This is a genomic window from Pseudomonas sp. 21LCFQ02, from assembly GCF_024129895.2.
Classification (GTDB): domain Bacteria; phylum Pseudomonadota; class Gammaproteobacteria; order Pseudomonadales; family Pseudomonadaceae; genus Aquipseudomonas.
The window spans coordinates 2,238,128-2,699,500 of record NZ_CM178749.1; the positions used below are offsets into that span (position 1 = coordinate 2,238,128).

A 461,373-nucleotide genomic window follows, 5' to 3' on the forward strand; every position below is an offset into this window, starting at 1 on the left:
GGGCGTCGAGCTGCGCGGTTGTGAGCGGACCCGGGCGTTGATTGATGTAGTGCCGGCCACCGAAGAAGACTGGCACACCGAGTATCTGGCAGCGATTCTGTCGATCCGTGTGGTGGCCAGCCTCGACGAGGCCATCGAGCATATCAATCACTATGGCTCGCACCACAGTGACGGCATCGTCTCCGAGCATCAGGCGCAGATTCGGCGCTTCATGGCTGAAGTCGATTCCAGTTCGGTGATGGTCAACGCACCGACCTGCTTTGCCGACGGCTTCGAGTACGGCCTGGGCGCCGAGATCGGCATCTCCACCGACAAGCTGCATGCTCGCGGCCCTGTGGGGCTCGAAGGCCTGACCTGTGAGAAGTACATCGTGATCGGGGATGGCCAGCTGCGTGGACAGGAGCCCGTCTGAGTTGAGCCTGCCTGACATGAGTGAGCCTGCGCTCGCCCTGCCCAGGCGTATCGGCATGTTGGGCGGCACGTTTGACCCGGTGCATATCGGCCATCTGCGTGGCGCCCTGGAAGTGGCCGAGCTGCTCGAACTCGATGAACTGCGTCTGACGCCCAGTGCCCGGCCCCCGCATCGTGAGTTGCCGAGTGTGACCGCTGAAAACCGCCTGGCCATGGTGCGTAGCGCCGTGGCCGGGGTAGCGCCGTTGACGGTCGATGACCGTGAGTTGCGCCGCAACAAGCCGTCCTACACCGTCGATACCCTGGAGTCGATGCGTGCCGGGATGGCTGCACACGATCAACTGTTTTTGCTGTTGGGCTGGGATGCCTTTTGCAGCTTGCCGTCCTGGCATCGTTGGGAAGAACTGCTGGAGCATTGCCACATCGTGGTGCTGCAGCGGCCCGATGCCGACAGCGAACCGCCTGAAGCCCTGCGCGACCTGGTCGCCGCTCGGGCGGTCGGCGACCCCAAGGCTCTGGACGGGCCGGGCGGGCAGATTACCTTTGTCTGGCAGACGCCGCTGTCGGTGTCTGCCACCCAGATCCGCCAGTCACTGGCGGCAGGCCGATCAGTGCGTTTTCTGGTGCCTGACGCCGTTCTGGCCTATATCGAAGCACACGGTCTGTACCGTGCGCCCAATACCGAGGGAGCACCCGACAATGGCTTGCACGGCAAGCCTGCGGATGTATCCACATTGAAGAGTGAATGAGTGTTCATGAGCAAACAGAAACTGAGCAGTGAAGAAATCGTCGACCTCGCCATCGCGGCCCTGGAAGACGTAAAAGGTACCGATATCCTCAAGATGGACGTGCGCGACAAGACCAGCATCGCCGATTACATGCTGATCTGCACCGGTAGCTCCAACCGTCAGCTCAATGCGCTGGTCGAAAATGTCCGCGAGAAGGTCAAGGCCGCCGGAGTCCAGCCGCTGAGTGAAGAAGGCAAGGGCGACAGCGACTGGGTACTGCTGGACCTGGGTGACGTCGTCGTGCACGTGATGACCGCTGCATCGCGTCAGTTCTATGACCTGGAGCGTCTGTGGCAGGGTGCCGAGCAAAGCCGTGCAGCCAGCGCAGCGCACCATACCCCTGGTCACGAATAAGACCTTGCCGTGCGCATACGCCTGATTGCTGTAGGTTCACGCATGCCCAAGTGGGTGGAAGAAGGCTGGCATGAATATGCCAAGCGCCTGCCACCTGAGCTGGCGCTGGAACTGATAGAGATCCCGCTCAACACCCGTGGCAAGAATGCCGATGTGGCGCGCCTCATCCGGCAGGAAGGCGAGGCCATGCTGGCCAAGGTCCAGCCCGGTGAACGGATCGTGACGCTGGAAGTGCATGGCAAGCCATGGAGCACCGAGCAACTGGCGTGCGAGCTGGATCGCTGGCGGCTGGACGCGCGTACCGTCAACCTTATGGTCGGCGGCCCGGAAGGGCTGGCACCGGAGGTTTGTGCGCGCAGTGAGCAACGCTGGTCGTTGTCGCCGCTGACCTTGCCGCATCCGCTGGTTCGTATCTTGATCGGCGAGCAGATCTACCGCGCCTGGACAGTTCTGTCCGGTCATCCTTACCACAAGTAGTACGTTTCGAATGTCCCAGCCGATCCGCCTCAAAGATCACGAGAAAGACGCCCGCCTGGTGCGCAGCCGTGTTGTGGTCGGGGCTGTGGCCATCGTGCTGCTGGTCTGTGTGCTGATTGCGCGGCTGTATTACCTGCAAGTCATTCAGTACGACTACCACTCGACACTGTCTGAGAACAACCGCGTCCACGTCCAGCCGATTCCGCCGAGCCGTGGCCTGATCTATGACCGTAACGGCGTGGTGATTGCTGACAACCGGCCAAGCTTCAGCCTGAGCGTGACCCGCGAGCGGGCCGGCGACTGGGCCAAGGTGCTCGACACCATCGTCGATGTGCTGCAATTGAGCGCCGATGACCGGGTTATCTTCGAGAAGCGCATGAAGCAGGGCCGGCGGCCGTTCGAGCCGGTGCCGATCCTGTTCGAGCTGACCGAAGAGCAGATTGCTCTGGTCGCGGTGAACCAGTTCCGTCTGCCAGGGGTGGAAGTGGTCGCCCAGTTGGTCCGGCACTATCCGCAAGGCCCGCACTTCGCCCACTCGGTAGGCTATGTCGGGCGGATCAACGAGAAAGAGCTCAAGACCCTCGACCCGATCAACTACAGCGGCACGCACCATATCGGCAAGACCGGCATCGAGCGTTTCTACGAAAACGAACTGCATGGCCAGGTCGGCTACGAAGAAGTCGAGACCAACGCCCGTGGTCGGGTGCTGCGGGTGCTCAAGCGTACCGACCCGGTGCCGGGCAAGGACATCGTGCTGGGCCTGGACATCCACCTGCAGGAAGCCGCCGAGGCGGCGCTGGGCGGGCGTCGCGGCGCTGTCGTGGCGCTGGACCCGAACACCGGTGAAGTGCTGGCGATGGTCAGTGCACCGAGCTTCGACCCGAACCTGTTCGTCACCGGGATCAGCTTCAAGGCCTACGCCGAGTTGCGTGATTCGATTGACCGGCCGTTGTTCAACCGCATCCTGCGCGGCCTCTACCCGCCGGGCTCGACCATCAAGCCGGCGGTGGCCATCGCCGGTCTGGATGGCGGGGCGGTGACGCCGACTTCCAGGGTGTTCGACCCCGGTTATTACCAGTTGCCCAACTATGACCACAAATACCGTAACTGGAACCGCTCCGGTGACGGCTGGGTGGATATGGACACCGCGATCATGCGCTCCAACGACACCTACTTCTACGATCTGGCCCACAAGCTGGGCATCGACAAGCTGTCGACCTACATGAACAAGTTCGGGATTGGCCAGAAGGTCTCGCTGGACATGTTCGAAGAGTCTCCCGGCCTGATGCCTTCGCGTGAGTGGAAGCGCACCACCCGCCGCCAGCCGTGGTTCCCCGGCGAGACCCTGATTCTCGGTATCGGTCAGGGCTACATGCAGGCCACGCCGCTGCAACTGGCCCAGGCCACGGCACTGGTGGCCAGTAAAGGCAAGTGGATCCGTCCGCACCTGGCCAAGACCATCGAAGGTCAGACACCGGTGGACGAGAACCCGATACCGGACATCATCCTGCGCGACCCGAACAACTGGGCCAGGGTCAACCACGGCATGCAGGAAGTGATGCACGGTGCCCGCGGTACTGCGCGCAAGGCGTCGATTGGCGCTCAGTACCGGATTGCCGGCAAGAGCGGTACCGCTCAGGTGGTGGCGATCAAGCAGGGCGAGAAGTACGACCGCAGCAAGGTTCAGGAGCGCCATCGCGACCACGCCTTGTTCGTCGGTTTCGCGCCGGCCGACAACCCCCGGATCGTCGTGGCGGTGATGGTCGAAAACGGTGAGTCCGGTTCCGGGGTCGCGGCGCCAGTGGTGCGGCAGGTGATGGATGCCTGGCTGCTCGACGGCAACGGTCATCTGAAAGCCGAATATGCCGGCTCGTTCAATCCTGAGCGCGGCTCTGCGCCTGTTGTGGAGGCCACCGGCCGTGAAGAGTAATTTCGACCGGGTGCTGTCCAGCGAAGACGTGATGCGTCGCCGGGCGACGCTGCTGCAGCGCATTCATATCGACGGGCCATTGCTGGTGCTGCTGCTGATTCTGGCGGCCGGCAGCCTGTTCGTGCTGTATTCGGCCAGCGGCAAGAACTGGGATCTGCTGCTCAAACAGGCCAGTTCGTTCGGCATCGGCATGGTGGCGATGGTCATCATCGCCCAGTTCGAACCCCGGTTCATGGCCCGCTGGGTGCCGGTCGGCTATGTGGTCGGCGTGCTGTTACTGGTGGTGGTCGACATCATGGGCCATAACGCCATGGGGGCGACCCGCTGGATCAACATCCCCGGGGTGATCCGCTTCCAGCCCTCGGAGTTTCTCAAGATTCTCATGCCGGCCACGATTGCCTGGTATCTGTCCAAGCGCAGCCTGCCGCCGCAGCTCAAGCATGTGGTGGTCAGTCTTGGCCTGATCGGCGTTCCCTTTGTGCTGATCGTGCGCCAGCCTGACCTGGGCACCTCATTGTTGATCCTGGCCTCCGGTGCTTTCGTGCTGTTCATGGCCGGGTTGCGCTGGCGCTGGATTCTGAGTGTGGTGGCGGCCATCGTGCCAGCTTCTGTGGTCATGTGGATGTTCTTCATGCATGACTACCAGAAACAGCGGGTACTGACCTTCCTTGATCCGGAAAGCGACCCGCTGGGCACCGGCTGGAACATCATCCAGTCCAAGGCGGCGATTGGTTCGGGCGGCGTATTCGGCAAAGGCTGGCTGCTGGGCACCCAGTCGCACCTGGACTTTCTGCCAGAGAGCCACACCGACTTCATCATTGCGGTGCTCGGTGAAGAGTTCGGCCTGGTCGGCATCTGTGCGCTGCTGATCGTCTACCTGCTGTTGATTGGTCGTGGGCTGGTGATCACCGCCCAGGCCCAGACGCTGTTCGGCAAGTTGCTGGCCGGAGCACTGACCATGACCTTCTTTGTATACGTCTTCGTCAACATCGGCATGGTCAGCGGTCTGCTGCCGGTGGTGGGGGTTCCATTGCCCTTCATTAGTTATGGCGGAACTTCACTCGTGACCTTGCTGTCAGCGTTTGGCGTTTTGATGTCGATTCATACCCACCGCAAATGGATTGCACAGGCTTGATTAAGGTGAACTATTCAATGCAAGCAGCGCGCAACCTGGCTCGCTACGTACCGCTGGTCAGCCTGATGAGCCTCCTGGGCTCGCTTCAGGAGGCTGTGGCCGGTTCCTACGATGGCTCGCCGCAGGTCGCCGAGTTTGTCGCCGAGATGACCCGCGACTACGGCTTTGCCGGCGAACAACTGGTGGGTGTGTTCCGTGATGTGGAGCGCAAGCAGGCAATTCTCGATGCGATCTCCCGGCCAGCGGAGCGGGTCAAGCCGTGGAAAGAATACCGGCCGATGTTCATCACCGAAGCGCGGATCGCCCGTGGCGTGGATTTCTGGCGTCAGCACGAGGCCACCTTGGCACGCGCCGAGCGCGAGTACGGAGTGCCTGCCCAGGTCATTGTCGCGATCATCGGCGTAGAAACATTTTTCGGTCGTAATACCGGTAATTACCGGGTGATCGATGCACTTTCGACCCTGGGTTTCGACTATCCGCCACGCGCCACGTTCTTTCGCAAAGAGCTGCGCGAGTACCTGCTGCTGGCCCGTGAACAGCAGATCGACCCGCTGACCATCAAGGGCTCCTATGCCGGGGCGATGGGGCTGCCGCAGTTCATGCCCAGCAGCTTTCGCGCCTATGCGGTAGATTTCGACGGTGATGGCCATATCAACATCTGGACTGATCCGGACGATGCCATCGGCAGTGTTGCCAGTTATTTCAAGCGTCACGGCTGGGCAGCGGGCCAGCCAGTGGTCAGCCGCGCCAATGTCTCGGGCGCGCAAGCCGAGCAGGGCCTGAGCCCTGGGCTTGATCCGGTCATGAGCCTGGGAGAGTTGCGAGGCCTGGGCTGGGCAAGTCATGATGCGCTGCGCGATGACCTGCCAGTGACCGCGTTTCGCCTGGAGGGTGACAACGGGCCCGAATACTGGATAGGGTTGAACAATTTTTACGCGATCACTCGCTATAACCGGAGTGTGATGTACGCCATGGCCGTGCATCAGCTCTCCGAATCTCTGGTTCAAGCTCGAGGCGTCAAGTAATGCGGGCAAGTACCTCATTCAAATTGCTGGTGTATGTCGGGATCGGTCTGGTGCTTGCCAGCTGCTCGTCGTCCAGCCGCTCACCGCAACACAGCGGCAGTCAGACCGTGCGCTCTGCGCCGGGGCTGGACATCAACCGCGCCCACAAGGATGGCGCGCCATGGTGGGATGTGGATATCTCGAAGATTCCCGACGCCACCCCGACCCTGCACACCGGTGCCTTCAAGGCCAACCCCTACACCGTGTTGGGCAAGAGTTATTTTCCGATGAACGATGGTCGGCGTTATGTGGCCACCGGTACGGCATCCTGGTATGGCACCAAGTTCCACGGCCAGAACACCGCCAACGGCGAAGTCTATGACCTGTATGGCATGAGTGCCGCGCACAAGACCTTGCCGCTGCCGACCTACGTGAAGGTCACCAACCTCGACAACAACCGCACTGTGGTACTGCGGGTCAACGATCGCGGGCCGTTCTATTCGGACCGGATCATCGACCTGTCCTATGCTGCGGCCAAGAAGCTTGGCTATGCCGAAAGCGGCACGGCGCGGGTCAAGGTCGAAGGCATCGATCCTCAGGAGTGGTGGGCCCAGCGTGGCCGCTCGGCGCCGTTGATGATGGCCCAGGCACAGCCGGCTCCCAAGCCCGCCGCGCCGGTGATCACTGCCTCGGCCGGGACCATCGAGCAATGGACACCGCCGCCTCAGCAACACGCCGCGCCGCCTGTACCCTTGCAGGACGAGGCAAAAAAAAACGCTTCAGGATCAGCCGATGGGCTGTTTCTCCAGGTCGGAGCCTTCGCCAATCCGGATGCTGCGGAGCTGCTGCGCTCGAAGCTGAGCACGATGGTCCGCGCACCGGTGTTCGTCAGTTCCATCGCCCGCAACCAGCAGACGCTCTATCGCGTGCGGATGGGGCCGGTGGCGACGCAGGGTGAGGCCCAGCAACTGCAGGACAGCGTAAGGTCGGCCAACCTGGGGCAACCCAGTGTGGTAACCGCCGATTGATCCACCGCTGCCGGCGACATGTGCGCCGGTGGTGCGCAGCGTGCCTCAATCTGCCGTGCAGAGCAGGAGGCGGCGTTGTAGACGGCAATGCCCTGTGGGGCTTGCCTGCCAGGTTTGGCCTGGCATTACGGGACCTCGTGGGCGGCGCTGCCTGCGACGGATCCTTGAGTTTTGCCCGCGAGGGCATATCTGCCCATTCAGCAATTTCGAGAGACGGATGAACATCACAACCTTCGCAAAACGTCTGTGCCTGCTAGTGCCACTGATGATCGCCCCCACTGCATGGGCCGTAGAGCAGATGACACCGGCTGCACCGCAGTTGGCCGCCAAGTCCTACGTGCTGATGGATGCCGCCAGCGGTAACGTTCTGGTGGAGAGCAACGGCGACCAGCGTCTGCCGCCAGCCAGCCTGACCAAACTGATGACCGCCTATATCGCGACCCTGGAAATCCGTCGTGGCCAGATCGGTGAAAATGACCCGGTAACCGTCAGTGAAAATGCCTGGCGCACCGGTGGCTCGCGGATGTTCATCAAGGTTGGCAGCCAGGTCAGCGTCAGTGATCTGCTGCACGGCGTGATCATTCAGTCGGGTAACGATGCCAGTGTGGCGATTGCCGAGCACATCGCCGGCAGTGAAGACGCGTTTGCCGACCTGATGAACAAGACCTCGGCCGACCTCAAGCTGACCAACACCCACTTCATGAACCCCACCGGCCTGCCGCACCCCGAGCACTACTCCTCGGCGCACGACATGGCCAAGCTGGCCCGCGCGATCATCAACGAAGATCCGGCGCACTATGCGATCTACTCGCAGAAAGAGTTCTTCTGGAACGGCATCAAGCAGCCTAACCGTAACCTGCTGCTGTGGCGCGACAAGACAGTTGATGGCCTGAAGACCGGTCACACCGAAGAGGCTGGCTACTGCCTGGTGTCGTCGGCGGTACGTGATGGCACTCGTCTGATCGCCGTGGTCTTCGGCACCAACAGCGAGCAGGCCCGTGCGGCTGAAACCCAGAAGCTGCTGACCTACGGTTTCCGTTTCTTCGAAACCCAGAACTTCTACCAGAAAGGCCAGGAGCTGGCCCAGGCTCCGGTCTGGAAAGGTGCAACACGTCAGGTCAAGGCTGGCCTGGCGTCGGATCTGAGCCTGACCATGCCTAAAGGGCAAATGAAGAAGCTGTCGGCCAGCATGACCATGAATCCGCAGCTCATCGCGCCTATCGCCAAAGGCGATGTTATCGGCAAGGTTGAAGTGCGCATGGACGACAAAGTGATACACACCGCTGACCTGATCGCACTCGATGCTGTTGAGGAAGGTGGCTTTTTCCGCCGCGTGTGGGATAGCATTCGCCTGTTCTTCTTCGGCCTGTTCAATTAATTCGGGTTCGCACGCAGATCGCGAGCCTGGGTCAGGCAAGCCGCTCCGTTACGGCGCCTGACCCCGCGTAACCGATTATTGTGTGTGCCCTGATCAATGCCGATCTTTTCGCCGCTTGTCCTTGCCTGGGACCAGCGGCGTGTCCGTCTTTACGGCTTGTGAGACCTTTACTGCCATGACCGATACCGACGTCCAGTCGCCAAAAATCGAGTTTCCCTGCAACGACTACCCGATCAAGGTGATCGGTGATACCGGTGTGGGCTTTACTGATACTGTGATCGAGATCCTCAGCAAGTACGCCACGGTGGATATCGACACCCTGGCCGAGCGCCAAAGCAGCAACGGCAAGTACACCACGGTACAACTGCACATCGTCGCCACCGGCGAAGAGCAACTGCGCGATATCAACAGCGCCTTGCGCGCGACAGGTATCGTGCACATGGTGCTCTGATGAGCGATGTACTGGGCATTCGTGAACTGGGTCTGGTCGATTACCGCCAGGCCTGGCAGGCGATGCAGCGTTTTACCGACACCCGTAGCCGCGAGGCTGCCGATGAGGTCTGGCTGGTCGAGCACCCGCCGGTATTTACCCAGGGGCAGTCCGGCAAGGCCGAGCATCTGCTGTTGCCCGGAGATATTCCGGTCGTGCAGGTCGATCGTGGTGGCCAGGTGACTTATCATGGCCCTGGTCAACTGGTTGCCTATCTGCTGCTGGATGTCCGGCGCAAGGGCTGTGGTGTTCGCGATCTTGTTACCCGGATCGAGAACAGCCTGATCCAGTTGCTGGGCAGCTACGGTGTTACTGCAGCGGCCAAGGCCGATGCACCAGGTGTCTATGTCGACGGCGCGAAAATCGCGTCGCTCGGCCTGCGCATTCGCAACGGTTGTTCGTTTCATGGCCTGGCGTTGAACGTCGACATGGACCTGGAACCGTTCCGGCGCATCAATCCCTGCGGTTATGCGGGGCTGAAGATGACCCAGCTGAGCGAACATGCCGGGTCAATAGAATTTGCCGAGGTAAGTGCCCGGCTGCGTGCGCAGCTCGTCAGACACCTCGACTATGCTGAGCAGGCGACCCTTACGGGCGGAATAGACTGATATGACTGAAACCGTGCAAACCCTGATCCCCGCGCTCGACATTTCCGAACGCGCGCCCCGTCCCAAAGTCGAAGCCGGCGTGAAGCTGCGCGGCGCGGAAAAAGTCGCACGTATCCCGGTCAAGATCATTCCGACCGTAGAACTGCCGAAAAAACCCGACTGGATTCGCGTCCGTATCCCGGTTTCGCCGGAAGTCGACCGCATCAAGCAATTGCTGCGCAAGCACAAGCTGCACAGTGTCTGTGAAGAGGCGTCCTGCCCGAACCTTGGCGAGTGCTTCTCCGGTGGCACCGCGACGTTCATGATCATGGGCGACATCTGCACCCGTCGTTGCCCGTTCTGCGACGTGGGCCATGGTCGTCCGAAGCCACTGGACGTCGATGAGCCGCACAACCTGGCGGTGGCCATCGCCGACCTGCGCCTGAAGTACGTGGTGATCACCTCCGTCGACCGCGACGACCTGCGCGACGGCGGTGCCCAGCACTTCGCTGACTGTATCCGCGAAATCCGCGCCCTGTCGCCCAACGTGCAACTGGAAACCCTGGTGCCTGACTACCGTGGGCGGATGGACGTGGCCCTGGAAATCACCGCAGCCGAGCCGCCGGATGTGTTCAACCACAACCTGGAAACCGTACCGCGCCTGTACAAGGCTGCGCGGCCGGGTTCGGACTATCAGTGGTCGCTGACCCTCCTGCAACGCTTCAAGCAGATGGTGCCGCATGTACCGACCAAATCCGGTCTGATGCTGGGCCTGGGCGAGACCGACGACGAAGTGATCGAAGTCATGCAGCGCATGCGCGAACATGACATCGACATGCTGACCCTGGGTCAGTACCTGCAACCTTCGCGCAACCACCTGCCGGTGCAACGCTTCGTACACCCCGACACCTTTGCCTGGTTCGCCGAGGAAGGCTACCGCATGGGCTTCAAGAACGTCGCCTCCGGCCCGTTGGTCCGCTCTTCGTACCACGCTGACGAGCAAGCCAAGATCGCCAAGAAAGCCCTGTGATCCCAGGCTGAAAAGCAAAAGGGCCGGATAGTGATATCCGGCCCTTTTTATTTGTGATGTCTGTTGCTGTTGATTGCGCTTGCTCCTGGAGCCGATATTAGCCAGGCGCCGCCCAATGCCAGATCGGCGCCGTGGTGGGTAGCGGCAGCAGACGGCGTTTCGCAAGCCGCCCCGGCCGATCTGAATCAGGATGCGGGTTTGCGCAGGGCGTTGAGCAACTCATGGGTCGGATAGCCGTCCGCCGGCCAGCCAAAGGCCTGCTGGGCGCTGCGGATCGCCTTGCGGGTATTGGCACCGATTATCCCGTCCGGCGCGCCAGCGTCGTACTGACGGGCACTGAGCAGGCTCTGCAACTCGATACGCTCGGAGCGGCTCAACGGCAGATCGCTCTTTGGCCAGTTGCCTACGATAAACCCTGCGCCCTTGAGCCGATCGGCCAGCAGGTTGATCGCCATCGCGTAAGAGGTTGAGTTGTTGTACTTGAGCACGGCGCGGAAGTTGTCCAGCACCAGGAAGGCCGGGCCACGATAGCCCGCTGGCAAAAGCAACGAGGCCTGCTGCTGGCTGGCCGCCAATGGTAGCGCCGAGCCGTCGGGCAGTTTGACCCCCAGCGCCTGCCACTGCGCCAGGTTCTTGCGCACTGTCGGGTCGGCCAGGGCATAGTCGAAATCGCCGCCCAGCACCACTTCATAACCCCAAGGCTGGCCACGTTGCCAGCCTGAGCTTTGCAGGTAATGGGCAGCGGATGCCAGGGCATCTACCGGGCTGTTCCAGATATCACGGCGGCCGTCACCGTCGAAGTCCACCGCATGGGTGTGGTAAGTGGTGGGCATGAATTGGGTCTGGCCCATGGCGCCGGCCCAGGAACCCAGCATGCGTTCCGGGGTGATATCACCTTGCTGAAGAATCTGCAGCGCCGCGAGCAGCTGGTTTTGCGCGAAGGCCGGGCGCCGGCCTTCATAAGCCAGGGTCGCCAGCGAGCGGATCACCGACTGTGAGCCCTGGAACTGGCCGAAGTTGCTCTCCATGCCCCAGACCGCTACCAGCGCCTGGCGGTCGACGCCATAGCGCTGCTCAATGCTCTGCAGCTCGCTGGCGTACTGGGTCAGCAGCGCCTGGCCCTTGCGCACCCGGGAATTGGAAATGGCGTTATCGAGGTACTCCCACACCGGCCGGCTGAACTCGGGCTGGCTGCGGTCGGCCTTGACCACGCTCATGTCCGGAGTCACGCCGGCGAAGGCCTTGTCGAACACCTCACCACGGATGCCGGCCTGCAAGGCCTGGTTGCGAAAGCCCGACTGCCATTCGGCAAAGCTGATGGTCGGCGCGATCGCCAGATTCTGGTCGACCTGCAGCGGAGCGACTGGCGTCAGAACCGCTGGAGCATTGGTTTTGCTGGTTTGCAGAGGCGTGGCATCGGCGGCGGTGGGCTTTTCAGCGCAGGCGACCAGTGCAACGAGGCTGGAGGCGGCGATCAGCTGGCGTAACGGCCAGGGCTGGGTCAAACAGAAATGCATGCTGGGGTCCAGAAAGGAATACCGTTTAGATGCAGACCTTAACATGCCCGCAACGTTGCAGGGGCTTGGAAAGTAACGGCATTTATCAAGCCGCCATAAAGCAGGAAGCCTCCCAGTTTTTTGACAGGAAGGCTTCGCGCTGGTAACTGCCTTTGCCCTTGGCCGGGCGTTCCTGACGACAACGGAACAGTGGCTGGGCGACGATGGACTTGGCTTTGTTGGGCCGTTTTTTCTGGCTCATGGCAGGATTCCCCGGTGGGTTGAACGGGGCGCATCATCAGGCTTGTGGGCGGCGTTGTCCAATAGCTCTGCACTATCATGCAGACCGCCACTGCAAGAGCGGCTTTGGCCGCAATAGTGTTCAGTTAAGTGCTTTATGCCCCGGTGGGCGCGAGCTTGGTCTGGGCGGCATACCGACGAAGAAGCCAGTGAAAACACGACATCTGGTGTGACTTTGCCGGCCCCTTCACGAGCGAGCTCGTTCCCGCAAAGGCATGCAGCGCTTATCTGAACAGTTCGTGATGCGAGGCTTTCGCGGCTCAAGCCGCTGCTACTCGGCAGGCAGCGCCAGGCGCTGGCCTGCCATCAGCAGTGCCAGGCGGCCCAGGCTGCTCCAGGCCGAGCCTGGTGCCTGGCCCTTGATCTGCTCATCAATGCGCTGGGCTTCGAGCAACAGCTGGTTCCAGCGCTTGCTGGACAGCCGTTGCAGGGCTTTGCTCATCAACGGCTTGCGTTTGTCCCAGACCGGCGGGCGCGCCGAGCTGAACACTTTGTCCAGCGGCATGCCCTGGTTGTATTGCATGGCCATGGTCGCCAGCGAGCGCAGCTCGCGGGTCAGGGCCCAAAGCACGACCGGCGTCTCTACGCCCTCGCCGCGCAACCCTTCAAGAATGCGCAGTGCATGCGCGGCTTCGCCATTGAGCACCGCGTCGGTCAGGCCGAATACATCGAACCGCGCGCTGTCAGCCACCGCAGCCTGCACGGTGTCCACCGTGATCTGGCCGGCTTCGGCCATCAGCTTGAGCTTTTCGATTTCCTGGGCGGCAGCCAACAGGTTGCCTTCGACCCGTGCGGCAATCAGTTCCACCGCGTCCTGGGTGGCCGCCAGCCCGGCCTGGGACAGACGTTGGCGGATCCACTGCGGCAACTGGCCGGCGTCCACCGGCCAGATCTGGACGAACTGGCAGTGTTGGCCGTCGATCAGTGCCTTGCCCCACTTGGTTTTCTGCGCGCTCCCGTCAAGCTTGGGCAGGCTGATCAGCAGCAGCGTATCTTCAGCCGGGCGCGAGCAATACTCGATCAGCGCCGCAGCGCCCTTGTCACCGGGCTTGCCCGAGGGCAGGCGCAGTTCCAGCAGACGCCGTTCAGCGAACAGCGACAGGCTGGCGCCGGCCTGGAGCAGGGTGCCCCAGTCAAAGTTGCTGTCGGCGCTGAACACCTGACGTTCGTCGAAGCCTTGCAGGCGCGCTGCGGCGCGAATGGCGTCAGCAGCTTCCTGGCAAAGCAGGGGGTCATCGCCACTGATCACATAGACCGGTGCGAGAGTCCCTTGCAGGTGTTTGCCGAGTTGGGCGGGGGCGAGCTTCATGGTCAGGCAGCTTCGGGGCCAGCGTACTGGCCCCTGAGGCTTAGCGGCCGGGGATTTCGATAGGTGACTGCTGAGGTGTTTCGTCACGCAGGCGCTGGGCCTCCTGACGCGCTTGTTCCTCGGCACGGGCCACTTCATCAGCCTGGGCTTGCAATTGGTCCAGACGCTGCGGAGTCAACTGTTGCAGACGGGCCAGCATGCGCTGTACCAGATCGTGACGCATTTCCTGACGGATCTGCGCGGCTTCCTGGTCGGAGCCGGTCAGGTTGTTGCCGTCGTGAACATAAATGCGATCGACAGAGATCTTGTCAGCCAGCAGGAAGCGATCCTGGATACCGCGGATTTCGTAGTTGAGGGTCGAGGTCAGCTGGTTCTCGGCAGAACGGCCAGAGCCGGAGTAACTGGCGGTACGCTGGGTCTCGGCTTCGTTGACCAGGACCAGTTTGTACGGTGCGCCGGTGTAGACCTTGACGCCGCCGGCGGTGAGCAGGCGATTGAGCTGGGTGACGGTCTCGCCGTAAGCATTGCGGGCGCTTACGTCCAGCTCGGTGATGCTCAACTGGTTGGTGCCGGTACCACGCAACTGGAAGCCACAGGCACTCAATACCACGGCCATGCCGATCACCAGCAGATTGCGTTTGATCATCTTGATACTCCCCTTGAACCCGTATGGGCACGCTGTGCGTACCCTGGAAATTGGCGGGCGCCCGGACCGGCCGGGCGCCTGGCTCATCAGCTTGCGACGATATTGACCAGTTTTCCTGGCACGACGATGACCTTGCGGATGGTCAGGCCGTCGAGGAAGCGCAGCACGTTTTCGTTGACGCGGGCGGCGGCTTCGACTTCTTCGCGGCTGGCACTGGCCGGCACTTCGATATGGCCGCGCAGCTTGCCGTTGACCTGAACCACCACTTGCAGGCTGTCCTGCACCAGAGCACTTTCATCCAGTACCGGCCAGGCTGCATCGATGACGGCGCCGGCATGACCGAGCTGTTGCCACACCACGTGGCTGATGTGCGGGGTGATCGGCGCGAGCAGCAGGGCTACGGTTTCCAGCCCCTCTTGCAGCAAGGCGCGGTCCTGTTGGCTGGCTTGCGAGGCTTTCTCCAGCACGTTCATCAAGGTCATTACCTGGGCAATGGCGGTGTTGAACTTGTGGAACTGACCGACATCAGTGCTGGCCTGCTTGATGGCCGCATGGATGGAGCGGCGTACCGCTTTCTGTGCGTCGTCCAGTGCGGTGCTGTCCAGCTTGCCTGGCAGGCCCTGGCTGACGTGGGCATGGGCCAGGCGCCAGACGCGACGCAGGAAGCGGCTTGCGCCCTCGACACCGGAGTCGGACCATTCCAGGCTCTGGTCAGGTGGCGAGGCGAACATCATGAACAGGCGGCAGGTGTCGGCACCGTAGGCGTCGATCATCGCCTGAGGATCCACGCCGTTGTTCTTGGACTTGGACATCTTCTCGGTGCCGCCAATTTCCACCGGCAAGCCATCGGTCTTCAGGCGTGCGCCAATGATCTTGGCTTTGGCGTCGCGCTCGACTTCGACGTCGGCCGGGTTGAACCAGTCCTTGCCGCCGTTGCTGGCGGTGCGGTAGTAGGTCTCGGCGACCACCATGCCCTGGGTCAGCAGGTTCTTGAACGGCTCGTTGGAAGTGACCAGGCCTTCGTCGCGCATCAGCTTGTGGAAGAAGCGCGCATACAGCAAGTGCAGGATCGCGTGTTCGATACCGCCAATGTACTGATCGACCGGCAGCCAGTGGTTGGCCGCTTTCGGATCGACCATGCCGCCTTCGTAGTTGGGCGAGGCATAGCGGGCGAAATACCACGACGACTCGACGAAGGTGTCCATGGTGTCGGTTTCGCGCTTGGCTGCAGTGCCGCATTTCGGGCAGCTGCACTCATAAAACTCAGGCATGCGCGCCAGTGGCGAACCGGCGCCGTCGGGCACCACGTCTTCGGGCAGTTTTACCGGCAGTTGATCTTCGGGCACCGGTACGTCGCCGCAGGACGGGCAGTGGATGATCGGGATCGGGCAGCCCCAGTAGCGCTGGCGGCTGATGCCCCAGTCGCGCAGGCGGAACTGGGTCCGGGATTTGCCCAGTTGCTTGCTGATCAGTGCCACTTCGATGGCGTCGAAGGCGCCCTGGAAGTCCAGGCCGTCGAACTCACCGGAATTGATCAACTGGCCATGCTCGCCATAAGCGGCCTGCCAATCGCTACCGACCTCGTCGCCAGCGCTGGTGCGCACCACGGCCTTGATCGGCAGGTTGTACTTGCGGGCAAATTCGAAGTCGCGCTCGTCGTGGGCCGGTACGGCCATGACTGCGCCGTCGCCGTAGTGCATCAGCACGTAGTTGGCGACCCACACCGGCAGTTTCTCGCCGGTCAGCGGATGCTCGACGAACAGGGCAGTGGGCATGCCCTTCTTCTCTTGGGTGGCAACGTCGGCTTCGGCGACGCTGCCGCTCTTGCATTCTTCGATGAACGCCTGCAGCGCCGGGTCGTTGACGGCGGCCTGGGTGGCCAGCGGGTGCTCGGCCGCCACCGCCACGTAGGTGGCGCCCATCAGCGTGTCGGCACGGGTGGTGAAGACTTTCAGCGCGCCGGCGTGGCCGATGCTCGCTTGGTCATAGGGGAATTGCACTTCCATGCCGCGGGATTTGCCGATCCAGTTGCGCTGCATGGTTTTGACCTGCTCAGGCCAGCCCGGCAGTTCGTCGAGGCTTTCGAGCAGTTCGTCTGCGTAGTCGGTGATGCGGAAGTAGTACATCGGGATTTCGCGCTTTTCGATCAGCGCGCCCGAACGCCAGCCACGGCCGTCGATGACCTGCTCGTTGGCCAGTACGGTCTGGTCCACCGGGTCCCAGTTGACGGTGCCGTTCTTGCGATAAATCACGCCTTTTTCGAACAGGCGGGTGAACAGCCACTGCTCCCAGCGATAGTAGTCGGGCTTGCAGGTGGTCACTTCGCGGGACCAGTCGATTGCCAGGCCCAGGCTGTTGAGCTGGGACTTCATGTAGGCAATGTTTTCGTAGGTCCATTTGGCCGGCGCGACGTTGTTCTTCATCGCGGCGTTTTCTGCCGGCATGCCAAAAGCGTCCCAACCCATCGGTTGCAGGACGTTCTTGCCCTGCATGCGATGGTAACGGGCAATCACGTCACCGATGGTGTAGTTGCGCACATGACCCATGTGCAGCTTGCCGCTGGGGTAAGGAAACATCGACAGGCAGTAGAAAGTCTCCTTGCCTGGCTGTTCACTGACTGCAAAAGACTTTTGCTCATCCCAGAAGGATTGGGCGGCGGCTTCGATTTCGCGGGGCTGATAGAGTTCGTGCATGGCTGCTTTTAACTAAGGAGTGGTGACCCTTGGCCTCTTCATCGCTTCGCCGAGTCGTTCGGCACCCGGCACGAGGGCTGGGCGCTGCGTTCCGGCTCAGGAGAGCGCAAGTGGAGTGACAGGAAACGCCGTAGCATACATGAGCGCTGTCTATCGAGGGAAACCCTGATTGCGCTGGCGAGCGGCAAAAAAACCGCCCAGCGTCGCATTCGCTGGCCAGTTCCTGCCGTTTGTCGCAGTTTCCCGCCTGTTTCAATAGCAGCGCTAAGCTCAACAACGAGGGTATGTCCTATCTTCAAAGAGGTGAGCGGATGACAGAGTTGCAGCACACAGTAGTCACTTCTGAGCTGTATGAACGTTTGATCAATCGACTCGGACTTGCGCTGGAAACGGCCAGCACAGCAGTCCGGCTTCGCAATGAGTTACCCGATGAGCTTGAACTTGATGGGTTGAGCGATGCTGAATTCGAGTGGATCGAGGCCTACCTTGAAAAAGGCGTGAAGGCGGCAAACGGGGCTGTTAAGGGTAAGTCTGAGGGCAGCTTCAATGATGCACCGGAGCGATCCGTGCCAGTCAGGGTGTCGCAGGATTTGGCCAGAGTCATCTGGCTCGAAGACAAGAGGCGGACCAACACCGTGGCCAGATCGGGCCGTTATTCACAGAATTTCTTCAAGTTCTGATCATCGCGGGCTGCGGGCCCGTTCAGCAGGCATTGTTGCCTGGCACCAATCAATCTAGGCTTCGGGCATCGATGGAGATGCCCGATGCCTTTGCGTTATCTGTTCAAAACCCTGCTGTTACCTCCGGGTGTTCTGTTGCTTCTGCTTGTGCTGGGCTGGTGGTTGCGTGGTTCGCGACCGCGCCTGGCCTTGCTGTGCTGGGTGACGGGGCTGGGCGGCTTATGGTTGATGAGCCTGCCGGTGGCGGTCGAGCAGGCTGCCCGGCAACTGGAGCGGGTGCCGCCACTGGCGCTTGAGCAGTGGTCGACACTCGCCGACCAGGCCGATGCGATCGTGGTGCTGGGCAATGGCCGTGAGCGTAACGCGCCGGCCTGGGGTGAAGATGTGCCCACCGACATGGGCCTGCAACGCTTGCAAATGGCCGCACGCCTGGCCAAAGCCAGCGGGCTGCCACTGCTGGTCAGCGGAGGTCTGCACTACGGCCAGCCGCCCAGTGAGGCGCGGATCATGAGTGATGTATTGAGCCGGGATTTCGGTGTCAGTGTGCGCTGGCTTGAAGAGCGCAGCCGCACCACTTGGGAAAACGCGACCATGACCGCGCAGCAACTGGCGCCGTCGGGATTGACCCGCGTGGTGCTGGTCACCCAGGCCTGGCACATGCCCCGCGCACGCTGGAGTTTCGAGCAGGCTGGCTTTACGGTGATCGGCGCGCCGGTGGGTTTTCTGGGCGTGGACAATGCCCGACCTTTCGGCGGCTGGTTACCGGAAAGCCGTGCCTTTGGCCAGAGCGCCCTGCTGCTTAACGAAGCAGCAGGAGCACTGGTGTATCCGTGGGTGTATCCTTGACATCCTCCCCGCCCTAAAAGGCGGGGATTCCCACAACTGGACGCTCATGCCCGAGCGCGAGAATGTTCTTGGCGGCGTTGACGTCGCGGTCGTGGGTGGCACCGCACCCACAACAAGTCCATTCCCTTATTCCAAGCCCTGCGATACCTCTGGGCCTCGAGTCCGGCAATTGCTTGCAGCTCGAACAGGTTTGGGTGGTGTTTCTCTCGCTAACAACCTTGAAAACCGTGCCTGCGTGATCGCATTTGTATTCCAGCATCGTTTTCAATTGGCCCCAGCCGGCGTCCAGCACCGACTTGGCCATCCTGGTTTTCGCGAGTTTCAGTGAGTTCACATCACCCACCACAATGACGCCACAACGCGCGACCAGCGCGTTGCTGAACTTATGCAGGGCATCCTTGCGGCGGTTCGCAATCCTGGCGTGAATCGCCCGTACACGGGCCTTCTTGCCGGCCCGCTGGGCCGTGCCCAGGGCTCTTTCCAGATCCCGGTAGAACCTGCCGCTTTCAAGGCGATCACCGTCGCTGCAGGTGGCCGTGGTTTTCAGTCCGAGGTCGATACCCACTGCGTCCTGGCCTGGCGATAACTGGCGATCGACCTCGACCACGACGTTGAAATACCAGCGTCCACGGCTGTCCTCGTTGAAGCTACCGGATCTGAATTTAAAGCCCACCAGGCCGTAGCTGTCCCAGACCTTGAAGTGCTGTCTGTTGAAGACGACCTGGCCGTTTTTCCAGACAGCAGCGCCGACCTTGAAGGGCACCCAGCCCAGGCTGCGCCGGGCGCCGCCCGAGCAGCGCCAGCGTAGCTGGCGCTTTTTGAACTGCTTGCGCCGTGTGACATATTCGTCGGCAACAGCCTGCACCGATTGGCTGTGCAGCCCCAGGTCTTTGCCGGCCCCGTTGGTGTACTTGTGAATGTCGAACGCCGACAGAAAACGACCACGCTCACGAATCGAGCGACTGCTCAACTCGTTTACGTAGTTCCACACAAAATTCACAGCACGAGAAGCTTCACGCAGCTGCGCTGCGTGCTTGTCTCGCACTCGAACCTTGAGGGTTTTGGTCGCTTTCATTTCAGTCATGAAACACAGAATAGGGGCGGTTTTTATGGGTTTTAACCCTTATTACCGCTTCGCGGTGGCGCTTTCATCCCCACCTGAAGGAAGGGGCTTTTCGCGCCAGCTTGGTAACCCGCGGCGGTTATGCGGTTTTGCGGCGGGCGATGAACGCCCAGCCCAGCAGCACGGCGCAGACAATCCCCAGTGGCCAGGAGCGCCAGCGCAGGTACGGGGTCAGGTGATGCATCGGCACCACCTCGCCATACAGCACGCCACGTTCGAACTGCGGAATTTGCCGGGCGATGCGGCCATACGGGTCGATCAGGGCGGTGACTCCGTTGTTGGTGGCGCGGATCATCCAGCGGCCTGCTTCAAGGGCGCGCATCTGCGCCATCTGCAGGTGCTGCAGAGGGCCTATCGAGGTGCCGAACCAGGTGTCGTTACTCACGGTCAGCAGCAGGTCGCTGCGGGCGGCCAGGCTGGCCGCGAACTCCGGGTAGACCACTTCGTAACAGATATACGGCGCGATCTGGTAACCCTTGGCCTGCAACAGCGCCTGGTCATTTGGTCCGCGGGCAAAGTCCGACATCGGCAGGTTGAAAAACTCGATCAGGCCGCGCAGCAGATCCTGCAGCGGTACGTACTCGCCGAACGGCACCAGTTTCTGCTTGAGGTAAGTGCCGTCACCCTCGCCGGTGACGGTGATCGCGTTGTAATAGCGGTACTCGCCGCGGCCGCTGAGTTCGCGCACCGGCACGCCGGTAATCAGCGCCGAACGTCGCTCGCCGGCGAAGTTGCCCATCATGGTCAGGTAACCTTCGGCCATTTCCTTGAGCACCGGTACGGCAGTTTCCGGCCAGACGATCAAGTCGACCGGTTGCGAGCGAAAGGTCATGTCGCGGTACAGCGCCAGTTGCGCGTTAAGGTGCGCCGGGTCCCACTTGAGCATCTGTTCGACGTTGCCTTGCAGCGCCGCGACGCTCAGGGGGTTGCCGGAGGGCGAAGTCCAGGCGTGATCCTTCAGGGCCAGGCCTGCCGCCCAGGGACCGAGCAGCAGCACAGCTGCCGCCGCCAGCAATGAGGGCTGGTTGCGCAGGCGCGGCAGGTTGCACAGCAGCGCAACGCTCAAGGCAAGGGCGAAGGACACCAGCCAGACGCCGCCGACCGGTGCCAGCCCGGCCAATGGACCCTCGAGCTGGCTATAGCCCGAGTACAGCCACGGGAAGCCGGTCAGGAACCAGCCGCGGAAAGTTTCTTGCAAAACCCACAGTGCCGCGAACGCCAGCGCATCGGCCAGCGGCCGCTCGCTGCGTCGCAGCCAGCGTGCCCAAAGCCAGGCTGGCAGGGCGAAGAACAGGGCGATCAGTGCGATGAACAGCAGCATCAACAGGCCTGCCAGCAGCGCTGAGGCGCCACCGTAGGTGTTGATGCTGACGTAGATCCAGCTGGTCCCCGCGCCAAACAGGCCGAAGCCGAAACACCAGCCCCGCACCAGTGCCTGACGCGGACTCACATCGCGCAGGCCAAGGTAGAACAGTGCAATGGCAACCATGGCCAGCGGCCAGATGTCGAACGGCGCCAATGCCAGGGTGGTGAGGCCACCGGCCGCCACGGCCAGCAGGTTACCGGGCCAGCCGGGGCGGGTGATCCAGCGCATCAGGTTTCCTTAATAGAGACGGCTCATACTCTTGAAACAGGGCTCAGGCGCAGCAGGTGAATGCGGCGGCTGTCGGCATTGAGAATGCGGAAACGGTAGGCGCCGATCTCGGTGGTCTCGTTGCGCTTGGGCAGATGGCCGAAAGCATTCATGACCAGGCCGCCGACGGTATCGAACTCGTCGTCGGAAAACTCGCTGTCGAAGAACTCGTTGAAGCTCTCGATAGGGGTCAGGGCCTTGACCAGGAAGTCACCACTGGGCAATGGCTTGATGTAGCTGTCTTCCTCGACGTCGTGCTCGTCTTCGATGTCGCCGACGATCTGTTCCAGCACGTCTTCGATGGTCACCAGGCCCGCCACGCCGCCGTATTCGTCAATGACGATGGCCATGTGGTTGTGATTGGCGCGAAACTCACGCAGCAGCACGTTGAGGCGCTTGGACTCGGGCACGAACGTGGCCGGGCGCAGCAGGTTCTTGATGTCGTCGGGGTTGCTGTCCTGCTTGAGGATCAAGGGCAGCAGGTCCTTGGCCAGCAGCACGCCAAGCACGTCATCGTGGCTCTCGCCAATGACCGGGTAACGCGAGTGCGCGGCGTCGATGACGGCCGGCAGAAATTCATGCGGACTTTGCGTCGCCTTGATACTGATCATCTGCGAACGCGGAACCATGATGTCGCGCACCTGCAGGTCTGCGACCTGGATGGCGCCTTCGACAATGGCCAGTGCCTCGCTGTCGAGCAGTTTGTTCTGGTGTGCTTCGCGCAGTAGCTCAAGCAGCTCCTGGCGGTTTTTGGGCTCGTGGGCAAAAGCCTGGGTCAATTTGCCCAGCCATGACTTTTGCCCGTTGCTCGATCGATCTTCGCTCATGGCCCTTACTCGTGGTCCTTGCGTGGTGTGTCTGAATGTTGGGGTTCGTCGCTCTCGTCGTCCGCGTAGGGATCCGGGTAGCCCAGCTCCTCAAGCAACGTTCGTTCCAGCGCTTCCATTTCTTCGGCTTCCTCATCGTCGATGTGGTCGTAGCCGAGCAAGTGCAGGCAACCATGGATAACCATGTGCGCCCAGTGCGCATCAACGCTCTTGCCTTGCTCCTGCGCTTCGCGATTGACCACTGCCACGCAGATGACCAGATCGCCAAGCAGCGGAATATCCAGCAACTCGTCAGGAACGTCGGCCGGGAACGACAGAACGTTGGTGGCGTAATCCTTTTGCCGCCAGATGTGATTGAGCTCGCGGCCTTCGGTTTCATCCACCAGCCGGATGGTCATTTCCGAGTCGGCCTTGCGCTGGCGCAAGCCCATTTCACACCACAGGCGAAACTGGGCTTGAGTCGGTGCCGCATCCTTGCTGGCGATTTGCAGGTCCAGCTCAAGCATCGCGGTCGCCGCCCCGCTGGTTCGTGGCCGGGTCGGCGTGCTGCGTTTCGAAGCGCTCGTAGGCCTCGACGATGCGTTGCACCAGCGGATGACGCACGACATCTTTGGGCTTGAAGTGGGTGAAACTGATACCCGGCACATCCTTGAGCACCTCGATGACGTGCGCCAGGCCCGATTTTGTGCCGCGTGGCAGGTCGACCTGGGTGATGTCACCGGTGATCACGGCGGTGGAGCCGAAGCCAATACGGGTCAGGAACATTTTCATCTGCTCGACGGTGGTGTTCTGACTCTCGTCGAGAATGATGAAGCTGTTATTAAGGGTGCGACCACGCATGTAGGCCAGCGGAGCAATTTCGATGACCTGCTTTTCGATCAGCTTGGCTACGTATTCGAAGCCGAGCATCTCGTAAAGCGCATCGTAGAGCGGACGCAGGTAGGGGTCGATCTTCTGCGCCAGATCACCGGGCAGAAAACCCAGCTTCTCGCCCGCTTCGACCGCCGGACGCACCAGCAGGATGCGGCGGATCTGCTCGCGCTCCAGCGCATCGACGGCGCAAGCCACCGCCAGGTAGGTCTTGCCGGTACCAGCTGGACCGATGCCGAAGTTGATGTCGTTGCCGAGAATCGATTTGACGTAGCGCTGCTGGTTGAAACCCCGCGGCCGGATCATGCCTTTCTTGGTGCGCAGCGCGACACTGGGGTCAGCGGCGGGACCGGCATTCATGGCCTCGATGCCCGACTCCTGGAGGAACAGATGCACCATGTCCGGGGTCAGGTCAGAGCCTTTGGTCTCCCGGTACAGCAAGCGCAGCAGGTTTTCCGCAGAAGACGTGCGTTGGGCGTCGCCGATCAGCTCGAACTGATTGCCCCGGTTACGGATCTCGATATCCAGGCGCTGTTCGATCAGGCGCAGATGCTCGTCGAATTGTCCGCACAGGTTGGCGAAACGATGGGCCTCGAAAGGTTCGAGGATGAAACGATGAGGTTCTATGGGTGCGTTCAAGGTCTTTTTTAGCCGCCCGACGGCTGTTGAATTGAACTGAAGAATAACCCCAGTGTTCGCTGTGGGAAAGCTCTGACTTGTAATTGGTTGGCAGCGAGCGGGGTGATCCGCCCAAGCCGAGGTCGCCCCTACAGGGTAATGCCGATCAGTCAAGGACAACACGGTCCTGTGGGAGGCAGCTTTGCTGGCGACTGCTCTGGTGAGGCCCGCGCAAATGCACCGGCTTTACTGGCCCTGTCGCGAGCAAAGCTCCCTCCCACGGGGGCTAGCCAAGCCCGATAGTTGCCTTACTGCAACAACGACCCACGCAACGAGTGCGGCTGCGCATCATCAATATGCACATCGACAAAATGCCCGATCAACCGCGGGTTATCACACGTAAAGTTGACGATGCGATTGTTCTCGGTACGCCCCTGCAACTGCCCCGGATCCTTCCTGGAGTAATCGGTCACCAGAATCCGCTGGGTGCTGCCGACCATTTGTCGGCTGATCTCAAAGCCCTGCTGATTCAGACGGTGCTGCAAGGCATTAAGCCGCTGCTTCTTCACCTCTTCCGGGGTTTCGTCCTTCAGGTCTGCGGCCGGCGTACCAGGGCGCGGGCTGTAGATGAACGAGAACGAGAAATCGAAGCCTACATCCTGAACCAGCTTCATGGTGTTCTCGAAGTCTTTCTCGGTTTCGCCAGGAAAACCAATGATGAAGTCCGAACTGATGCAAATGTCTGGCACCGCCGCCTTGAGCTTGCGCAACCGCGACTTGTACTCCAGCACAGTATGGTTGCGCTTCATCGCCGCCAGAACCCGGTCAGAGCCTGACTGCACCGGCAGGTGCAGGTGTTTGACCAGCTCCGGCACCTCGGCGTGGGCCTGGATCAGGCTGTCGGAGAACTCCAGCGGGTGCGAAGTGGTGTAGCGAATCCGGTCGATGCCGTCGATCGCTGCGACCACACGAATCAGGTCGGCCAGATCGGCCACGCTGCCGTCCGGGTTGGTGCTGCGATAACCGTTGACGTTCTGGCCCAGCAAGGTGACTTCGCGCACACCGTTCTCGGCCAGGTGAATGACTTCACCAATCACGTCATCGAACGGTCGGCTGACTTCCTCGCCACGGGTATAGGGCACTACACAGAACGTACAGTACTTGCTGCAGCCTTCCATGACCGACACATAAGCGGTCGGGCCATCGACCCGCGGCTCGGGCAAATGGTCGAACTTTTCGATTTCCGGGAACGAAACGTCAACCTGCGGTTCGCGGCTGACCCGTGCGGCGTCGATCATTTCCGGCAGGCGGTGCAGGGTCTGTGGACCAAACACCACGTCGACATAAGGGGCCCGGTCGCGGATGGCCGCGCCTTCCTGGCTGGCGACACAGCCGCCGACAGCAATGACCATTTCCGGGTTGGCCAGCTTCAGTTCGCGCCAGCGGCCCAACTGGGAATACACCCGATCCTGGGCGCGTTCGCGGATCGAGCAGGTATTGAGCAGAATCACGTCGGCATCTTCGGCGCGTGCGGTGACTTCCAGGGCTTGATGCTCGCCCAGCAGGTCGACCATGCGCGAGCTGTCGTACTCGTTCATCTGGCAACCGTGGGTTTCGATATAAAGCTTCTTGGCCATGCTCAAATAATCTGCTGATTCAAAGAACCGCGCATTATAGGGATGAACTGTGCGGTCTTCTAGCGTTGCCGGTCTGAGCGACGTGCTATAGTTTCGGCCTTTTTTCTGCCAAGCGATCCTTGCCGCAACCATGACCAAACGTGAATCTCCCATCTACAAAGTGATCTTCCTCAACCAGGGCCAGGTGTTCGAAATGTACGCCAAGCAGATCTATCAGAGTGATCTGTGGGGATTTCTTGAGGTGGAAGAGTTTGTCTTTGGCGAGCGAACCACCGTGGTCGTCGACCCCAGTGAAGAAAAGCTCAAGGCGCAATTCGAGGGCGTGGTGCGCAGTTTTGTGCCGATGCATTCGATCGTGCGCATCGACGAGGTCGAGCGGATGGGCACGCCGAAGATCAGTGAGGCGAAAGGCACCGGCAATGTAATGCCGTTTCCGGTACCGATGCCGGAGAAATAATGCTTAAGGCAGCGGCGAGAACGGCGTCCGCCCTTCGGCTGTCTGCAACTCCAGAAGGTACTTGCGGAAGATCTGCCCGAGTACCTGGGTGGCGGCCTCCAGCTCGCTGCGCTGCATCTTTGCCGAGACTTCGTCAGCTGCGTCAAGGGCATCTTCTGCGCCGTTGACCGCCGCCATCTTCAGAATCACGTAAGCCTGGATGTTGTTCATCGGCACGCCTTCGCCGGCCGCGAACATCGAACCCAGCCGGTATTGCGCCTGGGCATGACCCTGCAGCGACGCTTTCTCGAAGTAATCAAGTGCCTGCGCCAGATCGCGAGATGTCTGTTTGCCCTCGTAGTAGAACTCGCCCAACTCGTATTGCGCCTGTGCATCCCCGGACTGTGCGGCCTGTTTGCACGCCGCCAGGGCGTCGGGCAGGTTTTCCGGCAGTGTATTGAGGGTGCAACGACCCATCGCTGGAATCAGCAGCGAGTTGCCACCTGCGGCGTGGGCCAGCAGGGGAAAGATAAGCAACAGGCAGCCCAATGCAAGGGTGCGGCCGGTGCGGTTCATGGGAGTCGACTTACCTCTGGATAAGGTGCGGGCGAAAAAGGTGCGGGCTGGGCCCGTACAGCGAAAGGTGCTGGCGCGCATTATGAAATAAGCTGAGGCAACCTTACAAAGTGTTTACGGTTTTTCTGCTGCACGGCTTTTAAAACGCTTGTTTTTAGAGGGTAAAGCACTAAGCCGGTGCCAGCCCTGATGAGTGATCAGGGCTGGCCGATGGATTATTTCAGCGCTGCAAACGCCTTTTCAGCCGCATCCAGGGTCAGTTGCAGCTCGGCTTCGCCGTGGGCGATGGAGGTGAAACCGGCCTCGAAGGCACTTGGCGCCAGGTACACGCCGCCGTCGAGCATCAGGTGGAAGAAGCGCTTGAAGCGTTCGGCATCGCTGCTCATCACGTCCTGAAAGGTCACGATGTCTTTCAGTTCAGTGAAGTACAGGCCGAACATGCCACCGGCCTGAGTGGTGGTGAAGGCAATACCGGCGGCATCGGCACGCGCCTGCAGACCGGCGAGCAGACGGCCGGTGAAGGCTTCAAGTTCGTCATGAAAGCCCGGGCGGCTGATCAGGCGCAGGGTGGTCAGGCCGGCGGCCATCGCCAGCGGGTTGCCCGACAGGGTACCGGCCTGATAGACCGGGCCCAGCGGTGCGATGTGCGACATGATTTCGCGCTTGCCGCCGAAGCAGCCCACCGGCATGCCGCCGCCAATGATCTTGCCGAATGTCGACAGGTCCGGAGTCACCTCGTAGTAAGCCTGCGCGCCGCCCAGGGCGACCCGGAAGCCGGTCATCACTTCGTCGAAGATCAGCACCACGCCGTGCTCATCGCACAGGTCACGCAGGCCTTGCAGGTAGCCTGGCGCTGGCGGTACGCAGTTCATGTTGCCGGCCACCGGCTCGACGATGATGCATGCCACTTCCTGACCCACTTCGGCCAGCATCTGGCGGGCAGCCGACAGGTCGTTGAATGGCAGGGTCAGGGTGTGTTTGGCGAACGCCGCCGGTACGCCGGGTGAGCTTGGCACGCCGAGGGTCAGCGCGCCGGAACCGGCCTTGACCAGCAGGCTGTCGGAGTGACCGTGATAGCAGCCCTCGAACTTGATGATGCTGTCGCGGCCGGTGTAGCCGCGGGCCAGGCGAATGGCGCTCATGGTCGCCTCGGTGCCCGAGCTGACCATGCGCACCATTTCCATGGACGGTACCAGGCTGCACACCAGGTCGGCCATTTCGGTTTCCATGGCGGTCGGCGCGCCATAGGACAGGCCGTGCTCCAACTGGCTGCGCACTGCATCGAGCACCTCCGGATGGCTGTGACCAAGAATCATCGGCCCCCAGGAACCCACGTAATCGACATAGCGTTTGTCGTCTTCGTCCGTTACATAGGCGCCCGCAGCATGTTTGAAGAACAGCGGCGTGCCGCCCACGCTCTTGAACGCTCGCACCGGAGAGTTGACGCCTCCGGGGATGTGTTTTTGGGCATTGGCGAACAATGTTTCGGAACGGGACATGATCGGGTCTCTGCTTTTGAAACGGAAATCGGGTTTGCGCCAGTGCTGGTGGCGCAAGAGGTGGCACTATAACAAATGCCTCGGCAGCCCGGTTGTCGATGTCCGATTTCAGCCAGACTTTCGCCCGGCACAGGGTTACAGTCGGCCCATGAACAGACTCGATCCGCAAACCTGCTATGCCGCCTTCGTGGCCCGTGACCGTCGCTTCGATGGCTGGTTTTTCATGGGCGTCTCGTCGACCGGTATCTACTGCCGGCCGGTCTGCCCGGTGCGCGCACCGCTGGCCAGCAATTGCACCTTCTATAGCAGTGCAGCGGCGGCTGAGCAGGCCGGTTATCGGCCATGCCTGCGCTGTCGTCCCGAACTGGCCCCAGGGCACGCGGCATTGGATGTTTCCGGACATCTGGCGCAGGCCGCGGCGCGCCTGATCGAGCAAGGCTACCTCAATGGTCGCAGCCTGGAGGATCTGGCGCAGCGGGTCGGGGTGACGGCCCGGCATCTGCGGCGGATCTTCGAGGCCGAATTCGGTGTGGGGCTGGTCGGCTATGCCCAGACCCAGAAGCTGCTGACCGCCAAGCGGCTGCTGACTGACACTGGCCTGCCCATGGCCGAGGTGGCCCTGGCTTCGGGGTTTGGCAGTGTGCGGCGCTTCAATGATGTGTTTCTGGCGCGCTACGGCCTTAACCCATCGCGGCTGCGCAAGACGCGCCAGGCATCACTGACCCAGGGCCTGCGTTTCGAACTGGCCTACCGGCCGCCTTTCGCCTGGCGAGGGGTGCTGGCTTTTCTGGCGCAGCGCTGCATTGCCGGGGTCGAGAGTGTCGAGCCAGAGCGTTATAGCCGACTGATCGAGGTCGAGCAGGGCGGCACACGCCTGGCAGGCTGGATCAATGTCAGTCATGTCGGCAAGCGCCATGCCCTGCAAGTCGAGGTCTCCAGCTCATTACAACCGGCCATCGTTCAGGTGTTGGGGCTGGTTCGTCGGGTGTTCGATACCGGCTGCCGACCCGATCTGGTCGATGAACACCTCGGCACGCTGGTCGATGGTTTGCCGGGCATGCGCGTGCCGGGGACGTTCGACGGTTTCGAGATTGCCGTACGTGCGGTGGTGGGCCAGCAGATTTCGGTGCTGCGAGCGCGGCAGATTCTCGGCCGAATCGCCGAACGCTATGGCACCCCGGTGGCGAATGCACCTGAAGGGTTGCGGCATGCTTTTCCGGCTGCGCATGTACTGGTCGGGCTCGAGCCTCAGGCGCTGATCGATTGTGGGCTGATCGGTATCCGTGCCGAAGCGATCATCGAGGTCGCCAGGCAAGTGGCGGCAGGCAACATTGTGCTGGAGCCACTGGTGCCGTTGCAGCCGACCCTGGCCGCGTTGCGGCAGATCCGCGGGATTGGCGAGTGGACCGTGCAATACATTGCCATGCGGGCGCTGGGTTGGCCCAATGCGTTCCCGCAGGGTGATGCGGTGCTGAAAAAATACCTGGGTTGCGCCACTGCCGGGCAACTCGATGACTACGCCAGCCGTTGGGCTCCCTGGCGCGCGTATGCGGTGGTGCATCTGTGGCGGTTGAGTGAGGAGGCAAAACGATGAAACCGGGTTATCTGTTTGTCAGCCCGTTGGGCGATATCGTGCTGCGCGCCGAAGACGACGCATTGACCGGCGTGTTCTTTGTTGGTCAGAAGCACTACCCCGAACTGCTGGTGATGCAGGACGACGGCGCATTGCCGCGGATCATTGCCATGGCCCGCGAGCAATTGCAGGAGTTCTTTAGCGGTGAACGGCAGGTGTTCGAGCTGCCCCTGCGCGCTCGCGGTACGCCGTTTCAGGAACAGGTCTGGAAGGAACTGGCGCGTATCCCCTATGGCGAACTGCTGTCCTACGGGGCGATGGCAAAAAAAATGGGGCTCAGCGCCGGGCACTCGCGTGCGGTTGGCACTGCCAATGGGCGTAATCCGATTTCAATCATCGTGCCGTGTCATCGGGTGGTCGGTGCGGCCGGTGACCTGACCGGCTATGCCGGTGGTGTGGAACGCAAGCGGGCGCTGCTGAGCCTGGAAGCCGGCAGCGGCTTCAGGCTCATTTGATCAGCAGGCTGTTGAAAAACTACCTGCTGGCTGGGCGCCTACGGCGCTACGCGCGCCATTGCTGCGTTAAAAACCGGCTCAAAATGCTCATTTACTGCTCGTAAACTGCGCTTTCTCGCCTGTTTTTGCCTTGCACTGGCTGCCTCGCCTACGTTTTTTAACGGCCTGTCAGCTGCGGGCCAGCAAATCGTTGAAGGCCCTTGCGCGACGGGTGACTTGCGCTGGGCTGTCGGCGCCGAACAGACCGTTGACCACCGCCAACAGGTCGGCACCGTGCTCGATCAGTGGCGCGGCGTTGTCCAGGGTAATGCCGCCGATCACCGCAATGGGCAGGTTGATTTTGGCACGGACCTGCTCCAGCAACTGCAAGGGCACTGCCGGAGCATCAGGCTTGGTCAGCGAGTTGAAAAAGCGTCCAAAGGCCACGTAGCTGGCCCCGTCAGCCTTGGCCTGTTCGGCCAGTTCAAGGCGCCCATGACAGGTTGCACCGACGATGGCCTGGTGACCCAGCAGGGCGCGGGCGCCCGACAGCGAACCGTCGGTCTGGCCCAGGTGCACACCCACACCCAGGCGCGCCGCCAGTTCAGCGTCATCGTTGATGATCAATTGGGTCTTGTAGCGTTCGCAGAGCTTCAGCAGCTCACTGGCTTCGCGCAGGCGGCGTGACTCGTCCTGGCTCTTGTCGCGGTACTGCAAGAGCGTGACGCCACCGTCCAGTGCGGCTTCGACATATGCCAGGAACCTGCCGGCCAGCAACTGGCCGTCGGTGATCGCGTACAGGCCGCGCAGTTTTGAAGGCCGGCTCATGAGCAGAAATCCAGCGGCAGGCGGCGCGGGACAAACTGTCCGCGACCCAGCTGATCGGCGTCGCGCAGGGTGCGCCAGGTGTAGTCCAGGGCTGATTGGACAGCGCTGACCAGTTCCTGACCCTGGGCCAGCCGACCGGCCAGGGCACTTGCCAGGGTGCAGCCTGAACCGTGATAGCTGCCTGGCAGACGCTGGCAGGTGAAGGTATGCGATGCGCCGCTACGGCTGTACAGGCGGTTATGCACTTGTTGCTCGTCGCCATGCCCGCCGGTAATCAGCAAATGTTCACAGAACGGCAGCAGGCGTTCGGCGCACTCATCGGCCGTGCCCTCGGGCAACTCCGCAAGAATCCGCGCTTCGGGCAGGTTGGGCGTGGCGATGGTGGCGATCGGCAGCAGTCGCTCGCGCATGGCAAAGCCGACTTCATCCTTGCCCAGCCGGCCACCGCCGCCAGCGCGCAGCACCGGGTCGCAGACCAAGGGCAGGTGAGGGTGGGCGCTGAGCAGCGTAACGACGGTATCGACCATCTCGGTAGAACCGAGCATGCCCAGTTTGACGGCGGCCACCGGCGAGTCATTGAGCACGGCGTTGGCCTGGGCGAGCACCCAGTCACGGTCCAGAACGCGGAAGTCGCTGACGTCTACCGTGTCTTGCACAGTCAGGGCCGTCACGGCCGGGGCAGCATGGCAGCCCTGGGCAAGCAGGGCTTCGATATCGGCCTGCAGGCCGGCGCCACCACTGGGGTCATGGCCGGACAGGCAGAGAACTACGGGGCGGGTGCTATAGATAGTGTTCATGGTGCGCGAGCTTATCATCAAACCTTCCTGGCGCTGTTGCTGGTGGGATGGAATTTTCGTGGCTGCAGGTCACCCCGGGAATGCGATTTGTGCTGAAACGGGAACACACTCGGTGACAATTAACAGCTATGCTTGGCTGTCTAGACAATTGGCATACCAACGACGCCAGGGTTTGCATCTGGTAGATGCGCGTCGGTTGCCTCACCGCTTTTATGGAATCATTCAGCCTGCTTCACGGATGAAACTACTGCAGGGCGTCGCTTCATGGACCGATGAACCGCGACGGACTACCTTGGGGCTTTCATGCGCTATTTGCTGATAATGCTGGTTGCCTGCCTGCCGTTACTGGCCGGCGCCGTCGAGTTTGACGAGAGCACCCGCAGCCTTTCTCTGGGCCGCTGGACTCAGGTGTTGGAAGATGCCAGTGGTCAGGCTGACATCAAACAGATCAGCAGTGCCGAGATGGCCTCAGCGTTTCGCCCCCTGGGTGAGCCGACGCTCAATGCCGGTTATTCCCGCTCGGCGTTCTGGATGAAAATTGACCTGTCGTACGTCCCGCGTGATGCGCAGCAGCACTCCGACTGGCTTCTGGAACTGGCCTATCCGCCGATGGACCATGTCGATGTCTATCTGATCGATGCTCAGGGCGAACAGCAGATGGCCTGGAAAACCGGCGACATGCTGCCCTTTGCCAGCCGCCAGATTCGCCAGAACAACTACCTGTTCGAACTGCCGCTCAAGCCCGGTCAGACCATGACTGCCTATGTTCGCGTGGCAAGCAATGGCTCGGTCCAGGCGCCGCTGAACCTGTGGTCCAGCCATGCCTATCTCGAAGAACAGCCCGCGCGCATCTATGTGCTCGGGCTGATCTACGGCGTGTTGCTGGGCATGCTGGTCTATAACTTGTTCATCTATGTCAGTGTGCGTGACACCAGCTATCTGTATTACATCCTGTATATCGCGTCGTTCGGGCTGTACCAGGTATCGATCAATGGCGCCGCCATCGAATACCTGTGGCCCGACAGCCCATGGTGGGCCAACGCCGCCACGCCTTTTCTGATCGGCGCCTCGGTGCTGTTCGCCAGCCAGTTCACCCGCAGCTTTCTGCAAAGCCCGTTGCTTGGCCGCTGGGTCGATAATCTGTTGTTGTGGGTGATGGGCAGTGCGGTGCTGGTGATCGCCCTTGCACTGTTTGCCGATTATGGCCTGGCGCTGCGGATGGTCACCCTGCTGGTGCTGGTCTTCACCGTGGTGGTGTTCACCACCGGGATTACCGCCTGGCTGCGAGGCGTGCGGGTGGCGCGTTACTTTTTGCTGGCCTGGTCGGCATTTTTGCTCGGTGGTCTGGTTAACGCGGTGATGTTGCTCGGTTATTTGCCCAATACCTTCCTGACCATGTACGCCAGCCAGATCGGCTCGGTGATCGAGGTCGCGCTGCTGTCACTGGCGCTGGCCGACCGGATCAACTACGCCCGCGAATTGCAGGCCCGAACTCTGCTCGAGGCGGGGCGGGACCTGGAGCGTCTGAACCAGCAACTGGCGACCAGCAACCGGCTCAAGGATGAGTTTCTGGCCACCCTGACCCATGAGTTGCGCACGCCGATGAATGGCATTATCGGTTCGCTGGACCTGATGCAGACCGTGCCGCTGGATGGCGAAGTGTCGATGTATCAGCAGACCGCCTCGGCCTCGGCTCAGGACATGATGCGCATGATCAATGGCATCCTGACCCTCACCGAGCTGCAAGCCGGGGTGCTGCATGCCGAGTGCGGGCCGTTCGAGTTACCGGTGTTGACGCATCGGTTGCATCAGCGCTTCATCGGCCCTGCGCAGGCCAAGGGGCTGCGTCTGTCGTTTGAAGTGGACCCCTTCGTACCGCGGTTGCTGCGCGGCGATGCCGAAAAGCTGTATCAGTGCATTGAGTGCCTGATGGACAACGCGATCAAGTTCACCCGCCACGGCACCGTGACCTTGCGGATGGATGGCATGCGCCGCGAAGCAGACCATTTCACCCTGCGCATTGAGGTCATCGATACCGGGATCGGCTTTAGCCGCCTGAATGATGCGGTGCTGTATCAACGATTTTTCCAGGCTGACAGCTCGATGACCCGGGAATATGGCGGCCTGGGGATTGGCCTGGCGATCTGCCGGCAGCTGATCGAGCTGCTCGGTGGCAGCCTCAGTCATCACTCCGAGCCCGGACGCGGCAGCCGGTTCTGCCTGAGCCTGCCTTTGCAGGCGCAGTCGCTGACGACCGCTGGCGCGCGTCAGGGCAAAAACGCCGACAATTCGTCCAATATGGCGCTGTTTAAGATGCGGGGTGCGTGATTCACTGGCTGTTCCTGATTCTGTTCACTGACAGAGAGGAGGCGTTTGATGAATCTTTACTCACAGGCCAGCACCCACGAAGTCACCAACCAGCCACCGCCGCTTGATGGCCTCAATCTGTACCGCTGCGACCTGGCTCTGCAAGCCTGGGTCGGGCATTTCGGCGGCGGCTGGGCGGACCGGCGGCTTGATGCTTACGGCGCACTGGCCGGCGGACCGTTGATGGAAGCCGGTTTTCTGGCCAATCAGCACCCGCCGCAGTTTCACAGCCACGACCGCTACGGCCACCGTATCGACCTGATCGAGTTCCATCCCGCCTGGCATCTGTTGATGAGAACCGCCATCGAGCATGGTATCCCGTCCTTGCCTTGGCGCGATCCGCAGCCAGGCGCCCATGTGGCGCGTGCGGCCTTGAGTTATTTGCACACCCAGGCCGAGCCGGGCAGCGGCTGCCCATTGACCATGACCTTTGCCAGCGTACCGGCCATCAGTGTGCAGCCGGAGCTGGCGCAAGCCTGGTTGCCGAAGATCCTTGCTACACAATACGACCCGCGCAATGTCGGCATGGCCCACAAGGCCGGTGTGACCATCGGCATGGCGATGACCGAGAAGCAGGGCGGGACCGATGTGCGCGCCAACACCACCCGTGCCTTTGCGCTTGGTGCAGGCGGGGCGGGCCAGGCCTATGAACTGGTCGGCCACAAGTGGTTCTGCTCGGCACCGATGTGCGATGCCTTCCTGACGCTGGCGCAGACCGATAAAGGGCTCAGTTGCTTTCTGTTGCCGCGTCATCGGCCGGACGACACCCTCAATGCCTTCCAGATCCAGCGTCTGAAAAACAAGCTGGGCAACCGCTCCAACGCGTCCTGCGAAGTGGAGTTTCGTGGCGCGCTGGCCTGGATGCTGGGTGAAGAGGGTCGGGGTGTGGCAACCATCATCGAGATGGTCGCCATGACCCGCTATGACTGCATGATCGGCTCCAGCGCGCTGATGCGTCAGGCGCTGACCCAGGCCACTCATCACTGTGCGCATCGCAAGGTCGGTGGTCAACTGCTCGGCGAGCAGCCGCTGATGCAGAATGTGCTGGCTGACCTGGCCCTGGAAAGCGAGGCTGCGCTGGCCCTCACGCTGCGCATGGGGCACGCGCTGGATCACGCCGACGACAGCCATCAGGCCCGCTTCATTCGGCTGGTTACCGCAGTTGGCAAATACTGGATCTGCAAACGGGCGCCGGCGATGATCAACGAGGCTGCCGAATGCCTGGGTGGGGCCGGCTATATCGAAGACAGCATCCTGCCGCGGTTGTACCGCGAGGCACCGGTCAATTCGATCTGGGAGGGTTCCGGTAACGTGCAGTGCCTGGATGTGCTGCGCGCTCTGTCCCGTGAGCCGGGCATCATCGACGCCTTGCTTGATGAGCTCGACGACGGCCGGGGCGATGCTGACCTGGCGCGGCATGTCCGCCAGCTCAAGGATGACCTGGCCGATGGCGAAGAGCTGGCGTACCGCGCGCGGCAACTGACCGAAGACATTGCCGTGGCCCTGCAGGCCCGGCTGTTGCTCGATGCCGGAGTCAGTGCCGTCAGCGATGCCTTTATTGCCGCTCGCCTGCGCGCACCGGCCAGGGTCTATGGCGGGCTGCCCAGAGGGGTGGACTGTGAAACTTTGCTGGCTCGTGCATCGCCGCAGGTGACATAAGCAGCCGAACCTATCAGGATGCAGTTCTGCACGTCATACAGGACCCGCACCGTGACCCAAGCTTTTGTTGTCGTTGAAACCGCCGAACAAGCCGTCGAACAGTTGGCCGCCCTGCATGAGCGTGCCACCGGCGCACTGAATCAGGCCCTCAAGCGCTATCTGAAAGACCGCATCGAGCCTGATGAGCAGCAGCGCGCGCTGTTTCGCTACCCCGAACTGCGCCTGACCTATGTCGTCCATGGTGAGGTGCCGAGCACCACCCGTGCCTACGCCAAGGTCCAGTTGCCGGGCACCTACAGTGTGACCGTGACCCAGCCGGCGGCGTTTCGCAAATACCTGCTCGAACAGCTCAAGCCGCTGATCCGCGACTTCAATGTGACGCTGGAAGTCGGCCTGAGTGACAAGACCATCCCGTACCCCTACGTGGTCGAGCAGGGTGATGAGCTGGCCGGCACCGGCGTGACCGCTGCGGCGCTGGCGCGAGTGTTCCCCAGCACCGACCTGTCGGCCACCACCGACGGTATCGCTGACGGCCTGCACGATTGGGCCAACGCCGACCCGCTACCGTTGGCGCTGTTCGATGCCGCCCGTACCGACTTTTCCCTGCGCCGGCTGGTGCATTACACCGGCAGTGACTGGCGCCATGTGCAGCCCTGGATTCTGCTGACCAACTACCACCGCTATGTCGACCAGTTCATCTTGCATGGCCTGGAAGTCCTGCGTGACGACCCACGTTTCGTGCGTCTGGTACTGCCGGGTAATGTCATCGTCGACAAGAGCATGGACGCCGAGGAGGCGCAGAGTGTGGTGGCCAGTGTGGTCTGGCATCGCTATCAGATGCCGGCTTACCATCTGGTGGCCGAAGACGGCAATGGCGTAACCCTGGTCAATATCGGCGTCGGCCCGTCCAACGCCAAGAACATCACCGACCACCTGGCAGTATTGCGTCCGCATTGCTGGCTGATGATCGGCCACTGCGGCGGCCTGCGTCAGTCGCAGACCATTGGCGATTACGTGCTGGCCCACGCTTATATGCGCCGTGACGGGATTCTCGACCGGGTGCTGCCGCCGCACATTCCGATTCCGGCGCTGGCCGAGGTGCAACTGGCCTTGCAGGAAGCTGCCGCGCAGGTGACCGGTGAGCGGGGTGAAGAACTCAAGAAGCGCCTGCGCACCGGCACGGTACTGACCTACGACGACCGTAACTGGGAGCTGGCCTGGGCGCAGGAGCGGCCCTTGATCAACCTGTCCCGCGCGGTGGCTGTCGACATGGAAAGCGGCACCATCGCCGCTCAGGGTTATCGCCTGCGGGTGCCCTACGGCACGCTGCTGTGCGTCTCGGACAAACCGCTGCACAGCGAGATCAAGCTGCCGGGCTCGGCCAACGCCTTCTACAACCGGGCGGTCAGCCAGCATCTGAAAATCGGCATCGCCGCGCTGGACCTGTTGCGTGCCGAGCTCAACTCGCTGCACTCGCGCAAACTGCGCAGCTTCGACGAGCCACCGTTCCGTTGAGCCGGATGCCGCCCGGCGGTTCCTGCCGGGCGGTTTTTTCAGGCGGCTCGGGTCAATCTGCTAAAGTGGCGCTTTGTTTTTCTGGCCAGATTCATGTCCCGCACTCCACGCCCTCCAGCCAAACCTTCCGCCTCCCGGCGCCCTGCACAGGGCAAAAGCGGCGCGCCCCGGCGTGTCGCCAAGGCGCGCCCGGCCGAGCCGAAGCTGGTTCTGTTCAACAAACCGTTCGATGTACTGACCCAGTTCAATGACGATCAAGGCCGCGCCACGCTCAAGGACTTCATCGATATTCCAGGTGTGTACCCGGCCGGGCGTCTGGACCGTGACAGCGAAGGTCTGTTGTTGCTGACCAATGACGGCCAGCTTCAGGCGCGCATTGCTGACCCTAAGCACAAGCTGGCTAAAACCTATTGGGTACAGGTCGAAGGTGAACCCAGCGAAGCCCAGTTGCAGCAGCTGCGTGACGGGGTAACCCTCAATGACGGCCCGACCCTGCCGGCTGAGGCGCGGGCCATCGAAGAGCCTCAGCTATGGCCGCGCAATCCGCCGGTGCGGTTTCGTCAGAGTATTCCCACGCGCTGGCTGGAACTGATAATCAAAGAGGGCCGCAACCGCCAGGTGCGGCGCATGACCGCCGCAGTCGGTTTGCCGACCCTGCGGCTGGTGCGGGTCAGGATTGGACCGTGGAGCCTGGACGGGTTGGAACAGGGGCAGTTTCGCGAGCTGGAGAGCTTTGAGCTGTAGGCTTCAGGAAAACGCCAGGCCTGATCATTCGTACCGCATCAGTTGCGCAAATGGGCAAGCGGCATTTCGGTGCTGGCCAGCACCTGATTGAGGACAAAGCTGGATTTGACGCTGGTGACCCCTTCGATACGGGTCAGGTGGCCGAGCAGCAGCTTCTGGTAGTGATCCATGTCTGGCACCACCACTTTGAGTTGGTAATCGGCGTCCATCCCGGTCACCAGGCTGCATTCCAGAACCTGAGGCAGGTTGCGGATATGCTGTTCGAAGTTCTCGAATCGCTCCGGGGTATGCCGGTCCATGCCGATCAGCACATAGGCGGTCAGGCTCAGACCAAGCTTCTTGCGGTCCAGCAACGCGACCTGGCGCACGATATAGCCGTCGTCTTCGAGCTGTTTGACCCGGCGCGAACAAGGCGAGGGCGACAGGCCGATGCGTTCGGCCAACTCCTGGTTGGAGATGCGCGCATCGCGCTGCAGTTCAGCCAAAATGCTCAGGTCATATCTATCGAGCTTGCTCACGATGTTTACCTTTACGAGTTCAATTGCGCATAATTATTTTCTATAAGTGAAAAATTGCGCAAGTAATGATTTATTGAGCAATATTAGCAATCATCTGCCGCTTGGTCGGGTTTATTATTTTTCACAGCTGGGCACTTCTAAAAACCTGAGTGATTTTTAGAGCTGCTCCCAATCACTGCCCGGACCCTGCGTCCACAGCCGCTCGTCGAATCAGATGAGCGGCGGCCCGCCACCCAACAGGGTGGACCCGGCCCCCGGGCTGCATACTGTCCAGAAGACGGTATGAAGTGAGCCGGCGCCACAAGCGTCGAGCCAGGACGACGTATCCCAAGGGGGCCATCTGGCCCCCTTTTTTATTTTCTGGCTCTGCTAAAGTGCGACGAACAGCGCCATGGCTGCGCAGTCTTACTTTTATAAACGTGACATTCCTGGTGAACAAAGCATGACATCCAGTCTCTGGCAGTTAGCGATTTCCGGTCTGCTGTGCCTTGGCTTCAGTGCCCAGAGCCTGGCCGACGAGCGCCGTGCAGGCTCGCCGCTGGACGAGTTGCGCGATGGTGGGGCGCAACACAATCAGCAGAACCAGCGTCGCCAGGCTGAGTTGCAGCAGGATCGGCAGATCCAGCAGCAACAGAACCAGATGCGCAATGCCGAGCGTCAGCAACAGCAGCAGATCTACCAGCAACAACAGCAGCAACAGCGCCAGCTTCAGGAGCAGTACAACCAGCAGCGCCAGGCTGAGCGCCAGCAAGATCAGCAGATCCAGCAGCAACAGAACCAGATGCGTAATGTCGAGCGCCAGCAACAGCAGCAGCTCTACCAGCAGCAACGCGAGCAGCAGCGCCAGATTCAGGAACAGCAGAACCAGCAGCGCCAGCAACTGCGTCAGCAACAGAACAATCTGCCGATCCAGGGCCGCCCGGACCAGGTATGGCAGACTCAGCCACCGCGCCAGGGTTACTACCGCGACCTGCCGCGTGACCAGCGCCCTCGTGACAATTGGGCCGGTCGCCCCGACGGACGCGGCGATGGCTGGGGGGCGGGGCCGCGCTATCGTCCGGGCCAGCACTTCGACCGCGCACCGCAAGGCTATGCGCGCATTCCGTGGCGTGGTCAGGATTACTTCTATTCCGGTGGTTACTGGTATCGCCCGCAGGATTCACGCTACGTGGTGGTGACCCCGCCTTACGGTGTCCGGGTCCGCAGCCTGCCGGACTACACCCGCGAGGTCTGGATCGGTGGTTCGCTGCTGTTTATGGCGGCTGGTACTTACTATGCCTGGCAGGCCGACAGCCAGGATTATGAAGTGGTCAGCCCGCCGCAGGGCTATGCCCAGCCGGTGCCAGGCAACAACAGCTATGATCCGCAGTTCTCGCCGATTGCCGGGCAGACCGCCGAGCAGGTCGAATTCGATCGTTACCAATGCTACCGCCAGGCCGTTGACCAGAGTGGCTTCGACCCGGCGAACGTGACCTATCAGCCTTCGGAGCAGGTAGTGGACACCTACCGTCGCGCGATGGGCGCGTGTCTGTATGAGCGTGGTTACAGCGTCCAGTAGCCTAGACCATCAGGCTGGAGCTTGCTTCACCACTTCCTGCGGGTCGGCGTGCACCAGTACCTCGGCCTGCGGATACTGGGCGGTAATGGTTGCCGCCGCAAGGTCGCATAGCTCATGCGCTACCGACAAGGTGAGCGAGCCGGGTAACTCCAGATGCACCTGCACGAACCACACTTGCCCGGAAATGCGCGTGCGCAGGTCATGGGCGCCCAACACGCCGGGCACCGTGCAGGCCAGCTCCAGCATGTGCGCGCTGACATCCGGCGGCAGTTCCTGATCCATCAGCACCGAGAAGGTCTCGCGAGCGATCTGTAGCGCGCTCCAGACGATATAACCGGCAATCCCCAGACCGAACCAGGCATCGGCTTGCGGCCAACCCAGCGCACTGAGTGCCAGCGCCAGCAAGATGCTCAGATTGAGGAGCAGATCGGAGCGATAATGCAGCGAATCAGCCTTGATCGCGCTGGAGCCGGTGACTTTGATTACCCGGCTCTGAAAGCTGAGCAGCGCGACTGTCAGGGCCAGCGCCAACAGGGTCACGATGATTCCCGGCCACTGCGACATCAGCGGTTCAGGATTCTGGATACGCTCGATGGCCTGCATGCCGATCAACACACCACTGACACTGATGAACAACGCCTGGGCCATGCCCGACAACGCCTGGGCCTTGCCGTGACCATAGCGGTGATCTTCATCGGCCGGGCGCAGCGCGTAATGGACCGCCAGCAGGTTGAGCAGCGAAGCTGCGCCATCGAGCAACGAGTCGGTGAGGCCGGCCAGCAGGGCCAGCGAGCCGCTCAGCCACCAGGCCACACCCTTGGCAACGATCAGCACCAGCGCCACGGCCAGCGAAGCCCGGGTCGCCAGGCGCAGCAGGCGTGCGTGTTCGGTGTTACGGCTCACTCAACCTCCTTGGGGTCATGCCGTGGGGCTTCAGGCAGCAGGTTTCAGGCCCAGGCTTGCCAGTTGCTCGAAGCTGCCCTTGCTCTGGATCAGGCGCGGATCATCCAGCGGCACTTTGCGGCCCAGTTCGCTTTCCAGAATGACTTGCAGCTTTTGGGTATCGACACTGCCGTCAGCCTGCACCGCAGGTTGCAGCTTCTGCGGATCGACCTGCGCCTGTTCATTCGGGCCGTAGTAAATGGCGCCGGTGGCGAAGTCCACGCCCAGTGCGATCACCCCTGGAATCACGTAGAACAGCAGACCCAGGGCATCGAGCACGGCAATCGCCGGGTCGATCTTGCCTTCGATCTGCCCACGGCGATCAGGATAGAAAATACTGCCGCAGGCCGACAACTGGGTCACCAAAGCGGCAGCCAGAACGCCACCGATCAATCGGGAAGGAATGCGCATGGGAAACTCCTGTAGAAAAGTGGCAACTATACAAGGCAAAGACCGCGAGGCTAAGACTGTCTGGCCAGGCACTGGTTCGGCAGCCATACCGGCATAATGCCCGTATCTTATTGAACACGAGATGAAAATGAGCGAACAAATGCCATTGTCGGCGCGGGAGGTTTATCAAGTTCTCAAAGATGTGGCCCAGGGTGTGCGTCAGCTTGTTGTTTTATCAGTCTGCAAAACTGACCTGCTTACCATCCGTGCCGAGATTGACGGCTGGCAACTGACCCTGCGCAATGAGGAGGGTAGCCCCTTGTGTTGTGAATACTGCATGGCGCCGGATGGTCGTGAGGGTTCTTTGCAGCATTGGCATCGCTGCGGCACTGACCCGGCCGCGTTCCTTAGTGGCTGGGAACATTCGCAACTGGAGCGCGCGCTGAAAAACCTCTGAGCGGGTATCCATACGTGGCCGCTATACTGCCCGCCCAGCTTTGGAGTGCCCATGATTTCCCTGCCCATCGACGCCGTATTGCCTGCTCTGCGCCAGGCATTGTCTACCCGCCACGAAGCGGTTCTTGAAGCCCCACCCGGCGCCGGCAAGACCACACGTGTGCCGTTGGCGTTGCTCAACGAGCCCTGGCTGGCCGGGCAGACCATTCTGATGCTCGAGCCCCGGCGGCTGGCGGCTCGGGCGGCGGCCGAGCGGCTGGCCAGTGAACTGGGCGAGAAGGTCGGCGAGACGGTCGGCTACCGGATTCGGTTGGACAGCAAGGTCGGGCCCAACACCCGTATCGAGGTGGTCACCGAAGGTATCCTGACACGTCGTTTGCAGGATGATCCGGCGCTGGAAGGCGTGGGTTTGCTGATTTTCGACGAATTTCACGAGCGCAGTCTGGATGCCGACCTGGCCTTGGCGCTGAGTCTCAATGGCCGTGAGCTGTTGCGTGATGACCCGCCGCTGAAAATCCTGCTGATGTCCGCGACCCTGGAAGGCGAGCGGCTGTCGGCGTTGCTCGACGACGCGCCGGTGGTCAGCAGTGAAGGGCGTATGTTCCCGGTGGACATTCAATGGGGGCGGCCGTTTCAGCCCGGTGAGTTTGTCGAGCCACGAGTGGTGCAGACCGTGCTGGATGCGCTGGGCAACGAGACCGGCAGCCTGCTGGTGTTCCTGCCCGGCCAGGCGGAGATTCGCCGGGTGCATCAACAACTGGCCGATGCCTTGGGTGAGCGTCGCGACATTGTGCTGTGTCCCTTGCATGGTGAGCTGGATCTCAATGCCCAGCGCGCGGCCATAGATCCTGCACCTGCGGGTAGTCGCAAGGTGGTGCTGGCGACCAATATTGCCGAGACCAGCCTGACCATCGACGGCGTGCGGGTGGTGATCGATGCAGGGCTGGCCCGGGTACCGCGCTTCGACCCCGGCAGCGGCATGACCCGGCTGGACACCCAGCGCATCTCCCGGGCCAGCGCGACCCAGCGTGCCGGTCGGGCCGGACGTCTGGAGCCGGGCGTTTGCTATCGGTTGTGGTCCGAAGCGCAGCATGAACAACTGGCTGGCTACGGCAGTGCGGAGATTCTGCAGGCCGACCTGGCCGGGCTGGCCCTGCAACTGGCGCGCTGGGGCGTGACCCCGGAGCAGTTGCAGTGGCTCGACCTGCCGCCCGCGGCCGCGATTGCCCAGGCTCGCGATCTGTTGCAGCGTCTCGGCGCGCTGCAAGCCGATGGTCGTTTGTCGACGCATGGCCAGACCATGGCCGAAATGCCGGCGCATCCGCGCATTGCCCATCTGCTATTGCGCGGCCAGGAGCTTGGACTGGCAAACATGGCTTGTGATGTAGCCGCGCTGTTGGGCGAACGCGACATTCTGCGCGGCGCCGGGGCCGATGTGCACAGTCGTCTGGTGCTGCTGTCGGGTGAACAAAAAGCCCAGCGCAATGCCCAGGGTGGCGTGCAGCGTGCCCGGCAACTTTCCCGCCAGTATCGTGGTTACCTGCGCGGCAAAGCGGGCCAGGCGGTTGTTGACCCTGACCACCCGCGCTGGCTGGGAGCTTTGCTGGCTTTGGCCTATCCGGACCGGGTCGCCCGCCAGCGCCGCGATGGCGGCGCGGAGTATCGTCTGGCCAATGGTCGGGCGGCGTTGTTCAGTGAAACCGATGCGCTGATGAAGCATGAATGGCTGGTCGTCGCGGACCTCGGCAGCCGCCAGGGCCAGCGCGAGGAGCGCATTTATCTGGCCGCCGATCTTGACCCGGCACTGTTCGACAATGTGCTGGCCGAACAGGTGCTGGCCATCGATTATCTGGATTGGGACGAGCGCGAAGGCGTACTGCGTGCTGAGCGCCAACGCAAGGTCGGTGAACTGGTGCTCAGCAGTGAACCGCTGCCGAAGCTGGACGATGCTGCACGAGGCCAGGCGTTGCTGGGGCTGGTACGGCGCAAGGGCCTGGAGTTGCTGGGCTGGACCCCGGAACTGCGCCAGTGGCAGGCGCGGGTGATGCTGTTGCGTGAGCTGGATGCGCAGCAACAGGCCAGCAGCGAATGGCCGGATGTCAGCGACAGCGCCCTGCGTGACAGTCTGGAGCAGTGGCTGTTGCCGTATCTGGGCAAGGTCAGCCGCCTGAGCCACTTCGCCCAACTGGACCTGTCGTCGATGTTGCGCAACCTGTTGCCCTGGCCGCTGCCGCAACGCCTCGACGAACTGGCTCCGCAGCATATTCAGGTGCCGTCCGGCTCGTCGATCCGGCTGGATTACAGCGAGCAGCCGCCGATTCTCGCGGTGCGTCTGCAAGAACTGTTCGGCTTGTCTGACACCCCGCGCATCGCCAACGGTCGGCAGATCGTCAAGTTGCACTTGTTGTCACCGGCGCGACGTCCGGTGCAGGTGACCCAGGACCTGGCCAACTTCTGGCGCAGCACCTATGCCGAGGTGAAGAAGGATCTCAAGGGCCGCTATCCCAAGCATTACTGGCCGGATGACCCGTTGGTGGCCGAAGCCACTGCCCGGGCCAAACCGCGCAAGGGTTGAATGGGCGGGTGGTGTGTACGTCACTTGGTCACGAAGTTAAGGTCTTGGGTAGGAGCCGAGTTTTCGTCTGATTTCGTTAGCTAAGATCACGTAGAAGGGTGCCGTAGGGTTAGAAACTCAGCCTATTTTGTCGATCTAGTACTCTGGGATGAGGTTTGAATGTTCGATGCAGAGCCATCGCCAATCCACATAGCCATCACTCAGTGACGGGGTTGTTAATCGAAGCCTTTACTCAAATCAGGGTTAACAATGCTGAAGCGCGAAGCTGACCAAGTGCGATTAAAATGATTTTGGTGTATGCATGTACAGTATTGGTGTTACTCTTCATGATCACTGTCTTCCGCATCCTCGACTCTGTACTACTGACCTGCTTCTGTACTGGTTTTAGGTCCTAGTTATGCTTTCCCTCATCAGCTCTGAGCATGTCTTGAGGGCGCTATTCTTCAGCCACGAGGCGCTGAGAGTGACACTTGGCAAAGGCTTTTGAAGAGACACGGAACCATCCCCCGGATACAATGCGCCCTTATCACCTTGGACGACTGGATGAGTCCACCAGTCTGGACCTCCGGTACTGAGAAGGGTTAGTAGTTTTGGGATGGGGCCAATGACTTCGATGCACGATGGCAAGATAGATGCCCACTTTTCTGGGCATGAGACGTTCCCGCTTCGTCAGATGTGGCTAAAGAAAGCGGTTGAAACCGCAGATGCAGAAGGGCTCGTGCCCAAGACCACGTTCACTGACGAAAAGGCTATCGCCGAGTTTGGTGTCGGCCGAAATATGGTTGCGGCCATCAAGCATTGGGCTCTTGCGTGCGATGTCTTGGTGGAGGATAAATCACGACGAAATTTTGAGCTCACCCCTGCTGGTCGAGAGATTTTCTCTGATCAGGGCTTGGATCCATTCTCTGAGAGCCCCACCACGGCATGGTATGCACATTGGTGTTTGGCTGGTCGAGGAAGCCGCTCGACTACGTGGTACTGGCTTTTCAATGTGTTCACCTCTCAGTCATTTAGCCGAGACGAAGCGCTCCCAACGCTCACCAAATTTGCCCAGGCCATTTCCAGCGGAAGGAAGCTCTCAAGCGCTACGCTCAGTCGCGATTTAGATACCTGCTTGCGCGGCTACGCCCCTAGATCTGCCACATCCTCGGTTGAGGAGGCCGCTGAGTCCATGCTTGCGGAGCTCGGGTTGCTACAAGAGGAGAGGAAAGGCGTCTTCTCCTTCCGACGCGGGCCCAAGTCAACGCTTACTGACGCTTTTTTCGCATGGGCGCTCCTAGATTTTTGGCAACGACATAGGGCGGGTGAGTCTTCTCTCACATTTGAAACTGCAGCCTACGCGCCGGGTTCTCCTGGCCGAGTGTTCAAACTCGATGAGGAGTCTGTGGCAGAACGCCTTTTTAGCCTAAGTGAACTCACCGAGGGGAGGCTGCGTTGGTCTGATACCTCAGGCCTGCGTCAGGTGTATCGCGGTGAATTCGATTGTAAATTGATGATGGCAAAATTGTTGAGAGAGTCCTATGCCCGCTGAGTCTGATACGTCGCTCGATGCAGCGCCAGTGAGAATAGAACGGCACTATCGACGTTCAGTCCGCATTGATGCAGACCTAGGACGGCATGATGCTTTAGATGGTTATGTGCTGACCGAGACTGCTCGTGAAGCTCTCTCTACCATGACGCGCCAGATTGTGGGAAGCAGTCAGCGCGCGTTTACCTGGACAGGACCTTATGGTGGCGGTAAGTCATCTCTGGCTTTAGTCCTTGCTGCTGCGATCGCCGATGATGCGTCGTTGCGTGAAAGGTCGGAATGCTTCATTGGTGAGGTTCCGTCTTTTAAAGAGGCTTTCAATACTGATGATGGTAGTTGGCTTGTCATACCGGTTGTGGGGCGTCGCAGCAGCATCCTCGTAGAGCTTTCAAAATCGCTCAGCAAGGCCTCCGGTAGAGATGAGTCAGTTGATAGCTCCGATGCTTTGATAGATGCGTTGGTTCGTGAAGCGGAAGCAGATGGCCGCGCCGGCGTGCTTCTGATCGTCGATGAGATGGGGAAGCTACTCGAAGCGTCCGCCGCTGGCGGTGACGATGTTCATTTCTTCCAGGATCTCGCGGAAGTCGCAGCTCGCAGCCGAGGAAAGCTGGTTGTTGTAGGCATTCTCCATCAAGCATTCCGACAATACGCGTCCCGGCTTGGCATTGAAGCCCGGGACGAGTGGGCTAAGGTGCAAGGGAGATTCACAGATGTCTCTTTCGTTGCAACCGGTGATGAGGTGGTCGAGCTCATCGGCAGGGCCATTCAATGTGACATAGCTCATCCAGGCACAGTCGCCATGAGCGAGACAATTGGAGCTGCCATATCTGGCCGCCGTCCCGCAGTTGGCCGTGGAATGGGAGCTCTCCTTGATAAGTGCTGGCCGCTTCACCCTGCAACAGCAGCTTTGCTTGGTCCTGCCTCACGACGCCAGTTTGGTCAGAACGAGCGAAGCGTGTTTGGTTTTTTAACATCGCTTGAGCCTCATGGCTTCCAAGACTTTCTTTCGAGTTGGGATCGGGAATCCCTATATGGGCCTGACCTTTTCTGGGATTACCTGAGAGCAAATCTCGAGCAAGCAATCTTGGCGTCCCCCGACGGGCATCGTTGGGCACAAGCTGTTGAGGCTGTTGAGCGCGCAGCATCCAAAGGAGCTACCGAAACAGAAATCTCGCTGGCTAAAACGCTTGCGTTAATTGATATGTTCCGTGGTGCTTCAGGGCTTGTAGCTGATGAGGCTGTGCTGCACACGGTTTTGCCTGGCCACTCGAAAGCGGACGTAACACTTGCTATGGAGCGCTTGGCAAGTTGGCGTGTAGCGCTTTATCGAGCGCATCTTGGTGCTTGGACCATATTCGAAGGAAGCGACTTCGATATTGATCGGGAGGTGTCGAAGGCTCGTGCCACTTTCGTAGACGCGGACACCAAAGCATTGACGGCGATGGCGAGTTTAAATCCAATCATCGCCAAGCGTCACTACCATTCCACGGGGACGTTCCGGTGGCTCGGTGTGACTATGCACTCTGTGCAAGAGGCCGAGCGATTGTCGAAAAACTATGCGCCCGAGAGTGGGGAGTTTGGTCGGCTGGCGCTGGTGTTGCCCGAGCGCTCCTCGACATTCGAGGATGTAGTCAAAACGTTGAGCATGCTGAAGGACAACGCCAAGAGAACGCTATTTTTCGGCATCCCGCCTAATTATGAGCTCATAGCCGATCTTGGTGCTGAGTTGATGTCGCTGCGTCTGGTGTATGAGAGCAGCCCTGAACTGGAAGGAGACTCTGTAGCAAGGCGCGAAGTAGCTGCGCGCCTCTCCTCTGTTAAGGGAGCTCTTGAGGAAGCGTTGCGAGAGGCGGTGACGCGAGCGCAATGGCTGTATGAAGGGGTGTTCGTCAAGCCTGAAAGGCTGTCATCACTTGCCTCGGATGTAGCTGATCGAGCGTTCAGCTCTGCCCCAAAAGTTTGGAGTGAACTTGTCAATAGGGATGCATTGTCGAGTAATAGTGTAAAAGCACGCCGTGATCTGCTCCACCGCATGGTTCAAAACTCTAATGAGGAATGTCTGGGCATCGAGGGCTACCCTGCCGAACGGGGCCTATACGAAACCCTGCTCGCTTCATCAGGGCTCCATCGATTGGATAAACAAGGTGTTTGGGGCTTCCAGGCGCCTAAACCCAGCAATAAAAGAGATTTCCATCCACTGTGGGCCGCAGCTCTTAAGAAATTTTCGAGCCAGATCGTCGGCACTGTTGGAGTTAGAGAGCTTTACACCCTTTGGGGAGGAGCCCCATATGGGGTGAAAAGTGGGATGCTTCCAGTGCTTGCAACTGCTTTCATGCTCGCTCATTCCGATAAGGTTGCTATCTATCGGGACGGAGTTTTTGAGCCGCAGTTTACAGACGTGGATGTTGACGAAATGCTGCAGGACCCAAGCCGCTTCGCGCTTCGCTGGGTTGATGAGGATCTCGAAAAAGCAGAACAGCTTCAAACTATCGCTGCTGTACTCCGCAGACGTGGTTTTGAGGCCGCATCTGAAACACCTCTTGAAATTGCCAGAGCCTTGGTGAAGGTATTGTTCACCCAGCCGTTGTGGACTAGACGTACTCAACGCCTCTCAAGTATGGCACGTACTATTCGTGATCTATTGGTTAAAGCATCTGACCCACATAAGTTGCTCTTCGTAGATCTGCCAAGCGTTTTTGATGATGGTTCGGTGGGGAGTGGTGAGCTCCTAGACAGCGCACTATCGGAGTTGATAGATGCCTTTCCCGCATTGTTGAAAAAGATGGATAGTCGACTGGCTGATGCCATTGACGCATTAGAAGGTGATGACCCCGAACTCAGGGATCGTGCCCACTCCGTATCGAAGGCGACGGGCGATCTTCGTCTTGAGGGATTTGCTTTGCGCTTGCAGGAGCGGGATGGGACGCTTGGGGGGATGGAAAAGATTATGAGTTTGGTGGCAAAAAAACCACCACGTGATTGGACTGACTTGGATATCGACGCTGCTTTGATTGCGGTAGCAGACCTGTCGCTCGCTTTCAGGAAAGCCGAGGCACTGATTGCAGTTACTGGTAGGGCGCCGGGGCGTGAGGCCTTCTCGGTTGTCATCGGTTCCGGCGGTTCGTCAGATGTCATCAGTAAAACCTTTGAGGTTGCAGGCCGAGACAGAGAGGTTGTTTCAGGTGCTGCCGTTAAGGTTGTTGAAATGTTGCGTAGCTCTGGACTGGAGGGTGACTTGCTGCTCGCTGCTCTTGCTCAGGCAGGATCAACGATTGTGAGTGAAGGATCTGACCATGTGTGAACGGCACCTCTTGGGCCTCTCGGGGGGGCGTGATAGTGCCGCTCTAGCGATTTATATTCGCCAGACAAGGCCTGAGTTGGATATCGAGTATTTCTTCACCGACACTGGAGAGGAATTGCCTGAGGTCCAGGATTTTCTTGGAAAGCTTGAAGGTTTCTTGGGTAAGCCAATCCTGAGGCTAAATCCGAGAAGAGATTTTGAGTTTTGGCTGAAGGAGTACAACAATTTTCTGCCTTCCGCCCAGACGCGTTGGTGCACCCGGCAATTGAAACTCGCCCCCTTTGAGGAGTGGACTCGTCCCATGTTGGCTGCAGGCGACAAAGTCTTCTCCTACGTCGCCATTCGCTCCGACGAAGACTATCGCGAGGGGTATGCGTCCAGACATGAGAACCTTAAGGTGGTTCTTCCCTTCCGTGAGGAGGGTGTGGACAAGCCTGGGGTGATCGAGATCCTGGAGTCCTCTGGTGTCGGATTGCCCGAGTATTATGCGTGGCGTAGTCGTAGCGGCTGCACTTTTTGCTTCTTCCAGCAGAAGATTGAATGGGTTCGATTGCGTGAGCGCCATCCTCATGCCTTTGAGGAGGCCAAGGCGCTGGAAAAGACAGCCCTGGATCATGGATCGCCTTTCACCTGGACTAAAGGTGAGCCGCTTACTGACTTGGAGCAGCCAAAACGTGTCGCAGCGATCCGTAAGGAATACGAGGCGCGGAAGTTACGCACCAAGGCGCGGCGCCCTCGAAACCCATTGCGTCCATGGGAGGACAACATGGACATTGATGATATTTACGGGGTCGATGAAGCTGACGGGGGCTGTAACGTCTGTCATAAATAACGACCTGTGTAACGCTATTCCCAGCTCATCCTCAGCACGCAATGTGCAGCTGGTCTGGAGAGTTGAAATCGGGCTGACCCAGAAATCGCTCAGCTCTAACCCCTCTGCTATCTCGCGAAGGCCTGGAGGTAGCAGAACGGCCTGAGGCTTTGAGTATTCCGTCGATCAGACCTATCTGCAGTGGCGGTTTACCATTATGCTTGCTATCAAAATCAAGGACGAATGTTATGCCGCTCCCTAACCGACGTAATGAACGATCGGTAAATTCGATTTGTTCCACTGTAGGTGATCTTCACCATCGTGCTGGCTTTGCGGCTCTAGAGCAGCGCCTGACTATTTGCTTCAATCCTGATATGTGGGATTGATTGGAAGATACCAAGAAAGCTTATAAGGGGTACATATGGCTGTCGGATTCAGAATTGCAGCACGGACTCTGAAACATCTCGGGGGTGAACTTATTACCTCCGATGACGTTGCACTCAATGAGTTGATAAAAAACGCTTTTGATGCCCGATCTCCTCGCGTTCAGGTGCGAATCAATGCAGCTGTGGACTTGTCCGCGTTAGAGCTTATCGATGAACAAGTTCAGTCTAAAGAAATCGACAAAATCGACGCCACTGAGCGCGTTCGCAAAGCGATTTCAGAAGAACTGCCACCTGAAGAGCGGATGCTAATCATAGCTGAAGCTAAGAAGTGTATTAGTCGCCAAGAGTTTGCAGGTTTTTTAAAATCCCTCCGTAACCAACAGTATATTACAGTTGAGGACCAGGGGAACGGAATGACTAAGGATGACTTGTCTGACAGATTTTTGGTCATAGGTACTCCTGGAAAATTAAAGCAGAAGAAAAATCCCCCACCGGGAGAGCCAGCTCTATTAGGTGAGAAGGGAATTGGCCGTTTGTCCATGATGCGTTTAGGTGGAACTGCGAGTGTTGAGTCCGTTACGGAGAGTGACCTTGCTTGGCATAAAATCGATTTTAGATGGGCTGACTTCGACGACCCGGACCTCTACTTGGATCAGGTAACGGTCGAGGTTAAGAGATCAAAGCAGTCTACACTTGGTGAGAAAGGCACCAGGGTTATTATCACGGAACTGACGTCGAATTGGACGCAGGAAAAAGTTGACGCTTTTATCCATCGATACATGCGGCGGTTACAGGATCCGTTTGCTCCCATGCGGAAACCGTACCCGATTGATATTTATTTCAATGGAAAGCGGCAGCCGATAAGCTCGCTGCCCAAGTGGTTGAAAGACTGTGCGCAATTCACCGCTACCGTCGATTTTGATCCTGCTGGTTTGGACGGCACGGATGTAGTTCTTCGAAGGGCCTTGACGTGGCGAGCTACGAGTTCAAACGAGATAAGGACATGGTCGCGGAAGGAACTTTCCAATCAGCTTAACGTTTCAATTGAAGTCTTTAACCAACTAGGAAGCTGGACCGCTAGGTGTTTATGGTTTAACAGAAAATCACTGACGACCAACGAGGTTGACTTCAGTCGGAATCAAATCGCAGATGAGCTCAATCACTGGTGTGGCGGTTTTGCAATTTATCGTGATAATTTCCGCGTTGGTAAAACGGGTGGTATGGATGACGATTGGTTAGAGTGGGATAGCGGAGCGTTACGGTCCAAGGGATTTGCACTTAATCGATACCAAACTGTCGGGAGTGTAAGTATTTCGTCTGGGATGAACCCTTACTTAATCGACTCTGCGAACCGGGAGCGTTTGATCTCCTGCCCCCAGCAAGAGCTTCTAAAGCAGATTCTGGGCGGTGTCGTCGTTCAAGACCTTCGGATGCATATAAATACGATTAAAGAAGCCGAAGCAAAAATGCTAATCGCGGAGGAGTCGACAAACGAATCTCTGAAAAAGTCAGAGGATAAGCTCAAAAAGACTATAAAAATTGTCAACGATATCGCTCAATACCTTCCCAAAGAGCATAAAGGTAAGCTCTTAGAAATCCGCGAGACGCTGCATAGTCAAGTTGAATACGTGAACACCATCAAAAACTCGTTAAGCCTGTCGCGCGAAACGCGTGTTGAGCTGCTGGAGTTAGCAAACATTGGACTGGTGGTAGAGATCGTCATTCATGAGCTATCTCGATTAACCGAGCGGACAGGGGAGCTACTTGCAGACTTGAAAGACGGAGGTGACCAAGATGTGGTTACTGTCGTAGACAACCTTAGAGCTCAAATCATTTCTACGAACAAGCGAATCCGCACCGTCGATGCTATGAGCCCATCTGGTCGGAATCGTAAGGAGCAATACGATCTGGTGGCGCAAGTAGCGGGAATTGCCTCCGGTTTTAAAAATAGGTTCAAACGCCATCAAATAAATTATTCAGTCTACTTGGATGGTATGGAGTCCATTGAGGCTCTCAATGTCTTCATGGTCAAGGGGCTAATTGCCCAGACGCTTGAAAATCTAATTACTAACTCGGTTTACTGGGTTCAGCAAGGTCTCAAGCCGGGAGAAAAAGAGCGTGAAATTAGATTCGATATTGACTCGCGCGCATTAACCGTTAGCGTCACTGATAATGGCCCAGGGGTTGATCCTAGATACGCAAAAGAAATATTCAAGCCCTATTTCTCGACGCGGCGAAAAGGAAAAGGTTTAGGGCTCTATATTGCCTCGGAACTGGTCCAATACCATGGCGGAAAAATTTTTATGGACGAAAGTGTGGATGATGATGGTCGTCATCGTACTTTCACAATTGAACTACCAAAGGATGAGGTTTGATAAATGACTGATGCGGTAAATGACGCTGCCGTGGAGCCAGTTGTGAATGAGGCTAATGCGGATGCACTGCCAGCCAAGACTTTAAAGGTTATAGTTATTGACGATGAGCTTTCCGGGCTAACATCGTTTCATCTCAATGAGGTGGTAGGCGACTTCAGAGCAACGCTGGGTGATGTGACATCTCCACAGTTTGAAGAATTCTGGCGGTTGACTGAGGAGCTGGGTGGGCTGCCCGACATTGAAAAGTATGACGAAGACGAGAAGCAGGCTTACTTGCAGTCCGATAATTTTGTTCAAAGTGTCGTGTTGAACGCACAGTTTGAAGCCAAGGTTGAACTGGAGTATAAGAAGTGGCTCAACCCGTTTCTGGAGAGATCTAAAGAGGTATCTCAACTAAAAAGTGCGCTTGAGGGCGCATTTTCCGCTCCTGAGTTTGAATTGGTTTTTGAGAAATCTCGTCCGACGAAACATACGGATTTGCTAGCCTATGATTTGGTTATCTTCGACCTGGTGTTGCAAAAAAGCGCAGGTGCAGTTGATCAGTTAGTGGATTATTTGAAAGCTTTAAGCGATTCGCAGCCTGAGCAGTTGCCCAGCATTATTGTCATGTCCAGTCGTAAAGAGTTGATTTCTGAAAGGATGAGGTTCAGTACTCAGTCCAAAATCAGTGCGGCTGGCCTAGTTCTTTTACCTAAAAATGAAGTTTTCAGGGAGAACTTCGGGGCGGCAGGGATTCGTCTGAACTACCAACAGCTCCAGCGGCAGAAGGAAGCTGCGCAGCACATGCGAAAGTTCATGTCGGTATGGACAGCTGCATTAGGTCACGCGCAGGAAAGTGCTGAGACTACGCTCTGGAATTTGGACGCTGCGGCTATGCAGGAGATCCATCTCAGCGCGAGTCTAGATAGTGACCCCTACGATGGGCATCTTAGCGAATACTTGGCTAAAGAGTATTTGTGGCACGTGGAGCGCTCGGCGTCAGTTTCAGAAGCCATCGGGCAACTGGACTCCTGCTTTAAGCAACAGTTAGTTCGGGATGCGAAAAAGACTCCTTCTATCGCAACACGGCTTTTGGCTTCGGTTGTCAATCCTGGGGTTGCTAGAGAGCTCGTTTCGCATTTCAACTGGCTTGGTTTTCCGCTAGAGCAAAATTTCCTCGCAAAAGGAGACGAAGAAATTTTGGATAATTTTAGTCGGTTGTTGCCCTTTGGGGCTGTCCTAGCGTCTGCGGAAGATGGTAGAAAGAATGAGTATCTAGTGCACATCACGCAGCAGTGCGATATTCTAAGCGTGGTTCGTTCTGCGTCAGACGGATTTACCGCAAAATTTGCAGTGGCACGTGCGATTGAGGTTACTGAAGGTGATATTCCCGATCACGACAATCAGGACATTGTTGCAAAAGGGCTTAAGGCCGACGGTAAAGAATTTGACCTTAAACTCGCGAAGGGAAGCATTCTAGCTCTTCCAGCAGGTATGTTGATCACCTATCTCCGCACGCACGCTTATGACATTGTAGGCCGGCTTCGTCATGAAATTGCCAATCAATTCTTAGTCGGCACAGCTAATCATATGACCCGTCCAGCAGCCATCAAAGCGACTCGGTCTCAAGTTCTTAGGGTTAAACTTTATCTGTTCGGTAAGAGCCTTGATGGGGGGCCGCTGGTTCCTTTTGTCCAGAATGGTGCGAATCAAGTAGCGATTGGGCTGAGCAAGAAGGGTAATAGTTTTTATTTTTCTGATGATTCCAGTATGAGTGTTGCGCTCTGGATTAAAGGCTTGGTAGACCCGTCTTACCAAAAGTCTTTAGACGCGCTTAATCTTGTTAATGCGCTGAGTGTGGGAGTCGGGAATAATACCTGTATCGAAGGAATTGTTAACATGAGGGTTGAGGAGAAGACCCTCACTGCTGAGGAGCGTGATGGCATATACAACGCCAATCACAGTAAGATTAGAAACAATGTTTGGCTTTTAGCTATCTGTGAAGAGGCTGCTTGAATTAATGGCCTGCGTAAGTAGGCCATGCTGTATCGTGGTTAGCAGTCATGACTTTGTTTAAGAGTCCATCGACGATAAGGTATGGATCTCAGTGACGGATGCTCGGCAGCAGGTGTCAATGCTTGCCTGGACCCCGTCCAGAGTGCGAGTTGACGGTGTCAATCTTGTGAAAATGAAGCTTCACATTAGTCAATGAACTGACTATAGATTGACTGTCAATTCATCGCGCCGTGGTTAGGGCCTCGTGTCGGTTTTGCGGGGGTAGGGGGGTGTCAATGTGTCGCAGAGATAGGTGATAACAACCATTACTGGCCGGATGACCCGTTGGTGGCCGAAGCCACTGCCCGGGCCAAACCGCGCAAGGGTTAATGGTTGGGCATCATTTACCAGCGATGCCGGTCGTAGCGATCATGACGGTAGTAGTGCGGTGGTGGTGGCGCGTAGTGACGCTGTTCATAGTATGGCCGCACCGGCACGTACTGCACGGGCGGGTGATGCCGGCGATAGTGGCGGTATTCGCGGTATTCGCGTGGCGGCTTACGATAATAACTATGACGATCATCATCGCGGTCGTTGCGGGCAATGAGCGTGGCCGCTACTGCACCGACCGCCGCACCGGCCAGCACGGGCACGATCACATTGCGATCTGCGGCGCTGGCAGTACCGGCCACCAGCAGGCTGGCGGACAGCATCAGGATTTTGGTGATCTTCGAAAACATGATGTCTCCTCAGGCGGCAAATGTATTCGCCATGTATCCATGAGACACCGGGTTGGCGTAAATCCTGGTACAGAGTCGGTAAAGGGAAGGTAAAGAACCGCTGACAGTGTATTGAAGCCTGGAAACAGCGGAGGCTGCAGGCAGGGGTAGCCTCCGGTGAAGCAGATGCGCGAACTTACAAGCTGGTGGCTTCTTCGGCACCCAGGTGAATGTTCATGCACTGCACGGCAGCGCCGGCGGCGCCTTTGCCGAGGTTGTCCAGGCGGCAGATCAGGTTGATGCGCTCATCGTTGCCGAACACGAACAGGTCGGCGCGATTGGTGTCGTTGCAAGCCTGTACGTCGAAGAAGCCGCCGTCCAGGTTGCCGGCATCGTCGCCGAACGGCAGCACACGAATGAACTGCTCGCCTTCATAGTGCTTGGCCAGCGCCGCTTGCAGGGATTGTGGGGTGGCGCCTGGGGCCAGTTGCGAGGTGTGCAGCGGGATGGTCACGGCCAGGCCCTTGAGGAAGCTGCCCACGATCGGATTGAACACCGGCACGTTGTCCAGGCCGGTCTGAAAGCGCATTTCCGGCAGGTGCTTGTGCCCCTGACCCAGCCCGTAAGGACGTGGGCTTTGCAGTTGTGGGGTCAGCGACTGATAGTCGGCGATCATCTGCTTGCCGCCACCGCTGTAACCGGTGATCGACGTGGCGCTGAGCAGGGTCGAGGCTGGCAACAGGCCGGCGTCGACCAGCGGGCGCACCAGCAGGATGAAGGCGGTGGCATGGCAGCCGGGGTTGGCGATGCGTTTGCTGGCGCGCAGTTTCTCGCGCTGCCCGGCAGCCAGTTCCGGCAGGCCATAGACCCAGGACGGATCGGTACGGAACGCGGTGCTGGCGTCGATCACGCAGGTATTGGGGTTTTCCAGCAGCGATACCGCTTCGCGGGACGCGGCGTCCGGCAGGCACAGGAACGCCAGGTCAGCGGCGTTCAGCAGGCGACCGCGCTCGACCGGGTCTTTGCGTTTGGCTTCATCGATGCGCAGCAGCTCGATATCGTCGCGTTTGCCCAGGTAGTCCAGCAAGCGCAGGCCGGTGGTGCCTTCCTGGCCGTCGACATAGATCTTGTGAGTCATCTTGAAGCCTCTGTAATGGGGTGTATGAGCACGAACGACAAGAGTTTAATCGGTTTGCATCCGGTAATGGCCACCTCAGTGGCGAGCGGCATGTCGGTCAGGTTGTCGTGCGAGAGAGTGCTAGCCGCAGAACGGTGATTATCAACGCATCACCGGCAGGATCGCAAAGCGCAATTACAGGTTAATGCCGGTCAGTTAAGAGATTGTGAGGCTTGGCTCGGTCTCGGTGGGAGATTCTATGATTTTCGGAAAACTCCTGATTCCAGTTGTGAATGTTCCGCAGTATTCGTCGGCTGAGCCGACTCCCACCGGTTTTGTGTCGTGCCGATACTGGAGCAAGGCACAAACCTCGGTGGGAGCTGGCTTGCCGGGGTGCCGGACCACAGCGAAAGGGCCGGTGGAACCGGCACATCTGCTGTGGACTCTTCGCGAGCAAAGCTTCCTCTCACCGGATTGATGTCGAACGCAAGATCCCGGCTCGACTCGGATCTGTGGGAGGCAGCTCTGCTGGCGAACGCAGGGCATCGCGCTGTCAATGTTCTGAACAATCAAAGACAGTTGCTCCCTCCCACCAGGAACGAGCCAGGCCTGAAATCGCTTAACTGATTTGCGTTACCCCTACAGCTTTAGAACATTACCTTCACCCCCGCCTGCACACTGCGCCCGGCCGCCGGAACTTCATCGCGCAGGATCGAGCTGGCGTAGCGCACGGTCTGGTTGTTCAGGTTGTCGCCCTTGAGAAACGCCAGCCACTGGCTTTGCCCGACATCGAAGTGGTAACCGAGGCTGGCGTTGAGGGTGGTGTAGCCGTCGGTATCGGTTTCGGCCTGGGCGACGCGGCGCTGGGCGCTGGCGTGTTCGGCGCCGAGGCTGGCTTGCCAGTGGTTGTAGTCCCACAGCAGCGCGGTGTTCAGGCGCAGCGGCGAGATGCGCGGCAGCGGCTCGCCGGTTTCGCGGTTTTTGGCGCGCGTGTAGTCGGCTGAGCTTTGCAGGGCAAAGTTGCCGTACCGGGTTTGCGCCAGGCGCCAGTGGTCCTGGGCTTCCAGACCCCAGAAATCGGCTTTGACGCCGCTGTACAGGTATTCCGGCAAGGCGTCGTCGTCGCTGGCATCAACCTGTTCGCCGTCATCATTCAGGTAGCGGCCGCTGCCCAGCAGGCCGATATAGTTGGAGAAGCGGCTGTAGAACACCCCAACGCTGCCTTTGTGGGTGCCGTCGTCAAAGCGCAGGGCCAGGTCGGTGGACCAGGATTTCTCCTTCTCGGCATTGGCGTCGCCTACTTCGTAGGTGCCAGTGGCTTCGTGCGGGCCGTTGGCGTACAGCTCATAGAAGGTCGGCGCGCGTTCGGTGTAGCTCAGGGTGCTGGCCAGCGACCAGACTTTGGTCAGGTCATAAATGGCACCGAATGACAGGCTGCCGGCGCTGAAGCTGTGGCTGGCGTCGGCGCCTGCAAAGCGGTCGTTGCCTGCGGCGTCCGGGCGCAAGCGGGTGTGTTCCAGGCGTCCACCGAGGGTCAGGTCGAGCCGGTCAGTGGCTTTCCAGTCTTCGAGGATGAACAGCGCGGCGCTGTCGGTATCGGTCTTGGGCACGAAGGCTTCTGCGCCCAACGCCTGGAACTGGCTGCTGGCGACCTGCGCGCCGACTACGCCTTCGACCGGGCCGATGGCCTGGTGACGGGCTTCGATGCGTGCCTCATAGCCGTCGTTCTTGAATACCGTGCCGGTTTCGCCGTCTTCGATTTCCCTGTGCTCATAGCGGGTGTGGCCGACGTTGAGCTTCACCGAGCTGAACGGGCCTTCCAGGTCGCGGATTTCCGAGGCCAGCGCGTAGTGGCGCTGCTCCATGTCAATGCGCACGTCTTGTTCTGCCGGTGAGCCGTAGTTGCTGTCGTATTCGTCGTAAGACAGGCCGACATAGCCGTGGTCCCAGTGATAGGCGCCGCCAACGCCGCCGCCGTCCTGGCGACCGTCGCTGTTGTTGACCCGATGCTTGCTATCGTCGCCGTCAATCGCACGCTGATCGCGCGAGTGGGCGTAGCCAGGAATGCGCAGGTCGTTGAACTGCCGCGAGTTGGCATCCACATGCAGGGCAAAGTTGCCGTCGCCGGCTTCGAGCTTGCCCGCTGCACTGCGCGTGGTGTCGGCACCGCCGTAACGCAACTCGCCGCCACCGTGCACGCCGTCCACCGGTTCTGTCGGGATGCGGTTATCGAAACTGTTGACCACCCCGCCCACCGCACTGCCGCCATACAACAACGCCGCCGGCCCACGGACCACCTCAATGCGCTCGGCGCTGGCCGGGTCGTACGGCACGGCGTGGTCATAGGACAGTGACGAGGCATCCAGCGCGCCGACGCCGTTGCGCAGCACTCGAATGCGATCACCATCGAAGCCGCGGATTACCGGACGACTGGCGGCCGGGCCAAAGTAGGTCGAAGACACGCCCGGCAGCTTGTTCAACGTCTCACCCAATTGTGCCGACTGACGCAGAGTCAAGTCGTCGCCTTCTACAACACTGGTCGGGGAGGCCAGCGCATCGCTGCCCAGCGGGTTGGCGGTGATGACTTGCGGATCAAGCGTCACGGCGGGTTGGGCGGCGAATACCGGCTGCGCCGCGAGCAGGGCTGCGGCCAGAGCCGTCAGGACGGGAAGGTGGTGGGCGGACATTGAAATCTTTCCTTACAAGTTGAATTGTTATGTTACAACATAACTTAAATTTGTAAGGATGAAATTTCATCTTGGGCGGTGCGCAAGATCTGGCATTGTGTTTTCCCGGCGTGCCCGGCATTACGCACACCCCTCATGCACTGAAAGGAATCCACTCGTGCTCAAGCTGTTCGGTAAATCCACCTCGATCAACGTCAGAAAAGTCCTGTGGGCCTGTGCGGAGTTGAACATTCCGCTTGGCCACGAGCAGGCAAACGGCGACGACGTTCAGCACCTGAACCCCAATGCGCTGGTGCCGGTCATCGACGATGCAGGTTTTGTGCTCTGGGAGTCGAACTCGATCATTCGTTATCTGGCCAACCGCGAGCAGGCCGGGTGGCTGTACCCCGCAGTGGCTGCGCAACGTGCCCGCGTCGATCAGTGGATTGACTGGCAAGCCGCGGACCTCAATCGCGCCTGGTCCTACGCATTCATGGCGCTGGTGCGGCGCTCACCGGCCCATGACGATCCGGCGCAAATTCGCGCCTCGGTGCAAAACTGGAATCGCTCCATGGAAATCCTTGACCGGCAACTGGCCATTACCGGCGGCCATGCAGCCGGCGCGCAGTTCAGCCTGGCTGATATTCCCGTGGGGCTGTCGGTGAATCGCTGGTATGAAACCCCCATCGACCACCCGGACCTGCCGAATGTGCGGGCCTATTACGAGCGGCTGGCCGAGCGCCCCGGCTATCAGGCATTCGGGCGTAACGGCACGCCTTGAGCCTGCTGGTATCGAGTGATTTCGTACACCAGCGTGTCATGCCAGCCCAGTTGCGGGTCGTGACGATCATTGGGCACGACAGCGATCTGGCGAAAACCGCTGCGCAGGGCCAAACGCTGGCTTGCCAGGTTGGCCGATGAGGTCGTAAGCCTGACCGGGTAATGGCTTAGCAGTGGCAGCAACTGCCGTAGCGCTTCGCTCATATAGCCCTGCCTGGTATGGTTGGCGCTGGCCCAATAACCGAGCAGGTAATGTAGCGGGTCAGCGCCCAACTCTACGCCCACACAACCCAGCACCTGCTCGCGTCTGGGGCTAACCAGGTAGTATCTTTTTTCACCCTCTTGGCTGTGAAAAGCGTCTGTCGCCGCACGCAGACCCTGTTCGACATCCACCAGGCTCCGCTCTGGCCTCGGCCAGTCCATGAACCGGGCATGCAGCGCGTAACTTTGGTTCAAGGCCTGCTGCAAGGCCTGACTCAGGTCAATGGCTGGGGCGACCAACAGGCAGCGTGGGCAGGCGATTTGCTCGGGAAAACGGGTCATGTTTACATCCGCCATTAAGGCCAATACTGTTCTGTTAAGCACCAAAGATCTCTGTGGGAGCGACCTTGGTCGCGAAAGGGCCAGGAAAGTCACAGCATCTGCTGCGAATGTGCCGCCGCCTTCGCTAGCAACCGGAGCGCCGGCCGACTGCTCCCACAGGTGTGACTGATCAGTATTGCCATTAAGGCCTGGCCGGCAACAGAAACCGCCCGATCAGCGGCAGATGATCGGAGATCTGCAAACTGTCCTCCTGCCGCACCCGGGCCTCCAGACGTTTGAGTGCGGGGCTGTAGAACAGGTAGTCGACGGTCCGGTCCGGGCCTTTGAGCTGTGGGTCGTTGGGCCAGTGGGTGAGCCACTGGCTGCGTTCGATGCCGCCGGCTTCGGCGTTGGTGGGGATCATCGGGTATTTGTCCCACAGCAGGTGCAGTTCGCTGTCGCGCTGGTAGCCTGCCCGTTGGGCCGGGTCCAGGCGCTGGTACTGGCCCAGCGCAAGCAAGCCGAAGTCGCCACCGGCCAGCCAGGGCGTACCGCTGCCTTGCAGACGATCGAGTAACCCGACGGTGAATTCGGTCTGTTGGCGCAAGGTCGTCTGGTCAGGATGCCGGGCGTACTGTTGGGTGTTGATCACCGCCAGGCGGCCGCCGTCGCGCAGTGGCAGGTAGCTGACCAGCAGCGCGGGTCTGGGCTGGAACTGGCGGCTCAGCAGGTTGGCCGGTTGCACCGGCAGTTGCAGGCGCTCGCCGCTGTCGATGCGATAACGGCTCAGGGTCGACAGCTTGAGCCCGGCGCTGCCCCAGATCTGCGGCGCAGGGATGAACTCGGCCTGCCAGTTGAAGGCCTCGGTGCTGCACGGATACAGATCCACCAGACGCTCCTGGAGCAGCGCCAGTTGATCCTGGTAGTCGGTGTTTCTGGCGCCGTCGCTGACTTCCTGAAGCAGCACCAGGTCCGGTGCCTCATCGCGGATCACCCGCACCACTTCATCAAGGTTGTACGCCAGGTCGTCAGGGGTAGGGCGCTCGTCCGGGCCTTTGTCGTCGGGCTGTTCATACCAGAACACATAGCGCTTGCCGGCCAGGTACTGGATGTTCCAGGTCATGACTTTCAGCGCCTGCCCCGGCATCAGCAGATCGGGCTGAACTGAGCTGCTGCAACGGGCGGTGACCGTCTCGCGTTCGGCCGGCCGCCAGGTGAGATTCTGCACCGCGATCCACAACACGCCGGTCAGCAGCAGTAGCAACAGGATCAGGCGCAGCAGGATTCGGCTCATGGGTCTGTTCGGGGTCCTGATGGGCGTGCTGGCAGCATAGCCGAGTTATGTGTGTGGGCGGTCCTGCTCAATGAGCATGAACAGGCGGAACATCGCCACGCCCATGAACAGTTGCAGAAAACTGGCCAGGCTGCTGAGCAGCAGCGACACGCCCGGGCTTTGCGGTTGCGGCAGCAGATACAGGCCGCCTGCTTCGATCAGCGACAGCGGGATGTAGATGATCAGCAGGCACACCATGATCCGGGTGAAGTGCCCGGTACTCATCAGCATGCTTTCGCGCATGGCCATGAATGGGGTGCGCTGGCGCAGCACCAGCAGGTATTCGCTGAATGCCAGTTTGATCATCACCCACAGGCCCGGCAGCACGAACAGCGACAGGCCGAACATGATCAGCAGCGTGCTCATGGCCGACAGCACGGCAAAGCTCGGCCACAGGCGCAAGGTCCTGCTCCACAGCTCGGCAAAGCCCGGTTGATCGCCACGGCTGCGGGCATCGAGAAACAGGATCAGGACCCCACTGTAGAGCGGGTAGAAAAACAGGCTCACCAGCAAGCCGTAGGCCGGTGAGGCATTGGCTGGCAGGCTGCCATCCACGGCCTGCTTGATCAGCGCTTCGAGCACCACCGGTGGCAGGCACAGCAGCACGATGCTGAGCAGGTTGCTGCGAAAGAAATACAGGGAGTCCCGGAGGATGTTCAGCGGATTCATGTAAGCGTGTCGTTTGAAAAAGTCGGCGAACACTGTAGCCCAAGGCCGGTGACGAACCAAGCACGCCCGGGGCGGCGGCCTTTTTAACTTTTTCGTCATGTCCTTGAAGTGGTTTTGCCCAGCCCCATTACCTCTGTAGGGCCGTCTGCTGGCCTTTTAACGATCCTTGTGAGGTCACTATGAACAATCAAGAGCAAGTCCTGATCGATGAACTGTTCGGCAAACTCAAAAGTGCCGAAAGCGCCTCGGGTGTGCGGGATGCTGCAGTCGAGGCGCATATCAACGAGCATTTGCGCCGTCAGCCAGCTGCGCCGTATTACATGGCTCAGGCGATTGTGGTCCAGGAAGCGGCGGTCAATCAGCTCAACCAGCAACTGCGCGAGCGTGACGAGCAGATCCGCCAGCTCCAGGCTCAATTGCAGCAGAGCCGTCCCGGCCCGGCTGCGGCCGGCGGTGGCGGGTTTCTTTCAAGCCTGTTCGGCTCCGGCAGCGCCCGCGAGCCGCAGCCATCCTCGCCAGCGCAGTCGGCAGCGTCTGGCGGCTGGCGTGACAGCGGCTATAGCGCACCGCCTGCGCCCGCCGCCGCAGCGCCGTCCAGGGCCAGCGGTTTTCTGGGCAGTGCGTTGCAGACCGCGGCCGGAGTTGCCGGTGGTGTGATGCTGGCGCAAGGCATCAGCAGCCTTTTCGGTCACCACAACGCGCCGCAGGAAATTGTCGAAGTTGTTCATGATGCGCCATCGCAAAGCTATCAGGCCGATGACTGGTCGAACCCGAATCAAACGGGTTGGAGTGACGACAGCGGCTCGTTCGATGACGACGACAGTTTTGTCTGAGCGGTGATCCGACCCCTCTGGCGTACCCCGCGCCCTGCGCATAACTGGCATACTGCGTGCTTGTTTATGTCGCGGGGTGGTTGGGGTGAAAAAGATCGCGGTGTTTGCCGATGTGCAGAACCTCTACTACACCGTGCGCCAGGCTCATGGGTGTCACTTCAATTACGCGGCGTTCTGGGCCGATGTCAGCCAGCGCGGGCAGATTGTCCAGGCCTATGCCTACGCCATTGACCGGGGCGACAGCAAACAGCAACAGTTCCAGCAGATCCTGCGCAACCTGGGTTTTACCGTCAGGCTCAAACCCTACATCCAGCGCAGTGATGGCTCGGCCAAGGGCGACTGGGATGTCGGCATCACCCTGGATGTCATGGAGTTTGCCCCGCAGGTCGATGAAGTGGTGCTGGCTTCCGGCGACGGCGACTTCGACATGCTGCTTGAGCGGATCTCCAGCCGTTACGCTGTTGCCACCGCCGCCTACGGTGTGCCAGGGCTGACCGCCAACTCACTGATACGCGCCGCCGACCGCTATGTGCCGATCGAAGGCGCGCTGTTGCTCAAGAATTGACCCCCAGGAAGGACAGGATTGTGGAACGTATTGCCGTCATCGACTTTGAAACCACGGGTATCTCGCCAGGCCCCGGTTGCCGTGCCACGGAGGTGGCTGTGGTCATCACCGAACAAGGTCGGGTGGTCGATCGGTTCCAGAGCCTGATGAACGCCGGCGTGCCCATTCCATCGTTCATTGAAAACCTGACCGGTATCAGCAATGCGATGATCCGCAGCGCGCCGCGTGCCGAGCAGGTCATGGGCGATGTGGCAGATTTTGTCGGCAGTACACCGCTGGTCGCGCACAACGCATCATTCGACCAGAAGTTCTGGGACTACGAACTGGCGCGTATCCAGCGCAGTCGTGTGCAAAGCTTTGCCTGTTCGATGCTGCTGGCCCGGCGCCTGATGCCGAGTGCGCCCAACCACAAGCTGGGCACCCTGACCCGTTATGCGCGCCTGCCTGACACCGGCAAGGCGCACCGGGCCATGGCTGATGCCGAGATGGCGGCCAACCTGGTCAACCATATGGTCGGCCAGTTGCGCGATTCACACGGGATTGCCAGCGTTTCCCACCAGTTGTTTTGCACCCTGCAGAAAGTCCCGGCCTCACGCATCCTCGAAGCCCTCAAGCGTCAGCGCGGGCTTTGACGGTGGCCTTTTCCAAGCGTACCCCGACGTCCAGATGACCCACTGGCAGGCTGCGTTCGATGGGCGTGGACAACACCATTGAGGTCTTGCTGACGCCATAGCTCGCCACGCGGTCGAGCAACTGTTCCAGATGCTCCATCGAGTCGACCGCTGCACGCATGATAAAGCAGGGGTCGCCGGTCACCCGGTGGCACTGGATCAGTTCGGCAAACGTGTACAGCTCTTCATAGGCGCGCTGTTTACTGTGGCTGTCCAGGCGCAGTTCGATCACACACTGAATCGGCAGGCCGACCCTGGCCAGGTTGACCTTGGCTTCATAGCCGGTAATCACCCCGTTGGCCTCCAGCTTGGCCACCCGTTCGGCGACCGCCGGTGCCGACAGGTTGACCTGCCGGGCCAGTTGCGCAAAAGACGCCCGCCCGTTTTCCAGCAAAGCGTTGAGCAGCATGCGGTCATATTTGTCCAGTTCCACGAGGATCTCCCGGCAGGCAAAGGGCTGGATTTCGAATCGAAAGTAAAAAACGGATATTACCGTTGATTTACAGGTAAACGCTGCGTTTAAACAAGCTTAATGGCTTATGAATCCCGGTTGAGCTTCCTAAAATAGCCCAACCATACGAATGGACTTCGAGCCTGCCATGCCTGATTCCCGCCGCTTTCCCCTGTTACTGATTGGCGCCTTCCTGGCCCTGTACCTGATCTGGGGGTCGACTTACCTGATGATCCGTATTGGCGTGGCCTCTTGGCCGCCGCTGATGATGGCTGCCATCCGCTTTCTGCTTGCCGGTGTCTTGATGTATGGCTACCTGCGCTGGCGCGGTGTGCCGGCACCGACCTGGCAGCAATGGAAGGCCGCGACCCTGATTGGCTTTTTATTGCTGGCCTGCGGTAACGGCGGCGTGACCCTGGCTGAGCACGCTGACGTGTCGTCTGGCGTGGCCGCCCTGGCGGTAGCGACCGTGCCGCTGTTCACCCTGTTGTCCGGGCTGTTGTGGGGCAACCGCACCAGTGGCCTGGAATGGGCCGGTATCGCTCTGGGCATGCTCGGCATCGCCTTGCTCAACCTGGGCTCCAATCTGCAGGCCAGCCCTTACGGGGCGGCGCTGCTGATTTTTGCAGCGGCGGCCTGGGCGTTTGGCTCGGTGTGGAGCAAACACCTGCCACTGCCGGCCGGTCCCATGGCCAGCGCGACTGAAATGATCAGCGCCGGGGTTATCCTGATGATCGGCAGCCAGCTCAGCGGCGAACACCTGGAGCAGATGCCCACGGTAGCAGGGTGGGGCGCGCTGCTGTACCTGGTGGTGTTTGGCTCGATCATCGCTTTCAGCTCTTACCTGTACCTGCTCAAGAATGTACGCCCGGCGGCGGCAACCAGTTATGCCTATGTCAATCCGGTGGTGGCGGTGGTGTTGGGCATGTTGTTTGCCGATGAATACATCGGTATGGAAGAAGGTCTGGCGATGCTGGTGATCGTCAGCGCCGTGGTGCTCATCGGGCTGCCGCAGTGGCGGCGGCCGGTGGTCAAGCAGGCCAGCGCCTGACGCATCGGCGCACCCATAGGGTAAACTGCGCGCCTTGCGCTGAATTTTCCCTACGGTATTACCATGACATTCGCTTCCCTCGGCCTGATCGAACCCTTGTTGCGCGCCCTCCAGGGGCTGGATTACCAGACCCCGACGCCGGTGCAGGCCAAGGCGATTCCCGCCGTACTGGACGGCCGTGACCTGATGGCCGCCGCCCAGACCGGCACCGGCAAGACCGCCGGGTTTGCCTTGCCCTTGCTGCAACGCCTGACCATGGAAGGCCCCAAGGTCGCTGCCAACTCGGTGCGTGCTCTGGTGCTGGCGCCGACCCGTGAACTGGCCGAGCAGGTCCACGAGAGTTTTCGGCAGTACGCCGAACACCTGCCGTTGAGCACCTATGCGGTGTATGGCGGCGTGAGCATCAACCCGCAGATGATGCGCCTGCGCCGTGGTGTTGACGTGCTGGTGGCGACGCCAGGCCGGTTGTTGGACCTGCACCGGCAGAACGCCGTCAAGTTCAACCAGGTGCAGATTCTGGTGCTCGATGAAGCCGACCGTATGCTCGACCTGGGCTTCAGCGAAGAACTGCGTAACGTCTACGCTGCGTTGCCCAAACGCCGGCAGACCCTGCTGTTCTCCGCGACCTTCTCCGAGCAGATCCGGCTGCTGGCCGGGCAGATGCTCGACAACCCGCTGAGCATCGAAGTCAGCCCGCGCAACGCCGCAGCCAATACGGTCAAGCAATGGGTGGTGACGGTCGACAAAAAGCGCAAGACTGAACTGTTCATCCATCTGCTCAAAAAACAGCGCTGGGGCCAGGTGTTGGTGTTTGCCAAGACCAAGGCCGGCGTCGACCAGCTCGCCGAGCGCCTGCAAGGCCTGGGCATCAAGGCCGATGGTATCCACGGCGACCGCCCGCAAGCCACCCGCCAACGCGCACTGGACAGCTTCAAGGCCCGTGAAATCCAGGTACTGGTCGCCACCGACGTCGCCGCCCGTGGCCTGGACATCGACGACCTGCCGACCGTGGTCAACCTCGACCTGCCGATCGTTGCCGAAGACTATGTGCACCGTATCGGTCGTACCGGCCGTGCCGGCCAGACCGGTGAAGCGATCTCGCTGGTATGTGCCGACGAAGTCGAACAACTGTCGGCTATCGAAACCCTGATCCGTCAGGTCCTGACCCGCAACGACGAGCCTGACTTCATCCCCGACCACCGCGTCCCGGTTACTGACGCCAGCGGCCAGATCCTCAAAAAGCCGAAAAAACCCAAAAAGCCCAAAGCCAGCGGCGGCAAAGGCAACCTGGGCAAATGGATCGACAGCGGCGAAGCCGAACCCAGCGCCCCACCGGTCAAACCGGTCCGCAAAGTGCCTGCTTTCAATACCGGGCCGCGCAAGCGCAAGCCTTGAAGGCGGACGAGCCTGCATAGGCTCGGATCTGCCGCTGCCGCTGAGTTTGCGTTTGCTTTTGATCTTCGAGCCGAGATGGCACAGACGCCGCGAATCGCGACTTGGGTGCAGGCCGAAGGTAGGCGTCGATTTGGGGGAGAAATCAGCATGGATGCTGCTGATTTTGAAACCGAGGGCAGGCGCGCTGGGCAGGACGCCCATCGCGCCGGCCCCCGAATCGGCGCCGGACTGAGGGAAGTCTGCCCGCAGGGCGGACCCAAACCAGGAGCAAGCGGTTTTCCCCTATTTTGCCCGGGGCACGTTGCCAAGCACAAAATAGGGTCGCCCGTCGGGGCGAAACCCGCAGCCCAGACAACTGCGGCAAAGACCTTTGCACCGATCGGAAGAGCTTCGCGGCTGAAGCCGCTCCTACGGAGCCCACAAGCGGCCCGTCGCCAAGTCACGCCGCCACAAACTGCTCCGCATAGTGACAAGCCACCTGCCGTCGATCCACCTCACGCAACGCCGGCACCTCCTCGGCACAACGCTGCGTCGCATACGGGCAGCGCTTGTGAAACGCGCAGCCACTCGGCGGGCTCAGCGGATTGGGCAGTTCCCCCACAATCTTGATCTTCGGCTTCAACGGATCAGGATGAATCGTCGGCGTTGCCGACAACAGCGCCTGGGTATAAGGGTGCAGCGGCCGCTCGTAGATCGCTTCTTTCGGCCCCATTTCCGCCGGCCGACCCAGATACATCACCAGCACCGAATCAGCCACATGGCGGACCACCGACAGGTTGTGCGAGATAAACACATAGGCGGTCTGAAACTGCTGCTGCAGATCCATGAACAGGTTCAACACTTGTGCCTGGATCGACACGTCCAGCGCCGAAGTCGGCTCATCGGCCACCAGCACCTTCGGTTGCAGCATCATCGCTCTGGCCAGGGCAATGCGCTGGCGCTGGCCACCGGAGAACATATGCGGGTAGCGCTGATAATGCTCCGGGCGCAGCCCCACCTGGCTCATCATCGCCTGCACCCGCTCGCGGCGTTCGGCGCGGCTCAGGTTAGTGTTGATCAGCAGCGGCTCGCCAAGCTGGTCACCGATCTTCTGGCGTGGGTTGAGCGACGCGTAAGGGCTCTGGAACACCATCTGCACATCGCGGCGCAACTGCTTGCGGTCCGCCTTGCTGGCCCCGGTCACTTCCCGACCGGCAATCTGCAATGAGCCCGCTGACGGTTCCTCGATCAGGGTCAGGGCCCGGGCCAGGGTGGACTTGCCACAGCCCGATTCGCCGACCACCGCCAAGGTCTTGCCGGCCTCCAGCTCGAACGACACACCGTTAAGGGCGCGCACGGTGGCGCTGCCCTTGAACAGCCCCTGGGAGACTTCATAATGGCGGTGCAGGTCGCGGGCAGTCAGTACGACGCTCATTACGCCACCTCCTGATTCAAGGGATAGAAACAGCGTGCCAGGCTATGCGCCTTGGGGGCCAGGGCCGGGCGCTGGGTATGGCAGTTATCGCGCACATAGGGGCAGCGCGGTGACAGCAGGCAGCCCAGTGGTCGGTCGTAGCGGCCCGGCACCAGACCCGGCAGGGTCGCCAGGCGCTCGGCGCCCAGACTGTGCTCCGGGATGGCGGCCAGCAGCGCTTCGCTATAAGGGTGGGCCGGTACGTCGAACAGGCCAGGCACCTGGCCGACTTCCACGGCTTGCCCGGCATACATCACGCAGACCCGCTGGGCGGTTTCGGCCACCACTGCCAGGTCGTGGGTGATCAGCACCAGGGCCATGTCCTGCTCTTTTTGCAGGTTCAGCAGCAGGTCCATGATCTGCGCCTGGATGGTAACGTCCAGCGCGGTGGTGGGCTCGTCGGCGATCAACAGCTTGGGCTCACCGGCAATCGCCATGGCAATCGCCACCCGCTGGCTCATCCCGCCCGACAATTGGTGCGGATAAGCATCCAGCCGCTGAGCCGCGCCAGGAATCTCGACCTTTTCCAGCAGCTCCAGGGCGCGCTGGCGCGCCGCCTTGCCGGACAGACCCAGGTGCTGGCGCAGCACTTCGATGATCTGGTAACCCACGGTGTAGCTGGGGTTGAGTGCAGTCATCGGGTCCTGGAACACCATGGCCAGGTCTTTGCCGATGATCTTGCGTCGTTGCCGGGCATTGAGTTTGAGCAGTTCGTTACCGTCGAAACGCAGCGCATCGGCCTGGATGATGCCGGGATGATCGATCAGGCCCATCAAGGCCATCATGGTCACCGATTTGCCCGAGCCGGACTCACCGACGATGGCCAGCACTTCACCTTTTTCGACTTTCAGCGACAGGCCATCGACCACGGGGACGGCTTTGGCATCGCCGAAGCGCACGCTGAGATTATTGATTTCAAGCAGTGACATGGCAGGTTCCTCAGGCGGCGTTCTTGAGTTTCGGGTCCAGCGCGTCGCGCAGGCCGTCGCCCATCAGGTTGATTGCCAGCACGCTGAGCAAAATGGTCAGGCCGGGCAGGCTGACCACCCACCAGGCACGTTCGATATAGTCCCGTGCCGAGGCAAGCATGGTGCCCCACTCAGGGGTGGGCGGCTGGACACCCAGGCCCAGGAAGCCCAGTGCGGCGGCGTCGAGAATCGCCGAGGAGAAGCTCAGGGTCGCCTGCACGATCAGCGGCGCCATGCAGTTGGGCAGCACGGTGACGAACATCAGCCGTGGCAGGGTGGCGCCAGCCAGCCTTGCTGCGGTGACGTAGTCGCGGTTCAGCTCGCCCATCACGGCGGCGCGGGTCAGGCGCACGTAGGACGGCAGCGAGACGATGGCAATCGCGATCACGGTGTTGATCAGGCCAGGGCCGAGGATGGCGACGATGGCCACCGCCAGCAGCAGCGAGGGCAGGGCCAGCATCACGTCCATCAGACGCATCACCGACGGGCCGATCAGGCGCGGGAAGAACCCGGCCAGCAGGCCGAGCAGGATGCCGGGAATCAACGACATGACCACTGACGACAGGCCGATCAGCAGCGACAGTCGCGCACCGTGGATCAGTCGCGAGAGCAGATCGCGGCCGACCTCATCGGTGCCGAGGATGAACTGCCACTGGCCACCCTCCAGCCAGGCTGGCGGGGTCAGCAGGAAGTCGCGGTATTGCTCGCTCGGGTCATGGGGGGCGACCCACGGGGCGAACAGGGCGCAAAAGATGATCAGCAGCATGAACGCCAGGCCGGCCACGGCGCCTTTGTTTTTAGCGAACGCCTGCCAGAACTCCCTGAATGGCGACGGGTAGAACAGGCTCTGATCGACGGCTTGGGCGCTGCTTTGTTCGCCCTTGGCTTGCTCTTCACTCATGGCTGGTATCTCAGCGTTGGTGACGGATGCGCGGGTTGGCGATGCCATAAAGAATATCCACAACGAAATTGACCAGGATCACCAGGCAGGCGATCAACAGGATGCCGTTCTGCACGACAGGGTAGTCACGGGCGCCAATCGCCTCGATCAACCACTTGCCGATGCCCGGCCAGGAAAAGATGGTTTCGGTCAGCACGGCGCCGGCCAGCAACGCGCCGACCTGCAGGCCGAACACGGTGAGCACCGGAATCAGCGCGTTGCGCAGACCGTGGACGAACACTACTCGTGCCGGCGACAGGCCTTTGGCCCGTGCCGTGCGTACGTAGTCTTCACGCAGCACTTCGAGCATCGAGGAGCGGGTCATCCGGGCGATCACCGCCAGCGGGATGGTGCCCAATACGATGGCCGGCAGAATCAGGTGGTGCAGGGCATCGAGGAACGAGCCCGGTTCGTCGCTGAGCAGGGTGTCGATCAGCATGAAGCCGGTGACGGGCGGGATGTCGTAAAGCAGATCGATGCGTCCGGAGACCGGGGTCCAGCCCAGGGTCACCGAGAAGAACATGATCAGGATCAGGCCCCACCAGAAGATCGGCATCGAATAGCCGGCCAGCGAGACGCCCATAACCCCGTGGTCGAACAGCGAGCCGCGCTTGAGCGCCGCGATCACTCCGGCCAGCAGCCCCAGCACCCCGGCAAACAGCAGAGCGGCCAAGGCCAGCTCTACGGTGGCGGGGAATAGCGAGAGGAATTCTTTCCAGACGCTTTCGCGGGTGCGCAGCGATTCACCGAGGTCGCCCTGGGCGAGTTTTGCGATGTAATCGACGTACTGCTCATGCAGCGGTTTGTTCAGACCCAGGCGCTCCATGGCCTGGGCGTGCATTTCGGGGTCGACCCGGCGTTCGCCCATCATCACCTCCACCGGGTCGCCGGGGATCAGGCGAATCAGGGCAAAGGTGAGCAGGGTAATCCCGAAAAAGGTGGGGATCAGCAACCCCACCCGGCGGGCAATGAAACTCAACATTCTGCGATGTTCCTCATTAGGCCGTTCAGGCAAATCCGCCGCTTGCCCCGTGCGGGGTGTGGCGGAGTGGTTGTCTACTTCACGCTCGTGGTCGCGAAGTTGTTATTGGTTAGCGGACTGATAACGAAGCCTTCGACGTTGTGTCGCCGGGCCACGAACAGTTTCGGGTAAGCGAGGCTGATCCAGGGTTGTTCCCGGATGAAAACCTGCTGGGCTTTCTGATAGAGGGCCGCCCGAGTAGAGGGTTCGGTGGTGCCTCGTGCCTGGCTGATGGCCGCCTCGAATTCGGGATTGCACCAGCGGGCGTAGTTTTCGCCGTTGCCTGCCGCCTCGCAACCGAGGTTGGGGGTCAGGAAGTTGTCCGGGTCGCCGTTGTCGCCTGCCCAGCCGGCGAACACCATATCGTGCTCGCCGCGTTTGGCCCGGCGCAGCATTTCGGCCCACTCCATGACGCGAATATCCACGCTCAGGCCGACCTTGGCCAGATCGGCCTGCAACATCTGCGCGCCGAGCAACGGATTGGGGTTGGTCACCCCGCCACCGTTGCGGGTGAACAGGGTCAGTACCTGGCCTTTCGGCACCCCGGCTTGTTTGAGCAAAGCCAGGGCTTTTTGCGGATCATGGGCCTGATTGTGCTGCGTATGATCGAAGCCTGACAGGGTCGGCGGATAAGGGCCGCTGCCTGCTGTCGCCTTGCCATCCCCGAACAATGCCTTGAGATAGGCCTGTTTGTCGAATGCAAGATTGATTGCCTGGCGCACCCTGACATCACTGAGCCAGGGTTTGCGGGTGTTGAGCGCCACATAGCTGGTCATCATGGCTTCCATTTCATCGATGGCCAACTGCGGATCGGCCTTGATCACTTCGATGTCGTCAGGCTTGGGGTAGACCGCCACCTGGCACTCGTTGGCCTTGAGTTTTTGCAGCCGGGTATTGCTGTCCAGGGTGATGGCGAACACCAGAACTTCGCTGGGTACCGGGCCTTTCCAGTAATCCGGGTTGGCCTTGAAGCGTACCTGGGCGTCCTTGATGTAGCGGGTCAGGATAAAGGGGCCGGTGCCCACCGGTTGGCTGTTGAGGCGTTCCGGCTCGCCCTGTTGCAGCAATTGCCCGGCGTATTCGGCGGAATAGACCGAGGTGAAGGGCATCGCCAGGTCACGTAGAAAAGGCGCTTCAGCGCGGCTCAGGGTGAAGCGCACCGTGTGTTCGTCCAGCTTTTCGACGGCCTTGAGCAGGGCGCGAAACCCCATGCTCTCGAAATACGCAAAGCCCACCGACGACAGTTTGTGCCAGGGGTGGGCCGGGTCGAGCTGGCGCTTAAAGCTCCATATCACGTCATCGGCGTTCATTTCACGGCTTGGCTTGAAGTCATCGGTGCTGTGAAATTTCACCCCGCGACGCAGATGAAAGGTGTACTGCAGGCCGTCCTCGCTGATCTCCCAGCGTTCGGCCAGGCCAGGCTGCGGGTCGGTGCTGCCCGGTTTAAAAGCCACCAGCCGTTCGAGGATGGTTTCGGCCGAAGCATCCGCGGTCACTGCGGTGGTGTATTGCACGATGTCGAAACCTTCCGGGCTGGCTTCCGTACACACCACCAACGGCTTGGCCTGCACCGCCAGGCTGGCGGCTGACAGCGCCAGAACCAGCGGCCAGTGGCTGAAAGTCAGTTTCAATGGCTGCACTCCTGTGCTCTGCAGCAGTTAATCGACAATGCTCACCCCGGAAAAGTCGTTACGGCCGAACGGGCTGACCTTGAAACCCTGAACGTCGGCGCGCAGCGGCTGGCTGACGGTCGAGTGGGCAATCGGGGTGATCGGCACCTGTTGCTTGAGGTAACGCTGCGCCTGTTGATACAGCCCGCTGCGCAGTTCCCGGTCGGTGCTGGCGATGGCTGACTTGATCAGCCGGTCGTACTGTTCGTCACACCACATCGAGTAGTTGTTGCCACCGATTGCCGCGCAGCTGTAAAGGGTGCCCAGCCAGTTGTCCGGATCGCCGTTGTCGCCGGTCCAGCCGATCAGCGAGATGTCGTGCTCGCCGTTCTTGCTGCGTTTCAGGTACTCGCCCCATTCATAGCTGACGATACGCGCCTTGATCCCGATCTTGGCCCAGTCGGCCTGCAGCATCTCGGCCATCAACCGGGCGTTGGGGTTATACGGGCGCTGCACCGGCATGGCCCACAGGGTCAACTCCGTTCCTTCCTTGACCCCGGCGGCGCGCAGCAGTTCGCGGGCCTTGTCGGGGTTATAGGGCGCGTCCTGAATACTGCTGTCGTAGGACCACTGCGAAGGCGGCATGCCGTTGACGGCTTTTTGCCCGGCACCCTGATACACCGCATCGATGATCGCCTGCTTGTTGACCGCCATGTCCAGTGCCTGGCGCACTGCCAGCTTGTCCAGCGGCGCATGGCGCACGTTGTAGCTGATGTAGCCCAGGTTGTAGCCGGGGCTTTCGATCACCTGCAGCTGTGGATCGGCCTTGAGCCCCGGTACATCGGCAGGCCGTGGATGCAGGGTGACCTGGCATTCGTTCTTGCGCAGCTTTTGCAGGCGTACCGAGGCGTCGGTGTTGATGGCGAAGATCAACTGATCCAGCTTGACCTGTTCCGGCGCCCAATAGTCGGGGTTGCCCTTGTAACGAATCTGCGCGTCTTTCTGGTAGCGCTGGAAGATATACGGGCCGGTGCCGATCGGCTGCTGGTTGATATCCCGCGCCTTGCCTGCGGCCATCAGCTGCTCGGCGTATTCGGCTGACAGGATCGAGGCGAAGCTCATCGCCAGGTTCTGAATAAAGGCCGCGTCGACACTGTTGAGAGTGAAGACAACCGTCATCGGCCCGCTCTTGGTCACCGAATGGATCTTCTTGTCCATGCCCATGCCGGTGAAGTACGGAAACTCGGTGGGGTAGGCGAGGCGAAACGGATGCTCGGTGTTGAGCATACGGTTGAAGGTGAACAGCACGTCGTCGGCATTGAAGTTGCGGCTGGGGGTAAAGGCCTTGTTGCTGTGGAATTTCACCCCTTCACGCAGGTGGAAGGTATAAACCAGGCCATCTGCCGATACATCCCATGAAGTGGCCAGCGCCGGGATGGCCACTGTGCCGCCTTTTTCGAACTCGGCCAGCCGGTTATACAGCGGCTGGGCGGCATCGTTATCGGTGGCCGAGGTGTATTGCGCCGTGTCGAAGCCCGACGGGCTGGCCTCGGAGCAGAACACCAGGCTGTTGGCGGCCAGGGCATAAGGCGCGGCGGTGAACAGCGCCAGGCTCAATAGAGATGCCGTTGCGATGGTAGAGCGCATGATCTTCCCTTTTTCAGGTCTCAAGACGGAACGGGCATAGGCCGGGGAGTGCCCGGATTCGCCAGGTTCTGCACTGTATGTCAGTCGATTCGTCTGGTATGTCGGTCAGAAGGCTTCATGTTTCGTAGGAAAAGTCCGAGAGTTCGCCGCTGAAGCGGCTCCTACAGCAGCTCCTACAGGCTCATGCCTGTAGGAGCTGCTTTAGCAGCGAAGTATTGAGGCAGCGAAGCATCAAAGCAGGCTACTTGATGCCCACCCCATAGAATGAGTTCAGGCCGAACGGACTGATCTTGAAGTCCAGTACATTGGCACGCATGGGCTGGTAGACCGTTGAGTGGGCGATGGGGGTCAGCGGGACTGCGTCTTTGAGCAGGTGCTGCGCCTGTTTGTACAGCACGGTGCGCTGGTCCTGGCCAGGAGTGGCCTTGGCCTGCTTGATCAATTTGTCGAACGCTTGATCGCACCACTTGGAATAGTTGTTGCCGTTGACCGCATCACAGCCAAACAGCGTCCCGAGCCAGTTGTCCGGGTCGCCGTTGTCGCCGCTCCAGCCAATCAGCATGGCACCGATTTCGCCGGCCTTGGCGCGTTTGAGGTATTCACCCCACTCGTAGCTGACGATTTTGGCGTTGATGCCGATCTTCTTCCAGTCGGCCTGGATCAGTTCGGCCATCAACCGTGCGTTGGGGTTGTAGGGGCGTTGCACCGGCATGGCCCACAGGCTGATCTCGGTGCCTTCCTTGATACCGGCTTGCTTGAGCAGTGCCCTGGCTTTGTCCAGGTCGTAAGGCGCGTCCTTGACGGTGTCGTCATAGGACCACTGGGTGGGCGGCATGGCGTTGACTGCCAGTTGCCCGGCACCCTGATACACCGCATTGATGATCGCCGGCTTGTTGACCGCCATGTCCAGCGCCTGGCGGACCTGCAACTGGGCCAGCGGGTTGGCAGCATCGCTGCCCTTGATCTTGTCGGAAACGTTGTAGGCGATATAGCCCAGGTTGAAACCGGCCTGCTCAGGCATTTGCAGGTTCTTGTCGGCCTTGAGCGATTCCAGATCGGCAGGGCGCGGATATGCAGTGACCTGGCATTCGTTGCGCTTGAGCTTTTGCATGCGCACCGACGGGTCGGTGGTGATGGCAAAGATCAGGTTGTCGACCCGCACGTCTTCGGGGTGCCAGTACTCCTTGTTACCGGTATAGCGAATGTTCGAGTCCTTCTGGTAGCTCTTGAACACGAACGGCCCGGTGCCCACCGGCTTCTGGTTGATGTCTTCGGGCTTGCCCTGTTTGAGCAGTTGTTCGGCGTATTCTGCAGACTGGATCGAGGCGAAGCTCATGGCCAGGTTCTGGATGAACGCGGCGTCGACGCTGTTGAGGGTGAACTTCACCGTGTATTCATCGAGCTTTTCGATCTGCTTGATGTTGCTGTCCATACCCATGTCGGTGAAATACGGAAACTCGGTTGGGTAGGCCTTACGGAACGGCTGGTCCTTGTCGATCATGCGGTTGAAGGTGAACAGCACGTCATCGGCGTTGAAGTTACGGCTGGGCTTGAACCACGGGGTGGTATGGAACTTCACGCCTTCACGCAGGTGGAAAGTGTAGCTCAGCAGGTCCGGGGCGATGTCCCAGCGGGTGGCCAGACCCGGCACCACGGCGGTGCTGCCACGCTCGAACTGGGTCAGGCGGTTGAAGATGGTTTCGGCGCTGGCGTCGAAGTCGGTGCCGGCCACGTATTGCGCGGGGTCAAACCCTGCCGGGCTGCCTTCAGAGCAGAACACCAGATTGCCTGCCGCGTGGGCGTAAGGGGTAGCCGCCAGCAGGCTGGCACTGACGAAAAACGGAATGACCGCAGTTTTGAGCATGGTGGCCTCAAGTTATTGTCATTGGAATGTGGTCAGCCTCATGAGCCAACCTTGTCAGGTGATATGCAGGGTATATACCCGAATCCAGAAACAGCTCGGTGAGGAGGGAATAAATGTGGAACGATCGTACAGGAATGTCGCAAAAATGAATCAAACGGCAGCGTTTGATCGTTTGAGTTGGCACTTTGCCATCGTTTTCTGCGTCAAAATGCGTCAGGCGGGTGGGTAAGATGCACCCGCCTGAAGCGGTTTGTTACTAGCAGGTTACTTGCTCAGGCTGACGCCATAAAAAGGCGTCAGGCCGAAGGGGCTGATCTTGAAGTCCTGAACCTCTTTGCGCATTGGCTGAAACACCTTTGAGTTGGCAATCGGGGTGATCGGCACCTGGGTCTTGAGAATCTGCTGGGCCTGCTGATACAGCTTGATCCGCTCATCGCGGTTGCTGGTGACCTTGGCCTGTTGCACCAGCTTGTCATAGGCCGGGTCACACCATTTGGCGTAGTTGCTGCCCTTGACCGCTGCGCAGCTGTACAGCACGCCAAGCCAGTTATCCGGATCACCGTTGTCACCGGTCCAGCCGTAGATCATCACATCATGTTCACCGGCTTTGGCGCGCTTGATGTACTCGCCCCACTCATAGCTGACGATATTGGCCTTGATGCCGATCTTGTCCCAGTCGGCCTGGATCATTTGCGCTGACAACCGTGCGTTGGGGTTGGAGGCGCGCTGTACGGTCATCGCCCACAGGTTGATCTGCGTGCCTGGCGCGACCCCGGCCTCCTTGAGCAACTGGCGGGCTTTCTCCGGGTCGTGCGGGGCGTCCTTGATATTCGGATCAAAGCCCCACTGGCCCGGCGGCAAGGCGTTCTGTGCCAGTTGCCCGGCGCTGCGGTACACCGCGTTGATGATCGCCGGCTTGTCGATGGCCATGTCCAGTGCCTGGCGGACCTTGAGTTGATCCAGCGGCGGGTGGGTCACGTTATAGGCGATAAAGCCCAGGTTGAAGCCTGGCTGGCTGAGCACCTTCAGGCGCGGGTCCTTTTCGACTTCTTCGATATCCTGCGGGCGCGGGTAACCGCTGACATGGCATTCGCCGGCCTTGAGCTTTTGCAGGCGCACCGCAGCATCGGTGTTGATCGAGAAAATCAGATTGTCGATCTTCACATCCTCAGGCTTCCAGTAATCCTTGTTGGCGACGTAACGGATCTGTGAATCTTTCTGGTAGCGCTTGAGTACGAATGGTCCGGTACCCACCGGCTTCTGGTTCAGGTCGGCCGCCTTGCCCTGCTTGAGCAACTGCTCGGCGTATTCGGCAGACTGGATCGAGGCAAAGCTCATGGCCAGGTTCTGCACGAACGCCGCATCGACGTTGTTCAGGTTGAAACGCACGGTCTGCTCGTCGAGCTTTTCAATGCTTTTGATGGTGGTGTTCAGGCCCATGTCGGTGAAATACGGCGACTCGGACGGGTAAGCTTTGCGAAACGGCTGGTTGGGGTCGAGCAGGCGGTTGAAGGTGAACAGCACGTCGTCGGCGTTGAAGTCACGGCTTGGAGTGAAGAACTCGGTGGTATGAAACTTCACCCCCTTGCGCAACGTGAAGGTGTAGCTCAGGCCGTCGGCGGCTATCTGCCACTCAGTGGCCAGGCCCGGTTCGACTTCAGTGCCGCCACGCTTGAACTGGGTCAGGCGGTTGAAGACGGTTTCGGCAGAGGCATCGAAGTCGGTACCGCTGGTGTACTGGCTCGGGTCGAAGCCGGCCGGGCTGGCTTCGGAGCAATACACCAGGGTGGTCGCGGCCTGCGCCAGCGGCGCGCAGGCCAGCAGTGCAGCAGTCAACAGCAAGGGTTTGAAGACGGTCTTTTCCATCAGGTCGCTTTTCATTAAATCCCCACGCTAAGGCGGCAGTCAGAGTTGCCGCAGCATGCCCCACTGGCGACTTTTCCTACAAGTCTGCGGATTCCGCAGTGTCCAGGCTGATCAGATCGCCCAGCAGGTGTTCGAACAGCCCCTTCAGGTAATCCCAGGTCGAGCGGCTTTGCTGTTCGAAATTGTGCAAGGTCTGGGCGAGTTGGCTGTGCAATTGCTCTTGCAGGGTTTGCAGTTCCGTAAGCGAACTGGCGCGCTCGATCTGATGCGGGTTACTGATCGCCCATTCGGCGAGCAGTTCGTCCTGCCAGTCGCTGTCACGGGCGTGGCAGAAGAAGCTGGCTGCCAGGTGCAGCGGGTCCTCACCAGGCTGACCGCTCCAGTGGTCGATCATGGCTTGCGCCACCTGGCCGACGGCTTGCGAGGCCAGCAGCCCGGCGGGCTCATGCAGGGGGTGTTCGGCATGGTCCTTGGCCAGTTGCGAGTGGGTCGGGTCGCTGGAACCGTTACTGTTGGGGTCGCCGTCAAACAAGGTCTGGGCATCGTCGACATGGCTGCCAAGCAGGCTCAGGACGCCGCGCTGCACCTCATTCCAGGCGTTACTGACCAACCGCAGCGGGGCGGTCTGGGCCCAGGCCTTGAGCTTGAGTAGCTGCACCAGTCTGTTTTCGCGCAATACGTCGCGGGCCTCGATCCAGTTCTCGTAGGCGCTTAGCAGGCTGGTGTCACGGTGTTCATTGAGCAACACCAGCAGCATGCGGTCGGTGTCGCTCAACTCGCCTGGTTTGTCCGGATTGAACTGCCAGTTCTCGTCCGGGGCGATTAGCCTGGCCACCGGTTGGGCCAGGCTGGCGATCACATCGGCGCCGGCAAAGCGGCCGGTGACCAGCGGTAGCTGCCACTTGCAGTCGACCGGTGAGGTCCAGGCCAGCACCGGATAGCCGAGCTTGGTCAGCCCCAGTTCGATGAAGTTGGAGTGAGCGAAAAAGTCTTCCAGCACATGCAGCGCTGCACCGAAGCGCCTTAGCCCCTCGGGTGTACGGCCGTGCTGCATGGCTGCGCGCAGCTCGTCCTGCATATAGTCGATCGAGCGCTGGATATAGCCTTTCATTGACGTGGCGAAATCAACCTGCAGGGCCGGGTCGCCGGCCAGTACCCACGGCTCGAAGTCCGCGTCGCGTTCAGTCAGATCGAACGCCGCCGTCTCGACCCTGGGGTTGTCGATGTGTTCGCTGGGCCGATAAACCCCGAGCCGTTGCGCGGTGACTTTGAAGCTGTCCGGGTCGCGCAGGCGTGCTTCGGCAAACCGGCGGGTGGCGAGGATATCGACAATCTCGGTCAGCGCTTGGCGCGACAGTAGTTTAGGAAAGGCCTTGGCCATGCCGGGGCCGCTTACCAGCTTGGGGTCCAGCAACTGCGAGTAGTCACGCAGCCAGTTACCGAAGTAAATGGTCTGCCGCTCGTGTTCAGACAAACCCAGTTTCAGCAAGCGCCTTTCGATACGCTCGTGGCTGAACTTGCCGTCTTGCTCACCGGTGGCTTCGAACTGCTCGTGATGCTCGTTGCTCGCTTTACCGGTATTGCGCCCGATGAGCGACTCGCTGGACAGGATCTGCTTGAGGGCCTGTTGCGCGTCGATGTGCAGGCTGACGGGCTGGCCGTTGTTGTCCTGGTAGCTGGCCAGCAGTACCGGCTGCGCGCCAGACCACCCCGCCCTGGCCATGCGCAGTGCGTAGCGGCCGCCTTCTTCGCTCGGTGCATCGCGATGCACCGGGCCATTGATGCTCAGGTCTTCGCGCAACAGCGTGTCGAGATGATGGCCGAACTCATGCAGGAGAATTTCCAGCAGTTCCCAGGCCGCCTGCGGATTGGCCTGTACATAGTCAAGCGCTGCGCTGTGCAAGCGCACCGTGCGCTGCTGGCTGTCGTATTCGGCCGGGTAGAAGCCGTCAGCGACGATCTGGCAGCGCGGCGCACTGATCTCTTTATCTTGCAAGGCGGTCTGTAGTCTCAAATAGACCTGGGGCGGCAGATCCAGGCCGAACACCGGCGCCAGCAGCATGACGAACTCTGGCGTCTGGCAACGCATGGCCAGCTCGGTTAATTGCTCCAGAGCGAAGCGGCTGTGCAGCACGCCCGACGGCACGCGCTGGCGATGCTGGGGCTGCGGCCTGCCCTTGGCCAGCAGGCTCTGGTGGCGCGAGTGATGGGGCCGGGTAGCCGAGATAAGAGGATTCATTCCTTGATTCCTTGAACAACTGTCAATGAGTGTTTGCAAGGACCGAGTGTACGGTTTGATCAGGAATGCAAAATCGGACGCGCTATACGCAGGCTGTGGGATTTTTAGGCGCCGGCGCGGGGTGTTGGCTGGTGTGGCAGGCAGAAAGCGTCAGGCAGGGCCGTTCAGCACAAACAGCCTCGCCCGCGATCAGGCATCGCGGGCAAGGCAGCAGGTTTCAGGGGATCTGCACCTCGATCACTCCGTCTGCGGCGACGGTGACCTTCGAGGTGCCGGCTTCGATATCCGGGGTGACCGACGCTTCGGCACGGTCGGCTTTCATCATCATGGGTGCCGGCGAGCGCAGGTAGGGTTGTGGATAACCTGAGGTATTGAGGTTCAGGCTGACCACTTTGTAGCCTTGGCCGCCCATGGCTTCAGTGACCAGTTGGGCGCGGGCCTTGAACGCGGCCACGGCATCTTTGAGCAGGGCGTCTTCGCTGGTTTTGCGGGTTGGCGAAGAAATCGAGAACTCCATGCCGCCCATTTTCAGATCGGTGAGCAGCTCGCCGGTGAGTTTTGACAATGCGGTGAAGTCGGCGCTTTCCAGGCGAATCTCGGCACGCTCGCGCCAGCCGGTGATTTTCTGGCCTTTGTCGTCGTAGATCGGCGAGCTGTTGCGGCTGCCCTGGCGGACCTCGATTTCCTTGACCTGACGAGCCTGGCCGATAGCCTTGTTGAGGGCTTCGCTGACCTGCGCGGCGAGTTTGCCAGGATCACGGTCCTGGGCTTCGGTGTACAGGGTGACCTCCATCAGGTCGCGGGCCACTTCCTTGTCGACTTCGGCGCGCAGCGAAACCTGGTTGTAGCGCGGCTCATCGGCAAGCGCCGGGACGCTGGCCAGCACGGCGGTGCTCAGGGCCAGCAGGGCGGCGGCAGGGCGAAGTTTAAGCATGGGAACTCCTTGTTGAATGGCCTGCGACGGTTGTCGTTCGGCATGGGCAATCAGACTATGGGCTGCGGGGCCGGTTCCGGCAGTGTGGCTGAACAATTCATTGCAGCGATTGTATCTGTGGCGCATTGCCGCATGATTGCCGGTTTTGACCTGTGCTTGGTTATACTCATTGTGATTCATCCGCGCCCGGTGCGCTCAGCAGGAGAGCTCATGCTCGTCCCCGTTCAAATGCTTTCAGCCACCCGGCAAAACCTGTGGCGTCTGACCTTTATTCGTGTGCTGGTCCTGGCTGCCCAGGCAGGCTCGGTGGGCATTGCCTGGTTGTTTGAGGTGTTGCCGCTGCCGTGGCTGCCGCTGTCGATCACCCTCGGCTGTTCGGCGATCCTCTGCGCCCTGACGGCGCTGCGCCTGCGCACGCCGTGGCTGGTCAGCGAACAGGAATATGCCGTGCAACTGGCCCTGGACCTGATCATCCACAGCGCCCTGTTGTATTACTCCGGTGGCTCGACCAACCCGTTCGTGTCTTATTACCTGGTGCCCTTGACCATCGCCGCAGTCACCCTGCCATGGCGCTACTCGCTGATTCTCTCCGGGATTGCGCTGGCGCTGTATACCTGGTTGCTGGCCCAGGTCTACCCGCTGGAGACTTACCCGATCGCCAAGGAAAACATGCAGATCTACGGCATGTGGCTGAGCTTTGTGCTTGCCGCCGGGGTGATTACCTTTTTTGCCGCGCGGATGGCCGAAGAACTGCGGCGTCAGGAACAGCTGCGCGCCGAGCGCCGCGAAGAGGGCCTGCGCGACGAGCAACTGCTGGCGGTGGCAACCCAGGCAGCCGGCGCGGCCCATGAGTTGGGCACGCCGCTGGCAACCATGAGCGTGTTGCTCAATGAAATGCGCCAGGACCACAAGGACCCGGGGCTGCAAGAAGACCTTGCGGTGCTTCAGGAACAGGTCGGGCAGTGCAAGCACACCTTGCAACAGCTGGTTCGTGCCGCAGAAGCCAACCGGCGCATGGCCGTGCAGTACCAGACCGCATCACGCTGGCTGGACGAGTCACTGAACCGCTGGCACCTGATGCGCCCTGAGGTCAGCTACCGTTTCCAGCAACTGGGGCAGGGCAGTGTGCCGATGCTGGCACCGCCGCCGGACCTGACCCAGGCGTTGCTTAACCTGCTCAATAACGCCGCCGATGCCTGCGCCGAGAATCTGCAGGTGAGTCTCGACTGGGACAGTGCCGAGGTCTTTATCAGGATTCGCGACCAGGGGCCGGGTGTGCCTGCCGCGATTGCCGAGCAAATTGGCAAACCGTTTTTCACCACCAAAGGCAAAGGCTTCGGCCTGGGTCTTTTTCTGAGCAAGGCCAGCGTCACCCGGGCGGGTGGCTCGGTCAGGCTCTATCGTCATGAAGAAGGCGGCACGCTCACCGAGTTGCGCCTGCCCCGTGACAAGAAAGGAGAACAAGCATGAGTGAAGAGAACCTGACCGAACAGGCCGATGGCGAAGAACTGCCGCACCTGTTGCTGGTCGATGACGATGCGACGTTTACCCGGGTCATGGCCCGGGCAATGACCCGCCGTGGCTTTCGGGTCAGCACCGCAGGCTCAGCCGAAGAAGGCCTGATCCTTGCGCAGCAGGATATTCCTGAATACGCCGCGCTGGACCTGAAAATGGACGGTGACTCGGGCCTGGTACTGCTGCCCAAGCTACTGGAAATGGACCCGGACATGCGGGTGGTGATCCTGACCGGCTATTCGAGCATCGCCACCGCTGTCGAAGCCATCAAACGCGGCGCCTGCAACTACCTGTGCAAGCCGGCCGATGCTGATGATGTGCTGGCAGCATTGCTGTCGGAACATGCCAACCTCGACAACCTGGTGCCGGAAAACCCGATGTCGGTCGACCGTCTGCAGTGGGAGCACATCCAGCGGGTGCTGACCGAGCATGAGGGCAATATTTCGGCAACCGCCCGTGCGCTGGGCATGCACCGGCGTACCTTGCAGCGCAAATTGCAGAAGCGTCCGGTGCGTCGCTGAGCATTGCCGGCGACATCGGCTAACGGCTCAAAGGCCCGGCCTTGAGCGCCAGCGCAACAATCTGCGACGCATTGTGTGGCGTGCGGCCCATGACCAATGGGCAGATGGGGCTCACACCCTCGGTATCATGGGGTGTGATCGTACAAGCGCTGCGCTATGATTGTGCGTCATAACATACCTGGAAACCCACGTTGGATATGGATACTCAAAGCGAGCAACCCCGCGCACGGCGCAGGCATCGCAGTCTTGCTCAGGAATTGGTTGCCGAGCTGTCCGAGCGTATTCGCAGCGGCCAGCTCAAGCGCGGGGACAAGCTGCCCACCGAATCGGCCATCATGGAAGAGCAGGGCGTCAGCCGCACCGTGGTGCGCGAAGCGATTTCCCGCCTGCAGGCTTCCGGTCTGGTGGAAACCCGTCACGGTATCGGTACCTTCGTGCTCGACGTGCCGAGTACCAGCGGTTTTCGCATCGATCCGGCGACTATCGTCACCTTGCGTGACGTGCTGGCGATTCTGGAATTGCGCATCAGCCTGGAAGTCGAAACCGCAGGCCTGGCGGCGCAGCGGCGCACCGATGAGCAACTGCAACTGATGCGCCAGGCCCTCGATGCCTTGAACGAGAGCGCCGCGCACGCCAGCGATGCGGTGGCCATGGACTTCCAGTTCCATCTGCAGATTGCCCTGGCGACCGGCAACCGCTATTTCACCGACATCATGACTCACCTGGGCGCCAGTATCATTCCGCGCACCCGGCTGAACTCGGCGCGTCTGGCCCATGATGACCAGCAGCACTATATGGTGCGCCTGAGCCGTGAGCACGAAGAAATCTACGACGCCATCGCGCGCCAGGATGCCGACGCGGCCCGCGCCGCGATGCGCCTGCATCTGACCAACAGTCGTGAGCGCCTGCGCCAGGCCCACGAAGAAGCCGCCTCGCAGAGCGCCTGAGCGTTTGCACTGCCTGGCGGGTTTCTCCCGCCGGGCACGCTACACCTTCTGCAGTTTGTCCTGCACCCCCCCGCCTGAAGCCTCTCCAGACCTCCTGTCGCCTGATCGGGCAAGCTATTCGCGCCTGTGATATAGGGTGATCGTATGACTATGGTCGCTCTTGATTTTCTGATCAATCCCTTATAGCCAAAGGGTTTGAAGGCAAAAAAAGGGGCTCGTAAGAAAAATCTGCAAATCCCTGTTGTGACATTTCAAGTTCAGTTGTACGATGACCTACGACATCAGCACGGAGCTGATGATTTTTTTCATTCATGTCCCCCAGGGTGTTCGAATAATGAATCCACAAGAACTCAAGTCCATCCTCTCCCACGGTCTTCTGTCGTTCCCTGTCACTGACTTCAACGCTCAAGGCGATTTCCATCGCGAAGGCTACATCAAGCGTCTGGAGTGGCTGGCCCCGTACGGCGCCAGCGCCCTGTTCGCCGCTGGCGGTACCGGTGAGTTCTTCTCGCTGTCGTCCGGCGAATACTCGCAGATCATCAAGACTGCCGTTGATACCTGCGAGAAAAGCGTGCCAATCCTGGCCGGCGTGGGTGGCCCGACCCGTCAGGCCATTGAAATGGCTCAAGAAGCCGAGCGCCTGGGTGCCAAAGGTCTGCTGCTGCTGCCGCACTACCTGACCGAAGCCAGCCAGGACGGCGTTGCCGCTCACGTTGAAGCGGTATGTAAGTCGGTCAAGATCGGCGTGGTTGTCTACAACCGCAACGTTTGCCGCCTGACCGCACCACTGCTGGAAAAACTGGCTGAGCGCTGCCCTAACCTGATCGGCTACAAGGACGGCCTGGGTGACATCGAGCTGATGGTTTCGATCCGCCGCCGTCTGGGCGACCGCTTCTCGTACCTGGGTGGCCTGCCGACCGCTGAAGTCTACGCCGCTGCCTACAAGGCACTGGGCGTACCGGTCTACTCCTCGGCGGTTTTCAACTTCGTACCGAAGCTGGCCATGGACTTCTACCACGCCATCGCTCGTGACGACCACGAAGCAGTCGGCAAGTACATCGACGACTTCTTCCTGCCTTACCTGGACATCCGTAACCGTAAAGCCGGCTACGCGGTGAGCATCGTCAAGGCCGGTGCCAAGATCGCTGGCTACGATGCAGGTCCGGTTCGCGCGCCATTGACCGACCTGACCAACGAAGAAGTGGACATGCTCGCTGCGCTGATGGACAAGCAAGGCAAGCAATAAGTAACACCGCACAAAGGCCGCTGAGTTCGCTCCGCGGTCTTTGTCGTTGCACGACCTGCAGGTGGAAAACGCCGTCGCCACCGGTGTTTCCAAGGGGCCTGTAGCGCTACACCAAAATCAGCATTAACCCGCGTAAAAAAAATAATGAGTGGGAGTTCTACCAAATGCAAAAGTCCAAGCCGACGCACGTCCGCTATTTGATCCTGTTGATGCTGTTTCTGGTTACCACGATCAACTACGCTGACCGCGCCACCATCGCTATCGCAGGTTCAAGCCTGCAAAAAGACCTCGGCATCGATGCCGTAACCCTCGGTTATATCTTCTCCGCATTCGGCTGGGCCTACGTGGCTGGCCAGATTCCCGGTGGCTGGCTGCTCGACCGTTTCGGCTCGAAGAAAGTCTATGCCTTGAGTATTTTCACCTGGTCGCTGTTCACCCTGCTGCAGGGCTATGTCGGCGAATTCGGCATGTCCACTGCCGTGGTTGCGCTGTTCATGCTGCGCTTCCTGGTCGGCCTGGCCGAAGCACCGTCGTTCCCCGGTAACGCGCGTATCGTTGCGGCCTGGTTCCCGACCTCCGAGCGCGGCACCGCCTCGGCGATCTTCAACTCGGCGCAATACTTCGCCACTGTACTGTTCGCTCCGCTGATGGGCTGGATCGTCTACCGCTTCGGCTGGCAGCACGTGTTTGTCGTGATGGGCGCGGCCGGTATCATCTTCTCCGGTATCTGGCTGAAAGTGATCTACAGCCCACGCCAGCATCCGATGATCAACGAAGCCGAACTCGAGCACATCGCCAGCAACGGCGGCATGGTCGACCTGGACGAGAAGGCCAAGGACAAAACCGGGGGCAAGGCTGCCAGCGGTCCCAAGTGGGACTACATCCGTCAGTTGCTGACCAACCGCATGATGCTGGGCATCTATCTGAGCCAGTACTGCATCAACGCCATCACCTACTTCTTCCTGACCTGGTTCCCGGTGTACCTGGTTCAGGAGCGCGGCATGACCATCCTCAAGGCCGGCATCATCGCCTCCTTGCCGGCCATCTGCGGCTTCATCGGTGGGGTACTGGGCGGGGTGATCTCCGACTGGCTGCTGCGTCGCGGTCACACCCTGACCTTCGCCCGCAAGGCACCGATCATCTGTGGCCTGATGCTGTCGACCAGTATCGTCACCTGCAACTATGTCGACCTGGAGTGGATGGTCGTGGGCTTCATGGCCCTGGCATTCTTTGGTAAAGGCATTGGCGCACTGGGTTGGGCAGTCATGTCCGACGTATCGCCAAAACAGATCGCCGGTCTCAGTGGTGGCCTGTTCAACACCTTCGGTAACATTGCTTCGATCACTACGCCAATCGTGATTGGCTACATCATCAGCAGCACCGGCTCGTTCAAATGGGCGCTGGTGTATGTCGGTGCCAACGCACTGATAGCGGTATTCAGCTATCTGTTTGTGGTGGGTGAGATCAAGCGTGTGGAATTGAAAGAACCCCCAACCAAGGGGGCATCGCTGAGCGAACCTGGCAGCGACCTTTCCCAAGCCAAATCCTGAGGAAAACCGTGATGAACCTGATTCAACATGCCGATTCTCCGCGTTCTATCCGGCTGCATCCGCTGGATAACGTGGTCGTGGTGGTCAATGACCAGGGTGTGCCTGCGGGCACCCGATTCGATGATGGCCTGGAAACTGTGGACAACGTTCCACAGAGCCACAAGATCAATACCGTTGATCTGGCCGAAGGTGACGCCGTAGTCCGTTACGGCCAGACCATCGGTTACGCCTTGCAGCCGATTCCACGCGGCAGTTGGGTCAGGGAAGATCTGTTGCGCATGCCGGCAGCGCCTGAACTGGACAGCCTGCCGATGTCCGACGCAGTCCCCGAGAAGGAGGCGCCGCTGGAAGGCTACACCTTCGAGGGCTATCGCAATGCCGACGGCACCGTCGGCACTCGCAACATCCTTGGCATTACCACCACGGTGCAGTGCGTGGCGGGCGTGCTTGGCCATGCGGTCAAGCGCATTCGCGACGAGTTGCTGCCCAAGTATCCCAACGTCGATGACGTGATCGCCCTGACCCACACCTATGGGTGTGGCGTGGCGATCTCCGCCACCGATGCGTACATCCCGATTCGCACCGTGCGCAATCTGGCCCGCAACCCGAACCTGGGCGGTGAAGCCCTGGTGATCAGCCTGGGCTGCGAAAAGCTCCAGGCCGGTCAGGTGATGCATGAAGACGATCCGTCGGTGGACCTGAGCGACGAATGGCTGTATCGCCTGCAGGATGCTGGCAACGGCTTCAATGAAATGGTCGAACAGATCATGGACCTGGCCGAAGTGCGACTGAAGAAGCTTGACCTGCGCCGTCGCGAGACCGTGCCGGCTTCCGAGCTGATTCTGGGCATGCAGTGCGGTGGCAGTGACGCCTTCTCGGGCATTACCGCCAATCCGGCCCTGGGCTACGCTTCCGACCTGCTGCTGCGGGCCGGCGCCACGGTGATGTTCTCGGAAGTTACCGAAGTTCGTGACGCGATCTACCTGCTCACCTCCCGTGCTCAGGACCAGCAGGTCGCGAGTGAGCTGGTGCGCGAGATGGACTGGTACGACCGTTATCTGGCCAAGGGCGAGGCTGACCGCAGCGCCAACACCACGCCGGGCAACAAGAAGGGCGGGCTGTCGAACATTGTCGAGAAATCGCTGGGCTCGATCGTCAAATCCGGCAACAGCGCCATCAACGGCGTACTGGGCCCTGGCGAGCGGGTCAAAGGCAAGGGGCTGATCTTCTGCGCCACCCCGGCCAGCGACTTCATCTGCGGCACCTTGCAACTGGCAGCCGGGATGAACCTGCACGTGTTCACCACTGGCCGCGGCACGCCCTACGGGCTGGCCATGGCACCGGTGGTCAAGGTTTCGACCCGCACCGAGCTGGCACACCGCTGGCCGGACCTGATCGACGTCGATGCTGGGCGTATCGCCACCGGTCGGGCGAGCATCGAAGACCTGGGCTGGGAGCTGTTCCACTACTACCTGGACGTGGCCAGCGGCAAGAAAAAAACCTGGACCGAACACTACCGGTTGCACAACGACCTGGCGCTGTTCAACCCCGCTCCAGTGACCTGATCCTGCCTTACCGAGCGTGCCGGCCCGTGCTGTATCACGGGCTGGCACACCTCGTCAGCTTCTCCCCTCGCTGTGTTCGCCACGACCTGGCGCCCTCTGCAAGCCCGCATGCAGGCCAACTCAACGGAATCAATGCTATATAGCCGTTGCCGTTGATCGTGATTTTGCTTTGCTTTTGCTCTTCGAACCGAGATGGCACAGGTGCCGCCGAACGCGACGCCCGTCGGGGCGGACCCTGCAGTCCGGTCAACCGCGGCAACAGTTCTTGCATAAACCGAAAGATCTTCGCGGTTAAAGCGGATCGCCGGCCGCACCTACAGCGATCCCAGGTGGCCCGCCGGTCAGGACGGCGCCCGAACTACAGCCGCACAATAAAAGCCCTCTTGGCGGCGCTGATCTTTCCAGAACCGCGAGGGGCATCAATCAAACTGCATCCAGTTCAGAGAACTGATTAATACGCACAGAGTGATCAGGAAACCTGGCAGTTACTTCAAGCTCGCCGCCCATGGCTTGAATGAACCGGCGCAGTGAACTGATATACATGTCGGTGCGTTTTTCCATCTTGGCGACACTGGCCTGGTTGACATGAAGGCTCTGGGCTAGCGACTCCTGAGACAGCCTGCGCGCTCTGCGCAGCTCTGAAAGGTCCATCTGCATACGCAATACCTCGGTCTTCTCTGCGACGCGAGCCTGCGAGGCTTCAGACATATTCTTCTGCAAGGACGAAAAAGATTTTTTACCCGACATCGTTAGTCCCTCCGCTCTTTGTTCAATTCTTCAAGGTGGGTTTCGTAGAGTGCATCAGCGATCGGCACCATCTTTTCATAAAATCGGCCATCCCCGGTTTTATCGCCACCAATGAGTAAAATGGCTGATCGCCTGGGATCGAACGCATAGAAAACCCGGACAGGTTTTCCGCTGCTTTGCACTCTCAATTCACGCATGTGCTCGTGACGGGAGCCGTGGATGCCACTGCAGAATGGAAATGGCAATTGGGGCCCCTTTTCCATGAGCAGGTTGACGTAAGCACTGACGTCTTCCTGGCACGACTCGACCAGATCATTCCACCAGGCTTCAAATTCATCGGTGTATTCAACGTTCCATTCCATGGAAGGCATATTATTCCTTTGAAGGAATGCTCGCAACCTCGCGGATGAGCTTGAGCGATCTTAATTCCAGCACGACTCTTACTCTGCACCAAGTCATTCGCGGCTAAAGCCGCTCCTACGGGATCGGCGACCACTGGAAAGCCCGATTCTTCTACTAATCTGAACTTTACGACGCTCGATACCCTCTTCTATTGCAAGGGGGCCACAAGGGCGCCGCAGACAACAAACGTCGGGAGGTTTCAGATGCCATTATCAGAAATGGGCTTGTGGACAAGCGCCCTGCTGGTCGCAGTCATTATTCTGGCCGACCTGTGGGCCGTACTGCGGGTCCGCAAAAGCCAGACCAACTCATCCAACAAAGCCATGTGGATCATCGGTATCGTCGCTGTGCCGATTATCGGGGTACTGGCCTGGATCGTCGCCGGCCCACGCCACGCCTCGGACGCCGCGCGCTACTGAGGCTTTCCCCCCGCCGGGTGGCTCCGTGCTGCAGCCCCCGGCCCTGCGTTGCAGTGCTCGCTGCAATGCCTCTGCAACACAGCAATGGTTAGATCCCCCCATCGAAAACAGCCTGGAGGATTAACCATGTCGACTGTCGCCAAATGGACGTTGCAGCTTGTGCTTCTGTTCCTGTTCGCCTGGCTTGCCAGCGTGGCGGGGCAATGGAGCAGCAAGGTGGTCAATGGCACCAGCAGCGAGCGGCTGGCCCAGTTGCAGCCAGGCCCCGTGCTTGGCGGGCCAGTCACCGCTGCGGTGAGCACTGCGCCTGCGAGTGTCACGGCTCATTGAGCCGCCGAATGAAAAGCGGGCAGGCAAAAAAATGGCCCGCCAAACGGCGAGCCAAGGGGATTCATCAAAGGAGTGATGTAACTGTAAGACCCCGGACGTGAAGAGGATGTGAAATGGATGTAGGGGAAATGCAAGTTACCAGCGGGCCTTTTGGCCGCGATGTTCACGCTTCGATGTTGAGCCTGTAACGGCCGCTCAATGGGCGGTTGGGCTGAGCGACTCGTCTGCCGCAGGCCGGGGCGGGCCTGGCAGGGGATGGGGGGCCGCCAGCCGGGTCTGCATCCGTTCAGCGAATTCATCGGCCTCTTGGCGACTTCGGCAAATCACCGGGTAGTCGTCGAGTTTCACGATCCACTCTGAAGCACTGATCCCTTCTTCTATCTGGATAAGCATGACGCAATCTCCAATAGCAGGCCTGTCAGCCAGGATGAACGGAGCCGGATGACCGGCACGGGTAATCGCGCAGGCCATCGTGCACCTGATTGGCCGCTGCGACCAGTGCAATTTGCGTGATGTGAGCAATGCCATGTCGTCGATCAACAACTAACTGACCGATGGTGAGGCGCGAGGACGCAGGGCCATGGCCCTGCGCCGTTTGGCTATCAGAACGCCAGCTTGAAGCCGATCAGGCCCAGCATGATTGCCAGACATGGCCGCAGCAGGTTGTCGGAAACCCGGCCGGCCATATGACTGCCCAGATAGATGCCTGGCAGCGAACCCAGCAACAGGAAGCCCAGCAGGCTCCAGTCCATATTGCCCATGCTGGCATGACCGATACCGGCCACCAGGGTCAGCGGTACGGCGTGGGCGATCTCGGTGCCCACCAGACGGCGGGTGGGCAGCAGCGGGTAGAGGATGAACAGCGCCACGGTGCCCAGCGCGCCGGCGCCAATCGAGGTCAGCGCCACCATCGTGCCAAGGATCATCCCGGTGATGACCGTGAAGGCATTGAGGCTGGAGCCTTTGAACAGCGAATGGCCTTCGACCCGGTCATGGGCAAAGGCCAGCAACTTGTTCTTGAACAGAATCGCCAGTGCCGTCAGCAGCAGGACAAAGCCCAGCGCCTGTTTGATGATTGCATTCAGGGCGTCCGGGGCATGGTCCAGAGAACTGAGGAACCACAGGGTCAGCAGCACTGCCGGTACGCTACCGAGGGTCAGCCAGCCGGTAATTTTCCAGTCGATGTTGTCGTTCTTCTTGTGAACGTACACACCGCCGGCTTTGGTTACCGCTGCGTAAAGCAGGTCGGTGCCCACCGCTGTGGCGGGGTTGATGCCGAACCACAGCAGGATCGGGGTCATCAACGAACCGCCACCCACGCCGGTCATGCCGACGATAAAGCCGACTACCAGGCCAGCCACTGTAAAGCCAAGACCGCCAACATCCATTATCACGCCCTGTATCACTGTTATCTGTTGTCAGGTAAAAAGTGGCGGGCAGCATAGCGGCTTATGTTCTGAATGGTTAGAGAGATATGTTCTAAGGTTATAACCGATGCTCTTCTTTGCTCGGCGTTCTGTTGCTGATTGCTGATCCGACCATCGGCAGCGGTTTGCCGCTCCTGAGTGTCTCCATTGGTCGCGTGCATGGATCACCCGTACTACTGGCCACACTCATAACCAATGCGACTGCGCTAAAGCGGTCCGCGTTTATGGAGAATATGCAAATGTCCAGCACTGATAACAGCAACCCCGGCAACTTTGCCAACGACCCCAAGCGTGCCTCGGAAGAGGGCGCCAAAGGTGGCAGCGTTTCGGGGGGCAATTTCAAGAATGATCCTGAGAAAGCGGCCGAGGCCGGCCGTAAAGGCGGTCAGGCCTCTGGGGGCAACAGCGCCGAAGGTGGTAGCAAGGACAGCGAGTCTTCTGACAGCAGTAATCAGTCCGGATCCCAGGGCGGCAGTCAAGGCGGTCAGTCTTCTGATGACAAAGGCCAGCAGGGTTCGGAAGGTGGCAGTCAAGGCGGTTCGACTTCTCAGGATGAAGACGATCAACCCGAGCAGTCCCAGGATGACGACGCGCCATCGGGCAGTCAGGGCAGCAGCAGTAGGCAGCAGCAGAAGTAAGTCCTGCTGACGCATGGGGGGCAATGCTCCCCATGCTGATGGGGTTATTTACGATAAGTCAGCAGCACAATCGCACACACCACCACTGCCGCGCCCAGCACTTGCAGAGTGCCCAGCGCCTGATCCAGCAGTGTCCAGCCCAGCAGCAAGGTGGCAATGGGCTCGACATTCATCACCGGCGCGTTCTGCGCCATGTTCAACCGCGGCACGCAGACAAACAGCAAGGTAAAGGCCATGCCGTACAACACCACCAGGCTTGCCAGGGCGATCCAGCCGGTACTGTTGCCCGGCAGGGACAAGCCTGACGGCATGACCCCGCTGGCGCCGGCAACGAGCATGCTGATAAATACCACCGACAGGGTCAGCAGGCTGCGCACCGGCCCCCGCACGCTGGCCAGCTTGTGATCGGTTATCCACAGCGCGCCGGCAAATACACAGGCGGCGCAGAACGCCAGGCTGATGCCAAGCGTCCAGTGCGCATTGGCCTCGCCGCGGCTGGCCAGCCGCGCAGGGACGTCCAGCGCCAGGATCAGCCCGATCAGGATCACCCCCATCAGCAGCACTGTCCGCAGGGTCGGACGTGGCCCGCCCAAGCTCCAGCCGAGCAGCACCAGCAGAATCGGAAAGGTGTTGCCGACCAGTAACGCCAGGGCAACTGGGATCCGCGCCACGGCCGAGTACAGGCACAGGCTCTGGGTGGCGATCAGCAGGCCCAGCAACAACTGCCAGCCCCGCGTGCCAACCGGCAGCCCCAGTGGCTGGCGTTGCCAGGCCACCACCGCCGCCAGCACCAGCAGGGTGATGCCGGAGCGACACAGAATCGCCAGCAGCACCCCGGTGTCGTTGTCGAAGGCAAAGCGTGCGGCAATGTGATTGCCGGCAAACGAGCATGCCAGCAGCGCGAGAATCGCGACGGCCAGCTTGCGCGGTAAAAGATTTGGAGTAACAGAAGCAACCGCCATGTGCACATCCATTTGCAGAACAGGGGCGGGCCTTTTACAGCCCGCCGATAACGTTTAAAGCACCACGCTTGGCAGCCACAGGGAAATGGCCGGAATGTAGGTCACAGCCATCAGCACCAGAAACAGCGCCAGGTAGAACGGCAGCAGCGCCTTGACTGTCGCCTCGATGCTGACCTTGCCGATCGCCGAGCCGACAAACAGCACCGCACCCACCGGCGGCGTTATCAGCCCGATGCCAAGGTTGACCAGCATGATCATGCCGAAGTGCACCGGGTCCACGCCGATGCCGCTGATCACTGGCAGCAGGATCGGGGTCAGGATCAGGATCAGCGGCGCCATGTCCATCACCGCACCCAGCAGCAGGAGCATGACGTTGATGCACATCAGGATCACGTAGCGGTTGTCCGACAAGGTCAGAAAGGTCGTGGTGATCTTCGCCGGGATCTGCATCAGGGTCATGACGTAACCGAAGCTGGCCGCAAACCCGATCAGGATCATCACGATCGAGATGGTTCGTACCGTGCGGTGCATCAGTTTCGGCAGATCGCGCCATTTATAGTCACGGTAGATGAACATGGTCACGAAGAATGACCAGACCACCGCGATGGCCGCCGATTCGGTGGCAGTGAACACTCCCGACAGAATGCCGCCGAGGATGATGACCATGGCCATCAGCCCCCAGAGTGCATCGGCGGCGATCTTCAAGGCCTGGCGCAGCGGAATTACTTCACCCTTGGGGTAGTTGCGCTTGCGGGCGAAGATCAGGCACAGGCCCATCAGCACCGCGCTCATCAGCAGGCCCGGCATGACCCCGGCCATGAACAACGAGGCAATCGACACCGTGCCGCCAGCGGCCAGTGAGTAGAGCACCGAGTTATGGCTGGGCGGGGTGAGCAGGGCCTGGACCGAACCGCTGACCGTGACCGCCGTGGAGAAGTCGCGCGGGTAACCCTTGCGCTCCATTTCCGGAATCAGCACCGAGCCGACCGAGGCGGTGTCGGCCACCGACGAGCCGGAGATGGCGCCAAAGAACGTCGAGGCCGTGATGTTGACCAGTGACAGCCCGCCACGGACAAAGCCCACCAGCACCCCGGCAAACGCCACCAGCCGGCGTGACATGCCGCCCTCGGCCATGATCGCACCGGCCAGCACGAAGAACGGGATGGCCAGCAAGGAAAACTTGTTAACCCCGCTGGCGACCTGAATCAGCATGGCCTGCAAGGGAATGTCGATCCACCAGGCGCCGATCAGCGCCGAAAGCCCCAGCGCATAGGCTACCGGCATGCCCAACAGGATGAGCAGGATAAAACTGCCCAGGAGAATGAAGGCATCCATTTATGCTGCTCCCTCGTTTTCTTCCACCAGGTCGAAACGCACCACCTTGCGGTGGCTCTGGTCGCCCCAGATGAGTTTTTCCAGTACGAAGCTCAGGGTCAGCAGACCGCCGACCGGAATCGGGGCATAGGTCATGCCGACCCGCACGCCCGGCAGTGACGCCAGGTACTGGTTCCAGGTGGTCATGCACAGCCGGGTGCCGTAATAGGTCATGTACACGCACACGGCGACCATCAACACTTGCACGAGCAGGGCGGCGGCTCGTTTGGGGACCGGTGGCAGGCGGTCGGTGACCATGGCCACGGCCATGTGCGCTCCGGCCCGGTAACTGGCGGCTGCACCGATGAAACAGAACACCACCATCAGCAGGATTGCCACCGGCTCCGGCCAACTGGAGCCGCTGCCGAGCACATAGCGGGCGAAGATGCCCCAGGGAATGATCAGCGACATGGCCAGGATCGATAGGCCTGCGATCCAGATACAACTGCTGTACAACACATCGTTGAGGCGCAGGAAGAGGTTTTTCATAAGGCACATCCAGGGCAGCAGGGCGGTAAGGCCGCCCTGCTGCAGGTCTCGGGGCAGGGGCCAGGGTTACTGTGCGGCGGCGATGCGTTTCATCAGGTCGGCAAACGGCGCGCCGTATTTTTCCCGTACCGGCGCGGTGGCGTCATAGAACGGCTTCTTGTCGACGGTGATGAACTCAACGCCGGCGGCCTTGAGTTTTTCTTCACTGGCTGCCGACTTGGCGTCCCACAGGGTGCGTTCTTCCATCTGCGCTTCGCGGGCCAGTTTCTTGACCAGGGTCTGTTCGTCGGCGCTGAGCTTGTTCCAGGTGGTTTTGGAGATCACCACCGGCTCTGGCAGGATCAAGTGGCCGGTCAGGGTGTAGAACTTGGCGCTCTGGAAGTGGTTGTGCTCCAGCAGGGTCGGCGGGTTGTTCTCGGCACCGTCGATGACCCCGGTCTGCAGGGCACTGAAAATCTCACCGGTGTCCATGGCAATGCCGTTGCCGCCCATAGCATTCATCATGTCGATGAACAGCGGGTTGCCCTGTACGCGGATCTTCATGCCCTTGAGGTCTTCGATCTTGCGCACCGGCTTTTTGGTGTAGATGCTGCGCGTGCCGCCATCCATCCAGGCCAGCGCTACCAGGTTGAAGTCGGAATTGGTGATCTTGTCGAGGATCTCCTGGCCGATCTCGCCGTCGATGATCTTGCGCATGTGTTCGTGGTCACGGAATACAAACGGCATGTTGAACACGTTCACATCCGGCACCACCGGCCCAACAATGCCCAGGCTGACACGGGCCATCTGCACCGCGCCGATCTGGACCTGTTCGACAACCTCCTTCTCGGAGCCCAGCACGCCGCCGGCAAACATCTTGAAGGTGATTTTGCCGTTGGTGGCCTGTTCGAGTTTTTTGCCCATGTTCTGTTCAGCGACCACGGTCGGGTAGCCCGCCGGGTGGATTTCAGCGAACTTGATATCCAGCGCCGAGGCGCTGGTCGACAGGCTGAGGGCGAACGGCAGAACGGCCAGGAGCAGCTTGCGTTTGAAGGTCATGATGAAACTCCGGTGTTGTTATTGTCTGATTTGGCGTGCATGGACCGGGCAGAGGATGCCGAGAAGGGGAGCCGAGCGATGGCCAGCGCCATGCTGGCTCGTCTGCCAAAGGTGCTTGCTGTGAGCGGGGTAACAGGCAATTCACTTTGCATGTCGGGCATCCTTGCGGGTTGTCGATCAGTCGAAGGGGCCAGCCGCCACGAAGGCACCGCCCTGATAGACCCGGTTCGGATCATCGGCGGCCGGTGCCGGCTGCTTCTCGACCTGCGCGCGGAACTGCTCTGAACAATCCTTGGGCTGAAAACCCAGGTGGGCAGCGTGGCGGTTGTCCCACCAGACCTCGCGGTTGGCTGAGGCGCCATAAACCACGGTGTGACCGACGTCAGGGGTGAACAGGCTGCGCTCAATCAAATGGGTCAGGTCGTCATAGCTCAGCCAGGTGCTGAGCATCCGCCGGTTGGCCGGCTCCGGGAATGACGAGCCGATGCGCAGGCTGACGGTCTCGATGCCATAGCGGTCAAAGTAGAAACTGGCGACGTCTTCGCCGTAGCACTTCGACAGCCCGTAGTAACTGTCGGGACGCCGTTGCGAGTGGGCGTCGATGCGCTCGTCCTGGCGGTAGAAGCCAATCACATGGTTGGAACTGGCAAAGATGATGCGTTTGACCCCGTGCTTGCGCGCCGCTTCGTAGATATGAAACACGCCGCAGATGTTCGGGCCGAGGATGTCTTCGAAGGCGTGCTCGGTCGATACGCCGCCAAAGTGGATGATCGCGTCGACGCCGGCGACCAGGTCGTGCACCGCGGCCTTGTCGGCCAGGTCGCATTGCACGATTTCTTCCTGCGCGGTGCTGGCCGGCTCGATCGGGCTGATATCAGAAAGGCGCAGCACTTCGGTAAAGCCCTTGAGGCGTTCACGCAGCACTTTGCCGAGTCCGCCTGCCGCTCCGGTGAGCAGCAGGCGCTTGAAGGGTGTGTGAGTCATGCTTGGCTCTGCCTGTAATCGTCAATGGTTAATAGGGGATCGTTAGCTGATCGGTCGGCGTCAGAGAATCGACAGCGGGTAGTTGAAAATCAGCCGGTTCTCGTCGAACTCGTTGTTGCTGAAGTCGCGACGAATGCTGGAGTTGCGCCATCTGACGCTCAGATTTTTGAGGCTGCCGCTCTGGATGACGTAGGCCAGTTCAGATTCACGGATCCATTCCTTGCCATTGGTAATCACGCCGCTGTGCACGTCCTGGCCGCTGATGTAGCGATTCATCAGGGTCAGGCCAGGAACGCCCAGAGAGGCGAAGTTAAGGTCGTGGCGCACTTGCCAGGAGCGTTCGTTGGCGTTGTCGAAGCTTGAGTTGTAACTGTCGTTGGCCAGGGTGCCGCCGCTGGTGCCGTTGACGCGCATCCAGGTATTGCCATCGACTTTCTGCAGGCCAAGGTAGAACGTGTTGGCGCCGATCCTGGCCGAGAACAGGCCCGACCAGGTCTTGTTATCGAGCCGTCCAGCGCGTCGGGCGCCGTCGTCATCACCCCGGAAATAGCCCAGGTTGGCGCCCAGGGTCCAGTCGCCAAGCGGCTGGCTATGAGTCAGTTGCAGGTACTGCTGTTGGTAGACGTCCTTGAGCTGCGCGTTCCACAAACCGATCAGGGTGCGGTTTTGGTTAAACGTGTACTCACCACCGGCAAAGTTGAAACGGTCCGACAGACCGCCGCCGTAACTCATGTCCTCCATGCTGGCATCGTTGCGCGGGCTATTGGCGCGAAACTGCCCGGCATACAAGGTCAGGCCATCGATCTCTTTGGAGGTGATCTGCCCGCCGCGCAAGGTCTGTGGCTGTGAGCGTCCGTCGTCGGCCCGCAGGATCGGCAACACCGGCATCCACTCACCGACTTTCAGTTCGGTCTTGGAAATCCTCGCCTTGGCCGCTACCCCCAGGCGCCCGAAATCATCCGCCGGGCGGCCGTCGTCATGGCGTGGCAGCAGCGCGGTTCCGTAAGTGCCGCCGCCGCCATCGAGCTTGAGCGACCAGCGACCAAGCACATCGACACCGAAGCCGACCGGCCCTTCAGTAAAGCCGGAACGGGCATCGAGGATGAAACTCTGGGTCCATTCCTCAGCCTTGCTCTGAGCGTTGGCCGGGTTGGTGAAATTACGGTTGATGTAGAAGTTGCGCAGGCCGAGGGTGGCCTTGGCGTCGTCGGTGAAACCGGCGGCGCTGGCAGCGCCTGGCAAACTACCGATCACACTGGCGCCAATCAGCGCGAGGCGTAGCGTCTTGCGGGTATTCATCCTTGTGCACTCCCAAGTTGCAAAGAGCTTCCAGCCGTCAGGCTGCGAACGCCTGTGGCAGGAGTCATTAGGCCCGGCCTGGCTGAGCCGTGGGGCCTTGAGTCCGAGTAGCTGACGCAGTGCGGTTCAACGCCTGGCGTGGCCGGCGCGGTTACCGACTGCTATCGAGGGCGTACAGAAGGGGGGATCGTGGGCGAACGGATAAAGTGGCGACATGGGCATACTCATCATTTTTTGTTTTTGTTGTGCGTTGTCGTACGACATTAAGATTGATAGCAATCTTAAAAAAATGTGTCAATGCTGATTGAGATATTAGGTCGTGTTGCGCACCTTGCAAGGTGCGCCTGGATCAGTTCGAACGCTCTGGAATGGGGGCTAGCCCGGATACTCGACGATGGTCTAGCGACGCGGGGCTTGACGCGGCAGGCTGTGCTGCTAAGGCAGTCGAACGTGGTGGCTCAATGGTACGACGCCCGACATCATTCCAGTGCTTCGCGCAGCCTCGGTGTCAGTTCATCGAACAGCGTCTGCACCGAGCGCATTGCCCGGCAATCGGGACGGGTCAGCAGCCAGACGCCAGTGTTGCAGCCCACCAGTGGTTCGCTCAAGGCCTCGACGCCCTGCAGGTCACGGGCGGTGAAGTCGGTGAGCGCTGCCACGCCAAGGCCGGCGCCGACCAGTTGCGAGACCGCCGCCATGCTGCTGCAGCGATAGCGCGGCACGACATTGGGCCAGGTACGCTCGCGCCAGATCACCGAAACGTGCTCGGGCATCGAGTCGTCCGGGGCGATCCATGGCACCGAGGTGGGGTCTTTTTCCAGCGCTTCACGATAATCCGGCCGCCCGCAGATCACATAGTCGGCACTGCCCAGCTCGCGGCCCACCAGATGCTCGGGCGGGGTGTCGGTCAGGCGCAGGGCGATGTCGGCATCGCGGCGGCTGAGGTTGGCGAAATTATTGGAGGTCGACAGCTCCAGGTTCAGCGCCGGATAAGCCGGCATGAAGCGCGCCAGTGCTGGCAGCAACAGGCTGTGCAACACCGCTTCGGTGCAGGTCAGGCGCACCGTGCCGCTGACCACCTGTTCACCCTGTTGCAGCGCCATGCGTGCAGCGCTCAGTGCCTGTTCGGCGCGCTCGGCCTGCTCGGCCATGGCTTGGGCGATGTCAGTGGGCACATAACCGCGTCGGCTCTTTTCAAACAGCGCGCTGCCCAATGAACTTTCCAGCCGGCGGATCGAACGAAACACCGTGGAAATGTCGACCTGCAGCAGTTCTGCGGCCCTGGCCAACGAGCGGCCGCGCACCAGCGCGAGCACCAGAGTCAGGTCGTTATGGTTGATTTCATATTGCATCGATGCAAACCCGGATTGCCAAAACGCCAATATTTATTGCACTGATTGTAATTTACAGTGACTTCGGGCTGCCAAGGGTTATTTGGCAGGCCACGGCAAAAACGCCGTAGAACGTAATTCTTCGGGGCACAAGGCACAGAAAAACAACAATGCCGCCAATCTTCACTGCGTCGCTTGCTGCTTTCTCTCTGCCACCTCTGTTGCCCCACAAAAAACCAGAAGGTGTCCATCATGTCGTCGGTATCCCCGCGCGCCATTGTCTGTGCTGATGAAGTGAGTGAGTTCCTCCAGGCTCACCCTGAAGTCCAGTTCGTCGATCTGCTGATCTCTGATATGAACGGTGTGGTGCGCGGCAAGCGCATCGAGCGCCCCAGCCTGCATAAGGTCTACGAGCGCGGCATCAATCTGCCAGCGTCGCTGTTCGCCCTGGACATCAACGGCTCGACGGTGGAAAGCACCGGGCTTGGCCTGGACATCGGCGACTCGGACCGGGTTTGCTACCCGATCCCCGGCACCCTGGCCTATGAGCCCTGGCAAAAGCGCCCGACTGCGCAGTTGCTGATGACCATGCACGAGCTGGACGGCCAGCCGTTCTTTGCCGACCCGCGCGAAGTGCTGCGCCAGGTGGTGGCGCGTTTCGATGCCATGGGCCTGCGCATCTGTGCAGCCTTCGAGCTGGAGTTTTACCTGATCGATCAGGAGAACGTGAACGGCCGGCCACAACCGCCGCGCTCGCCCATCTCCGGCAAACGTCCACACTCCACTCAGGTCTACCTGATCGACGATCTGGACGAATACGCCGACTGTCTGCAGGACATTCTTGAAGCGGCCAAGGAGCAGGGCATTCCTGCCGACGCCATCGTCAAGGAAAGCGCCCCGGCGCAGTTCGAGGTCAACCTGCATCACGTCGAAGATGCCATGCTGGCGTGCGACTACGCGGTGCTGCTCAAGCGCCTGATCAAGAACATCGCCTACGACCATGAAATGGACACCACCTTCATGGCCAAGCCCTATCCGGGCCAGGCGGGCAACGGCCTGCACGTGCATATCTCGCTGATCGACAAAGCCACCGGCAAGAACATCTTTGCCAGCGATGTGCCGCAAGAGCATGCCGAGTTGCGGCACGCCATTGCCGGGGTGCTGGAAACCATGCCGGCGTCGATGGCCTTTCTGTGCCCCAACGTCAACTCCTACCGCCGCTTCGGCGCGCAATTCTACGTACCCAATGCGCCGAGTTGGGGGCTGGACAACCGCACCGTGGCCGTGCGCGTGCCGACCGGCGCGGCCAACGCCATTCGTATCGAGCAGCGGGTCGCCGGCGCCGATGCCAACCCGTACCTGATGATGGCGGCGATCCTGGCCGGTATTCACCACGGCCTGACCCATAAACTCGAACCCGGTGAGCCGATCGAAGGCAACTCTTACGAGCAGCTTGAGCAGAGCCTGCCCAACAACCTGCGCGATGCGTTGCGCGAGCTGGACGACAGCGAGGTCATGAACAAGTACATCAGCCCCGAATACATCGACATCTTCGTGGCTTGCAAGGAAAGCGAAATGGCCGAGTTCGAAGCCTCGATCTCTGACCTGGAATACAACTGGTATCTGCACACCGTTTAAACCACACAGGCCACACAGATAACACAGAAAATCCAGCGCCTTGCATCGGTAGGAGCGAGCTGGCTCGCGAAGGGCGCGCCGCTGAAACGGTTCCTACGGGTCAATCGGGTTGCCGAAAAGAGAATAAATATGAACATCCCGCAACGTGATTACTGGGAACAGCTGCTGCGCAATCTGAGTATCGAAGGCCGGGCCTTTATTGATGGCCGCTACGTACCGGCGGTGTGCGACGCCACCTTCGATTGCCTGAGCCCGGTGGACGGTCGCCTGTTGGCGCATGTCGCCAGTTGTGACCTGGAAGACGTCAACCGCGCCGTCAGCGTGGCCCGTGAGCGGTTCGACAGCGGCGTGTGGTCGCGCCGTGCACCGGCTGAGCGCAAGCAGGTGTTGCTGCGCTTTGCCGATCTGCTGCTGGCCAATGCCGAAGAGCTGGCGCTGCTGGAAACCCTCGACATGGGCAAGCCGATCAGCGACGCGCTACAGGTCGACATTCCAGGCGCGGCCAACGCGATCCGCTGGAGCGCCGAGGCCGTCGACAAACTGTATGACGAAGTGGCCGCAACACCGCATGACCAGTTGGGGCTGGTGACCCGTGAAGCCGTCGGGGTAGTGGCGGCCATCGTGCCGTGGAATTTTCCACTGCTGATGGCCAGCTGGAAGCTGGGGCCGGCGCTGGCAGCCGGTAACTCGGTGATTCTCAAGCCTTCGGAAAAATCGCCGCTGACCGCCATCCGCATTGCCGCGCTGGCCGTTGAGGCCGGTCTGCCGGCAGGCGTGCTCAACGTGCTGCCCGGCTTCGGCCACACTGCCGGCAAGGCGCTGGGTTTGCACATGGACGTCGACACGCTGGTGTTCACCGGCTCGACACGCATTGCCAGGCAACTGATGGTGTATGCCGGCGAATCGAACATGAAGCGCGTCTGGCTCGAAGCCGGCGGCAAGAGCCCGAATATCGTGTTTGCCGATGCAGCGGATTTACAGGCCGCTGCCGAGGCGGCGGCCAGTGCCATTGCCTTCAACCAGGGCGAAGTGTGCACCGCAGGTTCGCGCTTGCTGGTCGAGCGCTCGATCAAGGATCGCTTCGTGCCCATGGTGGTCGAAGCCTTGAAGGCCTGGCAGCCGGGCCATGCACTGGACCCGGCGACCCGGGTCGGTGCACTGGTGGACGGCACGCAACTGGACACCGTGCTCGGTTACATCGAAGCCGGCCACGCAGACGGCGCGCAATTGCTCAGTGGCGGTGTGCGCACCTTGCACGACAGTGGCGGCTTCTATGTCGAGCCGACCCTGTTCGACGGCGTGGACAACAGCATGCGCATCGCCCGTGAAGAAATCTTCGGCCCGGTGCTGTCGGTGATCGCCTTCGACAGCGTTGAAGAAGCCATTCGGATTGCCAACGACACCGAGTATGGCCTGGCCGCCGGGGTCTGGACTGCTGACTTGTCCAAGGCCCACTTGACTGCCAAAGCGCTGCGCGCCGGCAGTGTGTGGGTCAACCAGTACGACGGCGGCGACATGACTGCACCGTTCGGCGGCTTCAAGCAGTCGGGCAACGGCCGGGACAAGTCCCTGCATGCCTTTGCCAAGTACACCGAACTCAAAGCGACCTGGATCAAACTTTAAGAGGGTGCCTACAAAATGGCTGCGCTCGGCAATACGGCGTTGAAATCGACCTCAAAATGCTCATGTACTGAATGTACATTGCGCGTTTTCGGCCAATTTCGCCTTGTCTTGCCTTCGCTCGCCGACTTTGTAAACACCCTCTGACAGGCGGAGGAATCTGTTATGCAACAACACGTTCAAAGCGTCTACGCCGCCTCGCGCAACCGGTTCGATGAGTACCCGGTGCTTAGCGAGTCGATCGAGACCGATGTCTGCATCATCGGCGCCGGTTACACCGGCCTGTCCACCGCGCTGTTTCTGCTCGAACACGGTTTTTCCGTCACCGTGCTGGAAGCGGCGAAAGTCGGTTTTGGTGCCTCGGGGCGCAACGGCGGGCAAATCGTCAACAGCTACAGCCGTGATATCGACGTCATCGAAAAAACCGTCAATCCGCACCATGCGCGGCTGATGGGCGAGATGGCTTTCGAAGGCGGGCGGATCATCCGTGAACGGGTGGCCAAATACGACATCCAGTGCGACCTGAAAGACGGCGGCGTGTTCGCGGCCATCACCAGCAAGCAGATGGGCCACCTCGAAGCCCAGCAGAAACTCTGGGAGCGCTTCGGTCACCAGCAGCTGGAACTGCTCGATGCCGGGCGTATGCGCCAAGTGGTCGACACTGATCGCTACATCGGCGGCATGCTGGACATGAGCGGCGGACACATCCACCCGTTGAATCTGGCGCTGGGCGAGGCCGCAGCGGTGGCCAAACTCGGCGGGCGGATTCACGAGCAAAGCCCGGCGACCCGCATCGACCGCGGCCCCAACCCGGTGGTGCACACCCCGCTTGGCCAGGTGCGGGCACGGTTCGTGGTGGTGGCCGGCAATGCCTACCTGGGTAACCTGGTGCCGGAACTGGCCGCCAAGTCGATGCCGTGCGGCACCCAGGTGCTGGCCACCGAGCCGCTCAGCGATGAGCTGGCGCGTAGCCTGCTGCCTCAGGGCTACTGTGTCGAAGACTGCAACTACCTGCTCGACTACTACCGCCTGACGGCCGACAAACGCCTGATCTTCGGTGGCGGGGTGGTCTATGGCGCCCGTGATCCGGCGGATATCGAGGCGATCATCCGGCCAAAAATGCTCAAGGTCTTCCCGCAATTGAAAGATGTGAAGATCGACTACACCTGGACCGGCAACTTCCTGCTGACCCTGTCGCGTTTACCGCAGGTCGGCCGGCTGGGCGACAACATCTACTACTCCCAGGGCTGCAGCGGCCACGGCGTGACCTACACCCACCTGGCCGGCAAGCTGCTCGCCGAAGCCCTGCGTGGCCAAGCCGAGCGCTTCGATGCCTTCGCCGGCCTGCCGCATTACCCGTTCCCCGGTGGCCGGTTGTTGCGCGTGCCATTCACTGCATTGGGGGCCTCGTATTACCAGTTGCGGGACCGGTTGGGCGTTTGAGCCGTCGCCAGCAGCCCGGAGCGCCGGCCGACTCCTCCCACCGCTCCGGTGGGAGGGCGCTTTGCTCGCAACGCTGTTGTTCCCCCTTGCCGGTTTTCATTTATCAAGACTCTGATGAGAGGTTCCACCATGTCTCGTCTTCCCCTGATCGGCGTCACCGCTTGCCGGCAGATGCTGGGCAAGTATTCGTCGCACACCGCCGGCGCCAAGTACGTCGAGGCTGCCGGCCATGCCGGTATCCCGGTGGTGTTGCCGGCACTGGATACGCCGGTTGATCCGCAGCAACTGCTGCAATCGCTGGACGGTATTCTGTTCACCGGCTCGCCTTCCAATGTCGAGCCGCATCACTACCAGGGCACGCCCAGTATCGAAGGCACGCGCCACGACCCGGACCGTGATCGCCTGACCTTGCCCTTGCTACGCGCCGCCATCGACCAGGGCGTGCCGGTATTTTGCATTTGCCGGGGTTTCCAGGAACTGAATGTGACGCTGGGCGGCACGCTGCATCAAAGGGTGCAAGAGCTGGAAGGGTTCCTGGATCACCGTGAGCCGCAAAGCGAAGACCTCGCCGCGCAATACGCTCCACAACATGCCGTGACGGTACAGCCAGGCGGGGTGCTGGCCGCACTGGGGCTGCCGGGCGAGTTCCAGGTCAACTCGCTGCACAGCCAGGGCATCGACCGGCTGGCCGCCGGCCTGCGTGCCGAAGCGCTGGCACCGGACGGATTGATCGAAGCGGTCTCGATGCGCGACTCCCGCGGTTTTGTAGTGGGCGTGCAATGGCATCCGGAGTGGCGCTTTAGCGAGAACCCGCAATCGCTGCGTCTGTTCGATGCCTTCCGCGATGCTTGTCAGGCCTATGCGCAGCGCCGGGGGCGCTGACCCCATCCAGCCATAACTCAAATAAGACGGCGGACACTCATGAGTCAAAACAGCGAAACGCGTGCAAGCACCAGCAGCAAGGGGTTGGCCAGTGGCAGTCTGGGCCTGCTGGCCTGTGTGGTGCTGGGCATTTCCACCATCGCCCCGGTGTACACCCTGACCGGTGCGCTGGGGCCGACGGTGCGGGAGGTGGGGGCGCATTTGCCGGCGATCTTCCTGGTGGGCTTCATTCCCATGCTGCTGGTCGCCCTGGGCTATCGCGAACTCAATGCCGCCGAGCCGGACAGCGGTACTTCGTTTACCTGGTCGGCGCGGGCGTTCGGGCCGATGATGGGCTGGATCGGTGGTTGGGGGCTGGTGGCGGCGACCACCATCGTGCTGTCCAACCTGGCCGGGGTGGCGGTGGATTTCTTCTACCTGTTTCTCGGCCAGTTGACCGGCCGTGAAGAACTCATCGCCCTGAGTGACCATGTTGGGGTCAACATTGTCACCTGCTGCGTATTCATCGGGATTGCGGTGTGGATCTGCTGCCGGGGTATCGGCACCACGATGGGCGTGCAGTACGTGCTGGTGGCGTTGCAACTGATGGTGTTACTGGGCTTTTGCATCGCCGCCTTCGGTGAGGCGCCGCAAGGTCCGGCGCTGGAGTTCGATGCCAACTGGTTCAACCCGTGGAGCATTGGTTCGTTTTCATCCTTTGCTGCCGGGCTGTCGCTGTCGATTTTCATTTTCTGGGGCTGGGACGTGTGCCTGACGGTCAGCGAAGAGTCGGTCAGCAGCCATGCGGTGCCGGGTCGCGCAGCCGCGCTGACGGTGCTGGTGATCCTTGCGCTGTACCTGGTGACCGCCATTGCCACCCTGCGCTTTGCCGGGGTCGCCGATCAGGGCCTTGGCCTGGGCAACCCGACCATCCAGGAAAACGTCTTTGCTCATCTGGCCGGCCCGGTCATGGGGCCGCTGGCAATCCTGATGTCCATCGCAGTGCTGGCCAGTACCGCAGCGTCGTTGCAGTCAACGTTCATTTCACCGGCGCGCACGCTGTTTGCCATGGGTTACTACCGGGCCCTGCCCAAGCGCTTTGCCAGTATCTGCCCGCGCTCACTGGCGCCGCGCTTTGCAACCTTGTGTGCCGGGGCGGCGGCTGCGCTGTTCTACGTCAGCATGCGCCTGCTCAGTGAGAACGTACTGGCCGACACCATCACGGCGCTGGGCATGATGATCTGCTTCTACTACTCGCTGACCGCGTTCGCCTGTGTCTGGTACTTCCGCCGCAGCCTGTTCGACAGCCTGCGGCATTTGCTGCTGCGCGGTGTCTGCCCGTTGCTCGGTGGCGCGGCACTGGCGGTGATTTTTGCCCAGACCGCCGTGGACAGCGCCTCGCCGGCGTTCGGCAGCGGCTCGCATATCGGCGGGTTGGGCCTGGTGTTCGTCATTGCGATGGTCATCCTGCTGCTCGGCGTGGCCTTGATGGTGGTGTTCCGCTGGCTGACCCCGGAGTACTTTGCCGGCGACACCCTGCAACGCCAGACGCCGCTGCAACTGCGGGCCGAGGTTTGAAACCATGCTGAGCGAGCAGGGCCTGTTGCGGCTATCGATTGCGGTCACTGTGCTGGTAGCCGGTTTCGGCATCGTCTTCGGTTTGTTGTCGGGGTCGTTCTCGATTGTTTTCGATGGCGTCTACTCCCTGGCCGATGCCAGCATGAGCGTGCTGGCGCTGATCGTGGTGTCGCTGATCCGCCGCCACACCACCGACGGCGATGCCCATCGGCGGCTGGCCGAGCGTTTCAATATGGGCTTCTGGCACCTGGAGCCGATGGTCCTGAGCATCAACGGCATCCTGCTCTGCGGGGTGTCGCTGTATGCCCTGATCAACGCCGTCGGCAGCCTGCTCAGTGGCGGTCGGCATCTGGAATTCGGTTTCGCCATCGTTTATGCCGCGCTGACCAGCCTGGTGTGCTTCAGCCTCGCGGCCCTGGAGTTTCGCGCCAACCGCCGCATCGGTTCGGACTTCGTCGCGCTTGATGCCAGGGCCTGGGTCATGTCTGGCAGCATCTCCCTGGCTTTGCTGATCGCGTTCATCATCGGCGCACTGCTGGAGGATACCGAGCATGCCTGGCTGGGTCCGTATATCGACCCGGCGGTGCTGGCGGTGATCTGCCTGATCATCATCCCGCTGCCGATCCGCAGCATTGTTCAGGCGTTGGCGGACGTGCTGATGGTCACCCCGCCAGCGCTCAAGCAGCAGGTCGATGAAGTGGCTGAACAGGTGGTCGCTCAATACGGTTTTCTTGACTGGCAGGCCTATGTGGCCAAGGTTGGCCGCGCCCGGCAGATCGAGCTGTATTTCATCGTGCCCAGCGACTGGCCGGCCTGGACCTTGGGCGAGTGGGATGCGGTGCGCGAGGTGGTGGGTGAGGCGATCGGCGGGGAAGGGCCCAACCGCTGGCTGACGATTGCTTTTACGACCGATCCGCAATGGACTCGTTGATTGTCGGAACGTTTTTAGACGCGATATAAAACTTCATATAACTGATTGCACTCATCACTCAGCGATGAACAAACGTCTGTTTAAATGATTGTTCGACTCCGTCAGGATTTGCCAGGAGTCTATGCATAATGAATAAGTTTGCAGAGGCGCTGCAAAAGCACTGTCGCAGAAAATAACAGCAAGCTAAATGTTCTCGACACACTGTCGGGTGATGATCAGAGTGCGCAGCTATTTGTCCGTTAATCAGGCCGTTGTACGACAAGGCGCAACAGCGCACCTTGCGATCAACAAAACAATGACAGGCGCCATCAACAGACCGTCGAAAACGCTAGGGGTTTTTCGTCAGCCGGTTAAACGCGGTCGTGCAGCACCTTGCGGCAATGCACCATGGCATCACGGATCATGAAGTTGACCAGGGTCGGCGAGACCCCAAGCTCCTTGGCGATGTCCTTCTGCGCAATGCCGTGCAGCCGGTAGCATTCAAAGGCATAGCGGGTGCGCTGGGGCAGTTCGCTGAGGGCCTTGTCGACGATCATCAGGGTTTCATGATCGAGGTTCTGGCTCTCTGGAGTTGCTCCTTGAACGGCAACGTTCAAACCTTCCTCCTCACTACCGGAGTATTTTTGCTCCATGGCCTGCTTACGGTAGTGGTCAATGGCCAGATTCCGGACAATACGGAATACGTAACTGATCTGTGCTCTGAGCGGCAATGCCATTTTTGGGGTATTGGCCAGTCTCAAGAATGCGTCCTGCACCACATCTTCAGCTCGACTGTGGCAGCCCGTAATTCGGGCAGCAGTCTTGATCAGGGTATTACGGTTATCCAGTAAGGCTTCCAAAAGTGTCGGTGTCGAACTCTCGATATTGCGCTCTACGGATCCATATTCCTGCATGATTTTGCCTTTGCGACGAAGGTTATAAAGAGGTCGATTTCCCTGCGGCGCAAGTAAAATAGTGCTGGTAACCTGATGTGTCAAATGATAATGATTATTTTTTGAGTCTTTTCTTCAGCGCTCAAACGACACGCCTAAAGTGCTATCACGCCATTGCGTCAGGCTAATTTTTCCCCGCTGTCACCCGTCTTCGATTCTATGTAAGCGCGGCTGCCTGTTCCCCCGGTAGCGCGCCCCACCGCATGGATTGAGGACAGGTACAGCGATGGCAAATTTCTTCGAGCGCCCGATTTCTCTGGCTCACGCCCTGATGCGTCATGCCGCGTCGCGTGGCGATGAACCGGCCCTGCGTTTTCTCGACGGCCACAGCGAAGAAGGCCTGGTGCTCAGCTACCGCCAACTTGATGCCCGGGCGCAGACCATTGCTGCCGTGCTGGCGCAGCGCTTCAAGCCCGGTGACCGTGCCCTGCTGCTGCTGACCAGCGGCCCGGACTATGTGGCGTCGTTCTTTGCCTGCCTGTACGCCGGAGTTATCGCCGTACCGGCCTACCCGCCGGAATCGACCCGCTCGCAGCATCTGGAGCGTCTGTTGTCGATCATCAGCGACGCCGAGCCGAGCCTGATCCTCACCACCTCGCAACTGTTGCCGGCACTCACTGCCACCCAGGACGAGCATGGCGCACGCCTGCCCGAACTGCTCGCCGTCGATGAGCTGAGCGCCGAGATCAACGCGCCGTGGACCAGCCACCAACCCAAGGCTGAGGACATCGCGTTCCTGCAATACACCTCAGGCTCGACCTCGACCCCCAAGGGCGTTGAAGTCAGCAATGCCAATCTGGAAGCCAACTCCTGGCTGATCCGCCAGGGCTACGCGATCGACCGCGATGTGATCGTCAGCTGGTTGCCGCTGTACCACGACATGGGCCTGATTGGCGGCCTGCTGCAGGGTATCTACAGCGGTGTGCAGGTGGTGCTGATGTCGCCGCAATACTTCCTTGAACGCCCGGTGCGCTGGCTGGAGGCGATCAGCCGCTTTGGCGGTACCATCAGCGGCGGCCCCGATTTCGCCTATCGCCTGTGCTGCGAGCGGATCAACGACAGCAAGCTGGCCGGCCTTGACCTGCGCAGTTGGCGGGTGGCGTTTTCCGGCGCCGAGCCGATCCGTCAGGACAGCCTGCAGGACTTCGCCGCGCGCTTTACCGTGTGCGGCTTCGACGCCAATAACTACCTGGCCAGCTACGGGCTGGCCGAAGCCACGCTGTTCGTTACCGGCAGCCGTCCGGGCCAGGGCATCGACACCCTGCAGCTGGATGCCGAAGCGCTGGCCCGGCATCAGGCGCGTGTCGGGCAGGGCAGTGTGCTGGCCAGTTGTGGCTGGCCGCAGCCGCAGCACCCGGTGCTGATTCTTGATACCGCGACCGGCGAGGCACTGGCGGAAGGTCTGGTGGGGGAGATCTGCAGTGGCGGGCCGAGTGTGGCCCGCGGCTACTGGCGCAACCCTGAAGCCACCGCCAAGGCGTTTTTCGAGCGCGACGGCCATCACTGGCTGCGCACCGGCGACCTGGGCTTCATCCAGGACGGCCAGTTGTACGTCAGCGGGCGGATCAAGGACCTGCTGATCATCCGTGGCCAGAATCTTTATCCACAGGACATCGAACGCACCGTCGAGAGCCATGTCGAGGCGGTACGCAAGGGCCGGGTCTCGGTGTTCCCGGTGCAGCACGAAGGTGTCGAGTCGTTTGGCGTGGCGGCGGAAGTCGGGCGGCGGGCGCAGAACCAGCAAGCGCCCGAGCAACTGGTCGAGCAGATCCGCCAGGCAGTGGCCGAAGTGCATCGTGAAGTGCCCACGCTGGTCGCCCTGCTGGACCCCGGCAGCCTGCCCAAGACCTCCAGCGGCAAATTGCAACGCTCGGCCTGCGCCGCGCAGCTCAAGGACGGCAGCCTGCAAGCCGTCACGTTGTGGCGCCAGGGCGGCTCTGGTGCGCTAGCGCAAGCCTCGGCGGCTCAGAGCTTGGCACAGCGCATCGAGCGAAGCTGGTGTGCATACCTCAAGGTCGAGACATTGGCCCCTGATGCGAGCTTTTTCGGTCAGGGCGGCAACTCGATCCTGGCCATCCAGATGATCGCCGAGCTGCGCGACGAGCTGGGCCTGGATGTGCAACTGCGCACCCTCTATGAAGCGCCAACCCTGGCTGAGTTCATCGCCGCAGTTGAGGGCCGTGAAGGGCACTACAGCGGTATCGCGCGGCTGCCACGCGACGGCCTGCTGGCGCAGTCGGCGGCGCAGAACCGGCTGTGGTTTCTCTGGCAACTGCAACCCCAGAGCATTGCCTACAACATCCCCGGTGGCCTGCGCCTGCGCGGCGAACTGGACGTGGCGGCGGTGCAACGCGCCTTCGACACTCTGATACAGCGTCATGAAGCGCTGCGCACGCGCTTCCTGCAACAAGACGACGCCGCTGTGCAACGCATTCTGACCAAGGCTGACTGGACACTGCTGCGCGAAGACCTCAGCCAGCACCCGGCTGGCGAGCGCGAAAGCCGCGCCAAGGATATTCAGGAAGCCGAAGCACGCAGCCATTTCGACCTGGAACAGGGGCCGCTGCTGCGCATCAAGCTGGTCAGCCTCGACGAAGAAGACCACCTGCTGCTGGTGACCCTGCAGCACATCGTCGCCGACGGCTGGTCGCTGGGCATTCTGCTCGACGAGTTTGCCCGCCTGTACGCCGCCTACAGCCAGGGCCAGGACCTGAAACTTGCGCCGCTGGCCGTAGAGTACGCCGACTATGCGGCCTGGCAGCGCGACAGCTTCGACGCCGCCGAACAGCAGCGTCAGCTCGACTACTGGCGCAATGCGCTGGACGGTGAGCGCGAACCGCTGGCGCTGCCGCTGGATCGCCCGCGTAGCGCAGCGGTGTCCGCCGCCGAGCGGCTCAGCCTGCGCCTGGACAAGGCGCTTTGTGAGCGCTTGCACAGTCTTGCCCGCAGCCGCCAGGTGAGCAGCTTTACCCTGCTGCTGGCAGCGTTCCAGGCCCTGTTGCAGCGCTACACCGGGCAAAGCGACATTCGCGTCGGGGTGCCCAGCGCCAACCGTCCACTGCTGGAAACCCAAGGGCTGATCGGCTTCTTCATCAACACCCAAGTGCTGCGCGCCCAAATCGATTCGCGCCAGGACTTCCATAGCCTGTTGGCGGCGGTCAGCGCCAGCGTACAGGCGGCGCAGGTCAACCAGAGCATCGACTACGAGCAGGTCAGTGCCGCGCTGGGCGATGCGGCCGGTTTCGAGGTGATGTTCAACCACCAACTGCGCAATACCGATGCCCTCAAGCGTCTGCCCGGCCTGCTGGCCGAAGAGCTGCCGTGGCACAGTCGCGAGGCCAAGTGCGACCTGCAACTGCACAGCGAGCAAGACCCGCAGGGCCGTATCCGTCTGTCGTTCGACTACGCCGTCGAACTGTTCGACGCCGCCACCGTGCAGCAACTGGCTGGCCACTTCGTGACCTTGCTGGAGCAGGTGTGTGCACAGCCGCAGCAAGCGCTGGGCGACCTGCCACTGCTGGGCACACAAGAGCGTGAGCAACTGCACCACTGGGGCAGCAACCCGCAGCCATCCGCTGGCTGGCAACTGGCGCAGCGCCTGAGTCAACAGGCCGGCGCCAGCGCTGAGCAGACCGCCCTGGTGTCTGGCGACCAGTCACTGAGCTATGCCGAGCTTGAGCGCAAGGCCAACCAACTGGCGCTACGCCTGCAAGCCCAGGGCATCGGCCCGGAAGTGCGGGTCGGGGTACTGGCCGAGCGCTCGCTGGAGCTGATGATCGGCCTGCTGGCCATCGTCAAGGCCGGTGCCGTCTATGTGCCGCTGGACCCGGATTACCCGGCCGAGCGCCTGCAGCACATGCTCCGCGACAGCGGCGTGGCGCTGTTGCTGGGCCAGCGCCGGGTGCTCGACGGCTTCGCGCTGCCTGAGTCGCTTGCCAGCCTGGCGCTGGATGATGTGGCTCAAGGGCCGGGCGCCGATGCCGGTCCGCAAGTCGACGTGCATCCGCACAACCTGGCCTATGTGATTTACACCTCCGGTTCCACCGGCTTGCCCAAGGCGGTGGGCAACAGCTACGGCGCGCTGATCGAACGCCTGGCCTGGATGCAGCATGAATACGCGGTCGGCCCGCAAGACGTGCTGCTGCAAAAAGCCCCGCTGAGCTTTGACGTATCGCTATGGGAATGCCTGCTGCCGCTGATCTGCGGCAGCCGTCTGGTGCTGGCCGCCAATGGCGAGCATCGTGATCCGCGGCGCTTGGTGGAGCGGGTGCGCGAGCATGGCGTGACCCTGCTGCACTTTGTGCCGCCGCTGCTGCAACTGTTCGCCGATGAGGAACACTTCAGCCAGTGCAGCAGCCTGCGCCACCTGTTCTGCGGCGGTGAAGCACTGCCGGCCGAGTTGTGCCGGCGCATTCACCAGCGCCTGCCGTCGGTGGCGCTGCATAACCGCTATGGGCCGACCGAAACCGCGATCAACGTTACCCACTGGCAGTGCGACGGCGAAGCCGCCGTCCGGGTACCAATCGGCCGGCCACTGAGCAATGTCCTGACCGCGATTCACGACGCCGACGGGCAACTGGCGCCACGGGGGGCGCGGGGCGAATTGCTGCTGGGCGGCAATGCCCTGGCCCGGGGTTACCTCGGCCAGCCAGCGCTGACCGCTAGCCGCTTTCTGCCTGCCGAGGACGGTGGCCGCTTGTACCGCAGCGGTGACCTGGCGCGCTGGCGGGCCGACGGTGCTCTGGAGTACCTGGGGCGTCTGGATGAGCAGGTCAAGCTGCGCGGTGTACGCATTGAACTGGATGAAATCCGCAACGCGATCCTCGCCCAGCCGGGAATCAGCCAGGCGCTGGTGATCCTTGGCGAAGGCGCGGTGGGTGCCCAGTTACTCGCCTATGTAGTCGCTGAAGGTGATGAGCCGGATGCGGCACTGGCTGAGCGTATCCGCGATGCCCTGCGCAGCGCCTTGCCGGAGCCGATGATCCCGGCGCATGTCCTGCGTATCGAACAATTCCCGCTGACCCCGAGCGGCAAGCTCGACCGTCGCGCCCTGCCGCAACCGGATGTTGCCCAGCGTGAGTACCGCGCACCGCGTAACGAGCTGGAGCAGAAGCTGGCCGCGATCTGGGCTGAAATTCTCGGCCTGCAGCAGGTCGGCCTGGATGACGATTTCTTCGAACTGGGCGGCCATTCGCTGCTCGCCACCCGGATTGTGTCCCGCGCCCGCCAGGCGTTCTCGGTCGAGTTGCCGCTGCGCAGCCTGTTCGAGTCGCGGCGCCTGGAAGACTTCGCCGCCTGGGTCGCCCAGGCCCAGGCCGAGGGCCTGAGCGACACCCAGGGCGCCATCGCCCTGGTCGACCGCAGCCAGCGCGTGCCGCTGTCGTATTCGCAGCAGCGCATGTGGTTCCTCTGGCAAATGGACCCGGACAGCCCGGCCTACAACGTTGGCGGCATGGCGCGGTTGCGCGGGGCGCTGAATGTCGAGGCGTTCGAACGTGCCTTGCAGGCGCTGATTCGGCGCCACGAAAGCCTGCGCACAACCTTCCCGAGTGATGACGGCAAGCCGTGGCAGCGGGTGACCGACCAGTCCGATGTGCAGATGCAGCGCCTGGACATTTCGGCCCAGCCTGCAACTGAGCGTCAGGCGACCATCGAGCGGCTGGCCGATGAGCAGGCCCATGCGCCGTTCAATCTGGAGACCGGTCCGTTGCTGCGCGTCTGCCTGGTCAACAGCGGTCTGGTGCCGAGCGGCGAGCAGGAGCACCACCTGCTGATCACCCTGCACCATATCGTCACCGAAGGCTGGGCGATGGACATCTTTGCCCGCGAATTGTCGCTGCTGTATGCCGACTTCGTCGCCGGTCACGATTGCTCCCTGGCGCCGCTGCCGGTGCAGTACCTGGACTACAGCGCCTGGCATCGCCAGTGGCTGGAAGGCGGCGAGATGCAGCGCCAGCTCGCTTACTGGCAAGGCCAACTGGGCGGCGAACAGCCGCTGCTGACCCTGCCCAGCGATCGGCCGCGCCCGGCAGTGCAAAGCCATCGCGGCGAATTGCACCGCTTTGATCTGGACGAGAACCTGGCCCGTCAGGTCAGCCGCTTCAACAGTGAGCGCGGCCTGACCCTGTTCATGACCATGACCGCCGCACTGGCCACCTTGCTGTACCGCTACGGCGGCCAAGACGATCTGCGCATTGGCGTGCCGTTGGCCAACCGGATCCGCCCGGAAAGCGAAGGGCTGATCGGCGCCTTCCTCAACACCCAGGTGCTGCGCATCCAGCCGCATGGCCAGATGCGGGTCAGCGAACTGCTGGAGCAGGTGCGCCAGGTGGCCATCGACGGTCAGTCGCATCAGGACATCCCGTTCGATCATCTGGTCGAAGCCCTGCAGCCGCAGCGCAGCGCCGCGTTCAACCCGCTGTTTCAGGTGATGTGCAACGTGCAGCGCTGGGAGTTCCAGCAGCAGCGCGAACTGGCCGGCGGGGTGCAGGTGGATTACCTGGTCAACGACGCCCGCGCCACCAAGTTCGATCTCAACCTGGAAGTCACCGACTTTGACGCGCAACTGCGCTGCTGCCTGACTTACAGCACCGACCTGTTCGACGCCGCGCGCATCGAAGCCATGGCCGAGCACTGGCAGCAACTGCTGCGCGCCATGCTCGCTGACCCGGACACCCGCCTGAGCGAACTGCCGCTGTTGAGCGCGGCTGATCGTCAGGCATTGCTGGACAACGGACGTGGCACTGAGCTGAACCCGATTCCGGCCAGCGTGCAGGCACTGTTCCAGGCCCAGGCTGGCGCCACACCGGATGGCCGTGCGGTGACCTGCGCGGGCCAGTCGCTGAGCTACGCCGAACTCAACAGCCGCGCCAATCGCCTGGCCCATCGGCTGGTCGAGCTGGGCGTCGGCCCGGAGGTCCGGGTGGGCCTGGCCCTGCGCCGCTCGCTGGACATGGTGGTTGGCCTGCTGGCGGTGCTCAAGGCCGGTGGCGCTTACGTGCCGCTGGACCCGGAGTACCCGCAACAGCGGCTGAGCTACATGATCGAAGACAGCGGCATCAGCGTATTGCTCGGGCATGACGCGCTGTTCGCCCAACTGGCGCCGCTGCCGGCGGGTGTGCAGGCCTGGAGCCTGGAGCAGGACAGCGCTGCGTTGGCCGACTACCCCGGCACTAACCTGCCAGAACGCAGCCAGCCGGAACATCTGGCCTACCTGATCTACACCTCCGGTTCCACCGGCCTGCCCAAGGGCGTGGCGGTGACCCAGGGGCCGCTGGCCATGCACCTGCAAGCGGTGGGTGAACTGTTCGCCACCAACCCGGCAGACTGCGAACTGCACTTCTATTCGATAAACTTCGACGCCGCCAGCGAACGCCTGTTGGTGCCGCTGCTGTTCGGCGCCGAAGTGGTGCTGCGTGAGCAAGGCCAGTGGGATGCCGAGTCGGTGTGCGGCCTGATCCGCACCCATAACATCAACGTGCTGGGCTTTACCCCAAGCTATGGCGGGCAATTGGCCCAATGGCTGCGCAGCCACGACGAAACCCTGCCGGTACGGCTGATCATCACCGGCGGCGAAGCGCTGACCCCGGAGCATCTGCATAACCTGCGCGACAGCTTTACCCCGCAAACAGTGATCAACGCCTACGGCCCGACCGAAACCGTGGTCATGCCCACCGCCAGCACTGCGCCTGCGCAATTGCCGCAAGGGCTGGGCAGCGTACCGATTGGCCGCGTCGTCGGCAGCCGCAGCCTGTACGTACTGGATGCTGACCTGGCCTTGGTGCCAGCCGGTGCCATTGGCGAGCTATATGTCGGTGGGTACGGTCTGGCCCGTGGCTACTGGGCTAGTGGCTACTCGGGGGGCCGCGCCGCCATGAGCGCCGAGCGCTTTGTCGCTGATCCATTTGCCGCAACGGGCGGGCGGATGTACCGCACCGGCGACCTGGTATGCCAGGGCAGCGACGGTCAGCTGGAATACCTCGGGCGTATCGACCAGCAGGTCAAGGTGCGCGGCTTCCGCATTGAGCTGGGTGAAATCGAAGCCTGCCTGCTGGCCCATGAACAGGTGCGTGAAGCCGTGGTGCTGGCCCTCGACGGCCCGTCGGGCAAGCAACTGGTCGGTTACCTGTTGAGTGAGGACGGGGTGGCGGCCAGTGAACTGGTCGAGCAACTCAAGGCGCAACTGCACAGCGCCTTGCCCGAGCACATGGTGCCCGCGCACCTGATGCTGCTGGAGCAATTCCCGCTGACCGCCAACGGCAAACTCGACCGCCGTGCCCTGCCGCAACCGGACCTCAGCGCCGCGCAGAGCGACTATCAGGCGCCGCGCAATGTTGTGGAGCAGAGCCTGGCGCAGGTCTGGCAGTCGGTGCTGGGCGTGGCGCGGGTAGGGATCGACGACAACTTCTTTGCCTTGGGCGGCGACTCGATCCTGTCCATTCAGGTGGTCAGCCGCGCCCGCCAGGCCGGCGTGCACTTCAGTGCCAAAGACCTGTTCCTGCACCAGACCGTGCGCACCCTGGCCACCGCGGCGCGGCAGACCGAGCGGTTGAGCATCGATCAAGGCCCGGTGCTGGGCGCAACCGGCCTGACGCCGATCCAGCACTGGTTCGTCGAGCAACAGCAGGCCAACCCGCAGCACTGGAACCAGTCGCTGCTGCTCCAGGCTGCGCGACCGTTGCAAGCCACGCTGTTGGAACAGGCGCTGCAAACCCTGGTCAGCCACCACGATGCGCTGCGGCTACGCTTGACCGATGGCGCGAGTGCGCAATTCGTCGCCCATGACCCGAGCCAGGAACTGCTCTGGGTGCGCCTGGCCGACAACGCTGAACAACGTCTGGCGATCTTCGAACAGGCCCAGCAGAGCCTCGATCTGCAAAGCGGTCCGTTGCTGCGTGCGGTGCTGATTCCCGGTGAGCAGGATCGCCTGCTAATCGCGGTGCATCACCTGGCGGTGGACGGTGTGTCGTGGCGGGTGCTGCTGGAAGACCTGCACAACCTCTATCAGCAACTGGAAAGCGCCGAGCAAGCGCAACTGCCGGCCAAGACCAGCTCGCTGCGCGACTGGGCCGGGCGCTTGCAGGCCTATGCCGGCAGCGAGTCGCTGCGAGAAGAACTGGATTGGTGGCAGACCCGGTTGCATGGCGCGCAGGGTGACCTGCCGCTGGACCGCGTCGGCCAGCCGAACCTGGAGCGCGATGCACGGCGGGTCAGCCTGAGCCTGGATGCCGACACCACCCGGCAATTGCTGCACCAGGCCCCGCAGGCCTACCGGGCGCGGGTCGATGACCTGCTGCTCAGCGCCCTGGCCCGCACCCTGTGTGCCTGGACCGGCCGCGACTCGGCGCTGGTGCAACTGGAAGGCCACGGTCGTGAAGAGCTGTTCGACGACATCGACCTGAGCCGCACGGTCGGCTGGTTCACCAGTGCCTACACCTTGCGTCTGCAACCTGCCGCTGAGCCGGGTGAGAGCCTCAAGGCGATCAAGGAACAGCTGCGCAGCGTGCCGCACAAAGGTCTGGGTTACGGCGTGTTGCGCTACCTGGCCGATGCCGGTAGCCGCCAGGCCATGGCAGCGTTGCCGCAAGCACGAATCACCTTCAACTACCTGGGGCAGTTCGATCAGGGCTTTGCCGACGACGCCCTGTTGCGCCCGCTGGACGAAGCCGGTGGCGCCCAGCATGTCGCCGATGCCGCATTGCCCAACTGGCTCAGCGTCGACGGCCAGGTGTACGGCGGTGAACTGACCCTGCGCTGGACCTTCAGTGAGCAACTGTTCGACACCGCGACCATCGAACGTCTGGCTGCCGATTATCAAACCGAACTGCGCGCCTTGATCGCCCACTGCCTGGCTCCCGAAGCCGGTGGCGTCACGCCGTCGGACTTCCCGCTGGCGCGATTGAATCAAGCCCAGCTCGATGCACTGCCGCTGCCGTTCAAGGCCATCGACGATGTGTTCCCGCTGACCCCGATGCAAGAGGGCATGCTGCTGCACACCCTGCTCGAATCCGGAACCGGCATCTACTTCATGCAGGACCGCTACAGCATCGACAGCGAGCTGGACGTCGAGCGCTTCGACCGTGCCTGGCGCGCGGTGGTGGCCCGTCACGAAGCGTTGCGCGCCTCGTTTGTGTGGAGCACCGGCGAGCAGATGCTGCAGATCATCCACCGTGGTGATGGTGACGGTGTGGAATTGCTCGACTGGAGCGCCTTGCCGCCAGACGGCCATGAGGCCCGTCTGCAACAATTGCTGGAAGAGGAGCGGCTGGCCGGTTTCGAACTGCTGCAAACCCCGCCACTGCGCCTGCGCCTGATTCGTCTGGCCAATGACCGGCACTGGTTCATCATGAGCAACCACCACATCCTGATCGATGCCTGGTGCCGTTCGATCATGATGGGCGACTTCTTCGCCTTCTATCAGGCGCTCGGTGAAGGCCGCGAGGCCAACTTGCCGACACCGCCGCGTTATCGCGAGTTTATCTCCTGGCTGCATCATCAGGGCCTGGCGCAGTCCCGTGAATACTGGCAACAGGCGCTGGCCGGCTTCGAACGCCCGACCCTGATCCCCAGCGACCGGCCGATCCTCCACGACAACGGCGGCATGCGCGTCGGCGATGTGTACAGCCGTCTGCAAGCAGAGCAGGGCGCACGCCTGCGGGAACTGGCGCAGCAGCACCAGTTGACCGTCAACACGTTCGCCCAGGCTGCCTGGTCGCTGGTATTGCGTCGCTACAGCGGCGAGCGTGATGTGCTGTTCGGCGTCACCGTGGCCGGTCGCCCGGCCAGCCTGCCGCAGATGCAGAACTGCGTCGGCCTGTTCATCAACAGCATTCCATTGCGCGTGCCGATGCCGGCCGCCGGCGAGTCCTTAAGCGTGCGTCAGTGGCTGCAACAGGTGTTCGAGCGCAATCTTGAACTGCGCGAGCATGAGCACCTGCCGCTGGTCAGCATTCAGGAATGCAGTGAACTGCCCAAGGGCCAGCCACTGTTCGACAGTCTGTTCGTGTTCGAGAACGCGCCGGTAGACGCCACCGTGTTGCAGGGCGCCGAAGGCCTCAATGCGCGCTCTGGCTCCGGCCGTACCCACACCAACTACCCGCTGACTGTGGTCTGCTACCCCGGTGACGACCTCGGCCTGCACCTGTCCTATGACCAGCGCTTCTTCGACGAGCCGACCGTGCAGCGCCTGCTCGGCGACTTCCAGCGCTTGCTGCTGGCCCTGGCCGACGGCTTCGACCAGGACTTCGCCGCGCTACCGCTGTTGGGCGACGACGAGCGCCGCTTGCTGACCGAAGACTGCAACCGTAGCGAACGCAGCTACCCCTTCGAACAGGGCTACGTGCCGCTGTTCGAGGCACAAGTGGCCGCCCATCCGCAGCGCATCGCCGCCGCCTGCCAGGGCGAAGCGTGGAGTTACGCTGAGCTGGAGCGCCGTGCCAATCGCCTGGGGCATGCGTTGCTGGCGGCCGGGGTGCAGCCCGACCAGCCAGTGGCGCTTCTCGCCGAACGCAGCCTGGCGCTGCTGGGCATGATCAACGGCACGCTCAAAGCCGGTGCCGGTTACCTGCCGCTGGACCCGGCGCACCCGCAGCAGCGGCTGGCGCAGATCATCGACACCAGCGCCGCCGACGTGCTGGTGTGCAGCGCGGCCTGTCGTGAGCTGGCCGAGCAACTGCTCGAAGAACTGGGCTGCGCCACGGGCCGGCCAAAACTGCTGGTCTGGGACGAGGTTCAGCAAGGTTCGGGTAACGAGACCGCGCCGAACGTCCCGGTCAGCGGCCAGCACCTGGCCTACGTGATCTACACCTCCGGTTCCACTGGCGTGCCCAAGGGCGTGGCCGTGCACCAGGCCGGCATGCTCAACAACCAGTTGAGCAAGGTGCCGTATTTTGGCCTCGACGAACACTCGGTGATCGCCCAGACCGCCTCGCAGAGCTTTGATATCTCGGTGTGGCAGTTCCTCGCCGCCGGGCTGTGCGGCGCCAGGGTCGAGATCGTCCCGGACCTGATCGCCCACGACCCGGCCGCGCTGCTCAGCCACGTTCGCGCAACCGGCATCACCGTGCTGGAAAGCGTACCGTCATTGATCCAGAGCCTGCTGGCCGAGCCCCAGGCCGACCTGAGCGCACTGCGCTGGTTGCTGCCGACCGGTGAAGCCATGCCGCCGGCGCTGGCTCGCCAGTGGCTGGAGCGTTATCCACAGGTCACGCTGGTCAACGCCTACGGCCCGGCCGAATGTTCCGACGACGTGGCGCTGTTCCCGGTCGATCAAGCCTCCACCGCCGGCAGCTACCTGCCGATCGGTACCCCGACCGACAACAACCGCCTGTATGTCCTCGACGAAGAACTGCAGGCGGTGGCCGCCCTGGCCCATGGCGAGCTGTTCATTGCCGGCACCGGCGTCGGCCGTGGCTACCTGAACGACCCGCTGCGCACCGCCAGCAGCTACCTGCCCAACCCGTTCGGTGCCCCCGGCGAGCGCCTGTACCGCAGCGGCGACCTGGCCCGGCGGCGCAACGACGGCGTGCTCGAATACGTTGGCCGCGCCGACCATCAGGTCAAGATCCGTGGCTACCGCATCGAACTGGGCGAGATCGAAGCCCGGCTGCGCCAGTGGCCACAGATCCGCGACGGCGCCGTGGCCGCGCAGCACACCGCCACCGGCCATTACCTGGTCGGCTACCTGGTCGGTCGTGACGACGCGGTTGATGTTGACGCACTCAAGGCCCACCTGGCGCAGACCCTGCCCGAGTACATGGTGCCGCGTCACTGGCAGTTGCTCGACAAGCTGCCGCTCAACCCCAACGGCAAACTCGACCGCAAGGCCCTGCCAGCCCTGGAGTTCAACGCCAGCCAGCACTACCAGGCACCGACCAGCGAACTGGAAACCACCCTGGCGCAGATCTGGAGCGACGTGCTGGGCGTCGAGAACGTCGGCATCACCGACAACTTCTTCGACCTCGGCGGCCACTCGCTGCTCGCCACCCAGATCGCCTCGCGTGTGCAACAGACCCTGCAACGCAGCGTCCCGCTGCGGGCCATGTTCGAGTGCAGCACCGTGCAGGAACTGGCGCAGCACATCGAAAAACTCGACGGCGCCGCCCTGACCGAAGAAAAAGTCAGCGCCATTGACGACCTGATGGCGAGGCTGGAGGCGTTGTAACCGTACCGATTAATCAGGTGAACACCTGTGGGAGCGAGCTTGCTCGCGAAAGGGCCTGGCCAGGCGATACATCTCTATCGCCTGGCAGTCCGTCTTCGCGACCAAGGTCGCTCCTACAGATTTAATCAGCTACATCACGGCTTTTAACCGTATCCAGGAGCGCAACCATGAGCACAGCGTTTGCCGAAAGCCCGACCAAGGCCCAGGACGAAGACAAGGATTACCACTTCGAAGACAACCCCATCCTGGCCCGGCAAAAGCAGCAGGAATCCAATGCCCGCAGCTACCCGCGACGCATTCCGCTGGCGCTCAAGCGCGCCCGTGGCATTCATGTCGAAGACGTCGAAGGGCGGATCTTCATCGACTGCCTGGCCGGCGCCGGGACCCTGGCCTTGGGGCATAACCACCCGGTGATCACCGACGCCATTCGTCAGGTGCTCGACGACGAACTGCCGCTGCACACCCTGGACCTCAGCACGCCGATCAAGGACCGCTTCGTCCAGGACCTGTTTGCCGTACTGCCGCCTGCGCTGTCGGCCAAGGCCAAGATCCAGTTCACCGGCCCCACCGGCACCGACGCAGTGGAAGCTGCATTGAAGCTGGTGCGCATCGCCACCGGTCGCAGCACCGTATTGGCCTTCCACGGCGGCTACCACGGCATGAGCCAGGGCGCGCTGAGCCTGATGGGCAACCTCAAGGCCAAAACCCCGCTGGGTTCGCTGCTCAGCACCGGCGTGCAGTTCATGCCATTCCCCTACGACTACCGCTGCCCGTTCGGCCAGGGTAGCGAAGCCGGGGTGCAGACCAACCTGCATTACCTGGAAAACCTGCTCAGCGACCCGGAAAGCGGCGTCCAGCCACCGGCGGGGATCATCGTTGAAGTGGTGCAGGGCGAAGGCGGAGTGATTCCGGCGGCCAACAGCTGGCTATGCGGCCTGCGCGAGATCACCGCCCGGCACAAGATTCCGCTGATCATCGACGAAATCCAGAGCGGCTTCGCCCGCACCGGTAAACTGTTCGCCTTCGAACACGCCGGCATCATCCCCGACGTGGTAGTGATGTCCAAAGCCATCGGCGGCAGCCTGCCGCTGGCGGTGATGGTCTACCAGGACTGGCTCGATGCCTGGCAGCCCGGCGCCCACGCCGGCACTTTCCGCGGCAACCAGATGGCCATGGCCGCAGGCTCGGCGGTGATCCGCTACATCGAACAACACAACCTGGTGCAGCACGCCGCCGACATGGGCCAGCGCCTGCGCAGCCACCTGCTCGAGCTGCAACAGCGCGTACCGCAACTGGGCGATGTACGCGGCCTGGGGTTGATGCTTGGCGTTGAACTGGTCGACCCCGACGGCAAACCGGATGCCCAGGGCCATGCACCGCACAACGGCGCGCTGGCCAGTCGGGTTCAGCGCGAATGCCTCAAACGTGGGTTGATCCTCGAACTGGGCGGCCGCCACGGCAGCGTGGTGCGTTTTCTGCCACCGCTGATCATCAGCGCCGAACAGGTCGACCAGGTCGGGCGGATCTTTGCCAAGGCCGTGCAGGCGGCGATTCTCTCAGCCTGATGGTGTGTGTACCCGGTGGGAGCGAACTCTGCTCGCGAAAGGGCCGGGCAAACCACCGCATGTTCTGTACAGACATCGCAGCAACCGGCGGCAACTGCCGGTTCGCTCTGTGATCTGCGGCTTCCATGCAGACTTAATTTTTTTTCGCATCACTCGTTTAACACTTAGAGCTGGCCTGGCGCCGCTCGCGACCTTCAGCCTTACTACGGAGCTACACCCATGACCTCAGTATTCGATCGTGAAGACATCCTGTTCCAGGTGGTGGTCAACCACGAAGAGCAGTACTCCATCTGGCCTGACTACAAGGAAATTCCGAACGGCTGGCGCACCGTGGGCAAGAGCGGCTTCAAGAAAGAGTGCCTGGCCTACATCGAAGAAGTCTGGACCGACATGCGCCCGCTGAGCCTGCGCAAACACATGGAAGAGCAGGCGCGCCTCAAGCAAGAAGCCCAGGCCGCTCACTGAGGCTCGCAGCATGACAACCGTGCAACTCTTCTGCCTGCCGTATTCTGGCGCCAGCGCCATGGTCTATAGCCGCTGGCGGCGCAAGCTGCCCGAGTGGCTGAGCGTGCAGCCAGTCGAGCTGCCCGGTCGTGGCGCGCGCCTCGGCGAGCCGCTGCAGACCGACATGCAGGCCCTGGCCCGGCAACTGGTCAAGGAACTGATTCCGCGCATCAACGGCCCTTACGCCTTGTTCGGGCACAGCCTCGGCGCGCTGCTGGCCTTTGAGATGGCCCATGCCCTGCGCGAGTTTGGCGCGCCCGAGCCGGTCTCACTGTTCGCCTCCGGCACCGCCGCGCCGAGCCAGCGCGACGACTATGCCAAAGGCTTTGCCGACCCGAAGACCGACGACGAACTCAAGACCGAACTGCGCGAGCTCAACGGCACCCCGCAAGAGGTGCTGGACAACGACGAGCTGATGGCCCTGACGCTGCCCATTCTGCGGGCGGATTTTCGTCTGTGCGGAATTTATGAGTATCGGCAACGACCGCGTCTGAGCTGCCCGGTCCATGTACTGGGCGGCAAGGAAGACAAGGCCACCCAGGAGCAGTTGATCGCCTGGCAACTGGAGAGCAGCGCCAACTTCTCTCTGGAAATGCTGCCGGGCAAGCACTTCTTCATCCATGAGCAAGAAGCCAAGGTGCTGCGGATTCTGCGCTCCAGTCTGGAAGTGGATTTACGCAAATATCAGAGGCTCACAGATGTGGGAGCGACCTTGGTCGCGAAGGCTGTGTGCCAGGCGCTATAAATGTGGCGCCTGGTACATAGCCTTCACGAGCGAGACGGATCGCCGCCCGCTCGTTCCCACAGTATTCCAAATCACGACCTCCGACCGGATGGCATTTGTTTTAGCCACCAGACGCCTCAGTCCAGAACTCGCCCCAGCCGCCAGTAACCCATGAAGGTCAGCGCGCGTTTATCCAGCCCCAGCTCACCGACCAGGTGCCGACGGATCGTCATGACCGCCGCTGACTCACCAGCCACCCAGGCATAAAATTCCTGATCGGCCGGCCTGGCCAGATCCCAAAGAATCTGTGTATCCACATCCACCTCTGCAAGCTTCTGCGGTTTAGCGGCTCGTGCCGCCGATTCCGGCAGCGTGGCCAGCTCCAGCGCGGCGCGGCGCATACCCTCGCCATGACCCAGCCCCAGCTCATCACGGACCAGCCAGTTCACCTGAGCATTGGCCGGTTGGCGGATCTGCTGACGGTCCGTGGCATGCGGCACCTCGATAAACGCCTGCACTTGCGGTGGCTGCGGCCAGTCGCTCAACTGCTCAAGGATTCCGGCGATCGCTGGCAGCGCCGTTTCATCGCCAATCAGCAACACATGCCGGATGCCTGCCGGTGGCTGCCATTCATAACCGCCCGGATCGCCGCCTTGCGCGCCATCCGGCGCAACCATCTGCAAGCGGTCACCGGGCCTGGCATGGGTTGCCCAGCTCGACGCCGGACCCGTCTCGCCATGCAGCACGAACTCCACATCCACTTCGGCCTGCTCACGGCGCAGGGCGCGGATGGTGTAGGTGCGCATCGGCGGCTTTTTCTCTGCTGGCAGGCCGCGCAGGGTCTGGTGCCAGTTGCCTTCGTGGGGGAGTTGGGGCGACAAACCGTCCGGGCCCGGGAACAGCATCTTGACCCGCTGGTCGGGCGCCAGGGTGTTCATCAGATGCACTTCAGGACCGCTGAAGACAAAGCGGGTCAGCGATGGGCTGATCTCGATGCGTTGCTTGAGCTCGAGATCGAAGATCCGGTAGCTGGGCTTTTTGCTCGGGATGATCTTCTGCACAGCGTTGCGCAGGGTTTGTGTCAGGGAAGACATGGGGCGCCGCCTTTGTCGAGGGGATTAGGGTGCTGACGAATACGCCTTGCCCGGATTTAGTGCGTCCTGCGGCCGCTGATGAGGCTTTTGGCGTCTGAATCACGAGGTAAATCAAGCCGCTGGCAATTCGTTCTTCTGTGATCGACCGGGCCCTTTGGCCCAGCTTCCTATCGACAAGGACGCATTGCATGAATGCCCAAGACGCACTGAAACTCGCTCGCCGCTTTATCGAACTGCCTCAGGAAAAACGCCGCCTGTTTCTGGAGGGGTTGCAACAGCAAGGGGTGGACTTTGCCCTGTTCCCGATTCCGGCCGAGGTGTTGGTAGATGAGCGTGACGGGTTGTCTTATGCCCAGCAGCGGATGTGGTTCTTGTGGCAGCTCGACCCGCAGAGCGCCGCCTACAACCTGCCGATGGCTGTGCGCCTGAACGGCGAGCTGGATAACGCAGCGCTGCAAAGCGCCTTCGATGGTCTGGTCGCCCGGCATGAAACCCTGCGCAGCCAGTTCAGTGAACAGGATGGCGTGGTCCGCCAGCGGATTGTCGAGCCGTTTGCGGTCAGCATTGCCTGCCATGATTTGAGTGCCCTTGCTACCGACGCTCGCGAAGAACAGGTCCGCACCCTCGCCGATGCCGAGGCCCTGGCACCTTTCGATCTGGCCCACGGCCCACTGCTGCGCGTGCAGTTGCTCAAACTTGCCGATCAAGAGCATGTGCTGCTGCTGACCCTGCACCACATCGTCGCCGACGGCTGGTCGTATAACGTGCTGATCGACGAATTCATTCGCCTCTACGACGCGGCCAGCAGCGGCAGTGACGCAGCCCTGCAACCGCTGCCGATCCAGTACCGCGACTACGCCCTGTGGCAGCGCAGCTGGCTGGAGGCCGGTGAGCAGGATCGTCAACTGGACTACTGGCGCGCCAAGCTCGGCGATGACCACGCACCACTGGAACTGCCCATCGACCATTCGCGCCCGGTAACGCCGAGCTATCGCGGTGCGCGTCACGAGTTCCAGGTTGAACCGGCCCTGGCCGAGCGTCTGCGTGGCCTGGCCCGTGAACAGGGCGTGACCCTGTTCATGGTGCTGCTGGCGGCCTTCAAGGTACTGCTGCATCGCTACAGCGGCCAGCAGGCGATCCGCGTTGGCGTGCCGGTGGCCAACCGTAATCGGGCGGAAGTGGAAGGGCTGATTGGTTGCTTTATCAATACCCAGGTGCTGCATACCGAGATTGATCCGCTGATTGATGTGCGGGAGTTATTGCAGCGGGTCAAGGAGACTGCGCTGGGTGCGCAGGGGCATCAGGAGTTGCCGTTTGAGCGGTTGGTGGAGGCTTTCGGTCTGGACCGCAGCCTGAGCATCAGCCCGCTGTTCCAGGTGATGTTCAACCACCAGTCGCAGGTGGCGGATGCCGGAGCGATCAAGGGACAGTCCGGCCTGAGTATTGCGGCGCTGGAGCGGGAAACGCGGATTGCCCAGTTTGATTTGTCGCTGGATACCTATGAGAAGGGCGGCAAACTGTTTGCGGCCTTCGGCTATGCCACGGATCTGTTTGACAGTCGCACCGTGGCGCAAATGGCCGGTCACTACAGCAACTTGTTGTTGGCTTTGGCCACCCAGCCGCAAGCTCGCGTCTGCGAGCTGGTAGTACTGGACGATGAGCAGCGTCGGCAGATTGTTCAAGGTTGGAACGTCACCCAGGTGGATTACCCCTTGCATCGTGGCGTGCATCAACTGATCGAAGCCCAAGCCGAGCAAACACCCCAGGCCCCGGCCCTGACGTTTGGCGCGCAAACCCTGACCTACGCCGAACTCAATGCCCGGGCCAACCGCCTGGCCCACCATCTTATTGCCCAGGGTGTGCAGCCCGACGGGCTGGTCGGCATCGCGGCGGAGCGCTCGGTGGAGATGGTGGTTGGCCTTTTGGCGATTCTCAAGGCCGGTGGCGCTTATGTGCCGCTGGACCCGGAGTACCCGACCGAGCGCCTCGCCTACATGCTGGAAGACAGCGGCATCCGCCTGCTGTTGAGCCAGTCGCATCTGGACTTGCCGCTGAGCGAAGGCGTGCAGCGTATTGATCTGGACCAACAAGGTGATTGGCTGGCCGGTTTTGCCGACAGCAATCCACAGGTGTTGCTCACCGGTGAGCACCTGGCCTATGTGATCTACACCTCCGGCTCGACCGGCAAGCCCAAAGGCGCCGGCAACCGCCATTCGGCACTCACCAACCGTTTGTGCTGGATGCAGCAGGCCTATGGGCTGGAGGCCAGCGACAGCGTGATGCAGAAGACCCCGTTCAGCTTTGACGTATCGGTGTGGGAATTCTTCTGGCCGCTGATGACCGGCGCCCGTCTGGTGGTTGCGCAACCCGGCGCGCATCGTGATCCGGCGCAATTGGTCGAGCTGATCAATCGTGAAAACATCAGCACGCTGCACTTCGTACCTTCGATGCTGCAGGCTTTCCTGCAGGACGCCAATGTCGGTTCCTGCAGCAGCCTGAAACGCATCTTATGCAGCGGCGAGGCGCTGCCGGTGGATGCCCAACTGCAGGTATTCAGCAAGCTGCCACAAGCAGGCCTGTACAACCTCTACGGCCCGACTGAAGCGGCCATCGACGTGACTCACTGGACCTGTGTGGACGAAGGCTGCGATGCAGTACCTATCGGTCTGCCGATTTCCAACCTTGGCTGTCACGTGCTGGACGCCAACCTGGAGCCGGTACCGGTCGGTGTGCTGGGCGAGCTGTATCTGTTTGGCGAAGGCCTGGCGCGGGGTTACCACCAGCGACCCGCACTGACCGGCGAGCGCTTCGTGGCCAGTCCTTTCGCTGATGGGGCGCGGATGTATCGCACCGGCGACCTGGCCCGCTACCGTAACGACGGTGTGATCGAATACGCCGGCCGAATCGACCACCAGGTCAAATTGCGCGGCCTGCGTATTGAACTAGGCGAAATCGAAGCGCGCCTGCTGGAGCATGAATCGGTGCGTGAAACCGCTGTGCTGGCGGTGGATGGCAAGCATCTGGTGGGCTACGTGGTGTTGGCGCAGCAGAGCGATGACTGGCGTGAGTCGCTGGCTGCCTATCTGGCCCAAAGCCTGCCGGACTACATGGTGCCGGCACAGTGGATCGACCTTGCGCAGATGCCGCTGAGTCCCAACGGCAAACTAGACCGCAAAGCCCTGCCACGACCCGACGCAGGCACAGCGCAAACCGAATATGCCGCCCCGCAAAACGGACTGGAACAGCGCATTGCCGAGATCTGGCAAGACGTGCTCAAGCGCGAGCAGATCGGCCGCAACGACAACTTCTTCGAACTGGGCGGCGACTCCATCGTCTCCATTCAGGTCGTCAGCCGCGCACGCCAGGCCGGCATCCAGTTCAGCCCCAAGGACCTGTTCCTGCACCAGACCGTGCGCAGCCTGGCTGCTGTGGCTGAAACCGGCACCGAAGTCCTGCTGATCGATCAGGGGCCGGCTATTGGTGACGTACAGCTCACACCGGTACAACACTGGTTCTTCGAGCTGCCGATGTCCGAGCGGCAACACTGGAACCAGTCGCTGCTGCTGGACGCCCAGCAACCCATCGTTGCAGAACGGCTGGAACAGGCTCTGCAAGCGGTGGTGCAGCGGCATGATGCACTGCGCCTGCGTTACGCATCCGAAGGAGGTAGCTGGCGCCAGTGGTATGCCGATGTTGGCACCGAGCAGAACCTGCTTTGGCAGGGGCCTGATAGTGAGGCTTTCCAGGATGAGGTGCAGCGCAGCCTGAACCTGGCCGAAGGCCCCTTGCTTCGCGCCGCGCTAATGGACCGCCCTGAGGGTGGTCAGCGCCTGTTGTTGGCCATCCATCACCTGGTGGTGGACGGCGTGTCCTGGCGGATCCTGCTTGAAGACCTGCAGATCGCCTATCAGGGTTTGGCGCTGCCAGCCAAGACCAGCTCATACCAAAGCTGGGCGGCACGTCTTGAAGCGTTGGTAAACACCGAGCAGCGTCAGCAAGAACTCGATGGCTGGCTGACCCGCCTGCAAGGCCCGGTGCAAGAGTTGCCGCGTGACAACCCGGACGGCGGCCTGCTCAACAAGCATGGTGCGACACTCGATATCTGTCTGGATGCCGAACATACCGAGCGCCTGCTCAAGCAAGCACCCGCCGCATACCGCACCCAAGTTAACGATCTGTTACTCACAGCTCTGGCGCGCGTGCTGTGCCGCTGGAGCGGCAACGAGTCGGTGCTGGTGCAGATGGAAGGGCACGGTCGTGAAGACCTGTTCGACGACATCGACCTGACCCGCACCGTGGGTTGGTTCACCAGCCTGTATCCGGTGAAGCTGACCCCCGTTGCTGAGCTTTCAGCCTCTTTAAAGGCAGTGAAAGAACAACTGCGCGATGTACCTGAAAAGGGCCTGGGTTATGGCCTGCTGCGTTATCTGGGTAGCCCGCAAACCCGCCAGGCCCTGGCAGCGCTGCCGCAACCCCGTGTCACCTTCAACTACCTGGGGCAGTTCGATAGCCAGTTCGACGAAAAAGCCTTGTTCACCCCAGCCGGCAAAGGCGGCGGCCAGGCCCAGGCGGACGATGCGCCATTGGCCAACTGGCTCAGCGTTGAAGGCCAGGTGTACGGTGGTGAACTGTCACTGCGCTGGGGCTATAGCGCAGAAATGTACCGGGCAGAAACCATCCAGCGACTGGCCGATGAACTGGTTGCTGAGCTGCATGCAGTGATTGAGCATTGCACGGATACACAGACCTTTGCGGTCACGCCGTCTGACTTCCCGCTGGCGAAATTGACCCAGGCGCAACTGGATGACCTGCCGGTTGCTGCTCGGGATATCGAGGATATCTACCCGCTGTCACCGATGCAGCAGGGCATGCTGTTCCATACCCTTTATGAACAGGAGGGGGGGGACTATATCAACCAGATGCGGGTGGATGTGGATGGCTTGAATGTAGAGCAATTCAGGAAGGCCTGGCAGGACACCCTGAATGCCCACGACATTCTGCGTACGGCCTTTTTCTGGAAGGGGGACGTGGCACCGATTCAGGTCGTCAAGCAGCACGTAGAGATACCGTTGATCATGCATGACTGGCGTGGCCAGAGTTCACAGGTTCAGCGACTCGACGCTCTTGCCCAAGCCGAGCGCAGCCAAGGGTTCGAGTTATCCAGCGCGCCATTGCTGCGCCTAGTGCTGGTTCGTACGCACGAGCGGCGGTATCACATGATCCAGACACATCATCACATTCTGATTGACGGCTGGAGTAATGCCCAACTGCTCGCTGAGGTCTTGCAGCGCTATGCCGGGCAGCCGGTCACCTCAGCAGGTGGGCGCTATCATAACTACATCGAGTGGTTGCAAACGCGCGATACTCTGATTACCCAAGCCTTTTGGGAGGATCAACTGGCACCGCTGAGTGTGCCGACCCGCCTGTCTGCGGGCACGTACCGGGACGTCACTGGTCAAGGCCAATACCTGCGCCAAATCGATCCGCAGACGACCCGCCAACTGGCGGAGTTCGCCCAACGTCACAAGATCACGGTCAATACCCTGCTGCAGGGCGCGTGGGCATTGCTTGTGCAGCGCCATTGTGGTCAACAAACAGTCGCTTTCGGCACGACAGTGTCGGGGCGACCAGCGCAACTGCAGGGCATTGAGGCTCAGATAGGCCTGTTTATCAACACGCTGCCGGTGATTGCCACACCGCAGCCACAACAAAGTGTTGTGGACTACCTGCAGTGGATGCAGGAGCTGAACCTGGCGTTGCGCGAGCATGAGCACACACCGCTTTACGATATCCAGCGCTGGGCGGGTCAAGGGGGTGATGCCTTGTTCGACAGCATCCTGGTCTTCGAGAACTTCCCGGTGGCCGATGCCTTGCGCCAAAGCCCCGGCGAGCTGGTCTTTTCCACTCTGGACAGCCACGAGCAAACCAACTATCCACTGACGCTTGGCATCACCCTGGGTCAGAGCCTGACCCTGGAATACGTTTTTGCCAAGCGCAGCTTCGATGAGCAGACCATTGCGGGCTTGAACCAGCACTTGCTGCAACTGTTGCAGCAGATCGTTGCAAACGCGCACAAGCCCCTGGGCGAGCTCACCTTGCTTGACAGTGAACAGCACCGGCAAGCGCTGCGCGATTGGCATCAGTCAAATCAAGCGCTGCCCAAGGGCGGTGTTGCCGCAGCGTTCTCCCGTCAGGTTGCAGTCGCACCCGATAAGATTGCGCTGATACATGATGATGAACATCTGAGTTACGCCGAGCTTGATTACCGTGCTCAATGCCTGGCTCGGGGTCTGCGAGCGCGTGGTGTTGGTCCTCAGGCTTTGGTGGCGATCGCGGCTGAGCGTTCCTTTGATCTGGTCGTGGGGTTGCTGGCTATTCTCAAGAGCGGTGCCGGTTACCTGCCGCTAGACCCAAGTTATCCGGCGCAGCGTCTGGACTACATGATGCGCGACAGTGGCGCACGCTGGCTGCTTTGCCAGGACTCACTGATAGATCAGGTGCCATGCCCGCAAACGGTCGAGCGATTACCGCTGCAGGTCGCTGCCTGGCCGACACAGACCGATAAGCAAGTACTACCTGAGCCAGATGGCGGGACACTGGCCTATGTGATCTACACCTCCGGTTCTACCGGGCAACCCAAAGGCGTGGCCGTCAGCCAGGCTGCACTGGTCGGGCACTGTCAGGCTGCTGCGCAGTTTTACGGCGTAGGCCCCAGCGATTGCCAGTTGTGGTTTGCCTCGGTCAGTTTTGATGCCGCAGCGGAACAGTTGTTCATGCCGTTGCTGGTGGGGGCTCGGGTCCTGCTGGGTGATCCTGGGCAATGGAGCGCCATGCGTCTGGCCGATGAGGTAGAACGCCATGGTGTGACCATTGTCGATGTGCCGCCGGCCTACCTGAAGCAGCAGGCCGAGGCATTGCACCATAGCGGTCGGCAGATCGGTGTGCGCACCTGCATTATTGGTGGTGAGGCCTGGGATGCCGGATTGCTGGTCCAGCAGGCAGTGCAGGCGCAAAACTGGTTCAATGCTTACGGCCCTACCGAGGCGGTGATCACCCCACTGGCCTGGCGCTGCCAGATACAGGACGATGCAGCCTTGGCGATCGGTCGTGCACTGGGCTCGCGTCGGGCGTGCATTCTGGATTCGACCCTGCAGCCGTGTGCACCAGGAATGGCCGGTGAGCTTTGTATCGGCGGCCAAGGTCTTGCCGATGGTTACCTGGGGCGTCCAGGACAGACCGCCGAACGTTTTGTTGCCGATCCCTTCTCTGCTGCCGGCGAGCGTTTGTATCGCACTGGCGATCTGGCCCGTTATCGGGCTGATGGTCAGATCGAATTCCTTGGCCGGGTCGACCAGCAAGTCAAGATTCGTGGCTTTCGTATCGAGACCGGCGAGATTGAAGCCCATCTGCTGGCCCACCCGCAGGTTGCCCAAGCGGCTGTAGTGGCAGTGGACGCCGTGGGTGGTCCGCAGTTGGCTGCGTATCTGGTGCTCGGTGACCCACTGCAGAGCGAGGCGTTGCTGGCTGAGGTGCGCGATTGGCTGGCCGAACGGCTGCCGGCGTACATGCAACCGACGTCATGGCAATGGCTGGCGGGCTTGCCGCGCAACGCCAACGGTAAGCTCGATCGCAAGGCGTTGCCCAAACCTGTGACCGAGACTCGCCGTCAGGGCGGTGAAGCGCCACGCCAAGGTCTGGAACAGCAAGTAGCGGCCATCTGGGAGCAGTTGCTGGGCGTCGAACGTGTCGCGCGTGATGAACAATTCTTCGAGCTCGGTGGCCACTCTCTCAGCGCCATCCGAATGATTTCGCGTTTGCGTCACGATCTGCAAATTGAAGTGCCCGTACGCGCTCTGTTCGAGCAGCCAGTGCTGGCCGACTTCGTCGCAGGTCTCAAGCAACTGGCGGCCGGGTCGGCGCCAGCCTTGCAAGCGCTACCGCGCGATCGCGCGCTGCCCCTCTCGTATGCCCAGCAACGCATGTGGTTCCTCTGGAAGCTTGAGTCGCATAGCGCGGCCTACCATTTGCCCAGCGTGCTGCGTGTGCGTGGCTGCCTGAACATGGTGGCGCTGCAGCAGGCCTTCAACGAACTGGTATCACGCCACGAAACCTTGCGCACGCGTTTTGAAGAGATCGATGGACAGGCCTACCAGATGATCATGGCGGACGCGCCGCTGCCTGTGGTATTGGAAGAGTGTCCGGGTGCGAGTGAGCAAAGCCTTCGTGAGCGGGTAGAGGCACAAATTCGCGAGCCATTCGATCTGGAGCAGGGGGTGTTGGTGCGTGTGCGCCTGCTGCGTCTGGCCCAAGATGATCATGTACTGATCGTTACTCAGCATCACATTGTTTCCGATGCCTGGTCGACGCAGGTGCTTGTCGAGGAACTGGTGCAGTGCTACGCGGCATTCGATAAGGGGGAGCCTGCATCATTGACGGCGCTGGCGGTGCAATACGCCGACTATGCGGTCTGGCAGCGCGCCTGGATGGATGCAGGTGAACGCGAGCGCCAGTTGGGGTACTGGACTGATCGGCTGGCCGGTGAGCAGTTCTTGCAGTTGCCCACCGATTTTCCGCGCCCGGCCGAACAGTCGTTTCGCGGCGCGCAACGATCACTGATCTTGCCTGAGGTGATGGCTCAAGGCCTGCGGCAGTTAGCCCAGCGACTGCAAGTAACGCCATTCATGTTGCTGCTGGCTTCATTCCAGGTGCTGCTGCACCGCTACAGCGGGCAGGGCGATATTCGCGTAGGGGTGCCGGTAGCCAACCGCAACCGTTTGGAAACCGAGCGTCTGATTGGCTTCTTCGTCAATACCCAAGTATTGCGTGTCGATGTTGAGCCTGGGATGAGTTTCTCCAGCCTGCTGGAGCAAGTGCGCCAAGCTGCCCTCCAGGCTCAGGCTCATCAAGACCTGCCGTTCGAGCAATTGGTCGAGGCCCTGCATCCTGAGCGCAGCCTGAGCCATAGCCCGTTGTTTCAAGTGATGTTCAACCATCAGCGAGAGGGGGCTGGTGACGCTTCGAAGGCGCAAATACCTGGCTTGCATGTCGAGCCACTGGAGTGGGAAAACCATAGCGCGCAGTTTGATCTGACTCTCAATACCGTTGAGTCCGGTGCCGGGCTGTCGGCGACCTGGATTTACGCTACCGATCTTTTCCGTGCTCAAACCATTGAAAGTTTGTCCCAGCACTGGTTGAACCTGCTGCAAGCGATCATCGATGAGCCGCAGCAGCGGGTGGGTGAACTGCCCATGCTTGGTACCGGCGAGCGCGAGCACATCGAGCGCGACTGGAACGCCAACCGACTCGATTTTGACCGTGAGCAATGCATCCATCGTCTGATCGAGGCTCAGGTCCTGCGCACGCCCCAGGCGCTGGCAGTCATTTGGGGCGAGGAGCAACTCGATTACGCGACGCTTAATGCCCGCGCCAACCGCCTGGCCCGTCATTTGGTGAGCCTGGGCGCAGGGCCGGAGGTCCGCGTGGGGGTTGCGATGCCGCGTGGCCTGCCGATGTTGATCGCGCTGCTGGCGGTGTTGAAGTCGGGCAGCACTTATGTGCCGCTGGACCCGGACTACCCGTCGCAGCGGGTCGCCTACATGCTTGAGGACAGCTGTGCGCGCATCTTGCTTACCGAACGTGCGGTGCTCGATGTCTTGCAACTGCAGGGCCAGTTCAAGACCGTGCTGCTGGATCAATGGTCAATGGCGCAAGGTGACAGCGCCAATCTGGATGATCGGGCTGTGGCCGGCAACCTGGCTTATGTCATCTATACCTCTGGCTCCACCGGTCAGCCCAAGGGCGTGGCTATCACTCACCGCAATGTGGCGGCGCTGGCGGCCTGGTCGCAGCAGGTGTACAGCCAGGAAGATATTCAGGGGGTTCTGGCTTCGACGTCGATCTGTTTCGATCTGTCGGTATGGGAGCTGTTTGTGACCCTCAGCGCAGGGGGCTTGATCGTGGGGGCGCGCAATGCGCTGGAGCTGCCTGAGCTTGCCGCCCGCGAGCGGGTAAAACTGATCAACACCGTGCCGTCGGCAGCCAACGCGCTGCTGCGTGCGGGGCAGATTCCGCAAAGTGTGCGCATCATCAACCTGGCTGGCGAGCCGCTCAAGCAGTCGCTGGTTGAATCGCTCTATACACTGGAAAACGTACAACATGTCTATGACCTGTACGGTCCTTCAGAAGATACGACCTACTCGACCTGGACCCGTCGAGAGATCGGTGGCCATGCCAATATCGGTCGCCCGCTACCCAATACGGCGAGCTACCTGCTTGATGATGAACTGCTTTCGGTGCCTGTCGGGATCCCGGCTGAGCTGTACCTGGCCGGTGACGGCATTACCCGTGGCTACCTGCTGCGTCCAGGTCTGACGGCTGAAAAGTACTTGCCCAACCCGTTTGCCGCCGATGGTTCGCGGCTGTATCGCACCGGTGATCTGGCACGCTACGGTACGCACGGGGTACTTGAGTACGCTGGGCGTATCGATCACCAGATCAAGGTTCGTGGATTGCGCATTGAGCTGGGTGAGATCGAAGCCTGTCTCCAGGCTCTTGGCGGTTTGCGTGAGTCGGCAGTGCTGGCGGTGGAGCTCAATGGTTCTGCGCAACTGGTGGCCTATGTGGTCGCTCAGGATAAAGAGGCTGATGAGGCCTTGCTGGGCAAGACGTTGAAAGCCGGTTTACAGCAACGACTGCCGGACTACATGGTGCCGTCGCACCTGTTGTTCCTGGACGCGTTGCCGCTGAGCCCCAACGGCAAACTGGACCGCAAAGCGCTGCCTCTGCCAGATGCTCGCCAGCACCAGCAGCAGTACGTGGCGCCGCAAACGGCGCCGGAGCAGCAAGTGGCGGTGATCTGGGCCGAAGTGCTGAAGGTTGATCGGGTCGGGTTGACCGACAACTTCTTCGAGTCGGGCGGGCACTCATTGCTGGCGACCCAGGTGATGTCGCGGGTGCGCCAGACGCTCAATGTCGAGCTGGGGCTACGGGTGCTGTTCGAGGCCCCGGTGCTGTCGGAGTTCGTTGCTCGTGTGGTTGCTGCAAGCGCCGGCCAGGCGTCGGTCATCGAGCGGGTGGCGCGAGATCAACCGTTGCCGCTGTCGTTTGCCCAGCAGCGGCTATGGTTTTTGTGGCAACTGGAGCCGGACAGCGCGGCCTACAACATCCCGGTGGCACTGCGTTTGAGTGGCGTGCTGGACCGTGAAGCGCTGCGCCGCAGCTTCGATGCACTGGTTGCACGTCACGAGACCCTGCGCACCACCTTGCGCCAGGACGGCGAGCAGGCGGTGCAAATCATTCACTCGATACAGACGGTACCGATTGCCGTTGAAGTGCTGGAGCCCCAAGCGGATATTCGCGCTCACGTGGAGGCTGAGATTCACCAGCCCTTCGACCTGGTCAATGGACCGCTGCTACGGGTCAGGTTGCTGCGCGTGACCGAAGACGATCACGTGCTGGTGTTGACGATGCACCACATCGTTTCCGATGGTTGGTCGATGCCGGTGATGGTGGAGGAACTGGTCAGCCTGTATGAAGGCTACCGTGACGGCCAGACAATCAGCTTGCCAGAACTGCCGGTGCAATACGCCGACTACGCGGTTTGGCAGCGTCAGTGGATGGAAGCCGGGGAGCAGCAGCGTCAACTGGCGTACTGGCAAGAACAGCTGGGTGGCGAACAGCCGGTGCTGGCGTTGCCGCTGGACCGACCGCGCCCTTCGATGCAAAGCCATGCGGGTGCCAGCCTTGAGCTTGCGCTGGACACCGGGCTGCTCACGGCGCTCAAACAGGTGGCCCAGCAACAGGGTGTGACGCTGTTCATGGTGATGCTGGCTTCGTTCCAGGCGCTGCTGCATCGCTACTCGGGGCAGGCAGACATCCGTGTCGGGGTGGCCAACGCTAACCGTAACCGGATGGAAACGGAGCGTTTGATCGGCTTTTTCGTCAACACCCAGGTGCTGAAGGCCGATTTTGCACCGCACACCACGTTCAATGCATTGCTGCAACAGGTCAAGGGTGCGGCACTGGGCGCCCAGGCGCATCAGGACCTGCCGTTCGAGCAATTGGTGGAAGCCTTGCAGGTCGAACGCAGCCTGAGCCACAGCCCATTGTTTCAGGTGATGCTCAATTATCAGAGCGAAACTCAAGGGACGGCTCGCAGCCTGCCAGGGCTGGAGGTCCAAAGGCTGGAATGGCAAGAACGCACGGCCAAGTTCGATCTGACCCTGGACCTGTTTGAAGGTCAGGATCAGGTAAGCGCCTCGTTGATCTATGCGACGGCGTTGTTTGATGTTGCGACCATCGAGCGGCTGGGCTGCCATTGGCAGCAATTGCTGGTGCAGATGGTGCACCAGCCGCAGCGGCCGATTGCCGAACTGCCCTTGCTCAATGCCCAGGAACATGACCAGATCGTTAATGACTGGAACCGTACTGAAGTCAGTTACCCGACCGAATCGTGCATTCATGAGCTGATCGAGCAACAAGTGGTCAAGACCCCGGATGCCACGGCGTTGGTGTTTGCTGAACAGTCGCTGAGCTATGCCGAACTCAACCGTCGTGCCAACCGTTTGGCGCACCGGTTGCGCGGGTTGGGTGTAGGCCCGGACGTGCTGGTGGGCATCGCGGTGGAGCGCTCGATCGAGATGGTGGTGGGGCTGCTGGCGATCCTCAAGGCCGGGGGTGCCTACGTGCCGCTGGACCCTGAATACCCGCAGGAGCGCCTGACCTACATGATCGAGGACAGCGGCGTGCAGTTGCTGCTGACCCAGGGGCATCTGCGCTTGCCGGTGGCTGTCGGTGTACAGACTCTGGATCTTGATCTTGATCTTGATCTGGAACCGGGCACGGAGGCCGAGCACAACCCGCAGGTGGCCGTGGCCCCGGAAAACCTGGCCTATGTGATTTATACCTCAGGTTCCACCGGGCGTCCGAAGGGGGCGGGCAACCGCCACTCGGCACTGGTCAACCGACTGTGCTGGATGCAGCAGGCCTATGGTCTGGAGGCGACCGACAGCGTGCTGCAAAAGACCCCGTTCAGCTTCGACGTGTCGGTCTGGGAGTTTTTCTGGCCGTTGCTGACCGGGGCACGCCTGGTCATGGCGGCGCCGGGTGATCACCGCGACCCTGGGCGGCTGGTCGAGCTGATCACCGGTGAGCAGATCACCACGTTGCATTTTGTGCCGTCGATGCTGCAAGCCTTCTTGCAGGACGCCGGTGTTGCGCAATGTCGCAGCCTCAAGCGCATCGTGTGCAGTGGCGAGGCGCTGCCGGCCGATGCCCAGCAGCAGGTGTTCGCCAAGCTGCCGGCTGCTGCGCTGTACAACCTGTATGGCCCGACCGAGGCGGCCATCGACGTGACGCACTGGACCTGCCGTGAGGAAGGCCGCGACAGCGTGCCGATCGGTGAGCCGATCAGCAACCTGAGCTGCTACATCCTGGACGCCGAGTTGCAGGCGGTGCCGGTAGGTGTGCTGGGCGAGCTGTACCTGGGTGGAGCCGGCCTTGCGCGCGGCTACCACCGCCGTCCGGGGCTGACGGCCGAGCGCTTTGCGGTAAGTCCGTACGGTGACGGCGAGCGCCTGTACCGCACCGGCGACCTGGCGCGTTACCGGGCGGACGGTGTAATTGAATACGCCGGTCGCATCGACCATCAGGTCAAGCTGCGCGGGCTGCGTATCGAGCTGGGCGAGATCGAGGCGCGGTTGCTGGAGCTTGAGTGGGTGCGCGAGGCGGTGGTGAGTGTGCTCGATGGCAAGCAACTGGTGGGCTATGTGGTGCTGGCCCGGGATGTTGAACAGTGGCAGGCAGCGCTGGCGCAGCACCTGGGCCGTGGCCTGCCGGAGTACATGGTGCCGAGCCAGTGGCTGGCGCTGGAGCAGTTGCCGTTGTCACCCAATGGCAAGCTGGACCGCAAGGCGTTGCCGCGCCCTGATCTGGACAGTCACGTGCGCGAATATCAGGCACCGGGTAACTCCAAGGAGCAACGCTTGGCGCAGGTCTGGGCACAAGTGCTACGGCTGGAACGCGTGGGGGTCAATGACAACTTCTTCGAGCTTGGTGGCGACTCCATCATCTCGATTCAGGTGGTTGGGCGCGCTCGCCAACAAGGTCTGCACTTTACACCCAAAGAGCTGTTCCAGCATCAAACCGTGCGCGGGTTGGCGGCCATTTTGCGTGAGGACGCCGAGGTGACACTGGCTGAGCAGGGGCCGGTCACCGGTGATATGCCGCTGTTGCCGTTCCAGAACTGGTTCTTTGCTCAGTCAATGAGTGAGCCGCATCACTGGAACCAATCGCTGCTGCTGCGCAGCAATGAAGCGGTGGATGCCGGCGCATTGGAGCAGGCGCTGTTGGCACTGTTCGTTCACCATGACGCGTTGCGCCTGCGCTTTACCGAGGGCCGTGCCGAACACGGTCCGCTGCAACCGTCCCAGCCATTGCTGTGGCGCACGGCGGTGCAGGGCAGCGAAGAGATCGAGGCGACCTGCGAAGAGGCCCAGCGCAGTCTGGACCTGGCACACGGCCCGCTGCTGCGCGCGGTGCTGATTGACCTGGCCGACGCTTCGCAGCGCCTGTTGCTGGTGATCCATCACCTGGTAGTCGATGGCGTGTCCTGGCGGGTGCTGCTGCAAGATTTGCAAGACGCTTATCGCCAGGCATTGGCCGGAAAGACACCGCAGTTGCCTGTCAAAACCAGCGCCTTCAAGGCCTGGGGCGAACGCCTGCAGCAATACGCTGTGGGCCTTGATGGCGAGCTGCCCTACTGGCAGTGTCAGCTTGAGGGTGCCCCGGTGGGCCTGCCGGATGCTCAGGTGGGCGCCAGCTTGCAGAACCGTCACCGTGAAAGCGTTCAGGTGCGGCTCAATGCCGATCTGACTCAGCGCTTGTTGCAACAGGCGCCGGCGGCTTACCGCACCCAGGTCAACGACTTGCTGCTGACGGCCCTGGCCGGTGTGGTGTGCCGCTGGAGTGGTGCCGACTCGGCATTGGTTGAGCTTGAAGGGCATGGCCGCGAGGATTTGTTCGACGATATTGACCTGAGCCGTACTCTGGGCTGGTTCACCAGTGCCTACCCAGTGCGCCTGACCCCGGCTGCCGAGCTGGGTGCCTCGATCAAACAGGTCAAGGAACAATTGCGCAGCGTGCCGCACAAGGGGCTTGGATTTGGTGTGCTGCGTTATCTGGCAAGCGAAGCCAGCGGCCAGGCGTTGGCGCAGTTGCCGGTACCGCGCATCACCTTCAACTATCTGGGTCAATTGGACGCAGAGTTCGAGCAAGGGGCGTTATTCGAACCTGCGCAGGAAAGTGCAGGTGAGGAGCAGAGCCGCCTGGCGCCCCTGGGTAACTGGCTGGTGTTCAATGGCCAGGTGTACGGCGGTGAGCTGAGCATGGACATCAGCTACAGCGGGCAGATGTTTGCGCGCTCGGTCATGGAGGATCTGGCCTGCGATTATGCCGCGCAACTGACGGCGCTGATCGAGCATTGCCAGGCGCCGCAAGGTTTCACCCCGTCGGACTTTGCGCTGGCGGGCCTGAGCCAGGCGCAGCTGGACGCCTTGCCCGTGCCGGTGGAGCAGGTGCAAGACATTTACCCGTTGTCGCCCATGCAGCAGGGCATGTTGTTTCACTCAAGTTTCGGTGACGTCGAAGGCGATTACATCAATCAGATGCAGGTCGAAGTCACAGGGCTTGATGTGGCGCGCTTCCAGGCGGCTTGGGATGCGGTGGTTCGGGCCCATGACAGCTTGCGTTGTGCGTTCGTTTGGTCGTCCGGACACGCTCAACCTGTACAGATCGTGCTACGCGACACCAAGGTGCCGCTCAGCGAGCTTGACTGGCGCGCTCGTGACGATCTGGCCGTTGCGATACCCGCCTTGGCTGGCCAAGAGCGCAGCCGAGGATTCGATATGCTGCAAGCACCGCTGCTGCGTCTGGTGCTGGTACGTATCGATGATGATCGTCATGCGCTGATCTATACCAGCCACCATATCCTCATGGATGGTTGGAGTAACACCCAACTGCTTGGTGAAGTGTTGCAGTGGTATAGCGATCAACGACCTTTGCCCTCCACCGGACGCTATGGCGATTACATCGCCTGGCTGCAGCGCCAGGACCGTCAGGTCAGTGAGACCTTCTGGCGCGAGCAACTGCTGGCCCTGGATGAGCCCACCCTGCTGGCCAGCACGTGCCAACAAAGCGGCGGTGTCGGCTACGACGTACATGACATGCTGATCGATGCTCAGATGACGACGCGTCTGGGACAGTTTGCTCGTTCACGCAAACTGACGGTCAATACCTTGGTGCAAGGTGCCTGGGCCCTGCTGCTGCAACGTCGTGGCGGCCAGAACACTGTGTCCTTCGGTGCAACTGTTGCTGGACGTCCGGCCGAACTGGCCGGGGTAGAGCAACAGATAGGTCTGTTCATCAATACCCTACCGGTCATTGTGCCTGTGCCCGCCGCGTGCACCTTGGGTGATTGGCTGGATGACTTGCAGCGGCTTAACCTGCGCATCCGCGAACATGAGCACACCCCCCTGTTCGATATCCAGAGCTGGTCCGGGCAGGGCGCAAGCGCGTTGTTCGACAGCTTGCTGGTATTTGAAAACTACCCTGTGGCCGAAGCCTTGCAACGGGGTGCCCCGTCGGGCCTGCGCTTTGGTCCGGTCTGTACCGAGGAGCAAAGCAACTACCCGCTCACTCTGGTCGTAGGGTTGGAAGAGCGCTTGTCGCTGCGTTACAGCTATGACCGCCAAGCGTTCAGTCCGGCAGCCATCCAGCAGATCAGCGATCAGTTGCGTTACCTGTTGCTACAGTTCCTGGAGCTGGGCGCCGAGGCTCGCCTCCAGACCCTGCAGTTGCTTGACGCTGAGCAGCGTCAAGCTGCGATAAAGGTCTGCAACCCTGCGCCGGCTGAGTTCTCCCTTGGCCAGCCGTTGCATCGTTTGATTGAGGCCCAAGCGAGGCAGGCACCGCAAGCGGTCGCGCTGATCTGTGACGCTCAGCAACTGGACTATGCCGGGCTGAACAGCCGTGCCAACCGTATGGCCCATGCGTTGATTGCCCAAGGTGTCGGTCCGGATGTGCTGGTGGGTCTGGCGGCCCGGCGCTCTCTGGAAATGGTGATCGGGTTGCTGGCCATTCTCAAGGCCGGTGGTGCTTACTTACCGCTGGATCCGGCCTATCCGCAGGAGCGTCTGAATTACATGATCGAGGACAGTGGCCTGAAACTGCTGCTCGGTCAGCGCGACATTGGCCTGGACCTCGCGCCTGATGTGCAGGTATTGGAGCTCACGGCAGACTACAGTGCGTTTCCTGATCACAACCCGGCCATTGAGATTTCACTGGATAATCTGGCCTACGTTATCTATACCTCCGGCTCGACTGGCAAGCCTAAAGGCACACTGCTAGCGCACCGTAACGTACTGCGGCTGTTCCAGGCCACTGACGCCTGGTTCGATTTCGGGCCTCAGGATTGCTGGACGTTGTTCCACTCCTATGCTTTTGACTTCTCGGTCTGGGAGCTGTTCGGCGCGCTGTTGCACGGTGGGCGCCTGGTGATCGTGTCTCAGGATGTCAGTCGCTCGCCGCAAGCGTTCTACCAGTTGCTCTGCGAACAGCGGGTCACGGTGCTCAACCAGACGCCATCGGCATTCCGTCAGTTGATGCAGGTGGCTTGTACCGAAGACCAGCGTTCTGATCATCATCTGCGCTACGTCGTGTTCGGCGGTGAAGCTCTGGAAGTCTCCACTCTGGGGGCCTGGTTCGACCGTTTCGGTGATCGTGCGCCGCAGTTGGTGAACATGTACGGTATTACCGAGACGACCGTACACGTGACTTATCGTCCGTTGTCGTTGGCCGACCTGCACCAAGGGGTGTCGAGCCCGATCGGTGTGCCGATCCCGGACCAGAGTCTGTACGTATTGGATGCGGATCTGAATCCGGTAGCGGCCGGTTGCATCGGCCAATTGTACGTCGGTCGCGAAGGTCTGGCCCGTGGCTACCTCAAGCGCACTGATCTCAGTGCCACGCGCTTCATTCCTGATCCCTTCGGTGGTGCCGGTGCACGGCTGTACCGCAGTGGCGACCTTGCACGTCACCGCAGCGATGGCGTCATCGAGTACATAGGGCGGGCGGACCATCAAGTGAAAATTCGTGGTTTCCGTATCGAATTGGGCGAGATCCAGGCTCGCCTGCAAGCCATGGCACAAGTGCGTGAAGCCGTGGTGCAGGCTCAGGACGGACCGAGCGGTTTGCAACTGGTCGGTTATGTTGTGGCCGCACATAAAGTTGTTGACCCAGAGGCCTTGCGTGAAGCACTGCGCACTGGCTTGCGCGAGGACTTGCCGGAGTACATGGTGCCTGCGCATCTGATGCTGCTCGAACGCATGCCGCTGACGGGCAACGGTAAGCTTGACCGCCGAGCGCTGCCGGTACCGGACGCCAATCTGTTGCAACAGGCTTATGTGGCGCCGCAAAGCGATCTGCAACAGCGCGTTGCGGCTGTGTGGGCCGGTGTACTGGAGTTGGAGCGGGTCGGGCTGAGCGACAATTTCTTCGAGCTTGGCGGCCATTCGTTGCTGGCCACCCAAGTGGTGTTGCGCCTGCGTGAGGCTCTCGGTCATGAGGTCCCGGTCAAGACGCTGTTCGCGGCCCGCGACTTGGCGGCTTTTTGTGAGGCCTTGCAGGCTGAGCAACCGACGCTCGATCCCCTGCACGATGTTTTGGCTAAATCCTTGGAGGACCTCAATCGTCTAACTGCCGATGATCTTGAAAAACTGATTTTCTAATGAGGACACGGCATGCAGCAATTAATCGAATCGGTAAGCGCGCTTTCTTCCGAGAAGCGCAAAGCCTTGGCGATTCTGCTGAGTCAGAAGGGGGTCAATCTCTATGGCATCGCGCCGATTTTTTGCCGCGATGCCGATGAGCCCCTTCGGCTGTCCTATGCCCAGGAGCGTCAGTGGTTTCTCTGGAACCTAGACCCGCACAGCGCGGCCTATCACATTACCTCGGCATTGCGTCTGCGCGGCACCTTGGATATCGGCGCACTGCAGCGCAGTTTCGATACACTGATTGAGCGTCACGAAGTACTACGCACGGTGTTTGTCGAGGCGCAAGGGCAGGTGCTGCAACGCATCCTGGCGCCATACACCTTGCCTATCAAGGTACAGCCACTTTCTGATGCCGGGCAGTTGCAGACGGAGATTCAGAGCGAGATTGCCAGGGTTTTTGATTTGGGCGAAGGTCCTCTGTTACGCGCTTGCTTGTTGCAAATGGACGAACAGGATCATGTTTTGGTGCTCACTATGCACCATATCGTTTCCGATGGCTGGTCGATGCCGGTGATGGTGCAGGAACTGGTGCGCCTATACGAAGGCCATAGCCAGGGCCATACAGTGGAACTGCCGCAACTGTCGATCCAGTATGCCGACTATGCGATCTGGCAGCGCAACTGGATGGAGGCCGGTGAACTGGAGCGTCAACTGGGCTACTGGAGCGAACAACTGGGCGGCGAGCAACCGGTGTTGGCGCTACCACTCGACCGGCCGCGACCTTTGGTGCAGGACCAGGCTGGAGCCAGCGTGGAACTTGCGCTCAACGCCGAACTGGTCGCTTCCCTCAGGCAATTGGCCCAGCAACAGGGTGTGACGCTGTTCATGGTGCTGTTGGCTTCGTTTCAGGCGCTGCTGTATCGCTACTCGGGGCAGGCCGATATTCGTGTAGGGGTCCCGAATGCCAACCGTAACCGGATGGAAACGGAGCAGTTGATCGGGTTCTTCGTCAACACCCAAGTACTCAAGGCCGGGTTCGATCTGGATACGACATTCAGCGAGCTGTTGCAGCAGGTCAAGCGTACTGCAGTGGGTGCCCAGGCGCACCAGGACCTGCCTTACGAAAAACTGGTCGAAGTACTGCAGCCCGAACGTAGCCTGAGCTACAGCCCTCTTTTTCAGGTGATGTACAACCACCAGGCTGAAGCGAAAGGCAAGCGGCATGTCCTGCCAGGCCTGACTGTGGAAAGTGTTTCTGGCGATACCCGCACTGCACAGTTCGACTTGACGTTGGAGACCTTTGAATATGAAGGCAGGCTCGATGCTTCGCTGGTTTATGCGACGAGCCTGTTCGACGGCACGACCATTGAGCGTTTGGGCCGTCATTGGCAGCAGTTGCTGGCGCAGATGGTGCACCAGCCGCAGCGGCCGATTGCCGAACTGCCCTTGCTCAATGCCCAGGAACATAACCAGATCGTTAATGACTGGAACCGTACTGAAGTCAGTTACCCGACCGAATCGTGCATTCATGAGCTGATCGAGCAACAAGTGGTCAAGACCCCGGATGCCCCGGCGTTGGTGTTTGGTGAACAGTCGCTGAGCTATGCCGAACTCAACCGTCGCGCCAACCGTTTGGCGCACCGGTTGCACGGGTTGGGTGTAGGCCCGGACGTGCTGGTGGGCATTGCGGTGGAGCGCTCGATCGAGATGGTGGTGGGGCTGCTGGCGATCCTCAAGGCCGGGGGCGCCTACGTGCCGCTGGACCCTGAATACCCGCAGGAGCGCTTGGCCTACATGATCGAAGACAGCGGCGTGCAGTTGCTGCTGACGCAGGTACACCTGCATCAGCAGTTGCCTGTGCCTGAGGGCGTTGAAGTCCTGAACCTGGATCTGATCGAGGATGAGCTGAGCGCCCGCAGTGAGGCCAACCCGACCAACCAAACCCGGGTGTCGAACCTGGCTTACGTTATTTACACGTCCGGCTCGACCGGCAAGCCCAAGGGCGCAGGTAACTCGCACGCTGCACTGTTCAATCGTCTGACCTGGATGCAGAAAGCCTATGGGTTGCAGGGACACGACACCGTGTTGCAGAAGACGCCAATGAGCTTCGACGTGTCGGTGTGGGAATTCTTTTGGCCGCTGCAAACCGGGGCCCGGCTGGTCTTGGCTCAACCGGGCGAACACCGTGATCCTGAGCGTCTGATCGAAACCATCAAGCGCTACGCGGTCAGCACGTTGCACTTCGTGCCCTCGATGCTGCAGGCATTCATGGCCAGCGAACATGTGGAAGGTTGCCACACCCTGCGCCGCATCGTCTGCAGTGGTGAGGCGCTGCCGGGAGAATTGGCCCGCAAGTCGTTACGGCGCCTGCCGCAGGCCGGGGTGTTCAATTTGTATGGACCTACGGAAGCGGCAATTGACGTTACCCATTGGACCTGTAGTACGCATGAGTCTGCAGGCGTACCGATTGGCCATCCTATCGACAATCTCAAGACCCATATCCTGGCGCCCAGCCTGCTGCCGACGCCTTCGGGCTGCATGGGCGAGCTGTATCTGGGGGGCATAGGGTTGGCGCGAGGTTACCATCAGCGTCCGTCTTTGACCGCCGAGCGCTTCGTGCCCGATCCGTTCGACCAGGGGGGAGCGGGCGGTGGCCGGTTGTATCGCACCGGCGATTTGGCGTGTTATCACAACGAAGGTGTCATTCATTACTTGGGGCGTAGTGATCATCAGGTCAAAATTCGCGGCTTGCGCATTGAGCTGGGTGAGATCGAAGCCAGGCTCAAGGAACATGAGGCTATTCGCGAAGCCGTTGTGATTGATGTCGATGGGCCGGGTGGCAAGCAACTGGCGGGCTATCTGGTGACTGTTGGAACGCTCACGGAGGTCGAGCAGCAAAGCCTGCTGCGTGCCAGTTTGCGGGAGCACCTGAAGTCGACCCTGCCGGACTACATGGTGCCGTCGCACCTGTTGTTCCTGGACGCGTTGCCGCTGAGCCCCAACGGCAAACTGGACCGTAAAGCGCTGCCTCTGCCAGATGCTCGCCAGCACCAGCAGCAGTACGTGGCGCCGCAAACGGCGCCGGAGCAGCAAGTGGCGGTGATCTGGGCCGAAGTGCTGAAGGTTGATCGGGTCGGGTTGACCGACAACTTCTTCGAGTCGGGCGGGCACTCATTGCTGGCGACCCAGGTGATGTCGCGGGTGCGCCAGACGCTCAATGTCGAGCTGGGGCTACGGGTGCTGTTCGAGGCCCCGGTGCTGTCGGAGTTCGTTGCTCGTGTGGTTGCTGCAAGCGCCGGCCAGGCGTCGGTCATCGAGCGGGTGGCGCGAGATCAACCGTTGCCGCTGTCGTTTGCCCAGCAGCGGCTATGGTTTTTGTGGCAACTGGAGCCGGACAGCGCGGCCTACAACATCCCGGTGGCACTGCGTTTGAGTGGCGTGCTGGACCGTGAAGCGCTGCGCCGCAGCTTCGATGCACTGGTTGCACGTCACGAGACCCTGCGCACCACCTTGCGCCAGGACGGCGAGCAGGCGGTGCAAATCATTCACTCGATACAGACGGTACCGATTGCCGTTGAAGTGCTGGAGCCCCAAGCGGATATTCGCGCTCACGTGGAGGCTGAGATTCACCAGCCCTTCGACCTGGTCAATGGACCGCTGCTACGGGTCAGGTTGCTGCGCGTGACCGAAGACGATCACGTGCTGGTGTTGACGATGCACCACATCGTTTCCGATGGTTGGTCGATGCCGGTGATGGTGGAGGAACTGGTCAGCCTGTATGAAGGCTACCGTGACGGCCAGACAATCAGCTTGCCAGAACTGCCTGTGCAATACGCCGACTACGCGGTTTGGCAGCGTCAGTGGATGGAAGCCGGGGAGCAGCAGCGTCAACTGGCGTACTGGCAAGAACAGCTGGGTGGCGAACAGCCGGTACTGGCGTTGCCGCTGGACCGACCGCGCCCTTCGATGCAAAGCCATGCGGGTGCCAGCCTTGAGCTTGCGCTGGACACCGGGCTGCTCACGGCGCTCAAACAGGTGGCCCAGCAACAGGGTGTGACGCTGTTCATGGTGATGCTGGCTTCGTTCCAGGCGCTGCTGCATCGCTACTCGGGGCAGGCAGACATCCGTGTCGGGGTGGCCAACGCTAACCGTAACCGGATGGAAACGGAGCGTTTGATCGGCTTTTTCGTCAACACCCAGGTGCTGAAGGCCGATTTTGCACCGCACACCACGTTCAACGCATTGCTGCAACAGGTCAAGGGTGCGGCACTGGGCGCCCAGGCGCATCAGGACCTGCCGTTCGAGCAATTGGTGGAAGCCTTGCAGGTCGAACGCAGCCTGAGCCACAGCCCGTTGTTTCAGGTGATGCTCAATTATCAGAGCGAAACTCAAGGGACGGCTCGCAGCCTGCCAGGGCTGGAGGTCCAAAGGCTGGAATGGCAAGAACGCACGGCCAAGTTCGATCTGACCCTGGACCTGTTTGAAGGTCAGGATCAGGTAAGCGCCTCGTTGATCTATGCGACGGCGTTGTTTGATGTTGCGACCATCGAGCGGCTGGGTCGCCATTGGCAGCAATTGCTGGCGCAGATGGTGCACCAGCCGCAGCGGCCGATTGCCGAGCTGCCCTTGCTGGACACCGCCGAGCAGCAGCGCATGTTGGTCCAGTGGAACGACACCGCCGAGCACTACCCGTTGCACGCCAGTGTGCAGCAACTGATCGAAGCCCAGGTGGCGCGTACTCCAGAGGCGCCTGCCCTGACGTTCGGTGACACGCATTTGAGCTATGCCGAACTCAACCGTCGTGCCAACCGTTTGGCGCACCGGTTGCGCGGGTTGGGTGTAGGCCCGGACGTGCTGGTGGGCATCGCGGTGGAGCGCTCGATCGAGATGGTGGTGGGGCTGCTTGCGATCCTCAAGGCCGGGGGTGCCTACGTGCCGCTGGACCCTGAATACCCGCAGGAGCGCCTGACCTACATGATCGAAGACAGCGGCGTGCAGTTGCTGCTGACCCAGGGGCATCTGCGCTTGCCGGTGGCTGCCGGCGTGCAGACTCTGGATCTGGATCTGGAACCGGGCACGGAGGCCGAGCACAACCCGCAGGTGGCCGTGGCCCCGGAAAACCTGGCCTATGTGATTTATACCTCAGGTTCCACCGGGCGCCCGAAGGGGGCGGGCAACCGCCACTCGGCGCTGGTCAACCGGCTGTGCTGGATGCAGCAGGCCTATGGTCTGGAGGCGACCGACAGCGTGCTGCAAAAGACCCCGTTCAGCTTCGACGTGTCGGTGTGGGAGTTTTTCTGGCCGTTGCTGACCGGGGCACGCCTGGTCATGGCGGCGCCGGGCGATCACCGAGACCCTGCGCGGCTGGTCGAGCTGATCACCGGCGAGCAGATCACCACGTTGCATTTTGTGCCGTCGATGCTGCAAGCCTTCTTGCAGGACGCCGGTGTTGCGCAATGTCGCAGCCTCAAGCGCATCGTGTGCAGTGGCGAGGCGCTGCCGGCCGATGCCCAGCAGCAGGTGTTCGCCAAGCTGCCAGGTGCTGCGCTGTACAACCTGTATGGCCCGACCGAGGCGGCCATCGACGTGACGCACTGGACCTGCCGTGAGGAAGGCCGCGACAGCGTGCCGATTGGTGAGCCGATCGGCAACCTGAGCTGCTACATCCTGGACGCCGAGTTGCAGGCGGTGCCGGTGGGTGTGCTGGGCGAGCTGTACCTGGGTGGAGCCGGCCTTGCGCGCGGCTACCACCGCCGTCCGGGGCTGACGGCCGAGCGCTTTGCGGTAAGTCCGTACGGTGACGGCGAGCGCCTGTACCGCACCGGCGACCTGGCGCGTTACCGGGCGGACGGTGTAATTGAATACGCCGGTCGCATCGACCATCAGGTCAAGCTGCGCGGGCTGCGTATCGAGCTGGGCGAGATCGAGGCGCGGTTGCTGGAGCTTGAGTGGGTGCGCGAGGCGGTGGTGAGTGTGCTCGATGGCAAGCAACTGGTGGGCTATGTGGTGCTGGCCCGGGATGTTGAACAGTGGCAGGCAGCGCTGGCGCAACACCTGGGCCGTGGCCTGCCGGAGTACATGGTGCCGAGCCAGTGGCTGGCGCTGGAGCAGTTGCCGTTGTCACCCAATGGCAAGCTGGACCGCAAGGCATTGCCGCGTCCTGACCTGGACAGTCAGGTGCGTGAGTATCAGGCGCCCGCGAGCGCCACGGAAGTTGCCCTGGCCGAGATCTGGCAGGCGGTCTTGGGCAGCGGCCCGGTGGGTGTCACCGACAACTTCTTTGCCTTGGGCGGCGACTCGATCATGTCGATCCAGGTGGTCAGCCGGGCGCGGCAGGCGGGTATTCACATTACCCCGAAAGCCTTGTTCCAGCATCAGACGGTTCAGCGTCTGGCAGCCGTGGCTCAGGTCAGTGACGAGCAGGTGGTGCGTATCGACCAAGGGCCGGTGCAGGGACTTCTGCCGTTGCTGCCGGTTCAGCAGTGGTTCTTCAGTGAAGTGACGCACGATGCCCAGCACTGGAATCAGTCGGTGCTGCTGCGTCCAGCCAAGGCACTGGATTTTGCGACACTTGATGCGGCCCTGCAGGCTTTGGTGGTTCAGCATGACGCCTTGCGTCTGCGCTTCACGCACGAGCACGGACAATGGCAGGCCGAGCATGGTGAGCCAGGTGAGGTGCATGATGTGCTGTGGCAGCGCGAGGCCGCCGATGAGACTGTCTTGCTTGCGCTGTGTGAAGTGGCGCAACGCAGTCTGAGCCTGCAAGGCCCGTTGTTGCGCGCCATGCTGGTCAACATGGCTGATGGTAGCCAGCGGCTGCTGTTGGTCGTGCATCACTTGGTGATCGACGGTGTGTCGTGGCGTGTGTTGTTTGAGGACCTGCAGCGGGCTTGCGAGCAATTGAGTGCGCAGCAGCCACTGCGTTTGCCGGCCAAGACCAGTGCCTACCTTACCTGGGCCCAGCGCTTGAGCGAGTACGCTGACAGTCAGTCCATGCGCGATGAACTGGCCTGGTGGCGGATGCAACTGGCCGATGCGCCGCAGGACTTGCCGCATGCCAACCCGGGTGCAGGTCAGCAGAATCGCCATGCTCGTAGCTTGCACACACGTCTGGACAGTGAGCTGACCCGACAGTTGCTGCAACAGGCACCAGCGGCCTACCGCACTCAGGTCAATGACTTGCTGTTGACGGCCCTGGCTCGCGTGGTATGTCGCTGGAGTAACCAGGCCACCACGTTGATCCAGCTTGAAGGTCATGGCCGTGAGGAACTGTTCGACGACATTGATCTGACCCGTACTGTCGGATGGTTTACCACATTGTTCCCCCTGGCGCTGACACCCACTGTCGATCTGGCAGGCTCGATCAAGGCGGTCAAGGAGCGATTGCGCTCCATTCCTGACAAAGGCATCGGCTACGGCATTATTCGTCACTTGGGCGATGCGGGTGTACAGGCCGAGCTGGCCGCGTTGCCGACACCACGGATCACGTTTAACTACCTGGGCCAGCTCGATAGCAGTTTCGATGCCGGGCAGGGAGCATTGTTCGTGCCTGCCGTTGAGCCGCGTGGTCAAGAGCAGAGCCCAGCGGCACCGCTGGGCAACTGGCTGACGCTCAACGGTCAGGTTTATGGCGGTGAGTTGACCATTAGCTGGACCTATAGCCATGAAATGTTCGACGAGGCAATTGTCCAGGCCTTGGTCGACGACTACACCGCCGAACTCAAGACGCTGATCGGCCACTGTTGCGACCAGCAACATGCCGGTGTCACGCCTTCGGACTTCCCTCTGGCAAAACTGGACCAGGCTGCACTGGACCGGTTGCTGGATGACCCTCAAACGGTCGAAGACCTTTACCCGTTGTCACCCATGCAGCAAGGCATGCTGTTTCATAGCGTGTACGAGCAGAACAGCAGTGACTACATAAACCAGATGCGCGTGAGCGTCGAAGGCTTGCAGGTCGAGCGTTTCCGTCTGGCATGGCAGAGCGCAGCCGATGCTCAGCCGATCTTGCGCAGCCGTTTCGCCTGGGGTGGGGATCTCGAACAACCTTTGCAGATTGTGCAACGTCAGGTCGAAATACCCTTTGAGTACCTCGATTGGGGCGCCCAGAGCGATATTCCTGCGCGCCTGGACGCTCTGGCCAAAAGCGAGCGTGATCGTGTTTTTGATCTGCGCAAGGCACCGTTGCTGCGCTTGCTTGTGGTGCGCACTGGCGAGCAGCGCGTTGAACTGATCTACAGCCATCACCATATCCTCATGGATGGCTGGAGCAACTCGCAATTGCTGGGCGAGGTGCTGCAGCGTTACGCCGGGCAGGTTCCGGCTCAGACGAGCCTGTATCGTGACTATATTGACTGGTTGCAACGCCAGGATTCTGTTGTGCGTGAAACCTTCTGGCGCGAGCGTCTGGCCATATTGGAGGAGCCGACACGTCTGGCTCAAGGAGTGCAAAGCACACCTGGCAGCGGCTACGCCAGCCATGTTAGCCGACTCGACGCCGAGCGTAGCCAGCGCCTGGAGGTCTTTGCCCGTCAGCAGAAGGTTACCGTCAATACGCTGCTGCAAGCGGCCTGGCTGCTGGTTTTACAGCGTCACACCGGGCAGGCGGCAGTTGCGTTTGGTGCCACTGTGTCGGGGCGACCGACTGAGTTGGTCGGTATCGAGCATCAGGTCGGGCTGTTCATCAATACCCTGCCGGTGATTGCCGCGCCCCAACCGGCACAATCGGTGGCCGACTGGTTGCAGGAGGTCCAGGCCCTGAACGTCAGCCTGCGTGAGCATGAGCACACGCCGCTGTTCGAGATCCAGCGCTGGGCGGGGCAGGGCGGTGAAGCCCTGTTCGACAGCTTGCTGGTGTTCGAGAACTACCCCGTCGCAGAGGCTTTGGAGCGTGGTGCGCCGCAGTCGCTGCGTTTCGGCCCGGTCGATAGCCAGGAGCAGACCAACTACCCGCTGACGCTGGGCGTTAATTTGGGTGGTACTTTGCAAGTGCACTACAGCTTCATGTGCGCGCATTTCTCTGCGGCAGCCATCGCTCGTCTGGATCGCCAACTCATTGGTCTGATGGAGCAGTTCAGTCAGGACTCGGCCGTGGCCTTGGGTAATCTCGACCTGCTCGATACGGCAGAGCGGGCCGCCTTGGCAGCCGCCAACACACCCTTGCCATGGCAGGACGGCCTGCTGGTGCATCAGCGCATCACCCACCAGGCTGCCAGTCGTCCACAGGCGTCGGCGTTACTGTTTGCTGACAAGGTGGTGGATTTTGCCAGTCTGGAGTGCCAGGCCAACCGCCTGGCCCATTACCTGATTGACCAAGGGGTCGGTGCCGAGATCCGTGTCGGTGTTGCTTTGCCACGTGGGCCGCAGGTAATCGTTGCTCTGCTTGCTGTACTCAAGGCTGGCGGCGCCTATGTGCCGTTGGATGCGAGTTACCCGGCCGAACGCCTGGCTTATCTGATGGAGGACTCAGGTATTGCTCTGCTGCTCACCGACTCGACACTGCGTGGGCAGTTGCCGTTACCGGCGACGTTGAGTGCCCTTGATCTTGACCGGCTCGATCTGAGCGCGCAGCCGCAACAGGCGCCGTCGGTGAATGTCGATCCACAGAGCCTGGCTTACGTGATCTATACCTCAGGCTCTACTGGCAAACCTAAGGGGGTTTGCGTCGAACATGGCCCACTTGCCATGCACTGCGAAGCCATTGGTCAGCGCTACGCGATGAGTGTGGACGATTGCGAGCTGCATTTCATGTCCTTTGCCTTCGACGGCGCCCATGAGCGCTGGCTCACCGCGCTGACCCATGGCAGCCGCTTGCTGTTACGTGACGATAGCCTGTGGGACCCGGCCCAGACCTGCCTGCGCATGCGCCAGCACGGCGTGACGGTGGCGGCTTTCCCGCCTGCTTACCTGCTGCAGATGGCCGAGCATGTGGAGCGTCATGGTCAGGCGCCACAGGTGAGGATCTATTGCTTTGGTGGCGATGCGGTGCCCAACGACAGTTATGAGCGGGTCCGCCGCGCGCTGTCGCCTGAGTACATCATCAATGGCTATGGGCCGACCGAGACAGTGGTCACGCCATTGATCTGGAAGGCCGATCGTAATACCGGCTGTGGCGCTGCCTACGCTCCAATTGGTACGCGTATTGGTGATCGACGTACCTGCGTTCTGGCGGCAGACCTTAGCTTGTTGCCGCCAGACTTGACGGGCGAGTTGTACTTGGGGGGCTATGGCTTGGGGCGTGGATATCTTGACCGCCCCGGCATGACAGCCGAGCGTTTTGTACCTGATCCGCATGGCGAACCGGGCGCGCGCCTTTACCGCAGTGGCGACCTTGTGCGCGAGCGCAGCGATGGCGTGTTCGATTATCAGGGCCGGGTAGACAACCAGGTCAAGATCCGCGGCTTTCGTGTCGAGTTGGGTGAAATCGAGGCTCGGCTGCTGGCGCTGGACAGTGTTCGTGATGCTGCTGTGGTCGCTCGACCGGGGCCGAGCGGCCAGCAATTGGTTGGCTACGTGGTGGCCATGCAACCTGCGCTGGCCGATGACACCTGGCGCGATTCGCTCAAAGCTGGGCTGCGCCAGGTACTGCCTGACTACATGATTCCAGCCCATGTGTTATTGCTTGAGCGTATGCCATTGACCCCCAATGGCAAGCTCGACCGCAAGGCCCTGCCTTGCGTGGATGCAAGTCTGTTGCAACGTGAATATCTAGCGCCGCGCAGTGAACTCGAACAGCAGGTGGCCGCGATCTGGGCACAGGTTCTGGGGCTGGAGCGGGTGGGCCTGAATGACAACTTTTTCGAACTGGGCGGGCATTCGCTGCTGGTGATCAATATCGTGTCACGCATTCAACTTGAGCTGGGACTTCAACTGGTTCCGCAACTGCTGTTCCAGTATCCGGAACTCGGAACTCTGGTAGCACAACTGCAGCAAAGTGCAGGCGAACAGATCAAGGATTCTACCTTGAGCCGCCTTGAAAGCCTGCTTGATGACATGGAGGCGCTGTGATGGACAGCACTGTTGCCGCAAGAATTGCCCGTCGCTTCATTACCCTGCCGCTGGACAAGCGTGCCTTGTACCTGGAAAAGATGCTTGCCGAAGGCGTGTCACCGGCCAACCTGCCGATTCCGCAAGTGCAATCGGAGTTCGAGCAACTACCGCTGTCGTTTGCTCAGGAGCGCCAGTGGTTTCTCTGGCAACTGGAACCGCATAGCAGCGCCTACCACATCCCCATGGCTTTGCACCTGCGCGGTCGTCTGGATCATGAGGCGTTGCAAAAAACCTTCGATGCACTGATCCAAAGGCACCAGACCTTGCGTACGCGCTTTGTCTTCGAGCAAGACCGGCCGCTGCAAGTTATCGAGCCGGCCATGTCCCTGAAGGTTACTCAGCAGTGGGTCGGGGCACTGGAACCTGCGCAATTGCAGGAGCGAGTCCGGGAGCAGACCCGCAAGACCTTCGATCTGGCCAGCGGCCCTTTACTGCGTGTGCATCTGCTGGAACTGGCGGCCGATGATCATGTGCTGGTGCTGACGATGCACCATATCGTTTCCGATGGCGTGTCGATGCAGGTGATGGTCGGCGAACTGATGACTTTCTACGCAGGCTTCAGTGGTGGCGAGATCCCCGTGCTGCAAGACCTGCCGATCCAGTATGCCGACTATGCCTTGTGGCAGCGTCACTGGATGGAAGCCGGGGAGCGCGACCGCCAACTCGCTTACTGGACGCAGCGCCTCGGAACACAGCAGCCGGTGCTTGAGCTGCCTCAGGACCGTTCGCGTCCTGCCGAGCCAAGTTATCGTGGTGCACGCCATGTCGTGGATTTGCCTGCCTCGCTTGGCCAGGCGTTGGTCAGCCTGGCGCGGGCTGAGGGGGCAACCCTGTTCATGGTCCTGCTGGCTGCACTTCATGCATTGTTGTACCGCTATAGCGGGCAAGGCGATGTCCGTATCGGCGTACCCAGTGCCAACCGTAACCGGGTCGAAACCGAAGGGTTGATCGGCTACTTCGTCAACACTCAAGTGATTCGCGCCCACGTGAGTGGTGAGCAGATGTTCATCGACCTGCTGCGTCAGGTTCGTCAGCATGCGCTCGACGCCCAGGACTATCAGGAGCTGCCCTTCGAACAATTGGTTGAATCGCTGGCGCCGGAGCGTACCTTGGGGCTGAACCCGTTGTTCCAGGTAATGTTCAATCATCACGCTGGCGGTCCAACAACAACCCGTGACGCTACTCAGGGTGAGTTGCTGATCACCGGGGTAGAGGGTGTCACTGATGTGGCGCAACTTGACCTGACTCTGGAAACTCGCGAGTTGCCTCAGGGGCTTGAAGCATCTTTTATTTATGCGACTGACCTGTTCGATGCTTCGAGCATCGAGCGAATGGCCGCACACTTCGTCAATTTGTTGCAGGGTATTGTTAGTCGGCCGCAGCAGAGTATTGCCGAGCTGCCCTTGCTGGACACCACCGAGCAGCAGCGCATGTTGGTCCAGTGGAACGACACCGCCGAGCACTACCCGTTGCACGCCAGTGTGCAGCAACTGATCGAAGCCCAGGTGGCGCGTACTCCAGAGGCGCCTGCCCTGACGTTCGGTGACACGCATTTGAGCTATGCCGAACTCAACCGTCGTGCCAACCGTTTGGCGCACCGGTTGCGCGGGTTGGGTGTAGGCCCGGACGTGCTGGTGGGCATCGCGGTGGAGCGCTCGATCGAGATGGTGGTGGGGCTGCTTGCGATCCTCAAGGCCGGGGGTGCCTACGTGCCGCTGGACCCTGAATACCCGCAGGAGCGCCTGACCTACATGATCGAAGACAGCGGCGTGCAGTTGCTGCTGACCCAGGGGCATCTGCGCTTGCCGGTGGCTGCCGGCGTGCAGACTCTGGATCTGGATCTGGAACCGGGCACGGAGGCCGAGCACAACCCGCAGGTGGCCGTGGCCCCGGAAAACCTGGCCTATGTGATTTATACCTCAGGTTCCACCGGGCGCCCGAAGGGGGCGGGCAACCGCCACTCGGCGCTGGTCAACCGGCTGTGCTGGATGCAGCAGGCCTATGGTCTGGAGGCGACCGACAGCGTGCTGCAAAAGACCCCGTTCAGCTTCGACGTGTCGGTGTGGGAGTTTTTCTGGCCGTTGCTGACCGGGGCACGCCTGGTCATGGCGGCGCCGGGCGATCACCGAGACCCTGCGCGGCTGGTCGAGCTGATCACCGGCGAGCAGATCACCACGTTGCATTTTGTGCCGTCGATGCTGCAAGCCTTCTTGCAGGACGCCGGTGTTGCGCAATGTCGCAGCCTCAAGCGCATCGTGTGCAGTGGCGAGGCGCTGCCGGCCGATGCCCAGCAGCAGGTGTTCGCCAAGCTGCCAGGTGCTGCGCTGTACAACCTGTATGGCCCGACCGAGGCGGCCATCGACGTGACGCACTGGACCTGCCGTGAGGAAGGCCGCGACAGCGTGCCGATTGGTGAGCCGATCGGCAACCTGAGCTGCTACATCCTGGACGCCGAGTTGCAGGCGGTGCCGGTGGGTGTGCTGGGCGAGCTGTACCTGGGTGGAGCCGGCCTTGCGCGCGGCTACCACCGCCGTCCGGGGCTGACGGCCGAGCGCTTTGCGGTAAGTCCGTACGGTGACGGCGAGCGCCTGTACCGCACCGGCGACCTGGCGCGTTACCGGGCGGACGGTGTAATTGAATACGCCGGTCGCATCGACCATCAGGTCAAGCTGCGCGGGCTGCGTATCGAGCTGGGCGAGATCGAGGCGCGGTTGCTGGAGCTTGAGTGGGTGCGCGAGGCGGTGGTGAGTGTGCTCGATGGCAAGCAACTGGTGGGCTATGTGGTGCTGGCCCGGGATGTTGAACAGTGGCAGGCAGCGCTGGCGCAACACCTGGGCCGTGGCCTGCCGGAGTACATGGTGCCGAGCCAGTGGCTGGCGCTGGAGCAGTTGCCGTTGTCACCCAATGGCAAGCTGGCCCGCAAGGCATTACCGCGCCCTGATCTGGACAGTCAGGTGCGTGAGTATCAGGCGCCCGCGAGCGCCACGGAAGTTGCCCTGGCCGAGATCTGGCAGGCGGTCTTGGGCAGCGGCCCGGTGGGTGTCACCGACAACTTCTTTGCCTTGGGCGGCGACTCGATCATGTCGATCCAGGTGGTCAGCCGGGCGCGGCAGGCGGGTATTCACATTACCCCGAAAGCCTTGTTCCAGCATCAGACGGTTCAGCGTCTGGCAGCCGTGGCTCAGGTCGGCGACGAGCAGGTGGTGCGTATCGACCAGGGGCCGGTGCAGGGTCTTCTGCCGTTGCTGCCGGTTCAGCAGTGGTTCTTCAGCGAAGTGACGCACGATGCCCAGCACTGGAGCCATTCACGGTTGCTGCGCAGCAATGAAGCGGTGGATGCCAGTGCACTGGAGCAGGCGCTGTTGGCGCTGTTCGTTCACCATGACGCGTTGCGCCTGCGTTTTACCGAGGGCCGTGCCGAACACGGTCCGCTGCAACCGTCCCAGCCATTGCTGTGGCGCACGGAGGTGCAGGGCAGCGAAGAGATCGAGGCGACCTGCGAAGAGGCCCAGCGCAGTCTGGACCTGGCACACGGCCCGCTGCTGCGCGCGGTGCTGATTGACCTGGCCGACGCTTCGCAGCGCCTGTTGCTGGTGATCCATCACCTGGTAGTCGATGGCGTGTCCTGGCGGGTGCTGCTGCAAGATTTGCAAGACGCTTATCGCCAGGCATTGGCCGGAAAGACACCGCAGTTGCCTGTCAAAACCAGCGCCTTCAAGGCCTGGGGCGAACGCCTGCAGCAATACGCTGTGGGCCTTGATGGCGAGCTGCCCTACTGGCAGTGTCAGCTTGAGGGTGCCCCGGTGGGCCTGCCGGATGCTCAGGTGGGCGCCAGCTTGCAGAACCGTCACCGTGAAAGCGTTCAGGTGCGGCTCAATGCCGATCTGACTCAGCGCTTGTTGCAACAGGCGCCGGCGGCTTACCGCACCCAGGTCAACGACTTGCTGCTGACGGCCCTGGCCGGTGTGGTGTGCCGCTGGAGTGGTGCCGACTCGGCACTGGTCGAGCTGCAAGGAGATGGCCGTGAACACATGTTCGACGACATTGATCTGAGCCGGACTGTTGGCCAGTTTTCCCTTCGTTATCCGTTACGCCTGACCCCGGCTGCTGAACTGGGCGCCTCGATCAAACAGGTCAAGGAACAACTGCGCAGCGTGCCGCACAAAGGGCTTGGGTTTGGTGTGCTGCGTTATCTGGCAAGCGAAGCCAGCGGCCAGGCGTTGGCGCAGTTGCCGGTACCGCGCATCACCTTCAACTATCTGGGTCAATTGGACGCAGAGTTCGAGCAAGGGGCGTTGTTCGAGCCTGCGCAGGAAAGTGCAGGTGAGGAGCAGAGCCGCCTGGCGCCACTGGGTAACTGGCTGGTGTTCAACGGCCAGGTGTACGGCGGTGAGCTGAGCATGGACATCAGCTACAGCGGGCAGATGTTTGCGCGCTCGGTCATGGAGGATCTGGCCTGCGATTATGCCGCGCAACTGACGGCGCTGATCGAGCATTGCCAGGCGCCGCAAGGTTTCACCCCGTCGGACTTTGCGCTGGCGGGCCTGAGCCAGGCGCAGCTGGACGCCTTGCCCGTGCCGGTGGAGCAGGTGCAAGACATTTACCCGTTGTCGCCCATGCAGCAGGGCATGCTGTTCCATACCCTGTCCGACGACGGTGACGATCTTTATGTCAACCAGCTCAACTTGTCGGTCGAGGGGCTCGACGAAGCACGATTCCGTGCGGCTTGGCAGCACGCGGTCGCTCGTCACCAGATCCTGCGCACCTCGTTTCATTTTGACGGAGGGCAAAGTGCTCCGTTTCAAGTAGTACACCGTGATGTCGAGGTCGATATCAACGTGCTCGACTGGCGCGCACGTGCTTTTACGGCCGATGATCTTGAGGCCATCGCCCGCCAGAGCCTTGATCTTGGTTTTGATCTGCAGCAGATGCCGTTGCAGCGCCTGTTGCTGGTGCGTACCGGCGATGATGCGCATCAGATGATCTGGACCAGTCACCATATTCTCATGGATGGCTGGAGCACTTCACAGCTGTTCGGTGAAGTGCTTGAGCACTATGCCAATGGTGAAGTAACAGGCCAGGCAGGTCGCTACAGAGACTTTATTGCCTGGTTGCAGGCTCAGGATCAGAACCGTTTGCAGGATTACTGGCAGGGCCGGCTGCGTCTGCTTGATGCGCCGACGCACTTGAACCAGGCCGTCCATCCACGACACAGTACGGACATGCATGGTCACCAGGCGCTTTACACCCGCTGGGATGCCGAGCGCACTAGTGCCTTGCAACAGCATTGCCGGGCTCAAGGCATCACTGCCAACACGCTTATACAGGGCGCCTGGCTGCTGGTGCTGCAACGTTACACCGGCCAGAACAGTGTCGCTTTCGGCGCCACCGTGGCGGGGCGCCCCGAGAACTTGCCCAATGCGCAGAACATGCTTGGGCTGTTCATCAACACCTTGCCTGTTATCCAAGTGCTGGACCCGAGCCAACGCCTGGACCAGTGGCTGCAGCAACTGCAGGCGGATAACCTCGACCTGCGAGAGTACGCTCATGCACCGTTGGCCGATATCCAGCGCTGGTCAGGGCACGGGGGGCAAGGCCTGTTCGACAGCATCATCGTCTTTGAGAACTACCCGATCGACCAGCGCCTGGAACAGGCCCAAGGGGGGTTACGTTTCGGTGCCTCGGACAGCCATGGTGTTACCAACTTCCCAATGGACCTGGCGGTCAACCTGAGCGAAACGCTATCGATCGAGTACATGTTTTTGCGCAGCCACTTCTCCTGTGAGGCCGTGGAAGGCATTCGCATGCTGATGGAGAACCTCCTGCAATCGATGATCGACAGCAGTGCCGAGTACATCGGTAATTTGCAGCGGCTCAGCACCGCGCAACACCAGGCACTGAATCTTTGGAGCGCAGCGCCGCAAGAGGCGTATCAGCCGGTGATGCTGCCCGAGTTGATCGCCCACCAGGCCGCTGAGCGGCCTGACGCCATCGCCGCAGAGTGTGCCGGGCAGACCCTCTCTTATGGTGTGCTGCAAACTCGCGCCAACCAACTGGCGCAGCAACTTGTTGCCCGCGGGGTTGGCCCGGAAGTGGTCGTGGGCGTTGCGTTGGAGCGCTCGGTGGATATCCTGGTGGCGTTACTGGCGGTGTTGAAAAGCGGCGCGGCCTATGTACCCCTGGACCTGGACTATCCGGCTGAGCGCCTGGCCTTCATGATTCAAGACTCCGGCATGCGTCAATTGATAGGCCGTGCTGATCTTGGCCGGTATCTGGACTTGCCCACCGGTCTTGAACTACTCGATCCGGCGGCGGGGGAATCAACGGTGCAGGTTCAGGTTCCAATGCCTGAAATCGGCGAACACAGCCTGGCCTACCTGATCTATACCTCCGGTTCGACCGGTGTCCCCAAGGGCGTGGCGGTCAGCCACGGGCCATTGAGCATGCACTGCCAGGCCATCGCCAGGCTGTACGAGATGGACGTCGGTACTCGGGAACTGCACTTCATGTCGTTCGCGTTCGACGGTGCCCATGAACGCTGGCTGACGACCCTGTCGGTAGGGGGAACGTTGATCTTGCGCGATAACGAGTTGTGGACTGCGCAGCAGACCTGCGACGCGTTGAGCCGTAGTCGCATCGATATTGCCTGTTTTCCTCCGGCCTATCTCAAACAGGTGGCCGAGTATGTGCGCAGCAGTGGGGTTCAGGCTCCAGCGGTACGCATCTATTGTCTGGGCGGCGATGCGGTCCCGGAGCAGACCTTGGCCGATGTGCGTCAGGTGTTACGCCCGCAGTACATCACCAATGGATATGGGCCTACCGAAACTGTGGTCACACCGATGCTGTGGAAAGCGTCGGCCCAAGAGCTCTGTGGTGCTCCCTATGCGCCTATTGGACGAGTCGTAGGGCAGCGTTCGCTGCGGGTGCTCGATGATGATCTCAATGCGTTGCCTGCCGGTTTCGCCGGACAGTTGTTCATTGGTGGGCAGGGCGTCGCGCGTGGCTACCACCAGCGGCCGTCGATCACCGCAGAGCGCTTCGTACCTGATTCATTTGGCGAGCCCGGGGCGCGCTGCTATCGCTCTGGTGACTTGGTGCGTCTGCGAGACAGCGGTGTACTCGATTATGTGGGGCGCGAGGACCATCAGATCAAGGTCCGGGGCTTCCGTATCGAACTGGGAGAGATTGAAGCATGCCTGCGCCAGCAAGCGCAGGTGTTCGATGCCGTGGTCATCGCCCGCGATGGGGTGTCTGGCAAACAGTTGGTGGGTTATGTGGCCGCCGGCGAGGGTGTGCGCGGCGAGTCGCTCAAGTCGGCACTCGCCGAGAGCCTGCCGGCCTATATGGTGCCGGTACAGGTCATTTGTCTGACGCGTCTGCCGGTCACGCCCAATGGCAAGATTGATCGCAATGCCTTGCCGGAGCCGAGCTTCGATACGGCGGCTTACATAGCACCACGCAATCAGGACGAGCAATGGATGGCGCAGATCTGGGCCGAGGTGCTGCAGGTCGAACAGGTGGGAATCACCGACAATTTCTTCGAACTCGGTGGTGATTCGATCCTCAGCCTGCAAGTGATTTCGCGGGTGCGCAACCATGCGCAGTTGGCGCTGGAACTCAAGCTGCGCGATCTGATGCGTTGGCAGACCATCGGTAATCTGTTTGACCACCAGGGTGTGTCGCCGGTCAGCACTGTGATTGAGGCGGTGAAGCTGGCCGAAGGCGCCTTCGCGCTGATTCCGATTCAGGAATGGTTCTTCGACTGGCAAACCGAATCGCGGACGCATTTCAATCAGGCTTTGTTGTTGCGTGCCAGTCAAGCGCTGGATGCAGACGCTTTGCGGCGAACGCTTGACTGCATCCTGGCACGACATGATGCCCTGCGTCTGCGCTTTTCCCAGGAAAACGGGCGCTGGATTCAGCGTTATCAGCCACTGGAAGAATGCCAGCAGCAGCTTGAGGCAGATCCACATCTGTGGGTGCGAGAGGTGGTCGATGAAGACGCGCTGGAGGCGTTAGCCAATCAATTGCAGCGCAGTCTTGATCTGCAACACGGACCCTTGATGCGGGGCCTGCTGGCGACATTGGGCAATGGTGAGGTCCGCCTGCTGCTGGTGATTCACCACTTGGTGGTCGATGGGGTGTCTTGGCGGGTCTTGCTGCAGGATTTGCAGCAGGCCTATGAAGCTTTTGCCGGACAGCGCGAACCGGATTTGCCACAGCGTACCAGCAGCTTCGGCGAGTGGGCCGCGAGCCTTGCAGGAATTGCCCCTGCCATCCGGGCACGTGAACTTGACTACTGGGTAGGCCAACTCCAAGGTCAGGACAAGGCGCTGCGCTGTGACAACCCTCGTGGTGGCAACCTGATGTGCCATGCCGCAGAGGTCAAGATCAGCCTCGATCAGACATTGACGGCGCAACTGCTCAAAGAGGCCCCCGCCGCCTACCAGACGCAGATCAATGACCTGCTTCTGACCGCATTGGGCCGGGCTTTGTGCCAGTGGGGATCGATGTCTTCGGCGTTGGTGCTACTTGAAGGGCACGGTCGCGAAGACCTGTTCGAAACGCTGGACCTGAGTCGTACTCTGGGCTGGTTCACCAGTATGTTTCCGGTGTGTTTGACCCCGGCAGCAGGTCTTGGTGAGTCGATTGTGGCGATTCGTGAACAACTGGCGCAGGTGCCGAACAAAGGCATTGGCTACGGGGTGCTGCGCTACATGGACGAACCGGCAGTACAAGCACGCCTGGCTGCGTTGGCGCAGGCTCAGGTGACGTTCAACTATCTGGGGCAATTCGATCAAAGTTTCGACAAGCATCAGGGGCTGTTCATGCCTGCGCCGGAAAGTGTCGGTGAAACTTACTCCTCACAGGCCAGGCTGGGTAACGGGCTGGAGGTGGTTGGCCAAGTCTTTGATGGCAGGCTGTCGCTGCGATGCCTGTACAGCAACCGCCGGTTTCGCGAGCAGACGGTGGTCGAGCTGATGAGTCAGTTCCAGAGCCAGTTGCAACTGTTGATCGAGCACTGCCTTCAAGTGCAAGCCGACTGATCCTTTCATTCATGTTTTCGGCCGGTCGGCCAAACGACCGGCCATGGAATACTGCCATGTCCTTGAATCCCGAAATTGCCGAATTCCTTGATTTGGTCGACGCCAACCCCGGCGACGGCCAGTCCATGGCTTTTCACCAGAGCACACCCGAGCAGGCCAGGCTGGCCTTTGAGCAGGCCTCTACACGTATGCGCTGGCCTGCGCCTGAGGTCCAAACCCAGGATCTGAGCTGCATTGCCCGCGATGGCGCCAGCCTGGCGCTGCGTCTGTATCGGCCGAGCAATGCCGGCGAGCAACCGTTGCCGGTCTTGTTGTACTTGCATGGCGGCGGCTTTGTCGTCGGCAGCATCGCCTCGCACGATGGTGTCTGCCGCGAGTTCTGCGCCCGTACACCTTGTGCAGTGCTGACAGTGGACTATCGCCGTGCGCCGGAGCATCGCTTCCCGGTTGCTCTTGACGACTGTGCCGACACGCTGGCCTGGCTTGCGCTCAATGCCCATGCGTTGGAGCTTGATGTCCAGCGCGTGGCTCTGGGCGGCGACAGTGTTGGTGCAACGTTGGCAACGGTGCTGGCAATCAGTGCTGCGAATGAAGCGGGACCCATTACGCCCTGCTTGCAGTTGCTGTGTTATCCGGTGACGGACGCATCAACGGCCTGGGAGTCACGGACGCTGTTCGCGCAAGGCTACTTGTTGGAAGATGAAACGCTGCAATGGTTTTACGATCACTATGCCAGCAAACCGCAAGACCGCAGTGATTGGCGTTTCTCGCCATTGCTGGCCACCGGGTTACGGGGCGTAGCGCCGGCTTACGTGGCGCTGGCCGGGTACGATCCACTGCTCGATGAGGGCCGGGCTTATGCGCGACACTTGCAGGGGCAAGGGGTTACTGTGCAGTACGAAACCTTTGGCGGCCTGGTGCACGACTTTCTGCGCATGCGCATGGTGACCGCAGAAATCGATGAGGTGTACCAGCGTTTAGTGGCCGTGTTGCGAAACGCGTTTGAATGAGTTTGAGGTCAGGCCGCAAGGACGCTCTCATGATCTGCAACCTGGGCCTATTCATTCAGGCACTGGGTTGCTTCAAATGATCAAGAGCAGACATTTGTAGTCGCGTGAGGTGTGGAACAGCGGATGCGATCCCTTGTAGAGGTGCCCTTTACGGGGACCGAGGGATCGCCAATGCAGGATGGGAAACCCGTTGCGGGTTTCCATCTGTCTACTCACCAGAAGTTGTAATCCAGCGTCAGCAGCGCATTGCGCCCAGGACCAATGAAGTTGCCGCTGTGGTAGGTGGTGGTGATCGTTTGGTAGTACTCGCGATCAAACAGGTTATTGACGTTCAACTGCAGCGATACCCGATCATTGAAGGTGTAGCGTGCCATTGCATCGACCACGGCGAAGGTAGGTTGCTCAATGTAGTAATCGCTACCCTTATAGAACGTCTTGCTTTGTGCACGTACCGAGGATCCAACGGTCAGTGCCTGCCAAATGCCAGGCAAGCGATAGGTCGTGCCCACTTTTGCCAAGTGTTTCGGGCTGCTCTCGGTACCGTACGCCTGGCCTTTGTTATCTCCTTCGATGTACTCGGACTGGGACCAAGTATAACCTGCCTGGACGTTCCAGCCCGGCTGGATTTCACCATTGACCTCGAACTCGACACCCCGTGTACGCACTTCCTGTGCCGCCTCGTAGCAACTCTGAATGCCGGCGTTGCAAGAAATGCTTGGCAGCGAAACAGCCAGGTTGGTGCGTTTGGTTTCGAAAACGGCGGTAGAGAGGTTCAGGCGCTCTTCGGCAAAACTTGCCTTGATACCCAGCTCTGCGTTGGTACCCTCAACCGGATCAAGGAGCCGTCCTTGACGGTCGACGGCGCTTTGCGGGTTGAAAATCTCGGTGTAGCTGGCGTAGGCGCTGTAGGTATCGTTGAAGTCGTATACCAGACCGACGTAAGGTACTACTTCACCTTTGACGCTGTAGTTTGCGGGTGTGTAGCCGAAGTCGTTCAGAGTGAAAGACTTGTTTTCATACCACGAGACACGGCTGCCGAGGATCAGTTTGAGCGAGTCTGCCAGGTTCAGCCGTGTGGCTGCGAACAACCCGTGCTGTTGCACGGTGAAGCCCCGAGTGTAGAGGTTCTGGTTCAGGTCTGGCTTGGGAATGGATCGATAATTGTAAGTCTCAACGTTGCCCACGAAGGTATCTGGAACGAATCCACCACCTGTCCAGATATGATCGCGCCCGCTACTGACACCCAGCATCAGCTCGTGGGTGCGGCCCAAGGCATTGAAGGGGCCCGAGAGGTCCAGGTTGAACGAATGGCTCTCGTCTTCGTAGTCGACGTCATAGTCTTCCCGGAAGTAGTTCGAGCCTATCAGGTAGCCCGAGCCCGACACATAGTCCGACTCTGCCTTGATACCGCGGGCGGCGGCCTTGAGCTTCCAGTCATTATCGAAGCGGTGTTCGATGTCGGCATACAGGGTGGTTTGCCGACGATCAAGATAGAACCAGTCGCTGCCCACGAACGACCCTTGATCGAAATCATAGAACGAGCCGTCGCGCCGGGTCGGCAGTCCTGTCCATGAGTAGCCGTCGTTATTCTGCACCTGATAGGTGAAGCCGACGCTGGCCGTGGTAGAGCTGCTCAGATCCATGTCCAGCACGCCGTACAGCAAGCCGTTGTCGCTTTCTGAGCTGTTGCGCTGATTCTTGCCGGTGAAACCGGAGATCACTGTACGACCACGCACTGTGCCGGCATCGTTGAGCGGCGTTGAACCATCAAAGGTACTGCGAATGTTGCCCCATGAGGACACTGAGGTGCTCAGCGAGGCTTGCGGCTGCGCGGTGCTGTGCTTGCGGATCAGGTTGACCGACGCAGATGGGTTACCTGCCCCGGTCATAAGGCCGGTGGCGCCGCGTACCACTTCGACGCGGTCGTAGATCACCAGGTCATCGTCCGCTGTCACGTCGCGGGTGAAGGTCTGGATGGGTGAGGTCAGACCGTCGTACTGAATGGTGTTGATGACCGAGCCACGTGCCCAGTATTCCCAGCGCGTATCGCCGGTATCCTGTTTCACCAGAATGCCCGGGGTATGATTGAGCGCCTGGTCGAGGGACTCGTAGTGGCGATCCTTGATCATCTGCTGGGTGACCACTGAAACGCTTTGCGGAGTTTCCTTGAGCGACAGATTCAACCCGGTGGCCGTATTGCTCGAGCCGGTGGTATAGCTGCCGGTACCCTCGGTAGTAGCAGCCAGCTGAGTGCCTTTTACGTTAGTCGCTCCCAGCTCCAGCGCCTTTCCCGAAGAGGCTGGCTGCAATGTCAGGGTATTGCCCGAAAGCTGATACTGGATACCGGTTCCCTGAAGCAGCGTGCTGATCGAGCGATCCAGGTCATAGCGGCCGTTCAACGCAGTGGAGCGCAGTTGCTGTACATCGCTCGGGCTATAAAGAACCTGGATGTTCACTTGTTCGGCAAAGCGTTGCAGTGCCTGGTCGAGTGGTTGTGCCGGAATTTTCAGGGTCCATTCCTGCGCCTGAACGTGAGCGGCCATCCCCATGGCCATCATCATACCGAGGCCACTCAAGGACAGTTTCGAACGCAGTGCGTGACGCATCATCAGCGCTTTTGCGAGAGGCGTCAGGTGGGTTGAAGTGTGTGCGGGCATGGTGCTTCTCTTTTTATGCAAGTGAGAATTTTTTCTTTTCGCTAAAGTAAAACGTTCCCGTTATGAAAACCGGAAACGTTTCGAGAGGGTTTATTCAGGCGTGTACCGCTTCGCTGATGACCCGACCTGATTCCATTCTGACCAGTTGGTCGGCGATGTCGAAATAGCGGTCATCATGGCTGATGACGATGATGGTTTTGCCCAGTCGTTTCAGATCGGGCAGTAGCTCAGTATAAAAAATCCGCCTGAAGGTCGGATCCTGATCGGCAGCCCATTCGTCAAACACCAGCACCGGGCGTCCTTCCAGCCAGGCGCTCAGTAGCGCCAAGCGCTTGCGCTGGCCAGTGGACAGATCCGTGGTGCTGAAGGCGCCCTCTTTGATACTGACCTTGTGGGAAATCTCCATGCGTTGCAGGTAGTGTTCGGCTTCATTAGGCAGGTCTGAACTTCCCTGGACCAGCTCGTCGAACAGGTAGTAGTCGGCGAATACCGTGGTAAACAGTTGCCGGTAATCGTCCCGTGTTTGAGCAACGACAGGTTTGGCGTCCAGAAGGATTTCGCCTTTGTGGGGCGTGTAGAGGCCTAGCAGCAGTTTGATCAGCGTCGTCTTGCCACAGCCATTTTCGCCCACGATGAACACAATTTCGCCTTGCTCGATCAGCAGGTTGACTGGACCCAGGCGGAACGGTTCGCTTCCTTCGGTTGCCGGGAAACCATATTGCACATCGCGCAGTTCAAGACTGTGCAAGGTACGAGGCTGGCTGTCTTTGTCTTCGAGCAGCAGGTGCGGCTCTGGTGAGGAGAATTTTTCGGACAGTTCGGCAATGCGCCTGAAGGCGATCTGGGCACGACTGACGATAGGCAGCGTGCCGACCAGATGCTCCAGAGGGCCTTTCATGTAGAGCAGCACCAGAACGAAGCCGCTCATCACGCTTTTGTCTGCGTCGGGCCAGTAGGCCTGAAACGCCAATGCCAACCCGATGACCACAAAAAACAGCATTGAGCCAAAGGTCTTGGCGACCACGAAGATGTTGATCGCGCGGATCTGAAGGTCGCGAATATGATTGGCTGTGCCTTGTATGCGCTGAGTGAACATCCTTTGTCGGCGCGGTCGATTGATGCGCAATTCCTTGGCACCTTCGGCGACGGCGTTGTAGTGCTTCTGAAGCTGGTCTTCAAAGTCCCGAGCAGCGATGAACCCTTCGATACCGTGGCCACGGGCAATGTACTGCACAATGGTGCCCACCACGGTGGCAATGACCATGAGCAGGAACATCGGCCAAGACAACATGGCCAGATACCCCAGGCAGCCAAGGGTGACGGTCAGCGAGATCGCCAAGGGCGCGAAAGCGAAAGCGAAATCACTGATCGTATCGACATCGTGGGTCAGCACTGGAATAAGCCGATGGGTGCGATAACGCTCAATCTGTTCGATGGGGGCGGACAGCACCTTCTCGCCAAGATCCTTGCGCAGTTTGGCAATGATGTTCTGGCCTACGAAGTTGGTTCCAATATCGGAAAGAATCGAGCTGCACAGGGCCAGCAGGCAAAGTCCTGCAAAACCCAGCACGACGCCTTGACTCATGCCGCTGTCGGAGTGCAACACGTCATTGATGGTGGCGAGCAGAATGGTAATGCTCAGACCTCCAGCCATGCCCAAGACAATGGAAATCGTCACGATTGGCCAGAAGGGTTTGAGCAGCGTCAGAAGTTCGCGAATGGCGCCACGGGTCGGCTGGGACATACATAATTCCTGCTGGGTCAGGCGCTGATCAGCGTCGCGGCCTGAGTGTCGTTGATCGGGTTGCTGATCTTCAGTGATCGGTATAGGGCCTTGCCGATTTCTTCGCTGCGCATCGGCAGTACGGAAAGCAGCGTGTCACTCAGGCCATGTGAGGCTTCGCAGAAGCCTTGCAAAAACACTGGCGCGTGCAGCGCAGGAGAGGCCAGCGCCCGGTAGTCGCGGTCCACTTCGAAACCTTTCAGGTGATCTTCCAGTGGCGCCAGCAGTGAGCGGTGGGTTCGGCGCTCATAGCCGGTGGCCAGAATGACAGCGTCGTAGCGATGGGTGCGCTGCTGGTGGGTGGCGAGATCACGCAGGGTCAGTTCGATGCCTTGTTCGCTGGAATGCACCGCTTCAACCTGCTGGCGGCACAGCACGGCGTGGCGGTACTGGTGGGCGACTTTCTGACGATAGAGGATGCCGTAAATGCGCTCGATCAGTTCCTGGTCGACCACCGAGTAGTTGGTGTTGTGGTACTCGTTGATCAGCTTCTGACGATCTTGCGGCGGCTGCTGGAATACCAGATCGGTGTATTGCGGTGCGAAAATTTCGTTGACGAACGGGGTGTCGTCGGCAGGCTTGAGAGCGGTGCCGCGCAGGATCATTTCCACCTTCACTGACGGGAAGCTGTCGTTCAAGTCGATGAAGGCTTCGGCAGCGCTTTGCCCCGAACCGATGATCGCGATACGCATCGGCTTGCCTTCGCTGCACGGCAGGTTTTTTACGCTGCTCAGGTAGGTGGAGTGGTGGAATACGCGTGGGTCGTTCTTGAATGCCTCGAACGCGGTCGGGATTTTTGGCGAGCCACCGGTGCTGATCACCACCGAGCGAGTGCGACGGACCTGCTCCTGGCCGTTGGCATTACGCGAGATCAGCTTGAGATGATGAATTGCACCATTATCGAGTTCGGGCTCGATGCGCGTGACTTCTTCACCATAGACGGCCTGCTCGGCAAACTGCTCGGCGACCCAGCCCAGGTAGTCGTTAAACTCCAGACGGCAAGGGTAGAAGGTGCCCAGGTTGACGAAGTCGATCAGTCGATCCTGCTTCTTGAGGTAATTGACGAAGCTGTAAGGGCTGGTGGGGTTGCGCAGTGACACCAGGTCTTTGAGGAACGAGATTTGCAGCTCGCTTTGCGAGGACAACGTATCGCCGTGCCAGCGGTAGTTGGCCTGCTTGTCGAGGAACAGGGCATTGAGCGCCTTGCCGTTGTGTTGCGCGAGTTCTTCCAGGGCAATGGCCAGGGCCAGGTTGGAGGGGCCGAAGCCGACGCCAATGACGTCATGAATGGTGGCGGTGTTCATACCGTAATTCCTTCCTTCGATGGTTTGACGCTGTCCAGGGGTTGGTACAGCCGCTCGGAAAAGAAGCGCTCACGAGTCAACATCACCAGCAGTGCGCGCTTGTGGGGAAAATCGAAATGCTTGACCTTGGCAAAGCCGCTGCGGTCGAAGTTGGCGATCTGTCGCAGGTTGTCGTGGCGAGGCTCGCAGACCAGGCGCTGGGTGCGTGGGTCGTCGAGGAACAGGTAATGGCAGATCGAGGAAAACCAGGCGGTGTAGAACGCCTTGCCGCGAAACGCCTCTTCACCGACCAGCAGGTGCAGGCCGCGATCGTAATCAGCGGCGTCATAGAACGGCGCAATACGGTCTTCCTTGGCCCAGTAGGCTTCGAAGTAGCCGAATGGCTGACCGTCGAAGCGGCCGATCAAGGGCAGGGTGTGTGGGTCGTTCAGTTGTTTTTGCAGATAGGCGTGGTGCTGTTCCAGGCTGCCTTCTTCTTCCCAGAAGTGCGCAACACGCGGGCTGTTCATCCAGCGGTTGAAAGCGTGCAGGTCGCGGTCCGGGTCTGCTTGCTGAAAGGTCAGCGTCTGACCCAGCCAAGGGATATAGCGGCTATACAGCACCTCTGTAGAAGACCTGGGGCGTAGCGGATGGCGTTTGCCGTCGCTGATGACCAACTGTTGTGGTGCCGCGCCGAATGAGGCTTTGTTGAGCCATATCTGTGGGTGCTGCCAGAACGCTTCGGCGTAACACGTGATGCGCTCGGGTCCGGTGATTCTCAATACGCCATCGGCAATCAGAGAGTCGGTCGCGGTGGAGGTCGTGCCTGTCAGCGTGATGCTTTTTAGCGACGGGTGAGTCGTGAAAACTGCTTCCAGCGCCGCCAGCAATGTCTGCTGTTCAAGACCGTGCTCCAGATAGCGCAGCTTGCCCTCCAATTGATCGGAACAAGCGAGATACAGGGCGATCTCCAGATGCGCGATGTTATCGAGCAGCACCACGAGTGTGTCTTCGCGGTAATGAACCCGGAGTTGCCGGTCGGGATAAAGATGGCTGAGGACCGGTAGGTCGGCATGAGTATTCATTCGGGCGTTCCGCGCTTCAAAGGCTATAGCTGTGAAACGAAGAAGTGGGGGCGGGATTTAGCAGCAGCTCAGCGGGAAAGTGAGTAGCGAGTGAGCAGTGCCTGCGGATCTGCAGGCACGTCTGGTACTTCGAAATTTCAGAGATCTCTGGCGACCCTGAAACCCAGGAAATCACCTCGTGCATTTTTATAGATGGCATTGCGGTTGCCGGAGCGCGAAAAGATCGGAGGTTCGCCCCAATCATTGCCGCGCATCTGAGCGATCTCGCATTTTTCGTCGTCGATCCAGGCGCTTCCGTCTGTAGGTGCACCGTTGTAGTCCTCGTGCAGGCAGTCAGCGACCCATTCGTAAACGTTGCCATGCATGTCGTAGACACCAAAGGCATTGGCCGGATAGCTGCCTACAGGTGAGCTGTAGGCATACCCATCCGCAGGACCATAAGTGTTGGCGTGCTTGCTGATCTGGTACTCGCCTTCTTTGTCGAACGGGAAAGGAAAAGGCCCTGTGGAACCTGCACGCGCGGCGTATTCGCGCTCGGCCTCGCTGATCATCCTGTAACGCTTGCCGGTCTGTTTGGCCAACCAATCGGCGTAAGCCTGAATCTCGTAATAATCGACGCACACGGCCGGTTGCTTCGGCCCTTGCTTGTAAGTCGGTTTGCTCGCCTCGCACCAGCGCCCTGGGCGCTTGTCTCCGCTTTTGATCACCACGCCGCTTGCCTTGATATAGGCATCCAGCTCGCCGGCGGTCACCTGGAAGCGGCTTATCGCAAAGGGTTTGGCAAAGGTCACAGTGTGCTGCGGACCTTCATCGGGTTGGCGTCCCAGCTCATCTTCTGGCGTGCCCATGACATAGCTGCCGGCTGGTAGCACGACCATTTCCGGGCAGTCTTTGCAATCCTTGAACACGGTGCCGGGCTTTTTCGGCTCCGCAGCGACACTGCCCAGAGAAAAAGCCATGCAGGCAATTGAGCCCAAAAGTACGAGCGGTTTCATCGTTTACCTCGTTATCAGGGATGAGTCTTCATCCACCTAGAGTCATGCAAATGACAATCAGAAATACCGCAGCCAGGTCAGATCTCGTCTGCGCTGCTTGAGACGCGCAAACCAACTGGTCGGAAAGTACAAGGCGATGCTCAGCACAATCGCGCAAAGCCAGATGCCGGATAGCGTGTCAAACCCGTAGTAGCCATCCATGTTCGGGCCAAGGGTGTGCAGCACAACGAGGTACAACACCTTGAGCGAGTACAGGTGCAGCAGGTAGAAGAACATCGGCGCACCGCCGTAAGTGGCGAGCAGTTGAATGGCTCTGCTGTTTTGATGTTTCTCCAGCAGTGCCAGTGCCAACATGCCAAAGGCCAGTGACGGCAGCAGGAACATCAGTGAGGGTGGGTATTTGGTTGCGCTCTTGAAACTCAGCAGGGTTTGCAGCCAGTCGCCGGTATGCACCCAGGGTTTGTCGCCGTAGATGTTCAGATAACGCAGGATGACGAAGCCGATAAACAGTCCGGCGCTGATTTTGAGCAGGGTCGAGATACGTTTTTGTGAGTCTGTGCCGGATGCATACAAGGGGCCGGCGGCGTAGCCAAGAAGGATCACTCCGAACCAGGGCAGCAGGGGGTAACTGGTGAATATGTCCGGAAAGTGCTCGAACTCGAAAGATGCGCGCTCATGCAGCATCGCCCAAGGCAGATACCAGATGGATTGATGCTCGACGGTTACGCCATCAAGCAGGTTGTGCCCGCCGACAATCATAGTGCCCAGTATCAGCATACTGATACGAGAAAGGCTCAATAGACCGGCCAGTACGATCATGCTGACGCCAATGCACCAGATCACCTGTAAGTCCAGCGAGCGGGCTGGAAACTCTCCGCTCCAGGCGAAATCCACCAGCGTCACTTCGAGCAGCAGCAGAAACAGGCCGCGTTTGAACAGAAACGTGCGTGTGCTGTTCAGGTCATGGCTCTGGGCATAGAGCCAGGCGGAAAGGCCGGTCAGAAACACGAACAATGTAGCGCAGGGTTCGGTGATCATCCGGGTCAGGTACAGCCCTACTGGCGTGGTGTAGGCGACCGGGTCATCGACTTCGTGATGCAGGAAAAACGTCTCGCGAACATGGTCGACCAGCATGGCCAGAAGGATAATGCCGCGCAGTGCATCGATACTTGCCAGCCGGGCACGTGCAGTGGCTTTGGCCATGAGGCTGGTCACGGATGAAGTGCTGGTGGCGAGGCTGTCATATGAAGTGCTCAATGCTCTTTTCTCCGTCGAGGCGCTTGCCGGGTTGTCGTTCAGCGCTGGGCTGCGACTGGCGTTGCAGGTTTGCCTGATTGCTGCACCTGCTCCCATACCCGCAGGAAGTTGCCACCCCAGATCTTGGCAATGTCCTCTTCGGAGTAGCCGCGTTGAATGAGTTCTGCAGTGACATTGCGGACATCCCCAACGTTTTCAAAACCTGTGATTCCGCCACCATCGTTGAAGTCTGAGCTGATACCTACGTGGTCGATGCCGATCTTTTTCACGGTGTAGTCAATGGCGTCGCCGAACTCCTTGAGCGTGGCTTTTGGGTCGACTTCCAGGATGGCGTACAGCGCCCCGGCATATTCGCCGAACTTCTGCTCCGGCCAGATCGAGAACACCGGGTCGGCGGGCATGCTGGCCTGGGACAGGTTCTGTACTTTGGGCAGACCGAAGCCGGCGCGCATTTCGTTGACTTTGTTCAGGGTGTCTTCCGTGAAAGGCTTCAGATAAGAGGAGAAGCCCGGAATCTGCACCACACCACCGGTATCACGGATCAGGCGCAGTTCCTTGTCGCTGAGGTTACGTTGCAGATCTACCAGACCCTTGACGCTGGAGTGCGAGGCAATCACCGGGGCGCGGGTCAGTTGCGTGACCTGCTCAACGGCCAGGCTGGACATTTGTGACACGTCGATCACCACGCCCAGGTCGTTGAGGCGACGTACGGCCTGACGGCCCAGTTCCGAAAGCCCGCCGTGTTCATCCGGTGAGTCACCAAAGAACGGCATTGGCCGCGATGAGTCTGCCCAAGCGTTATTGCCGACGTAGCTGAAGCCGAAGATGCGCATGCCCCGTGCGGCCCAGTCATCCAAGCGGGATACATCATCACCCAGCGGATAGGCATTGAGCATGCTGATCACGATCGCGAACTTGCCTTCATGGGCCAGACGCTTGAAGTCGGCGGGTGTGTAGGCGATGCCGGCCTGGTTCGGGAAGTCCTTGGCAATACCGGTGATGATCCGGTAGCGGGTTTCCTGTTCATGGCGTGCGGCTTCGATGAAGCCTGGTGTTGGGCGATGCGGTGCGTTGGGGCCTGTCCAGAACTCCGGCCATGCCCAGATCGTCAGAGCCGCGCCACTGAGGCGGCCGCGACTGGCTTTGACCAGATCGAACTGGGTATTGCCATCTTTGTTGGCTTCGTTACCGGCGCTGCCGAAGTCAGGCTGAATATCGATATGACTGTCGAACGACAGAATGCGCTCTTGCATTTCTGTGGCGCGGCGCATGACGTCCGAGGGGTAGGGTTGCAGGCGGCCTATAAAAAACCACCAGGCCAGGGCGGCGACGGCTGCCAGTGCGGCCAATGTCACGATGCTCAAGATTAGCCATTTCCTGGCTGCGCGACTCATGCTCATTAAACTCCCGGGCTCTGTCCACGTGTACCGGCTGGCTGCCGGTGGTTGCGAGGAATAACGAGTCAGGCATTGGGGAATTTAATGCTCGGGTGTTTCGGATAATTTCACCGGCAGGCTACTCGTTTAAAGGGCATGTCGTGTGCCGCTCTGTAAAACGGTGATGTGGGCGGGCACTTTATCTACCTCTCAGGAGAGATGATGTATGGATGTGCTCGCGGTATTGACCCGGCTGTTTTCTGGTGCGCAGGCGGTGGGCGTGCAGGGGGTGTTCCAGTTCGATTTTGGCCAGGGCAATGCGGTGTGGGCGGCGGTAAAGGACGGGCTTGATGTCCAGCCGGGGCGGCATGCGGCGGCTGATGTCACCATCGCCGTGGGGGCGCAGGAGTTTGCCGGCATTCTGCAAGGCACGCAGGATGTCGAAGAACTGTTCGCCAGCGGCCGCTTGAAGATCGACGGGCAGATGGGCCTGGCGACCCTGTTGCCGCAGATCATTGATGCGGCGCGCCGTGGCGTCGCGGTGGAAAAGCCGGCTGCGGCCATGAACCATCGCTACCCTGCGCGTGAGCGTTACAGTGATCGGCTCTCGGCCAGCCAGGCTACGTTGCTGGAGATCGAGCGGCGGCCTTTCGCTGGTCTGTCGGTGGCAGACTTCCGCCGTGACTACCTGCCGTTCGGCACGCCAGTGATTCTCACCGATGCCCTGCGCGACTGGCCGTTCTTCAATATGAGCCGCGAAGAATCCATCGTGCATTTCGCCGAGTTGAAGGGCATTACCCGGCACGGTGATTACGCGGAGAAAACCTTCTCCACGGACCGCGATTTCCGTTCCACGTCCATTGCCGAATTCATCGCCTCGCTGGAGCGGCCGCTGGCACCGGGAGAAAAGCCGCCGTACATGGGCAATAACGTGGTGCCGCCGCAGTTGCTGGAGCTGATTCGCTTTCCGGAGTATTTCGACCGCTCGCTGTATATCAAGCCGCGTATCTGGATTGGTCCCAAGGGCACCTTGACGCCGCTGCACCGGGATGACTCGGACAATATGTTTGCTCAGGTCTGGGGTCAGAAGTCGTTCATTCTGGCGGCGCCGCATTATCGGGAGGCGCTGGGCACCTGGTCGACCTCCGAGGGCGGTGGCCTGGAGGGCTGTGAGGTGAATCCCAATCAACCGGACTTTGACAAATATCCGGCTGCGCGGGAGCTGATTTTTCACCGCATCGTGCTGGAGGCCGGCGATCTGTTGTTCCTGCCGGAGGGCTGGTTCCATCAGGTCGAATCGGTGTCGACCTCGCTGTCGGTCAACTTCTGGGTCAATTCGGGCCGGGGCTGGTAATGCCTTGAAGAGGCCGCCATCGCTGGCGGCCCCCGTTTCACACGCCGATCTTGAAGCGGCCTTTCATCAGCACCGAGTGGGCCGGGAATGAGCAGAAGAACTGGTAGTCGCCATCAGCCTTCAGTTTGCTGGTGTCGATGGTCACGCTGTCTTCTTCGCCGCCGCTGAGCATTTTTGTGTGGGCAATAATCCGGGCGTCATCGGGTTTCAGGTAGTCATGCTCGACGCCAGCTGCGGCGCCGTCGTTGACGATGGCTTGCATGTTGCTGGTTTCGCTCAGTACCCAGTTATGCCCCATCACTTGCTTGGGCAGGTTGCCAGGGTGTTTCAGCACGACCTTGAAGCTCTTGCAACTGGCAGGCACCACGATTTCGTTTTTGTCGAACGTCATCTGGTCGGTGCCATGGATCTCGGTCGAGCAGTCATCGGCGGCCCAGGCAAAGCCGGGCAGGGCGAGGGTAAGGGTCAGCAGTAAAGCGCGATGCATGGGGAACTCCGGTGGGACTGAATTGAAAAGGTCCAGCCGAATGAACGAGCAGCGCCCTGTGCTTTTTAGTGCGTGGGCACCTGACGGATAAATTCCGCTGTGATCCATTCGTTCTTGGGGCAGGCGCTTTGAGCGCAAGGCGGACAAGCGGATGGGGTTAGATGAAGTTTTCTCGGCGAGGATTACTGGCGGGCGCAGCGGCAGTGGCGGCGACGGCAGGCGGGATTGGCTTACCGATCATGGGCTATCAGCGCTATCAGGCCGCCGAAGAGGCGGCGCTGGTCGAAGAACCCACCATCGTCCCGCCGACACTGGGGCAGAGCCTGCTGGCCGGGCGTCTGGTCGGTATCTGGGATTTCCGCTTGCTGGAATGGCAGCAGGATTTTGCCGAACTGGCCAGTGAGGGTCTGGAGTTACTGCTGGACGTCGGGCCGTCCGGCAAGGCGCTGCGCGGCCATCTGGGGCGTCGGCCGTTTACCTCGGGAGGCTTCGAGCTGTTCGGCGAGCTGAAGGTCGATAAAGAGCCAAACCTGCGCTGGAAGCTGGTTGGTCCGCAAGGCCGTGCTTATGAGTGTACGGCGATCTTTGATGAGGTCTGGGGCGTCTGGAGCACCGGCGGTGGCGAGGCGACGCTCAGCGGCCAGTTGCAGTTGCGTGGTGCCCAGGCCGGGCTCTCTGCCGTTCAGGCCCGTTTCGTCGCGACCCGGCGGCCGTTTATCCAGGCCCGTGAGCGCCTGCCTTATACCGCTGAGCTGCATGCCTGGTTGATCTCACCGGGGCATCGTCTCTATCACCAGCTCTGGCACGCTACCCGTGACCGCTGGCATCGGCTGGACAGTGATCGTCATCAGTCGCTGCGGGCGCTGGGCTGGCAGCCGGGGCCGCTGGGCCAGGAGCGTGATGCGCGCGGCAAGCAGCGGCACAACAATGGCTCTGGCGAAGATTTCCTGTACATGCACCGTGGCATGTTGCGCCATGCCCGCAGCATGCAGGATCTGAAATCCTGGCAACGCTTTCCGCCGCCCCGGCCGTTCATCGGTCATGGTATCGAGCCGTTTGTGAAGTACCTGGAAAACCACGATGGCTACTCGGTGCCGCCGGCCTGGGAGTCGCAGGGTGATGATGCGTTCAATCAGTGGCTGCGTGACGTAAAGAGCAGTGAGGGTTATTACGGCAACTTCCAGGTCTGGGAAGCGCAGTTTCAGGACCCGCAATACCTCAGCACCTTATGCCTGGGTGAGCTGGGCAGCCGCATCGAGCTGGGGCTGCATGACTGGTTGCACATGTGCTGGGCGGCGGTGGGGCGTGATCCGAACAGCGGCTATCCAATGATCTATGACCGGCCGGCGGACGACTTTTCCGAGCGCTGGTTTCGCGCCGAGAACGACTATCTGGCTGACGCTTTTTCCTCGCACGTCAACCCGGTGTTCTGGGCATTTCATGGCTGGATCGACGACCGGATCGAAGACTGGTTTTACGCCCATGAGCAGTTCCATCCGGGCGAAGTGCGGCGTGCCGATATTGGTGGCGTGCCATGGTTTGCCAAGGGGCGCTGGGTGGAGATCGATGCGCCGTGGCTGGGGCCGGCCGAGGCCGGTTGTGGCGCCTGGGGGCGCAGCAATGGTGGTGGCGCGAGCGAAAGCGAGCTGGACATCGAGACCATGAAGCTGGCGTTGCATGTGATTCGTGCCAGCGAGAAGGAGATGGAGCGGTTGTCCGGGCGCATTCCACGGCGCCCCTGGTACGGGCAGTACCTGCCGCCGGGTCCCAAGGCGTAGCACGCGGCTGGCGATCTGCTTCAGTTGCAATACTGTTCATTCAGGCGCCGCAAGTCCCCACCGCGATTCTGACTTGAAACTCGGTGGGAACGACCTTGGTCTGGGCGGCACTCCGATGAAGGGGCCAGTAAGAGCACTGCATCTGCTGTGCATGTCCCACCGTCTTCACGAGCGAGCTCGTTCCCACCGTATTCCAGACCATTGCAGCAGTGGCCCCTGACAGAACAGTATTGGCTTCAGCCGCGAAAGCAGCCGCCTGAATCAGCGGCCTACCTGCGCTTGATTACCGTCTCGCCCTCGGCATTGCGGCTCAACGTCACCGGCAACACCCTTGGCAGGGCCTGTACCAGGCCGTTGATGTCCCCGGTGTTGTAGATGCCGCCAATGCGCAACTGGGCGGTGGCCGGATCGGCGATGCGCACCGGGGTCTCCAGGTAGCGGTTGATCTGCGGCAGTGCGTCGGCCAGCGACAGGTTGTCCAGCACCAGTTTGCCGTTGCGCCAGGCCAGCGCGTTGTCCAGCGACGCGGCGGACACTTGCGGATCGACGCTTTGCGGGTTGTAGCGGGCCTGCATGCCGGGTGACAGGTAGGCGATGCGATCGGGCGTGCTCTTGTCGCTCAGCACCCTGACCGAGCCTTCGCTCAGGGTTACCACCACTGAATCCTGATAAGTCCAGACGTTGAACTGAGTGCCGGTGACTTGCACCTGGCCGCTGCCGGCATTGACCACGAAAGGATGCGCCGAGTCATGGCGAACCTTGAAGAAGGCTTCGCCCCGCCTCAGGGTCACGCTGCGCTGGTCTTTGTAATTGCTGTACGACAGCTTCGTGCCGGTGTTCATTTGCACCTGCGAGCCATCGGCCAGGGTGATGTCCTGGATCGCGTTGTCGCTGGCGTAACGATGGTAGCTGTTCGGAACCCAGCCCTGGTTCCAGCCGAGCAGAGCGGCCATCGGCAGCGCAAAGGCCAATGCGGCCGCGGTCGCCCAATGACGCGTGGTAGAGCCTTGAGGCTTGGTCTTTACCGGCAGGGGAATGACCTGTGCCTGCGGCGGCGCTACCTCTGTGGCAGCAGGCAGAAACTCGCTGATGTCCCAGATCTCCTGCATCGCCTCGAACTCGTGCTGATGCGCCGGGCTGCTGCTCAGCCACTGCTCAAACTGTGCGCGCTCATGGACCGAGAAATCTGGCTCGTTAAACCGCATGCACCAGTGCGCCGCCTCATCGCTGATGCGTTCGTCTGGCACAGAAGAGGGGGACTGACTGGACATGACGGCTACCGGTTGGGCTGAAGTTTTCTTGTAACAGGCTGCATGAAGTTCTTTGTATGCAGATGAGAATTATATACAGTTAGGCGTTGTTTAACACGGCGAACAGGTGTCAATAATCCGATGGCGGATATTTTGGCGGAGTGAACATGGAACAGTACTATCAAGGTCTGGTTGGATATCTGACTGCACGCTTGCGCGATCGCAATATGGCGGCCGATGTAGCGCATGACGCCTACTTGAAAGTATTGGAAAGCCCACGCCTCAATGGACTTGAATACCCTAAGGCATTTCTTTACCGCACTGCAATAAACCTGTGCGTCGATGCCTTCCGTCGCAACGTGGTACGCCACAGCGAGCCCTTGAGCGACCTGATCGCCGAAGAGTGTCCGCGCCGGCAAAGCCCGCAGGCTTCGTTATATGAGCTGCAGCGTGCGGAAATGGTCATGGTGGCGCTCGATGAATTGTCTGATAAATGCAGAGAAGCATTTTTGCTGCGCAAGCTTGAAGGGTTGTGCCACGAGCAGATTGCCGCCGCGATGGGTATATCCAAAGCCAGTGTCGAAAAACACATTGTTAATGCCATGAAGCACTGCCGGGTGCGGGTGTTTGAAATGGAACAGCACTCAGCGCGCGCCAAACGTTAAATTTATTTGCAGTTCATCCGTCTTCCCAGCATCCACACGCCGTGCGCCCGTTCGGTGTCGCTGATTGATTGCAAGGGGATTCAGGTGCGTCGAAGTTTTCTGATAAGTGCGCTGGCTGCCGCCGTTTTGTTGCAGGCGGGATGTACCCGCGAAGCCCTGGATAAGGGTGAGACTGAAATCCGCTGGACCTCTTACGGTATCCCGCATATTCGCGCCAATGATGAACGCGGGCTGGGTTATGGCGTGGGTTATGCCTATGCCCGTGACAACCTGTGCCTGCTCAGCGAAGAAGTGCTGACCGCACGCGGTGAACGTGCGCGGTTCATGGGCCGTGAGGGCGAGTCTTCGGCGCGGCTGGATAATGTCAGCTCCGATCTGTTCTTTACCTGGCTCAATAACGACAAGGCGGTCGATGCGTTCTGGCGTGCTCAGCCCGAGCCGGTCAAGCAGTTGCTGACGGGTTATACCGCCGGCTTTAACCGCTACCTCAAAGACAAAGGCGCACCGCAGGCCTGTCAGGGCGCCGAGTGGGTTCGGCCGCTGCAGGAAACCGACATGGTGCGGCTGATTCACCGGTTGATGGTCGAAGGCGGTATCGGCCGCTTTGCCGAACCGCTGCTGGCGGCCGTGCCGCCTGCCGCGTTGGCGGAGAAAACCGCCAGTATTGATACCGCACGTATTCAGGGCTCGGTCTATGAGCGTGGCAGTAATGCAATTGCCGTGGGCGGCGAGCGCACCGAGAACGGCCGTGGTCGACTGCTCGGTAATCCCCACTTCCCGTGGTCTGGCGCGCTGCGTTTCTATCAGATGCACCTGACCATCCCCGGCAAACTGGACGTGATGGGCGCTTCGCTGCCCGGCTTGCCGGTGGTCAATATCGGTTTCAACCAGAAGCTGGCCTGGACCCACACCGTCGACACCTCCGGCCACTTCACCCTGCGCAAGCTGCGCCTGGACCCGAAAGACCCGCAGCGCTACCTGATCGACGGCAAGAGCTATCCGCTGCTGGCCCGTGAAGTGCAGATTCAGGTGCGCGAGGCCGACGGCAGGCTGACGACCCAGAAACAGCTGATCCATGAATCGCGCTTCGGCCCGCTGATCAAGTGGCCGGGCGTGGCGGACTGGGACAGCCAGCATGCTTATGCTTTCCAGGATGCCAACCTGGCCAACACCCGGGCGCTGGAGCAGTGGTACGCGATGAACCGGGCCGGCAGCGTCAGCGAACTGCGTGACGTGGTGCAGCGCATCCAGGGCATTCCGTGGGTCAACACCCTGGCTGCCGACCAGCAGGGCCAGGCCGCTTACATGAATGTCTCGGTGGTGCCGAATGTCAGCCTGCAACAGTTGCAGGGCTGCATCGACCCGGCGCTTCAGGCCCGTGGCCTGCCGGGGCTGGACGGCAGCCGCAGCGCCTGCGACTGGCAGACCGCCGAGGGCGCGGTGCAGGCCGGTATCGTGCCGGGCTCACAGTTGCCGGTGTTGCTGCGCAAGGACTTCGTGCAGAACGCCAACGACAGCGCGTGGATGAGTAACCCGGCAGAACCGTTGACCGGTTTCTCACCATTGGTCAGCCGTGAAGGTGCGCCACTGGGCCTGCGTGCGCGCTTTGCCCTGACGCAACTGGCCGGGCTGGAAAACAACCCCATCAGCGAAGCCTTCCTCAAGGATCTGGTCAGTGGCGAGCGCGTACATGCCGCCAATCTGTTGCTCGATGATTTGCTGCAATGGTGCGCGGCACTCAAGGACCAGACCTCCTTCGAGCGCGCCTGCATCGCCATGAAATCCTGGGACCGCACCGCCAGCAGCCAGGCATCCATCGGCTGGCTGTACTTCCAGGCCTTCGCCCGGGAATTCCAGAAAGCCAGCAAAGGCTGGAGCGTGCCCTTCGATAGCAACAACCCGCAGACCACGCCGCGCGGCATCGACTGGCACCAACCGGAAGTGGCCAAAGCGGTTGCCGACATGCTGCACAAGGCGATTGCTCAAGTCGATGCACTGAAACTGCCTGCCGACGTCACCTGGGGTCAACTGCAGGCCGTTGCGCATAACGGCAAGCGTATCCCGATTCCGGGCGGCGATGGGCATCTGGGGGTGTACAACGCGATCCAGAGCGTGCCGCAGAAGGATGGAACACTGAAAGTGGTCAGTGGCAGCAGCTATATCCAGTTGGTCAGCTTTGATGAGAAGGGGCCGGTGGCTCAGGGGTTGTTGGCGTTCTCGCAATCCAGTGATCCGGCATCGACGCATTTTGCGGATCAGACCGAGTTGTTTTCAAGGCAGGATTGGCAGGTGTTGCCGTTCAGGGATGAACAGATCAAGGCGGATCGGGGGTTGGAGGTGGTGCGGTTAAGGGAGTGAAGTACCTGCGGTTTTGTTAATAAAAAAGCCACTTTTAAAAGTGGCTTTTTTGCATTGTAATGTTTGGTCTCACAACCAGCGTAAAGGCAGCATGCTCTTGAATACCGATCGCTTGTCGACAAGATCACGCGTGAACACACTCAGGGTACATCGTTGTGGTTGAGATGTGTACGTCAATAGTGCAGTTCTTTTACAGGCACCTTTGATCAGTAACTGTACTTGATCGATGTCATAAAATTTCGCGGTGGACCATAAGTTCCCCACGTGCTGTAGCTGGTAAGGTATTCCCTGTCGAAGATGTTGTTAACATTGACCGAGACTGACAGGTTGCTGTTTACCTGATAGCGGGCCATGAGATTGGCCAAAGCGTAACTTCCCTGCGTGAACCCCAGGTTTTCAACTTTAGAGCTCCAGTCCACGCCACCGCCTATTGTCAGCTTGTTCAGGGCTCCTGACAGCTTATAGGTAGTGAAGGTCTTGGCGATGTGTTGTGGCACATAGGTCATGAGCCGCGCGTCGTTGGCATCGCGGATATCGTTGTAGCTATAGCCTGCGCCGACCTGCCAGCCTTCTGTCAGCTCACCGTTGAATTCCAGTTCAACCCCTTTTGTCTCCGTGCCGCTTTCGGTGTCATAAATGGTGCGGTTGCCCAGCGTATACCAGTAGGCGCGGTTATCCAGCTCTGTTTTGTACAGCGAAAGACTGGCGTTGATCCGCCCTTCGTTGAAGCTGGACTTGATACCCACCTCGTAGCTGATCCCTTCTTCAGGATCGAGCGGGGAGTTGTTGATATCCAGGTAGCGGGCCAATTGAGGGTTGAAGATCTTGGTATAGCTTGCATAGACCGACCAGTTGTCGTCGAGTGCATGAACGAGGCCGGCATAAGGCACGAACAGTCCGGTTTTCTTGTTCAAACGCTCACTCTTGACGCCTGAGCTGAAGGTTGTGGAGTCCACGTCCCGTTTCCAGTCGGTCACGCGTCCGCCCAACAGTAGGCTGGTCGCATCGCTGAGGCTGAAGCGTGCGCTCAGGTAAGCGCTTTGCTGCGTTTCATTGGTGACCGTCTTTCCTGTTTTAGTGATGTTGTCCGGTTTTGGTAGTGTGTTTTCCAGGTCGAAGTAGTCGGCGACGTAGTAACTGCCGGTCGAGTAAGTGGCGTTATAGGTGGGGGCCTTGGACTGCAGGTCGGACAGTGTGATACCGCTGATCAGCTCATGCTCACGACCGAATAATGAAAACTTGCCTGTGAGATACGAGTCAAAGGTACTTTGTCGGCTGGTCGGTTGGTAACGTAGCAAGCTGCTGATATTGCTACCTGCGCCTGGTCGCGCAACGGTGCCAAAGGCGCCATACAATGAGCCGGAGCGATGCTCGGTATAGTTGAGTTCGGCTTTGCCGCTCCAGTTAGAGTTAAAATGATGCTCAACCGAGGCAAACACATTGCTCAGCTCGTGATCGTAGTATGACCATGAGGGACTGACGGTATCTGATGGGTCGAAATCGAAGCGTTGGCCGGTGCCGTAGAATAGCGGCATTCGGTTCATGGGCGCGTCGGTATCACGGGTGATGTGACTTGCGCCAAATGTGAGCAAGGTGCTGTCGTTGAGGTCAGCTTCTCCAATACCGTAGAAGGTGTAACTGTCTTGTTTGTAATTATCAACCCACGAGCCTTGGCGTTTATAATCTAACACCGCACGGCCTCTGATGTTGCCCGTCTCTGTCAGCGGGCCGGAGATATCTGCACTGCTTCCATAGCGGCTCCAGTTGCCTGCCTCTGCTGTCAAACTGACCTGAGGCTCATAAGTCGGGCGCTTGCGAACCATATTCACTGTGGCGGCAGGCGAGCCAAGACTATTCATCAACCCGGTGGCGCCGCGAACGACTTCAACCCGGTCATAAATCGCCGTGTTTTGGAGGTAGGTTTGCAGAGTGCTCGAGGTCTGTACGCCGTCAATCTGAAAACTATTAACCGTACTTCCTCTTGACGAGATAGTAGCGCTGTCTGTTCCATAGCCGGTGACATGCAGTACGCTGATCCCTGGCGTTGCTTCCAGGACATCTTCAAGATTTTCTAGCCGCTGGTCTTCCAGACGCTGGCTGGTTAATACCGTAATCGACTGTGGCGTATCCTTTGGAGAAAGGTTTAATCGTGTCGCGCTGCTCGTTGCATAAGTTGTGTAGGAGCCAGTTCCTTCAGTGATCGAGCCAGGCGCCTTACCCGAAATATCGACCGACGAAATCTCCAGCGCCCCACCTCCCTCCGGCCGCGAAACCAGATAACTCCCATCCCCGGTCTTCTGCACCTGCAACCCGCTACCGCTCACCAGCCGCTGCAACGCTTGCTCCACCGTCAAACTGGCCTTCAGCCCCTGCGCTTGCCGCCCTTCAGCAATATCGGTGGCAAACAGAATCCGGCTACCGGTCTGCCCGGCCAGGGCATTCAGCGCCTGGTCCAGTGCCTGCGGTGCGATGTCGAGCTGATAGGCCGTGTCCTGTGCCATGGCTGTGCCGGCCATCAGCAGGGCGGCGGCCAGCAGGCTCAGGCGTTGTGAGAGGCGTGGCGATGATCCGTTGTTACCCATGATTTCCCCAAATTGAGCAGTCGTTTTTGCGTTCTTCTGGGTCTATGGCGTATCAGCGGTTATCGATGTTGATGTGCGCTTGAAAATAAATCTCAACGGCTGCGGTACAGGGTCAGGCTGCCGTCACTGCCGCGCTGCACGGTCACTGGCAAGATGTTGGGCAGCAGGTTGATCAGCGCTTCCACTGACGCGCTGTCGAATTCGCCGGACAGGCGCAGTTCGCCGGTGCGGGCGTCGGCGACTCTGATCGGCGCCTGGCGGTAGTGCTGCAGGTCGGCGACCACTTCGCTGAGCGGCGTGCCATTGAAGCGCAGTTTGCCGTGTTGCCAGGCGGTCAGGGCTTGGGTATTGGCCGGTTGCGGGCGGTCGATGAGTTCGGCGCTGGCGCGCAGTTGTTCACCGGCCAGTACCCGGCGCGGGGTGTTGTGCAGGTTGTTGACTTCCACTTCGCCTTCGATCACTGCCACTTGCACGCCGCGGCGGTCGCTGCGTACGTCGAACACGGTACCGATGTCGCGAACTTGCACGCCTTGGCTACGGACGATGAACGGTTTTTCGCCGTGCACCACGGTGAACATGGCTTCGCCTTGCAGCAGTTCCAGTTGGCGGCTGCGCAGGCGGTGTTCGATGCGTAGCCGGGTGCCGGAGTTGAGCACCACCTGGCTGCCGTCTGCCAGGCTCAGTTGCTGGCGCTGGCCGAGGGCGACCTGGATGTCTTCGCTGCGCCAGCTTGGATCGAAGGTCCAGATAGCGGCGGCAATGGCCAGGCTGAGCAGGCCGCCGGCTGCCGCATTGCGCTGTTTGCGGCGTTTGGTCTGGGCCTTGCCTTCGGCCAGCAGCGCTTCGCGCGACGGCACCCGTTCGCGCAGGGCGTCGGTATAGGGCTGCAGGGCGTCTTCGCGAGGCGGTCGGTCGTCAGGTTTTTTCATTGCTGATTCTTCACAGCTGGCACGCCCGGCGTGCCGGTTCCCATTGTTGGGCGATGGCGCGCATGGCGCGGCCGAAGTGCTGGGTGATCATGTTCAATGACAGGCCCAGCTCTTCGGCGATTTCCTTTTGCGGCATGCCGTGGATGCGGTGCAGCAGGAACACCTGGCGCTGGCGCGCCGGCAAGGCCTCGATGATTGCCAGCAGTGCAGTGAGCTGCTGTTCAAAATCCAGTGCCTGGGCACCATCCCAATTGTCGAAGGCTGCTTCTGCTGGCAAGGGCTGGTTCAAATGCGCCTGGCGAGTGCGTTCGGCGCGCAGGCGGTCGATGGCCCGGTTGAAGGTCATCCTGCGCAAAAACGCCAGCGGTTGGCTGATGCTGTGTGTCGGTGGTTTCTCCAGCACTTGCAGACACACGTCATGCACCAGGTCCCGGGCAAAGTCGCGGCCTCGAAAACGCCGCCGCAGGCTGTCGACCAAGTCGTCGTAGTGCAAGGCGAGGGCTGCGATCAATTGTGGGTTGGGCGGCAAGTCGGACATGGTGTGCCAGATGCATATGAGAATTTATCGCATTATAGGCAGCGTACGATTTGATCGTCGAGGTGCAGGTTAATTGTTATCAGGCAGTGAGCGCGGGCGTGCAAAGGCCTTATCAATAAACTGTCACATTATTGTCATCTTGTATGGCCATGCTCCCGCCATCAGCAAATGCTGAGTAATGGACGAAATTTGCTCAATGGACTTTCGATATACGTCGGTTATCGGCACAATTCGCGTCCGCTTTTTTCAGGAGGCTCGCGGACTCCTGTTGGCCGACCTTTTATTACGGAAGCGAAATGATCAACACGCCGTACTACCTCATCGACAAACAGAAGCTGCTGGTCAACCTGGAGAAGATTGCTTACGTGCGCAAGCAGTCTGGCGCCAAGGCGCTGCTGGCGCTCAAGTGCTTCGCCACCTGGTCGGTGTTCGACCTGATGCAGCAGTACATGGACGGCACCACGTCCAGCTCGCTGTTCGAGCTCAAGCTCGGTCGGCAGAAGTTTGCAGGTGAGACCCATGCCTACAGCGTGGCCTGGGCCGATGACGAAATTGAAGAGATGGTCGCCAACTGCGACAAGATCATCTTCAACACCATCAGCCAACTGGAGCGTTTCGCTGACGCCACCGAAGGCAAGATCCGTGGCCTGCGTGTCAACCCGCAGGTGAGCAGCTCCGACTACCTGCTGGCCGACCCGGCGCGCCCGTTCAGCCGCCTGGGCGAGTGGGACCCGGAGAAGATTGCCGCAGTGATGGATAAAGTCTCAGGCTTTATGTTCCATAACAACTGTGAGAACGGTGACTTCGGCCTGTTTGATGAAATGCTGACAAAAATCGAGAATCGCTTCGGTGAGCTGCTGCACAAGGTCGAGTGGGTAAGCCTGGGTGGCGGTATCCACTTCACCGGCGAAGGCTATGCGCTGGACGAATTCTGCGCGCGCCTGAAGGGCTTCTCCGAGAAATACGGTGTGCAGGTGTACCTGGAACCGGGCGAGGCGAGCATCACCCAGAGTGCTTCGCTGGAAGTCACCGTGCTCGACACCCTGTACAACGGCAAGAATCTCGCCGTAGTCGACAGCTCCATCGAAGCGCACATGCTCGATCTGCTGATCTATCGCCTCAACGCCAAGATGGCCCCCAACGACGGCGAACACACTTATATGGTGTGCGGCAAGTCGTGCCTGGCCGGTGACATCTTCGGCGAGTACCAATTTGATCGTCCGCTGGCCATCGGCGATCGGCTGTCGTTTGTCGACGCAGCGGGTTACACCATGGTCAAGAAGAACTGGTTCAACGGTCTGAAAATGCCGGCCATTGTCGTGAAGCAACTCGACGGCAGCGTCGAAGTGGTTCGCGAGTTCGGTTTTGAAGATTATCTGTCCAGCCTGTCCTGAGCAGGCTCTGTCGTAGGAGACATGAAGAAATTGAAGAAGAACGTTCTTATCATTGGTGCAGGAGGTGTCGCCAAGGTGGTGGCCCACAAGTGCGCGCAGCACAACGACGAGCTCGGTCGTATTGCCATCGCGTCGCGCAACATCTCCAAATGCCAGGCCATCATCGACAGCGTCAAGGCCAAGGGCAGCCTCAAGCAGCCCGCTGATATCCAGGCCTTTTCCCTGAATGCACTGGATATCGAAGCGACCAAGGCGCTGATTCGCGAGACTGAATCGCAGATCGTCATCAACGTCGGCTCAGCTTTCCTCAATATGTCGGTGCTGCGTGCCTGCATCGATACCGGCGTGGCCTATCTGGACACCGCCATTCACGAAGAACCGGGCAAAATCTGCGAGACGCCGCCCTGGTATGGCAACTACGAGTGGAAACACCTCGAGGAATGCCAGCAGAAGAACGTGACCGCCATCCTCGGCGTGGGCTTTGATCCGGGTGTGGTCAATGCTTATGCAGCTTTGGCGCAGCAACAGCATTTCGACCGGATTGATTCGATCGACATCCTCGACGTCAATGCCGGCTCCCATGGCAAATATTTCGCCACCAATTTCGACCCGGAGATCAATTTCCGGGAATTCACCGGGCAGGTGTGGAGCTGGCAGAACAGCCAGTGGACCAGCAACACCATGTTCGAGGTCAAGCGCACCGACGACTTGCCGGTCGTGGGTTCGCAGAACCTGTACCTGACCGGTCACGATGAAGTGCACTCGTTGTCGAAGAACCTGGACGTACCGAACGTGCGCTTCTGGATGAGCTTCGGCGAGCACTACATCAACGTTTTCACCGTGCTGAAGAACCTCGGCCTGCTGTCTGAAAAACCGGTGAAAACCGCTGAAGGTCTGGAAGTCGTGCCGCTGAAAGTGGTCAAGGCCGTGCTGCCGGACCCAGCCTCGCTGGCGCCGGGCTACACCGGCAAGACCTGCATCGGTGATCTGGTCAAGGGCACCAAGGATGGCAAGGCACGTGAAGTGTTCATCTATAACGTTGCCGACCACACCGAAGCCTTCGCTGAGACTGACAGCCAGGGCATCTCCTACACCGCTGGTGTTCCGCCAGTCGCCGCTGCACTGTTGGTGGCCCGTGGTGAATGGGATGTGAAACACATGGCCAACGTTGAAGAACTGCCAGCCGAGCCGTTCCTCAAGCTGCTGGACGTGATGGGCCTGCCGACTCGTATCAAGGACGAGCACGGCGACCGCCCATGGGATCAGGCGGTCTAAGCCTGACGGGTTGAAAGAAAAGGATCGCTGCGGCGGTCCTTTTCTGTTTCTGAGAGCCAGCAGACATTCCCTGAACAATCACCGACAATCGCACGCCATCGCTCAGTCAAACCATCGCTCAATCAAAGGGAGTTGCGTCGTGTCGGTTTCCATCATTCAGCGGCTGTGCCTGTTCACCATGACCTTGCTTGTGCCGCTGCTGGTCAGTGCGGCCAATGCGCCGCAGATCTATGGCGAAATGGACGCCGACCGGTTTCAGGAAATCACCCGCAGCACCTACAACCTGCAAGACTTCGCCGAGCATTATCGGGCCACTCTGGAGATCTCCGCCGAGGACGAGGTATTTCGCCCAGGTATCATCCGTATCTATAACAAGCAGGACGGCGCCGAGTTGCTTCAGGTGCGTTCTGATGAACTGGTGCTGAACACCGATCCGAAGACTGGCAAGGTCAAGGCCAATGTGCACGAGTTGCCGTACGGCGAGCAGAGTGTGCTGATTTATGACGATTTCAACTTCGACGGCATCAAGGATCTGGCGCTGATGGACGGCCAGTTCAGTTGCTATCACGGCCCGTCGTATCAGGTGTTTCTTGGCACTGCCGAGGGGTTTCGGCGAAGTGAGGCGTTTACCGAGCTGGCGCAGAATTATTGCGGCTTCTTCAACTACAACGCCCAGACGCGCCGGGTCAGTACCATGGCCAAGAGTGGCTGTTGCAGCCATTGGTTTACCACTTACCGCATCGATAACGGTGAGCCCGTAATTGAAGTGGAGACGGCGATTGATGCCAGCGGTGTGGCCGGTTTGCCTAGAGAAACCCGCTGGCGGGAAGTCGATGGTAAGCGTGTCAGTACCACCCGGACGCTGTGGGACCCGGCCGAAGAAATCCAGACCCTGCTGGCGTTCCGGCTGGCGCCATCGGGCAAGCGCATCATTCTGTTCCGTTGGGGCGACCACTCACCGGTCTACTATGTGGCGGTCGATAACAACAACGAAGTCGGCCTGGTTTACCCCGAGGCAGAGCCGCAAGCGTTCGATTACGACGGCGTGCGTCAGGTGCTGAGTTTCGTTCGTGGCGACACCACCTACCGGATTGTTGGCGACAAGCGGGGCAAGCCGAACAATATGGAAGTGGTGATTCGCGGCAAGACCACTGAACTGAAGCTGCTGGCAGGGCCGATCGAAGGTTCGCTCAAGCAAGTAGGCCAGGCGTTGCAGGATGCCCAGTAGCGTTCAGAGGTTGATGACATCAGGCCGGCACCGCTAACTGCACGCGATTACGGCCTTGGTGTTTGGCCTGGTAAAGCGCCTGGTCGGCGCGCAACAGCAGTTGTTTAAGCGGCTCGGCGTCTTGGGTGGTCACCACGCCGATGCTTACTGTGGCCTCGATCAGCCTGCCGGCCCCGAGATCAAGCGGAGTGTGTGCAAAACGCTGGCGAATATTTTCAGCAATCTGGCCTGCTTCATCTGCAGAGCTTACCGGCACCAGAATTGAAAACTCCTCACCCCCGACCCGGCCAAATAGACCGCGCTCGCCCAGGCACTCGCTGGCCACCTGGGTGAAGTTCACCAGTACCTGGTCGCCGGCTGAATGGCCCCAAGTGTCATTGATGCTTTTGAAACGATCAATATCGAGCATCAGCACAGCCAGCAATGGGCTCTGGCGCTGCTGCGCCTGCAGGCATTGGGTAGCTTGATCATGGAACGCGCGCCGGTTGAGCAGGCCGCTGAGTTGGTCATGCGAGGCGAGGTGCTGGACCTGTTGCAGGAGCTGCTGACGCGCAGCAGAAATGATCGCCACCGTCAAAGGGGTGAGGGTCAGCAGCAGGATGCCAATACGAATCGACTGCAGGTCGGCCACTGCCAGTGGCCAGGTAACCGAGAGGTCGAGGTAATGTTGGGAGATGGCGATGGTCGTCCAACTGCTGAAGATTAGCGTCACGACGGTCGCGCCAAACAGGTTGTAACTCAAGGCGCACCAGAGCAGTGCCGGTACCGAGAACATCACTGCACCAGGGCCGCCAATCCACAACGCAGCGGCGCTGGACAGAACCAAGGCCAGCAATGGAATGCTTTGTCGATAAAGGCCCGGCAAGCTGGCGGTCTGTCGGAAGTTTCGCCACCATTGGCGCGTCTGTTGTGGCGTGGGGGCGGCCAGCACCATCGGCAGGATGATCGCGTAATGGACGATTTCCCCGAGGCTCCAGAAATAGAAGCCACTGGCAAAGGGCTGTCCGAACAGGTACTGCATGGCTGCCGCGCCGGCCAGGCCGGCACTGACCGATGCCGCAAGACTGACCAGAATCAGATGCAGTACCGACTCGGTTGTTTGCAGGGACAAATGAGGTTTGGCCAGCCGTGACAGGTAGAAGCAGCCGATCGCGGCGCCAACCAGATTCGCACAGGTCAGCAGCAAGGCGGTGGGCAGTGTGCTGCCGGTCAACACGTCGGCGGCCACGAACCCCACCAGCGCACCCAGCCAGCCTTGCGGTGTCGCCATCTGCGGATTACGCACCATAAGGCCTGCCAGGATGGCGTTCGCGGGCCATAGAGACGAAAGGGTGCCGAGCGGGCGAGCCATGATGCCGAACAGGGCCGCTATAAAAATGATCAACATGATAAGGCAGGAGGCCTTTATCCGCATTTCGACACTCCTGTCCGCTAAAGGCTTGTTGCTATTACTGTCTCGGCAGTCAAGATGGCATATTGGTCTGACCGATGAAAGCACTGTTTCCGGGTAGATGCCACATTCAAGGCTCTGGCAATGGGGTTGCCGGACGTCAGTGGGCTTGCGCTGGCGAATAGGCGCCGCGGCGGGCAACTTTCGATGGGGCTGGTGTCCAACCAGCCGTATTGGGAACAATGCCCGAGGCGTATAGTTGATCAATGCCAATTTGCCCACAGGCGGTGCGCCAGCGTTTTGTGGGTTGCAATGCGGTCTTTGCCTGAACAGGGACGATAGCCATGTTACGAGTAATTTCGCGTGTTTGAAGAACTGTCCGCCAAGCCTTCTATAGATGCAAGTCTGTTGGGTGCCAGCTATTCACCCAAGGCGTTGATCGAGCGTGAGCGCAAGGTACTCGGCCAGATTGCCGCGGGCGTGCCGCTGGCTGAGGTGCTCAGTGATCTGGTGATCGCTGTGGAAGCGCAAAGTGAAAACATGATGGCCTCGGTGTTGTTCCTGAGTGAGGACGGCCATTACATGTTGCATGGCGCGGCCCCCAGCCTGCCGGCGGCTTATAACGAGGCCATTCATGGCATTGCCATCGGCGAAGGGATCGGCTCGTGTGGCACGGCCGCTGCGCGTGGCAGTGCAGTGTTCGTCAATGATATTGCCAATGACCCGTTGTGGGAGGGCTATGCGGACCTGGCGGTCTCGCATGGTCTGCGTTCTTGCTGGTCGATGCCGATCAAGGCTGCTGATGGTGTGGTGCTGGGCACCTTCGCGGTTTATTACGGTGAACCACGAGCGCCGACACCGGGGGATATCGAAGCCATTGCGGTGATCGCCCAGACTGCCGCGCTGGCGATTGAAAGGCATCGTTCCGACCAGAGGCTGCGCAATAGCAAAGATGAGTTACGCGCCCTCAACAGCGAACTTGAGCGCAAGGTCAATGAGCGTGCCACCGAGCGCAGCCGTACCTGGATGCTCAGTCCTGACTTGCTTTCGGTCATCAATGCGCAAGGCGTGATTGAAGCCTGTAACCCAGCGTGGCGAATCACGTTGGGCTGGTCGCCTGAAGATGTGCATGCGCCCTTGTTCTCGTTCATTCATCCGGATGATCTGGCGCAGAGCGAGATGATGTTTGCCAAGGCGGCGCAAGGCAGGCCTGTTTTGCGTTTCGAAAATCGCTGTCGGCATCGGGACGGCAGTTATCGCTGGCTTTCATGGGTGGCGGTTCTGGAGGATGGCAAGGTCTATTGCAGTGCGCGGGATATCACCGCCGAGAAAGAGCAGGCCAATGTATTAGCCATGCGTACGCGCGAGCGTGATCGTGCCTGGGGGTTGTCTCAAGAACTGCTGGTCATTGCCTCGCCGGACGGTGTACTCGATGAGGTCAATGCGCGCTGGCCGGAGCAATTGGGCTGGTCAGAGCAGGAGTTGGTGGGCAAGCGGCTTAACCAGCATATTCATCCGGAAGATCTTGAGGCGACACTCGCCAGTTTTCGCGGCATCGCGTTGGCGCCGTTGACTGTGCCGTATCAGTTCCGGCTTCGACACCGCGACGGCAGCTATAAATGGTTTAGCTGGACGGCCACCTTTCAGGACGGTCGGATCTATGCGGCGGGGCGTCACGTGACGGCTGAGCGCGAGCAGGCAGAGGCATTGCGACAGGCGCAGAAGATGGAAGCGGTGGGGCAGTTGACCGGCGGCGTTGCTCATGACTTCAACAACCTGTTGACGGTGATCCGATCTTCAACCGATCTGCTGCTGCGGCCGGATCTTAATCAAGAGCGGCGCACCCGCTATATAAAAGCGATCTCGGAAACGGTTGATCGCGCGGCGAAGCTGACTGGGCAGTTGCTGGCGTTCGCACGGCGCCAGACACTCAAGCCGGAAGTGTTTGGTGCGGGCGACAGCGTCAGGGCGATCGGCGCAATGATCGGCACTTTGACGGGGTCGCGGATCGAGATTGTGACGGATCTCCCCGAGCAGGCTTGCTTCGTCAATGCCGATCCGAATCAGTTTGATACCGCTCTGGTAAACATGCTGGTCAATGCACGAGATGCCATGAACGGTCAGGGCAAACTTACCATTGCGGTCCGCGCCGTAGAGTCCATGCCTGCGGTGCGAGGCCATGCGGCGGTGGCCGGTGCTTTTGTCGCGGTGTCGATCAGCGATACCGGCACCGGTATCCCGATGACGCATCTTGAGCGCATTTTTGAGCCTTTCTATACCACCAAGGGGGTTGGTCAGGGCACCGGGCTTGGGCTTAGTCAGGTGTTCGGCTTTGCCAAACAGTCGGGTGGCGAAATAGCGGTTGCCAGTGAGTGGGGTAAAGGCACCACGTTTACGCTTTATCTGCCGCGTGTCGAAGGGCAGGAGCGGGGGGCGCAGCCCTGCGACCCGGATGAACCGCTTGAGGAAGGCCATGGAACCCGAGTGCTGGTGGTTGAAGACAATCCGGATGTGGGCGTCTTTGCGACCCAGGCACTTGCCGAGTTGGGCTACATCACGGTATTGGCCGGTGATGCTCATACCGCACTGGCTGAGCTGAGCGCGGGTGTCGACCGGTTTGATGTGGTGTTCTCCGATGTGGTCATGCCCGGAATGAGCGGTATCGACCTGCTGCATGAACTGCGTCGATGTTACCCGGCCTTGCCGGTGGTGTTGACCTCAGGCTACAGCGACGTACTTGCCAAGCACGGTGCCGATGGCTTTGAACTGTTGCAAAAGCCCTATTCGGTTGATGAGTTGTCGCGGATCCTGCGCAAAGTCACTTCACGATAGGCAGGTATATAGAAGGGGAGGTATTTGGGAGCTTCGAAGCTAATTTCGAGATATTTGAAATTAACGGTTGACGGGGTTTCAGATGTCCTTATAATGCGCACCACTTCCAACGCGGAATGAACGAGAAACTCCTTGGTAATCAACGAGTTAGGAGTTCAGAAAGGGTTGGAGGCGGTGCGAGCCTCCTGGCTCCGGCGGTGAAAAAGGCAGTTGACAGCAACTTAGGATGCTGTAAGATTCGCCTCCCGCTGACGAGTTAGTCGAAAGATGCTCGGCACGCTGTTCGGTTCTAGCGTTTCGAAGTTTTGAATGAGTTTGAAACTTCTGAAAATAAATGCTTGACAGAACAAGAGGTTAGCGTAGAATGCGCGCCTCGGTTGAAGCGAAAGGCTCAACCAACCGCTCTTTAACAATTGAATCAAGCAATTCGTGTGGGTGCTTGCGCTGTCAGACTGAGAGTCAACAGATTATCAGCAACGTAAGTGGCCATGCGAGAAATAACATAGTCATTTGAGATTGCTGAGCCAAGTTTAGGGTTTTCTCAAAACCCAAGCAGTATTGAACTGAAGAGTTTGATCATGGCTCAGATTGAACGCTGGCGGCAGGCCTAACACATGCAAGTCGAGCGGTAGAGAGAAGCTTGCTTCTCTTGAGAGCGGCGGACGGGTGAGTAATGCCTAGGAATCTGCCTGATAGTGGGGGATAACGTCCGGAAACGGACGCTAATACCGCATACGTCCTACGGGAGAAAGTGGGGGCTCTTCGGACCTCACGCTATCAGATGAGCCTAGGTCGGATTAGCTAGTTGGTGGGGTAAAGGCTCACCAAGGCGACGATCCGTAACTGGTCTGAGAGGATGATCAGTCACACTGGAACTGAGACACGGTCCAGACTCCTACGGGAGGCAGCAGTGGGGAATATTGGACAATGGGCGAAAGCCTGATCCAGCCATGCCGCGTGTGTGAAGAAGGTCTTCGGATTGTAAAGCACTTTAAGTTGGGAGGAAGGGTCGTTACCTAATACGTGACGATTTTGACGTTACCGACAGAATAAGCACCGGCTAACTCTGTGCCAGCAGCCGCGGTAATACAGAGGGTGCAAGCGTTAATCGGAATTACTGGGCGTAAAGCGCGCGTAGGTGGTTTGTTAAGTTGGATGTGAAATCCCCGGGCTCAACCTGGGAACTGCATCCAAAACTGGCAAGCTAGAGTAGGGCAGAGGGTGGTGGAATTTCCTGTGTAGCGGTGAAATGCGTAGATATAGGAAGGAACACCAGTGGCGAAGGCGACCACCTGGGCTCATACTGACACTGAGGTGCGAAAGCGTGGGGAGCAAACAGGATTAGATACCCTGGTAGTCCACGCCGTAAACGATGTCAACTAGCCGTTGGAATCCTTGAGATTTTAGTGGCGCAGCTAACGCATTAAGTTGACCGCCTGGGGAGTACGGCCGCAAGGTTAAAACTCAAATGAATTGACGGGGGCCCGCACAAGCGGTGGAGCATGTGGTTTAATTCGAAGCAACGCGAAGAACCTTACCAGGCCTTGACATCCAATGAACTTTCCAGAGATGGATTGGTGCCTTCGGGAACATTGAGACAGGTGCTGCATGGCTGTCGTCAGCTCGTGTCGTGAGATGTTGGGTTAAGTCCCGTAACGAGCGCAACCCTTGTCCTTAGTTACCAGCACGTTATGGTGGGCACTCTAAGGAGACTGCCGGTGACAAACCGGAGGAAGGTGGGGATGACGTCAAGTCATCATGGCCCTTACGGCCTGGGCTACACACGTGCTACAATGGTCGGTACAGAGGGTTGCCAAACCGCGAGGTGGAGCTAATCTCACAAAACCGATCGTAGTCCGGATCGCAGTCTGCAACTCGACTGCGTGAAGTCGGAATCGCTAGTAATCGCGAATCAGAATGTCGCGGTGAATACGTTCCCGGGCCTTGTACACACCGCCCGTCACACCATGGGAGTGGGTTGCACCAGAAGTAGCTAGTCTAACCTTCGGGAGGACGGTTACCACGGTGTGATTCATGACTGGGGTGAAGTCGTAACAAGGTAGCCGTAGGGGAACCTGCGGCTGGATCACCTCCTTAATCGACGACCCAGCTGCGTCGTAAGTTCCCACACGAATTGCTTGATTCATTGAAGAAGACGATAGAAGTAGCTCCAAGCTTTAAGCTGCAAGCTTCAGGCTTGATTGTTGTAGGCATCAAGATCTAGGTCTGTAGCTCAGTTGGTTAGAGCGCACCCCTGATAAGGGTGAGGTCGGCAGTTCAAATCTGCCCAGACCTACCAGTTCCCTGGGGCCATAGCTCAGCTGGGAGAGCGCCTGCCTTGCACGCAGGAGGTCAGCGGTTCGATCCCGCTTGGCTCCACCATTAACTGCTTCCTTGGTTAGAAAATAGAAATGAATATTCGCGGTGCGAATGTTGATTTCTGGTTTTTACCAGATCGTTCTTTAAAAATTCGGATATGTGAAACATTTTAGACTGTGCACCACTTTCACTGGTGGGGTGCAGGCTAAGGCAAAGAAAGTTTGTTGAATCAAGCTTTCGGCGAATGTCGTCTTCACAGTATAACCAGATAGCTTGGGGTTATATGGTCAAGTGAAGAAGCGCATACGGTGGATGCCTTGGCAGTCAGAGGCGATGAAAGACGTGGTAGCCTGCGATAAGCTTCGGGGAGTCGGCAAACAGACTTTGATCCGGAGATCTCTGAATGGGGGAACCCACTCAGCACAAGCTGAGTATCTTGCACTGAATACATAGGTGCAAGAGGCGAACCAGGGGAACTGAAACATCTAAGTACCCTGAGGAATAGAAATCAACCGAGATTCCCTTAGTAGTGGCGAGCGAACGGGGACCAGCCCTTAAGTGGCTTGGAGATTAGCGGAACGCTCTGGAAAGTGCGGCCATAGTGGGTGATAGCCCTGTACGCGAAAATCTCCTTGTCATGAAATCGAGTAGGACGGGGCACGAGAAACCTTGTCTGAATATGGGGGGACCATCCTCCAAGGCTAAATACTACTGACTGACCGATAGTGAACCAGTACCGTGAGGGAAAGGCGAAAAGAACCGCGGAGAGCGGAGTGAAATAGAACCTGAAACCGTATGCGTACAAGCAGTGGGAGCCTACTTGTTAGGTGACTGCGTACCTTTTGTATAATGGGTCAGCGACTTATATTCAGTGGCAAGCTTAACCGTATAGGGGAGGCGTAGCGAAAGCGAGTCTTAATAGGGCGTTTAGTCGCTGGGTATAGACCCGAAACCGGGCGATCTATCCATGGGCAGGTTGAAGGTTAGGTAACACTGACTGGAGGACCGAACCGACTACCGTTGAAAAGTTAGCGGATGACCTGTGGATCGGAGTGAAAGGCTAATCAAGCTCGGAGATAGCTGGTTCTCCTCGAAAGCTATTTAGGTAGCGCCTCATGTATCACTGTAGGGGGTAGAGCACTGTTTCGGCTAGGGGGTCATCCCGACTTACCAAACCGATGCAAACTCCGAATACCTACAAGTGCCGAGCATGGGAGACACACGGCGGGTGCTAACGTCCGTCGTGAAAAGGGAAACAACCCAGACCGTCAGCTAAGGTCCCAAAGTCATGGTTAAGTGGGAAACGATGTGGGAAGGCTTAGACAGCTAGGAGGTTGGCTTAGAAGCAGCCACCCTTTAAAGAAAGCGTAATAGCTCACTAGTCGAGTCGGCCTGCGCGGAAGATGTAACGGGGCTCAAACCATGCACCGAAGCTACGGGTATCACCTTTTGGTGATGCGGTAGAGGAGCGTTCTGTAAGCCTGTGAAGGTGAGTTGAGAAGCTTGCTGGAGGTATCAGAAGTGCGAATGCTGACATGAGTAACGACAATGGGAGTGAAAAACTCCCACGCCGAAAGACCAAGGTTTCCTGCGCAACGTTAATCGACGCAGGGTTAGTCGGTCCCTAAGGCGAGGCTGAAAAGCGTAGTCGATGGAAAACAGGTTAATATTCCTGTACTTCCGGTTATTGCGATGGAGGGACGGAGAAGGCTAGGCCAGCCTGGCGTTGGTTGTCCAGGTTTAAGGTGGTAGGCTGGGATCTTAGGCAAATCCGGGATCCCAAGGCCGAGAGCTGATGACGAGTGTTCTTTAGAACATGAAGTGGTTGATGCCATGCTTCCAGGAAAAGCTCCTAAGCTTCAGATAATCGGGAACCGTACCCCAAACCGACACAGGTGGTTAGGTAGAGAATACCAAGGCGCTTGAGAGAACTCGGGTGAAGGAACTAGGCAAAATGGCACCGTAACTTCGGGAGAAGGTGCGCCGGTGAGGGTGAAGGACTTGCTCCGTAAGCCCATGCCGGTCGAAGATACCAGGCCGCTGCGACTGTTTATTAAAAACACAGCACTCTGCAAACACGAAAGTGGACGTATAGGGTGTGACGCCTGCCCGGTGCCGGAAGGTTAATTGATGGGGTTAGCGCAAGCGAAGCTCTTGATCGAAGCCCCGGTAAACGGCGGCCGTAACTATAACGGTCCTAAGGTAGCGAAATTCCTTGTCGGGTAAGTTCCGACCTGCACGAATGGCGTAACGATGGCGGCGCTGTCTCCACCCGAGACTCAGTGAAATTGAAATCGCTGTGAAGATGCAGTGTATCCGCGGCTAGACGGAAAGACCCCGTGAACCTTTACTATAGCTTTGCACTGGACTTTGAATTTGCTTGTGTAGGATAGGTGGGAGGCTATGAAGCGTGGACGCCAGTCTGCGTGGAGCCATCCTTGAAATACCACCCTGGCAACTTTGAGGTTCTAACTCAGGTCCGTTATCCGGATCGAGGACAGTGTATGGTGGGTAGTTTGACTGGGGCGGTCTCCTCCCAAAGAGTAACGGAGGAGTACGAAGGTGCGCTCAGACCGGTCGGAAATCGGTCGTAGAGTATAAAGGCAAAAGCGCGCTTGACTGCGAGACCCACACGTCGAGCAGGTACGAAAGTAGGTCTTAGTGATCCGGTGGTTCTGTATGGAAGGGCCATCGCTCAACGGATAAAAGGTACTCCGGGGATAACAGGCTGATACCGCCCAAGAGTTCATATCGACGGCGGTGTTTGGCACCTCGATGTCGGCTCATCACATCCTGGGGCTGAAGCCGGTCCCAAGGGTATGGCTGTTCGCCATTTAAAGTGGTACGCGAGCTGGGTTTAGAACGTCGTGAGACAGTTCGGTCCCTATCTGCCGTGGACGTTTGAGATTTGAGAGGGGCTGCTCCTAGTACGAGAGGACCGGAGTGGACGAACCTCTGGTGTTCCGGTTGTCACGCCAGTGGCATTGCCGGGTAGCTATGTTCGGAAAAGATAACCGCTGAAAGCATCTAAGCGGGAAACTTGCCTCAAGATGAGATCTCACTGGGATCTTGAATCCCCTAAAGGGCCGTCGAAGACTACGACGTTGATAGGTGGGGTGTGTAAGCGCTGTGAGGCGTTGAGCTAACCCATACTAATTGCCCGTGAGGCTTGACCATATAACACCCAAGCCATCTGCACAGCAGTGGCGGTGTGTGAAGACGATACAGCCGAAAGCTGATCAACAAACGCCGAAAAATGTTCACATAACCGAATTTGCCAGCGTGTGAAAACGCACTGGCTACCGAATTTCTTGACGACCATAGAGTGTTGGAACCACCTGATCCCATCCCGAACTCAGTAGTGAAACGATACATCGCCGATGGTAGTGTGGGGCTTCCCCATGTGAGAGTAGGTCATCGTCAAGATTCAAACACAGAACCCCTGATCGCACTGCGATCGGGGGTTTTGCTTTTTCGCGCGGAAAAGTGCTGCGACAGCCTCAGGAGTAGATCAAAACATCCAGGTACAGGCACCGATCTGTAATTCACCGAGTCAAAATCGGCTAGGCAATCAGGATACAGTTTTCGACACGACTGACACCCGGCACTCCCCACGCCGCCTGCTCACAAGCGCTGCGCTCTCGCCAATGGCGAACATGCCCTTCAAGCTTCACTGCTTTACCATCAACGACAACGCGAATCTTGTTCGTATCCAGTTCTGCATTACGCGCCAAGGCCGCTTCGATACGACTCTTCACATCGTCGGCGGTGATCTTGGGTGTTACCACCAACAGGTTATTGATCCCAACGACCCCTGCCAACTTCTGGACGGCATCCTCAGCCGCTTGCCTCTGGTATTGCCAGTCGACTTCACCCTCAAGGGTGACCCACCCTTGCTGAACTTCAATCTGTATCCGGTCGGCAGCCGTGGCCGTATTCCAGCGGACCACATCCACGCAGCGCGAAGCGATACTTTCATCGCTTAGATCCAGGTCGCCGGGAACGCGTACCTCAATCTCTTGGGCAACCGCCTTGACGCCCTTGACGCTTTTCACGGCTCGCTCGGCCGCGATTTTCTCCGCATAGGTTTTGACATGCCCTGTCAGTCTGACAACGCCATTTTCTTCTATGGCAACGCCAATAGCGCCCGCGTCGATATGAGGCTGAAACTCAAGCTCATCGAGAATGGCGCGTCGCAGTGCAAAGTTGTTCATAATCACCCCCGATTATCAGGCTCATGGCCCTGGTATGGGGATCCAGGGAAGGCCGTTATTGAAAGCCTGTACCTGGAGAAAAACGTTGAGTTTTGTCACGGTTTTGCGAAGGCGGCTGCACCTGCAGTTGGCTCTGGCCAGACTCCATGACGCAGTAAACAAGGATGCACTGTCGCTGTGCATAGGCATTGAACCCCGTTATCGAAGATCCAGAGTTTGATAAAGCTCCTCTTCCAGGGAAAAGTGCAGCGCCAGCAACGTATCCAGGCGGATGAGCAGTATCTGGATTTCCTTCAGGTCGACGTTCGAAGGCTGAGTTGCCAATTGCTGGTTCATGTGCCGAAGCAGGCCGATCATCCGGAAGAGTTCCCGGTGTGTATGGCTCAAGGCTCCCAGTGGGTCGTTGCCTTTCAGGTAATCGACAAGGCTGGGGTAAAGCTGCTCTTCGTCATCATGCTCATGGGGCAACAGCTCATTGTCGAATTGCTCCAGAAGGCTGCTCAATTCTTTTGTGGCTTGCTCGGCAGGCAGGCTTGAAAAGTTGTAGGCCATGCTGCTGAGCTGCTGAAGTATGTGTTTCATGTTCAGGTGCTCGGCGGCCAGCCGGTCCAGACGCTCATCGGGCAGCCCCCTGGCCCCCTGTCCGCGAGCGGCACCCAGTGCCCGCAGCGCGTTCAGGATAACCCCGACATCAATGCCCTCCTGCAGGATGGCGCCGGCCAACGGCGGCAGGTAACCGGCTGCCGCGATCAACATCGCCGTAACCGACAGCCCCATGCCGATCAGCAGACTTTGCCGTGCGATCGTGTAGGTGCGCTTACTGATCTCCAGTGCCTCAACGACACGGTCGAGTCGGTCGACCAAAAGCACCACTCCGGCAGATTCCGACGCCGCGCTTGCCCCATTGGCACCCATCGCGACGCCCACATCTGCGGCGGCGAGTGCCGGTGCATCGTTGATCCCATCACCGACCATCATCGTGATGCCATCGACGCAGGATTGCTGGACTGCACGGACCTTTTCTTCAGGGCTCAAACCAGCCCTGACGTCGTCCACACCGGCTGCCACGGCGACCAATTCCGCGGTTTCCAGTCGATCGCCTGTCAGCATCGCGATCTTGTCGAGTCCCATCTGCTTGATATGGCGCAACGCTCGTGCCGACTCCTTGCGTAGCGGATCGGTGAACAGGATGGCACCGGCAAGCTGGTTATCGACAACCACCAGGCTGGCCCCAAAGCCCTGAAAGTCCAGGCGGCTCATCAAGTGTTGCGTCCAGTTGTCTGTAGTGGCAGCTGCGATGTCCGGCCCACCAAGCCAGACTCGATGGCCTTCAACCTCTCCCGACAAACCCGATCCTGGCTTTTCGACAACTTGCGTAGGGATTGCCAACGCAACGTTGCCGACACGGGCGGATGCGGCGATGGCAATCGAGACCGGATGGGGTGAGCCCTGTGCAAGGGAGCCGGCCAGGTACAGCATCCGCTGTACATCCACATCGCCCCTGGTTTCTGCACCCATGACCGAGGGCCGACCCGCCGTGAGGGTTCCGGTCTTGTCGAACAGCACCCTTTGCGTTCTGGCCATCGCTTCGAGCGTGGCGCCGTCCCTGACGAGGATACCCCGTCGCGCGCAGCGAGAGATCCCCGACAAGATGGCCACAGGGGCTGCGAGAATCAACGGGCAAGGCGTGGAAACGACCAACACCGCGAGCGCCCTGACCGGATCGGCAGACCAGGCCCAGCTCACCCCCGCAATCAACAGCGTCACCGGGATGAGGATCAGCGCATAGCGATCGGCTGCGCGTACGAACGGTGGTCGTGACTGACGCGCCTGGGTCGCCATTCTGACAATGCCGGCATAGGTACTCTCCTGCGCGCTGCGCCTGACCCGGAGCGAGAAGGGCGTACCGACGTTGATGCCGCCACTTCTGATGCTGGCCCCCGGCCGGTGATTCACAGGTATGGGTTCGCCCGTGAGCGCTGATTCATCGACGATTGCTCCGCTGCCTTGCAGGTCACCGTCGAGGGGTATCACGTCGCCCATGCGCACCAGGATCAGTTGACCGGGAACAACCTCCTGCAGTGGCACACGGGTCAGATCACCGCCCTCGATCCGCCAGGCAAACGTGGGTGCGCGCTGGATCAGGCGTTTGAGTTCGCGTGCGGCACGTTGCGAACTGAAATACTCCAGATTGCGCCCGGACGCCAGCATGACCCCGACGACCGACGCGACCAGATACTCGGAAAAAAACAAGGCTCCGGCGATGGAAAACAGCGCAATCAGATCCACCCCCATCCGGTGTCTGACCAGGTCGATGACGATCTCTACCGCGAGCGTTAACGCCACCAGCACCGCCCCAATGCCCCACAGGCCATGCGCCAGGTCATGCCTGCCGATCAGGCTGGCAATGATCCCGGCTGCCAGTGAGCCAAGCGCGATCACCAGCAGGGCCGGATCCACTCTGATCTTGTCCATAGGCTTCACAGACGAAGCAAGGGCTCCCGGCGCCGCTCAGCACAAGTTCAAACGATGGATGACCTGGGTAGCATCCAGCGGATCCTGACGGCGTACGAACCCCAGCTTGTTGGCCAATCGATGCATGCCTGAATTCGCCTCACTGTCGATGGATAACATCTCGGTGAAGCCATTGAGCCGGGCCGTATTGATCAGGTGTTTCATCAACAGTGTGCCAAGTCCCTTGCGCTGCCATGAGTCGGCAACGACCACCGCCGATTCGCATTGTGAGCTATCTGCTAGCGCGGCATAGCGTGCGATGCCGGTCTCGATCAGCTTGCCCTGGTCCATGCTGAGCCCGACATAGGCCATGCGTCTGCAGCAGTCCACATCCATCAGTTGATCGAGCATTGATTCGCTGGGTTCGTTGATCGTGGCGAGAAAGCGCAAGCGCCGGGATTGAGGGGACAGATGCTTGATAAAGGCAAACTCCCGCTCACGGTCTTGCGGCTCCAGAAGGCGTATCAGGACGTGCGTGCCGTCGTTGAGCGGCTCTATCCAGTGATGTTTCCCAAGTGCGCCGGTAGGCAGGTGCTCGGTCAGTTCGGGCCTGGCCATGTCGATCTCCTGATCTGCTATAGGTGGGCTGTGAAGCGCAGCGCTGCGACGTACAGCGCCTCTACGCGCCTTTCTACGCCCACCAGCACGATGGCGACTGATCAAAATCAGAAATACGACGGGGCCGCTCGACCATCGGTGGGCGCGTGGGGGCCAAGGATGTTTGTTGATAATCATCAAGCGGCCCAACGGGTAGCGCGGCAGGCTATTGGCCTATCCGAGCGTTCTCGCCAACAGCCCCGAGGCCAGCCATGAACAGCATGAAAGCGGCGGTTTTCGTCGAAAAGAATCGCATCGTGCTCGAAGAGAAGCCGATTCCGGAACCAGGCCCCCTGGATGCGCTTGTGCGGGTCACCACCACGACCATTTGCGGCACGGACATCCACATACTGCGTGGCGAATACCCGGTGACCAGTGGGCTCATCATCGGTCACGAACCGGTGGGTGTGATCGAGCGGCTGGGTTCGCAGGTCCAGGGCTTCTTCGAGGGGCAGCGGGTCATCGCCGGCGCCATCACCCCCAGTGGACACAGTTTTGCCTGCCTGTGTGGCTGTGCATCGCAGGACGGTCCTCACGCCCGGCACGGCTTTCGAGCCATCGGCGGCTGGAAATTCGGTAATACCATCGATGGCTGCCAGGCCGAATACGTACGAGTGCCCGATGCGATGGCCAATCTGTGTGCGATTCCGGACGGCCTCAGTGATGAACAGGTCCTCATGTGCCCCGACATCATGTCCACCGGGTTTTCCGGGGCCGAACGCGGTGATGTGCGCATTGGCGACAGCGTTGCGGTCTTTGCGCTGGGCCCTATTGGGCTGTGTGCGGTGGCGGGTGCGCGGCTCAAGGGGGCGGCGACCATTATCGGGGTCGACACAGTGGCAGAGCGCATGAGTGTCGCCCGGCGCCTGGGTGCGACCTACACGGTCGACTTTCAGGCGGGAGACGTAGTGGAGCAGATCATGACCCTGACCGACGGTCGCGGTGTGGATGTGGCGATCGAGGCGCTGGGAACCCAAGGCACGTTCGAGTCCGCTCTGCGCGTGCTGCGCCCTGGCGGACGGCTGTCGAGCCTTGGCGTTTACGCCAATGACCTGCGCATTCCGCTGGAGGCATTCGCTGCGGGGCTGGGGGACTACAGCATCGTCAGCACCCTGTGCCCCGGTGGCAAGGAGCGCATGCGGCGCTTGATGGCCGTAGTGGACGGTGGGGCTGTCGACCTGTCACCGCTGGTCACCCATCGGTTCAGGCTGGACGAGATCGAAGCGGCCTATGATCTGTTTGCCCATCAGCGCGACGGCGTGCTGAAAGTCGCGATTACGCCATGACCGCGCCAATCAACAGAGGCGCTCTTGTACCGAGCGGAGCTTTCGGGGGGAGCTACAGCCCGAAACCAGAGCTTTGAGGCGTTCCTGGCTGACGATCTCAACGGCCCGTCCGGAGATCCGCACGATATCGTTGTTGCGCAGGTAGGCGATGGCCCGGCACACCGTCTCAAGGCGCAGGCCTAGATAAGCACCAATGTCCTCTCGCGTCATGCGCAATACAAACGCGTGGGGCGAGTAGCCACGGCGTTGCATACGTGTGGCCAGGTCCAGCAGGAAGGCCCCGAGCCGTTCTTGCGCCTTGAGATTCCCCATCCACATCAGAACTTCATGGTCGCGCACCAGCTCCTGGCTCAACGTCCGGTTCAGGTTGTGTTGCAGCGAGGGCAGTTCCCGGGCGAGGCGCTCAAGCTGGGTGAAGCGGATCGGGCAGACTTCGCTGTCTTCAAGGGCAATGGCATCACAGGCGTAGTCCCCGCTGCTTATCGCGTCAATGCCAAGCAACTCGCCCGGCATCTGAAAGCCGGTCAGTTGTTCGCGGCCGTCTTCTGAACAAAACGTCGTTTTGAAGAACCCATGATGAATGGCATAGAGATAGTGCATGGGGTCTCCCAGATGAAACAGAACCGCACCTTTCTTGACCTTCATGCGCTGCGGAATGATCAGGTCCAGGCGTCTGGCGTCCGCAGTATCAAGCCCGACCAGCAGGCAGAGCTCACGCACTCGACAATTGGCACAGCTCTCGCTGCGCAGGGGTAGGCAGTGGTTCATGCGGGAGCCCCCCGACATTTATGTGTACTACCGGCAAAAACGATACGCCTGCAGGCTCATGCTGCAATCGTTGCCGGATGGACGGGCCGACCCCACCCGCTCGCAAATATGCCGTGTTAGAGATCGTTCGGGGTCATTGCCGACTGGGTCCAGTGGCTTCCTGAAGATTCCAGTACCTCTGCATTTCGATGAACAGGAAGGACGCTGTCCAGGTGATGAGCACCAGACCGGTCAAGGCTTCGAGCCCGGTCAGGAACTTGAGCGGGCCTACGGGCGAGATATCGCCGAAGCCTATGGTGGTGTAGGTGGTAAAGGAGAAGTACACCGAGTCCATGAAGCTGCCGTCGAAGTGACCGACGAGCTGACCCAGCGTTGCGCTTTTGTTCAGCAGGTAATAACCCAGCGCAAAGACCCAGACTTCGATGGCGTGGGCCACCAGCGCTCCCAGCACACCGAAGACGATTCTGAAACGATGCCAGATCTTGAGCCGGGGCATGAGCAGGTTCAAGCGCAACAGGCATTCGTAGTGAATGATCACGGCAGTGGTGATGATCAGCATGTTGATCAAGGTGACGAGGATCATGAAGGCATCTCCGCTGGATGCTTCTGCGTTCGGTGTATGGCGTGATTATGCTCGGGATCGTGATGGCTGGCGCCGGGAAACGCCGACTTTCTGATATAGATCAGAAACGGCCGCCGGTATCGCCCCATCCTGTGAATGTGCGCCGGCCTGCGCCGTGTCAGGCGTTTGGACATCGCTTTCTCCAAGTAGCCACTTTCAGATCACCACTGAGGTCGCTGAATGAGGTCGCCATGAACGCATCGCCAGGCTTTTTGTTGATCGCCTCATCGAACATGCAGCGCACCCCTGCATTCGAGCGCGCCGTGGCCTTGGCCCGGGCTTGCGACGCTGCCTTGCGGATCCTCGCACTGGACTACTTCCGGGCCCTCGAAATCATGGGCGTATTCGACCGTTCGGCGCTTGTCGCCTTGCGTGACAGCTACCTTGAGAGCCATTGCCGGTGGCTGGAAGAGCAGGCGGCGCAAGAGCGCGCACGTGGCCTGGACTGCTCGGTCGAGGTGCTCTGGACCGATGACGATTTCGAGGCGATCAGTACCCATGTGCAGATGGCTCGCCCCATGATGCTGATCAAAGACGTGCATCATGAGCCGCTCTTCGCCCGGCTGTTTTCCACGCCGCTGGACTGGCTCCTGTTGCGCGACTGTACCTGCCCTGTCCAGTTCGTCACGGACGCCCGCCACCCGCTGCCTGGCAAGGTGCTGGCCGCCGTCAATCTTTACCGTTACCAAGAGGCGGACCTGCAGCTCAATGACACGCTGGTGGCCATGGCCGCCCGCCTGGCCAGGCAATGTGGCGCCAGCGTTCATGTGCTCTACAGCTATGACTGGTCGGAGTTCTATGCCAGGAACATCACCATGCTGGGCGCCTTGCCAATCGAGACCGGCTTTCACGAAGCCCTGGGAGAGGCCCATGAGCAGGCTTTCTCCGCGCTGTGCGACCGACATGCCATTGCGCACGATTGTCGGCATTTCCTGACCGGCACGCCGCTACAGACCATCAGTGAGTTTGCTCGCGAGCAGGACATCGACCTGCTGGTCATGGGGACTTTGCCGCGCACCAGGCTGGAGAAAGTCATCGGCAATACGGCCGAATCACTGTTGATCCATTCACCGAGCAGCGTGCTGGTCATCAAACCCGGCGACCACACCGTCGAGGCCGGTCGCGGCGCTTCGGTAGAGAGCCCTGTCGAGAGCCCTGCCGCTGCCCAGCGCAGAACCCCTATGCGCGCCCTTTGGCCCTGAAAGGAGGTGTGACATGTCCCAAGCTGAACGTTTGATGCTGATCGCGTCGCCACTGATGGAACGAACCCCGGCATTTGACCGCGCCCTGGCCCTTGCCAAGGCCCAGGATGCCGCACTGCACATCGTTGCGTTTGATTATGTCGAAGCGCTGGCCACTGCCGGGCTTGTGAATGATAACGCCTTGCGGGAAATGAAAGAGGGGTATCTGGAACGACATCGCAAGTGGCTGGGAGAACAGGTCGTGCCCATGCGCAGTGTTGGGGTTCAGGTCACCCACGAAGTCATCTGGGTGGCACACCCGCTCGACGAAATTATCCTGCACATCGGCGAAATGAAACCTTCGCTGGTCATCAAGGACCTGGAGCACCATTCGTGGCTGACCCGAATCATGTTCACGTCCCTGGATGAGCACCTTCTGCGCAAATGCCCGGTGGCCCTGCACCTGGTGGCCCATCCGGCGCCCCATGTGCTTCCCCGCAAGATTCTCGCCGCCGTTGACCCTTTTCGCCCGGACGAACAGTACGACGGCCTCAACGACCGGATCATCTCCACGGCGGAAAAACTCGCGGCGCAGTGCAACGCGGAGCTCCACCTGCTGTATGCCTACGATTTGTCCTACGTCTTCAGCGGCGGGAGCGACCTGGCGTTCAACTCCGAAATGCATGAGCGGATCTACAAACTGGACGAAAACGCGTTCGATCACCTGGCCGAGCGCTACGGTGTGCCCCTTGAGTGCAAGCACCTGGTCATGGGCAACCCTGCGAAAGTCATCGAGGCATTCAGCGAAGCACACGACTTCGACGTCATCGTGATGGGCGTCGTCCATCGCAGCGTGCACGGCAAATGGTTGGGTAGCACCACCGAACATGTCGTGCGTCATCTGAAAACCAGCGTTGTGGCCGTCAACCCGTACCCGCTCGTGCCATGACCGGCAGTACAGGCGCTCGGGGCCAACAGGGGCGCGACCCCAGGAGAGCCAAATGATCGATCAGTCACCTCCGGCACTGTTGGTCTTGAACGCTGGCTCCTCGAACCTGAAGTTCTCCCTGTATGACGCGGCTGTACCCGTCGAAGCGGAGCGCTGCCTGGGGCGCGGCAGCGTGGAGGCGAGCAAGGGCATGCAGCGCCTGGTGTTTCTCGGTTCCGGCGACGAGCAGGAACGACAGGCCGAGTGGCCAGGCGACCATGCGACCTCCATCGACGACACGCTGTCACGGCTAATGGCCTGGATTGCCGAGGCCGTCGGGTGCGACATCGTTGCAGCAGCGCACCGTGTGGTACATGGCGGCGACTGCGCCGAGATGGCCATGATCGTCACCCCGGCCTTGATGAGCGAAATGCAAGCCTTGAGCGCTGTGGCCCCACTGCATCAGCCCAAATGTCTCGCCCCGATCAACCATCTGGCCCGCGAACGCCCCGGCTTGCCGCAATTCGTGTGTTTCGACACGGTCTTCCATCGCACGCTCGATGCGCTGGAAAGCCGCTTCGGGCTGCCGCGCACACTGACTGATCAGGGACTGCGCCGCTACGGGTTTCACGGGCTTTCCTACGAATACATCGCCGGGCGGCTCATCGACCATGACCCGTACGCGGCGCACGGCAGAACGATCGTTGCCCACCTGGGTAATGGTGCCAGCTTGTGTGGCCTGGTCAACCGGACCAGCCGCGCCACGACCATGGGATTTTCCACCCTCGACGGATTGCTCATGGGCACCCGGCCTGGCCGGCTGGATCCCGGCATCCTCCTGTACCTGATGCGCGAGCGGCACATGAGCGCAAAGGGTCTGGAGAACCTGCTCTATCACCATTGCGGGCTGTTAGGGGTGTCCGGCGGGATCAGCGGTGACCTGCGTGAGCTGGCCGCCAGTGCCGCACCGCAAGCTGCCGAAGCGATTGCCTTGTTCGAGCGGTACGTCGTCAAGGAAATCGGTGCGGTTGTCGCGGCACTGGGCGGCCTGGACGCACTGGTGTTTACCGGTGGCGTGGGCGAGCACGCCAGCGACGTGCGCAACGCCATTCTCGACGGTTGCCGGTGGCTGGGCCTGGAGCGTGACTGTGACGGGCGGCAGGCCGGTACGAACTGCCTGTCCCACCCCGGCAGTGCCGTGACCGCCTGGGTGATTCCCACGGATGAAAACGCCGTGATCGCACGACACACCCTGCGCCGTTTGCACCAAGCAGCCTGAGCACCCAGGTGTTCGTCCTCCAATAGCGCCACGCCAACTCCGCCGCCCCCAAGGAGCCGCCATGTATGTGTTCAACCCACAGGTTTCCAGTGCCGACCTCAAAGCCTCCCCGCGCCCTGACCACCTTGCCGCGCAAGACAGTGCCGCAGGCGTGCTGTCAGCCGACCTGCTGGATCGGCTGCATCGCTACTGGAGCGCGGCCAATTACCTGTGCGTCGGCCAGATCTACCTGCGCAACAACCCCCTGCTGCGCGAACCACTGAGCGCCGACCACATCAAACCGCGCTTGCTAGGCCATTGGGGCACTTCGGCCGGCCAGAACTTCATCTACGTGCACCTCAACCGCCTGATCCATGAGCGCAAGGTCGAAACCGTCTTTATCTCAGGCCCAGGCCACGGCGGGCCGACCCTCAACGCCTGCGCCTGGCTGGAGGGCACCTACAGCGAAGTGCACCCGCAGGTCGCCCCCGACGAAGCCGGCATGTTGCGCCTGTTCCGCAGTTTTTCCGCCCCCGGTGGCATCCCCAGCCATTGCGGGCCGCACACGCCCAACTCATTGCATGAAGGCGGGGAGCTGGGCTACTCGTTGATGCATGCCTTTGGCGCGGTGTTCGACAACCCCCAATTGCTGGTCGCCTGCGTCATCGGCGACGGCGAAGCGGAGACGTGCCCCCTTGAAGGCAGCTGGAAAAGCGTGCAGTTCATCGACCCCGCCCGCGACGGGGCCGTGCTGCCCATCCTGCATCTCAACGGCTACAAAATATCCGGCCCCACCGTCGAGGCGCGCACGGCGGATGAGCGGCTGATCGAACTGTATCGCGGCCGTGGCTATCAGCCGATCATCGTCGCCGGTGACGACCTGCCCGGCATGCACCAGCGATTCGCGGCTGCGCTGAACAGTGCCCACGACGCCATCGGCCGACTCCAGCTGCACGCCAGGCAGGGCCATCCACTGGCTGAGAAATGGCCGATGATCATCCTGCGCAGCCCCAAGGGCTGGACCGGGCCGCACGTGGTGGACGGGGTGCCAATCGAAGGAACCTTCCGCGCCCACCAGGTGCCGCTGGCCAACGTCATCGACAACCCCGGGCACAGGGCACAACTGGAACGCTGGATGCGCGGCTACCTCTCGCAGCACCTGTTCGATGCCCACGGTGCGCTCCTGCCAGACCTCAAGGCCCTGACGCCCCCCGCCGAACTGCGCATGGGCGCCGTGCCCCATGTCAATGGCGGGCGCGTGCTGCTGGCGCTGGACCTGCCCGATTTCGCCGGCTACAGCCTGGACGTCCCCGGCCCCGGCCAGGTGATCGCCGAGGCACCGCGCAAACTGGGCGAATACCTGCGTGACGTGATGCGCAGCAACCCGCACAACTTCAGAGTCTTCGGCCCGGATGAAACCAACTCCAACCGCCTCAACGCCGTGTTCGACGCCTCCGACCGAAAAGCCTCCGGCACCTGCCTGACCCTCGACGACCACCTCGCGCCTGACGGGCGGGTCATGGAAGTGCTCAGCGAACACCTGTGCGAAGGCTGGCTGGAAGGCTACCTGCTCACCGGGCGACATGGCATGTGGTCCACCTACGAAGCCTTCGCCCAGGTCGTCGACTCCATGGTGACCCAGCACGCCAAATGGTTGCAGCAAAGCAAGGAATTCCACTGGCGCCGCCCGCTGGCCTCGTTGAACATCCTCATCACCAGCCATGCCTGGCGCAACGACCATAACGGCTTCAGCCACCAGTCCACCGGCTTCGTCGACAACGTGCTGCAACGCCGTGCGGACGTCGTACGGGTCTACTACCCGCCAGACTCCAACTGCCTGATCAACGTCTTCGACCACTGCCTGCGCAGCTGGAACTATGTCAACGTCGTGACCTGCGGCAAACAGCCGGATTTCCAGTGGCTGGACTTCGACGCCGCACTCAGGCACTGCTCACAAGGCGCCTCCATCTGGGCCTTTGCCAGCAACGACCAGGGGCATGAACCCGACGTAATCCTGGCCTGCGCAGGCGATGTTCCGACCACCGAAACCGTCGCCGCCGCCTGGCTGCTGCGCAAACACGTCCCGGACATTCGTGTCCGGGTCGTCAACATCGTTGACCTCGGCACCCTCTGCGCACCGGAGCAACGCCCGCACGGCCTCGACACCGCCTCCTTCGACGCCCTGTTCACCCGCGAAGCCCCGGTCATGTTCGCCTTCCACGGCTCCACCTGGGTCATCCACTCAATGGTCCATGGCCGCGCCAACGAAGCGCGCTTCCACGTACGAGGCTTCAGCGACCGGGGAACCACCACCACCCCGTTCGACATGGTAGTGCTCAACCGAATGAGCCGTTACCACCTGGCCATCGACGCCCTGAGCCACATACCCCGGCTACACCCCCAAAGCGCAACGGCCGTGGACCACTTCACCCGCCAGCTGAGCCGGCATGACGTATGGATTCGCGAACACCTTGAAGACCTGCCGGAAATCCGCAACTGGCGCTGGACAGCGGACTTCAGCGAACCGGATTGCCCACCGCCGCTGGCCAGGGGGCATGTGCGGGGAGTGGGGTTTACGGATGGGTGAGGGGGGAGGGGGTACGGTGCGCCGGGGCAATCTGAACTCGTTAGATAAGTCATTGATTTTAAATGGTTTTAACGGTTTATTTTTTTGCTTGGAATACTTTTTGGAATGCTGAGCTCTGTCGCGATGCTCTCAGGAGTCATAGGCGGAACAGATGTTGTTCCTACTGATCCGGAGGACTTCATCACATCCCTTTAATACTGGGGACGGCCCATCCCTCCTGCTCTATCCATTCCGGCGTTAGGTTGGCCCGGCTTGTGGCCGGCTTTATTTTTGAGTTTTTACCTTGTCTTTCTGGGTTTTAATAGGGTTTTTGTTTCTGTCCCCCATTTGTCCCCCCAATATGGCCGTGCGTGCGCCTAACCATTCAAGCTCGTGGATGGTATCGTCATTTGCTCATTGGACTATGATTTTGCGTGCGAGGCAATTTGCCGGCTGTAATCCGTGATATTCGCCGCAAGCTCCATGATAATCCCCTCAGCTCGCATAAAGGGATTCCTCCATATGGAACTGGTCGACAACATCAATACCCTGCTTGGTGAAAATCTCAAAGGTACGCTTAAGCCGGGCTCGAAGCTGAAGATCGCCGCTTCGTGCTTTTCGATCTACGCCTACGTGGCGTTGAAGAAGGAGCTGGAGAGCATCGACTCCCTGGAGTTCATCTTCACCTCGCCGACCTTCGTGCCCAACGAGGTCAGCGACAAGATCAAGAAGGAGCAGCGCGAGTTCCATATTCCCAAGGCTGAGCGCGAGCGCAGCCTGACCGGCAGTGAGTTTGAAATCCAGCTGAAGAATCAGCTCACGCAAAAGGCCATAGCAAGGGAGTGCGCTGACTGGATACGCCGTAAAGCGACTTTTCGCTCCAATCGTGGCCAAGCCCCAATGCAGCCCTTTATCGGTTCGTGCGATACGGCAGGGGACGCCGTCTATATGCCCGTCCAGGGGTTTACCGCTGTCGATCTGGGTTACCAGAAGGGCAATGCGCTCTCGAACATCGTTACCCGTTTCGATGAGCCGGCCCATACCGGTATGTTTCTCAATCTGTTCGAGCAGATCTGGAGCGACCCGGAGAAGCTTGAGGATGTAACCGACAGGCTCTGCGACCACATCGCCTCGGTCTATCAGGAGAATGCTCCAGAGCGGATCTACTTCCTTATGCTCTACAACATTTTCCGCGAGTTCCTGGAAGACGTGAACGAGGACGTACTGCCCAACGACCGCACCGGTTACCAGGACAGTCTGGTCTGGCAGAAGCTATTCAACTTCCAGCGTGATGCGGCTACCGGTCTGATCAACAAGCTTGAGACCTACAGCGGATGCATTCTGGCCGACAGTGTGGGCCTGGGCAAAACCTTCACCGCCCTTGCCGTGATCAAGTACTACGAGCTGCGCAACAAATCCGTCCTGGTGCTCTGCCCGAAGAAGCTCGCCGACAACTGGCTTAACTACAACCGCAACCTCAAGACCAACATTTTCGCCAAGGATCGCTTCAACTACGACGTGCTTTGCCACACCGACCTGACCCGTACCCGTGGAGAGTCGCTGGGTATTCCGCTGGATCGGGTTAATTGGGGCAACTACGACCTGGTGGTAATCGACGAATCGCACAACTTTCGCAATAACGACGTCTTCAAAGACAAGGAAACTCGTTACCAGCGGCTGATGAATCAAGTGATTCGCCAGGGCGTGAAGACCAAGGTGCTGATGCTTTCGGCCACTCCGGTCAACAACCGTTTCAGCGATTTGCGTAATCAGCTGGCCTTGGCCTACGAAGGCGATAGCGACAATCTCAACGATAAGCTGCGCACTGAAAAAGATATCGACGGCATATTTCGCCGCGCTCAAGCGGCATTCAATGCGTGGTCGATCCTGCCGCCAGAGAAACGCACCGCTGCTGCCATTCTCAATACCCTGGACTTCGACTTCTTCGAGCTGCTCGACAGCGTGACTATTGCCCGATCACGCCGGCATATCGAGACTTTCTACAACACGGCCGACATCGGCAGTTTTCCGGAGCGTCGGAAGCCGCTGTCTTTCCACTGCCCGCTGACCCATCGTGAGGACGTCATCGGCTTCAACGAGATCTTCAATCAGCTCTCGTTGCTCAAGCTCGCCGTGTATGCCCCAGTCAGCTACATCCTGCCCAGCCGGATGAAGAAGTACGAGGAAATGTACGACACCGAAGTGGAGGGCGGCAGGGGCAAGCTCAAGCAGGTAGACCGTGAAAAAAGCCTGCAAGCGTTGATGACCACCAACCTGCTCAAGCGCCTTGAAAGCTCGGTCGAGTCTTTCCGTCTGACTCTGAAAAACCTGCAGGCGACTCACCGCAGTGCGTTAGACAAAATCGCCTCCTTCAAGAAGACAGGCGTAGCCAGCGGCTTTGCCGATGTTACCGCCGTGTGCGAAGATGCGGATTTCGATGATGACAACCTGCCCATGCCGGGCGACATCAGCATCGGCAAGAAAATCCAGATCAGCCTGGAGGACATGGACGTGCCCTCCTGGGAGCAAGACCTTCAGGGGGACTTCGTTTTCATTGAAGAGTTGCTGGACGAAATGGCCAAGGTCACGCCCGCCGATGACGCCAAGCTACAGCATCTTAAAACCCAGATCACCAGCAAGCTGACGTCGCCGATTAACCCTGGCAATCGCAAAGTGCTGATCTTCACCGCCTTCTCCGATACCGCTAATTATCTCTACGACAACCTGGCCGAGTACCTACTGCGCAGTCACAAGGTCCACTCTGGCAAGGTCACTGGTAGTGATGCGCCCAAATCCACCCTGGGAAGCATGCACGGGAGCCGGCAGACCTATGACTTTCAGGGGCTGCTCACGCTGTTCTCGCCGCGCTCTAAAGAGAAGGCCGCGATCTACCCGGATGAGCCGCGAGAGATTGATATCCTGATCGGTACTGACTGCATCTCCGAAGGCCAGAATTTGCAGGATTGCGATTACCTGATCAACTACGACATTCACTGGAACCCGGTGCGGATCATCCAGCGCTTTGGCCGTGTGGATCGGATCGGTTCAGAGAACGCCAGCATCCAGCTGGTCAACTACTGGCCGGACATCAGCCTGGATGAGTACATCAATCTCAAGGAGCGGGTTGAGAATCGCATGATGATTGCTGACGTCACTGCCACGGGCGATGACAATGTGCTCAACGCTCAGGCCAACGACGTGGCCTACCGCAAGGAGCAGTTGCGCCGTCTACAGGATGATGTGATCGAAATGGAAGACATCAAGACCGGTGTCTCCATCACCGATCTTGGCCTGAATGACTTCCGTATGGATTTGCTCAACTACATCAAAACCAATGGCGACCTTGAGCATGTCCCCAACGGCATGCATGCCGTCGTGCCCGCGCGGCAAGAGCTTGGGCTGCTGCCTGGTGTAATTTTCACCCTGCGTAATCGCAACCAAGGCTCCAACCTCAATCAGCAGAATCGCCTGCATCCCTTCTATCTGATCTACATCAGCCTGGAGGGGCAGATCATTAGCGACCAGACAGAGGCCAAGCGCTTGCTGGATCTCGCTCGCAGTGCCTGTAAAGGCCATGGCCAACCGATTCCAGAGGCCTATCAACTGTTCAATCAAGCTACCAGGGACGGGCGTGATATGCGCATCTACTCCGACCTGCTCGATCAGGCCATTCGCTCGATGATCGATGTAAAGGAAGAACGGGACATCGACAGCCTGTTCAGTGGCGGTAGAACCACTGCGCTGGTGGACACCATCTCCGGGTTGGATGACTTCGAGCTGATTGCCTTCATCGTTATTCAAGACATGGCATGAGTCAGGTAGGTATTCCTCCGGTACTATTCCGCTTCCCCGCGCAGGCCAGGGTTGCCAGCGTGGTGCCAAAGAGCAAAATCTACGAGTACGGTTCCGTTGCCTCTGTATTGCGCGACAAGTTTGTACGCCAGGTTGGACAGATCACCTGGGCCTATAAGCTGGCACCGGAAACTATTAACCTGCCGGCACGGGGCGATGTTGCGGAAATCCAGGTATTCGATATCACGCAGAAAACCGCCGAGCTGGACGAAGACGTGTTGCGCGCAATCGACCGCGCCATCCCGTTGCCGATCATCTTTCAGTTGCACCATGAGCAGCGCACCCGCATGGTGGCGGCTTTTAAGCGCCCCAGCGAAGCCGATGCTAGCAAATGGGTGATTGATGGCTACTATGCGTGCAACTGGTTACCGGCCAACAGTCCGTGCCAGCCTCTGCCGGTAGCGCTGGATCTGCAGGGGCTCTACGAACAATTGCTGCGCAGCTTGCTACCCCGTCCAGCTAGGCCGGGCGAGAGCCTGCCCGAGCAACTGCATCGGCTAAACCGCTTGCGAAGCTTGCACAGTGAGCACGCCAAGCTGGATACGCGCCTGCACAAAGAAAAACAGTTCAACCGCAAGGTGGCGCTCAATGCCCAGCTGCGGGAAATCCAGAATGAAATCGCCGATCTAAGCGCGTAAACCTCGGTTCGCGTCAAGCACACAAGAGATACAGGAAGTCCCATGGACAAGCTGAAAATGCACTCCCCCAACCTGACCGAAGCCAATATCGCCAAGCTGTCCGAACTGTTCCCCAGTTGCATCACCGAAGCACGGGATGCCAAGGGCGAGCTAAAAAAAGTTGTCGACTTCGATCTGCTGCGCCAGGAGCTCTCTACCTCTGTGGTAGAAGGGCCGCAGGAGCGTTACCAGCTTAATTGGCCGGGGAAGCGTGAAGCGTTGCTGGCTGCCAATGCGCCGATTGCGAAGACATTGCGTCCTCTGCGGCAGGAAAGTGTCAATTTTGATGCTACGAAAAATCTATTCATTGAGGGTGATAATTTAGATGCACTTAAGTTGCTTCAGGAAACATATCTGGGCAAGGTAAAGATGATCTACATTGATCCGCCGTATAATACAGGTAATGATTTTATCTATGATGACGATTTTGTAGAGGATACAGAGGCGTACTTTGAAAGATCAAATCAGACGAATGAGGCTGGGGGCAGGCTCGTTGCAAATGGTGAGTCAAATGGCCGGTTCCATTCTGACTGGATGAGTATGATTTACTCGAGGGTCAAATTGGCGCGAAATTTGTTGCGGGATGATGGAGTTATATTTATTTCCATCGGTGACGATGAGCAGGCAAATTTGAAGCGTCTCTGCGACGAGATTTTCGGTGATGAAAATTTCCTAGGGTGTGCCTGTAGGGTTTCCAAGAAAGCAAATAACCAGGGTGATTACTGGTCGCCTAACTTTGATTACGTGCTTACTTACGCAAGAAATATAGAGCGGTGCCCTGTCTTTTTTGGGGGTGTTAATTATGATGCTTATGATCAGGTTGACTCGGATGGGCCTAGAGCTGGAGAAAAGTATCAACTAGTTCGCTTGTATATGACTAGTCTTGACCCTATGAGGGGCTGCGTTAATCAGCGTTACTATATTGAAGCTCCCGATGGTACTTTGTTGATTCCTCCAGGCAATGTGTTTCCTAGCGAGTTGCGGGACGCAGCCTCCATACCTCCTTCTACTGGGGAGGATAAGGTGTGGCGCTGGGGTAAAGATAGATACTTGGCTGATAAAGATAGAATTGTCGTGAAGCGTGTCAGATCGTCAAACCTTGTTGATGATAGCGGTGCCGAGGTTAAGTGGAATGTTTTTACTAAAACATATCTAAATGACGTGATTGGAAACTCTACAGCAAAGCCAAATAGCTTAATTGAAGATCATATAAACCAAAATAGCTCTCATGAACTGGGTGAACTCGGTATTCCTTTTAGCTTTGCGAAGCCTTCGTCTTTGATTAAGTACTTGTGCGAAATATCGAAAGTCGGTAAAGATGATATTGTAGTTGATTTCTTTGCAGGTTCCGGAACTACCGCTCAATCAGTTTTTGATTTAAATAGCTCTCTTGGTCTCAATGCTAGTTTTATCTTGGTTCAATTGCCAGAGGAGTTAACCGAGGATGACAAGAATCATAAAGCAGGGCTGGCTTTTTGTAAGAGGAATAATTTAAAAAATTCTATAGCTGAAATTTCAAAAGAAAGGATTCGACGCGCAGGGGAGAAGATTAATAATGGATCAAAGGATAAGGTTGACATAGGTTTTCGTGTGCTGAGAATCGATTCCTCCAATATGAAAGAGGTATACTACACCCCTGATGCCGTCAATCAGGATCTTCTCTCCGGTCAAGTCGACAATATTAGGGAAGATCGTACATCGGAGGATCTGCTGTTCCAGGTACTGCTGGACTGGGGCGTGGATCTAGCCCTGCCGATCAGCCAGCAAAGCATCGCCGGCAAGACCGTTTTCTTTGTTGACGGCAACGCCCTAGCCGCCTGCTTCGACACCGGCATTGATGAGGATTTCGTCAAGCAGCTCGCCGGACATAAACCCCTACGCGTGGTATTCCGTGACGCCGGCTTTGTCAGCGACAGTGTAAAGATCAACATTGAGCAGGTGTTCAAGTTACTGTCGCCAGCTACCGAAATCAAGACGCTTTAAGGGGACGATATGGACGCCCAGCCGTCAGGACATTGATCGCCTACTGTTGAGCAAGCTGAGCGATGCGCTGGATGAGCGGCAGAAGCTGAATAAGGTGGGCAACCTGTTAACCAGCGTACGGCGAGCGGGGCGTATCAAGAACAGTGGCCCACGCATGGCACCGCTCTGGGGGCTTGCGGAATAAATGCAGAATAAATCGTGCTGCTTTGCAAGTAAATTTACGGTAAGTAGCTGATTCAAAGGGGCTTTAGCCTTGTTTGTCGCTTTTGAGCCATTGGGTCAGTCAGGAATTGTGCATGAAACTGAAATTTAAACAGCAGTCGTACCAAACCCATGCAGTCGATGCCTTTGCCGATTGTTTTGCTGGTCAGCCAAAATCCTCGGGCGTGACCTATCGCATCGACCCCGGCGCAAGCCCTGTAAAATCCGTCACGCCGCAGCAAATTGAACTCGATGGTGTGCAGAGCTCTGCTGAGCCGACCGAGGCCGGTTTCAAGAATGCCGAGCTGGCACTTAGCCCAGCTCAGCTGCTTGAGAATGTTCAGGCCGTGCAGCGTCGGCAGAATCTGCCGCTGTCCCCTGTATTGGCACGAGACAATAAAACCGGTTGCCCGATCAACCTCGATATCGAGATGGAAACCGGTACTGGTAAGACCTACTGCTACATCAAGAGCATGTTCGAGCTGAACAAGCGCTACGGCTGGAGCAAATTCATCGTCGTGGTGCCGAGCATTGCCATCCGTGAGGGTGTGTACAAGTCGCTGCAGGTTACCGCTGAGCACTTCCTGGAGAGCTACGGTAAGAAGGCGCGCTTCTTCATCTACAACTCCAAGCAGCTGCACAACCTGGAGAGTTTTTCCTCGGATGCCGGCATCAACGTGATGGTGATCAATACCCAGGCGTTTAACGCAACGGGAAAGGACAACCGTCGAATCTATGACGAGCTTGATGACTTCCAGTCACGCCGCCCCATCGACGTAATCAAGGCTAACCGTCCGATCCTGTTTCTCGATGAGCCGCAGAAGATGGAAGGGGCCAAGACGCTAGCTTCCTTCAGCGAATTCAACCCGCTGCTGATCGTGCGCTACTCGGCCACTCACAAAACCGAGTACAACAAAATCCACCGCCTTGATGCTCTGGACGCCTACAACCAGAAGCTGGTTAAGAAGATCAATGTGCGCGGCATAACGATCAGAAATCTGACAGGCACCAATGCCTATCTGTTTCTGCAGGACATCGAGGTCTCCAGCAACAAGCCGCCGATGGCGCGGGTTGAGTTTGAGGTTAAGCAGAACAGCGGTATCAAGCGGGTCATGCGCAAGCTCGGTCGCAACGACAACCTGTACGACCTTTCGGGTGGGCTGGATCAGTACAAGGGCTATGTAGTTGCCGACATCGATGCGCGCATCGATACCTTGAGCTTTACCAATGGTGTTGAGCTGGTCGCTGGCGATGCCGTGGGTAACGTGGATGAGGCCGCGATGCGGCGCATCCAGATACGCGAGGCAGTCAAGGCGCACTTCCAGAAGGAGATGATGCTGTTCAGTCGTGGTATCAAGGTGCTCTCGCTGTTCTTTATCGACGAGGTGGCCAAGTACCGTCAGTACGACGAAACCGGCGAGGTGGCGGGAGAGTACGCTCAGATCTTTGAAGAGGAATACAACGCCTACCTCACCGAGGTGATGACGCTGGAAGACACCCCCTATAACCGTTACCTCAAAGGAATTCAGGCCCGCCAGACGCACAATGGCTATTTCTCTATCGATAAGAAGAGCAAGCGCCTGGTCGATCCCTCTGTGGGCAAAAAAGCAACCGAGACCGATGACGTCGATGCCTACGATCTGATCCTCAAGGATAAGGAGCGCCTCCTGTCCTTCGATGAGCCGGTGCGCTTTGTCTTCTCCCACTCAGCATTACGCGAAGGCTGGGACAACCCCAACGTCTTCGTCATCTGTGCGCTGAAACACAGCGACAACACTGTCTCTCGCCGCCAGGAAGTAGGGCGCGGCATGCGCTTGTCCGTGAATCAGCTCGGCGAGCGTATGGATAACCTCTCCACGGTACATGAGATCAACGAGCTGACCGTAGTAGCCAGCGAAAGCTACAAGGATTTCGTCAGTGCGCTGCAGAAAGACATCAGTGAGTCGCTGTCGGCACGGCCGCGAGTCGCCGATGAGAAGTACTTCACCGGTAAGGTTCTGCAGACGTCTGGTGGCGACGTAGAGGTCACGCCGCAGCTGGCTAAGCAGATCTACAAATACCTGCTGAAGAATGACTACACCGACGATAATGATCACATCACCCAGGCCTATCATGAGGCCAAGCGTGAAGAGCAATTGGCCGAGCTGCCAGCCGAGCTGCAGCCTTATGCCGAGCAGGTGTTCAAGCTTATCGATAGCGTGTTCAGCTCCGCGCAAATGCCTGATATCGGCAACGACCGCAAAGCCAAGCTCAATCCGCTGAACTCGAATTTCGAGAAGAAAGAGTTCCAGGCGCTGTGGAACAAGATCAACCGCAAAGCAGCCTACACCGTTCACTTTGAAACCGATGAACTGGTGGGCAAATGCGTGGGGGCGTTGGATGCGGAGCTACGGGTCAAGCCGATGCAGTACATCATCGAGCGTGGTACCCAGCTGGAGAATGCTAGCTTCGACGATATGAAGAGCGGCACTGCCTTCAAGGTTGCGAACAGCTCAACCGAGAACTACACCCACTCGGTTCATTCGGCAGTGAAATACGACCTGATCGGCAACCTGGCGGAAGCCACTCAGCTTACGCGCGGCACCATTGCCAGCATTCTCACGCGCCTGAATGTTGCCGTGTTCAGTCAGTTCAAGACCAACCCGGAAGACTTCATCGCCAGGGCCGGTACTTTGATCAACGAGCAGAAGGCCACGGCTATCGTTGAGCACATCGCTTACGATCCTGTGGATGAAATCCACAGCTCCGACATCTTCACCGCCGAGAAGCCGCGTGACGATTTCAGCAAGGCGTTTGAAGCCAAGCACCACGTTTACGATTACGTGTTCACCGACTCCAACATCGAGCGGAAATTCGTTCAGGAATTGGATGCTAGTACCGAGGTGGCGGTGTACGCCAAGCTGCCGAAGAGCTTCTTTATCCCGACCCCTGTTGGCAACTACAACCCCGACTGGGCAATCGCCTTTCAGGAGGGCAAGGTGAAGCACGTTTACTTCGTCGCCGAAACCAAAGGCTCAATGTCTTCGCTGGAGCTGCGCGATATCGAAAAATCCAAAATTGCCTGCGCCCGAAAATTCTTCGCCAAAATTACATCAGAGCAGGTGAAGTACCAGGTGGTAGATGGGTATGGGAAATTAATGGAGCTGGTTAAGTAGCCAATTCCTACATCACGATCAATTTTTCGAGTCGTATTTGATATGAAGGATCAGCCGGACAAGCAGAACCTAGACTGCACCTTGAGACTAACGACGCCCTCTAGCCAGTGTAAAGCCGGCTAGAGGGCACTGTCGGTTTTATGCTGCAAGCGTTAACGCTGCCTTGATAGCCCGTAGTTTAATCATGGCACCTTGGCCAAGACAGTTCCTTGGTGGACTCCCGAGTCGACCCTCTGCCTTGGCCTGCGTAGCGCCTGCACCTTGCGCAGCGCCCGTTGGTTGGGCAGTGGGATGAGCCAGACATAAGCGATTAGTTTTGGCGCGCTGGATTTAAACCAATGACCTCGGTGAGGGATTCATCGCCGTAGCAAAAATCCCCTTGGCAATAGCCCCAAGAGGCAATCGGCATTTCCTTAAATAGTTTTGCTTTGTCCTTTGCCTTGCCGGCGACGTCACATGTGACTTTTCCTGCTTCACACCAAACGGACCACACTTCGGCAGTGCTATACGTTTGATTTTCCGGATGGTTGAGTTTGACGATTTGAGGCGTCGCCACGGTTTTAGCGTTGATATTCGTCGAGCTAGCTTCGGTGTAAATCGCATACGGCGGATACTTATCAGCTTTTGGACCAGAACCTCGTTTGTAGGCGACAAGGTGCTCTTTGTCGTCTTTATCGAGGTAGTACCCGTCAAAGGTCTGAGCAATGAAGCTATGTCCTTTAAGTACAGCGAAATCGACATCCCCTACTGGTGACTGGTCGCGCTGACTAGCGCACATGCCTTGCGCGCAGGTAGCGACATAGGTAGTGGGCACTTGCTTTACCCGTAGATTACCGCCAGAAGTATTGACTATCTTCGCATTTACCATGCCTGGCAGTTCATACTTTTCGAAGCAGGTGAAGGTGTACGCACGAGCGAATTTGCATTCGATTTTCAGCGGCATGGTTTCCGCCATGAAGGCTGGTCGTTCGTAGTACATAAGTTCTTCAGCGTGCACTGCAGTGGTGAGCTGTTAGTGCCGATGCAAAACTGACCCACCCCAGCGAAGTAAAACTGACCCACCTGGGCTAACGTCGCAGCCATTTGAGGCTGCCCATGTTGATCCAGGAGCAAGCAGTGGAGATCAGAGTATTGGCCCGCCAAGGGCACAGCATTCGGCAGATCGCCAAGACATTGGGCGTGTCCCGCAACACTGTCCGGCGCTACCTCAAAGAACCTTCCGTCCCGCGTTACTCGCGCGAACCCAGACCCACCAAGCCCGACGCCTTTCATGCTTATCTGCACGAGCGAGTCAGGCAGGCTCACCCGCTTTGGCTGCCCTCTACCGTGCTGTTGCGTGAGATTCGCGAGCGTGGCTATGAAGGGGGCGCTTCCCAACTACGTGCCTGGCTGGCGAAGATCAAGCCAGCCAAGCGCGATGACGGCCCGGTCGTGCGCTTTGAGACCGAGCCGGGCAAACAGATGCAGGCCGATTTCATCGTGTTTCGTCGGGCCAAGTCCCCCATGTCAGCCTTCGTGGCCACGCTGGGCTACAGCCGGATGACTTACGTCCATTTTGTCCCTGATGAGTCCTTCCATTCGGTGCACGACTCATTGCTGCTGGCCTTCGATTACTTCGACGGCGTGCCTGACGAAATCCTGTTCGACAACATGAAGACCGCCGTCATCGAGCGTGATGCCTACGGTGATGGTCAGCATCGTTTTCATGCCGGGCTGTTGCAGATGGCCGACGACCTGGGCTTTCGCATACGCCTTTGCCGTCCTTACCGGGCCCGCACCAAAGGTAAAGTCGAGCGTTTCAACCGCTACTTGCGAGAGAGTTTCTATAACCCGTTGAACAGCCGGGTCAGTTCTGCGGGCTTGCTGGTGGATTGCGGCACCGCCAACCGCCTGGTAGGGGAATGGCTGGCCGAGGTGGCCAATGTGCGCACCCATGCCACGCTCAAGGAGCGTCCAATCGACCGGTGGCGTCAGGAGCAAGGGCTGCTGACACCTTTGCCTCACGCCGTGCGCCAAACCTGGAGAGCACTGCTGGGCGATGCGCATCGACCCATTCCGCATGAGTCTCTTCAGCATCCGCTCTCCATTTATGAGGCGATCCGGGAGGCCTGCGCATGAACCTGCAACATCAGACCATCGTCGAGCTGTGTCAGGCGCTCAAGCTCGAATGCACCGCCGATCACTATTCCATGCTGGCCCAACAAGCAGTCCAGGAAGATCTGAGCTTCAGCGACTTCCTGGAGCACTTGCTGCGTCATGAACACGGTTTTCGCCAACAACGTAGTCGCGAGTTGCTGACGCGCATGGCCTGTTTTCCCGCGATCAAGACCCTGGAGGAATACGACTTCAGCTTCAGCCCGGGCGTGCCCAAGGTGCTGCTGCAAGAGCTGGCCGCGTTGGCGTTTGTCGCTCGCACGGAGAACGTGGTGCTGATCGGCCCGTCTGGTGTCGGCAAGACTCATCTGGCGACTGCCTTGGGATATCGAGCAGCACAGAGCGGGATCAAGACGCGCTTCATCACCGCAGCCGATCTGATGCTGCAACTGGGCGCTGCACAGCGACAAGGACGGCTCAAAGCCTATTTGAACCGCGCCATCCTGGCCCCGAAGCTGCTGGTGATCGATGAAATCGGTTATCTGCCTTTTGGCCGTGAAGAAGCCAATCTATTTTTTCAGGTGGTAGCCCAGCGCTACGAAAAAGGCTCAATGATCCTGATGTCAAACCTGCCGTTTACCCAGTGGGCCAATGCCTTCAGCGACGACGCGACACTGACCGCAGCCATGTTGGACAGGCTACTGCACCATGCTCATATCCTGACCCTGACAGGTGAGAGCTACCGACTCAAAGACAAACGCAAAGCGGGCGTGATCCGCCAGAACCGTAAACCCGAGTGATCCGGGTGGGTCAATTTTACTTCGGCAAATGAGGGGTTAAGTGGGGCAGTTTTAAGTCGGCGTTGACATAGGCCAATAGTCAGTACTAAAGCCGTGTGATGGTGCTGTTGGCACCCATGCGTTGCCAAGGTAACCCTACGATGCGCGCCTGAACTTGCTCGCTGTCCAGTTCCACTTGAGCGCCGTGACGAATGCCTGGCCAATTGAATTTACCTTGGTTGAGTCGACGTGCCGCGAGCCACACGCCAAAGACGGCGATGACACGCGCCAACGCCGTTTCGGTGCCGGCGCGCATGTCCATGGGCTCGGTGGCGAGCCAGATCATATCGATGCGGATCATGTGACGAGGCCGCGAATGAAGCGCGCGCAGCCGTCGGGGTCGACAGTGGGCCAGGTCACAGTGAGTGTTTGCTGTTTGAAAGGAATTTCAATACGCGCCAACGCTGCTTCCAAGGGCTCAGATTCAGGCTTCATCGTCAGTGGCAAGAATGCCGGTAGCGCGTCAGGTTGACGGTCGCGATAGCGCGGTATCCATTTGCGCACCAGGTTGGCATTGATGCCATGGCGCAGTGCAATGCTGGCTATAGATACGTCAGGTTGCAGGCATTCCTGAACCACTTGTACTTTGAACGGCTTCGGATAAGAGGTGCGCTGGCGCATGGTGATCCTTGCGATAAGGGCGATGGTGTCCACGTATTTTTAGGTGGACACCATCGCCCTTAATGCTGGGATTCTGAAGGTGTGTTCGCTGGCCGCTTACCTCTTGGCATCAATCAGCTATTTGCTCTGTATGTCTTGCTCGTGGTGGCTTAGTCCAAGGCCGCGAGCTCAATTCCATGATGGAGGTAGTAGTCTTCGTAGCGGCTCTGCAGCAAAGACAGCGACAATATTGTTGCGATGCGCTGTTCGATGTCATGCTCGACACACAGCGCAGGTAAACCCCGCACTAAGCAGGCGAAACTACTTTTGAGCGCAGCCTGGGCCACCTCATAGGGGGCGGTCAGCTGTTGGTCGAGGTGGTCCTGCAAATCATCGGTATCGTGCTTCAGCCGGTTGATCGTACGCATTGCTGTTGCGAAGAAATTACTTACAGGACTGATCAAGTGCTCCATTTCTACCTGCCAGTACTGCTGCCACCATTGAGCCAATGGGTGGCCTTGTGCAAGGACTGGTACTTTCCACTGCGCCAGTGAGTCGGTATCAGTCCTCAGCTGTTTGAGCCATGTTTTGAGAACTTTTTCGCGAATTTCGACAGGCTTCAAGCCTAATAGACGATACATGTTCATGCCTGTCACGAACTCTTCACCTACACGAGCCTTGTTCAACAGCTGTTCGCCACGCTCCAGCAGTTGAGCGGATTCAAGAAGGCACGGATTGATGTCCCATTCGACAGGCCAGCGCTTGAACGCCGCTGCCCATGGGGAGCTTTCGATGTACGGGGTAGAGCGCCCTAGTGGGGCGAGTAGCCGGTGCCAGAATTGATCACGAAAGTGCTGTAGCCCGCCGCTGGACATGACCTGGAAGTCGACACAGAAAATGTCGAGTTCCAGATCGCCGGCTGCGTGGTCGAGCTCTTCCCACAGCCGCCAGACTAAAGCTCGTGCGCGTTCCTGGAGGTGGTTTGCGTCCTTCTCCGGACAGTGGGTAATGACCATGAGCAACTTGGCCTGGCCCAGGAATCTGGCGTCTTCATCGGCTTCGGCTAGAGCCGATAAGAAATCCTTCAGGTGACCAGCATTAGTCGCACCGTCCAGTCGCGAAGCCTGGGTCACGTAGACCACGGCGAGGTTGTGGTGACCGGTTATCAGCGACGCTGCACGCTGTTCCGCAATCTCGTCATCGCCGGAATTCCAGCCTGGCGTATCTATCAGGAATAGACGTTTGGGGCTTTTATCGTCGGTGTAGTGATCGCCTTCGGGCAGGATAAGTTGGGGTTCCTTGACTGTCAGGCGCAGGCGGTGGCGCTTCGGGTCCAAGTGGCCAAGCTCGTCGCGAGTTGGAAAATGAGCCAAGGCTTCGAGCGTATCTGCTGGCGAGTAGTCATGCACGCGCTGGATCAGGGTCAGTGCTGGCATGTCGCCGTAGGTGATTTCCAGTGGCAGACGGGTTTGGCGCTCGAGCGAACTGATCGGGAGTAGTGCCGGTGGAATCTGTTCGCCGAACAGCTCGCGAAGCAAGCGCGTCTTGCCCGCCGAAAACTCACCGACGAATCTGGCGGTCAGTACACCGTCCTGCACAGCGTTAGTGCTCATCATCTGCTCGCTGAAGCACAGCAAGTGCTGCTGTACTGCTCGTGAACGGCTAAAGCTTATGTTTCGAAGTACTGTATTGTGAGTCATGACATTCATTCGCAGGAGGGTTCAGATAGTACGCTAATCAGTTGATCGGCATTCCAGACGATGCGCTCGGCCACACAAGGCCAGCCGAGGCGGTTCAGGTCGGCCAGCTGATCGGGGTGCAAGCACTGCGTAATGAAATCGAGTACCTGGTTGCGCAGTAACGCACCAGTCAGCACACCTTGCTTCCACTCATCTCCGGCTTGCACTAGGGCGATGAGGTTCGACAGCCCGCTACGGCAGGTTTGGTAGGCTGCGCTGTTTTCCGAGAGCAGCAATGGCACCAGCAACAGGTGATGATTTTTGGCCCCCCAGTACTTCGGGTCACGACGCAGGTCATCGCTCAACACGGCAGACACGGTCTGTTGAATCAGCCGTTCGGCTTCGTCCGCAACGGTGGGGGGGATGCTCGCGCCAATGCGTTGCACTGTTTGCCAGAACATCGGCTGCGCCCTAAGTAAGTTCTGTTGACACACTGCCAGGCCTTCATCGAGCGCATCATCGAGAATGCGTGCATAGAGATGAATGCGTGCACAGTCGAGCAACAATTGCCGTGTGCGCTCACTCACTGGGCAATTGAGCCAAGGCTCGGCCAACATGGCGATAAACACTGGGGCATGTTCGGCCACGGCCTTTAACCGTTGCGCGGCATAGCGAGCAGCGGAGTTGCTGTCGGGCAGATGGATATGGCGGATGTCTTCGGATAACTGCTGTTCAAGACGGTTGACGATATTTTGCATGTGCGTTCTCTTGTGTTCGCCCTGAGCAGACAAGTCCAGAGGACCGAGGCTGTTCTTCAAATGCTGTGGTCGGACGTTGAAAGAGCACGCATCACTGCATTGTGAATGGTACTTGAGGCTGACTGCTTGTCCTTATGGTTTTTAGGCGGTGTGCTCTTGCGTTGAAGGAGCTGTGCTTGCATCGATGCGATCTCGGCAACTGTTTTTACCTGCACGGCTGTTGTCGCCAGTTGCCGGAGGTAATCTTCGCAATGGCGGTGTAACGTGTGCTCAAGCAACTGGCAAAGTTGCTTGTGCCGGGCCTCTTCCAGTGCCGCCTGGGCCTGCAGTTTGGCAGCTGCTGCCACGGACGATTGCTCTTTTTGCACCTCTCCCTGCTTCGATTGTTTTTTAGTTTTGCTTTGGCGTTTTGCCATTGGGGAGCTCACTTATCCAGATCCAGCAACGCGTTGTTTTCGAACTCACCAAGCTCGACAGCCGTTTGTGATGCTGCTGTACAGATTTCGATCACAGAGGGGCCGATGATGCGAGCAAATACCCGCTGCCCAAGAGCATGGCCAAACAGATTGACACGCCTCTTGAACAAGCCGGGTTCACCCTGTCTCAACGTACCGGTATGCGCTTGTGGTGATTGGGAGTGATAGAGGTTGAACACACCCTCACTCGGTGCGCCAAGTTCGTGCCATTGTTCATAGTCACTGCCCTGGCTAACGATAGGCTGGAACTTGCCCTGACGGACACGCCCTACATAATGGGCAAAGGGCGCTTCGTTGCCGGACTGGTCCTGGGTACGATTGATCACCTTGACCGGGCTGCCTGGGCACAGGCGCAATAAGCCTAACGCAACGCCCGTTTTGGCGGTGGGCGTGAACGGGTTCTGATCACAGGCGAAAAGTGGTTGATGGATGATCAGCGATAGGCCTTGTTCGTGGAACAACTGATCGGCGTAGCGGCAGACCCGCGCCTGCGACTCACTGCCAGAGGATTCGGCGTGTAGGTGATTTTCAAGGGCTTTGAAAAGTCCCAGGACCCAATGGGATCGACTCGCATTACCGGCCAGCAGCACCTGGATTTGATCGGGATTGTAATTGGAGAAGGCTTTTTCCAGTGCCGCCAGGAAATTGCACACGCCCTGTTCGACGCGCTGTTCCAGGTAGGCATTGAGCTCGTCGAGCGGAATGGCCAGTTGGCAGGAGACTTTTTGGCCGCTGCGATCCAGCAGGTCCAGGGTCTCGATGCCCGTGGCGCTCTCTAGTGCCCCGTTTTCCCAAAGTGGCCGCAGCCGTACCATGAGCATTGCCGTGTTGGTTGACGCTGCTTGGGTCTGTTGCAGGAACATCTCGCTGCCGGCGAAATCATCCGCATCCAATGGCCGGGTGAACGCAATCTGCTTCGTGCGGCAAACATCAAGGTTGTGACGAAACACTCGATACGCCAGGTTCTCCAGCAAGTTTTCACCGCCGAGGAACTTGTCCCCGGCCGCACCGAAATGCTCGAACACCTCTTCCTTGCCTTCGTCTTCTTCCTCGAGGGTGGGCAGGCGGTAGTAGCCAAAATCGAAATCGGTGGTACCACCGCCAAAGTCGAACACAGCGTAGGCAAAGCCCTCGATGTCAGGTTTGATACCCAGGCATGGCATGACGCCAGCGGCATAAGCGGCGGGCTCCGACGCGCGCTCCTCAACGCAGAACTGGGCGAATACCGGTTCGCCGACCAGCGTCGAAGGTAGGCTGCGCATCAGGCCACGGCGGAACGAGGCGAGGATCTTGTCCTTGACCTCGCGTGGATAACCGACTGGGAACGTCATGTAGTAGCGCAGGAACAGGCCGCGACCGCGCCAGTTGATGTGCAGGCCCAGGAACCACGCGTACAGCTCGATCGGATCGAACGGGTCCTGTGGGCTTACACGCATGGCCTGGCCGCGGACCGGGTTGCGTAAGGTCAGGGCGGCGAGCTCGTGCTCCACGCCCTCAGGCTCCTGCCGATCGCTCAGGCGAACACGTGGCGAGGTGCTCTCGCGCAAGGCCCAGTGCTTTATCTTGGTCAGGATGCTGGCGACTACCCGAGGGTTGCTGTCGTTGTCGCGTAGCGACTGCAGTGCCGCATGGGAATAGCGGACCTGGTCCCATGTGACGCCGGGGCGGAAGGTCTCGCTCTGCCAGGCCTCGAGCAACTCGGGAAAGTTGATGAACTCCAACAGCGTGGGGTTCTCGTAGTGCTCCGGGCGCTCCTGCTCCCAATAGTTGCTCAGACCGACCCGCAACAGCTTGTGCTGATCGTTGTCATCGTAGGCCACCACAGTGCTGTTGGTGCCAAAGTCGATGGCGACGTTGCTGTCGCGTACATCCAATGCAGGGTTGCGGGCACGGACACCTTGCCTAGCCAGCAGCGATTCATCCTTGCCCCAGAACTCCCAGAGTCCTTTATTCGGATCAGTAAACTGCAGGGTATCCAGCTTGGGCAAGCGGGTGGAGAGGTAATCGACATCTAGATACGCTGCCAGTAGGTCAGGCTCGTCCTGTAGCATGTTCAGATCCAGAACTTTCTCCTGAGGCGTGCATTCGCGCATCTGCCAGCCAAGTCGTAACGCCTCAGCTACGATTTCGACGCTGTTCTTGGCTACCAGTGCCTCATTGCAGGCCAGCAACGCACCCGAGCGATAGAGGACCAGCTCCGACGTATCGAGGTCGACATTGCCTTGTGAAGACAGCCAGTCGCACTTCTCTAGCAGACGATTCTTGATCCCCTTGCGCAAGGGGTTGGCGACAGCTCTGGTGAAGGTGGTGAGTTCGGGCCTGGTGGGTAGACGCCAGTGCGACAGTTTACCAACCCTCGAAGTAGCAGCCTGCATCTGCCCATCGTCGACGTCAAATACGGCTTCGGTATCTGGGCTGGCATCCCACAGCAGCCTGGTGCGACTTTCATAGATCATGGATTTCTTACTGGAACCGTTGACCTCTACCCACCAGTACAGCTGCTTGTCCAACGTTTCAGCGGTGATTTGGGTAAGCGTTGATAGGAAACGCTTGTATAGAAAATCGGGAATGCTCTTTTCCAAGGTGTCCATGCGCAAGTGTCCTTGAGTTGCGTAACAACGTTAACCGCTAGGTACGAACCAGTGGCTTACGTTGCAGTTGTCCGGCGGCGTTTCGCAGGCCGGGTAGCCATTGCGCGCTCACGGTGTCGCCATGAAGCGTTCCGCGCTGGTGGCACTGGGGGTCGAGCGGCGTGCCCGCAGGTACGCTGCACAAGCTCGCTTGGCGCTCTTGCCAGATGAGATTGTGCAACTCCAGGCAGCGCGCCAGGATGTTCTGCTCGGTGGTTGAAGCGGTGCGCTGCTCATCCTTGCAGCGTGTGGCCAGGTCATCCCAGAGCAGCAAGAGTCGATCCCATTGCGAAGCAATGGCGATCAGTCGCACCAATTGGCGCTCCGCCGATTCTTCTGTGCTGAACCAAGCATGCTTGAGGGCAGGGTCTTGTGTGATCCAGTCAAGCAGTTCACGTTCAGGGTCGAACCCTGGCTGCCCAGTGATAAAAGGAGCCGCCGAGGCTGACGGACGGCAAAGGTTGCTGATGGCCTGCCGCACCTGTTCATCGCTCGCTAATAAGGCCAGCAGGGTCGCGCGAAAGGTGTCGCTCGCAGTGTGGGCAGGCGGCTGCAGCCTTTTCTCAGTCATGCTGACGTCTCCAGCAGCGAGCGCATGGACCGGCGCACGGTCAGTGGATAGGGAAGTCGGTGACAGAACGCTATGACGCTATTCCGGGCTTCATCGGACAATTGCAGGAAGCGCTGCTTCATCGACATCACCAGCCAACCGTCTGGCTCATAGTACGGTGAAGGAATTTCCGGAATCTGGCTGCTGCCAGCGAGCATGGCCAGCTCATTGGGGCGCACCGTGTTCCAGAAGTTGTGATAGATGATGGGCAAGTACAGGGTCAGCAAGTCTATGCTTGCTGTAGTGCTTCGCTGCACTTGTTCACGAAGACGCTGGTTCTCCCGTCGCAAGTGGTTCAGCTCATTGAGCCCGATCCGTTGTTCAAGGGCCTGCGTGCGTTCGGCCAGCATATCGAGGTAGCGGAACACAACTGCTGTCTGCGTGTATGATCCGAGAAACTGCTCCAATTGCTCGGAAGAAGCGGGATCAGGTGCCTGCTTGGCTGATGAATTTTCGCAAGTCATGCAAAGTTTTACTCGGTCGATTTCGCAAAGTGCCCGCTTCCCCTCGAAGGAAGCGGGCAGCCCGATCAGTGCAGTGTTTCCAGAGTGCGCTGCAGGGCTTGCGCCTGGTCGCGTAGACGAATTAGCGTCGATTGCTTGTCCTGGGCACTGGCCTGGGACTGTTCGGTAAGCAGGTCAATGTCCTGCAGGCGCTCGTTGAGCAGCGCCTCGACGCGGTCTTCCCAGTAGCTGCGGACTCGGTTGTGCAAGAGCTCGTCCATGGCCGAGGCCTGACGGTCGAAGCTTTGCAGCCACTGCGTCCGGGCTTTTTCGCCACTGCGCTGCAACTGGTTCAGGCGATTTTGCTGAAGTTGCTCCAGGGCTTGCCGATGCTCTTGTTCGGCCTGCTGCTTGAGGTGCTCCAGCTCGTTCTGCAGGCGTTTCTGCTCTTTCTGGCTCTGCTCCAACGCCCAGCCAGTCATTTGCCGCTCATTGGCGATGTCTTCATTGCGCGCTAGGGCTCGGCGCAGCGTCTGACGTTGAATTTCCAGTTCGGCCATGGCCGCTTCCCGCTCGGCCATGGCCTGCTGATCCACCACCTGGACTTCCGTGGGACCGCTCAGCGCCTGCCCCATGCGTTCGCCCCAATAGCCCAGCGACAGCATTTCCAGCCCGCCGAGCTTGTCCATGATTGGTTGCGGAACGCCTTTGATCGAGGTCTTACCTTGCTGGACGCCTTTGACGACCCTAACCGTGGTGCTGACGGTCTTGGCGACTTTGGCTCCCTTGCCGACCAGCGCCGCAACCTTGGCACCCACCACTGTAGGGTTGACGAACATCAGACCGATGTCCGCCACTTCGCCTAGCAGCCGGCCAAAGAAGGCGCCATTGGTATTGCCAGTCTGCTGCATGGTCATCGGCAAAGGTTGAGAGGCCAGGGCTTGCTGTTGGCAGGTCAGTGCTTGCAGGTTCTGCATATGCACGTCCATGTCCTGGACGTGTAATGAAACCTGCTTCTGGCTCATTTCCTGCTGGGCTTCCTGTTGCTCGGTCAGTGCCTGTTGCAGCTGGGTCAGGCGGCCGATATCGATGAAATCTTCGGTAGATACCTTCTCCGGGACGGGCAGGCGCAGGTTCAGTTCCACGACATCTGCCGCTGGCAGTTCAAGGGTGCCGTAATGCTGCGACAGCTCGCAGAACTGCTTGGCGATGTTGCGGATGGCGGCATCCAGTTGTTGGCTGCCGAACCGACCGAAGTGCGTCCATTGGGCTTCGTCAACCAAGTTCGCGCCTTGGTCATCGAGTTGTTGTACAAGCTGTTGACGTTGCTGGCGCACGCTGATGCCGGCTTGCTGGCTGAGACGGGCACGATCAGCCTGCTGTTCTCCATAGAGGCTTGATTTGAAGTCGGCCAGGCGCTGTTTTCGCTCGATCAGAGCCTGATGCAGTGCTTGGGCCTGCTGCTCCGAATCGACCTCACAAGCGCGCTGCTGTTCGGCGTTGAGCCCCAAGGCGTTCTCCAGGACCGGGCGCAGCTCTGCCTGGAAACGACGCAGGCGAATGCTCTGCAGATCGTCGCGGGCACGCTCCACGAAGTCCAGGATTTCTTCGCGTCCCAAGCCGTCGCGGTGGCTGGTGGCCAAGCGCACCTGCAGGCCGGCAGCACTTTTGATCTGCTGAGTCCACTGTTCGAGTGATGGGGCTTTTTCGCCCCGGGCGATTGCCGTCTCGACTTCATCCCAGTGGGTGACCAGCACTTTCACCCGCTTGCCTGCCTGTTGGATGAGCTGCAGCGTGTCCATGTCGGCGGCGGAAGGACCGCGTGGGCTTAGCAAGTACAGCACCGCATCGGCCTGGCGGACTTGGGACAAAGTGTACTCGCGGTGGTGAGTAGAGGTCGTGCCCAACCCGGGCAGGTCGATGATGGACACCCCCTTGAGCCATGGTTGAGGCAGATTTAGCACAGCACAGGCGGCGCCTTCGGGCGCATGAGTCGTGACGTGAGCAAATTGTGCGTCATCCAGTGGCAACTGGCTGCCATCCGGGCCAATCAAGGACATGCTGCGCTCGGCGGCATATTCAATGAAAGTAGGCAGTGCGGTGGTCTCTTCGAGCGCGGTTTGCAGCAGTGGCGCTTGCAACAACATGTTCAACAAGCTGCTCTTGCCCACCGAAAAACCACCCAGCAGCACCAGGCGTAGAGGTGTTTCAGACTCCAGGACTTCAGCGGCCAGGATTTCGACCGGCGCTTGCCAGTCGGTTGGCAAGCTGGACAGTAGTTCGCTCAAAAATGCATTGGGCTGAGACATGGGCGTTCCTTCAGGCTTTCAGCGCGTTCTGGGTGAGGGTCATCAGGTCGTCGACTTCTTTGCTGGCCTGCTCCAGGCGTGTCCGGCGCTGGGCGATATTCAGTTTGCCCTGTTCGAGCAGCGAATGGATTTCCCGGCGTTTCTCCAGCTTGGCGTTCAGCGGTTCGAGGTATTGCTCCTTCACGCAGTCCTGCAGGGCCTGCAACTGATCGGCGAAGACCTTCTGGACAGCATCCTTTACATGATTTTCCAAGTGACGAATGCGCTGCTCCAGTTGGCCAGCGGTGTTTTTGATCAGGCGCTGAGTGGTGTCTCTGATCAGTTGGCCTTCAGCAGCTTCGGACTGTTGCTCGAACTGCGCTTTCTTCTTCTCGAACGTGGCCACTTCGCGCTCGTATTTCTTCTGGGCCTTTTCCAGCGTCATGCGCAGGCCCGTCTTGCGCTCTTCCTCAGCGATGATCTGTTCGAGGCGCTGCTCTTTGTCCGCCAACATCGTCATCAGCTTGTCCCGCTCATCCTTCCAGGCCTGCACGTTGCTGTGGTCGGTGTAAGGGACATCACCATAGGTATCGTCGCTGTACATGCCGCCTTTTTTTACCACTTCACGGCGCGAAGACATCTTCGGGCTTGGCTGCGTGCCTAGGTTGTCGTGCATGCGCTCGGCACGAGACAAGGCCTGGCGCGCTAGCTCCAACTGGGCGCTGTTGGCGGTATATTTCGACATGTCGCTTTCGATGCTTTCTATCTGCTCCTGGCGGGCGACAATTTGTTGCTCCAGGGCCATGGCTTGCTGGTGGTGTTGTTCGATCGCACTGAAGTCAAGGGTGAACTGGGTATCGAGCGATGGCATCTGTACATCCATCTTGCTCATCTCTCCCCGGAGCCGGCCCGCGTGCTTTTCCATTTGCTTGCTGTAATCGACACTCAGCCCGTCAAGCACTTTGCTCAGCTCTTGCTTTTGCCAGTTCCAGGCATCACCGACCCGGACGGAGATGGCTTGGAACTGCTCATGCAGATCGTCCGGCAGGGTCACGGTCTTGACCCGCTTCTTGATCTGCCGCTCTACATAAGCGGTATCTACCTGATTCTCGATATCGGCTTTGAGCTCGGCCAAGGGACTGATCAACTCGCGCTGGATGTTTTCCACCAGGGCTCGTGCCGCGCGTTCATGCTCTTCTCGTGAATCCCGTGCTACAGCATCAGCCTCTTGCTCCAACAACTGGGTTTCCAAGTCGAACTGCGCCAGTTCACGGGCCCGCTCTTCAAGCGACTTATCCGACTCCAACTGTTGCAACTCGTCTTGCAGTGTCTCTGCCAGCTGTTGCTGGATGTGCGTCATATGTTGCATTGGCTTGCTGTAGATCTGTTCCAGCGCTTCACCGCTGGAAAACATTTCAGCGATACGCAACGACAGCATTTCGATGCCCGACTGTGATCGTTTGTCCGGATCGCTATCCATGGCCCAATGCGCGCTGACCGGTATCAAATGATGGCGATCGGTCAAAAGCTTGAACTCTTCGTCATCTTTTAGGTGACGGCGGAAGTTTTGCCGCACGACGTCGAGTTTTTCTTGAATGCGTTGGTCTACAGGTACGCGGCGCTCACGTGCATCATCAGGTGCCAGCACCTTGTCCCACCAGCCAATAACCGTGACGAATTTGCGGAAGTTGTTGCGCAAGGTATCTGTCAGAAACTCCCACTCGGTAGCGGCACCACCGAGCTGCGTGGTGTTCTGCACCCATAAAGCGATATGGGCTTCGGCAATCGCTTTACGGGTAATTGCCTCGTGATGCTTGATCACTGTTTCCAAGCCGGGAGTGTCCACCAATACCAAGCCTTTTTCGAGCAAGGGGTGGTCCATAAATGCTTCGATGTAGTCAAGTGTTTGCCGAACATCGGCGTGGCTCTCATCCAGCTCTGTGCCCCAGCGTTCGAGTGCCAGATCGTCATTCCAAGGCACCTCCTGCACCGGTCGTCCATCCTGGAAGTGGATACGAATGAATCGCTCGCTGCGATCGGCAGGCAGCATGCGGATGAAGGTGTTGATGGCGGTGGTGGCTTGCAGAGCGGTCGGTAGCAGTTCGATGCCCAGTAGCGCGTTCACAAGGCTTGACTTACCACGTGAAAACTCACCGAGCACGACCAGGCGAATAGCATCGGCATTTAGCGCATCAAGCAGCTCGGCGAAACGGGCATGCGAGGTCCGCAGTTTCGCGCTACCAAACTCATCGAACAGGCTCTGGGTGCGGCTGAGGAAATCCTTGGCAACATTGATCTTTTGCTGACGTTGTTCGAGGCCTTGAGTCAGTATTTTGGTCATGGATTGGGCATCTCTTGAAGGCTGAGGGCTTGAAACATGTGCCGATCGTTGAAAGGAGAATTCAGCGGGCTGGAACTGTTGCGGGGAGTCGGTACATGCCGATGTTCGAGTCACCTTGACGACACATGGCAGCGAGTTCTCAGTGGCGATTTTTGATCCAAACCGTCAATTCGTGGCCTTCGACAATGCCTGTCTATGATACTTCTCGTTGAACAGAGAGGAGGTGGCTGGCAACTGGTTGGCGAAAAGTCGGTACTCCGCCTCCAGTACCTTGATGCCTGTAATCGATCCATCAGCCTGCGTCTCCTGTCGCTTTCCTGTCCAATCAGCGCATTTTTGTGCTGCTAGTTTTCATGGCAATGCAGACGATGTCATGTGGCCATGAATTATGGTGCGCAGCTTTATTTCTTTGAAGCTTTATCGGGAGCTTTGCCAAATTCCTTAGGGCAACCTGAGGCCAAGCTCGAAGGTATTGTAGAGCCATATGACTGGATGATGGCATTATGCTTCGTAAGCGTGTGGCTTCAGCGCGGGATGGCTATTGCAGCTCTGTACGCTCATCCCAGCGTTGGCAATCACGGAAAATCAGCTCGTGACGCCCACCCAAGGTCCCGCTCAAGGAATGAAGGCAATGATCAAGAAATCGGTGACGGAGCTCGCATTCGTCAACAGTAAATCGCCCTTACCCACAGTCGAGGTCGATTCGCAGTCCATTGAGGACGCAGGTTTCAGCATCTATAGCACGGTGATGCAGGTGCTCACCCAATTGGCTGAGCAGGAAGCATCACTGCGGGCGACTCTCTATATATACGGTACTGTCAGCGTCAATTTCCGCGAGCCGTGCTGGTCTGAGTTTTTGCTGGTTGCAGGTCCAGAAAAAGTGCTGCGTGCCTTGGGGGCTGGTTTTGAACGTTTGCCGGCTGTGAAGTCGCGATTCAGTGATTACGTTTCGTCTTCTGAGGCCCTACGCACTTTCCATGTCCAGGATGGCTTGGTGTGGGAACAAGAGGATTCCAGCACTTGGTACTCCCATGCCCAGACATTGGCTGACCTGACCGCTGAAGCTGACGAGGCTGAAGAGGCCGACGACGATGGCGAGCTGATCGAGGAGGATGCGGAAGAGATCTGGGATGCCGAGGACCGTGAGGCTTCGGATGATCAGGAAGAAGACTCGACGATCGTTGTCGGAAACCGGAAGGCGGCTCGCTATCGGGCCGCGCGTTCGGATGCGAAAGTGAGCACCATCCGGGCAAGGATTGAAGACGTCTTCGGGTTGCCGGAAGGCTCTGTCGCACTCTGTGGGCCAGACGGCCGCGCGTTGCGAGGAAACGCGCTGATAAGGACGCTGCGTAGACGGTGGGACGAAAATTGATTCGGGAAATTCTACCCGCCAAGCCGGGTTCGCTTGTACGGGTCAGTACTCTGTCTTTTGCAGAATTACTCAATGCAAGCGATTGGCCGTTGGCATTGGACAGCTATCAGCGTGGTTTCGTCTGGGGGCCAGACAAGCTGACGCAACTGGTCAATGACCTAGCAACATATGCAGCACAGGCGGATACCTCCCTGCCTTATTACATGGGGGGGTATTACTGCATCGCGACGCAAGCCAGTCGAAGCGGTTCATCATCGATGGTCAGCAGCGCATCACCGCGCTGTCGCTGCTGTATCACCGCTCTACCGGCAAGTTGCCAGTGGGGCAGGCACTCAGCTATTCGGGCCAATCCGCGCGACATATTGCTGAAGGGTTGCAGGCATTGAAGCAAATGGAGGCGATTGCGCCGCAGATCATCGAAAGGCTACGGCTGACAGTGATCGAAGTGGACAGCACCGATCTCGCTTTCACCTTTTTCGACACCCAGAACAACCGTGGGGTGCGCTTGGAGGCCACTGATCTGCTCAAGGCCTATCACCTGCGTGCGATCGACTACGCGCAAGGTAAGACTGATCTCAAGGCAGCACTGCAGCGACACTGTGCAGAGCGTTGGGAGAGCTTGCAACGCCACCCAGCGGTGCTAAGCCCAGGTCAGGACTTCGCTCCTAACTTATTCAATCGTTTTCTCTGGCGGGGTTCTACCCCATTTCCACGGACGGTTTGAAAAGGGCTGAAAACTTCAGGTCTTGCCGCGCGACTCTACGACGCATTTATGCAGCGGGCGAGTGAGATTGCAGCGCTGCTGCCGTATTGGTGGCGTCCGGTGCGCGTATGCTTACGCAGCTAAACCCCGCCACCCACCGGCAGCGGGGCCCACACAACACAAGGAATGTGCCTGAATCTGTCAGGCCGGCAGTGTTTCCTCACCCTTGATGCCTTGCTGCAGCACCGGCCACTGATCGAGCATCTGGTCGAGCACCAGGTGTGCTTGGGTGATCAGGTGCATGCCGGCCATGGCCAGGTGGCGTGGCGGGCCTTGCAGGGCGTCGGCGCTTTCGTAGACCGTGGCGGTGGCGCAGCGCAGCAGCTCCACGGCATGGGCCAGGCGGCATTCAAGTGTGTTGAGGGTGGATTCGAGCGGGGGTGGATCGGGGACGATCTTTTTCATGGCTACAACTCCTGTAGAACTGATGGAGTCGTCACCCATTGCTACCAAACGCCGGGTGGCGACCGTGCACAAGTTGGTAGAACCGGCTACAGGCACCCGGCGCGTCCGAAGACGCCATGCGCACGGCCGCCATAACTGCAGGCCGAAAAAAAGCGCCTCGCAAAAGGTGGCGCCTTGCGCCTGTAAACATCAGGTCTACCAAACCTGATCGCTGGATTTACAGCGACGGCCAGAGGGTAGTAGCCGGAGTCTTCAAGCACAAGCGGTCGGGATTTTCTCGGAAATTTCCTTCAATAGAAAGGGAGGCATCTTGCAATTGCGGCGCTGGAGAAGCCCATTGCGGGGTTGAACAGTACGGCACACCGCTTGTCTCGCCGGGCGGTCACAGGGCAGGCATCTGCACCGAAAACCGCTCAAAAAGGCACAAAAAAAGCACTTGCGCAAAACGCTAAGTGCTTGATTTGTAACGCTTGTTTGGTGGAGCCGGGGGGATTTGAACCCCCGTCCGCCAGTACTCCGCTGTCGGTCCTACATGCTTAGCCGTGTCTATTAAGTTAACCCTCAGCGACCCGACGGGCAGGGTGCATTGGGCGAGTTGTGTAAGTTTTAGCCACGTCGTCCACAACGTACTAGGCGGCGATCCTGTTCTGTATGACAATCATTTCGGGTTTACAGGCATCCCCTGATGATTGCTGGAGCCGAAGCTACCAGAAGAGCTAGTCGCGCCGCTTACGCAGCGAGAGCGTAGCCCTCGTAGTTTTCGTCATTGGCAACTATAGAAAGTTGCAACAGTGGATTTACGACTTCTGTTACCAAGTCGGCATGCACCTAAAGTTTCATCACCGGCGTCGAATCCTAATCGGCCCCGTGACTACGTTCAGGTAGTCAGTGGGGCGCAGTGTACGCCTAATGGCGCTTCACGTCGACCCGCTGTGCGGGCTACCTGGCAATTATTTGGCGCCCTCGCTGCCGGAGCCAATTTTTTTCAGGTCGGTCATCGCTTTGTCAGTCAGTTCGATGCATTTTTTCTCATCGTTCGCGGCCTTGGCGGCCCGAGCATCGGCTTCGGTCTTCTCCAGCGATGCCTTGACTTCCGGGCTCAGGTTGGAGTTGGTAGACACCTGCGCATCCTTGATGCTTTGCAGGTTCACGTCGCAGAGATTTTCGGCGGCGAAGACTGGGGAAGCCAACAGTGCAGCGCTGAGGAACAGTCCTGTAAATGCGGTACGTTTCATGTGTCTCTCCTTTAGCCTGTGGACTCGGTATGGCCGGGGTCGTGAGGGCCGCTGCCCGAGGTTGCGAAAAGCCATCCCGTGCAGGGGGGCTTAAAGGATTGACTATGAGGTTTTGCAGGGGTTCTATTTATTTTTCTCGGCGAACAGAAAGTCGAAAACAGGGTGAATTGCACTAAAAAGAGGCGATAGGTCGCTAACCTCGCTGGGCATCACGCAAACGTGGTTCAGTGATGTCCCAGCTATTTATTGAGGCCAGCGGAGTCATCGCGCCCGTGGCTGTGTCACCCGATCCACCAGGTAAACCAGGCTGTGATAATCAATCCCTGAGTGATGCGACAGCCCAATCTCACAGGTGCGGCTGGTGGAGATGCCTTCGCTGCAGTACTGCACAGCGTTCTTCAACGGGCGTAGCGAGTGAGCATTGAGTTCCGGGTGGGTGAAGCCCTTGTCGCCGGCAAAGCCGCAGCAGTGAATGCCCTCGGGAATCACCACGTTGACGCTGCACAACCGGGCCAGGTCGATCAGCGCCTGGCTTTCGCCCAGATGCTGGGTGCTGCAGGTGACATGCACTGCCACCGGTTCCTGCTGTGGTGTAAAGGTCAGTTTGTCCAGCAGGTGGGTACGGATGAAGCGCACCGGGTCATAGAGGTCCAGGCGGCTGTCCTTCAGGCTTTCGATCAGGCGCAGGGTACAGGGGCTGGTGTCGCAGTAGATCGGGTCAAGCCCGCCGCGACTGGTCTTGAGCAGTGTCTTGATCAGCTCATCGCGCTTTTCGTCAGCCTTGGCGGTATAGCCTTTGGAGGCGAACGGCTGGCCGCAACACAGGCTGTCAGCATCTTCCGGGAACACCACCTGATAGCCGGCCTTTTCCAGCAGCCTGCGCGTTTTGTCCAGTAGCGAGGTCTGTTCCCGATCGCTGGCGGCCGGGCCCATTACTCGCGAGACGCATGCGGCCAGGTACACCACTCGCGGCCGTTGATCGTCGAGCGGCGGTGTGAAGCGAATGGCCTGTGCTGGCTGCGGCATGGCGGCTGTCCACTGTGGTACGCGGCCGGCGGAGGCTGTGTGCAGCGCTGCCGAGATTTTTGCCATACGCGGCGCACCGAGCAGTCTGCGGGCCCCGTCGGCCACTCGCAGGGTAAAGCGTGCGCTCTGCAAGGCGATCTTGAAGTGCTGCGCTATCCAGTCAGCGGTTTTGTCATGGCTGGCCTGTTCGGCGCGCAGTTTCTTGACCAGCTCACCGGTATTGATGCCTACCGGGCAGCGCTGGGCGCACAGTCCGGTGGCGGCGCAGGTATCGATGCCCTGGTACTGGTAACCCTGCTCCAGCGCGCGGGTATCTTCGCCGCGGCGTTTTCTCGCTTGAATGTCACGCCACATGACGATGCGCTGGCGAGGGCTGAGGGTCAGTCCTTTGGACGGGCACACCGGTTCGCAGAAGCCGCATTCAATGCACTTATCGACAATTTCGTCGGCTGCCGGCATGGGTTTGAGGTGCTTGAGGTGAATGTGCGGATCGTTGCTCAGCACCACGTCCGGGTTGAGGATGCCGTTGGGGTCGAGCAGGTGCTTGAGTTGCCACATCAGTTGATAGGCGTCGCTGCCCCATTCTTTCTCGACGAATGGCGCCATGTTGCGGCCTGTGCCGTGTTCTGCCTTGAGTGAGCCGCCGAACTCGACAGCGACCAGCTCGGCGACGTCATCCATGAACGCCTGATAGCGTGCGACTTCTTCATGGCTGTTAAAGCCCTGAGTGAAGACAAAGTGCAGATTGCCCTCCAGGGCATGACCAAACAGGATGGCCTCATCGTAATGATGCTTTTCAAACAGGGCGATGAGTCGACGTACGCCAGCGGCCAGTTGTTCCACTGGAAAGGTAACGTCCTCGATGATAACCGTGGTACCGGTCTGGCGCACGGCACCGACAGCAGGGAAGGTGTCTTTGCGAATTGCCCATAGCCGGGCATTGTCCTGTGGGTCTTCGCTGAAGTCGACTTGTTGCTCCACTGCAAACGGCGCCAGCGACGTCATGATCTGCGCCAGCTGTTCATGCAGCAGGCTCTGGCTGGCCGCGCGGGCCTCGATCAACAGCGCGCAGGCGTTTTCCGACAGCTCGCGCACGAAGGCCGGCATCCCCGGTTTGTCCTGGACCGAGCGCATGCTGCGCCGATCGAGCAGTTCCACGGCGGCCACTGGCTGCTGTTTGAGGACGCTGACGGCGTTGCAGCAGGTCTCAACGTCCGGGAACACGATCAGCGCCGAAGCTTTATTTGGGTGGTCGGGCACGGTGTTATAAGTCACCGCACTGATAAAACCCAGAGTGCCTTCGCTACCCACCAAAAGATGGCTGAGGATATCCAGTGGCTCGTCGAAATCCACCAGGGCGTTGAGAGACAGCCCGGTGGTGTTTTTCAGACGGTATTTGTGACGGATTCTGGCCGCCAGTTCGCTGTTGTTGCGGGTCTCGCGTGCGAGGCTGGCCAGGTGCTCCAGCAACTGCGCGTGGCTGTTGCGAAAGGCGGCGACGCTGGCAGGGTCTTCGGTGTCCAGGCGGGTGCCGTCGGCCAGCACCAGGCGGATGCCGGCCAGCGTGTGATAAGTGTTTTGCGCGGTGCCGCAGCACATGCCGCTGGCGTTATTGGCGACGATACCGCCGATCTTGCAGGCATTGATCGACGCTGGGTCCGGGCCGATCTTGCGGCCAAAGGGTGCCAGCCAGGCATTGGCTTGAGCACCAATCACGCCGGGTTGCAGGCGGATCTGGCTGCCCTGTTGACGAATCTCGCGGCTGTTCCAGTTATCGCCCAGCACCAGCAGCACGCAATCGCTGATTGCCTGACCAGACAGACTGGTGCCCGCCGCACGGAAGGTCACCGCAACCTTGTGGGCCTGAGCCAGTTGGAGCAGCGCCACGACTTCGTCTTCGGATTCAACCCGTATCACCAGTTTGGGGATCAACCGATAAAAACTGGCGTCAGTACCGAAAGCCAGGGTCGAGAGCGGATCATCGAAGCGGCGCTGTTCGGGAATCAACAATTGCGCCTGGCGTAGAAAGTTGGCGGGCAGGGTCATGCGTCCTCCAGGATCAGCACCACCAGGTCCTTGGGACCATGGGCGCCGTAGGCCAGCACTTGTTCGATATCGGCGGTTTTGGACGGGCCGGAGATCAGCAGCGCATTGGTCGGCATGTCGTTCGCCCATTGCTGTTGCTGCTGCGCCTGGTACAGGTTGTCGTGGATCTGACTGGCTTTGAGCAGAGCAAAGTGCACCGGCGGCACCAGGCTCATCAGTCGCGGCTCTTCGCGGGTAGGCCAAAGGATCAGGCTGCCGGTCGCGGCGATCGCGCCCAGTGTGCCGGTCACGCTGGCGGCCGTATCGTCGAACAGCTCTTTTTTCCAGGCTTCTATCGGTTTGTCATAGGCCTTGAGCGGCGCCAGGCCGGGCTGCTGCGCCCAGTGTTCGCGAATCCGTTGCCCGTGCAGTGTCCCCGGAGCGATCAGCAGGTTGGGCAGTTGCCGCTCGCTGACCAGTTGCGCCAGGCGTTGTGGCCAATCGTGCTCGCGGCACAGATGGATTTCGGTATGTACCGCTTCCATCAATTGGCGCAGGCGCGCGAGCCGGGTCTGTGCGGTATAGCTCCATGGCCCGGTCACTGTTGCTTCATTGAAATGATCGGCAATCGGTTGAGTGCCTTCCAGGCTACGGCGCAGCTTGGCGAGAATAGTGTTTCTGGCGTTCATCAGGTGTCTCTCTTCTGCCGGGCCTGGTGCTCGCGGGCCAACTCGTGCAGTGACCGGGCCGCAGGTTTCGGAGCGCTATGATGCTGCGTCCAGGGGCCGAGGTTAGCGGGCATCAAGGCGCGCAGGCGGGTGGCGAGAAAGCGGAAGGCCCGGTACAGCGCTGGCGAGCGGTTGAGCACCGACCAGGCGTTCCAGATCAGCCGCTCTTTACGTGAGTACTTGCGGCCCTGGTCGCGCATGACCGGGTTGGGTGCATCCGGCGCTTTGACGTTCTCTTCGCGCAACCGGCGCAACAGTGCCGGAATCGGAATCTTCACCGGGCAGACCTCACCGCAGGCTCCGCACAACGACGACGCGCTGGGGTGGTCCGGTACTTTATTCAGGCCGGCCATGTGTGGGGTGATGATCTTGCCGATCGGGCCAGGGTAGACCTCGCCATAGGTATGCCCGCCGACCCGGGTATACACCGGGCAATGGTTCATGCACGCGCCGCAGCGGATGCAGTTGAGGGTCTGGCGCAGCTCGCTGTCGGCAAAGGCCTGGCTGCGGCCGTTATCCAGCAGTACCAGATGGACTTGCTGCGGGCCATCGAGTTCATGAGCCTTGCGCGGGCCAGAGATCATGTTCACGTAGGTGGTGATCGGGATGCCCAGTGATGAGCGAGTCAGTAGCGACAGCAGTGGCACGGTGTCGCGCAGGTTCTCCACCACCTTCTCTATGCCGGTGACCGCGATATGCACGGGCGGCACGCTGGTGACCATGCGGCCATTGCCTTCGTTTTCAACCAGCAGCAGGGTGCCGGTCTCAGCCACGGCGAAGTTGACGCCAGACACGCCGATGTCGGCTTCGAAGAACTTCTGGCGCAGCACCTTGCGGCCAATCTGAATCAACTGGTCGACATCGGTGGTGTAGTCGACGCCGAGCTTCTCATGGAACAGCGTGCCGACCTGGCCGGCATTCTTGTGGATGGCCGGCATGATGATGTGCGAGGGCTTCTCGTGAGCCATTTGCACGATGTATTCGCCCATGTCGGCTTCCAGGCATTCGATGCCTCGCTCAGCGAGGAAATGGTTCATTTCCATTTCTTCGCTGACCATCGATTTGCCTTTGATCAGTTGCCGGGCTTCATGCGCTTCGACGATGGACAGCACGATGGCATTGGCTTGCTCGATGGTTTCGGCCCAGTGCACCTGAACGCCGTTGCGGATCAGGTTGTGTTCCAGTTGCTCCAGCAGATCAGGCAGTTTCGACAGCGCGCGGGCACGGATGGCATTGCCCAGCTCGCGCAGCTCTTCGCGTTCGTCAGCGTCGCTGAACGCTGCGGCGCGCTTGGTCATCAATGAATCCATGGCGCGGCGGAAATTGCCGCGCAGTTGACTGTCACCAAGTGCCTGACGGGCGCGGTTGGGGAAGTCGGGGTTGAGCTCTACGGCCGCAATACGATTGTGCGCGGTCATGAGCGGCCTCCGGTGCGCTGCCAGAGAAAACTGGCCAGATGCATGCCGTGCAGCGATGCTTGCTGCTTTTCCAGTGCCCCGTTGATATTCATCAAGCAGCCGCAGTCGGCCGTGATGACCTGGTCGGCGCCTGAGTCTTTCAGTGCCTGGGTTTTGTCGGCCACCATGGCCCCGGAAATGTCCGGCATACGCACGCTGAATGTGCCGCCAAAGCCGCAGCATTCGCTTTCATGCGAGTGTTCGACACGCTCGACGTTGCCCAGTTGGCCAAGCAGTTCACGGGCATGCAGGTGGGTGTTCATCTCCCGGCGTGCCGAGCAGGATGTATGCAGGGCGATCCTGATCGGCTGGCCTTGGTCATCGAAGCGCACCTTGCAGACATGCAGCAGGAATTCGGTCAGTTCATAAGTGCGCGCGGCAAGATTGCGCACTTTTTCCAGCATCGGCGGCTCGTCCTTGAACAGCTCTGGATAATGCTCACGGAACATGCCCGCGCACGAGCCAGACGGCACGACTACCGGGTCGCTGCCTTCGAACAACTGCACCTGAGCCCGGGCGACTTGCCGGGCCTGCTCAGTGTAGCCACTGGTGTAGGCCGGCTGGCCGCAGCAACTCTGGCCCTGTGGGTAGTTCACCTGGATACCTTCGCGCTCAAGCAGGTGAATGGTGTCCATGCCCGCTTGCGCAAAAAACAGGTCGACCACGCAGGTACCGAACAGGTACACCCGTTGTGGCTTCTGATCAGGGTACTGGCGTGGTGCATGGCGCGGCGCCAGCCGCGTGGCGTTGGGGGAGGCGTTATAGAACAGTTCGTTCATCAGGTGCTTCTCCGGGTGGGCCCGGTTATCGAAAGCTGGCGCCCGCCATCACGACGGCGCCAGGGTTTACGGATTGACCGCGACTCAGTGCACCAGCATGCCGGTGAACCAATACGCTTGCGCATAGGTGATGATCCCCACCAGGGTGGCGAAGAACAGGCTGTGCTTGAGGGTGAAGCGGAACAGGTCCGACTCCTTGCCGACCAGGCCGGTCGCTGCGCAGGCCACGGCAATGGACTGTGGCGAAATCATCTTGCCGGTGACGCCGCCGCTGGAGTTGGCGGCGACCATCAGCACATCACTGACGCCGGTCTGGTGCGCTGTGGTGGCTTGCAGGGAGCCAAACAGGGCGTTGGCAGAAGTATCCGAACCGGTCAGGAATACCCCCAGCCAACCCAGAAATGGCGAGAAGAACGGAAAGGCCGCACCGGTGCCGGCCAGTACCAGCGCCAGTGTCGAAGACATCCCCGAGTAGTTCATGACGAAGGCGAACGCCAGCACCATGCCAATCGATACGATTGCCCAACGCAGCTCAATCACGGTCTCTTTGAAGGTGGTCAGACCAATCCTGGCGCTGATGCGCAGCACGATCATCGAGATGATGGCCGAGAGCAGGATGGCGGTGCCGGAAGCGGCAATCAGGTCCAGCTTGTACACCGCCGGCATGGCGGTTGCCTTGGCCACGATTGGCGTGCCCTTGATCACCATCTGATCAAGAAACGGCACGGCGGTGTTGATGGTCCATGCCTGCAGCGGGCCACCGGCAGCGAACAGCGCCTTGAAGGGTTTGAGCGTCCATACAGTGACCATCGCAGTGAGGATCAGAAATGGCGACCAGGCTTTGAAAATCTGCCCCAGGGTGTAGGGCGACGGCGTACGTGACGGGGCCGGGATATGACCTCCACCGCCCAGTACGGCGGTGCCGCCACCGCTGCTGATCACTGCGTCAGTGGCGCGCTGCGGCTGCCAGACCTTGAGGAACAGGGTCAGGGAAATGATGCTGACCAGTGCCGAGGTGATGTCTGGCAGTTCCGGGCCGATGAAGTTCGAGGTCAGGTATTGGGTGACGGCAAAGCTGAAGCCCGCCACGAACGCGGCCGGCCAGGTTTCCTTGACGCCGCGTACGCCGTCCATGATGAACATCAGCCAGAACGGCACGAAGATAGACAGGAACGGCAGCTGGCGACCGGTCATTGCGCCGATCTTGAAAGCGTCGATGCCCGAGACCTGGCCGGCAACGATGATCGGGATGCCGAGCGCCCCGAACGCCACCGGCGCGGTGTTGGCAATCAGGCACAGGCCGGCGGCGTATAGCGGGTTCAGGCCCAGGCCCACCAGCAAGGCGGCAGTGATTGCCACAGGCGCACCGAACCCTGCCGCGCCTTCAAGAAAGGCGCCGAAGCAGAAGCCGATCAGCAGCACCTGCAGGCGCTGGTCGTCGGTGATGGTCAGTACCGAGCTGCGGATGATCTCGAACTGGCCGCTTTTGACGGTCAGCTTGTAGAGAAATACCGCTGCGACGATGATCCAGGCGATCGGCCACAGACCGTAGGCAAAACCGTAGCCCGCCGCAGCCAGTGCCATGTCGACCGGCATCTGGAAGGCGAAGATCGCCACCAGCACCGATAAGCCCAGCGTGATGCTGCCAGCAATGTGGCCTTTGAGACGGAACACCGCCAGGGCGAGAAAAAAGAAAATGATCGGGATCAGCGCAGCGGCGGCGGATAAGCCCAGGCTGCCCAAGGGGGTATAGAGTTGTTGCCAGGTTTGCATTGGGTTGGCCCCTAGTTGTTTTTGGTTAGGCCCGGTGTCCGGTGGCGTACGTGCCTGATTCAGGCAGGTGGTCGTAGCGTCCCGTGCACCAGCTCAGGCCTTTCTGGTCGGGAAAGGTCCAGCGATGTACGTGCAGTTGGTTACTTATATAGCTCTTGGTTAATTGGTAAGACCAATTTACAAGATCTGGTTGCTAGGGTAGAAGCCTTACCGGGGATGTGTCAATTTGCTCTTTTTGCGACTTTGGTCTGAATCAGCCCGGCAGCAGTACAGCAATGGTTCAGTGACAGCCATGCGGCAGATGCCTAAGGTGCTCGGATCGGCCAGAATAGACGGGCCCGATAACGAGGTCGGGAAGGTGGAGTGAGGGTTATGGGCTTTGGTCAAGTACGGCAGCGCCGTTTGTCGGACGATATTGTCGAGCAGCTGGAAAAAATGATTCTGGAGGGCACGCTCAAGGCCGGCGGTCGTTTGCCTGCCGAGCGCGTGCTGGCTGAGCAGTTTGGTGTTTCACGCCCATCCCTGCGTGAGGCCATTCAGAAGCTGACAGCAAAAGGGCTGTTGATCAGTCGTCAGGGCGGCGGTAATTACGTGGCGGAAAATCTGGGCTCGACCTTCAGTGATCCGTTGCTGCAACTGCTGGAAAGCAGCCCGGACGCGCAGCGCGACCTGCTGGAGTTTCGGCATACTCTGGAAGCCTCGTGCGCCTACTACGCAGCGTTGCGGGCTACCGATCTGGATCGCGAGCGGCTGCGCCAGGCATTTGATGCTCTGCAGGATTGTTACGCCAGGGCTGAACAGGAGGGCGGTGTCGAAGAGGCCGCTGCCGATGCCAATTTCCATCTGGCGATTGCCGAGGCCAGCCATAACGCGGTGTTGCTGCACACCATTCGTGGGCTGTTCGACCTAGTGCGGCGTAACGTCGTGATCAATATCGGGGGCATGTATCAGCAGCGCAGCGAGACCCGCGACATGCTTATCGCGCAGCATCGTGAGCTGTATGAGGCGATTATCGAAGGGCGCGCCGAGGATGCACGAAGTGTTTCAAGTCGCCACCTGATGTATGTTCAGGAGGTGCTTGAGGAGGTGCGTCAGCAGGGAGAGCGGGCGGCGCGAGCCGAGCGGCGGCATAACCTGTAGGTTACGCCGAATGCCCGCGATAGCCTGTCGCGGGCTGCGCGGGGTCAGTCTTCCTTGCCCTTGTTGCGCACGGCACGTTGCAGTTCGCGGTTGGAATCGCGTTCGCGCTCGGTGTCGCGCTTGTCGTATTCCTTTTTGCCTTTGCCCAGTGCGATTTCGCACTTGATCATGTGCTGTTTCCAGTACAGCGACAAGGCAACGCAGGTATAGCCCTTTTGCTGTACAGCGGCGAACAGCCTGTCGAGTTCGCGGCGGTTGAGCAGCAACTTGCGAGTGCGCGTCGGGTCCGCGATGACATGCGTGCTGGCTGTCTTGAGGGGGGTGATATGACTGCCCATCAGCCAGGCTTCGTCGTCCTTGAGCAGCACATAGCTGTCAACCAACTGTACCTTGCTGGCACGCAGGCTTTTTACTTCCCAACCGGACAGGACCAGACCGGCTTCGAACTTGTGTTCGATGAAGTAATCGTGACGCGCTTTTTTATTCTGCGCGATGGTCCCTGTAGGGTGCTTTTTGAGTTTGGCCATAGGGGCCGCATTATAGGCAGTTGCTGCGTTGTCGGCTATGGGCAAGGCGTGTGCTTGAGCGCGATGATCGAATCCCGGACAATGCGCGCTCTTTTTACACCTTGTAACGTGGCGTATCGCATCTGAGCGGCCCACGACTCAGGCGAAAAGGTGATGAGGCGCTGGCGTCCGATCCTGTTACCCTGACTTTCATTCTTGAGGCACCAGAGGGTGCCGTTCGGCATTTATATGCCGCTCAGTTTTGGAAAAGATGCTGACATGACTACGCATATTCAACGTTCGGCACTGTTGCCGTATCCAGCCCGGTTTCTTTATGACCTGGTCAACGATGTGGCTCGCTATCCCGAATTCTTGCCTTGGTGTGCCGCGGCGCTGGTGCACGAGTCCAGCGACACCGAGATGCGTGCCAGTCTTGAAATCGCCAAAGGCGGACTGAGCCAGAAGTTCGTGACCCGCAATACCCTGATACCAGGTGAGTCGATTGTCATGGACCTGGTCGAAGGGCCCTTCAGTCAATTGCATGGTGTCTGGACTTTCAAGTCGCTGGGCGAAAAGGCCTGCAAGATCAATCTGGACCTGTCGTTCGACTATGCCGGGCCACTGGTGCGTGCCACCCTCGGGCCACTGTTCAATCAGGCAGCCAATACCTTGGTCGATGCATTCTGCCAGCGGGCGAAACAGCTGCATGTCTGAAACCCCGATTGAGATCGAGGTGGTGCATGCAAGTCTTGAGCGTCAGGTCATGTTGCGCGTCAAGGTGGCTGCTGGCACCACGGTTCGCCAGGCATTGCAGTCAAGTGGCATCGGAGCGGTTTTTCCGGAGCTTGAGCTGGAGTCTTGTGCGGTGGGGGTCTTTGGCAAACTGATCAGCGATCCTGACTATCGCGTCATGGAGTCGGGTGAGCGTATCGAGATCTATCGACCGCTATTGGCTGATCCGAAGGAAGTGCGGCGGCTGCGTGCTGCCAAGGCTGAAAAAGCGCGACCGAAGAAGGGGCGGGCCTGACTTCAGTTCAGGGCCGAGAAAATATCTGGATAAAAAATGCCCGGCTAACCGGGCATTTTTGCTTAACGCGCTGGTGCTTCCAGCGGTTCCTGTTCAGGGACTGGCGTTGTCTCGACGCTGTCGACCTCTTTCTGAATCTGGTCAAGCATCGAGCCTGGGCGCGTGGGCTGTTCAGGTGGCGTCTGCGGCTGGCTCTGCACCGGCGTCACGCTGGTGTCACTGCCTTGGCCAAGGATGGCCTCGTCACGGCTGACACCCGGCATGAAGTCGCCAGACAGACTGACCAGTTGGTCATTGCCGTTGAAAATCAGGCTGATGCGTTCCTGTTGGCGTTCACCGCCGCCGGGTTGCAGGCTATACAGATAATCCCAGCGATCGGTGTGGAATGTATCGACCAGCAACGGGTTGCCCATGATAAACCGTACTTGCCGCCGGGTCATTCCGGGGCGCAACTGGTCTATCATATCCTGCGTGACGACATTTCCCTGCTGGATGTCGATTTTATAAACCCCGGGGAACGAGCAACCGGCGAGTGCGAGCAGTCCCACAAGTGTGAAACTGGTTAGCAAGAGCTTGGTGTTTTGCATCGGTGGGCGACTTCCACTATCTTGGCTGGGTCAACAAACCCCGATCATACCTGCATTAAGAGAAGCTGCGAAGCAGCGTCTGCGAGAAAGCTGACCATGGTTGAAAATAGCGAACTACGTAAAGCAGGACTCAAGGTGACCCTTCCACGGGTCAAGATCCTTCAAATGCTCGATTCTGCCGAGCAGCGCCACATGAGTGCCGAGGATGTCTACAAGGCTCTGATGGACGCCAGTGAAGATGTCGGTCTGGCCACGGTTTACCGTGTTCTGACCCAATTCGAAGCGGCAGGTCTGGTGGTGCGCCACAACTTCGACGGCGGTCATGCGGTCTTCGAACTGGCAGACGGCGGCCACCACGACCATATGGTCAATGTGGACTCCGGTGAGGTCATCGAATTCTTCGACGAAGAAATCGAAGCCTTGCAAAAGGCCATCGTTGAGCGTCACGGCTTTGATCTGGTCGATCACAATCTGGTGCTCTACGTGCGCAAGAAAGCCTAAACCTTTCTTCGTACAGCAAAAAAGGCCCCTTGCCGATTCGTTCGGCAAGGGGCCTTTTGGTTTTTTGGGGCGTTCAGTTTTTCTGGCTGAGTATCATTTTCTTCGCATGGGCCAATGACTCCTTGGTCAGGTCAATACCGCCCAGCATCCGTGCCACCTCTTCGATGCGCTCGTGCTTGCCGAGCTTTGATACCGCAGTGCGCGTCGCATTGCTGTCACGGGCCTTGTGCACGAACAGGTGCTGATGGCCCTGCGCTGCCACCTGGGGCAGGTGGGTGACGGTGATGACCTGGCCGCGCTCGCCCAGGCGGCGCAGCAATTGACCAACAATTTCTGCCGTCGGGCCACCAATGCCCACGTCGACTTCATCGAATACCAGGGTAGGAATCCGCGAGGTCTGAGCGGTGATGACCTGAATGGCCAGGCTGATCCGTGACAGTTCACCGCCGGAAGCGACTTTTGATAAAGGCTTGAGTGGCTGACCCGGGTTGGCGCTGACCAGCAGTTCGACCTGTTCAAGGCCGTAAGGCAGCAGGTCAGCCCCGGTATTGGCCTTGAGCTCGATGTTGAAGCGGCCGCCGGGCATGCCCAGGCGGTGGATCTCCTGTTCCACTGCATGGGCCAGTTCGCTCGACGAGTGGCGCCGCAGGTCGCTCAGTTGCCGGGCTTTTTCCTGATAATGCCGGGCGTAGGCCGTCAGCTCGTTCTGCAGCCGCTCGATCGACTCGTCGCTGGCGTTGAGCGTTTCAATCTCATCGAGCAGCTTCTGATGCAGGGTAGCGACTTCATGGGGCTGGATACGATGTTTGCGTGCCAGGCTGTAGATGGCGTCCAGGCGCTCTTCGATCTGTTGAAGGCGGCCCGGATCGGCATCGAAGTGGTCGAGAAAACGATTGAGTTCGCCCACGGCCTCTTCAACCTGGATCTGGGCGCTGGACAGCAGGTCGGTGGCCTCATTGAGTGGTGTCGAATTGCCGCTCACGCTGGACAGGCGATTGAGGCTGTTGGTCAGGGCGTGCAGGACGTTGCCCGAGTCACTTTCGCTGCATTGTTCGATAACCTGACGGCAGATGCTCAGCAGGCTCTCGGCGTTGGTCAGGGTCTTTTGATCCTGCTCGAGCTGCTCGAGCTCGTTTTCACCAAGGCTGAGATTCTCCAGCTCTTCGAGTTGATAGCTGAGCAACTGGTGGCGCGCGCGTTGTTCATCACCTGAGCTGGACAGGCGCTCCAGCTCGGCGCGTGTCTGGCGCCAGCGCTGCGAGGCCAGTTGTACCTGGCGGGCCAGATCGGTTGCGCCCGCATATTCGTCGAGCAGGCGCCGGTGAGTATCGCTTTTGAGCAGCGACTGGTGTTCATGCTGGCTGTGGATGTCGATCAACAGCTCGCCCAAGGCTTTCAAATCGCCCTGTGGGCATGGCGTGCCGTTGATGTAGGCGCGTGAACGACCTTCAGCAGTGATGACCCGGCGCAGAATGCACAGTGCCTCGCCCTCCAGGTCTCGCTCCTTGAGCCAGGTCTGCGCCTCAGGGATCTTGCTCAGGTCGAACGTGGCCAAAATATCGGCCTTGTCGGCGCCAGGGCGAACCACGCCGCTGTCGGCGCGGTCACCGAGGGTGAGGCCCAGGGCGTCGAGCATGATCGACTTGCCGGCGCCGGTTTCACCCGTGATGACGCTCATGCCGCGATCAAGCTCCAGATCGAGGTGTTCGACGATGGCGTAGTTGTGTACCGAAAGATGAACCAGCATGCAGCGGCTCCAGAACGATTCTTCTGGTTATTTATACAGTGTTTTGTTTCGGCCTGACAATGCCCGTCTCCAATTCGTAATGACTGGTCGTCGGACAGGCCTGCAATTGCCTGATGCGCAAGGTGGATTGGCGGGCTGGCGGTTTTTGCTTTTTACCCTGCACTTCGTGGTGTGCTCCCCTTGAAGCTGGAAATTCCGCTCCCATATAAGGGGCAGAAGCGCGAGTTGGGATCGCGGACGTTTTGGAGAGGAGAGAAGTATGGCTGACGAACAGAATCTGGATACGCACGCTCAGGGGCAGGCCGCACAGGCTGAAGCCGGGGATGATCTGGCGACCCGCGTGCAAGTGCTCGAAGAGCAACTCGCCACCGCGCAGGACCAGTCCCTGCGAGCCGTTGCGGATCTGCAGAATGTCCGCCGCCGTGCCGAGCAGGACGTTGAAAAGGCGCACAAGTTTGCGCTGGAAAAATTCTCCGCCGACCTGTTGCCGATCATCGATAGCCTTGAGCGTGGCCTGGAGCTGTCCAACCCGGACGACCAGAGCATCCGTCCGATGCGTGAAGGCATCGAACTGACCCTCAAGATGTTTCAGGACACGCTCAAGCGCTATCAGCTGGAAGCCGTTGATCCGCATGGCCAGCCGTTCAATGCTGAACAGCACCAGGCGATGGCGATGGAAGAGAACGCCAACGTCGAGCCCAACACCGTACTCAAGGTCTTCCAGAAGGGCTATCAGCTCAATGGCCGCCTGCTGCGCCCGGCCATGGTCGTGGTCAGCAAGGCGCCTTCGCCGGCCACGCCCTCAATTAACGAGCAGGCTTGAAATCGTCCGGGCAGCCCCCATTTAAAGGTCAAGCGTTTAAGTGCTACCGCAATCTGTGAACCCGGTTGCGGCAACCAATCAAAAGTTTCGGGAGAGTCAAGATGGGCAAAATTATCGGTATCGACCTGGGGACCACCAACTCCTGCGTCTCGATTCTGGAAGGCGGCAACGTCAAGGTCATTGAAAACGCCGAAGGTGCGCGTACTACCCCTTCGATCATCGCCTACGCCAACGATGGCGAAATCCTGGTCGGTCAGTCGGCCAAGCGTCAGGCGGTCACCAACCCGCACAACACGCTGTACGCAGTAAAGCGTCTGATCGGCCGTCGTTTCGACGAGGGTGTCGTACAGAAAGACATCCAGATGGTCCCTTACAAGATCACCAAGGCTGACAACGGCGACGCGTGGGTTGAGGTCAATGGCCAGAAAATGGCTCCGCCACAGATCTCGGCTGAAATTCTCAAGAAGATGAAGAAAACCGCCGAAGACTACCTCGGCGAGACCGTGACTGAAGCGGTGATCACCGTTCCGGCCTACTTCAACGACAGCCAACGTCAGGCGACCAAGGACGCCGGCCGTATCGCGGGTCTTGACGTCAAGCGGATCATCAACGAACCGACCGCAGCCGCGCTGGCGTACGGTATGGACAAGGCCAAAGGCGACCACACTGTGATCGTTTATGACCTCGGTGGTGGTACCTTCGACGTATCGGTCATCGAGATCGCTGAAGTCGACGGCGAGCACCAGTTCGAAGTATTGGCCACTAACGGTGACACGTTCCTCGGTGGTGAAGACTTCGATATCCGTCTGATTGACTACCTCGTCGACGAATTCAAGAAAGAAAGCGGCATCAACCTCAAAGGTGATCCGCTGGCCATGCAGCGCCTGAAAGAAGCCGCTGAAAAAGCCAAGATCGAGCTGTCTTCCAGCACCCAGACCGACGTCAACCTGCCGTACATCACTGCAGACGCCACCGGTCCAAAGCACTTGAACGTGAAAATCTCGCGTTCCAAGCTGGAGTCGCTGGTTGAAGACCTGGTGCAGCGCACCATCGAGCCTTGCCGTACTGCTCTGAAAGATGCCGGTATCGACATCGGTGCGATCAACGACGTGATTCTGGTCGGTGGCCAGACCCGTATGCCGCTGGTGCAGAAGCTGGTTGCCGAGTTCTTCGGCAAGGAAGCTCGCAAGGACGTCAACCCGGACGAAGCTGTTGCCATGGGCGCCGCCATTCAGGGCGCGGTTCTGGCCGGTGACGTCAAAGACGTGCTGCTGCTGGACGTCAGCCCGCTGACCCTGGGTATCGAAACCATGGGTGGCGTGATGACTGCGCTGATCGAGAAGAACACCACCATCCCGACCAAGAAGTCGCAAGTGTTCTCCACCGCTGACGACAACCAGAACGCCGTGACCATTCACGTGCTGCAAGGTGAGCGCAAGCAGGCGACCCAGAACAAATCGCTGGGCAAGTTCGACCTGGCCGAGATTCCGCCGGCGCCACGTGGCGTTCCGCAAATCGAGGTGACCTTCGACATCGACGCTAACGGCATCCTGCACGTCGGCGCGAAAGACAAGGCTACCGGCAAGCAGCAGTCGATCGTGATCAAGGCCAACTCCGGTCTGTCCGAGGAAGAAATCCAGCAGATGGTGCGTGATGCCGAGGCTAATGCCGAGGAAGATCGCAAGTTCGAAGAGCTGGCCTCGGCCCGTAACCAGGGTGATGCACTGGTGCACTCGACCCGCAAAATGATTGCCGATGCCGGTGACAAGGTCAGCGCCGAAGAGAAGACCGCAGTGGAAGCGGCTGTTGCTGCGCTGGAAGTGGCAGTGAAGGGCGACGACAAGTCGGTCATCGATGCCAAGGTTGAAGAGCTGTCCAAGGTCTCTGCGCCAATCGCGCAGAAGATGTATGCCGAACAGGCTGAAGCTCCGGAAGCCGCTGCCAAGCCAGCTGAAGGCGCGGCCAAGGCTGATGACGTTGTCGACGCCGAGTTCGAAGAAGTCAAAGACCACAAGTAAGCGCAGGCTCACTTGCAACCCGGTTGACCGCTGTATCGCGGTCGCTGGTAGGATGTCGCCGCGCGGGAGCTTGCTCCCGCGTTGGCGTGTCTGGGATAGACGATTTTTTTATGGCTTGTGCACTGTGCTGCGCAAGTCCTGTGGCAAGGCCGCGGTGCTCCTGCAGTGCGGCTTGTTCTGCCGCTTTTCGCGGCCCTTTGCGGCCGTTGAACGAAGACCAGGATCGTTGAATTGACGTGAGTTGGGTCCGGGCCTGTATTGGGCTCAACGAGTCTGGCCAGGCTCAGGAGGGTTTGGCCGGGCGTCCTCAAGAGTGCGGAAGAATTATGGCGAAGCGTGATTATTACGAAGTATTGGGGGTCGAGCGCGGCGCCAGCGAGGCCGAGCTGAAAAAAGCTTATCGCCGCCTGGCGATGAAGCATCACCCTGACCGTAACCCTGATGACAAGGCATCGGAAGAGCTTTTCAAAGAGGCCAACGAGGCCTACGAAGTGCTGTCCGATACCAGCAAACGTGCGGCCTACGACCAGTACGGCCACGCCGGTGTCGACCCGAGCATGGGCGGCGGCGGTGGCGGCTTTGGTGCCGGTGGCGCGAACTTCTCGGATATTTTCGGTGATGTGTTCAGCGACTTCTTCGGTGGTGGCGGTCGTGGTGGCGCGCGTGGCGGTCCACAGCGCGGCAGCGACCTGCGCTACACCCTTGAGCTGAATCTGGAAGAAGCGGTTCGCGGTACAACCGTGAATATCCGTGTGCCGACGCTGGTCAATTGCAAGCCGTGCGACGGCAGCGGTGCCAAGAAAGGCTCCTCGCCTGTCACGTGTCCGACCTGTGGCGGCATTGGTCAGGTGCGCATGCAGCAGGGCTTCTTCTCGGTGCAGCAGACCTGCCCGCGTTGTCATGGCCAGGGCAAGATCATTTCTGATCCGTGCGATTCCTGTAATGGCGAAGGCCGGGTCGAAGAGTACAAGACCTTGTCGGTCAAAGTGCCTTCGGGGGTCGATACCGGCGATCGCATTCGTCTGTCTGGCGAAGGTGAGGCGGGGCCGCAAGGTGGTCCGAATGGCGATCTGTACGTTGTCATTAATGTTCGCGAGCACCCGATTTTCCAGCGCGATGGCAAGCATCTGTTCTGCGAAGTGCCAATCAGCTTCACTGATGCAGCCTTGGGCGGCGAGCTTGAAGTGCCGACTCTTGAGGGGCGGGTCAAGCTGAAGATCCCTGAGGGCACCCAGACCGGCAAGCAGTTCCGTCTGCGTGGCAAAGGTGTGGCTCCAGTGCGTGGTGGTGGGCCGGGTGACCTGATGTGTCGGGTCGCCGTTGAGACGCCGGTCAACCTCAGCAAGCGCCAGCGTGAATTGCTGGAAGAGTTCCGCGAGTCGCTGCAAAGCGACGAATCACATTCGCCCAAGGCCAGTGGCTGGTTCGAAGGTGTGAAGCGGTTCTTTGGCGACTTGTAAGGCCACCAACCAGAAGCCCTCGTGAGAGCGTCGCTTTCCCGAGGGCTGGCAGGAGCAGAATATGCGACGTATAGCTATTACCGGTGCCGCTGGGCGCATGGGCAAGATTCTTATCGAGGCGGTTGGTCAGGCGCAGGGTGCCGGGCTTACCGCAGCAGTTGATCGTCCTGACAGCACGCTGGTTGGTGCTGATGCCGGCGAGCTGGCTGGGCAGGGGCGCATTGGCGTGCCGCTGTCGGGCGACCTGGCTCGTGTGGCGCAAGAGTTTGATGTGCTGATCGACTTCACTCACCCATCGGTGACCCTGAAGAACCTGGCGTTTTGCCGCAAGGCTGGCAAGGCCATGGTCATCGGCACCACGGGTTTCAGCGCCGAAGAAAAGCAGCGTATCGAAGAGGCGGCCAAGGACATTCCGATTGTCTTTGCGGCTAACTACAGTGTCGGTGTCAACCTGTGCCTGAAGTTGCTGGATACCGCCGCGCGGGTGCTGGGGGATGAAGTCGATATCGAGATCAGCGAGGCGCACCATCGGCACAAGGTCGACGCACCGTCGGGGACCGCGCTGCGCATGGGTGAGGTGGTCGCTGCTGCACTGGGCCGCGATCTCGAGAAGGTGGCGGTGTACGGTCGTGAAGGCCAGACAGGTGCCCGTGATCGGCAGACCATTGGTTTTGCGACCACGCGTGCCGGTGACATTGTCGGTGATCATACCGTGCTGTTTGCTGCTGATGGCGAGCGTGTGGAGATTACCCACAAGGCTTCCAGCCGAATGACCTTTGCTCGTGGTGCGGTGCGTGCGGCACTGTGGCTGGACGGCAAGATACCCGGCCTGTATGACATGCAGGACGTGCTCGAACTGCGTTGAGCCGTTGTCATTTTTAGTGAAAAAACCAGGCCGTTCTTGATTCTTTGCTCAGTGACGGCCTTGTTTAACCAGTCTTGGGCCGATTGGTGGTAGACCAAAACAGCCCTTTTCTGTAAGCTACAGCTTTAGTGTGTCCACTAAAAGCGCGCAGATGAATCTATCCAAGAAAGCGGGGTGACGTATCGAAACGTCACTCCGCTTTTTTGCAACCTGCGAACGCCCTTTCAGGCTTTAACTACGGGAGGTCTTCTTGACTAAGCCAGCCATACTCGCCCTTGCTGATGGCAGCATTTTTCGCGGCGAAGCCATTGGAGCCGACGGCCAGACCGTTGGAGAGGTGGTGTTCAACACCGCAATGACCGGCTATCAGGAAATCCTTACCGATCCTTCCTATGCCCAACAAATCGTTACCCTGACCTACCCGCATGTCGGCAATACGGGCACCACGCCTGAAGACGCCGAGTCTGATCGTGTATGGTCGGCTGGCCTGGTCATTCGTGACCTGCCGCTGGTGGCCAGCAACTGGCGTAACAAGCTGTCGCTGCAAGACTATCTCAAGGCCAACAACGTGGTGGCCATTGCCGGGATCGACACTCGCCGCCTGACCCGCATCCTGCGTGAGAAGGGCGCTCAGAACGGCTGCATCCTGGCCGGCGACAACATCAGCGAAGAAGCGGCGATTGCTGCTGCGCGTGGTTTCCCTGGCCTTAAAGGCATGGACCTGGCCAAAGTTGTCAGCACCAAAGAGCGTTACGAGTGGCGCTCCAGTGTCTGGGAACTGAAAACCGATAGCCATCCGCAAATCCCGGCGGCCGATCTGCCTTACCATGTCGTGGCTTTCGACTATGGCGTCAAGGTCAATATTCTGCGCATGCTGGTGGCTCGCGGCTGCCGCGTCACCGTGGTGCCTGCCCAAACCCCGGCCAGCGAAGTGCTGGCGCTTAATCCTGACGGCGTGTTCCTGTCCAACGGCCCTGGCGATCCAGAGCCTTGTGACTACGCCATCGCTGCCATCAAGCAAGTGCTGGAAACCGAAATTCCGGTGTTCGGTATCTGCCTGGGTCACCAGTTGCTGGCCCTGGCTTCGGGCGCCAAGACCGTCAAAATGGGGCATGGCCACCACGGCGCCAACCACCCGGTCCAGGATCTGGACACTGGTGTGGTCATGATCACCAGCCAGAACCACGGTTTTGCGGTAGACGAAGCGACCCTGCCGGGCAACGTTCGCGCCATCCACAAATCGCTGTTCGACGGTACCCTGCAGGGTATCGAGCGCACCGACAAGAGCGCGTTCAGCTTCCAGGGTCACCCTGAAGCCAGCCCTGGCCCGACTGACGTGGCGCCACTGTTCGACCGCTTTATCGATGCGATGGCCAAGCGTCGCTGACCGGTTGCCTTGAGAATGAAGTAATCAGGTGTCAGGGTGGCCCCGGCAATCTCTGTAGCAGGAGTTGCGCCAGGCGCTGCCACCCGGTACCGCAATGAATTGATCAAGACGGCTTGCCGACTGACCTGCGGATTTGAGTGACAACCCATGCCAAAACGTACAGACATTAAAAGTATCCTGATTCTCGGCGCCGGCCCCATCGTGATCGGCCAGGCCTGTGAATTCGACTACTCCGGCGCCCAGGCCTGTAAAGCCCTGCGCGAAGAGGGTTACCGGGTTATCCTGGTGAACTCCAACCCGGCCACCATCATGACCGACCCGGCCATGGCGGACGCGACCTACATCGAGCCGATCAAGTGGCAGAGTGTTGCCAAGATCATCGAGAAAGAGCGTCCAGATGCCGTATTGCCGACCATGGGCGGCCAGACTGCACTGAACTGCGCTTTGGACCTGGAGCGCGAAGGCGTTCTGGAAAAGTTCGGCGTGGAAATGATCGGTGCCAATGCTGACACCATCGACAAGGCCGAAGACCGTTCGCGTTTCGACAAGGCCATGAAGGCCATTGGCCTGGCCTGCCCGCGTTCCGGTATCGCCCATTCCATGGAAGAAGCCAACGCGGTACTGGAGACGCTGGGTTTCCCTTGCATCATCCGCCCGTCCTTCACCATGGGTGGCACCGGTGGCGGTATCGCTTACAACCGTGAAGAGTTCGAAGAAATCTGCGCCCGTGGTCTGGATCTGTCGCCAACCAAGGAACTGCTGATCGACGAATCGCTGATCGGCTGGAAAGAGTACGAGATGGAAGTTGTCCGTGACAAAAAGGACAACTGCATCATCGTCTGCTCCATCGAAAACTTTGACCCGATGGGCGTGCACACCGGTGACTCGATCACTGTGGCACCTGCACAGACCCTGACCGACAAGGAATACCAGATCCTGCGTAACGCCTCGCTGGCGGTGCTGCGCGAGATCGGCGTTGAGACCGGTGGCTCCAACGTTCAGTTCGGTATTTGCCCGAACACCGGCCGTATGGTCGTGATCGAGATGAACCCGCGTGTTTCGCGTTCCTCGGCGCTGGCTTCCAAGGCAACCGGTTTCCCGATCGCCAAGATCGCGGCCAAGCTGGCTGTGGGTTACACCCTCGACGAGCTGCAGAACGACATCACTGGCGGCAAGACCCCGGCGTCTTTCGAACCGTCGATCGACTACGTCGTGACCAAGCTGCCGCGCTTTGCGTTCGAGAAGTTCTCCAATGCCGACGCTCGCCTGACCACTCAGATGAAGTCGGTGGGTGAGGTCATGGCCATTGGTCGTACCTTCCAGGAGTCCCTGCAGAAAGCCCTGCGCGGTCTGGAAGTCGGTGTCAGCGGTCTGGATCCGAAACTGGACCTGAGCCACCCGGAAAGCATGAGCACGCTCAAGCGTGAACTGACCGTTCCAGGTGCTGAGCGTATCTGGTACGTCGCCGATGCGTTCCGTGCCGGTTTCAGCGTCGAAGACATCTTTGGCATGAACATGATCGACCCTTGGTTCCTGGTGCAGATCGAAGATCTGATCAAGGATGAAGAGAAGATCAAGACCCAGGGTCTGTCGGCCATCGACCGTGACCTGATGTTGCGCCTCAAGCGCAAAGGCTTCTCCGATGCCCGTCTGGCCAAGCTGCTGGGCGTGACCGAGAAGAACCTGCGCACTCACCGCCAGAAACTGGAAGTGTTCCCGGTTTACAAGCGCGTTGACACCTGTGCGGCCGAGTTCGCCACCGACACTGCGTACATGTACTCCACGTACGAAGAAGAGTGCGAAGCCAATCCTTCGACGCGCGACAAGATCATGATCCTCGGTGGCGGTCCGAACCGTATCGGCCAAGGTATCGAGTTCGACTACTGCTGTGTACACGCGGCCCTCGCGCTGCGTGACGATGGCTATGAAACGATCATGGTCAACTGCAACCCGGAAACCGTCTCCACCGACTACGACACCTCTGATCGCCTGTACTTCGAGCCAGTGACCCTGGAAGACGTGCTGGAAATCGTCCGTGTCGAGAAGCCAAAAGGTGTGATTGTCCAGTACGGTGGCCAGACGCCGCTGAAACTGGCGCGTGCCCTTGAAGCAGCCGGCGTGCCGATCATCGGCACCAGCCCTGATGCCATCGACCGTGCTGAAGACCGTGAGCGCTTCCAGCAGATGGTTGAGCGCCTGAACCTGCGCCAGCCACCAAACGCCACCGTGCGCAGCGAAGACGAAGCGATTCGTGCAGCGGCCAAGATCGGTTACCCGCTGGTGGTGCGTCCATCCTATGTATTGGGTGGCCGTGCGATGGAAATCGTCTATCAGGAAGAAGAGCTCAAGCGCTACCTGCGCGAGGCCGTTCAGGTCTCCAACGACAGCCCGGTGCTGCTCGATCACTTCCTCAACTGCGCAATCGAGATGGACGTCGATGCTGTCAGCGACGGCACCGATGTGGTGATCGGTGCGATCATGCAGCACATCGAGCAAGCCGGTGTTCACTCCGGTGACTCGGCCTGTTCGCTGCCGCCGTACTCGTTGCCGGCCCATATCCAGGACGAGATGCGCGACCAGGTCAAGAAGATGGCCCTTGAGCTGGGTGTCGTCGGCCTGATGAACGTGCAGTTGGCGTTGCAGGGCGAGGACATCTACGTCATTGAAGTGAACCCGCGTGCTTCGCGTACCGTGCCGTTCGTTTCCAAGTGCATCGGTGTATCCCTGGCAATGATCGCAGCCCGTGTCATGGCCGGCAAAACCCTGAAAGAGCTGGGCTTCACCAAGGAAATCATTCCTGACTTCTACAGCGTCAAGGAAGCGGTGTTCCCATTTGCCAAGTTCCCGGGTGTTGACCCGATCCTCGGCCCGGAGATGAAATCCACCGGTGAAGTGATGGGCGTGGGCGACACCTTCGGCGAGGCATTTGCCAAAGCCCAGATGGGTGCCAGCGAAGTGCTGCCAACGGGCGGTACTGCGTTCATCAGCGTGCGTGACGACGACAAGCCGCTCGTGGCGGGTGTCGCCCGTGACCTGATCAACCTTGGTTTCGAGGTGGTCGCTACCGCTGGTACTGCCAAGCTGATCGAAGCTGCGGGCCTGAAGGTGCGCCGGGTCAACAAGGTGACCGAAGGTCGCCCGCACGTTGTCGACATGATCAAGAACGACGAAGTGACTTTGATCATCAATACCACCGAAGGCCGTCAGTCGATCGCTGACTCCTACTCCATTCGTCGCAATGCGCTGCAGCACAAGATCTACTGCACAACCACCATTGCGGCTGGCGAAGCGGTCTGTGAAGCGCTCAAGTTCGGTCCGGAAAAGACCGTGCGTCGCTTGCAGGACCTCCATGCAGGAATGAAAGGATGAGTACCAAGTACCCAATGACCGTCGAGGGCGCTCGTGCGCTCGAAGAGGAACTGGCCCACCTGACCAAGGTGGTCCGGCCAAAACTCAGTCAGGACATCGGCGAAGCACGCGAGCTGGGTGACCTGAAGGAAAACGCCGAATACCATGCCGCCCGTGAGCAGCAGGGCATGGTTGAAGCGCGCATCCGTGACATCGAAGGCCGCATGCAGAACGCTGTGATCATCGATGTCACGACCATCCCGCATACCGGTAAGGTGGTGTTCGGCACTACCGTGGAAATCGCTAACGTCGAAACCGACGAAAGCGTGATCTACAAGCTTGTAGGTGAGGATGAGGCAGATGCCAAGCAGGGCAAGATTTCTGTCACTTCGCCAATTGCACGCGCGTTGATCGCCAAGCAAGAAGGTGACACCGTGGTGGTGAAGGCCCCCGGTGGTGATGTTGAGTACGAAATCATCGAGGTTCGTCACATCTGACACCTCGGGCCAGCACCGATGTAACAGGCAGGCTGTTCATCCTCAGGGGTGAGCGGCCTGTTTCATCTATCCAGTCCCGATTTTCAGGCAGCTTGCTGCGCAGTGTCCTCGGACCCTGTAAGGTAGCTGAATGAAGGTTTTGCCAAGTGGGTGAAGCAGGCCGACCGTTGGTCGAAGGGTAGCAGGGCGCGCGATTGCGGCCCTGACGATGCGCGAATCAGCCGGCGCGATGAACGTTGGACAGGTTCTTGTTCGGCTTGGGATTCTTGCGGTAGATCAGTGCCATCTTGCCGATGACCTGAACCAGCTCTGCCGAGCCGCTCTTGCACAGCTCTGCGATGCTCTGCAGTCGGCTTTCGCGATCCAGGATGTTGAGCTTGATCTTGATCAGCTCGTGGTCGTTCAGAGCGCGTTCAAGCTCGGCGAGCACACCTTCGGTCAAACCATTGTCAGCCACGATCAGAACCGGCTTGAGGTGGTGGCCAATGGATTTGTACTGTTTCTTCTGCTCTTGAGTGAGCGGCATAATCTGACCCCTGCGTCTGGTCTGGTGAAAAACGGCGGCTAGTTTACCCGAGCAAGTCCGAGACCGCCCATATAATCGCGACCCGTTTAAAATTGAGGTGCCCTGTGGCCCGTTCCAAATCAAGCCAAGGCTGGCTTAAAGAACATTTCGACGATAAATACGTGAAGATGGCGCAAAAAGACGGCTATCGTTCGCGCGCCAGTTACAAGCTTCTGGAGATCCAGGAGAAGGACAGAATCATTCGCCCAGGCATGACCGTGATCGACCTGGGAGCGGCCCCGGGCGGCTGGTCTCAGGTCACCAGTCGGCTGATTGGTGGTCAGGGCAAGCTGATCGCTTCGGACATTCTGGAAATGGACAGCATTCCGGATGTCACTTTCATTTGCGGCGACTTTACCCAGGACGCCGTGCTGGCGCAGATCCTCGAGGCGGTAGGTAATACGCAAGTAGACCTTGTTATTTCCGATATGGCCCCCAATATGAGTGGATTGAGCGCTGTGGATATGCCTCGTGCCATGTTCCTCTGTGAGCTGGCGCTGGACCTGGCGGGGCGTGTGTTGCGTCCAGGTGGCGATTTCCTCATCAAGATTTTCCAGGGTGAGGGCTTCGATACCTACCACAAGGACATCCGTCGGCTGTTCGACAAGGTGCAGATGCGCAAGCCGTTGTCATCGCGCGACCGGTCTCGCGAGCAATACCTTCTGGCCCGTGGCTTCCGTGGTCTGGAGGGTTCGGCCAGCGAAGAGCGTCTTTGATCCTGTGCCGGGCGCTTTTGGTATGGTGCGATAGTTTTTTTCAAATGGCGTGCAGATGTCGCCTGAATGAACATCTTGTAGCTAATGTTTCACAAAGGGTTACAGACGGCGCCTGCCACATTGGGGGGTTCTGTAGTAAGTTAGGGCGGTGATTATCATGCGAGGCACGCTTGCTGCGTGGAGCTTGCTTCAGAGGGTAGCTAATTGAACGATATGGCAAAGAATTTGATCCTGTGGTTGATCATCGCGGCTGTCCTGGTGACGGTGATGAACAACTTCTCCAGCCCGAACGAGCCGCAGACCCTCAACTACTCCGAATTCATCCAGCAGGTGAAGAGCGGCAAGGTCGAGAAAGTCTCTGTGGACGGCTATGTCATCACAGGCAAGCGCAGTGACGGCGATACCTTCAAGACCATCCGCCCTGCCATCCAGGATAACGGCCTGATCGGTGATCTGGTCGACAACAACGTGGTCGTCGAAGGTAAACAGCCTGAGCAGCAGAGTATCTGGACCCAGTTGCTGGTGGCCAGCTTCCCGATCCTGGTGATCATTGCTGTCTTCATGTTCTTCATGCGGCAGATGCAGGGCGGCGCCGGCGGTAAGGGCGGGCCGATGAGTTTCGGCAAGAGCAAGGCGCGCCTGCTCTCGGAAGATCAGGTCAAGACGACCCTGGCCGACGTTGCAGGTTGTGATGAAGCCAAGGAAGAAGTCGGCGAGCTGGTCGAGTTCCTGCGTGATCCGGGCAAGTTCCAGCGCCTGGGCGGTCGGATCCCGCGCGGCGTACTGATGGTCGGTCCTCCGGGCACCGGTAAGACCTTGCTCGCCAAGGCCATTGCTGGTGAAGCCAAGGTGCCGTTCTTCACGATTTCCGGTTCAGACTTCGTCGAGATGTTCGTCGGTGTTGGTGCCAGCCGGGTCCGTGACATGTTCGAGCAGGCCAAGAAGCATGCGCCATGCATCATCTTCATCGACGAAATCGATGCGGTCGGTCGTCATCGCGGTGCCGGTATGGGCGGTGGTCACGATGAGCGCGAGCAGACCCTCAACCAGTTGCTGGTAGAGATGGACGGCTTCGAAATGAATGACGGCATTATCGTCATTGCAGCGACCAACCGTCCCGACGTTCTTGACCCGGCGCTGCTGCGTCCAGGCCGCTTCGACCGTCAGGTGGTCGTCGGTCTGCCGGATATCCGTGGTCGCGAGCAGATTCTCAAGGTCCACATGCGCAAAGTGCCGATGGGCGAGAACGTCAATCCGGCAGTGATCGCACGCGGTACGCCTGGCTTCTCTGGTGCCGACCTGGCCAACCTGGTCAACGAAGCGTCACTGTTTGCTGCCCGCAGCGGCAAGCGCCTGGTCGAAATGAAAGAGTTCGAGCTGGCCAAAGACAAGATCATGATGGGCGCCGAGCGCAAAAGCATGGTCATGTCCGAGAAAGAGAAACAGAACACCGCTTATCACGAAGCAGGCCACGCGATCGTTGGTCGTCTGGTGCCGGAACATGACCCGGTCTACAAGGTTTCGATCATCCCGCGTGGTCGTGCCCTCGGTGTCACCATGTTCCTGCCTGAAGAGGATCGCTACAGCCTCTCCAAGCGGGCGCTGATCAGCCAGATCTGCTCGCTGTATGGCGGCCGTATCGCTGAGGAAATGACCCTGGGCTTCGATGGGGTTACCACCGGCGCCTCCAATGACATCATGCGCGCCAGCCAGATTGCCCGGAACATGGTGACCAAGTGGGGGCTGTCCGAGAAGCTTGGCCCGCTGATGTACACGGAGGACGAGGACTCAGGTTACCTGGGGCGCGGTTCGAGCCAGAACACCAGTTTCTCCGGTGATACGGCCAAGCTGATCGACTCTGAAGTGCGCAGCATCATCGATCTTTGTTATGGCACGGCCAAGCAATTGCTGACCGATAACCGTGACAAGCTCGATGCCATGGCTGATGCGCTGATGAAGTACGAGACCATCGACAGCGACCAGATCGACGACATCATGGCCGGTCGCACGCCGCGTGAGCCTCGTGATTGGGAAGGTGGTTCCGGTACCAACGGTACGCCAATTCCCGAGCCCCGTCCTGAAGCGCCTATCGGCGGCCCTGCTGCCGATCATTAAGGTCTGACATGACTTCAACGCTGTATCCGACCCGGTTGCCTTGCGGCAACCGGGTTCTTGATTTGGTCCGGACGCATGTCATGGGCATTCTGAATGCGACTCCCGACTCTTTCTCCGATGGCGGCCGCTACAGCCAGCTTGATGCTGCGCTGCGCCATGCCGAAGCGATGGTGCTGGCTGGTGCGACTCTGATCGATATTGGTGGTGAGTCCACTCGCCCCGGTGCGCCACCGGTCTCTGTGCCCGAAGAGCTGGAGCGGGTTGCGCCGTTGGTCGAGCGGGTCGCTCAAGAGCTGGATGTGGTGATTTCCGTCGATACCTCAACCCCTGAGGTAATGCTGGAAACCGCACGTCTGGGGGCGGGTCTGATCAACGACGTCCGCTCGCTGCGCCGTCCTGGTGCTCTGGAGGCGGCTGCGCAGACCGGTTTGCCGGTTTGTCTGATGCACATGCTGGGCGAGCCTGGCGATATGCAGGATAATCCGCACTATCGCGACCTGGTTCAGGAAGTCAGTGATTTTCTGGTCGAGCGTATGAAGCAGTGCGCAGCCGTCGGTATTGGCGCTGAGCGCATTATTCTCGACCCCGGGTTTGGCTTCGCCAAGACACTGGATCACAATCTCAGCCTGTTCAAGCGCATGGAAGTTCTGCATGCGTTGGGGCGCCCACTCTTGGTGGGTGTCTCGCGCAAGAGCATGATTGGCGGTGTGCTGGGGCGTGCGGTGGATGAGCGCCTGTATGGCGGTCTGGCCCTGGCGGCTCTGGCGATGAGCAAGGGCGCGCGGATCCTGCGTGTGCACGATGTTGCTGAGACGGTCGATGTCGTGCGCATGATTACAGCTGTCGAGTCAGCTGAATAAGAACACTGTGGAGCACCCATGACTACCAAAAAATATTTCGGCACCGACGGCATTCGCGGTCGTGTTGGCCAGTACCCGATTACCCCTGATTTCATGCTTAAGCTTGGCTGGGCAGCGGGTATGGCGTTTCGCCGTATGGGCGCCTGCCGGATTCTGGTGGGTAAGGACACTCGTATTTCGGGCTACATGTTCGAGTCCGCCCTGGAGGCCGGTCTTTCGGCTGCCGGGGCCGATGTCATGTTGCTGGGGCCGATGCCTACGCCGGCGATCGCCTACCTGACGCGCACCTTTCACGCAGAAGCCGGTATCGTGATCAGCGCATCGCACAATCCGCATTACGATAACGGCATCAAGTTTTTCTCGGGGCAGGGCACCAAGCTGCCTGACGAGATCGAAATGATGATCGAAGAGTTGCTGGATGCGCCGATGACCGTCGTGGACTCGGAGAATCTGGGCAAGGTGTCGCGGATCAACGACGCGGCCGGTCGTTATATCGAGTTCTGCAAGAGCAGCGTGCCTACGGGCACCAGCTTTGCCGGGCTGAAACTGGTAGTCGATTGTGCTCATGGCGCTACCTACAAGATCGCGCCCAGCGTGTTTCGCGAGTTGGGGGCTCAGGTCAGTGTTCTGGCTGCGCAGCCCAACGGCCTGAATATCAACGAAAACTGCGGCTCTACGCACCTTGAATCCCTGCAGGCCGCCGTGCTGGCCGAGAAGGCCGATCTGGGCATCGCCTTTGACGGCGATGGTGACCGGGTGCTGATGGTCGATCAGACCGGTGCGATAGTCGATGGCGATGAGTTGATGTACATCATTGCCCGCGACATGCATCAGCGTGATCGCCTCAATGGCGGTGTCGTCGGTACATTGATGAGCAATCTGGGGCTTGAGCTTGGGCTGGCCGAGCTCGGCATTCCATTTGTTCGGGCCAATGTCGGTGACCGCTACGTGATTGCCGAACTGCTGGAGCGCAACTGGCTGCTCGGCGGTGAGAACTCCGGACATGTGGTATGTATGCAGCACACCACGACCGGGGATGCCGTTATCGCCGCGCTGCAGGTGTTGATGGCCCTGCGCCGTGCAGGTGAAAGTCTGGCTCAGGCGCGCCAGAAACTGCGCAAATGCCCTCAGGTGTTGATCAATGTGCGCTTCGCCGGCGGTCTGGATCCGGTCGCTCATCCATCCGTGCAGCAAGCTTGTGCCCGGGTAACCGATGAGATGGCGGGGCGTGGTCGGGTGTTGTTGCGCAAGTCCGGGACCGAGCCGCTGGTGCGTGTCATGGTCGAAGGTGAGGATGAAGTGCGGGTCCGGGCCTATGCCGAAGAACTGGCCAAGTTGGTCGATGAAGTTTGTTCCTGAAAACGGCTTGCCAGCTTTGAAATGGTTGGGTAATATCTGCGCCCACTTTGACCGACGAGGTAAAGCATGCGTCGCCCTATGGTAGCTGGTAACTGGAAGATGCACGGTACCCGCGCCAGCGTCGCTGAGCTGGTCGAGGGGCTCGCAGCGCAGGACCTGCCTGGCAGTGTTGATGTTGCAGTGATTCCTTCGGGTCTGCATATCGGTCAAGTGGTCGACGGGCTCCAAGGTACATCGATCGTCGTGGGAGCCCAGGATGCAGCCGTTCAGGCTGAACAGGGCGCCCTGACAGGCGAGACGGCATCGGTTCAGTTGGTCGATGCGGGTTGTAAGCTGGTTCTGGTTGGTCACTCCGAGCGACGCCTTTTGTTGGGCGAGTCTGACGAAGTGCTCAATCGCAAGTTTGCGGCCATTCAGGCAAGTGGTCTGGTGCCGGTGTTGTGTGTTGGGGAAACTCTTGCACAGCGCGAGGCGGGTCAAACTCTTGAGGTGGTCGGGCAGCAGCTTGACAGTGTCATCAAGGCGTTTGGTATCCAGGCGCTGGTTAACGCCGTTGTTGCCTACGAGCCTGTATGGGCCATTGGCACCGGGTTGACGGCAACGCCTGAGCAGGCGCAGGAGGTGCACGCAGCAATACGTGCGCAACTGGCTGAAAATGATTCCGGGGTTGCACAAGGTGTGCGACTTCTCTACGGCGGCAGTGTAAAGGCGGCCAATGCGGCTGAGCTTTTCAGTATGCCGGATATCGATGGGGGGCTTGTTGGTGGAGCTTCCCTGAATGCAGATGAGTTCGGTGCGATCTGTCGCGCCGCGGGAAACTGACAATATGCTGGAAACAGTCGTAATCGTTTTTCATCTGCTGGGTGCCCTGGGTGTTGTAGCCCTGGTTCTGATGCAGCAGGGTAAGGGTGCTGAAGCAGGTGCTTCATTTGGTGCGGGTGCATCAAATACTGTCTTCGGAAGCCAAGGAAGTGCTACCTTTCTTAGTAAGTTTACTGCTATACTTGCAGCATGTTTTTTCTTGAGTAGCCTGGGTTTAGGTTACTTTGCTAAAGAAAAAGCTCAAGAGCTGAATCAGGTAGGTTTGCCAGATCCAGCGGTAATGGAAATCAAGCAAAAGCCGGCATCAGACGATGTTCCTATGCTTGACGGCCAGAAGCCCGCAGCTACTGTCCCGGCCGATGTTCCTCAGGCTCCGGAAAAGTAAGCAAGAATTCGACGATGCAGTTGATGTCGTCAAAGTGTTGTAATGCCGAGGTGGTGGAATTGGTAGACACGCAACCTTGAGGTGGTTGTGCCCATAGGGTGTAGGGGTTCGAGTCCCCTTCTCGGTACCATATAAAACAAGATGGCCCGCATTAGCGGGTTTTCTTGTAGGTGGATGTTCGATTGACCTGTCAAGTAATCGATCGTATAATCCGCCCCCAGCTTTGTCGCGGGGTGGAGCAGTCTGGTAGCTCGTCGGGCTCATAACCCGAAGGTCGTTGGTTCAAATCCAGCCCCCGCAACCAGTTTTAGCGGAGCCCCTATCAAGGGGCTTTTTGTTAGCTGGACAGAACGGATCTCTCTAAAGATGCGATTTTTAGAGGTTTCCGAACATGACGTCGGTGTTCAGCGGCGTTTTCACTGATGGGCTTGTGCCCATTTTTTTATTTTCAAAGCATGCACGAGGGGGTTCAGATGTCGAGCAAGCTGGAACAGTTGCAGGCCATGCTGGCCCCAGTGGTCGAAGCACTTGGCTACACATGCTGGGGGATCGAGTTCGTTTCCCAGGGCCGGCATTCAATGCTGCGCATTTTTATCGATAAGGAAGGCGGCGTCCTGGTGGAAGACTGCGAAATCGTCAGTCGTCAGGTCAGTGGCATATTGGATGTAGAAGATCCAATCAGCTCTGAGTACACGCTGGAAGTGTCGTCTCCCGGCATGGATCGCCCACTGTTCACACTTGAACAGTTTGCTTTGCACACTGGGAACCAAGTGAAAATTAAGCTGCGTTCGCCATATGAAGGACGTCGCAACTTTCAGGGCCTTCTCCGCGGGGTGGAGGAGCAGGATGTCGTGGTGCAGGTTGATGACCATGAGTACCTGTTGCCGATCGACATGATCGACAAGGCCAACATCATTCCCACGTTTGACTGAAGACGTGCCAGATACTGCGGATCCCGCGGATCCAATGGCTTGCGAAAGGCGAGGCGTACGATGAGCAAAGAAGTACTGCTGGTTGTTGAGTCGGTGTCCAATGAAAAGGGCGTACCGGCGGGTGTTATTTTTGAAGCGCTGGAGCTGGCACTGGCTACCGCGACAAAAAAACGCTATGAAGATGAAGTCGATGTGCGTGTTGAAATCAACCGTCACACCGGCAATTACGAGACATACCGTCGCTGGACTGTGGTCGAGGACGAAGACCTTGATGATCCGGCACACCAGTACGCGGTAGATCAGGCCCAGGCGCACAAACCGGGCGCTGTGGCTGGCGAAGTCATCGAGGAGAAGATCGAGTCCATCGAGTTCGGTCGTATCGCCGCGCAGACCGCCAAGCAAGTCATTGTCCAGAAGGTTCGTGAAGCCGAGCGCGCCCAGGTGGTTGACGCTTACCGTGAGCGTCTGGGTGAAATTATTTCCGGCACCGTCAAGAAGGTCACGCGTGACAGCGTCATCGTCGACCTGGGCAACAATGCCGAAGCACTGCTGGCACGTGAAGACATCATCTCCCGTGAGACTTTCCGGGTTGGTGTCCGCCTGCGAGCGCTGCTAAAAGAAATCCGCACTGAGAACCGTGGCCCGCAGCTGATTCTGTCGCGTACTGCGCCAGAAATGCTGATCGAGCTGTTCCGTATTGAAGTCCCGGAGATCGCCGAAGGGTTGATCGAAGTGATGGCTGCTTCCCGTGATCCGGGGTCGCGAGCCAAGATTGCTGTTCGCTCCAAGGACAAGCGTATTGATCCGCAAGGTGCCTGTATTGGCATGCGCGGTTCGCGTGTCCAGGCTGTTTCGGGCGAATTGGGCGGTGAACGTGTGGATATCGTGCTGTGGGACGACAACCCGGCACAATTCGTGATCAATGCAATGTCCCCTGCTGAAGTGGCGGCAATCATCGTTGATGAAGACGCTCATGCAATGGACATCGCGGTTGGCGCGGACAACCTGGCTCAGGCCATCGGTCGTGGTGGACAGAACGTACGTCTGGCCAGTCAATTGACCGGCTGGACTCTGAATGTAATGACCGAGTCGGACATTCAGGCCAAGCAACAGGCGGAGACCGGAGACATCCTGCGCAATTTCATCGACGACCTTGAAGTCGACGAAGAGCTGGCTCAGGTTCTGGTCGACGAAGGCTTTACCAGCCTCGAAGAAATCGCCTACGTACCGCTGGAAGAAATGCTCAACATCGACGGCTTTGACGAGGACATCGTCAATGAGCTTCGTGCTCGCGCCAAGGATCGCCTGTTGACCAAAGCCATCGCTACTGAGGAAAAACTGGCAGACGCCCAACCAGCCGAAGACCTGCTCTCTCTTGAGGGTATGGACAAGGACCTGGCGATGGAACTGGCGGTGCGCGGCGTCCTGACCCGCGAAGACCTGGCCGAGCAGTCGATTGACGACCTGCTCGACATCGACGGCATCGACGACGATCGTGCCGGCAAGTTGATCATGGCCGCCCGTGCCCATTGGTTCGAGTAACAAGGCGCGGCCTGAGGAGAGAAGTGCATGACGCAAGTCACGGTGAAAGAACTGGCCAAGACGGTTGACACACCGGTAGAGCGCCTGCTGCAGCAGATGCGTGAGGCAGGTCTGCCGCACACCGCCGCCGAGCAAGTAGTGACCGATAACGAAAAACAGGCGCTGTTGGCGCATCTGAAAAGCGGTCACAAGAGCAAGGCGGAAGAACCGCGCAAGATTACCTTGCAGCGTAAGACCACCAGCACTCTGCGTGTGGCCGGTAGCAAGAGCATCAGCGTAGAAGTTCGCAAGAAGAAAGTTTTCGTACAACGCAGCGCTGAAGAAATTGAAGCCGAGCGCAAGCGCGAGCTCGATGAGCGCCGTGCAGCCGAAGCGGCTGTTCGTCAGAAAGCTGAAGCAGAAGAAGCCAAGCGTCGCAGCGAAGAAGATGCACGTCGCCCTGCGAACGTTGAAGCCAAGCCGCAGCCGGTGGCCGACAAGCCTAAGCCGGTCGAGGCAGCGGTCGAGCGTGCTGCTGCGCCTGAGCCTGTGCGTGAAGCACCGGTTGCAGCACCCGCCAACAACACCCCGGCGACCACGACCATTGAAGTGCGCAAGCGCGAAGAGCGTCGTCCCGAGAAGACCCATCGCAGCGAGGACCGTCCGGCCCGTGGCAATGGCGACGGCGAGCGCAAAGGCGCCGCCCACCGCCCTGCTGCCAAGGACAAGGCGCCAAATGCGCGCGTTGCACCGCGTACCTCCGATGAAGAAAGCGATGGCTTCCGTCGCGGTCGTGGTGGCAAGTCCAAGCTCAAGAAGCGTAATGCTCACGGCTTCCAGGCACCGACCGGTCCAGTCATCCGTGACGTGGCCATTGGTGAAACCATTACTGTCGGCGAACTGGCGGTGAAGATGTCGGTCAAGGCGGCCGAGGTCATCAAGTTCATGTTCAAGATGGGCACCCCGGTGACCATCAACCAGGTACTGGACCAGGAAACCGCGCACCTGATCGCTGAAGAACTGGGCCACAAGGTCACTCTGGTCAGCGACAACGCGCTGGAAGAGTCCCTGGCCGAGTCCCTGAAGTTCGAAGGTGAGACCTTCTCGCGTGCTCCGGTCGTTACCGTCATGGGTCACGTTGACCATGGTAAGACCTCGCTGCTCGACTACATCCGTCGTGCCAAGGTAGCGGCTGGCGAAGCCGGCGGCATTACCCAGCACATCGGTGCGTACCACGTTGAAACCGAGCGTGGCATGGTTACCTTCCTCGACACCCCTGGTCACGCGGCGTTTACTGCCATGCGTGCTCGCGGTGCCAAGGCGACTGACATCGTGATCCTGGTGGTTGCAGCCGACGACGGCGTGATGCCGCAAACCATCGAAGCGGTTCAGCACGCAGTAGCGGCTGGCGTTCCGCTGGTGGTTGCAGTGAACAAGATCGACAAGCCAGGCGCTGATCTGGACCGTATCCGCAGTGAGCTGTCGGTTCACGGCGTGACGTCTGAAGAGTGGGGCGGTGATACGCCGTTCGTTCCGGTTTCCGCGAAAATGGGTACCGGTGTTGACGAACTGCTCGAAGCCGTACTGCTGCAGGCCGAGGTTCTGGAACTCAAGGCTACGCCATCGGCCCCGGGTCGTGGTGTGGTGGTCGAGTCGCGTCTGGACAAGGGCCGTGGCCCGGTGGCCACCGTTCTGGTTCAGGACGGTACCCTGCGTCAGGGCGACATGGCTCTGGTGGGCTCCAACTATGGCCGTATCCGCGCCATGCTCGACGAGAACGGCAAGCCTGTGAAGGAAGCCGGTCCGTCGATCCCGGTCGAGATTCTCGGTCTGGATGGCACCCCGGAAGCCGGTGACGAGATGACTGTACTGGCTGACGAGAAGAAGGCCCGTGAAGTTGCGCTGTTCCGTCAAGGCAAGTTCCGTGAAGTCAAACTGGCTCGCGCCCATGCCGGCAAGCTGGAAAACATCTTCGAAAACATGGGCCAGGAAGAGAAGAAGACGCTCAACATCGTCCTCAAATCCGACGTCCGTGGTTCGCTCGAGGCGCTGCAAGGTGCTCTGGGCGGTCTGGGTAACGATGAAGTGCAGGTCCGGGTCATCGGTGGCGGTGTCGGTGGTATCACCGAGAGCGACGCCAACCTGGCACTGGCCTCCAACGCTGTCCTGTTCGGCTTCAACGTGCGTGCCGATGCCGGTGCGCGCAAGATCGTCGAGCAGGAAGGTCTGGACATGCGTTACTACAACGTGATCTATGACATCATCGAAGACGTCAAGAAGGCCCTGACCGGCATGCTTGGCAGCGATGTTCGCGAGAACATCCTCGGTGTTGCCGAAGTCCGTGACGTGTTCCGTTCGCCGAAGTTTGGTGCGATCGCCGGCTGTATGGTTATCGAGGGTACTGTCCACCGTAACCGTCCGATCCGCGTTCTGCGCGAAGACATCGTTATCTTCGAAGGCGAGCTGGAGTCGCTGCGTCGCTTCAAGGATGACGCCTCTGAAGTGCGTAACGGCATGGAATGTGGTATCGGCGTCAAGAGCTACAACGACGTCAAGGTCGGCGACAAGATCGAAGTCTTCGAGAAAGTCCAGGTGGCCCGCAGCCTCTAAGTCGCGGGTTTCGGGCACGGCGTTGTTACCGTGCCTTGAGCTGAACGCAACGCCCGGTCTGACCTACGTCAGGCCGGGCGTTTGCCGCTTTCAGACCTTCAGGGTTTCGCCCAGGGTCAGTAACAGGTATCAAAAATGGCCAAAGAATATAGCCGCACCCAACGTATTGGCGATCAGATGCAGCGCGAGCTGGCGCAACTGATCCGTCGTGAAGTCAAAGACCCGCGCCTGGGGCTGGTCACCATCACTGCTGTAGATGTCAGCCGTGACCTGAGCCATGCTCAGGTGTATGTCACGGTCATGGGGCAGGACGGCAATGATGAAGTTGCCCAGAGCATCAAGGTGCTCAACACGGCGGCCGGCTTTCTGCGCATGCAGATCGGTCGTGAAATGAAGCTGCGTACCGTACCGCAGTTGCATTTCCGTTATGACGAGAGCGTGTCGCGTGGTGCGCACCTCTCGGCCCTGATCGAGCGCGCCGTGGCTGAGGACAGCCAGCACCAGCCTGGCTCCGCTTCAGACGATTCCAAGGAGTGACGGGTGGCTCAGGTCAAACGTATCCGCCGTAACGTCAGCGGTATCATCCTGCTCGACAAGCCGCTGGGCTTCACGTCCAATGCGGCCCTGCAGAAGGTGCGCTGGTTGCTCAATGCCGAGAAAGCCGGCCATACCGGTAGCCTCGACCCCTTGGCCACTGGCGTCTTGCCGCTGTGCTTTGGTGAAGCCACCAAGTTTTCGCAGTACCTGCTCGATTCCGACAAGTCTTACGAGACTCTGGCGCAGTTGGGCAAGACTACGACCACCGCAGACTCCGAAGGCGAGGTTTTGCAAACCCGTCCGGTGACCGTTGGTCGCCAGGATATCGAAGCGATCCTGCCGGATTTTACCGGTCAGATCAGCCAGATACCGCCGATGTACTCGGCTCTCAAGCGTGATGGGCAGCCGTTGTATAAACTGGCGCGTGCAGGGGAAGTAGTGGAGCGCGAGGCGCGTTCTGTTACTATTGCGCGCCTGGAGTTGCTGGCGTGCGAAGGCGAGACTGCACGACTGGCCGTGGATTGCAGCAAAGGCACCTATATCCGTACCCTGGTGGAAGATATTGGTGAGCGTCTTGGCTGCGGTGCCTACGTCGCCGAGTTGCGCCGCACCCAGGCCGGCCCTTTCAGTCTGGCCCAGACGGTCACGCTGGAAGAGCTTGAGCAAGCCCATGCCGAAGGCGGCAACGAAGCCATTGATCGCTTCCTGATGCCCTCAGACAGCGGGTTGCTCGACTGGCCATTGCTGAAGTTCTCGGAGCACAGCGCTTTCTACTGGCTGCATGGTCAGCCAGTCAGGGCGCCGGACGCACCGAAGTTCGGCATGGTCCGGGTACAGGATCACCAGGGCCGCTTCATCGGTATCGGTGAAGTGAGCGAAGACGGGCGTATTGCGCCGCGTCGACTGATTCGGTCAGAGTGACCGAAATCCGCATGGCTGGTGTCAGGCATGCGGGCGAGGGTGGCTGTCAACAGGCACGGTCACATCTCTTTTTTAAATACGAGGCTTTGGCCTTGGCCTGTTGGAATCGTCCCGCAAGGACGGCTCCTTGACTTGAAGGATTGCCCAAATGGCACTCAGCGTTGAAGAAAAAGCTCAGATCGTAACCGACTACCAGCAAGCTGCCGGTGATACTGGTTCGCCAGAAGTGCAAGTTGCACTGCTGACCGCCAACATCAACAAGCTGCAAGGCCACTTCAAGGCCAACGGTAAAGACCACCACTCCCGTCGTGGTCTGATCCGCATGGTAAACCAGCGCCGCAAGCTGCTGGACTACCTGAAAGGCAAAGACGTGAGCCGTTACAGTGCTCTGATCGGCCGTCTGGGTCTGCGTCGCTAATCACGGCGTGGTGACTCTCTTTCCGCCAAGCCTGGTTGCGTCAGTCACTGACGGGCCAGGCGTCTGGCCGGAAAGAAATATGAGGTTGGTAGCCTGTCTGGGCATATCGGTCAAACCGATGTGTCTGGCAGGCTTCCAGCCTCAAGTTTTATCTGGACTGCCATCGGGGCCGATTCCCCGTGCTGCCCAAGAATTCGCAAGAAGACATTTTCCCCAGAGCCACAAATGAAAGGTAGGAAACCGTGAACCCGGTAATCAAGAAGTTTCAGTTCGGTCAATCGACCGTAACCCTGGAGACAGGCCGCATTGCCCGTCAGGCCTCAGGCGCAGTACTGGTCAGCGTTGACGACGACGTCAGCGTTCTGGTGACCGTAGTCGGTGCCAAGCACGCCGACCCAAGCAAGGGCTTTTTCCCGCTGTCGGTGCACTATCAGGAAAAAACCTACGCGGCCGGCAAGATCCCGGGTGGCTTCTTCAAGCGTGAAGGCCGTCCTTCCGAAAAAGAAACCCTGACCTCGCGTCTGATCGACCGTCCGATCCGTCCTCTGTTCCCGGAAGGCTTCCTGAACGAAGTGCAGGTCGTCTGCACCGTGGTTTCCACCAGCAAGAAGACTGATCCGGACATCGCTGCGATGATCGGTACTTCTGCGGCCCTGGCCATCTCCGGCATCCCGTTTGACGGCCCGGTAGGCGCTGCCCGTGTGGCCTACCACCCGGAAACCGGCTACCTGCTCAACCCGACTTACGAGCAGCAGACTGCTTCGAGCCTCGACATGGTCGTGGCGGGTACTGCAGAGGCAGTACTGATGGTTGAATCGGAAGCCAAAGAGCTGACCGAAGACCAGATGCTGGGCGCCGTGCTGTTCGCCCACGACGAATTCCAGGCCGTGATCAACGCCGTCAAGGAATTCGCTGCCGAAGCCGCCAAACCAACCTGGAACTGGCAGCCAGAAGCCGAGAACACTGTCCTGCTCAATGCCATTCGCAGTGAGTTCGGCGAAGCCATTTCCCAGGCTTACACCATCACCGTCAAGGCCGACCGCTATGCTCGCCTGGGCGAGTTGCGTGACCAGGTTGTTGCCCGTCTGGCCGTTGAAGAGAATGGCCCGTCGGCTGGCGAAGTCAAAGCTGCTTTCGGTGAAATCGAATACCGCACCGTGCGCGAGAACATCGTCAACGGCAAGCCGCGTATCGATGGCCGTGACACCCGCACCGTTCGCCCGCTGAACATCGAAGTCGGCGTTCTGCCAAAGACTCACGGTTCGGCGCTGTTCACCCGTGGCGAAACCCAGGCGCTGGTGGTTGCAACCCTGGGTACTGCCCGTGATGCACAACTGCTCGACACTCTGGAAGGCGAGAAAAAAGACAGCTTCATGCTGCACTACAACTTCCCTCCATTCTCGGTGGGCGAGTGCGGCCGCATGGGCGGTGCTGGCCGTCGCGAGATCGGTCACGGCCGTCTGGCACGTCGCAGCGTACAGGCCATGCTGCCTAGCGCTGACCAGTTTCCGTATACCATCCGCGTGGTCTCGGAAATCACTGAATCCAACGGTTCGAGCTCCATGGCTTCGGTCTGCGGTGCTTCGCTGGCGCTGATGGACGCCGGTGTGCCGGTCAAGGCGCCAGTGGCCGGTATCGCCATGGGTCTGGTCAAGGAAGGCGAGAAATTCGCAGTCCTGACCGACATCCTCGGTGACGAAGACCACCTGGGTGACATGGACTTCAAGGTTGCCGGTACCGCCAACGGTGTTACTGCTCTGCAGATGGACATCAAGATCAAGGGCATCACCGAAGAAATCATGGAGATTGCCCTGGGCCAGGCCCTGGAAGCACGCCTGAACATCCTCGGTCAGATGAACCAGATCATCGGTCAGTCGCGCAGCGAGCTGTCAGCCAACGCGCCGACCATGCTGGCGATGAAGATCGATACCGACAAGATCCGCGACGTGATCGGCAAAGGTGGTGCGACCATCCGTGCCATCTGCGAAGAAACCAAGGCCTCGATCGACATCGAAGACGACGGCTCGATCAAGATCTTCGGTGAAACCAAAGAAGCCGCTGAAGCAGCCCGTCAGCGCGTACTGGGTATCACCGCAGAGGCCGAGATCGGCAAGATCTACGTCGGCAAGGTCGAGCGTATCGTTGACTTCGGTGCGTTCGTCAACATCCTGCCTGGCAAGGACGGTCTGGTTCACATCTCGATGCTCAGCGATGCTCGCGTAGAGAAAGTGACCGACATCCTCAAGGAAGGTCAGGAAGTCGAAGTGCTGGTACTGGACGTGGACAACCGCGGCCGTATCAAACTGTCGATCAAAGACGTGGCGGCTGCCAAAGCTTCCGGCGTCTGATTCAGGTGTGAATCGGGCTGTCTTGGGCAGCCCGGTTGCCTGCGAAAATCCGCGCTCAGCAATGAGCGCGGATTTTTTTCGTCTGCAGATTTTGCTGCAATCAGCCTGAGAGGTTGTACGACGATTGCTGGCACCGGGCCGGACTGTATAAACTGAGATGCATTCTCATCAGTAAAGCTTACTCATTCCATGCCCACACCTGCAGACTATGCGCCTGTCCAACGCCTCTACACCGCTCATCATGCGTGGCTGACCGGTTGGTTGAGCCGTCGTGTGTATGACCGCAGTGATGCCGCAGACCTGAGCCAGGATACTTTTCTGCGCGTACTGAGTGTCCCGCATCAGGCTGAAGATCTGCGTGAGCCGCGCGCCTATCTGGCGACCATTGCCAAGCGTCTGCTGGCCAATCTGTATCGCCGTCGTTCTCTGGAAGACGCCTGGCGCGAGGCGCTGGCCAGCTTGCCGGACGAACAGGCGCCCAGTGCTGAGTCTCAGGCCGCTATTCTCGAAGCCCTCAACGAGGTCGATCAGGTGCTTTCCAGGCTCTCGGTCAAGGCCCGTCAGGCGTTCTTGATGTCGCAGATCGAGGGCTATAGCCAGGAAGAAATTGCCCTGACCTTGAATATCAGCGTGCGTACCGTGCAGCGTTATCTGTTACAAGGTTTCGAGGAATGTATCGTCCTGGCTTCGAGTGAATGGCTTTGAGTGCAAAGACTGTCCCGATTGACCGTGAGATTGCCCGTCAGGCGGCGGCCTGGATCCTGCGGCTGCAGGCTGCGGACGTAACCGAGCAGGATCACCAGAATTGTGCCCACTGGCGACGCCAGCACGCCGAGCACGAACGTGCCTGGCAACTGGCCAACCGCTTCAGCGAACAATTGCAGAGTATTCCTCCGGCAGTCGGGCGCTCGACCCTGTATCGCAGTGCCAACCTTAAACGGCGCCTGGCACTCAAGAGCTTGACCACCATGATCGTCGTCGGCTCGCTGGGCTTTGCCGCATCGCGCAGCCCGGCGGTGGTTTCGCTGGTGGCGGATATCAGTACCGGCGTAGGCGAGCGCCGCACCGTCAGCCTGTCTGACGGCACCCTGGTGCAACTCAATACCGACAGTGCCATCGACGTTCGCTACACGCCGGCTGAGCGCATGCTGGTGCTGCGCAAAGGCGAGATTTTCGTCACCACCGGCCGAGCCGATGGCCGACCGTTTTCGGTGGAGTCCGGGCTTGGCAATTACCGGCCGATCGGTACGAAGTTCTCGGTTCGCCAGTTGGCTGACCACGACCTGCTGCAAGTGCTGGAGGGGCAGGTGGCCGTCGTGCCGCACCAGGCGCCTGGCGTGCGTCTGGACGTCGCTGCCGGCCAGCAGGCGCATGTCACGACCCGCACGGTCCAGGCGTTGCCTGAGCCGGTGCGGGGCATTGACTGGCTGGACGGCGTGCTGCGGGTCGAACGCATGCCGCTGGCTGACTTTGTCGCCGAGCTGGGGCGCTACCGGCGTGGCTGGACCCGCTGTGAGCCGCAAGTGGCCGGGCTGTTGATTTCCGGTGCCTTCCAGCTACAGGACACTGACAGCGTCCTGGCGGCAGTTGCGTTGACCCTGCCGGTGAAGGTCAGTTATGTGACGCGGTATTGGGTCACGCTGGGGCCGCTGCAAAAAAGTTGATAAACCCTGTCGTGTTTTTTGCCGGTGGCGTGTCCTCCCTCCTGAAAACGCACTTACACGCCATCAGGAACCCCCTTCATGCCCGCATCATCGCTGTTTCGTGTCGCTTTGCTCGCCAGGGCCATCGGCGCTCCGGCGCTGGCCTTGAGCTGCATCGCCGTGGCGCCGCAGAGCCATGCCCAGCAAGGTACGCAGTACTATGATGTTCCCGCCGGCCCGCTGAGCGAAAGCCTCGCCGCCTTCGCTGCCAAAGCCGGGGTGACTCTACCGATTGACCCGGTCGTGACCCAGAACCTGCGCAGTGACGCACTCAAAGGCGAGTGGACGATCAGTCAGGGATTCGGGCAACTGCTGCGTGGCAGCGGCCTTGAGGCCGTGCCACAGGCTGGCAACACCTACACATTGCGTGCGTTGCCGGCCAACGGTTCGGCACTGCAGCTCGAAGCCACCAACATTTCCGGGCAGCATTCAGGCAGCCAGGCGATTGGCACGGTCGAAGGTTATAGTGCGGCGCGCAGCGCTACCGGAACCAAAACCGACACACCGTTGCGCGATATCCCCCAGTCGATTCAGGTGGTCACCCGCCAGGTGATCGAGGATCAACAGATCACCAGCCTGGGCGATGCCTTGAGTAACGTCAGCAGTATTCAGCGCGGCAACACTCACGGCGGCACTACCGAGAGCTTCTTCATTCGCGGTTTTCAGAACACCACTTATGCGGTGGACGGGATGATGACCAACTCACTGGTGGTCCGCCCGGAAATCCTCAGCGACCTGAGCAACATCGAGCGCGTTGAAGTGCTCAAGGGGCCGGCCTCGGTGTTGTACGGGCGCGGCAACCCCGGCGGTTTAATCAACCTGGTGACCCGCAAGCCGACCTATACGCCGCAAGGCCAGCTCAAGGCGCAGGTCGGTTCCTGGGACATGCGCCGCTTGCAGGCCTACCTCAGCGGTCCACTGGACAGCCAGCATGCTCTGGCCGGCGGGCTGGCCATTGCGACGCAGACCGAGGGCAGCTTCCGCGACCTGTACCGCGACAGCCACCGGCGCTTCATCGCGCCGACGTTGCTCTGGGAACCAAATGAGCTCACTCGGGTAGAGATGGGCCTGGAGTACACCGAAACCGACGCCCAGTACGACCGCGGCCTGCTGGCGCTCAATGGCAAGGTCGACTCGCGGCATAAACTGTTTCTTGAAGAACCCTGGTCCAGAGCTGAAAGCGACAAGACTGCTGCCTGGGTACGCATCGAGCATCAAGCCAACGACTGGCTGACCCTGCGTCAGGTCACTCGCTGGGATGAATCGAGCAAGCACATGCTCAACGTGTCTCAGCAATCGCTGCAAAGCGATGGCCGCACGACCAATCGGCGAGCTACGGATTTCGACGAGTCGGCCCGTTCGCTGAGCGCCCAGTTCGAAGCCATTGCCGATTTATCGCTGTGGGGGCTGCAACATCAAGTGCTGGGTGGCTTCGAGACGGTCAATGGCAGGCGCCAAGTGCGGATGCTGCGCGCCAATCTGGCAGCGCTGGACATCTTCAACCCTGTGCATGGCGCACAGCCTGGCCCGTTCAGCTTTGGTGAAGACACTCGGGTGCGGCAGAACAGCTATGGCCTGTATCTGCAAGACCAGATTGACCTCAGTGAGCAATGGAAACTGCTGCTTGGTGTGCGCTGGGACAAGGTCGAGCAGCGCAACCGCAACTACACGGCAACCGGCAGCTACAGCGATATCAATATCGAGCCGTCGGACACTTCGCCGCGGGCCGGCATCGTCTATCAGCCGACCGACCGGCTGGCCTTGTATGCCAGCTACAGCACGTCCTTTGCGCCGCAAAACCGGCTGACCCGCGATGGCAGCGTGCTGGACCCGGAAACCGGCGAACAATACGAGATCGGCGCCAGGTACGAGCTGATTCCCGAGCGCATGAGTGCCACCCTTTCGGCATTTGAGATCCGTCGCGAGAACCTGTCCACCACAGACCCTGCCGATAGCAACTATTCGATCCAGACCGGTCAGCAGCGGGTGCGCGGCCTCGAACTGGATGTAAGCGGCGAGATCAGCGATGGCTGGAACCTGATCGGCAACGTGGCCGTGCTCGATGCCAAGCTGATCAAGGACACCCAACTTGAAGAAGGCAATCGCCTGGAAGGTATTCCGGTGCTCAGTGGCTCGCTATGGTCCAGCTACCAGTTGCAGAACGGCCCACTGCGAGGCCTGGGTATGGGCGCTGGGGTGATTTATGCCGGCAAGCGTTATGGCAACCTGGCCAACAACTACAGTGCCAGCGGTTATACGCGCATCGACATGAGCCTGTTCTACGACATCAATGAACAGCTGCGGGTATCGCTCAATGCCCGCAACGTGACCGACCGCGATTACATCGAGACGGTCGCCAGTGCCGGTAACTATGCCGGCGAACCGGCCTCCGTGACCGCTACTCTGAGCATGGGCTTCTAGATCTGATTCGCCAGCCGCTGAGCTGCTCAAGGATTAACCTGTCAGCTGGGTGTAACACTTGCAACTTGCAAGCGTCCTGAGCGGCCGAGCGGGCAATCTGCACGATGCGCAAATTATAATTAATTTTTAACTTGTTGATTAATAACGAAATTATAAGGGTTAAAAAGTTGGCACAGCGCTTGCGATATACCTGTTAACCCTCGCTAGACATTGGCGCGGTTTTTCAGAAAAACAGGAGTTCATCGTATGAAGAAGTTCGCTATCGCTGCTGCTGCCGCTGCTCTGACTCTGTCCATGACCGGTGGCGCATTCGCCCAGACCGCTACTCAGGCTCCGCTGATGCTGGCTGCCAACACGACTGTTGAAAACGCCAAGCAAGAAGGCAGCGACACCTGGATCACCACCAAGGTGAAAGCCGACCTGCTGACCGAAAAAGGCATTCCGGGCTCTGACATCAAAGTAGAAACCGCTAACGGCGTGGTTGCCCTGTCTTCGGACGTCAAAGTGACCGAGACTCAGAAGAAAACTGCCGTGAACATCGCCAAGAACATCAAAGGCGTGAAGTCGGTGACTGCTGAAGCGCTGAAAGCTGAATAGTTCGGTTCGACTATGAGCATCTGACACGGGTTCTGGCCAGGGAGGCCGGAACCTGGTGTAGAAAGTTCATGCGATCGGCCATATGGATGTGGCCATTACAGGCCCCGGCTCTTGAGTCGGGGCCTGTTCTATTTCGAGTCTTGAAAAGTCACTGGCGCTATTGGCCGCGCTTGCTGTCAATGCGTATCAATCGTCCGCCTTCAAAGCGCAGGTAACGATACATGCCGTGATCAGGGCCGTAGATCCACTCCTCGATTCGTACCTGTTCCGAATACCGATAGTTGCCGCTAAAGCTCTCCTTCGAGCCGATCACCGCTTGGCTGACTGGCGTGCCGCACTTTCTTTCGACCTCGAAGGCATGGTCACCGAGGCTGATCAACTGGCTGCCGCAGCGCATGGTTGAGGCCTGTGCCGGGCTTGTCAACAGTACAGTCAGGGTCAGGATGGCGCAGGTCAAAGAGCGGCTCATGGGTTATTCGCTGTCCAGATGCAGGGGGGTGATGACCTGGCCATCGGCCTGGGCCTTGCCGAGTTGCGCGTCGATGAAGTACACCCGATCATCTTCCAGTCCTGCTTTGCCCACCAGATAATCCTTGATGCTGCTCGCCCGGTCCTGACCGAGCTCGCGTAACAGCACTTCATTGCTGCTCCAGAACTGCAGCATGGCATTGCGTAGCTGATTGGTGCGGGCTTCCTGATCAAGCTGTTCCCACTGTGCCGGTGGTTGCTGCTTGAGCCGGGCGCGATAAATGCCTTCGAGCATCGGCGCCTTTTCGTCTTCCGGCACCTGCAACAGGCTGGCGTTGGCCGGGACCTTGTCACCGCGGCGCTGCATGATCTTGTAGTAGGTCAATTGATACTCACGCTCCAGACGCTGGCGTGCGATCAAAGGGCCGTCACTGCTTTGGGCACTGGTGCCCTCGATTTCCAGACGCAGTGTCGGACGCTCCTTGAGGGCTGCGGCGAGTTTGTCGAGCGCCTGTTGCGCTGTACCTGACAAGCTGCTGGAGCCAGGCGCAAACTGGATGCTGCCCAGATCCTGCGAGCCGCCACCGGCCACCAGCCCGCCGATAAATTTGAATGGCGACTGGGCGGCGCGTACTACCAGATTGCGCAGGGTCTGCCAGACAATCGGCATGACACTGAACTGCGGGTTATTCAGGTCACCCTCCACCGGCAGCTCCAGAGAAATCCGCCCTTGGGGATCTTTGAGCAGTGCCACCGCCAGCCGAATCGGCAGGTCCAGGGCATCCGGGCTGTCGACCCTCTCGCCCAACTGCAACTGTTCGACCAGCACCGTATTCTCGGCCTTGAGCCGGCCTTCGCTGATTTGATAATGCAGGTCGAGGTTCAGCCGGCCCTTGCGGATGCGAAAGCCTGCGAACTTGCCCGAGTAAGGGGTCAGCGTGGTCAGTTCGACGCGTCTGAAACTGGTCGCGATGTCCAGGCTGGACATCGGGTTGAACGGATTGAGGCTGCCGTGGATGACCACCGGGGCATAGCGGTCGACCTTGCCCTGAATGTTGACGGGTGCCGGCTTGTTGTGGCTGTTATCGATCGGGCCGATCCGACCGTTGAGTTGTTGCACGGCGGTGGCGAAGTTCGGCGTCAGGGTGAAGTCAGCGAAGTACGCCGAGCCATCATTGATGTTCACTTCCCCGACCCGGATACCCAGCGGCTTTTGCGCGCTGGCGCTGGCGCTGCTTTTGCTGCGGGTAGCGGTTTTTGGCTCGGCCGGCTGTGGGATCAACAAGTCATCGACGTTGGTGGTGCGGTCTTCGTTGATCATGAAGCGCGCATAGGGTTGCTGCAGATCGACCCGGTCGATGGACAGGCTTTGCCCATGCTGATAGTTCAGGCCGCCCAGCAGCAGTTGCTGCCATTTGACGAAGTCACGCTGCTTGAGCGTGTCGAGGGCGTGCAACTGATTGACCTGCGCCTTGCCGGTGACGCTCAGGGCCAGCGGCTCGGTGCTCTTGAGATCCACTGCCAGGTCGCTACCGAGCATGCCGCTGCGCAGTTCCAGACGGATGAACGGGCTGATATAGGCTTGAGCGATGCGCAGGTCGAGGTCTTCACTGGTGACATTGAGCCTGGCGCTGACCGGGGCCAGATTCACTTCGCCGGCGGCGGTCAGCTTGCCTTGCTTACCCAGGCCGGTATCGAGCCTGACCTTGAAGGGCGACTTGTTCAGGCTGTCGAAATTTTGCAGGTCGAGATTCAGCGGGCCCAGTTCCAGAGCAACGGGGTCGCTTGGCACCCGGTCGGCGAGATGGACCTGATAGTTGCGCAGTTGTACATCGCGCACCAGCACCTGCCAGGGCCGCGAAGCTTCAGCGGGTTTGCCCGGTGCGACTGGCGCCGCAGGCTCGGCCGCTTTGTCGTCAGCGGCGGGTTTGGCGGCGGCGGGCTTTTTGGGGGCAGGCTGGCCGACGAACAGTTTCTGCCAGTCCAGTTGCCCGTCTGCTTCACGGGCCGCCCAGGTTTCCAGTTTCTGGCTGCGCACTTTACCGACTACTACCTGCTGCTTGACCAGATCCAGGCTTGTGTCACTGACCTCCAGGTTTTGCAAACGCACCAGTGAACGGCCATCTGGGGCGTTGAGTGCCAGGGCCGTCACGTTTGCCCGGATGTTGCTCAGTTGCAGCTCAGTGTTCTTGGCCAGATTCAATTTGTAGCCGGTTTCCAGGCTCAGTCGGCCATCCTGCAATGCCAGCGGCACGGCGTCACGTACATAGGGCCACCAGAGTTTCATCTTGCTGTCGGTGATCTTGAGGGTGCCTTCGGAGGCAATCGGCGCCAGGCTGAAGCGGCCCTGCCAGTCGATCTGCCCGCCATCAGGGCCGGCCGCCACCAGGGTGGCATCAGTATTGTCTTCAGGCAGGGTGCTGAGATTTTTCAGTTCCAGGTTCAACTGGTCGTAGAGAAACTCGATCGGCTCGCCGGGACGCAGGTCACGAAAGTGCAGGTAGCCATCGACCAGCCTGATGCGGTCAATGCGCAGGGCAAAGGGCTTGCCAGCAGGTTCGGCTGCAGGCGATGGCTCAGTGGCAGGCAGCTTGAACAACTGCGTGAGGTTCAATTGGCCGCTCTTGTCGAACAGCAGTTCGGTCTTCGGCTTTACCAGCTCGACGTCAAGCAAATGCAGGGCACCGCTCCACAGGCTGTCGATCTGCAGGTTGGCGTAGAGCTTTTCCAGGGCTACCTGCTCCTGGCCCGGTGTGCCGATATTCAGCCCCCAGAGCTTGAGTTCCAGGCTGTAGGGGTTGAACTCCAGGCGCTCGATGCGGGCCGGTACGCTGGCGTACTCGGCCAGTTGCTGATTGGCAATGCGCAGGGCGATGCCCGGCAGGATAAAAAAGCCCAGCAGGCTGTACAGCACGAAGACCGCCACCAGGGCGCCAATAATACGTTTAAGACCTTTGGGCATTGGTGCAGCGCTCTCTCTGGCAGGAGGTGCTTGGAGTATGGCATGCGCTTTCGGTTCACAAGCCAGTGCCGACCAGCTTTGTAGGAAAATTCCCTATATTTGCCTGCCTTCAGAACTGCAGAACCAGCGTTTTGAGCGGTGGCTGATTATCCAGTGACGGAAAATCATCGGCCGGTCGGATGACTTGCCACTCGCGCACGGGGCGTCCGGCCTTTTCAGCGCAACGCAGCACCTGTTCTTGCCATTCATCCATCGGCACCTTGGCGAGGTTGTTACAGCAGATCAGCACGCCATCTTCGGCAGTCGCCAGCAGTGCCGGTTTGAGCAGGCTCTGATAATCACGCCACAGGTCGACTGTGCCAAAGGCGCTCTTGGCCCAGGCGGGCGGGTCGAGCAGAACCAGGTCATATTGGCGTGGCAAAAGACGCGGATAGGCTGGCAGCTTCTGCCCGCGCCGGGCGGTGACCGGCAGGCCCGCCAACTGACGGATCGCCGGAAAGTAATCGGACTGGATGAACTGCATCGGTGGCAGTTGCGGATTGAGCGTGCCGTTCTCACGACCGACGGCCAGGTTGCCCTCGGCGAAATCCAGGTTGCACACCTCGCGGGCGCCGCCGGCTGCTGCGCTGAGGCCGACCCCGCAGGTATAGGCGAACAAATTCAATACACTCTTGCCGGCGCTGTGTTGGCGCACCCAGCTGCGGGCATTGCGCAGGTCGAGAAACAGCAGCGGGTCCTGGCCAGGGTGTCTGGCACGGACCCGGTACTTCAAGCCGCCTTCATGGCCGACGCCATCCTGCAAGGCTGCTTCGCTGGCCTGAAATACACTGTCTTGGCGATCAATCCTGGAGTTGCCGCCCGAGCGGTCGTTGTACACCGGCAGCAGTTCAAGCCCAAGATGGCGCTGGACGGTATCGATCAACCCCGGTACGACATCGCTCGCCAGGCTTTCATGGAAGCTCTGAATCAGCAGTTGGGGGCCGTAGCGGTCGATGGTCAGACCCGCGGCACCTTCCTGGCTGCCATGGAACAACCGGTAGCAATCGGTGCCTTGCGCATGCAGTTCAGCCAGCAGCGCTTGACGACGGTCGAGGGCGACGCTGAGCGCCTGGTTCAGGAAGGACATGCAAAGCGCCTCGGGCAGGAACAGGAATGAGGCGCGGGAGTTTATCAGTTACGCAGCCGGCACGGAGGGCTCTGCGTGCCGGCATGCAGGAGCGGTCAGCTGCGAACCACGCCATCGACACGTGGCTTGCGCACCCGGCGGCGGATGAAGAGGGCGCTGAACAGCACGATCAGGATCAGCACCGTGAAGAACACGGTGTTGAACACCGGGAAGGGCTCGTCACGGCTGCTGGTCGACTCAACGGCGGTGATGTTGGGGAACATCGACAGGATCTGGATACGCCAGCCGTAATGACGGATCAGGACCAGTTGCTGTGCGTCACGCGAGTAGCCCTGGGCCTTGGCCTGCAGGTCGGCCGAGTCGAACTTGAAGTACCACGGGAAGCTCCAGCCGGTGTCTTCGTTGCGGTAAACCACGACTTTCTTGGTTTGCGGGTCTTCGGTGTTAATGAAGTAAACGTCACGGGTCGGGCCGTCTGCCGGGTTCTCGGCGTTGATCACGCCGTCAGCGTCCATGCGTTTGACTTCAACGCCGGTGACCAGCACCACATCATGCCGTGGCAGTAGGTAATGCAGGCTCAGTGCGCCCACGCCCACAACCAGAAAAACCACCAGCCAGATCGACCGTCTGAGCCACTTCATGTCATTGTCCTCTTTGAAGAATTGCTTGAGTGTCAGGAATCTGCGGCTTTCTACTAGAAATCGCGCGACTTTGCTTGAATTCCAGTATTTTGCAGCAAATCAGTTATTACAAAATTCGACAAGGCCATCACGGATGGCTGCAAACGACGGAGAGTTGCATGATCTGGTTCCTGGAAGGGCAGTCCAGCCAACGTGAAATCATCATGGGCGCACGCGAAGCCTTGCCAGCGTCGGTACGTATCGTTGCCTCGCATCGCCAGGAGCGTCCGGAAATTACCTGCCAGGCTGACATCGCCCTGCGCGAACCCCATAACAGCGCCGAGCGGGTCGACTGGGTGATCAGCACGGCCCGGCAACTGGGGGTAAAGGTCGTGGTGGCCGGACGCATTGGCAGTGTTTATGAAAACCATCGTCAGCGTTTCGCTGAAGCCGACCTCGATCTGGTCACCGGCGGCCTGTCGCCGCAAACCTTCCACAGCGTAGACGACAAGAGCTGTTTTACCGCCGCCGCCGAGCAGGCCGGGCTGGCCTGTATACCGGGCATCACGGTAACCAATGCCGAGCAATTGCAAGAGGCCTACGCCGCGTTGAGTGTTTACGGTGAGGTATGCATCAAGCCAACGGTCGGCATCTTTGGTCATGGCTTCTGGCGCTTCAAGGACGGCGTTGACGCGTTCCGCTGTTTTGCCAACCCTGATGCGCGTGAGACCACCTTCGACGCTTATCTGCAGGCCTACCGGCAACCTGGCGAGCGCCCTGCGATGTTGGTCATGCCGTACATGGCGGGCAGTGAGTGTTCGGTGGATCTGATCTGTGAAGGCGGCAAGGTGATTACCGGGGTTGGCCGGCGCAAGCAGGGCCTGCATCAGAGTTTTGAACGCGATACGCCAGCGGTGCAGCTGGCGATGCAGGCAGCCGAGCACTTCGGCTGCGACGGCCTGGTCAATGTACAGACCCGCGATGACGCGCAGGGCAAACCGCACCTGCTGGAAATCAACCCGCGTTACTCCGGCGGTATCGGTTATACCCGTGAAACAGGCGTCAACTTGCCCGGTATTTTTGCGTGTCGACGTCTCGGCCTGAAAGAACCGGAAACAAATTGGTTGCCAAATATGCGCGTGAAGGCCATTACGGTGGCTGTACGGGCTCTCGCGTGATCGTAAATAATAGATTTTTACTATTAGTCAGTCTTTCAGCCCATCAAGGAGGACCGGTATGAAAGTGCTGGCACCTGGCGCAAACATCGCTCTTGCCAATGCCCGCTGCTCCTGGAATCTGGAGAGCGGCAAGGCTTCGGTTTTCGGCGACTTTGCCGCCGTTGCGCTGCTGCCTGTCAACGAGAAGCGCCAGCCTACCGGCGACGCCGCGTTGCTGCATGATGAGCAGCGCTGGATGGAATGGAGCGGCGGCCCGGAAAACGTCGGCTGCACCTTGACCCTCAACAGCCTTCCGGGCGGCAGCGACCGGGTGCTGTTGATGGTTTATGTCTATGCAGCGGCCGGCCCGGTCAGTGAAGTCAACAGCCTGGCCCTGCAGATCGACAACGACATCGAGTATCGCCTTGACCTGCGCGACAACGGCGAAGCCTCGATCATCATCGGTGAGTTCTATCGCCGCAATGAGCAATGGAAATTTCGTGCCCTGAGCGAAGGCTCGGCCTATGGCCTGGCAGCATTCGGGCGCAACATCGGCCTGACGGTCAGCGATTACCACCCGCGGCGCGGTGCCAATAGCGGTGGCCAGAACGAACCGCGACATCAGTCAGCGACCGGCACGGCATTCGTGGTGGGGCCGGCGCACTTGATGACTTGCGCGCATGTCATCGAAGACATGAGCGTACTGCATATCAGCTCTCTGGAAGGCCGCTACAAGGTCGAACCGGTGGTGGTTGACCGACGCAATGACATTGCCTTGCTGCGCGTGCAGGGGGCTTCGCCGCTCCACTCATTGCCGTTTCGCGAAGGGCCGGGCTGCGAGGCGGGTGACAATGTCGTTGCACTGGGCTATCCGCTGGCGTCGATTTCCGGTGGCAGCCTGCAGGTCACCCAAGGCGGTATTTCCAGCCTGTTCGGCCTGCACAGCGATGCCAGCCTGTTGCAATTCACCGCACCGATCCAGCCTGGCTCCAGTGGCAGTCCACTGTTTGACAGCGGCGGCGCGGTGGTCGGCATGGTCACCTCCAGCGTGCCGGACGCACAGAATATGAACTTTGCAGTCAAATCCGCGCTGCTGGTGGCGTTTCTACAAGCCTGTCGGGTACCAACGACGTTGCTGCGCCCGGAAAGAACCTACAGCACAACTGAAATATCCCGTACCGCACAGTCGGCGTTATGGCTGGTCGAAGCCTCCCGTAGCTGACTCCGATTGGTCGGTACACCCCGATACACTTGCTTCTCCAACCAGGATTTGATCGATGAACAGCCGTCAGGCGCTTCCCCAACCGACCATGCTGCATGCCCAATTGATGCGTGGACGCCTCGATGTGACGGTGGATGCCTCCTCCATTGCCCCTGATTCGCTGTTCGGTTTTGCCGAGCGGCGTAACCCCAAGCGTGCCTTTCTGTTCGTCTCGCGAGTACTGGGCCGGCACATTCCTGTGCGCCCGGCGGTCATGCAGCAGAGTTTCGAAGACCTTGCAGCGCGGATTCCTGCGGACCTGCCGGGGCCGGTCCTGATCATCGGCATGGCAGAGACTGCCGTCGGCCTTGGTGCCGGGGTGCACCGCGCCTACAGCCAGGCCCGCGACGATGTGCTGTACATGGTCAGCACCCGGCATCCAACTGGTACTGAGTTGTTCGCCCGTTTCGAAGAAGAGCATAGCCATGCCAGTGCTCACCTGATTCACCAGCCTGTCGACCCGCACCTGCGTGAAATGATGCTTGCCGCGCGTTCGCTGGTGCTGGTCGATGACGAAGCCTCGACCGGCAAGACCTTCATCAATCTACATCACGCGCTGGTCGAGGCCGGCCTGACGCGTATCGAGCGATTGGTGACCTGTGTGCTGACCGACTGGTCGGCAGGGGCGGTCAGCCGCAGCGCGAACGTGCAGACCGAGCAGGTTTCGCTGCTGCAGGGTAACTATCACTTTGCCGAAGACCCTGAGGCGCCATTGCCTGAAATGCCTCAGGTAGGCACCGTGGCGGCGGGTGACTGGTCATTGTCGGCAGATAATGACTGGGGCCGCCTGGGCGTGCGTTCGGTCAACGACAGCCTGGCGCCGGACCTGCAAGTCAAGGCCGGGGAGAAAATCCTTGTTGTAGGCACCAGTGAGTTCGTCTGGCGGCCGTTCCTGCTGGCTGAGCGGCTGGAGCGGGCCGGTGCCGATGTGCATTTCAGCTCCACCAGCCGGTCGCCGATTGCTTTGGGCCACGCCATCGGGCATGCCTTGTCGTTCGCTGACAACTACGGGCTGGGGATTCCCAATTTTCTCTACAACGTCCGCCCCGGGCACTACGACCGGGTACTGATCTGCACCGAAACACCGGCTCAGGCCGTCGCGGCCGAACTGGTCGAAGCACTCAATGCCGAGGTCATCTGTGATGAGTAATCCACGCCCTCTGATTCTCGTCGACCTTGACGACACGCTGTTTCAGACCGCGCGCAAGACCGCGCCGGGTATCGAAAAGCACCCTGCGACCGTGGATATCAGCGGTAACCCCAACGGCTACATGACCAACGTGCAGCAATCGTTCGTCAACTGGATGCTGGCCAATGCCGACGTGGTGCCGGTGACCGCCCGCAGTGTCGAGGCCTACAGCCGGGTAAAGCTGCCATTCACGCAGGGCGCCATCTGCTCGCATGGCGGGGTGATGCTCGATGCCGGCGGCCGGGTGGATCAGGACTGGAACGAGCAGATGAAGCAAACCCTGGCGGGCTATCAGATGCGTTTGCACGAGCTGTGCGCCGCGACCCTGGCGATTGGTCAGGAACTGGGTTTTTCGTTGCGCGGCTGGGTGGTGGAGGAGGCGCGCCTGTTCCATTACGTCGTCACCAAGCACAACGAAAGCGACGACCGGATCCTTGAGCGGGTGCTGGCTGAAGTTCAGACCCGTGGCCTGCTCGACGGCATGCATGTGCATGGCAATGGCAACAACCTGGCATTCCTGCCCGATGGTCTGGCCAAGCGCTATGCCGTGCAGGAATGGTTGCGCCGCGACCGGGCGGTGCATGGCGAGCGCCCGGTGTTGGGCTTTGGCGACAGCATCACTGACCTGGACTTCATGAACGAATGTCACTGGTGGGCAACCCCGGCCCGCAGTCAGTTGGCCCGGGTGTTTCTGGAGGCGACCGGTGAGTAACCCGCGGCACGGCCCGGTGCGCGGTCCGATTCAGGGCATGCCCACCGTCGGCAGCGGCAGCTACCGTGAGGACGACGTGCAGTTTCTGCTGCGCAGTGTCGACATCGAAGTCACCGGCGTCGAAGAAAAAGAGCGGTTGATCCAGACCCGGCAAAAGCACTATTCGGAAATGATCAGCCAGGAACAGGCGCCGACGCCTGAGCACCAGCAGCTATACGAGCGCGCCCTGGCGTACAACGGTCAGCGTATGGCCGAAGATGTCCAGGCACTTGCCCAAGCCCTTGACCGGGAGTGCCACGGGCCGCAGATCGTGCTGGTGTCGTTCGTGCGTGCCGGCCTGCCGTTGGGCGTGCTGCTGGGCCGCGCCCTGCGCGACCTGGGGCGCCAGGTCTTTCATTACGGCATCAGTATCATCCGCGACCGGGGCATCGATCAGCTTGCCCTGAAGACGATCATCGAGGCTCATGGCGCGCAGTCGATCGTGTTCGTCGACGGCTGGACCGGCAAAGGCGCAATCAGTGCTGAGGTACAACGTAGCCTGGCGCAAGACCCGCGTTTCAGCGGGCCGTCCCGGCTGGTGGTGCTCGCCGATCCCTGCGGCCGCGCCTGGCTGGCGGCCTCCGCCGAAGACTGGGTCATTCCTTCCGGGATTCTCGGTGCTACCGTTTCCGGGCTGGTCTCGCGCTCCATCTGGCCGTCTGAGGCCGGTTTGCATGGTTGCGTGGTCTACGATCATTTGCAGGCCCACGACGTGACCCGGCCGTTTGTCGACCGGATTGACGGTCTGCGTCGGCAATTGCCTGCCGTAACCACGGCGCAGCCATGGTCGGCAGACCAGGCTGGGCAGTTGCAGGCAGCGGCGGGGCAGGCCATTGATGGTCTGGCGGCGCGGTTTGCAGTGAGCAACTTCAACCGGATCAAACCGGGTATTGCGGAAGCGACGCGGGCAGTCATGCGCCGGGTACCTGATCATGTACTGGTGCGCGACAAGCGTGACAGTGACGTGCAGCTACTGTTGCATCTGACCGAACGGGCGGGCGTCCCGGTCGAGCAGGTTGGCGCTGCGCTGGGGCCCTATCGGGCGGCAACCATTATTCGGAGTCTCAGCTGATGGCCCTTTTTTCGCCTTATGCGCTGGGCGCGACCCTCTACATGCCGGCCACCCGGGAAGATATCCTCGAGGTGGTATTTGGCCGCAAGATTCCCGAACTCCGCTCGTTGGTGGTGTGTCTGGAAGATGCCGTGGCGCCGGTTGATGTGGCCACGGCGCTGGATAACCTGCGTGAAGTGCTGCTGCGTATCGAGACTGTCGGCGGGCGTCCCGAAAATGGCCCGTTGCTGTTCGTGCGGCCTCGTGATGCGCAGATGGCGGCGGTGCTCAACGACTGGCCGCTGATGCGCCATGTGGACGGTTTCGTGGTGCCCAAGCTGTCGCTGGGCAACCTGCGCAGTTGGGAGCAGGCAGTGACCAATCCGGCGCTGGCGCTGATGCCGACCCTGGAAACCCCTGAGGTATTCAATCCGCTGGCCATGGCTGACCTGGGCCAGGCGCTCAAGGGCAGTCTCGATCAGCGCATCATTGCCCTGCGCATTGGCGGCAATGACCTGATGGGGTGCCTGGGGTTGCGACGCAATCCGGCCATGACGCTGTATGGCACGCCGATGGGCTATGTGATTCCGATGCTGGCGGGGGTCATGGGGTCGCTGGGTTTTGCCCTGACCGCGCCGGTCTTCGAACAACTGGCAACCCCGGAAATTCTTGAGCAGGAGCTTGCATTGGACATCTCCCATGGCCTGGTGGGCAAGACCGCGATCCATCCTTCGCAGATCACCGCCATCCAGAACGCCTTGCGGGTCAGCCTGGAAGATATGAATTCTGCACGGATGATATTGAACTCTGCGGCGGCTGCGGTGTTCAAGTACAACGACGCGATGTGTGAGCCGGCCACCCATTACAAGTGGGCAACCCGCATCATGGAGCGCGCCAAGTGGCATGGCGTGTTGCCGGCGCCGGCTGCAATCGTGGATGCCAGCATTCGACTCGCTGAGGCGGTTAGCTAAATGACAGAGCCAGTGATAGAACCCGATCTGGAAGTTGAGGTGCAGGAGCGCCTGTTGGCGGTGTTCGATTTTGACGGAACCCTGACCCGGCATGACAGCTTCGTACCTTTTCTGAAGTTCGCCTTCGGTCAGCGGACATTTTCCTCGCGCATGGCGCGCATGGTGCTGCCCGGTCTCGGTTATCTGGCGCGGCGCGTGACCCGCGACGAGTTGAAAGCGCGATTGATCAAAGCTTTCCTCAGCGGCGTCGAAGCCCAGTGGGTCGAGGAAAAGGCCCAAGCCTTCTGCGACGCGTGGTGGGATCGCCTGATGCGCCCGACCGCCTTGGTTTCCGTGGCAGCCGAGCTTGAAAAGGGCGCCATTGTGACGCTCTGCTCGGCATCGCCAGAAATCGTTCTGCGCCCGTTTGCTGATCGCCTCAAGGTCGAGCTGATCGGCACCAGCCTTGAGATTGTCGATGGCAAGCTGACCGGGCTGATCGAAGGCAGCAATTGCCGACGTGATTCCAAGGTCAGCCGTCTTGAAGGTGTCTACGGCCCGCTGAGCCAGTTCCGGGTGCGCGCCTGGGGCGACACCAGTGGTGACCACGAATTGCTCGCCGCCGCCCAGGATGCCCACTGGCGACATTTCCATCCGGCGTGGCAGCGGGGGCGCTACAAGGCCCTGCCCAAAACCCCGTCCAAGGCGGCCATTAACGCCAAGTTACACAATCGTGATGGCTTTGATGAGCCATCGCGGTAACGCTGTCACGCTTTTAATCCGACTACCGTAGTTCAAGGGAGCGAAAAATGGCACTCACGTTGGCAAAAAACCAGACAATCTCGCTGGAAAAGACCGCCGGCACGGGCCTGAAAAAGGTCAGCATGGGCCTGGGCTGGGATCCCGAGAAAGCCAGCGGGTTCTTCGGCAAACTGCTCGGCGGCGGTGGCGAGATCGACCTTGATGCCTCGTGCATCATGCTCGACGCCGACAAAAAGCCGCTGGACCTGGTCTGGTTCCGTCAGTTGCAATCGCGCGACGGCGCCATCCAGCACTCCGGCGACAACCGTACCGGCGAAGGCGCCGGTGACGACGAAACGATCAGCGTCGACCTGGAGCGTCTGCCGGGCACCGTCAAGTACCTGGTGTTCACCGTCAACTCGTTCACCGGGCAGACCTTCGAGAAGGTCGCCAACGCCTATTGCCGTATCGTCGACAATGGCTCGCGCAACGAGCTGGGTCGCTTCGACCTGTCCGAGAAAGGCCATCACACCGGCGTGGTCATGTCCTACCTGACCCGTACCGCAAGCGGCTGGGACTTCACCGCAGTCGGTCAGGTGACCAACGGCCGTACCGCTGACGATCTGGTCGATCTGGCCATTGGAGCGATTCGCGCATGACCCACCTTGTCCCAGGCGCCAACGCGCCAGTAGCGGCCGGCCCATTGACGGTCGACGTCGAGTACTCGCCTCTGGCAGGTGCTGAAATCGACATCTCTGCATTTTTGCTGACCAATACCGGCAAGGTGCGTGGCGACCAGGACATGTGTTTCTACGGCCAGACCAGCGTCAACGGCGGCGCTGTGCAACTGACCGACAGCGCTACCGGCAAGGTGCGCTTCAATCTGGACCTGGCGCGACTGGACCCGGCGATCGAGAAGGTTGCACTGACCGCAACCATCCACGAGAACAAGGCCAGTTTCGATAAGGTCTCGCGTTTGCAGGTGAGCATCAGCGGCGGTCTTGAGGCGGCAATTTCCACCTCGGGCATGCAGGAAACCGCACTGATTCTTGGTGAGTTCTATCTGCGTCAGGGCGCCTGGAAATTCCGCTGCGTTGCTCAGGGTTTTGCTGGCGGCCTGGAGCCGCTGGCGAAGAACTTCGGGGTTGAGGTGGCGGCTCCCGAGGTGCAGCCTCCAGCTCCCGCTCCCGCTCCAGCTCCAGCTCCAGCTCCGGCACCGGCACCTGCGGCCAAACCCACGGTCAGCCTGAGCAAGATCACGCTGGACAAGACACGCGCCTCGATCAGTCTGGAAAAGACCAGTGCCGGTTTCGGCGAAATTCGCGTCAACCTGAACTGGAACCGCCGCAGCGAAGGTTCGGGCGGTTTTTTCTCGCGGCTCAAAAGCAATGCCATCGATCTCGATGTCGGCTGCCTGTTCGAGCTGCAGGACGGTTACAAGGGCGCCGTGCAGGCGCTGGGCAATGCCTTCGGTTCGCTGCAGGAAGAGCCTTACATCAAGCTGATGGGCGACGACCGTACCGGTTCTGTCAGTGAGGGTGAGTGGTTGCATATCAATGGCAGCCACTGGAGCAAGATTCGCCGGATCCTGATCTACGCCTTCATTTACGAGGGCGCACCGAACTGGAAGGAAACCGACGGGGTGATCACGATCCACGTGCCAGGCCAGCCACCGATCGAGGTGCGTCTGAACGAGGAGGGCGGTCGCCAGGGCATGTGTGCGATCGCCCTGCTGGAAAACGACAACGGCGCGGTCAAGGTGACTCGCCGGGTTGATTTCCATAACGGCCACAGCAATATGGACAAGGCTTACAACTGGGGTATGCGCTGGGCGGCTGGCTCGAAGTGAATGTCGTTGATGTCAGTGGGTGCCTCTAAAAACGTAGGCGAGGCAGCCAGCGCCAGGCGAAATCAGGCTAAAAAGCGGAGCTTACGGGTTGTAAGTGAGCACTTTTAGCCTGATTTCAACAACGCGATGGCCACGCAGGTAGTTTTTAGAGGTGCCCACGTGGATTCCGTAATTAAGAGTGTTGGGGCGGCCGTGCCGCTCCAAAGGGGGATAGAATGCTGGACTGGTTGAAAAGCAATGCAACAGCGGCGCGTGACAAACTCGCCTCTGAGGTCTCGAAGTACAAGAACCGCGAATTCCTTGATGCGGTTGTGTCGGGATGTGCGCTGGTCGCGGCTGCTGATGGTGATATCAGCTCCGCCGAGAAGCAGAAGATGGCGGGTTTCATCCAGAACTCCCAGGAACTCAAAGCCTTTGACATGAAAGATGTCATCAAGGCCTTCCAGGATGCTTGCTCCAAGTTCGAATTCGATGTCGAGATCGGTCGTGCCGAAGCACTCAAGACCATTGGCAAGATCAAGAACAAGGAAGATGCTGCGCGTCTGTTGATTCGCGTCTGCTGCGCCATTGGTGGTGCCGACGGCAGTTTCGAAGAAAGCGAGCGCCAGGTGTGCCGGATCATTTGTCGCGAACTGGGCCTGAACCCGGCCGACTTCGATCTGTAATCTATATCCCTCGAGGTACTCTGTTAAATGGAAAGCAGCACTGCTATCGGCTTCCCGCCCCTGACAATGACCGTATTTATCGGTCTTGCCGTTGGCGCGATGATCATCGACCTCTTTTCGCACCGCGGCAACAAGCCGATCACCCTGACCCAGGCCTCTCTGTGGTCGATCTTCTGGGTCGCCATCTCGGTGGCGTTCGGCGTGTTCCTGTACTTCCAGCACGGCTCAGAAGTTTCGACCCTGTTCTTTACCGGCTATGCGCTGGAAAAAGTCCTCAGTGTCGACAACCTGTTCGTGTTCATGGCCCTGTTCGCCTGGTTCAAGATTCCCGATGGCCTGCGCCATCGTGTTCTGTACTGGGGCATCATGGGCGCCATTGTGTTCCGCGGCATCTTCGTGGCCATCGGTACCGGCCTGCTGGCCCTGGGCCCATGGGTCGAAGTGGTGTTTGCGATCATCGTTGCCTGGACCGCAATCATGATGTTGCGTGCCGGCGATGACGACGACGAAGAGATCGACTACTCGCAGCACATGGCTTACCGCTTCGCCAAGAAACTGTTCCCGGTCTGGCCAAAGCTGCACGGCCACAACTTCTTCGTGCGCCGTTCGGTACTCGAAGAAGAGATCAAGAAGCCTGAAAACGCCGGTATCACTCTGGCGGCCAAAGGTGCTCTGTTTGCAACCCCACTGTTTCTGTGTGTGGTTGTGGCCGAGATCTCCGACGTGCTGTTCGCTTTCGACTCGGTACCGGCGATCATCGCTGTCAGCCGTGAGCCGCTGATCGTCTACTCGGCGATGCTGTTCGCAATCCTGGGCCTGCGTACCCTGTACTTCGTCCTCGAAGCACTCAAGCGCTACCTGGTGCACCTGGAAAAAGCAGTTATTGCGTTGCTGTTCTTCATCGCCTTCAAACTGGGCCTGAACGCAACCGATCACATCTTCGGCCACGGCTACGGCATCAGCCCGAACACCAGCCTGATCGTCGTCATGGTTGTACTGGCCATCGGTATTCTGGCCAGCGTACTGTTCCCGGCCAAAGACGAAGAACCGGCTGCAAAAGCGTAAATACTGGAAAAAGGAGATTACCCAATCATGGCTTTGACTCTGCAAAAAGGTGGCAACCTTTCGCTGTCCAAGACTGACCCGAGCCTGACCAATGTGTTGATCGGCCTGGGCTGGGATCCACGCGCCACCGACGGTCAGGAGTTCGATCTGGACGCCAGTGCTTTCCTGATCGGCGCCAGTGGCAAGGTCCGCAGTGAAGCGGATTTCATTTTCTACAACCAGCTCAAGAGCGCTGATGGCTCCGTCGAGCACACCGGTGACAACCGTACCGGTGCCGGTGACGGCGACGACGAAGTGATCAAGGTCGACCTGAGCCGCGTACCGGCCGACGTCGAGAAAGTCGTGTTCGTGGTCACCATCCATGACGCCGATTCGCGCAAGCAGAACTTTGGTCAGGTGGGTGGTTCGTTCATTCGCGTGGTCAACGAGAAGAGCGGCAGCGAGATCGTACGTTACGACCTGGCTGAAGATGCCTCGACCGAAACCGCCATGCTGTTCGCCGAACTGTACCGCAACAATGGCGAGTGGAAATTCCGCGCTGTCGGCCAGGGTTATGCCGGTGGCCTGCGCGCTGTTGCCAACAATCTCGGCCTGAATTTCTGATTCAGGCTTTATCTGTATTCACTGGAGGAACACGCAAATGGCTGTAAGTCTGAGCAAAGGCGGCAACGTCTCTCTGTCCAAAGAAGCTCCTGGTCTGTCGGAAATCACTGTTGGCCTGGGCTGGGACCCTCGCGTGACTGACGGTACCGAGTTCGACCTCGACGCTTCGATCTTCGTCGTTGGTGAAAATGGCAAGGTGCTGAACGACAGCGGCTTCATTTTCTACAACAACAAGAAGTCGGCTGATGGCTCGGTCGAGCACCTGGGCGACAACCGCTCCGGCGCTGGCGAAGGCGACGACGAGTCGGTACTGGTCAAGCTGACCGGCCTGGCTGCCGACGTGAAGAAGCTGGTGTTCGCTGTGACCATCCACGACGCCGATGCACGCAAGCAGAGCTTCGGTCAGGTTTCCAACGCCTACATCCGCGTTGTGAACAAGGCTGACGGCAAGGAAATCGCCCGTTACGACCTGTCGGAAGATGCTTCCACCGAAACCGCGATGATCTTCGGTGAGCTGTATCGTCACAACGACGAGTTCAAGTTCAAGGCCATCGGCCAGGGCTTCGCCGGCGGCCTCAAGCCACTGGCTGAAGCTCATGGTGTATCGATCGGCTGATCCTGATCGGTAAACAAAAACCGCCATCTTCGATGGCGGTTTTTTTATTAGAGAATTCCTGCGCTTTTGGCTGCCTTCAGCCAGTCAGGAAACTCCTCCATCAGCAGGTCATAGAGTTTCTCTTCAGCAATCTCGTCCAGTCGGTCGAGGGCGAAGAAATTGCAGTTATCCACCACTCGGCCTTCCATGTCGTCGAGCTTCTCCAGAACCCCGTAACCATGCCCGCCCAGGCCGACAAACTGCCAGAAGATCGGTAGCCTGGCGGCTTCGCTCATCAGTTTGATGATCTCGCGGTTCTGCGATACGCCGCCATCGCTGATGAACAGGATATACACCGGGGTACGGTCGCCAGACTGCTTGTAGAAGTCGATCACCTGACGCATGACCTTGGGTTCGTTATTGACCCGTGAACCCAGTTCCCAGTCGCGCCAGCCGCCATGGTCGGTCTTGATGAAATCGCGGAAGTTGCTCAAGGTGACCGGCGTCAAGCGCATTGGCTTTGCGGCAAAGGCCCAGCAATCCAGCGCGCCGTCATCGTCAAAATGCACTGCCAGCGGCAACAGACGGTCAACGACTTCCTGGACATGGCCTCTGGAGTACTGGCCGTTCATGGAGCCGGAAGCATCCAGCACCAGCCCGACCCGGGCGCGGGTATCGGTCAACTGCGCCTTTTCCAGACTGACCTGGGCTTTCTTGGCCAGGCTGACCAGTTGTGGAGCCGCCTCGGCCACTTTCTTTTCCAGCGAAATTTTCGCGGTCGCCACGACAGGTGCCGGCGCCGGAGCAGGCTCATCGGCGACCTCGCCGCCAAAATGCACCACCAGGGCATCGAGCCCTGCGTTGTAGCCCTGCAGGTTGGAAGCCAGCCGCCACTCACCGTTCTTGCGATACAGGTCAATGACCATGATCGCTTTTTCGGCGTTGAAGCTGCTGCCGGAGAACTCGCCGCGGGCAACCTCGCGACCCGCCTCGCCGATACTGAAGTGGCTGGCGCGGATCTGCTGCATGGTGCCTGCACCATCGATCGAGGCGGTGAACACCAGCCGATCAATGCTGGCCGGCAGGCTGCTCAGGTTCAGGCGAAACTCATTGCCTTGCTGCTGGATGCTATTGCACGGGCTGGCCGGCTGGTTGAAGAAGATCATATAGCGATCATCTGACAGCTTGCCGTTGGCGTCGACGCCGAAGCACACATAGTCAATGACATGTGGCGAGTCGATGGCGAGGGTCAGGGTCAATGTCTGGCCCGAGATCAGGTTCGACAGCGGGACACGTTGTCCTTGGGAAATCAGCATGGCGCCTCCTGGAGTTTGACGTGGACGTTTGACTGCAGCGATCAGCGTTCGCTGCGGCCCACACTGCCAGCCGGCAGGGCCGCCAGCATGCGTCCGGCCAGGCGCGAGAAGGGCAGGCTCTGCAGCCAGACGGTGCCGGGACCGGTCAGGCGGGCGAAAAACACGCCTTCGCCACCGAACAGCATTGACTTGATACCGCCGACCATGCGGATGTCGTAATCGACGTTCTGGGTCATGGCTGCCAGGCAACCGGTGTCGACATCCAGCGATTCCCCAGGTGCCAGCTCGATACGCCTTACCGTACCGCCGGTATGCACGAACACCCAGCCGTCACCTTCGAGTTTCTGCAGGATGAAGCCTTCACCGCCGAACAGCCCGGTGAGGATCTTTTTCTGGAACTGGATGCCGATGGACACGCCCTTGGCCCCGGCCAGAAAGCTGTCTTTCTGGCACACCAGCTTGCCGCCGAAATCGCGCAGGTTGAGCGGCAGAATGGTGCCGGGGTAGGGTGCAGCGAAGGCCACCCGGCCTTTGCCTGCGCCCTGTTGCGAGAACACCGTGGTGAACAGGCTTTCGCCGGTGAGCATGCGCTTGCCGGCACCGAACAATGAACCGAGTAGCCCGGAGGACTGACTGCTGCCGTCGCCGAAGATGGTTTCCATCTGTACGTCGCAGGTCTTGTACATCATCGCCCCGGCTTCGGCCACGGCGCTTTCACCACGGTCCAGCTCAAGCTCGACGAACTGCGTCTCGCTGCCGTACAGCTTGAAGTCAACGCCCTCGGTCACTGCCAGGGCGCCATAACCACTGGAGGCGCCAGACGCCGGGCTGGCTGCCGCTGGAACCGGTTGGGCGGAGGGCTGTGCGGGCGGTGCACTGTGCGGCGGCACTGCAGTGGGCCGAGGCTGCAGCATGTCAGCAGTCGGGTCGGGGAAAGGCGTGATGCCGTCCTTTTTCACGGCACGCACCTGTGGCACCTGATAAATCGGCTGCCAATCGGCCATGCCTGCGGTCCAGCACCAGGCGCCCGGTGCTTCCCGGGCAATCAGTCGAGCCGCTGCGTCATCCATCGGGCCCAACTGCTTGCCCGCATTCACTACGAACCACTGTTGCATGGTGCTGACTCCTGCTATAGATGCGATGGCTGCCTTACAGGCTCAGACGCATGGACAGGTCCACCGCCTTGACATCCTTGGTCATCGAGCCGATAGAGATATAGTCCACCCCCGTTTCTGCAATCACCCGCAAGGTCTGCTCGCTGATGCCGCCGCTGGCTTCGAGCTTGGCGCGGCCATTGTTCAGGCGCACCGCTTCGCGCATGTCATCCAGGCTCAGCTCGTCGAGCATGATGATATCGGCGCCGGCGTCCAGCGCTTCGCGCAGCTCATCAAGGCTCTCGACTTCCACCTCGACCGGTTTGCCTGGCGCGATCTTGTGTGCGGCCGCAACGGCCTGAGGGATGCCGCCGCAGGCGGCGATGTGGTTTTCCTTGATCAGGAATGCATCGTAAAGGCCGATGCGGTGGTTATGGCAGCCACCGCAGGTAACTGCATATTTTTGTGCCAGACGCAGGCCCGGCAGGGTCTTGCGGGTGTCGAGCAATTGCACTTGTGTGCCGTTTACCAGGTCGGCGAAGAACCGCGCGCGGGTGGCCACACCGGACAACAGTTGCAGGAAGTTCAGCGCACTGCGTTCACCGGTGAGCAATGAACGGGCCGGCCCCTCAAGATGAAACAGAATCTGGTCAGCGTTGACCCGGTCACCGTCGGCAACTTGCCAGTGCACTGCAACCCGTGGATCAAGCTGGCGGAACACGGTATCGACCCAGGCCGTGCCGGATATCACCGCATTATCGCGAGAAATGATCGTGGCCTTGGCCAGACGGCTCTCCGGGATCAACTGGGCAGTGATGTCGCCGCTGCCGACATCCTCAAGCAACGCACGACGGACGTTGGCTTCGATTTCAGCGGTCAGGGCAGCAAGTCGTACATTCGGCATAGCGGGCTCCACTCACAAAGTCGGCCGAGTATAAGGCACGCCACTGCCGCTACCCACCCATGGCAGGCCTTGACCGGCGATTTTTTGCCGGGGCGGCGCATGACAGTTGGTCGGTTTCAGGGCGCTGTTTGCGACAGATCAGCAAATTTGTGGTCTACGGGGGGAGGCAGGGATTCCCCTATGGAATTGCGAACGGATCTTGCAAGATAATCACGACTTGTAATTGACGTCATGAGATTGACATTGGTTGTGGGTTTGAGCTGCCAAGGCCGAGCGCAGTCGTTTCACACAGCCTCTGCGGGTGTAACGCCAGCAGTTTCCAGGTGCACCCGAGAGCCAATTCCTGTCAGGAGATACAATGCAAAGCGACGAAAAGGTTGTGCCACTGAGCAAAGCGGTGCCGCTGCAGGCGACCCAGACGCCATTGGCTCGCTTGCCTGTCGTGTTGTTGCAGGTGCGCGACAAGGCTGCGCAGCAGCTCAAGGACGCCTTGCAGAGGCTGTTTGACAATGCTGACGACACCCTCTTCGAGATGGCTGATCGGGCGCGTAACAACAGCGAGCAGAACCACTTCTTCGAGGCGATGCGTGATCTGCGCCTCAAGCGCAAGAGCATCGAGCGAACCTTCGTCGACAAGTTCTACGAAGCGTTTCTGGTTCTGGGCCAGTACCAGGTCGCCGAGCCTGTGCTGCCGGGGCCAGTGGTCTTCGACAAGCTGGAACTGGTCAATAATGACGATCTGGAGCGCACCGTGGCGGTTGATGCCATGGTGACCAAGGTCATGAGCCGCGACAGCCTGGCCCTTGGTCAGTTGACCGCGCGCCTGAACCAGTTGGTCCCCCAGCCCATCACCGACCAGAGCAATCCGCTGGGGCCTATGCTGCTGTGCGATTTCTTTCTGCAATCGGCGCGCAGCTTCGGGGTGGAAATTCGGGTCAAGCTGATCATCCTCAAGCTGTTCGAGAGATACGTTCTGGCCGATGCCGATCAGCTGTACGCAGAAGCCAACCAGTTGTTGATCGCCACGGGCATCCTGCCTGACATGAAAGCCCTGCCGGCGCGGCGCATGACCGATCGCGGGCAGCGCGAGCAGCGTACTGCGCGGCTGGAAGATCCGGCACTGGTTCAGGCTACCGAGAAGCTCGACAAAGGCGTTCAGGAAGTCTTCGAGGCAATGCAGGAACTGCTGGCGCATCTGCGTGGCAGCCTGGCACCTCGGCATGATTCCAATGCCGAAATCCGGCCGATTTCCAGTCAGGACCTGCTGCGCCTGTTGTCGCACCTGCAGCAGTACGTACCGTCTGGCGAGGAGGTCGAAGACTTCGACCTGCGTCAGCAGCTTGAACAACTGCTGACCCGCGTCAGTGTGCGCAGCGGCAAGTCACGGATCGTCGGTGGCGGCGATGAAGACGTTATCAACCTGATCTCGATGCTGTTCGAATTCATCCTGGACGACCGTAATCTGCCGTCTTCGCTGCGTGCGCTGATCGGCCGGTTACAGATCCCGATGCTCAAGGTCGCGGTGCTCGACAAAAGCTTTTTCAGCCGTGGCAGCCATCCGGCGCGTCGTCTGCTCAACGAGATCGCGTCTGCCGCGCTGGGCTGGGGCGGGCGTGATGACTATCAGCGTGATTCGCTGTACCTGCGGGTCGAGCATATCGTCCAGCGGCTGCTCAATGACTTTGTCGACGACACGGCGATCTTCTCCGAGCTGTTGGCGGATTTCCTCGCCTTTACCAGTGATGAGCGGCGCCGCAGCGAGTTGCTTGAACAACGCACCCGCGATGCCGAAGAAGGCCGTTCGCGAGCTGAGTTGGCCCGTCAGCGTGTGCAGCAGGAGCTGAACCTTCGGCTGCTGGGCCGAACCCTGCCGCAGGTTGTTGTGCGCCTGCTTCAGGAAGCCTGGAGCAAGGTGCTGCTGCTGACCTGCCTCAAGCACGGTGAGGTCTCCCAGGAATGGCAGGCCGGCCTTGATGCCGTGGACGATCTGATCTGGAGCGTCGAGCCGCACGAGGAGCCCGAGGCCCGCCAGCGTTTGCTTGAGCAGGTCCCAGGGCTGCTCAAGGTGTTGCGCGAAGGGCTGGCCAGTGCGGCCTTCGACCCTTTTGCCACCAGCGAATTTTTCAGCCAGCTGGAAGTGCTGCACATGCAGGCACTGCAGCGTCTGTCGCGGCATCAGCAGGGGGCGACCGAAGCGCCGCTGGCAACTGATGACGCTGCGCCGATGATCAATGTGGTCGAGGAAATCGTCCTCATTGCGCCGGAAGAACAACTGTTCAGCGAGCCGCTGCAGTCATTGCCCGTCGATGACGCCGGTCTGCTGCAGGTCAACCGGCTTAATGTCGGGATGTGGGTCGAGATTCAGGAGGATGAAGAGCACAAGCTGCGTTGCAAGCTGGCCGCCATCGTCGAGCCGGGTGGCCGCTATGTGTTCGTTAACCGCACTGGCATGAAAGTCCTGGAGAAGACCCGTATGGGCCTGGCAGTGGAGTTCCGCCGCGGCTCGGTGCGGGTGCTGGACGATTCCTTGTTGTTTGACCGTGCGCTGGCCTCGGTCATGGGCAACCTGCGCAGGGGCAAGGGCGCCTGAACACAAGTGGAGGGCGTTCTGCAACTGTCGCAAAACGCCCTGGCAAGGGCATACTGGCGGCTGTCCAAACGTCCATCAAGGAGTGTTCATGCAACTGGACTCCGCAAGCGGTTGGTGTCGCGGGATCAACCACTGCCCGTCGCCCAACTTCAATGCGCGGCCCGCAGGCGAAATCTCGCTGCTGGTAATCCACAATATCAGCCTGCCGCCCGCCTGTTTCAAGACCGGCCATGTCCAGGCCTTGTTCCAGAACCGTCTGGACCCAGGCGCGCATCCGTATTTCGAAGGCATTGCCGAACTGCGTGTTTCAGCGCACTTTCTCATCGAGCGTGATGGTGAAGTCAGCCAGTTCGTGTCTTGTCTGGAGCGTGCCTGGCACGCCGGAGTGTCAAGCTTCGAGGGGCGTGAGGGCTGTAATGACTTTTCCATCGGCATCGAGCTGGAAGGCACCGACGATCAGCCTTTCACCGATCTGCAATATACGGCGTTGGTCGAGCTGACCCGGCAACTGCGCCAGGCCTGGCCGGGCATCACCGTCGAGCGTATCTGCGGGCATAGTGATATCGCCCCGCAGCGCAAGACCGATCCGGGGCCGTGCTTCGACTGGGAGCGTTTTCGACAGGCTGTGCAGCAGGTGTGTGGGGGTAACGAATGAGTTTTCTGGTGTTGTTGCTGGCAATTGTGATCGAAAAATTTTCTGCTCTGCGCCGAGAGGTCCAGCGTGACGATGCCTGGCTCAAGCAATTGGCACGGCTCGAAGCGGCGCCGCGTACCGCGCGGCAGCCCTGGCTGGTACTGGCGCTGGTCGTATTGCTGCCGGTGCTGGTGTTGCACCTGGCCATGCTGATCATTGGTTCGGTTGCCTACGGCTGGATGCTGTTGCCGGTGCACCTGCTGGTGTTGATCTACAGCCTGGGCCGCGGTGATGTGCTCGCCGCATTGGGGCCGTTTCGTGATGCGTGCCGACGCGGTGATGTGCAGGCGGCGGTGCATGTCGCCGAACGGGATCTGCACGTCCAGGCCGATAATGAACAGCAACTGATCTCCGGTGTGCAGGCGCAACTGCTGTGGCAGGCCTACCAAGGCTTTTTCGCGGTAATTTTCTGGTATGCCCTGCTCGGTCCCGTGGCTGCGCTGGCGTATCGCTTGCTGGCGCTGAGCGCCGAGAAGGCCAGCAGCAAGCCAGTGGCTGAGCGTGCCGGGCAATTGCGCCATGCCTTCGACTGGATCCCGGTACGCCTGCTGGCGGCCAGCTTCGCGCTGGTCGGCAACTTTGCCGCCGTCAGCCGGGAACTGTTGCAGGAACTGCTGAACTGGAACATCAGCGCGGCGCGTCTGGTCGCCCGCATCGGCTGTGTGGCCAGTGAAGTACCGGCGCCGACTGTCGGGATCAGTGCGGTCAACAGCCTGGATCTGATCTGGGAGTTGCTGGTGCGCTCGGCCGTTGTCTGGTACGCAGGTTTTGCCCTGTGGACGCTGCTGTTCTGAGTCACTGCCGCGGTGTTTGAACCTGGCTGGCCCAGCCCAGTATCTGCATGGCATTGGCGGTGCTGGCCTGGGCCAGTTGCTCGGCGCTGATGCCTATCAGCTCTGCCAGCGCCCGGCAGATATCGGGCAGGTATTGCGGGCTGTTACGCTGATGCGCATGCATGGCCGGCGCCATATCCGGTGCGTCGGTCTCCAGCACCAGGCTGTCGAGCGGTAACTGCGGCAGCACCCGATGCATGCGCAGCGCCTGCGGCCAGGTGGCGGCGCCGCCCAGGCCCAGCTTGTAACCCAGCCTGATGTACTCCCGGGCTTGTTCGATACTGCCGGCGAAGGCGTGCACGATACCGCTGCGTTTGAGTTTGTAGCGCTTGAGGGTGGCGATTACTTCGGCATGGCTGCGGCGCACGTGCAGCAGCACCGGCAGATCAACATCCGCAGCCAGGCCCAGTTGCGCTTCGAATAGCGCTTGCTGACGCTGACGATCAAGCTCGGGCAAAAAGAAGTCCAGGCCGATTTCACCCACCGCGCACAACTGCCCATGGCCTTTGAGGCGCGTCAGCCAGTCGCCCAGCTCGTTGAGGTGTTGCGGCCGGTGTTCGTCGAGATACACCGGATGCAGGCCAAAGGCCGCGTACAGCGCCGGATTGGCCAGGCACAGTTCCCACAGCCGCTGCCAATTGCGTTGATAGACCCCAAGCACCACCATGCGCTGCACGCCCAGACTCAGGCTGTGGCGCAGCACCTCCGCGCGGTCGGCGTCAAACTCTGGAAAGTCCAGATGGGTGTGGGTATCGATCAACTGCACGCTCAGACCTCGCCAATCCGCTGCTTGAACGTGCGCGGTATGGCGTGTACGCCGGGCTGGTAGTGTTCCTGCTCGATGGCGCTCAGGGCCAGTTCCAGCGCCTTGTCGGCGATCAACTGGTGTTGCTGAGCCATGGCGTTGACCGGCAGCGGCAGGAAATCCAGCAACTGGGTGTCGCCAAAGGTGCCCAGATGCGGTGTCGCATGGCGCGGCAGGGCATCAAATACCCCTTGCAACAGCACGTAGGAGGTGGTCACCAGCGCGTCAGGCAGGTGCCCGAGGCGTTGCAGCAGTTCCTCGGTCAGGCGTTGTCCGCAGGCGCGGCTAAACGCATCACCCTGTTCAATGATGACCTGGCCGCTGAAGCCTTCCAGCGCCTGACTGAAACCGGCCGCCCGTTCGCGGCTGACGCTCAGTTCCGGGCGTGCGCCGATCAGGGCGATGTGCTGCGGGCGGGTCTTGAGCAGGCTTTGGGTCAGTTGCTGGCTGGCTTGCTGGTCATCGCTGACCACTGAGCAGAACAGCTCACGGTCCATCTCGCGGTCGATGGCAATGATCGGTATGCCCTGGCTTTGCAACTGGCGGTAGCTATCATCACTGGCCGGCAAGCCGCTGGCGACCAGCAGCGCGTCGCAGCGGCGGGCGCGGAACAATTGCAGCAATTGCAGCTCACTGAGCGGGTCATCGTCGGAGCTGGCGACCAGTAACTGGTAGCCACGGGCGCGGGCACCTTGTTCCAGCAGCTTGGCAATGCGTGCGTAGCTGGGGTTTTCCAGGTCCGGAAGGATGAAGCCCAGGGTGCGACTGTGCCGGCTGCGCAAGCCTGCCGCCTGGGGGTTGGGGCGAAAGTCGTGTTGTTCGACCACCGCCCGCACTCGCTCCACAGTGGCCGGGCTGATGCGTTGTTGCTCAGCCTTGCCGTTGATCACATAGCTGGCGGTCGTGACTGAAACCCCTGCCAGACGCGCGATATCACTAAGTTTCACCGAAGATTCCTTTGTCTTGGTTGCCTCATGGCCGCAGGGATTCTCTCCCAAGCGGCGTGATCTTTACAGCAGACCATGGGTGACGACGAATGCTCGAACTATTTGACGAGCGTCGCAGCGAATCGGCCCGGTGGGCTTCAACCTGTGCAAAGAATCGAGTAATGTGCCGCATAAGTTTAGATTAAACGTTTCAGCAGGCAAGTTTTTACGTTAATCACTTATCGCTGAAACTGTCAGGCGGACGGTGAATCTGTTCTCTACGCTGTCGGTATTTGTGCAACAGAATTTCTAAAACAAGAATCAAGCGGCGTATTGGCGCCAAACAGGAGTCAGGCATGCTCGAACTCGCTCTGGAGCAGATTTCCATGGCCCAGGTGGCAGCGGACAAATCCGCAGCCCTGCAACTGTTGGCCGATCATCTGGTGGCTGACGGTCTGGTTGCCCCTGGGTATCTTCAAGGCTTGCAAGATCGCGAGCAACAGGGCTCGACCTTTCTGGGGCAGGGTATTGCCATCCCTCACGGCACCCCGCAGACCCGTGATCAGGTGCACACCACCGGGGTGCGTCTGATGCAGTTTCCCGAGGGGGTGGACTGGGGCGATGGGCAGATCGTCTATCTGGCGATCGGTATCGCGGCCACCTCCGATGAGCACCTGCGCCTGCTGCAATTATTGACCCGGGCGCTGGGCGAAGATGATCTGGGACCGTCATTGCGTGCCGCCAGAACGCCAGAGGATCTGCTCAAGCTATTGCAAGGCGCCCCGCAGGAACTGGCCCTGGATGCGCAGATGATCAGCCTGGGCCTGTCGGTGGAGGATTTCGAAGAGCTGGTCTGGCGGGGCGCGCGGTTATTGCGCAAGGCCGATTGTGTCAATAACGGTTTTGCCGCAATCCTGCAGCAGGTCGAAGCCCTGCCACTGGGTGACGGCCTGTGGTGGTTGCACAGTGAGCAGACCGTCAAGCGTCCGGGGCTGGCGTTTGTAACCCCGGACAAGCCTCTGCGCTACCTGGGCCAGCCGTTGACTGGCTTGTTCTGTCTGGCCAGCCTGGGCGAGGCGCACCAGGCGCTGCTTGAGCGTCTATGTGCCTTGCTGATTGAGGGCCGTGGCCAGGAACTGGGCCAAGCCACCAATAGCCGCACGGTGTTGCAGGCGCTGGGGGGGCAGGTGCCGCCCGAGTGGCCTGCTGCACAGATCGTTCTGGCCAACGCCCACGGTCTGCATGCCCGGCCAGCCAAAGCGTTGGCGCAACTGGCCAAGGGCTTTGATGGCGAGATTCGCGTGCGGGTACTGGAAAGTGCCGAAACCGCGGTGTCGGCGAAGAGCCTCAGCAAGCTGCTGAGCCTGGGGGCCCGCCGTGGCCAGACCCTGGAGTTCGTGGCTGAGCCGAGTATTGCCAGCGATGCCTTACCGGCGTTGCTGGCGGCTGTGGAGCAGGGCTTGGGCGAGCAGGTCGAGCCGCTGGCTGCCGCACCTGCAGCGGCGCCCGTGTTGCAGGCGGCTACGCCTCTTAGCGTAGCGGCGCCGTCGGCCGGTGCCGTGATCGCCGCGGTGGCGGCGTCACCGGGCATTGCCTTGGGGCCGGCCCATGTGCAGGTAACGCCGACCTTCGACTACCCGCAGCAAGGCCAATCGCCGGCTGCCGAGCGCGAGCGTCTGCACAACGCCCTGGCTCAGGTGCGCGAAGAGCTTGGCCAACTGATTCAGCGCAGCCAGGCCAAGGCGATCAGCGAGATTTTTGTTACCCATCAGGAAATGCTCGACGACCCGGAACTGAGCGCCGAGGTATTGCGATGCCTGGACAGCGGTGCCAGCGCCGCCGCCGCCTGGGATGGCGTTATCGAGTCGGCGGCCTCGCGCCAGGAAGCACTCAATGATGCCCTGCTCGCCGAGCGGGCTGCTGACCTGCGCGACGTCGGTCGGCGGGTGCTTGGCCATCTGTGCGGTGTGCGGCAGGTCGCCGAACCGCAGCAACCTTATGTGCTGGTGATTGATGAGGTTGGCCCGTCCGATGTGGCGCGCCTCGACCCGCAACGGGTAGCCGGCATTCTTACCGCACGCGGTGGCGCCACGGCGCATAGCGCGATTGTCGCTCGTGCGCTGGGCATCACCGCGCTGGTGGGCGCCGGTGAGCAGGTGCTGTTGATCGAGCCGGGCACGCCGTTGCTGCTCGATGCGCAACGTGGCCGCCTGACCGTGGCACCGGATCAGGCTGTGGTGCAGCGCGCCCTTGATGAGCGTGACGCCCGCGAGCAGCGCCTCAAGGCTGCCTTCGCTGCACGCTTTGAGCCGGCCCAGACCCGCGACGGTCATCGGGTTGAGGTCTGTGCGAACATCGGCGACAGCAGCGGCACACCGGCAGCCGTGGAGCAGGGTGCTGAGGGTATTGGCCTGTTGCGTACCGAGCTGTTGTTCATGGCTCATGACCAGGCGCCGGACGAAGCGACCCAAGAACTCGAATACCGGCGGGTGCTGGATGATCTGGGCGGCCGTGCGCTGGTGGTGCGCACGCTGGATGTTGGCGGCGACAAACCGCTGCCGTACTGGCCCATCGACAAGGAAGAGAACCCGTTCCTCGGCGTGCGCGGCATCCGTCTGACCTTGCAGCGCCCGCAGATCATGGAGGCGCAATTGCGTGCCCTGCTGCGCGCTGCCGATAACCGTGCGCTGCGGATCATGTTCCCGATGGTCGGCAGTGTCGAAGAATGGCGTCAGAGCCGCGACATGGTTGAGCGCCTGCGCCGCGAGATTCCGGTCAGCGATCTGCAAGTGGGCATCATGGTCGAGGTGCCATCTGCCGCCCTGCTGGCCCCGGTACTGGCCCAGGAGGTGGACTTCTTCAGCGTAGGCACTAATGACCTGACCCAGTACGCGCTGGCCATCGACCGGGGTCACCCGACGTTGTCAGCCCAGGCCGACGGCCTGCACCCGGCGGTCCTGCAATTGATCGACATGACCGTCAAGGCGGCGCATGCCCAAGGCAAGTGGGTCGGCGTGTGTGGCGAGCTGGCCGCCGATCCGCTGGCCGTGCCGGTGCTGGTCGGTCTTGGGGTGGATGAGCTGAGCGTTGCGGCGCGCAGCATTGCCGAGGTCAAGGCCTGCGTGCGCGAACTCAGCCTGTCGAGCGCTCAGGCACTGGCCCGGGAGGCGCTGCAAGCCAGCAGCGCCACACACGTGCGTACACTGGTGGAGGCTCTCTGAATGGCGCGGATTCTGACCGTTACTCTCAATCCGGCACTGGACCTGACCGTCCAGCTGGGGCAACTGCGTATCGGCGAGGTCAATCGCAGCGAGGCGATGCACACCCATGCGGCGGGCAAAGGACTCAACGTCGCCCAGGTGTTGGCTGATCTGGGCCATCAACTGACCGTGTCGGGGTTTCTTGGCCTGGATAACCCTCAGGCGTTTGATCGATTGTTCGAGCAACGCGGCTTTGTCGATGCGTTTGTCCGGGTGCCGGGCGAGACGCGCAGCAATCTCAAGCTGGCCGAAGCCGATGGGCGAATCACCGATATCAACGGGCCGGGTCTTGAGGTCGGTAGCGAGGCGCAGCATGCGCTGTTTGAGCGTATCGAGCGGATCGCCGGACAGTTCGACGCGGTGGTGGTGGCCGGCAGCCTGCCGCGCGGCGTAACGCCACAGTGGTTGCAACGCTTGCTGGGCATGCTCAACAAGCAGGGTGTCAAAGTGGCCCTCGACACCAGTGGCGAGGCGCTGCGCGCCGGTCTGCAAGCTGCGCCGTGGCTGATCAAGCCCAACACCGAAGAGCTGGCCCAGGTGCTTGCTGTGCCGCTTGACTCCGTTGCCGCGCAGACGGCGGCGGCCCGCGAGCTGCAGCGCCACGGTATCGAGCATGTGGTGATTTCCCAGGGTGGCGAGGGGCTGTGCTGGTTCCGCGCTGGCGCAGCGCTGCATGCGCGACCGCCCAAGGTTCGTGTGGCCAGTACGGTGGGGGCCGGTGACTCATTGCTGGCGGGGCTGTTACACGGCCTGCTCAATGGCCATGAGCCGCAACAGGCGCTGCGCACCGCCACGGCAGTCGCGGCGTTGGCGGTGACCCAGATCGGGTTCGGCATCAGCGATGCCGCACAACTTGAATCGTTGGCGAGCGGCGTGACCGTGCGCAGCCTGAGCGAAGAATAACAAGAGGAAAGGGTAATGAAATTAGCCATAGTCACGGCCTGCCCCAACGGCAAGATCAGCAGCGTACTCAGCGCCCGCTTGCTGGACGCGGCAGCCCAGCGCCTGGGTTGGTCGACCTGCGTCGAGGTGGTCGACCCGCACAAGCCGCAGCGTTGTCTGTCGGCGCAAGACATCGAGCAGGCCGATCTGGTGGTTGCCGTGTACACCGGCCCTCTGGATCTGAGCCGGTTTGCCGGCAAACGCTTATACCAGGCTGCGCCCGCTCAGGCGTTGCAGGATGCCGAAGGGTTTCTCAAGGGCGCCGCCGCGCAGGCACAACCTTTCCAGCCGGCGAGCAGCCCGGCGGCGGCCGTGCAGTCAGCCGCGCAGGGCGCGCGTATTGTGGCCATCACCGCCTGCCCGACCGGCGTGGCGCACACCTTCATGGCCGCCGAGGCCTTGCAACAGGCTGCCAAACGCCTGAACCACGAGCTGCAAGTGGAAACCCAGGGTTCGGTCGGTGCCCGTACCCCATTGAGCGCCGAGGCCATTGAACAGGCCGATGTGGTGCTGCTGGCCACCGATATTGAAGTGGCCACCGAGCGCTTCGCCGGCAAGCGGATCTACCGCTGCGGTACCGGTATCGCCCTGAAGCAACCTGAAGCGATCCTCGGCAAAGCATTGAGCGAGGCAGTGGTCGAAACCCACGGTAAAGCCAGCGCGGCAGCGACCAAGAGCGAGGGCAATGGCGTCTATAAACACCTGCTGACGGGTGTGTCGTTCATGCTGCCGATGGTGGTGGCCGGCGGCTTGTTGATTGCCTTGTCGTTTGTGTTCGGCATCGAAGCGTTCAAGGAGCAGGGCACTCTGGCGGCGGCCCTGATGCAGATTGGCGGTGAGGCGGCGTTCAAACTGATGGTGCCGCTGCTGGCCGGTTACATCGCCTGGTCCATCGCCGACCGGCCGGGGCTGGCGCCGGGGATGATCGGCGGCTTGCTGGCCAGTACCCTCGGTGCGGGCTTCATTGGCGGGATCGTCGCCGGTTTTCTGGCCGGCTACAGCGCGCAACTGATCAACCGTTATGCGCGTTTGCCGGCCAGCGTCGAAGCACTCAAACCGATTCTGATCATTCCGCTGCTGGCCAGCCTGTTTACCGGGCTGATGATGATCTACGTGGTGGGGCGGCCGGTGGCAGGGATGCTCAGTGCCTTGACCCAGTTTCTGGAAACCATGGGCACCGCCAACGCCATTTTGCTCGGTGTGGTGCTTGGCGCGATGATGTGCGTCGATCTGGGCGGGCCAATCAACAAGGCGTCTTATGCGTTCTCGGTCGGCTTGCTGGCATCGCAGAGCTACGCGCCCATGGCGGCGGCGATGGCGGCCGGTATGGTACCGCCGATCGGCATGGGCATCGCCAGCCTGCTTGCGCGGCGCAAGTTTGCCCAGAGTGAACGAGAGGCCGGCAAGGCGTCTTTCGTGCTGGGCCTGTGTTTCATTTCCGAGGGCGCGATCCCGTTTGCCGCCAAAGACCCGTTGCGGGTCATTCCGGCAAGCATCGCCGGGGGCGCACTGACCGGCGCCCTGTCGATGTATTTTGGCTGCAAGCTGATGGCGCCGCATGGCGGCCTGTTCGTGATGCTGATCCCCAACGCGATCAACCATGCCTTGCTGTACCTGCTCGCCATCGTTGCCGGCAGCCTGCTGACCGGTGTGCTCTACGCCATGCTTAAACGCCCGGATGTGGTCGAGTTGCGAGTGGCGCCGCAGAGCTGAGTTGCCGTGGCAATACAGGCGTCAGTCATGTAGCGGCTGGCGCCTGCTTCTGTAAAACCCTGTCACATATGATGTCGTACTTGGCTTATCATTAGTCACCTAACGACGGGACGGGGTGTGGGGCATGCTGGCAATTTTTCTTGAAACACTCAATGTCACCGCCCCGGTGTTTGCGATGCTGTTCATGGGCGTGTTTCTCAAGCGTATCGGCGCCATTAATGACGGCTTCATCGTTACCGCTTCGTCGCTGGTGTTCAATGTCACCATGCCGGCGTTGCTGTTCATGGGCATTGTCCATGCTGATCTGAGCACCGCCCTGCAGCCTGACTTGCTGATCTTTTTCACGCTCTCGACCCTGTTGAGCTTCGCCCTGCTGTGGGGCTGGGCGATCTGGCGCATTCCGTTCGAAGACCGCGGCGTCTACGTGCAAGGCGCATTCCGTGGCAATAACGGCGTGGTCGGCCTGGCGCTGGCGGCGAGCATGTACGGTAGCCATGGCATCTCGGTCGGGGCGATCCTCGCGGCGATGGTCATCCTCTATTACAACGCGCTGTCGACCATGATCCTGGCGGTGTATAGCCCGGTGATCAAATCCGACCCGTGGAGCGTGATCAAGAGCGTCTTGTCCAACCCGCTGATCATCAGCGTAATCGTCGCTTCGCCGTTCGCCTACTACGGTGTGCGCCTGCCGACCTGGTTCGAAACCTCGGCCAACTATCTGGCGCAGATGACCCTGCCGCTGGCGCTGATCTGTATCGGTGGCACCCTGTCGCTGGCCTCGCTGCGCAAGAGCGGCAAAATGGCGGTTGGCGCGAGCCTGATGAAAATGGTCTGGCTGCCGCTGATCTGTACCCTGGCGGCCTGGGCTTATGGTTTCCGGGGCGCAGAGCTGGGCATTCTGTTCCTGTACTTCGCCAGCCCGACCGCAGCGTCGAGCTACATCATGGCCCGCTCGGCCAATGGCAACTACGAGTTGGCGGCAGCGATCATTGTGCTGACCACCCTGGCGGCCGCAGTGACCACCAACATCGGAATCTTCCTGTTGCAGTGGGGTGGCTGGATCTAGGCAGTTGCAGGCGGGGAGCGCCTGCGCTGCTATCGGTGTTGGCGCCACCAACTGCGCAGCATGCCGAGCAAGACCAGAGCGGTCAGTGTCGGCAGCACGAAGCGTAGCATCAGGCTTTCCAGGCGTTCGGCCTGCAGCGAGCCGGTGCTGAAGCCGATGATGTCCAGCCCGTAGAGTGCGTAGAGCGCCAGCAGCAGCAGGCCTTTGAGGCGGTCTATACGCAGCCCGGAATGCAACAGCGGCAGGCACAGTACCGTCACACCGAGCATGATCGGCAGGTCGTAGACCAGTGAGTTGGGCGAGACTGACAGCGGCTGTGGAGCGACCAGCGTGGTCAGGCCCAATACGCCGAGCAGGTTGAACAGGCTGCTGCCGATCACGTTGCCTACGGCGATGTCGCGTTCGCCGCGCAGGGCTGCGATCAACGAGGTGAGCAGCGCCGGGATCGAGGTGGCGACCGCCATCAGGGTCAAACCGATGATGCGCTCTGACAGGCCCAGGTGAATGGCGATCACCACGGTCGCCTCGACCAGCATATGGCCACCGCTGACCAGCGCCGTCAGGCCGGCGGCCAGCATCAGCAAGTGCTTGGCTGCCTGTGGCCGACGGCTCAACTGTTCGGTGCTCTGGTAATGCCCGTGTCGTGCGCCGCGGCTGGCCTGACGCAGGATGATCAACAGGCAGGCGGCAAGGCCCAGCAGCAGTATCACGCCGTCCAGCGTACTGATTTCACCGTTGCGTGCCAGTACGAACAGCAGCACGCAGGCGCCAATCAGCAAGGGTATATCGATACGCACCACCTGCAATGGCACACGCAAGGGGATGATCAGTGCACACAATCCCAGCGTGACCAGCATATTGAAGATATGCCCGCCGACCACGCTGCCCACCGCGATATCCGGGCTTGCCGTCAAGGCCGCCTGCAAGCCCACCGACAGCTGTGGTGCGCTGCTGCCCAGGGCCACGACGGTCAGGCCGATGATCAGCGCACGCACCTGTAACAGGGCGGCCAGGCCGACAGCGGCGCGTACCGACAAACCGGCACCGATCAATAGCAACAGCAGGCCGCTGGCCAATTGCAGCAGCAGTTGGGGGGGCAGAGCAATCAGATAGCTAATGGCAAGGCCCTCATTCCAGGCTCTGGATACGGACTTTGGCGGTTCCGCTGCGCAGCATGCCCAGTTGCTCGGCGGCTTCGCGGGACACATCGATCAGCCGGCCGCGGGTGTGCGGGCCACGGTCATTGATCCGCAGCACGACACTGCGTTCGTTGTTGAGGTTGGTGACTTTGACCCGGGTGCCGAAGGGTAACTGGCGATGCGCGGCGGTCAGGGCATGCTGGTCGAACGGCTCGCCGCTGGCGGTGCGCTTGCCATGGTGGGCGTTGCCGTAATAGGACGCGGTACCGATCTGGTCGTAACCGTGCGGGTCAATGGTGTGGCTGGCGCAGCCAGCCAGCAGGGAAAGCAGGGAACAGGCAATGAGCAATCGGCGCATGGAGATTATCCTTCTCGGGTTATTACGCCAGGCATGAGCCTGTATGGGCTGCAACAGATCACCCGTCTTGCAGGAGCGGCCGGGCGGCGATCCGCTTTAGCTGCGAAACCTTCGCGGCTAAAGCCGCTCCTACAGGGGGCGACCTTGAATCAGCCTTCCAGTTTGGTCTTGAGCAGTTCGTTGACCTGTTGCGGGTTGGCTTTGCCTTTGGAGACTTTCATCGCCTGGCCAACGAAGAAGCCGAACATCTTGCCGCGCTTGGCCTCGTCGGCGGCGCGGTACTGCTCGACCTGTTCGGCGTTAGCGGCAAGCATCTCGTCGAGCATCGCCTCGATCGCGCCGCTGTCGGTTACCTGCTTCAGGCCGCGCTTGTCGATGACTTCATCGGCGCTGCCTTCACCATTGGCCATCGCTTCGAAGACCATCTTGGCGATCTTGCCGGAAATGGTGTTGTCGCGAATGCGCAGCAGCATGCCACCCAGTTGCTCGGCACTGACCGGCGACGCTTCGATTTCCAGGCCTTGCTTGTTGAGCAGGCTGCCCAGCTCGACCATGACCCAGTTGGCCGCCAGCTTGGCGTCACCGCTGATGCTGACCACCTGCTCGAAGTAATCGGCCTGCTCGCGGCTGCTGGCCAGTACGCTGGCATCGTAGCTCGACAGGCCGAACTGGCTCTGGAAGCGCTCGCGCTTTTGTTGCGGCAGCTCGGGCAGGGTGGCGCGGGTGGCTTCGATGAACGAGTCTTCGATAATCACCGGCAGCAGGTCCGGGTCGGGGAAGTAACGGTAGTCGTTGGCTTCCTCCTTGCTGCGCATGGCACGGGTTTCGTCCTTGTTCGGATCGTACAGGCGAGTTTGCTGCACGACCTTGCCGCCGTCTTCGATCAGGTCGATCTGGCGCTGGATCTCGCTGTTGATGGCCTTTTCGATGAAGCGGAACGAGTTGACGTTCTTGATCTCGCAGCGGGTGCCGAACTCGACCTGGCCCTTTGGCCGGATCGAGACGTTGCAGTCGCAGCGCAGCGAGCCTTCGGCCATGTTGCCGTCGCAGATGCCCAGGTAGCGCACCAGCGCATGAATGGCGCGCACATAGGCGACCGCTTCCTTGGCGCTGCGCATGTCAGGCTCGGAAACGATTTCCAGCAGGGGCGTGCCGGCGCGGTTCAGGTCGATGCCGCTCATGCCGCTGAAATCTTCGTGCAGGCTCTTGCCGGCGTCTTCTTCCAGGTGCGCCCGGGTAATGCCGACGCGCTTGACCGTGCCGTCTTCCAGAGTGATGTCCAGGTGGCCCTTGCCGACCACCGGCAGTTCCATCTGGCTGATCTGGTAGCCCTTGGGCAGGTCAGGGTAGAAGTAGTTCTTGCGCGCGAACACGTTGTGCTGGCCGATCTCGGCATCGACCGCCAGGCCGAACTTCACCGCCATGCGCACGGCTTCTTTATTGAGCACCGGCAGCACGCCCGGCATGCCCAGATCAACCAGGCTGGCCTGGGTGTTGGGCTCGGAGCCGAACGTGGTGGCACTGCCGGAGAAAATCTTCGATTGGGTCAAAAGCTGGGTGTGGATTTCCAGCCCGATGACGACTTCCCATTGCATGTGATCTTCTCCTTAGAAGCCTTCAGGGGCGCGGGTGTGCCAGTCAGTGTTTAGCTGATACTGGTGCGCGATGTTCAGCAGGCGACCTTCCTGGAAGTAAGGAGCGAGCAATTGCACGCCGACCGGCAGGCCGTCGACGAACCCGGCCGGCATCGACAGGCCTGGCAGGCCGGCGAGGTTGGCGGTGATGGTGTACACGTCTTCCAGATACGCGGCGACCGGGTCGCTGCTCTTGGTGCCGAGCTTCCAGGCCGGGTTCGGCGTGGTCGGGCCGAGGATTACGTCGACCTCGGCAAAGGCGTTCATGAAGTCGTTCTTGATCAGCCGGCGGATCTTCTGTGCCTTGAGGTAATAGGCATCGTAGTAGCCGGCCGACAGCGCATAGGCGCCGACCATGATGCGGCGCTGCACCTCAGGGCCGAAACCTTCGCCACGCGAACGCTTGTACAGGTCGGTGAGGTCTTTGGGCTCTTCGCAGCGATGGCCGAAGCGCACGCCGTCGAAACGCGACAGGTTCGAGGATGCCTCGGCCGGCGCGATGACGTAATAGGCCGGGATGCCGTGCTGCAGATTCGGCAGGCTGATTGGCTTGACCACGGCGCCGAGCTTTTCCAGCTCCTTGACGCTGTCTTGCACCAGTTGCGCAATGCGCGGGTCCAGGCCAGCACCGAAGTACTCTTTCGGCAGGCCGATGCGCAGCCCCTTGAGCGAGTCGTTCAGGGTCGCGCTGTAGTCCGGCACCGGTTCATCGATGCTGGTGGAGTCTTTCACGTCGAAGCCGGCCATGCCTTGCAGCAGCAGGGCGCAGTCTTCAGCGGTGCGGGCCAGCGGGCCGCCCTGGTCGAGGCTCGATGCGTAGGCAATCATGCCCCAGCGCGAAACACGACCGTAGGTCGGTTTCAGGCCGGTGAGGTTGGTCAGCGCAGCAGGCTGACGAATCGAGCCGCCGGTGTCGGTGCCGGTGGTCGCAGGCAGCAGGCGCGCGGCAACCGCCGCTGCGGAGCCGCCGGACGAACCGCCGGGTACGTGCTCAAGGCTCCAGGGGTTTTTCACCGCACCGTAGTAGCTCGACTCGTTGGCCGAACCCATGGCGAATTCGTCCATGTTGGTTTTGCCCAGCGTCACGGTGCCGGCTTTGGCGAGCTTTTCCACAACCGTGGCGTCGTACGGCGCCCGGAAGTTGTCGAGCATGCGCGAGCCACAGCTGGTGCGCACACCCTGGGTGCAGAACAGGTCCTTGTGTGCCAGCGGGGCACCGAGCAGTGCGCCGGTTTCGCCGGCGGCACGCCGGGCATCGGCGGCCTGGGCCTGGGTGATGGCCAGGTCTTCGGTGACGGTAATGAAGCTGTTGAGCTGCGGGTCGAGCTTATTGATACGCTCGAGCAGGTTGCGGGTCAGCTCTTCAGAGGAGAATTTCTTGTCGGCGAGTCCGCGGGCGATCTCGGCCAGAGTCATTTGATGCATGCAGGCGCTTTCCCTTACTCGATGACTTTCGGTACCAGATACAGGCCTTGCTCGACCGCTGGGGCGATGGCCTGGTATTCGTCGCGATGATTCTGTTCGGTGACGGCGTCTTCGCGCAGGCGCTGCGAGGCTTCCAGAGGGTGCGCCAGCGGTTCGATGCCGTTGGTGTCGACCGCTTGCATCTGGTCGACCAGGCCGAGAATGCTGTTCAGTGCTTCGGTGGTGCGTGGCAAGTCGGCATCGTCAAGGCCCAGGCGGGCCAGATGGGCGATCTTTTCCACGTCGCTGCGTTCGAGCGCCATGAGAATTCTCCAGTGGGGTGCGAAGGATCAGGGTCCATGCACTGATTGCGGAACACAACGGCGATTTTGCGGTCCTAGAACCTCAAACGCGCAGGGTCGTGCTCGGAAAAACAGCCAATTTAACATATTGGCTCCTTGCCCAAAATCCCTGTCGTTGTTAGAGTTTGCCGCACTTTTTTACCCACGCGTTCCCTAGGGTCCCCTTCCCATGTTCAAGAAACTGCGTGGCATGTTTTCCAGTGATCTTTCTATCGACCTGGGCACTGCCAACACCCTTATTTACGTGCGTGAGCGCGGTATTGTCCTGAATGAACCCTCGGTTGTTGCCATCCGCACCCACGGCAACCAGAAGAGCGTCGTCGCTGTAGGTACCGAGGCCAAGCGCATGCTGGGCCGTACTCCAGGCAACATTGCTGCCATTCGTCCGATGAAAGATGGTGTGATCGCCGATTTCAGCGTCTGTGAAAAGATGCTGCAGTACTTCATCAACAAGGTTCATGAAAACAGCTTTCTGCAGCCAAGCCCGCGCGTGTTGATTTGCGTTCCGTGCAAGTCCACCCAGGTTGAGCGCCGCGCCATCCGTGAATCGGCACTCGGTGCCGGTGCCCGTGAAGTGTTCCTGATCGAAGAGCCGATGGCCGCTGCCATCGGTGCCGGCCTGCCGGTTGAAGAAGCCCGCGGCTCGATGGTCGTCGACATCGGTGGTGGTACCACCGAAATCGCCCTGATCTCGCTCAACGGCGTGGTCTATGCCGAATCCGTACGGGTTGGCGGTGACCGTTTCGACGAGGCCATCGTGACTTACGTGCGCCGTAACTACGGCAGCCTGATCGGCGAATCCACTGCCGAGCGTATCAAGCAGGAAATCGGCACCGCGTTCCCGGGTGGCGAAGTCCGTGAAGTTGACGTTCGTGGCCGTAACCTGGCCGAGGGCGTGCCGCGTGCCTTTACCCTGAACTCCAACGAAGTGCTTGAAGCCCTGCAGGAGTCGCTGGCGACCATCGTTCAGGCGGTCAAAAGCGCGCTGGAGCAATCGCCACCTGAGCTGGCTTCGGACATCGCCGAGCGCGGCCTGGTGCTGACCGGTGGTGGCGCCCTGCTGCGCGACCTCGACAAGTTGCTGGCCCAGGAAACCGGCCTGCCGGTAATCGTTGCCGAAGACCCGCTGACCTGTGTGGCTCGTGGCGGTGGCCGCGCGCTGGAAATGATGGACAAGCACTCCATGGACCTGCTCTCCAGCGAGTGATTCGTCGGACGTGCGCCAGCCACTTTTTGGTGAGGGGGTGCTTACAAAGTCGGCGAACCAAGGCAAGACAAGGCGAAATTGGCCGAAAAAGCGGAGTTTACTGTAGTAAATGAGCATTTTGAGGTCGATTTCAACGCAGTATCGCCGAGTGCAGCCATGTTGTAAGCATCCTCTTGCAGGTAGCCCTTGTGCGACCTGTGGGCGCGCCCAACGCGCTTTTCATCTGTCCAGGCTTCTCTTGCTCATGAACATCCGCCAAGCCAGGCCCGCACCTTCGAGCGAATGCCCGAAAGGAGTGGCCTATTAAACCGCTTTTCGCCAAAGGCCCTTCGCTGGGTGTGCGTCTGCTCGTGCTGGCGGTGCTGTCTGTAACGCTGATGGTGGTGGACGCCCGTTTCACCCTGCTCAAGCCGGTGCGCAGCCAGATGTCGCTGGTGCTGATGCAGGCTTACTGGGTCGTCGATCTGCCACAGCGTCTTTATCAGGGCGTTGCCTCGCAATTTGGCAGCCGCACCGAGCTGCTCGCCGAAAACGAAAAACTCAAGACTGAAGCCTTGCTGCTGCAAGGGCGCCTGCAGAAACTGGCAGCCCTGACCGAGCAGAACGTGCGGCTGCGCGAGTTGCTCAACTCCTCGGCGCTGGTCAACGAGAAAGTCGAGGTGGCCGAACTCATCGGCATGGACCCCAACCCGTTCACTCATCGCATCATCATCAACAAAGGCGAGCGCGACGGTGTGTTCCTCGGCCAGCCGGTGCTCGATGCCCGCGGGTTGATGGGCCAGGTGGTCGAGTTGATGCCTTATACCGCCCGGGTCCTGCTGCTGACCGACACCACTCATAGCATTCCGGTGCAGGTCAACCGCAACGGCTTGCGCGCTATCGCCAGTGGTACAGGCAACCCGGAGCGTCTGGAATTGCGGCATGTGGCCGATACCGCTGATATCAAAGAGGGTGATCTGCTGGTCAGCTCTGGCCTGGGCCAGCGCTTCCCGGCCGGTTATCCGGTGGCGACGGTCAAGGAAGTGATTCACGATTCCGGGCAACCGTTCGCCATTGTGCGGGCGGTGCCTACTGCCGCTTTGAATCGCAGTCGCTACCTGCTGCTGGTGTTTTCTGACGGGCGTTCGCCTGAAGAGCGTGCCGCAGAGGCGGCCCAGGCCCAGGAAAGCCTGGACAGAAGCGAAGCCGCAGTAGCGCCTGCGACACCTGCCACTTACGCGCCGGTGCTGTCGAACATTCCGGGGGCGTTGTTGCCGTTCTACCCAGGCCCTATACCGGGCCTTGCGGCACCGGCCACGCACAGCACGCCGCAGCCGGCCAGCTCTGCGCCGGCCAGCAGTCGCCCGGCCGCCAGGCCGGCGGCGAGCCCACCGGCAGCGGCCCCCGCGAACAGAACACCGTCCACCTCCCGGGAGCCTATTGATGGTTAGTCATGTATCCGGGCGCAATGGCTGGGTGGTCTGGCTGACGTTCGCCATCGGCCTGTTGCTCAGTATCGTACCGTTGCCACAGTTCATGGAGTTCTTCCGGCCCATGTGGCTGGCGCTGTTGATGACCTTCTGGGCGCTGACCCTGCCGCATCGCATCGGCATGACCACCGCCTGGTTGCTGGGGCTGATGGAGGATGTGCTGTATGGCACCTTGCTGGGCCAGCATGCATTGATCCTGACGCTGATCACCTGTCTGGTCATGGCTTTGCAGCAGCGCCTGCGGATCTACCCGATGTGGCAGCAATGCCTGATCCTGCTGGTGGTCTATGGCGTCGCGCAACTGGCCCAGTTGTGGCTCAGCGCACTGACTGGCAATCGCCAGCCGACCCTGACCCTGGTCCTGCCGGCGCTGGTCAGTGCCTTGCTGTGGCCATGGATCAGCTATGGCTTACGCGGGCTGAGCAACCGCTTGAAAATCAATTAAGCCAGGCGCTCCAGGCGGGGCGTCGCTGACAAGGAGACGTCCTCATGCCACCTGTGCTTTACCTGGCTTCCGGTTCACCGCGACGTCGTGAGCTGCTGACCCAGATCGGCATCCCTTTCAACGTGCTGAGCGCGCAGATCGACGAAAGCCCTTTGCCTGATGAGCCACCGGCCAGTTATGTCGAGCGTCTGGCGCGGGGCAAGGCGGCGGCCGGCCTGGCCTTGCTCGACCATGAGCCTGCCTGTGTCATGGGCGCTGACACGGCAGTGGTGCTGGACGGTCGAATTCTTGGCAAGCCGCAGGATGAGGCCGATGCCTTGGCCATGCTGGCCGCCTTGTCGGGGCGTGAACACCAGGTACTCACCGCCGTGGCAGTGCTTGATCGGCAGCGCTGCGAAAGTCGCGTGGTGAGCAGCCAGGTGCGGTTCAGAGCGATCAGCGCCGACCAGGCGCGGGCTTATTGGTCCACCGGCGAGCCGCAGGACAAGGCGGGCAGCTATGCGATTCAGGGGCTGGCAGCCATATTTGTCGAGGCCCTGCACGGCAGTTATTCCGCGGTTGTCGGCTTGCCGTTGTGTGAAACAGCAGACCTGCTGGGGCTTTTCGGCATACCCTGTTGGCAAGGCCCGGAAGGTGAGCAGCCATGAGTGAAGAAATCCTGATCAATATCACCCCCATGGAGTCCCGTGTGGCGGTGGTCGAAAACGGTGTTCTGCAAGAGGTCCACGTCGAGCGCACCCAGCGTCGCGGCATCGTCGGCAATATCTATAAAGGCAAGGTTGTCAGGGTCTTGCCCGGTATGCAGGCTGCCTTCATCGACATCGGCCTGGATCGGGCAGCATTCATCCATGCCTCGGAAATCTCCCTGCGTGAAGGCTCGGCGGTCGAGCCGATCAGCTCGCTGGTGCATGAAGGCCAGAGCCTGGTGGTCCAGGTCACCAAGGACCCGATCGGCAGCAAGGGCGCACGCCTGACCACGCAGTTGTCCATTCCGTCGCGCTATCTGGTGTATATGCCGCGCACCGCGCATGTCGGCATCTCACTGAAGATCGAAGACGAGGGCGAGCGCGAGCGCTTGAAAAAGGTGGTCAGCGACTGCGTCGAGCAGGAGGGCATCAAGGAGGCCGGCGGGTTTATCCTGCGTACCGCTGCCGAAGGCGCCGGCGCCGACGAGATCCTCATGGACATCCGTTACCTGCGCCGCCTGTGGGATCAGATCGGCGAGCAGATCAAGACCATCAGCCCGCCCAGCGTCATCTACGAAGACCTGGGTCTGGCGTTGCGTACTTTGCGCGACCTGGTCAGCCCGCGGATCGAGAAGATCCGCATCGACTCGCGGGAAACCTTCCAGAAGACCGGCCAGTTCGTCACTGAACTGATGCCCGAGATCGCCGATCGCCTGGAGCACTACCCCGGCGAGCGACCGATCTTCGATCTGTACGGCGTCGAGGATGAAATCCAGAAAGCGCTGGAGCGCAAGGTGCCGCTCAAGTCCGGCGGCTACCTGGTGGTCGATCCGGCCGAGGCAATGACGACCATCGACGTCAATACCGGTGCTTTTGTCGGTCATCGCAACCTTGAAGAAACCATCTTCAAGACCAATCTGGAGGCGGCCACCGCCATCGCCCGGCAACTGCGCCTGCGCAACCTGGGCGGCATCATCATCATCGACTTCATCGACATGGAAGACGTCGAGCATCAGCGTCAGGTGCTGCGCACCCTGGAGAAACAGCTCGAACGCGACCATGCCAAAACCAACATCATCGGCATCACCGAGCTTGGCCTGGTGCAGATGACCCGTAAACGTACCCGTGAAAGCCTGGAGCAGATCCTTTGCGAGCCCTGCCACTGCTGTCAGGGGCGCGGCAAGCTGAAAACGCCGGAGACCATCTGCTATGAGATATTCCGCGAAATCCTGCGTGAGGCCCGGGCGTATCAGGCGGTCGGTTACCGGGTGCTGGCCAACCAGCGGGTCGTTGACCGCCTGCTCGACGAAGAGTCGGGCAATGTCGCGGAACTTGAAGCCTTCATTGGCCGAACCATTCGCTTCCAGGTCGAGTCAATGTATTCCCAGGAACAATACGACGTTGTGCTGCTGTAGGAGCGGCTTTAGCCGCGACACGCGGACCCGGTGGGAAGAGCCGGCCGGCGCCCCGGTCTGCTCGCGAAGAGGCCAGTAAAGTCACAGCATCTGCTGCGAATGTGCTGCCGTCTTCGCCAGCAGAGCTGCCTCCCACCGAGATTTGTGTACTTAACCGAACAGTATTGGCTTTAGCCGCGAACACCCTGCAAACAACCCGCCCAGCGTATCGATGCGAGTAACGTGTGACCAATGAGCAAACCTCGGCCCCGACTGCACTGGCCTGTATGAAACAACCCCCCATGCGACGGATTTTCGTCTGATGGGGCGTGTGCCTGGCCTGTTGGCAACCCTGACGCGTTGGGGGTTGAGCCTGTGTGCCTTGCTGTTGGTCCTGGCGGCCTTGTACGTCAGCCTTGGCCGGCAACTGGTGCCCATGGTCGCCGAGTACCGTGCCGATCTTGAAAGCCGGGTCAGCAGCGCACTCGACATGCCGGTCAGCATTGGCAGCCTGGAAGGCCGCTGGAGCGGCTTCGCTCCGGTGTTGCTGGCCCATGATGTGATGGTTGGCTCAGGCGGCAATCAATTGCGCCTCGATCAGGTGCGGGTGGTGCCGGCGCTGTGGGCCAGCCTCAAGGCCCGGACGGTGCGTCTGGCGCATCTGGAAGTCAGCGGTCTGCAAGTGGTGCTCAGCCAGGCCGAAGACGGTCAGTGGCGCTTGCAGGGGCTGCCGGTCAAGGACGACACCCCGACCGATCCGACGCAGGTTCTCAACAGCCTGCAGCAGGTCGCGCATCTTTCGCTGCTCGACAGCCAGGTCACGGTGCAGCCGTTCCAGGCCAACCCGCTGACGTTCACCTACGTCAACCTGAGTCTGGCCAGCGGCAGCTGGCAGCAGCGCCTGGACGCCCGTTTGAATCTGCCAGATGGCCAGCCGCTGGCATTGAACGTAAAGGCCCGCGTCGATGCCAGCCGCTGGCGCGAAGCCCAGGCCGATGTCTATCTGAGCCTGCCACAGAGTGACTGGGCCAAATGGTTGCCCGGCAACCTGACCCGTGACTGGCATCTGCACACCCTGAAGGCCGGTGGCGAGTTCTGGCTGGGCTGGGACAAGGGCACAGTGCAGCGTGCAGCAGTGCGTCTCAATGCGCCGCAACTGGAAGGCGGTTACCAGCAGCACAAACCTGCGCGCATCGACAATCTGGCGCTCAATGCCTGGCTGGCGCGCAACGATCAGGGGATCCGGGTCACCCTCGGTTCGCTGGCCATGAGTCTGGGCGAGCAGCGCTGGGAGAGTCGGGTGCAGGTCCAGCAGCATCAGGCCCGGCCCGGCAGCGAGAATGAGGAGCGCTGGCATGTCGAGGCCGACCGCCTCGACCTGACCCCACTGACCCCGCTGCTTCAGGCGCTGGCACCGATGCCCGATGGTCTGCGCGAGGTGGTCAAGCGTCTGCAGGTCACTGGCGGGCTGCGCAATGTGTTACTCGACTGGCGACCGCAGGCCAGCGGTGACGAGCGGCTGAGCTTTGCCGCCAACCTGGACCGGGTCGGTTTCGATGCCTACCACGGCGCGCCGGCCGCCGGTAACGTCAGCGGGGCGATCAGCGGTGATCTGGGCAAAGGCGAGCTGCGTCTGGCCACGGATGACTTCATGCTGCATCTGGACCCGATTTTCGCCAAGCCCTGGCACTACCTCAAAGCCAACGCTCGCCTGACCTGGACCCTCGATCAGGAGCGTTTCACCCTGATTGCGCCGTACATCAAAGTGCTTGGCGAAGAGGGCAAGATCGCGGCGGATTTCTTGATCCGTATTCATCTCAAGCCCGGTCATGAAGACTATATGGACCTGCGCGTCGGGCTGACCGACGGCGACGGCCGGTTTACCGGCAAGTACCTGCCTGCCGTCCTCAGCCCGGCGCTGGACCACTGGCTGCGTACCGCTATTGTGGCGGGAGATGTCAGGGAAGGGTTTTTCCAGTACCAGGGCTCGTTGCACAAGGACGCCAGCGACACCGCGCGGGTGATCAGCCTGTTCTTCGATGTGGGCAATGCAACACTGGATTTCCAGCCGGGCTGGCCGTTGCTGACCGGCATCGACGGCAAGGTGTATGTCGAGAACAGCGGGGTACGGATCAAGGCCAGCAAGGGCCAACTGCTCGATACCCGGGTCAGTGACGTGCGCGTCGAGGTGCCGCATGCGCCCAAAGGGCAGCCCAGCCATCTGTTGGTAGACGGCAAGTTTGCAGGCAGCCTGGTCGACGGTTTGAAAATCCTCCAGAGCGCGCCGCTTGGTACGGCGGCGACGTTTGCCGGTTGGCAGGGGCAGGGGCCGCTCAATGGCAGCCTGAAACTGGACATCCCGCTGGAGAAGGGCCTGGAGCCGAAGATCCTGGTGGATTTTGCCAGTGAGGGCGCGCAACTCAAACTGGCCGACCCGGTGCTGGACCTGACCCAGCTCAAGGGCGAGTTCCGTTTTGACAGCGCGCGGGGGTTGTCTGGCAAGGGTATCAGTGCTCAGGCGTTCGGTCGTCCGGTTACCGCCGAGATTGCCGCTGAAGGCAAGCCAGGCGCGAACGTCACGCGCATCACTGCCAATGGGCAGATTGCCTTGAAGCGTCTCACCGACTGGCTGAGCTTTACCCAGCCGCTACCGGTGTCGGGCGATATTCCCTACCAGTTGCAGTTGCTGCTCGATGGCGCGTCGACGCCGCTGTCGATCACTTCAAGCCTGCAAGGATTGGCAGTGGATCTGCCGGCCCCGTTCGGCAAATCCCGTGATGAAGCCCGCCCCAGTGAATTGCGGATGACCCTGCAAGGCAGCGAACGGCGTTTTGATGCGGCCTATGGTGAGCTGGCCAATCTGGCCTGGGCGGCGCCGGCCAGCAACCCGGCACAAGGCCGTGGCGAGCTGTTTATCGGCCAGGGCGGCGCAGTGGTGCCCCAGGCCAAAGGCTTGCGGATCAGCGGCAGCCTGGCGGAACTGGACCTCAGCCCCTGGCAGGACATTGCTCAGCGCTACAGTGGCAACGACCCCGGCGGCAGCGCCCGACAGACCCTTGGCGGTGTGGATCTGCAGGTCGGCAGGCTGACCGCCATGGGCACCACCCTGGACCAGGCGCGGGTTCAGTTGGAGCGCAATGCTGCCGCCTGGCGATTGTCGCTGGACAGTACCCAGGCCAAAGGCAGTGCGCTGTTGCCCGATGCCAAAAACGCGCCGATCGACATAGCCATGCAGTATGTACGCTTGCCGGCGCCCGATCCTGACGCGCCGGTGGTGGATAACCCGCCTGACCCGCTGGCGGATGTTGACCCGCGCAAGATTCCGGCACTGAACGTCAATATCAACCAGCTGTTCCAGGGCCAGCAACTGGTCGGCGCCTGGGCGCTGAAAATCCGTCCGACGCCGACAGGCTTGCGCTTGAGCGATCTGAGCCTGGGGCTCAAGGGCCTGTTGCTGGAGGGCGAGGGTGGCTGGGAAGGCGCGCCAGGGGCCAGCAGCAGTTGGCTCAAGGGGCATATGGCGGGCAAGAATCTGGGCGATGTGCTCAAAGCCTGGAATTTCGCCCCGACCGTGACCAGTCAGACGTTCGATCTGGACATCGACGGGCGTTGGCCCGGCTCGCCAGCCTGGGTCGGTCTGAAGCGTTACTCCGGCAGCCTGGATGCGACGCTGCGCAATGGTCAGTTCGTCGAGGTCGAGGGCGGTGCGCAAGCGTTACGGGTATTCGGCTTGCTGAATTTCAACTCCATCGGCCGTCGCCTGCGGCTGGACTTCTCCGACCTGTTGGGCAAGGGCTTGAGTTACGATCGGGTCAAAGGTCTGTTGGTGGCCAGCGACGGTGTCTATGTGACACGCAAGCCGATCACCCTGACCGGTCCGTCGAGTAATCTTGAGCTGGACGGCACCCTGGATATGGTCAAGGATCGGGTCGATGCCAAGCTGCTGGTCACTCTGCCGGTTACCAACAACCTGCCGATTGCCGCGCTGATTGTGGGTGCACCAGCCATCGGCGGTGCATTGTTTATCGCAGACAAACTGCTGGGCGATCGTGTAGCACGCTTTGCCAGCGTCCAGTACAAGGTCGAAGGTCCCTGGAAGGAGCCGAAGATCACCTTCGACAAACCGTTCGAGAAGCCTCAGTAACCGCATTGCCGGAAAGGACTCAGGAGCAAGCCATGACATTTGCCGTCATTCAGATGGTCAGCCAGAGCGACATTGCAGACAACCTGCGCCAGGCCCGGCGCTTGCTGGAGCAGGCCGCCGGGCAGGGCGCCCGGCTGGCGGTGCTGCCAGAAAACTTCTCGGCACTGGGCCGGCGTGACGCCGCCGCCATCGGGCGTGCCGAGGCGTTGGGCGAGGGTCCCATCCTGCCATGGTTGAAACAGGCCGCCCGCGACCTCAGGTTATGGATAGTCGCCGGCACCTTGCCGTTGCCGCCCGAGGGGCAGCCCGAGGGCAAGGTCACCGCCTGCTCGCTGCTGATCGATGAACACGGCGAACAGGCCGCGCGCTATGACAAGCTGCACCTGTTCGATGTGGATGTTACTGACAATCGCGGGCGCTACCGTGAGTCTGATGACTATGCTCATGGAGCCAACGTGGTGGTGGCCGACACGCCGGTAGGCCGGCTGGGCTTGAGCGTATGTTACGACCTGCGCTTTCCCGAGTTGTACACCGCCTTGCGTGAAGCGGGCGCTGAGTTGATTACCGCACCTTCGGCGTTCACCGCCGTGACCGGTGCGGCGCACTGGGAGGTCCTGATTCGCGCCCGCGCGATCGAGACCCAGTGTTACCTGCTGGCAGCCGCCCAGGGCGGCGTGCACCCTGGCCCACGGGAAACCTGGGGCCAGGCCGCGATCATCGACCCTTGGGGGCGGGTGCTGGCCGAGCAGGACAAAGGCGAAGCCGTGCTGTTGGCGCAGCGCGACAGTGAAGAACAGGCGTCCATACGGGCGCGGATGCCGGTGTCCAGTCACCGGCGCTTTACAGTGCAGGACGCGGTGCGGCCTGCTTCGGAGTGAATATGAGTGACGTGTCCTCAGTCAGCGAACACCTTCTGGCCCCTGGCGGGTTGAGCCTGGATAACCTGCAAGCGGTGCTGGGCGAGCTGGCCGGGCCGGGAATCGACGCAGCCGATCTGTACTTCCAGGGCATCATTTCCGAGTCCTGGGCGCTGGAGGACGGTATCGTCAAGGAAGGCAGTTTCAACATGGACCAGGGCGTGGGCGTACGTGCCCAGTCGGGAGAAAAAACCGGTTTTGCCTACAGCAACGCCATCAATCTGGAAGCCCTGACGGCCGCCGCAGGCGCCGCCCGCTCGATTTCCCGTGCCGGTCAGCAGGGCCGGGTCCAGGCCTTCACTGCCCAGGATGTGACTCGCTTGTACGCGGCGGACAACCCGCTCGAAGTGCTCAGCCGTGCGGAAAAAGTCGAGTTGCTCAAGCGCATCGACATCGCCACCCGGGCCCTGGACCCGCGCATTCAGCAAGTGTCGGTGAGCATGGCCGGGGTCTGGGAGCAGATTCTGGTCGCCGCCGCCGACGGTAGCCTGGCGGCCGATGTGCGGCCGCTGGTGCGCTTCAATGTCAGCGTGATCGTCGAGCAGAACGGCCGCCGCGAACGCGGTGGTCACGGTGGCGGCGGACGTACCGATTACCGCTACTTCCTCAATGAAGACCGGGCCATGGGCTATGCCCGTGAAGCGCTGCGCCAGGCGCTGGTCAACCTCGAAGCGGTGCCGGCTCCGGCTGGCACCCTGCCGGTGGTGCTCGGCTCAGGCTGGTCCGGTGTGCTGTTGCACGAAGCCGTTGGCCACGGTCTGGAAGGCGATTTCAACCGCAAGGGCAGCTCGGCCTACAGCGGCCGGATTGGCGAAATGGTTGCCTCCAAACTGTGCACCATCGTCGACGACGGTACCCTGGCAGGTCGCCGTGGTTCGCTGAGCGTCGATGACGAAGGCACCCCGACCCAATGCACCACCCTGATCGAGAACGGCGTGCTCAAGGGCTACATGCAGGACAAGCTCAATGCACGGCTGATGGGTGTGGCGCGCACCGGTAATGGTCGTCGTGAGTCCTACGCGCACCTGCCGATGCCGCGCATGACCAACACCTACATGCTTGGCGGGCAGAGCGATCCACAGGAAATTATCGCCTCGGTGAAAAAAGGTATCTACTGCGCCAACCTTGGCGGCGGTCAGGTCGACATCACCAGCGGCAAGTTCGTGTTTTCTACCAGCGAGGCGTACCTGATCGAAGACGGCAAAATCACTACGCCGGTCAAGGGTGCGACCCTGATCGGCAACGGTCCGGAAGCCATGAGCCGGGTGTCAATGGTCGGTAACGACCTGAAACTGGACAGTGGTGTCGGGACCTGTGGCAAGGATGGGCAATCGGTGCCGGTTGGCGTGGGGCAGCCGACCCTCAAGCTCGATGCGATCACTGTTGGCGGCACCGGAGCCTGAGAGCAGGGCAGGAAAGGACGGGAACTAACGCAGGCCGCGCTGCAGCTCGTCCAGCTCGCGAATGTACTTGAAGATCTTGCGGCTGGAGGCTGGCGGTTTGTTGCGTGCCACCTCGTGCTGGGCCTGGCGGATCAGCGAACGCAGCTGCTGGCGATCGGCTTCGGGGTACTCGACGACGAATTTTTCCAGGTCGCCGTCGTCACCGCCAATCAGCCGGTCACGCCAGCGTTCAAGGGCGTGAAAGCGCTCGTTGTACTGACGGGTCGAGCTGTCGAGCTGGTCCACCAGCGCCAGAATGGCCTCCTGGTCCTGATCGCGCATCAGCTTGCCGATGAACAGGATGTGCCGTTTACGGGCGGCGTGGGCCGTGTGCTTGTGGGCCTCGGCCAGGGCCTTGCGCAAGCCGTCGGTCATCGGCAGCTTGTCGAGCAGGTCGGGTTTGAAGGTGGTCAGGCGTTCGCCAAGCTCGACCAGAGCCTGCATCTCGCGTTTTACCTGGGTTTTGCTTTTCTCCCCGTCGAGGGAGTCGTCGTAAGAATCAACCATGGGGGCCGTCCGCAAATAAACGGCGCCATGATAACCACTCGGGGGCCGCTTGTCCGGTCCGCTCGGTATACGGGCCGTGCCGAAAGCAGAATTTGATGGAGAAAGTCATGAGTGCAACCCAAAGCGTCGGCCCGCAGGCCTTGTCGGCCCTTGAGCAGCAGGTTGAGCAGATCATTGCCGAAGCCCGGCGTCAGGGCGCCACGGCCTGCGAAGTGGCGGTATCCGTGGACCAGGGGTTGTCGACCTCGGTGCGTCAGCGCGAAGTCGAGACTGTGGAATTCAATCGCGATCAGGGCTTTGGCATCACCCTGTATGTCGGCCAGCGTAAAGGGTCGGCCAGCACCTCGGCAGTCGGCCCTGAAGCGATCCGTGAAACCGTCGCCGCAGCGCTGGCGATTGCCGAACACACTTCCGAAGACCAAAGCTCCGGGCTCGCCGATGCGGCGTTGATGGCTCGCGAGGTAAAGGATTTCGACCTCTACCATGCCTGGGATATCACCCCGGAACAGGCCATCGAAAAAGCGCTGATCTGCGAAGCGGCAGCATTTGATGCCGACAAGCGGATCAAAAACGCCGATGGCACCACGCTCAATACCCATCAGGGCTGCCGTGTGTACGGCAACAGCAACGGCTTTATCGGCGGTTACGCCTCGACCCGGCATAGCCTGAGTTGCGTGATGATCGCCGAAGATGGCGGCCAGATGCAGCGCGATTACTGGTATGACGTCAACCGTCAGGGCTCTTTGCTGAGCGATCCGGTAAGCATTGGACGCAAGGCTGCCGAGCGCGCAGCCAGCCGCCTGGGCGCGCGACCGGTGCCGACTTGCGAAGTACCGGTCCTGTTCAGCGCCGAACTGGCCGGCGGGCTGTTCGGCAGTTTCCTGGGCGCGATCTCTGGCGGTAACCTGTACCGTAAGTCCTCTTTCCTTGAAGGCGCGCTGGGCCAGCGGCTGTTCCCTGAGTGGCTGACCATCGATGAACGGCCGCACCTGATGCGGGCAATGGGCAGCGCCTCGTTCGATGGTGACGGCCTTGCTACCTACGCCAAACCGTTTGTCGAAAATGGCGACCTTGTGTCGTATGTGCTGAGCACCTATTCAGGTCGCAAACTGGGTATGCCCAGCACCGCCAACGCTGGCGGGGTGCATAACCTGTTCGTCAGCCACGGCAGCGAAGACCAGGCGGCACTGATCCGGCGTATGGGTCGTGGCCTGCTGGTCACCGAACTGATGGGCAGCGGCCTGAACATGGTCACCGGCGACTACTCGCGCGGTGCGGCCGGCTTTTGGGTGGAGAATGGCGAGATCCAGTTTGCCGTTCAGGAAGTGACGATTGCCGGCAACATGCGTGACATGTTCAGGCAGATCGTCGCCGTTGGCAGCGATCTTGAACTGCGCGGCAACATCCGCACCGGCTCGGTCCTGATCGAGCGCATGACCGTCGCAGGTAGCTGATAAACCACCGGTAGGAGCGACCTTGGTCGCGAATCCTCCAGACGCCCCATGTTTAACGTCTGCTGAAGATTCGCGAGCAAGCTCGCTCCTACCGATGTTCCCTCCCGAGTCGCTGCATACCCGCTGCTTTTTCCCCCTGAAATATCTATGGCGCACTCAGGGGGGGTTGTCTTGATTCTTAATCTCATTCAATAATGACTATCATTTCTTGGCTGGATGATGGGTCATGGGATCAGTGCTGCATGAACTACCTTATCTGGAGAACTGGCGTGAGCTGGGTCTGCGGATTCGTTGTGCGTTTGATCCTGACGAGCCGCGCCTGATCGAGCATTACCTCGCTGAAGGGCGCTATCTGGCGCGCTTTACCGCCACCCCCAAAGCGCTGGTCGCGCAATCCACGTTCCGGCTGTTGCTGGACACCGCCCGTGACACCGTACTGCCGTGGCATTGGCGCTGCCTGTGCCTGGACCAGGCCTGGCGGCCGTTGCGCGATCTCAAACTGTTGGCTGCAACCCAGACACAGCGTCACCAGTGGGATGCCTGTGTGCATGAGCTGGCGACCTGTGTGCTGCAACCGTCAATTTCTCTGACTGAACTGGTGCAAGGATATTCCGATGAGTAATACCCGTATCGAACGCGACAGCATGGGTGAACTGCAGGTCCCGGCCGAGGCCCTGTACGGCGCTCAGACCCAGCGTGCGGTAGACAACTTTCCGATCAGCCAGCAGCGCATGCCCAAGCAGTTCATCCGCGCCTTGCTGCTGGCCAAGGCCGCTGCTGCCAAGGCCAACCTGGAGCTTGAACAGATCAGCGAAGGGCAGAGCAAGGCGATTGTTCAGGCCGTCAATGATCTGCTGGGCGGCGATTTCATGGTGCATTTCCCGGTGGACATATTCCAGACCGGCTCGGGCACCAGTTCCAACATGAACGCCAACGAAGTGATCGCTACTCTGGCAACGCGCATCCTGGGCGACACGGTCAATGCCAACGATCACGTCAACTGTGGCCAGAGCAGCAACGACATTATCCCCACCACGATCCACGTCAGTGCTGCACTGGCGCTGCATGAGCATCTGCTGCCAGCGCTCAATCACCTGCTGCAAGTGACCGAACACAAGGCCGGTCAGGTGCATCAGTACGTCAAGACCGGCCGTACTCACCTGATGGACGCCATGCCAGTGCGCATGAGCCAAGTGCTCAACGGTTGGGCCCAGCAAGTGCGCGCCAATGTCGAGCACTTGCAGGCGTTGCAACCGGCCCTGCAGTCACTGGCTCAGGGCGGCACGGCGGTGGGCACCGGTATCAACGCCCATCCGGAGTTTGCCAAGCGGTTCAACGCCCACCTCAGTGCACTGAGTGGCGTGAGCTTTACGCCGGGCAAGGACCTGTTTGCCCTGATCGGCTCGCAAGACACGGCCGTGGCCGTGTCGGGCCAGCTCAAGGCCACTGCCGTGTCGCTGATGAAAATCGCCAACGACCTGCGCTGGATGAATTCCGGCCCACTGGCGGGCCTGGGTGAAATCGAACTGCAAGCCTTGCAGCCCGGTTCGTCGATCATGCCGGGCAAGGTCAACCCAGTGATTCCTGAAGCGACCGCCATGGTGGCTGCTCAGGTCATCGGCAACGATGCAGCCATCACCGTAGCGGGCCAGTCAGGCAACTTCGAACTTAACGTAATGCTGCCGATCGTGGCTTCGAATCTGCTCAGCAGCATTGAGCTATTGGCCAACTCCAGCCGCCTGTTGGCCGACAAGGCCATCGCCAGTTTCAAGGTCAATCAGGAAAAACTGCAGGAAGCGCTGTCGCGCAATCCGATTCTGGTGACCGCGTTGAACCCGATCATTGGTTATCAGAAAGCCGCTGAAATCGCCAAGAAGGCGTATCAACAAGGCCGGCCGATCATCGATGTCGCGCTGGAACATACCGACCTGCAACGCAGCCAGCTGGAAGTGTTGCTCAACCCTGAAAAACTCACCGCTGGCGGTATCTGAGCCGGCGCTCTGGAGGTAGACCATGCAGCATTGGAAACGCATCATCGAACAAGCCAATCGCTGTTTCAATCTCGGCGAGTGGGTTGAAGCTCGTGAGTTATACCTCCAGGCCCTGGCGCTGGCCCAGGTGCTGTTCGAGCGCTGGGCCGACCCCGACGAAGCGGTCGCCGCCTACGTCATCTCGCACCACAATCTGGCCGATCTACACTTGAGCCTGGGGCAGCCTGAAGAAAGTGCCGAGTACCTTTGCGCGGTGCATCAACGGTTGTTACAGGCCATTCAGGATTCGCGTCTGCCCGAGACGCTGCGCCAGGCGGCGCTGCGCCATAGCAACAAGACCTACGCCGAGCTGTTGAGCTTCATCAGCGAACATGGCGAGTACCCGCGCACCAACAGATTGCTGAACAGCGCCGGCGAGCACAGCCGTTCGTCGCTGCATCACCATTCAGCCACTGGCCAATACCAAGGAGTCCATTGAAATGACCTATAGCCTGCCTGCCTTGCCTTACGCCTACGATGCGCTGGAACCGCACGTCGATGCGCAAACCATGGAAATCCACCACACCAAACACCATCAGACCTACATCAACAACATCAACGCGGCCCTGGAGCAGCCTGAATACGCCCAGTACAAAGAACTGAGCGTCGAGGACCTGGTGCGCAAGATCGCCAGTCTGCCAGAGGCTCTGCGCCCGGTGGTCAAGAACCATGGCGGTGGCCACGCCAACCACTCGCTGTTCTGGACCGTGATGAGTCCTGAAGGTGATCGCGAGCCCAAAGGCGAGCTGGCCAGTGCCATCGATGCGCAACTGGGCGGCTTTGCAGCGTTCAAAGAGGCTTTCACCAAGGCTGCTACTGTCCAGTTCGGCAGTGGCTGGGCGTGGCTGAGCGTTACCCCGGAGAAAAAGCTGGTGGTCGAGCACAGCGGCAACCAGGACAGCCCGTTGATGCACGGCAATACGCCGATTCTTGGCCTGGATGTCTGGGAGCACGCTTACTACCTGAAGTATCAGAACAAGCGGCCGGAGTACATCGCTGCCTTCTACAACGTCATCAACTGGGCTGAAGTGGCGCGCCGTTACGCTGCTGCGCTGGCCTGATCAACCCTTTGAGTCCTCAAGGCACGTCATGAGTCTGGAAATGTCGGTTACCAATCGTGTTCGCCTGTTTCGTCTGGCCTTCGGAAGCCTGCTGCTTCTGGGAGGGATTGCCTTGCTGACAGTCCAGGCACTGGACTGGGTGACACGTCTGTCCCTGGCATAAAGCCTCAGGCGCCCTGTGCCAGGACAGGGTGGCTGTGGTGGTGGCGGTCTTGCAGACAATAAAAACGGGGCGCTTATGGCGCCCCGTTTTTGTGTCCGGCTTTGTCATGCGGCAGATTATTCGCCTTCATCAAAATAATTGTTGATCAGCGCTACCAGCCCTTCGAGTGCCTGATCTTCCTGCTCGCCCTCGGTGAGCAGGTGAATTTCGGTGCCCTTGCCGGCGGCCAGCATCATGACGGCCATGATGCTCTTGCCGTCGACCATGCTCTCTGGGGTGCGGCCAACCCGGATCTGGCAGGGGAACTTGCCGGCGACGCCGACGAACTTGGCAGCAGCGCGGGCATGCAGGCCCAGTTTGTTGATAATGGTGATTTGACGAGCGGGCATCGCTGTGGAAGTCCTTCAACTGAGGTCGCGGTGACGAACCTGAACGTTCTTGAGTGATTGTTGCAGGACCTGGCCCAGGCGTTCTGTCAGATAGACCGAACGGTGATGCCCGCCGGTGCAGCCGATGGCGACGGTCACGTAGGAGCGGTTACTGGCGGCAAACCGCGGCAGCCACTTGTTGAGGTGGGCGAAGATGTCCTGAAACATTTCTTCCACATCGGGCTGGGCCGCGAGGTATTCGGCTACCACCGGATCAAGCCCCGAATGCTCGCGTAGCTCCGGCTTCCAGTAGGGGTTGGGCAGGCAGCGCACGTCGAACACCAGATCGGCGTCCACCGGCATGCCACGCTTGAAGCCGAACGACTCGATCAGGAAAGCCGTACCGGGCTCGGGCTTGTTCAGCAGGCGCAGCTTGATGGTGTCACGCAACTGATAGAGGTTCAGGTGTGTGGTGTTGATCTTCAGGTCGGCCAGATCAATGATCGGCCCCAGCAGTACGCTTTCGTCACGTATGGCTTCGGCCAGCGAGCGCTGCGAGTTGCTCAGCGGATGGCGTCGCCGGGTTTCCGAGAAACGTTTGAGCAGGGTAGCGTCGTCGGCGTCCAGATACAGCACATCACAGTGGATGTGCCGAGCGCGTACCTCATCGAGGATCTGCGGGAAGCGGGTGAGGTGGCTGGGCATGTTGCGGGCGTCGATGGACACAGCCAACAGCGGCTCGCTTTGTTCGGTATTGAGCAACGCGCGTTCGGCCAGTTCAGGCAGCAAGCCTGCCGGCAGATTGTCGACGCAGTAGAAACCGTTGTCTTCGAGCATGTCGAGCGCGGTGCTCTTGCCCGAACCGGAGCGGCCACTGACGATGATCATGCGCATGCTCACCGGCCTTTCAGTTCATCCAGCACGGCTTGATGAAGCGCCTCACCGCTGTTTGCCGCGCGCAGGCGCTCACGCACTTCGGCGCGGTCGAGCATGCTGGCGATCTGGCGTAACAGCTCCAGATGTTCATCGGTGGCAGCTTCGGGAACCAGCAACACGAACAGCAGATCGACCGGTGCGCCATCGATGGCGTCAAAATCAACCGGTGCTTCCAGGTGCAGGACAGCGCTCACCGGCGCGCTGCAGGCGGCGAGGCGGCAGTGAGGAATGGCAATGCCGTTGCCAAAGCCGGTCGATCCGAGCTTTTCGCGGGCGACCAGACTCTCGAATACGGTTTGAGTATCCAGCGTAGGTACTTCGCGGCCAATCAGGTTGGCAATCTGTTCGAGTACGCGTTTTTTACTGCCCCCCGGCACGTTAACCTGGGAACGGCCGGGGGTCAGGATGTCTTCAAGTCGGATCATGGATTGGGTGTGTTAGCGAGCGGTCGCACCTTTGAGGATGCTTTGCTGCTTTTCCTTATGCTTGAGCAATTGTCTGTCGAGCTTGTCGGTGAGCAGGTCGATGGCGGCATACATGTCGTCATGCTCGGCGTTGGCCACGACCTCACCGCCATGGATGTGCATGGTGGCTTCGATTTTCTGTTTCAGTTTCTCGACGGTCATGGTGACCTGGACATTGGTGATCTTGTCGAAATGTCCTTCGAGTTTTTTGAGTTTGAGCTCCACATATTCGCGCAGGGGCTTGGTCACTTCCAGTTGATGTCCACTGATATTGACTTGCATACAGCTTTCTCCTTTGCCTGTGCATAAAGGGGCAGGTCGACTACCTGCCTCTGGAACGCTGTGGCGCTCACCCGGCATCGACCCCAAACGAGGTCGTGCCCGGTAGCCGGTCAGTCACATCAGCCGCTTGCGTTCGCTCGATGGCGCAATGCCCAGCGATTCGCGGTACTTGGCGACGGTGCGACGGGCGACCTGAATGCCTTGTGCTTCCAGTAAACCAGCGATCTTGCTATCACTCAATGGCTTTTTCTGATTTTCCGCAGCAACCAGTTTCTTGATGATTGCGCGGATGGCTGTGGAGGAGCATTCACCGCCTTCGGAAGTGCTGACATGGCTGGAGAAGAAGTACTTCAACTCGTAGATGCCACGCGGGGTATGCATGAATTTCTGGGTGGTGACCCGGGAAATGGTCGACTCGTGCATGCCAACCGCTTCGGCAATATCGTGCAGCACCAACGGCTTCATGGCCTCATCGCCGTATTCGAGAAAGCCGCGCTGGTGCTCGACGATCTGGGTGGCCACCTTCATCAGGGTCTCGTTGCGGCTTTGCAGGCTCTTGATGAACCAGCGTGCTTCCTGCAACTGGTTACGCATGAAGGTGTTGTCGGCGCTGGTATCGGCACGGCGCACGAAACCGGCATATTGCGGGTTGACGCGCAGGCGCGGCACCGCTTCCTGGTTCAGCTCCACCAGCCAGCGGTCGGTGTCCTTGCGCACGATGACGTCCGGCACCACATATTCCGGCTCGCTGGATTCGATTTGCGAACCCGGGCGCGGATTGAGGCTTTGCACCAGCTCGATGACCTGGCGCAGCTCATCTTCCTTGAGTTTCATGCGCCGCATCAGTTGCGAGTAGTCGCGGCTGCCCAACAAGTCGATGTAGTCGCTGACCAAGCGCTGCGCTTCAGCCAGCCAAGGGCTTTTGGCCGGGAGCTGGCGCAATTGCAGGAGCAGGCATTCGCTGAGGGTGCGCGCACCGACACCGGCCGGTTCGAACTGCTGGATACGGTGCAGGACGGCTTCGATCTCGTCGAGTTCGATGTCCAGTTCAGGATCGAAGGCTTCCAGAAGTTCTTCCAGAGGCTCTTCCAGGTAACCCTGGCCATTGATGCAGTCGATCAGGGTGACGGCGATCAGGCGATCGGTATCGGACATCGGCGCGACATTGAGCTGCCATAGCAAGTGGCTCTGCAGGCTTTCACCGGCCGATGTGCGGGTTGTGAAGTCCCACTCGTCATCATCACTGCCGGGCAGGCTGCTGGCGCTGGTCTGGTAGATGTCTTCCCACGCCGTGTCGACCGGCAGCTCGTTGGGAATACGCTCGTTCCAGTCGCCTTCTTCAAGGTTGTCCACGGTCGTGGCGGTTTCCTGGAAGCTTGGCTCCGGCTGTTCGCTGGCCGGCTTGTTTTCGATATTGTCCGCCATCGGGTCGGAATTATCGAAGTCGTCGCCTTCTTCCTGGCGCTCCAGCATGGGGTTGGATTCCAGCGCTTCCTGGATTTCCTGCTGCAGGTCCAGAGTCGATAGCTGAAGCAAGCGGATAGCCTGTTGCAGCTGCGGTGTCATCGTCAGCTGCTGGCCCATTCTCAAGACTAGCGATGGTTTCATGGCAGTTGCTCAACACCTTCATTCGCCGGCGCGGGGAGCGCCATCCACTACAGGGCATCGGTAGCTGTCGTGGGAAAGTGTCGGCAGGTTGCCAGCCTCGGATGCAGTCATCGGACCTGGAGAGCGGGCTCGAAAACACGCATTTACCCGTAGCTGATTGGCTTGGGAAAAACCGTGACTTTCGAGTGCTTTCGTCTTGCCTTGGCTGCGCTCGCTACGCTTTCTCACGGCCTCTGATCGATGCCGCCTTTATTAAGCAAGTTATATGCCTGAATTCTAAAGGCTTGCCTAGAGCATCAGGACAAATAATCTGTTGTCAACAGCCAGTGTGTAACCAAGGGAGGTCTACAAACGGAACTCGTGGCCCAGGTACACCTCTTTCACCAGCTGGTTGGCCAGGATGGTTTCTGCATCGCCTTCGGCAATCAACTGGCCGTCGTTGACGATGTAGGCGGTCTCGCAGATGTCCAGGGTCTCGCGCACGTTGTGATCGGTGATCAGTACGCCGATGCCCTTGGCTTTGAGGTGGTGAATGATCTGCTTGATATCACCCACGGAAATCGGGTCTACCCCGGCGAAAGGCTCGTCGAGCAGGATGAACTTGGGGGCCGTGGCCAGCGCGCGGGCGATCTCTACGCGGCGACGCTCGCCGCCGGAGAGGCTCATGCCGAGGCTGTCGCGGATATGGGTGATATGGAATTCCTGCAGCAGGCTTTCCAGTTCGGCGCGGCGTGCGGCGGCGTCCAGTTCCTTGCGGGTTTCCAGGATCGCCATGATGTTGTCGGCCACGGTCAGCTTGCGGAAGATCGAGGCTTCCTGTGGCAGATAACCGATGCCGGCGCGTGCGCGACCATGCATGGGTTGGTGGCTGACATCGAGGTCATCGATCAGCACTCGCCCCTGATCGGCCTGGACCAGGCCGACGATCATGTAGAAGCAGGTGGTCTTGCCGGCGCCGTTAGGGCCCAGCAGGCCGACGATCTGTCCGCTGTCAATGGACAGGCTGACATCGCGTACGACCTGGCGGCTCTTGTAGCTCTTGGCCAGATGCTGGGCTTTAAGCGTCGCCATTTACTGGGCCTTCTGCTGCTGTTCGGGTTTCTTTTTCGGCTGGATGACCATGTCGATGCGCGGACGTGGCGCAGTGACCTGGCTGCCGGTAGCGCGGCCGGCACTGACGACCTGGCGCACGGTGTCATAGACGATCTTCTCGCCTTCTGACGTGTTGCCGTCGTTGATGACCTTGGCCTTGTCGATCAGCACGATGCGATCCTGTGCTGCGTAGTACTGGATGGTCACTGCATAGGCCTGGACGATGGGTTTGTCCACCGAAGGCTTCTGCTCGTAGTAGGCCAGGTTGCCGACCGAGGTGAACACGTCGACTTCACCCTGGGCGTTACGGGTGATGGTCACGGTGTTGCCGGTGATCTTCATCGAGCCCTGGGTGATGATGACATTGCCCTTGTAGGTGGCGATGCCTTTTTTGTCGTCCAGCTGCGCGTCATCGGACTGAATGTGGATCGGCTGATCACGGTCAGTTGGCAGGGACCAGGCGCTCGCGCTTCCCAGTGCTGCGCTCAGGCCGAGCAAGAAAGGAAGGGTTTTAACGAGCCTCATACTGTCCTCTTACTTTGGACAGCAGGTCCATCCTGCCGTCTTTCAAATATGCTTTCATCCCTACAGCCGTGCTGACACCGCCGCCGGCGTCGATTCTAACGGCTTGCTCGGTCTGCGCATATTGCTTCTGTGGGAATACAGTCATTCGACTGCTGGTAATGATGGTCGCGCGCTGCTTTTCATCGGTGCGTGCAACGCGAACGTTGTCGATCAGTTCGACCTGCTCGCCACCGGGCGATACTTCGCCGCGGGCGCTCTGCACGTGCCATGGAAAGGCCGTGCCACGGTACATGTTCAGGTCCGGGCGGGTCAGCAGGGTGACATCGCTGGCCTTGACGTGCTCGACCTTGTCGGCGGTCATCTCGTACTGCACCTTGCCGTCGGGCAGGTACTGTACGCTGCGCGCATTGATCGCGTAGTAGTCGATGGCAGTCTCGTCGGCCTTCACGGCCGGCTGGTCCATGAAGCTTTCCGGACTGACGTTCCAGTAGCCGACGGCGGCCAGCAGCAACGCCAGCACGCCAAGGATCAGGAAAGTACGAATCTTCTTGCTGAGCATAAGTGGTGTCTACAGATAGGCGGCATGGGCCGCTTCAAGGTTGTTCTGCGCTTCAAGAATAAGCTCGCAGAACTCGCGGGCTGCGCCTTCGCCACCGCGTGCTCGGGTCACGCCATGGGCGTGCTGACGCACGAAAGTGGCGGCATTGGCCACAGCCATACCCAGCCCTACGCGGCGAATCACCGGCAAGTCTGGAAGATCATCACCCAGATAGGCGACCTGTTCGTAACTCAGGTTCAGTTCAGCGAGCAGTTGATCAAGCACCACCAGTTTGTCTTCGCGGCCCTGATACAGGTGGGCAATGCCCAGATTCTTTGCCCTGCGCTCGACCACCGGGGTCTTGCGCCCGCTAATGATAGCCGTTGTAACGCCTGAGGCGATGAGCATCTTGATGCCCTGGCCGTCGAGGGTGTTGAAGGTCTTGAATTCGCTGCCGTCTTCCAGGAAGTAGAGGCGCCCGTCAGTGAGGACACCGTCCACATCGAAAATGGCTAACTTGATGCCTTTGCCACGCTGCAGCAGTTGCTCGGTCATTGCGTTGTTCTCCATTACATCACCCCCGCACGGACCAGGTCCTGCAGGTTGAAGGCACCCACCGGGTGGTCTTGCCCATCGACCACGATCAGTGCGTTGATCTTGTGGTCTTCCATGATCTTCAGCGCTTCTGCGGCGAGCATTTCGCCGCGTACGGTCTTGCCGTGTACGGTCATGACCTCGTCGATGATCGCCTCGCGAATGTCGGTGGCACGATCCAGGGTGCGGCGCAGGTCACCGTCGGTGAAAATCCCGGCCAGTTTGCCATCGGCTTCGACGATCGCGGTCATGCCCAGGCCTTTGCGGGTCATTTCCAGCAGGGCATCGCGCAACGAGGTGCCGCGCGCCACTTTGGGCAGGGTGTCGCCGCTGTGCATCACGTGTTCGACCTTGAGCAGCAGGCGCCGCCCCAGCGCACCGCCCGGATGCGAAAAGGCGAAGTCTTCGGCGGTAAAGCCACGGGCCTCCAGCAGTGCAACGGCCAGCGCATCGCCCATCACCAGTGCCGCCGTGGTCGAGGAGGTCGGCGCCAGGTTGAGCGGGCAGGCCTCTTGGGCGACATGCGCATTGAGATTGACGTCGGCGGTCTTCGCCAGCGTCGACTCAGGGTTGCCAGTCAGGCTGATCATAGTGATGCCCAGGCGCTTGATCAGCGGCAGCAGGGTCACGATCTCGTGAGTCGTTCCAGAGTTGGACAGGGCGAGAATGATATCGTCACGAGTGATCATGCCCATGTCGCCGTGGCTGGCTTCGGCCGGGTGGACGAAAAACGCCGGGGTGCCGGTGCTGGCCAGGGTCGCCGCGATCTTGTTGCCAATGTGTCCGGACTTGCCCATGCCGACCACCACAACCCGGCCCTTGCTGGCCAGAATCAGCTCGCAGGCGCGCACGAAATCGGCGTCGATGTGTCCCAGGAGACTGTCGATCGCGTCTATTTCGAGACGGATGGTGCGCTGTGCGGATTGGATAAGGTCGCTGGATTGGCTCATGTCTGGATCGGTCAGCCTGGGAAAAGGCGGCGATTATAGCGGTATTGTCGATCCGGCTCACGCTCTGATCGTCGCAGTCATTCTTTAACGATGAGTCGGCTCAAGCGACTCAGTGTCTTAAGTGTTGTAACGGCATGTGAGTACAGGCGGTGGACGTCGGTTCCGTACTTGGGTGGCACGCAGCAGCGGTGGTATAGTTCGCGGCTTGTCCGGCCCGCCAGTATCGACGCTCCCGGTGCGGAGCAGGCTCGGCAGGTGTGGCCGTATTGCAAGGAGTTCAGATGAGTGCCGATGACGCGTACGCGGTCGAATTGAAGGGTGTCACCTTCAAGCGCGGTGCCCGCAGCATTTTCAACAATGTTGATATTCGTATTCCCAAAGGCAAGGTCACCGGCATCATGGGGCCTTCCGGTTGTGGCAAAACCACCTTGCTGCGCCTGATGGGCGCGCAGTTGCGCCCTGACGCAGGCGAAGTGTGGGTCAACGGCCAGAACCTGCCGCAGCTGTCGCGCGGCGATCTGTTCGATGCGCGCAAGCGCATGGGGGTGCTGTTCCAGAGTGGCGCGCTGTTTACCGACCTTGATGTGTTCGAGAACGTCGCGTTTCCTCTGCGTGTCCACACCGAGCTGCCAGACGACATGATTCGCGACATCGTACTGCTCAAACTGCAGGCGGTGGGGCTGCGCGGCGCTGTCGAGCTGATGCCCGATGAGCTGTCCGGCGGCATGAAGCGTCGGGTCGCGCTGGCCCGGGCGATTGCCCTCGATCCGCAGATTCTCATGTATGACGAACCGTTCGTCGGTCAGGATCCCATCGCCATGGGGGTTCTGGTTCGCCTGATTCGCCTGCTCAACGATGCGTTGGGCATCACCAGTATCGTGGTTTCCCATGATCTGACCGAAACCGCCAGTATCGCCGACTACATCTATGTAGTGGGTGACGGCCAGGTGCTGGGGCAAGGTACGCCGCAGGAGCTGCTGGCGTCGGACAACCCGCGCATCCGTCAATTCATGACGGGCGAGCCGGACGGTCCTGTGCCTTTTCATTATCCGGCAGCGGATTTTCGCGACGATCTTTTGGGGACGCGCTGATGCGCAACAAATCAATCATCGAGCGTGTGCGCCTGCTTGGGCGCGCAGCCATCGACGTCATCACCGTGCTGGGGCGTTCCGGCATCTTTCTGTTCAATGCCTTGCTGGGGCGCGGCGGTATCGGCGGCGGTTTTCAATTGCTGGTCAAGCAACTGTACTCGGTCGGGGTGATGTCGCTGGTCATCATCGTCGTCTCGGGCGCGTTCATCGGTATGGTGCTGGCGCTGCAAGGCTTCAGCATCCTGACCAAGTACGGTTCCGAACAGGCGGTCGGGCAAATGGTTGCCCTTACCCTGTTGCGTGAGCTGGCGCCGGTCGTGGCGGCGCTGCTGTTTGCCGGTCGGGCCGGCTCGGCGCTGACTGCCGAGATCGGCAATATGAAATCCACCGAGCAACTGTCGAGCCTGGAAATGATCGGTGTCGACCCGCTCAAGTACATCGTTGCCCCGCGACTGTGGGCCGGCTTTATTTCATTGCCGGTGCTGACCATGATCTTCAGTGTGGTGGGTATCTGGGGCGGCTCCTGGGTCGCCATCGACTGGCTGGGAGTCTATGAAGGTTCTTTCTGGTCCAATATGCAGAACAGTGTTTCTTTCACTGACGATGTGCTCAATGGCCTGATCAAAAGCGTCGTATTTGCCTTGGTAGTGACATGGATCGCGGTTTTTCAGGGTTACGATTGCGATCCTACTTCCGAAGGGATCAGTCGTGCCACGACCCGTACCGTGGTCTACGCCTCACTGGCGGTGCTGGGCCTGGACTTTATTCTGACCGCCTTGATGTTTGGAGATTTCTGATGCAAAACCGCGCCATCGAAACCGGTGTCGGACTGTTCCTCCTGGCCGGCATCCTGGCCTTGCTCCTGCTGGCCCTGCGGGTCAGTGGTCTGAGCGCCAGTGCGACCAGCGACACCTATAAACTTTACGCTTACTTCGACAATATTGCCGGTTTGACTGTCAGAGCCAAGGTAAGCATGGCCGGTGTCACGGTGGGCCGGGTGACGGCGATCGATCTGGATCGCGATACCTTCACCGGGCGCGTGACGCTGGAAATCCAGAAGTCGGTGGATAACCTGCCGACCGATTCCACGGCATCGATTCTGACTGCGGGCCTGTTGGGTGAGAAATACATCGGTCTGAGTGTGGGAGGGGACGAGGCCCTGCTCAAGGATGGCGGTACGATCCACGACACCCAGTCGTCGTTGGTGCTCGAAGACCTGATCGGTAAATTTCTGCTCAACACCGTGAGTAAAGAAGCCAAATGAGGAGCTTTTCCATGATCTCTATTTTGCGTCGCGGTCTGCTGGTCCTGTTGGCAGCATTGCCAATGCTGGCCAATGCAGCGGCTGCGCCCTCTGCGCACGACCTGATCAAAGGCACTACGGATCAGTTGCTGGGCGACCTGTCGGCCAACAAGGAGCAGTACAAGGCCAACCCCAGTGCTTTCTATGATGCGCTCAACCGCATTGTCGGGCCGGTGGTGGATGCCGATGGCATTTCACGCAGCATCATGACCGTCAAGTATTCGCGCCAGGCCACGCCTGCGCAGATGCAACGCTTCCAGGAGAACTTCAAGCGCAGCCTGATGCAGTTCTATGGCAACGCATTGCTGGAGTACAACAACCAGGGCATCACCGTAGCGCCGGCCAAGGATGAGAGTGGCGAGCGCACCAGCGTCGATATGCAGGTCAAGGGCAACAACGGCGCGGTCTATCCGGTTTCCTACACCCTTGAGAAGATCAATGGTGAATGGAAAGTGCGCAACGTGATCATCAACGGCATCAACATCGGCAAGCTGTTCCGTGACCAGTTCGCCGATGCCATGCAGCGCAATGGCAATAATCTGGACAAGACTATCGATGGCTGGGCCGGTGAAGTGGCCAAGGCCAAGGAAGTCACCGACGAAGCTTCGCAGAAGGCGGCGCAATGACCGAGTCGGCGGTGCGTCTTGTCGGCGCCGGCGAGCTGCGTCTGGTCGGTGTGCTCGACTACAGCACCGGTCCGCAGTTGCGCAAGCAGGGCGCGGCGCTAATCCGTTCCAGCAGCCTGCCGACACTGGTCATTGATTGTTCAGGTGTCAGCCACTCCAGCAGCGTCGGCCTGGCGCTGCTGTTGGGTTTCATGCGTGATGCGCAAAGTGCAGGCAAATCGGTCAGCGTTCACTCCATGCCAGCGGACATGCGCAAGATCGCCGAGGTATCGGGCGCCAGTGCGCTGTTTGACAATCATTCTCCCGCATGACCTTTACAGCCCCCTGTCTGCGTAAACCCCGGGCGGGGTTCGCATAGCATGGGCTTTTTTGTATCATGGCCGACCCGCGCGCACAGAGCGCCGATCGAGGTTAAGCATGCAGGCTGTCGAAGTAAAAAGCTTCCTTGAAGCAAAATTGCCCGGAATCAAAGTGGAAGTCGAAGGCGAAGGCTGCAACTTCCAGCTCAATGTCATCAGTGATGAGTTGGCTGCCCTGAGTCCTGTCAAGCGTCAGCAACAGATCTACTCCCATCTCAATCCCTGGATCGCTGATGGCAGCATCCATGCGGTTACGATGAAATTTTTCAGCAGCGCGGCCTGGGCCGAGCGCGCCTGACCCTACCGGTGTCGAGATTGCAATGGATAAATTGATTATTACCGGCGGCGTCCGTCTGGACGGCGAAATTCGTATTTCCGGGGCCAAGAACTCGGCGTTGCCGATTCTTTCTGCAACCCTGCTCGCCGATGGGCCTGTTACGGTCCAGAACCTGCCGCATCTGCACGACATCACCACCATGATCGAGCTGTTCGGTCGCATGGGTATTGAGCCGGTGATCGACGAGAAGCTCAGCGTCGAGATCGACCCGCGCACCATCAAGACCCTGGTCGCGCCGTATGAGCTGGTCAAGACCATGCGCGCCTCGATCCTGGTGCTCGGCCCGATGGTCGCCCGCTTCGGTGAAGCTGAAGTGGCCTTGCCGGGCGGCTGCGCCATTGGTTCGCGTCCGGTTGACCTGCACATCCGCGGCCTGGAAGCCATGGGCGCGATCATTGACGTCGAAGGCGGTTACATCAAGGCTCGCGCCCCCGAAGGCGGCCTGCGTGGCGCACATTTCTTCTTCGATACCGTCAGTGTGACCGGTACCGAGAACATCATGATGGCCGCCAGTCTGGCCAAGGGCCGCACTGTGCTGCAGAACGCAGCCCGTGAGCCTGAAGTCGTCGACCTGGCGAACTTCCTGATCGCCATGGGTGCCAACATTCAGGGTGCCGGTACCGACACCATTACCATTGACGGTGTCGAACGTCTGCATTCGGCCACCTACAAGGTCATGCCGGACCGTATCGAGACCGGTACGTACCTGGTGGCTGCGGCAATCACCGGTGGCCGGGTCAAGGTCAAGGACACTGATCCGACCATCCTCGAAGCGGTCCTGCTCAAGCTGCAGGAAGCGGGCGCCGAAGTGACCACGGGTGACGACTGGATCGAGCTGAACATGCATGGTCGCCGTCCTAAAGCGGTCAATGTGCGCACCGCGCCGTATCCGGCGTTTCCGACCGACATGCAGGCCCAGTTCATCTCCCTCAATGCCGTTGCCGAAGGCACTGGCGCAGTGATCGAGACGATCTTCGAAAACCGCTTCATGCACGTTTACGAAATGCACCGCATGGGCGCGCAGATCCAGGTCGAAGGCAACACCGCGATCGTCACCGGCACCGAAGTGCTCAAGGGCGCTCCGGTCATGGCCACCGACCTGCGTGCTTCGGCCAGCCTGGTGATCTCGGCGCTGGTTGCCGAAGGTGACACGCTGATCGACCGTATCTACCACATCGACCGTGGTTACGAGTGCATCGAAGAGAAGCTGCAGTTGCTGGGCGCGAAAATTCGTCGCGTACCGGGCTGACCTGCACGGCCCCGATGTCTCAACCATCGGGGCCGTGGTTTGACGACTGCGAGATTTCCATTACCCGGTTGCGCACTGACGGCGTGTATCGGGTAAGCTCTGGGGCTTGCCGCCAGGGCATGAGCTTCCTGATAAGGACCCGATTTTTCCCATGCTGACCATCGCACTGTCCAAGGGCCGTATCCTTGACGACACCCTGCCGCTTCTCGCTGAGGCGGGCATTGTGCCGACCGAGAATCCGGACAAGAGCCGCAAGCTCATCATTCCCACGACCCAGGACGATGTTCGTCTGCTGATCGTGCGTGCCACCGATGTGCCGACCTATGTCGAGCATGGCGCGGCAGACCTGGGCGTCGCCGGCAAGGATGTGTTGATGGAATACGGCGGCCAGGGTCTGTACGAGCCCCTGGACCTGAACATTGCCCGTTGCAAGCTGATGACCGCTGGCGCGGTAGGTGCTCCAGAGCCCAAGGGGCGGCTGCGGGTGGCGACCAAGTTCGTCAACGTCGCCAAGCGCTACTACGCCGAACAGGGTCGTCAGGTCGACATCATCAAGCTGTATGGCTCCATGGAGCTGGCTCCGCTGATCGGCCTGGCCGACAAGATCATCGACGTTGTCGACACGGGCAACACCCTGCGTGCCAACGGTCTTGAGCCTCAGGAAATGATCGCGACCATCAGCTCGCGTCTGGTAGTCAACAAAGCGTCGATGAAGATGCAACACGCCCGCATCCAGTCGCTGATCGACACCCTGCGCAAGGCTGTCGAGTCGCGACACCACGGCTGACCTGATCACGCGATATTGCATCGCGTCCAGCTATCCGTGTCATAGCCAGATTTCTCAGGTGCCAGCGCGGATAGCTTGGTAGCTTATGGCACCTGAGCATCCGCCAATAACAGAGGCCCTCGCTATGACCACGTCCACTGCAATACGCCGACTCGATGCTGCCGATGCGGATTTCGCCCGACATCTGGATCATCTGCTGAGCTGGGAAAGCGTGTCTGACGAATCGGTCAATCAGCGCGTGCTGGATATCATCAAGGCCGTGCGTGAGCGTGGTGACGCCGCGCTGGTCGAGTTCACCCAGCGCTTCGACGCCCTGCAAGCCAGCTCAATGGCCGACCTGATTCTGCCCCGCGAGCGTCTGGAACTGGCCCTGACCCGTATCACGCCTGCTCAGCGCCAGGCGCTGGAAGTGGCTGCCGAGCGGGTGCGTAGCTATCACGAAAAGCAGAAGCAGGACTCCTGGAGCTACACCGAAGCCGACGGCACGGTGCTGGGCCAGAAGGTCACGCCGCTGGATCGTGCCGGTTTGTATGTGCCAGGCGGCAAGGCGTCCTACCCCTCATCGGTCCTGATGAACGCGATCCCGGCCAAAGTGGCCGGAGTGGCTGAGGTGGTCATGGTCGTGCCGACCCCGCGTGGCGAGATCAACGAGCTGGTACTGGCGGCTGCCTGTATCGCCGGTGTGGATCGGGTGTTCACCATCGGCGGCGCCCAGGCTGTGGCGGCGCTGGCCTATGGCACTGAAAGTGTACCGCCAGTCGACAAGATCGTCGGCCCCGGCAATATTTATGTGGCCACTGCCAAGCGTCACGTATTCGGTCAGGTCGGCATCGACATGATCGCCGGCCCCTCCGAGATTCTGGTGGTCTGCGACGGTCAGACCGATCCGGACTGGATCGCCATGGACCTGTTCTCGCAAGCCGAGCACGATGAAGACGCTCAGGCCATCCTGGTCAGCCCGGACGCTGAATTCCTCGACAAAGTGGCGGCCAGTATCGAGAAGCTGCTGCCGACCATGGATCGTGCCACCATCATCGAAACCTCGATCAATGGCCGTGGTGCGCTGATCAAGGTTGCCGATATGCAACAAGCCATCGACGTGGCCAACCGCATCGCCCCGGAACATCTTGAATTGTCGGTTGAAGACCCGCAGGCCTGGCTGCCGCAGATCCGCCACGCCGGTGCGATCTTCATGGGTCGTCACACCAGCGAAGCACTGGGTGACTACTGTGCCGGCCCTAACCATGTGTTGCCGACTTCCGGCACCGCCCGTTTCTCGTCGCCGCTGGGGGTTTATGACTTCCAGAAGCGTTCGTCGATCATCTTCTGTTCGCCGCAGGGCGCCTCGGAGCTGGGCAAGACCGCTTCGGTGCTGGCCCGTGGCGAATCGCTCAGTGGTCATGCGCGCAGCGCCGAATACCGTATTACCGATACCGGCTTCAAGCCCGGGCTTAGCGAGCAAGGCGAGTAAACATGAGCAAATTCTGGAGTCCTTTCGTCAAGAGCCTGGTGCCTTATGTGCCGGGCGAGCAGCCCAAGCTGAGCAAGCTGGTCAAGCTCAACACCAACGAAAACCCTTACGGCCCGTCGCCAAAGGCGCTCGAAGCCATGCGCGCCGAACTCGGCGATGGCCTGCGTCTGTATCCGGACCCTAACAGCGACCTGCTCAAGCAAGCAGTGGCGGCTTACTACAAGGTGCAGCCCAATCAGGTGTTCCTGGGTAACGGCTCCGACGAAGTGCTGGCGCATATTTTCTATGGCCTGTTTCAGCACGACCAACCGCTGCTGTTCCCGGACATCAGCTACAGCTTCTATCCGGTTTACTGCGGCCTGTATGGGATTGCCCATGAAACCGTAGCGCTGGACGAGCAGTTCCAGATTCGTGTGCACGATTATGCGCGGCCCAACGGCGGGATCATCTTCCCCAACCCGAATGCGCCTACCGGCTGCCTGCTGGCCCTGGAAGCCATTGAGCAAATCCTCAAGGCCAGCCCGGATTCAGTTGTGGTCGTGGACGAAGCCTACATCGACTTTGGTGGCGAGACCGCCATCAGCCTGGTGGACCGCTACCCGAACCTGCTGGTGACCCAGACCCTGTCCAAGTCACGTTCGCTGGCCGGACTACGGGTCGGCCTGGCGGTCGGCCATCCTGATCTGATCGAAGCGCTGGAGCGGGTCAAGAACAGCTTCAACTCCTACCCGCTGGATCGTCTGGCGATCGTGGGCGCCACTGCGGCGTTCGAAGATCAGGCGCATTTCAATACCACCCGCAACGCGGTGATTGCCAGTCGCGAAGCCTTGGTCGAGCAGTTGCAGGGCAAGGGCTTTGAAGTTCTGCCTTCGGCAGCCAACTTCATCTTCGCCCGTCACCCGCAGCATGATGCCGCAGGCCTGGCGGCGAAAGTGCGTGAACAAGGTGTTATCGTGCGGCACTTCAAGCAGGAGCGGATTGCCCAGTTCCTGCGTATCACTATTGGTACGCCAGAGCAGAACCAGGCGTTGCTGGATGCGCTGAGCGATATCTGAGTGTCATCGGCCTTGGCCGCGAACCAGCAGGTTCGCGGCCAAGGCCGACACGGGTTACTGCGCGTTGGCGGCCGGGGTGTGGGCCGGGGCTGGAGCCGGTGGTGGACGAATCCCCACTTCTGCGGTCAGGCGCAGTTCCTTGTTATTGCGCAGCACATTGATCGCGATCTTTTCCTTTGGTCGAGCGCGGGCCAGCTGATTCATGGCGCGACGTCCGTCGGTGGCCACTTCATCATTGATGCTCAGAATGATATCGCCCAGTTGCAGGCCGGCCTTTTGCGCCGGGCCGTCGCGAAATACCGCAGATACCACCACGCCCTGACGGCCTTTGAGGCCATAGGACTCGACCAGATCGGCGGTCAGGTTCTGTACTTCAATGCCCAGCCAGCCGCGGATCACCTGGCCATGCTCGATGATCGACTTCATCACATCGATCGCCAGTTTGGTCGGGATCGAGAAACCGATGCCTTGCGAGCCGCGTGACTCGGTAAAAATCGCGGTGTTGATGCCGATCAGGTTGCCGTTGGCATCAACCAGTGCGCCACCGGAGTTGCCGGGGTTGATCGCCGCGTCGGTCTGAATGAAGTCTTCGTAGGTATTGAGGCCCAACTGGTTGCGCCCGGTGGCGCTGATGATGCCCATGGTGACGGTCTGGCCGACGCCGAACGGGTTGCCGATCGCCAGTGCAACGTCGCCGATGCGAATGTTGTCAGAACGGGCAATGGTGATGGCCTGCAGGTTTTTAAGATCGATCTTGACTACTGCCAGGTCGGTTTCCGGATCGTTGCCGATGACCCGCGCCACGGTCTCACGACCGTCCTTGAGTGCCACGATGATCTGATCGGCGCCACTGGTTACGTGGTTGTTGGTGAGGATGTAGCCTTCCGGGCTCATCAACACGCCAGACCCCAGGCTCGATTCCATGCGCTTCTGTTTGGGCTGGTTGTCGCCGAAAAAGCGCCTGAATTGCGGGTCTTCGAACAGCGGGTTGGCCGACTTGTTGATCAGCCGGGTGCTGTACAGGTTGACCACCGCCGGTGCGGCAGCGCTGACCGCGTCGGCATACGACGAAGGGCCCTGCACAATCTGGGTGGATTGCGGTGCCTGTTGCAAATTGACGTCCAGACTGGGCAAACCGACCCATTGAGGAAAACGCTGGATGACCAGCAGGGCGACCAATACGCCTGCGAGCAATGGCCAGCCAAAATAGCGCAGTGCCTTTAGCATTGAGAGAAGATCCTGGGAGTGACAGGCGCAGAATTTATTAGCCGGGCTGCGCCATAATGGCGGGCATTATACGAGCACCGCAGGCGCTGTCTCGTATTACTCACGCAATTTAAGGTATCTATGTTGTGCTGACCGCGATACCGAACCGTTCATCGAGGAATCTTTCATGGCCGTAGCCCTCACCACCCTGGTTGAAGAAGCCGATCGCTACCTCAACAGCGCCCGGATCCAGGACTATTGCCCCAACGGCCTGCAGGTCGAAGGGCGCCCACAGGTCATGCGTATTGTCAGTGGTGTAACCGCCAGCCAGGCGTTGCTCGATGCCGCTGTCGAGGCCCAGGCCGATCTGGTTCTGGTCCATCATGGTTACTTCTGGAAAGGCGAGAATCCCTGCGTGGTGGGGATGAAGCAACGTCGCCTGAAGACCCTGCTCAGGCATGACATGAGCCTGCTGGCTTATCATCTGCCATTGGACGTGCACCCGGAAGTGGGTAACAACGTGCAGTTGGCGCGGCAACTGGATATCACGGTCGAAGGGCCGTTGAATCCCGCTGACCCCAAGGTGGTGGGGCTGGTCGGCTCGCTGGCCGAGCCGGTCAGCGCCCGTGACTTTGCCCGGCGCGTCCAGGAGGTACTGGGCCGCGAGCCGTTGTTGATTGAGGGCGATCGGATGGTGCAGCGCGTCGGTTGGTGTTCTGGCGGTGGCCAGGGCTACATCGACCAGGCGGTGCTTGAGGGGGTTGATCTGTACTTCAGCGGCGAAGCCTCCGAGCAGACGTTTCATAGCGCTCAAGAGAACGGCATCAGTTTCATTGCCGCCGGCCATCATGCCACCGAGCGTTACGGCGTGCAGGCACTGGGTGATTATCTGGCGCGGCGCTTTGCGCTGGAGCACATTTTCATCGACTGTCCCAACCCGGTCTGAGCCGCGACCCAGAGCGCGATGGTCAGGCAACCGGCTCGCAGGTCCAAACCGGCGGCTATATGGTTAGATCGTTTCGATCTATTGTGCTCACTGAAGTGCGGTGGTCGTGCATGATAAAGTGCGCGGCTCGAATACGGCCCGCCGGCCGCCACTGGACCGGGTCTGCCATTAAACGCGCCTTGTCGCGCGTGGTTGGTGCAGGCCTGACCACAATACATGCAATCCGTGAGTAGCCATGGTTGACAAACTGACGCATCTGAAACAGCTGGAGGCGGAAAGCATCCACATCATCCGCGAGGTCGCCGCCGAGTTCGATAACCCGGTGATGCTGTACTCGATCGGCAAGGACTCGGCCGTGATGCTGCATCTGGCACGCAAGGCCTTTTTCCCTGGCAAGCTGCCGTTCCCGGTGATGCACGTCGATACCCAGTGGAAATTCCAGGAGATGTACAGCTTCCGCGACAAAATGGTCGAGGAAATGGGCCTGGAACTGATCACCCATGTCAACCCGGAAGGGGTTGCCCAGGGAATCAACCCGTTCACCCACGGCAGTGCCAAGCACACCGACATCATGAAGACCCAGGGCCTCAAGCAGGCGCTGGACAAGCACGGTTTCGATGCCGCCTTCGGTGGCGCGCGCCGCGACGAAGAAAAATCGCGGGCCAAAGAGCGCGTTTACTCGTTCCGCGACAGCAAGCATCGCTGGGACCCGAAGAACCAGCGCCCGGAGCTGTGGAACGTCTACAACGGCAAGGTCAACAAGGGCGAGTCGATCCGCGTTTTCCCGCTGTCGAACTGGACCGAGCTGGACATCTGGCAGTACATCTACCTCGAAGGCATCCCGATCGTGCCGCTGTACTTCGCCGCCGAGCGTGAAGTCATCGAGAAGAACGGCACCCTGATCATGATCGACGACGAGCGCATCCTCGAGCACCTGTCCGAGGAAGAAAAGGCCCGTATCGTCAAGAAGAAGGTGCGCTTCCGTACTCTGGGCTGCTACCCGTTGACGGGCGCCGTCGAGTCCGACGCCGAAAGCCTGACCGACATCATCCAGGAAATGCTCCTGACCCGGACGTCCGAGCGTCAGGGCCGTGTCATCGACCACGATGGCGCAGGCTCGATGGAAGACAAGAAACGTCAAGGGTATTTCTGAGTTTCAAGTTACAAGCGGCAAGCTGCAAGTGGAAGCAGACTGAGTAGCTTCTGGATTTTGTGGATTGCCGCTTGCATTGCGACGACGCCTGGAAAAGGCCGGCAGTGAACGACCAACAGAATTTTTGACTAGTTGTACGCCGACAAGCTTGCCGCTTGAAGCTTACAGCTTGGAGCTTGAATGCAATGAGCCACCAATCCGATTTGATCAGCGAAGACATCCTCGCTTATCTGGCGCAGCACGAGCGTAAAGAGCTGCTGCGTTTCCTTACCTGCGGTAACGTCGATGACGGCAAGAGCACCCTGATCGGGCGTCTGCTGCACGACTCCAAGATGATCTACGAAGACCATCTGGAAGCCATCACCCGCGATTCGAAGAAGGTCGGCACCACCGGCGAAGAAATCGACCTGGCGCTGCTGGTCGACGGTCTGCAGGCCGAGCGCGAGCAGGGCATTACCATCGATGTGGCCTACCGCTACTTCTCGACTGCCAAGCGCAAGTTCATCATTGCCGACACCCCGGGCCACGAGCAGTACACCCGCAACATGGCCACCGGTGCCTCGACCTGCGACCTGGCGATCATTCTGGTCGACGCCCGTTACGGCGTGCAGACCCAGACCCGCCGCCACAGCTACATTGCCTCGTTGCTGGGCATCAAGCACATCGTGGTCGCGATCAACAAGATGGACCTCAAGGGCTTCGACGAGCAGGTTTTCGAGTCGATCAAGGCCGACTACCTGAAGTTCGCCGAGGCGATCAACCTGACCCCGAGCAGCCTGCACTTCGTGCCGATGTCGGCGCTCAAGGGCGACAACGTGGTCAACCGCAGCGAGCGTTCGCCGTGGTACACCGGCCCCGCGCTGATGGAAATCCTCGAAACCGTCGAGGTGGCCGCCGACCGCAACTTCACCGACCTGCGTTTCCCGGTGCAGTACGTCAACCGTCCGAACCTGAATTTCCGTGGCTTTGCCGGCACCCTGGCCAGCGGCATCGTGCACAAGGGTGACGAAGTCGTGGTGCTGCCGTCGGGCAAGAGCAGCCGGGTCAAGTCCATCGTCACCTATGAAGGCGAGCTGGAGCAGGCCGGTCCCGGCCAGGCCGTGACCCTGACCATGGAAGACGAAATCGACATCTCGCGTGGCGACCTGCTGGTGCATGCCGACAACGTGCCGCCGGTCACCGACCAGTTCGACGCGATGCTGGTCTGGATGTCCGAAGAGCCGATGCTGCCGGGCAAGAAATATGACATCAAGCGCGCTACCAGCTACGTGCCGGGCTCGATTGCCAGCATCACCCACAAGGTCGATGTGAACACCCTTGAGCACGGCGCCGCCAGTGCGCTGCAGCTCAACGAGATCGGCCGGGTCAAGGTTGCCCTCGATGCCTCCATCGCCTTGGACGGTTACGAAAGCAACCGCACCACCGGTGCCTTCATCGTTATCGATCGCCTGACCAATGGCACTGTTGGTGCCGGCATGATCATCGCGCAACCGGTGTTGCCACACGGTGGTAATGGCCAGCACGGCAAGCAGGCTCACGTTTCTACTGAAGAGCGCGCCCTGCGTCTGGGCCAGCAGCCTGCCACTGTTTTGTTCAGCGGCCTTTCGGGCGCCGGCAAAAGCACTCTGGCCTATGCCGTGGAGCGCAAGCTGTTCGACATGGGCCGTTCGGTCTACGTGCTCGATGGTCAGAACCTGCGTCATGACTTGAACAAAGGACTGCCGCAGGACCGTGCCGGACGTACCGAGAACTGGCGTCGTGCCGCCCATGTGGCGCGCCAGTTCAACGAAGCCGGCCTGCTGACCCTGGCCGCGTTCGTTGCGCCGGATGCCGAAGGTCGCGAGCAGGCCAAGGCGTTGATCGGCAAAGAGCGTCTGGTGACGGTCTACGTGCAGGCTTCGCCAAGCGCCTGCCGTGAGCGTGACCCGCAGGGTTTGTATGCTGCCAATGGCGATAACATCCCGGGCGAGTCCTTCCCGTACGACGTGCCGCTGGACGCCGATCTGGTGATCGATACCCAGCGCGTGAGTGTGGAGGAGGGCGTCAAGCTGGTACTGGACGTGCTGCGTAGCCGCGGCGCGATCTGATGCCCTATTGAGGCCAGGTGAGAGGCTCTGCTGGCGAAGACTGTGGTACCTCCACCATTGATTCGCCAGCTGGCCACTCCCATCGTATCGCTGAAACGGCACCAAAGAAAAAGCCCCCGGCCTTGCGGCGCGGGGGCTTTTTCATAACGGCGTACAGGTTACTTTTTCAAACCGTAATGCTCATCCAGCATGCCAGGGGAGTTTGGCGATTTGGGTGCGTAGTCTTTGGGCGCTTCGGTATCGCGTGGCGGAGTCAGCCGATCGCGTGGTGCGTGATGCGCCTCTGGGTGCATGGCGGCCAGCAGACGTTGACGGGTCAGCTCGTCCAGCGCCAGGCGGTTGGCGCCTTCAGCGAGGTGCTCCTGGACTTCCTGATACTGCTGGGTCAGCTTCTGAACCAGATTAGCCGTGCTGTTGAAGTGAGTGACCACCTCGTTCTGATAGGTATCGAAACGCTCCTGAACCTCATCCAGCTGACGCTGGGTGCTGTTCGGAACGGTGTTGGGCAGCAGACGTGCGACCAGGAAACCAATGACGACACCGGCAACCAGGGCAAGAGTCGGCAACAACCAAACTAAGAGCGAGTGTTCCACGAGTCCTTCCTCTATAAACGGCTTTGCATTACGTTAACGGCTGGAACCTGCGCTGTATAGCCGCGACGCGTCGCCGATATGCCAGGCACAGACAATCAGTTAGACGAGTTTACCCATTTCGGGGTCACGGAGTTCTTCACCGCTATGCGCGAAACCCCTGTTTTCATTGACGGCCCGCAGGGCCAGCTCGAAGCACTTTATCAGGACCTGCCCGATGCGAAAGGTGTGGCGCTGATTTGCCATCCCAACCCGGTGCAGGGCGGCACCATGCTCAACAAGGTGGTTGCCACCTTGCAACGTGCTGCCCGCGATGCCGGCTTGAGCACCTTGCGCTTCAATTATCGTGGAGTGGGCGCCAGCGCCGGCACTTCAGTCGCTGGCACCGAGGAAGTCGACGATGCCCGCGCCGCCGCTCGCTGGCTGCGCACGCAGCAGCCTGAGCTGCCGCTCACCGTGTTTGGTTTCTCTTTTGGTGGGTATGTCGCCGGATCGCTGTGCGGCGAGCTGGAGGCCCGTGGCGAGGCTCTGGAACATGTGTTTCTGATCGCACCGGCGGTGTCGCGCTTCAAGGATCACGACGCCCTGCCGCAGCAGGCGCCGCTGACCGTTATCCAGCCTGACGCCGATGAAGTCATTGCGCCTGCGCTGGTGTATGACTGGTCGGCCGTGTTGCCGCGCCCTCATGAGCTGCTGAAAGTGGCAGAATGCGGACACTTCTTCCACGGCAAGCTGACGGATCTGAAGGATCTGGTCATGCCCCGGCTCTCGAATTGATGCACTTCACTGATTAAGCGACCTGCCATGACCACTCGTATCCTGACCGGTATCACCACCACCGGCACTCCTCATCTGGGCAACTATGCCGGCGCGATTCGTCCGGCGGTTGTCGCCAGCCGCCAGCCTGGCGCCGATTCGTTCTACTTCCTGGCCGACTATCATGCCCTGATCAAGTGCGACGACCCGCAGCGCATCCAGCGTTCGCGCCTGGAGATCGCCGCCACCTGGCTGGCAGCCGGTCTGGACCCTGAGCGGGTGACTTTCTATCGGCAGTCGGACATCCCGGAAATCCCCGAGCTGACCTGGCTGCTGACCTGTGTCGCGGGCAAGGGCCTGCTCAACCGTGCTCACGCCTACAAGGCGTCGGTCGACAAGAACGTCGAAAGCGGCGAAGACCCCGATGCCGGTGTGACCATGGGCCTGTTCAGTTATCCGGTGCTGATGGCGGCCGACATCCTGATGTTCAATGCGCACAAGATTCCGGTCGGTCGTGACCAGATCCAGCATGTGGAAATGGCCCGCGACATCGCCCAGCGTTTTAACCACCTGTTTGGCAACGGCAAGGATTTTTTCGCCTTGCCTGAGGCGCAGATCGAAGAAACGGTGGCCACCTTGCCAGGCCTGGACGGGCGCAAGATGTCCAAGAGCTACGACAACACCATCCCGCTGTTCAGCAGCGCCAAGGACCTCAAGGACGCCATCTCGCGCATCGTTACCGACTCGCGGGCGCCGGGCGAGGCCAAAGACCCTGACAACTCGCACCTGTTTACCCTGTATCAGGCGTTTTCCACCGCCGAGCAGAGCGCAGCGTTCCGTAGTGAACTGCTCGAAGGCCTGGGCTGGGGCGAGGCCAAGAGCCGTCTGTTCAATCTGCTCGAGGAGCAGTTGAGCGAACCGCGGGAGATTTACCAGGGCTTGATCGCCCGGCCTGCCGACCTGGAAGACATTCTGCTGGCGGGCGCGCAAAAGGCCCGTCGCACTGCCACGCCATTCCTTGAAACCCTGCGTGAAGCCGTGGGCCTGCGTTCGTTCCGTTCGGTGCAGCAGAGCGCCGACAGCGGTAAGAAAAAGGCCGTCAAGGCGGCACGCTTCGTGAGTTTCCGCGAGGACGACGGCAGTTTCCGTTTCCGCCTGCTGGCCGCTGACGGTGAGCAATTGCTGTTGTCTCGCGCTTTTGCCGACGGCAAGGCGGCCGGTGCGGTCAGCAAACAGCTGCAACAGGGCGGCGCGCTGGATATCCGTGCCGAGGCCGACCGTTTCAGCCTGTGGCTGGACGACGCCTGTGTGGCTGACAGCCCGGTGTTCAAGGATACCGTGGCCCGCGATGCGGCCATCGAAACCCTCAAGTCGGCGTTGGCTCCTCAACAGGACTGATTGCCATTCCTCGGGGCCGTCGCTAAAGTGGCGGCCCGCTTTTATTGCCCTGCTGACCAATTATGACGCCCCTGGAACGATATCAAGCCGATCTGAAACGCCCGGACTTCTTTCATGATGCCGCTCAGGAAAACGCTGTGCGTCACCTGCAGCGCCTGTACGACGATTTGATTGCCGCCCAGAACAGCAAGCCCGGCCTGTTCGGCAAGCTGTTCGGCAAGAAAGAGCCGGAGATTGTCAAAGGCCTGTATTTCTGGGGCGGTGTAGGTCGGGGCAAGACCTATCTGGTCGACACCTTCTTCGACGCGCTGCCGTTCGAGCAGAAGATGCGCACGCACTTTCACCGCTTCATGAAGCGCGTGCACGACGAGATGAAGACCCTCAAGGGTGAGAAGAACCCGCTGACCGTGATCGCCAAGCGTTTCTCGGAAGAAGCGCGGATTATCTGCTTCGATGAATTCTTCGTGTCTGACATTACCGATGCCATGATTCTTGGCACATTGATGGAAGAACTGTTCAAAAATGGCGTTTCGCTGGTGGCGACCTCCAACATCGTGCCAGACGGTCTGTACAAGGACGGTCTGCAACGGGCGCGTTTCCTGCCGGCCATCGCGCTGATCAAGCAGCATACCGAGGTGGTCAACGTTGATAGTGGCGTGGACTATCGTTTGCGTCATCTGGAGCAGGCCGAGCTGTTTCACTTCCCGCTCGACGAGGCTGCAGAGCAGAGCCTGCGCGCCAGCTTCAAGGCGTTGACACCCGACTGTGCACAGACCGTCGAAAACGACGTGCTGATGATCGAAAACCGCGAAATCCGCGCCCTGCGTACCTGTGACGATGTCGCCTGGTTTAACTTCCGTGATCTGTGTGACGGCCCGCGCAGCCAGAACGACTACATCGAACTGGGCAAGATCTTCCACGCCGTGCTGCTCAGCGATGTGGAGCAGATGAGCGTGACCACCGACGACATCGCCCGGCGTTTCATCAACATGGTCGACGAATTCTACGATCGCAACGTCAAGCTGATCATCTCGGCCGAAGTCGAGCTCAAGGACCTGTACTCCGGTGGTCGCCTGAACTTCGAATTCCAGCGCACCCTCAGCCGCCTGCTGGAGATGCAGTCCCACGAATTCCTGGCGCGGGCGCACAAGCCCTGAAAGCAGTCGCAAGCTTCAAGCGGTAAGCTGCAAGAAGGAGCAAGAGCCGCACACGGTCTGCCTTGTTTCTTCTTGCAGCTTGAAGCTTACCGCTTGTAGCTGCTTCTACGCCGCCTGCTGGAATTGCTGGCGATACTGGTTCGGTGAAAGCTCTGTGTGCTGGCGAAACAGGCGGGCGAAGAAACTGGCGTCGTCGTAGCCCACTTCGTAGCTGATGGTCTTGATGCTCTTGCGCGTGGCCGAGAGCAGTCCTTTGGCTGTTTCGATGCGTAGCCGTTGCAGGTAGTGCAGCGGTTTGTCGCCTGTGGCTCCCTGAAAGCGGCGCATGAAATTGCGAATGCTCATGCCGTGTTCGCGGGCCACGTCCTCGAAACGGAACTTGTCGGCGAAGTGTTCTTCGAGCCAGTGCTGGATTTGCAGGATGATCATGTCCTGGTGCAGCTTCTGGCCGCCAAAGCCGATCCGCCCTGGCGAATAATTGCGCCGTACCTCATACAGGATGTCGCGGGCCACGGCCTGGGCCACGTTGGCACCGCAAAACCGCTCGATCAGGTAGATGTACAGATCGCACGCCGAAGTGCTGCCGCCTGCGCAATACAGGTTGTCAGCATCAATGATGTGTTTGTCCTGATTGAGCAGCACTTTCGGAAATCGCTCGGTGAACTCATTGAAGAACCGCCAGTAAGTGGTCGCTTCCTTGCCGTCGAGCAGGCCGCTGGCCGCCAGCCAGAACACACCGCTGGCTTCGGCGCACAATACTGCGCCTCTGGCATGTTGTTCGCGCAGCCATGGCAGCACCTGCGGATAGCGCTGGCAAAGTGCATCGAAGTCATCCCAGAAGGCGGGCAGTACAATGATGTCGCTGGACTCCAGGCCGCCGTCGACCGGCAGCATGACATCGCTGAAGCTGTTGACGGGCTGGCCGTCGGGGCTGACCAGGCGGATTTCGAAGGCAGGCTTGATGCCGTGGCCCAATTGTTTGCTGTAGCGCAGGCTGGCCAGATGGAAGAAATCCTTGGCCTGCATCAGGGTTGAGGCGAACACCCGGTCAATCGCCAGGATGCTCACACGCCGCAATACGGCGCAGGGTTGTATCGGCATGATCTTTGTTCTTATAGGTAATAGTGGTCAAACAACGGCTGGATCGTCTTATGTTTTGCCGGTCCTGTCCAGCCTGAAGGATCCCCTGTAACAATAACCATCAAGGCTCTGGCCCGCCGCTCATGTCCGGTGGTGAGGACAGGACGAAATTCCGGTTGAGCTTCTTGTTGCAGCCTGTATAATTCGCCACCTCTTGGTTGCGGGAGTGATGCCCCGTCGCTAAAGAATCTGCCGTATGCGGACGCGCTGACCCGAGCCCCCGATAGCGTCTGTTTCCGGCTGACTCCGGCTGGCCTGTTTGGCTTGTCAGAGAATGCACTATTCAGTAAGCTCCGCCGTCTATTTTTTTCAGGCGGCCCCTGAGGCTATAAAGAATGAAAACTTTTACTGCTAAACCGGAAACAGTTAAGCGCGACTGGTTCGTCGTCGACGCTGCTGGCCAGACCCTGGGTCGTCTGGCCACCGAAATCGCGAGCCGTCTGCGTGGCAAGCACAAACCGGAATACACTCCGCACGTTGACACTGGCGACTACATCGTCGTGATCAATGCCGAGCAGATCCGTGTTACTGGTGCCAAGTCTTCCGACAAGATCTACTACTCTCACTCCGGTTTCCCGGGCGGGATCAAATCGATCAACTTCGAAAAGCTGATCGACAAGGCTCCTGAGCGCGTGATCGAGACCGCGGTTAAGGGCATGCTGCCTAAGAACCCGCTGGGTCGCGACATGTACCGTAAGCTGAAAGTCTATGCGGGCGCTGTTCACCCTCATACTGCTCAGCAGCCCCAAGAACTGAAGTTTTAACGGAATAGTTGATTATGTCGGCGACTCAAAATTACGGCACTGGCCGTCGCAAGACCGCAACCGCTCGCGTTTTCCTGCGTCCGGGCACTGGTAACATCTCGATCAACAACCGTTCGCTGGACGTGTTCTTTGGCCGTGAAACTGCCCGCATGGTAGTTCGCCAGCCACTGGAACTGACCGAGACGACCGAGAAATTCGACATCTACGTCACCGTTATCGGTGGCGGCGTAAGTGGCCAGGCTGGCGCAATCCGCCACGGTATCACTCGCGCCCTGATGCAATACGACGAGTCGCTGCGCAGCTCCCTGCGTAAAGCCGGCTTCGTTACTCGCGACGCCCGTGAAGTTGAGCGTAAGAAAGTCGGTCTGCGTAAAGCGCGTAAGCGTCCGCAGTACTCGAAGCGTTAATTCGCTTTTACGCCTCAAAAAGAACGCCCGCTTCTTCGGAAGCCGGGCGTTTTTTTATGCCCCTCATTTATCTGTGTGGCAAATCGCCTCATTGTTGTAAGTCAATGTTTACAGCTATTCCTACCTTTTGAGGGGTCTTAAGACCTTGTTGACAGAAGGGGCTTTATTTACCATCCCGGCCACTTGGCAATGACTAGATTTTATCGTGCAGGTCTCTGATCAATCAGAGGCTGCAGTGGACGGGAGAGGGCGGAATGAGCAATGACGGCGTCAATCCAGGCCGGCGTCGCTTCCTGGTTGCAGCGACTTCGGTAGTCGGGGCAGCAGGGGCGGTAGGGGCTGCGGTCCCGTTCGTGGGGTCGTGGTTTCCCAGTGCCAAGGCCAAGGCCGCAGGTGCACCGGTGAAGGTCAATATCGGCAAGATCGAGCCGGGGCAGCAGATGGTCGCCGAATGGCGCGGTCAGCCGGTGTTCATTCTGCGCCGAACGCCGCAGATCCTCGCTGAGTTGAGCAAGCGTACTGCGCAGCTGTCGGACCCTGAGTCCAGGGCTTCGGTGCAGCCCGGATATGTCGACCAGGCGTTGCGCTCGATCAAACCGGAAATACTCCTGCTGGTCGGTCTGTGTACCCATCTGGGGTGCTCGCCGACCTTTCGTCCCGAAGTGGCGCCAGCCGACCTGGGTGCTGACTGGGTGGGCGGTTACTTCTGCCCCTGCCACGGGTCGCGCTACGACCTGGCTGGGCGGGTCTACAAGGCGCAGCCTGCACCATTGAATCTGCCGGTGCCGCCGCACAGCTACGAGTCCGAGACGGTCATTGTCATCGGCGTCGATCAGGAGAAAGCGTGATGAGCAAATTCATGGCATGGATCGATGCGCGGTTCCCGGCAACCCGGATGTGGGAAGAGCATCTAAGCAAGTATTACGCACCCAAGAATTTCAACTTTTTCTATTTCTTCGGCTCGCTGGCGTTGCTGGTGCTGGTCAACCAACTGGCCACCGGTGTCTGGTTGACCATGAACTACACGCCGACCGCCGAAGATGCCTTCGCGTCTGTCGAGTACATCATGCGTGATGTGGAGTACGGCGCCATCCTGCGTTTGCTGCACTCCACCGGGGCTTCGGCATTCTTTATCGTGGTCTACCTGCACATGTTTCGCGGCCTGCTGTACGGCTCTTACCAGAAGCCTCGTGAGCTGGTGTGGATCTTCGGTATGTTCATCTACCTGGCGCTGATGGCAGAGGCGTTCATGGGCTATCTGTTGCCCTGGGGGCAGATGTCCTACTGGGGGGCGCAGGTGATCATCTCGCTGTTCGGTGCCATTCCTTTTATCGGCGACGCGCTGACCGAGTGGATTCGTGGCGATTATCTGATCTCCGGCATCACCCTCAACCGCTTCTTCGCCTTGCACGTGGTGGCCCTGCCGATCGTGATTCTCGGCCTGGTGGTCCTGCATATCCTGGCGCTGCATGAAGTCGGTTCGAACAATCCTGACGGCATCGATATCAAGAAGCTCAAGGACGAGAACGGCGTTCCGCTGGACGGTATCCCGTTCCATCCGTATTACACGGTCAAGGATATCGTTGGCGTTGCGGTGTTTCTCTTTGTGTTCTGCACCATTGTGTTCTTCTTTCCGGAAATGGGCGGTTACTTCCTGGAAAAGCCCAATTTCGAAGCGGCCAATCCGTTCAAGACTCCGGAGCATATTGCGCCGGTCTGGTACTTCACGCCATTCTACGCAATCTTGCGCGCGATCCCGGACAAGCTCATGGGCGTTATGGCAATGGGCGCTGCGATTGCTGTGCTGTTTGTCCTGCCGTGGCTGGACCGCAGCCCGGTGCGTTCGATGCGTTACAAGGGCTGGCTGAGCCGGGTTTGGCTGGCGGTGTTCTGCGTGGCGTTTGTGACGCTGGGGGTGCTGGGGGTGTTGTCGCCTACCCCGGGGCGCACATTGCTGTCGCAGATCTGCACCTTCCTGTACTTCGCGTATTTCATTCTGATGCCGTTCTATACCCGGCTCGAAAAAACCAAACCGGTTCCAGAGAGGGTGACAGGCTGATGAAAAAGCTATTCGCTGTATTGATGCTGGCTTGCCTGCCCATGCTGGCTCTGGCGGCCGGAGCGGGTCTAAAGCTGGAGCCGGTCGACATCGACGTCTCCGACAAGGCTGCGCTGCAGGACGGTGCGCGCACGTTCGTCAACTACTGCATGGGCTGTCATGGGGCCAAGTATCAGCGCTATGAGCGTGTGGCGGACGATCTGGGTATCGCGCACGAAACCATGTTGCAGATGCTGGTGTTTACCGGTGCCAAGATCGGTGACCATATGAAAAGCAGCATGCGCGCCGAAGACGCCAAGGCCTGGTTCGGCGCCGAGCCGCCCGACCTGACCCTGGTGGCGCGGGTGCGCGGTACCGATTGGCTATATAACTACTTGCGCTCGTTCCATGAAGACCCGTCGCGACCTATGGGGGTCAACAATCGGGTATTCCCTAATGTCGGTATGCCCAATGTGCTGGCCGGTCTGCAAGGGCGTCAAGTTATCGGTTGCAAGCAGGTGGCGCTGGAAGTGGACGGCAAGAAGCAATATGACCCGTTGAGTGGTTCACCGCTGACCCATGAGGCATGTGATCAACTGACCGTGATTGCGGGCACGGGCAGTCTCAATCCGGAGCAGTTCGATGAGAAAGTCCGCAATCTGGTGACGTTCCTGGCCTACTCGGCCAACCCTGTGAAGCTTGAGCATCAGCGGATTGGCACCTGGGTGTTGCTGTATCTGGCGTTCTTCTTCGTGTTTGCCTGGCTGCTCAAGCGCGAATACTGGAAAGACGTTCACTAGGAGCTGTTGCCGTTTCATCACAACCGCGCCGAGGTCTGTTTTGTCGGCCTGCATAGGCTTCATCTGTTGGAGTAAGTGCGACAAAACAGCCACGGCCCTGCGCGTTGCGCCCCAAATCGCGCCATGCTGCGTTGAAGGATTTGAAAAGGGAGTGACCATTTCCTGTCTCCTTCGCCTCGCCTGACACGATTTGGGGCTGCAACGCGGCCTGCGCTGAAACAGCAACAGCCCCTGGCCGGCCGTTTTTGCACCAACGCACGCGCCTTTGCTTGTCTGTGTTAAGAGAATCGCCGCAGTGCGGGTATAGTAGCGGGCCAGGATTGCAGATTTGCCATCGGTAAATAAGCTATCTTGTGGCCCGCAACTGTTGCCTGCCGCTGACGATCAGCAACTCAGGCATTGCGGGGCGCGTTTGCATTTGTATTACATAAATTTCTACAAGCGAGGAGGATCACCATGGGCGTGACCAATCGGTTGGCCTGTTATTCCGACCCCGCCGACCACTATTCCCATCGCGTACGTATCGTGCTCGCCGAGAAGGGCGTTGCTGCCGAGATCATCGATGTGGTGGCTGACCGGCTGCCTGCGCAATTGATCGAGGTGAATCCTTACGGCAGCCTGCCGACTCTGGTCGATCGGGACCTGGCGTTGTACGAGCCGACGGTGGTGATGGAGTATCTGGAAGAGCGTTATCCGCATCCGCCCTTGATGCCGGTCTATCCGGTGGCCAGAGCCAATACCCGGTTGCTGGCCCACCGGATCCAGCGTGACTGGTGTGCGCTGGTGGATCTGATCCTGAATCCGCGTAGCAAGGAAGGCGAGCGGGTACAGGCGCGCAAGGAACTGCGCGAGAGTCTGACAGGTGTCTCTGTGTTGTTTGCCGAGAAACCTTTTTTTCTCAGTGACGAGCAAAGTCTCGTCGATTGCTGTCTACTGCCCATACTCTGGCGTTTGCCGATATTGGGTATTGAATTGCCGCGGCACGCCAAGCCGTTGCTCGATTACATGGAGCGCCAGTTCGCGCGCGAAGCATTTCAGGCAAGCCTGTCTGCTGCTGAACGTGAAATGCGCTAAGGCTTAAGGAGCCGTTGATGAACTCCAGTCGCCCTTATCTGATTCGTGCTCTTTACGAGTGGATTGTAGATAACGATTGCACCCCGCATATCCTGGTCAATGCCGAGTATCCGTCGGTGCAGGTCCCCCAGGGCTTTGCCAATGATGGCCAGATCGTCCTGAATGTCTCCCCCAGCGCCGTGCGGCAGATGCACATGGACAACGACGCAGTCAGCTTTGAAGGCCGCTTTGGTGGTGTTCCACATACCCTGTATGTGCCTGTCGGCGCGATTCTGGGTATCTATGCCCGGGAGAATGGACAGGGTATGGTCTTTGACATGGAGCCGGCTCTGGAAGAGCGTGATGTCGAAGAGATCGAAATGGATGAAGAGACTTCCCCCCCTGACAGCGAGCCGCCACGCCCCAGCGGCAGGCCAAGCCTGAAAGTGGTGAAATAAAAAAAAGGCGATCCGGTGGATCGCCTTTTTTATCTCTGTGCGCAGCCAGGGTCTGTTGCCGTTTCAGCGGTTGTGATGAAACGGCAACAGACCCCAATATCAGTCGATGTATTCGAAGAGTTTGACGATCTTTTGCACGCCCGCCACACCTTGAACCAGATTGGTGGCACGGTTGGCTTCCTGTTGGGTGACAAGGCCCAGCAAGTAGACGATGCCGTTCTCGGTCACGACCTTGATACGTGAGCCGGGAATCGAGTTGTCGGTGAGCATCTGGCTCTTGATCTTGGTGGTCAGCCAGGTGTCGTTCTGGCGCGCCAGAAACGATGACGGTGCAATCACCTGCAGCTCGTTATTGACCTTCTTGACCCGTTGCACCGAAGCGGCGGCCTGTTCGGCGATGGTCTTGAGTTCGGCACGTGGCGTCTGGCCAGCCAGCAGCACGATGCCGTTATAGCTGGTGACGACAATGTGCGAGCCTTCGGCCAGGTCCGGGTGGGCCTTGGAAATGTTGACGGCTGCTTTGGTCTCGATCAGCGAGTCATCAATCTTGCTGCCAAGGGTGCGCGTGCCCCGATCATCGTTGATCGGCTCGTCGCGGGTGGCGGTCAGCACCGAGCTGCAGCCGCCAAGGCCCAGGCACAGGGCCAGAAATACCAGGCTGAGACGATTAGGGGTCATTCTTCACTCCCGAACAATTGGCTGTCGATCAGATCGCAGAGGCAGTGGATCGCCAGCAGGTGGACTTCTTGAATTCGTGCGGTGACTTTCGCCGGTACGCGGATTTCCACGTCCTCGGGCAGCAGCAGCGAAGCAACATCGCCGCCGTCGTGTCCAGTCAATGCTACGACAATCATTTCGCGATCATGTGCGGCCTGGATCGCCTGAATAATGTTCGCCGAGTTGCCACTGGTGGAAATGGCCAGCAATACATCGCCAGGCTGACCCAGGGCGCGGATCTGTTTGGAAAACACCTCGTTGAAGCTGTAATCGTTGGCAATCGAGGTAATGGTCGAGGCGTCAGTGGTCAGGGCGATGGCGGGAAGGCTCGGACGCTCCCGTTCGAAGCGGTTAAGCAACTCCGAAGAAAAGTGCTGGGCATCGCCCGCCGAGCCGCCGTTGCCGCACGCCAGCATCTTGCCCTCGTTGAGCAGGGCATTGACCATGACCTGGCTGGCCAGCTCGATGTGCGGGGCAAGCACTTCCATCGCCTGCTGCTTGGTGTCGATGCTGGCCTGGAAGAGCCGGCGAATACGGGATTGCATGTCCATCAGGAGTGACCTTGGTTAGAGCATAAGCGGTTGTTCGGCGCTTTGCGGAGGGTTCCGCCGGCTGCCGGCACAACGAGTGTGCAGCCCGCATAACAAGAGCAAAAAACGGTGTCGGGTGGTACTGGCATTCGAAAGCAACAGCAGGCATGCGCTTCAGCTGTCGAATGCGCTTTTGAGCCAGTTCAGTGGAGTGGCACTTTCGGGCTCTCCATCAACGGCCACTACATCAAAGCGGCAAGGATGGTCGGCCCAGTGTGGTTCTTGCTGCAGGAACAACTGCGCGGTTGCGACGAGTTTTTTCTGCTTGCGCGCGTCGACACTCTCCAGCGCGCTACCCCAGCCACGTTGGCGGCGATAGCGTACTTCGACGAATACTACTGTAGAGCCATCAAGCATGACCAGATCAAGCTCGCCGCGTCGGCAGGACCAGTTGCGTGTAATCAATTGCAGGCCCTGCTGCTGCAGGTGCTGCAGGGCGAAGGTTTCGGCCTCGTGCCCTGCAGTGCTACTGCCTGATTTCAAGGCGCGGTGTCCGGCAGGCGCTGGACTTCGCCGTTGACGAACTCTGCCCACGGCAGTTGACGTTCGATGCGGCGGTTGGCATTCAGGCTCAGGCTGCCGGACAAGCCGTCCAGGCGGCTGTCGGGCAGCGCCTTGAGCTGGGTCAGGCGTGGTGCCAGGCGATAGGCATCGACGCCCATCGCATACAGGCGGCCCAGGCTGCTGGCGGCTTGCGGCCACTGAGTGACGACCTGCTGACGCAGCGGGTCATTGGCATTGAGCATCCATGGGGTGTCACAGAAGCGTACCCCGTTGAGGTCGTTGTACTGGGCGCGATCATTGCTGTTGGTGAACAGTTGCGAAGTCGCATAGACCGGTACGTCGCCTGCGTACTGGAAAACCATGGTCGGTTTGATCTGCTGGGCTTGTTGCGGGGTGGCGACCAGGAACATGAAGTCGATGTCCTGGCGACGCGACGGTTGTGCAGCCACCTGGGCGCCGGTCGCAGCCTGCAGGCGCTGGGCGCGGCCTTCGCTGGAGCGCAGCTGGAACATGTCGGCGATCTGGCGGGCCAGATCCACCGGCTGGTCGATGCGTTCCACTGCCAGCAGGGTGCCGCCCTTGGCGCGCCAACTGTTGTTGAATGCCGCCAGGACGCGATCGCCCCATTCACCTTTCGGAACCATGGCCACGGCGGTGCGCTTGCCTTCTGACCAGGCGCGGCGTGCCACTTCACGGGCTTCGTCTTCTGCGGCCAGGCCGAACTGGAACAGTTCTTGAGGACCGGCGGTGGCGCTGTCGCTGTAGTTCAGGGCCAGCGTGGAAATCGGCAATTGCGGGCGGGCACTGAGTTGCTTGACCAGTTCTTTTTCAAGGGGGCCGACCACCAGTTGCACGCCGGCGGCCTGGGCCTGACGGTAGAACTCATCCATCGAGGTGACGCGCGAGCTGTCGAACACCTGGATCGCTGGCGGGTTCTGACCGGCTTGCTGAGCCTGGTAATGCGCCGCCAGGAAACCTTCGCGCAGCGCTTTGGCCACATTGGCCAGCGGACCTTCCTGCGGCAGCAGCAGGGCGATGCGGGTCAGGGGTACGCTGGTCAGCGAACGCAGTTGTGCCAGTGCAGCTGGCAGTTGCTGTGCAGCAGGGTGCTGAGGGTTCTGGGCTTTCCAGCTATCGATCGCCGCCTGTTGCTGTTCCAGAGTGCCGGCGCTTTTGATCGCGCGGGCCAGGTTCAGCCAGCCGCTCAGGTCATCATTGCCGGTGCCTTGCAACTGCTCGGCGGGCAGGGCTGAAACCAGTTTCCAGATAGCATCGTTGTTGGCGCTCGCCTCATTGCCTTGCAGCAAGGGGCCTGCAAAGACCCGCTCACGGGCTGCTGGCAGGATCTGGCCATCGAGTTCCAGTGCGCGGGCATGGACCTGGTGGGTGCGGATCTGCTGTTCTACCGAGAGTTCTGCCAGGCGCTGCAGGCTAGGGTGCGACAGGGCTTCAAGGGCTGCCTTGGGCTGGTTGCGCCCCAGCGCCAGTTCTGCCGACAGCGTGCTGGCCAGAACCTGCAGCCCCGGCGGCAACTGGTCGATCTGGACCTGGGCCAGCAACTGTGCGGCACGGCCCGGGTTGCCCTGACGATTGGCAAGCTCTGCGGCGCTCAAGCGCAGCGTGGCCGCTTTGTCCGGTGTCTTGGCATTGGCCGCCTGTTCCAGCAACTGCTCAATGCTGGCGTCGGGGGTGCGAGGGAGTTCACCAAGGTTTGATGATGGTGAACCGGCGCAAGCTGCCAGCAGGGCGGCAAGGCAGAGGGCAGAGAACAGCCGCAGACTAGCGATCATGTATATGTTCCTGGTACTCAAGCAAATTAGCGGGGAATTGTACCCAACCACTGGCCGGGGTGCGACTTTAGGGTGCCTCTAAAAACTACCTGCGTTGCCATCACTGCGTTGAGAACAGGCTCGCAATGCTCATTGAGCGTTGTAAAGTCGTACGCGACTCCGACCATTGCGAGCCTGTTTTGCCTTGCGCTGGCTGCCTCGCCTACGGTTCAGGAGGCGCTCTGTAGTCTGTACAATGCCTTCTTTTTATAAATGTCTGGAGTCATGAGTATGAGGTTCGCGTTTTGACTGTCGCGCCCGCTTCGAATTCCGCCACCGGTTCGCTTTATGTCGTGGCTACCCCTATCGGCAATCTGGACGACATGAGCGTGCGGGCACTGAAGGTCCTGCGCGACGTCGCACTTATCGCTGCCGAGGATACCCGGCATTCATTGCGCTTGATGCAACACTTTGGCATAGCGACACCACTGGCGGCCTGTCATGAGCATAACGAGCGTAATGAAGGTAGTCGCTTTATCGAGCGCTTACTGGCGGGCGACGATGTTGCGCTGATTTCCGATGCGGGCACGCCGTTGATTTCCGATCCGGGCTACCATCTGGTCCGGCAGGCGCGTGCGGCAGGAATCAAGGTGGTCCCGGTACCAGGCGCTTGCGCGTTGATTGCGGCGCTATCGGCGGCCGGCTTGCCCTCGGACCGGTTCATCTTCGAAGGCTTTCTGCCAGCGAAGGCGGTGGGGCGCAAATCCAGGCTTGAGCAATTGCGTGAAGAGCCGCGGACCTTGATCTTTTATGAGGCGCCGCACCGGATCCTGGAGTGTCTGCAGGACATGGAAGCGGTGTTTGGCGAAGAGCGGCCAGCCGTGCTGGCTCGTGAGTTGACCAAGACCTTCGAGACCCTCAAGGGTCTGCCGCTGGCGCAGTTGCGATCGTTTGTCGAGGCTGACAGCAACCAGCAGCGCGGTGAGTGCGTTGTTTTGGTCGCCGGCTGGAGCGTAGCGCAGGAAGATGATGCGATCAGCGCCGAGGCGCGTCGGGTTCTTGATTTGCTCTTGCAGGATTTACCGGTCAAACGCGCTGCCGCGTTGGCAGCGGAAATTACCGGTGTGCGTAAGAATCTGCTCTATCAACTGGCGCTGGATAAACAGAAACAATAAGGCGTTTTTATTACAGGCACGTTCAACTACAAGCTTTTAAGGCTTGTTCTTGAACGCTTGTGCCGTTAACCTTGGCGCCGGAGAGTCGATTGGACAGTCGCTGCCTCTTGTTGTTCCGCAACAAGGGGGGGAGGAAAGTCCGGGCTCCATAGGGCGGAGTGCCAGGTAACGCCTGGGAGGCGCGAGCCTACGGAAAGTGCCACAGAAAATAACCGCCTAAGCACTTCGGTGCCGGTAAGGGTGAAAAGGTGCGGTAAGAGCGCACCGCACGTCTGGCAACAGTACGTGGCTAGGTAAACCCCACTCGGAGCAAGACCAAATAGGGTTCCAAGGCGTGGCCCGCGCTGGAACCGGGTAGGTTGCTAAAGACGTCCAGTGATGGCCGTCGTAGAGGAATGACTGTCCTCGACAGAACCCGGCTTACAGATCGACTCTCCACCTCCCACCTCCTTCTTTTTTCAGCTGCTTTGGGCAGTAGTGAACCCGTTCGAAATTTCAAAAAAATCTTAAACTTCATAAATCACTTTAAGTTTGATTCCTATCTCCATGACAGGCATCGCCTTGTTCATGTCCGGCTGCTCTGAAATTATCTGTTTCCCTCCTGTATCACTCCTAAATTGCCGTTATGTAAGGGTTTTCCTTCAGGTCGTGCCTTGACGGTGTGGTGGGCGCGTTCCTATAGTGTGCGCAAGTGGCAGAAAGTGGCACGAAGTGGGTTTTTCCAGCGCAAGAATATAGAATTCGGAGACTGCGCCTGTGTTCCGTGGTGCCAACGCGATCAATCTCGACGCCAAAGGTCGTCTCGCTATGCCGAGCCGGTATCGCGACGAGTTGGATTCGCGCAGTGGTGGCCAGTTGATAGTAACCATTGATGCCATAGATCCCTGCTTGTGCATTTATCCGCTGTCCGAGTGGGAACTGATTGAGGCGAAGCTGCGAGAGCTCGCCACCTTTCGTGAAGAAAACCGCCGTTTGCAGCGGCTATTGATTGGTAATGCGGTCGATCTTGAACTCGACGGCAGTGGACGTTTTCTGGTGCCGCCACGACTGCGCGACTACGCCAAGTTGGATAAGCGCGTGATGTTAGTTGGCCAGCTAAACAAGTTTCAATTGTGGGACGAGGACGCCTGGAACGCTCTTGCTGATGCGGACCTGGCGGCTATTCAACAACCCGGCGCGATGCCCGACGATTTACGTGACCTGATCCTGTGACTATGAATAGCGGTTTTACCCACATCACCGTACTGCTCGAAGAAGCTGTCGAGGCTTTGGCTGTGCGCGCCGATGGCTGCTATCTGGATGGCACGTTCGGTCGTGGCGGTCACAGTCGTCTGGTGCTCAGCCACTTGGGGGCTGAGGGGCAGTTGTTAGGGTTCGACAAGGACCCGCAGGCGATTGCCACGGGGCAAACGCTGGCGGCCGAAGACGGCCGCTTTGTCATTGTGCAGCGCAGCTTTGCCGAGCTGGGGGCCGAGGTGGCCGAGCGCGGTTTGCAAGGCAAGGTCAGTGGCATTCTGATGGACCTGGGCGTCTCGTCGCCGCAGCTTGACGACCCGGAGCGCGGTTTCAGCTTCATGCATGATGGTCCGTTGGACATGCGCATGAATCCGGGGCAGGGCATCAGTGCTGCCGAATTCGTCGCCAGCGCACCTGCCGAAGAACTGGCGCGGGTGTTCAAACAATACGGTGAAGAGCGTTTTGCCCGGCGGATGGCCAACGCTGTTGTCGAGCGGCGCCAGGTGCGTCCTTTCGAGCGTACCGCCGACCTGGCTGAGGTGCTCAAGGTCGCCAACCCGGCCTGGGAAAAGGGCAAGCATCCGGCAACCCGCGCTTTCCAGGGGTTGCGCATTCACGTCAACAACGAACTGGGCGACCTTGAAACCGGTCTTGAAGCGGCCATCGATGCCCTTGAAGTGGGTGGTCGTCTGGTGGTCATCAGCTTCCATTCTCTGGAAGACCGGATCGTCAAGCTGTTCATGCGCAAGCTGGTCAAGGGCGAGGCCGACAACCTGCCACGCAATCTGCCGGTGCAGGCCAAGGTTTTCGAGCCGCGCATCAGGCTGGTCGGCAAGGCGCAATTCGCTTCTGAAGCAGAAACCCGTGCCAACCCGCGTTCGCGCAGCGCTGTCATGCGTGTCGCGGAGAAGTTGCGGTGAGTCGCCTGTTCTTCAAGCCATTGCCTACCGGCAGCTTTTTCATGCTGCTGCTGTTCATCGCTGTGCTGGTGTCAGCCATTGGTGTTTCCTATAGCGCGCACTGGAACCGTCAGCTGCTCAACTCGCTGTATACAGAAACCAGTATTCGCGACAAGGCGCAGGCCGAGTGGGGACGACTGATCCTCGAACAGAGCACCTGGACAGCGCACAGCCGGATTGAAAACCTGGCCACCGAGCAGCTCAAAATGCGCATCCCCAATGCAGGTGAAGTGCGGATGGTGGCGCCATGATGAAGCTTGAAGGCGCTTTGTATCCGTGGCGTTTCCGCTTGGTCGTGGGTTTGTTGTGTCTGCTGGTGGCAGCGATCTCCTGGCGCATCGTCGACCTGCAGGTGGTCGAAAATACTTTCCTGCAAGAGCAGGGCGATGCGCGCAGCCTTCGTCACATTCCCATTCCTGCGCACCGTGGTCTGATCACCGACCGTAACGGCGAGCCCCTGGCGGTCAGTACGCCGGTCACCACCTTGTGGGCCAACCCCAAGGAAATGCTTCAGGACCGCAGCAAGTGGCCGCTGTTGGCACAAGCCCTGGGGCAGGATGCCAAGGCTCTGACTGAGCGTCTGGAGTCGCAGGCAGGCAAGGAATTCATCTATCTGGTGCGGGGCCTGACGCCGGAGCACGGCCAGGCTGTGCTTGATCTCAAGGTGCCAGGGGTCTACGGCATCGAGGAGTTCCGGCGCTTTTATCCGGCCGGTGACGTAACGGCACATATGGTCGGCTTCACCGACCTGGATGATCACGGCCGCGAAGGCGTCGAGCTGGCCTATGACGAGTGGCTGGCCGGTGTGCCTGGCAAGCGTCAGGTCATCAAGGACCGACGAGGGCGTCTGATCAAGGATGTCCAGGTTACCAAGAACGCCAAGGCCGGCAAGACCTTGGCGTTGTCTATCGACCTGCGTTTGCAGTACCTGGCGACTCGCGAATTGCGCAACGCGATCATCGAGAACGAAGCCAAGGCTGGCAGTCTGGTAATCATGGACGTCAAGACCGGGGAAATCCTGGCGATGGTCAACAGCCCGACCTACAACCCCAACAACCGCCGCACTATGGTGCCGGCCGCCATGCGTAACCGGGCAATCATCGACGTGTTCGAACCCGGTTCGACCATGAAACCGATCTCCATGGGCGCGGCGCTGGAAAGCGGGCGCTGGAAGCCTACCGACAAGGTCGAGGTCTACCCCGGCACGCTGCAGATCGGTCGCTATACCATTCGTGACGTGAGCAAGACCGAGGGGCCGGTGCTCGACCTGACCGGCATCCTGATCAACTCCAGTAACGTGGGGATGAGCAAAGTGGCCTTCGACGTCGGCGGCGAGGCGATTTTCCGTACCATGCAGCGCATGGGTTTCGGCCAGTACACCGGCCTGGGTTTCCCGGGTGAGCGGGTTGGCAACCTGCCCAACTACCGCGAGTGGCGCAAGGCTGAAACGGCGACCCTGTCTTATGGCTACGGCGTGTCGGTCACAGCCTTGCAACTGGCCCACGCCTACGGTGCGCTGGCCAACAATGGCCGGATCGTGCCGCTGAGCATTCTCAAGACCAACGCTGAGCCGACCTCGGTGCAGGCGATTCCCGAAGCTACTGCCAAGACCCTGCACACCATGCTGCAGGAGGTGATCGAGGACACCCGCGGCGTCTATCGCGCCCGTGTGCCGTCCTATCACGTCGGCGGCAAGAGTGGTACGGCGCGCAAGACCTCGATCGGCACCAAAGGCTATGCCGAGAATTCCTACCGCTCGTTGTTCGCCGGTTTCGGTCCGATGAGCAACCCGCGTTACGCCATCGTGGTGGTGATCGATGAACCGAGCAAAGGCGGCTACTACGGTGGTCTGGTCTCGGCTCCGGTGTTCAGCAAAGTGATGTCCGGAACCCTGCGATTGATGAACATTCCGCCGGATAACCTGGAACCCGAGCAGGCCGTCAAAGCACCGGTTGCCAAAGGAGGGCGTGGCTGATGTCTTTCAATCTGAGCAAGATATTTCCGGGCACCGAGCGTGACCCGTTGATTCGCGAACTGAGCCTGGACAGCCGCAAGGTGCGTCCGGGAGACCTGTTTCTGGCGGTGCCGGGGCTTAAGGTCGACGGTCGTGCCCACATCGCCGATGCCCTGCAACGTGGCGCCGCGGCGGTGGCTTATGAAGTCGAAGGCGCCAGTGTGCTGCCGATCACTGATGTGCCACTGATTCCGGTCAAGGGCCTGGCGGGTCAGTTGTCAGCGATTGCCGGACGTTTTTATGGCGATCCAAGCCGGCGCCTGAATCTGATTGGTGTCACCGGCACCAACGGCAAGACCAGCGTCACCCAATTGGTGGCTCAGGCACTCGACCTGCTGGGTCAGCGTTGCGGCATCGTCGGTACGCTGGGCACTGGTTTCTACGAGGCGCTGCAGAGCGGCTTGCACACCACCCCTGATCCGATTGCCGTGCAGGCGACTCTGGCGGACCTCAAGCACGCCGAAGCGCGCGCTGTTGCCATGGAGGTTTCTTCCCATGGCCTGGAGCAGGGCCGGGTCAAGGCGGTGGAGTTTGACGTGGCAGTGTTTACCAACCTGTCGCGCGACCATCTTGATTATCACGGCACCATGCAGGCTTATGGCGCCGCCAAGGCCCAGCTGTTCGCCTGGCCAGATCTGAGCTGCCGGGTGATCAACCTGGATGACGACTTTGGCCGCGAACTGGCCGACGCGCCGCACCTGTCAAAACTCATTACCTACAGCCTGCTCGACAAGAGTGCCTGGTTGTACTGCCGCGATGCGCGATTCGATGACGATGGCGTGCGCGCGACGCTGGTCACGCCGCAAGGCGAGCACCTCTTGCGTAGCAGCCTGCTGGGGCGTTTCAACCTGAGCAATCTGCTGGCGGCAATCGGTGCTTTGCTGGGGCTCGACTACGCACTGGATGAAGTGCTCAAGGTGCTGCCACAGCTGGTCGGTCCGGTCGGGCGCATGCAGCGCCTGGGGGGTGGTAACCAGCCGCTGGTAGTGGTCGATTACGCCCACACCCCCGATGCGTTGGAAAAGGTTCTTGAGGCTCTGCGGCCGCATGCCAAGGGGCGTCTGCTGTGCCTGTTCGGCTGTGGCGGTGACCGTGATCGCGGCAAGCGTCCGCTGATGGCCGAGGTCGCCGAGCGGCTGGCCGACGTAGTGCTGGTGACCGATGACAATCCGCGCAGCGAAGCCAGCGAGCAGATCTTCGCTGACATTCGTCCGGGTTTCAGTGCGGCGGCCCCGGTGCGCTTTGTGGCCGGTCGCGGCCAGGCGATTGCCGAATTCATCGCCACCGCTCATGCCGAGGACGTGGTTCTGCTGGCCGGTAAAGGCCATGAGGACTACCAGGAGATCGATGGTCAGCGCCACCGGTTCTCGGATCTTGATCAGGCTGCTGCCGCGTTGGCCGTATGGGAGGCAGAGCATGCTTGAGTCATTGCGTTTCAGTGACCTGTTGATCCCGCTGGATGCACAGCGTACCGGTGATGACTGCCTGTTCGATGGCGTCAGTACCGACAGCCGCAATATCGCCCCGGGCCAATTGTTCGTGGCCCTGACCGGTCCGCGTTTCGATGGCCATGACTATCTGCAGCAGGTCGCCGCCAAGGGCGCGGTGGGGGCCTTGGTCGAGCGTGAAGTGGCGGGCGTGAATCTGCCGCAACTGGTGGTCCTCGATACCCGCAAGGCACTGGCTCAGTTGGGCGCGATGAACCGCAATGCGTTTGTCGACCGCCCTGTTGCCGCCGTCACTGGCTCCAGCGGCAAGACCACGGTCAAGGAAATGCTCGCCAGTATCCTGCGTACCCGTGGTCCGGTGCTGGCGACCCGTGGCAACCTGAATAACGATCTGGGTGTACCGCTGACGCTGCTCGAGCTGGCCCCGGAACATCGTGCAGCGGTCATTGAGCTGGGCGCATCGCGAGTAGGCGAGATCGCCTACACCGTGAGCCTGACCAAGCCGCACGTGTCCATCCTGACCAACGCCGGAACTGCCCATGTGGGTGAGTTTGGCGGGCCGCAAAAGATTGTCGAGGCCAAGGGCGAGATCATTGAAGGCCTCGATGCCCAAGGCGTTGCAGTCCTTAACCTTGATGACGCCGCCTACCCGGTCTGGCTGATTCGGGCCGGTGAGCGCAAGGTGTTGAGCTTCGCTCTGGAAAATCCTCAGGCAGATTTTCATGCCAGCGAACTGAGCCGTGACGTGCGTGGCTGCCCGGGCTTTACCCTCAATGGCCCGCAGGGATCGGCAGCGGTACAGCTTAATCTGCTGGGGATCCACAACGTGGCCAATGCTCTCGCCGCTGCGGCTGGCGCACATGCGCTGGGTGTCAGCCTCGACGGCATCGTCGCGGGCCTCAATGCCATGCAGCCGGTCAAGGGCCGCACCGTGGTGCACATGGCCGCCAATGGTCAGCGGGTCATCGATGACACTTACAACGCCAACCCGTCTTCGATCAAGGCTGCCACTGACCTGCTCGCAGGCTTCGCCGGCCGCAGGGTGCTGGTGGTGGGTGACATCGGCGAACTGGGCGACTGGGCCGAACAGGGCCACCGTGAAGTCGGTGCCCATGCCGTCGGCAAAGTCGATGCACTGTATGCCGTCGGTCCGTTGATGCTGCATGCGGTCAATGCCTTCGGTGCTGGCGCCCGTCATTTTGCAACCCAGGCCGAGCTGATCGCGGCACTGCATGGCGAACAAGATTCAAACACCACTTTATTGATCAAGGGATCGCGCAGCGCCGCCATGGAAAATGTCGTGGCGGCCTTGTGCGGTTCCAGCCTGGAGAAACATTAATGCTGTTGCTGTTGGCCGAATTTTTACAACAGTTCCATAAAGGCTTTGCAGTCTTCCAGTACCTGACCCTGCGCGGGATTCTCGGTGTGCTCACGGCCCTGAGCCTTTCTCTGTGGCTCGGCCCGTGGATGATCCGCACCTTGCAGATTCGCCAGATTGGTCAGGCTGTGCGCAACGATGGTCCACAATCGCATTTGTCCAAATCCGGCACCCCGACGATGGGCGGTGCGCTGATCCTTTCGTCGATTGCCGTCAGCACCCTGCTATGGGCTGACCTGGCCAACCGCTACGTCTGGGTGGTGCTGCTGGTTACCCTGCTGTTCGGTGCCATCGGCTGGGTCGACGACTACCGCAAAGTGATCGAGAAGAACTCGCGTGGCCTGCCGAGCCGCTGGAAGTACTTCTGGCAATCGGTGTTTGGCCTGTGTGCGGCGATCTTTCTGTACATGACCGCGCAATCGCCGGTCGAAACCACGCTGATCATTCCGATGCTCAAGGACATGCATTGGGAAATGGGCATCGGTTTCGTGATCCTGACCTACTTCGTGATTGTCGGCTCCAGTAACGCGGTCAACCTGACTGACGGCCTGGACGGCCTGGCGATCATGCCGACAGTGATGGTCGGTGGAGCGTTGGGTATTTTCTGCTACCTGTCGGGTAACGTGAAATTCGCCGAATACCTGCTGATCCCGTATGTGCCTGGCGCGGGCGAACTGATCGTGTTCTGCAGTGCGCTGATCGGTGCCGGTCTGGGCTTTCTGTGGTTCAACACCTATCCGGCTCAGGTGTTCATGGGCGACGTCGGTGCACTGGCACTCGGCGCGGCGCTGGGCACCATCGCGGTCATTGTCCGTCAGGAAATCGTGCTGTTCATCATGGGCGGGGTGTTCGTGATGGAAACCCTGTCAGTGGTCATTCAGGTTGCATCCTTCAAGCTGACCGGTCGCCGCGTGTTCCGCATGGCACCGATTCACCACCACTTTGAACTCAAGGGCTGGCCCGAGCCACGCGTGATCGTCCGTTTCTGGATCATCACCGTGATTCTCGTGCTGATTGGCCTTGCCACACTGAAACTGAGGTAAACGCGAGTGTCTTTGATCGTTACCGACCAGTTCCGCATCGTTGTCGGCCTCGGCAAGAGCGGCATGTCCCTGGTTCGCTACCTGGCGAACCGGGGCATTGCCTTTGCCGTGGCTGATACGCGGGACAATCCACCGGAGCTGGCGACCCTGCGTCGTGAGTATCCGCATGTGGATGTGCGGTGTGGCGAGCTGGACGTCGAGTTCCTCTGCCGTGCCAGCGAGTTGTACGTGAGCCCGGGTCTGGCCCTGGCGACACCTGCCTTGCAGGCGGCTCAGGCACGCGGTGTGAAACTGTCGGGCGATATCGAGCTGTTTGCCCGCAATGCCAAGGCGCCGATCGTGGCAATTACCGGCTCCAACGCCAAGAGCACCGTGACGACCCTGGTTGGCGAGATGGCCGCCGCGGCTGGCAAGCGTGTTGCGGTGGGCGGCAATCTCGGTACTCCGGCACTGGACCTGCTCGACGACAGCGTTGAGCTGTACGTGATGGAGCTGTCGAGCTTCCAGTTGGAAACCACTGACCAACTGGATGCCGAAGTCGCCACGGTACTGAACATCAGTGAAGATCATATGGACCGCTACAGCGGTCTGCCGGCCTATCACCTGGCCAAACACCGGATCTTTCGGGGGGCCCGGCAAGTAGTGGTCAACCGTCAGGATGCCCTGTCGCGGCCGTTGATCGGTGAAGGGTTGCCGCGCTGGACCTTTGGCCTGAACACACCAGACTTCCATGCCTTCGGTATTCGTGAAGAAAACGGCGAAAAGTACCTGGCGTTCCAGTTCGAACTGTTGCTGCCGGTCAGCGAGCTGAAAGTGCGTGGGGCGCATAATCATGCCAACGCGCTGGCCGCCCTGGCCCTGGGGCACGCCGCAGGTTTGCCCATGGACGCCATGCTGAGCAGCCTGCGCAATTTCACCGGCCTTGAGCATCGCTGCCAGTGGGTGCGTGAGCGCGCCGGTGTGCAGTATTACAACGATTCCAAGGCGACCAACGTCGGTGCTGCGCTGGCCGCCATCGAAGGTCTGGGAGCCGACCTCGACGGCAAGCTGGTACTGATCGCCGGCGGCGACGGCAAGGGCGCCGATTTCAGTGCTCTGCGGGCGCCGGTCGCACAGCATTGCCGCGCTGTCGTGCTACTTGGCCGCGATGCCGGGCTTATCGCCCAGGCACTGGGTGATGAGGTCGTGCAGGTTCGGGTTGCGAGCCTGGAAGAAGCCGTACAGCGCAGCGCCGAACTGGCGCAGGCGGGTGATGTTGTGCTGCTCTCGCCAGCCTGTGCGAGTCTGGACATGTTCAAAAACTATGAAGAACGCGGACGCTTGTTCGCCAAGGCCGTGGAGGTGCTGGCATGATTTTCGGCATCTTCAAGCCTTACCCGTCGCCCTTGATCAGCGGGCGCGGCATCGACGTCGATTTCCCGATGCTCGCCGGTTGCCTGGCGTTGCTGGGGCTTGGGCTGGTGATGATTACCTCGTCGTCGTCGGAGGTCGCTGCGGCGCAGTCCGGCAACACGCTGTACATGATGACGCGTCACCTCATCTACCTGATTATCGGCCTTGGCGCCTGTGGCGCAACCATGCTGATCCCGGTTGCTACCTGGCAGCGCATGGGCTGGATGTTGCTGATCGGCGCATTCGGCCTGTTGCTGCTGGTACTGGTGCCGGGGATCGGCCGTGAGGTCAACGGCTCGATGCGCTGGATCGGCTTTGGTGCATTCAACGTACAGCCATCTGAAATCGCCAAGGTCTTCGTGGTGCTGTTCCTGGCCGGTTACCTGGTGCGCCGCCAGCAGGAAGTGCGGGAGAGCTGGATGGGCTTCTTCAAGCCATTCATCGTGCTGCTGCCGATGGCGGGCCTGTTGCTGATGGAGCCGGACTTCGGTGCCACGGTGGTAATGATGGGCGCTGCCGCCGCGATGCTGTTCCTGGGCGGTGTCGGCCTGTTCCGTTATTCGCTGATGGTGGTGCTGGCCGTCGTCGCGGTCTTTGTGCTGGTCCAGGCCCAACCCTATCGTATGGCGCGCCTGACCAACTTCACTGACCCCTGGGCCGACCAGTTCGGCTCCGGCTACCAACTGACCCAGGCCCTGATTGCTTTCGGCCGCGGCGAATGGCTGGGTGTCGGCTTGGGTAACAGCGTGCAGAAGCAGTTCTACCTGCCCGAGGCGCACACCGATTTTGTGTTCTCGGTGCTGGCTGAAGAGCTGGGTGTGGTGGGCTCGTTGCTGACCGTCGGGCTGTTCCTGTTCGTCAGTATCCGCGGCATGTACATCGGCTTCTGGGCTGAGCGTGCCAAACAGTTTTTCGGTGCCTACACCGCTTATGGCCTGTCGTTCCTGTGGATCGGCCAGTTCCTGATCAACATCGGGGTAAACGTCGGTCTGTTGCCGACCAAGGGCCTGACCTTGCCATTTCTGAGTTATGGCGGCAGCTCGCTGGTCATCTGCTGTGCCAGCCTGGGCCTGTTGTTGCGCATCGAGTGGGAGTCGCGCAACAACATGGGCAGCGAGGAAACCGAGTTCAACGAAAGCGATTTTGCCGAGGAGCCTCCCCGTGGACGCTAATGTGCTGATTATGGCTGGCGGCACCGGCGGGCACGTGTTCCCGGCGCTGGCCTGCGCCCGTGAGTTCCAGAACCGTGGCTACAAGGTCCATTGGCTGGGTACCCCACGCGGCATTGAAAACGAACTGGTGCCGCAAGCCGGCCTGACGCTGCATCGTATCGATGCCAGTGGCCTGCGTGGCAAGGGCAAGCTGTCGCTGCTCAAGGCGCCGTTGATGTTGCTCAAGGCGCTGCTGCAGGCGCGCAAGGTGATGCGTCAGCTCAAGCCTGCCTTCGTGGTCGGCTTCGGCGGTTATGTCACAGGGCCCGGTGGTCTGGCCGCGAAAATGGCCGGTGTGCCATTGATCATTCACGAACAGAACGCCGTGGCCGGTACTGCCAACCGCAGTCTGGCGTCCTTTGCCAGCCGGATCTGCGAAGCATTCCCGGACACTTTCGGGGCGTCGGACAAGCGTCGCACTACTGGCAACCCGGTACGGGTCGAGCTGTTCTTTGAAACCCCGCGCCAGCCGCTGGCCGGGCGCAAGGCACGCCTGCTGGTGCTGGGCGGCAGCCTCGGTGCTGAACCGTTGAACAAGCTGCTGCCCGAAGCGCTGGCCCTGCTGGCGCCAGAGCTGCGCCCCGAGGTCTTCCACCAGACCGGCAGGCAGCACGACCAGATCACCACCGAACGTTACCGCAACGCCGGTGTAGAGGCGCAGGTTGCGCCGTTCATCCAGGACATGGCGCAGGCTTATGCCTGGGCCGACCTGGTGGTGTGCCGCGCAGGCGCGTTGACCATCAGTGAGCTGGCCGCCGCCGGGCTGCCGTCGCTGCTGATTCCGTTGCCCCACGCGATCGACGACCACCAGTCCCGCAACGCTGATTATCTGGCCCGCGAAGGCGCTGCCTTCGTCATGCCGCAAGCGACAACTGGCGCCGCCGATATGGCCAGCCGCCTGAAAGAGGTTCTGATGCAACCCGAACAATTGAACAGCATGGCCCGCACCGCTCGCCGTCTGGCCAGGCCTGATGCCACCCGTACCGTTGTCGATACCTGTGTGGAGGTGGCCCGTGGTTGAGAATCAACGCGCCATGCCGCAACCGGAAATGCGCCGTATCCGCCGCATCCACTTCGTCGGCATCGGCGGTGTAGGCATGTGCGGCATTGCCGAAGTGCTGCTGAACCTCGGTTATGAAGTGTCCGGTTCCGACCTAAAGGGCTCGGCGGTGACCGAGCGCCTGAAGGCGTTCGGCGCGCAGATCTTCATTGGCCACCAGGCAGAAAACACGGTCGGCGCCGATGTGCTGGTCGTCTCAAGCGCCGTGAACACCTCCAACCCGGAGGTCGCCACCGCCCTGGAGCGGCGTATTCCTGTGGTGCCGCGTGCCGAGATGCTGGCTGAGCTGATGCGCTACCGGCACGGTATTGCCGTTGCAGGCACCCATGGCAAGACCACCACCACCAGCCTGCTGGCTTCGGTGTTTGCAGCAGGCGGCCTGGACCCGACATTCGTCATCGGTGGCCGTCTCAACGCCGCCGGCACCAACGCTCAATTGGGCACCAGCCGGTATCTGATTGCAGAGGCCGATGAGAGCGACGCCAGCTTCCTGCACTTGCAACCGCTGGTCGCTGTGGTCACCAATATCGATGCCGATCATATGGCGACCTATGAGGGTGACTTCAACAAGCTGAAGAAGACCTTCGTCGAGTTCCTGCACAACCTTCCGTTCTACGGTCTGGCAGTGATGTGTGTTGACGACCCTGTGGTGCGCGAGATTCTGCCGCAGGTCAAACGCCCGACCGTCACCTATGGCTTCAGCGAGACCGCTGACGTGCGTGCGATCAATGTCCGTCAGGAAGGTATGCGTACGTTCTTCACCGTGCTGCGCCGTGATCGTGAACCGCTGGATGTCTCGGTGAACATGCCGGGCAACCACAACGTGCTCAACTCGCTTGCAACCATCGCCATTGCCTCCGATGAAGGCATCAGTGACGAAGCGATCATCCAGGGCCTGTCGGGCTTTCAGGGAGTCGGTCGGCGCTTCCAGGTCTATGGCGAACTGCCGGTTGAAGGCGGTCATGTGATGCTGGTCGACGACTATGGTCACCACCCGCGTGAAGTCGCGGCGGTGATCAATGCTGTGCGTGGCGGCTGGCCGGAGCGGCGCCTGGTGATGGTCTATCAACCGCACCGTTTCAGCCGCACCCGTGACCTGTATGACGATTTCGTCCAGGTACTGGCCGAATCCAATGTGTTGTTGTTGATGGAAGTCTACCCGGCCGGTGAAGAGCCGATTCCGGGGGCCGACAGCCGCAACCTGTGCCACAGCATTCGCCAGCGCGGTCAACTCGACCCGATCTACATCGAGCGCGGTGCCGAACTCGCCCCGCTGGTCAAGCCGCTGCTGCGCGCCGGTGACATCCTGCTGTGCCAGGGCGCTGGTGATATCGGTGGGCTGGCCCCGCAACTGCTCAAGAGCCCGCTGTTCGCCGGGGCTGTGGTGGCGCCGACTGAAGGGAAGCTCAAATGACAGCCCTGAATGCATCCAACTTGCACTCCAGCCTGGCGCCGCAGAAGTTCGGCCGGGTGGCGGTGCTGTTCGGCGGCAAGAGCGCCGAGCGCGAGGTCTCGCTCAAGTCCGGGCAAGCCGTGCTCGGTGCCTTGCAGAGCGCTGGTGTGGATGCCTTCGGGATTGATGTCGGCGACGACCTGCTGCAGCGTCTGGGCAGCGAGAAGATCGATCGTGCGTTCATTGTGCTGCATGGTCGCGGCGGTGAAGACGGCAGCATGCAGGGCCTTCTGGAGTGCCTGGGCATCCCTTATACCGGCAGTGGCGTGCTGGCCTCGGCACTGGCGATGGACAAGCTGCGCACCAAGCAGATCTGGCAAAGCCTCGGCTTGCCGACACCCTTGCACCGCGTACTGGCCAGCGAAGATGACTGTATTTTTACAGCGACGGAACTGGGCCTGCCTTTGATCGTCAAACCGGCCCATGAGGGTTCCAGTATTGGTATGGCGAAAGTGAGCAGTGTCGAAGAGTTGGTCGCTGCCTGGAAAGTTGCCAGTACCTATGATTCACAAGTTATGGTCGAGCAATGGATCGAAGGTCCGGAGTTCACCGTTGCTTGTCTGCGTGGCCAGGTTCTGCCGCCAATTGGCCTGGGCACATCGCACAGTTTCTATGATTACGAAGCCAAGTATCTGGCTGACGATACTCAATACCGGATTCCGTCCGGGCTCAGTGAAGCTAAAGAGCATGAACTGCGCGACCTTACTGTGCGCGCTTGCGCGGCCGTGGGTGTCAGTGGCTGGGCCCGTACCGACGTGATGCAAGACGCCCAGGGCAAGTTCTGGCTGCTTGAAGTCAATACCGTCCCCGGCATGACTGACCACAGCCTGGTGCCGATGGCGGCAGCAGCGGCAGGCCTGGATTTCCAGCAACTGGTGTTGGCGATTCTTGCCGACAGCGTTCAGGAACGAGGTTAAGGGCATGCACGGCGCATCGGCACGTCATCAGCCCCCGGCCCCCGGTCGCAAACCGACGCCGCGTGGTGCCAGTCGCATGGTTGCCAAGGAGCCGCTGTCGGCCCGTGTGCCGCGCCCGGGTGCCGGATTTTTCAAGCGCCTGATGTGGCCGGTGCTGCTGGTGGGGCTGGGCTTTGGTACGTATGAGGGGGCACAGCGCCTGCTGCCTTATGTGGATCGGCCGATCAGCCGGATCAACGTGCAGGGCGATCTGAGCTATATCAGCCAGCAGGCTGTGCAGCAGCGCATCGCACCCTATGTAGCGTCGAGATTTTTTACCATCGACCTGGCCGGGATGCGCAGCGAGCTTGAACAGATGCCGTGGATCGCCCATGCCGAAGTGCGGCGGGTGTGGCCAGACCAGGTAGTGATTCGCCTGGAAGAGCAGTTGCCAGTAGCGCGCTGGGGTGATGAAGCGTTGCTGAACAATCAGGGGCAAGCGTTTACGCCGCGTGAGTTGTCCAACTATGAACACCTTCCGCAGTTGTTCGGCCCGCAGCGGGCGCAACAGCAGGTGATGCAGCAGTATCAGGTGTTGAGTCAGATGTTGCGGCCCTTGGGCTTTTCGATTGTGCGGCTGGAATTGCGCGAACGTGGCAGTTGGTTCCTGACCACCGGTGCCGGCAGTGCCGGTCCGGGTATCGAGTTGTTGTTGGGGCGTGATCACCTGGTAGAAAAGATGCGTCGTTTCATATCGATTTATGACAAGACGCTGAAAGAACAAATTACGAATATTGCGCGTGTCGACTTGCGCTATTCCAACGGCCTTGCTGTCGGATGGCGTGAGCAGATCGCGCCGGCGACGGACAAACCCGCCGTTGCGAAGAATTGACTAGAGGCTGAACCATGGCAAATGTGCAAAGCGGCAAAATGATCGTCGGGCTGGATATCGGCACCTCCAAGGTGGTGGCGCTGGTAGGCGAAGTCGCGGCCGATGGTTCGCTGGAAATCGTCGGGATCGGTACCCATCCGTCCCGCGGTCTGAAGAAGGGTGTGGTGGTCAATATCGAGTCCACCGTGCAATCGATCCAGCGCGCGATCGAAGAGGCGCAGATCATGGCCGGCTGCCGGATTCACTCGGCGTTCGTGGGCGTTGCCGGTAATCATATCCGCAGCCTGAACTCCCACGGCATCGTGGCGATTCGCGACCGGGAGGTCAGCTCTGCGGACCTTGAGCGAGTGCTGGATGCTGCCCAGGCGGTTGCCATTCCGGCTGACCAGCGGGTGCTGCATACCCTGCCGCAGGATTACGTGATCGACAACCAGGAAGGCGTGCGTGAGCCGCTGGGCATGTCGGGCGTGCGCCTGGAGGCCAAGGTCCATGTTGTCACTTGTGCGGTGAACGCGGCGCAGAACATCGAAAAATGCGTACGCCGCTGTGGTCTGGAAGTTGACGACATCATCCTCGAGCAACTGGCATCTGCTTTCTCGGTGCTGACCGACGATGAAAAAGAGCTGGGCGTGTGTCTGGTGGATATCGGTGGCGGGACCACCGACATAGCGATCTTCACTGAAGGTGCGATTCGCCACACGGCGGTGATTCCGATTGCTGGCGACCAGGTCACCAATGACATCGCCATGGCCTTGCGTACGCCAACCCAGTACGCCGAAGAAATCAAGATTCGCTATGCCTGCGCCCTGGCCAAACTGGCCGGCGCTGGCGAAACCATCAAGGTACCGAGTGTGGGCGACCGTCCACCCCGTGAGCTGTCGCGTCAGGCCCTGGCGGAAGTGGTCGAACCTCGTTACGACGAGCTGTTCACCCTGATCCAGGCCGAACTGCGCCGCAGTGGTTACGAAGATATGATCCCGGCCGGCATCGTGTTGACCGGCGGGACCTCGAAAATGGAAGGTGCGGTGGAACTTGCCGAGGAAATCTTCCATATGCCGGTGCGCCTGGGCGTACCACATAGCGTCAAGGGATTGGCCGACGTCGTGCGCAACCCGATCTACTCCACGGGTGTGGGTTTGCTGCAGTACGGGCTGCAAAAACAGTCGGACGGCATTTCGCTGTCCGGCCTGGGCGTTGGTAACGGTACCTATGGCGATGAACCAAAGGCTCCCGTGCTCGAGCGCTTGAAGCGTTGGGTTCAGGGCAACTTCTGAATCCCGCGCTTGAAAGTGGTAAGCGGCAGGCGATAGGCAAACAAAATAGAGAGCTGAAGGAGAGGGAAAATGTTCGAACTCGTAGACAATGTCCCGCAGAGCCCGGTAATCAAAGTTATCGGTGTAGGTGGTGGTGGCGGCAACGCGGTCAACCACATGGTCAAGAGCAACATTGAAGGTGTCGAGTTCATCTGCGCCAACACTGATGCCCAAGCGCTGAAAAACATCGGCGCGCGGACCATTCTGCAACTCGGTACCGGTGTGACCAAAGGTCTGGGCGCCGGTGCCAACCCTGAAGTGGGCCGCCAGGCCGCACTGGAAGACCGCGAGCGTATTGCGGAAGTCCTGCAAGGCACCAACATGGTGTTCATCACCACCGGCATGGGCGGCGGTACCGGTACCGGTGCAGCGCCGATCATCGCTGAAGTGGCGAAGGAAATGGGCATTCTCACCGTTGCGGTGGTGACCCGTCCGTTCCCGTTCGAAGGCCGCAAGCGCATGCAGATCGCCGACGAAGGCATTCGCATGCTGGCTGAAAGCGTTGACTCGTTGATCACCATCCCCAACGAGAAGCTGCTGACCATCCTGGGTAAAGACGCCAGCCTGCTGTCGGCATTCGCCAAGGCTGACGATGTACTGGCAGGTGCCGTTCGCGGTATTTCCGACATCATCAAGCGTCCGGGCATGATCAACGTCGACTTCGCTGACGTACGTACCGTGATGAGCGAGATGGGCATGGCGATGATGGGTACTGGTGCTGCTACCGGCCCGAACCGCGCCCGCGAGGCCACTGAGGCGGCAATTCGCAACCCGCTGCTCGAAGACGTCAACCTGCAGGGCGCCCGCGGCATCCTGGTCAACATCACTGCAGGTCCGGACCTGTCGCTGGGTGAATACTCCGATGTGGGTAGCATCATCGAAGCGTTCGCCTCTGAGCACGCGATGGTCAAGGTCGGCACCGTGATCGATCCGGACATGCGCGACGAACTGCACGTTACCGTAGTGGCTACAGGCCTGGGTGCGCGTATCGAGAAGCCGGTCAAGGTCATCGACAACACCCTGCAGAGCGCGGCTCCTCAGGCCTCGATCCAGCAACCGGCGGCTGCTGTACGCGAGCCTGCGGCAGTGAATTATCGCGATCTGGAGCGTCCGACCGTCATGCGCAATCAGGCTCACGCCGGTGCCAGTGCTGCGACTAAACTCAATCCTAACGATGATCTCGATTATCTGGACATCCCGGCCTTCCTGCGTCGTCAGGCCGATTGATTGATGGAATTTATCAGAGCTATAAGGGCGATTGGTGTTCAGCAAAGGCGTGGTCTGCTATTATCGCCAGCCTTTGTTGATATCCGTTCGCAACTAGCGCTGAAGCGGCCAATACCATGATTAAACAACGTACCCTGAAAAATATTATCCGTGCCACAGGTGTCGGTCTGCATTCCGGGGAAAAGGTATACCTGACCCTCAAGCCTGCACCTGTGAACACCGGTATCGTCTTTATCCGTACCGACCTTGACCCCGTAGTGGAGATCAAGGCCTGGGCAGAGAGCGTCGGTGAAACCACGCTGTCGACCACCCTGGTTCAGGGCGACGTCAAGGTCGGCACTGTCGAGCACCTGCTGTCGGCCATGGCCGGTCTGGGTATCGACAACGCCTATGTCGAGCTGTCTGCGGCTGAAGTGCCGATCATGGACGGTAGCGCCGGTCCTTTCGTGTTCCTGATCCAGTCCGCTGGTCTGGAAGAGCAGGATGCGCCGAAGCAGTTCATCCGTATTCTGCGTGAGGTCACTGTCGAGGAAGACGGCAAGCGTGCCACGTTCGTGCCTTTTGAAGGCTTCAAGGTGAGCTTCGAGATCGATTTCGATCATCCGGTGTTCCGTGACCGTACCCAGACCGCCAGTGTCGATTTCTCCAGCACCTCTTTCGTCAAGGAAGTCAGCCGGGCTCGTACTTTCGGTTTCATGAGCGACCTGGAATACCTGCGCAAGCACAACCTGGGTCTGGGTGGCAGCGTTGAAAACGCCATTGTCGTCGACAAGGAAGGCGTTCTGAACGAAGACGGTCTGCGTTACGAAGACGAGTTCGTCAAACACAAGATTCTCGATGCCATCGGCGACCTGTACCTGCTGGGCAACAGCCTGGTGGGTGAGTTCCGTGGCTACAAGTCAGGCCACGCCCTGAACAACCGTCTGCTGCGCGCCCTTATCGCCCAGAAAGACGCTTGGGAAGTCGTGGTCTTTGAAGATGCCAGCACGGCTCCGATTTCCTACATGCGTCCTGTAGCGGCCGCATAGGTAACGGGTTAAAAGCTCTACTCTCTTTCCTTTCTTTAAGGGCTGCCTTCGGGCGGCCCTTTTTTTATCTTTTTTTCAGGCGCAGGGTGAGGCTGGACCATCTCTAGAGCCTGGACGAGCCAGCCTGCGCAAAGAAAAAGGCTGCCTTGCCAGCAAGCGCGATCGCTGGTCGACGGTACACCGCCCGACGGTAACGTTTCTAACCCGCTTCGACTCGCTGATGCTCGCTTTAATTAGTTGGCTATCAATAAGCCAGGTAGCGTGGCTTTTAATATTGTTTAATTTTAATAAGCCATCACTGTAAATGTGTGAAAAGTCAGAATGTTTTGTAGGAAAAGGATGACTGGTGTTCCTTTCGCCTTTGATCGGGTTTTTACAAATGGTAATGCTGTTATGATCGGCGCCACATACAGCACTACTCATCCTTCGAGGGGTCACGGTCGTTTCTCAAAAAAACGCTTCAATGCGTTTTTTCGGGCGGGCTTCCTGCATCCAGTTTTTGCGAGGGGGGTGGTTATTTCGATTTGAGAAAGGTGTCCAACTTGAATGCATGCAGTAGTGCCCTGGTCAGATTGAAGTCCAGAGAGGCATTGATCGGTATTGTCGGCCTCGGGTATGTCGGACTTCCGCTCATGTTGCGCTATAACATGATTGGCTACAGGGTTTTGGGTATAGATGTAGATGCGTCTAAAGTGGACGCGCTTAATGCCGGTCTGAGTTATATAGAGCACATACCGGGCTCTGCTATCACCCAGGCGCGCGCGTCAGGTTTCGAGGCTACTCTGGATTTTTCCCGTGCCGCGCAATGCGATGCACTTATTCTTTGTGTGCCCACGCCCCTGAACAAATATCGCGAGCCAGATATAAGCTTTGTGGTCAGCACTATCGATGCGATCAGACCTTACTTGCGCGAAGGGCAGGTGGTCTCCCTGGAGAGTACGACCTATCCTGGAACCACCGAAGAAGAACTGCTGCCGCGCATACAGGATGCAGGGCTGACAGTCGGTGAGCAGATCTTCCTGGTCTATTCGCCAGAGCGCGAAGATCCGGGCAATCCCGATTTCAGGACACAGACTATTCCCAAGGTCATTGGCGGGCACACGTCCCAATGCCTGGCCGTCGGCGTGGCGCTGTACGAGCAGGCTATCGACCAGGTGGTGCCGGTCAGTTCTACCAGAGCCGCTGAAATGACCAAGCTGCTGGAGAATATCCACCGCGCCGTCAACATCGGGCTGGTCAATGAAATGAAGATCGTGGCCGACCGCATGGGCATCGATATCTTCGAGGTGGTCGACGCTGCCGCCACCAAGCCGTTCGGTTTCACGGCGTATTATCCAGGGCCGGGGCTGGGCGGGCACTGCATTCCCATCGACCCTTTCTACCTGACCTGGAAGGCCCGCGAGTACGGCCTGCATACCCGGTTCATCGAGCTGTCGGGAGAGGTCAACAGGGCAATGCCCGAATACGTGGTCGGCAAGCTCATGGATGGCCTGAACGAGCGTGGCAAGGCGCTAAAGGGCTGCCGGGTGCTGGTCCTGGGCATCGCCTACAAAAAAAACGTAGACGACATGCGTGAGTCGCCCTCGGTGGAAATCATGGAGCTGATCGAGGCCAAGGGCGGGATGGTGGCCTACAGCGATCCCCACGTGCTGGTGTTTCCCAAGATGCGTGAACACTGCTTCGATCTGCACAGTGAACCGCTGACAGCGGCCAACCTGGCTTCATTCGATGCAGTACTGCTGGCGACCGATCATGCATGTTTCGACTATGAACTGATCCGTCAGCATTCACGCCTGCTGGTCGACAGCCGTGGCAAGTATCGCCAGCCCGAAGCCCATATCGTAAAAGCCTGACCCCTCTGGAGTTGTCCATGCAACGTTTTGCTCTACTCGGTGCTGCCGGCTACATCGCTCCTCGGCATATGCGTGCCATCAAGGAGACCGGCAATCAACTGGTCAGCGCCTGCGACATCAACGACTCGGTGGGTGTCATCGACAGCCTGTCGCCACACAGTGAGTTTTTCACCGAGTTCGAGCGCTTCTACGATCATGCCTGGTCGCTCAAGCGCCAGCCTGGCAAGGCCCTGGATTACGTCTCGGTGTGCAGCCCCAATCACCTGCACCACGCTCATATCAACGCCGGGCTGCGCCTGGGGTGTGACGTGATCTGTGAAAAACCGCTGGTACCCAGCTTGCATCTGCTCGACGACCTGGCGCACACCGAACAGCAGACCGGCCGCCGACTGTGGAACATTCTGCAACTGCGCCATCACCCGTCAATCATCGACCTCAAGGCGCGTGTCCAGGGCGGTGCTGCGCACAAGCACGAGGTCGACCTGACCTACGTCACCTCTCGTGGCAAGTGGTACATGGAGAGCTGGAAGGGTGACCCGCGCAAGTCATTCGGGGTGGCGACCAACATCGGCGTGCACTTCTACGACATGCTGCATTTCATCTTCGGCAAGCTGCAACGCAATGTCGTGCACTTTACCGACCCATCCAAAGCCGCAGGCTATCTGGAGTACGAGCACGCGCGGGTGCGCTGGTTCCTGTCAATCGATGCCAATGACCTGCCCGATGCGGTGCGGGGCAGTAAACCGACCTGGCGCTCGATCACTGTCGATGGCCAGCAAATCGAATTCTCCGAAGGCTTTACCGACCTGCACACCGTCAGCTATCAGAAGGTGCTTGCTGGTCAGGGTTATGGCATCGAAGACGCCCGGCACTGTGTCGAGACAGTCGAAGTTATTCGCAGCGCAACGCCCGTAACCGCGCGCGGTGGTGAGGGTCATCGCTTGTTGAACGGCCTGTTGGGTTGAGGTCGTGATGGCTATCGAGGTTCATTGCAGCGCCATTGTCGACGATGGCGCACAGATCGGAGAGGGCACGCGCATCTGGCACTTCGTGCATGTGTGTGCGGGCGCACGGATCGGCAAGCACTGTTCGCTTGGGCAGAACGTATTTGTCGGCAACCAGGTGCTGATCGGCGACCAGGTCAAGATCCAGAACAACGTCTCGGTCTACGACAACGTCACCCTGGGCGATGGTGTGTTCTGTGGCCCGAGCATGGTCTTTACCAATGTCTATAACCCGCGCTCGCTGATCGAGCGCAAGGCCGAGTACCGCAGCACCCAGGTCGGCAAGGGCGCGACCCTGGGGGCCAACTGCACCATCGTCTGTGGGGTGAGCATCGGCGAGTTTGCCTTTGTCGGGGCCGGTGCACTGGTCAATCGCGATGTCCCGGCCTATGCCTTGATCGTTGGCGTTCCAGGCCGGCAGATCGGCTGGATGAGCGAGTTTGGCGAGCAACTGGGGTTGCCTCTGGAGGGTCAAGGCCTGGCCCGCTGTGAACACAGCGGTGCCACTTACCGCCTGCGGGGCAGGCTACTGAACAAGGAGCCTGAAGCATGATCGAGTTCATCGACCTCAAGACCCAGCAGGCACGCCTCAAAGACCGAATTGATGCAGGCATTGCGCGGGTTCTGGCGCATGGTCAGTACATCCTTGGCCCGGAAGTGGCCGAGCTGGAAGAGAAGCTGGCCATGTTTGTCGGTGTCAGGCACTGCATCAGTGTGGCCAATGGCACCGACGCCCTGCAGATCGCCCTGATGGCTATCGGGGTCGGCCCGGGCGATGAAGTGATCACCCCTGGCTTTACCTACATCGCGACCGCTGAAACCGTTGCATTGCTGGGCGCCAGGCCGGTCTATGCCGATATCGACCTGTACACCTGCAACCTCGATCCTGCAACGCTTGAGGCGCTCATTACGCCGCGTACCAAGGCCATCATCCCGGTGTCCCTGTTTGGCCAGTGCGCAGACCTGGAGCGTATCAATGCCATCGCCGCAAAACATGGCATCACGGTCATCGAGGATGCGGCGCAGAGCTTTGGCGCGACCTACAGGGGACGTCGCTCCTGTGGGCTGACCCGTATCGCCTGCACCAGTTTTTTCCCGAGCAAGCCGCTTGGCTGTTATGGCGATGGCGGCGCCTTGTTTACGGATGATGACGAGTTGGCTGCGCTAGTGCGGCAGATTGCCCGGCATGGTCAAAAGCTGCGTTACCACCACATCCGGGTGGGCGTGAACAGCCGGCTTGACACCCTGCAAGCAGCGATCCTGTTATCCAAGCTGGAGATATTTCACCAAGAGCTTGAGTTGCGCCAGGTGGTCGCCGAACGCTACAGCACGTTATTGCAGGCCCACGGCGTCGATGGCGCGCCAGTGCTGGCTGCTGGCAATACCAGCGCCTGGGCGCAATACACGGTGCGGGTCGCCGACCGTGAAAGGGTCCAGCAGACCCTCATACAGGCTGGCATACCGACGGCCGTGCATTACCCGATACCGCTGAACCGCCAGCCTGCGGTGGCCGATCCTGCGGCGCACCTCCCGGTCGGCGATCAGTTGGCCAAAGAGATCCTGAGCCTGCCGATGCATCCCTATCTGGAAGAGTCGGTCCAGGTGTCGATTGTCACGGCACTGAAAACGAGTGTTTGCCCATGACCTGCAAAGTCCTCACCATCGTTGGCGCACGTCCGCAATTCATCAAGGCGGCGGCCGTATCCCGAGAGATTCTCCGCCACCCAGGGCAGGTCGAAGAGGTGATGGTGCATACCGGCCAGCACTACGATCCCAACATGTCCCAGGTGTTTTTCGACGAGCTACACATCCCGGCGCCGCGCTACAACCTGGAAATCGGCGGGGGCAGCCATGGAGCAATGACCGGCCGTATGCTCGAAGGCATCGAGCGCATCCTGGTCGATGAGCAACCGGACTGGGTGCTGATCTACGGCGACACCAACTCCACGCTGGCCGGCGCATTGGCTGCTGTCAAACTGCATATCCCGGTAGCGCATGTCGAGGCCGGTTTACGCTCTTTCAATATGCACATGCCCGAAGAAATCAACCGGGTTCTTGCCGATCGGGTCTCGCGTCTGTTGTTGTGTCCCACTCAAGGCGCCGTTGAAAACCTGCAGCGTGAAGGCATTGAGCAAGGCGTACACAACGTGGGCGACGTGATGTTCGACGTTGCCCTCTATTACCGGGAGCGGGCGAAATCACAAAGTCGGATTCTTGCACAACTGCGTGTAGATCCAGGCCAGTATGCCCTGGCCACGTGCCATAGGGCCGAAAATACCGACGACCCTCGGCGTTTGGGTGAGATCATGGCTGCGTTTTGCGACATTGCGCAGCAAATGCCAGTGGTATTGCCGTTGCATCCCCGCACTCGCAAGATGTTGCAGCATCACGGTTTGACAGACCTCCTGAAATCGCTGCATGTAATCGAACCACTGCCTTTTCTGGACATGCTTGCACTTGAGCTGTCGGCCAAAGTCATTCTTACCGACTCAGGAGGGATGCAGAAAGAGGCTTATTTCTGCGGTGTACCTTGTATCACCCTGCGTGATGAGACCGAATGGGTCGAAACGGTGCAGCTCGGATTCAACCAATTGGTCGGCGCGCATCGCGAAGCCATTGTCATGGCCGCCGAAAACTCCACGATGCCTCAGGAATGCACCCATGTTTATGGTGAGGGGCGTGCTGCCGAGCTGATTGTTTCGAGTCTGAGGTGTACCGCACCATGAATCCGATATTCATGATCTGGCATCATCAGCATGTTCTATGGGCGACGACAGTAACGGATATTCGCAGCCGGTTTATCGGCACGGTCTTCGGTGCTGCATGGATCATCATCTATCCGTTACTGTTTCTCGGGTTGTATGCGGTCGTTTACACCATGATTTACAAGGTGCGCGTTGCCCATTTCGGGACGTTTGACTATGTCCTGCTGATCTTCTGTGGCCTTGTTCCTTTTCTCGGTTTCGCTGAAGCCTTGGGCAGCGGTGTCGGATCGGTGCTGGGTAACAAGGGGCTCATCAAGAATACCTTGTTCCCGATCGAGTTGATTCCCGTAAAAGCGGTTCTGGCCAGTAGCGTGACCATGCTGGTCGGGCTGCTTATGTTGCTGTGTATCTTGTGGTACCGCGGAATTGTGCACAGCAGCCAGTTTTTGATTCCACTCATACTGGTTCTGCAGATCATGTTCACCATCGGCCTGATATGGATATTGTCAGCCATTAATGTGTTCGTTGCCGACCTGAGCCAGGTGGTCGGTGTGCTTATTCTGTTCTTGATGCTGGTGTCGCCCATTGCCTACACGCATGAAATGATCCCGAGTGAGCTGATCCCCTTCATGTATCCCAACCCCTTGTATTACTTGATCATGCTGTATCGCGATGCGGCATTTGTCGGTGATGTAAAAGTGGAGTTGCTGGGCATTTTTACAATCATCTCGGTCGCCACATTGCTGTTGGGTGGCTTTATTTTTTCTCGCTTGAAGCCGCTATTTTCCGACCATGTCTGAGCCCATTATTGAACTGGCCTCGATCGCCAAAATGTACAGGATCTTCCGCTCGCCTCGTCATCGAATGATCGAAGCGCTTGGCTTGCCGGTGGCACGTTCTGCATACGATGAGTTCTGGGCAACGCGTAACCTCACCTTGACGATCAACCCCGGTGAGCGTGTTGGCCTGATCGGGCGTAACGGTGCGGGCAAGAGTACCTTGCTCAAGTTGATCGCCGGCCTGATCCAGCCAACCGAGGGACATCTGAATGTAAGGGGCAAGGTCCAGGCGTTGATGGAACTTGGGACAGGATTTCATCCTGAGTTCACCGGACGCGCCAATGTCTTGTCATCTTTGGCCTATCAAGGTGTCACTGGTGCGCGTGCCAGGAAGCTTCTGGAAGATGTTCTGGATTTTGCCGAGCTCGATGAGTTCATTGATAAGCCGGTCAAGACCTACTCCTCAGGTATGTACTCACGGCTCGCGTTTGCTGCGGCCACAGCCGTGCGCCCGGAAATTCTGATCATTGACGAAATCCTGGGGGCCGGTGATGCCTACTTTGCAGGCAAGTCTGCCAAGCGCATGCGCGCCTTGACGGCCGAGGGCTCTACGGTCCTGTTTGTTTCTCACGACATGTCAGCCGTACAGATGATCTGTGACCGGGCGATCTGGATCGAGCGCGGGTGTATCGTCGCTGATGGTGATCCTATCGAGATCGGTCGTGCTTATGCAGCGTCAATTCGCAAACAGCAAGAGCTGCGTCTCAGGGCGATAAACCTGAAGCTCAGTCGTGGTGAACTCAGTGAGCTGCTGACTGATTCAGACCAGCATCGAGTATCGATTCTGCGCCTGATCTCGGCCAACGATACGGCACCTGTGAGCCCACTTGCCGTATATGAGGTCCGGCTTGAGCGTCATGCAGAGCTTATCGAGCGTGTGCGGGTCGGTGAGGCTCTGGACGATGACCGTAGCCAATGTGTGCATTTGCTCACCGCCCAAGGGTATACGAACTGGGGGCCACCAAAAAGAGACGTTAATGGTCTCGGTTTTCGTGAGTTCAAAGATTGCGGTGGCCAGTTCAGGCACGCCCCTATCAGTATCAAGGTTCCGCTCGGCCTTGGAGAACTGGCTGAGTACTCGGTCACTATCAGGCATCGCGGTGCGGCAGCAGGAGAAAACCTCTACTTGCAGATATTCGACGGGTTGGAATACGTCACTCTTGGATCTGTGAGTCCTGCCGATGAAGCGGGGCAAGTGATCAGCCAGCGTTTTGAATTGAGTGCACCTGCGCTCGTGCTTGTTGACGCCGATGCCGGGGTACCCAGCAAGCGCTCCGAATTTGAGTATGGTGAAGGCAGCGCCTGGATTGACGGAGTGGATTTTGTCGATCAAGAGCAAGTGTCGCGTTGTATCTTTTCGTTCGGTAAGTGCCTTGACGTCAACATCCGATGGGGAGCCAGAGCCGATATTCCGACCATGGCGTTTATCGTCTGCATATACGGTATGGATGGTCGCTGTATTTCCCAAGTGCTTTCACCGTTCGTCGCTGCTACGCCTGAGCACCGTTCAGGTCTGGTCAAGGCCCGGTTCGACCCTTTGCTGATCGGGGCAGGGGACTATGTCATTTCGATAGGGATTTTCGATGGTATGACCCCAGGGCATGCCCTTGGAGCACAACCACTTGATGTGCAAGACCGCATGTATCGTATTCGGGTCGTCGCTCCGGAAGATGAGCGCATGGAGCGAGGGATCGTGGTGCACCCTGTTGACTGGATCAGCCAGGAGACCAGTCAATGACCGAGCGCTCCGAGATCCTGTACTTCTCTCAGCATGACCTTTGGAACCGTAATGCGGTATCGGAGCAACTGGCAGTCGCCGATGATCTGATTGCCCTGATTCCCGAGGATGTTTCGAACATTCTCGATGCTGGATGCGGTAATGGCACTGTAACCAATAAGCTGTTTCCGCGTTGGGATGTGACAGGGTGCGATATCAGCGAATCCGCCGTCAGGCATCTTGAGGCGCCTGCCGTGATTGCGGACCTGTGTGCGATTCCCTTTGCTGACAAGCACTTTGATCTCACGCTATCGAGCGATGTCATCGAGCATCTGCCCGATGTCATTTATTCCCAGGCGTTGAAAGAAATCGCCCGGGTATCGGCGCGCTATATTCTGCTGGCTGTACCGTATCGAGAGCTGCTTGAGGGCGCGGTTATCAATTGCCCTGCCTGCGGACACCACTATCATGCCCATTTACATCAACGGGCTTATACCGTCGCCGATGTGGTGTCCCTGTTTGGCCCTGAATTTACAGCCATTGATATCCAGTTTTCCGGAGAGCGCTGGACATTTGCAGACCCTGAGCTGCTTAAATTGGCCCGTCAGCTTTCAGGATTGGACTACCCGTTCGAAGATGGGGTCTGTCCGCAATGCAGAGCGCGGCGCGGGGCTGTTGAGCAATCTGATCAAGCGCGACGGGTCTATCGGCAATTCGAATCTCTGCAAGCGATGTTGGTTGCGCAAGGCCTGCGTGAGTGTCCCCCTCGCAGTGAAATACTCGTGCTGTTCAAGCGTAATGCTCAGGATAAAAAATATACCATCACGCCTGGTTTTACGCGGTTGGGTGACGAACCCGGGATTCGGCTTGCCAGCGTTGTAGAACTTGCTGATCCGATCAATTACCCAAGTTGTGCATACCGTATCCAGAGCGAACCGGACTATTGTCTGCTGGTCCTCACCAAGCGTCCGTCCTTTCTTAAGTTGACGAGCGGTAACTTCGAGTCGCTTGAGATCTATGACCATGTCAGAGCGCATTATGTCCCCGTGACCAATGCCACACACTCGGTACTTGAATTGCCGGCTGTTCCATTTGGTCCTCATGGTTGTATCTTGCGGATTCTCCACCCCAGTGCAGAGCTAGGCTTCCAGCTGACCAGCCAATGTCAGGACTTGCTGGCTATAGTGAATTGTTGCCTGGGTGATGACCCGGTCATGGATCAGATAAAAGGTGATTCGGCCAGGTTGTCAGCACTTGCCGAGTCGCTTGAAACCGCTCGTAATGAACTCGAAGTCAGGGTTCAGGATAAAGACAAAGCATTCAATGATCTTCTGCAGTCGGCGATTAAAACCAATGAACTCGCCAACCGGATTGAAAGCAAGCGCGCTGATATTGAAGCGTGTTTTTCTCAGGTGAGTGAGGTGTTGACGGCCAAAGAGCGACAGATTGATGAACAGTGCAAGACGATTGAGGCTCTGTTGGGTGAGCAGCATCGGCTGACCTCGGAGCAGGTTCGTCTGAGCAATGAAAATGAGTCGCTGCGCCACTCCAATGAGGCGTTCCAGCTGCAGTATGAAAGCGCTGCGTTGAAGCTTGAGCATTTGTATGCCCAGGCACAACATCAGGAGCGCGCAGGGTTTGAACTGGAAGAAAAAAAGACTCGGCTGCTGGCCCGTGTTCAGGAGTTGAGTGTTGAAAACAATGAGCAGCACGTGCTTGTTGAGGCATTGAGTATCCATCTGGGAACCACCGGGCTGGCTGCGTCCGGGAAAGATAGAAAAGTGTTGGTTGTATCCCACATGTATCCGAGTCAAGCCAATCGGGTGGGCGGTATTTTTGTTCATGAGCAAGTGAAGGCGTTACGGGCACAAGGTGTTGATGCTCGTGTCGTCAGCGGCGAGCCTTTCTGGATAAATACGCTTGACCCGCGGCGGGTAAAACATGCATTGAGTATCTATAGGGCGCAGAGTATTCGCGCTTGGGAACACTACGATAGCGTTCCGGTTATCCGTTTCCCGTACCTGGTGAGTGGCGCGCTGCCTTTTCAAACCCACGCAGCCACTTATACCCATGGGATGATGCGCCAGGCGAAATGGATCCGGGAAGATTTTCCTTTCGAGTTGGTCCATTCCCATACTGCCTATACGGATGGTACGGCAGGTCGCTGGCTGGCCAGAAAATTCAAGGTGCCATTTGTTATTACCGAACACACAGGCCCTTTCAATCTGTTGACGCGAACAGCTTATCTAAAACATATGACGCAAAAAGCACTGAATGCTGCTAATGCCATCGTGGCCGTAAGTTCTGCTTTGTGTCGTGATATCCAGAATCAGATTCGACTTGATTCGCCTGCCCGTCTAAGTGTTATCGCCAACCTGGTGAACACCGAATTTTTTCTGCCGCAGACCAGGCAACGTGATCAGTTGGTCAATATGCTATGGGTTGGACACTTTGTGCCTGTCAAGCGGGTCCCGGTATTAATCAACGCATTCGCACGAGCGTTCAACGATCATCCTCATTTACGCTTGCGGCTTGCTGGAGATGGCGAAGGGGTCGATGACGCGCAACAGAGGGTTCACGCTCTGGGCCTCGCCGATGTTGTGGAGTTCGTCGGTGCTGCGAGTCGAGAGCAACTGGTGCGCTATTACCGTGAGTGTGACTTTCTGGTTATTTCCAGTGAAAGCGAGACATTTGGCGTGGTGGCGATCGAGGCCATGAGTTGTGGTCGACCCGTGCTGACTGCCCGTTGTGGAGGTCCTGAAGATGTTGTGACGCATCCGCTGCTGGGTCTTACTGTTGGCCTTTCAGTCGAAGAGCTGGCTGAAGGCATGCTGGAAATGGCCAGTCATCGTGATCGATTCGATGAGCGTGTTATTAGAGCGGTGACCGAACTAAGGTTTTCCGCACCTCGTATTGCAGACAGGTTAATTGGCCTTTATTCAACGTTACTGGACAACCCTCGACACTCCGCTTGAGAGGGGAGCGTTTCGTTGGCAGGGCTGCTATGAGAGTGGCTTTGCTACGCTATTTTTGAGGTGGTTATGAATAAGTACACTGTGCCGATAATTCTGGTGGCGCTGGTTGTCGCGTTTGCAGGGGTTGGTTATATCGGCTTGGGGGGCACTGGCAACCCGATATTTTCCTGGCAGGATGAACCGATCATCAGAATCAGTCCCGGTTCGGATGAGTCGGAGCATGTGGAGTATCCGTCGGTCTATAGCCTGGGTGAAGCGAGAGGGCTTTTATACTCTGCGTATGGTGATGACCAACGTTGGCGCATAAAGCTGGCGGTGGCGCAGACAGGCCATAATTTTGTGAGGCAAGGCAATATCTTTGATGAATCAAAGCTGCCTTTTAAAGGCGCCTATGCTTTTCCGTTTGTCAACGTTTCCAGTCGTAATGGCAAAGCTGTTTTCAATCTGTATTTTTCGGCTGCAGACGGTGATGAGCCTAGTCGCTATACCGCCGTTTACCACGCATTCAGTGATAATGGCTTGTCGTGGTCAGCCCCTGAAAAGCTGTTGGCCGATAATGCGCTTGATCCTGTTGTTGTCACGAGCAATGGCAAGGCACTGATTGTCTATAGCAGTGTCATCAACGGAACGAACGTCATCAGGTCCGCAGTTTTGCTTACGGCAAACACCGCGCAGGATATCCGCACGGTTTATTCAGCTCCGAGCGGGTTCTATACCATGGGCGCTGTGACTATCGATAACAAACCTGTACTGATTCTGGAAACCGAAAAGAACTGGATTGCGTTGTGTTTCAATGCTTCTGGAGATTTGACGCAGGTCTCAACTAGTCCATTGCTTGAGTTTGAAAAAGGAACTGGCATTTTGTGGGATCGCTTGAAGTATGGCATGTATTTTCATGAGGCCAGCTCACCGCCAGCGTTTTACTACAACGGCATTGCAGGGCATGGCGTGCCTGTAGGTGGGCAAATAGGCATCGGAACTTATGATCCTCACGCGCTGGCGAGCAAGCTTGATATGGCCGGTTGCAAATAAATACAGTGAATTGAACGAACTATTATGAATATACTCATGGCAACCGCCGACCATCTAATGATCGACAGGCGTATTCTGCAGGAAGCCAGAACGCTTGTCGGTCAGGGGCATCAGGTGATCCTGCTGGCGGGCTTTGAATGCCAGCGGCGTGAATCTTATGTTCATGATGGTATTAGAATTGAGCGTTTCGCTTTCGACTGGCAAGACTCGCGTTTTTCACGAATTGCCAGGCGTGTTCACTGGCTGCCCGGTTCTGGCATATACCGCCAGGCATGGCGTGTGTTTCGCGCCTGGGCCAATCGCTATGCAGCCCTTGATTCGTTTGAGTATTTCATTTTTGAACGAATGATGGAGTATCAGGTTGACCTTTTGCATGTGCATGACTTTCCCATGCTTGCCCCGGCGGTCAAACTGGCAACTGCCCGCCAGGTCCCCCTGATTTATGATGCCCACGAGTTATATTATGCTCAGGTACAACTGCCCAAGGCTGTTCAAGCGCGCTACAAGAAGAAAGAAGCCGCGCTGATAAAAAAGGCGGATGTGGCAATTACGGTCAACCCTTATATCGCCAGGCTGATGGCTGATCGTTATTGCGTGCCGGCCCCGGAGGTCATCATGAATGCTGCGGCGCGAGTACCTGTGTTGCCGGGTTCGCCTTTGCGTGAGCGTTTTGGTCTCAGCGCAGATGCCAGGATTCTGCTGTATCAGGGATGGATTTGCGAACATCGCGGCATTGAAAAAATTGTTCAGGCAGCGACACGTTTTGACCATCAGATTTATTTTGTGATCGTGGGCTATGGAGCATTTGAAGACGCACTGAAGCATCAAGTTGCCGAGTTGAATCTTAGCCACCGTGTCTTGTTCTTCGGCGGTGTTGCGTCTGACCAGTTACACGCGCTGACCTGTGATGCCGATCTGGGGATCATTCCTTACCATGGCGTCGACGAGAATAACTACTTTTGCAGTCCCAACAAGTTATTCGAATTTGCGATTGCCGAACTTCCCTTTATCAGCAATGACTTGCCCTTTCTTCGTGATATTGCCAATCAATACGGTAACGGTGTGATGGCAGACCTTGGTTCACCTGAGGCCATTGCCGACAGTGTCAACCAGCTCTTTGCCGATGAGGCGCACCTGGCATTTTTGAAACGCGGCGCTGCGGTTGCTCGTGAGGATCTCAATTGGGACGTAGAAGGCCAGAAGCTACTGGCTATCTACCAACGATTTACAGGCTGATCCAGCGCTCTTTGCTTGGCTGTCGATTGCCCCGGATCAGTCTTTAATCCGTTTGACCTTAGGTGTTTTATGTGTGGAATCGCAGGGATTATCAGTATTTCGGGATCAGCTGAGTCGATCACGGATTCAACCCGTCGAATGATGAATGCCATTGCTCACCGTGGGCCGGACGGGGAAGGGCTATGGGTGGACTCTGCCCTGCCTGTAGCGTTGGGGCATCGCCGCCTGGCCATCATCGACCCCGAACACGGCAAGCAACCCATGCTCACCGCAGATGGGCGTTTTATCGTGGTGTTCAACGGGGCGATCTATAACTACCTGGAGTTGCGTCGTGAACTGATCGGCAAGGGCCACCCGCTTCACAGCTATTCGGACACTGAGGTCTTGCTGCACGCCTATCGCGAATGGGGCGAGTCGGTGGTGGATCACCTGGTGGGCATGTTCGCTTTCGCCATCTGGGACCGCCATGAACATAAACTGTTCTGCGCCAGGGACCGGATTGGCATCAAGCCGTTTTACTACCATTTTGATGGCAAGCGCCTGCTGTTCGCCTCCGAGATCAAGGCGATTCTGGCTGATGGCTCGGTGCCGGCCCAGGCTAGCCACCAAGGTTTGCAGGATTACCTGACCTTCCAGTTCTGTCTCGATCAGAAAACCCTGTTCAAAGGTATTGAAAAGCTCGAACCCGGTCATTGCCTGACGGCCTGGTATCAAGGCGATGCCCTCAGGATCCGCTGCCGCCAGTATTGGGATGTGCAGTACAACATCGACGAAGAACATGACGAGCGCTATTTCATCGATACGCTGTCAGGCCTGATCGACGATTCGATTCGCCTGCACCTGCGTTCGGATGTGTCATTGGGGGCTCACCTGTCTGGTGGTCTGGATTCAAGTGCCATCGTTTGCCTGGCCTCGCGCATGCTCGGCAGTGAGTCGATAAACACCTTTACCGGGGCGTTTCACGAAGGTCCGCAGTTCGATGAGACACGCTATGCCAAGGAGGTTTCGGCATTTGCCGGCACGGCCTACAACGAAGTCTACATTCCGGCCGGTGATGAATTGGCTGATCTACTGCCGCGTCTGATGCATTTCATGGACGAGCCGGTGGCCGGTCCAGGGGTGATTCCACAGTATTACGTTGCGCAACTGGCCAGCCAGCATGTGAAGGTCGTCATGGGCGGGCAGGGCGGTGATGAGCTGTTTGTCGGTTACGCCCGTTACATGGCGGCCTACCTGGAAAAGTGCCTGTCCGGGGCCATTTACCAGACTGCCAGCCAGCGGCGTTATGCGGTATCGCTGGAGTCAATCGTGCCTAACCTGCCGCTGCTGGCCAGCTATCAGCCGATGCTCCAGGGGTTGTGGAAGGATGGCCTGTTTGGCGCCCATGACCTGCGTTACTTCCGTTTGCTGGATCGCAGCGAGGGCATGAGCCAGCTGTTCAATCAGGACGTGTTGCGCGGTAATGGTGATTACTCGCCCTTGGCGTCGTTCCAGCGCATCTTCAACCGCGATGGGCTGCACTCGCTGGTCAACCAGATGACCTACTTCGACCTGAAGGGTTCGTTGCCAGCGCTGCTGCATGTCGAGGACCGCACCAGTATGGCGGCGTCCATCGAGTCGCGGGTGCCGTTGCTCGATCACCGGATTGTCGAGTTCATGGCGACCATCCCTCCCAACGTCAAGTTTGCCAATGGGCGGATGAAACACCTGTTCAAGGAGTCGGTGCGCAGCGCCGTGCCGACGAGCATTTTCGAGCGCAAGGACAAGATGGGGTTTCCGACTCCCTTGACTCAGTGGACCAAAGGTGTGGCCCGGGATTTTGTCCGCGACACCCTGCTTGGCCAGCGGGCCCGCCAGCGCGGCCTTTATAACGTGGCCGCGGTCGAAAAAGCCCTGGGTTGCGAGCGAGAGTTCGGCCGGGTGGTGTGGGGGCTGCTGTGTCTTGAACTGTGGCACCGCAACTTCATCGATGCAGATGCGTAGCCTGGAGGTGATTGAAATGCGCCGGGTGTTGATGCTCTGCAACGATCGGCAGATTGATCGACGGATCATATTGCAGGCCGACAGCCTGCAAGAGGCTGGTTGGCAGGTGACGATTCTGGCCATGCCGCTCGATGAAGCGGGTGCCCCGGACGACTCGCGAGTCTTGCGCATTGGTTCTGCCAGTGAGGCGGCAGCACGCCGTGAAAACCGCGTTCTGGAATTCTACCGCCTGGTGCGCCGTTACCTGCCGATGAATGGCTGGTTCATGCGGCTGCTGAAATCGGCGGCCTGGCGCTTTATAGTCGATCAGGAGCGCTTCTATCTGAACCTGTTTCTGGCAACTGGCCGTAGGCATTTGGCCGAGGTGGTGGTTGCCCACGATCTGCCGATGCTGGCCGTCGGGCGTGCCTTGGCCGCCGAGTTTGGCGCCCGGCTGGTCTACGACAGCCATGAACTGTATTGCGAGCAGGAGTTTGCGCGCTGGCAGCGGGCAACCTGGGCACAGATAGAGCAACGACATATATCAGCCTGCGACCGGGTGATCACCGTCAACCCGTCGATTGCCGGTGAGTTGCAAAGGCGCTATGGGTTGGCCAGGGTGTCGGTCATCCATAACGCTGAGCGTATCGGCCCGTTGCCGCCGCGTTCCAACTACTTGCATGAGCATTTTGGCATTGCGGCCGGCCAGCGAATTCTGCTGTTTCAGGGCGGCTTGTCAGCCGGTCGCCATCTGGGGCAACTGGTGCAGGCCATGGCCTTGCTCAAGAGCAGCGATGTGCACCTGGTTCTGCTGGGTGATGGCCAACTGGCCGAGGCGCTGCAGCGCACGGTGGTCCGCCTGCGGCTACAGGATCGGGTGCATCTGCATCGGGCAGTGCCCCAGGCCCGGTTGCTGTCGATTAGCAGCGCGGCCGATGCCGGAATCATCCCTTATCAGCCCATTTGCCTGAACAACTATTACTGCACCCCTAACAAGCTGTTCGAGTTCATTGCGGCTGGCTTGCCAATCCTGGCCAGTGATCTTCCTGAACTGCGCCGCCTGGTCCATGACCAGCAGATTGGCAAGGTCGAGGACCTGAGCAGTGTGGCCCGTCTGGCGGCTGCAATCGATGATCTGTTCGCTGATCGACCCCGCTTGCAGGCCTGGCGCAATACCGTGGAACAGGTACGCCAGACTCAGAGCTGGCAGTGTGAAGGCGAGAAGCTCAAGCAGATCTATGAGGAACTCCGATGAAAGTCGCAGTGGTTTATCAGTATTACCAAGGCCATCAGGCGCCAGGGCATTCGCTGGTCTTCGAGTTGACCCAGCATCTGGCCGGGCAAGGGCATGAAGTGACGGTAGTATCCGGTGAGACCGGCTATATGCAGGCCGATCAGGCTGTGCTGCCCTGGTACCGGCGTCTGTTGCGCCGTGAGCGCGATGGGGCAGTCAAGGTTATTCGCACCTTCACCTATACCCAACTGAACCGTAGCTATTCAGGTCGCCTGCTCAGTTTTATCTCGTTTTCCCTGAGCGCTCCGCTGGGCCTGCTGGGCATGCGCCGGCCGGACGTCGTACTGGCTTCCTCGCCGCCGATCTTCCCGATGTTTTCGACCTGGCTGGTATGCAAACTACGCGGTATCCCGCTGGTCCTGGAGGTGCGCGACCTGTGGCCGGAGTCTGCCGTGCAGATGGGGATCCTGCGCAACCGGCTGCTGATTTCAGTGATGTCATGGATGGAGCGGCTGCTCTATAACCAGGCGGTGCGAATTGTCGCGCTGACCACGGGAATACGCGATGACATCGTCGCCCGTGGCTGGCCCGCCGAAAAACTGCAGGTAGTGACCTGCGGCGTTGACCGCGACATGTTGTTTACCGACCTGCCGGCCGGGCAGCGGATACGCCGTCAACTGGGCTGGCAAGACTGCCATATCGTTCTGTACCTGGGGGCGATGGGCGAGGCCAATAATCTGGATGTGGTCCTCGATGCCGCACGCCAAAGCCACGGCAAGCCGGTGCGTTACCTGCTGATTGGTGATGGCATGCGCAAGCCCTGCATACAGGCGCGCGCACAGGCGCTGGGGCTCGATAACGTGCTGATTTTGCCGCCCATACCCAAGGATCAGGCGCGGGCCTACATTAACGCTGCCGACCTGTGTGTTGTCACGTTGCTGGATATTCCGCTGTTTCGGGGGGCAATCCCCACCAAACTGCTCGATTACATGGCCTGTGCGCGGCCAGTGCTGTGCGGCGTGGCCGGGGAGGCCGGACAAATCGTCAAGGCAGCTGGCGCCGGCCTGAACTTTTCCGCCAACGACGGCCAGCACCTTGCCGAGCTGATCGAGCAACTGCGCCATGATCCGGAAAAATGTTTGTTGATGGGCCGACGTGGCCAGGCCTATGTACGCGAGCACTTTGATTCAGCAGTCAACCGTCGGGCTATGGAACAGCTATTGCTGGATTCTTGCCGTGTGGCACTCAAGGCCCCTGCCAGTGGCTAATGACCAGCGCTATGGCTTGGGGTTGGCGTGGCTGGCCAGCCGTTCGAGGGCGGCGCGCAGTTTGGGGTCGCTGATACCCTCGGCAGTGGCCTGGATGTTTTCGGCAGCGCTGATCGACAAATCGATGGTATGGGTCGCTGCGCCCTGGGGCGGCGAGGGGGGCTGGACCTTGAACTGGATGCGCATCAGGCTGGCGAACTCGTCGAACATCGCCAGCTGGCGCTGCAGCCGCCGTTGCTGGTAACGCAAGCGCGTGGCCCAGTGGCCGTCGGTCACTACCAGCAGCAGACAACCCTCGCGCCAGGAGGCCACCCGGCAGTGTTCGCGGGCTGCCGGTTGCAACTGGCTTTCAAGCAGGCGCTGCAGATGGGTCAGGCGCTCGGCCTGGCGGAAAATCGCCCGTAGCGGCTTGGCGTCACGTAGCAGTACGGCAGGGGAGCGGGCGTCGAGGGGGCGGAAGGCCATTGATGCGTTGCCTTGGGAAAGCGAGGCTGCAATATTAACAGAAAGTGGCGTGCTTGCCCGGCGGGCTGCTGCTGTGCCGGGCTGCGAACGAGGCGGGTGACAAGTTTCATCAACGTCGAGCCTTGAAGTCGGATAAAAAGCCCCCATTGAAACACTGCCCCCTAACAGCGCTGTGCCAGCATCGTGGAATAACGCCACTTTCCTCACCATCGTTTCCGGGTAGAATGCTCGTTCGCATGCGACCATGAGGGTCGCACGGGCGACTCACGGGGCCGCCCTCCATTCCTATGTGTGGAAGATCCTGTCGATATGTTTGCGCCTTTGTTAAAAAAACTTTTTGGAAGCAAGAACGAGCGTGAAGTAAAGCGCATGCTCAAGACGGTACAGATCGTCAATGCCTTCGAAGAGAAAATGGTAGCTCTTTCGGACGAGCAACTGCGCGCCAAGACCGAAGAGTTCAAGGCCCGCATAGCGAAAGGCGAAACCCTCGATCAACTGCTTCCTGAAGCCTTTGCCGTTGCGCGTGAAGCCGGCAAGCGGGTGATGGGCATGCGCCACTTCGACGTCCAGCTGATTGGCGGCATGACCCTGCACGAGGGCAAGATCGCCGAGATGCGTACCGGTGAGGGCAAGACCCTGGTCGGTACTCTGGGTGTCTACCTGAACGCGCTGTCCGGCAAGGGCGTGCACGTGGTCACGGTCAACGACTACCTGGCTCGGCGTGACGCCAACTGGATGCGTCCGTTGTACGAATTCCTCGGCCTGACCGTAGGCATCGTCACGCCATTCCAGCCGCCGGAAGAGAAGCGCGCAGCCTACGCCGCCGACATCACCTACGGCACCAACAACGAATTCGGTTTCGACTACCTGCGCGACAACATGGCGTTCAGTGTCGAAGACAAATTCCAGCGTGAACTCAACTTCGCCGTGATCGACGAAGTCGACTCGATCCTGATCGACGAAGCCCGTACGCCGCTGATCATCTCCGGCCAGGCCGAAGACAGCTCGCGCCTGTACACCGAAATCAACCGCCTGATTCCAAAGCTGCGTCAGCACATCGAGGAAGTCGAAGGCCAGGTGACCCAGGAAGGCCACTTCAGCATCGATGAGAAAAGCCGCCAGGTTGAACTCAACGAGGCCGGTCACCAGTTCATCGAAGAGATGCTCACCGAGGCCGGCCTGCTGGCCGAAGGCGAGAGCCTGTACTCGGCGCACAACCTGGGCCTGCTGACCCACGTTTATGCCGGTCTGCGCGCGCACAAGCTGTTCAACCGCAACGTCGAGTACATCGTCCAGGACGGTCAGGTGCTGCTGGTTGACGAGCACACCGGTCGGACCATGCCCGGCCGTCGCCTGTCCGAAGGCCTGCATCAGGCCATCGAGGCCAAGGAAAACCTGAACATCCAGGCCGAGAGCCAGACCCTGGCATCGACCACCTTCCAGAACTATTTCCGCCTGTACACCAAACTTTCTGGCATGACCGGTACGGCAGACACCGAAGCGTTCGAATTCCAGCAGATCTACAACCTGGAAGTGATGGTCATTCCGCCCAACAAGCCGTTGGCGCGCAAGGATTTCAATGACCTGGTGTACCTGACCGCCGAAGAGAAGTACGCCGCGATCATCGCCGACATCAAGGCCTGTGTGGCCGAGAACCGGCCGATCCTGGTCGGTACCGCGACCATCGAGACCTCGGAACACATGTCGGCCCTGCTGCGCAAGGAAGGCATCGATCACAAGGTTCTCAACGCCAAGTTCCACGAAAAAGAAGCCGAGATCATCGCCCAGGCGGGCCGTCCGGGCGCGCTGACCATCGCCACCAACATGGCCGGTCGTGGTACCGACATTCTGCTCGGCGGTAACTGGGAAGTCGAAGTCGCCAACCTGGAGAACCCGACGCCTGAGCAGATCGCCCAGATCAAGGCTGACTGGCAGAAGCGTCACCAGCAAGTGATCGAGGCCGGTGGTCTGCATGTGATCGCCTCCGAACGTCACGAATCGCGTCGTATCGACAACCAGTTGCGCGGTCGTGCCGGCCGTCAGGGCGATACCGGTTCCAGCCGGTTCTACCTGTCGCTGGAAGACAGCCTGATGCGCATCTTTGCCTCTGACCGGGTGAAGAACTTCATGAAGGCGCTGGGCATGCAGTCTGGTGAGGCCATTGAGCACCGCATGGTGACCAACGCCATCGAGAAGGCTCAGCGCAAGGTCGAAGGCCGTAACTTCGACATCCGCAAGCAACTGCTGGAGTTCGACGACGTTGCCAACGAGCAGCGTAAAGTGATCTACCACATGCGTAACAGCCTGCTGTCGGCCACCAACATTGGCGACACCATTGCCGAGTTCCGCGAAGAAGTGCTGAACAACCTGATCAGCCAGCACATTCCACCGCAGTCGCTGCCCGAGCAGTGGGACGTGGCTGGCCTGGAATCTGCGCTGGTGTCGGACTTTGCCGTCAAGCTGCCTGTGCAGCAGTGGCTGGACGAAGACGACCACCTGCACGAAGAGACGCTGCGTGAAAAACTGCTGGCCGAACTGCTGACTGCTTACAACGAGAAAGAAGAACAGGCCAGTGCCGACGCGCTGCGCACCTTCGAGAAACAGATTCTGCTGCGCGTGCTCGACGACCTGTGGAAAGACCACCTGTCGACCATGGATCACCTGCGCCACGGCATCCACCTGCGCGGTTATGCGCAGAAGAACCCGAAGCAGGAGTACAAGCGCGAGTCGTTCAACCTGTTCCAGGAACTGCTCGACTCGATCAAGCGCGACACCATCCGTGTGCTGTCGCACGTTCAGGTCCGCCGCGAAGACCCCGAGGAAGAAGAAGCCCGTCTGCGCCGCGACGCCGAAGAGCTGGCTCAGCGCATGCAGTTTCAGCATGCCGAAGCGCCAGGTCTTGAACAGGTAGCCGCTGGCGAGGTTGAGGAGGGCGCCGAGGTTGCTGTGGCCAGCGCGCCGGTGCGTAACGACCAGAAGCTGGGTCGTAACGAAGTGTGCTGGTGTGGTTCGGGCAAGAAATTCAAACACTGCCACGGTCAGATCAGTTAAGTTCTGAGCGTTTACACCCACGCCGCGACCGGTCTTGCCGTCGCGGCGTTTTACCATTGATCGCCGTACCGATGAGCGGACGGCGCAGATAAAGCTCAAGGAGCGCACGCATGGCTGTTGGTCTTGGTCCTTTGCCTACATTGCACCCGGTTCCCGGTTTTGAACTGGGTATCGCCTCGGCCGGTATCAAGCGTCCGGGGCGCAAGGATGTAGTGGTGATGCGCTGTGCCGAAGGCTCCAGCGTTGCCGGTGTCTTCACCCTCAACGCTTTTTGCGCGGCGCCGGTGATCATTGCCAAACAGCGCGTTCAGGGCAGCGTTCGCTACCTGCTGACCAACACCGGCAACGCCAACGCCGGCACTGGCGAGCCAGGTCTGATCGCGGCCAAGCGTACCTGCGACAAGCTCGCACAGCTGACCGGCGTGCCTGCTGAGGCCGTATTGCCATTCTCTACCGGTGTAATCGGTGAGCCGCTGCCGGTCGAAAAGATCGAAGGCGCTCTGCAGGCCGCCCTGGACGATCTGTCGGTCGACAACTGGGCTGCTGCTGCCACTGGCATCATGACCACTGATACTCTGCCCAAGGGTGCCAGCCGTCAGTTCCAGCACGAAGGCGTGACGGTCACTGTGACCGGCATCAGCAAGGGCGCGGGCATGATCCGCCCGAATATGGCCACCATGCTCGGCTACATCGCCACCGACGCCAAAGTTGCGCAGAGCGTGCTGAAGGACTTGATCCTCGACGGGTCGAACAAGTCGTTCAACCGCATCACCATCGACGGCGATACCTCGACCAACGACTGCTGCATGCTGATTGCCACGGGGCAGGCTGATGTACCAGAAATCAGTGAAGCCAAAGGCCCGTTGTTCGAGGCACTGAAAAAAGCCGTTTTCGACGTCTGCATGGAAGTGGCCCAGGCCATCGTCCGTGATGGTGAAGGCGCTACCAAGTTCGTGACTGTCGAAGTCAACGGTGGCGGCAACCACCAAGAGTGTCTGGATGTCGGCTACGCCGTAGCGCATTCGCCGTTGATCAAGACCGCACTGTTTGCCTCGGACCCGAACTGGGGCCGGATCCTGGCTGCCGTTGGCCGTGCTGGCGTGCCGGACCTGGATGTCAGCAAGATCGACGTGTTCCTCGGCGAAGTGTGCATCGCCAGCAAGGGTGGCCGCGCCGCGACCTACACCGAAGCCCAGGGCTCCGAGGTGATGGCCCGCGAAGAAATCACCATCCGCATCGAGCTGGGCCGTGGTGATTGCAGCGAGACCATCTGGACCACCGACCTGTCTCACGAGTACGTGAAGATCAACGCCGAATACCGCACCTGATTGGTAGCCGCTCCTGTCTGCTGTACAGGAGCGGCACATCGCCCATCCGGCTCAACCCTGTGAGCCATGTAACATGTCGCGGCACCTGATCGTTGGTCATCCGTGCGACTTCTGCTGGTTACTGCGCGCCTCACGTCCTGCGAGCGGCACTGCTGATGACCTTTCAGGTATACACCGACACCATTTACCAATGGCCTGCTTTCCAGCGCTGGTTGCAGGCAGGCCAGGAGGAACCCGAGTTGTGAAACGAGTCCACGTAGTGGCGGCCGTGATTCGCGGTCACGATGGCCGAATCCTCATTGCCCGACGCGCCGATACCCAGCATCAGGGTGGCCTGTGGGAGTTTCCCGGTGGCAAGGTCGAGCAGGGTGAAACACCGCGTGCCGCCCTTGGCCGCGAGTTGCAGGAAGAGCTGGGCATTCAGGTCGAGATGGCGCGGCCGTTGATCCGGATTGCACACGATTATCCGGACAAGCATGTGTTACTGGATGTCTGGGATGTATCGGCATTCAGCGGTGAACCCCACGGCGCCGAAGGCCAGCCGCTGGCCTGGGTCGCACCTCGGCAGTTGGCCGATTACGAGTTTCCAGCCGCCAATGCACCGATCGTCGCGGCGGCTCGCTTGCCCAGCGAGTACCTGATTACTCCAGAGGGGCTGGAGAACGGCGAGTTGTTGCGCGGCATGCAAAAGGCCATCGCCCAGGGTGCCAAACTGCTCCAGCTGCGGGCGCCGCGTGGCTACGATCCGGCCTATCGCGACCTGGCGGTGGATGCCGTTGGCTTGTGCGCCGGCAAGGCGCAATTGATGCTCAAGGGGCCGTTGGAGTGGCTAGGCGACTTCCCGTCTGCCGGCTGGCACCTGACTGCCGAACAACTGCGTAAATACGCCAGCCGTGGCCGCCCGTTCCCGGTCGAGCGCTGGCTGGCCGCCTCGTGCCATAACGCTGAAGAACTGAGCCTGGCGACGCAGATGGGGGTGGACTTTGTCACCCTGTCGCCGGTGCAACCGACCCAGACCCACCCTGAGGCGCAACCATTGGGCTGGGAGCAGGCGACGCAACTGATTGCCGGTTTTGGCAAGCCTGTGTTCCTGCTGGGCGGGGTTGGCCCACAACATGTTCAGCGCGCCTGGGACTGCGGTGCTCAGGGTGTGGCCGGTATCCGCGCGTTCTGGCCAGCGGATAATTGATACCGGCTGTAGGACTAATGCCTGATCAGTTAAGCGATTTCCGGCTCAGCTCGGTCTCGGTGGGAGGGGGCTAGCCGGGATGCCGGACCACCCCGAAAGGGCCAGTAAAACCGGCACATCTGCCGTGGGTGTACCACTGCATTCGTCGGCAACCGGAGCGCCTGCCGGCCACTCCCACCGGATCGCGTTGATCCTTAACTGATCGGCATTAGCCTGTAGGACCGGCTTTAGCCGGAAAGCTTTTCGTTGCTAAAGCGGATCGCCGCCCGGCAACTCCTACGGTTTGGGCGCCGCCTGCCAGAGAATCTCTGCCACGCCCTGGCGGCGGGCGATCAGCCGGGCGGCGACGAACAACAGGTCTGACAGCCGGTTGATATAGGCCAGCCCCACGCCCTGCAACGGCTCGCTACTGTTGAGCTGCTGGCAGCGGCGTTCGGCGGTGCGCGCGGCGCTGCGGCACACGTGGGCCTGAGCAATGAGTGCCGAGCCACCGGGCAGAATGAAATTCTCCAGCGGCCCCAGTTCTTCATTCCACAGGTCGATCGCGGCCTCCAGGCGTTCAATTTCGTTAGTGTCCAGCGCCTGATAGGCCGGCATCGCCAATTCACCGCCCAGATCGAACAGCCGGTGCTGGCAGGGCGCCAGAACCTGGATCAGTTCGGCCAGCGCCGGGTACTTCTCGCTCTGTTGCGTTAACCCCGCCAGCAGCAAGCCCAACTGACTGTTGAGGGTGTCGACCTCGCCAATGGCCTCGATACGCGGATGATCCTTGGGCACCCGGCGTCCGTCGCCCAGCCCGGTTTCACCACGGTCACCCTGGCGTGTGTAGATTTTCGACAGACGAAAGCCCATGTACGTCGCTCCTGATCAAAGCTTGCTGATGATGTGCGCCGGCACCATGACCTGATTGGCGTCCAGCGGCAGGCGCAGGGTGAAGCAGGTGCCCTGACCGATAGTCGACTGCACCTCCATCTGGCCCTTGTGGTTGTTGGTGATGATGAAGTACGACACCGACAGGCCCAGCCCGGTGCCCTGGCCAATCTCCTTGGTGGTAAAGAACGGCTCAAAGGTGCGTTTGCGCACGTTTTCTGTCATTCCTATGCCGTTGTCTTCGACCTGGATTTCGGCCCACGGCGGGTTGAGCCGGGTTCTGAGGGTGATGCGACCCGGTTCGCTGTTTTCCGGGCGCTGGTGGATGGCCTGGGCTGCGTTCTTCAACAGGTTGAGCAGCACCTGCTCCAGCTCATTGGCGGTGCAGGGCACCGGCCCCAGTTGCGGATCAAACTGCCGAATGATGTGCTGGCCCTTGAAATCAAAGCCCACGGTCAGATCAAAGTCGTTGCTGGCGATCTCCAGCGCCTGGTCGATCAGCGCTGGCAGATCGCATGGCGCCAGTTGTCGATTGCTCAGGCGGCTGAAGTTGAGCATGTGGCTGACGATCTTCGCCGCCCGTGCACCGGCCTGCTGGATGCCGTCGAGCAACTGCGGGACCTCGCGGCCAATCAGGTATTGATTGACCAGTTGCAGGTCGATGCCGTCGCTCTGGGCTTGTTCAAGATTCTTCGGCAGGTCCGCAGACAACCGACGGCGGATGTTCTGCACATTGTGCAGGATCGCGCCCAGCGGATTGTTGATCTCATGGGCCATGCCGGCTGCCAGGCCGCCGACCGAGAGCATTTTCTCGGACTGCACCATCATCTCTTCCAGCGAGATGCGCTGGGTGATGTCATCGATACGGATCACCACGCCGCGGCCCGCATCGCCACTGAGCGGGTAGAAGGTCACTGCGTAATGGCGCGGGACATCGTGTTTGATCCAGGTCACCCGCTCGATCAGGGTGACCTTGTGTTGTTCTACGGTGTGTTTGAGTTGTGGCATGAACGCCCGCATCGGTTCGAAGGCGATGAAAATCGGCTGGTTGAGCGCTTCGTCCAGCGGCGTCTCCGATAGAAGCGTGGCTTGCTGATTCCACTGGGTGACGTAGAGCTGTTCATCCAGGGCAATCATCGCTGAGGGCATCGAGTCGATGATGCTGTTCAGGTAATTCTGAAATCCGGTGAGTTTCTTCTCGATCTTGCTGCGCACCTGGACTTCCAGCTCCAGCTTGCGGTTGGTGCGGCGGGTTTCTTCAGCCAACCCATGGGCCTGGTCGAATGCCTCCTGAGCATCATCGCGGGCGCGTTTGAGCTGCTGCTCCCGGGCTTCAATGCGCGCCAGCATGGTGTTGAACGCCGAGGCCAGGCTGCCGATTTCATCTTTGTTGCCCGTGCGCACCCGCAGTGCGTAGTTTTCTTCACGGGTCACCTGACGTGACAGTTGTTCAAGCTGGTAAATGGGCTCGGTGATCAAGCGGCGAATCTGCCGGGCCACCACGATCCACAGCAGGATACTGAAGATCAGGATGCCGACACTGGCGGTCAGCGTGCCGCTGTAGAACGCGCCGGGCAACTCGCTGCTGGCCACCAGCAACAGATGGCCAGGCGCCTGGTCGCCCTTGGGCACCGGGATCAGCTGGGTGCTGCGAAATTCGGTCAGGCGCCAGTTCTGGATCTCGTCATAGCGCAGCGGCAGCTCCAGTGGATCGCCCTGCTGGTGTTGTGCCAGGCGAGTGCCGTCATTGTCGTAGACCGCCGCTGCGCGCAGCGGGCCGTAACTTTTCAGTTCGTGGAGCAAGGCCTGGGCGTCGGCGGGGGAGTTCAGCGCCCGCTCGTTGAGGTAAGCACTGCTGATCAAACGGCCGATGGTTTGCAGCGCTTGCGGCGCCATGGCTTCCTGAGAGATGTAATAGGCCGCGCTGATGAAGGTCAGGTTGGCGACCAGTAATACGGTGGTCAGCAGGACCAGCAGCGCGGCCAGCAGCTTCTGGCCTACCGGCAGGTTGTCTAGGCGCTGGCGCAGTTGCATAGGCACGTCACGGAGCGAGGATTGGAAAGCGCAGGGTAGCGCGGGCTAGTCGCTACGCAAACCCTTGCTGGCCAGATGTTGTGCCAGACGCCGGTGCAATTGCTGCAAATGAGGCAGCGCATATTGATGGCGCTGCGCCGCCGCACAGGCGTAACCGAGCAGGTAACTGATTTCGGTGCGGCGGCCGTGCGCGACATCCTGGTACATCGACGAGAAGTTCGCCGCCGTGGCCCGGATCACCCTCAGCACTTCTTCATGCAGATCGCTCGCGGCTGCCGGTTGGCCGCAACACTGCAGCAGGCCGGTCAGTTCATCGCACAGGGTCGCGACCTCGCAGGGGTGTTGCAACAGATCGCCGTTACGGCAGCTGTGCAGCACGGTCAGCGGATTGATCGCGCAATTGAGTGCCAGCTTGCGCCACAGGCGGGTCAGGATATCCGGGGTCCATTGGTGGGGGATGCCAGCGCTGTGCAGCTCTTCGAGCAGCGCCAGCGGTGGGGCAGGGTCGGCGGCATCGCCCAGCCAGGTGAAGCCGTGCCCGGCAAAGCGCACCTGCCAGTCGGCTTCGCGGAACGCGCCTTCGGTGCTGGAGGCGAAGATACAGCGTGCTTCGGGAATACGGGCCGCTACTGCCTCCTGGCTGCCCAGGCCATTCTGCAGCAGGATGACCTGCGCGCCGGGGACCAGGTGGCTTGCCAGTTGAGCAACGGCCTGCTCGGCATCGTAAGCCTTGCAGGCCACCAGCAGGCGTTCGATCGGTGCACGGTCATCGAGTGTCCGGGCGTCGATGGACAATCGCTCGCAACCCTCTTGAGTCACCAGAGTCAGATGACTGCCGTGGTTGCGATACTGCGCCAGGCGAGCTTGATCGCGCAGTATCAGGCAGACCGGCAAGCCGGCACGGGCCAACCGAGTGGCCCACAGTGTACCGAGGCTGCCGGCGCCGAGGATGTGCCAGGTCTTCATCAGCCGTTCGCAACCGAAAATGGGGTACAAGATGCACGCATGCAGATGAAGGCTCGCAGTAAAGGCTGGAAAAGTCCCGTTATAATGAGCGCTCTTTCGTACCGTCAAGTCACGCGTGTGGGTGAATTACCGAACACGCCGTTCATCTGGAGAAAATACATGCCTTCGTTCGACGTAGTGTCCGAATTGGATAAACACGAAGTCACCAATGCCGTCGACAACGCGATCAAGGAGCTGGACCGCCGTTATGACCTCAAGGGCAAGGGTTCTTTCGAATTCAACGATAAAGACCTGGTCGTGACCCTGACCGCCGAGGCAGAGTTTCAGCTCGAAGCGATGATCGAGATTCTCAAACTGTCGCTGGTCAAGCGCAAGATTGACGTCAAATGCCTGGAAGTCAAAGACCCCTACGCTTCCGGTAAGGTCAGCAAACAGGAAGCGACCTTGCGCGAAGGCATCGACAAAGAGCAGGCCAAGAAGATCGTTGCCCACATCAAAGACTCCAAACTCAAGGTCCAGGCCGCCATTCAAGGCGAGCAACTGCGCATCACCGGCAAGAAGCGAGACGACCTGCAGGACGCCATCGCCCTGTTGCGTGCCTACGACGCTGAACTGCCGCTGCAATACAACAACTTCCGCGATTGAGTGTTCCGTCCGGCTGGCCTGCCAGGCCGGCCGGCTCAGCGCTTGATACTGGCCGGCCAGGGAACCCTGGCGGCCTGAGCGCGTCCCACGCAGCGTATCAGCCCTGAAATGACTCCTTTGCTCTGGTGCGGGAGGGTTTTGGCGTTGGTGAAAAACAGGTTTTAAGGAGTAGATGTATGGATTTGAATGCCGAAGTGGACCAGCTGTGGAAGATTTCCCAGGCCTGGATCCCGATGGTCATGCAATACGGCAGCAAACTGTTGCTGGCACTGGTGACCCTGACCATCGGCTGGTGGCTGATCAACCGTCTGACCGACCGGGTTGGCGCCTTGCTGGCGCTGCGTAATGCTGATCGGGCGTTGCAGGGCTTTGTCAGCAGTCTGGCCAATATTGCGCTCAAAGTAATGCTGGTCATCAGCGTGGCATCGATGATCGGTGTCGAAACCACCTCCTTCGTCGCGGCCATCGGTGCTGCCGGTCTGGCCATTGGCCTGGCGCTGCAAGGCAGCCTGTCGAACTTCGCCGGTGGCGTATTGATTCTGCTGTTCCGGCCGTTCCGTATTGGTGACTGGATCGAGTTCCAGAACATGGCTGGTACGGTTGATAACATTCAGATCTTCCACACCATCCTGCGCACCGGCGACAACCGTACCGTTATCGTACCCAATGGCGTGTTATCCAATGGCATCATCACCAATACCAACCGCCAGCCGACCCGCAAAGGCGTGTTCGACGTCAAGGTTGGTTACGACAGCGACCTCAAAGCCGCCCTGCAAGTGTTGCTGGAAATGGCCGACGACCCACGTGTGCTCAAAGACCCGGCGCCCCAGGCGGTGGTCAATGCCTTGGGCGACAACGCCATCGCCCTGCAACTGCGGGTATGGGCCAAAACCGGCGACCTCGGTGATGTGCTGTCAAAGTTCAACCTCGAAGCCCGCGACCGCCTCAAAGCGGCTGGCATTGAAATCCAGTACCAGCAACAAGTGGTGCAGTTGAGCAAGGGTTGAGATCGGTAACGGGCCACCGCAAGCTGCTCTTGCTGTAGCCGCTGCCGTTGATGTTGCTTTTGATCTTCAAACCGAGATGGCACAGACGCCGCGAATCGGCGCCGGACGGAGGGAAGTCCGCCCGCAGGGCGGACCCAAACCAGGAGCAAGCGGTTTTCCCCTATTTTGCCAAGCACAAAATAGGGTCGCCCGTCGGGGCGAAACCCGCAGTTCAGACAACCGCGGCAAAGACCCTTGTACAAAAAGAATAGTCTTCGCGGCTGAAGCCGCTCCTGCCGCGTTAAACCTCAGTCTTCTCAAGCGTCACGGCAGGCTTTTGCCGCAGCTCGCGGCTCCACTGCAAGATAATCATGATCAGCGTCGGCACCCCCAGAAGTGCCGTGATCAGGAAGAAATTGTGGTAGCCGAACTTCTCCACCATCACCCCTGAATAGCCGCCAATCAGGCGCGGCAGCAACAGCATGATCGAACTGAGCAACGCATATTGGGTCGCCGAGAAACTCAGGTTGGTCAGGCTCGACAGATACGCCACGAACGCCGAAGTCGCCAGTCCTGAACTGAAGTTGTCCAGCGAAATGGTCACCACTAGCATCTGCACATTCGGGCCCATGTCCGCGAGCATCAGAAACAGGATATTGGTCGCTGCCGAGGCCAGGCCACCAATGAATAGAATCGGCATGATGCCGAAACGTACGATCAGCAGCCCGCCCGCACCGGCGCCGATCAGGGTCATGATCAGACCGAAGATCTTGCTGACACTGGCGATCTGCTCCTTGGTAAAACCCTGGTCGATATAAAACACATTGGCCATGACCCCCATCACCGTATCGGACATCCGGTAGGTTGCGATCAGCCCCAACAGCAGCAGCGCTTGCCAGCGATAACGCAGGATGAAGTCGTTGATCGGGGTCAGTACCGGCGCCAGGCCGCGACGGCCCATCGCCGACAGGCAAGCGCCGCTGAGCAGCGCGTAGAGGATGGCGCGCAGAAAGGCGCGGTCTTCCAGCAGCAGATCCACCCAGCCGACATTGCCGAACAGCACGCTGGCAAAGTCGGTGTTGTACAGCTGGGTAAACAGCGCCGGAACCGAGACCAGCAGCACGATCAAGACGAAAACCGAGGCCAACTGATGAATGAAACCGTAGCGCGCCGCCGACAACTGGGTACGCAGCGCCACCGGTGGCTCGCGCATGATGAACGTGGTGATCAGCGCCGGCAGCATCAACAGGCCGAATAACACATAGACGCCGGTCCAGGCCGAGTGCTTGTAGGCAAAGCCGGTAGAGCCAAAGCCCTCGGCGAAATACAGCGCGCCAGCGGTCGACAGCAGTGCGGCGACCCGATAACCGGACATGTAGCTGGCTGCCAGCGCGGCCTGCCGGGTGTCGTCGGCGATTTCCAGGCGATAGGCATCAATGGCGATATCCTGGGTCGCAGAGGCGAAGGCGACCACCACGGCAATCGCGATCAGCCAGGACAGATGCTGTTGCGGGTCGCAAAAACCCATGCCAATCAGCCCGAGGATCACCAGAATCTGCGAAAGCACCAGCCAGGAGCGGCGCCTGCCGAGTTTGCCGAGCATTGGCAGGCGCCACTGGTCGAGCAGCGGTGACCAGACCCATTTGAAGGCATAGGCCAGCCCGATCAGGCTGGCGTAACCGATGGTTTCCCGAGCAACCCCGGCTTCACGCAGCCATACCGACAGGGTCGAGAACACCAGCATATAAGGCAGACCGGCGGCAAAGCCGAGCAGTAGCAGCACGAGCGTCGATGGGCTGGCATAAGCGGCGAGCGCGGCGCGCCAGGTTTTACGGGGCATGAGCTAGGGACTGCCTCAGGTAACTGAAAAACAAAGGGCGCACTCTAACCTCACTGCTACATGGGACGCCAGCGATGGCGTTGCATATCGACCCGATTGTTGCGGATGGTAATGCCTTCGGCGCGTAACCGGGCACGCTGCTCGTCACCTGAGGCGGTGCCGGCTGGCAGGCTCAACCGGCCACCGGCCCCAATCACCCGGTGCCATGGCAGGCTGGAGCCTTGCGGCAACTGGCTCAGGGTTCGGCCGACCCAGCGTGCTGCCCGGCCCAGCCCGGCCAGTTGCGCCAGTTCCCCGTAACTGGTGACGCAGCCGGCCGGAATCTGGGCGAGCGTCAGGTACAGGGCGTCGCGGCGCAACTGGGCCGACGACGGTTCGGATTCAGAGGATGCAGGGGGCATGGTCACGGCGCTATCTTGTCCACCCGTGCAGGCTGCACAGAGATTCGAGTGTTTGAACTACAGACCGTTCGTGCGGTCATTGCTACTCGCGCCCGCGGTATTCGGTCTACTGGAGCGATCCGACGGATAATGCCTGAATTCTCCGCCAAACAGAGCCTAGTCGTTGCTTATGTTGTCCAGAACCCTGTTGTGCCTCGCCATCACTACCGCCTCCACGCCATTGCTCGCCGATACCGTCTGGTTGAAAAACGGTGACCGGCTGACCGGTACCATCAAGCTCTTCGACGGCGGCAAGCTGCTGCTGCAGACTGACTACGGTGGAGCGATCCCGCTGGACTGGAGCAAGATCAAGACCCTGGAAAGCAAGGAACCGCTGCTGGTCAAGCAGAACCAGTACACCGGCGAGGTGGCCAAGTCGCTGCAGGCCGGTGAAGACGGCCAAGTGGTACTGGCCAACGGCGATGCGCCCAAGACTGTCGAGCTGGCCAGCATCCAGCAAATCGTCAAGCCAAAACCTGTCATCACCGATCTGGTGTGGAAGGGCAACATTGACGCGGCAATCGATTTCCAGCGTGCGGAAAAGAATACCGATGACTATGCGGTGTCGTTCAAGACCACGGCGCGTCACGACCGCTGGCGGCACAACGCCAAGGGCGAGTACAACCGCGAGACTCAGGACGATGTGGTCAGCACCGACAACTGGAGCGCTGACTACTCGCTCGATTACTTCCTGACCGACAAGTTTTACTGGGACGGCCGGGTCAACTACAAACGCGACAAGATCGAAGACCTGAGCCGCGAGCGTACCGTCGGTACCGGTCCGGGTTATCAGTTCTGGGATGACGAGCTGGGTGCGTTCAAGGTCGGCGGGCTACTCAACCGCACCGACTACGAGTTCTCTAACGGCCAGAAAGAAAACTTCTATGCGCTGGCCGGGACGTGGGATTACAACCGCTACCTGGTTGGCAAGAAATTCGAGTTCTTCACCAACGGCGAACTGGGCAAACCGCTCAGTGGCGTGGCCGATTACTCGCTGGATGTCGAGGTCGGCCTGCGCTACAAGGTCACCGACTGGGCATCGCTGAACGTCAAGGCCGAGCGCGACATCATCAGCGGATCCAACGACGGTGATATCAACAAGACCCGCTACACCGCAGGTTTTGGGGTGACCTGGTAATACATCATTCGGGCGATGCCGGTGTCAGATCCGCATTGCCCCATCCACCTCCAGCACCCGTCCGCTGAAATAGTCATTTTCCAGAATGAATGCCACTGAGCGGGCGATCTCTTCGGGCTTGCCCATCCGCTTGAGCGGGATGGCCGAGGTCATCTTCTCGAGTGCTTCGGGTTTCATGCTGGCAGTCATTTCAGTCTCGATAAAGCCCGGCGCCACCGCGGCTACGCGAATACCGAAACGCGCCAGTTCCCTGGCCCAGGTCACGGTGGCGGCCACCACGCCGGCTTTGGAGGCGGCATAATTGGTCTGGCCAATGTTGCCGGCACGCGAAATTGAAGAAATATTCACGATCGCGCCCTGGCTCTGCTGTTCGACCATTTTTGCCGCCACCTCGCGGGTGCACAGGAATACACCGGTCAGGTTGACGTCGATCACCGATTGCCACTGGGCCAGGCTCATGGTGCTGATTTGTCCGTCCTTGACCTTGAGTAACATGCCGTCGCGCAAAATCCCGGCGTTGTTCACCAGGCCATGAATCGGGCCGAAGTCTTCTGCAATCCGCGTAACGGTTTCGATGACCTGCGTCTCGTTGGCGACGTTGCACAGGTAAGCGCGGACCTGCACGCCTTGGTTCGTGAGGCGGGTGACTGCCTGATCGAGTTTGGCCTGATCCAGGTCCAGCAGCGCCAGATTCGCGCCGCGCCCGGCCAGGTCGCGGGCCATGGCCAGTCCCAGACCCTGGCATCCACCGGTAATAATGATTAACTTGCCTTTCAGTTCCATAAACGTGCTCACTAGCAAATCATAGTGATGGCATGTCGGCCATGCCGGGGCTCGTGACAGGTATAGCAGCCCTTCGGCACTGCTGACTACCGGACCGGTAATAACTGATAGAGGAGTCATGATGAGCGGCAAAGCATCCAGGTCGGCGCGTGAGCTGTTGTTGCGCGAGTACCGCGGCGTGTTGTCCACGCATTCGAAGTCGATGCCCGGGTTTCCGTTCGGCTCGGTCGTCCCGTATTGCCTGGACGAGCAGGGCAGGCCGCTGATCCTGATCAGCCGCATCGCTCAGCACACTCACAACCTGCTCCAGGACCCCAAGTGTTCGTTGCTGGTGGGCGAGCGGGAGGCGGCCAACGTTCAGGCCGTGGGGCGCATTACCATGATGGCTGAAGGACACAAGCTGACCGACCCGGCCGCTATCGAGGCGGCCGCGCAGCGCTACTACCGCTACTTCCCGGAGTCGCAGAATTACCATAGCGCCCACGATTTCGACTTCTGGCTGCTGACGCCGGTCCGCTATCGCTATATTGGTGGTTTCGGTGCCATCCACTGGCTCGATGAGGTCGCGCTGGCCAACCCGTTCGCCGGGGCCAGCGAGACCGGTATGGTCGAGCACATGAATCAGGACCATGCGCAGGCCATTGCCCATTATGTGCAACTGGCCGGCCTGCCGCAGACCGAGCCGGCGCAGATGGTCGGCCTGGACAGTGAGGGCATGCACTTGCGTATCGGTCAGGCGCTGTACTGGTTGCCCTTTGCACAGGTTTGCAACACACCGACACAGGTTCGCGAAGCCTTGGTTTATCTGGCCCGCGCGGCAGAATGGCCGGTTCCCGAGTCGCCTGTGGCTTGATTTAACGACTTTCCGACATCACTTAAGGTCTACAGCAAGACGTTCTTGCGTAGAGGAAACTATTCGATGCGTGCTTTTCTGCTGCTGTTTTTATTGTTCCCGGTGCTTGAGCTGTTCGTTCTGGTAAAAGTCGGCATGTCCATTGGTTTTCTGTGGACATTCCTGCTGGTGCTGGCGACCTCGGCACTTGGGTTCTTTGTGATGCGTGTCGCCGGTCTGGCCACCGCCCTGAGTGCGCGTGAGAGCCTGGCTCGCGGTGAATTGCCCGCACAGCAGATGCTGGAGGGGCTGACTGTCGCGGTCGGCGGTGGTCTGTTGCTGCTGCCGGGGTTCATCAGTGACGTGCTGGGCGTGCTGTGTCTGTTGCCGTTCACCCGTCGCCTGCTGATCGGCAAGCTGCGCAAGCGTGCCGAAGACCAGGCCATGCGCCAGCGTGCGTTTGCTGACGATCTGCGTCATCACCAGCATCCCGGCGCCGGCCAGCATGGGGCTATTCATCGGCCAACCCGTGAGCCCGATGTCATCGAAGGTGAGTTCGAGCATCGCGACAAGTAATCCCCCGTGTTCGCTCGATACGGCACCTTCGGGTGCCGTATGCGTTTGAGGCCGTTGTAAAATTTTTTTCGGGCTGCACTTGTAATCACCTGCGGCGCCCTTATCTATGTGTCACCGCAAGGTTTCTGGCTCAGACGCCAGACCGTTTTCTGCGGTTCGCCTATCGAACCGTAACCGGCAAGGCCGGATTTTTAACTCGCCGGTGCCTTCACCGGACTTACAAACACAATCAGGAGATCGACAATGAAGCTTCGTCCTCTGCATGACCGCGTCGTAATCCGTCGCAGCGAAGAAGAAACGAAAACTGCCGGTGGCATCGTGCTGCCAGGTTCGGCTGCCGAGAAGCCAAACCGTGGCGAAATCGTCGCTGCAGGTACCGGCCGTGTTCTGGACAACGGTGAAGTCCGTGCGCTGGCCGTGAAAGTGGGTGACAAAGTCGTATTTGGCCCTTACTCCGGCAGCAACACCGTGAAAGTAGACGGCGAAGACCTGCTGGTAATGAGCGAGAACGAGATTCTCGCGGTTATCGAAGGCTGAGTCTTCCCCGCTCAATTTCCCGCTACTACACAGTATTCAAGGAATAACGATCATGGCTGCTAAAGAAGTTAAATTCGGCGATGCCGGCCGTAAAAAAATGCTCGCAGGCGTTAACGTCCTGGCTGACGCAGTAAAAGCTACCCTGGGCCCGAAAGGCCGTAACGTGATCATCGAGAAGAGCTTCGGTGCTCCTCTGATCACCAAGGACGGCGTATCGGTCGCCAAAGAAATCGAACTGAAAGACCGCTTCGAAAACATGGGCGCGCAGTTGGTCAAGGACGTAGCGTCCCGCGCCAACGACGACGCCGGTGACGGTACCACCACCGCTACCGTACTGGCCCAGGCCATCGTCAACGAAGGCCTGAAAGCCGTCGCTGCCGGCATGAACCCGATGGACCTCAAGCGCGGCATCGACAAGGCCACTGCGGCCATCGTTGTTCAGCTCAAGGCGCTGTCCAAGCCTTGCACTGACACCAAGGCAATTGCCCAGGTGGGTACCATCTCGGCCAACTCCGACACTTCCATCGGCGACATCATTGCTGAAGCCATGGAAAAAGTGACCAAAGACGGCGTTATCACCGTCGAGGAAGGCTCGGGCCTGGAAAACGAACTGTCCGTCGTGGAAGGCATGCAGTTCGACCGTGGCTACCTGTCGCCGTACTTCATCAACAAGCCCGACACCATGGTTGCCGAGCTCGACAGCCCGCTGCTGCTGCTGGTTGACAAGAAGATCTCCAACATCCGCGAAATGCTGCCAGTGCTGGAAGCCGTTGCCAAAGCCGGCCGTCCGCTGCTGATCGTTGCTGAAGACGTCGAAGGCGAAGCCCTGGCGACTCTGGTTGTCAACAACATGCGCGGTATCGTCAAGGTTGCTGCGGTCAAGGCCCCAGGCTTCGGCGATCGCCGCAAGGCCATGCTGCAGGACATCGCGGTCCTGACCGGTGGCACCGTGATCTCCGAAGAGATCGGCCTGAGCCTGGAAAGCACCACTCTGGAGCACCTGGGTAACGCCAAGCGCGTTGTACTGAACAAAGAAAACACCACCATCATCGACGGTTCGGGCAACAAGACCGACATCGATGCGCGTATCGCCCAGATCCGTCAGCAGATCGGCGACACCAGCTCCGACTACGACAAAGAGAAACTGCAAGAGCGTCTGGCCAAGCTGTCCGGCGGTGTTGCTGTGATCAAGGTCGGCGCCGGTTCCGAAGTCGAAATGAAAGAGAAGAAAGCCCGCGTTGAAGACGCCCTGCACGCTACCCGTGCAGCCGTTGAAGAAGGCGTGGTACCTGGCGGTGGCGTGGCACTGGTCCGCTCCCTGCAGGCTATCGAAGGTCTGCAAGGCGACAACGCCGACCAGAACGTCGGTATCGCTCTGCTGCGTCGTGCCGTTGAAGCGCCTCTGCGTCAGATCGTTGCCAACTCCGGCGACGAGCCAAGCGTGGTTGTCGACAAGGTCAAGCAAGGTTCGGGTAACTTCGGTTACAACGCTGCGACCGGTGAATACGGCGACATGATCGACCTGGGTATCCTGGACCCTGCCAAAGTGACTCGTTCGGCTCTGCAAGCGGCTTCGTCGATTGCCAGCCTGATGATCACCACTGAAGCGATGATTGCCGATATCGCTGAAGACAAGCCTGCTGCAGGCGGTATGCCTGACATGGGCGGCATGGGTGGCATGGGCGGCATGATGTAAGCCAGCCTTACCCCTTTGCGTCACCGCAGAACCCCGCCTTGTGCGGGGTTCTTCATTTCTGCTGGCTGACCCGAAAAGCGTTTCAGCAGATTAATCGATACCCGGTGGCGGCTTGCACCGCGTTGGGGTATCTGCCTAAGCTGCGCCAGCCTTAATTGCATGCGGAGAGCCCTATGCGAATTCTTCTGGTCGAGGACAACCGCGATATTCTGGCGAACCTGGCCGACTACCTGAGTATGAAGGGATACACAGTCGATTGTGCCCAGGACGGCCTCTCGGGACTGCATCTGGCGGCGACCGAACACTATGACCTGATCGTGCTGGACATCATGCTTCCGGGCATTGATGGCTACACGCTGTGCAAGCGCCTGCGTGAAGATGCCCGCCGTGATACTCCGGTGATCATGCTCACCGCTCGCGATCAACTGGATGACCGTCTGCAAGGTTTCCGTTCGGGGGCCGACGATTATCTGCTCAAACCTTTTGCCTTGTCTGAACTGGCAGCCCGTATCGAAGCGGTGCTGCGTCGTGCCCAGGGGGGCGGTCGGCGTACCCTCCAGGTCGCTGACCTGGTCTACGACCTTGATACCCTGGAAGTCACCCGCGACGGGCGGATGCTCAAGCTCAACCCGGTGGGCCTCAAGCTGCTGGCGGTGTTGATGCAAAAGAGCCCGCACGTGTTACGTCGGGAAATTCTTGAAGAGGCACTGTGGGGCGACGACTGCCCGGACAGCGACAGCCTGCGCAGCCATGTTCACCAGTTACGCCAGGTGATCGACAAACCCTTTCCTAAAGCCTTGTTGCAGACTGTGCACGGTGTAGGCTATCGGTTGGCCGAGGGCCGGGATGGAGTTTAAGCAAAGTCTTGCCCAACGGATCATCATCGCCTTTGCGCTGATGAGTGCACTGGTGGCCGGATCCTTCGCCGTGGGCATTATCTCCACGGTTCACCTGGTCGAAGAAAAACTCATTTCCGCCGGCCTGGGCGGTGATCTCAATCGGCTGTTGCTGGCCGACAGCGTCAGCGACTGGAGCCATCGTCCGAAACAGGACCAACTGTTCTATTTCAGCAATGGTCCGGGCGATTTCGACCTGCCACAGGACATTCGTCATCTGGAGCCAGGCTTTCACGAAGTGTTTCGCGGACCGTCTTCCTATCACGCGATGATCGAAGTGGTCGACGGTCGGCATTATGCGCTGCTGCAGGACCAGAGCGATTTTGAAGAGCGCGAGCGCGTGCTGTTTGCCGTGGTGCTGGTGGGCTTCGTGCTGGCCCTGGCCCTGGCGGTATTCCTTGGCTGGGTGCTGGCCCGTCGGGTAATGGCACCGGTGGTGCGCCTGGCGCGTCAGGTGCGCCACCGCGACCAGTTGCTGGGCCTGGCTCCGCCTTTGGCACCCGATTATGCCGCCGATGAAGTGGGTGAGCTGGCGGGTGCGTTCGACGCCACACTGGGGCGTTTGCGTCAGGCGTTGACCCGTGAGCGGATGTTCACCAGTGATGTCAGCCATGAATTGCGCACGCCACTGATGGTCCTGGCCAGCTCCTGCGAATTGTTACTGGAGAATCCGGCGCTGGATCAGCGTGCCCGGCGTCAGGTTGAGCGTATCGCGCGGGCCTGTGAAGAAATGCGCGACCTGGTGCAGACGTTCCTGATGCTGGCACGTACCCAGCGTGAAGATCCGACCATGACGCCAAGGGCCACGTTGACCGGCACCGCCGAGCAACTGATTGCCCAGTGGCGCGGGCCGATCGAAAGCAAAGGGCTGCAACTGATCTACAACCCGCCCGAGCCCGATCAGGTTTCTGATATCAGCTACAACGCGACCTTTTTGTTGGCGGTGATGGGCAATCTGTTGCGCAATGCGCTGCACTACACCGATCAGGGGTTCATCGCTTTGACCCTGCAGGGTGAAGGCTTTATGGTCGAAGACAGCGGCGTGGGCATTCCGGAAGAGAAGCGTGAGGCCATGTTCGAGCCTTTCGTACGGGGCAATGAGCAGCGCGGTGAAGGCCTGGGGCTGGGGTTGTCGCTGGTTCAGCGTATCTGTGCCAACCAGGGCTGGACCGTCAGCCTGAGCCCGATGGAGCCTAACGGCTGCCGGTTCAAGGTCAGCCTGGAGACTGCCAGGCCCTGAGGGACTGGCAGTGTTCTTCAAAGGCTCGTAACTACCTGTAATCTATAGAAACATTCCATGGGCTTGCGGGACTTTTTTTTCACATAAACATGACCTGATGCAGACGGACGGGCACCTATCGTGGCGCCATCTGAATCGGAGACGTTTATGAACAAGCGCATCGAACTGGAGTTTTCCAACAAATACGACGACAGCCACGCCCGCCAATATCTGGAAAAACATCGGAACGGTTTGTGGCGTCGCTTGTCCCATCAGCGCGACGAGCAGTTGGCCCGCAAGGCATTGCGCCTTGCCGGTGACCCTGGTCTGGTTCTGGATTTGCCTTGTGGCGCAGGGCGCTTCTGGCCATTGCTGGCAGAAAAACCAGAGCGTTTGATCATCGGTGCGGACAATTCGGCCGATATGCTCAGAACCGCGCGTCATGCTCAGCCGGAAGATGTCGTACAACGGGTACAACCTTTGCAGACATCAGCCTTTGCCATCGACCTGCCGGACAATGCAGTAGACAGCATCTTTTGCATGCGCTTGTTGCACCATGTTGGTCAGGCGCAGCATCGGGCTGCTCTATTACGGGAGTTTCACCGGGTCTCGCGAGACAGTGTCATCGTCTCGCTGTGGGTCGACGGCAATTTCAAGGCATGGAAACGCAAGCGTCTTGAGCGCAAGCGCAATGGTTCCGATACCCCGCAAAGTGGGGCCGACGGTTACCAGAACCGTTTTGTGTTACCGGCAGCAACGGTCGAGAAAGAATTTGAACAGGCAGGTTTCAACATCCAGAAGCGTCTGGACTTCCTGCCGATGTATGCGATGTGGCGAGTCTATCTACTACGCAAACAATAAAAGGATGGGCAGGTAATGGCCGGACAGATGACACTGGAAGTAGCTGACAGCAGCTTCGGACGCTTTTGGGGGCTGCGTGGCGAATGGGTTGAGCAGCCCAATGTGCGCCGCGGCGGTGAAAGCGGGGTGCAGCGGGTATGGGCCGATAACGGTCAACTGTTGTATGTCAAACGTCAGGCCGGGCATGTCTATCGCAGCTGGCGCTACCCTCTGGGCCGGCCTACAGTCCTGCGCGAGCAGGATGCTCTGGAAGGGTTGCGTAGCCTGGGCGTCAGTGTGCCGAACATTGTCTTTTGTGGCGCCGAACGCGACCAACAGGGGCAGTGGCGGGCGCTGCTGGTCACCGAGGCCTTGAACGGATTTGAAGAAATCGATCACTGGTATGCCTCAGGTGGTCGTGAGCGACACGGTGAACAAGTGCACGACCGCCTGCTCCAGGTACTGGCTGAAAGCCTGGCGCGGATGCACCGCGGGCGTTGGCAACACAGTTGCCTGTACAGCAAGCATGTTTTCGTGAAGGTCACCGGCGAAGGCGAGCAGGCCGAGGTTCAGGTGGCCTTGCTTGATCTGGAAAAAGCCCGCAAGCGCCTGACGGCTGGCCGGGCGGCCCGGCATGATCTGCGGCAGTTACGACGCCATTCGTCATTTAGCCTCTGCGACTGGGATAAGTTGATCTACTTTTACCAGACAGCGTTTGGCAGCGCTCTCAAGGGGTTAGGTTAATGAAACTAGAAATGGCTAGAGGTTTGTTTCTGGTTGCAGCCTTGGCGACTACCACCATGGCGGTCGCTGCATGGGAGCAACCCTCAACCAGGATACTCAGTACGCCTCATGGCGAAGGTTATTGCCCGTTGCCCCGGGCCGCCAAGCCGCTGCAAACGGCGCAGCCCGATCATGACTTTCTGCTGTTGCTGTACAGCTTGCTGCAAGGGACTGGTACGAAAAGCTGAACGCGCAGCTCTGACCACCTGGGCTTTGCGGCGCTACGCGCGACATCGTAGCGATGGCAATGCAGGTGGTTTTTAGAGGGGCCCTCCGAGCCTGTTTTGCGGGACCGCCATCGGTATTACGCTGGCGGTCTCGCCCTGGTTTTTAAAAGTGCTGTCTACTGAGTATTTGACCGGGGTGGTGTTCACGCCGGTGTTTGACTTGCCTGCCCCTCACTCTCCGAATTTTCTTGAAAACTCTCATTGATACGCTGATAGAGCGGGTCAGGTTTCCAGTGTCGAGTAAATAACGTTTTACTCTGTGGAATATTCCTACAAATATAAATACTGTTTCTTGCATATTAATAAATTTAAATATGCCATCGTCTTGTCCGGGTTAGTTGCTGACTCCTTTCTTATCTATTGTGTCAGAGCACAAGGAAACTCTCATGGGCCGGATCTGGACGAAACTGCTGATCGCGTTGCGCGGCGGCGCCAATGATACTGCCGAAGCCGTTATGGCTCGTCAGGCATTGCGTATCCTCGATCAGGAAATCTGCGCAGCAGAAGAGCAAGTCGGGGTCGGGCGCTCGAACTTTGCCAATCTGATGACTAAACAGATACTGGCCGCCAGGGAAGCCGAACAGACCCGTGAGCAACTGAACGAACTCACCAGGGTGGTCGGCAACGCGCTGGCAACCGGCGATAAGAAACTGGCCATGGATGTTGCCGGGAAGGTCGGCCGGCTTGAACTGTTGCTGATTGAAGACACCCGGATTGCCAACGAATATGCCAGGAGCGTTGATAACCTGCGTCAGGCACTTGAAATGAATGAAAGCAAACTTCGGGCGCTGAAAAAACAGATCGAACTCTTGCGCGACACCGACTTTGTCCAGCAGGCCCAGACCAGCCTTTCCACGTCACGTCGTGAACCGGCAGCACGCCTTCAGGTCGTGGCTGATACCCTCGATTCCATCCGTCAGCAGCAGCAGGAAACCGCAGCCCAGCTTCAGGCAGAAGAGATGCTGTGTTTGCGCGATCAGGATCTGGAGCGCCGCCTGCGCGACGCTTCGGTAATTTACGACCGTAGCAGTGCCAGCGCAGTGCTTGAGCGAATCAAGGCGGGTGCCGGTTTTCAGGTGTCCTGACAGCAGCCTGGATGTTTCGGAGCGGTGCGACGCTGCTATCAAGCCAGGTGCAGGTGGTTATCCCAGAACGCGCCAGGCAGTGCCAGTGGCTTGGGCTGCAAGGTTGCCTGACGGCAATCATAGAAACGGCAACGCCCCTGGCCAGAGGTCACCACAAAGCCGTCCTGTACGGCGCCCACGCCAGCACAGTCCGGCATTGAGGCATCCAGCTTCAGGGCGGCGCTGTCCAGATCCCAGATAAACAGCCGGTTGGCCCGCGGCGCGGTCAGGGCGACCAGCCGCAGTTCGTCATGAATTGCGACGCTGGCGGTGTAGTGGTTCATGGCGCGCAATTGCTGTTCGGCCACGGCAAAGGGTTCGAACGGCTGCCCGGGCCGCTTGATCGCCAGCAACTCGGCCAACTCCTGCGAGTCCCCCATGAACTGCTGGCCGGCAACGATGGTGCCATCGCTGGCCACGGCCAGGTGCCGTACGCTGTTCATCTGCTGGCTCAGGGTTTCCTTGCTCAGCAGAGTGCCGTCACGCTGCATCAGCACCAGGCTCGGTTGCATGGCATCGAGGTTCATCTCGACCCGGCTTTCGGCTTCGGTGCGGATACCACCATTGGCGACGATCAGGGTTTCGCCATCCGGCATCCACGAAACCTGATGCGGACCAATACCATGAGTGGAAATTTCGCCACTGTGTTCCAGGCGCTGATTGACGAAACGATAGACCCCCAGCACACCCCGACCAGGATCACGCGTGTCGTTTTCCGTGGCGTACAGCCATTCACCGCTGCTGTGGATCACCGCATGGCCATAGAAGTGCCGGTTCGGCTGTGCGGTGATGGTTTGCAGCAATTTGCCGTCACGCAGGTCAATCAGGTAGCTCTGCGTGCCGGGGCGGCGGGCAATGAACACTGCCAGCGGCAGCTCGGGATGATTGATGATGTCGTGGCAGCGCTGGGCGACTTCAGTGGCGAACACCTGCTTGCCATCAAGCCGATAGCCCACGGCGTAGTGCTTGCCGTCGGCGTCATCGCGGGCGGACAGCAGCAAGGGGCTGCTGCCGTTTTGCCGGAACAGACTCCAGCCACCGAGTGTGAATGCACTGAGCAGCAGGCTGCCTAGCGCCAGAGCCTGGCGTCGTAACATCATCTATCCCCTCTGCGTCAGTCGCCGTCGTTGGCGTTGAAGCCCAACTGAATGCCTAAAGCCTTGGCCAGCTCACCTTCATGCAGACGATGCACGACATTCAAGCTGTCGTAGAACGCATTGAGCTGCTGGCGCCCGGCCTCGCTGTCGAGCAGGTCAGCCAGTGGCGGAGTGAGTGCCGAGAGCAGTTTGCGGCTGTTCGCATAGGCCGCGTCGATCTTGTCGGCCAGCGGTTTCTGGTTGGCGGGCAGCAGGCCACGCAAGCCTTTGTTGTCCACCCCGGTCCAGACGCTTTCAGCGCTCAGCAGGCTGGCTTCCAGGCTGCTTAACGAGGCCTTGCTGCGCCACGAGTCGGCCTGGAATGGCTGCGGCACGCCCTTGGACTGGCGGCCCAGCGGCGTACCGAGTTTCTTCTTCAGGGTATCGAGGGCTGTGACCTGCACGCGCAGTAGCTCGGCGATCGCCTCGTGGGAGTCGGCATAGCGGTTGTTGGGGAACTTGCTCAACTGCGCGAGCATGCCGTCGTTGCTGTTCCAGCCGTTGAGGATTTCTTCGGCGAGCAGTTTCTGCCGGGCACCAATGGCGGTCAGCAGCGGGCAATAACGGGCTTTGTGTTCGGCGCTGGCCATGTCGATGCCGGCATCGAACAAAATGTATTCATAGGCAGACAGACCCTGAACCACAACGCTGGCCTTGGTCAGCTCTTCAACGCTGACCGACGGCTGCGCAGTGACCAGTTGTTCAACCTGCCGGCCGACCAGGTTTTTCTTGTCAGGCCAGAATTGAACCTGCCAGGAGCGGTTGCCTTCAGCCAGCGGGCCGATCAACAACGGTTGCAGTTCGGCCCAGGTTTTCTGCGCTTTGAGGAAGTCAGCACGGGCAGTCTGCAAATCGGTCTTGCCTTCGCAGAACGCCAAAGCGCTGCTCGCCAGTTGGCGGTCGGCGTCTACCCAGCGACTGTAGGTCGGCAGGATCACCTGTTTGGCGATCGCAGCCGAAGTCACCGCCTGTGGATCGGCAGGTGTACAGGCGCCCAGCGCCAGGGCGGCGAGGCTGGTGAACAACAGCTTGGGACGGAACATCTCCGGCTCCTTGAATTAAATTGACACAATCATAATGAATTAAGGAACGCCAGCAAGGCCGCACGTTGTTCTGCGTCGAAAGCCAGCACCTGACGCTGGGCTGCCTGAGCCTCGCCACCGTGCCAGAGAATCGCCTCCAGCACATTGCGGGCACGGCCATCATGCAGCAATTGGGTATGGCCACTGACCGCCTGGGTCAGGCCCAGCCCCCACAGCGGTGGGGTGCGCCATTCGCGACCGGTGGCCTGGAACTCGGTACGGTTATCGGCCAGGCCTTCGCCCATGTCATGCAGCAACAGGTCGCTGTACGGGCGAATGATCTGGTTGGCCAGCTCCGGCTCGGCGGCATCGGCACGGGTGGTGAATTGCGGGGTATGGCATTGGTCGCAGCCGGCCTTGAAGAACAGGTTCTTGCCAGCCAGCACCTGCGCATCTTCGACGTCACGCCGGGCCGGTACGCCGAGGTTGCGGGTATAGAACTCCACCAGACGCAGGATGTTGTCGCTGACTTCCGGCTCGCCGTTCGGGCCATTGCCATTTGGCGCCTCCTTGCAGGCAGTTTGCGCCGTTGTACAGTCATCCATGGGACGCAGGTTTGTGGTCAGCCCCAGGTCACCGGAAAACGCATGCACATTCTGTTGGTTCAGGTTGGGCTGGCCGGCTTTCCAGCCGAAACGGCCCAGCGCGACTTGCTGACGGGCATCGTCCCAGACCCAGTTGGGACGCCCGGAAATGCCGTCGCCATTTTTGTCGTCAGGGTCGGCAGCGGCCAGGATCGCCGCCTCGGGGATGGCTTCGAGCAGACCCAGGCCGATCATGGGCGGCGCTATGCGCGCGGAAACATGCGTGTCCGGATGCAACGGGCCGTAGCCCAGATGGGTGATGCTCAGGGTCGGCTGGCGCAGCTCGACCTCGCTGCCGTCACGAAACCTGACTACCAGCGGCTCGTACTTGACCCGGACTTTACCTTCCGGGGGTACACCGGGCACCGCCATATCTTGCAACTGGGTGCCATACACCGGCTCCGGTATTACGCCACCGCGCTGCAGCTGCTCTGCAGAGCCTGCGCTGTTGGGGATCGACAGCCTGACCAGCATTGACACCGCATTGCTGTCACCAGGCTCGGGCGGATGACCGCGACCATCGCGAATATGGCAGTTCTGGCAACCATTGGTATTGAATAACGGCCCGAGTCCATCGCGGGCGGTGGTGGTCGACGGTGCGATTACCCAAGGGTTGCGGAAGAAACTGTTGCCAACGCTGAAATCCAGCCGGCGTACCGGTGGCAGGTTGGCCGACGGCAGGGAAAAGGCATTCTGGTCGCTGCGATGCACCGTCGCCGCCCCTCCCGACAACGCCTCGCCGGGCTCCGCCTGAGTGAAACGCGGCGCCTCATCGCACCCGCTCAGAGTCAGGGTCAACAGCAGAGCCAGAGATGTACGCAGTGGCGCAGTCATGTGAAATCTTTAAACAGCCGAAATTCAAGGCGAGCAAGCTTAACAGTCCTGTGGGGCAGGAATAAGAGGAGTTATCGTTAACGAGGGCTGGTGCAATTTGCTGTTACGAATTCTTTGCCGAATGTTGTTTGCGTTTCGTCGGTGTTGGCGCGGACAAGCCTTCAAAGTAATCAACCAATGTCTTGCCCCAGCGCAGCACTTTTTGAACCTCCTGACTCTGCTCCAGCAGTTCAGCACTGGGCTGTTGCCATTGCTCGGGCGGCAACGGCTTTGACCATTGCGCGACCTCACGCGGCAGGCTTTTCCTCGGCAGGCCGTTGATCCAGGCTGCCAGGCGGCAGGGCAGGTGCCAGCCGCTGACACCCTGGATCAGCACGAAGCCGAGCAGGTAAACGAGGTAGTTGTGGTCTCTGCGGTAGACATAGCGGCACAGCTCAAAGTATTCCACCGTCCCTTCTTCGTACTTGGGGTCGATAAAGCGTCCCGGCAAGGCTTCGGGGCCTTCTTCCATATAGACCCGAATCGCCTCCCACTCGGCGATGGCAAAGGCTGGGCTGTAGCAGGCAATGTTTACCCACATCTGCTGGGTCGCTTCGCTATTGCGCAGGCAAAGCAGCAGTTCGTGGCTTTGCTGAGTGCCATATTTGGTTGGCACGAGACGGCTGCTGAGACAGGCAATCACACTTTCCCAAGGGATGATGCAGGGTTTGTCACCGCGCTTGGCCACATAGGCCACTTCGCGACGCTGACGGTTGAAGCGGATGGGCGGGATACGGGACAGAACCCAGATGGCGTGGAGGATAGGGAGGCCGGTGATTGATGCTATAAGTGCCAAAATAATTGGAGGAAAATTACCTCCAGTAAACATAGCGATGATGACCTCAGAGAAAGGACGATCCCATGCAAGAGAAACGTACAAGTCCAAGCTCAGTGCAGTCAAAAAGTAGAAAAGGATTATTCCTAAAACGCTGCCTATGAAAAATCTGATGGAAAGCTCAAAAGAAGCTTTGCCTAGCATAAAGTCCATGTAGGTTTCGTTAGCGTTCTTTTGCAGTTCCCTGCCACTGAAGGGTTTGACTCCAGTCGGTAATGGCAGTGGGGCCAGATAAAAAACTTTCTGGCCTGGCTCGTCCTCGGTATCGCCGGCACGAGGGAGTCGGTCGTATTTATTATCGGTTGTCATTGATGGTCTTTTCGGGGCTATCTTGGGGGAGATAATCAGGGGCGAGGACGATCGCTATTTGCTTTTTGCGTGACTTCTTTGACAAAGACTTTTTGCTCTTGGTCTCGGGCGGTGCGGACAGTTCTTGAAAGTAATCAACCAAGGTCTTGCCCCGATGCAGCACCTTGTGCACCTCTTTGCTCTGTTCAAGCAGCTCAGCACCGGGCTGTTGCCATTGCTCGGGCGGCAACGGCTTTGACCATTGCGCAACCTCACGCGGCAGGCTTTTCCTCGGCAGGCCATTGATCCAGGCCGCCAGGCGGCAGGGTAGGTGCCAGCCGCTGACGCCCTGGATCAGCACGAAGCCGAGCAGGTAAACGAGGTAGTTGTGGTCTCTGCGGTAGACGTAGCGGCACAGCTCAAAGTATTCCACCGTCCCTTCTTCGTACTTGGGGTCGATAAAGCGTCCCGGCAAGGCTTCGGGGCCTTCTTCCATATAGACCCGAATCGCCTCCCACTCGGCGATGGCAAAGGCTGGGCTGTAGCAGGCAATGTTTACCCACATTTGCTGGGTCGCTTCGCTATTGCGCAGGCAAAGCAGCAGTTCGTGGCTTTGCTGAGTGCCATATTTGGTTGGCACGAGACGGCTGCTGAGACAGGCAATCACACTTTCCCAAGGGATGATGCAGGGTTTGTCACCGCGCTTGGCCACATAGGCCACTTCGCGACGCTGACGGTTGAAGCGGATGGGCGGGATACGGGACAGGACCCAGATGGCGTGGAGGATGGGGAGGCCGGTGATTGATGCTATAAGTGTCAAAATAATCGGAAGGAAATTGCCTCCGGTGAACATAACTACAATGACTTCAAAAAAGGGACGATCCAATGCTATAACGCCGACCAAATCTAAACCCAGCGCAGTCAAGAAATAGAGAAGGCTTACTCCTAAAACGCTGCCTATGAAAAATCTGATGGAAAGCTCAAAAGAAGCTTTGCCTAACATAAAATCCATGTAGGTTTCGTTAGCGTTCTTTTGCAGCTCCCTGCCACTGAAGGGTTTGACTCCAGTCGGTAATGGCAGTGGCGCCAGATAAAAAACTCGCTGGTCTGGCTCGTCCTCGGTATCGCCGGCACGAGGGAGTCGGTCGTATTTATTATCGGTTGTCATTGATAAGCTTTCTGGTGATCTGGGTCGGAGGAAGTTCAGCTGTAATACTGGGCGGCACAATCAGCGGGGTGATCGATTTATTGAGCATGTCCTGAGTGAGCGTAACGCGATAATTCAGGTAGCCGGTGTCCGCATTAAGAAAGTCCTCGGCCAGCGCAGGCTTTACCGCCAGGCACAGCTCCAGAGTTACTTGATGTCCCTGAAGCTCCGTGGGAATGCTGAGTTGCAGCGTCAGTGGCATGACGCCTGCAATGCTCAGCATTTCCCGGAAAAACTCGCTGAACTCTCGTTTGTCCGCGCCGTTCAGCCAGGTGACTCTCCAGCGCAGCGAGTCGCTGTCCAGCATGCCGGGTGTCATTGCTGGCAGGATTAACTGCAATACCCTGACCGACTCTTGCGTGGCAGGGTCTTCTGCGATGCCTTTGTCGATGATCGTTGGGCGCAGGGTCGACTCTGCCAGTTTCTGCCGTGATTGAGCATCGCTCCATCCCTGAGGTTGAGTGCCCCATGCGCAGCCGACCAACCAGCGTTGCAAGTGGTCAAGATGGTAGAAGTTATAGAGAGCCTCGCCGGCCAGCTGTAGAGCCAGAGCGGCCAGCCCCCAAAGATTCAAGCGAGCGGAGAGACTTAAGAACCTGGTCCCTCGGGTAGCCCACGCCTGATTGGCCACCAGTTTTCGCTGTGACGGATCGGCTTTGAGGACTTCCCTCAGTAATCCACCAAATTCTTTAACCGCAGCGCCACTTTGAGTTACAGCGACTCCTGAGGCGATCAGGTCGCCACTCAAGCCGATAAACGCAGCGGTGCGTTCTTCCCATGTGCCTGTGGATATTGCATCGCGCCACTTGCTCATATTTTTGCCGAGTATGTAGGCGGTAGGTATGACGTTCAATATGGCCACGCCGCCACCGAGACCCAAGCCAAGTTTGCCTATCTTGACCGCAGGCAGAGCGCCTGCTGAGTGGCTGGCAAGCGTCGTTACTCTTGCCATTGCCCTGTCCAGCATCGCAATATTGGTCAGTTGGTAGACGGTCAGGCTGCTATTGGTAAAGCTGATAAATGCAACAAATATCGGAAGTAAATTTTTATAGAGTGCTCCCTCTTTTTTCCAATCTTCCAGCGCTGTTTCCACGGCCGACTTTAAGTTCATCAGTTGAAAAAAAGAAAGTATCGAAGGCACCAACCCACTCTTGAACGCCGCCCGATAAGTTCCCGAAGTGCCGTATCCGCCAAGCGCCCCCGCCTGTACTCGACGAACCTCATCCTGCAAGGCCATGCGTTGTGACTCTGGCATATCCAGCCTGACCCCTATATACCCACTTGGTAAGGTATTGGTCGGTGATGTCGAGCTGTCGATCAAACGCCCCAACGCCCTTCGTTGATGGCGGACAGTTGAAAGTTTCTGCTGAACAAGGTGCCTTTCCTGTTTTATTTCATACCGCTCTTCAGGTGTCAGTCTTCGGCTCTGGGCGCGTTTTCTCAGACGGTTGGCCGTTCGGCGCAATTGCGTCTCTTCCTCCGTCCACTGATGAAAGCGCACCAGGCGCTGTTTGAACTCTGCGATATCCGCCTCGTTGGCGATTTGCAGATGCAGGCCTTCGGTTTGCAGCGCGACCATCATGCCCAGCCGTTGAGCGCGGTTGGTGGCCTGGGCCATCTTGTCCAGATGCGCTTTCAGGTCCTGGCTGTCGAGCAGTGACTGGGTTTGCGCGTGCCAGTCATTCAGGCTGTTGGCAATGGCGGGGATGTAGCTGGCCAGAACCCCCTGATGCAGCGCCTGCAACTGCGGTGGCAGGTTCAGGCTGGTGGACCAGTGGTTGTTCATGATCCGTTCGATTTGCGCGAGCCGGCTGCTGGCGTCGGCCAGGCCGGAGGTGAAGTTGCGCGTGTCGTCCAGCCACTTGGTCAGGTCGCCCACCTTGGTTTTCAGGTAGCTGACATCCAGTCGGGTCTGAAAAGCCGGCAAGATGAAATGCGGATTGTTGTCAAAGAATTCGCCCACCTTGCGCAGGCCTTCGTCAGTGCGGCACAGGTCGCGCATGCAGTTTTGTTCGAGGCTCAGCGCGTGGTGCAGTTGCCCTTTGCGTTCTGCGGGGTTGAAGTACCAGGCGCTGCGATGAAATTCGCCGCTGGCAAACAGTTCGACACGATCTTCGCTCACCTCATCCAGACGCTGCTGCCAGCGCTTGAGGTGGGCACGTTCCTGTTGCAGATAGCTCTGCATCTCTTCATGGCGAACAAGGTCGTGAATACCTCTGGCGCCGATCCCAACACCATTCAAGACGCCCTGACTGGTGTCGTTGAGTGCCTCTATTTCACTTTTCAGGTCCTCATAACGCTGCTTGCCCAGCGCCTTGATCATCTCTTGCTGACGCAGGTCCATGGTTTGTCTGGCCAACTGCGTAGCAGGTGTCTGCATGGGAATGACTTCTCCCCGGTTTGAGTAAGTAATGCCGTGCCGATAGGGCGGTGTCAGGTCCTGGCGGTGTTCCCAGAGCCATTTGTTGCGGGCATTGACCCAGGCATAGATCCGCGTGCGCTCCTGTTCGGTGGTGGCGTGCAGCAGGAGGGGAAGGTCGGCCGGGGTCTTGCGCGCGGTGTGTTCACCCACGGTCATCAGGGTGTCGATGTAGCTGGCGGTGATGTAACGCAGTTCGTTGTCGTGCTCTTCGCGCCAATTGCTGATCCAATCGACGATCGTGTCTTGCTCCTGGGCCAGGTCCTGCAGAATGCCCAGGCTGTCTTCGAGCACCAGGTAGAGATGGTCGTGCTCGTAGCGGCTCACCAGAATCTGCTTCAGCTCACCGATATGGGCCTCACGAAACAGCCGCTGGTGCTCCCAGCAGTAGTCTTCACGCTCCTGTTCAGGCGTACCGGGTACGGCGCACTGGGCCGCAGGTGGTTCAGCGACTTCTGCCAATTGCAGCGCAACCTGCATCTCGACCCGTAGATGCTTGCCGCCATGCTGGCAGTCGGCCTTGGCCAGATGGATTTGTTGCATGAAGTAGTAGCGGTCTGCTGCGCTGTGCAGCACCTGTGAGCACTTGGCGGCGCTCCATTGCAGCTCGGCGTACGCCACATGCAACATGGCGTCTTTGGCGAAAATCAGCTCGGGTTCGCCAACCGGTGTCTGGCGCAGATCCTGAGTGACTTCGCCACCCCGCCACAGACATTCCTCCAATAGCCCGTCGGCAAGGCGGTATTCATGCAGCAGGCGGCTGCTTTCTTCAATGATGTACAGGTAGCCGTCGCGGACCAGGCGCAGACCCAGCGGCCTTTTGAGGTTTCGATAACGCTCGCCGTCGGGTTTGCTGTGCAGGCGCTCCACTCGCCCGTAACGAAGCGGGATCAGTTGTACCTTGTCCCCCGTCAGCGGGCAGGCACTGACGTTGTTCATCACGTCCAGATGACTTTTTGCCCGCGCCTCCCAGTAGGCTTTTTCCAGCGGGCTCAAGGTGGTTTTGCGACTCATGAGAGCGCTCCAGTACGCGCTCGTTCCACCACCAGGGCGTTGGCCTGCTGAATACGTTGGGAGTGAGTCAATGACGACACGTTGAGCACCAGTTGGCGGATATCGGCATGAGCTTCGGGTGGCTGGCGATCGAGAAACTGGCTGACGTTGGCGTAATGAAACAGATCAATCTCGGTGCTGAAGCCCATTTCGCAGGCTTGCCGGGCAAGCCTGTACAAGTGCTGGTAGCGGTGCGCCAGGCTGGCGTCGGGCAAATAGTCGGGAAAGAACCGGTGCATGTGCTGCTCCAGTTCGACGACCTTGATGCGCAGGTCGGCGTCACCCAAGGCCTGGGTCTGGGCCGGGTTGAGGCAGTACAAGGCAGCGTTATGATCAGATGCCGCGCAGCCCTCACGTATGTGGCGTATCCAGCGCTGATCGATGACGTCGACGGCGTACAACTGGTCGATTGGGCCGAACAGGCGGTTATCCGTGTGCCGGGGATACAGGCCAAACAGGGCGTTGGCGACGAGCGGGTCAGAGATATTCAGATAGGTCGGCTTACGTCCAGGCTCATCGACAAACAGCAGCCAGCGCAGATGCTGGAGCAGGGTGTCTGTCGTTGCCTGGCTGAACAGCAGTAAGCCCCACTCTTTGTCTGCCTGTTCGAGAAACAACTGATAGACCGGATCATGGCTGTCTGTAATCGCCACCAGGTAGGGGGACTTGTCTACCAGGTCCTTGAAGCGGGTCATCAGAAACACCGGATGCGCATCAATATCGCCCCGACACTGGTAAAGCGTTTTGGCCAGTTGTGGGACGTTGACCGCGTTGAACAGCACAAAGGCGTTACAGCTTGACCAGGGAAGATTGGCGGGGCCGGATTCGAGTTCGGACATGGGCGCGGCTTCAAAAAATGCGAGAAGCGCGATAGTCGTCAGGGATGCGCAGGCGGGCAATGGGCTGTAGGTGCTTTAGGAATAGCCCTACAGTATTTGCAGAAAGGTCGCAGCCTGACGCGGCCAGTAAGCGTGTTCACAAACAAAAATGCCGGTCAGCGAACTGACCGGCATTGGATGACGCACCTTGCAACGTGATCAGAATTCGTGATCGGCGTTATCCGGGTTCAGGTCGGTGATGCCCAGCTTGCCAGCGGCTTGCTCGATGGCACCGGTCTGTTTGACCAAGGCTGCGATGGCGTCACGCACCACCTGGTTGCCTTCGGTGTTGCCGGCAGCGATCAACTGGTCGAAATGCTCGCCCTTGTTCGCGCGGTCAACCAGGACCTGCAGTTTGGCCTGGGTGCTGTCCAGGTCGGCGCGCAGGGTGGTGTCGGTGGCTGCATCGGCCTTGGCGACCAGCGACGACAGGCTCGGGCCGCTGATCTTGGTGCCGTCGACACGGGTGTATTCGCCCAGGTAGACGTTACGGATACCCAGACCATTGTAGTAATGCGAGTTGTGGGTGTTGTCGCTGAAGCAGTCGTGCTCGTCTTCGCTGGAGTTGGCTTCCAGCGCGACTTTCATGCGCTCGCCGGCCAGTTCGCCGAGCGACAGGCTGCCCATGCCGAACAGGATCTTGCGCAGACCGTTTTCGCCGGACTCGCCTTCCAGGGTTGCACGGTAGTTGTCAGCAACGCCCGGCTTCCAGTTGTTGACCATCTCTTCGAGGTCGGTTACCAGCAGCTCGGTCACCGCCTTCAGGTAGGCGCGGCGACGCTCATTGTGGCCGCCGGTGGCGCCAGCGCCTTCGAGGTAATCAGTGGCCGGACGCTCACCGGCACCAGGGCCGTTACCGTGCAGATCCTGACCCCACAGAAGGAATTCGATGGCATGGTAGCCGGTGGCAACGTTGGCCTCCGAACCGCCCAGTTCATTGAGGCTGGCCAGCGTCTCGGCAGTGATTTCCTTGACGTCTACCTTGTCTTCGCCTACCTGAATCTCGGTATTGGCGATGATGTTGGCGGTGGCGCCCGGGTTGCCCAGCGCGTGCTGGTAATCCTTGGCGACGTAGTCGATCAGGCCTTCGTCCAGCGGCCAGGCGTTAACCTGACCCTCCCAGTCATCAATGATGGTGTTGCCGAAGCGGAACACTTCGCTCTGCATGTAAGGCACCCGCGCAGCCAGCCACGCATCGCGAGCGGCCTTGAGGGTCTTGTCGTTCGGGGTGGCGAGGAATTCGTCGATTGCCGTCTGCAGCTTCTTGGCACCGGCTTCGGCGTCGCTGAACACCGCATAAACGATACCGGCGTAGTTGGCGACTACGGCTTTGGCAGCGGTTTCGTCCAGTTGCGAGGCAGAAGCGGCTGCCGGCGCGGCAGCAGGAGTCGCTGCGGCCGGTGCAGTGGCTGGAGCGGGGCTGGCGGCTGGCGCTGCTGCTTTGTCCTTGCCTTCGCCGCAACCGGCGAGAGAGATAGCGATGGCCAGCAGACTGGCATAAGCCAGGGGCGTACGAATCATGACGAAATCCTGCGTCTGGGAAAGGGGGGGAGGGCGCCGGGCGCCCTGAAAACTGCGACATGATGCGAAAGATTTGCATTCGGTGTAAAGGCATAACGCCGGTAAACATTCGTGTTGGTCGCAAACGGATGTAACTAATGTTTACAAGATGGCGGGATACAGTGTGCCAGAGGTGTCTATCAGCGGGACTCAGAACGCTGGCGCACTGCTGCGTCTGGCCTGCTTCAGATAAGCCAGCAACTCACGACTCGGCAGCGGCTTGCTGTAGTAGTAGCCCTGGCCTTCATGGCAACCCTCGGAGATGACGTAAGCTTCCTGCTCGGCGGTTTCCACCCCCTCGGCGATGACCTGCATGCCCAGGCTCTTGCCCAGCTGGATGATGGCGCGCACGATGGTCGCATCATCATCGTCATCGATCAGGTCTTGCACGAAGCTCTTGTCGATCTTGATCTTGTCCAGCGGCAGGCTCTTGAGGTAACTCAGTGATGAGTAACCGGTGCCGAAATCGTCGATGGCAATCAGGGCGCCGGAGCGGCGCAGGCTTAGCAGGTGTTGTGCGGCAGTGTTGATGTCTTCCATCAGGCCGGTTTCGGTGACCTCCAGCTCCAGGCTGCGTGGCGGCAGGCGGTAGATTTGCAGCAGGTTGTTGACCACCCGCGGCAGCTCGCTGTGGTGCAACTGTACGGTCGACAGATTGACTGCCATGCGCAGTTCGCAGAAGCCTTGATCGTGCCATTCACGCAACTGACGGCAGGCCTGGTCGAGCACCCATTCACCGATGGCGATGATCGTGCCGTTCTGTTCCGCCAGCGGAATGAACACATCAGGCGGGACCATGCCGTGTTCCGGGTGCTGCCAGCGGATCAGGGCTTCAACGCCCATGATCGAATGATCGCGATAGCTGACCTGTGGCTGATAGACCAGATACAGCTGGTTGCGCGGCAAGGCTTCGCGCAGGTCTTTTTCCAGTTCGCGGCGACGGCGCATTTCGCTGTCGACACTGGCGATATAGAACTGATAGCGGTTGCGTGAGCGGGTCTTGGCGAGGGTCATGGTCTGTTCGGCTTTTTGCAGCAGCTTTTCAGTGCTGTCGCCATCCTCTGGATAGAGGGTGATGCCGATGGTGGCGCGCAGGCGGATTTCCTGCTGTTCCAGCGCAAAGGGAGCTTCCAGGCCATCGAGAATGTTCTGAGCCAGCTCGGCGGCCTCATAGGGCTGTTCAATATCCGCCTGGACCAGTGCGAACTGGTCGCCGCCCAGCCTGGCCAGTGCCCCCAGCCGACCGCTGTGGGTCCGCAGACGATCAGCCAGGGCCAGCAGTAACTGGTCGCCAGCCTGATAGCTGAATTGCTCGTTGATACCCTTGAAGTCATCCAGGCCGACACAGAGCACCGCCACGCGGTGCTGCTGGCGGCCGGCGGCGTCCAGAATCTGATCCAGTTGCTGCTGCAATTGCAGGCGGTTGGGCAGCCCGGTGAGAAAGTCGTACTGGGCCATGCGTTGCAGGCTGTTTTCCGCCTCATGGCGCAGATGAGTATTGCGCTCTATGGAGGCCAGCAACTGGTTGGCAGTATTGATCCACAGGCCCAGCTCGTTTCTTTCGTGGCCTTTTAATTGAGGAAGCTGATGTTCGCTTGGCCGGTCAGGGTTGATCTCGGTCAGTGCCTCGATAATCTTCGATAGCGGTTTGGTGAGCATCCAGTGATAGACCAGATACAGCACCAACCCCATGGCCAGTGCGCGCAACGTCCCGGAGAGGAAGATGATCAAGGCGCTGGTCAGGAAGCTTTCACCATAGTGGGCGGTGTCAAGGGTGATGCGCAGGTCGCCGTAGTATTCACTGTACGGTGCACGGCCGGTCAGTTGGGTGGTGAAGCTGCGTTCCTGGCCAAGAATCAGGTCAGTCAGCCAACGGCTGGACGAACTTTTGAGGGGGCGTTCCTTTTCGGCCAGCAAGGTCTCGTTGGGGTGGCCGATTGAGGCCTGGCGCACCGAAGCGTCCTGAAACAGACCTTCAATGACCTGCATGCCCATTTCCCGGTCCAGGCTGTACACCGCTTGGGTCGACGGGTCGCGAAACATATCAAGGATGCGTTCGGCATCGGCGGCGACCGTCTGCCGCGTCTTGTAGGCATCGAAGACAATCTGGGCGCAACTCAACACAACGCCTACCAGCAGCGCTGAAAGCAGTACGACGCGCAAGAGCTTCACTGACAGGCTGTGTTTGAGTTCCAGCTTCAAGTGGTCATTCCTTAATCCGTTTCGGGAACCTAGCGTTCTTCGATAACCATTCGAACTGCCTGTGGTTCAAGGAGCGACTCATCAGGCTCGCCCACTCGCGACGTATGCCGACCGGTTTGCGGGAGTCGGGCATATCACTGTGTCGGACACACAGGTATGGAACTTGAGCGGGAACCAGCAAAATACAAAAAGTGACATTACTACGCTATCGCTTTCTGATGAGCTAAAAAGTGTGCCTCTATTCTAGTCTGTGACGGGCTGCTCAATCTTTTTCCCGTTTTTTTCATAACCCGCCTGCCAGAGCGTCCGGCGGTCACCGGTGTGCGCCAAGGCGCAAAAAAGGGTGCCAAAATGCGGACAACAAAAAACCCGGACGCGCCGGGTTTTTTTGTTGGGGGAGCGGGGAATCAGGCAGCGTACTGCTGAGCCACGAAGTCCCAGTTGACCAGGTTCCAGAACGCTTCAACGTACTTTGGACGCAGGTTGCGGTAGTCAATGTAGTAAGCGTGTTCCCAGACGTCGCAGGTCAGCAGCGGGGTGTCGCCGTTGGTCAGCGGGTTGCCGGCACCGATGGTGCTGGCCAGCGCCAGGCTGCCGTCGGCTTTCTTGACCAGCCAGCCCCAGCCGGAACCGAAGGTGCCGATGGTGACCTTGCTGAACTCTTCCTTGAATTTTTCGAAAGAGCCGAACGAGCTGTTGATGGCATCGGCCAGTGCGCCGGTAGGCTCGCCGCCGCCATTTGGCGACAGGCATTCCCAGTAGAAAGTGTGGTTCCAGACCTGGGCCGCGTTGTTGAAGATACCTCCCGAAGAAGTCTTGATGATTTCTTCCAGGGTCTTGCCTTCGAACTCGGTACCAGGGACCAGGTTGTTCAGGTTCACGACGTAGGTGTTGTGGTGCTTGTCGTGGTGAATTTCCAGGGTTTCAGCGGAAATGTGCGGCAGCAGTGCGTCTTTGGCATACGGCAGCGGCGGCAATTCAAAAGCCATGGTCTATCTCCTTTCAGGTCGAGTGCGTCAATCGCTGGGCCGCTCACGGTGCGGCCGTTCAACAACGTTGCGCCGGGAGTTTTCCACTCTTATGCGGCGCAGGTCCCGGATCATAGCACCGGGCCTGCGGCTTAACCACGTAACAACTGTATGGAATAGAGGTTCCGCTGGCGTATCCAATGCATCCTATAAACGATTCAAACATTGCGTACCAGTTGTATGGCGACACTGAACATCATCACCGCGACCATCAGGTCGACCAGCCGCCAGGTCGTTGGGCGGGCCAGCCAGGGCGCCAGCCATGCAGCCCCGATCGCCAGTGCGGAAAACCACATCAGCGATGCGCTGGCAGCGCCGGCAACATAAGCCCCCGGCACACTCTGCTGGGCCCCTAGCGAGCCGATCAACAGTACGGTATCGAGATACACATGGGGGTTAAGCAGTGTCACGGCCAGCGCGCTGAGCAGCACTGCCCGCCGCGAGCGCGTCCCCTGACCGGCACCGTGCGCCAGGCTCTGTCGGGCGCAGGCGCGGCGCAAGGCTTGCAAACCATACCAGGTGAGAAACAACACCCCGCCCCAACGGGCGACGGTCAGCAGGGTGGGGTTCTGCATCAGTACGCTGGCCAGACCGAACACGCCGACGGCGACCAGCACCGCATCGCAGAAGATGCACAGCAATGCCACCGGCACATGGTGCTCACGGCGCAATCCCTGGGCCAGAACAAAGGCATTCTGGGTGCCGATCGCCATGATCAGGCCGAGGGCGACCAGCAGGCCGTTAAAATAGCTTTGCCACATGATGAGAGTGTCCAGATCCGGGTTTTGACTGGCGATTCTGCGCAGATTGCCTGTATAAGAAAAATCAATCATCGTCATCACTCATTAGGAAAAATGATGTTCGATTACAAGCTTCTCGCGGCGCTGGCAGCAGTGGTCGAACAAGCCGGCTTCGAGCGCGCAGCGCAGGTGTTGGGGTTATCCCAGTCAGCTGTTTCACAACGCATCAAGCTGCTGGAGGCGCGCGTCGGTCAGCCGGTGCTGGTGCGCACTACGCCGCCGGGGCCAACCGATATAGGCCGGCGCCTGCTCAACCATGTCCAGCAGGTGCGCTTGCTGGAGCGCGACCTGCAAGGCCAGGTTCCCAGCCTGGATGAAGACGGCCTGCCCGAGCGGCTGCGTATCGCACTCAATGCCGATAGCCTGGCCACCTGGTGGGCGGCGGCGGTTGGTGAGTTCTGTATCGCCCATCGGTTGATGCTGGACCTGGTGGTCGAGGATCAGGAGGTGGGCCTCAAACGCATGCGCGCCGGCGAAGTGGCAGCCTGTGTGTGTGCCAGCGAGCGGCCGGTGGCCGGTGCCCGCAGCCTGCGGCTGGGTTCAATGCGCTACCTGGCGTTGGCCAGCCCGCGCTTTATCGCCCGGCATTTTCCCGATGGCATCGAAGCGGCGAAGCTGATTCAGGCACCGGTGCTGGTCTTCGGCCCTGACGATACCTTGCAGCATCGCTATCTGGCCTCACTTGGTCTGCACGACAGTTTCGAGCATCATTTGTGCCCGTCCTCGGAAGGCTTCGTGCGTATGCTGGAGGCCGGACTGGGGTGGGGGCTGGTGCCTGATCTGCAAGTGGTCGAACAGTTGCGCGGCGGGCAACTGGTGGATCTGTTGCCCGGGCACAGTATCGAAGTGCCGCTGTACTGGCATCACTGGCGCAATGGCGGCCAGTTTCTGAACCGGCTTACCGAGCATCTGGCCCGACAGTCTGGCCAGTGGCTGGTGCCGTGATGGCGTTATAGAGCGTCACTGCACCCTTGTTTTAGGTTTCTCTCCAGGTTTGGGTTGAAAGGATAGGTAGATGAAGATTCTGGTCACCGGCGCGGGCGGCTTCATTGGCGGGCGCTTTGCGCGGTTCGCTCTGGAGCAGGGGCTCGACGTACGGGTCACTGCCAGGCGCAGTGAGGCCGTTGAGCAACTGATCAGCCTGGGGGCCGAGTTCATGCCCGCTGATCTGGCTGATGCCGAGCGGGTCAGGGCGCTGTGCAAGGAGGTCGATAGCGTTGTGCATTGCGCCGGTGCGGTGGGCTTCTGGGGGCGGCGCCAGGCGTTCATGCAGGCCAACGTGCAATTGACCGAAAATGTGGTCGAAGCCTGCCTGAAAGAAAAAGTCCGGCGGCTGGTCCATCTGTCTTCGCCGTCGATCTGTTTTGATGGGCGCTCGCACCGCGGTCTCAAGGAAGATCAGGTGCCGCGGCGGTTTGCCAATGCCTATGCCGCCACCAAGTACCTGGCGGAGCAAAAGGTCTTCGGCGCCCAAGAGTTTGGTTTGCAGACCATCGCCCTGCGTCCCCGGCTGGTGACGGGCGCTGGCGATCACAGTATCTTTGCGCGACTGATAAAAATGCAGGCCAAGAACCGCCTGGCGATCGTCGGTAACGGTTTGAACGTGGCGGATTTCACCAGCATCGGCAACCTCAACCAGGCATTGCTGCGTTGCCTTGAAGTCGGCAATGCGGCCCTGGGGCAGGTCTACAACATCAGCAACGGTCAGCCGGTGCCGCTCTGGGATGCGATCAACTACGTCATGCGCCAGATGCAGTTACCGCAGGTCAGGCGCTACCGCTCTGTCGGACTGGCCAGCAGTATGGCGATGCTCAACGAGGCCGTGTGCCTGCTTTGGCCTGGCCAGCCGGAACCCACGATGTCACGTCTGGGGGTGCAGATGATGAGCAAGGATTTCACCCTAGATATCAGCCGTGCCCGGCATTATCTGGGTTATGACCCGCAGATCAGCCTGTGGTCGGCGCTCGATGAGTTCTGTGCCTGGTCAAAGGCGGGGCATCTGTATCAAGGCTATTAACCGTAGCGCCGTATTCGGGCATTTATACTGCCTCGGGCTGGACCACTTTAAGGATTGAGTATGCGTAACGATCCACACGACGACATCGATGACATCCCCAGCCTGAGTGCCAGGGATGATGACGATGACGACTTCGTAACGGCCAAAGGCGCCCGTGAGCGCACCACGGTGTATTCCCGTGACACGCCAGTGGTCAAGGTCAGGCCCGCCAGCACCGGTGCGCTTTGGGCGCTGATAGGCGCGCTGGTAATCGCTTTTTGTGGCCTGGGTTGGTGGAGCTTTCAGCAGATTTCGCTGATGGAGCAGCAACTGGTGGCAACCCAGGAGAGCTTTGCCAGGATCAGCGAAGACGCGGCAGGCCGCCTGCAGGATATCTCCGGCAAGATGGTGGCCACCGAAGCGCTGAGCAGCGATGGCGAAGTCCTCAAGCAGCGTCTGGGCCTGCTGGAAGCGCAACTGCAAGACCAGGAAAAACAGCGCGAAAGCACCGAGGGCCAGCAGGGCAGCCTGGACAAGCGCCTTGAGCAGCTAGGTGGCCAAGCGACCCAGCAGCAGAGCGAACTGAGCCAGCTGCAGGAGCAGCTCAAGACGTTGCTGGCCGACCTTAACGCGTTCAAGACCGCCTTGCCCGAACAACTCAAGGCGGCGCAAGGCGATCAGGGCAAGCTCGACACCCAGCTCAAGGCGCTGGCTGCCGACGTAGCAGCGTTGAAGAAGCAGGGCAGTTCCACGGCTGCCATCGAGCGTCTGGAGCAGGAACTGCTGGTGCTCAAGAGCGAGCAGGAGAACCGTCCGGCGCCGAGCGCTGGCAATGGTCCGAATAACGCCGAGTTCGATGCGTTCCGCACTCAGGTCACCCGTAACATCAATGCCTTGACCAGCCAGGTGCAGAATCTGTCGCAGCGCATCGGGTCCGGGCAGTGATGGGCCCGCAAGCATTGAATTGATTGCAGTAATTGGCGGTGCGTTACATATGTAGCGCACCGTGTCAGACAGGGTGTTTTATCGTGCGGCCATCCTCAACCAGATGGAGCTTCACGATGAAAGGACCCAGTGCAATCAACCGCTTCAATAAACGCCTCGCCCCGCGCATACCACCTGGCAAGCCCAAACCGTCTGTTTCGCCGACGCCTGCGCCGCCCAAACCCAGGGCTGCGACCGGCCAGCCGCCCAGGCCCCTGCCGCCAGGGGGCAGGCCAACCCCTGGCACTCAGCGTCCTGGTAGCCAGACGCCAGATTCCGCCATTGTCGGGACCCGCCTTGTCATCCCGCCAAAACCGGAAAACAGGGCGCCGGTGCCTGCACCGCGCAAGGCACCCCCCCGCTCGATCACCACGCCGGGCATGCTGCCCATGGTCAGCGGTACGCCGCATAACCGGCTGGATGCCTCGACGCTGCCTGAATTGCCTGCCCGCCCGGCGCCGCTGGAAAACGTTCTGAACGTTACCGGTATCCTGGCCAATGCAGCGACAGTGGCTGGTGTGTTGTATCCGGTTGGCAGTGTCTTTCCTGACAGCGACACCGTGGTGTTACCCGATGGTGTCGTTATCGACAAGCAGGCTCAGGCCGCCACCCACCCCAATGGGGCGGTGCAATATGCCGACGGCACCCTCCTGCACCCCGACGGGATCAGGCAGTACCCCAATGGCGATATTGAAAATCCGGACGGTAGCTGGCGCAAGCAGGGCGGGCCGATCTTTTACCCCGATGCCAATGGCCTTGACCGCTGGCTGTACCCGGACGGCACCGTGACCGATGTCGAAGGCAATGAGCTGGGGGTGATCGACCCTGCCCAGGTGGCAGCCCTGTTCGAGGCTGTCGTGTGATCAAAGGCGCGGGTAGTCGATGTAGCCAACCGGACCTTTGCCGTAGAAAGTCTGCGGGTTGGCCTGGTTTAGCGGGGCATCCTGCGCCAGCCGCTCGGTCAGGTCCGGGTTGGCGATAAACGGCACGCCAAAGGCCACGGCATCCGCCTTGCCGCTTTCGAGCCAGGCGGTGGCGCTGGCTTTGGTGAATTTCTCATTGGCGATGTACACCCCGCCAAAATCCTTTTTCAGGCGCGGCCCCAGGCTGTCGGCAGCTTCGTGCTCGCGCGAGCAGATAAAGGCGATGCCGCGCTTGCCCAGTTCTTTCGCCACATAGCTGAAGGTTTCGGTCAGGTTGTCATCGCCCATGTCGTGAGCATCGGCACGCGGTGCCAGATGCACACCGACCCGGCCTGCGCCCCAGACTTCGATCAGCGCATCGGTGACTTCCAGCAGCAGGCGTGCACGATTTTCCAGCGAACCGCCGTAGCGATCAGTGCGCAGGTTGGTGCTGGTTTGCAGGAACTGGTCGATCAGGTAACCGTTGGCGGCATGCAGTTCGACACCGTCAAAGCCTGCGGCCTTGGCGTTCTCTGCACCACTGCGATAGGCGTCGATGATGTCGCCGATTTCGGCCGGTTCCAGGGCGCGCGGTGTCGGGTAGTCTGCCTGCGGGCGTAACAGGCTCACATGGCCGGCTGGCTGAACCGCGCTGGGCGCCACCGGGGCTTCACCGTTCAGATAAGAGGGGTGCGAGATGCGCCCGACATGCCACAACTGCACCACGATACGGCCACCGGCGCCGTGCACCGCTTTGGTGATATTGCTCCAGCCGCGCACCTGGTCGCTGGACCAGATGCCGGGGGTGTCAGGGTAGCCCACGCCCATCGGCGTTACGGAAGTGGCTTCGCTGATGATCAGGCCCGCCGAGGCCCGCTGCACGTAATACTCGGCCATCATTGCATTGGGTACCCGGCCTTCGTCGGCGCGGCAACGGGTCAATGGGGCCATGATGATGCGGTTGGGCAGTTGCAGCTCGCCCACGGTGATCGGGTCAAAGAGTGTAGTCATGCACGAAACCCTCTAATGGTTAATCTGTTGGTTTTTCAAAACACGCTGTTC

351 protein-coding genes, 4 tRNA genes, 3 rRNA genes, 2 other RNA genes and 5 pseudogenes (2 of these 365 only partly in view) are annotated in these 461,373 nt (G+C 59.8%); 224 read left to right on the forward strand and 141 right to left on the reverse strand.

The features are described from left to right. The 12 genes from NJC40_RS10155 to lipA all read left to right on the forward strand — a co-directional run. On the forward strand, positions 1 to 412 hold the final stretch of the coding sequence (locus NJC40_RS10155) for a glutamate-5-semialdehyde dehydrogenase (RefSeq protein ID WP_045487333.1). It extends 860 nt beyond the left edge of the window; the window shows 412 of its 1,272 coding nt (coding positions 861-1,272); the start codon falls outside the window, past its left edge; the stop codon is at positions 410 to 412. 37 nt (positions 413 to 449) lie between these two features. Further along, entirely contained in the window at positions 450 to 1,160 is a 711-nt protein-coding gene (nadD, locus tag NJC40_RS10160) for a nicotinate-nucleotide adenylyltransferase (protein WP_253142526.1), read from the forward strand. Between the two features lie 6 nt (positions 1,161 to 1,166). Continuing rightward, positions 1,167 to 1,553, forward strand: coding sequence for a ribosome silencing factor (rsfS, locus tag NJC40_RS10165; RefSeq protein WP_045487338.1), 387 nt, complete (start codon positions 1,167 to 1,169; stop codon positions 1,551 to 1,553). Positions 1,554 to 1,562: 9 nt separating this feature from the next. After that, positions 1,563 to 2,030 (forward strand): 23S rRNA (pseudouridine(1915)-N(3))-methyltransferase RlmH, encoded by a 468-nt coding sequence (rlmH, locus tag NJC40_RS10170; protein ID WP_045487340.1) that lies wholly within the window; start codon positions 1,563 to 1,565, stop codon positions 2,028 to 2,030. A gap of 10 nt (positions 2,031 to 2,040) precedes the next feature. Further along, positions 2,041 to 3,960: a penicillin-binding protein 2 gene (mrdA, locus tag NJC40_RS10175; protein ID WP_045487342.1), complete on the forward strand. Its 1,920-nt coding sequence runs from the start codon at positions 2,041 to 2,043 to the stop codon at positions 3,958 to 3,960. Between the two features lie 31 nt (positions 3,961 to 3,991). Then, a complete protein-coding gene (gene rodA, locus NJC40_RS10180) occupies positions 3,992 to 5,095 on the forward strand; it encodes a rod shape-determining protein RodA (protein WP_045494235.1) in 1,104 nt (367 codons plus the stop codon). A 17-nt stretch (positions 5,096 to 5,112) separates the two neighbouring features. Further along, complete coding sequence (gene mltB / locus NJC40_RS10185; protein ID WP_045487345.1) at positions 5,113 to 6,120, forward strand: lytic murein transglycosylase B; 1,008 nt, start codon at positions 5,113 to 5,115, stop codon at positions 6,118 to 6,120. Beyond that, positions 6,120 to 7,127 (forward strand): septal ring lytic transglycosylase RlpA family protein, encoded by a 1,008-nt coding sequence (locus NJC40_RS10190; protein WP_253142495.1) that lies wholly within the window; start codon positions 6,120 to 6,122, stop codon positions 7,125 to 7,127. Before mltB ends, NJC40_RS10190 begins: the two co-directional genes overlap by 1 nt. Positions 7,128 to 7,344: 217 nt before the next feature. Then, positions 7,345 to 8,505: a D-alanyl-D-alanine carboxypeptidase family protein gene (locus NJC40_RS10195; protein ID WP_045487351.1), complete on the forward strand. Its 1,161-nt coding sequence runs from the start codon at positions 7,345 to 7,347 to the stop codon at positions 8,503 to 8,505. Between the two features lie 175 nt (positions 8,506 to 8,680). Continuing rightward, the gene (locus tag NJC40_RS10200; protein WP_045487354.1) at positions 8,681 to 8,956 is read left to right on the forward strand and encodes a DUF493 domain-containing protein; all 276 of its coding nucleotides are present in this window, start codon (positions 8,681 to 8,683) and stop codon (positions 8,954 to 8,956) included. Continuing rightward, entirely contained in the window at positions 8,956 to 9,603 is a 648-nt protein-coding gene (gene lipB / locus NJC40_RS10205; protein ID WP_045487357.1) for a lipoyl(octanoyl) transferase LipB, read from the forward strand. The genes NJC40_RS10200 and lipB overlap by 1 nt, the downstream gene beginning before the upstream one ends. Before the next feature lies 1 nt (position 9,604). Then, complete coding sequence (gene lipA, locus NJC40_RS10210) at positions 9,605 to 10,612, forward strand: lipoyl synthase (RefSeq protein ID WP_045487360.1); 1,008 nt, start codon at positions 9,605 to 9,607, stop codon at positions 10,610 to 10,612. Between the two features lie 185 nt (positions 10,613 to 10,797). Here the strand turns inward: lipA and NJC40_RS10215 are convergent, their stop codons facing one another. The 5 genes from NJC40_RS10215 to leuS form a co-directional block, all read right to left on the reverse strand. Next, entirely contained in the window at positions 10,798 to 12,129 is a 1,332-nt protein-coding gene (locus NJC40_RS10215; RefSeq protein WP_045487362.1) for a lytic murein transglycosylase, read from the reverse strand. A gap of 85 nt (positions 12,130 to 12,214) precedes the next feature. Beyond that, positions 12,215 to 12,370, reverse strand: coding sequence for an alternative ribosome rescue factor ArfA (gene arfA, locus NJC40_RS10220; RefSeq protein ID WP_253142494.1), 156 nt, complete (start codon positions 12,368 to 12,370; stop codon positions 12,215 to 12,217). A 309-nt stretch (positions 12,371 to 12,679) separates the two neighbouring features. Continuing rightward, positions 12,680 to 13,717, reverse strand: coding sequence for a DNA polymerase III subunit delta (holA, locus tag NJC40_RS10225; protein WP_253142493.1), 1,038 nt, complete (start codon positions 13,715 to 13,717; stop codon positions 12,680 to 12,682). 40 nt (positions 13,718 to 13,757) lie between these two features. Next, positions 13,758 to 14,363 carry an LPS-assembly lipoprotein LptE gene (locus NJC40_RS10230; RefSeq protein ID WP_045487370.1) on the reverse strand — a complete coding sequence of 202 codons (606 nt, stop codon included), beginning with the start codon at positions 14,361 to 14,363 and terminating at the stop codon, positions 13,758 to 13,760. Between the two features lie 86 nt (positions 14,364 to 14,449). Continuing rightward, positions 14,450 to 17,056 (reverse strand): leucine--tRNA ligase, encoded by a 2,607-nt coding sequence (leuS, locus tag NJC40_RS10235; RefSeq protein ID WP_045487373.1) that lies wholly within the window; start codon positions 17,054 to 17,056, stop codon positions 14,450 to 14,452. 311 nt (positions 17,057 to 17,367) lie between these two features. Here leuS and NJC40_RS10240 point away from each other — a divergent pair, with 311 nt between their 5' ends. Both NJC40_RS10240 and NJC40_RS10245 read left to right on the forward strand, forming a co-directional pair. After that, complete coding sequence (locus NJC40_RS10240) at positions 17,368 to 17,736, forward strand: hypothetical protein (RefSeq protein WP_253142492.1); 369 nt, start codon at positions 17,368 to 17,370, stop codon at positions 17,734 to 17,736. Between the two features lie 84 nt (positions 17,737 to 17,820). Then, complete coding sequence (locus NJC40_RS10245) at positions 17,821 to 18,582, forward strand: YdcF family protein (RefSeq protein ID WP_253142491.1); 762 nt, start codon at positions 17,821 to 17,823, stop codon at positions 18,580 to 18,582. A gap of 13 nt (positions 18,583 to 18,595) precedes the next feature. Here the strand turns inward: NJC40_RS10245 and NJC40_RS10250 are convergent, their stop codons facing one another. From NJC40_RS10250 to miaB, 6 genes are all read right to left on the reverse strand, one after another. Further along, positions 18,596 to 19,657: an RNA-guided endonuclease InsQ/TnpB family protein gene (locus NJC40_RS10250; RefSeq protein ID WP_492180522.1), complete on the reverse strand. Its 1,062-nt coding sequence runs from the start codon at positions 19,655 to 19,657 to the stop codon at positions 18,596 to 18,598. Between the two features lie 127 nt (positions 19,658 to 19,784). Continuing rightward, positions 19,785 to 21,299 carry an apolipoprotein N-acyltransferase gene (lnt, locus tag NJC40_RS10255; protein ID WP_253142165.1) on the reverse strand — a complete coding sequence of 505 codons (1,515 nt, stop codon included), beginning with the start codon at positions 21,297 to 21,299 and terminating at the stop codon, positions 19,785 to 19,787. 23 nt (positions 21,300 to 21,322) lie between these two features. Continuing rightward, the gene (locus NJC40_RS10260; RefSeq protein WP_045487388.1) at positions 21,323 to 22,165 is read right to left on the reverse strand and encodes a CorC family transporter; all 843 of its coding nucleotides are present in this window, start codon (positions 22,163 to 22,165) and stop codon (positions 21,323 to 21,325) included. A gap of 5 nt (positions 22,166 to 22,170) precedes the next feature. After that, entirely contained in the window at positions 22,171 to 22,671 is a 501-nt protein-coding gene (gene ybeY, locus NJC40_RS10265) for an rRNA maturation RNase YbeY (protein WP_045487392.1), read from the reverse strand. Beyond that, positions 22,664 to 23,674: a PhoH family protein gene (locus NJC40_RS10270; protein WP_253142166.1), complete on the reverse strand. Its 1,011-nt coding sequence runs from the start codon at positions 23,672 to 23,674 to the stop codon at positions 22,664 to 22,666. Before NJC40_RS10270 ends, ybeY begins: the two co-directional genes overlap by 8 nt. A gap of 287 nt (positions 23,675 to 23,961) precedes the next feature. Then, positions 23,962 to 25,290 (reverse strand): tRNA (N6-isopentenyl adenosine(37)-C2)-methylthiotransferase MiaB, encoded by a 1,329-nt coding sequence (gene miaB / locus NJC40_RS10275; protein ID WP_045487398.1) that lies wholly within the window; start codon positions 25,288 to 25,290, stop codon positions 23,962 to 23,964. Positions 25,291 to 25,420: 130 nt separating this feature from the next. On the opposite strand from miaB, the gene NJC40_RS10280 reads away from it, so the two are divergent. Next, a complete protein-coding gene (locus NJC40_RS10280; RefSeq protein ID WP_045487401.1) occupies positions 25,421 to 25,747 on the forward strand; it encodes a DUF1820 family protein in 327 nt (108 codons plus the stop codon). 3 nt (positions 25,748 to 25,750) lie between these two features. On the opposite strand, the gene NJC40_RS10285 is transcribed toward NJC40_RS10280, so the two are convergent. Then, on the reverse strand, positions 25,751 to 26,302 hold the full coding sequence (locus NJC40_RS10285) for a tetratricopeptide repeat protein (RefSeq protein WP_045487403.1): 552 nt from the start codon (positions 26,300 to 26,302) through the stop codon (positions 25,751 to 25,753). 215 nt (positions 26,303 to 26,517) lie between these two features. After that, positions 26,518 to 27,801, reverse strand: coding sequence for a glutamate-1-semialdehyde 2,1-aminomutase (gene hemL / locus NJC40_RS10290; protein WP_045487405.1), 1,284 nt, complete (start codon positions 27,799 to 27,801; stop codon positions 26,518 to 26,520). A 148-nt stretch (positions 27,802 to 27,949) separates the two neighbouring features. Between hemL and NJC40_RS10295 the strand changes: the two genes are divergently transcribed. Further along, the gene (locus NJC40_RS10295) at positions 27,950 to 29,395 is read left to right on the forward strand and encodes a DNA-3-methyladenine glycosylase 2 family protein (RefSeq protein WP_253142167.1); all 1,446 of its coding nucleotides are present in this window, start codon (positions 27,950 to 27,952) and stop codon (positions 29,393 to 29,395) included. Next, a complete protein-coding gene (locus NJC40_RS10300; RefSeq protein WP_253142168.1) occupies positions 29,392 to 29,889 on the forward strand; it encodes a methylated-DNA--[protein]-cysteine S-methyltransferase in 498 nt (165 codons plus the stop codon). Before NJC40_RS10295 ends, NJC40_RS10300 begins: the two co-directional genes overlap by 4 nt. A 168-nt stretch (positions 29,890 to 30,057) precedes the next feature. Here NJC40_RS10300 and thiE read toward each other — a convergent pair whose 3' ends face one another. Both thiE and NJC40_RS10310 read right to left on the reverse strand, forming a co-directional pair. Continuing rightward, positions 30,058 to 30,696 carry a thiamine phosphate synthase gene (gene thiE / locus NJC40_RS10305; protein WP_253142170.1) on the reverse strand — a complete coding sequence of 213 codons (639 nt, stop codon included), beginning with the start codon at positions 30,694 to 30,696 and terminating at the stop codon, positions 30,058 to 30,060. Next, positions 30,693 to 31,493, reverse strand: coding sequence for a hydroxymethylpyrimidine/phosphomethylpyrimidine kinase (locus NJC40_RS10310; RefSeq protein ID WP_253142215.1), 801 nt, complete (start codon positions 31,491 to 31,493; stop codon positions 30,693 to 30,695). Before NJC40_RS10310 ends, thiE begins: the two co-directional genes overlap by 4 nt. Before the next feature lie 303 nt (positions 31,494 to 31,796). Between NJC40_RS10310 and NJC40_RS10315 the strand changes: the two genes are divergently transcribed. From NJC40_RS10315 to NJC40_RS10330, 4 genes are all read left to right on the forward strand, one after another. Next, on the forward strand, positions 31,797 to 33,821 hold the full coding sequence (locus NJC40_RS10315; protein WP_052483396.1) for a sensor histidine kinase: 2,025 nt from the start codon (positions 31,797 to 31,799) through the stop codon (positions 33,819 to 33,821). A 48-nt stretch (positions 33,822 to 33,869) separates the two neighbouring features. Beyond that, entirely contained in the window at positions 33,870 to 35,519 is a 1,650-nt protein-coding gene (locus NJC40_RS10320; RefSeq protein WP_045487415.1) for an acyl-CoA dehydrogenase family protein, read from the forward strand. An 18-nt stretch (positions 35,520 to 35,537) separates the two neighbouring features. Then, complete coding sequence (gene amn, locus NJC40_RS10325; protein WP_162484334.1) at positions 35,538 to 37,034, forward strand: AMP nucleosidase; 1,497 nt, start codon at positions 35,538 to 35,540, stop codon at positions 37,032 to 37,034. Between the two features lie 93 nt (positions 37,035 to 37,127). Further along, positions 37,128 to 37,778 (forward strand): pseudouridine synthase, encoded by a 651-nt coding sequence (locus NJC40_RS10330; protein WP_253142172.1) that lies wholly within the window; start codon positions 37,128 to 37,130, stop codon positions 37,776 to 37,778. A gap of 38 nt (positions 37,779 to 37,816) precedes the next feature. On the opposite strand, the gene NJC40_RS10335 is transcribed toward NJC40_RS10330, so the two are convergent. Further along, positions 37,817 to 38,296, reverse strand: a complete 480-nt coding sequence (locus NJC40_RS10335; protein WP_045487421.1) for an Lrp/AsnC family transcriptional regulator — start codon at positions 38,294 to 38,296, stop codon at positions 37,817 to 37,819. Positions 38,297 to 38,738: 442 nt separating this feature from the next. Between NJC40_RS10335 and NJC40_RS10340 the strand changes: the two genes are divergently transcribed. Further along, positions 38,739 to 39,854 (forward strand): DUF6515 family protein, encoded by a 1,116-nt coding sequence (locus tag NJC40_RS10340; RefSeq protein WP_177328606.1) that lies wholly within the window; start codon positions 38,739 to 38,741, stop codon positions 39,852 to 39,854. Positions 39,855 to 39,863: 9 nt separating this feature from the next. On the opposite strand, the gene NJC40_RS10345 is transcribed toward NJC40_RS10340, so the two are convergent. After that, on the reverse strand, positions 39,864 to 40,757 hold the full coding sequence (locus NJC40_RS10345; RefSeq protein ID WP_253142174.1) for a cation diffusion facilitator family transporter: 894 nt from the start codon (positions 40,755 to 40,757) through the stop codon (positions 39,864 to 39,866). A 30-nt stretch (positions 40,758 to 40,787) separates the two neighbouring features. After that, positions 40,788 to 41,207: a periplasmic Zn2+ metallochaperone PmcY gene (gene pmcY, locus NJC40_RS10350; protein ID WP_045487426.1), complete on the reverse strand. Its 420-nt coding sequence runs from the start codon at positions 41,205 to 41,207 to the stop codon at positions 40,788 to 40,790. Positions 41,208 to 41,334: 127 nt separating this feature from the next. Between pmcY and NJC40_RS10355 the strand changes: the two genes are divergently transcribed. From NJC40_RS10355 to NJC40_RS10390, 8 genes and pseudogenes are all read left to right on the forward strand, one after another. Next, positions 41,335 to 41,643, forward strand: a complete 309-nt coding sequence (locus tag NJC40_RS10355; RefSeq protein WP_045494246.1) for a DUF7693 family protein — start codon at positions 41,335 to 41,337, stop codon at positions 41,641 to 41,643. Positions 41,644 to 41,694: 51 nt separating this feature from the next. Next, the gene (gene hrpB / locus NJC40_RS10360; RefSeq protein ID WP_253142176.1) at positions 41,695 to 44,217 is read left to right on the forward strand and encodes an ATP-dependent helicase HrpB; all 2,523 of its coding nucleotides are present in this window, start codon (positions 41,695 to 41,697) and stop codon (positions 44,215 to 44,217) included. A 604-nt stretch (positions 44,218 to 44,821) separates the two neighbouring features. Continuing rightward, entirely contained in the window at positions 44,822 to 45,748 is a 927-nt protein-coding gene (locus tag NJC40_RS10365; protein WP_253142177.1) for a DUF4007 family protein, read from the forward strand. Then, positions 45,738 to 49,046 (forward strand): ATP-binding protein, encoded by a 3,309-nt coding sequence (locus NJC40_RS10370; RefSeq protein WP_253142179.1) that lies wholly within the window; start codon positions 45,738 to 45,740, stop codon positions 49,044 to 49,046. The genes NJC40_RS10365 and NJC40_RS10370 overlap by 11 nt, the downstream gene beginning before the upstream one ends. Then, positions 49,024 to 49,878 (forward strand): phosphoadenosine phosphosulfate reductase domain-containing protein, encoded by an 855-nt coding sequence (locus tag NJC40_RS10375; protein WP_253142181.1) that lies wholly within the window; start codon positions 49,024 to 49,026, stop codon positions 49,876 to 49,878. The genes NJC40_RS10370 and NJC40_RS10375 overlap by 23 nt, the downstream gene beginning before the upstream one ends. 400 nt (positions 49,879 to 50,278) lie before the next feature. Beyond that, positions 50,279 to 52,618 carry an ATP-binding protein gene (locus NJC40_RS10380; protein ID WP_253142183.1) on the forward strand — a complete coding sequence of 780 codons (2,340 nt, stop codon included), beginning with the start codon at positions 50,279 to 50,281 and terminating at the stop codon, positions 52,616 to 52,618. A gap of 3 nt (positions 52,619 to 52,621) precedes the next feature. Then, the gene (locus tag NJC40_RS10385; protein WP_253142184.1) at positions 52,622 to 54,613 is read left to right on the forward strand and encodes a hypothetical protein; all 1,992 of its coding nucleotides are present in this window, start codon (positions 52,622 to 52,624) and stop codon (positions 54,611 to 54,613) included. A 303-nt stretch (positions 54,614 to 54,916) separates the two neighbouring features. Further along, positions 54,917 to 54,982, forward strand: a pseudogene (locus NJC40_RS10390) (hypothetical protein); the annotation flags it as partial. A 14-nt stretch (positions 54,983 to 54,996) separates the two neighbouring features. Here NJC40_RS10390 and NJC40_RS10395 read toward each other — a convergent pair. The 3 genes from NJC40_RS10395 to NJC40_RS10405 all read right to left on the reverse strand — a co-directional run bounded on the left by NJC40_RS10395 (position 54,997) and on the right by NJC40_RS10405 (position 59,115). Further along, complete coding sequence (locus NJC40_RS10395; protein WP_253142185.1) at positions 54,997 to 55,332, reverse strand: hypothetical protein; 336 nt, start codon at positions 55,330 to 55,332, stop codon at positions 54,997 to 54,999. Positions 55,333 to 55,507: 175 nt separating this feature from the next. Next, positions 55,508 to 56,449: an N-acetyl-gamma-glutamyl-phosphate reductase gene (gene argC, locus NJC40_RS10400; protein WP_253142186.1), complete on the reverse strand. Its 942-nt coding sequence runs from the start codon at positions 56,447 to 56,449 to the stop codon at positions 55,508 to 55,510. A 626-nt stretch (positions 56,450 to 57,075) separates the two neighbouring features. Next, positions 57,076 to 59,115, reverse strand: a complete 2,040-nt coding sequence (locus NJC40_RS10405; protein ID WP_253142187.1) for a TonB-dependent receptor — start codon at positions 59,113 to 59,115, stop codon at positions 57,076 to 57,078. A gap of 157 nt (positions 59,116 to 59,272) precedes the next feature. Here NJC40_RS10405 and NJC40_RS10410 point away from each other — a divergent pair, with 157 nt between their 5' ends. Further along, on the forward strand, positions 59,273 to 59,875 hold the full coding sequence (locus NJC40_RS10410; RefSeq protein WP_253142188.1) for a glutathione S-transferase N-terminal domain-containing protein: 603 nt from the start codon (positions 59,273 to 59,275) through the stop codon (positions 59,873 to 59,875). Here the strand turns inward: NJC40_RS10410 and NJC40_RS10415 are convergent. The 3 genes from NJC40_RS10415 to NJC40_RS10425 all read right to left on the reverse strand — a co-directional run bounded on the left by NJC40_RS10415 (position 59,845) and on the right by NJC40_RS10425 (position 62,398). Then, on the reverse strand, positions 59,845 to 60,417 hold the full coding sequence (locus NJC40_RS10415; protein ID WP_253142189.1) for a GNAT family N-acetyltransferase: 573 nt from the start codon (positions 60,415 to 60,417) through the stop codon (positions 59,845 to 59,847). The two genes, NJC40_RS10410 and NJC40_RS10415, sit on opposite strands and share 31 nt — an antisense overlap. Before the next feature lie 181 nt (positions 60,418 to 60,598). Beyond that, positions 60,599 to 61,690, reverse strand: a complete 1,092-nt coding sequence (locus NJC40_RS10420) for an endonuclease/exonuclease/phosphatase family protein (RefSeq protein WP_253142190.1) — start codon at positions 61,688 to 61,690, stop codon at positions 60,599 to 60,601. 45 nt (positions 61,691 to 61,735) lie between these two features. Then, positions 61,736 to 62,398: a membrane protein gene (locus tag NJC40_RS10425; protein WP_045487448.1), complete on the reverse strand. Its 663-nt coding sequence runs from the start codon at positions 62,396 to 62,398 to the stop codon at positions 61,736 to 61,738. A gap of 179 nt (positions 62,399 to 62,577) precedes the next feature. Here NJC40_RS10425 and NJC40_RS10430 point away from each other — a divergent pair, with 179 nt between their 5' ends. The 3 genes from NJC40_RS10430 (at position 62,578) to NJC40_RS10440 (ending at position 64,428) form a co-directional block, all read left to right on the forward strand. Further along, positions 62,578 to 63,231: a DUF2076 domain-containing protein gene (locus NJC40_RS10430; protein ID WP_253142191.1), complete on the forward strand. Its 654-nt coding sequence runs from the start codon at positions 62,578 to 62,580 to the stop codon at positions 63,229 to 63,231. 85 nt (positions 63,232 to 63,316) lie between these two features. Next, the gene (locus NJC40_RS10435; RefSeq protein ID WP_045494250.1) at positions 63,317 to 63,796 is read left to right on the forward strand and encodes a LabA-like NYN domain-containing protein; all 480 of its coding nucleotides are present in this window, start codon (positions 63,317 to 63,319) and stop codon (positions 63,794 to 63,796) included. A 20-nt stretch (positions 63,797 to 63,816) separates the two neighbouring features. Continuing rightward, entirely contained in the window at positions 63,817 to 64,428 is a 612-nt protein-coding gene (locus NJC40_RS10440; RefSeq protein ID WP_045487452.1) for a 3'-5' exonuclease, read from the forward strand. Here the strand turns inward: NJC40_RS10440 and NJC40_RS10445 are convergent. Then, the gene (locus NJC40_RS10445) at positions 64,406 to 64,900 is read right to left on the reverse strand and encodes an Lrp/AsnC family transcriptional regulator (RefSeq protein ID WP_045487455.1); all 495 of its coding nucleotides are present in this window, start codon (positions 64,898 to 64,900) and stop codon (positions 64,406 to 64,408) included. The genes NJC40_RS10440 and NJC40_RS10445 overlap by 23 nt on opposite strands. 166 nt (positions 64,901 to 65,066) lie before the next feature. Between NJC40_RS10445 and yedA the strand changes: the two genes are divergently transcribed. Continuing rightward, positions 65,067 to 65,969: a drug/metabolite exporter YedA gene (gene yedA / locus NJC40_RS10450; RefSeq protein WP_045494253.1), complete on the forward strand. Its 903-nt coding sequence runs from the start codon at positions 65,067 to 65,069 to the stop codon at positions 65,967 to 65,969. 63 nt (positions 65,970 to 66,032) lie between these two features. Further along, entirely contained in the window at positions 66,033 to 67,364 is a 1,332-nt protein-coding gene (gene rhlE1, locus NJC40_RS10455; protein ID WP_045487458.1) for an RNA helicase RhlE1, read from the forward strand. Positions 67,365 to 67,803: 439 nt separating this feature from the next. Here rhlE1 and NJC40_RS10460 read toward each other — a convergent pair whose 3' ends face one another. From NJC40_RS10460 to NJC40_RS10505, 10 genes are all read right to left on the reverse strand, one after another. Next, entirely contained in the window at positions 67,804 to 68,778 is a 975-nt protein-coding gene (locus tag NJC40_RS10460; protein WP_253142192.1) for a peptide ABC transporter ATP-binding protein, read from the reverse strand. Further along, positions 68,778 to 69,746: an ABC transporter ATP-binding protein gene (locus NJC40_RS10465; RefSeq protein WP_253142193.1), complete on the reverse strand. Its 969-nt coding sequence runs from the start codon at positions 69,744 to 69,746 to the stop codon at positions 68,778 to 68,780. The genes NJC40_RS10460 and NJC40_RS10465 overlap by 1 nt, the downstream gene beginning before the upstream one ends. Before the next feature lie 10 nt (positions 69,747 to 69,756). Then, entirely contained in the window at positions 69,757 to 70,686 is a 930-nt protein-coding gene (locus NJC40_RS10470) for an ABC transporter permease subunit (RefSeq protein WP_253114887.1), read from the reverse strand. 10 nt (positions 70,687 to 70,696) lie between these two features. Further along, on the reverse strand, positions 70,697 to 71,707 hold the full coding sequence (locus NJC40_RS10475; protein ID WP_045487471.1) for an ABC transporter permease subunit: 1,011 nt from the start codon (positions 71,705 to 71,707) through the stop codon (positions 70,697 to 70,699). A gap of 74 nt (positions 71,708 to 71,781) precedes the next feature. After that, positions 71,782 to 73,377, reverse strand: coding sequence for an ABC transporter substrate-binding protein (locus NJC40_RS10480; RefSeq protein WP_253142194.1), 1,596 nt, complete (start codon positions 73,375 to 73,377; stop codon positions 71,782 to 71,784). Between the two features lie 27 nt (positions 73,378 to 73,404). Then, positions 73,405 to 75,003 carry an ABC transporter substrate-binding protein gene (locus NJC40_RS10485; protein WP_253142195.1) on the reverse strand — a complete coding sequence of 533 codons (1,599 nt, stop codon included), beginning with the start codon at positions 75,001 to 75,003 and terminating at the stop codon, positions 73,405 to 73,407. Between the two features lie 241 nt (positions 75,004 to 75,244). Then, on the reverse strand, positions 75,245 to 76,867 hold the full coding sequence (locus NJC40_RS10490; RefSeq protein ID WP_045487477.1) for an ABC transporter substrate-binding protein: 1,623 nt from the start codon (positions 76,865 to 76,867) through the stop codon (positions 75,245 to 75,247). Positions 76,868 to 77,131: 264 nt separating this feature from the next. Then, a complete protein-coding gene (locus NJC40_RS10495; protein WP_253142196.1) occupies positions 77,132 to 78,733 on the reverse strand; it encodes an ABC transporter substrate-binding protein in 1,602 nt (533 codons plus the stop codon). Between the two features lie 76 nt (positions 78,734 to 78,809). Beyond that, the gene (locus NJC40_RS10500) at positions 78,810 to 80,972 is read right to left on the reverse strand and encodes an HET-C-related protein (protein ID WP_253142197.1); all 2,163 of its coding nucleotides are present in this window, start codon (positions 80,970 to 80,972) and stop codon (positions 78,810 to 78,812) included. Positions 80,973 to 81,189: 217 nt separating this feature from the next. Continuing rightward, the gene (locus NJC40_RS10505; protein WP_253142198.1) at positions 81,190 to 81,906 is read right to left on the reverse strand and encodes an SIMPL domain-containing protein; all 717 of its coding nucleotides are present in this window, start codon (positions 81,904 to 81,906) and stop codon (positions 81,190 to 81,192) included. Between the two features lie 210 nt (positions 81,907 to 82,116). On the opposite strand from NJC40_RS10505, the gene NJC40_RS10510 reads away from it, so the two are divergent. The 6 genes from NJC40_RS10510 to garD all read left to right on the forward strand — a co-directional run bounded on the left by NJC40_RS10510 (position 82,117) and on the right by garD (position 89,250). Further along, positions 82,117 to 83,376, forward strand: a complete 1,260-nt coding sequence (locus tag NJC40_RS10510; protein WP_045487481.1) for an ATP-binding protein — start codon at positions 82,117 to 82,119, stop codon at positions 83,374 to 83,376. Continuing rightward, a complete protein-coding gene (locus NJC40_RS10515) occupies positions 83,373 to 83,942 on the forward strand; it encodes a response regulator transcription factor (protein ID WP_045487484.1) in 570 nt (189 codons plus the stop codon). Before NJC40_RS10510 ends, NJC40_RS10515 begins: the two co-directional genes overlap by 4 nt. A gap of 197 nt (positions 83,943 to 84,139) precedes the next feature. Further along, the gene (locus tag NJC40_RS10520; protein ID WP_045487486.1) at positions 84,140 to 84,889 is read left to right on the forward strand and encodes a FadR/GntR family transcriptional regulator; all 750 of its coding nucleotides are present in this window, start codon (positions 84,140 to 84,142) and stop codon (positions 84,887 to 84,889) included. A 334-nt stretch (positions 84,890 to 85,223) separates the two neighbouring features. Beyond that, positions 85,224 to 86,135, forward strand: a complete 912-nt coding sequence (gene kdgD, locus NJC40_RS10525) for a 5-dehydro-4-deoxyglucarate dehydratase (protein WP_045494261.1) — start codon at positions 85,224 to 85,226, stop codon at positions 86,133 to 86,135. Positions 86,136 to 86,299: 164 nt separating this feature from the next. Beyond that, positions 86,300 to 87,685, forward strand: a complete 1,386-nt coding sequence (locus NJC40_RS10530; RefSeq protein ID WP_253142199.1) for an MFS transporter — start codon at positions 86,300 to 86,302, stop codon at positions 87,683 to 87,685. An 11-nt stretch (positions 87,686 to 87,696) separates the two neighbouring features. After that, on the forward strand, positions 87,697 to 89,250 hold the full coding sequence (gene garD, locus NJC40_RS10535) for a galactarate dehydratase (RefSeq protein WP_045487492.1): 1,554 nt from the start codon (positions 87,697 to 87,699) through the stop codon (positions 89,248 to 89,250). 423 nt (positions 89,251 to 89,673) lie between these two features. On the opposite strand, the gene NJC40_RS10540 is transcribed toward garD, so the two are convergent. Further along, positions 89,674 to 89,997: an XRE family transcriptional regulator gene (locus NJC40_RS10540; RefSeq protein WP_045487495.1), complete on the reverse strand. Its 324-nt coding sequence runs from the start codon at positions 89,995 to 89,997 to the stop codon at positions 89,674 to 89,676. Positions 89,998 to 89,999: 2 nt separating this feature from the next. After that, a complete protein-coding gene (locus tag NJC40_RS10545) occupies positions 90,000 to 90,359 on the reverse strand; it encodes a type II toxin-antitoxin system RelE/ParE family toxin (RefSeq protein ID WP_045494264.1) in 360 nt (119 codons plus the stop codon). A 243-nt stretch (positions 90,360 to 90,602) separates the two neighbouring features. Between NJC40_RS10545 and NJC40_RS10550 the strand changes: the two genes are divergently transcribed. After that, the gene (locus NJC40_RS10550; protein WP_045487498.1) at positions 90,603 to 90,818 is read left to right on the forward strand and encodes a PLD nuclease N-terminal domain-containing protein; all 216 of its coding nucleotides are present in this window, start codon (positions 90,603 to 90,605) and stop codon (positions 90,816 to 90,818) included. Between the two features lie 126 nt (positions 90,819 to 90,944). Then, entirely contained in the window at positions 90,945 to 91,148 is a 204-nt protein-coding gene (locus tag NJC40_RS10555; protein ID WP_253142200.1) for a hypothetical protein, read from the forward strand. 195 nt (positions 91,149 to 91,343) lie between these two features. Here the strand turns inward: NJC40_RS10555 and NJC40_RS10560 are convergent, their stop codons facing one another. Continuing rightward, positions 91,344 to 91,541: a hypothetical protein gene (locus tag NJC40_RS10560; protein WP_045494267.1), complete on the reverse strand. Its 198-nt coding sequence runs from the start codon at positions 91,539 to 91,541 to the stop codon at positions 91,344 to 91,346. A 209-nt stretch (positions 91,542 to 91,750) separates the two neighbouring features. Beyond that, complete coding sequence (locus tag NJC40_RS10565) at positions 91,751 to 92,536, reverse strand: sulfite exporter TauE/SafE family protein (RefSeq protein ID WP_045487504.1); 786 nt, start codon at positions 92,534 to 92,536, stop codon at positions 91,751 to 91,753. A gap of 278 nt (positions 92,537 to 92,814) precedes the next feature. Between NJC40_RS10565 and NJC40_RS10570 the strand changes: the two are divergent. Then, positions 92,815 to 92,979 (forward strand): annotated as a pseudogene (locus tag NJC40_RS10570) (con-10 family general stress protein); the annotation flags it as partial. 278 nt (positions 92,980 to 93,257) lie between these two features. Here the strand turns inward: NJC40_RS10570 and NJC40_RS10575 are convergent. The 7 genes from NJC40_RS10575 to NJC40_RS10605 form a co-directional block, all read right to left on the reverse strand. After that, positions 93,258 to 94,175, reverse strand: coding sequence for an EamA family transporter (locus NJC40_RS10575; protein WP_253142201.1), 918 nt, complete (start codon positions 94,173 to 94,175; stop codon positions 93,258 to 93,260). A gap of 54 nt (positions 94,176 to 94,229) precedes the next feature. Then, complete coding sequence (locus NJC40_RS10580) at positions 94,230 to 95,510, reverse strand: TRAP transporter large permease (protein ID WP_253142202.1); 1,281 nt, start codon at positions 95,508 to 95,510, stop codon at positions 94,230 to 94,232. Continuing rightward, positions 95,511 to 96,038, reverse strand: a complete 528-nt coding sequence (locus NJC40_RS10585; protein ID WP_045487514.1) for a TRAP transporter small permease — start codon at positions 96,036 to 96,038, stop codon at positions 95,511 to 95,513. It lies immediately after the preceding gene. A 66-nt stretch (positions 96,039 to 96,104) separates the two neighbouring features. Further along, the gene (locus NJC40_RS10590) at positions 96,105 to 97,076 is read right to left on the reverse strand and encodes a TRAP transporter substrate-binding protein (protein ID WP_253142203.1); all 972 of its coding nucleotides are present in this window, start codon (positions 97,074 to 97,076) and stop codon (positions 96,105 to 96,107) included. A gap of 177 nt (positions 97,077 to 97,253) precedes the next feature. Next, positions 97,254 to 98,060, reverse strand: coding sequence for an NAD-dependent epimerase/dehydratase family protein (locus tag NJC40_RS10595; protein ID WP_253142204.1), 807 nt, complete (start codon positions 98,058 to 98,060; stop codon positions 97,254 to 97,256). Between the two features lie 60 nt (positions 98,061 to 98,120). Then, positions 98,121 to 99,359 (reverse strand): OprD family porin, encoded by a 1,239-nt coding sequence (locus NJC40_RS10600; protein WP_253142205.1) that lies wholly within the window; start codon positions 99,357 to 99,359, stop codon positions 98,121 to 98,123. A gap of 479 nt (positions 99,360 to 99,838) precedes the next feature. After that, positions 99,839 to 100,711, reverse strand: coding sequence for a LysR family transcriptional regulator (locus NJC40_RS10605; protein ID WP_253142206.1), 873 nt, complete (start codon positions 100,709 to 100,711; stop codon positions 99,839 to 99,841). Positions 100,712 to 100,942: 231 nt separating this feature from the next. Between NJC40_RS10605 and NJC40_RS10610 the strand changes: the two genes are divergently transcribed. From NJC40_RS10610 to NJC40_RS10635, 6 genes are all read left to right on the forward strand, one after another. Continuing rightward, a complete protein-coding gene (locus NJC40_RS10610) occupies positions 100,943 to 102,328 on the forward strand; it encodes a glutamine synthetase family protein (protein WP_045487530.1) in 1,386 nt (461 codons plus the stop codon). A 129-nt stretch (positions 102,329 to 102,457) separates the two neighbouring features. After that, complete coding sequence (locus NJC40_RS10615) at positions 102,458 to 103,951, forward strand: aldehyde dehydrogenase (RefSeq protein WP_253142207.1); 1,494 nt, start codon at positions 102,458 to 102,460, stop codon at positions 103,949 to 103,951. Positions 103,952 to 104,113: 162 nt separating this feature from the next. After that, positions 104,114 to 105,391, forward strand: coding sequence for an NAD(P)/FAD-dependent oxidoreductase (locus tag NJC40_RS10620; RefSeq protein WP_253142208.1), 1,278 nt, complete (start codon positions 104,114 to 104,116; stop codon positions 105,389 to 105,391). A 129-nt stretch (positions 105,392 to 105,520) separates the two neighbouring features. Next, positions 105,521 to 106,273 carry a gamma-glutamyl-gamma-aminobutyrate hydrolase family protein gene (locus NJC40_RS10625; RefSeq protein WP_045487540.1) on the forward strand — a complete coding sequence of 251 codons (753 nt, stop codon included), beginning with the start codon at positions 105,521 to 105,523 and terminating at the stop codon, positions 106,271 to 106,273. A 39-nt stretch (positions 106,274 to 106,312) separates the two neighbouring features. Then, complete coding sequence (locus tag NJC40_RS10630) at positions 106,313 to 107,830, forward strand: APC family permease (protein WP_253142209.1); 1,518 nt, start codon at positions 106,313 to 106,315, stop codon at positions 107,828 to 107,830. 4 nt (positions 107,831 to 107,834) lie between these two features. Beyond that, on the forward strand, positions 107,835 to 108,761 hold the full coding sequence (locus NJC40_RS10635; RefSeq protein WP_045487545.1) for a cation diffusion facilitator family transporter: 927 nt from the start codon (positions 107,835 to 107,837) through the stop codon (positions 108,759 to 108,761). Positions 108,762 to 109,111: 350 nt separating this feature from the next. Here the strand turns inward: NJC40_RS10635 and NJC40_RS10640 are convergent, their stop codons facing one another. Further along, positions 109,112 to 109,654, reverse strand: a complete 543-nt coding sequence (locus tag NJC40_RS10640; RefSeq protein ID WP_045487548.1) for an RNA polymerase factor sigma-70 — start codon at positions 109,652 to 109,654, stop codon at positions 109,112 to 109,114. Between the two features lie 265 nt (positions 109,655 to 109,919). On the opposite strand from NJC40_RS10640, the gene NJC40_RS10645 reads away from it, so the two are divergent. From NJC40_RS10645 to NJC40_RS10660, 4 genes are all read left to right on the forward strand, one after another. Next, positions 109,920 to 122,855 (forward strand): non-ribosomal peptide synthase/polyketide synthase, encoded by a 12,936-nt coding sequence (locus tag NJC40_RS10645; protein ID WP_253142210.1) that lies wholly within the window; start codon positions 109,920 to 109,922, stop codon positions 122,853 to 122,855. Positions 122,856 to 123,022: 167 nt separating this feature from the next. Beyond that, complete coding sequence (locus NJC40_RS10650; protein ID WP_253142211.1) at positions 123,023 to 124,420, forward strand: aspartate aminotransferase family protein; 1,398 nt, start codon at positions 123,023 to 123,025, stop codon at positions 124,418 to 124,420. 219 nt (positions 124,421 to 124,639) lie between these two features. Then, a complete protein-coding gene (locus NJC40_RS10655; protein WP_045487557.1) occupies positions 124,640 to 124,885 on the forward strand; it encodes an MbtH family protein in 246 nt (81 codons plus the stop codon). 10 nt (positions 124,886 to 124,895) lie between these two features. Next, the gene (locus NJC40_RS10660; protein ID WP_253142212.1) at positions 124,896 to 125,669 is read left to right on the forward strand and encodes a thioesterase II family protein; all 774 of its coding nucleotides are present in this window, start codon (positions 124,896 to 124,898) and stop codon (positions 125,667 to 125,669) included. Between the two features lie 116 nt (positions 125,670 to 125,785). Here NJC40_RS10660 and NJC40_RS10665 read toward each other — a convergent pair whose 3' ends face one another. Next, entirely contained in the window at positions 125,786 to 126,742 is a 957-nt protein-coding gene (locus tag NJC40_RS10665) for a siderophore-interacting protein (protein WP_253142213.1), read from the reverse strand. Between the two features lie 188 nt (positions 126,743 to 126,930). Here NJC40_RS10665 and NJC40_RS10670 point away from each other — a divergent pair, with 188 nt between their 5' ends. From NJC40_RS10670 to NJC40_RS10685, 4 genes are read left to right on the forward strand one after another with little or no spacing between them, the layout of a single operon-like run. Further along, entirely contained in the window at positions 126,931 to 145,524 is an 18,594-nt protein-coding gene (locus tag NJC40_RS10670) for a non-ribosomal peptide synthase/polyketide synthase (protein ID WP_492180523.1), read from the forward strand. Between the two features lie 12 nt (positions 145,525 to 145,536). Next, positions 145,537 to 156,516 carry a non-ribosomal peptide synthase/polyketide synthase gene (locus NJC40_RS10675; protein ID WP_492180524.1) on the forward strand — a complete coding sequence of 3,660 codons (10,980 nt, stop codon included), beginning with the start codon at positions 145,537 to 145,539 and terminating at the stop codon, positions 156,514 to 156,516. Next, complete coding sequence (locus NJC40_RS10680; RefSeq protein WP_492180525.1) at positions 156,516 to 165,605, forward strand: amino acid adenylation domain-containing protein; 9,090 nt, start codon at positions 156,516 to 156,518, stop codon at positions 165,603 to 165,605. Before NJC40_RS10675 ends, NJC40_RS10680 begins: the two co-directional genes overlap by 1 nt. A 56-nt stretch (positions 165,606 to 165,661) precedes the next feature. Beyond that, complete coding sequence (locus tag NJC40_RS10685; RefSeq protein ID WP_253142877.1) at positions 165,662 to 166,615, forward strand: alpha/beta hydrolase; 954 nt, start codon at positions 165,662 to 165,664, stop codon at positions 166,613 to 166,615. A 212-nt stretch (positions 166,616 to 166,827) separates the two neighbouring features. On the opposite strand, the gene NJC40_RS10690 is transcribed toward NJC40_RS10685, so the two are convergent. From NJC40_RS10690 to NJC40_RS10720, 7 genes are all read right to left on the reverse strand, one after another. Next, complete coding sequence (locus tag NJC40_RS10690) at positions 166,828 to 169,272, reverse strand: TonB-dependent siderophore receptor (protein ID WP_253142876.1); 2,445 nt, start codon at positions 169,270 to 169,272, stop codon at positions 166,828 to 166,830. 94 nt (positions 169,273 to 169,366) lie between these two features. Then, the gene (locus NJC40_RS10695) at positions 169,367 to 171,016 is read right to left on the reverse strand and encodes a cyclic peptide export ABC transporter (protein ID WP_253142875.1); all 1,650 of its coding nucleotides are present in this window, start codon (positions 171,014 to 171,016) and stop codon (positions 169,367 to 169,369) included. Positions 171,017 to 171,033: 17 nt separating this feature from the next. After that, complete coding sequence (locus tag NJC40_RS10700; RefSeq protein ID WP_253142874.1) at positions 171,034 to 172,359, reverse strand: lysine N(6)-hydroxylase/L-ornithine N(5)-oxygenase family protein; 1,326 nt, start codon at positions 172,357 to 172,359, stop codon at positions 171,034 to 171,036. After that, positions 172,356 to 173,423, reverse strand: coding sequence for a GNAT family N-acetyltransferase (locus NJC40_RS10705; RefSeq protein ID WP_253142873.1), 1,068 nt, complete (start codon positions 173,421 to 173,423; stop codon positions 172,356 to 172,358). The genes NJC40_RS10700 and NJC40_RS10705 overlap by 4 nt, the downstream gene beginning before the upstream one ends. A 137-nt stretch (positions 173,424 to 173,560) precedes the next feature. Then, positions 173,561 to 174,382, reverse strand: coding sequence for a dihydropyoverdine dehydrogenase (pvdO, locus tag NJC40_RS10710; protein WP_253142880.1), 822 nt, complete (start codon positions 174,380 to 174,382; stop codon positions 173,561 to 173,563). A gap of 93 nt (positions 174,383 to 174,475) precedes the next feature. Beyond that, on the reverse strand, positions 174,476 to 175,621 hold the full coding sequence (locus NJC40_RS10715) for an acetyltransferase domain-containing protein (RefSeq protein ID WP_253142879.1): 1,146 nt from the start codon (positions 175,619 to 175,621) through the stop codon (positions 174,476 to 174,478). A 92-nt stretch (positions 175,622 to 175,713) separates the two neighbouring features. Next, a complete protein-coding gene (locus tag NJC40_RS10720) occupies positions 175,714 to 177,075 on the reverse strand; it encodes a dipeptidase (protein ID WP_253142872.1) in 1,362 nt (453 codons plus the stop codon). Positions 177,076 to 177,277: 202 nt separating this feature from the next. Here NJC40_RS10720 and NJC40_RS10725 point away from each other — a divergent pair, with 202 nt between their 5' ends. After that, positions 177,278 to 178,405 carry a cupin-like domain-containing protein gene (locus NJC40_RS10725; RefSeq protein ID WP_253142871.1) on the forward strand — a complete coding sequence of 376 codons (1,128 nt, stop codon included), beginning with the start codon at positions 177,278 to 177,280 and terminating at the stop codon, positions 178,403 to 178,405. A 37-nt stretch (positions 178,406 to 178,442) separates the two neighbouring features. On the opposite strand, the gene azu is transcribed toward NJC40_RS10725, so the two are convergent. Further along, the gene (gene azu, locus NJC40_RS10730) at positions 178,443 to 178,892 is read right to left on the reverse strand and encodes an azurin (protein ID WP_045487592.1); all 450 of its coding nucleotides are present in this window, start codon (positions 178,890 to 178,892) and stop codon (positions 178,443 to 178,445) included. A 161-nt stretch (positions 178,893 to 179,053) separates the two neighbouring features. Here azu and pvdP point away from each other — a divergent pair, with 161 nt between their 5' ends. Continuing rightward, positions 179,054 to 180,670: a pyoverdine maturation tyrosinase PvdP gene (pvdP, locus tag NJC40_RS10735; protein ID WP_253142870.1), complete on the forward strand. Its 1,617-nt coding sequence runs from the start codon at positions 179,054 to 179,056 to the stop codon at positions 180,668 to 180,670. A gap of 269 nt (positions 180,671 to 180,939) precedes the next feature. On the opposite strand, the gene NJC40_RS10740 is transcribed toward pvdP, so the two are convergent. Next, positions 180,940 to 181,941 (reverse strand): FecR family protein, encoded by a 1,002-nt coding sequence (locus NJC40_RS10740; RefSeq protein WP_253142869.1) that lies wholly within the window; start codon positions 181,939 to 181,941, stop codon positions 180,940 to 180,942. Between the two features lie 146 nt (positions 181,942 to 182,087). Here NJC40_RS10740 and NJC40_RS10745 point away from each other — a divergent pair, with 146 nt between their 5' ends. Next, positions 182,088 to 182,585, forward strand: coding sequence for a sigma-70 family RNA polymerase sigma factor (locus NJC40_RS10745; RefSeq protein ID WP_045487596.1), 498 nt, complete (start codon positions 182,088 to 182,090; stop codon positions 182,583 to 182,585). 84 nt (positions 182,586 to 182,669) lie between these two features. Next, complete coding sequence (pvdQ, locus tag NJC40_RS10750; protein WP_253142868.1) at positions 182,670 to 184,943, forward strand: bifunctional acylase PvdQ; 2,274 nt, start codon at positions 182,670 to 182,672, stop codon at positions 184,941 to 184,943. A gap of 206 nt (positions 184,944 to 185,149) precedes the next feature. Here the strand turns inward: pvdQ and NJC40_RS10755 are convergent, their stop codons facing one another. The 3 genes from NJC40_RS10755 to NJC40_RS10765 all read right to left on the reverse strand — a co-directional run bounded on the left by NJC40_RS10755 (position 185,150) and on the right by NJC40_RS10765 (position 188,992). Further along, positions 185,150 to 187,525, reverse strand: a complete 2,376-nt coding sequence (locus NJC40_RS10755; protein WP_253142867.1) for a TonB-dependent siderophore receptor — start codon at positions 187,523 to 187,525, stop codon at positions 185,150 to 185,152. 92 nt (positions 187,526 to 187,617) lie between these two features. Continuing rightward, complete coding sequence (locus NJC40_RS10760; protein ID WP_253142866.1) at positions 187,618 to 188,454, reverse strand: FecR family protein; 837 nt, start codon at positions 188,452 to 188,454, stop codon at positions 187,618 to 187,620. A 10-nt stretch (positions 188,455 to 188,464) separates the two neighbouring features. Further along, positions 188,465 to 188,992, reverse strand: coding sequence for an RNA polymerase sigma factor (locus NJC40_RS10765; protein ID WP_253142865.1), 528 nt, complete (start codon positions 188,990 to 188,992; stop codon positions 188,465 to 188,467). A gap of 296 nt (positions 188,993 to 189,288) precedes the next feature. Here NJC40_RS10765 and NJC40_RS10770 point away from each other — a divergent pair, with 296 nt between their 5' ends. The 3 genes from NJC40_RS10770 to NJC40_RS10780 all read left to right on the forward strand — a co-directional run bounded on the left by NJC40_RS10770 (position 189,289) and on the right by NJC40_RS10780 (position 192,889). Next, positions 189,289 to 190,386, forward strand: coding sequence for a carboxynorspermidine decarboxylase (locus NJC40_RS10770; RefSeq protein WP_253117879.1), 1,098 nt, complete (start codon positions 189,289 to 189,291; stop codon positions 190,384 to 190,386). Between the two features lie 30 nt (positions 190,387 to 190,416). Next, positions 190,417 to 191,661: a saccharopine dehydrogenase family protein gene (locus NJC40_RS10775; protein WP_045494286.1), complete on the forward strand. Its 1,245-nt coding sequence runs from the start codon at positions 190,417 to 190,419 to the stop codon at positions 191,659 to 191,661. Positions 191,662 to 191,839: 178 nt separating this feature from the next. Continuing rightward, positions 191,840 to 192,889 carry an XAC2610-related protein gene (locus NJC40_RS10780; protein ID WP_290447786.1) on the forward strand — a complete coding sequence of 350 codons (1,050 nt, stop codon included), beginning with the start codon at positions 191,840 to 191,842 and terminating at the stop codon, positions 192,887 to 192,889. Positions 192,890 to 192,908: 19 nt separating this feature from the next. Here NJC40_RS10780 and NJC40_RS10785 read toward each other — a convergent pair whose 3' ends face one another. Continuing rightward, on the reverse strand, positions 192,909 to 194,177 hold the full coding sequence (locus NJC40_RS10785) for a GGDEF domain-containing protein (RefSeq protein WP_442965446.1): 1,269 nt from the start codon (positions 194,175 to 194,177) through the stop codon (positions 192,909 to 192,911). A 684-nt stretch (positions 194,178 to 194,861) separates the two neighbouring features. Here NJC40_RS10785 and NJC40_RS10790 point away from each other — a divergent pair. The 8 genes and pseudogenes from NJC40_RS10790 to rrf all read left to right on the forward strand — a co-directional run. After that, a pseudogene (locus tag NJC40_RS10790) lies at positions 194,862 to 195,563 on the forward strand (GAF domain-containing protein); the annotation flags it as partial. 69 nt (positions 195,564 to 195,632) lie between these two features. Continuing rightward, positions 195,633 to 196,631 (forward strand): annotated as a pseudogene (locus NJC40_RS10795) (sensor histidine kinase); the annotation flags it as partial. A gap of 192 nt (positions 196,632 to 196,823) precedes the next feature. After that, positions 196,824 to 197,111, forward strand: a pseudogene (locus NJC40_RS10800) (response regulator); the annotation flags it as partial. Between the two features lie 560 nt (positions 197,112 to 197,671). After that, positions 197,672 to 199,208: ribosomal RNA gene (locus NJC40_RS10805) — 16S ribosomal RNA — on the forward strand. 125 nt (positions 199,209 to 199,333) lie between these two features. Next, positions 199,334 to 199,410 (forward strand) — tRNA-Ile (locus NJC40_RS10810). Between the two features lie 7 nt (positions 199,411 to 199,417). Next, a tRNA-Ala gene (locus NJC40_RS10815) sits at positions 199,418 to 199,493 on the forward strand. 222 nt (positions 199,494 to 199,715) lie between these two features. Continuing rightward, positions 199,716 to 202,607, forward strand: a 23S ribosomal RNA gene (locus NJC40_RS10820). A gap of 133 nt (positions 202,608 to 202,740) precedes the next feature. After that, positions 202,741 to 202,856, forward strand: a 5S ribosomal RNA gene (rrf, locus tag NJC40_RS10825). Together the 16S, 23S and 5S rRNA genes with 2 tRNA genes alongside form the textbook arrangement of a ribosomal RNA operon. A 137-nt stretch (positions 202,857 to 202,993) precedes the next feature. Here rrf and NJC40_RS10830 read toward each other — a convergent pair. From NJC40_RS10830 to NJC40_RS10840, 3 genes are all read right to left on the reverse strand, one after another. Continuing rightward, complete coding sequence (locus tag NJC40_RS10830; protein WP_045494292.1) at positions 202,994 to 203,644, reverse strand: BON domain-containing protein; 651 nt, start codon at positions 203,642 to 203,644, stop codon at positions 202,994 to 202,996. Between the two features lie 198 nt (positions 203,645 to 203,842). Then, positions 203,843 to 206,119: a heavy metal translocating P-type ATPase gene (locus tag NJC40_RS10835; RefSeq protein WP_253139476.1), complete on the reverse strand. Its 2,277-nt coding sequence runs from the start codon at positions 206,117 to 206,119 to the stop codon at positions 203,843 to 203,845. A 36-nt stretch (positions 206,120 to 206,155) separates the two neighbouring features. Next, entirely contained in the window at positions 206,156 to 206,716 is a 561-nt protein-coding gene (locus tag NJC40_RS10840) for a GNAT family N-acetyltransferase (RefSeq protein WP_253139473.1), read from the reverse strand. 251 nt (positions 206,717 to 206,967) lie between these two features. Here NJC40_RS10840 and NJC40_RS10845 point away from each other — a divergent pair, with 251 nt between their 5' ends. Next, complete coding sequence (locus NJC40_RS10845; protein WP_253139470.1) at positions 206,968 to 208,041, forward strand: NAD(P)-dependent alcohol dehydrogenase; 1,074 nt, start codon at positions 206,968 to 206,970, stop codon at positions 208,039 to 208,041. A gap of 9 nt (positions 208,042 to 208,050) precedes the next feature. Here the strand turns inward: NJC40_RS10845 and NJC40_RS10850 are convergent, their stop codons facing one another. Beyond that, positions 208,051 to 208,809: a cyclic nucleotide-binding domain-containing protein gene (locus tag NJC40_RS10850; RefSeq protein ID WP_253118060.1), complete on the reverse strand. Its 759-nt coding sequence runs from the start codon at positions 208,807 to 208,809 to the stop codon at positions 208,051 to 208,053. Between the two features lie 133 nt (positions 208,810 to 208,942). Further along, on the reverse strand, positions 208,943 to 209,392 hold the full coding sequence (locus NJC40_RS10855) for a potassium channel family protein (RefSeq protein ID WP_253118059.1): 450 nt from the start codon (positions 209,390 to 209,392) through the stop codon (positions 208,943 to 208,945). Positions 209,393 to 209,622: 230 nt separating this feature from the next. On the opposite strand from NJC40_RS10855, the gene NJC40_RS10860 reads away from it, so the two are divergent. From NJC40_RS10860 to NJC40_RS10895, 8 genes are all read left to right on the forward strand, one after another. Further along, on the forward strand, positions 209,623 to 210,633 hold the full coding sequence (locus tag NJC40_RS10860; RefSeq protein ID WP_253118058.1) for a universal stress protein: 1,011 nt from the start codon (positions 209,623 to 209,625) through the stop codon (positions 210,631 to 210,633). Between the two features lie 13 nt (positions 210,634 to 210,646). Then, positions 210,647 to 211,561, forward strand: a complete 915-nt coding sequence (locus NJC40_RS10865) for a universal stress protein (protein ID WP_253139467.1) — start codon at positions 210,647 to 210,649, stop codon at positions 211,559 to 211,561. A 52-nt stretch (positions 211,562 to 211,613) separates the two neighbouring features. Then, positions 211,614 to 212,819 carry an acetate/propionate family kinase gene (locus NJC40_RS10870; RefSeq protein WP_253139464.1) on the forward strand — a complete coding sequence of 402 codons (1,206 nt, stop codon included), beginning with the start codon at positions 211,614 to 211,616 and terminating at the stop codon, positions 212,817 to 212,819. A gap of 61 nt (positions 212,820 to 212,880) precedes the next feature. Further along, entirely contained in the window at positions 212,881 to 215,385 is a 2,505-nt protein-coding gene (locus NJC40_RS10875; RefSeq protein ID WP_253139461.1) for a phosphoketolase family protein, read from the forward strand. A 501-nt stretch (positions 215,386 to 215,886) separates the two neighbouring features. Continuing rightward, on the forward strand, positions 215,887 to 219,177 hold the full coding sequence (locus NJC40_RS10880) for a helicase-related protein (protein ID WP_253139459.1): 3,291 nt from the start codon (positions 215,887 to 215,889) through the stop codon (positions 219,175 to 219,177). After that, a complete protein-coding gene (locus tag NJC40_RS10885) occupies positions 219,174 to 219,854 on the forward strand; it encodes a DUF4391 domain-containing protein (protein ID WP_253139456.1) in 681 nt (226 codons plus the stop codon). Before NJC40_RS10880 ends, NJC40_RS10885 begins: the two co-directional genes overlap by 4 nt. A 42-nt stretch (positions 219,855 to 219,896) precedes the next feature. Continuing rightward, positions 219,897 to 221,876: a site-specific DNA-methyltransferase gene (locus NJC40_RS10890; protein ID WP_253139453.1), complete on the forward strand. Its 1,980-nt coding sequence runs from the start codon at positions 219,897 to 219,899 to the stop codon at positions 221,874 to 221,876. 296 nt (positions 221,877 to 222,172) lie between these two features. Beyond that, on the forward strand, positions 222,173 to 225,232 hold the full coding sequence (locus NJC40_RS10895; protein WP_253139451.1) for a type III restriction-modification system endonuclease: 3,060 nt from the start codon (positions 222,173 to 222,175) through the stop codon (positions 225,230 to 225,232). 310 nt (positions 225,233 to 225,542) lie between these two features. Here the strand turns inward: NJC40_RS10895 and NJC40_RS10900 are convergent, their stop codons facing one another. After that, complete coding sequence (locus NJC40_RS10900; RefSeq protein WP_253139447.1) at positions 225,543 to 226,211, reverse strand: hypothetical protein; 669 nt, start codon at positions 226,209 to 226,211, stop codon at positions 225,543 to 225,545. A 116-nt stretch (positions 226,212 to 226,327) separates the two neighbouring features. Here NJC40_RS10900 and istA point away from each other — a divergent pair, with 116 nt between their 5' ends. Next, positions 226,328 to 227,350 carry an IS21 family transposase gene (gene istA, locus NJC40_RS10905; protein WP_253139444.1) on the forward strand — a complete coding sequence of 341 codons (1,023 nt, stop codon included), beginning with the start codon at positions 226,328 to 226,330 and terminating at the stop codon, positions 227,348 to 227,350. Beyond that, entirely contained in the window at positions 227,347 to 228,126 is a 780-nt protein-coding gene (istB, locus tag NJC40_RS10910; RefSeq protein WP_253139442.1) for an IS21-like element helper ATPase IstB, read from the forward strand. The genes istA and istB overlap by 4 nt, the downstream gene beginning before the upstream one ends. A gap of 85 nt (positions 228,127 to 228,211) precedes the next feature. On the opposite strand, the gene tnpB is transcribed toward istB, so the two are convergent. From tnpB to NJC40_RS10960, 10 genes are all read right to left on the reverse strand, one after another. Next, positions 228,212 to 228,466 (reverse strand): IS66 family insertion sequence element accessory protein TnpB, encoded by a 255-nt coding sequence (gene tnpB / locus NJC40_RS10915; protein ID WP_253139439.1) that lies wholly within the window; start codon positions 228,464 to 228,466, stop codon positions 228,212 to 228,214. Next, on the reverse strand, positions 228,463 to 228,786 hold the full coding sequence (tnpA, locus tag NJC40_RS10920; protein WP_253139436.1) for an IS66-like element accessory protein TnpA: 324 nt from the start codon (positions 228,784 to 228,786) through the stop codon (positions 228,463 to 228,465). Before tnpA ends, tnpB begins: the two co-directional genes overlap by 4 nt. Before the next feature lie 149 nt (positions 228,787 to 228,935). Beyond that, complete coding sequence (locus tag NJC40_RS10925; RefSeq protein ID WP_253139434.1) at positions 228,936 to 230,378, reverse strand: dynamin family protein; 1,443 nt, start codon at positions 230,376 to 230,378, stop codon at positions 228,936 to 228,938. A 92-nt stretch (positions 230,379 to 230,470) separates the two neighbouring features. Next, the gene (locus NJC40_RS10930; protein WP_253139431.1) at positions 230,471 to 231,202 is read right to left on the reverse strand and encodes a hypothetical protein; all 732 of its coding nucleotides are present in this window, start codon (positions 231,200 to 231,202) and stop codon (positions 230,471 to 230,473) included. Between the two features lie 56 nt (positions 231,203 to 231,258). Continuing rightward, entirely contained in the window at positions 231,259 to 231,618 is a 360-nt protein-coding gene (locus tag NJC40_RS10935; RefSeq protein ID WP_253139428.1) for a hypothetical protein, read from the reverse strand. An 8-nt stretch (positions 231,619 to 231,626) separates the two neighbouring features. Then, positions 231,627 to 234,269, reverse strand: a complete 2,643-nt coding sequence (locus NJC40_RS10940) for a hypothetical protein (RefSeq protein WP_253139425.1) — start codon at positions 234,267 to 234,269, stop codon at positions 231,627 to 231,629. 37 nt (positions 234,270 to 234,306) lie between these two features. Next, positions 234,307 to 234,879, reverse strand: coding sequence for a hypothetical protein (locus NJC40_RS10945; protein WP_253139422.1), 573 nt, complete (start codon positions 234,877 to 234,879; stop codon positions 234,307 to 234,309). After that, entirely contained in the window at positions 234,876 to 235,382 is a 507-nt protein-coding gene (locus NJC40_RS10950; protein WP_253139419.1) for a hypothetical protein, read from the reverse strand. The genes NJC40_RS10945 and NJC40_RS10950 overlap by 4 nt, the downstream gene beginning before the upstream one ends. Positions 235,383 to 235,447: 65 nt before the next feature. Further along, complete coding sequence (locus tag NJC40_RS10955) at positions 235,448 to 237,670, reverse strand: dynamin family protein (protein WP_253139417.1); 2,223 nt, start codon at positions 237,668 to 237,670, stop codon at positions 235,448 to 235,450. A 10-nt stretch (positions 237,671 to 237,680) separates the two neighbouring features. After that, on the reverse strand, positions 237,681 to 239,990 hold the full coding sequence (locus NJC40_RS10960) for a dynamin family protein (RefSeq protein ID WP_253139414.1): 2,310 nt from the start codon (positions 239,988 to 239,990) through the stop codon (positions 237,681 to 237,683). A gap of 631 nt (positions 239,991 to 240,621) precedes the next feature. On the opposite strand from NJC40_RS10960, the gene NJC40_RS10965 reads away from it, so the two are divergent. Beyond that, the gene (locus NJC40_RS10965; protein ID WP_253139412.1) at positions 240,622 to 241,362 is read left to right on the forward strand and encodes a hypothetical protein; all 741 of its coding nucleotides are present in this window, start codon (positions 240,622 to 240,624) and stop codon (positions 241,360 to 241,362) included. 253 nt (positions 241,363 to 241,615) lie between these two features. Continuing rightward, positions 241,616 to 242,086 (forward strand): GmrSD restriction endonuclease domain-containing protein, encoded by a 471-nt coding sequence (locus tag NJC40_RS10970; protein WP_492180561.1) that lies wholly within the window; start codon positions 241,616 to 241,618, stop codon positions 242,084 to 242,086. A 180-nt stretch (positions 242,087 to 242,266) separates the two neighbouring features. Here NJC40_RS10970 and NJC40_RS10975 read toward each other — a convergent pair whose 3' ends face one another. The 8 genes from NJC40_RS10975 to NJC40_RS11010 form a co-directional block, all read right to left on the reverse strand. After that, positions 242,267 to 242,530, reverse strand: coding sequence for a DUF6124 family protein (locus NJC40_RS10975; RefSeq protein WP_253139407.1), 264 nt, complete (start codon positions 242,528 to 242,530; stop codon positions 242,267 to 242,269). A 475-nt stretch (positions 242,531 to 243,005) separates the two neighbouring features. Then, positions 243,006 to 243,397: a transfer-messenger RNA gene (gene ssrA / locus NJC40_RS10980) on the reverse strand. 83 nt (positions 243,398 to 243,480) lie between these two features. After that, positions 243,481 to 243,765 carry a PA2433 domain-containing protein gene (locus NJC40_RS10985; RefSeq protein ID WP_045487655.1) on the reverse strand — a complete coding sequence of 95 codons (285 nt, stop codon included), beginning with the start codon at positions 243,763 to 243,765 and terminating at the stop codon, positions 243,481 to 243,483. Positions 243,766 to 244,026: 261 nt separating this feature from the next. Beyond that, positions 244,027 to 246,837, reverse strand: a complete 2,811-nt coding sequence (locus tag NJC40_RS10990) for an FAD-binding and (Fe-S)-binding domain-containing protein (RefSeq protein WP_253139404.1) — start codon at positions 246,835 to 246,837, stop codon at positions 244,027 to 244,029. Then, the gene (locus NJC40_RS10995) at positions 246,834 to 247,505 is read right to left on the reverse strand and encodes a LutC/YkgG family protein (protein ID WP_253116399.1); all 672 of its coding nucleotides are present in this window, start codon (positions 247,503 to 247,505) and stop codon (positions 246,834 to 246,836) included. The genes NJC40_RS10990 and NJC40_RS10995 overlap by 4 nt, the downstream gene beginning before the upstream one ends. After that, the gene (locus NJC40_RS11000; protein ID WP_253116397.1) at positions 247,505 to 248,962 is read right to left on the reverse strand and encodes a LutB/LldF family L-lactate oxidation iron-sulfur protein; all 1,458 of its coding nucleotides are present in this window, start codon (positions 248,960 to 248,962) and stop codon (positions 247,505 to 247,507) included. The genes NJC40_RS10995 and NJC40_RS11000 overlap by 1 nt, the downstream gene beginning before the upstream one ends. Next, entirely contained in the window at positions 248,959 to 249,780 is an 822-nt protein-coding gene (locus tag NJC40_RS11005) for a (Fe-S)-binding protein (RefSeq protein ID WP_253139401.1), read from the reverse strand. Before NJC40_RS11005 ends, NJC40_RS11000 begins: the two co-directional genes overlap by 4 nt. 84 nt (positions 249,781 to 249,864) lie before the next feature. Beyond that, on the reverse strand, positions 249,865 to 251,553 hold the full coding sequence (locus NJC40_RS11010) for a lactate permease LctP family transporter (protein ID WP_253139398.1): 1,689 nt from the start codon (positions 251,551 to 251,553) through the stop codon (positions 249,865 to 249,867). Positions 251,554 to 251,925: 372 nt separating this feature from the next. Between NJC40_RS11010 and NJC40_RS11015 the strand changes: the two genes are divergently transcribed. Then, positions 251,926 to 252,693 (forward strand): FCD domain-containing protein, encoded by a 768-nt coding sequence (locus tag NJC40_RS11015; RefSeq protein ID WP_045487674.1) that lies wholly within the window; start codon positions 251,926 to 251,928, stop codon positions 252,691 to 252,693. 44 nt (positions 252,694 to 252,737) lie between these two features. On the opposite strand, the gene smpB is transcribed toward NJC40_RS11015, so the two are convergent. Continuing rightward, positions 252,738 to 253,220 carry an SsrA-binding protein SmpB gene (gene smpB / locus NJC40_RS11020; RefSeq protein WP_045487678.1) on the reverse strand — a complete coding sequence of 161 codons (483 nt, stop codon included), beginning with the start codon at positions 253,218 to 253,220 and terminating at the stop codon, positions 252,738 to 252,740. 258 nt (positions 253,221 to 253,478) lie between these two features. Here smpB and NJC40_RS11025 point away from each other — a divergent pair, with 258 nt between their 5' ends. Together NJC40_RS11025 and NJC40_RS11030 are read left to right on the forward strand one after the other, a co-directional pair. Beyond that, positions 253,479 to 253,913: a type II toxin-antitoxin system RatA family toxin gene (locus tag NJC40_RS11025; protein WP_045494304.1), complete on the forward strand. Its 435-nt coding sequence runs from the start codon at positions 253,479 to 253,481 to the stop codon at positions 253,911 to 253,913. Continuing rightward, positions 253,906 to 254,226: an RnfH family protein gene (locus NJC40_RS11030; RefSeq protein ID WP_045487683.1), complete on the forward strand. Its 321-nt coding sequence runs from the start codon at positions 253,906 to 253,908 to the stop codon at positions 254,224 to 254,226. The genes NJC40_RS11025 and NJC40_RS11030 overlap by 8 nt, the downstream gene beginning before the upstream one ends. 62 nt (positions 254,227 to 254,288) lie before the next feature. Here NJC40_RS11030 and NJC40_RS11035 read toward each other — a convergent pair whose 3' ends face one another. After that, positions 254,289 to 254,813 (reverse strand): outer membrane protein assembly factor BamE, encoded by a 525-nt coding sequence (locus tag NJC40_RS11035; protein ID WP_253139395.1) that lies wholly within the window; start codon positions 254,811 to 254,813, stop codon positions 254,289 to 254,291. Between the two features lie 96 nt (positions 254,814 to 254,909). On the opposite strand from NJC40_RS11035, the gene fur reads away from it, so the two are divergent. Continuing rightward, positions 254,910 to 255,314: a ferric iron uptake transcriptional regulator gene (gene fur / locus NJC40_RS11040; RefSeq protein WP_045487688.1), complete on the forward strand. Its 405-nt coding sequence runs from the start codon at positions 254,910 to 254,912 to the stop codon at positions 255,312 to 255,314. Positions 255,315 to 255,387: 73 nt separating this feature from the next. Here the strand turns inward: fur and recN are convergent, their stop codons facing one another. Beyond that, positions 255,388 to 257,061, reverse strand: coding sequence for a DNA repair protein RecN (gene recN / locus NJC40_RS11045; protein ID WP_045487690.1), 1,674 nt, complete (start codon positions 257,059 to 257,061; stop codon positions 255,388 to 255,390). 259 nt (positions 257,062 to 257,320) lie between these two features. Here recN and grpE point away from each other — a divergent pair, with 259 nt between their 5' ends. The 7 genes from grpE to greA all read left to right on the forward strand — a co-directional run bounded on the left by grpE (position 257,321) and on the right by greA (position 267,459). Further along, the gene (gene grpE / locus NJC40_RS11050; RefSeq protein ID WP_045487692.1) at positions 257,321 to 257,884 is read left to right on the forward strand and encodes a nucleotide exchange factor GrpE; all 564 of its coding nucleotides are present in this window, start codon (positions 257,321 to 257,323) and stop codon (positions 257,882 to 257,884) included. Positions 257,885 to 257,985: 101 nt separating this feature from the next. After that, positions 257,986 to 259,902, forward strand: a complete 1,917-nt coding sequence (dnaK, locus tag NJC40_RS11055; RefSeq protein WP_253116386.1) for a molecular chaperone DnaK — start codon at positions 257,986 to 257,988, stop codon at positions 259,900 to 259,902. Between the two features lie 326 nt (positions 259,903 to 260,228). After that, positions 260,229 to 261,362 carry a molecular chaperone DnaJ gene (dnaJ, locus tag NJC40_RS11060; protein ID WP_045487697.1) on the forward strand — a complete coding sequence of 378 codons (1,134 nt, stop codon included), beginning with the start codon at positions 260,229 to 260,231 and terminating at the stop codon, positions 261,360 to 261,362. Between the two features lie 61 nt (positions 261,363 to 261,423). Beyond that, positions 261,424 to 262,227: a 4-hydroxy-tetrahydrodipicolinate reductase gene (gene dapB / locus NJC40_RS11065; protein WP_253139392.1), complete on the forward strand. Its 804-nt coding sequence runs from the start codon at positions 261,424 to 261,426 to the stop codon at positions 262,225 to 262,227. Positions 262,228 to 262,477: 250 nt separating this feature from the next. Continuing rightward, positions 262,478 to 263,614, forward strand: coding sequence for a glutamine-hydrolyzing carbamoyl-phosphate synthase small subunit (carA, locus tag NJC40_RS11070; protein WP_253139389.1), 1,137 nt, complete (start codon positions 262,478 to 262,480; stop codon positions 263,612 to 263,614). A 147-nt stretch (positions 263,615 to 263,761) separates the two neighbouring features. After that, the gene (gene carB, locus NJC40_RS11075; protein ID WP_045487704.1) at positions 263,762 to 266,983 is read left to right on the forward strand and encodes a carbamoyl-phosphate synthase large subunit; all 3,222 of its coding nucleotides are present in this window, start codon (positions 263,762 to 263,764) and stop codon (positions 266,981 to 266,983) included. Then, on the forward strand, positions 266,980 to 267,459 hold the full coding sequence (gene greA / locus NJC40_RS11080; protein ID WP_045487706.1) for a transcription elongation factor GreA: 480 nt from the start codon (positions 266,980 to 266,982) through the stop codon (positions 267,457 to 267,459). Before carB ends, greA begins: the two co-directional genes overlap by 4 nt. Before the next feature lie 217 nt (positions 267,460 to 267,676). Here greA and NJC40_RS11085 read toward each other — a convergent pair whose 3' ends face one another. Then, positions 267,677 to 267,985 carry a YhbY family RNA-binding protein gene (locus NJC40_RS11085; RefSeq protein WP_045487708.1) on the reverse strand — a complete coding sequence of 103 codons (309 nt, stop codon included), beginning with the start codon at positions 267,983 to 267,985 and terminating at the stop codon, positions 267,677 to 267,679. Between the two features lie 104 nt (positions 267,986 to 268,089). Here NJC40_RS11085 and rlmE point away from each other — a divergent pair, with 104 nt between their 5' ends. The 19 genes from rlmE to NJC40_RS11180 all read left to right on the forward strand — a co-directional run bounded on the left by rlmE (position 268,090) and on the right by NJC40_RS11180 (position 288,289). Then, the gene (gene rlmE / locus NJC40_RS11090) at positions 268,090 to 268,740 is read left to right on the forward strand and encodes a 23S rRNA (uridine(2552)-2'-O)-methyltransferase RlmE (protein ID WP_045487710.1); all 651 of its coding nucleotides are present in this window, start codon (positions 268,090 to 268,092) and stop codon (positions 268,738 to 268,740) included. A 213-nt stretch (positions 268,741 to 268,953) separates the two neighbouring features. After that, a complete protein-coding gene (gene ftsH / locus NJC40_RS11095; protein ID WP_045487713.1) occupies positions 268,954 to 270,855 on the forward strand; it encodes an ATP-dependent zinc metalloprotease FtsH in 1,902 nt (633 codons plus the stop codon). Positions 270,856 to 270,863: 8 nt separating this feature from the next. Continuing rightward, positions 270,864 to 271,715 (forward strand): dihydropteroate synthase, encoded by an 852-nt coding sequence (gene folP, locus NJC40_RS11100; protein ID WP_253139386.1) that lies wholly within the window; start codon positions 270,864 to 270,866, stop codon positions 271,713 to 271,715. Positions 271,716 to 271,733: 18 nt separating this feature from the next. Further along, positions 271,734 to 273,074, forward strand: a complete 1,341-nt coding sequence (gene glmM / locus NJC40_RS11105) for a phosphoglucosamine mutase (protein ID WP_253139383.1) — start codon at positions 271,734 to 271,736, stop codon at positions 273,072 to 273,074. Positions 273,075 to 273,140: 66 nt separating this feature from the next. Continuing rightward, positions 273,141 to 273,896 carry a triose-phosphate isomerase gene (gene tpiA / locus NJC40_RS11110; RefSeq protein ID WP_253139380.1) on the forward strand — a complete coding sequence of 252 codons (756 nt, stop codon included), beginning with the start codon at positions 273,141 to 273,143 and terminating at the stop codon, positions 273,894 to 273,896. Between the two features lie 4 nt (positions 273,897 to 273,900). Next, complete coding sequence (secG, locus tag NJC40_RS11115; RefSeq protein ID WP_084709964.1) at positions 273,901 to 274,281, forward strand: preprotein translocase subunit SecG; 381 nt, start codon at positions 273,901 to 273,903, stop codon at positions 274,279 to 274,281. 44 nt (positions 274,282 to 274,325) lie between these two features. Beyond that, positions 274,326 to 274,411: transfer RNA gene (locus NJC40_RS11120), tRNA-Leu, on the forward strand. 97 nt (positions 274,412 to 274,508) lie between these two features. Then, positions 274,509 to 274,585 (forward strand) — tRNA-Met (locus NJC40_RS11125). Positions 274,586 to 274,754: 169 nt separating this feature from the next. Continuing rightward, positions 274,755 to 275,213, forward strand: a complete 459-nt coding sequence (rimP, locus tag NJC40_RS11130; protein WP_045494307.1) for a ribosome maturation factor RimP — start codon at positions 274,755 to 274,757, stop codon at positions 275,211 to 275,213. Between the two features lie 60 nt (positions 275,214 to 275,273). Further along, entirely contained in the window at positions 275,274 to 276,755 is a 1,482-nt protein-coding gene (nusA, locus tag NJC40_RS11135) for a transcription termination factor NusA (protein WP_045487725.1), read from the forward strand. Between the two features lie 27 nt (positions 276,756 to 276,782). Continuing rightward, positions 276,783 to 279,344, forward strand: coding sequence for a translation initiation factor IF-2 (gene infB, locus NJC40_RS11140; RefSeq protein ID WP_045487729.1), 2,562 nt, complete (start codon positions 276,783 to 276,785; stop codon positions 279,342 to 279,344). A gap of 135 nt (positions 279,345 to 279,479) precedes the next feature. Then, positions 279,480 to 279,881, forward strand: a complete 402-nt coding sequence (gene rbfA, locus NJC40_RS11145; protein ID WP_045487731.1) for a 30S ribosome-binding factor RbfA — start codon at positions 279,480 to 279,482, stop codon at positions 279,879 to 279,881. 3 nt (positions 279,882 to 279,884) lie between these two features. Further along, entirely contained in the window at positions 279,885 to 280,802 is a 918-nt protein-coding gene (gene truB / locus NJC40_RS11150; RefSeq protein WP_045487733.1) for a tRNA pseudouridine(55) synthase TruB, read from the forward strand. A gap of 148 nt (positions 280,803 to 280,950) precedes the next feature. After that, positions 280,951 to 281,220, forward strand: a complete 270-nt coding sequence (rpsO, locus tag NJC40_RS11155) for a 30S ribosomal protein S15 (protein ID WP_027900329.1) — start codon at positions 280,951 to 280,953, stop codon at positions 281,218 to 281,220. A 242-nt stretch (positions 281,221 to 281,462) separates the two neighbouring features. Beyond that, on the forward strand, positions 281,463 to 283,568 hold the full coding sequence (pnp, locus tag NJC40_RS11160) for a polyribonucleotide nucleotidyltransferase (protein WP_045487737.1): 2,106 nt from the start codon (positions 281,463 to 281,465) through the stop codon (positions 283,566 to 283,568). Positions 283,569 to 283,757: 189 nt separating this feature from the next. Continuing rightward, a complete protein-coding gene (locus NJC40_RS11165; RefSeq protein ID WP_253139377.1) occupies positions 283,758 to 284,273 on the forward strand; it encodes a sigma-70 family RNA polymerase sigma factor in 516 nt (171 codons plus the stop codon). Next, positions 284,270 to 285,232, forward strand: coding sequence for a FecR domain-containing protein (locus NJC40_RS11170; protein WP_253139374.1), 963 nt, complete (start codon positions 284,270 to 284,272; stop codon positions 285,230 to 285,232). Before NJC40_RS11165 ends, NJC40_RS11170 begins: the two co-directional genes overlap by 4 nt. A 78-nt stretch (positions 285,233 to 285,310) precedes the next feature. Further along, positions 285,311 to 287,692, forward strand: a complete 2,382-nt coding sequence (locus tag NJC40_RS11175) for a TonB-dependent siderophore receptor (RefSeq protein WP_253139371.1) — start codon at positions 285,311 to 285,313, stop codon at positions 287,690 to 287,692. A gap of 246 nt (positions 287,693 to 287,938) precedes the next feature. Beyond that, positions 287,939 to 288,289, forward strand: coding sequence for a BON domain-containing protein (locus NJC40_RS11180; protein WP_253116366.1), 351 nt, complete (start codon positions 287,939 to 287,941; stop codon positions 288,287 to 288,289). Between the two features lie 157 nt (positions 288,290 to 288,446). On the opposite strand, the gene NJC40_RS11185 is transcribed toward NJC40_RS11180, so the two are convergent. From NJC40_RS11185 to NJC40_RS11200, 4 genes are all read right to left on the reverse strand, one after another. Further along, positions 288,447 to 288,758, reverse strand: coding sequence for a DUF2845 domain-containing protein (locus NJC40_RS11185; RefSeq protein ID WP_253139368.1), 312 nt, complete (start codon positions 288,756 to 288,758; stop codon positions 288,447 to 288,449). A 3-nt stretch (positions 288,759 to 288,761) separates the two neighbouring features. After that, positions 288,762 to 291,719 (reverse strand): DUF748 domain-containing protein, encoded by a 2,958-nt coding sequence (locus tag NJC40_RS11190; protein WP_253139365.1) that lies wholly within the window; start codon positions 291,717 to 291,719, stop codon positions 288,762 to 288,764. Positions 291,720 to 291,828: 109 nt separating this feature from the next. Further along, a complete protein-coding gene (locus tag NJC40_RS11195) occupies positions 291,829 to 292,845 on the reverse strand; it encodes a class I SAM-dependent rRNA methyltransferase (RefSeq protein WP_253139362.1) in 1,017 nt (338 codons plus the stop codon). 95 nt (positions 292,846 to 292,940) lie between these two features. Continuing rightward, entirely contained in the window at positions 292,941 to 293,486 is a 546-nt protein-coding gene (locus tag NJC40_RS11200; protein ID WP_045487759.1) for a DUF1523 family protein, read from the reverse strand. A 158-nt stretch (positions 293,487 to 293,644) separates the two neighbouring features. On the opposite strand from NJC40_RS11200, the gene NJC40_RS11205 reads away from it, so the two are divergent. The 13 genes from NJC40_RS11205 (at position 293,645) to NJC40_RS11265 (ending at position 305,363) form a co-directional block, all read left to right on the forward strand. Further along, entirely contained in the window at positions 293,645 to 294,643 is a 999-nt protein-coding gene (locus tag NJC40_RS11205; RefSeq protein ID WP_253139359.1) for an ATP-grasp domain-containing protein, read from the forward strand. Between the two features lie 58 nt (positions 294,644 to 294,701). After that, positions 294,702 to 295,844 carry a trypsin-like peptidase domain-containing protein gene (locus NJC40_RS11210; RefSeq protein WP_045487765.1) on the forward strand — a complete coding sequence of 381 codons (1,143 nt, stop codon included), beginning with the start codon at positions 294,702 to 294,704 and terminating at the stop codon, positions 295,842 to 295,844. A gap of 55 nt (positions 295,845 to 295,899) precedes the next feature. Next, positions 295,900 to 297,033, forward strand: coding sequence for a phosphoribosyltransferase domain-containing protein (locus NJC40_RS11215; protein ID WP_253139356.1), 1,134 nt, complete (start codon positions 295,900 to 295,902; stop codon positions 297,031 to 297,033). Further along, on the forward strand, positions 297,026 to 297,784 hold the full coding sequence (locus tag NJC40_RS11220) for an HAD family hydrolase (RefSeq protein WP_045487770.1): 759 nt from the start codon (positions 297,026 to 297,028) through the stop codon (positions 297,782 to 297,784). The genes NJC40_RS11215 and NJC40_RS11220 overlap by 8 nt, the downstream gene beginning before the upstream one ends. 37 nt (positions 297,785 to 297,821) lie before the next feature. Next, positions 297,822 to 298,895, forward strand: coding sequence for a cysteine protease StiP domain-containing protein (locus NJC40_RS11225; RefSeq protein ID WP_290447571.1), 1,074 nt, complete (start codon positions 297,822 to 297,824; stop codon positions 298,893 to 298,895). Next, positions 298,895 to 299,845: an HpcH/HpaI aldolase/citrate lyase family protein gene (locus NJC40_RS11230; RefSeq protein ID WP_253139353.1), complete on the forward strand. Its 951-nt coding sequence runs from the start codon at positions 298,895 to 298,897 to the stop codon at positions 299,843 to 299,845. Before NJC40_RS11225 ends, NJC40_RS11230 begins: the two co-directional genes overlap by 1 nt. Further along, a complete protein-coding gene (locus tag NJC40_RS11235) occupies positions 299,846 to 300,586 on the forward strand; it encodes an HAD-IB family hydrolase (protein ID WP_045487775.1) in 741 nt (246 codons plus the stop codon). Positions 300,587 to 300,633: 47 nt separating this feature from the next. Next, positions 300,634 to 301,224, forward strand: coding sequence for a TerD family protein (locus tag NJC40_RS11240; protein ID WP_045487778.1), 591 nt, complete (start codon positions 300,634 to 300,636; stop codon positions 301,222 to 301,224). Beyond that, on the forward strand, positions 301,221 to 302,414 hold the full coding sequence (locus NJC40_RS11245; RefSeq protein WP_253139351.1) for a TerD family protein: 1,194 nt from the start codon (positions 301,221 to 301,223) through the stop codon (positions 302,412 to 302,414). The genes NJC40_RS11240 and NJC40_RS11245 overlap by 4 nt, the downstream gene beginning before the upstream one ends. A 215-nt stretch (positions 302,415 to 302,629) precedes the next feature. Next, on the forward strand, positions 302,630 to 303,079 hold the full coding sequence (locus NJC40_RS11250; protein ID WP_045487784.1) for a tellurite resistance TerB family protein: 450 nt from the start codon (positions 302,630 to 302,632) through the stop codon (positions 303,077 to 303,079). 27 nt (positions 303,080 to 303,106) lie between these two features. Then, the gene (locus tag NJC40_RS11255) at positions 303,107 to 304,144 is read left to right on the forward strand and encodes a TerC/Alx family metal homeostasis membrane protein (RefSeq protein ID WP_045487787.1); all 1,038 of its coding nucleotides are present in this window, start codon (positions 303,107 to 303,109) and stop codon (positions 304,142 to 304,144) included. A 27-nt stretch (positions 304,145 to 304,171) separates the two neighbouring features. Further along, complete coding sequence (locus tag NJC40_RS11260) at positions 304,172 to 304,747, forward strand: TerD family protein (RefSeq protein WP_045487790.1); 576 nt, start codon at positions 304,172 to 304,174, stop codon at positions 304,745 to 304,747. Positions 304,748 to 304,784: 37 nt separating this feature from the next. Continuing rightward, complete coding sequence (locus tag NJC40_RS11265) at positions 304,785 to 305,363, forward strand: TerD family protein (protein ID WP_045487792.1); 579 nt, start codon at positions 304,785 to 304,787, stop codon at positions 305,361 to 305,363. A gap of 47 nt (positions 305,364 to 305,410) precedes the next feature. On the opposite strand, the gene NJC40_RS11270 is transcribed toward NJC40_RS11265, so the two are convergent. From NJC40_RS11270 to nadC, 3 genes are read right to left on the reverse strand one after another with little or no spacing between them, the layout of a single operon-like run. After that, complete coding sequence (locus NJC40_RS11270) at positions 305,411 to 306,658, reverse strand: VWA domain-containing protein (RefSeq protein ID WP_253139348.1); 1,248 nt, start codon at positions 306,656 to 306,658, stop codon at positions 305,411 to 305,413. 41 nt (positions 306,659 to 306,699) lie between these two features. Continuing rightward, entirely contained in the window at positions 306,700 to 307,773 is a 1,074-nt protein-coding gene (locus NJC40_RS11275) for a TIGR00266 family protein (RefSeq protein ID WP_045487798.1), read from the reverse strand. Between the two features lie 34 nt (positions 307,774 to 307,807). Next, positions 307,808 to 308,656, reverse strand: a complete 849-nt coding sequence (gene nadC, locus NJC40_RS11280; RefSeq protein ID WP_045487801.1) for a carboxylating nicotinate-nucleotide diphosphorylase — start codon at positions 308,654 to 308,656, stop codon at positions 307,808 to 307,810. A 358-nt stretch (positions 308,657 to 309,014) separates the two neighbouring features. Here nadC and NJC40_RS11285 point away from each other — a divergent pair, with 358 nt between their 5' ends. From NJC40_RS11285 to ampE, 3 genes are all read left to right on the forward strand, one after another. Then, positions 309,015 to 311,246, forward strand: coding sequence for a DUF1631 domain-containing protein (locus NJC40_RS11285; RefSeq protein WP_253139345.1), 2,232 nt, complete (start codon positions 309,015 to 309,017; stop codon positions 311,244 to 311,246). 88 nt (positions 311,247 to 311,334) lie between these two features. Continuing rightward, positions 311,335 to 311,901, forward strand: coding sequence for a 1,6-anhydro-N-acetylmuramyl-L-alanine amidase AmpD (gene ampD, locus NJC40_RS11290; RefSeq protein ID WP_045487811.1), 567 nt, complete (start codon positions 311,335 to 311,337; stop codon positions 311,899 to 311,901). Further along, entirely contained in the window at positions 311,898 to 312,734 is an 837-nt protein-coding gene (gene ampE, locus NJC40_RS11295) for a regulatory signaling modulator protein AmpE (protein WP_253139342.1), read from the forward strand. Before ampD ends, ampE begins: the two co-directional genes overlap by 4 nt. Before the next feature lies 1 nt (position 312,735). Here the strand turns inward: ampE and NJC40_RS11300 are convergent, their stop codons facing one another. Together NJC40_RS11300 and cra are read right to left on the reverse strand one after the other, a co-directional pair. Further along, positions 312,736 to 313,545 (reverse strand): TatD family hydrolase, encoded by an 810-nt coding sequence (locus tag NJC40_RS11300; protein WP_253139530.1) that lies wholly within the window; start codon positions 313,543 to 313,545, stop codon positions 312,736 to 312,738. Then, complete coding sequence (gene cra / locus NJC40_RS11305) at positions 313,542 to 314,525, reverse strand: catabolite repressor/activator (RefSeq protein ID WP_045487817.1); 984 nt, start codon at positions 314,523 to 314,525, stop codon at positions 313,542 to 313,544. The genes NJC40_RS11300 and cra overlap by 4 nt, the downstream gene beginning before the upstream one ends. Positions 314,526 to 314,860: 335 nt before the next feature. Here cra and ptsP point away from each other — a divergent pair, with 335 nt between their 5' ends. From ptsP to NJC40_RS11325, 4 genes are all read left to right on the forward strand, one after another. Further along, on the forward strand, positions 314,861 to 317,725 hold the full coding sequence (gene ptsP / locus NJC40_RS11310; RefSeq protein ID WP_253139339.1) for a phosphoenolpyruvate--protein phosphotransferase: 2,865 nt from the start codon (positions 314,861 to 314,863) through the stop codon (positions 317,723 to 317,725). Beyond that, positions 317,726 to 318,667, forward strand: coding sequence for a 1-phosphofructokinase (pfkB, locus tag NJC40_RS11315; RefSeq protein WP_253116331.1), 942 nt, complete (start codon positions 317,726 to 317,728; stop codon positions 318,665 to 318,667). 15 nt (positions 318,668 to 318,682) lie between these two features. Further along, positions 318,683 to 320,419: a PTS fructose-like transporter subunit IIB gene (locus NJC40_RS11320; RefSeq protein WP_045487825.1), complete on the forward strand. Its 1,737-nt coding sequence runs from the start codon at positions 318,683 to 318,685 to the stop codon at positions 320,417 to 320,419. Positions 320,420 to 320,543: 124 nt separating this feature from the next. Beyond that, a complete protein-coding gene (locus NJC40_RS11325) occupies positions 320,544 to 321,485 on the forward strand; it encodes an AEC family transporter (RefSeq protein ID WP_045487827.1) in 942 nt (313 codons plus the stop codon). Between the two features lie 29 nt (positions 321,486 to 321,514). Here the strand turns inward: NJC40_RS11325 and NJC40_RS11330 are convergent, their stop codons facing one another. From NJC40_RS11330 to gatC, 5 genes are all read right to left on the reverse strand, one after another. After that, complete coding sequence (locus tag NJC40_RS11330) at positions 321,515 to 322,561, reverse strand: calcium/sodium antiporter (protein ID WP_253139336.1); 1,047 nt, start codon at positions 322,559 to 322,561, stop codon at positions 321,515 to 321,517. A 52-nt stretch (positions 322,562 to 322,613) separates the two neighbouring features. Further along, the gene (locus NJC40_RS11335) at positions 322,614 to 322,982 is read right to left on the reverse strand and encodes a septal ring lytic transglycosylase RlpA family protein (RefSeq protein ID WP_045487833.1); all 369 of its coding nucleotides are present in this window, start codon (positions 322,980 to 322,982) and stop codon (positions 322,614 to 322,616) included. 149 nt (positions 322,983 to 323,131) lie between these two features. Continuing rightward, positions 323,132 to 324,577 (reverse strand): Asp-tRNA(Asn)/Glu-tRNA(Gln) amidotransferase subunit GatB, encoded by a 1,446-nt coding sequence (gene gatB, locus NJC40_RS11340; protein ID WP_045487836.1) that lies wholly within the window; start codon positions 324,575 to 324,577, stop codon positions 323,132 to 323,134. Between the two features lie 12 nt (positions 324,578 to 324,589). Next, entirely contained in the window at positions 324,590 to 326,041 is a 1,452-nt protein-coding gene (gatA, locus tag NJC40_RS11345; protein WP_253139333.1) for an Asp-tRNA(Asn)/Glu-tRNA(Gln) amidotransferase subunit GatA, read from the reverse strand. Positions 326,042 to 326,055: 14 nt separating this feature from the next. Further along, on the reverse strand, positions 326,056 to 326,343 hold the full coding sequence (gene gatC / locus NJC40_RS11350; RefSeq protein WP_045487841.1) for an Asp-tRNA(Asn)/Glu-tRNA(Gln) amidotransferase subunit GatC: 288 nt from the start codon (positions 326,341 to 326,343) through the stop codon (positions 326,056 to 326,058). A gap of 208 nt (positions 326,344 to 326,551) precedes the next feature. Between gatC and mreB the strand changes: the two genes are divergently transcribed. The 8 genes from mreB (at position 326,552) to tldD (ending at position 338,047) form a co-directional block, all read left to right on the forward strand. Next, a complete protein-coding gene (gene mreB / locus NJC40_RS11355) occupies positions 326,552 to 327,589 on the forward strand; it encodes a rod shape-determining protein MreB (RefSeq protein WP_045487844.1) in 1,038 nt (345 codons plus the stop codon). Positions 327,590 to 327,939: 350 nt separating this feature from the next. Then, positions 327,940 to 329,019, forward strand: coding sequence for a rod shape-determining protein MreC (mreC, locus tag NJC40_RS11360; RefSeq protein ID WP_253139526.1), 1,080 nt, complete (start codon positions 327,940 to 327,942; stop codon positions 329,017 to 329,019). Continuing rightward, complete coding sequence (gene mreD / locus NJC40_RS11365) at positions 329,012 to 329,503, forward strand: rod shape-determining protein MreD (protein ID WP_253116326.1); 492 nt, start codon at positions 329,012 to 329,014, stop codon at positions 329,501 to 329,503. Before mreC ends, mreD begins: the two co-directional genes overlap by 8 nt. Positions 329,504 to 329,547: 44 nt before the next feature. Further along, positions 329,548 to 330,150, forward strand: a complete 603-nt coding sequence (locus NJC40_RS11370) for a Maf family protein (RefSeq protein WP_045487850.1) — start codon at positions 329,548 to 329,550, stop codon at positions 330,148 to 330,150. Beyond that, complete coding sequence (rng, locus tag NJC40_RS11375; RefSeq protein ID WP_045487853.1) at positions 330,147 to 331,604, forward strand: ribonuclease G; 1,458 nt, start codon at positions 330,147 to 330,149, stop codon at positions 331,602 to 331,604. The genes NJC40_RS11370 and rng overlap by 4 nt, the downstream gene beginning before the upstream one ends. A gap of 301 nt (positions 331,605 to 331,905) precedes the next feature. Continuing rightward, the gene (locus tag NJC40_RS11380; protein WP_253139330.1) at positions 331,906 to 335,727 is read left to right on the forward strand and encodes a YhdP family protein; all 3,822 of its coding nucleotides are present in this window, start codon (positions 331,906 to 331,908) and stop codon (positions 335,725 to 335,727) included. A 32-nt stretch (positions 335,728 to 335,759) separates the two neighbouring features. Then, positions 335,760 to 336,605 carry a carbon-nitrogen hydrolase family protein gene (locus NJC40_RS11385; protein WP_253139328.1) on the forward strand — a complete coding sequence of 282 codons (846 nt, stop codon included), beginning with the start codon at positions 335,760 to 335,762 and terminating at the stop codon, positions 336,603 to 336,605. Between the two features lie 2 nt (positions 336,606 to 336,607). Then, the gene (gene tldD, locus NJC40_RS11390) at positions 336,608 to 338,047 is read left to right on the forward strand and encodes a metalloprotease TldD (RefSeq protein WP_045487862.1); all 1,440 of its coding nucleotides are present in this window, start codon (positions 336,608 to 336,610) and stop codon (positions 338,045 to 338,047) included. A 24-nt stretch (positions 338,048 to 338,071) separates the two neighbouring features. Here the strand turns inward: tldD and yjgA are convergent, their stop codons facing one another. Then, positions 338,072 to 338,593, reverse strand: coding sequence for a ribosome biogenesis factor YjgA (gene yjgA / locus NJC40_RS11395; protein ID WP_253139325.1), 522 nt, complete (start codon positions 338,591 to 338,593; stop codon positions 338,072 to 338,074). Between the two features lie 107 nt (positions 338,594 to 338,700). Here yjgA and pmbA point away from each other — a divergent pair, with 107 nt between their 5' ends. The 5 genes from pmbA to NJC40_RS11420 all read left to right on the forward strand — a co-directional run bounded on the left by pmbA (position 338,701) and on the right by NJC40_RS11420 (position 343,138). Further along, positions 338,701 to 340,047: a metalloprotease PmbA gene (gene pmbA / locus NJC40_RS11400; protein ID WP_045487867.1), complete on the forward strand. Its 1,347-nt coding sequence runs from the start codon at positions 338,701 to 338,703 to the stop codon at positions 340,045 to 340,047. A gap of 226 nt (positions 340,048 to 340,273) precedes the next feature. Next, positions 340,274 to 340,669 (forward strand): hypothetical protein, encoded by a 396-nt coding sequence (locus NJC40_RS11405; protein ID WP_045487870.1) that lies wholly within the window; start codon positions 340,274 to 340,276, stop codon positions 340,667 to 340,669. Next, complete coding sequence (locus NJC40_RS11410; protein WP_045487873.1) at positions 340,662 to 342,038, forward strand: class II fumarate hydratase; 1,377 nt, start codon at positions 340,662 to 340,664, stop codon at positions 342,036 to 342,038. The genes NJC40_RS11405 and NJC40_RS11410 overlap by 8 nt, the downstream gene beginning before the upstream one ends. Before the next feature lie 22 nt (positions 342,039 to 342,060). Next, a complete protein-coding gene (locus NJC40_RS11415) occupies positions 342,061 to 342,516 on the forward strand; it encodes a DUF2753 family protein (protein WP_045487876.1) in 456 nt (151 codons plus the stop codon). A gap of 1 nt (position 342,517) precedes the next feature. Then, positions 342,518 to 343,138, forward strand: a complete 621-nt coding sequence (locus NJC40_RS11420; protein ID WP_045487879.1) for a superoxide dismutase — start codon at positions 342,518 to 342,520, stop codon at positions 343,136 to 343,138. 279 nt (positions 343,139 to 343,417) lie between these two features. Here NJC40_RS11420 and NJC40_RS11425 read toward each other — a convergent pair whose 3' ends face one another. The 10 genes from NJC40_RS11425 to NJC40_RS11470 form a co-directional block, all read right to left on the reverse strand. Further along, a complete protein-coding gene (locus NJC40_RS11425; RefSeq protein WP_045487882.1) occupies positions 343,418 to 343,690 on the reverse strand; it encodes an HPr family phosphocarrier protein in 273 nt (90 codons plus the stop codon). Positions 343,691 to 343,705: 15 nt separating this feature from the next. Beyond that, on the reverse strand, positions 343,706 to 344,563 hold the full coding sequence (rapZ, locus tag NJC40_RS11430; protein ID WP_045487885.1) for an RNase adapter RapZ: 858 nt from the start codon (positions 344,561 to 344,563) through the stop codon (positions 343,706 to 343,708). Between the two features lie 2 nt (positions 344,564 to 344,565). Further along, a complete protein-coding gene (gene ptsN / locus NJC40_RS11435) occupies positions 344,566 to 345,030 on the reverse strand; it encodes a PTS IIA-like nitrogen regulatory protein PtsN (RefSeq protein ID WP_253139322.1) in 465 nt (154 codons plus the stop codon). Between the two features lie 12 nt (positions 345,031 to 345,042). Beyond that, positions 345,043 to 345,351: a ribosome hibernation-promoting factor, HPF/YfiA family gene (gene hpf, locus NJC40_RS11440; protein ID WP_045487891.1), complete on the reverse strand. Its 309-nt coding sequence runs from the start codon at positions 345,349 to 345,351 to the stop codon at positions 345,043 to 345,045. A 114-nt stretch (positions 345,352 to 345,465) separates the two neighbouring features. Next, positions 345,466 to 346,959 (reverse strand): RNA polymerase factor sigma-54, encoded by a 1,494-nt coding sequence (locus tag NJC40_RS11445; protein WP_253116316.1) that lies wholly within the window; start codon positions 346,957 to 346,959, stop codon positions 345,466 to 345,468. A gap of 345 nt (positions 346,960 to 347,304) precedes the next feature. Next, positions 347,305 to 348,030, reverse strand: a complete 726-nt coding sequence (gene lptB / locus NJC40_RS11450; protein WP_045487896.1) for an LPS export ABC transporter ATP-binding protein — start codon at positions 348,028 to 348,030, stop codon at positions 347,305 to 347,307. Beyond that, positions 348,031 to 348,576, reverse strand: a complete 546-nt coding sequence (gene lptA, locus NJC40_RS11455) for a lipopolysaccharide transport periplasmic protein LptA (RefSeq protein WP_045487898.1) — start codon at positions 348,574 to 348,576, stop codon at positions 348,031 to 348,033. Beyond that, positions 348,563 to 349,135 (reverse strand): LPS export ABC transporter periplasmic protein LptC, encoded by a 573-nt coding sequence (gene lptC / locus NJC40_RS11460; protein ID WP_045487900.1) that lies wholly within the window; start codon positions 349,133 to 349,135, stop codon positions 348,563 to 348,565. The genes lptA and lptC overlap by 14 nt, the downstream gene beginning before the upstream one ends. Before the next feature lie 9 nt (positions 349,136 to 349,144). After that, the gene (locus tag NJC40_RS11465) at positions 349,145 to 349,669 is read right to left on the reverse strand and encodes a KdsC family phosphatase (protein WP_045487902.1); all 525 of its coding nucleotides are present in this window, start codon (positions 349,667 to 349,669) and stop codon (positions 349,145 to 349,147) included. 14 nt (positions 349,670 to 349,683) lie between these two features. Then, on the reverse strand, positions 349,684 to 350,658 hold the full coding sequence (locus tag NJC40_RS11470) for a KpsF/GutQ family sugar-phosphate isomerase (protein WP_045487904.1): 975 nt from the start codon (positions 350,656 to 350,658) through the stop codon (positions 349,684 to 349,686). Positions 350,659 to 350,939: 281 nt separating this feature from the next. On the opposite strand from NJC40_RS11470, the gene NJC40_RS11475 reads away from it, so the two are divergent. From NJC40_RS11475 to hisC, 10 genes are all read left to right on the forward strand, one after another. Next, positions 350,940 to 351,749 carry an ATP-binding cassette domain-containing protein gene (locus tag NJC40_RS11475; protein WP_045487906.1) on the forward strand — a complete coding sequence of 270 codons (810 nt, stop codon included), beginning with the start codon at positions 350,940 to 350,942 and terminating at the stop codon, positions 351,747 to 351,749. After that, a complete protein-coding gene (mlaE, locus tag NJC40_RS11480) occupies positions 351,749 to 352,546 on the forward strand; it encodes a lipid asymmetry maintenance ABC transporter permease subunit MlaE (protein ID WP_045487908.1) in 798 nt (265 codons plus the stop codon). Before NJC40_RS11475 ends, mlaE begins: the two co-directional genes overlap by 1 nt. After that, complete coding sequence (mlaD, locus tag NJC40_RS11485; RefSeq protein WP_045487911.1) at positions 352,546 to 353,013, forward strand: outer membrane lipid asymmetry maintenance protein MlaD; 468 nt, start codon at positions 352,546 to 352,548, stop codon at positions 353,011 to 353,013. The genes mlaE and mlaD overlap by 1 nt, the downstream gene beginning before the upstream one ends. An 11-nt stretch (positions 353,014 to 353,024) precedes the next feature. Next, positions 353,025 to 353,678 (forward strand): MlaC/ttg2D family ABC transporter substrate-binding protein, encoded by a 654-nt coding sequence (locus NJC40_RS11490; protein ID WP_253116312.1) that lies wholly within the window; start codon positions 353,025 to 353,027, stop codon positions 353,676 to 353,678. Then, on the forward strand, positions 353,675 to 353,989 hold the full coding sequence (locus NJC40_RS11495; RefSeq protein WP_045487915.1) for an STAS domain-containing protein: 315 nt from the start codon (positions 353,675 to 353,677) through the stop codon (positions 353,987 to 353,989). The genes NJC40_RS11490 and NJC40_RS11495 overlap by 4 nt, the downstream gene beginning before the upstream one ends. Before the next feature lie 106 nt (positions 353,990 to 354,095). Next, entirely contained in the window at positions 354,096 to 354,335 is a 240-nt protein-coding gene (locus NJC40_RS11500) for a BolA family protein (protein ID WP_045487916.1), read from the forward strand. A 22-nt stretch (positions 354,336 to 354,357) separates the two neighbouring features. After that, positions 354,358 to 355,623 (forward strand): UDP-N-acetylglucosamine 1-carboxyvinyltransferase, encoded by a 1,266-nt coding sequence (gene murA / locus NJC40_RS11505; protein WP_045487918.1) that lies wholly within the window; start codon positions 354,358 to 354,360, stop codon positions 355,621 to 355,623. Between the two features lie 151 nt (positions 355,624 to 355,774). Then, entirely contained in the window at positions 355,775 to 356,410 is a 636-nt protein-coding gene (gene hisG / locus NJC40_RS11510) for an ATP phosphoribosyltransferase (protein ID WP_045487919.1), read from the forward strand. Between the two features lie 124 nt (positions 356,411 to 356,534). Beyond that, positions 356,535 to 357,881, forward strand: coding sequence for a histidinol dehydrogenase (gene hisD / locus NJC40_RS11515; RefSeq protein WP_253139318.1), 1,347 nt, complete (start codon positions 356,535 to 356,537; stop codon positions 357,879 to 357,881). Positions 357,882 to 357,883: 2 nt separating this feature from the next. Beyond that, the gene (gene hisC, locus NJC40_RS11520; RefSeq protein WP_045487924.1) at positions 357,884 to 358,936 is read left to right on the forward strand and encodes a histidinol-phosphate transaminase; all 1,053 of its coding nucleotides are present in this window, start codon (positions 357,884 to 357,886) and stop codon (positions 358,934 to 358,936) included. A 54-nt stretch (positions 358,937 to 358,990) separates the two neighbouring features. Here the strand turns inward: hisC and algW are convergent, their stop codons facing one another. Beyond that, positions 358,991 to 360,163: a Do family serine endopeptidase AlgW gene (gene algW / locus NJC40_RS11525; protein WP_045487926.1), complete on the reverse strand. Its 1,173-nt coding sequence runs from the start codon at positions 360,161 to 360,163 to the stop codon at positions 358,991 to 358,993. A 166-nt stretch (positions 360,164 to 360,329) separates the two neighbouring features. Between algW and NJC40_RS11530 the strand changes: the two genes are divergently transcribed. From NJC40_RS11530 to cysN, 3 genes are all read left to right on the forward strand, one after another. After that, positions 360,330 to 361,088: a Nif3-like dinuclear metal center hexameric protein gene (locus NJC40_RS11530; protein WP_253116305.1), complete on the forward strand. Its 759-nt coding sequence runs from the start codon at positions 360,330 to 360,332 to the stop codon at positions 361,086 to 361,088. 235 nt (positions 361,089 to 361,323) lie between these two features. Continuing rightward, complete coding sequence (gene cysD / locus NJC40_RS11535; protein WP_045487930.1) at positions 361,324 to 362,241, forward strand: sulfate adenylyltransferase subunit CysD; 918 nt, start codon at positions 361,324 to 361,326, stop codon at positions 362,239 to 362,241. A 185-nt stretch (positions 362,242 to 362,426) separates the two neighbouring features. After that, positions 362,427 to 364,328: a sulfate adenylyltransferase subunit CysN gene (gene cysN, locus NJC40_RS11540; protein ID WP_045487932.1), complete on the forward strand. Its 1,902-nt coding sequence runs from the start codon at positions 362,427 to 362,429 to the stop codon at positions 364,326 to 364,328. Positions 364,329 to 364,486: 158 nt separating this feature from the next. Here the strand turns inward: cysN and NJC40_RS11545 are convergent, their stop codons facing one another. Beyond that, positions 364,487 to 364,921, reverse strand: a complete 435-nt coding sequence (locus NJC40_RS11545; protein WP_045487934.1) for a Z-ring associated ZapG family protein — start codon at positions 364,919 to 364,921, stop codon at positions 364,487 to 364,489. Positions 364,922 to 365,065: 144 nt separating this feature from the next. Here NJC40_RS11545 and NJC40_RS11550 point away from each other — a divergent pair, with 144 nt between their 5' ends. The 3 genes from NJC40_RS11550 to zapE all read left to right on the forward strand — a co-directional run bounded on the left by NJC40_RS11550 (position 365,066) and on the right by zapE (position 368,229). Further along, on the forward strand, positions 365,066 to 365,695 hold the full coding sequence (locus NJC40_RS11550; protein WP_253139316.1) for an alpha/beta hydrolase: 630 nt from the start codon (positions 365,066 to 365,068) through the stop codon (positions 365,693 to 365,695). A 27-nt stretch (positions 365,696 to 365,722) separates the two neighbouring features. After that, positions 365,723 to 367,072: a tryptophan--tRNA ligase gene (locus NJC40_RS11555; RefSeq protein ID WP_253139313.1), complete on the forward strand. Its 1,350-nt coding sequence runs from the start codon at positions 365,723 to 365,725 to the stop codon at positions 367,070 to 367,072. A 62-nt stretch (positions 367,073 to 367,134) separates the two neighbouring features. Beyond that, on the forward strand, positions 367,135 to 368,229 hold the full coding sequence (gene zapE, locus NJC40_RS11560; RefSeq protein WP_045487938.1) for a cell division protein ZapE: 1,095 nt from the start codon (positions 367,135 to 367,137) through the stop codon (positions 368,227 to 368,229). A 105-nt stretch (positions 368,230 to 368,334) separates the two neighbouring features. Here the strand turns inward: zapE and NJC40_RS11565 are convergent, their stop codons facing one another. Continuing rightward, entirely contained in the window at positions 368,335 to 369,231 is an 897-nt protein-coding gene (locus NJC40_RS11565) for a GlxA family transcriptional regulator (protein ID WP_162484354.1), read from the reverse strand. A gap of 473 nt (positions 369,232 to 369,704) precedes the next feature. Between NJC40_RS11565 and rplM the strand changes: the two genes are divergently transcribed. The 7 genes from rplM to NJC40_RS11600 all read left to right on the forward strand — a co-directional run bounded on the left by rplM (position 369,705) and on the right by NJC40_RS11600 (position 374,889). Beyond that, entirely contained in the window at positions 369,705 to 370,133 is a 429-nt protein-coding gene (gene rplM, locus NJC40_RS11570) for a 50S ribosomal protein L13 (RefSeq protein ID WP_045487943.1), read from the forward strand. 14 nt (positions 370,134 to 370,147) lie between these two features. Then, positions 370,148 to 370,540 carry a 30S ribosomal protein S9 gene (rpsI, locus tag NJC40_RS11575; protein WP_045487946.1) on the forward strand — a complete coding sequence of 131 codons (393 nt, stop codon included), beginning with the start codon at positions 370,148 to 370,150 and terminating at the stop codon, positions 370,538 to 370,540. A 254-nt stretch (positions 370,541 to 370,794) separates the two neighbouring features. Beyond that, positions 370,795 to 371,388, forward strand: coding sequence for a ubiquinol-cytochrome c reductase iron-sulfur subunit (gene petA, locus NJC40_RS11580; RefSeq protein ID WP_045487949.1), 594 nt, complete (start codon positions 370,795 to 370,797; stop codon positions 371,386 to 371,388). After that, positions 371,388 to 372,599, forward strand: coding sequence for a cytochrome b (locus tag NJC40_RS11585; RefSeq protein WP_045487951.1), 1,212 nt, complete (start codon positions 371,388 to 371,390; stop codon positions 372,597 to 372,599). Before petA ends, NJC40_RS11585 begins: the two co-directional genes overlap by 1 nt. Next, positions 372,599 to 373,378 carry a cytochrome c1 gene (locus NJC40_RS11590; protein WP_253139310.1) on the forward strand — a complete coding sequence of 260 codons (780 nt, stop codon included), beginning with the start codon at positions 372,599 to 372,601 and terminating at the stop codon, positions 373,376 to 373,378. The genes NJC40_RS11585 and NJC40_RS11590 overlap by 1 nt, the downstream gene beginning before the upstream one ends. Positions 373,379 to 373,834: 456 nt before the next feature. Beyond that, entirely contained in the window at positions 373,835 to 374,452 is a 618-nt protein-coding gene (locus NJC40_RS11595) for a glutathione S-transferase N-terminal domain-containing protein (RefSeq protein ID WP_045487957.1), read from the forward strand. A gap of 17 nt (positions 374,453 to 374,469) precedes the next feature. Further along, entirely contained in the window at positions 374,470 to 374,889 is a 420-nt protein-coding gene (locus NJC40_RS11600) for a ClpXP protease specificity-enhancing factor (protein WP_045487960.1), read from the forward strand. Positions 374,890 to 374,988: 99 nt separating this feature from the next. Here the strand turns inward: NJC40_RS11600 and NJC40_RS11605 are convergent, their stop codons facing one another. The 4 genes from NJC40_RS11605 to NJC40_RS11620 form a co-directional block, all read right to left on the reverse strand. Beyond that, positions 374,989 to 375,567, reverse strand: a complete 579-nt coding sequence (locus tag NJC40_RS11605; protein ID WP_045487963.1) for a BON domain-containing protein — start codon at positions 375,565 to 375,567, stop codon at positions 374,989 to 374,991. Further along, positions 375,564 to 376,157, reverse strand: a complete 594-nt coding sequence (locus NJC40_RS11610) for a phosphoheptose isomerase (protein ID WP_253139307.1) — start codon at positions 376,155 to 376,157, stop codon at positions 375,564 to 375,566. The genes NJC40_RS11605 and NJC40_RS11610 overlap by 4 nt, the downstream gene beginning before the upstream one ends. A gap of 153 nt (positions 376,158 to 376,310) precedes the next feature. Then, on the reverse strand, positions 376,311 to 376,679 hold the full coding sequence (locus tag NJC40_RS11615; RefSeq protein WP_253139304.1) for a YraN family protein: 369 nt from the start codon (positions 376,677 to 376,679) through the stop codon (positions 376,311 to 376,313). After that, a complete protein-coding gene (locus NJC40_RS11620) occupies positions 376,676 to 378,490 on the reverse strand; it encodes a penicillin-binding protein activator (RefSeq protein ID WP_045487971.1) in 1,815 nt (604 codons plus the stop codon). The genes NJC40_RS11615 and NJC40_RS11620 overlap by 4 nt, the downstream gene beginning before the upstream one ends. A gap of 362 nt (positions 378,491 to 378,852) precedes the next feature. On the opposite strand from NJC40_RS11620, the gene rsmI reads away from it, so the two are divergent. The 31 genes from rsmI to NJC40_RS11775 all read left to right on the forward strand — a co-directional run bounded on the left by rsmI (position 378,853) and on the right by NJC40_RS11775 (position 416,019). After that, positions 378,853 to 379,644: a 16S rRNA (cytidine(1402)-2'-O)-methyltransferase gene (gene rsmI / locus NJC40_RS11625; RefSeq protein ID WP_231906591.1), complete on the forward strand. Its 792-nt coding sequence runs from the start codon at positions 378,853 to 378,855 to the stop codon at positions 379,642 to 379,644. A gap of 81 nt (positions 379,645 to 379,725) precedes the next feature. After that, an RNA gene (gene rnpB, locus NJC40_RS11630) (RNase P RNA component class A) lies at positions 379,726 to 380,083 on the forward strand. 317 nt (positions 380,084 to 380,400) lie between these two features. Beyond that, positions 380,401 to 380,856, forward strand: coding sequence for a division/cell wall cluster transcriptional repressor MraZ (mraZ, locus tag NJC40_RS11635; protein ID WP_045487977.1), 456 nt, complete (start codon positions 380,401 to 380,403; stop codon positions 380,854 to 380,856). 2 nt (positions 380,857 to 380,858) lie between these two features. Beyond that, positions 380,859 to 381,800 carry a 16S rRNA (cytosine(1402)-N(4))-methyltransferase RsmH gene (gene rsmH, locus NJC40_RS11640; RefSeq protein ID WP_253139523.1) on the forward strand — a complete coding sequence of 314 codons (942 nt, stop codon included), beginning with the start codon at positions 380,859 to 380,861 and terminating at the stop codon, positions 381,798 to 381,800. Beyond that, entirely contained in the window at positions 381,797 to 382,090 is a 294-nt protein-coding gene (gene ftsL, locus NJC40_RS11645; RefSeq protein WP_045487983.1) for a cell division protein FtsL, read from the forward strand. Before rsmH ends, ftsL begins: the two co-directional genes overlap by 4 nt. After that, positions 382,087 to 383,814 (forward strand): peptidoglycan D,D-transpeptidase FtsI family protein, encoded by a 1,728-nt coding sequence (locus NJC40_RS11650; protein WP_045487985.1) that lies wholly within the window; start codon positions 382,087 to 382,089, stop codon positions 383,812 to 383,814. The genes ftsL and NJC40_RS11650 overlap by 4 nt, the downstream gene beginning before the upstream one ends. After that, positions 383,814 to 385,277 (forward strand): UDP-N-acetylmuramoyl-L-alanyl-D-glutamate--2,6-diaminopimelate ligase, encoded by a 1,464-nt coding sequence (locus NJC40_RS11655; protein WP_253139301.1) that lies wholly within the window; start codon positions 383,814 to 383,816, stop codon positions 385,275 to 385,277. The genes NJC40_RS11650 and NJC40_RS11655 overlap by 1 nt, the downstream gene beginning before the upstream one ends. Further along, positions 385,270 to 386,640 (forward strand): UDP-N-acetylmuramoyl-tripeptide--D-alanyl-D-alanine ligase, encoded by a 1,371-nt coding sequence (locus tag NJC40_RS11660; protein ID WP_253139299.1) that lies wholly within the window; start codon positions 385,270 to 385,272, stop codon positions 386,638 to 386,640. The genes NJC40_RS11655 and NJC40_RS11660 overlap by 8 nt, the downstream gene beginning before the upstream one ends. Next, positions 386,640 to 387,722 (forward strand): phospho-N-acetylmuramoyl-pentapeptide-transferase, encoded by a 1,083-nt coding sequence (mraY, locus tag NJC40_RS11665; RefSeq protein ID WP_045487992.1) that lies wholly within the window; start codon positions 386,640 to 386,642, stop codon positions 387,720 to 387,722. The genes NJC40_RS11660 and mraY overlap by 1 nt, the downstream gene beginning before the upstream one ends. Positions 387,723 to 387,728: 6 nt before the next feature. Continuing rightward, entirely contained in the window at positions 387,729 to 389,075 is a 1,347-nt protein-coding gene (gene murD / locus NJC40_RS11670; protein WP_045487994.1) for a UDP-N-acetylmuramoyl-L-alanine--D-glutamate ligase, read from the forward strand. After that, positions 389,072 to 390,286: a putative lipid II flippase FtsW gene (gene ftsW / locus NJC40_RS11675; RefSeq protein WP_045487997.1), complete on the forward strand. Its 1,215-nt coding sequence runs from the start codon at positions 389,072 to 389,074 to the stop codon at positions 390,284 to 390,286. Before murD ends, ftsW begins: the two co-directional genes overlap by 4 nt. After that, entirely contained in the window at positions 390,276 to 391,346 is a 1,071-nt protein-coding gene (gene murG / locus NJC40_RS11680; RefSeq protein ID WP_045488000.1) for an undecaprenyldiphospho-muramoylpentapeptide beta-N-acetylglucosaminyltransferase, read from the forward strand. The genes ftsW and murG overlap by 11 nt, the downstream gene beginning before the upstream one ends. Before the next feature lie 13 nt (positions 391,347 to 391,359). Continuing rightward, the gene (gene murC / locus NJC40_RS11685) at positions 391,360 to 392,799 is read left to right on the forward strand and encodes a UDP-N-acetylmuramate--L-alanine ligase (RefSeq protein WP_173426716.1); all 1,440 of its coding nucleotides are present in this window, start codon (positions 391,360 to 391,362) and stop codon (positions 392,797 to 392,799) included. Then, entirely contained in the window at positions 392,796 to 393,755 is a 960-nt protein-coding gene (locus tag NJC40_RS11690; protein ID WP_253139296.1) for a D-alanine--D-alanine ligase, read from the forward strand. The genes murC and NJC40_RS11690 overlap by 4 nt, the downstream gene beginning before the upstream one ends. A gap of 4 nt (positions 393,756 to 393,759) precedes the next feature. Next, entirely contained in the window at positions 393,760 to 394,626 is an 867-nt protein-coding gene (locus NJC40_RS11695) for a cell division protein FtsQ/DivIB (RefSeq protein WP_045488008.1), read from the forward strand. 14 nt (positions 394,627 to 394,640) lie between these two features. Then, positions 394,641 to 395,900: a cell division protein FtsA gene (ftsA, locus tag NJC40_RS11700; protein ID WP_045488010.1), complete on the forward strand. Its 1,260-nt coding sequence runs from the start codon at positions 394,641 to 394,643 to the stop codon at positions 395,898 to 395,900. 69 nt (positions 395,901 to 395,969) lie between these two features. Continuing rightward, the gene (gene ftsZ / locus NJC40_RS11705) at positions 395,970 to 397,166 is read left to right on the forward strand and encodes a cell division protein FtsZ (protein WP_045488012.1); all 1,197 of its coding nucleotides are present in this window, start codon (positions 395,970 to 395,972) and stop codon (positions 397,164 to 397,166) included. Positions 397,167 to 397,282: 116 nt separating this feature from the next. Continuing rightward, positions 397,283 to 398,194, forward strand: coding sequence for a UDP-3-O-acyl-N-acetylglucosamine deacetylase (lpxC, locus tag NJC40_RS11710; RefSeq protein WP_253113079.1), 912 nt, complete (start codon positions 397,283 to 397,285; stop codon positions 398,192 to 398,194). 542 nt (positions 398,195 to 398,736) lie between these two features. Further along, positions 398,737 to 400,047, forward strand: a complete 1,311-nt coding sequence (wbpA, locus tag NJC40_RS11715) for a UDP-N-acetyl-D-glucosamine 6-dehydrogenase (RefSeq protein ID WP_253139520.1) — start codon at positions 398,737 to 398,739, stop codon at positions 400,045 to 400,047. A gap of 17 nt (positions 400,048 to 400,064) precedes the next feature. Next, positions 400,065 to 401,012, forward strand: coding sequence for a Gfo/Idh/MocA family oxidoreductase (locus NJC40_RS11720; protein WP_045488021.1), 948 nt, complete (start codon positions 400,065 to 400,067; stop codon positions 401,010 to 401,012). Between the two features lie 7 nt (positions 401,013 to 401,019). After that, positions 401,020 to 401,604 (forward strand): acyltransferase, encoded by a 585-nt coding sequence (locus tag NJC40_RS11725; RefSeq protein WP_253139293.1) that lies wholly within the window; start codon positions 401,020 to 401,022, stop codon positions 401,602 to 401,604. After that, a complete protein-coding gene (locus NJC40_RS11730; RefSeq protein WP_045488026.1) occupies positions 401,601 to 402,695 on the forward strand; it encodes a DegT/DnrJ/EryC1/StrS family aminotransferase in 1,095 nt (364 codons plus the stop codon). The genes NJC40_RS11725 and NJC40_RS11730 overlap by 4 nt, the downstream gene beginning before the upstream one ends. Next, positions 402,692 to 403,777 carry a non-hydrolyzing UDP-N-acetylglucosamine 2-epimerase gene (gene wecB, locus NJC40_RS11735; protein ID WP_253139290.1) on the forward strand — a complete coding sequence of 362 codons (1,086 nt, stop codon included), beginning with the start codon at positions 402,692 to 402,694 and terminating at the stop codon, positions 403,775 to 403,777. The genes NJC40_RS11730 and wecB overlap by 4 nt, the downstream gene beginning before the upstream one ends. Further along, positions 403,774 to 404,556 carry an ABC transporter permease gene (locus NJC40_RS11740; protein WP_045488033.1) on the forward strand — a complete coding sequence of 261 codons (783 nt, stop codon included), beginning with the start codon at positions 403,774 to 403,776 and terminating at the stop codon, positions 404,554 to 404,556. Before wecB ends, NJC40_RS11740 begins: the two co-directional genes overlap by 4 nt. Then, positions 404,549 to 406,333, forward strand: coding sequence for an ABC transporter ATP-binding protein (locus NJC40_RS11745; protein WP_052483403.1), 1,785 nt, complete (start codon positions 404,549 to 404,551; stop codon positions 406,331 to 406,333). Before NJC40_RS11740 ends, NJC40_RS11745 begins: the two co-directional genes overlap by 8 nt. Next, positions 406,330 to 409,287, forward strand: a complete 2,958-nt coding sequence (locus NJC40_RS11750; RefSeq protein ID WP_253139287.1) for a glycosyltransferase — start codon at positions 406,330 to 406,332, stop codon at positions 409,285 to 409,287. Before NJC40_RS11745 ends, NJC40_RS11750 begins: the two co-directional genes overlap by 4 nt. Before the next feature lie 66 nt (positions 409,288 to 409,353). Continuing rightward, positions 409,354 to 410,319 (forward strand): hypothetical protein, encoded by a 966-nt coding sequence (locus NJC40_RS11755; protein ID WP_253139284.1) that lies wholly within the window; start codon positions 409,354 to 409,356, stop codon positions 410,317 to 410,319. Between the two features lie 36 nt (positions 410,320 to 410,355). Continuing rightward, positions 410,356 to 411,555, forward strand: coding sequence for a glycosyltransferase (locus NJC40_RS11760; protein WP_253139281.1), 1,200 nt, complete (start codon positions 410,356 to 410,358; stop codon positions 411,553 to 411,555). Positions 411,556 to 411,624: 69 nt separating this feature from the next. Then, positions 411,625 to 413,538 carry an asparagine synthase (glutamine-hydrolyzing) gene (gene asnB, locus NJC40_RS11765; protein ID WP_045488045.1) on the forward strand — a complete coding sequence of 638 codons (1,914 nt, stop codon included), beginning with the start codon at positions 411,625 to 411,627 and terminating at the stop codon, positions 413,536 to 413,538. Next, positions 413,525 to 414,772 (forward strand): glycosyltransferase, encoded by a 1,248-nt coding sequence (locus NJC40_RS11770; protein WP_253139278.1) that lies wholly within the window; start codon positions 413,525 to 413,527, stop codon positions 414,770 to 414,772. Before asnB ends, NJC40_RS11770 begins: the two co-directional genes overlap by 14 nt. Next, complete coding sequence (locus tag NJC40_RS11775; RefSeq protein ID WP_253139275.1) at positions 414,769 to 416,019, forward strand: glycosyltransferase family 4 protein; 1,251 nt, start codon at positions 414,769 to 414,771, stop codon at positions 416,017 to 416,019. Before NJC40_RS11770 ends, NJC40_RS11775 begins: the two co-directional genes overlap by 4 nt. A 9-nt stretch (positions 416,020 to 416,028) precedes the next feature. Here NJC40_RS11775 and NJC40_RS11780 read toward each other — a convergent pair whose 3' ends face one another. Further along, positions 416,029 to 416,484 carry a DUF721 domain-containing protein gene (locus NJC40_RS11780; RefSeq protein ID WP_045488052.1) on the reverse strand — a complete coding sequence of 152 codons (456 nt, stop codon included), beginning with the start codon at positions 416,482 to 416,484 and terminating at the stop codon, positions 416,029 to 416,031. 309 nt (positions 416,485 to 416,793) lie between these two features. Between NJC40_RS11780 and secA the strand changes: the two genes are divergently transcribed. The 3 genes from secA (at position 416,794) to NJC40_RS11795 (ending at position 422,052) form a co-directional block, all read left to right on the forward strand. Then, positions 416,794 to 419,535: a preprotein translocase subunit SecA gene (secA, locus tag NJC40_RS11785; RefSeq protein ID WP_045488054.1), complete on the forward strand. Its 2,742-nt coding sequence runs from the start codon at positions 416,794 to 416,796 to the stop codon at positions 419,533 to 419,535. A 110-nt stretch (positions 419,536 to 419,645) separates the two neighbouring features. Beyond that, a complete protein-coding gene (argJ, locus tag NJC40_RS11790) occupies positions 419,646 to 420,863 on the forward strand; it encodes a bifunctional glutamate N-acetyltransferase/amino-acid acetyltransferase ArgJ (protein WP_045488057.1) in 1,218 nt (405 codons plus the stop codon). A gap of 241 nt (positions 420,864 to 421,104) precedes the next feature. Then, positions 421,105 to 422,052 carry a Nudix family hydrolase gene (locus NJC40_RS11795; protein ID WP_045488060.1) on the forward strand — a complete coding sequence of 316 codons (948 nt, stop codon included), beginning with the start codon at positions 421,105 to 421,107 and terminating at the stop codon, positions 422,050 to 422,052. 276 nt (positions 422,053 to 422,328) lie between these two features. On the opposite strand, the gene NJC40_RS11800 is transcribed toward NJC40_RS11795, so the two are convergent. Genes NJC40_RS11800 through NJC40_RS11810 form a run of 3 tightly spaced genes read right to left on the reverse strand, consistent with a single transcriptional unit; the run spans position 422,329 to position 425,925 of the window. After that, positions 422,329 to 422,904 carry a cob(I)yrinic acid a,c-diamide adenosyltransferase gene (locus NJC40_RS11800; protein ID WP_045488062.1) on the reverse strand — a complete coding sequence of 192 codons (576 nt, stop codon included), beginning with the start codon at positions 422,902 to 422,904 and terminating at the stop codon, positions 422,329 to 422,331. A gap of 15 nt (positions 422,905 to 422,919) precedes the next feature. Further along, complete coding sequence (locus NJC40_RS11805; RefSeq protein ID WP_253113116.1) at positions 422,920 to 424,956, reverse strand: sensor histidine kinase; 2,037 nt, start codon at positions 424,954 to 424,956, stop codon at positions 422,920 to 422,922. A 45-nt stretch (positions 424,957 to 425,001) separates the two neighbouring features. Beyond that, positions 425,002 to 425,925 carry a putative 2-dehydropantoate 2-reductase gene (locus NJC40_RS11810; RefSeq protein ID WP_144403381.1) on the reverse strand — a complete coding sequence of 308 codons (924 nt, stop codon included), beginning with the start codon at positions 425,923 to 425,925 and terminating at the stop codon, positions 425,002 to 425,004. Positions 425,926 to 426,081: 156 nt separating this feature from the next. Here NJC40_RS11810 and NJC40_RS11815 point away from each other — a divergent pair, with 156 nt between their 5' ends. Together NJC40_RS11815 and NJC40_RS11820 are read left to right on the forward strand one after the other, a co-directional pair. Continuing rightward, positions 426,082 to 426,567 (forward strand): YajQ family cyclic di-GMP-binding protein, encoded by a 486-nt coding sequence (locus tag NJC40_RS11815; protein WP_045488069.1) that lies wholly within the window; start codon positions 426,082 to 426,084, stop codon positions 426,565 to 426,567. Between the two features lie 176 nt (positions 426,568 to 426,743). Continuing rightward, positions 426,744 to 427,574: a mechanosensitive ion channel family protein gene (locus tag NJC40_RS11820; RefSeq protein ID WP_045488072.1), complete on the forward strand. Its 831-nt coding sequence runs from the start codon at positions 426,744 to 426,746 to the stop codon at positions 427,572 to 427,574. 280 nt (positions 427,575 to 427,854) lie between these two features. Here NJC40_RS11820 and NJC40_RS11825 read toward each other — a convergent pair whose 3' ends face one another. Next, positions 427,855 to 429,393: an AmpG family muropeptide MFS transporter gene (locus tag NJC40_RS11825; protein ID WP_045488075.1), complete on the reverse strand. Its 1,539-nt coding sequence runs from the start codon at positions 429,391 to 429,393 to the stop codon at positions 427,855 to 427,857. 56 nt (positions 429,394 to 429,449) lie between these two features. Beyond that, the gene (locus NJC40_RS11830) at positions 429,450 to 429,794 is read right to left on the reverse strand and encodes an MGMT family protein (RefSeq protein WP_045494328.1); all 345 of its coding nucleotides are present in this window, start codon (positions 429,792 to 429,794) and stop codon (positions 429,450 to 429,452) included. Between the two features lie 169 nt (positions 429,795 to 429,963). Here NJC40_RS11830 and NJC40_RS11835 point away from each other — a divergent pair, with 169 nt between their 5' ends. Beyond that, entirely contained in the window at positions 429,964 to 430,971 is a 1,008-nt protein-coding gene (locus NJC40_RS11835; RefSeq protein ID WP_045488078.1) for a DUF481 domain-containing protein, read from the forward strand. Between the two features lie 24 nt (positions 430,972 to 430,995). Here the strand turns inward: NJC40_RS11835 and NJC40_RS11840 are convergent, their stop codons facing one another. Then, positions 430,996 to 431,754, reverse strand: coding sequence for an SDR family oxidoreductase (locus NJC40_RS11840; protein WP_253139272.1), 759 nt, complete (start codon positions 431,752 to 431,754; stop codon positions 430,996 to 430,998). 121 nt (positions 431,755 to 431,875) lie between these two features. Between NJC40_RS11840 and NJC40_RS11845 the strand changes: the two genes are divergently transcribed. The 10 genes from NJC40_RS11845 (at position 431,876) to NJC40_RS11890 (ending at position 440,445) form a co-directional block, all read left to right on the forward strand. Further along, the gene (locus NJC40_RS11845) at positions 431,876 to 432,607 is read left to right on the forward strand and encodes a HugZ family pyridoxamine 5'-phosphate oxidase (protein ID WP_045488083.1); all 732 of its coding nucleotides are present in this window, start codon (positions 431,876 to 431,878) and stop codon (positions 432,605 to 432,607) included. Between the two features lie 66 nt (positions 432,608 to 432,673). Continuing rightward, positions 432,674 to 433,162, forward strand: coding sequence for an FxsA family protein (locus tag NJC40_RS11850; RefSeq protein ID WP_045488086.1), 489 nt, complete (start codon positions 432,674 to 432,676; stop codon positions 433,160 to 433,162). 243 nt (positions 433,163 to 433,405) lie between these two features. After that, positions 433,406 to 433,699: a co-chaperone GroES gene (locus NJC40_RS11855; protein ID WP_045488088.1), complete on the forward strand. Its 294-nt coding sequence runs from the start codon at positions 433,406 to 433,408 to the stop codon at positions 433,697 to 433,699. A 52-nt stretch (positions 433,700 to 433,751) separates the two neighbouring features. Beyond that, entirely contained in the window at positions 433,752 to 435,395 is a 1,644-nt protein-coding gene (groL, locus tag NJC40_RS11860; protein ID WP_045488091.1) for a chaperonin GroEL, read from the forward strand. Between the two features lie 173 nt (positions 435,396 to 435,568). Next, a complete protein-coding gene (colR, locus tag NJC40_RS11865) occupies positions 435,569 to 436,252 on the forward strand; it encodes a two-component system response regulator ColR (RefSeq protein WP_045488094.1) in 684 nt (227 codons plus the stop codon). Continuing rightward, a complete protein-coding gene (locus NJC40_RS11870) occupies positions 436,242 to 437,531 on the forward strand; it encodes a sensor histidine kinase (protein ID WP_045488097.1) in 1,290 nt (429 codons plus the stop codon). Before colR ends, NJC40_RS11870 begins: the two co-directional genes overlap by 11 nt. Before the next feature lie 147 nt (positions 437,532 to 437,678). Beyond that, positions 437,679 to 438,371, forward strand: a complete 693-nt coding sequence (locus NJC40_RS11875; protein WP_045488101.1) for a class I SAM-dependent methyltransferase — start codon at positions 437,679 to 437,681, stop codon at positions 438,369 to 438,371. Between the two features lie 15 nt (positions 438,372 to 438,386). Then, positions 438,387 to 439,094: a lipopolysaccharide kinase InaA family protein gene (locus NJC40_RS11880; protein WP_045488104.1), complete on the forward strand. Its 708-nt coding sequence runs from the start codon at positions 438,387 to 438,389 to the stop codon at positions 439,092 to 439,094. After that, positions 439,094 to 439,321, forward strand: a complete 228-nt coding sequence (locus NJC40_RS11885; protein ID WP_045488108.1) for a hypothetical protein — start codon at positions 439,094 to 439,096, stop codon at positions 439,319 to 439,321. Before NJC40_RS11880 ends, NJC40_RS11885 begins: the two co-directional genes overlap by 1 nt. A 425-nt stretch (positions 439,322 to 439,746) precedes the next feature. Then, positions 439,747 to 440,445 (forward strand): PspA/IM30 family protein, encoded by a 699-nt coding sequence (locus tag NJC40_RS11890; RefSeq protein ID WP_045488112.1) that lies wholly within the window; start codon positions 439,747 to 439,749, stop codon positions 440,443 to 440,445. 38 nt (positions 440,446 to 440,483) lie between these two features. On the opposite strand, the gene NJC40_RS11895 is transcribed toward NJC40_RS11890, so the two are convergent. The 11 genes from NJC40_RS11895 to NJC40_RS11945 all read right to left on the reverse strand — a co-directional run bounded on the left by NJC40_RS11895 (position 440,484) and on the right by NJC40_RS11945 (position 456,390). Next, a complete protein-coding gene (locus NJC40_RS11895) occupies positions 440,484 to 441,581 on the reverse strand; it encodes a DUF1513 domain-containing protein (RefSeq protein ID WP_253139516.1) in 1,098 nt (365 codons plus the stop codon). A 17-nt stretch (positions 441,582 to 441,598) separates the two neighbouring features. Next, positions 441,599 to 442,663, reverse strand: a complete 1,065-nt coding sequence (locus tag NJC40_RS11900; protein ID WP_045488116.1) for an imelysin family protein — start codon at positions 442,661 to 442,663, stop codon at positions 441,599 to 441,601. A gap of 29 nt (positions 442,664 to 442,692) precedes the next feature. Continuing rightward, a complete protein-coding gene (locus NJC40_RS11905) occupies positions 442,693 to 444,120 on the reverse strand; it encodes a di-heme oxidoreductase family protein (RefSeq protein ID WP_253139270.1) in 1,428 nt (475 codons plus the stop codon). A gap of 103 nt (positions 444,121 to 444,223) precedes the next feature. After that, positions 444,224 to 445,303, reverse strand: coding sequence for a DUF6708 domain-containing protein (locus NJC40_RS11910; protein WP_253139267.1), 1,080 nt, complete (start codon positions 445,301 to 445,303; stop codon positions 444,224 to 444,226). After that, the gene (locus NJC40_RS11915) at positions 445,290 to 446,450 is read right to left on the reverse strand and encodes a DUF6708 domain-containing protein (protein ID WP_253139264.1); all 1,161 of its coding nucleotides are present in this window, start codon (positions 446,448 to 446,450) and stop codon (positions 445,290 to 445,292) included. Before NJC40_RS11915 ends, NJC40_RS11910 begins: the two co-directional genes overlap by 14 nt. After that, positions 446,437 to 449,922 carry a toxin VasX gene (locus tag NJC40_RS11920; protein ID WP_253139262.1) on the reverse strand — a complete coding sequence of 1,162 codons (3,486 nt, stop codon included), beginning with the start codon at positions 449,920 to 449,922 and terminating at the stop codon, positions 446,437 to 446,439. Before NJC40_RS11920 ends, NJC40_RS11915 begins: the two co-directional genes overlap by 14 nt. Further along, on the reverse strand, positions 449,919 to 450,800 hold the full coding sequence (locus NJC40_RS11925) for a DUF4123 domain-containing protein (protein ID WP_253113153.1): 882 nt from the start codon (positions 450,798 to 450,800) through the stop codon (positions 449,919 to 449,921). Before NJC40_RS11925 ends, NJC40_RS11920 begins: the two co-directional genes overlap by 4 nt. 198 nt (positions 450,801 to 450,998) lie before the next feature. After that, positions 450,999 to 452,360: an imelysin family protein gene (locus tag NJC40_RS11930; protein ID WP_253139260.1), complete on the reverse strand. Its 1,362-nt coding sequence runs from the start codon at positions 452,358 to 452,360 to the stop codon at positions 450,999 to 451,001. A 189-nt stretch (positions 452,361 to 452,549) separates the two neighbouring features. Continuing rightward, positions 452,550 to 454,601: a putative bifunctional diguanylate cyclase/phosphodiesterase gene (locus tag NJC40_RS11935; RefSeq protein WP_045488129.1), complete on the reverse strand. Its 2,052-nt coding sequence runs from the start codon at positions 454,599 to 454,601 to the stop codon at positions 452,550 to 452,552. Between the two features lie 407 nt (positions 454,602 to 455,008). After that, positions 455,009 to 455,590: a superoxide dismutase gene (locus tag NJC40_RS11940; protein ID WP_045488132.1), complete on the reverse strand. Its 582-nt coding sequence runs from the start codon at positions 455,588 to 455,590 to the stop codon at positions 455,009 to 455,011. A gap of 197 nt (positions 455,591 to 455,787) precedes the next feature. Next, a complete protein-coding gene (locus NJC40_RS11945) occupies positions 455,788 to 456,390 on the reverse strand; it encodes a LysE/ArgO family amino acid transporter (protein ID WP_253139258.1) in 603 nt (200 codons plus the stop codon). Positions 456,391 to 456,483: 93 nt separating this feature from the next. On the opposite strand from NJC40_RS11945, the gene NJC40_RS11950 reads away from it, so the two are divergent. The 4 genes from NJC40_RS11950 (at position 456,484) to NJC40_RS11965 (ending at position 460,272) form a co-directional block, all read left to right on the forward strand. Beyond that, positions 456,484 to 457,374: a LysR family transcriptional regulator ArgP gene (locus NJC40_RS11950; protein ID WP_253113159.1), complete on the forward strand. Its 891-nt coding sequence runs from the start codon at positions 456,484 to 456,486 to the stop codon at positions 457,372 to 457,374. Positions 457,375 to 457,444: 70 nt separating this feature from the next. Then, positions 457,445 to 458,446: an NAD-dependent epimerase/dehydratase family protein gene (locus tag NJC40_RS11955; RefSeq protein ID WP_045488136.1), complete on the forward strand. Its 1,002-nt coding sequence runs from the start codon at positions 457,445 to 457,447 to the stop codon at positions 458,444 to 458,446. Between the two features lie 60 nt (positions 458,447 to 458,506). Beyond that, complete coding sequence (locus NJC40_RS11960) at positions 458,507 to 459,370, forward strand: ATPase (RefSeq protein ID WP_253139256.1); 864 nt, start codon at positions 458,507 to 458,509, stop codon at positions 459,368 to 459,370. 371 nt (positions 459,371 to 459,741) lie between these two features. After that, positions 459,742 to 460,272 carry a hypothetical protein gene (locus tag NJC40_RS11965; protein WP_253139254.1) on the forward strand — a complete coding sequence of 177 codons (531 nt, stop codon included), beginning with the start codon at positions 459,742 to 459,744 and terminating at the stop codon, positions 460,270 to 460,272. Here NJC40_RS11965 and NJC40_RS11970 read toward each other — a convergent pair whose 3' ends face one another. Both NJC40_RS11970 and NJC40_RS11975 read right to left on the reverse strand, forming a co-directional pair. Beyond that, positions 460,273 to 461,322 (reverse strand): alkene reductase, encoded by a 1,050-nt coding sequence (locus tag NJC40_RS11970; RefSeq protein ID WP_253139252.1) that lies wholly within the window; start codon positions 461,320 to 461,322, stop codon positions 460,273 to 460,275. A gap of 49 nt (positions 461,323 to 461,371) precedes the next feature. Beyond that, positions 461,372 to 461,373, reverse strand: a 2-nt sliver of a protein-coding gene (locus tag NJC40_RS11975) for an ArsR/SmtB family transcription factor (RefSeq protein WP_253139513.1). Its footprint extends 313 nt past the window's final position; only 2 of the gene's 315 nt are visible here; its start codon lies off the right edge, out of view; the stop codon is cut by the window's right edge — 2 of its three bases fall inside, at positions 461,372 to 461,373.

Excerpts from the sequence above, each read along its gene's own strand:
- NJC40_RS11230 (WP_253139353.1), top strand. The coding sequence starts at position 298,895 with ATGGCCCTTTTTTCGCCTTATGCGCTGGGCGCGACCCTCTACATGCCG.
- NJC40_RS10745 (WP_045487596.1), top strand. The coding sequence starts at position 182,088 with ATGGAACAGTACTATCAAGGTCTGGTTGGATATCTGACTGCACGCTTG.
- NJC40_RS10385 (WP_253142184.1), top strand. The coding sequence starts at position 52,622 with ATGACTGATGCGGTAAATGACGCTGCCGTGGAGCCAGTTGTGAATGAG.
- NJC40_RS10770 (WP_253117879.1), top strand. The coding sequence starts at position 189,289 with ATGATCAACACGCCGTACTACCTCATCGACAAACAGAAGCTGCTGGTC.
- NJC40_RS10500 (WP_253142197.1), bottom strand. The coding sequence starts at position 80,972 with ATGAATCCTCTTATCTCGGCTACCCGGCCCCATCACTCGCGCCACCAG.
- NJC40_RS11720 (WP_045488021.1), top strand. The coding sequence starts at position 400,065 with ATGCAACGTTTTGCTCTACTCGGTGCTGCCGGCTACATCGCTCCTCGG.
- NJC40_RS10895 (WP_253139451.1), top strand. The coding sequence starts at position 222,173 with ATGAAACTGAAATTTAAACAGCAGTCGTACCAAACCCATGCAGTCGAT.
- NJC40_RS11035 (WP_253139395.1), bottom strand. The coding sequence starts at position 254,813 with ATGCAAAACACCAAGCTCTTGCTAACCAGTTTCACACTTGTGGGACTG.
- NJC40_RS11910 (WP_253139267.1), bottom strand. The coding sequence starts at position 445,303 with ATGACAACCGATAATAAATACGACCGACTCCCTCGTGCCGGCGATACC.
- NJC40_RS10395 (WP_253142185.1), bottom strand. The coding sequence starts at position 55,332 with ATGTTTTCGAAGATCACCAAAATCCTGATGCTGTCCGCCAGCCTGCTG.
- NJC40_RS10715 (WP_253142879.1), bottom strand. The coding sequence starts at position 175,621 with ATGGCCAAAGCCACTGCACGTGCCCGGCTGGCAAGTATCGATGCACTG.
- NJC40_RS10475 (WP_045487471.1), bottom strand. The coding sequence starts at position 71,707 with ATGTTGAGTTTCATTGCCCGCCGGGTGGGGTTGCTGATCCCCACCTTT.
- NJC40_RS10830 (WP_045494292.1), bottom strand. The coding sequence starts at position 203,644 with ATGAACAACTTTGCACTGCGACGCGCCATTCTCGATGAGCTTGAGTTT.
- zapE (WP_045487938.1), top strand. The coding sequence starts at position 367,135 with ATGACGCCCCTGGAACGATATCAAGCCGATCTGAAACGCCCGGACTTC.
- NJC40_RS11085 (WP_045487708.1), bottom strand. The coding sequence starts at position 267,985 with ATGCCGCTCACTCAAGAGCAGAAGAAACAGTACAAATCCATTGGCCAC.
- NJC40_RS11900 (WP_045488116.1), bottom strand. The coding sequence starts at position 442,663 with ATGTTCCGTCCCAAGCTGTTGTTCACCAGCCTCGCCGCCCTGGCGCTG.
- NJC40_RS10960 (WP_253139414.1), bottom strand. The coding sequence starts at position 239,990 with ATGACCAAAATACTGACTCAAGGCCTCGAACAACGTCAGCAAAAGATC.
- NJC40_RS10545 (WP_045494264.1), bottom strand. The coding sequence starts at position 90,359 with ATGGAATGGAACGTTGAATACACCGATGAATTTGAAGCCTGGTGGAAT.
- petA (WP_045487949.1), top strand. The coding sequence starts at position 370,795 with ATGAGCAATGACGGCGTCAATCCAGGCCGGCGTCGCTTCCTGGTTGCA.
- mlaD (WP_045487911.1), top strand. The coding sequence starts at position 352,546 with ATGCAAAACCGCGCCATCGAAACCGGTGTCGGACTGTTCCTCCTGGCC.
- NJC40_RS11335 (WP_045487833.1), bottom strand. The coding sequence starts at position 322,982 with ATGCGCCGATTGCTCATTGCCTGTTCCCTGCTTTCCCTGCTGGCTGGC.
- NJC40_RS11005 (WP_253139401.1), bottom strand. The coding sequence starts at position 249,780 with ATGAACGAACTGTTCTATAACGCCTCCCCCAACGCCACGCGGCTGGCG.
- NJC40_RS10855 (WP_253118059.1), bottom strand. The coding sequence starts at position 209,392 with ATGATCCTCGTCACCTTGATCAACATGCTGATCATCACCACTGCCGTG.
- NJC40_RS11200 (WP_045487759.1), bottom strand. The coding sequence starts at position 293,486 with ATGAAGTGGCTCAGACGGTCGATCTGGCTGGTGGTTTTTCTGGTTGTG.
- NJC40_RS11750 (WP_253139287.1), top strand. The coding sequence starts at position 406,330 with ATGACCGAGCGCTCCGAGATCCTGTACTTCTCTCAGCATGACCTTTGG.
- NJC40_RS10930 (WP_253139431.1), bottom strand. The coding sequence starts at position 231,202 with ATGCAAAATATCGTCAACCGTCTTGAACAGCAGTTATCCGAAGACATC.
- pfkB (WP_253116331.1), top strand. The coding sequence starts at position 317,726 with ATGGCGCGGATTCTGACCGTTACTCTCAATCCGGCACTGGACCTGACC.
- NJC40_RS11800 (WP_045488062.1), bottom strand. The coding sequence starts at position 422,904 with ATGGGCTTTCGTCTGTCGAAAATCTACACACGCCAGGGTGACCGTGGT.
- argC (WP_253142186.1), bottom strand. The coding sequence starts at position 56,449 with ATGACTCACAAGATCTATGTCGACGGCCAGGAAGGCACCACCGGCCTG.
- istA (WP_253139444.1), top strand. The coding sequence starts at position 226,328 with ATGTTGATCCAGGAGCAAGCAGTGGAGATCAGAGTATTGGCCCGCCAA.
- NJC40_RS10380 (WP_253142183.1), top strand. The coding sequence starts at position 50,279 with ATGGCTGTCGGATTCAGAATTGCAGCACGGACTCTGAAACATCTCGGG.
- NJC40_RS11220 (WP_045487770.1), top strand. The coding sequence starts at position 297,026 with ATGAGTAATCCACGCCCTCTGATTCTCGTCGACCTTGACGACACGCTG.
- NJC40_RS11655 (WP_253139301.1), top strand. The coding sequence starts at position 383,814 with ATGTCTTTCAATCTGAGCAAGATATTTCCGGGCACCGAGCGTGACCCG.
- NJC40_RS11260 (WP_045487790.1), top strand. The coding sequence starts at position 304,172 with ATGGCTTTGACTCTGCAAAAAGGTGGCAACCTTTCGCTGTCCAAGACT.
- istB (WP_253139442.1), top strand. The coding sequence starts at position 227,347 with ATGAACCTGCAACATCAGACCATCGTCGAGCTGTGTCAGGCGCTCAAG.
- NJC40_RS10465 (WP_253142193.1), bottom strand. The coding sequence starts at position 69,746 with ATGTCACTGCTTGAAATCAATAATCTCAGCGTGCGCTTCGGCGATGCC.
- NJC40_RS10610 (WP_045487530.1), top strand. The coding sequence starts at position 100,943 with ATGTCGTCGGTATCCCCGCGCGCCATTGTCTGTGCTGATGAAGTGAGT.
- NJC40_RS10530 (WP_253142199.1), top strand. The coding sequence starts at position 86,300 with ATGCAAAAGTCCAAGCCGACGCACGTCCGCTATTTGATCCTGTTGATG.
- NJC40_RS11930 (WP_253139260.1), bottom strand. The coding sequence starts at position 452,360 with ATGATTCGTACGCCCCTGGCTTATGCCAGTCTGCTGGCCATCGCTATC.
- NJC40_RS11475 (WP_045487906.1), top strand. The coding sequence starts at position 350,940 with ATGAGTGCCGATGACGCGTACGCGGTCGAATTGAAGGGTGTCACCTTC.
- rplM (WP_045487943.1), top strand. The coding sequence starts at position 369,705 with ATGAAAACTTTTACTGCTAAACCGGAAACAGTTAAGCGCGACTGGTTC.
- NJC40_RS11245 (WP_253139351.1), top strand. The coding sequence starts at position 301,221 with ATGACCCACCTTGTCCCAGGCGCCAACGCGCCAGTAGCGGCCGGCCCA.
- NJC40_RS10195 (WP_045487351.1), top strand. The coding sequence starts at position 7,345 with ATGAACATCACAACCTTCGCAAAACGTCTGTGCCTGCTAGTGCCACTG.
- NJC40_RS11660 (WP_253139299.1), top strand. The coding sequence starts at position 385,270 with ATGCTTGAGTCATTGCGTTTCAGTGACCTGTTGATCCCGCTGGATGCA.
- ptsN (WP_253139322.1), bottom strand. The coding sequence starts at position 345,030 with ATGATCCGACTTGAAGACATCCTGACCCCCGGCCGTTCCCAGGTTAAC.
- gatB (WP_045487836.1), bottom strand. The coding sequence starts at position 324,577 with ATGCAATGGGAAGTCGTCATCGGGCTGGAAATCCACACCCAGCTTTTG.
- NJC40_RS10510 (WP_045487481.1), top strand. The coding sequence starts at position 82,117 with ATGCTCGTCCCCGTTCAAATGCTTTCAGCCACCCGGCAAAACCTGTGG.
- algW (WP_045487926.1), bottom strand. The coding sequence starts at position 360,163 with ATGCTAAAGGCACTGCGCTATTTTGGCTGGCCATTGCTCGCAGGCGTA.
- NJC40_RS11740 (WP_045488033.1), top strand. The coding sequence starts at position 403,774 with ATGAATCCGATATTCATGATCTGGCATCATCAGCATGTTCTATGGGCG.
- miaB (WP_045487398.1), bottom strand. The coding sequence starts at position 25,290 with ATGGCCAAGAAGCTTTATATCGAAACCCACGGTTGCCAGATGAACGAG.
- NJC40_RS11185 (WP_253139368.1), bottom strand. The coding sequence starts at position 288,758 with ATGAGCCGCTCTTTGACCTGCGCCATCCTGACCCTGACTGTACTGTTG.
- pmcY (WP_045487426.1), bottom strand. The coding sequence starts at position 41,207 with ATGCGCATTCCTTCCCGATTGATCGGTGGCGTTCTGGCTGCCGCTTTG.
- NJC40_RS11215 (WP_253139356.1), top strand. The coding sequence starts at position 295,900 with ATGAACAGCCGTCAGGCGCTTCCCCAACCGACCATGCTGCATGCCCAA.
- NJC40_RS10415 (WP_253142189.1), bottom strand. The coding sequence starts at position 60,417 with ATGACCCGTTTTCCCGAGCAAATCGCCTGCCCACGCTGCCTGTTGGTC.
- wecB (WP_253139290.1), top strand. The coding sequence starts at position 402,692 with ATGACCTGCAAAGTCCTCACCATCGTTGGCGCACGTCCGCAATTCATC.
- dnaJ (WP_045487697.1), top strand. The coding sequence starts at position 260,229 with ATGGCGAAGCGTGATTATTACGAAGTATTGGGGGTCGAGCGCGGCGCC.
- NJC40_RS11605 (WP_045487963.1), bottom strand. The coding sequence starts at position 375,567 with ATGACCCCTAATCGTCTCAGCCTGGTATTTCTGGCCCTGTGCCTGGGC.
- NJC40_RS11955 (WP_045488136.1), top strand. The coding sequence starts at position 457,445 with ATGAAGATTCTGGTCACCGGCGCGGGCGGCTTCATTGGCGGGCGCTTT.
- NJC40_RS10230 (WP_045487370.1), bottom strand. The coding sequence starts at position 14,363 with ATGATCAAACGCAATCTGCTGGTGATCGGCATGGCCGTGGTATTGAGT.
- NJC40_RS10575 (WP_253142201.1), bottom strand. The coding sequence starts at position 94,175 with ATGGCGGTTGCTTCTGTTACTCCAAATCTTTTACCGCGCAAGCTGGCC.
- NJC40_RS11840 (WP_253139272.1), bottom strand. The coding sequence starts at position 431,754 with ATGGAACTGAAAGGCAAGTTAATCATTATTACCGGTGGATGCCAGGGT.
- NJC40_RS11000 (WP_253116397.1), bottom strand. The coding sequence starts at position 248,962 with ATGACCGCGCACAATCGTATTGCGGCCGTAGAGCTCAACCCCGACTTC.
- NJC40_RS10630 (WP_253142209.1), top strand. The coding sequence starts at position 106,313 with ATGAGTCAAAACAGCGAAACGCGTGCAAGCACCAGCAGCAAGGGGTTG.
- murC (WP_173426716.1), top strand. The coding sequence starts at position 391,360 with ATGCCGCAACCGGAAATGCGCCGTATCCGCCGCATCCACTTCGTCGGC.
- NJC40_RS10655 (WP_045487557.1), top strand. The coding sequence starts at position 124,640 with ATGACCTCAGTATTCGATCGTGAAGACATCCTGTTCCAGGTGGTGGTC.
- mrdA (WP_045487342.1), top strand. The coding sequence starts at position 2,041 with ATGTCCCAGCCGATCCGCCTCAAAGATCACGAGAAAGACGCCCGCCTG.
- NJC40_RS11875 (WP_045488101.1), top strand. The coding sequence starts at position 437,679 with ATGAACAAGCGCATCGAACTGGAGTTTTCCAACAAATACGACGACAGC.
- NJC40_RS10460 (WP_253142192.1), bottom strand. The coding sequence starts at position 68,778 with ATGAGCGTCGTACTGACTGCCCGCGACCTGCACCGCCATTATGAAGTC.
- hpf (WP_045487891.1), bottom strand. The coding sequence starts at position 345,351 with ATGCAAGTCAATATCAGTGGACATCAACTGGAAGTGACCAAGCCCCTG.
- NJC40_RS10835 (WP_253139476.1), bottom strand. The coding sequence starts at position 206,119 with ATGGACAAGATCAGAGTGGATCCGGCCCTGCTGGTGATCGCGCTTGGC.
- lptB (WP_045487896.1), bottom strand. The coding sequence starts at position 348,030 with ATGGCGACGCTTAAAGCCCAGCATCTGGCCAAGAGCTACAAGAGCCGC.
- rsmI (WP_231906591.1), top strand. The coding sequence starts at position 378,853 with ATGAGCGTGCGGGCACTGAAGGTCCTGCGCGACGTCGCACTTATCGCT.
- NJC40_RS10595 (WP_253142204.1), bottom strand. The coding sequence starts at position 98,060 with ATGACTCACACACCCTTCAAGCGCCTGCTGCTCACCGGAGCGGCAGGC.
- mlaE (WP_045487908.1), top strand. The coding sequence starts at position 351,749 with ATGCGCAACAAATCAATCATCGAGCGTGTGCGCCTGCTTGGGCGCGCA.
- NJC40_RS11190 (WP_253139365.1), bottom strand. The coding sequence starts at position 291,719 with ATGCCCAAAGGTCTTAAACGTATTATTGGCGCCCTGGTGGCGGTCTTC.
- NJC40_RS11415 (WP_045487876.1), top strand. The coding sequence starts at position 342,061 with ATGCAGCATTGGAAACGCATCATCGAACAAGCCAATCGCTGTTTCAAT.
- NJC40_RS11650 (WP_045487985.1), top strand. The coding sequence starts at position 382,087 with ATGATGAAGCTTGAAGGCGCTTTGTATCCGTGGCGTTTCCGCTTGGTC.
- NJC40_RS10430 (WP_253142191.1), top strand. The coding sequence starts at position 62,578 with ATGAACAATCAAGAGCAAGTCCTGATCGATGAACTGTTCGGCAAACTC.
- NJC40_RS10585 (WP_045487514.1), bottom strand. The coding sequence starts at position 96,038 with ATGAAAAACCTCTTCCTGCGCCTCAACGATGTGTTGTACAGCAGTTGT.
- NJC40_RS10520 (WP_045487486.1), top strand. The coding sequence starts at position 84,140 with ATGGATACTCAAAGCGAGCAACCCCGCGCACGGCGCAGGCATCGCAGT.
- hisD (WP_253139318.1), top strand. The coding sequence starts at position 356,535 with ATGACCACGTCCACTGCAATACGCCGACTCGATGCTGCCGATGCGGAT.
- NJC40_RS10555 (WP_253142200.1), top strand. The coding sequence starts at position 90,945 with ATGTCGACTGTCGCCAAATGGACGTTGCAGCTTGTGCTTCTGTTCCTG.
- lipA (WP_045487360.1), top strand. The coding sequence starts at position 9,605 with ATGACTGAAACCGTGCAAACCCTGATCCCCGCGCTCGACATTTCCGAA.
- pmbA (WP_045487867.1), top strand. The coding sequence starts at position 338,701 with ATGAGTGCAACCCAAAGCGTCGGCCCGCAGGCCTTGTCGGCCCTTGAG.
- NJC40_RS10875 (WP_253139461.1), top strand. The coding sequence starts at position 212,881 with ATGTATGTGTTCAACCCACAGGTTTCCAGTGCCGACCTCAAAGCCTCC.
- NJC40_RS11015 (WP_045487674.1), top strand. The coding sequence starts at position 251,926 with ATGGGCTTTGGTCAAGTACGGCAGCGCCGTTTGTCGGACGATATTGTC.
- NJC40_RS10985 (WP_045487655.1), bottom strand. The coding sequence starts at position 243,765 with ATGAAACGTACCGCATTTACAGGACTGTTCCTCAGCGCTGCACTGTTG.
- NJC40_RS11555 (WP_253139313.1), top strand. The coding sequence starts at position 365,723 with ATGACCACTCGTATCCTGACCGGTATCACCACCACCGGCACTCCTCAT.
- NJC40_RS10540 (WP_045487495.1), bottom strand. The coding sequence starts at position 89,997 with ATGTCGGGTAAAAAATCTTTTTCGTCCTTGCAGAAGAATATGTCTGAA.
- NJC40_RS10285 (WP_045487403.1), bottom strand. The coding sequence starts at position 26,302 with ATGAACCGCACCGGCCGCACCCTTGCATTGGGCTGCCTGTTGCTTATC.
- tnpB (WP_253139439.1), bottom strand. The coding sequence starts at position 228,466 with ATGATCCGCATCGATATGATCTGGCTCGCCACCGAGCCCATGGACATG.
- NJC40_RS11500 (WP_045487916.1), top strand. The coding sequence starts at position 354,096 with ATGCAGGCTGTCGAAGTAAAAAGCTTCCTTGAAGCAAAATTGCCCGGA.
- mreB (WP_045487844.1), top strand. The coding sequence starts at position 326,552 with ATGTTCAAGAAACTGCGTGGCATGTTTTCCAGTGATCTTTCTATCGAC.
- NJC40_RS10615 (WP_253142207.1), top strand. The coding sequence starts at position 102,458 with ATGAACATCCCGCAACGTGATTACTGGGAACAGCTGCTGCGCAATCTG.
- NJC40_RS10850 (WP_253118060.1), bottom strand. The coding sequence starts at position 208,809 with ATGAACCACTGCCTACCCCTGCGCAGCGAGAGCTGTGCCAATTGTCGA.
- NJC40_RS11240 (WP_045487778.1), top strand. The coding sequence starts at position 300,634 with ATGGCACTCACGTTGGCAAAAAACCAGACAATCTCGCTGGAAAAGACC.
- NJC40_RS11265 (WP_045487792.1), top strand. The coding sequence starts at position 304,785 with ATGGCTGTAAGTCTGAGCAAAGGCGGCAACGTCTCTCTGTCCAAAGAA.
- secA (WP_045488054.1), top strand. The coding sequence starts at position 416,794 with ATGTTTGCGCCTTTGTTAAAAAAACTTTTTGGAAGCAAGAACGAGCGT.
- tldD (WP_045487862.1), top strand. The coding sequence starts at position 336,608 with ATGAGTGACGTGTCCTCAGTCAGCGAACACCTTCTGGCCCCTGGCGGG.
- lpxC (WP_253113079.1), top strand. The coding sequence starts at position 397,283 with ATGATTAAACAACGTACCCTGAAAAATATTATCCGTGCCACAGGTGTC.
- lptC (WP_045487900.1), bottom strand. The coding sequence starts at position 349,135 with ATGCTCAGCAAGAAGATTCGTACTTTCCTGATCCTTGGCGTGCTGGCG.
- nusA (WP_045487725.1), top strand. The coding sequence starts at position 275,274 with ATGAGCAAAGAAGTACTGCTGGTTGTTGAGTCGGTGTCCAATGAAAAG.
- lnt (WP_253142165.1), bottom strand. The coding sequence starts at position 21,299 with ATGCGCTGGATCACCCGCCCCGGCTGGCCCGGTAACCTGCTGGCCGTG.
- NJC40_RS11815 (WP_045488069.1), top strand. The coding sequence starts at position 426,082 with ATGCCTTCGTTCGACGTAGTGTCCGAATTGGATAAACACGAAGTCACC.
- NJC40_RS11380 (WP_253139330.1), top strand. The coding sequence starts at position 331,906 with ATGGGGCGTGTGCCTGGCCTGTTGGCAACCCTGACGCGTTGGGGGTTG.
- NJC40_RS10845 (WP_253139470.1), top strand. The coding sequence starts at position 206,968 with ATGAACAGCATGAAAGCGGCGGTTTTCGTCGAAAAGAATCGCATCGTG.
- infB (WP_045487729.1), top strand. The coding sequence starts at position 276,783 with ATGACGCAAGTCACGGTGAAAGAACTGGCCAAGACGGTTGACACACCG.
- amn (WP_162484334.1), top strand. The coding sequence starts at position 35,538 with ATGCAGTTCTGCACGTCATACAGGACCCGCACCGTGACCCAAGCTTTT.
- NJC40_RS10625 (WP_045487540.1), top strand. The coding sequence starts at position 105,521 with ATGTCTCGTCTTCCCCTGATCGGCGTCACCGCTTGCCGGCAGATGCTG.
- smpB (WP_045487678.1), bottom strand. The coding sequence starts at position 253,220 with ATGGCCAAACTCAAAAAGCACCCTACAGGGACCATCGCGCAGAATAAA.
- NJC40_RS10355 (WP_045494246.1), top strand. The coding sequence starts at position 41,335 with ATGAGCGAACAAATGCCATTGTCGGCGCGGGAGGTTTATCAAGTTCTC.
- carB (WP_045487704.1), top strand. The coding sequence starts at position 263,762 with ATGCCAAAACGTACAGACATTAAAAGTATCCTGATTCTCGGCGCCGGC.
- NJC40_RS11165 (WP_253139377.1), top strand. The coding sequence starts at position 283,758 with ATGCCCACACCTGCAGACTATGCGCCTGTCCAACGCCTCTACACCGCT.
- NJC40_RS11270 (WP_253139348.1), bottom strand. The coding sequence starts at position 306,658 with ATGCTGATTTCCCAAGGACAACGTGTCCCGCTGTCGAACCTGATCTCG.
- NJC40_RS10315 (WP_052483396.1), top strand. The coding sequence starts at position 31,797 with ATGCGCTATTTGCTGATAATGCTGGTTGCCTGCCTGCCGTTACTGGCC.
- NJC40_RS11880 (WP_045488104.1), top strand. The coding sequence starts at position 438,387 with ATGGCCGGACAGATGACACTGGAAGTAGCTGACAGCAGCTTCGGACGC.
- NJC40_RS11275 (WP_045487798.1), bottom strand. The coding sequence starts at position 307,773 with ATGCAACAGTGGTTCGTAGTGAATGCGGGCAAGCAGTTGGGCCCGATG.
- NJC40_RS11825 (WP_045488075.1), bottom strand. The coding sequence starts at position 429,393 with ATGCCCCGTAAAACCTGGCGCGCCGCGCTCGCCGCTTATGCCAGCCCA.
- rapZ (WP_045487885.1), bottom strand. The coding sequence starts at position 344,563 with ATGCGCATGATCATCGTCAGTGGCCGCTCCGGTTCGGGCAAGAGCACC.
- NJC40_RS10405 (WP_253142187.1), bottom strand. The coding sequence starts at position 59,115 with ATGTCCGCCCACCACCTTCCCGTCCTGACGGCTCTGGCCGCAGCCCTG.
- NJC40_RS10665 (WP_253142213.1), bottom strand. The coding sequence starts at position 126,742 with ATGTCTTCCCTGACACAAACCCTGCGCAACGCTGTGCAGAAGATCATC.
- rbfA (WP_045487731.1), top strand. The coding sequence starts at position 279,480 with ATGGCCAAAGAATATAGCCGCACCCAACGTATTGGCGATCAGATGCAG.
- NJC40_RS11025 (WP_045494304.1), top strand. The coding sequence starts at position 253,479 with ATGACTACGCATATTCAACGTTCGGCACTGTTGCCGTATCCAGCCCGG.
- NJC40_RS10645 (WP_253142210.1), top strand. The coding sequence starts at position 109,920 with ATGGCAAATTTCTTCGAGCGCCCGATTTCTCTGGCTCACGCCCTGATG.
- nadC (WP_045487801.1), bottom strand. The coding sequence starts at position 308,656 with ATGCCGAATGTACGACTTGCTGCCCTGACCGCTGAAATCGAAGCCAAC.
- NJC40_RS11030 (WP_045487683.1), top strand. The coding sequence starts at position 253,906 with ATGTCTGAAACCCCGATTGAGATCGAGGTGGTGCATGCAAGTCTTGAG.
- dnaK (WP_253116386.1), top strand. The coding sequence starts at position 257,986 with ATGGGCAAAATTATCGGTATCGACCTGGGGACCACCAACTCCTGCGTC.
- rhlE1 (WP_045487458.1), top strand. The coding sequence starts at position 66,033 with ATGACATTCGCTTCCCTCGGCCTGATCGAACCCTTGTTGCGCGCCCTC.
- arfA (WP_253142494.1), bottom strand. The coding sequence starts at position 12,370 with ATGAGCCAGAAAAAACGGCCCAACAAAGCCAAGTCCATCGTCGCCCAG.
- NJC40_RS10215 (WP_045487362.1), bottom strand. The coding sequence starts at position 12,129 with ATGCATTTCTGTTTGACCCAGCCCTGGCCGTTACGCCAGCTGATCGCC.
- NJC40_RS11905 (WP_253139270.1), bottom strand. The coding sequence starts at position 444,120 with ATGACTGCGCCACTGCGTACATCTCTGGCTCTGCTGTTGACCCTGACT.
- tnpA (WP_253139436.1), bottom strand. The coding sequence starts at position 228,786 with ATGCGCCAGCGCACCTCTTATCCGAAGCCGTTCAAAGTACAAGTGGTT.
- NJC40_RS11970 (WP_253139252.1), bottom strand. The coding sequence starts at position 461,322 with ATGACTACACTCTTTGACCCGATCACCGTGGGCGAGCTGCAACTGCCC.
- NJC40_RS10890 (WP_253139453.1), top strand. The coding sequence starts at position 219,897 with ATGGACAAGCTGAAAATGCACTCCCCCAACCTGACCGAAGCCAATATC.
- NJC40_RS11465 (WP_045487902.1), bottom strand. The coding sequence starts at position 349,669 with ATGACCGAGCAACTGCTGCAGCGTGGCAAAGGCATCAAGTTAGCCATT.
- NJC40_RS11755 (WP_253139284.1), top strand. The coding sequence starts at position 409,354 with ATGAATAAGTACACTGTGCCGATAATTCTGGTGGCGCTGGTTGTCGCG.
- NJC40_RS10580 (WP_253142202.1), bottom strand. The coding sequence starts at position 95,510 with ATGGATGCCTTCATTCTCCTGGGCAGTTTTATCCTGCTCATCCTGTTG.
- NJC40_RS10365 (WP_253142177.1), top strand. The coding sequence starts at position 44,822 with ATGACTTCGATGCACGATGGCAAGATAGATGCCCACTTTTCTGGGCAT.
- NJC40_RS11325 (WP_045487827.1), top strand. The coding sequence starts at position 320,544 with ATGCTGGCAATTTTTCTTGAAACACTCAATGTCACCGCCCCGGTGTTT.
- NJC40_RS10780 (WP_290447786.1), top strand. The coding sequence starts at position 191,840 with ATGACCTTGCTTGTGCCGCTGCTGGTCAGTGCGGCCAATGCGCCGCAG.
- NJC40_RS11890 (WP_045488112.1), top strand. The coding sequence starts at position 439,747 with ATGGGCCGGATCTGGACGAAACTGCTGATCGCGTTGCGCGGCGGCGCC.
- NJC40_RS10865 (WP_253139467.1), top strand. The coding sequence starts at position 210,647 with ATGTCCCAAGCTGAACGTTTGATGCTGATCGCGTCGCCACTGATGGAA.
- NJC40_RS10860 (WP_253118058.1), top strand. The coding sequence starts at position 209,623 with ATGAACGCATCGCCAGGCTTTTTGTTGATCGCCTCATCGAACATGCAG.
- hrpB (WP_253142176.1), top strand. The coding sequence starts at position 41,695 with ATGATTTCCCTGCCCATCGACGCCGTATTGCCTGCTCTGCGCCAGGCA.
- NJC40_RS11925 (WP_253113153.1), bottom strand. The coding sequence starts at position 450,800 with ATGTCCGAACTCGAATCCGGCCCCGCCAATCTTCCCTGGTCAAGCTGT.
- hisC (WP_045487924.1), top strand. The coding sequence starts at position 357,884 with ATGAGCAAATTCTGGAGTCCTTTCGTCAAGAGCCTGGTGCCTTATGTG.
- mreD (WP_253116326.1), top strand. The coding sequence starts at position 329,012 with ATGGTTAGTCATGTATCCGGGCGCAATGGCTGGGTGGTCTGGCTGACG.
- cysN (WP_045487932.1), top strand. The coding sequence starts at position 362,427 with ATGAGCCACCAATCCGATTTGATCAGCGAAGACATCCTCGCTTATCTG.
- NJC40_RS11590 (WP_253139310.1), top strand. The coding sequence starts at position 372,599 with ATGAAAAAGCTATTCGCTGTATTGATGCTGGCTTGCCTGCCCATGCTG.
- NJC40_RS11830 (WP_045494328.1), bottom strand. The coding sequence starts at position 429,794 with ATGCCCCCTGCATCCTCTGAATCCGAACCGTCGTCGGCCCAGTTGCGC.
- NJC40_RS10280 (WP_045487401.1), top strand. The coding sequence starts at position 25,421 with ATGACCAAACGTGAATCTCCCATCTACAAAGTGATCTTCCTCAACCAG.
- tpiA (WP_253139380.1), top strand. The coding sequence starts at position 273,141 with ATGCGTCGCCCTATGGTAGCTGGTAACTGGAAGATGCACGGTACCCGC.
- NJC40_RS11255 (WP_045487787.1), top strand. The coding sequence starts at position 303,107 with ATGGAAAGCAGCACTGCTATCGGCTTCCCGCCCCTGACAATGACCGTA.
- NJC40_RS11250 (WP_045487784.1), top strand. The coding sequence starts at position 302,630 with ATGCTGGACTGGTTGAAAAGCAATGCAACAGCGGCGCGTGACAAACTC.
- NJC40_RS10320 (WP_045487415.1), top strand. The coding sequence starts at position 33,870 with ATGAATCTTTACTCACAGGCCAGCACCCACGAAGTCACCAACCAGCCA.
- colR (WP_045488094.1), top strand. The coding sequence starts at position 435,569 with ATGCGAATTCTTCTGGTCGAGGACAACCGCGATATTCTGGCGAACCTG.
- ptsP (WP_253139339.1), top strand. The coding sequence starts at position 314,861 with ATGCTCGAACTCGCTCTGGAGCAGATTTCCATGGCCCAGGTGGCAGCG.
- greA (WP_045487706.1), top strand. The coding sequence starts at position 266,980 with ATGAGTACCAAGTACCCAATGACCGTCGAGGGCGCTCGTGCGCTCGAA.
- rpsI (WP_045487946.1), top strand. The coding sequence starts at position 370,148 with ATGTCGGCGACTCAAAATTACGGCACTGGCCGTCGCAAGACCGCAACC.
- NJC40_RS11845 (WP_045488083.1), top strand. The coding sequence starts at position 431,876 with ATGAGCGGCAAAGCATCCAGGTCGGCGCGTGAGCTGTTGTTGCGCGAG.
- pvdO (WP_253142880.1), bottom strand. The coding sequence starts at position 174,382 with ATGGCTTTTTCTCTGGGCAGTGTCGCTGCGGAGCCGAAAAAGCCCGGC.
- NJC40_RS10485 (WP_253142195.1), bottom strand. The coding sequence starts at position 75,003 with ATGCGCTCTACCATCGCAACGGCATCTCTATTGAGCCTGGCGCTGTTC.
- NJC40_RS10785 (WP_442965446.1), bottom strand. The coding sequence starts at position 194,177 with ATGGTGCGTAATCCGCAGATGGCGACACCGCAAGGCTGGCTGGGTGCG.
- NJC40_RS11225 (WP_290447571.1), top strand. The coding sequence starts at position 297,822 with ATGCCCACCGTCGGCAGCGGCAGCTACCGTGAGGACGACGTGCAGTTT.
- lipB (WP_045487357.1), top strand. The coding sequence starts at position 8,956 with ATGAGCGATGTACTGGGCATTCGTGAACTGGGTCTGGTCGATTACCGC.
- yedA (WP_045494253.1), top strand. The coding sequence starts at position 65,067 with ATGCCTGATTCCCGCCGCTTTCCCCTGTTACTGATTGGCGCCTTCCTG.
- thiE (WP_253142170.1), bottom strand. The coding sequence starts at position 30,696 with ATGAGCCGGCCTTCAAAACTGCGCGGCCTGTACGCGATCACCGACGGC.
- NJC40_RS11690 (WP_253139296.1), top strand. The coding sequence starts at position 392,796 with ATGACAGCCCTGAATGCATCCAACTTGCACTCCAGCCTGGCGCCGCAG.
- NJC40_RS11530 (WP_253116305.1), top strand. The coding sequence starts at position 360,330 with ATGGCCGTAGCCCTCACCACCCTGGTTGAAGAAGCCGATCGCTACCTC.
- mraY (WP_045487992.1), top strand. The coding sequence starts at position 386,640 with ATGCTGTTGCTGTTGGCCGAATTTTTACAACAGTTCCATAAAGGCTTT.
- NJC40_RS11805 (WP_253113116.1), bottom strand. The coding sequence starts at position 424,956 with ATGCAACTGCGCCAGCGCCTAGACAACCTGCCGGTAGGCCAGAAGCTG.
- NJC40_RS10550 (WP_045487498.1), top strand. The coding sequence starts at position 90,603 with ATGCCATTATCAGAAATGGGCTTGTGGACAAGCGCCCTGCTGGTCGCA.
- NJC40_RS11445 (WP_253116316.1), bottom strand. The coding sequence starts at position 346,959 with ATGAAACCATCGCTAGTCTTGAGAATGGGCCAGCAGCTGACGATGACA.
- rng (WP_045487853.1), top strand. The coding sequence starts at position 330,147 with ATGAGTGAAGAAATCCTGATCAATATCACCCCCATGGAGTCCCGTGTG.
- NJC40_RS10420 (WP_253142190.1), bottom strand. The coding sequence starts at position 61,690 with ATGAGCCGAATCCTGCTGCGCCTGATCCTGTTGCTACTGCTGCTGACC.
- NJC40_RS10640 (WP_045487548.1), bottom strand. The coding sequence starts at position 109,654 with ATGCAGGAATATGGATCCGTAGAGCGCAATATCGAGAGTTCGACACCG.
- ftsA (WP_045488010.1), top strand. The coding sequence starts at position 394,641 with ATGGCAAATGTGCAAAGCGGCAAAATGATCGTCGGGCTGGATATCGGC.
- NJC40_RS10505 (WP_253142198.1), bottom strand. The coding sequence starts at position 81,906 with ATGCTTAAACTTCGCCCTGCCGCCGCCCTGCTGGCCCTGAGCACCGCC.
- rpsO (WP_027900329.1), top strand. The coding sequence starts at position 280,951 with ATGGCACTCAGCGTTGAAGAAAAAGCTCAGATCGTAACCGACTACCAG.
- NJC40_RS11730 (WP_045488026.1), top strand. The coding sequence starts at position 401,601 with ATGATCGAGTTCATCGACCTCAAGACCCAGCAGGCACGCCTCAAAGAC.
- NJC40_RS11550 (WP_253139316.1), top strand. The coding sequence starts at position 365,066 with ATGCGCGAAACCCCTGTTTTCATTGACGGCCCGCAGGGCCAGCTCGAA.
- NJC40_RS10340 (WP_177328606.1), top strand. The coding sequence starts at position 38,739 with ATGACATCCAGTCTCTGGCAGTTAGCGATTTCCGGTCTGCTGTGCCTT.
- NJC40_RS11770 (WP_253139278.1), top strand. The coding sequence starts at position 413,525 with ATGCAGATGCGTAGCCTGGAGGTGATTGAAATGCGCCGGGTGTTGATG.
- NJC40_RS10885 (WP_253139456.1), top strand. The coding sequence starts at position 219,174 with ATGAGTCAGGTAGGTATTCCTCCGGTACTATTCCGCTTCCCCGCGCAG.
- NJC40_RS10680 (WP_492180525.1), top strand. The coding sequence starts at position 156,516 with ATGGACAGCACTGTTGCCGCAAGAATTGCCCGTCGCTTCATTACCCTG.
- NJC40_RS10725 (WP_253142871.1), top strand. The coding sequence starts at position 177,278 with ATGGATGTGCTCGCGGTATTGACCCGGCTGTTTTCTGGTGCGCAGGCG.
- NJC40_RS10300 (WP_253142168.1), top strand. The coding sequence starts at position 29,392 with ATGAAACCGGGTTATCTGTTTGTCAGCCCGTTGGGCGATATCGTGCTG.
- kdgD (WP_045494261.1), top strand. The coding sequence starts at position 85,224 with ATGAATCCACAAGAACTCAAGTCCATCCTCTCCCACGGTCTTCTGTCG.
- NJC40_RS10695 (WP_253142875.1), bottom strand. The coding sequence starts at position 171,016 with ATGTCCCAGCCGACCCGTGGCGCCATTCGCGAACTTCTGACGCTGCTC.
- NJC40_RS11175 (WP_253139371.1), top strand. The coding sequence starts at position 285,311 with ATGCCCGCATCATCGCTGTTTCGTGTCGCTTTGCTCGCCAGGGCCATC.
- NJC40_RS10495 (WP_253142196.1), bottom strand. The coding sequence starts at position 78,733 with ATGGAAAAGACCGTCTTCAAACCCTTGCTGTTGACTGCTGCACTGCTG.
- NJC40_RS11895 (WP_253139516.1), bottom strand. The coding sequence starts at position 441,581 with ATGTTACGACGCCAGGCTCTGGCGCTAGGCAGCCTGCTGCTCAGTGCA.
- NJC40_RS10600 (WP_253142205.1), bottom strand. The coding sequence starts at position 99,359 with ATGAATACCCGCAAGACGCTACGCCTCGCGCTGATTGGCGCCAGTGTG.
- NJC40_RS11320 (WP_045487825.1), top strand. The coding sequence starts at position 318,683 with ATGAAATTAGCCATAGTCACGGCCTGCCCCAACGGCAAGATCAGCAGC.
- NJC40_RS11490 (WP_253116312.1), top strand. The coding sequence starts at position 353,025 with ATGATCTCTATTTTGCGTCGCGGTCTGCTGGTCCTGTTGGCAGCATTG.
- NJC40_RS11760 (WP_253139281.1), top strand. The coding sequence starts at position 410,356 with ATGGCAACCGCCGACCATCTAATGATCGACAGGCGTATTCTGCAGGAA.
- NJC40_RS10690 (WP_253142876.1), bottom strand. The coding sequence starts at position 169,272 with ATGCCCGCACACACTTCAACCCACCTGACGCCTCTCGCAAAAGCGCTG.
- NJC40_RS10765 (WP_253142865.1), bottom strand. The coding sequence starts at position 188,992 with ATGTCCGACTTGCCGCCCAACCCACAATTGATCGCAGCCCTCGCCTTG.
- NJC40_RS10660 (WP_253142212.1), top strand. The coding sequence starts at position 124,896 with ATGACAACCGTGCAACTCTTCTGCCTGCCGTATTCTGGCGCCAGCGCC.
- NJC40_RS10330 (WP_253142172.1), top strand. The coding sequence starts at position 37,128 with ATGTCCCGCACTCCACGCCCTCCAGCCAAACCTTCCGCCTCCCGGCGC.
- NJC40_RS10675 (WP_492180524.1), top strand. The coding sequence starts at position 145,537 with ATGCAGCAATTAATCGAATCGGTAAGCGCGCTTTCTTCCGAGAAGCGC.
- rodA (WP_045494235.1), top strand. The coding sequence starts at position 3,992 with ATGCGTCGCCGGGCGACGCTGCTGCAGCGCATTCATATCGACGGGCCA.
- recN (WP_045487690.1), bottom strand. The coding sequence starts at position 257,061 with ATGCTGGTTCATCTTTCGGTACACAACTACGCCATCGTCGAACACCTC.
- NJC40_RS10260 (WP_045487388.1), bottom strand. The coding sequence starts at position 22,165 with ATGAGCGAAGATCGATCGAGCAACGGGCAAAAGTCATGGCTGGGCAAA.
- NJC40_RS11425 (WP_045487882.1), bottom strand. The coding sequence starts at position 343,690 with ATGCCCGCTCGTCAAATCACCATTATCAACAAACTGGGCCTGCATGCC.
- NJC40_RS11385 (WP_253139328.1), top strand. The coding sequence starts at position 335,760 with ATGACATTTGCCGTCATTCAGATGGTCAGCCAGAGCGACATTGCAGAC.
- NJC40_RS11180 (WP_253116366.1), top strand. The coding sequence starts at position 287,939 with ATGAAGAAGTTCGCTATCGCTGCTGCTGCCGCTGCTCTGACTCTGTCC.
- NJC40_RS11285 (WP_253139345.1), top strand. The coding sequence starts at position 309,015 with ATGCAAAGCGACGAAAAGGTTGTGCCACTGAGCAAAGCGGTGCCGCTG.
- argJ (WP_045488057.1), top strand. The coding sequence starts at position 419,646 with ATGGCTGTTGGTCTTGGTCCTTTGCCTACATTGCACCCGGTTCCCGGT.
- NJC40_RS10620 (WP_253142208.1), top strand. The coding sequence starts at position 104,114 with ATGCAACAACACGTTCAAAGCGTCTACGCCGCCTCGCGCAACCGGTTC.
- ftsW (WP_045487997.1), top strand. The coding sequence starts at position 389,072 with ATGATTTTCGGCATCTTCAAGCCTTACCCGTCGCCCTTGATCAGCGGG.
- NJC40_RS11600 (WP_045487960.1), top strand. The coding sequence starts at position 374,470 with ATGAACTCCAGTCGCCCTTATCTGATTCGTGCTCTTTACGAGTGGATT.
- hemL (WP_045487405.1), bottom strand. The coding sequence starts at position 27,801 with ATGTCCCGTTCCGAAACATTGTTCGCCAATGCCCAAAAACACATCCCC.
- cysD (WP_045487930.1), top strand. The coding sequence starts at position 361,324 with ATGGTTGACAAACTGACGCATCTGAAACAGCTGGAGGCGGAAAGCATC.
- NJC40_RS11420 (WP_045487879.1), top strand. The coding sequence starts at position 342,518 with ATGACCTATAGCCTGCCTGCCTTGCCTTACGCCTACGATGCGCTGGAA.
- NJC40_RS10955 (WP_253139417.1), bottom strand. The coding sequence starts at position 237,670 with ATGTCTCAGCCCAATGCATTTTTGAGCGAACTACTGTCCAGCTTGCCA.
- ampE (WP_253139342.1), top strand. The coding sequence starts at position 311,898 with ATGAGTTTTCTGGTGTTGTTGCTGGCAATTGTGATCGAAAAATTTTCT.
- NJC40_RS11725 (WP_253139293.1), top strand. The coding sequence starts at position 401,020 with ATGGCTATCGAGGTTCATTGCAGCGCCATTGTCGACGATGGCGCACAG.
- NJC40_RS10995 (WP_253116399.1), bottom strand. The coding sequence starts at position 247,505 with ATGAACGCCAGAAACACTATTCTCGCCAAGCTGCGCCGTAGCCTGGAA.
- holA (WP_253142493.1), bottom strand. The coding sequence starts at position 13,717 with ATGAAGCTCGCCCCCGCCCAACTCGGCAAACACCTGCAAGGGACTCTC.
- NJC40_RS10685 (WP_253142877.1), top strand. The coding sequence starts at position 165,662 with ATGTCCTTGAATCCCGAAATTGCCGAATTCCTTGATTTGGTCGACGCC.
- NJC40_RS10245 (WP_253142491.1), top strand. The coding sequence starts at position 17,821 with ATGCCTTTGCGTTATCTGTTCAAAACCCTGCTGTTACCTCCGGGTGTT.
- NJC40_RS10670 (WP_492180523.1), top strand. The coding sequence starts at position 126,931 with ATGAATGCCCAAGACGCACTGAAACTCGCTCGCCGCTTTATCGAACTG.
- azu (WP_045487592.1), bottom strand. The coding sequence starts at position 178,892 with ATGCATCGCGCTTTACTGCTGACCCTTACCCTCGCCCTGCCCGGCTTT.
- NJC40_RS10250 (WP_492180522.1), bottom strand. The coding sequence starts at position 19,657 with ATGAAAGCGACCAAAACCCTCAAGGTTCGAGTGCGAGACAAGCACGCA.
- NJC40_RS11945 (WP_253139258.1), bottom strand. The coding sequence starts at position 456,390 with ATGTGGCAAAGCTATTTTAACGGCCTGCTGGTCGCCCTCGGCCTGATC.
- NJC40_RS10635 (WP_045487545.1), top strand. The coding sequence starts at position 107,835 with ATGCTGAGCGAGCAGGGCCTGTTGCGGCTATCGATTGCGGTCACTGTG.
- glmM (WP_253139383.1), top strand. The coding sequence starts at position 271,734 with ATGACTACCAAAAAATATTTCGGCACCGACGGCATTCGCGGTCGTGTT.
- ftsH (WP_045487713.1), top strand. The coding sequence starts at position 268,954 with ATGGCAAAGAATTTGATCCTGTGGTTGATCATCGCGGCTGTCCTGGTG.
- NJC40_RS11205 (WP_253139359.1), top strand. The coding sequence starts at position 293,645 with ATGATCTGGTTCCTGGAAGGGCAGTCCAGCCAACGTGAAATCATCATG.
- NJC40_RS11960 (WP_253139256.1), top strand. The coding sequence starts at position 458,507 with ATGCGTAACGATCCACACGACGACATCGATGACATCCCCAGCCTGAGT.
- NJC40_RS11920 (WP_253139262.1), bottom strand. The coding sequence starts at position 449,922 with ATGAGTCGCAAAACCACCTTGAGCCCGCTGGAAAAAGCCTACTGGGAG.
- NJC40_RS10925 (WP_253139434.1), bottom strand. The coding sequence starts at position 230,378 with ATGAGCACTAACGCTGTGCAGGACGGTGTACTGACCGCCAGATTCGTC.
- secG (WP_084709964.1), top strand. The coding sequence starts at position 273,901 with ATGCTGGAAACAGTCGTAATCGTTTTTCATCTGCTGGGTGCCCTGGGT.
- NJC40_RS10935 (WP_253139428.1), bottom strand. The coding sequence starts at position 231,618 with ATGGCAAAACGCCAAAGCAAAACTAAAAAACAATCGAAGCAGGGAGAG.
- ybeY (WP_045487392.1), bottom strand. The coding sequence starts at position 22,671 with ATGCTTGAGCTGGACCTGCAAATCGCCAGCAAGGATGCGGCACCGACT.
- NJC40_RS11820 (WP_045488072.1), top strand. The coding sequence starts at position 426,744 with ATGGATTTGAATGCCGAAGTGGACCAGCTGTGGAAGATTTCCCAGGCC.
- NJC40_RS11835 (WP_045488078.1), top strand. The coding sequence starts at position 429,964 with ATGTTGTCCAGAACCCTGTTGTGCCTCGCCATCACTACCGCCTCCACG.
- NJC40_RS10840 (WP_253139473.1), bottom strand. The coding sequence starts at position 206,716 with ATGGCCAGGCCCGAACTGACCGAGCACCTGCCTACCGGCGCACTTGGG.
- yjgA (WP_253139325.1), bottom strand. The coding sequence starts at position 338,593 with ATGGTTGATTCTTACGACGACTCCCTCGACGGGGAGAAAAGCAAAACC.
- NJC40_RS11940 (WP_045488132.1), bottom strand. The coding sequence starts at position 455,590 with ATGGCTTTTGAATTGCCGCCGCTGCCGTATGCCAAAGACGCACTGCTG.
- NJC40_RS10950 (WP_253139419.1), bottom strand. The coding sequence starts at position 235,382 with ATGACTTGCGAAAATTCATCAGCCAAGCAGGCACCTGATCCCGCTTCT.
- fur (WP_045487688.1), top strand. The coding sequence starts at position 254,910 with ATGGTTGAAAATAGCGAACTACGTAAAGCAGGACTCAAGGTGACCCTT.
- murA (WP_045487918.1), top strand. The coding sequence starts at position 354,358 with ATGGATAAATTGATTATTACCGGCGGCGTCCGTCTGGACGGCGAAATT.
- NJC40_RS11885 (WP_045488108.1), top strand. The coding sequence starts at position 439,094 with ATGAAACTAGAAATGGCTAGAGGTTTGTTTCTGGTTGCAGCCTTGGCG.
- asnB (WP_045488045.1), top strand. The coding sequence starts at position 411,625 with ATGTGTGGAATCGCAGGGATTATCAGTATTTCGGGATCAGCTGAGTCG.
- NJC40_RS11780 (WP_045488052.1), bottom strand. The coding sequence starts at position 416,484 with ATGGCCTTCCGCCCCCTCGACGCCCGCTCCCCTGCCGTACTGCTACGT.
- NJC40_RS10740 (WP_253142869.1), bottom strand. The coding sequence starts at position 181,941 with ATGTCCAGTCAGTCCCCCTCTTCTGTGCCAGACGAACGCATCAGCGAT.
- NJC40_RS11470 (WP_045487904.1), bottom strand. The coding sequence starts at position 350,658 with ATGAGCCAATCCAGCGACCTTATCCAATCCGCACAGCGCACCATCCGT.
- rimP (WP_045494307.1), top strand. The coding sequence starts at position 274,755 with ATGTCGAGCAAGCTGGAACAGTTGCAGGCCATGCTGGCCCCAGTGGTC.
- NJC40_RS11495 (WP_045487915.1), top strand. The coding sequence starts at position 353,675 with ATGACCGAGTCGGCGGTGCGTCTTGTCGGCGCCGGCGAGCTGCGTCTG.
- hisG (WP_045487919.1), top strand. The coding sequence starts at position 355,775 with ATGCTGACCATCGCACTGTCCAAGGGCCGTATCCTTGACGACACCCTG.
- NJC40_RS11850 (WP_045488086.1), top strand. The coding sequence starts at position 432,674 with ATGCGTGCTTTTCTGCTGCTGTTTTTATTGTTCCCGGTGCTTGAGCTG.
- NJC40_RS10370 (WP_253142179.1), top strand. The coding sequence starts at position 45,738 with ATGCCCGCTGAGTCTGATACGTCGCTCGATGCAGCGCCAGTGAGAATA.
- NJC40_RS10470 (WP_253114887.1), bottom strand. The coding sequence starts at position 70,686 with ATGAGTGAAGAGCAAGCCAAGGGCGAACAAAGCAGCGCCCAAGCCGTC.
- NJC40_RS11695 (WP_045488008.1), top strand. The coding sequence starts at position 393,760 with ATGCACGGCGCATCGGCACGTCATCAGCCCCCGGCCCCCGGTCGCAAA.
- NJC40_RS10975 (WP_253139407.1), bottom strand. The coding sequence starts at position 242,530 with ATGAAAAAGATCGTCCCCGATCCACCCCCGCTCGAATCCACCCTCAAC.
- NJC40_RS10760 (WP_253142866.1), bottom strand. The coding sequence starts at position 188,454 with ATGAAAAAACCTGACGACCGACCGCCTCGCGAAGACGCCCTGCAGCCC.
- NJC40_RS11775 (WP_253139275.1), top strand. The coding sequence starts at position 414,769 with ATGAAAGTCGCAGTGGTTTATCAGTATTACCAAGGCCATCAGGCGCCA.
- NJC40_RS11745 (WP_052483403.1), top strand. The coding sequence starts at position 404,549 with ATGTCTGAGCCCATTATTGAACTGGCCTCGATCGCCAAAATGTACAGG.
- NJC40_RS11195 (WP_253139362.1), bottom strand. The coding sequence starts at position 292,845 with ATGTCCTTCCTGAACCAGGCGCTCAGCGTCGCCCTCGACCGTCGTCAA.
- NJC40_RS10425 (WP_045487448.1), bottom strand. The coding sequence starts at position 62,398 with ATGAATCCGCTGAACATCCTCCGGGACTCCCTGTATTTCTTTCGCAGC.
- NJC40_RS10940 (WP_253139425.1), bottom strand. The coding sequence starts at position 234,269 with ATGGACACCTTGGAAAAGAGCATTCCCGATTTTCTATACAAGCGTTTC.
- gatA (WP_253139333.1), bottom strand. The coding sequence starts at position 326,041 with ATGCATCAAATGACTCTGGCCGAGATCGCCCGCGGACTCGCCGACAAG.
- groL (WP_045488091.1), top strand. The coding sequence starts at position 433,752 with ATGGCTGCTAAAGAAGTTAAATTCGGCGATGCCGGCCGTAAAAAAATG.
- NJC40_RS11405 (WP_045487870.1), top strand. The coding sequence starts at position 340,274 with ATGGGATCAGTGCTGCATGAACTACCTTATCTGGAGAACTGGCGTGAG.
- NJC40_RS11235 (WP_045487775.1), top strand. The coding sequence starts at position 299,846 with ATGACAGAGCCAGTGATAGAACCCGATCTGGAAGTTGAGGTGCAGGAG.
- NJC40_RS11410 (WP_045487873.1), top strand. The coding sequence starts at position 340,662 with ATGAGTAATACCCGTATCGAACGCGACAGCATGGGTGAACTGCAGGTC.
- ampD (WP_045487811.1), top strand. The coding sequence starts at position 311,335 with ATGCAACTGGACTCCGCAAGCGGTTGGTGTCGCGGGATCAACCACTGC.
- NJC40_RS10965 (WP_253139412.1), top strand. The coding sequence starts at position 240,622 with ATGATCAAGAAATCGGTGACGGAGCTCGCATTCGTCAACAGTAAATCG.
- NJC40_RS10190 (WP_253142495.1), top strand. The coding sequence starts at position 6,120 with ATGCGGGCAAGTACCTCATTCAAATTGCTGGTGTATGTCGGGATCGGT.
- mltB (WP_045487345.1), top strand. The coding sequence starts at position 5,113 with ATGCAAGCAGCGCGCAACCTGGCTCGCTACGTACCGCTGGTCAGCCTG.
- NJC40_RS10880 (WP_253139459.1), top strand. The coding sequence starts at position 215,887 with ATGGAACTGGTCGACAACATCAATACCCTGCTTGGTGAAAATCTCAAA.
- NJC40_RS10650 (WP_253142211.1), top strand. The coding sequence starts at position 123,023 with ATGAGCACAGCGTTTGCCGAAAGCCCGACCAAGGCCCAGGACGAAGAC.
- NJC40_RS11370 (WP_045487850.1), top strand. The coding sequence starts at position 329,548 with ATGCCACCTGTGCTTTACCTGGCTTCCGGTTCACCGCGACGTCGTGAG.
- lptA (WP_045487898.1), bottom strand. The coding sequence starts at position 348,576 with ATGAGGCTCGTTAAAACCCTTCCTTTCTTGCTCGGCCTGAGCGCAGCA.
- NJC40_RS11915 (WP_253139264.1), bottom strand. The coding sequence starts at position 446,450 with ATGACAACCGATAATAAATACGACCGACTCCCTCGTGCCGGCGATACC.
- NJC40_RS10605 (WP_253142206.1), bottom strand. The coding sequence starts at position 100,711 with ATGCAATATGAAATCAACCATAACGACCTGACTCTGGTGCTCGCGCTG.
- NJC40_RS11585 (WP_045487951.1), top strand. The coding sequence starts at position 371,388 with ATGAGCAAATTCATGGCATGGATCGATGCGCGGTTCCCGGCAACCCGG.
- NJC40_RS10515 (WP_045487484.1), top strand. The coding sequence starts at position 83,373 with ATGAGTGAAGAGAACCTGACCGAACAGGCCGATGGCGAAGAACTGCCG.
- NJC40_RS10900 (WP_253139447.1), bottom strand. The coding sequence starts at position 226,211 with ATGTACTACGAACGACCAGCCTTCATGGCGGAAACCATGCCGCTGAAA.
- NJC40_RS10310 (WP_253142215.1), bottom strand. The coding sequence starts at position 31,493 with ATGAACACTATCTATAGCACCCGCCCCGTAGTTCTCTGCCTGTCCGGC.
- NJC40_RS11210 (WP_045487765.1), top strand. The coding sequence starts at position 294,702 with ATGAAAGTGCTGGCACCTGGCGCAAACATCGCTCTTGCCAATGCCCGC.
- NJC40_RS10200 (WP_045487354.1), top strand. The coding sequence starts at position 8,681 with ATGACCGATACCGACGTCCAGTCGCCAAAAATCGAGTTTCCCTGCAAC.
- grpE (WP_045487692.1), top strand. The coding sequence starts at position 257,321 with ATGGCTGACGAACAGAATCTGGATACGCACGCTCAGGGGCAGGCCGCA.
- dapB (WP_253139392.1), top strand. The coding sequence starts at position 261,424 with ATGCGACGTATAGCTATTACCGGTGCCGCTGGGCGCATGGGCAAGATT.
- NJC40_RS11610 (WP_253139307.1), bottom strand. The coding sequence starts at position 376,157 with ATGGACATGCAATCCCGTATTCGCCGGCTCTTCCAGGCCAGCATCGAC.
- NJC40_RS10700 (WP_253142874.1), bottom strand. The coding sequence starts at position 172,359 with ATGAACACCGCCACCATTCATGACGTCATTGGCGTCGGCTTCGGCCCC.
- NJC40_RS10945 (WP_253139422.1), bottom strand. The coding sequence starts at position 234,879 with ATGACTGAGAAAAGGCTGCAGCCGCCTGCCCACACTGCGAGCGACACC.
- NJC40_RS10490 (WP_045487477.1), bottom strand. The coding sequence starts at position 76,867 with ATGCTCAAAACTGCGGTCATTCCGTTTTTCGTCAGTGCCAGCCTGCTG.
- rsfS (WP_045487338.1), top strand. The coding sequence starts at position 1,167 with ATGAGCAAACAGAAACTGAGCAGTGAAGAAATCGTCGACCTCGCCATC.
- garD (WP_045487492.1), top strand. The coding sequence starts at position 87,697 with ATGAACCTGATTCAACATGCCGATTCTCCGCGTTCTATCCGGCTGCAT.
- NJC40_RS10755 (WP_253142867.1), bottom strand. The coding sequence starts at position 187,525 with ATGGGTAACAACGGATCATCGCCACGCCTCTCACAACGCCTGAGCCTG.
- NJC40_RS10990 (WP_253139404.1), bottom strand. The coding sequence starts at position 246,837 with ATGACCCTGCCCGCCAACTTTCTACGCCAGGCGCAATTGTTGATTCCC.
- NJC40_RS10565 (WP_045487504.1), bottom strand. The coding sequence starts at position 92,536 with ATGGATGTTGGCGGTCTTGGCTTTACAGTGGCTGGCCTGGTAGTCGGC.
- gatC (WP_045487841.1), bottom strand. The coding sequence starts at position 326,343 with ATGGCGCTCGAACGCAGCGACGTGGAAAAGATCGCCCATCTGGCCCGC.
- NJC40_RS11620 (WP_045487971.1), bottom strand. The coding sequence starts at position 378,490 with ATGATCGCTAGTCTGCGGCTGTTCTCTGCCCTCTGCCTTGCCGCCCTG.
- NJC40_RS11010 (WP_253139398.1), bottom strand. The coding sequence starts at position 251,553 with ATGCAAACCTGGCAACAACTCTATACCCCCTTGGGCAGCCTGGGCTTA.
- NJC40_RS11595 (WP_045487957.1), top strand. The coding sequence starts at position 373,835 with ATGGGCGTGACCAATCGGTTGGCCTGTTATTCCGACCCCGCCGACCAC.
- NJC40_RS10295 (WP_253142167.1), top strand. The coding sequence starts at position 27,950 with ATGAACAGACTCGATCCGCAAACCTGCTATGCCGCCTTCGTGGCCCGT.
- NJC40_RS10870 (WP_253139464.1), top strand. The coding sequence starts at position 211,614 with ATGATCGATCAGTCACCTCCGGCACTGTTGGTCTTGAACGCTGGCTCC.
- NJC40_RS11950 (WP_253113159.1), top strand. The coding sequence starts at position 456,484 with ATGATGTTCGATTACAAGCTTCTCGCGGCGCTGGCAGCAGTGGTCGAA.
- NJC40_RS11870 (WP_045488097.1), top strand. The coding sequence starts at position 436,242 with ATGGAGTTTAAGCAAAGTCTTGCCCAACGGATCATCATCGCCTTTGCG.
- ftsZ (WP_045488012.1), top strand. The coding sequence starts at position 395,970 with ATGTTCGAACTCGTAGACAATGTCCCGCAGAGCCCGGTAATCAAAGTT.
- NJC40_RS10240 (WP_253142492.1), top strand. The coding sequence starts at position 17,368 with ATGACAGAGTTGCAGCACACAGTAGTCACTTCTGAGCTGTATGAACGT.
- NJC40_RS10705 (WP_253142873.1), bottom strand. The coding sequence starts at position 173,423 with ATGAATACTCATGCCGACCTACCGGTCCTCAGCCATCTTTATCCCGAC.
- pvdP (WP_253142870.1), top strand. The coding sequence starts at position 179,054 with ATGAAGTTTTCTCGGCGAGGATTACTGGCGGGCGCAGCGGCAGTGGCG.
- NJC40_RS10560 (WP_045494267.1), bottom strand. The coding sequence starts at position 91,541 with ATGCTTATCCAGATAGAAGAAGGGATCAGTGCTTCAGAGTGGATCGTG.
- folP (WP_253139386.1), top strand. The coding sequence starts at position 270,864 with ATGACTTCAACGCTGTATCCGACCCGGTTGCCTTGCGGCAACCGGGTT.
- leuS (WP_045487373.1), bottom strand. The coding sequence starts at position 17,056 with ATGCACGAACTCTATCAGCCCCGCGAAATCGAAGCCGCCGCCCAATCC.
- NJC40_RS10590 (WP_253142203.1), bottom strand. The coding sequence starts at position 97,076 with ATGACCTTCAAACGCAAGCTGCTCCTGGCCGTTCTGCCGTTCGCCCTC.
- NJC40_RS10720 (WP_253142872.1), bottom strand. The coding sequence starts at position 177,075 with ATGAGCATGAGTCGCGCAGCCAGGAAATGGCTAATCTTGAGCATCGTG.
- NJC40_RS11855 (WP_045488088.1), top strand. The coding sequence starts at position 433,406 with ATGAAGCTTCGTCCTCTGCATGACCGCGTCGTAATCCGTCGCAGCGAA.
- rsmH (WP_253139523.1), top strand. The coding sequence starts at position 380,859 with ATGAATAGCGGTTTTACCCACATCACCGTACTGCTCGAAGAAGCTGTC.